Raw genomic sequence first — 461373 nt, forward strand, 5'->3', positions numbered from 1 at the left:
ATCACCTTCTCCCAATCGCGAGCGATCTCGTCAGGCGCAGACTGCCCCTTCAATGCGACCAATCTGCCGCCTCCTCGGATCAGGGGAGCGGACCATTTCGCCAGCCGTTCCAGCGGCGCGACAGCCCGCGACGTGACTACATCCGCCGGCTCCACGGCCTTCAGCACCGCCTTCTCTTCGGCGCGACCGCGTACCACCGTCACGTTGTCGAGTGGAAGCCCGGAGACCACTTCCTCAAGAAAGGTGGTCCGGCGAAGCAACGGCTCGATGAGAGTGACCGCCAAGTCCGGACGAGCGATCGCGAGGGGGATACCGGGCAAGCCCGCGCCGGACCCGATGTCGATGACGCTCGCACCATCCGGAATCTCCTCGGAGACAACGGCACAGTTGAGCAGGTGCCTGGTCCAGAGTTGCGGCAGTTCACGGGGACCGATGAGTCCGCGGACCACGCCCTCCTCAGACAGAATCTGCGCGTACTTCTCGGCCGGCGGCAGTCGTTCGCCGAATATGGCCGCAGCGATCTCCGGCGTCGATTCGGCAGCCGCCGGCGTCGGGTCATCCTCTGACATCTATTCATCCCTTCGATGTTCCACGTGGAACACGGCCGTTGTGGTGCCCGATCGGTTGAGTGGTTTCACGTGAAACCCGCTCCGCTCGCGAGCCGCGATCCTGAAGCACGCAGCAGATCCACGATCGAGACAACTACCGGCCACCCTGCTAGGGGAGCGGACACGCTCAGGGCAAGCACACATCTGAGGACAGACTTCGCACCGTAGCCGGACAGCCTCATTCAGTTTAGTCCGCACCGACCCGCCACCCGACGTCGGGAACCGATTTCCACAGGTTGCCGATCTAACCCACAACCTGACGCCACCCGTCGACCGGAGCTTCAGCCCCTGGTCTTGTTCCACGTGAAACACAGGGCCAGCCGCGAACAGCGCTGATCGAGCTGGACAGTCGGACGCGGGCGCGGGTTTCACGTGAAACGCGCTCAGAGCATCTGATGACGCCGACCCGGAGAATCACACTGACGTAAGTCAAAACAACCGAATGGGAGAGTTTCAGACAAGGCCTTAGACCCTGGACCCATAAAGTCACTGTGTCGAAAAGACGATCCCCGCGACACCCTGTTGTCAGAGCGTTGCGGGGATCGTCTGCGGATATCCAACCGGGGCTAACCCCGGATCAGGGGAGTCGTCATTCCTTGATGACGACCACACGGCGGTTCGGCTCCGCCCCCTCACTCTCGCTGTAAACTCCGTCAACCGCGGCGACGGCGTCGTGCACGATCTTCCGCTCGAAGGGAGTCATCGGGTCGAGCGACTCACTCTCGCCCGAATCCCGCACACGCTCGGCGACCTCGTTGCCGATGCGAGCGAGACGGTCGCGGCGATCAGCACGCCAGCGGCTGATGTCGAGCATCAAGCGGCTGCGGTCACCGGTCGACTGCTGCACAGCCAGTCGCGTCAGCTCTTGGAGTGAGTCGAGCACCTCGCCGTTGCGACCGACGAGCTTGGTCAGGTCCTTGCCGCCGTCGATGCTGACGATCGCTCGGTCACCGTCGACGTCGAGATCGATGTCGCCGTCGAAGTCGAGAATGTCGAGCAACTGCTCGAGATAGTCGCCGGCGATCTCGCCCTCCTCGACCAACTGATCCTCTTCATCGATCTCGTCGAGATCAGCGTCCTGCTCGATGGGCTCCACAGGATCGACCTGTTCAGTGTCGTCACTCGACACAGTCTGGTCCGTCATCTTCTACCTCACTTAATGGAAACGTCTGAATGAGTCGCGGCGCCGTCAACGGCCGCCGGGCCGACCCTTCTTCTTATTGCGCTTGCTGCCGGATTTCCTGGCTCCGCCCGGCTTCGCTTGACTCGGCTTCTGCCCGGGAGACGGCTTGTTGGCCGCCGGCTTGGTCGTGCCCTGGCGCTTGGCTGGACTCGACTTCTTGCCGCCGGCGGACTTCGTCTCATCTGACGCGTCGTCCACTTCACCGTCGACGACCGCAACCGTGGTCGGTGCCCTCTTCGTCTTGTCGGGTCGGGCGCCGGGCTTCGGTGCTGCGGCCCTGAGCCGCTCTTCCTTCGCGGCCTTCGCCTCTTCTTCTTCACGTGCGATGCGTCCGAAGACGATGTGCTGCTGGCCGTAGGTCCAGAGGTTGTTGCTGACCCAGTACAGGAGGATGGCGACCGGGAAGAACGGACCAGTGACCAGAATGCCCAGCGGGAAGACGTACAGTGCGAGCTTGTTCATGATCCGTGTCTGAGGATTGTCCATCGCCTCAGCACTCTGCCGCGCGACCGAGGCCCGCGAGTTCATATGCGTGGCGATCGAGGCCACGATCATCAGCGGGATCACCACGGCGGCGATCTGCCAGCGCGAGAAGTCGATGGGCTGGCCAGGATCGACGAACGCCTTGAACTGGTCGACCGGTTCGGTGATGTACGACGAGAGCGGAACACCGAACAGTCGCGCATCCAGGAAGTTCTGCACCTGGTCGGCACTGAAGACGTAGTTGGCGGTATTGCGGGTCTGCTCGGCAGTCATGCCGCCGCTGGCCGAACCGCCGATCGGCATCGAGGTGCCCGCACCCATCCGGTTGAACGAACGCAACACGTGGAACAGACCGATGAAGACCGGGATCTGCATGAACATCGGCAGACACCCGAGGAGTGGATTGAAGCCGTGCTCCTTTTGGAGCTTCTGCATCTCCTCGGTCATCTTGACCCGGTCGTTGGCGTACTTCTTGCGAATCGCCTGCATCTGCGGGTTGATTTCCTGCATCTGCTTCGTCGTGCGGATCTGCTTGACGAACGGCTTGTACAGAATCGCGCGGAGGGTGAAGACCAGGAACACCACCGACAGGGCCCACGCTATTCCGTCCCAGCCGGGGGAGTTCGGCATGATGCTGTCGAACAGCCAGTGCCAGACCCACATGATCCAGGACACCGGGTAGTAGATGAAGTTGAGCACGGCTCACTTACCCCTATCTGAAGTTGGTGCGGTGGCACCACTGTTTGAAGTCTTGCTGCGCAGCCACTCCACGGGTCCTCGTTCGGGGACCGGGTCGTAACCGGGCTTGTGCCACGGGCCGCACTTCAGCAGGCGCCACGTCGCGAGTACCGAGCCCCACACGAATCCGTGTTTGTCGAGCGCTTCGACGGCGTAGCCGCTGCAGGTGGGTTCGAACCGACAGGTGGGCATTCGAGTCGGCGAGATCCACGTCCGGTAGAGCTCGATGACGAAGATCAAGCTCGCCCGCGGGAGACGATAGAGCCGCTGTCCGAGACTCATGGGACGACCGTTCCCCGGTCCGCACGCGCACAGGCAGCGGCCACCTTGCGGTGGGCGAACGCGCCGCGCAGCGTCTCGGCCAGTTCGGAACTCGAACGATCCACGATTCCGGGGTGCGCTCGCAGTACCACGAAGGTCTCCGGCGGGAGCACCGAAGGCGCACTCTCGGCGAAGGCACGACGAAGGCGTCGTGCGGTCCTGTGACGGATCACGGCGTTACCGACCTTCTTCGAGATGATCAGGCCGAGCCACGGCCCACCGTGCAGGGCCACGTCCGGGCGCAATCGACTCCCGTCCGGCCACGCCGGTGCGACCGGCGCCACGTGAACTGTCAGATCACGTGCCGAAACCCGCACACCCTTGGAGAGTGTGCGGGTGAAATCGGACTTCCTAGAAATCCGCGCCGAGTCGGCCGACACCGATTGCCCGGGCCGGATTCGCGACTCAGGCGGTCAGCTTGGCGCGGCCCTTGGAACGACGTGCGTTCACGATGGCGCGACCGGCGCGAGTCCGCATACGCAGACGGAAGCCGTGCACGCGAGCGCGACGACGGTTGTTCGGCTGGAAGGTGCGCTTCCCCTTGGCCACTGGAAACTCCTCGTGTTGGAACTGCAGGCGGTCTTCGGCCCCTCATGGATCGGCCGGGGCCGAGCTCGTGATGAGCGCGCGTTACCGCAGTCCATGTACAGGCGACCTTTCGAGGGTACTGGCCCCCGGAAACCAAATCAAACGACGGGTTACCTGCAGATATCTCCAGACCCGAATTACACCTGTGGGATTTGTTCACAGAACAATCCACAGGTGTGGACAACTTTGTGGACAACTCGCGCCGAGACCCGCGTTCGTGGCACCCTCTAGGTCTGAAACGATCCGATTCGACCAAACGAGGGGGAGCCAGTGGCCGGCGACCGGGAGTCATTCTCCGACATCTGGAACGCAGTCGTCGCTGATCTGTCGGCCAACACCGGTCCGGCCGAGGTGGAGCCGCTCACCCGACAGCAACGAGCCTGGTTGTCGCTGGTCCAGCCGCTGACGATGATCGAAGGATTCGCACTGCTGGCCGTCCCCAACACGCTCGTGCAGGAGCAGATCGAACGGAATCTGCGCGACGCGGTGCGCCTCACACTCAGTCGACACCTCGGCCAGAGCGTCGACATCGCGGTCCGCGTCGCCGAGCCGGAGGAGATCTCTCCCCAGCCCGTGGATGGTGCGGAAGCGGCTGGGGATACTCATCCACACTCAGGCGCCACAGGTGCAACAAACGTCACACCGGAACCATTCGTTCCGAGCTCCCCGTACGACGCCGCGAACGCCGCCGGCCCGGCGATCCCGACACCGACCTATCCCGCGAGTCCCGCGATCCCGTCCGACGAGCAGCTCGCGGCGCTGAACTACCCGCAGTCGGCGCCGCCGTCGCGTCCGGTGGAACCGCGCGAGTGGTCGAACTACTTCGAGCAGCGAGAGACGAGCGCACCAGACAACGGCACCACCTCACTGCATCCGAAGTACACCTTCGACACCTTCGTCATCGGCGCGTCGAATCGATTCGCACACGCCTCGGCCGTGGCCGTGGCCGAGAATCCGGCGCGCGCCTACAACCCGATGTTCATCTGGGGCGAGTCCGGCCTGGGCAAGACCCACCTGCTGCACGCCGCGGGCCACTACTCGCAACGACTCTTCCCCGGCATGCGCGTGAAGTACGTGTCGACCGAGGAGTTCACCAACGACTTCATCAACTCTCTGCGCGACGACCGCCGCGTCGCCTTCAAGCGCAGGTACCGCGACATCGACATGCTGTTGATCGACGACATCCAGTTCCTGGAGGGCAAGGAGGGCATCCAGGAGGAGTTCTTCCATACGTTCAACACGCTGCACAATGCGAACAAGCAGATCGTCGTCTCCTCCGACCGGCCGCCCAAGCAGCTCGCGACACTCGAGGACCGGCTCCGCACCCGGTTCGAGTGGGGCCTCATCACCGACGTCCAGCCACCGGACCTGGAGACGCGCATCGCGATCCTCCGCAAGAAGGCCCAGATGGACAAGCTCGCGGCACCGGACGACGTCCTCGAACTGATCGCGTCGAAGATCGAGCGCAACATCCGCGAGCTGGAGGGCGCCCTCATCCGAGTGACCGCGTTCGCCTCTCTCAACAACACAGAACTCGACATCACCCTGGCAGAGGTGGTGCTCAAGGCGCTGATCCCGGACTCGGGTCCGATGGACGTGAGCGCCGCGAGCATTGTGGCGGTGACCGCTGACTTCTACGATCTCTCGATCGACGATCTCTGCGGTCCGAGCAAGGTCCGTGCACTGACGCTGCCGCGGCAGATCTCGATGTATCTGTGCCGTGAGCTGACGGATCTGTCGTTGCCGAAGATCGGTGAGACCTTCGATCGCGACCACACCACGGTGATGCATGCGGACAAGAAGATCCGCAAGGAGATGCATGAGAACCGCAACATCTACGACCAAGTGCAGGAGTTGACCGCGCGCATCAAGCAGCGCGCGAACCGCTGATCGGTACACTGGCGCGCACTCTCGACGTCGGCGGCAGACTCTGACGAGTCCGCCGCCGACTTTTTTCACGATTCCTCCGCGAGGGGGACCCCATGGAAAAGCCCAGGACGCGCGTGCGTCGCACGTGTGGATGATCTGGTGACAACAGGGGCGATTTCTGTGGACAACAGGTGCGTGTCGGTTGAACAGTTCGATCCGTCCACAACCGCCCCGATTCATCCACCGCCCTCGTCCACCGGGAGTCCACACCTCGTCGGAGGCCGTGACCAGCACAGACGAGCTGTTACCCACAGAACTCACACCGCCTATTACTAAGAAGATTTCTTCTTTGAAGAACATCTTTTAAAAGAAGCTGTGTGCATACACAGCCTGCGGCGACCGCGCGACCGCGTCCGCTTCGCCGGACGCTCCGAAGTCGCGACCGAGTTATCGATCCGGTTCCGCATCCGAGGCCGAAGCGCTCTACAGTGGGGTTCTGCGACCAACCACCGCCGGGCCCTGCTGCACCCTGCGCCAGACCCGGCATGTCGAGAAGGGGTTACACCACCGATGAAGTTTCGTGTCGTGCGTGACGAGTTCGCCGATGCTGTCGCGTGGGTGGCCCGGAGCCTGCCTTCCCGGCCGCCCGTCCCTGTTCTCGGCTGCGTCGTCCTGACCGCGGACGAGCACGGACTCCAGGTAGCCGGTTTCGACTACGAGGTCTCGGCCACCCAGACCATCTCGGCCGAAGTCGCCGAAGGCGGAAAAGCCCTGGTCTCGGGCCGGCTGCTCGCCGACATCACCAAGGCGCTGCCCAACAAGCCGGTCGACGTCACGATCGACGGCAGCCGCGTCGCGATCAGCTGCGGCAGTGCCAAGTTCTCGCTGCCGACGATGCCGGTCGAGGACTACCCCGAGCTGCCCGAAGTGCCGCAGAACACCGGATCGGTTCCTGCAGAGCTGTTCTCCGAAGCCGTCTCGCAGGTGGCCGTGGCCGCGGGCAAGGACGACACCCTGCCGATGCTGACCGGTGTTCGCGTCGAGATCGACGGCGACAAAGTGGTTCTCGCGGCCACCGACCGCTTCCGGCTCGCGGTCCGCGAGCTGCAGTGGAACCCGGCGGATGCGAGTGCGGCCGGTGCGGCGCTCGTTCCCGCCAAGACCCTCTCCGAAGCCGCGAAGTCGGCCGGCGCCGACGCCACCGGCAACGTCGAACTCGCGTTCGGCGCCGTGAACGCGATCGGCTCCGAGGGGATGCTCGGCATCACCGACAACGCGAAGAAGACCACCACCCGGCTCCTGGACGCGGAGTTCCCGAAGTTCCGCCAGCTGTTTCCGGCCAACCACACCTCGATCGCGGTGGTCGAGAGCGCCCCGCTGATCGAATCCATCAAGCGCGTCTCACTGGTGGCCGAACGCGGCGCCCAGGTGCGGCTCGACTTCTCCAGCGACTCGGTGCTGCTCACCGCGGGCGGCGACGAAGCCGGAAAGGCCGAGGAAGAGCTGCCTGTCCAGTTCTACGGCGAACCGATCATCATCGCGTTCAACCCCCACTATCTGCTCGACGGACTGGCGGCGATCGGCACCGACACGGTGGAGTTCGGGTTCACCAACCCGGAACCGGACGGCTCGGGCCAGCGTCGCGCGGCGATCCGCCCGGCGGTGCTGCGGCCGTCGTCCGGTGACGAGCCGGCCGCCGACGAGTCGGGTGCTTACGCCGCGTCGGCGAGCGAATTCAGCTATCTGCTGATGCCGGTCCGTCTCCCGGGCTGAGCCTCTGCAGCCGACCTGAATCCCTTCCCGGAGAGGACGCCATGCAACTCGGACTCGTAGGACTCGGCAAGATGGGCGCCAACATGCGCACCCGACTGAGGGCCGCCGGACACGAGGTGGTCGGCTACGACCCGCGGCCGGAGGTGTCGGATGCGGAGAGCCTCGAGGCGATGGTCGGAGCGTTGTCGACTCCGCGCGCAGTGTGGCTGATGGTTCCCGCCGGGGACATCACCAGGCAGAACGTCGCCGCTCTCGCCGATCTTCTCGCTCCGGGCGACATCGTCATCGACGGCGGCAACTCGCACTACTCCGACGATCGGCCCCACGCGGATCTGCTCGCCGAGCGCGGTATCGGGTACCTCGACTGCGGAGTCTCGGGTGGCGTGTGGGGTCTCGAGAACGGCTACGGTCTCATGGTCGGCGGCTCAAAGGCCGACGTCGAGACGGTGATGCCGATCTTCGACGCTCTCCGTCCGGACGGAGAGCGTGAAGACGGCTTCGTGCACGCCGGCCCCGTCGGCGCCGGTCACTACGCGAAAATGGTGCACAACGGCGTCGAGTACGGGCTGATGCACGCCTACGCCGAGGGGTACGAACTGCTCGATGCCGAGCCGCTGATCGAAGATGTGACGGGCACGCTCCGGGCCTGGACCCAGGGTACGGTGGTGCGGTCGTGGCTGCTGGAACTGCTGGTCCGGGCGCTGGACGCCGATCCCGGCCTCGCCGGGATCTCGGATTACACCACTGATTCCGGCGAAGGTCGCTGGACGGTGGAGGAGGCGATCAGGCATGCGGTGCCCGCGAACGTGATCTCGGCGGCACTCTTCGCCCGATTCGCCTCGCGGCAGGACGAGTCGCCGGCGCTGAAGGCCGTCTCGGCTCTGCGGAACCAGTTCGGCGGCCACGCGATGATCGACACCGCTGGTCAGAGCATCGGCGAGACCGCTGGTCAGAGCTCCGACGAGACCGGTGGTCAGAGCATCGACGAGACCGGTGGTCAGAGCTCCGGCGAGCCCGCAACGCCGAACTCGTGACGGCGAGGTAGCGGTTCGTTGTTCGTTCGCGAGCTGACTCTGCGCGACTTCCGGTCCTGGCCGCACGCGCAGTTCACGTTGTCGCCCGGGACCACGGTCTTCGTCGGTCGCAACGGTTTCGGCAAGACCAATCTCCTCGAATCGCTGTTCTATGTCGCGACCCTGCGCTCGCATCGGGTCTCGTCCGACGCTCCGCTGGTGCGGACCGACGCCGAGGCGGCTCGGGTGACAGCAACGGTGGAGAACGACGGCCGCGAACTCACCGTCGAGCTGACGATCCCGGCCCAGGGCGCCAACAAGGCGACGATCAACACGCGACCGGTTCGGCGCACCCGCGAAGTGCTCGGAATCCTGCGTGCGGTGCTGTTCGCACCCGAGGACCTCGCACTCGTGCGCGGCGAACCGGGGGAGCGTCGCCGCTTCATCGACGAACTGGTGGCGCAGCTGCGACCGCTCGCGGCGGGCGCGAAGGCCGACTACGACCGGGTTCTCCGACAGCGATCCGCGCTGCTCAAGACTGCGAGTGCGGCGATGCGCCGGGGCGGGTCACAGGCCGATTCGGTGCTCGGCACCCTGGACGTGTGGGACGCCCAACTCGCCGAGACGGGTGCGCAGGTCACCGCCTCCCGCATCGCGGTGGTGCGGCAGCTCGCCCCGTTCGTCACCGAGGCCTACTCGTCGATCGCCCCGCACTCGAGGCCCGCGCACATCTCGTACCGGTCCGCCGCCGGCGCCGCCGTCGACGCCAGCCCAGGCGGTGACGACGCGGTGCCCGCGATCCGCGACATCCTCGCCGAGCGTCTCGCCGAACTGCGCAGCAAGGAGATCGAGCGGGGGATGTGCCTGGTGGGACCGCACCGCGACGACCTCCTGCTCGGTCTCGGCGACGAACCCGCGAAGGGTTTCGCCAGCCACGGCGAGAGCTGGTCGTTCGCGCTGTCGCTGCGGCTCGGCAGTGTCGAACTGCTGCGGGCCGACGGCGTCGAACCGATCATCATGCTCGACGACGTCTTCGCCGAACTCGACGTCACCCGGCGCAGACTGCTGGCCGAGTTCACCTCCGGCGCCGATCAGCTGCTGATCACCGCCGCCGTCGCCGACGACATCCCCGAATCGATCGGCGGACGCCGGATCTGTGTCGGAGTCACCGACGATGATGGTCGCAGGCACTCGGTGGTGACCGCCGACGACGCGCCCGAAGGGGGACCGACCTCGGCCGGGGCGTCCGGCGCGGATACCGCTCCGGACGAGGGGAGTGATGATGACTGACGAGAAACCCACTGTGCAGCCGGAGGGGCTGTCGGGGTACGACCTCGCGAGGGCTGCTCTGGAAGAGGCCCGGGCGCTGGCCCGCGCTCAGGGCAAACCCGTCGGCATGGGACGGTCAGCACCCATCAGAAGCAGGCGCCGGACCAGTGATCGATCGCGTCGGCGCTGGTCAGGAGCAGGTCCGGACCCTCGCGACCCGCAACCGCTGGGAAGCATGGTCGGCAGGGTCGCCAAGCAGCACGGCTGGGAGTCCCGCATCTCCGAGGGCGCGCTGTTCGGCATGTGGCCGTCGATCGTCGGCGACGACATCGCCTCCCACGCCGACCCGACGAGGCTCGAGGGAACCGTCCTGCACGTCAGGGCCGAGTCGACGGCGTGGGCCACACAGCTGCGGTACATGCAGGGTCAGATCATCGCGAAGATCGCGAAGGTGATCGGCCACGGAATGGTGACGAGTCTGCGGATCACCGGCCCCCAGGCGCCGTCCTGGCGGAAGGGGCCGCGGCACATCTCCGGACGCGGTCCGCGCGACACGTACGGCTGAGCCGCGCAACGATCGCCCGATTTCGACACGAGAGGCTTTAAACCGGATCGACCCATGATCGGTCCCGGCTTGAACCAAGTTCGTCGGTCTCCGTCGCTACTGGGGCGTGGTAAACGCGGCTCTGGGTTGATTACCAAGTACACTGGTCGGTAACTGTCCCCAACACGAATGGGAGCTGACCGGAGTGGCAGACACCAGCGGCAACGCACCTAAGAAGTCAGGCAAGTCAAAGCCGAGCGAATACGGTGCCGACTCGATCAGCATCCTCGAGGGTCTGGAAGCTGTCCGCAAGCGTCCCGGCATGTACATCGGTTCCACCGGTGAGCGCGGTCTGCACCACCTGATCTGGGAAGTCGTCGACAACTCGGTCGACGAGGCGATGGCCGGCTACGCCACCCGCGTCGACGTGACCCTGCTGGCCGACGGCGGCATCCGCGTCGTGGACGACGGTCGTGGCATGCCCGTCGGCATGCATGCGACGGGTGTGCCCGCGGTGGAGGTCATCATGACCCAGCTGCACGCCGGCGGTAAGTTCGACTCCGATTCATACGCGGTGTCGGGCGGTCTGCACGGCGTCGGCATCTCGGTGGTCAATGCGCTGTCCACGAAGGTCGAGCTGGAGATCAAGCGCAACGGTTCGGTGTGGCGGCAGACGTACACCAACGCCGAGCCGGGTCCGCTCGTCGAGGGCGAGGCCGCGTCCGGCACCGGGACCAGCGTCTCCTTCTGGGCCGACGGGAAGATCTTCGAGACCACCGAGTACAACATCGAGACGATCGCCCGGCGGCTCCAGGAGATGGCCTTCCTGAACAAGGGCCTCACCATCACCCTGACCGACGAGCGGGTCCACGAGGCCGTGCTCGAGGCAGAGGTGGAGGAGTCGGAGGACGGCGACGCCAGCATCAAGACCGAAGAGCAGAAGGCTACGGCCATCGCTAAGGTCAAGACGCGGACGTACCACTACCCGGACGGCCTCATCGACTACATCAAGCACCTCAACAGCCGCACCAAGGCCCCGATCCACAAGACCGTCGTCGGCTTCACCGCCAAGGGTGAGGGCCACGAGGTCGAGATCGCGATGCAGTGGAACGAGGGATACGCGGAATCGGTCCACACCTTCGCCAACACCATCAACACCGCTGAGGGCGGTACTCACGAAGAGGGCTTCCGCGCGGCGCTGACCAGCACGGTCAATCGGTATGCGATCGACAAGAAGCTCATCAAGGAGAAGGACGGCAAGCTCTCCGGCGACGACATCCGAGAGGGTCTGGCCGCCGTCATCTCCGTCAAGGTGGCCGACCCGCAGTTCGAGGGCCAGACCAAGACCAAGCTCGGTAACACCGAGGTCAAGAGCTTCGTCCAGAAGACGTGCAACGAGCACCTGGCGATGTGGTTCGACGCGAACCCGGCCGAGGCCAAGACCATCATCCGCAAGGCCGCGGATTCGCAGCAGGCCCGACTCGCGGCGCGTCGCGCACGTGAGCTCGTCCGCCGCAAGACCGCGACCGACATCGGCGGCCTGCCCGGCAAGCTCGCCGACTGCCGCAGCAACGACCCCAGCAAGTGCGAGGTCTACATCGTGGAGGGCGACTCCGCGGGCGGTTCCGCCAAGTCGGGCCGCGACTCGATGTACCAGGCGATCCTGCCGCTGCGAGGCAAGATCATCAACGTCGAGAAGGCCCGCATCGACCGCGTTCTCAAGAACGCCGAAGTCCAGTCGATCATCACCGCCTTCGGCACCGGCATCCACGATGAGTTCGACATCAGCAAGCTGCGCTATCACAAGATCGTGCTGATGGCCGACGCCGACGTCGACGGTCAGCACATCGCGACGCTGCTGCTCACGCTGCTGTTCCGCTTCATGCGGCCGTTGATCGAACAGGGACACGTCTTCCTCGCGATGCCCCCGCTGTACAAGCTCAAGTGGCAGAAGGGCGCCGAGCCGGAGTTCGCGTACAACGACCGCGAGCGCGACGCGCTGCTCGAGGCCGGCCGCGCCGCGGGCAAGAAGATCAACCCGGACGACGGCATCCAGCGTTACAAGGGTCTGGGCGAGATGAACGCCAGCGAGCTGTGGGAGACCACGATGGATCCGGAGGTCCGCGTCCTCAAGCAGGTCACCCTCGACGACGCCGCTGCCGCCGACGAACTGTTCTCGATCCTCATGGGCGAGGACGTGGTGGCACGCCGCACCTTCATCGCGCGCAACGCCAAGGACGTTCGCTTCCTCGACGTCTGATCCGTCCACCGACTTCGACTCCGCGGATCCCGGCAGTGCCGGGGACCGCACCCGATGCCAGCACGCGGCGTTGGCCGCAGGAAAGTGATTCATGAGCGACGAAACTGATCTGCCAGAGAACAACGGCGGGGACCGCATCGAGCCCGTCGATCTCGGGCAGGAGATGCAGAACAGCTACATCGACTACGCCATGAGCGTGATCGTCGGACGCGCCCTGCCGGAGGTCCGCGACGGCCTCAAGCCGGTGCACCGCCGGCTTCTGTACGCATCATTCGACGCCGGTTTCCGTCCCGACCGCGGCTACGTGAAGTCGGCCCGCCCGGTGTCGGAGACGATGGGTAACTACCATCCGCACGGCGACAGCTCGATCTACGACGCGCTGGTGCGTCTGGCGCAGCCGTGGTCGATGCGGTACCCGCTCATCGATGGTCAGGGCAACTTCGGTTCGCGAGGCAACGACGGCGCCGCCGCCATGCGATACACCGAGGCCCGACTCACTCCGCTGGCCATGGAGATGCTGCGCGACATCACCGAGGAGACCGTCGACTTCATCCCGAACTACGACGGCAAGACGCAGGAGCCGACGGTGCTGCCGTCGCGCGTCCCGAATCTGCTGATCAACGGTTCCGGCGGCATCGCGGTCGGTATGGCGACCAACATCCCGCCGCACAATCTGCGCGAGGTCGCGGACGCCGTGTTCTGGGCGTTGGAGAACCCGGAGGCCGACGAGGAGGCGACGCTCGCCGCCTGCATGGAGGCCGTCAAGGGGCCGGACTTCCCGACCGCCGGACTGATCGTCGGCAGCCAGGGCATCCGCGATGCCTACATGACCGGCCGCGGCAGCATTCGGATGCGCTCGGTGGTCGACATCGAGGAGGTCAAGGGCACCACTCAGCTGGTCGTCACCGAGCTCCCGTACCAGGTGAACCCGGACAATCTGATCAGTTCGATCGCCGAGCAGGTCAACGACGGCAAGCTCAAGGGCATCAGCAAGATCGAGGATCAGTCGTCCGATCGTGCCGGCCTGCGCATCGTCATCACCCTGCGACGTGACGGCGTGGCTCGCGTGGTGCTCAACAACCTGTACAAGCACAGCCAGCTGCAGACCAACTTCGGCGCCAACATGCTGTCGATCGTCGACGGTGTGCCGCGCACCCTGCGGCTCGACCAGATGATCCGCCTCTACGTGGCGCATCAGATCGACGTCATCATCCGGCGCACCCGGTACCGGCTGCGCAAGGCCGAGGAGCGCGCACACATCCTGCGCGGCCTGGTGAAGGCGCTCGACGCGCTCGACGAGGTCATCGCCCTCATCCGCGCGTCGGCCAACACCGAGGCGGCACGGACCGGCCTGATGGATCTGCTCGACATCGACGAGATCCAGGCCGATGCGATTCTGGCCATGCAGCTGCGTCGACTCTCGGCTCTCGAGCGGCAGAAGATCATCGACGAACTCGCCGAGATCGAGCGCGAGATCGCCGACCTGAAGGACATCCTGGCCCGCCCGGAACGCCAGCGCGCCATCGTCAGGGACGAACTCAAGGAGGTCGTCGACAAGTACGGCGACGATCGCCGCACCCGGATCATTCCGGCCGAGGGCGATGTGACCGACGAGGACCTGATCGCCCGCGAGGACGTCGTCGTCACGATCACCGAGACCGGGTACGCCAAGCGCACCAAGACCGATCTCTACCGCAGCCAGAAGCGCGGAGGCAAGGGAGTCCAGGGCGCCGGATTGAAGCAGGACGACATCGTCGCCCACTTCTTCGTCTCGAGCACCCACGACTGGCTGCTGTTCTTCACCACCAAGGGTCGCGTCTACCGCGCCAAGGCCTACGAACTGCCGGAGGCCAACCGCACCGCCCGTGGCCAGCACGTCGCGAACCTGCTGGCCTTCCAGCCGGAGGAGCGGATCGCGCAGGTGATCCGGATCTCCGGCTACGACGACGCGCCGTACCTGGTGCTCGCCACCCGCAACGGACTGGTCAAGAAGTCGCGGCTGGACGCCTTCGATTCCAACCGCTCCGGCGGCATCGCGGCGATCAATCTGCGCGGCGACGACGAGTTGGTCGGCGCGCGACTGTGCAGCGCCGACGACGACCTGCTGCTGGTGTCGAAGAAGGGTCAGTCGATCCGATTCACCGCGGACGACGAGACGCTGCGGCCGATGGGACGTCAGACCTCGGGTGTGCAGGGTATGCGGTTCAATGCCGACGATGAGTTGCTCAGCCTCACCGTCGTCCGGCCCGACACCTTCCTGCTGGTCGCGACGTCGGGCGGCTACGCCAAGCGGACCGACATCGAGGAGTATTCGGCGCAGGGCCGCGGCGGCAAGGGCGTGCTGACGATCCAGCACGATCCCAAGCGCGGCGACCTGGTGGGTGCTCTCGTCGTCGATCTCGACAGCGAGATCTACGCGATCACCTCCAGTGGAGGCGTGATCCGCACCAAGGCCAAGCAGGTCCGAAAGGCCGGCAGGCAGACCAAGGGCGTGCGCCTGATGAATCTGTCCGAGGGCGACAACCTCATCGCGATCGCGCGCAATGCGGACGAGCCCGATGAGGACGAGGGCGCGGCAGACGACAACTAGCCCATCTCAGCGGTTAGGGTTTGGGGTAGTACCCGTTCAGTGAGGAATCGCCTGTGAGCACACCGAATCAGCCGGACGACAAGAACGTCGAACGCGGGGTCGTGCCCCCGCCGTGGAAGCGTGCGGAGACCTCCGCCGCGACCGGGCTGACCGCGGGGGAGATGGCCAAGGCCGCCGGGACGGTCGGCGACGACCGTCCCGGCGGTCCGCCCCCGCGCGGCGTTGTGTCGGGTGCTTCCCCGCGGACGGAGTCGAAGCCACCGGTCCCGTCGAGTCCGCCTTCCGGTCCGATGCCGGCGGTCAAGGCTCAGCAGGGGCCGACGCCTCAGCCCGGAAAGCCCGGTCCTGCGGGACCGCCGGCCGGCCCCCAGCCGGGTGCGAACCAGCCGGGTGCCAAGCCCGCCCCCTTCGTCGAGTCGGAGACGCGGAACATTCCGCGCGAGGATCTCGCGCCGAAGGACGAGCTGCCCGATCTGGACTCCATTCATCACACCGAGCAGGCGAAGGAACAGGCCATCGCCCGCGCCGCGAGTCAGACGATCCCCGCCCGGGCCGTCGGCACGCCGCTGCGTGCCGCGGTTCAGATCCGCCGCGTCGACCCGTGGTCGGTGTTCAAGGTGACCGGGGTCCTCTCGGTCGCGGGGTTCTTCATCTGGATGATCGCCGTCGCCATCCTCTACGGCGTGCTGGGCGGCATGGGTATCTGGGATCAGATCAACAGTTCCTTCGGCACGCTCGTCAGTGCAGACGGCAGCACCAGCGGTCAGGACTTGATCAGCGGCGGCCAGGTATTCATGTTCAGTGCGCTCTTCGGTGTCGTCGCTGCGATTCTTCTCACAGCCCTCGCCACCATCTCGGCCTACATCTACAACGTGTGCGCGGACATGGTCGGTGGTGTCGAGGTGACGCTCGCGGATCTCGACTAGCGCTGTGACCAGCCGTTTTGGAGATGTATCGCGGTTCGGGTAATCTTCATTCTCGGTTCAAGGGCCTATAGCTCAGGCGGTTAGAGCGCTTCGCTGATAACGAAGAGGTCGGAGGTTCAAGTCCTCCTAGGCCCACCAGAATTCACCGGCCGGTGACCCGGCACGGGGCCTTAGCTCAGTTGGTAGAGCGCCGCCTTTGCAAGGCGGATGTCAGGAGTTCGCCCGGTTATCTCCAGCTGACAGGTTCGGTAAGGGGTTGACCAGCAGGGATGCTGTGGTGGACATGTCCGCCACGAGGTCGTAGTTTGGCGGTGGGACGGTGCCCAGCAGTGGGTGCACAACCACACAAGGGGGCTTAGCTCAGTTGGTAGAGCATCGCCTTTGCAAGGCGAGGGTCAGGGGTTCGAATCCCCTAGCCTCCACAGATGTGATTAGTTGCTGACAATGTCGTCGGCGAGGAGCCCCCAAGGCCATCGGCCTGGGGGCTCCTCGCGTCGGTAGGGCCATCGGTGACGTAAAGGTGACGACGTCCGGGACCTGTCATGTGCAGGCTCTAGAATAGAGACAGCTGAAGCCCGGCTCGTTTGCAGACGAACCGGGCTCCGCTGAACAACTGAATCACCGCTCCGAGGGCTCAGGCCCTCGATACTGTGACCGTTGCGAATGTCTTTGGATGACGTCTCCGATGGTAGACGGTGTGCGCGGGTTCGCCAAACACCGCAATGGTTGGTGTGGGCGAGCGACGTGGACCTCGGCGTGGTGGCTCATCCACAACGCCTTGAGGAGGCACCGTTGACCAACGACAGTCGCGACTCTGATCGCACTACCGATTCCACCAGCACTGATCGGGCTGGAGGGGCCCGGCCCGTCCAGGTCGGGCAGAACCGGCTCGAGGGTATGTCGACGGACCTGTTCGTTCAGGTCCCGACTACCTTGATCGACCCGACCCGCGCTCTGATCGCGGCGGAAGGTGTCGGCGCGGTCTACACCGTGCCGTGGCAGTCCCGCACGTCGAGGGTGGCGGTCGCTACTACGGCGGCGGACCAGACCCTCAAGAGGTGCCCGGAAGCGTCGCTGCTGCTCGATGCCAACCTCTACAGCGGGAAGAAGCATCGCAAGACCGCGGACGCGGCACCGACGCAGGACTGGATCACCGTGCAGCGCCGGGCCGGTCTGGGCTGGGCCCTGACCGACTCAGGGTATGTGGCCGAGGGTGATACCGCGGGACTGGTGGGCACGCTCGAGGCTGCCGCGCGGTTCGGGGAGAAGGTGATCGCGGCGTTGCCGATCGCGGGCCGGTGGTTGACGCATGACGCTGACGTCTTGCGCGGCGCGATCGACGTGCACGGGCTGCCGGTGGCGTTGATGGTCGAGGACACCGACGACCCGTTCGACCGGCGCAACGCCGTCGCGGGACTGGTGAACGTCCTGGGCGCCGAGACACCGGTGATGCTGCTACGCAGCGACACCGCGGGTTTGGGTGCACTGGCGTACGGCGCCGCCGGCGCCGCGTTGGGATCGTCATCGAGGTACCGGCACATCTACCCCATCCGCGAGGGCGGTGGTGGGGGCGCGTCGGTCTCGTTCATCGTTCCCGAGCTGCTTGCGTACACGTCGCTGACGGCGTTCGAGCGGCACTTCATCAAGGACGAGACACACGCGGCGTGGTACTGCGACTGCTCGTTCTGCGGCGGCCGGACATTGACGTGGATCCGCACCGCGGACAAGCCCGAGTCGGCAGCGTTCTCCCACTCGGTGGCCGCAGTCGCGTCGCTCGGGCGAGGGATGGCGACGGCGATCGCCACGCACAGCGGTCCGCAGACGTGGACCGCGATGTGCGAGTCCGCGCGCGAATACAACATTGAGATCGAGAAGATCACCAATGGCGACTGGGGGCGCAAGCGTGCCCTGTCCGAGTGGATCGACCTCAAGCCGGAGCCGGCTGCGGCGTAATCGGCACTCCGGTCGCGAGGGCGTGAGCGAATAGCCGCTCCTCCCAGTACCGCACCGCGACGATCCGCGGCGGATCGGCAACCTTCGACCCCCGCACCAACAGTTCCTCGCCGGCGTGAGAAGTGTGCACCACGCTCACGCCGGCGAGGTCCGCCGCCGTCAAGCTCAACGCCGTGGGCCGCCGCTCGGTCAGCACCACGGTTTCCCCGAACCCGCGAAGCTCGCTGGCGACATACAGGGCCCTCTTCCACTGCCCGGTCGCGACGAACCCGACGATGCTCAACGGTGCCGCCGGCGGCGCTCCAGCGCCCTCCGCCGGACACATCTCCCACAGCTCGAGGACCTGCGCGTCGAGCATCGGTCCCGCCCCGGTCGACATCCGTTCGACGACGGTCGATGACCATCGGACCACCGGATACCCGCGAAGCCCCGACAGTTCGGTCCGTGGCAACACTGACACCGAGCTATCGAGGACCAGCTCCGCAGCCGTGACCACTGCCGCGTCGACGAGACCCGCCGGCGGGACGACAGGGACCTCGAACAGCGGGATCTGACTCGCCTCCGCGGGGACCGTCCGGGTATGCCGCCGCGCCGTCACCTGTCGTTCTTCCTCACGGTTACCACGGGCGTCGGTTCCGGCGCGATGACCCGCGACGCGGCGAACAGATGAATGCGGTCCTCCAGGGCCAGGAACGCCACTACGCTCCCGATATCCAGACCGGCCGACTCCAGGACCGCCGCCGGCAGCGCGATCTGTCGTGACGTCCGCAGCCTGCGCGGGCGATCCGGATTGCCTCGTACGGAGGGCTTCGTCCCGCGCGGGCCGCGAGTGGGAACGATCTCGACGATCCTCTGGTCAGCGACAACTCCGATTCGGACCCACGAGGGCTGCCGCACCCCGGACGCCTTCGCGACCTTCGCTGGGATGGTGATCCGGCGGAAGCTATCGATCGTCCGGGGGACCCGTAGGAAGCATACTGCTGATTTTAGCAGTCAATGTCCTAATAGTCACTGGTACTAGGGATTACAGAGCAGCATCATCGTGCCGGCCACTGCCCTGTCAGGCCAGATTGGCGGCGCTGGTCACCGAAGAGGACACCGACATCACGGAGCATCGGGATTGGCTTACCTACACGGCGCGTCGAGACGAATCGGCACACCGTGCGAACAGTTCTAGTTGAGCGCATCACAGCGAATGACGCATGTCTCTTGACGTGGGAGTGAGAGGAGCTGCGCTCAAGCACGATTCAGGCGGCCACTTCGTCAGACGTGCCTTGCGGTCACACGCCTCTTAGCCGTTCAACCCGGCACAGGCCGGAACCTACTACGTCGCCTCATGCCGCCGTGACGAGCCGATCTCCGCGGTGGCCGCGAGTAGACCTGCGGCGAACTCCTGTCTGGCTCGGGCCGGCCGGCACGCCGCTGTCCACGCAGCCTCGCACCCAGCGATGATCGCGATAACGAACGCCGCGACTGCCGTTAGTGCGGCAATGATAGGAACCACGGTAGCTAGGGCGACTGACGAGAGGCCGAGAAAGCCAGCGGCGGAAAACACTCCGCTGGCTCGGAGCAGCGCTTCACGTCGGTCATGGCTCACTGACATCGGGTCCACAGGGGGCCAACACGCCTGCAGTCGGGGATCGGATGCCAATGTCCTCAAGGCGTCCTCGGCCGAGCGTTCGAGTTGCTCGGCATCTACCGGGAGAGGGATGTGCCGGAGCAACTCACCTGCGGTCCTGATAGTGCGAGCCTGTGCTGCCAGGTCGTGGTGAAAGTCGATGACACGTCTGAGCAAGACGGGATCCGGTCCGGCTATCGCTGTCCGCATTCCAATCCCCTTAGCCGCGCGAGCGCGCGACACTGCTTGCTGCAGCGCCGACTTCGGCGGTTGCTGGAGCAGAGGTACTAGATCCGATCACGACCGACAGGACCATCATCGCGATTGCTAGGCGTGAGACGAGCGCATGAGCCACCGGGTTTCCCTTCGACATGCTGACGACCGCGGCACAGGGGCCGCTTCATACAGTTAGTCGCACGGCGGGGCCTCGAGGTTCCCAGTTTCACGCGCCTTGTCGGCACACGCAGAGGTCACCGCAGCCGCACGGCTCGGAGCAACCGCACCGGTCGCCGCAGCCGCACACCGTCTTGAGGTCGATCAGGCTGAGCACGCGGTCGGTGAAACCTTGTGTCGGCGCGGAGTCAGGGACCGCCGTGAGCCGCAAACGACGGTTGATCCTCGTCATCTCCGTGTACCAGTTGCGGCATGCCGGACAATTGCTGAGATGGTCCTGTGCGTTCACCGCATCCGCGGCGCCCTGCTCTCCGTCGAGATCCGCGGAGAGCGCCTCACGAGCGTGATCACAGTCGATGCTCACGTGCCCCTCCTACCTGTCGAAGTGCTACTCAATTGATCAGATTAGTCGTGGCCACCGCTATCCGTCGAGGACGATCGGCAGCTACGGAATCCCGCGAAGCCGTGAGCGCCAACTACGCAGAGTAGTAGTTTGTTACCCCCTGGAGGTACCCGTGTGCCTCCTGGCCTGGTTTCATATGGGCTATGTCGCATAGATCCGGCGCGGACGCGAAGCTCACCGAGCTGGCGCTCGCTGCTGGGCGCGGTGAGAGCGCAGCGCTGGAGGAGTTCATCCGCACGACCCAACGCGACGTGATCCGCGTGATCTGTCATTTGAGCGGTCCGCAGGACGCCGAGGACCTGGCGCAAGAAACCTTCTTGCGCGCCATCGGAGCTTTGCATCGTTTCGAAGGTCGGTCCTCGGCGCGCACCTGGCTCATTAGCATCGCGCGTCGGGTTGTTGTCGATGCTCGCAGGCATGCGCGGGCGCGGCCTCGGCTCGCGAGCCAGGATGTCCAGGCTGTGTTCGAGGCCACGTGCGTTGCGCCGGGGATGGGGTTGGAGACCCGCGCGAGCGTTCTTGACTTGTTATCGGGCCTGTCTCCTGAGCGGCGGGAGGCGTTGGTGCTGACCCAAGTGCTTGGGTTCAGTTACGCCGAAGCTGCTGACGTCACGGGAGTGCCGATCGGGACTGTCCGCTCCAGGGTGTCGCGGGCCCGCGCTGATCTTGAGGCAGCGACTCCCTCTAATCACGTAGCAACCGGGTAGGGCTCCCCGCTTCCTGCCCTACAGTGAAGATCATCAGATTCGGCGAGGGATCACACCTGCTGGTACCGGTGATAGCGCCGGGCGCCGGACCTGAAGGAAGAGCGCGTCGAGTGAGGTGGCTAGCTGCCCATCTGTGATGTCTGCGTCGCCGATCACGGTGATCCTGTGTCGTGAAGGGTCGATGCCGAGATCCGAGGCACCGTACGTGCTGGGCTTGCCGATGTGCGGCAGAGCGCCCGGGTCGAGTCCGGCGCCAATAACCGCGTGCCCGAGTCCGGGAATGTAGCGCCCTTCGCGGGAAAGGACGGTGTCGATGTGTGTGAGCGCTAGCCCTGGCGGAACCGGGTCCGGATACCCGAGCCGGTAGGACGCAGCGATGCTTCCGGCAGTGCCGGTCATGGAGCTCAGGACGCAAATCCCGTCTGATACCGGCCATCGGTGATTCGATTGTGCCGTCACCTCGAATCCGGCGGCATCGAGGTGCTCAGCCAGTTGTTCGTTGCCGGGGGCGTAGATCTTGCGCTGGCGGCCGTACTGTGCCGCAATCCATGCTGGGGCGAGGTCGAGCGCTGTCCGGATGTTCGCGACGGCAACGTCGCGTACCCCCATGGATTCAAGTTTGGCAGCGATCGTCCTCTGGTCTGCGACATCGCTGTTCGACAAGTAGTAGGTGTCGCTCGCCGGTAGGCGATTGACGATGCCTATTACCTCGAAGATGGGGACTTCACTGCTGTAGATCGTCCCGTCGAGGTCGATGATGTAGACGGATCGCTCGAACCCGGTCACGTCTGAGGGGAGACGATCGCGAACGGATCATCGTGCGGGTCGGTCCGCACCTCGAGCTCGATCATCTCCGTCGCGTACTGCGCCGTCTCGTCACCATGCAAGTGCCTGATCAGCGCTGCAGTCATGTCCATACCTGCGGCGACACCGGATGCTGTCCAGAACTTCGCGTCGGTCACCCACCGTGCCCGAGGCTTCCAGTCCACGTTCGGACCGAACGATCTGACCCAGTCGAAGGCCTTCTTGTTGCTGGTAGCTGCGCGACCGTCCAAGATTCCCGCTATTGCCAGTGCTGCTGTGCCCGTGCACACGGAGGCCACGATCTCCGCGGTTTCCGCCAGCGCGCGAAGGGCTCCTAGTGCCCTCTGGTCGGCGACGAGTCGCTCGATTCCGATCCCCCCGGGCACGATCAGTATGTCGACCGGCTCAGCGTCGGCAATGGTCGTGTCCGCGATGACGCAGACGCCCTGAGAGCTCTGGACGGTGCGCGCGTTGGTGCTGATGAAGCTCAGCCGGAAGTGTTTGGGCAGCACACTGAGGATTTCGACGGGGCCGAAGGCATCGAGGAGCTCGAAGCCATCGAAGAGGACGATTCCGACGGTTCTGGAGGGCTGTGCGCTAATGACGTCGGTCATGGGAGCTCCTGTGCGTTGGCGCATCCGGTGAGGGGCTGCTCGATGAAGTGGCTGAGGCTGCCGTCCTGATGGACGGGAACGTATTTGGCGCGGGCTTCGGCGTGACTGGTCAGTCGCGGCCGGCCGGAGGTGTCGTAGACCAGTACCGAGTGCCAGGGGGTAGTCCAGATGTCGTCGTCCGGTGCGATCAGTTTGATGCCGAGTTTCGGTGAGAGCCGGGGCTGGGGGTGGATGGAGAGCCTGACCGCTTCGGGGAAGTGGATATCGAGGATGTTTCCCCATGCGGTGCTGAAGCGGATCAGCTGGTAAGCGCGCTGTTTCGCGTTCTTCTGGAGCTGTGATTTTGTTCCGGCCCAGTCGACGGTGTCGGCGATCATGAACCTGGTCATGCCGCGCAGGAGCCGGGCGGAGTTGCCACCGGCCTTGACGTCGGCGCGGATGTCGTCGAGCGCGGGTGCCCACTGGGTGTCGAGCTGGTGGCGTTTGGCGGCGAAGTCTCCGTCGCCCCAGATCTCGCGGAGGTCGAAGGTGCTGAGGTGGGATAGGCCTTCGTCGGCGATCATCTTCACGAGGGCGTCGTTGTACTCGACGATCGTTTCGTCGTCGACACCGATGATGTCGGTGAAGACGTGACCGTCGGAGCAGATGGTCACCCGTGCTCCTGGCGGATGAACGTGAGATATCTGGCTGCAGATCTCGTTGAGAACGTGCAGTGCGACCCGCTCGGCTTCATCGGGCAGCGTGCCGGCCACTTTGGCCGGGTTGGGGGACTTGCACGGGAAGCCCGGGATGATGAAGTCAATCGGGATTCGCCGCTCGACTGCGGTGCGGATCTTCGCCAACTGCACGGGCCAGTCATCAGGCGTTGGCCCGTCGTCATCGGTGGTACGCCTGCGTGGCAGAAGCACCGCAAGGATCTCGCGTGCGACTTGGTCCGCCTGCTTGTCTTCGGAGTCGTTTCTCGAGATTGATGTGCTCACGCGGGTTTCACCGCGCTGTACCGGATGGGCAGTTTCGTCACACCGCGAGCGAGTGGGGCGTGGAGGAACTCGAGGTCGGTCTCCTCGCAGTCGAGGCGCAGGTCTGTGATGCGCGCGGTGATCGCGGTGAGGGTCTCCTGGATCTGGATGCGCGCGAGATGGGCACCGGGGCAAAAGTGCACGCCGTGGCCGAACGCCAGGTGCGGATTCGGTGTTCTCTGCAGGTCGAGCTCGGCCGGGCAGCGGAACTTCGCCGGGTCACGATTGGCGGCCATCAGGGAGATGATCACCGAGTCGCCGGCGGGTACCGTGTGATCTCCGAATTCGGTGTCCTCGGTGAAGAATCGCCAGGTGGTCTGTCCGAAGGCGCTCTCGTACCGCAGGAGCTCTTCGGTGGCGCGATCGATGCCATCGGGATGAGCGACGAGCCACGCGTGAGCGTCGGGATGGCGCAGCAGCGTCAGGATCGCCATCCCCAGTTGGTTGGTCACGGGGTCCTGGCCCGCGGCGAGCAGCTGGAAGATGATCGAAGACAGCTCATTCGAAGTGAGATCGCCGTGCTCGTGTTCGCGGACCAGGCGTGCGAGCAGGACACTCTGATCGCCGGAGCCGCCGGTGAAGTGGGCGACGACGTCGGCAATGTAGCCTTCCAGCCCGCGTAGCAGCCCTTCGTAGTGGGGCCGTCGGGGATCGTCCGGCCCTACTGGCGCTACGACGCCACCCCATGCCGGGTCAAACTGTTGCGCAAGGTTGTCCGGTAGGCCGATCGCATCACGCAAGGCCAAGAACGGTAGCCGGCCCGCGAAGCCCTCGATGAAGTCCACGGATCCGACAGGGAGGTCATCGATCAGAGCGTGCACATGTGCGCGGATGCCGGCGCGGTGCGCTTCGGAACGCCGGGCCGTGAAGTGGTCGGCGATCATCGCGCGCATAGCGGTGTGCCGAGGCGGATCCTGGTGTAGCAGGTGGACTTGCAGCCGCGAGTGCTGTGGTTCGGGCATGATCGATGCCTTCGCATGCCACCGCGCGTTGGCGCGGGCGTGGTTCTTCCCGAGCCGGTCGTCGCCCAGAGCCGCGTGCGCGGCGTCGTAGCCCGTCACGAGCCAGGCGTCGATCGCGGGGAATGCGACCGGGTGAACCGTCCCCTGCTCGCGCAGTGACGAGAACAGGGGGTAGGGGTCGCGGTAGTAGTCCTCACCGTACAACGGTGCAGGCTGTTCGCTGGTGCTCATGGAATCGGCTTCCGTCCGGCTATCGAGATGTGCTGACGGAGTCAACGATGGCCGCGACCTGTTCCGCGTTTGCGGGGCCGGCGAGCGTCATGTCTTCGGACGTGGTCCGGATGTAGCGTTTCTCGCGTACCGCCTTGAGTCCGCGGGTTCGGGGGTCGGCCTCGAGCGAGGTGATCGCGGCATCCTGGGCGGCACGTACCGAGGTGTCATCGCCGGTACGTCGAACGGCGATCGTGATCCAGTCCGGGTCGGCGGCTACGAGGTCTTCGTAGGTGAACTTGCCGAACGCGCCGTCGATGCGGCCGCCCAGCGGGGTGGTTCCGGCGAGGGTGTAGATCGCGTTGGCGATCTGCCGGTTTCCCGGTGTGGTCAGCGTGTCCTTGCTCGCTGCGACATCGAAATGGAAGACAGTCGGCGTCCTTGAGCCGGATCGGATCTTGCCGCGAGCTGACTCGATTGTTTTCTTCATGGATGTGACCATCTCGTCGCCTGTCTGGCGGTGACCGGTCAGCGCGGCCAGGTCGCTGATGTCGGAGTAGACCTGGTCGAGATCGGTGCGGGGACCGGAGAGGTACTTCGCGCACGCAGATGACTTGATGAACACCTTCGTCAGGTTCGCGGCCTGGAACTCCGCGGCCGTGGGCTCGGGTGTGCCCATCATGTCCATGCTCGCGAACGTTGCCAGGAACACCTGCGCGCCGGAGGATAGGAGCTTCTCTTTGTCGATGTTGCCGTCCGAGAGTCGTTGGGCGGAGGTGAGCTTGTCGCGGACGTCAGGCGCGAGCGCGTCGAGACCGCGAGCCCAGCCCACCCCTGACACTTGTTGGCCGGCTCCGAGGCGCGCAAGTAGATCCGCGCCGGCGTTGTTGGAACTGATGATCTTCGTCGGTGCGGTGTCGAACCGGTGAGGGTTGCGCCCCTCGCAGTCGGTCGTCGTCACCGGCTCGAATGGCGTGCCGGACGTTGTCGAGGAATCTGCTGTCGTTCCGGAGCACGAGCAGAGAACTCCACCTACGGTGACGAGGACCGCCGCGATCGTTGCCCGCCTCGAGATTGTTGTACCCATCATTGTTTTTTCACCCTTCACCATCGGCGATCGGCTCAGTGATGACCGCCGCCTCACAGGATTAGTCGGATGCCGTGTCGATCGAGTTCCCGCGCCCTGCGCTCGCGAGGATCACGGCGGTGTCGACAGTGGTGGGACCTGCGAGTGCTGCATCTCGTCGAGCTAGCTCAGCTTCGGTCGCTTGCTGGCTTGGATCGCCGCGTCGATGGCAATGAACAGGGCCAACGAGAAGGCCCAGTACGGTAGCAACCAGCCGATGGGTAGAGCGATCACGAGCGCCCCGATGCGGACGGGCCAGCCGACCGCTTTCCAAGTGCCCAAGGCGGTCCCCATGCCACCCCGTGTTGGCCGCCGTTTCCACCACATGCGGTAGCCCATGACGACGATTGCGACTATCGCCATCGCAACGGCGAGCAGCGTGATCTGGAGAGGTAGACCGAACATCGTGCCCATGTGTAGGTAGATGCCCCAGGACGAGAGTTTGCTGAATGTAGGCAGGTCAGCGAAGTCCTGACGAGCGATTGTTCGCCCGGTAGCTCCTGCGACGGAGATTTGATCGGAGGCAACTCGACCGGGCACCCACAGCTCGGATGCCTTCCAACCGCCGTCCATCGCGGTCGGTGGATACAGCCGCAGTGGCCCGGTCAGGCCCTCGGCGCGAGCGGTTTGCAGTACCCGTGTAGCTTGCCCAGCCGTGTCCAGAGGCACGGTTTCGGCGGCGGAGACCTTTGTCGCGATCGGAGTTGCCTTCCAGTTCATCTCTGCCACGATCGTGTTGACGCTCTTGCCCGCAGTGTTGGACCAGGTGATCCCCGTGAGCGAGAGTCCTATCAGGACGACCGCCACGACGGAGCCGGTGATGGCATGGAGATTCATTGCGCGCACGCGGGAGCCCTTCTTCGACGGCAGCCCTCGGAGCATGCGGGGGATCGGGCCGCGCAGCTTGCGCTTGCGGCGCCTCACCGAGCGCCACCACAGGAACGTACCGCCGAGCACGAGGAACCAGAGCCAGGAGGCGGCAAGTTCCGAGTACACGAATCCGGGTTCACCGAGATGCAGGTTCTCGTGAAGCCCTGACACCCACCGCCGCAATGGAAGCTCCCCCAGTCCGGAGTAACTGGGTAGATCACCGATCACCCGACCGGTTCCGGGATCGACGAACACGGCGCGCTGTTCGTCAGCCTCGATATTGGGGTCGTTGAACAAGATCCGAGTCGGATCGCCAGCCTTATCCGAGGGCCAGATCTGCGCAACAGTTAGGTCGGGGTGAGTCTGTTGTGCTGCGAGAATCTGATCCTGCAGCGGAACCTGCTCGGCGGACGCCGGGACCTCCAGGACAGATCGGTACACGAACGATTCAATGGTGGGGGACATCGCATACAAGCCACCAGTGAGGGCCGCGAGCAAGATGAACGGAGCAACAAGCAGCCCGCCGTAGAAGTGCAACCGCGCCAGTAGCGCCTGAATCTGAGCCGCCACGGGAGGCCGCCGAGGCCGACTCACATCCGGCTACTCGAGTTGCCGGATGACCAGAACGTGAGCGGAGCGACCTATGACAGCAGTAGTGAGTCGAGCGACGTGCTCGCCTTTTCCAGCGACCTGTGCCAGGTGTTCATGGCGGCTGGAATGGGAATCATGTTCTTGGCAATGGTCTAATTTCATGGCTATGCGCGCGTGACCCGTCGTATGGGCGAGCGGCGGGAGACTCCCTGGAGGGGTCATCGCGTAGACCGGCTTGATGCCCCTCTCCTCATGATTGCACTGACGTGCTCATCGGCACCTCAGTGCGGTCCGCTGACCAGGCAGGCCCGTATACTGGCCTTCGACGCCGAACCCCGGCGGGCTAGGAGCAAGTGACTAAGTGAAGACCGTCGTCACCGACGAGCCGAGGACGGTTCGCCTGCACAAGCGCCTGGTCAGCGCGATACTCGCGGGAGTCGCGCTCTTCGGGTTCCTTTCACTCGCTCTGTACGCTGCGACCGTCGGCGACAGCCGGTTCGCTGAACGAGGCGACCCGAATCCGGGCCGCCTCGTCAGTGTGCTCGACGTCGTCGGCTACTTCGCGGGAGTTGGGCTCGTAGGGCTCAGCCTTGGTGCACTCGTCTATGTGATCACGTGCGCACGTTTCGATGACACTGGATTCATTGACGCGACTGTCTATCCGGCCCAGCGCACCTTCGCCCGCGCAACCTGCTTACTCGCGTTCCTCGCCTGGGGCATGGTGATCATTGCGGCCGCAGACGGTGCTGGATCGTCGCTGGGCAAATTGATGTCGACCGACTATGTGTTCGACGCAATCGCCATAAGCGAGAAGTCAATCGCCTGGCTGACCCTCGCCGTCTGCGCGACCGTGGTCACAGTGCTCGGGTGGGTTTCACTGTCGTGGATGGTCCACGTCGTCGCCCTGGTGCCGACCGGAATCGCGGCAACCGCACTGTTCGTGGCGGGCAATGCGGGTCAGGGCCCGAACCACGACTACAGCACTGGGCTCGGGATCTTCTTCGCGCTGGCGCTCACCGTCTCGTTCGGTATCCGGGTCGCCGCCGCGCGAGCACCGGTTCTTGACAGCCGCGCCGATCGGCAGATTGTCGATCGGCGGCGCGCCTGGATCACCTTGGTCTCCGATGCGGTCGGCCTACTGTCGGCGCTTGCCTTGCTTGGCCTCCTGCTGCCTGCTGAGTCTCTTTTCTCCACGCCGTTCGGGGAGGCGTCCTGGGTGATGGTCGTGGCAATGATCGTCGCCCTCCTGACGTCCGTGCGGGCGCTCCGCGCGACAGGGAAAGGCCGGGACACAAGCCGCATCGACCTTGCAGGCTCAGTTGCTATGCTCACCGCGATCGCCTGCTGGGCTGTCCTGGATACTCGGGTCGCGCCCGGGCTCCTGACCCATCCATTCACCGCATGGGATGTGTTCCTAGGCTACGAACTGCCCGGCCCCCCGACCGCCTGGACTCTCGCTACGTTCTGGCGTTTTGACCTTTTCATTGGTCTTCTCACCATCGTCGGGACCCTCGCCTACTTGATCGGGGTGCGAAGGCTGAAGGCTCGCGGTGACACGTGGCCGGCCGGTCGCACCCTCGCCTGGGCGACCGGTTGCGTCCTGTTGGTGCTCGTTGTGTGCTCCGGCGTCCGTTCGTACGGATCGGCGATGTTCAGCGTCCACATGGCCGAGCACATGGCGCTCAATATGTTTGTTCCCGTCCTATTGGTGCTGGGCGCACCGGCCACCCTGGCCCTGCGCACCCTGCCCGCCGCGCGGGCAGGAGGGCCTCCCGGACCACGGGAATGGGTATTGAAAGTGCTGCACTCCAAGGTGACGGCATTACTGTCGAATCCGGTCATCGCGCTGGTGATCTTTGTACTGTCGCTCTACATTGTGTACTTCTCGCCGATCTTCGGCACGTTCGCTCGCTACCATTGGGGGCATGTACTGCTGACGCTGCACTTCCTGATCGTCGGCTATCTGTTCTTCTGGGTAATCATCGGCATCGACCCCGGACCGCGCCGCATCCCGTATCTAGCACGCATCGGACTTCTGTTCGCGGTCATGCCGTTCCACGCGTTCTTCGGTATCGCCCTGATGACGATGTCGACCGTCATTGGCGACAAGTTCTACGGCCAGCTCGACCTACCTTGGATCAGCGATAGGCTCGACGACCAGTGGCTTGGCGGAGCCATAGCCTGGGGCATCAGCGAAATCCCGGTGTTGATCGTCGTTGTCGCAATCGTGGCGCAGTGGGCCAAATCAGATAGCCGAGCAGGCCGCCGTGCCGACCGGCACGCGGCAACCTATGAGGACGCCGAACTCGACGACTACAACGCCATGCTCGAGGAACTCGCCAGGTCGCGCCGTTGAATGACGCCCGTTCGAGTGCCTGCCGACCTAACGAGGAGCCGCCGGACGGACCTGAGGCATACTGACAGCATGCGGTGCGAGGTCGCGCGCGAGGCCATGTCGGCTCGTCTTGACGGAGAACGGGAGAATGTCCCTTCCGCACGCGTAGACGAGCATCTTGCGGGCTGCGCTGCCTGCACCGCGTACGCGGCGGCTGTTAGCGCGCTCGACGCAGTCGGCCCAGATCCGGCACCCGACCTCGCAGACAGGATCCTCGGCGCTGTCCGCGAGCAGCCGCAACCGGTGTCTGTTCCAGGGCGGGCTCGGTGGTCGCGCAGTCGCATCCTGTGGACCAGTGCTGCCGCCGCGGCCGCACTCACAGGCGGATTAGTGGTCGCCTCGGTACTTCGCCCCGCCAGTTGGGTAATCCTGCTCCTGCTCGCGGCCGCATTCTGCCTCACCTGCGCGCTGACGCTGGCCGCTGGCCGTGATCCGAGGGCACTGCGGCGATCGGCAACTGAACGCGCACCGATCGACACTGAAAGCCAAGGTGGCGAGGCACTTTCCGAGGTCGGGGACCGGGATGCAGTGATAGTCTCGATACGGAGAATCGAACCCAATCAGGAACTGGTGGAATCCATGGCAACGATCACTGTGCCCGTCGACGGACTGCACTGCAACGGCTGCGTCGAGACGGTAACCAAGGATGTCTCGGCTATCCCCGGCGTCCAGTCCGTCCAGATCGACCTCAACACCCGTGGTGTCTCGCAGGTGAGGATTGATGCTGACGAGGATATCGCGGACGAGGTTATTGATCAGGCCATCCGCGCGCACGGCAATTTTATCGTCACGCGCTGACGTAGCCTATTTCGTCCGGCCGAAGCGCTGGAGGCGGAGGCTGTTGGTGACGACGAACAGCGATGACATCGCCATCGCACCGCCCGCGATGAGTGGATTGAGCAGACCTAACGCCGCGATCGGGATCGCGGCGACGTTGTACCCAAACGCCCAGATCAGGTTTGTCCGGATGGTTCTCTGGGTGGCGGTCGCCAAACTGAGGGCCGCGGGTACGGACCGCAGGTCGTCGCGCACCAGGATGATGTCGGCGGCGCTGATCGCCACGTCCGTGCCGCGGCCGATCGCTAGGCCCAGGTCCGCCGTCGCGAGCGCAGGCCCATCGTTGATGCCGTCGCCGACCATGGCGACCGACCGACCATCGGCCTGCAGGCGCCGCAACCGCTCCACTTTTTGGTCGGGGAGCATTTCGAAATGAACCTCGTCGATTCCGACCTCTGCGGCCACCGTGCGCGCCGCCCCTTCGTTGTCGCCGGTAAGCAGCACCGTGCGTAGACCCGCGGCCTGAAGCGCGGCGATCGAAGGAGCGGCGGACTGCTTGACGAGGTCTGCGACCGCGATCAGCCCGGCAATGGCGTCGTCGACTATTACGAAGACGACCGTCTTGCCCTCGGCTTCGAGTTCCTTGCATCGGCGCGCCACGGTTGCTGGCACCACCGCAGCCCGGCTCGTCCAGCGCGGTGAACCGACGCTCACTGTGCGGCCGTCCACGACGCCGGAGACGCCACGACCCGGCTCCACCCGGAAGTCATCGACCGGTTCGAGGTCGCGGCCGTCGGTAGCCGCGACGATCGCCGCGCCTACTGAGTGCTCCGAGGCGTTCTCCACAGCGGCCGCAAGACAGAGCACCTCGTCGTCGGCGAACCCTTCAACGGTGTGCACCTCGCCAACTCGGAGGACGCCTTGGGTAACGGTGCCTGTCTTGTCGAACACGACAGTGTCAACAAGTCGGGAACTGTCGAGCGTCTGGTACCCCTTCAGGAAGATTCCAAGCTGTGCGCCCCTACCGGTAGCCACCATCACGGCGATGGGGGTCGCCAGCCCCAACGCGCATGGGCAGGCGATTATCAGGACTGCCAGTGCGGCGGACACGCTCGCGGTGGCCGGTTCTCCGAGCGCTAGCCATACTCCGAGCGTGATCAGCGACAGAACGACAACTACTGGTACAAACACGCTTGCGATGCGGTCTGCGAGACGCTGTGCGTTCGCTTTCCCCGACTGCGCCTCCTCAACGAGCCGCATCATGCCTGCGAACTGAGTATCAGGGCCGACAGCGGCCGCCTCGACGATAAGTCGCCCGTCCAGCACCGTAGTGCCACCGATGACAGCGTCGCCCGGCTCGACCTCCACCGGAAGCGACTCGCCGGTCATCGCGCTAATGTCGACGCCAGCGCTGCCTTCAATGACGAGGCCGTCGGTACCGATCGTCTCGCCGGGATGGACGACGAACCGCTGCTCTTCTTTCAGTTCGCCGGCCGGGATCCGCATTTCCGCGCCGTCTGTCAACAGAATCGACACGTCTTTTGCGCCGATTGCCGCGAGCGCCCGCAGTGCGCCGCCAGCCCGTGAACGGGATCTAGCCTCGAAGTAGCGTCCGGCCAGCACCAGAACGGTCACCCCTGTCGCGACCTCCAGGTAGATGGAATCGCTGTGCCAGATTGCGTCCCACACGCCAGGCGAAGAGTCGGGGTTGCCTGACTCGGTTATTAGTGTGTAGAGAGACCATCCGGTCGCCGCGAGGATGCCGATGGTGACGAGAGTCTCCATGCTTGCGTTGCCGGTCCGCAGGTTCTTCGCCGCGACTCTGTAGAAGGGGGAGGCGCACCACGTGACGATCGGCGCTGCGAGTGCAAGCAGCAGCCACTGCCAGCCGGGGAATCGGGTGCTGGGCACCACGGCGAAGACGATGGAAAGGTCGGCGAGCGGAACGAACAGAACGACAGCGAGCGCCAGCCTGCGGAATAGGTTCTTTGCTGTCTCCGCATCAGCGTCTGGGATCGGCTGCGGCGTGTCCGATCGCGCCGTAGCCCCGTAGCCGGCTTTTTCGACGACAGCGCATAGTTCGGTGGTGGATAGGTTTTTGCCCGCGTCGACTGTCGCAATGCGTGTCGCGTAGTTCACGGAGGCACGAACACCGTCAACCTTGTTGAGTTTGCGCTCCACTCGGGCCGCGCACGCACCGCATGTCATCCCGGTCACATCCAGCTGGATCCGGCGCACGCCATCGCTGTCGTCGTGGATCTCCTTGACCGCATCCTGCGGATGGCCGTCGACGGTGGTCACAATCTGCCTCGATCTCCCCGGTCGCTGAATCGCATGATCTCCGGATACGTAAGTGAACTGCTACATGAGCAGTCGTCCGCGCGTTGACAATAGTTCCCTCGAGAGCCTATGTTGTGGCGGACGTCACGGGCGGCCGATTCTGTCGCTGCCAACCGGTGCTAGACGCTGCGGCTGTGTTCGTCGCTAGCGGAAGCTGCCTCGACGAGAGCCTCGCGTGCCCGGGCCACGCGGGACCGGACGGTGCCGATCGGGCATCCGAGCACATCGGCCGCTTCCTGGTATGACAGTCCGAGGATCTGAGTGAGCACCAGTGCCTCACGCCGATCCTCCGGTAGCAGATCGATCATTACCTTGGTCTCTACGATTTCCTGCCAGCGGATAGGTGTTACTTGAGCGCGCCGGGTTTCAGCTGCCGCTACCCAGTCGGCGGTACCGGCGATACGGGGCCGCGACATGGCGCGACGCACCTCGTCGGCGCATACCCGTCTGGCGATTGACAGCAGCCAGGTGCGGGCCGTCGACTGGGCAGTGAAGCGGGGAAGGCTCTTGATGGCTCGCAGGAAGGTCTCTTGGGTGAGATCGTCCGCGGTGCTCCGGTGCCTGAGGTGGGCGATGAATCGCCAGACGTCGGCTTGTGTCGACCGAACGAAGAAGTCGAGGGCAGCGTTGTCGCCTGTGGCGGCTTGCAGGGCTGAGTGGGTTACCTCCGCCTCATGCTCACCCTGGTGGTGGCGACGGGGGTGTCGGACACCGGCACCCGCGAGGTGCTCGGCACCGCGGTCGGTGAGAGTGAATCGTATGAGTTCTGGAAGGACTTCCTCACCAGCTTGAAAGCACGCGGTCTGCACGGAGTGCACTTGGTGATCTCTGACGCTCACTCGGGTCTGAAAGCTGCTGTGGCGCAGCAGTTCACGGGCGCGGCGTGGCAGCGGTGCCGGGTGCATTTCATGCGGAATCTGCATGGGGTGGTGCCGGCGAAGCAGCAGCCGGTCGTCACCGCCGGGGTGCGGACGATCTTCGCGCACACTGACCGCGAAGACGTTGCGGCACAATGGGATCAGGTCGCTGACAGTTTCGATACGCCGATGCCGAAGGTGGCGGCGATGATGCGGGAGGCCAAAACCGATGTGCTCGCGTTCTTGCCGTTCCCGAAATCCCATTGGCAGAAGATCTGGTCGAACAATCCGATCGAGCGGCTGAACAAGGAGATCAAGCGCCGCGCCGATGTCGTGGAGATCTTTCCGAACTCGGAGGCGTTCCTCCGGCTGGCGACAGCGGTGGTGATCGACGCTCACGACGAGTGGCAAGTCACCCGCCGCTACATGTCCGAGGTGTCGATGGACGAGCTCCGCGCGGTCCTCGCCGAGAAGGCGAAAGCCGCCGCACTACTGGACGAGCAAGCCCAACTCGCCTAGCGTTCACAACGACTCGTTGATCAGAACGCGTGACGCCCACGCCCGATCCGAAGTCCACCACCCCACGGGGCTCTATCGCGGTAGATGTAGCGCGCGGACTGCTCATGAGGGGGCGGCCGATCTAGCTTACTGCTACGGCACGGTGCCGCGCGGAGTCATATGGATCGCGCTGGCACCGAGCGACTCTGACTCACCAATTCGGGGACGGAGACCCCGTGCGGATACGCCACCGTTGAACTACCCGGCTGTTGCACCCTGAAGTCGGTTGGAAGACTCGACCGCCGTCAATCGCGGCGCGGCGCCAATCAGGCTAAGCGTTACGGGCCTCGCGCTGCTTCCGGTTCGTCACGGTAAAGCACGCGCTGGCGAGGATCGCGCCCGCGGTTGCTCCGATCAGGGCGAGGGTGCCGTGAGGGGAGGTGGTGAGCGCGAGACTGGCGACGAGGGGGCCTATCGCGAAGCCGGCGGTTCGCGCCAACTGCATGGTGCCGGCGACGGTCGCAGTAGCGCCGGCGGGGGCGCTTTTCATCACCCACGCCTGGGTGGGGCCTCCGTAGAGGCCCATGCCGACTCCAACCACGATCAGGGCGAGCAGCACGACAAGGACGTCTGTGCGGCCCAGCATCGCGGTCAGGGCCGTCAGCCCTACTACGACGGTCGTTGCGCCGGTGATCGCTACCCTCGCGGGGCCTTTCGCCTCGGCCAGCCGCCCGGCGAGCATCGATGTCGCCGCCATCACGAGAGCGAAGGTGGTCAGCACCGCGGCGGTTCGCGCCGCCTGCCAACCCTGGGTCTGGAAGACGTAGGACACGGTGAACTGCATGGCCTGCATCGCTGCGGCGAGGCCGAGCGTGCCCAGGAGAAGTCCGTGCAGAGCTCTGGTTGCGGTGATCGACCGTAGCCTCCGCGCCGACCGGAGCAAGACGCCGCCGGAGCCGTCGCTCGTGTCGGCGCCCGGAGGTGGCGCCGGTGCTCGGGCGGCGGAGGGCAGTGCCCGCAGGATCAGCAGTGCCGCGGCAATCGCGAATGGGATCTTGACCAGGAAGGCGGCCCGCCAACCGGCCGCATCGACGGCGAGACCGCCCAGGACCGGTCCGAGAACCGCCCCGACAGGGCCGAGGGTGGCGGTCACAGACAGCGCCGTCGGAGCGCGTCCGGCAGGAGCGGACCGGATCGCGAGCATCGGCATCATCACGAACAAGATGGCACCGGCAGCGCCCTGTAGACCACGGACTGCGATGAGCCACCACAGGCCGTGCGCGGTGGGCGCCGCCCATGCAGCAATCCCGCTGAGCCCGAAGACGCCCAGCGCGATAAGCACAACCAGGCGCATCGGACGACGGTCGAGGAGGAAACCGACCGGGATCAAGAGCACCGTCAGCGGCAGTTGGTAGGCGAGAACCACCCACTGCGCAGCCGCGATGGACACGCCGAGATCGGCTGCAAGAGACGGGAGCGCGATGTTGACCACGCCCATCTCCGCCATCGCGGTCAAAGACAGCAATCCGGCAGCGGCCAGAAGTGGCCGGTTGAAACCGGTATCCGTGTCAGTCATGCGGTCCTCCCAGGTAGTCGACGGCGATGATCGGACGCCCGGAGCGGGTATCGGTGGAAACCGTTGCCGTGACCCCGAAGACGGCGTCGAGCAGGTCGACAGTGAGCACGTCGCCGGGGGCGCCGTGCGCGACGATCCGGCCGTGGTGCACGACGAACAGGGTGTCGCACGCCGCCGCCGCGGTGTTGAGATCGTGCAGGGTGATCACCGTGGTCGCGGCTCGGCTGCGCAGGATCCGTAGTAGCTGGACCTGATGGTTGATGTCGAGGTGATTGGTAGGTTCGTCCAGAACCAGGACCTCGCCGCCCTGCGCGAAGCATCGGGCGAGCAGGGCGCGTTGCTTCTCGCCACCGGACAGGTGCGCGAACGTGCGGTTCTCGAATCCCTCCAGTCCGACATCGGCGATCGCTCGGCGTACCGCGTCGGCATCAGTTGTGGTCGCGCCGCCGAACCGGCCCTGGTGTGGGATTCGCCCTAGCGCGACGACATCGCCGGTGGTGAAGTCGAACTCGGTTCCGCGCTCCTGCGGTACCGCGGCCACGAGGCGGGCTGCCTCTGCTGCGCCTAAGGAACGGATGTCGCGGTCGCCCACCAGAACTTTGCCGGCGTGCGGTCGTAGATCTCGGTAGATGGTGCGGAGGAGCGTCGATTTGCCGCCGCCGTTCGGGCCGACGATCCCGGTGATCCGGCCGGGCTCGGCGACGACTGTCGCACCGTTGACGATGGTGGTGCCCGACAGGACTACGTCGACGTGGTCGAGGTGGACGCCGGTGAGTGTGGGCCCGGTCGTGGACGGTGTCACGCAGTCCTCCTCTGATGGCGGCTGACGAGGTAGAGCAGGGTGGGGGCACCTATTACCGCGGCGACGACGTTGATCGGCAGTTCCTGGTTGATGACCCTGGTGGCCAGCCGGCACAGGAGATCGACTCCCGAGAGCAGCAGAGCCCCGCACAGTGCGGAAGCGGGAAGGAGCTTGCGATGGTCGGTACCCACGAGGAAGCGGGCGATGTGGGGGATGACGAGCCCGATGAACCCGATCGCACCCGAGAACGCCACCATCACCCCGGTCATCAGGCTGGTGATCACGAACACCTCCGTGCGCACTCGCTTGGGCGAGATCCCGAGCGAATTCGCGGTCTCGTCACCGACGATGAGCGCGTTGAGCGGCCGCGCGAGCGCGAACAGTCCGATCGCCCCTGAGACGACGACCGCTGCGACAATCGGGATCGCGGGCCCGATGGCACCCGAAAGACTGCCCATGAGCCAGTGGAGGATCCCCTGGGTGAGATTGATGTCGTCCGCCTGCAAGACCAGGAAGCTGGTGAACGAGGCGAAGATCTGACCGATGGCCACGCCCGCGAGGATCAACCGCAATGGTGCGACGGCGGCTCCCCGCGCCCCGATGAGCCACACCACCAGGAACGCCGCCATCGCGCCGAGGAACGCGGTGACCGGTAACGCGAAAGTCGTCGACACGAGGGCCGCGGCGGTACTGCCTCCGAGAACCAAAGTGGCGACCGCCCCGAAGGAAGCACCGGACGAGACCCCCAGCAAGTAGGGGTCGGCCAGCGGGTTACGAACGATCGCCTGCACCGCGACGCCCACCACACCGAGCCCCGCCCCGATCAGCGCCGCGAGAACCGGCCGGGGGAACCGGACACGCCAGATGATGATCTCGTGGCTTCCCTCGACCAAAGGGCGTCCGAGCAACTGATCGGTCAGTATTCGCCAAACATCCGACACGGCGATGTCGGTCGACCCGAACGTCACCCCGAGCACCAATAGGGCGATCAGCGCCGGAACGCCCAGACCCCACAGCAGCAGGCGTCGGGACCCTCCCGGTGCCGCGACGGCCATCATCGAAGCTTGGAAAGCTCTTGTGAGAGAGAACGGATGACTGTCGCGTTCTCCACACCCGGGAGTGTGAAGTCCTCGGCGTAGGCGCGCACGAACCTACCCTCTCGGACCGCGCGTAGGCCTGCGATCCGCGGATCACTCTTCAGCTGGTCGAGCAACGCCTGGTAGCTGCGGTCGACGGCGTCCCGAGACGACTGCCGTGTGACGGCGACGACGATCACGTCCGGATCGCCCGCAACCACGTCCTCCCACGAGCTCGCGAACTGCGCCTTATCGACTGCGCGGAAGATGTTCGTTCCACCGGCGAGCTCGATGATCGCGTTTCCGATCTGGCGGTTGCCGATGGTGCTCGCCTGATCGTTGTTGCGGGCCGACGTCAGGTACAGCACCTTAGGGCGAATCGCGTCAGCGGCTACGGGTTCGGTTCGCATCGACTCGACCAGCTTCTCACCCTCCTGCTGCCGCCCGACCAAGGCTGCCAGCGACCGGATATCGGCCATCACACCGTCGAGAGTGGTGACCGGTGCGGTGAGGGACGCTGTGCAGGCGGACGAGCGGAGTACGACCCGCTTCATCCCCGCTGCCTGGAAATCCGCCGCCGTGGGGCCGGTGATACCCATCATGGTCATGCCCTCATAGGGATCGATGTAGACCTGCGCGCCGGACTGCAGGAGCTTCTCCTTATCGGCTGCGCGGGCCCCCAGTGAGGGCACCTTCTCCGCCTGTGCTCGGACGTCGGCGGACAGCGCACCGGCCCCGTCGGACCACGCAGTACCCACAACCTTGTCGGCAGCCCCCAGACGAATGAGCAGTTCCAGTGCTGCGGTGTTGCCGGTAGCGATCTTCTCGACGGGACGATCGAACGAGACTTCCGTACCGTCGCACAACTCCATCACCGCCGGGGGTGCCGCGCTCGACGACTGCGGCCCCGACTCCACTGAGGAACAACCCGCGAGCGCAACTGTCAGTGCGAGTCCGATGGCCGCAGCGCCGACGCCCGTCCTGAAGAAGGTCCGTGTGCTTTGCATAGGTGCATTGAACACCAGCGCGCGCGACGTGTATACCGCGGTGGGGTAGCTGGCACAGAGGCGAAACAATTGGAGCGCCTTGAGGATAGGGCTGAAACTCGTGGGAACTTTTCGGCGCATTCGGACGACGCGGTAAGTTCCCGCGGCAAGTGATCGACGCGGAAATATCTATACCGGTTATGGAAGTGCTTGGTGTGGCCGTTGAGTAGTCATCGATGGCGGCGAGTCGTAAGAGATCCTGCCGGGGAGTTGCTGGACTGAGATTCCGGCGATCGACGCCTGTGATGATTGACTGGACAAACCGGACGCGGCTCGAGCTCGACGACGTCGCCCCCTTGAGGGGCCAAACGTGGTCGCGGCTCGCTCAGCGATTCCGACGATGGCCCCGCGTTGGGTCCGTCTCTGTCAAGGCACGGGTGATCGAAACGATGACCGACGAACGCCTGAACTGCTCGGTGTCGAAGGGGCTGGCAGGGTCGTCGAACCAGACCAGCGACTGGTCTCCAACGCGGGGCCACCGGCTCACTCTCGTGATCCGGTGAGTAATGCCGTCGTAGTCGAATGCCCCCGTCGGGCTGGCAGGGCCAGGGCGACGCGTATACGTCAAGGCGTCCAGATCCCACAGATGCGTCGATCCCTGCGATTCCACCACCCACCTGCCGCGCATACCCGCGGTGAGTTCCCCCACCGTCTCGGAGCTGGGTTCGCTCGGGTTGGATGACCGCGGAAGATTCGCACTGTCTGGCATGGGGCTCCCTTGGATCTCTTTCGTGCTCGTTGTCTCTCCACGGTAAACGGCATGCGAGGAGGATTTATGGCGAGGCAGCCACCGTCGGGGCGACGACATCATGTGGGTGGAGGCGTAGATCTAGTCGACGGGCTCGAGGACGCGAGGATGGATCAATTCGATCCGCGGGACGTGGATATCGACGCCACCGAGGACCCGCACCCGCGGCCACTCGCCGTCGACCATCGTCAGGCCGGCCTGCGTGGGCGTCAGGCCGTCCTCTGTCGGGATCAGGCACGCCTCACCGGGGCCGGCCTTGCACCCGGGGCAACCGGTCTTGACCTCAATGGAGATTCGCGACTTTTCGAGCTCGAGCTTCTCCTCATCGGTGGCGTGGCGCCAGCAGCCGAAACCTTCTTGGTGGCCGACTCCGGCCTGGTACAGCGGCCGCATCTGGCAAGGTTTCCCGTTCGTCTTCGGCCGGAGGCACTTCTGCTTGAGGCTGCGGTCGAGGTCGTCCTTCTTGGCCTTGATCTGCTCGGCGTTGAGAGTCATCTGCGTCAGGTAGTCGGCGGTGTTGTCGCCGGCTGCCTCGTACAGGGCGAACACCTGTCGCGGGGACTGGGGGCCTGTCCAGCGCCGGCTGTCTGACCCGTACACGGCGACCGGCAGCTTGCGTGCGACGATGCCGATCGCGACCTCGATGTACCGCGCCAGATCGGTGTGCATATTGCCCACCCGCTCTGGATAGATCGCGATGCCGTACTCGGTCTCGATCCGTGCGGCCTCGCGGTTGAAGCCGTTGACGGCGATCTCCACCTGCCGCAATGCCGTCATCAGCGGTGTGTGATCCAGCGGTGCGGGTTCGGGCTTGTGGCGCGGGGTGCGGTTGCGATCTGATCTTCGTGACATTGGTACGAGCGTGCCAGTAACCAATTCGGAGGTTGCTCGACGGTGGCGCACTGCTTGGTAGGAGCGGTGTGCGAAATGCGCGCGCGAAATACCAGGGGCATACCCTCGAACCCAAACGAACAGACCATGCCGGGCCGCTTATACCGTGGTGTAGGCGTCCTGGCAGGCTGGTCTGCATGGCCGACGAGGTGAGTGAGGATGACCTGGCGGGGATCCGCGCACGGTTCCTTCCCGGGTGGTACGGGTCCCTGGATGTCGGGCCGGGCTGGTACCGGCTGATCGTCGATCTCGACCAGGAGCTGGGCGCGATCGATCCCGACTACCAGCTAGTGCAGGTCAAGGAGAAGTTCGGTGGGCTGCGGTATTACGTCGAGATCGAACCGGACCGGCCCCGGCCGGGCTTCGATGAACTGATCCGGGCAGCGGAACGACGGTCGGAGCGGACCTGCGAGCAGTGCGGCCGCGGTGGCGGCCTCACGCGCCGCGGAAGCTGGGTCCGGACCCTGTGTGCCGCGGACGCCGCGGCGAGCGGATTCGTCCCCGACGAGGCCGCACCCAAGTAGAAGATCGGTGCGGGTCCGGTGCGCGGCGTTCAGTCGCGAGTGTCACGTAGCGGATGGTCGGCGAACCGGGTCCACGGCACCGTCGCGTCGTGATCATCGAATGTGAGCGTGATGCCTAGCTCGCGCACGCCAGCGGCGGTGAGATGACGCTGGAGTGCGGTGAGCACCTCGGCGGGCGTGCCGGCACCGACTTCTGCGGCCGTCGTGGCCACCGCTTCGTCGAGTTGGAGTGCGGCCGTGCGATACCGCTGATCGATCAGGTCCATCTCGGCGGTGATGGCGTCCACCCGGGCCCGCCGGTCCGGGTCGGCGAGAATCCGCGCCAGCCGCTCATTGCCGGACACGAACCGCACCTCGTCGCCGCTTTCCGTCATGGTCGTCAGTATCCACGCTGGGCGCGACGTTATCCGGGTGGACAAGTGCACCGGGCCGCGCGGATCATCGCCTCCGTGGACGAGACGACAACCGGCGGCGATGCGGGAGCGATACTCGACGAGATCGTCGGGCCCTTCTACGACGCCGACGGTGTCACCGGATACCTCGGTCTGGACGCCGATGACCTGGCGCAGATGGTCGCCGCGGAGCAGGTGATCTGGGTGCCACTGGCCAGTGGCACGCCGGTGTTCCCCGCGTGGCAGTTCCCCGACGGCCGCCGGGTGGACGAGCGACTGCTGACCATCTGGCAAACACTGCGGCGCGCCGCCGAGCCGTGGACGGCGGCCTGCTGGATGTGCGCGCCGTCAGCGGACCTCGACGACCAGACGGCGATCACCTACCTCACCAGCGGCCCGCATGACACCCGCCACCTGGACACCGTCCTGGCACGGGCATCCGAAGACTGCGCCCGCTGGATGCAGTAGCGCGCGGCATCAGAGCGGTTAGCTGCTACCGGTTTCGGCGGACCCTTCCTCGGGGACCTTGGCCGTGAGACCGCGGGCGTGTGCTAGGCGCCAGGCGGCGGCGAGGTTGTCGGCGCGGCTATGCCAGGTCATCTCGCCGAGGTACTCGGAGTACTTCTTCGTCGCATCAGTCCACCGCAGCTCCGCGTACAGGCGCCGGTACTGGCACCGCAGCACCACCCGCCCGAGAGCGTCGGGCGCGGTGCGAATGGCACGGTTGTGGCGGCCACCTGCGGCGTCGTCCTGCTCTTTGGCCTGCACCGCCTTGTTCGAACCGCGCGGGACTCGCCAGTGGTGGTCTTTGACCGCGTCCTTGCGGTTCCAGCCCCACCGTGACATCCCAGGCGGCCCACGGTGTTAAACGACGGTCAGGTGCCGGCTGCCGGCGGTAGCACCGTCAGGTGCACCGAACAGGCAGGTGCGCTTGTCGGGGCTCAGCAGTGTCAGGGCGTCGAGCTCGGTGCTGCTGTAGCCGTCGGTGGCGAGCTGCGCGAGGATATCCCGCGCGAGCTCGGGGGTCTCGGCCGGGATACCGGGCCGGGCGCCGTACATCCGGCCGGTTTCGTTGAGTAGTCGGAACATCGCCCGGTACTGCCGGTCGGAGAGCACGCCGCGCTCGCGTGCTCGGACGACGAGCGAGGACTCGCTCACTCCCCAGTCCAGGCGCAGCTCGTCGAGCTCGTGCACCGTCCGGGTCGAGACACGGTCCAGCGCCGGGCCGATGTCGTCGACCGGGGCGAGGAACTCGGCGGCGAAGACATTTGCCCGTCGCTCGGTTTCGGCGGGGCTGACCAGTGTCATCGCATCCATCACCAGGTGCCCGAGTTCGTGCGCGAGGGTCATGCGCATCCGGTCCGGCGGTAGTGCCGCGTTGACGTACACCAGGTGCGGGTGATGCGCGGTGGCGCGCAGGGTGACCGCGTCGATCTCGCGGTCGTGGAAGTCCTCGACGACGACGAAGACCCCGGCCGCCTCCAGCAGTTCGGTCATCGACCGGATGGGCCCGGCGATGCGCCAGAGCCGGCGTAGGACCTGCGCGACGGTGATCTCACCGAGCTCGGCGGCGTAGTCCCCGGGGTCGAGATCGGGCAGCGCCAGCTCCGGATCGAGGTCGGTGTGGGCCGCGACCCGGCCGAGCCGCATAGCGACCAGGTTGGCGCGCGCCCAGACGCGGTCGCGCTTCCACTCCGCAGTGGTGGCGTTGGCGCGGAAGTGTGTGCCCTGCGCAGGGGAGCGCTCGAACGCAACGCACAGAGCATCCACTGGGCACTGCAACGCCCGCGCGTAGTCGTCGAGCGCCTTACCCGCCAGGGGCAGGGCACCGGCCTCGACTCGGGTGACGTGCGATCCGGAGACCCCGGCCTCCTCAGCGAGCCGCTTCTTCGACCAGCCGTGCGCCAGTCGCGTCAGCGCAACCATCACCGGATTCGCCTCGGCCTGCGAGATGAGTGCCGTCACCCAGATCGCCTCCATATCCTCGATCGATCCTTGTGCTTCACGCTATCGCGCCGCTACCGCATATCCGTGCAGAAACACCGTGTGAACTGCGACTTTCCTACCGGCCCGGTTATCTCCACCTGAAACGCAAGTGGCTGATGTGACGCACGTCTCGGTCGCGAGATCGAGGCGAACCGGTGTGGCTAATTCTGCAGGTCACGGCGTGTTGTCTACCTGAGAACTATACCACGTTAGGCAAAATTCCACGCAAGTAATTACATCGAGAGGAGACAGATCGTGACGACACTCATGGACGACCTCAACCCGCTGCAGGGAACGGTGTCCCGAAAGGAGGCGCAGCGGATCCTGCGTCCGGTGACGATCGGTATCGGCGCGCTGCTGCTGGCCGCAGTCGATCACTGGAACACACTCATGGCGGAGCAACCCGCGCATCTGCAGACGATGCTGCAGCCGCTACTGCGGGGCAGCCATGTCGCGGCGTTCGTCTCCGCCGGCACCAACGTGTGGCTGAGCACCCAGGGGATGCACCCGCCTGGACACCTGGTCAAACGGCCCTACCAGTGGTCGGAAGTCAGCAGCCACGGCCGCACCTACCTGGCGATCCATCACAAGGAGATGGACGGCACCAACTCCCGGCGCAAGGCGTTCATCAAGCAGGACTCCCAGACCCTGCAGCTGGTGGGCGATCCTACGCACTGCGAGCTGACCTGGGACTACGACGCGGCCACCGATTCGCACGTGCGACGGATCTGGGTCAGCGCCCCAGGGGTGCAGTGGGAACGGTTCGAGGTGCCGATGGATCGGGTGCAGGAGAGGTACGCCTCCTGGCGCAAGCGGGACGTACGGTGGCTGCCCGGGCGGCTAACCGCCGACGACCTCGTCGGCACTGAGGATCTCGTACGCGATGAGCAGCATCGGCGGCGTACCGACATCAAGACCCGCCGGCCGCGCCGCGACGACGGCCTCGAGGACCAGCGATGAGGGCCGCCCCGGTCACGGTTCACGGGGTCCGGTCGTGGACGGTCGTCGACGAGAACGGGCTGCCGGTGCCTGAGATCGAGCAGTTCCTGCACTGGCAGCGGGCGATCGGACGTTCCCAGAACACCGTCCGCTCGTACGCGCGGCACCTGAGCCAGTTCTACCGCTGGCTGGCCGCCCGGGGAATCTCCTGGGATGAGCTGGATTTCCAGCAGCTGTGCGACTTCGTCGCTGTCCTCACCGCAGGACTGCCGCCGCTGCCGTCACGGTGCGGGGGCCGCGCACCCGGCACCGTGAAAGCGGTCAGTGCCGCGGTCCGTGAGTTCTACGAGTTCCACCGCGTCGAGGGCCGCGGGCCGCAGGACCTGGTACTGACCCGTAACCCGTCGAAGCTGCCGCGGCGCGCGCACAGCTTCCTCGCCCACCTCGATAAGCGCCGTCCCCGAGAGGTCTCCCGACTGGCCCGGCCCGACCGGCAGCCGGCCGAGACCGTGCAGGTGATCGACTTCGAGACCGACTTCGCCAAGCTGCTCGCCGCGGCGTCGACCGCCCGTGACCGGCTGCTGCTGTCGGCGCAGTACGACCTGGGCCTGCGGGTCGGCCAAGCGCTCGGCCTGCGCCACGGCGACCTGAACCCGATGCGCAGGCAGGTGATGATCTGCCGGCGCGACGACAACGTCAACGGCGCCCTGTCGAAGCAGAAGGCCCAGTTCATCGTCGAGGCTCCGCGGCGGTTCTTCGACCTGTACGCGGCGTACCTGCTTGGTGAGATCGCCTACGTCGACAGTGATTACGTGTTCGTCAACCTCTCCCGCCCACCCGTCGGTGGTCCGATGACCTACTCCAACGCCTACCAGCTCATCGAACGGATCGGCGCCGCCGCCGGGATCGACGACCTCAACCCGCACATGCTCCGCCACACCCACGCCACCGCCCTGGCCAAGGCCGGATGGACCGCGGCCGAAATCGCCGCCCGCCTCGGCCAATCCCACTCGGCCAGCGCCGACGTCTACATCCACCTCGCCAGCGACGACCTCGCCGAAAAGCTCCGCCACACCGAGCATCTGGTCTGGCGAGAACCGCAGCAGCACCGAGTGAAGGGAGACGGCGATGGCGCACGGTAACGGTGAACGCGCCCGGTCCGGGCGCACCGATGTCTCCGCTTTGCAGGTGCCGGACGGGCCCTGGTGCGCAATGACCTGGCCGGTCGTCGATGTCGCCGGCGACCGCCGCCGCGCCGCCACCGACCCCTGCGCCGTCACCGACTGCGACGGCGAACGGTACTGGCTCGGCGGCCCCAGTGGACGCACAGGCGCCACGTCGGGCCTGTGCTACGCCCACTACTTCCAGTGGTTCCGCGCCGGACAGCCCGCCGACTTCGACGCCTGGGCCACCATCAGCGCCCTGCCCGTCGGCGTGCCACGCGGCCGGCCTGCCACCACCCAGGCGGTCGACTTCCGCCCGCTCCCGCAGACCGCCGCCGACGAAATCCGGTTCGTCGCCGCAACCAAGATCGGCCGCGGCGACTGGACCCCCAACGCCGGACTGCGCCGCGTCCTGATCGTCCTCATCGACGTCGCGCACGGGCGCATCACCAGCTCCCTGACCGAACGCCCCGTCGACGACTGGCTGCTGCTGTGCCGGCAATACTGGCCCTACACCAACTTCGACTCCCTCTGCGCCCCCTACATCCGCAGGTTCTTCCGGCTCCTGCACGGGGCCACCGACCCCGACCCATGGGCGGCGGATCACTGGCACTGGCGCGACGGATTCGAGTTCGTCCTCGACACCACCCAAGCCGGGGCGACACGAACTGCCGTCGACTGGGCCACCGTCCCGGTGCCCTGGCTCAAGGACGCCGTCAAACGCCTCGCCCGCCAACAGCTCTCCACCTCCAGCATGTCCTGGGGAACACTCACCCAGTGGCTGCGTGCCACCCGCCAATTCGCCCAGTTCCTCACCCTCGACGGCACCGTCCCCAAACCTCCCGCGGTCACCCGGACGGTGTTCCTGGACTACCTCGAATGGACCCGCCGCCCCGACACCAAGGCGAACCCCCAGCTCGCGAACACCGCCGCCTACCTGCTGGAAACACTCCGCGACTGCGGACTCGTCGACGACCTGGGATCAGCGGTCTTCCTGCGCCGCGGCGAGAACGTCCACCGCAAGACCCGCCGGCCCAGGCCCTTCCCACCCGACGTCATCGAACGCATCGACACCCTGATCGTCGACAACCCGGACACCGATCCCACCCTCCGAGCGATGATCGCCACCACACGGTGGGCAGGGTGCCGCATCTCCGAACTCGTCAGCCTCCCGATCGACTGCCTCCAACACAGCGACCAGGGGTACTGGATCGAATACTGGATGACCAAAACCAGTGCCTGGCGCCGGTTTCCCGTCCCCGACAGTCTCGCCACGATCGTCCGCGACCAGCAGACCCGCGTCCGCGACACCTACGGGCCCGACGCCGAACACCTCTTCCCCGGCGCCCGATCCAGCGCCGTCGCTGGCCGAACCCAGCCCTGGTCCACCAGCGGCCTGCGGCACCGCCTCGCCGCACTGTTCCGCGAGCACGAGATCACCGCCTCCATCACCACCGGCGAGAAGATCTCCGGCGGCGACGTCCACCGCTTCCGCCACACCATCGGGATGAGCCTGCTCAACAACGGATGGACCCAACCGGAAGTCCGCGACTTCCTCGGCCACCACAGCGACACCATGACCGCGACCTACGCCCGCATCACCGACGACACCCTCGCGCGCAAGGCCCGAGAGTTCTGGGATACCAACCCCGACAAAGGCGCTGACGCCACCGTCGAGCGACTGCGAGCCCGCTTCACCACCGCACTGCCCAACGGGTTCTGCACGCTCCCTGCGACGCAACGCTGCGAGTTCCGCCCCAACCCGTGCATCGACTGTTCCTTCCACGACCCCGGCGGTCGCACTTTCCTCGGCGCGCACATCACCCTCCGCGACCAGCTCCACCAGCTCGCCACGCAGGCGCACGAGAATGGTGATAGCCAGGCTGCGGAACTGAACAAGACCATGCTCGACAAGGTCACCAAGCTCATCGACGAAATCGGCTCTGACGCGCAGGAACCCAGGTGAGCGAAGGCGACCGCGATCACCGCACCGCACGCCTCACCGCGGCCGCCGCAGCCCGCACAACGAGCGCGACCGCCCGCGCACGCCGAGCCATCACCCGGCTGCACAACACCGGACAACCCGTCACCTTCGTCGCCGTCGCCCGCGCCGCCGACGTCTCAACCAGCTTCCTCTACAAGCACCACCAGCTCCGACAGGAAATCGACGCGAAACGCGGCACCGCCCCCGCCGGAACCGAACGCTCGACCGCGGCAACCGCAGAATCCCTCCGCACCAAGCTCGCAACCGCAATCGACCGCAACCGCGAACTGACCGAACAGCTCGCGCAACTACGCACCGAGAACGAGGCGCTCCGCAGCCGACTCCTCGACCTGGGAACCCGGCCACGCAAGAAACCCGTCAAGGAGAACCTGCAGATAAACCGACCACCACAGGGCCACAACAGCCACGATGACCCCCGTCAGCCACGTCGTGGACAGTCAGGAGGCTCCTAGAGATATCGAATCTCCTAGGCTCCACAATTTCGACAGAAGTCAGAGCTACTCCCTCTCACGAGGGGTAGCTCTTTTCCCGTCCTCGGGCACATTCCGAGGCACCACACCACCAAAAATGGCCAACCTCCCGGGTAGCGTGCGAAGCCATGAGCGCCATTCCCAGTCACTGGATCCCACACCGTCGTGAGGACGGAGAAGTCGTCGGATGGATCGACCTCGAGTCTCAGGCGCCCGACCTAATTCCGTTCGACCGTCTGGGCCGGCCGCTGGAGCCAGTGGCCGATTGGTCCGCAGCCGAGGAAGCACTCGAAGAGCGCGGGCTGGGGTTCCTGCGCAACCGGTTTCACTACCGCGGACACACGGTGCGGATCCGGCAGCTCTACTCGGATCGGGTCATTGTCACTACCGCGGTCTCCGACGCCATCGGTGACGTCGGCGACGAATTCACGCTCCCATTCCCTGCCGGAGAAGCGCTCACCGAGATCTAGTCGAGTTCCCGCCGCATTGTCACCGTCGACCGTCTCCGGACCGGTGATCCGTCGTACGCTGCACTGAGCTGGAACTTCACGAGCTGAGGAGAGAGCGATGCGACCACTCCGATACTCGATCAACGTGACGCTCGACGGGTGCTGTCATCACGAGGCGGGGATCGCGCCGGACGAGGAGTCGATGGCCTACTGGACGGCCGAGATGGAGAGAGCCGATGCTCTGCTGCTCGGCCGGGTGACGTATCAGATGATGGAGTCGGCGTGGCGGAGACCGCCGACCGGCGTATGGCCGGACTGGATGGAACAGTGGGAGGTTCCGTTCGCCGAGGCGATCGACGGGGCGAAGAAGTACGTGGTGTCGAGCACCCTGGCCACCGTCGACTGGAATGCGGACTTGGTGTCGGGAGATGTCGGGGAAGCGGTTCGGCGGCTCAAACAGGAACCTGGCGGGGGACTGTGGGTCGGCGGAGTGACGCTCCCGCTGGCCTTGGCCGACTCGGGCCTCATCGACGAGTACGAGTTCATCGTCCAGCCGGTCCTGGCCGGGCACGGGCCGACATTGCTGTCGGGTCTGCGCGAGCGCATCCGACTCGAGCTGGTGCACCGTGAGGAGTTCCGGTCGGGGGCGATGGCTTTGCGCTACCGGCGTGTTGAGAATCCGGGCGGACAGTAGAGACGCGCTCCTCGTCAGTCCGCTGAATCCCGACCGGCACGCGCCGTCCGTTCACGATGGCCGTGCGGCGCAGTCACTCCCCGTCGTCTTCGGCACGGCGGCGCTGCGCCTCGGCCCGTTCGCGAACCCGGCGACGGAACTCCTCTTCCTCGCGGGCGGCGATCGCCGCCTTGTACTCGGGACGCTCGTATTCGGGGAAGCCGGTGGTCCGGGGTGGCACGGGAGCACCGCCTTCGGGGCGGCCGACCAGGAACCAGACCAGCGATCCGGCCAGCGGAATCAGGATCACGATCAGCACCCAGGCGACCTTCGGCAGGTGACGGACGCGGAACTCGTCGGCGATGATCACGTCGATCAACGCCGCCACCCAGATCAAGAAGACGATTCCACCGAGATACGGCATGCTGACTCCCCCATAGCAGTCGAAACGGATGCCTCACGGTAGCGCAGTACGCACCGCGCCGGAGGCGGGGAAGCCGGAATCGCCCGAGTTCAGGGCACCGGTGCGACGGTCGGCTGGGGCCGCGGGTCGGATTCGAGGTTCTCCTTGGCGAGCTCGCGAATCGTCGTGAACACGCGCTTGGCGGACTCGGCCCACGGCATCAGGATGGGGAAGACGTGGAACATGCCGGGTTCCTCCATCGCATGCAGATTCACGCCGCCCTCGCGCAACCGCTCGGCGAACTCCCGGATCGCGTCGCGGAACATCTCCTCGCCGCCCCAGCACACGAACGTGGGTGGGAACCACTCCGGATCCGGATGGCTGTAGACCGCCGAGACCCGCTCGTCGTTGGGCTGGATACCCCGGAGATAGAAGGTGACGGGGATGTTCCAGGGCAGGACATCCTTCGACGCGTTGTCGACGATGGAGTCCTGCGACAGGTCGAGGTCGACCTCGGGCGAGAACAGCACCAACGACCGCGGCTTCGGCATGCCCTGCTCCTGCAGGTAGACGACCAGCGAGGTGCTGAGTCCGCCGCCGCCGGAGTCGCCGGCGACGATGATGTCCTCGGCGGGGATACCGAGGTCCATCAGCCCCCGGTAGGCATCGGCCGCATCGTGCAACGCGGCGGGGAACGGGAACTCCGGCGCCATCCGATAGTCGGGGATGAACACCTGGCATCCCGTGAGGCGGACGAGGGCCGCAGCGAACATCAGATACATGTTCGGGGTGGTGCCGAAGTAGCCGCCGCCGTGCAGATACAGGATGGTCTTGTCGCGCGCCTTCACCTCCGGATCGGCCTCGCGCACGGCGACCTTCTCACGGCACCAGACGCCCTCCTGGCCGCCGACGACGTCGCTCTCGATCTCGACGCCGCCGAAGTATCCGACCACCGGATGGAGGATGGCCCCGCACACGGTGTCGAGGATCTTCTCCATGGAGCGGAAGTCCTCGATCGGCAGGCTGACCGAGTATCCCAGGAACGATCGGACCGTGGCCCGGGTGACGGACTGACCTATGTTGTCGAGGATTCCCCCTGCGCCCTGGAAAGGCCGACTGAAGGGCACCCGAGCCAGCCCGTTGAGCATGTTGTCGACCAGACCCAGCACCGTCAGCGCGGTGATCGGTCCGGAGGCTGTCTTCACACCGTCGCGGTCTGCCATAACCATGGCTCTCAGGATAGTGACAAGACCGTGCCGGACCGCGGTATCGGCCGACCACCGCATTCTCGATCCGATGCGGCGTCGGGGTTTGACGCCCGTGCACACGGGTACTCACTGACTGTGGGGGAGAACGCCCCACCTGAGGGAAGGAGAGTTCTCATGGCAGATCCGAACAACCCCGGCCAGTTCGGTAACCGGTCGGACACAGAGGAGCAGGCCCGCAAGGGCGGAGAGTCCAGCCCCGGTCAGTTCGGTTCGTCCGAAGGCGCAGACCCGCATGAGGCGGGCAAGAAGGGCGCCGAGAACGAGCCCCACGAGGCCAAGGTCCGCGGCGGCGAGCACAGCCACGGCGGCGGAGGCGGTCAGAGCTGAGTCGACTGACCGTCGGCGGCGGACGGGGATCTCCCTGTCCGCCGCCTTCTGGCCGTTGCACAGCAGACCGACGGAAGGAGAGCCGACATGGCGGTCTGTGACATATGCGGAAACGAGTACAAACATGCGCTGCTGATCTCGGTGGAGGGCCGTGAAGGACGCGGCGTCTACGACAGCTTCGAGTGCGCGATTGCGGGACACGCGCCCCGCTGCACGGTCTGCGACACGCCGATCATCGGGCACGGCGTGCAATCGGACGGCAGGGTGTACTGCTGTGTGCACTGCGCCCAGCGCGGCGGAGACACCGAACTGGTCGACCGGGTCGGCACGGCGACGCTGCATTGACCTGCGGCGACCCGCGGCCTCGGCCCGCACGACAACCGCCCACCTCTACGTCGGGGTGGGCGGCTTCGCGTGTGCGCGTCGAGCCTAGACCGGTGTGATCGCACTCGCGATCGCCGAGCCGGTGAACGCCATCCGGCGGCCGTCCTGCTCGAACTGCACCTCGAGGAAGTCGACCGGGAAGTGCCGCACGGCCACCACGACGCAGTCGGCGACGTGACCGGACGCCAGACGGCACCGCACGCTGGTCCCGGGGGCGTATTCCACAGTTGTCGCGGTCATGACGTGCTCCTTCGGTTCGCTGTCGGTGAGTCCTCTCCGGCTACCCCGAGCGGAGCGATCCCAAACACCGGCGATCGATGGTTGGCCGTGCGGTGATCCGGGTACTCGTCGGTGGTCCGACGAACCGAGCCTCAGGAGGAAGCCATGCTGGCAAAGAGCACGAGTTCGCTCGTCGAGAAGACTTTCGCGACGGTGGCCGGTCTGCGTCACGGCCGCGCCGTCCATCGACACGGTCTGGTGTGCGCCGGCGACGCCACAATCGAAGCCGAGCAGCTGCCGCTGGCATCGGGTCCGACAGTGGTGCGGATATCGAAGGGACTCGGCACCCCGGCCGGGCTGCCCGACCTCGTCGGGGTGGCCCTCCGACTGCCGACCGGAGACACCGACGCCGTCGGCGAGCCCCGGCACTGGGATCTCCTGCTGTCGGGTCCGGTGCGCAGAATCGGTGTCGTCGACGTCCCGACCCCGACTGCCACGTGGAACGACCTCGAGGTCTCGACGATCAGTCCCTTCGCGTGGAATGGCGAACACTGGACGGTGTCGGCGCGACTGCTGGCCCCGCACGTCCTCGGAGGCCTTGATCTCGCCTCGCTCGCCGACGCACTGCAGGCGGGCGGTGGCCTGTCGTTGGAGGCGCGACGGACAGATCACCGCACACCGCTCGGGTTCGTCGATCTGACGCGGGTCGGCGTCGATCCCGATGTGGCCTTCGATCCGGTCGACACGATGCCGTCGGGTGTCGAACAGGTACCCGCCTGGCTGGGCTCGCTGCGGCGTAACGCCTACCGGGGAAGCAGGCGCGGCCGGCCGGCTCCGCCTACTTCGCGGTCGGCATGACGAATTCCGCAGCGGAGCTTCGCCCCTGCGGCCAACGGATCGTCGCCGTCTTGTACCGCGTGTAGAACCGGACGCCCTCCCTGCCGTGGATATGGTGGTCGCCGAACAACGAGCGCTTCCAGCCGCCGAAGGAGTGAAACGCCATCGGGACCGGAATCGGGACGTTGATCCCGACCATCCCTGCCCTGACTCGCGAAATGAACGTGCGCGCGGTACCGCCGTCGGCAGTGAACAACGCAGTCCCGTTGCCGAATTCGTGGTCGTTGACGAGTTCCAATGCCTCCTCGAACGACTCGGCTCGCACCATCGCGAGAACGGGCCCGAAGATCTCCTCACGGTAGATCCGCATCTCGGGAGTCACATGATCGAACAGTGAAGCACCAAGGAAGAAGCCGGGTCCATCGCACCGGTCTCGGCCGTCCACAACGAGTTCCGCACCGTCTTCCACACCGGCCGACAGGTAGGAGATCACCCGATCGCGATGCTCGCGTGTAATCAACGGACCCATCTCCACGTCGGGCTCGGTGCCCGCACCTACGCGCAATGCTGCGATCCGCTCGACGAGTCTGTCGCGGACTGCTTGCGCGACCCCGTCTCCGATGGGCACGACGACGGAGATTGCCATGCAGCGCTCGCCGGCCGAGCCGAAGGCCGATCCCATCAGGGCATTGACCGCGCTGTCTATGTCCGCGTCCGGCATGACCACGAGGTGGTTCTTGGCGCCGCCGAGCGCCTGCACGCGTTTGCCGGACTCGGTAGCGGTCCGGTAGATGTGCTCCGCGATGGGCGTCGACCCGACGAAACTGACGGCTTCTACTCGCGGATCCGTTATCAGGGCGTTCACAACCGTCTGACCGCCTTGGACGACGTTGAAGACTCCGTCCGGCAAGCCCGAGTCGGCGAGCATTGATGCCATCTTCAACGCCAACGTGGGCACCTTCTCGGATGGCTTGAGAACGAAAGTGTTGCCGCAGACCAGTGCGATCGGGAACATCCACATCGGAACCATGGCCGGAAAGTTGAACGGAACCACACCGACCACCACGCCGAGAGGCTTCCTCATCGACATTCCGTCGACGTTCGTTCCGACGTTCTCTGTGAACTCGCCTTTCATGAGATCAGGTATGCCACAAGCGAATTCAACGACTTCGATACCGCGTTGCAGCTCGCCCCTCGCATCGTCTAGAACCTTGCCGTGCTCGTCGCAGATGATCGCGGCGAGATCGTCGATGTCGGCGAGCAGGCGGTCCCGGAACGCGAACATCACCCTGGCGCGAATGTGGGGCGGTGTAGCAGACCAGCTTTCGAAGGCTCGGTGCGCCGCCGCAACCGCGGCCTCGGCGTCGGTACGGGAACCCGCGGGGACCCGTTTGGTCACCTCGCCGGTGGCAGGACGGTAGACGTTGGTGGCGTCGGGACTGTCGGAGGTGGCAGTGCGGCCGTTGATCCAGTTCCCGACGGTATCGATGGTGGTTGAAGGCATGGGTACTCCTCAGGTGTGCATGTAGGCAGGGTGGAAGTGATTCCGAACAGTGTCGAAGTAGAGAGTCAGTACACGCGCCGATAGATTTCGCAGATCTCGTCGGTGCTCGGAACTACCGGATTGTTCTGCGGGGAGCCCGATGCGAGTGCCTGTTCGGCCATGGTCGGCAGAAGCGCGGACCAGCGCTCGGGCTCGATCCCCAACTCGCGCGGGCTGGGTACGCCCAGATCATGGTTGAGGTGCTTCAATTCGTCGAGGAACAGCCTGCTCGCGACCTCGTCCGAATCTTTGTCGCCGGCGACGCCGTATGCGCGGGCACAGTCGGCGTAGCGGGATAGGGCACCCGGCAACGAGTACTCGGCGACCGTCGGAAACAACATCGCGTTCGACAGTCCGTGACTGATATGGAAGTGAGCCCCGAGAGGCCGGCTCAGGCCGTGCACCAGAGCAACACTCGAATTGGAGAACGCGATGCCGGCTTGTGTCGCCGCCAGCATCATCTGCTCGCGCGCATCTTCGTCGGAGCCGTCCGCATAGACACGACGCAGGCAGGAGCCGATAGTCGAAATTGCGGTGAGGGCGAACCCGTCGCTGAACGGATTCGACTTCACGCTGACGTACGCCTCCACCGCGTGCGTCAGAGCGTCGATGCCGGTGTCGGCGGTGAGTCGTGGCGGCATCGACATGGTCAGTTTGAAATCGATGATCGCTGCTGTCGGCAGGAACGCCAGGCCGGGGCACAGCATCTTCTCGCCGGTCTCCGAATCCGTGATGACCGTGAACCGCGTGGCCTCCGACCCACTGCCCGCGGTCGTCGGAATCGCGATGAGTGGCAGCAACGGTTGATCGGTCGACGTCGGAGCTTTGAAGTCGCGCATCGGGCGATCGGTGGTGGCGAGCAGCGCAACCGCTTTCGCTGTGTCGAGTGAGCTGCCGCCGCCGAAGCCGATCACGGCGTCGCACCCATCGGCGCGCACCGTCTCGGCGGCGGGCTGCAGGGAATCGGTCGTGGGATCGGGGATCACGCGGTCGAAGACGCTGCAGTCGACGCCGGCAGCCGACAGGGCTCCGGCGATCCGGGCCACCGCACCCGTCGACGTCAGAAACTGATCGGTGACGATCAACGGCCGTCGACTCCCGAGATCGGCGAGAACTGCGGGAAGATCGTTCAAGGAGTCGGCGCCGACCCGCAGGATGCGGGGCAAAGCGATGAGGTTGGACATGAGACGGCCTCTGGTCGGGAAACGGGTCGACTGTGACTCTGCTTCACCGCAGACGGCTCGACAACGGCCAGATCCACACATCCCTGTGCGTTGTTGCACGACCTCCCGCAGCCTTCGCCAAGCACGCGAGCAAGAGCAATGCTCATATTTCGCTGGTATGGCCCGACGCGGGTCGGTCTACACGGTGATTCCGTACTCCTTGATGTGGTGGTAGAGAGTGCTGCGACTGATGCCCAGGTAGTCGGCCGCGTGGGCCTTGTTCCCGTGGCATATCTCCATGGCTCGCATGATCGCGTCGCAACTCGCCTGCTGCCACGGTGTCATCTGCTTCGTCGTGGCCTTCATCCGCAAGGCGATCGGCAGATCAGTGACATCGATGAGAGTGCCCCGAGAGCGCTCCAGCGAGCGCAACACCCCTGCGAGTTCCCGGTGGTTGCCTGGCCATGAGTACGATTCCAGGACACGGGTGGCGTGAGGTGTGAAGCGGTACCGGACGCCAGGTCCCGCGACTTCATTGAGCAGATCGATGAGCTCGGAACGCTGATCGCGGAGAGCCGGCAGATCCAGACGATCTTCGAACAAGTCGAGCAGGCGGGCATTGTCAGCGTCCCCCGGTCTCGGGGCGGATGTGGCGGCTAGAACTCGCTGCGCCTGACCGACGAGCAGATTCTCGGTGAGGTTGCGGGCGGACTGGGGCAGTAAGTCGAGATTGTCGATCGTCAGCACTTCGCGACCGGGATCGTTGATCAACGACCGCAGTCTGTTCTCGACCTCGGTGGGATCATCGGTCCGCCCGTCGATCGCATGGCGAGCCCGCCCGCCAGCCGCGCCGGCCAATGCTGTGGTGCGACCACTACCCGGCTCACCCACGATCACGCCCGAGCGGCAGCTGTCTCGAATGTCGTCGACCCAGTTCTGCACCCGGCTCCAATAGCGCAGGCGGTCGGCAGTGCGAGGTACAGCCGGACGTTGACGAGCCTGTACACGGATCAGGACTCCATCGGCGCCGTCGATCGGCTCCATCTCGACACGGGCGGTGTTGCCACTGGTCAATTCGAGTTCCGTACGTGTGGCTGTCCGCACCCCGTCGGCCAGTTGCTGCAGGGCCGAGACGTCGGTTGCGGACAGAGTGCGAGCTGCCATCGAACTCTGCAGAACCATTGCCCTAGAGAGCGCCACGACGACTGCGGCGGGGTGCCGGGCCGCGTCCTCGAAGGCTCGGATCACTGACCGTGTGCTGCCACTCGAGGTGCTCCGAATGTTCCGTTCGATCTCCGCGATCGCCGTGTCGATGAACGGTCGCATCAGTCCCGATTCGGCTCCGGCGACACTCATGATGTCGAGTACGCCCATCAGTCGGCCGTTCAGCGGATTGAAGATCGGCCGGCCGTAGCAGCTGTAGCCGTGGAGATCTTGTACGTAATGCTCAACGCCGCGGACGAACAGTGGGCGCCGGGTCTCGAATGGGGTCGCCAGCGCGTTGGTGCCGGTTGTGTCTTCGCGCCACACAGCTCCCGGCGTTGCGCCGATCCTTTCGACCACGTGATCGATCTGGGCGCACCCGTTCACCGTGGTCAGGATCTCTGCTTGAGCGCCGATGAGCATGACGGACAAACGTTCGCCCTCGATCCCGGCGCACATACGGCGAAGCACGGGAGTTGCAGCGCGGAAGAGCCGGCTCCCCGTGTCGATGCCGTCAGTGGTCGGCGGATCCATCGGTTTGGACGGGTCGAGTCCGTACTGCTGAGACCTCATCCACGACGCGTGCAGCGCGCGGTCGGACCAGAGCGCTCCGCGCGATGTGAGTGTGACTGCGTCGTTATTGCTCATGGGGTCGGACCTCTCGCTATCCCGACTGGGAAGACCAGCGCATGCATACGCGATGGCCTGACATGCCGCCTGTTCCTGTGAGTTCCATCACTGGAGTTCAAAGCCAGTCTATCGAATGTTCTGCCGACGGAAACCGGCGATTTCAGGTGTACGGATACCGAACACATACGTGTGACGCAAGTCGCAACACTGAATCGTGTCGCTCTTCCCGGTACGCCGACCGGACCCGCCGTGGCTCTCACGAAGCGCTGTGCGAGGCGACCTCCACTGTGCCGGGTGGCACTCGAATCGAGAGGAATGCAATGACCTCAGTTACACCTCCAGCCACTGCTCTGACCTTCGATCTGGCGACGAAGAGGTACGGGCAGTTGATCAACGGGCGGCTCGTCGACGGAGCTTCCCAGGTGTCGGTGATCGACCCGGGGACGGCCCAGCAGGTCGCGACCACGCCGGCGGCATCGGTGGAACAACTCGATGACGCCGTGGAAGCGGCGAAGCGGGCGCTGCCAGGGTGGTCCGCGCTCAGCGTCGATGCGCGCGGTGCGATTCTGCATCGGATTGCCGACGTCCTCGTCGAGCACCACGAGAAACTCGCGCATCTGACCACCCTGGAACAGGGAAAGCCGATCGCGCAGGCGCGTGACGACGTCAGTTGGTCGATCGACTTCACTCGGTACTTCGCCGACTATCGACTGCCGAACGAAGTACTGCGTGACGACGAGAACGGCTACGTCGAACTGCGTCACCGACCGGTCGGTGTGGTCGGTGCGATCACTCCGTGGAATTTCCCGCTGTTCCAAGCGCTCTACAAGCTCGCTCCCGCATTGATCGTCGGAAACACGATGGTCCTGAAGCCGTCGCCGACCACTCCGCTGGCGACGATGCACTTCGCAGAACTCGTCCGCGACGTGATTCCGCCCGGCGTGTTCAACGTCGTCGGAGATGCCGGCGACCTCGGAGCCCACCTCACCGGGCATCCAGGCATCAACAAGGTGTCGTTCACCGGCTCAACGGCGACTGGCCGCCGTGTGATGGAGGCCTGCGGCCCCACTCTCAAGCGGCTCACCCTCGAACTCGGTGGCAACGACGCAGCGATCGTTCTCGACGACGCGGATGTCGAGAAGACCGCCGAAGGGCTGTGCACCTGGGCCTACGCCAATGCCGGACAGGTCTGCGTCTCGATCAAGAGGATCTATGCACCCTCGTCGATGTACGACCCGCTGGTGGAGGCCCTCGCTCGGCGAGTGTCGGAACTGACCGTCGGGCACGGCCTCGACGAGGACACTCGGCTGGGCCCGGTGCAGAATGCGGCGCAATACGAGAAGGCCCGCGCCAGCCTGGAGTTGGCACACGAGCACGGGACGGTCGTCGCCGGCGGCCACATGCTCGACCGGCCCGGTTACTACGTCGAACCGACGCTTCTCCGTGATGTCGACGAAGACAGCCCATTGGTCAGAGAAGAGACCTTTGCTCCGATCCGTTCGGTTCTCCGCTACGACGATCTCGAGGACGCGATCGACCGTGCCAACGACACGCCGTATGGCCTGGGGGCCTCTGTCTGGGGGACTGACACCGACCGAGCCGTCGCAGTCGCCGACCGCCTCGACGCCGGGACCAGCTGGATCAATCATCACTTCCAGCTGACCCCCGACGTGCCGTTCGGCGGAGTGAAGCAGTCAGGCCTCGGCGCGGAGTTCGGTCGCATCGGCGTCGAGGGATTCGTCGACGTCCACGTGGTGAACCTCAAGCGATCCTAGCCGGGTCGATACGCACCTACCCGTCCCTCCGAACGTGCCGCATGCGGTGCGGTCGGGCCGCATCCACCCATTAATCAGTCCCCACCACAAGGAGAAGTCATGAAAACTCTCGCAGCAGTCGTCGTAGAGCCCGGAAAGCCGATCGAGATCGAGGAACTCACGCTGGCCAAGCCGGGTCCGCACGAGGTCTTGATCCAGTACCAGTACGGCGGTCTCTGCCACTCGGACGTGCACATCGCGATCGGTGACACCATCGCCAGGCTGCCGATGGTGCTGGGTCACGAGGGTGCGGGAATCATCCAGGAGGTCGGCCCGGGCGTCACCCGCGTCAAGCCCGGCGACCACGTCATCTGTTCGTTCACCCCGGCCTGCGGCCGCTGCAAATACTGCGCCACCGGCCGGCAGTCGGTGTGCGACATGAACGCCGCGATGCTGGAAGGTCATCTGGAAGGGCCGCGTTGGCCCATCAGTGGTCCGCGCGGACAGTACGGTGCCATGTGCACCCTGGGCACTTTCAGCCAGTACAACGTGATCAACGAGTACTCCGTGGTGAAGGTCGACGACGATATTCCGCTCGACAAGGCCGTGCTCGTCGGTTGCGGCGTCCCTACGGGTTGGGGTTCGGCGGTGTACGCCGCGGACACCAAGCCCGGTGACATCGTGGTGATCTTCGGTATCGGAGGCATCGGCATCAACGCGGTGCAGGGCGCCAAGCACGCCGGTGCCGAGCACATCATCGTCATCGACCCGCTCCAGAACAAGCGGGACAAGGCCATCGAACTGGGCGCGACCCAAGCATTCGACAATGCCGCCGACGCGAAGCTAGCCGTTGATGAATTGACCAACGGCCAGGGCGCCGAGTCGGCCATCATCACGACGGATCTGATCACTGCGGAGCAGGTCAGTGCAGGATTCTCGATGATCGGGCGCTGCGGCACTCTCGTGCTCACCGCGTTGAACCGGATCGATGAGATCACGGTCAAGGTTCCCAGCACTGAGATGAGCTACTTCCGAAAGACGATCAAGGGCTCGCTGTTCGGTGACTGCAATCCCACGTACGACATCCCGAAGCTCGTCCGGATGTATGCCGACGGAAAGCTCAAGCTCGACGAACTCGTCACGAGGGAGTACAGCCTCGAGCAGGTCAATGAGGGCTACGACGACCTCCTCGCGGGCAAGAACATCCGCGGAATCATCAAGCACCAGCACTGACCGATCGCGCTGCGGCGCCGCGTCGTCGATCCCACTTCGATCGGCGGACGGCGCCGCAGCGGCGCACGCCAGAACCTTATGTGAGGAACCACCATGACACTCACCGTGAGCGAACTCGTCGGTGCGGCCGGCGGGGGTGCGCTCGGAGCAGCGCTGGGCGCAATCGGCGCCTTTTCGCTGATGGGCGTGATAGTCGTCGTCGCAACGCTGATGACAGCGATCAGTCCAGACGCCGAACTCGTCCAGAACCTGGCGTTCGGGCCCGTCTTCGGTCCGCACGTGATGTTCGCCGGCGGCGCCGCCGCTGCGGCGTATGCGGCGCACATCCGTCGTCACGAATCCGGCCGCGACATCGCCAAGCCACTGATCACCTATGACGCGATGTCGATCATCGGGGTCGGGGCCGGCTTCGGAGTCGTAGGCCAACTGCTGGCCCGTGCAGTCGAGCAGCTCCCGACGTGGCATGCATCGGACGGTTCGGAGGTCGCATTGGTCGATTCGCTCGCGGTGAGTGTCGTGTTGACCGCGTTGATCGCCGCGGTGCTCTGGGCGCGTACGCCCGCGCCGGTGCGCCTCGAGTGGTTGCCCTGGCAGCACCGACTGTCGTCGGTGCTCGTCGTCGGCGCAGCCGGTGGGGCGATCGCCGGGTCGGTGTTTCTGGCATGGCCGCAGGACTCGCGGCCGATGGTCGGACTGTTTCTGTACGGCGCGTCTGCGGTGACCCTGTTGGCACTGGTGTTCGGCGCGGCGGTGCCGGTAACGCACCACCTCACTCTCCCCGCGGCTCTGGCGGCAGGTGTTGCAGCAGCGCACACCGGCGAGTCCACGTGGATTCTGGTGTCGGCTGTGCTCACCGGCATCGTCTCGTCGCTTGTCGCCGAGGGCTGGGCTCGGCTGATACTGGAACGCTGCAGGATCCATCTCGATCCGCCCGCCTTCGCGATCGCGGTCATGGCGACGCTGTTGGCGTTGATCAAGATCGGGGTCGCGTGATGGGTCCGGCTCGGCCATTGCACGGGAAGGTCGGCGCGGACGATCTGCTGATCCTCCTCGCAGTCGCACGCAACGGTTCCATCACCGGCGCCGCGGCCCGCCTCGACGTCGATCACTCGACAGTGAGTCGACACATCGCGCGGATGGAGAGAAAGGTGGGACGGCGGCTGTTCGACCGATCACCGAACCGATGGCAGCTCACGGAGACGGGACGCCGGCTGCGGGCTATCGGAGAACGGATTGAACACAGCATCGACGATGCGGTCCGGGTCGTCGACTCAGACCCCGGGGACGGAGTGTGCGGACCCGTACGCCTCCTCACTCCCGATGCCTTCGGTTCGTACCTGGCCCCGCATGCGCTCGCATCGGCACTGCGCAAGCACGGATCGCTGCGGATCGAGTTGCTCACGTCGACCACCCAACTCGATCTGCGCAATTGCGAGTACGACGTCGCCGTCTCGTTGGAACCGCCTCCCTCGCGCGCGGTCGTCTCTCGGAGCCTGTGCACCTATTCCTTGGGGCTGTTCGCGTCCGTGGAGTACATGGCGACGCACGGTCCGATCGCCGGAATCGAGGATCTGCGGGCGCACCCTCTCGTCTACTACCTCGACGGCTGCCTCGATATCGCCGCTCTGCGAGTACTGGACGGCCTCCTGCCCGGCGTATGCCCGCGGGTGCAGTCGAACAGCGTCGGCGCTCAGATTCAGTCGGTCCTCGCCGGTCACGGCATCGGATTGCTTCCGAACTACGCCACCTCATTCCATCCGGGCCTCGTGCCCGTGCTGCCCGACTGTGTCGCGGTCGGACAGCAGTACTGGATCGTCGTGCCTTCGGCGGTTCAGCGGGCGCCCCACGTCCGCGTCGTCGTGGACGCCCTGATCGAGAGGCTGTCCGGGCATCTCGACCCCTCATCCGCGTCCCCTGGCCAAAGTCCCTTCACACAAGGAGTTCTCCTCAGCGATGTCCGAATATGACACTCTTACTCTCGCCGTCGGCGATGACCGCGTGGCCCTTCTGACTCTGAATCGGCCCACGGCGCTCAACGCGTTGAGCTCGCAGATGATGCGGGAATTCACCGAGGCTCTCGACGAGGTGACACGCGCTGACGCTCGCGTCCTGGTACTCACAGGGGCCGGGCGGGCGTTCGCCGCAGGCGCCGACATCGCCGAGATGCGCGATCGCACGTTCGGAGAGATGACCGACGCCGACCATCTCTCCGCTTGGGAGCGGCTCGCAGCACTGCGTATTCCCACGATCGGTGCGGTCAACGGGTTCGCGCTCGGTGGCGGTTGCGAGATCGCCATGATGTGCGATCTTCTGTTCGCCGGTGAGGGCGCTTCGTTCGGACAGCCCGAGATCGCACTCGGGATAATCCCCGGCATCGGCGGAACGCAGCGGCTGACTCGCGTGGTGGGCAAGCCACAGGCGATGGATCTGATCCTCACCGGGCGTCGGATAGATGCCGATGAGGCCTTCCGTCTGGGTCTGGTCAGCCGTGTGGTACCCGACGACGAGGTTCTCGACTCGGCGATGACCGCCGCACGTCAGATCGCCGGCTTCTCCTCGAGGGCGGTCCGGGCGGCCAAGGAATGCGTGCTGCGCGCTGATCAGACATCGCTCTCCGAAGGTCTCCTCTTCGAACGCCGGTGGTTCCACTCGTTGTTCGCATTCGCAGACCAGACAGAAGGCATGACAGCGTTCCTCGACAAGCGTCCGGCGAGGTTCAGTGATGACTGACAATCGTCCATCCCAGGGCAACGAGCCCGATCGATACACGCGCGCAGCCGCCGACGCGGCACACGACCTCGGCCAGTTCTGGTTATCGGCGGCGCGTGACATCGACTGGGAGAACCGGCCACATGATCCGTTCCATGAGAGGACCGACGGCACCGCCGACTGGTTTCCCGGCGCGAGCATCAACACGGCCTACAACGCGCTCGATCGTCATGTCGCCGCAGGGAACGGTGACCGTGCTGCGCTCGTATATGTCTCACCGCTGACCGGCCGCGAAGAGACCATCACCTACGCACACCTGCTCGACGACGTCCGCCGTGCCGCGGGCGCGCTGAGCCGACTCGGGGTCGGCGTGGGAGATCGCGTCCTGGTCTACTTGCCGATGATCCCGGAGGCGGTGGTCACGATGCTGGCCTGCGCCCGACTGGGCGCGGTGCACGCGGTGGTCTTCGGGGGCTTCGGGTCCGCCGAACTGGCCGTACGGATCGACGATGCGCGGCCGACCGTGATCGTCACCGCGACCGGGGGCTTGGAGCCGGGACGAACGGTCCCGTACCTGCCGTTGCTCGATGCGGCGCTGGAGGAGGCCGGCCACTGTCCGCGGCACGTCATCGTCGTCGATCGGCCGGAAGTGCCTCCGCCCCCAGACAGGGTCGTCGTCTGGCCCGCGGACGAATGGGCCGAGCACGACTGGGCAGAGTTGCTGGCCTCGGCCGGACCAGTCGACCCGGTGCCGGTGCCCTCCGCGGCCCCGCTGTACATCCTCTATACGTCGGGCACCACTGGACTGCCGAAGGGAGTAGTCCGTGACAACGGCGGCCATGCGGTTGCCATGGCGTGGTGCATGCGTCATGTCTACGGCGTGGAGCCGGGGGACGTGGTCTTCGCCGCCAGCGACATCGGATGGGTGGTGGGCCACTCATTCATCGTCTACGGCCCCCTCATCGTCGGTGCGACGACTGTACTGTTCGAAGGCAAACCGGTGGGGACGCCCGACGCCGGTGCGTTCTGGGACATCGTCGAACGGTATCGGGTCAACGTGCTCCTCACCGCACCGACCGCGATGCGTGCTGTTCGGCGCGAGGACCCGAATGGAACCATGCTCGCCGAGCGCGATCTGTCCAGCCTGCGCGGCTTGTTCCTGGCCGGGGAGCGTCTTGATCCGGACACTCAGCGCTGGTTGGGTGAGGTGCAGTCGTCTCCGGTCATCAACAACTGGTGGCAGACCGAGACCGGATGGCCCGTGATATCGAATTTCCTCGGTCTGACGTACTTCGAACCCCGTCCGGGTTCGTCGACCAAGCCCGTTCCCGGCTTCACTGTGGAGATCCTGGGACCCGACGGCGATCCGGTTCCCCAGGGCCGAGAAGGAGCAGTGTGTCTGCGTCTCCCGCTGCCTCCAGGCGCACTGATCGGCATATGGGGTGATGAGGGCCGACTGGCGCAGACCTATCTGACGGAACATCCCGGCTTCTACAGTTCCGGCGACGGAGGCTGTATCGACGCCGATGGTTACGTCTACATCCTGGGCCGGACCGACGATGTCATGAACGTCGCCGGCCATCGAATGTCGTCCGGGCAGATAGAGGCCGCGATCTCAGAGCACCCTGGTGTGGCCGAGTGCGCGGTCGTCGGAGTCCGCGACGAGCTGAAGGGTCAGCGCCCGCACGCGATTCTGGTGCCGGCCATCGACTACACGGACCGGACAGGCGAATTGCAGAGTGATGTTGCGACGCTGGTGCGCAACAGAGTCGGTCCGATCGCATCGCTCGGCGGAGTCCACGTAGTCGGCGCACTCCCGAAGACCCGGTCGGGCAAGATCGTTCGCCGCTGCCTTCGCCAGCTACTCGACGGCGCAGATCCAGATGTCCCACCCACGATCGAGAACCCGGCCGTCGTCGCCGATCTCGTACGAATTCTCGATACGCGGCGCGCGAATGACCCAGCACGCCGCGGCAACACCTAATTCCAGGAGGAATACATGTCCACTTTCCAGGCCCTCACGGCCGTTCTCGACGAGGACTCGATCCGCGCAGAGTTCGCCGACCGCGAGCGGCAGCCCCTTAGTCCAGGCGACCTGCGTCTCGAGATCGCCTATTCGAGTGTGAACTTCAAAGACGCTCTCGCATTCGCGCCTCGCGGGGGAGTGGTCCGCAACTACCCGATCGTCCCGGGAATCGATATCGCAGGTGTGGTCACCGAGTCGGCGTCACCAGACTTCGCGGTCGGCGACCACGTGATCGCCCATGGTTACGAGATCGGCACCGCTCGCGATGGTGGTTACGCTCAGGAATCTGTGGTTCCGGCCGACTGGGCGGTGAAGCTGGAGACCCTGACATTGCGCGAGGCCGCCACGATCGGCACCGCGGGTTTCACTGCTGCGATGAGCGTTGCCGCAATTCTCGACTGGGGCGTCGCGCCTGCTTCGGGGCCGGTGATTGTCACCGGCGCCACTGGTGGAGTGGGTTCGGCAAGTATCGATCTGCTGGCCGCAAAGGGATTCGACGTGGTCGCGTCGACGGGGAAGTCGACAGAGGCAGACCGTTTGCGCGCATACGGCGCGAGTGAGGTCATCGGTCGTCTGCCCTTGGATCCGGACGCTAAGCCGCGCCCCCTCGGCCGTGCGCGGTGGGCCGCGGCGGTGGACTGCGTCGGGGGCGCCACGCTGGCCGACATTCTCAGTACCACTCACTACGGAGGCGTGGTCGCGGCCAGCGGACTGACGGGCGGCGCCCAGCTCAGTACCACGGTCATGCCGTTCATTCTGCGCGGAGTCGGCCTTCTCGGCATCGACTCGGTGCAGATGCCGATCGATCGTCGGCGTGCACTGTGGCGTCGGATCGAAACCGAATTGAAGCCGCGCAACCTGGACTCGATCGGAGTCGGTGTGCACATCGGGGAAGTGCCGGACGTCGTCGAACGCCTGCGTCGAGGTGAGTTCACCGGACGCGCGGTGATCGACATGAGCCGGGGGTGGCCGTGATGGAACTGCTGAACGCATCGGTACCGCGCCTGGAGCCCGGTCGGGTGAAAGTACGCGCCGCACGCCGTGGCGAGTTGCTCGAGGGCGACGGACTGCTGTCGTGGTTCGTCAGCCAGGACGGAAGCATCTCCCTGGTACACAACTTCACCCCGACCACCCTCCGTGACGACACGCTGGTGGGCGCGCTCTCCTCGTTGGTCGACATCGGGGCTCTGGCGGGACAGGCCGAGTTCGAAGCGGCGGCCGTGGAGATCATCCAGACGTCCGGCCCTACGGCGTCGCAAGGATGGAAGGCCTTCTACGACAACACCCTTCGCAGTCTCAGTGACGGCACAGCGACCTTCGCACCGATCCACCGACGTGCGCGGTCGCTCGTCGAGGGCGAATCGGTTCTCGAGGTCGGCAGTTGCTTCGGCTTTCTCGCTATCCAGTTCGCGCGGGACGGCAGAGCCGTCTCCGCATGCGATGTGAGTCCCGGTGCGATCTCGTTGTTGGACGACGCGTCGCGTCGGTACGGGCTGAGCGTGAACTGTGAAGTCGCAGACGCGACTGCACTGCCTTATCCGAGCGCGAGCGTCGACACGGTGACTCTGATCCACCTCCTCGAGCACCTGGAGTCGGCAGAGGTGCTCGCCGCGGTCTCCGAGGCCCTCCGAGTCGCTCGCCGCACGGTGGTCATTGCGGTGCCTCTCGAAGAGACGCCGAGCGAGCACTTCGGTCACCGGCAACGGGTCACGATGGAGACGCTTCATTCGTGGGCAGATCAGGTCGCACACGCAGGAGCGGAGGTATTCGCCGATCATGGCGGCTGGTTGGTGCTGAGGCCTGTTTCGGAACCAGTCCAGTCCTGACAGTCCTCCGGCCGGCCTAACGGCGACCGAGCACGATCAAGTCGAACTCGCTTCGGGTCTCCCGCGGCATCTGGGCGTTCCGGATCGCGGATTCGACGATCGCGTCGCACAGATCCTTGAGCTTGATGTTCTCCTGTTGTGATCGCCAGCGCAGCACGTCGAAGGCGTGCTCGGCGGTGACCCCGTAGACCACCATCAGCATCCCCTTGGCCTGCTCGATGGTGGCGTGCGACTGCCGGAAGTCTTCGATGTGCGCGGCCACCTCGGCGCGGACGGTCTCGTCGGGAACGGTGACGTCGACGTAGTAGCCCTCCGTGCCGATCGGGGTTCCCGACCCGCCGTCGAAGGTACGGCCGATGACGGTCACGTCATGGACTCGCCCCTGCACGTCGATGATTCGGTGGCGGCTGGACAGGTGCGTGTGTTCCCGGTGCACCCGGGTCAGTTCGTATTCGAAGGCACCGCGGTCGTCGGGGTGCTTATGACTGATGATGAGTTCCGTGGTCGGTTTCACGCTGCCGGGCCGATAACCGTGCATGCGAGCCACCTCGTCGGACCATTCCCATTCGTCGGTCGCGAACAGATACCGGAAACTGCCGACCCGGGAGTCCTGGTCGTGCTCAGTGGTGTCCCCGGTCATCACAGCCCCTTCTCGGGTTGCGGTCCGCGCACGCACGAAGCGTTCGGCGACCCAATCATTCGGATGCGAACGATGTGAGTTCAACATCTACCACGCGGGCGGGGCTCGGACCCGGCGTCGGCGTCAGTCGGCGCCGGGCCGGACCGTCACGACGTCGTCGTCGACGGAGACGACGTCGCACCACGGGATCAGCCGGGACCCGCGCTCGCGCCATCTCAAGAGCCGCGCGATGATCGAGGGCCGCACGCCGTCGAACCGGTACGAGCCGAAGAACGAGGCTCGAGGCCGCCGGCCGACGACGAGTCCGGCGATCAGCAATGCGCCGCCGTCGTCCTCCCGCAGGCGCACATCCATCACCCGTCCGATCGATCGGCCGTCGCACCGGACCTGCGTGCCGAGGAGTGTCGAGGCCCTCATCGCCGGCCTCCGGAGCCGGGGATGCGGGAGACGATCTGATCGCGGAACCACCGTTCGGGCCAATTCGAGAGCAGGTCCTCTCCGCTGCCGGTCAGCTCGACCGTCACTCCCACGTCGGCGATCGCCTCCGCCGGGATCGATTCCAGCGCGGTGGTGTCCGGTGTTTGCGCCACCAGCCGGTCGAGCAGGGCCCGCCCGGTGAGCAGGGCCACCACTCGTGGCGTCTGCCCATCGGGCGACATGTCGAACTCCACGTCGTCGACCACACCCACCGGCACGCCGTCACAGTCGATGATCTGGCGATCGAGGAGATGCACCCGTAGATCGAGGGTGCGTTCGGAGTCCGTCATCGGCCCGCTCCCGTCGCGATCATCAACGGGATCGCCGCCGCCGACGCCACGAGGACGACGCCGAGGAAGATCAGGCCGAAGAAGTTGGTGACCCGGCCGTTCACTTGGTCGCCCATGTACTCGGGGTCGTTGGCCACCACGAGGATCGGCAGATAGGTCAGCGGCAGTGCCACCGCGGAGAAGACCACCGAGTACTCGGTGACGGCGATCGGATCGACGCCGGTGGCGAGAATCGCCGCGGCGATGAGGATGAACACGCCGATGGTCACGTGGAATCGGGCGGCCTCGCGCGGCGGGCGGGACGCCCCCCACGACCACCCGGCGTACTGGGCCAGTGCGTAACCGGTCGACAGGGCCGTCTCGAGTGCGGCGCCAGTGGTCGCCGCGAGGATTCCGACCAGCGCGAAGCCGACTGCGACCAGGCCCCCGGCCTGCGCCACCGGAAGCATCAGTGCCGACAGGGAGTCGACCTCGACCGACATCGGCTGGAAGGCCACCGCAGTGACACCCATGATCGCGAGGGCGCCGAGACCGCCGAGCGGGAATCCGACGAAGACGTTCAGCCGCATGCGCCGCAAGTCGCGGGCTCCCCAGCGTTCCTCCACACCGCCCGACGAGAAGAAGAAGACTTCGTACGGTGTCATCGCGGCGCCGAACAGCGCGATGGCGTAGTACCAGTACGCCGGAACCGTCTCGTCTTGCGGCACCGCGGGAACCAGATCGCCGGCGAGCTCCGGCGCCGGCCGCAACAGGAAGAAAACGACGGCGAAGACCATCAGGAACAGTCCGAGCAGACCGGTGACATTCTCCATCGCCGAATACTTCGCTCGCCAGAGGATGATCCAGACCCCGAAGGCTGCGACCGGGATCCAGAGGAAGGGCGCCACACCGCTGACCAGCTGCAGAACCAGCGCGATGCCGCCCAGTTCGGCCGTGAGGGTGAGGCCGGTGACCGCCAGCGAGGCGAGCAGGTTGAGCCCGCCGACTCGAGGTCCGAGACGCTCGCGAATGATCTCGAACGTCGCCCGGCCGCTGCACGCCACCACTCGCCCCGACATCTCGGCGAACAGGATGATGCCGACCACGCCCACCGGAACCACCCACGCGAGAGACAGACCGAACCGCGAGCCGACCACTCCGTCGGTGACGATGTCGCCGATGTCGAGAAACCCACCGATCGCGGTGAGGATCCCGAGTGACGCGGACGTGATGCGAATCTTGTTCTGCTGCAACATCATCGACCACCACTGACGTCTTCGGACAGCGTGTCGAGGCCGGATGCGACCCGCTCGAGCCGACGTTGCGCGGACTTCGCGGCCGCGGATCCCGGGTCGCCGAGCAGCACGCCGCGAGCCTCCACCGCGGCTTCGACCGACGAGGCCAGAGCCGCGTGCACTCGCGCCCGGACCCGCTCGTCATCCGCCGACTCGACCTTCAGCGCGACGATGATCCCCTGAGCTTCGAGCGCATGCGAGACGGCGTCGTCGAGCACGACGCGGGCGGTGGGGCGCAGCAGGTTCCGCTGATTCCACTCGTCGATTCCCCAGGCTGCGGTCAGCACCGCCGACCTCGAGCTGCGCAGCGATTCGGCGAACTCACCCGCCGGTCCTCCCGGAGCACTGGCGCAGGCGCAGATCCCCACCGCGGTCACGATCGCGCAGACGGCTGCCACCGTGCGCCGCGCAGTCCTCCGCCGTCGTGACGGCGTACCGGTCACCGGCACCCGATCAGGCGATCTGGGTGCGCAGCTGACCCAGCGAGGACGCCAGAAGACGAGAGACGTGCATCTGAGAGATACCCATTCGCCGCGCGATGTCGCTTTGTGAACGACGCTCGAAGAACCTCATGCCGACGATCCGCCGGTTCCGTTCGGGGAGGCGGCGCAAGGCCGGCCGGAGAGTGAGCGAGCGTTCCACTTGCTCGTAGCCGGGCTCGTCGGAGCCGACCGTCTCGAGCAGCGAGCGTGCGTCGTCGGTACCCGACGTGCTGCCGTCGAGAGAGACGGTGGACTGCGCGGCCGACGCGGCCTGCGCACGTCGTACAGCGGACTCCGGCTCGTCGAGCGCCTCGGCGATCTCGGCGACGCCGGGCATGCGTCCGTGTGCCTGGGCGAAGGACTCCTCGGCCTCCCTGATTCGGCTGCGGAGTTCACCGGCGCTGCGTGGAATCCGGATCGACGCCGATCGGTCGCGGAAGTGCCGTCGCACCTCGCCGGTGATGGTCGGTACCGCGAAGGACAGGAAGTCGGTCCCCATCGAGGGATCGAATCGGTCCACCGCGTGCACCAGCCCCACGCGCGCCACCTGGATCAGGTCGTCCATCGACTCTCCGCGTTCGCGGTACCGCTGGGCGATGTGTCCGGCCAGCGGCAGACAGGCTTCGATCGCCTCGTCGCGGAGACGGTCGTTCCGCGGGTCGGTGACGGGGATGTCCGCGCGTCGGCGCAGAAGTTCACGGACACGGTGGTACTCGTCGGTCATCTGCTGAGCTCCTTTGATCGCACTCTCGCCGTCGCGCGGCGGGTCCGAAAAAGGAGCGGCCGCGCACGGCGGATCGGAGAGTTCTTGCTCGACGAGAGCGGGAGAATCCGCCGCTCAATCGTCTGCGGGAACCCGGCTGTGCGTTCAACCGAGTGATATCGACCCTACCGACCGGGCAGGTCCGCGACAACCGCTTGAAGGGATCAATCCTTCTTTCGCGCCGAACGCGTCGCCTTGCGGTTCGCCTTCTCGATGGCGTCGACGAGTTCCGCCTTCCGCATACGCGACCGACCCCGGATGTCGAGCTTGCGGGCGACGTTCATCAGATGCTCCTTGGTGGCCTTGGTGTCCACTCCGCCGGCGCTCTTGCCCGATGGATTGGGCCCGCCGCTCTCGTCGCGGGAGTCGGACGGTCCGCGCCTGCTCTTGGCCTCCCAGTGGTCGCCGACCTTCTCGAACGAGTGCTTCAGCGCGCTGTAGGCCACCCGATGCGCTCGCTCTTCCGAGCCGTACTCCTCGAGCGCCGCATCATGGGCCTCGGCGAAGGTGCGCTGAGCCTTGGCGGGCGATCGTTTGATCGTGTCGGGGAGTTCGGACTTCTTCGGTCGGTTCTTCTCATCGGTCTTGGGCATGACCGTCACCTTCCTCTCGGATCAGCCGGGCAGTGTCTCGCCGCCGGTGGGCGCGAGAACCTCTCCCGTGTAGTACGACGACAAGCGGTCTGCGGCGAAGAAGACGTACGAGGGCGCGATCTCATCCGGCTCCGCGGCGCGGCCGTACGGGGCCTGCTCGCCGAACCCCTCGACCTGGTCGGGAGGCATGGTGGCCGGGATCAGCGGTGTCCAGACGGGACCGGGCGCGACGCAGTTCACCCGGATCTCGCGATCGAGCAGGGCCTGCGCGAGCGAGAAGGTGAGGGCGTGCACTGCGCCCTTCGCGGCCGAATAATCGATGAGCTTGCGGTTTCCCCGCAGACCGTTGATCGAGCCGGTGTTCACCACCGTCCCGCCCGGCGTCAGATGCTCGAGAGCCGCATGAGTGGTGTGGAAGACGGCCGCGACGTCGACGGCGAAGGTACGGTTCCACTGCTCTGCAGTCAGCTCCGCGAAATCGTCCACCACCGTCTGAGTGCCCGCGTTGTTCACCAGCAGGTCCAGGCCGCCGAGGGCGTCGACGGTGCCGTCGACGATCCGGCGGCATTCGGCGGCTTCGCCCAGATCGGCTCGCAGGGCGACGCCGCGTCGTCCGGTCTGTTCGACCAACGCGACGGTGTGCTCCGCGTCCGCGTCCTCAGACAGGTAGGCGATCGCGACGTCGGCGCCCTCCTTCGCGAAGGCGACGGCCACCGCGCGTCCGATGCCCGAGTCGCCGCCGGTGACCAGTGCGCGCCGGCCCTCGAGCAGACCGCTCCCGACATAGCCGCGCATCTCGTCCTTCGGCTGCGGATCCATGTCCGCGGTGTCGCCGGGATACGCGATGTTCTGCCGCGGCGCGCCCGCGCCGCTGCGTTCGGTGCTTGCGTTCATGGTCGAGGCTTCCCGGTACGCCCGCTTCTGAAACATTCGCCAGTGAGCCCGACGGTACTCGGCCGCCGCCGTCGGATCCGCGGAATCGCGGGTACGTCGAACGGCCGACACGTACCGTCGACGAACATGAGATCGGGTATTCGCGGAACACTGGCGGGCCGAATCTTCGTGCTGGTGGCGCTGGTGGGGACGGCCCTGGCGCTCGTGCCGGGGACCACTCGGGCGGCGCCGTCGAACTCGGCGGGTTCGGTGATCGACGTGGTGACCCGACCGCCCGGCTGGCGCGGTCTCCAGAACGGCCGCGCCATCGACTACTGGACTCAGGACCCGCAGGGACGACCGGTACCGACCAGCGGCGCACTGTTCGTACCGGCCGGACCGGCGCCGAAGGGCGGCTGGCCGGTGGTGGCGTACACGCACGGCACCTCCGGATACGGTCCCGGCTGCGGAGGCCAGAGCGCACCGGACGCCGAGCCGAATCGGTACATCACCCGCCTCGTGCACTCCGGCTACGCCGTGGTCGCCACCGACTACGTGGGCTTGGGCCGCTTCGATACAGGCGTTCACCCCTACCTGAACACTCGCAGTGAGTCCGCCGCGACCATCGACATGCTGCGCGCGGCCCGCAGCGTCGAACCCGCGCTCTCGAACCGCTGGGCCGTGACGGGCGATTCGCAGGGTGGCCAGGCCGCACTGGCGACCGCGCATCGACAGCGGTGGTACGGCCCGCGCACGGACTTCCGCGGCACCGTCTCCCTCGATCCGGAGTCGGACGTCGAGAAGGTCATGCCCTTCCTCGGCCCGTACATCCCGGCGATGCCGACACCGCTGAACGGCTCGTACAACTTCCTGCTCGCGATTCTCGCGGGCCTGCGAGCGGCCGACCCCGCTGCGGACGTGAACACCTATCTCACCCCGAAGGGGGAGGCGCTCGTCGATCAGGTCGGCCGGACATGCGACGGTCCGGCCGTCGACCCGGGGATCGCCTTCGGTTCGCTGCTGTCGCGGCCGCTGGGCACCGGGCCGCTGGCACCCGCGCTGATGAAGTACATGGCGGTGCCGGTGTCGGAATACGACGCGCCGATACTGCTCCTGCTCAACACTCGGGACACCACCGTGCCGTCACCGCTGCACGCCAAGCTCGCGGCGGACTTCGCACTCAATCGAGTCGATTACCGAATGGTGGTGGGCAACGGCTCACACACCGACATGGACGCCGCCCAGTGGGCAGCGTTCGACCGCTTCTTCGCGACTCACTTGAAGTGAGTCTGAGTCAGATCAGAATCCACAGGTACGCGAGCAGGCCCAGGACCACGAAGACGATCCACAGCCATCCGATGATGATGGCGGCGGTCGCGAACTCGCGGCCGAGCTGCCGCTTCGCATCGATCTGCCTGCGGGTCTTGTAGCCCAGCCAGATGCCGACCGGCGACAGCAGACCGATCGCGGACAGGACGAAGGCGATCACCGCGTTCCAGTTCAACGGGGCGGCGACTGACGATCGAGCGGTCGATGCGTTGGTCACGGGCTGGGAGTCCTTGTCGGTGACGGGCGACGGCTTGGCCGGTGCGGGCGCGCCGGCCGCCGGAAGGGCGGTGGTGGGGTCGGGTCGCTGCTGATCGCCGACCGCCGAGTAGGCGAGTGCGGGTCCCGCACCGGGGCGTTGACCGCCGGTGGGAGGAGGGCTGTTCGGCGGCGGAGAGCCCGCCGGCCGTTGCTGCGCCGGAGGCGGGGGAACGCTGCCCGGGCGGGGCGGTGCCGCGCTCGGAGACGGACCTCCCGGCCGGGCCGCCGACGGCGCCGGACCGCCGGTGGGCCGGACCGTCGGCGGTGGCGTGGGCGCCTGCGGAGTGGGGGTCGGTGCACTTGCGTGACTCGGCCGCCCCGGCGGGCCGGCGGGAGCGGGTCGCTGCCCGGGTGCCGTGTTGGGGGCGACCGGCGGCTTCTCCCACGGCGCGGCCTGCCGGCCGGGCTGCGGGGTCGGCGGTGCCGGGGGCGTCGAACCCGGTCCCGGAGCGGGATTCGGGCTCTGATCGCGCGAGTCGTCGGAAGTCACGATCTACAAATTACCTGTCGGCGGTCAGTCACCGCTCCCGCGCACGTCTTCGATACGCGGTACCGCGGCGGCGACGGGCGGATGCGCGGTCCGCGACCGACGCAGCACCACGGTGATGGCGGTCAGCAGGAGAAGCAGCGTGGAGGCGAGGGCGACCAGGAGTTTGTTCGGCATCCGTCCAGCGTGCCAGGAGGCACCCGGTGCACGCCACTGCCGGTCACGGTCGGCGCCGACGTGGTTTCATGGAGCGTGTGAGTGAGCAGAACAAGACCGCGACCCTGCACACCAATCGCGGCGACATCGTCATCGAACTCTTCCCGAACCACGCGCCCGTGACCGTCGAGAACTTCGTCGGGCTGGCCGACGGCTCCAAGGAGTACTCCACCCAGAACGCGAAGGGCGGCACCAGCGGGCCGTTCTACGACGGCGCCGTCTTCCACCGTGTGATCGACGGATTCATGATCCAGGGCGGCGACCCGACCGGCACCGGCCGCGGCGGCCCGGGCTACCAGTTCAAGGACGAGTTCCACCCGGAGCTCCAGTTCGACCGCCCGTACCTGCTCGCGATGGCCAACGCGGGACCCGGCACCAACGGCTCGCAGTTCTTCATCACCGTCGGCCCGACCCCGCACCTGAACCGTCGCCACACCATCTTCGGCGAGGTCAAGGACCCGGCGTCGCAGGCCGTCGTCGACGCGATCGCGACCACCGCGACCGACCGCATGGACCGTCCGGTCGACGCCGTCGTGATCGAGAGCGTCGAGCTCAGCTGAACTTGACCCAGACCTGTTACCGGCACCCCGACCGCCCGACAGCGCTGTCCTGCACACGCTGCGGGCGGTCGGCCTGTCCGGACTGCCTCCGGCCCGCCTCCGTCGGGCAGCACTGCGTCGACTGTGTGAACGAGGCCAACGCCACCGCCCGTGTACGGACCGACGCTCCCGTCGTCGACGCCTCGGCCGCCGCCCGCAGACCGATCGTCACGTACGGTCTCATCGCGGTGAATCTGGCGGCGTTCATCGCTGTGGTGCTGCAGGCGGGCGGGACGTCGAACCTGCTCCTTAAGTCGAGCATGATGCAGCAGGGCGCCCTGGTCACCGGACTCGGTCTCGAGAACGAGTACTGGCGACTGCTGACTTCCGGCTTTCTGCACTGGTCGATCCTGCATGTGGCGATGAACATGATCTCGCTGTACCTGATCGGCGCCGATCTCGAACGCGTCCTCGGTCCGGCCCGCTATCTCGCGGTCTACCTGATCGGCCTCTTCGGCGGCAGTGCGGCGGTGGTGGCGCTGGGTCCGGAACTCGCTGCGACCGCCGGCGCGTCGGGTGCGATCTACGGACTTCTGGGTGCGCTGCTGATCGTGGTCATCCGGCTCAAACTGCCCGCGACCACGCTGATCACGGTGATAGTGCTGAACGTGGTGCTCTCGCTCAGCATTCCGGGTATCTCGATCTGGGCGCACTTGGGCGGTTTCGTCTTCGGAGCTGCGAGCGCGGCCGCGATCATCTGGCTCCCGGTCAAGGTACTGCCGCCCGAGAAGCGGACGTATCAGCAGGTCACGCGCGTCGGGTGGATCGGTCTCGTGGCGCTTCTCGTGATCGCGCTGGCGATCGGAACCGGGTTCGCCGCAGCCATCGGCTGAGCGCTTCGGTTCTCAGTTCGTCGAGTCCTTCACCGGCAGGCCCGCGGCGCGCAGCTTCTCGGCCACGGCTGCCGGCTCCTCGCCGAGATCCCACCGGCCGAACACCAGCAGGCGGTCGTCCGGCAGGTCGATCACCAGTTGGCGGCTGCGTCCCACGATCCGCCGCGTGGTCAGCACCGACACCGCGGCGATATCGCCTGATCCGAGGCGGACGGTTGCCCGGAGCGTTCGCACTTCCAACTCCGGACCGTCGAGCAGGACCAGCCGCGGTCTGCGGAGCAGGGAGACCGCGCCGGAGACGATCAACGCCACCGCGGCCAGCCCGATGAAGACCATCGCGGGCGGTTCGGCGTAAGACGCGGCCGCCGCGGCGCCCAGCGCGATGCCCGCTCCCACGAGTGCGAGGGCGGCGGGAAGCGGCGTCGCCCACTGTTCATGCACAGCCAAGTCGTTGTTATCCACAGGATCTATCCACAGTGGGGATGAATAACATGTGTGTCATTTCGGCAGCGGCAGTCGCGACCTGGGACTTCGTCGTTTCGGCAGCGGTCAGCGCCAACCCATGGTCATCAACAGGCCGACGACCATGAAGCCGAATCCGATCAGCATGTTCCACGGGCCGAGCGAGGTCATCCAGTCGAGCGCCGAGTACTTCGCCGTCGACGCGCCGAGGTAGTACACCATCAACCAGACCAGACCGATGAGCATCAGGCCGAACATGACGATCTGGTACCAGAGGCCGGACGGTCCCGCCTTCACCTTCACCGGAGTGCGGCTCGCGGTGTTGATGGTGTAGTCGGTCTTCTTCCGGACTTTTGACTTAGGCATATGTCTACGGTAACTGAGTCGAAGCCCAGGTGGGGAACCCGTTAATCTGGACGACGTGCGCATCCTCGTCATCGACAACTACGACAGCTTCGTCTACAACCTGGTCCAGTATCTGGGTCAGCTGGGTGTGGATGCCGTCGTGTGGCGCAACGACGACGAGCAGCTGGCCGACCTGCAGAAGGTGGTCGGCGAATTCGACGGAATCCTGCTGAGCCCCGGGCCCGGAACCCCCGACCGTGCGGGTGCCACCGAGCCGATCATTCCGGTCGCGACTGCCGCGGGCACCCCGATCCTGGGCGTCTGCCTCGGCCACCAGGCGATCGGGGAGGCGTTCGGCGCCACCGTCACCCGGGCACCCGAACTCCTTCACGGCAAGACCTCGCTCGTCTTGCACGACGGCGTGGGTGTGCTGGAGGGACTGCCGCAGCCCTTCGTCGCGACCCGGTACCACTCGCTGACGGTGGCACCGGAGACGATCCCGGACGAACTGGAGGTGACCGGCCGCACCGAGACCGGCATCGTCATGGCGATGCGGCACCGGGAGCTGCCGATCCACGGAGTGCAGTTCCACCCGGAGAGCGTGCTGACGCAGGGCGGTCACCGGATGCTGGCGAACTGGCTCCGGATCTGCGGCCTCACAGTTCCCGAGGGCAGGGTCGCCGAACTCGAAGATCAGATGGCGAAGGCGCTGGCCGGCGCCGAGTAGCCGGCGTCCCGGTCAGCCGGGGAGCAGGCTCGCCCGGCCGATGACCACCGACACCGTCGCGTTCTTGCGCAGCTTGCTGCCCGCGGCCGGGCTCTGCGAGATGACCTTGCCGTCGTCCTTGCTGGCGAGACCGACGCCGCGCTCGCTGGAGCTGAGAGTGTTCGGCTCCCAGCCCGCGTCCTCGAGCGCCCGCTGGGCGTCCTCGAGACTCTTGCCGCGCAGATCCGGCATCACGAACATGTTGCCGCGCGAGACCTGAACCTGGATCACGCTGCCGACCTCCACCGTCGCTCCGGGGTTGGGCGAGGTGCTGACCACCTGTCCCGCCGGAAGCTCGGAATCGACCTGCACGGTCTTCATCTCCAGTTGGAGCTGGTCGAGCACGTTCTGGGCCTGGCCGGAAGTCTGGCCGCGCAGGTCCGGAAGGGTGACCTCCTTGGGTCCGGTACCGATGTACAGGATCACCGGTGCGTTCACCGCCGCGGGAATGCCCGTGCGCGGATTGGTCCGGACCACCTTGTCCTTGAGCGCGACCGTGGATTCGGAGTTCTGCGTCTTCACCTCGGTGAATCCGAGCACCTTGAGAGCTTCGGTGGCCTCGTCGGCGGATTTGCCGCGCAGATCGGGGATGGGCTGTCGCTGGGGCCCGGACGAGATGTACAGCGTCACCTCGGAGCCCTTGGGGGTCGGGACGTCGTCGCCGGGCGCCGTCCGGGTGGCCAGGCCCGTCGCGATGTCGGTGCTGGCCTCCTCGGTCCGCTTCACCGTGAAGCCGGCCTGCTCCAGGTTCGCCTGTGCGGCGTCTGCGGCCAGCCCGGCGACTTTCGGAACGGCGATGAGCGGCGCCGTGGTCTTCCACGGCGACCACGCGAACAGACTGATCAGGAGCACGACGATCGCAGCGATAGCGATCGCCACCTGCACGCGCCCGCGCCGCAGCAGACCGCCGCGTCCTCCGGTCTCCTCCTCATCGCCGTCGTCTCCGGTTCCGCGACGGCTGGGCAGAGTCTCGTTGCGCACCGCGAGGCGCGGCGACTCGATGAGGGCGGTCTGCTCCTCGTCGGTCAGCAGCATCGGCGCGGACGGTTTGCCGCCGGCGAGGACCTTGATGAGGTCGGCGCGGAAATCGGCCGCGGTCTGGTACCGGTTGGCCGGGTTCTTGCTCATCGCCTTCATGATCACCGAATCGAGTTCGGGGGTGATCTCCGGCCGGATCGACGACGGGCGCCGCGGATCCTCGTGCACGTGCTGGTGGGCGACGGCGATCGGGGAGTCACCGGTGAACGGCGGTTCTCCGGTGACGAGTTCGAACAGCACGCAGCCCATCGAGTAGATGTCGCTGCGGGGATCGACCTTGATGCCGCGCGCCTGCTCGGGCGAGAGGTACTGCGCCGTCCCCATCACCGCGGACGTCTGCGTCATGGTCGCCGACGTATCGTCCATGGCGCGGGCGATGCCGAAGTCCATCACTTTCACCGCGCCCGTGCGGTCGATCATCACGTTGGCCGGCTTCATGTCGCGGTGGACGATGTTGTTCCGGTGCGAGAAGTCCATGGCCGCGGCCACGTCGGCCATCCAGGTCATCGCCTGCTTCTGCGCGATGTGTCCCGACGAGCGCAGCAGATCCCGCAGAGTCTCACCCTCCACGTACTCCATGACGATGAACGGCAGCGGGCCCTCGTCGGTCTCCGCTTCGCCGGTGTCGAAGACCTGCACGATGCTCGGGTGGTTCAGCTTCGCGGCGTTCTGCGCTTCGCGGCGGAACCGCAGATAGAACGTGGGGTCCCGGGCGAGATCGGCACGCAGGACCTTGATGGCCACGTCACGGTGCAGCAGCAGGTCGCGCGCGAACTGCACCTCGGACATACCGCCGAAACCGAGTGTCTCACCCAGCTCGTAGCGGTCAGAGAGATAGTGCGGATCGATCATGATCGCTCACCCCCCGCCGCCGGGCAGGCCCGGAATCGTGATCGGGGGGAACAACGGCCGCGTCGTCGGCTCCTCCGTCGTCGGCTCCTCGGAGGTCGTCGTCGGCTCCTCGGTGGTGGTGGGCTCCTCGGTGGTGGTGGTCGTGGGCGTGTCCGACGTCGTCTCACGAGTCCGGGTTGTGGTCTCGTCGGTCGTGGTCTCCCGCTCGGTCACCGTGGTGGTGACGTGCGAAGACGAGGGCGTCGGTGCGGTGGGCGTGCGAGGGCTGGTGGTGAGCCAGTAGGCGACGAGCGCGATGGCTGCGAGCAGCAGCAGTGCGGCCACCGCCGTGAGCACCTTGTGCGTGGTGCTCCATCCGCCGTCGTCGACCGGCGTGGCGGCCGTCGAGACGCCGGTCTGCGGCGGCTGCTGCTGGCCGGGCGAAGTCATCGCACGGGTCGACGGGCGCGGTGCCGCGGCAGCGGCGGCGACTCCGGCGGCGCCGAGAGCGCTCCGGGGAATCGGCGGACGGTTGCCCGCGCGGACCGCGGCGACGGCGTCGGCGAACTCGCCGCCGGTCGCATACCGCTGCGCGGGGTCCTTCGACAGCGTGATCTCGATGAGTTCACGCACCGGTGCCGGCAGGGTCTGCGGCAGCGGCGGCGGAGGCTCCTGAATGTGCTTCATCGCGACGGTGATGGCACCGTCGCCCAGGAAGGGCCTGCGGCCGGTGAGCGCCTCGTATCCCACTACGCCGAGCGAGTACACGTCCGATGCGGCGGTCGCCTCGCCCCCGGTGGCCTGCTCCGGAGAGATGTACTGGGCGGTGCCCATCACCATGCCCGTCTGGGTGACGGGCGCGGCGTCGACCGCCTTGGCGATGCCGAAGTCGGTGATCTTGACCTGACCGGTGGGCGTGATGAGGATGTTGCCCGGCTTCACGTCGCGGTGCACGAGACCCGCCGTGTGCGCGGCCTGCAGTGCGCGGCCGGTCTGCTCCAGCATGTCGAGGGTGTGCGGCAGCGAGAGGTGGCCCATCCGGGCGATCACCGAGTTCAGCGGCTCACCGTCGACGAGTTCCATCACCAGGTAGGCCAGCGGGTCGCCGCCGTTGCGATCGGGGGTCTCGCCGTAGTCGAAGACGTTGGCGATGCCCGGATCGTTGAGCCGCGCGGTGGTCTGCGCTTCGGTGCGGAACCGGCCGAGGAACTCCGAATCGTTGGAGTACTCGGCCTTGAGCACCTTGACCGCCACCCGGCGGCCGAGACGTGTGTCCAGGGCTTCCCAGACCTGGCCCATGCCACCAGTGGCGATCAACCGGACCAGTCGGTACCGGTCGGCGATGATGGTGCCGTTCTGCAGGCTCATCGAGCACCTCCCGCGTATGCGTTGATGACAGCGCGTCCGATCGGGGCCGCTGCGAGGCCGCCGTACGAATTCTGTCCCCTATTGCCGTTTTCAATGATGACCGCGACCGCGATCCGTGCGTTCGAACTCGGCGAGAACGCGATGTACCAGGCGTACGGCGTCTCACCTCCGCCGGCCGTGTCCGAATGCTCTGCGGTGCCCGTCTTGGACGCGATGCCCGCCTGGGCGCCGGACGTGTGCTGCTCCGACTTCACCATCATGTCGGTGATCTGATCGGCCTCCTCGGCCGTCAGCGGCCGGTTGAACGCCGACGGCGCCGTGGTGGAGATGGTCCGCAGGTCGGCGGTCTGCAGCTTGTCGACGAGATACGGGCGCATGCGGACGCCGCCGTTGGCGACGGTCGCGGCGATCTCCGCGTTCTCCAGGACGGTCAGCCGCACATCGCGCTGTCCGATCGCCGACTGCGCCAGCGCGGCCCGATCGTCGCCGATGTCGCCGACGGTCGACTTCGCGACGTCCATCGGAATCCCCGGGGGATCCTCGCCGACGCCGAACTGCTTGGCCGTGGCGGTGAACTCCTCCGACGCGTCACCCGGCACCTTCTCGGTCATCAGCTGGGCGAAGGCGGTGTTGCACGAGTACTCGAAGGCCTGCGTCAGGGTCACCGTGCCGTTCGAGGCGCCGGGACACGTGCTGCCGCTGTCGTTCGAGAGGGTCGCGGTGCTGTCGGGAAGCGTGATGACCGACGACGACGTCAGCCGTGCGTCCGGCGACACCCCGGCCTTGAGCGCGGTCGCAGTGGTGACCACTTTGAAGGTCGAACCCGGCGGATACAGCGCGTTGATCGCACGATTGGTCAGCGGATCGTCGTTCCCCTCCGCGTTGAACTTCTCCCACGCCTTCTCGGCCTTGCTGAAGTCCTGGGTGGCCAGCGCGTTCGGGTCGTAGCTGGGAGTGGACGCGAGCGCGAGGATCTTGCCGGTGCTCGGTTCGAGCGCGACCACCGCGCCGCGGCACGGCCCCTCGCAGCCGGCGTCGGTGAGTTCGCGGTAGGCCACTCGCTGCAGCTTCGGGTCGATGGTCGTCACGACGTTGCCGCCGCGCGGATCGCGGCCGGAGAACATGTCCATGAACCGCTGGGTGAAGAGGCGGTCGTCGTTGCCGTTGAGGATCGAGTCCTCGGCGTACTCGATGCCGCGGTCGGCCCGGTACACGAACGAGAAGTAGCCGGTGACCGGGGCGAACGTCGTCGGATCGTTCGGGTACTGGCGCAGGTACTTGAAGCGGTTGTCGGTGGGGACCGATTCCGCGAGCACTGTGCCGTCCGCGGCTACGATCACGCCGCGCTGACGCGCGTACTCGTCGAGCAGGACACGTGAGTTGCGCGTGTCGGTGCGGAGCTTGTCGGCCTTGAAGACCTGCACGTAGGTCACGTTGGCGAGCAGGGCCACGATCATGACGATGCAGGCGATGGCGACCTTCTGAATGGGACGGTTCACTGGCGACGCACCGCCCGGGTGGCCATCGCGTCGACCGGACGGCTCGGGCGCGGCTTCGGAACGTCGGGCTCGCGCGAGGCGTTCGAGACCCGGATCAGCAGTGCCAGGAGGATGTAGTTCGCCAGCAGCGACGAGCCACCGTAGGCCAGGAACGGTGTCGTCAGACCGGTGAGCGGGATCAGCTTGGAGACGCCGCCCAGGACGACGAAGACCTGGAAGACGATCGTGAAGCTCAGGCCGGCGGCGAGCAACTTGCCGAAGCTGTCGCGGACGGCGACTGCCGCGCGGAGTCCGCGGATCGTGACGATCAGGTAGAGCATCAGGATCGCCGCCACGCCGACCAGTCCGAGTTCCTCGCCGAACGAGGTCAGGATGAAGTCGGTGTTGGCGAACGGCACGATGTTGGGACGCCCGGAACCGAGTCCGGTGCCGAACATGCCGCCCGTCGCGAAGCCGAACAGGCTCTGCGCGATCTGATATCCGTACGTGTCGTACTGCGCGAACGGGTCCTGCCAGATGGAGACGCGGATCCGGAGGTGCTCGAACAGCTGGTAGGCCACCGTGGCGCCGAGGGCGAACAGCGTGACGCCCAGCATCAGCCAGCTCACCCGCGAGGTGGCGATGTACAGCATCGTCAGCACCGTCGCGAAGATCAGCAGCGGCGTGCCGAGGTCGTTCTCGAGCGCGAGGACGCCGATCGCGATCACCCACGCCGCCAGCAGCGGACCGAGGTCGCGCAGGCGGGGGAAGTCGATGCCGGCGAACTGCTTGCCCGCAGTGGTGAACAGGTCGCGCCGGGACACCAGGAACGCCGCGCTGAAGATGATGATGAGGATCTTCGAGAACTCACCCGGCTGGATGCTGAACCCCGGGAGGATGATCCAGTTCCGCGAGCCGTTGACCTCGGCCATCGACGCGGGCAGGATCGCCGGGATGGCGAGGAAGATCAGCCCGCTGACACCCAGGGTGTACGCGTAGCGCGACAGCGTCCGATGGTCGCGCACCACCATCAGGGTGACGCAGAACGCGACGATGCCGAGGACCGCCCACAGCAACTGCTGGTCGGCGTTGTGGGTCACCTCGTCGGCCTTGACGACTTCGTCGTGCCGTGACGATCCCAGGTCCAGACGGTGGATCATCACCAGGCCGAGGCCGTTGAGCAGGGCCACGCACGGCAGCAGCAGCGGATCGGCGTAGGGAGCGAACCGGCGGATCGCCAGGTGCGCGACGCCGAAGAGCGCGATGAAGGCCGCGACGTACTTGACCAGATCCCAGCTGAGGGTCTGGTCCTGCGCGGCCTGAACCGTCAAGAGTGCCGCGAAGACCACGAAGACGGCGAACGAGAGCAGCACCAGCTCGGTGCGCCGTCCCGCGCTCTTGGGCCGCGGAGCGGGAGGTGCGTGGACAGGTGGAGCCGACGTCATCCGTCGCTCCTGCAGGTGTTGTGGCCGTCCGCACCGACCGTCGGAATGGGCGCAGACGAGGTCTCACCGGACTTCGGCGCACCGCTGGGTTTCGGGGCCTCCGGCTTCGACGTCTCGGGCCTGGGCGTCTCCGACCGCGGCTCGCCCGGCTTGGGTGCTTCGGGCTTGGGAGTCGCCGGCGGCTCGGGCGGTGCGCACTTGGGCAGGAACTCGAGTCCGCGGACGCGGTCCCGGGTGCTCTCGAGTGAGTTGTTCTTGATGCTGTTGGAGGTCACGGCGCTGCGGCCGATACCGGTGAGGTCGTCGACCTTCATCGGCGTGCACGACGCGGTCGAGTCGGACGGCTGGAACCGGACGGTCGGCGAGTCGGCGGTCAGGTCGTCGACGCAGACCCGCTCCTTCGGCGCCCGCACTGTGAAGAACAGCAGGTTGTCGGGGGTTCCGGAGTAGATCTCGACGTTGCCGTCGACCGCGGTGACGAAGGTGCTCGCCATCGCCTTCGACCGCACCACGAAGAACGCGGTCACCAGAAGTCCGATGATCGAGAGGACCGCGATGATGAGGACCGGCCAGCGCCAGCTCGCCTTCTTGGCGGGCTCGGGTTCGGTGGCGGTGATGGTCGGGCGCGCCGGTGCGGGTGCGGGCGGGCGGAGGGCGGCCGCGCGACCGGCCGCCGTGGCCGGATTGGGGACGTATCCCGCGGAATCGTCCTCGCCCGCGGCGCCGCCGACGATCGGCGTCGAGTCGCCGTACTCGTCGTCGACGACGTCGGCCACCACGACGGTCACGTTGTCCGGACCGCCGCTGCGCAGTGCCAGCTCGATCAGCCGGTCGGCGCAGGCCTTGTGGTCCTCGATGGAACCGAGGGTATCGGCCAGCGTCTCTTCGCTGACGACGTCCGACAGCCCGTCGCTGCAGAGCAGGTAGCGGTCGCCGGCCCGGGCTTCGCGCATGATGAGTGTCGGTTCCACGGCCTGCCCCGTCAGGGCGCGCATGATCAGGGAGCGCTGCGGGTGGCTGTGAGCCTGCTCGGGGGTGATCCGGCCTTCGTCGACCAGACTCTGGACGAAGGTGTCGTCACGCGTGATCTGGCTCAGCTGGCCGTCGCGGTACAGGTAGCCGCGGGAGTCGCCGACATGGCACAGGCCGATCCGGCTGCCGGCGAAGAGAATGGCGGTGAGCGTGGTGCCCATGCCGTCGAGTTCGGGTTGCTTGGCGACTTGCTCGGCGATGGCCGCGTTGCCGTCGGCGGTGGCGCGTTCGAGTGCCGACAGGAGATCGCCGCCGGGCTCGTCGTTGTCGAGCGGTCGCAGCGCCTGGATCACCAGTTGGCTGGCGACCTCGCCCGCCGCGTGACCGCCCATGCCGTCGGCCAGCGCGAGGAGTCGCGCGCCGGCGTAGACGGAGTCTTCGTTGTTCGAGCGGACCAGGCCGCGGTCGCTCCGCGCGATGTAGCGCAGCACTAGGGTCACGGGCGTAACTCAATCACGGTCTTGCCGACCCGGATCGGTGTGTTGATCGGAGCGCGGACGGCGGTGGTCACCTTGGCACGGTCGAGGTACGTGCCGTTCGTCGAACCGAGGTCTTCGACATACCAGTCGTCACCGCGCGGAGAGATGCGCGCATGACGCTCTGAGGCGTAATCGTCGGTGAGAACCAGCGTGGAATCGTCGGCCCGCCCGATCAGGACCGGTTGCGTGCCGAGGGTGATGCGGGTGTTGGCGAGAGCGCCCGCCGTCACCACCAGATAGCGCGCGGTACCGCGGGATCGCGCGGCCCGCTGCTTGCGCTCGGCTCGTCCGGAGGTCAACGGCATCCGTGCGCCACCGGCCGCGGCCAGATCGGCGCGCATCGCCCGGATGATGGCGTACACGAAAAGCCAGAGCAGGATGAGGAATCCGAATCGGATCACCTGCAGCAGGATGCCCTGCATCTACTCCCATCACCTCCCTCACAGACGGGTATCCGGTTCCTCGTACCCCCGGATGCATTCAACGGTCGGGTGACCGTGCAGTCACCCGATGAGCATCTTATGCGGAAACTACTACTGGAACCGGACGGTGATGTCCGAGTGGCCGAGCCGGATGCGGTCGCCGTCGGCGAGCTCCCAGCTGCTGACCTGCAGGTCGTTGACGGTGGTTCCGTTGGTCGAGTTGAGGTCGGTCAGCATGGCGGTCTGACCGTCCCAGCGGATCTCGACATGGCGGCGCGAGACGCCGGTGTCGGGCAGGCGGAACTGCGCGTCCTGACCGCGGCCGACCACATTGGAGCCCTGCCGCAGGGAGAAGGTGCGGTTGCTGCCGTCCTCCAGCACGAGGGTGATGGCCGACGGCGCGTAGCCGGCCGGCTGACCGTAGGCGGCCGGAGCGTACCCCTGCTGCTCGTAGGGCGGCTGCTGCGGAGCGTACTGCTGGTCGTACGCGGGCTGTCCGTACTGCGGCTGGCCGTAGCCCGGCTGCGCGTACTGCTGGTCGTAGCCGCCCTGGTCGTACTGCGGCTGCTGGCCGTAACCCTGCTGGCCCTGGTCGTAACCCTGCTGGTCGTACGGGGGCTGCTGGGCGTAGCCGGGCTGCTGGTTGTAGTCGTACTGCTGGCCGTAGCCCTGATCGGCCGGCTGCTGCGGGTACTGCTGCGCCTGTTGCTGTCCGTATGCCTGCTGGTCGTAGCCGCCCTGATCGTACTGCGGCTGCTGGCCGTACGGCTGCTGCGGTTCCTGACCCTGCTGCGGATACCCGCCCTGCTGGTTGTAGTCGTACTGCGGGTAGTTCGGATCGCCCTGCGGGGCGTAGCCGTAGTTCTGGCCGCCCTGGTCGTTTCCGGGGGGATTTGTCATGGCTCGGGCTCCTCGGTCGAGACTTTCAGGTCGGTATGTCGGCTGCTGCTCCGCCGGCGCACGGCGCTGTGCCAGTGGTCGTGGCGCGACGTCGGGGTCGACGACGCCACGAGTGTGGAACTGACCGGTGTGCAACGACGGCGCTTGTTCGAACTCTACGACGACAGACCCGTAAGTCTGCCACCCATTGTCCCGGATGAAGTCCTCCAAATGGCGCGAGAAGATCTTCCGGTTCAGTTCGTACTCGGTTGCGACGTGATCAAGATCCGAGTCGCTCAGCGTCACCACGTAGCTGTTGGCCACCAAGGTCGCGCCGTCGCCCAGGTCTTCGGCCGAGGTCTCGGCCTCCCGCTGCAGGGCGTGCTCGATCTCCTGCGGTGCGACCTTGCCGCCGAAGACCCGGGCGAACCCGCCGTCCACGGCGGACTCGAGCTTGCGCTCGATCCGGTCAAAGAAACCCACGAGATCTCGTGCCCTTTCCCTCGGTTGGCGTGTCGACGTGCATACCTTGTCTCAACATGTTACCGGCCGGAAAGACATGACGGAGACTCGTGAATGACTCCTGTACCGGGCGTCACAGGAGTAACAGGTGGGGCAGGCGGGCCCCAAGGTGCGTCGTCGCAGGTCATCACCTCTGTGAAGGCGTGGTTTTTCATTTGGCCGGGTGTGCGTGCTATCTTTTTCAAGTCCACACGGACGCCGGTCGTTCGATCGACCAGCCACGGGCGAGTGGCGGAATGGCAGACGCGCTGGCTTCAGGTGCCAGTGTCCTTCGGGACGTGGGGGTTCAAGTCCCCCTTCGCCCACAGTTGTGATGAGTCGCGACATCGTTTACACACGATGTCGCGACTCATTGCTTTTCCGGGGGGTTCAGGGTTAAAGGGTGGGTTAAAGGCCAGAATGTGTGTACGGTTCGGGCGTGGCGTCGGGTGGTTTACCGGTTTCGGCCTCCCCATCCGTGTTGGATGCCGTTGCCGTCTTCCCAGTTGAAGCCTGTGTCGTAGGCGGCGGGCCCGATCTGCTCGTCCTCGACGGGCGTTTCCTTCGGTCGCTGCGGTGGTGGGTTGTGGTGCTCTTCGCGGACCAGGCTCCACGGATCGTGTGGGTGGGCGGTGAGGCTGTTGAGCTTCCATTCGGCGGCTCGGCGGGCGTGCTCGGTCAGAAGTCCTCGGTGAGCGCGGAACAGGTCTTTGAGAGCTTTGTTGGGGCCGCCTTCGAGCGGTGAGGTGGTCCGCGGCAGGGGGTGCTCTTCATCGGTCAGGCGGGGGTCGATCCAGGTGAACAGGTGCTCTTCTGAGATCAGCCGCCGGAACAGTCCTCGGGTCTTGCGTAGGTCGCGGTGGGTGTACCACCAGGTGCTGGTCTCGGCGACGCCCTTCGGGCGCACAGTGTGCGGGCGGGCGTAGGTCCGGTGCCGGAGGAATCGGTCGTGCTTGATTTCCCAGTCGTTGTAGGCCTGAAGCCAGAGCACGGCCTGCTCGGAATTGCGGATGTTCATCAAAGCGGTTGTCAGAGTGACAATTTCACGGGCAGCATCGAGTGAATCGTCCCGGGTTTGATGGAGGCAGGTTTGACCGTGAAGCGCCCTGGGTTCCGTTCCGAGTCTCAGCAAGGAGAATCGGAGTATGCCCAAGAAGTTCAGTCCAGAGCTGCGTGAGCGTGCCGTGCGCATGGTCTACGACCGCCAAGCCCGCGAGGGCGGCCCTCGCGCAGCATCGATCCGTGCCGTCGCGCCGCAGCTCGGTGTCGGCACAGAGACGCTGCGGATCTGGTGCAATCGCTACGGCGCCACCGAGCCGGTCGGACCGGGAGAGCCGCTCGAGGAGGAGAATCGCCGTCTCCGGCGGGAGCTCGCCGAGGCGCGACGTGCGAACGAGATCCTGAAGGCCGCCTCAGCGTTTTTCGCAGCGGAACTCGACCGCCCCACGACGAAATGATCGCGTTCGTCGACATGCATCGCGAGAAGTTCGGGGTCGAGGCCATCTGCCGCATCCTCAGTGCGACAGAATGTGGGTTCATCACCTCCCGCGGATACCGCGCTGCCAAGAACAGGCCGGCCTCCGCTCGCAGCGTTCGGGACGAGATGCTGGCGGAGGAGGTGCAGCGGATTCATCAGGCGAACTACAGCGTCTATGGGGTCCGGAAGATGTGGCACGCAATGCGCCACGCAGGATGGAACGTCGGTCGCGACCAGGTCGCGAGGCTGATGAAGATCGCCGGCCTGCAGGGCGTTCGCCGAGGTCGAAAGCCCGTCACCACCTGCTCCGCAGACGGAGATGACCAGCGCCCGGACCTCGTTGAACGGCGGTTCGTCGCGGATCGACCGCAGCAGCTTTGGGTCGCCGACATCACCTACGTCCGGATGCTCTCCGGGTTCTGCTACGTCGCATTCGTTACCGATGTCTTCAGTCGCAGAATTGTCGGCTGGGCGGTCGCGCCCACGCTCCACACGGAGTCTCTGCCATTGCTCGCACTGGAGCATGCACTGCAGTCCACCGGGGTGAGCAGGAACGAAAGCGGATTGATCCACCATTCCGACAGGGGTAGTCAATACGTTTCGCTCGCCTATTCGGACGCTCTGCTCGCCGCGGGAGTTACGGCTTCAGTAGGTACCGTCGGCGATAGCTACGATAACGCGCTGGCCGAGACAGTGAACGGCCTATACAAGGCGGAGTTGATCTACTCCAAGCGGATCTGGGAGTCAGTCAGCGAGGTTGAGCTCGCCACGATGGGCTGGGTCCACTGGTGGAACACCTCCCGGCTCCACGAAGCTCTCGGCTACCGCACCCCGGCGAACGTCGAAGCGACCTACACTCACACCACGACGACCGCGCCCGCGACCGTGTAACCACGGAACGAAACCCAGGGCGCTTCAGTCGGGGTTTGAAGGTGTGGTGGCGGCGCACGGTCTGGAAGATGTGGAAGTAGCAGCGCTGGACTCGAGTGGTGGGCCAATCGTCAGCGATCGCGGCGAGCAGGCCGCGGCCACCGTCGATGACCGCGACGTGCGGGGCGGGTTGGCGTTGCAGGATTTGCTGCCAGGCGATCTTCTTCTCGCGGTCGCACCATTGCCAGTCGACGACGTGGGTGCCGTCGAAGGCGATCAGCAGGCACCAGGATTGGAAGTAGGTGCCATCGAGCATCAATACCTGGGCCGGCTCAGTCGGGGGTGCAGGTGGTGGGACTTCGATGTTCCAGCACCAGGAGCGTGATCGGCGGAACGTGCGGGCGCTGATGTGGTCGGGTTGTCGGCCGTGCAGGAGCCAGGTGAGGAACGCGGTGAGTTCGGCTTTGCGGGTGATGTCGGGGCGTTTCTGGGTGCTGGAGGCGCCGCAGTCTTTGCAGCGCCAGCGGGTGCGGCCGGCGCTGGTGGTTCCGTTCTTGACGAGCTTGCGGCCGCATACACCACATGAGGGGGAATTCCGAGAACCTGACACCGAACATGCTTTCAAAGCATGTCCGGCGCACTGTCAGTCGAGGTCAGACACCGGAAACCAGCGTATCTGTACACACATTTTGGCCTTTAACCCCCGGAAACGCCCGAGACCTTTAACCACCCGATGGCTTGAGACCCAAGACCGGTAGGGCGAATCCTCTTGGTCGCAGCACGCACAAGACTGCCAGGACTGCCCACCTCCGCACGCGGAGGCGGGCAGTCCTGTGCGTGCACCTGCACGCTCGCGCCGCTTTCGTGACTGCCCCGGAGTGACGTGGTCAAACGCCCCGCGTTGGATCAGGGCGTGACGATGGAGAAGTCGGGGTCGCCCGGATCGATGACCGAGGCGAGTCGTTCCAGCACCGTCGTGTCACCGCTGAGTTCGATGCCCGCCTCGGTGAGACGGTCGGCGGAGAGGGCTCCGGTGGCGAGCACCGGAAGCGCCTGCTTCGTGGTCGTGATCGTCAGCTCCGCGTCACCGCTCTGGGGTGCGGAACTGTAGGTCAGGGCGCCGTTGGACAGCCGGAGCCGGTAGCGAACGTCGGCGTCGGTGAGCACGACGTCGATGCTCAGCTTCAGTTCCCACGCGCGCGGACCGTTGATCTGGATCGCGACAGCGTCGAAGAGCATCTCAGGGGTGAGCGCGGAGATCACGTCGGGCGACGCCGAGACGGTCGGCGTGCCGAACTTGCCTTCGCGGAGCTCGGTGGCGCCGGACAGGTAGATGTTGCGCCACACGCCGTTCTCGCATCCGTAGCCGAGCTGCTCGAAGGTATCGGCCAGGAGGGTGCGGGCCCCGGCGTGGTCGGGCTCGGCGAACACGACGTGACTGAGGACCTCCGCGGCCCATCGGAAGTCGCCTTCGTCGAAGGCCGCCTGGGCGTTCGCTACGGCCGCATCGGCGCCGCCCGCGAGCTTGACGTAGCGCTTGCCCTGCGCGACCGGCGGATGCTGCCAGAGGTGGGCCGGGTTGCCGTCGTACCAGCCCATGTATCGCTGGTAGATCGCCTTGAGATTGTGGCTCACCGAGCCGTAGTAGCCGCGCGCATGCCAGGCGTTCTCCAGCACGGGCGGGAGTTCGAGGTGCTCGGCGATCTCGATTCCGGTCCAGCCCTGGTTGATCAGCCGCAGCGACTGGTCGTGCAGGTAGGCGTAGAGGTCGCGCTGCTCGGAGAGGAACTTGACCACGCGCTCGTTGCCCCACGTCGGCCAGTGATGAGAGGCGAAGACCACCTCGGCCTCGCCGCCCCACAGGTCGATGGTCTCGGTCAGGTATCCGGCCCACGCATGCGGGTCACGCACCAGCGCGCCACGCAGAGTCAGCAGGTTGTGGAGCGTGTGGGTGGCGTCCTCGGCCGCGCACAGCGCCTTGTGCTCGGGGAAGTAGACCAGGAACTCGGCCGGCGCCTCGGTGCCCGGGGCCATCTGGAAGACCATTCGGACGCCGTCGACGACTTCTTCCTGGCCGGTGGTGGTGATGTCGAGTGTCGGCGCGATCAGAGTGATGTTGCCGGTGGCGACGGTCTGCGCCAGACCGGTTCCGATGGCGCCCTGGGGGCCGCGAGCGAGGGCTGCACCGAACATGTACGCAGATCGGCGGGCCATGGCAGTGCCCGCGTAGACGTTCTCCGACGCGGCGTGCTCGGTGAAGTGCTCGGGGGCGATGACCGGAACTCGGCCCGAGTCCACGTCCTCCTGACTCACGATGCCGCGAACACCGCCGAAGTGGTCGACGTGCGGATGGGTGTAGAGCACGCCGGTGACGGGCCGGTCGCCGCGGTGTTCGCGGTACAACTCCAGTGCGGCCGCGGCCGTCTCCTCGGTCACCAGCGGGTCGAGGACCAGAACACCGGTGTCGCCCTCGATGAAAGTGACGTTGGAAAGATCGAACCCGCGAACCTGGTAGATCCCAGGAACGACTTCGAAGAGGCCCTGGATCGAGTTCAGCTGCGACTGTCGCCACAGGTTCGGATTCGCGGTGTCGGGGGCTTCGCCCTGCAGGAAGTCGTAGGTGTCGTTGTCCCACACCACGGTTCCCTCGGCGTTCCTGATCGCATTCGGAACGCGCTTGCCGAGCAGACCGCGATTGGCGTCCTCGAAATCCTGCGTGTCAGAGAACGGAAGCCGTTCTCGAAGTGCGGCGTTCTGCGCGATGATGGTGGCCGTCGCCTCGCGTGAATTGGATGACATCATTTCCTCTCATAAACCGCCGGTTCGGCTTCACCGTAGGTCCGCACGATCGGACTCAGTGGAACCACTCACCGGCAACGGGTGACCATCCCAGGGCGAAGACTGCACATCCGGAATTCGCGGTGTCGAGTGCGCCGAACTCCTGAGAGATGCCAGGATCACCACACGTCTACCGAGTGGTGTGGGAGTCCTCGGCCACGTCTCGGAGATTCTCGGGATCCCGGCGAACTGCGCGACAACCGAGCGGTACCGCACAGCGACTCCACCGGCACGATCATCCACCCGAGCCGTTGTTCAGGGCGCCGAGGCGGCCATGAAAGGCAGGATCAGCGCCGGCAGCATCATGGTCAGCAGCAGCCAACCGACGCCCTGCCACTCCACCCAGCTGCGTCCACGGCGGTATGCACGGAAGGCCATCGCCAGAGCGACGAGGCCGCCCACCCCCAGGACTCCGGGGACGGCGGCCGCCAAACCGATCGGGGCGCCGCCGATCACGAAGGCGACCAGTACACCCAATGCGATCACCACAACGGCGCCGAGGAACAGCGCCGGCGACCTCAAGTCCTTCGGGTGGCCCCAGCGCTTCTCCGCATCTCTGCGCGCGGCGTCCGGCCTGCTGTTCATGCCGGACGGATACCCACGTGAGGCCGGGATCAACCATCCTGTGGCCCGGAGTTTGATCCACGTCACAGTCGGGTATCCGACACCAGGTTCCCCGTGTCGGGGACGAGGTGGACAGGAGTGACGATATGGCTTCTACTGCACCGGGATCGGTTCCTGGATCGCCGGCTCGACGCCGATTGACCTCCGGTCACCTCGCCGATCGCGACGTGGTCGTTCACAACGGTCTGCGCACGGCGTCGACGGGCTCCGCCGTCGCCACGACGATCACGTCAGTCCGATGAGGGCCGCGTCATCGGTCGATCGCCCGCTGCTCCCGCCCGCTCGAGGCCCGGTCTCCGACGTGGTGATCGACTGTCTTCGGCGGAACCGCGAAGCGGCGGTCATCTCGTACGACCGGACCGTGTGTCTCTCCGAAGCGTGGTCCGACGACGCGATGCTCGCGCTCGTGGTTCTTCACGAACTCCACTACCGCGGGTGGCACGGGGTCGACTCGGAACGTTGTTCGGACCGGCATCTGACGAAGATTCGCCTGCTCCTCGAAGATCGATTCTTCACGAAGGTCTCATCGAGGTATTGCGGCGCTCGGGGTTCGACGCGCGGGGTGCCGAGCACCGAGCCCGCACACTCGTCCGGCGGCGACGCCTTTCTCGCGCTGGACGGGTATCTCGCCGAGGTGGCCGATCTGCGGGAGTTCGCCGACTATTTCGCGGTGGGCTCGTTGTTGTCTCCGCGGGGTTCGTCGTCGCAGCGGGAAGTGTTCGACGGAGTACTCGAATCGTTCGGGCTCGACACGGGCTATCTGGCTTACCTGCCGACGGCACCGGCTGCGGCGCTCGGCCCGCTGGTATTGACCGATTGCGTGCGAATACGGCCGACGTGGCGCAGCGCTGCGGTCGGCCGTGCCACCGCGGCGGAAGTGAACGCCACGACGAGGTCCGCCGGCATCCTCCTCGGACTGCAACGGCTCGGAGCGGCCGACGCCGCGATCCATCGCTATCTCGCGCAACTGCAGGGACAGGCAGGCCCTTCAGGAGACGTGCGTCGAACCGGCCTCGACACCTTCGAACCCGGTGAGCAGGAGGTGGTCGCGGGTATGCGCGCCCATCAGACCGTGGAGGAACGATTGTCGATCGCCTTCCGCGACGCCTGGCGCCGCGGCCGCACACTGGTGACCTGACCGCTCCGCAGCCGGGCCCGGGCCTTCGGAGACGACCGCTCGACGCAAGATCAAACGAGACGACGCGGAATCCGCCGATCCCAGCTCTCCGCGTACACCCGACGAGAGCCTCGATCGTCGAGCTCGTAGGCATCGAGTTCGGCGGTCAGAATGAATTCGTTGCTCGTCGAAGAGAGCACGGTGTGCGTCTTCACCTCGATACGCCAGTCGCCGCGTTCGACGCGCCGCACCGTGCGCGTGGTACCGCGCGCGGATGTCACGTCGTTGTTCCGGTACTCGAACCACTCGGTGGCCGACCGCGTCACCGCGGTGTCGGTCTCCTCGATCAGGGTGGTTCCCTGATCGTCTTCGATCTCGAGTGTGGTGGTGCCGAACGCGAGGTCGCGGGTGGTGCGCCAATGGTGCCGACCCGACTCCAGGTTCCGGCGAGCCATCGGCGGCGCGCTCTTCGGCGTACCCAGGTCCTTGAGTAGGGCGTCGGCGTCACGCGGAGGACGCACCGGGACGCTGAGCCGGGATTCGCCGGTGTAGACGGTGACGGTCGCCGGCTCCGGCGGCGGCCAGGCGAGCGGGAAGTACGAGGTGGACAACGACAGCCGCAGTCGGTGCCCGGCGGGCAGACGCTGTGCCAGTCCGTTGAGTTCGACGTCGATTCGGTATTTGGTTCCCGGTTCCAGAGGCTCCGGCGCAGCGCTCGAATTCCGGTGCGTGAGATTGCAGAGACCGTAGGTGATGCGGGTGGCCTCTCCGTTCGGGGCGATGTCGGAGAGACGGGCCGCGATCTGAGCGACCGGCTTGTCCGCCTCAACCGCCGCGGTCAACGTCGGTCGCCCCAGGATCTCCATGTCGTGTGCCATCGGCTCTGTCTCGAACACGAGTGCGCCGCCGTCCTCGTCGCGCTGGTCGGTGGGGAGGTCCGGCGTCGCGGCGTACGACGCCCACTTCCCGCCCGATCCACCGACCGACAGCGGCGACAGGATCGCCAACGGTCGCGGCCGCACCTCGGTGCTGTCGACGAAGTCGTCGAGCGTGTATCGAGTGAGTACGTACTCGTGATCGTCGATGCGCGACGACGGCCAGCTGTCCTCGCCGACCCAGCGGCCCGGCCGTTCGTCGTACGCGGGGTTCGGCGCGATGCTGTCCTGCATCCAGGCCCGCAGCATCGGCCCGTCCATCGCTCCGTTGTCGATGCCCTTGAGCCAGTGATCCCACCACCGGACGGTCTCGTTCAGGAAGTCGATCGCCGGACCGGGCACACCGAGGTGCGGATACTTATGACCCCACGGGCCGATGAGCCCCTTGCGCGGAACGTCGAGGTTCTCCAGCAGGCGGAAGATGGCGTTCGTGTAGCCGTCGGCCCAGCCGCCGACGGACATCACCGGCACCTGGATCTGTGAGTAGTCCTCCGAGACGGACGCGCGCTTCCAGTAGTCATCGCGATGCTGGTGCTCGATCCACTCCGCGGCCCAGAGACCGCTGCCCTCCAGTCGTTCGCGCCACATCTCGCGCCACCGCGGTCCGACGATGTCCGGATCCGGGGGGAGGCTGTTATTGACGAACATGACGGTGGCCTCCGAGAGATTGTCGGAGAGGAGGCACCCGCCCATGTAGTGCATATTGTCGACGTAGAGGTCGTCGGTCGCGGATGCGCTGATGATCGCTCTCAGCGCCGGTGGTCGGCGCGCCGCAACGTGCAGGCTGTTGAAACCGCCCCACGAGATGCCCATCATCCCGACATTGCCGTCGCACCAGGGCTGCTCGGCGAGCCAGGCGATCACTTCGCAGGCGTCCTCCTGCTCGCTCGGCAGGTACTCGTCCCGCAGCACTCCGTCGGAGTCGCCGGTGCCCCGGATGTCGACGCGCACGGACGCATATCCGTGCCCGGCGATATAGGGGTGATGCAGACTGTCACGCTCACGCGTGTCATCACGCTTGCGGTACGGGAGGTACTCGAGCACTGCGGGCACCGGTTCGGAGTTCGCGTCCTCCGGCATCCACACGCGGGCGGCGAGCCGTGTCCCGTCATGCATCGTGATGAACAGGTTCTCGATCACTTCGACGCGGCGGTCGAACCGGTTGACAACCTCCATGCTCTATCCTCCCCGTAGGTCACTCGAACGTGAACGGCAAGAGTTCCGACGCTCGCTCGTAGGCCTGCTCCAGATCGTCCACCTCCTGACCGCCGACGTACACCGTCGCCAGGACGTAGCGGTAGGGGTCTTGGTTGGGCAGTTCGCTGAGACGATCGCCCGGCTGCACATCCACCTCGACTGTGCATCCCGGTTCCTCTGCGCGCAGCCGTGCCAGATCGTGCTGGGTCGGCGTCGACGTCACGACCCCGTCGTCGGCGCGGCCGAGCAGACACTTGGACGCCATCCGGTACGGGCCGCGCCGAGAGCCGGGTTCGGGCCGTCGCCCGAGAGCCACATCGATGGCGTACTCGTGGTTCGACGTGCCGTCCACCCGCAGGAACAGCTCACTGTGCGACTGCGAGATTCGTGTGTTGACCTCGATCACCCAGAGTTTGTCGATCTCGTCGTCCCACATGAATTCGACGTTGAAGCAACCGTTGTCGAACCCGATGTGTCGCAGGTAACGTTCGCTCACGTCGAGCATCCGGGCGATGAGTTCGTCGCCCACCGAGCCCGCCGGGTAGTCCAGTCGGTCGAAGGTGAGACCGTTGGAGCTCTTGCGCATGTCGAAGACGCCGTGGGTGATGAATTCTCCTCGGTACATTGAGCCTTCGGGCGCCACCTGCCGTCCCGAGATGATCTGCTCGGCAAGACAGCTGTTGCCGCTGAAGCGCTCGATCTCCGGAGGTAGGTCGACCATGCCCAACGCCTGATTGAAGGCGTCGCCGATCACCGTGATCTCGCGGCGGATCTGGGCCACCGCCTCGTAGAACTCGTCAGCGTCGTGGATTTCGAAGCCTAGTTGCGATGAGTGCGACTTCACCGGCTTCACCCAGAACGGGAATGCCACCTCGATTCCGCTCAGCGGGTCGTCGTCGAAGGGGTCGAACGCCGCGAAATCCGGGACGCACTCGGGTACTGCCTCGGCCTGCATCAATCGAGACCAGTACTTGTGTTCGCACGTCAGGAAGCTCTTGAGACTGGGCGACGGTATCGAGTTCTCCATGGCCAGGATCGGCACCAGGATGCTGGTCGGAAAGTCCCAGTGGGCGACGATGGCGTCCACCCGGCCCAGCGTCGCGAGTTCTTCGCGGGCTCGGTCGAGCAGCGACTCGAGGTCGAAATGAGGCGCGGCGGTGAGCGTCTCGACGTCCAGGAGACTGTGGAACCGCATCTGGTCGGCGCCGGGCAGTGCCTCGAGTTCGGCTCGCTGCCGGTCGCTGAGGCCCGGGACCACCACGTTGACAGTCACTGCATCGACCCCTTCGAGGTCGTGGATCGTCCCCGCAGGTGCGACCCTCCGTCTTCGAGACGTTCGGAAATGAAGGCCTCGAGTTCCCTGCGCGCCCGACTGGCCTCCGGGATCTTGTGCATGATCCAGTTGTGGAACATGCCCGGATGCTCCTTGAGGCTGATCGTGGCGCCTGCTGATCGCGCCCGGCCGACGAAATCGCGGGCATCCGGGTTGAGGACGTCGCGTGTGCCCGTGAAGACGATCGTCGGGGGCAGCGCCGAGAGTCGCTCGCCGTCGACGGGCCCGAAGTCGGTGGGCGGCGCGTTCCCGGCGAACCACCGTCCCGCTTGACGCAGACCGGCGATCCCGAGTTCCGGATCATCGGGGTCGATCGCGTCGGCTTCCGGCATCGAGACCGTGAGATCAATCCATGGCGAGAGCAGTACGACGGCGTCCGGTTCGGTTCGCAATCTCCGATCACCGCAGCACAGTTCGAGAGCCAGTCGGCCGCCTGCGGAGTCACCCGAGAGCACAGTGGGCCCGGGTGCGCCTGCTAGATAGGTGTGCGCCGCATCGGCCACCGCCGGGATGATCGTGCGGTGATCCGCCGATGGGCAGAGCGGATAGATAGGCATGATCACAGAGGCGTCGGCGGCCCGCGCCAGCCACGCGAGGAACCGCCAATGATGGCGCTGCGGCTCCTCGACGAAGCCACCGCCATGAAGGTGCAGTATGCGGGTGTCGCCTGCACCGTCGCGCGGTTCGATGCGGTAGCAGCGCATGTCGCCGACGTGTTCGAGAGAGACCTGCACCGTGGGCAGCCACGGCGGCGTGGTCATGCTCTTGCGCTGGTGCCGGGGGAGGCGCTCGGTCATCACCGCCGGGTCTGCATAGAACTTCTTGCTCCTCGTCGCGCGCAGTGAGGCCATCGTCAATCGAGCCGGTATCGAGACCATCGGGTCCCTTCCCTTCCGTGTCCGTTCAATGTCCTGGGGCACGGGGTTCCCGGGTCGCGGTTGCGCGAAACGTGGGGTGCGGCGACTGCCAGCCGGCGGAAACGGGAGGGTGCGAATGCCTCAGGACTTCGCGACCGCGGCGTCGTTCCGGTGATGCCAGGACGCGGAGGCGACTCCGGCGGCGAGGATCGCAGCGACCAGCGCGGCCAGCACGAGGAGCTCGATACCTGTCGATGCGGCGACAACGCCGATTGCCGCCAGGACGGCGAGGGTTGACGCCGTGACAGTCGATTCGAAGCGGTCCAGGCCGCCGATCGACGCCACGAAGAGCGCGAGGCCGATGTAGAACAGCGCCGGGCCACCGGCGAGGAGCAGCGCGTAGACGGTGGTCGTCTCATCGTGGGGATGCGCGAGCATCTTCTCGGTGCCGACGGCGGTCACGATCACGCCGCCGACCAGGATGGCGTGCGCATATGCGAAGCCTCCGCGGGCGAGGGCGGTCGGATCGTCGGCCTCTTCGAGCCGTCGTTCGGTGCGCTCCGAATGGTGGGCGAAATACAGCCACCAGAAGGCGACCGGGACGGCGAACGCCACCCCCAGTGCAACGAATGAGTACAGGCTCGATTCCATGTGCATGAACTCGCGCCCGATGGAAAGGACCGTCTCGCCGAGCGCGATGATGAAGATCAGCCGATTACGTTCCACGAGATGTGCGGGCGTCAATTCCCACATCCGCATGTCGATTCCGCCGAACCGCGGCAGCCAGGTGCGCAGGAGCGGGGCGGCGACGTCGATGGCGAGGGCGACGATCCAGACGATCAGCCGGGTGTCGGGTTCGCAGAACGCGCCGATCACCCACACCGCGGCGGCCACGGCGGACCATGCGAGCAGATGCGCGTAATTGCGGCCGATCTGCTGTCCGCGCATCGCAATCGCGATGAACAACGGCCTGACCACCTGCATCGCAGCCAGCGCGATGGCGAACTGGGGTCCTCGGTCGCCGAACGCCTCAGGGATGGACGCGGCCATCACCAGGCTCAACAGCATGAGGACGACCAGCAGGATCCGGACGGGGATGCGGGCTGGGTCGACGAAGTTGGTGGCCCACGCGGTGTAGTTCCACACCCACCAGACTCCGCCGAACATGACGATCACCTCGACGGTCCCGCGGCCGGTGAGGTGCTCGGCGAAAAACGATGCGAGTTGGCTGAACGCGAATACGTAGACGAGGTCGAAGAACAACTCGATGGTCGCGACCTCGCCGCCCTTGCTGCGTGCTCGCCCCAATGCCGGCATAGCCACGGCCGACCCCCTTCGTCGAACTCCCTGACGGTGCGGCTCAGCGTAGCTTGACGCCGACTCGAGCTGAGGGCGTAACGACGTCGCGGGGAGTGCCGATGCCGGTTTCACGTGGAACCAGTCGGCAGAATCTCTCAGCGCCACTCCGGTGCGCTTGCTCCGGGAGTACCGTCGAACGACGATGGCACTCGCTGACGCGTTGGAGCAGCAGGGCTGGCCCCAAGTGGGTGAGCTGGTACTCGCGTTTGTCCTCAGCGCGCTGATCGGGCTTGAGAGACAGCTTCGCGGGCGCAGTGCCGGGCTCCGCACTCAGGCGATCGTGGGCACTTCCGCCGCACTGTTCATGCTGATCAGCAAGTACGGATTCATGAATGTGCTTTCGGACGAAGTGGTCGTCGATCCGTCGCGAGTGGCCGCTCAGGTGGTGTCGGGCATCGGCTTCCTCGGAGCGGGCATCATTCTGACGCGCCGGGGTGCGGTGCGCGGCCTCACGACTGCGGCCTCAGTGTGGGAGACCGCAGCGATCGGCATGGCGGCCGGCGCCGGCCTGTGGCTGCTGGCCGTGGTGGTGACCGCGCTGCACTTCGTGACGGCGTATGGACTGCGGGCCCTGTCGCGACTGTTGCCCGGGCAGGTCTCCGAATCGCAGATCGAAGTCACCTACGCCGACGGGCACGGATTACTGCGGCAGATCATCGAGTCGATCACCAGCGGCGGGTGGACGATACGGCAGGCCCGGCCTCAGGACGTGGAAGTCGACGGCACCGCCGCACTGATCCTGGAGGTGGCCGGGGGAGCGAGGACGGAGGCGTTGGTCGCGGCTCTCGCCGAGATCGACGGCGTCCGTGAGGTGCAGGTCCTATCCGAGCAGGAGTCGGAATAGCTACCCTGGGCCATCGCGAGTGCGAGGAGACCAGGGTGGCGGAAGTGGCGAGCGGCAACCGACTGCGCAGCGGTGTGCGCGGGTACGCGGCGCCGCTCGCCCTGGCGACCGCGGCACTGGTGGTGACGGTGGCGCTGCTTCTCCATCTGACGTGGAACACGAACTCTGCCGCGGTGCAGCCCGCCACGCATGCCGCGGCGGTTCCGGCGAGCACGATCTCCGATCCCGCCGCCATTCGCGCAGCAGGAAGTGCCGAGTGCCGGACCAACGCGCCCGGACGACGACTGATCCGAGTCAGTCTGTCCCAGCAAGCCATGTGGATGTGCGACGGGCGACGTCCGGTGTCGTCGTCACCGGTGACGACGGGGAACGTCGCGCGCGGTGACGGCACGCCGACCGGCACCTGGACCGTTCAGAGCCGAGAGACGAATCGGGACCTCGTCGGACCCGGCTACCGAGACCATGTTCGCTACTGGCTGCCGTTCTTCGGTGACTTCGGATTCCACGACGCACCGTGGCAGAAGACGGCGTTCGGCGACCGCGAAGCCTTCAAGACCGCGGGATCTCGCGGATGCGTCCACGTTCCGGGACCAGAGATGAAGCATCTCTACGACTGGGCCGAGGTCGGCACGACGGTGACCGTGGCCGAGTGAGGCGCTACTCCCGCGTCCACTCGTCATAGAACTCCGGCATCCGAGACGCCTTCGAATCGAACTCGGCCGGTCGCTTCTCGAGGAAGGCTCGAACACCGTCGTCGCCGTCGCCGATGCTCGTGTAGAACATCGCGAGCGAATCGATGCGATGGGCCTCTGTCGGATGTTCTTGCGCCGCGTTGCGGTACAGCATCTGGCGGGCGAGCGCGACGGCCACCGGCGAACGGCCCTGAGTCCAGGAGTCGGCGAGCGAGCGCGCAGCGTCGAGCAGATCCTCCGGCTCGTGGACGCTCTGTGCCAGGCCGGCGTCGAGTGCGCTCTGCGCATCGAGGATGTCGGCGCGGTACACCAGGTCGAGCGCTTTCGGGAGGCCGACCACTCGAGGGAGGAACCACGATGACGCCGCCTCGGGAACGATGCCGAGACGTCCGAACACGAAGCCGATCCGGCCCTTGGTCGATATGAGTCGAGCGTCCATCGGCAGCGTCATCGTGGCGCCGATGCCGACTGCGGCGCCGTTGACGGCCGCGATCACCGGTTTGCGGCAAGCGTAGATCGCGAGCGTCACCCGCCCGCCGGTGTCGCGAATCCGCGCGATTCCGGGATCATCCAGATCGGCCATGTCCGCGAGCGTGGGCCGCTTGGCGCCGTCGAGCCCGAACACATTGTCGCCCTCGGTCGCCAGGTCCATGCCGGCGCAGAACGCACGTCCGTTGCCGGTGACGATGACAGCCCGAACGGAGTCGTCATCGTTGACCGAACGGAAGGTGTGCTCCAATTCCTGCGCCATCTCGACGGTGAAGGCGTTGAGATGGTCGGGGCGGTTGAGCCGGACTGTGAGGATGCCGTCTTCGTTCTCGTGCGTCAGCGTCGTCAGTTCCATGCGATGTGCTCCCTGGTCGGCGGGTGTGTCGATTGCAGCTTAGAAGCGCGGCGCACCTTGGGAGGACGCGTCAGGCCGCGGCGTGGGGTGACTGGGCAGATTCGGAATCTGCCGGGGGAGCTTGTGACTCCTGCGGTGGAGTCCGAGGCGGCGGATGCGCCGGCGGTGGGCCCGATTCTTGCCGATGCAGTTCTGGCGGGTGCAGGTGCCGTGCTTGTCCGGCGTGGTGGATGGGGTTGAGGCGCCAGGGTTGGTCGGTGGTGGCTGGTCGCCAGGCCATGCGTCCGGCGTGGGGTCCGTCGGTGAGGGTGGTGGTTTCCCATTGTCCGCGGTTGGTGCCGACGGCGCGGTTGTGGCGTCCGCAGGCGGCGCCGAGGGCGTCGATGTCGGTGCGTCCGGCCGGGGTGATCCAGTCCGGTGCGTGATGGGCTTGGGTCTGCGCGAAGGGTCGGTCGCAGCCGGGGGCGGTGCAGCCGCGGTCGCGGGCGAACAACGCCAACCGCTGCGCCTTACTCGCGAAGCGTGCACCGCGGCCTTGGTAGAGGACTTCGCTGGTGTGATTGCGGAAGACGGCCAGGTGCGGCACAGCCTCGGCAGCGAGCCGCACGAGTTCACCGATCGGAATGCGGGTGCCGGTCGCGGTCAACGCGATTCCGGCGTGGGCGGCGAGTTCCTGGTCGGTGACGGTGATGACCAACTCCGCCGGTATCCGGTTCGGTGCACCGAGTCCGCCGTGGGCGAGAACGTAGTCGCACAACGCCAGCAGCGCGTCGTGTGTGCGTTGGGCGGCACTGCGCAGATCCCGACCCCGCGCCGCCGCCAGAGCCTCGGCGTCGATGCCGTCGGCGTCAATGGTTCCGGTGGGCGAATCCGGGTCGGTGGGGTTGTTCATCCCGGGTGCGGCCCAGGCGGTCAAGATCACTTCGAACTTGGCCCGCAACTCCGGGGTCATGGCGCCGCGGACTTTGCTCATGAGTTGGCGGTCTTGCGGGAGGATGGTGATTCCGCGTTGGCGTTGCCGGTCGACGTGATCGCTTTCCTGCCCGTCGGGGTCCAGGTGAGCGAGCAGGCGGTCGCCGACCTTGCCCAGATCATCCGGATTCAACCCGGCCGCAGCCTCGGCCAACTCCGCCTCAGCACGGGCTTTGACTTCCGGCGAGATGCAGCCGGGCACTTTCGCCAAAACGGCCGAGATCACCAACGCGTGTTCGGCGCCGACAGTCCCGGCCGCGACCGCGGCGGCGGTGGCGGGCTTCCGGGGAGGCAGCGTCTGCCCTTGGAAGTTGGAGAACTCGCCGATGGTCTCGGTCATCCGGAGCCGTCGACCGGCTTCGCGGGTTCCGAGCCGCAGCCCTTGAGAGAGGTATTGGTGCGGATTCAGATAGCCGGCGGTTCGGTGCGCGTTGCGGTCGGAGACCTCCACCAGCAGCGCGGCGGAGATGCCGTCCCAGCGGCGCCGGATGCGTTCGGCGGTCTGTGTGTGGGCCAGCAGTTCCGGTTCGGTCTCCGGTGACAGGGAGGTCTCGGCGAGTTTGACCGCCGCGGCATCGATCAGGGCGAGTAGTTCGGCGGGCTGCTCCGGCAGCGCACCGGTGGCGACGACAGTCGCGATCGGATCGGTGATCGGATCGGTCATCGCTGCCACCTCCCCCGAGTGTTTCAGCTGGTCACACCATGTTTTCTTGACCTACCTGAAAGCTATCACCCACCTATGACAAACAACATTGACGCGATCGACCTACGTTCGATTCTCAGTCGCCGACGCGAACAACACCGGCGGCCGACATCCGCTGCACGTCCTGCTCGTCGTAGCCGAGTTCCGCGAGCAGCGCGGCTGTATGGCGGCCGAGTGCCGGAACGTCGCCCATCGCCGCCTCGACGTCATCGAATGTGACCGGCGGAAGTAGTGCCTTGACCTGCGCGAACTCGGTACCGACAGTGCGCCAGCGATCCCGTGCGGAGAGCTGCGGATGCTCGGCGACCTGTTCGAGCTCGTTGATCTGGGCTGCCGGAACACCCGCGGCGGAAAGCTTCGCGTCGAGCTCCGCAGTGGTCCACAGCCTGGTCCGTTGCGCCACTGCGGCGTCGCACGCCGCCCGGTTCTCGACTCGCTTCATATTGGTGGAGAATCGCGGGTCGGTCGTCAGCTCGGGGACGCCCAACACTGTGGTGAGCGCCTTCCAGCCTCCTTCACTCTGAACGCCGATCAAGATCTGTCCGTCGCTGGTGGGGTACGAGTCGTACGGCGCGATCGACACATGACTCACGCCCATCCGCGGCGGCTGCACGCCCGTGTACATCTGCGTGTAGAGCGAATGTCCCATCCATTCGACGGTCGATTCGAGCATCGAGACCTCGACCGCCGCTCCGACTCCGGTGCGGCAGCGACGCAGGAGCGCCGCGAGAACCGCCTGTGCGCAGTACATACCGGAGGCGATGTCGGCGGTCGGAATCCCGGTCTTGGCGGCATGCTCCGGTGTACCCGTGATGGAGATGAGGCCGCTCTCGGCCTGAATGAGCATGTCGTACGCCTTGCGCTGCTCGAACGGACCGCCTCGGCCGTAGCCCGACAGATCGACCGTGACCAACTCGGGGTGACCCTCGCGCAACTCATCGGCCCCCAGGCCGAGCCGCGCCGCTGCGCCCGGCGCCAGGTTCTGCAGAAAGACGTCCGCGTCGCGGATCAGCGCACGGACCACCTTGCGCCCCTCGTCCGACTTCAGGTCGACGGCGATGGATTCCTTCCCGCGGTTCAGCCACACGAAGTGCGCGCCGGTGCCGTGCACGGCGTCGTCGTAGGCGCGGGCGAAATCGCCGCCGTCGGTCCGTTCCACTTTGATGACGCGGGCGCCGAGATCGGCCAGATGGCGGGACGCGAGCGGCGCGGCGACGGCCTGTTCGAGAGTCACGACCGTGTAACCGGCGAGGGGGAGGAGTTGGTCGGGACGCAGTGCCATACACTCCACTATCGCACCGCGGCGATGGGCGGCTCCGGCGGGCGGCGTGTCACCCGATCGAGCGATTTGTGGTGTGACGACCGGCTCCCGCGACCCGCCCGAATCCGTCGTTCGGGGCCGCTGCACACGGTTTGGACCTGCACCGTTATCAGATTCATCGCGCTCTGACCTGCAGGTCGAGACGGATCGTGCCATTTGTCGTTGTGACAACGCGGTGATTCACTATCCCGGACCAGCGAGCCGGACAGGCTCGCGTGATCGGTGCGGCCTCGAGTCGCAGGAGGTGACCGATGCGTTCAATTCGCACGATCGGCTGGAGGGCCGTCGTTCTGACGGCAGCGGCTCTGGTGGTGGCCCTGGCCGGATCGGCCGTCCTTGCGCCGCCCGCGTCGGCCGCCGGAGAGTTGGATCGGTACCTGGATCTGCCGTTGGTCAATCGCCATGCGGATCACGGTCCCGGCGGGGTCAACCCGGCACTCCCCACCGACCCGAAGGTCCTCAAGAACCTGCTCGACGAGGCGCGTGAACGAGGGGTCGCGCCTACGTCGTACCAGGCCCTGTTGCTTCAGTACTGGCTGGCCGACACCACAGTGGCGGCGGGAATCGACCTCAAGTCGTGGAACCCGCGCGCGGGAGTGACTGCGAACCGCGGAAACCTCACGAAGTCGTACCAGTTCTACAAGAACCTGCAGCTCAAGCACCGCGAACTCCAGTGGGCCGGGATGGGCGGGCTCGTCGGTGCCGATTTCGGCGGCGGGCTCCTCGACTTCGAGCTGGCCACCGACGTCTACGAGTTCACGCGGTTGGCACCGGTGGCGAACGCCATCGTCACCGAGACCAACAGGGCGTTCGGACCGACGATGATCGACAAGCTCCCCAAGGGTCTGCGCGCGCTGGCCCGCGTCGGCGCCACCCTCACGCCGGCCGACCTCCAGTACGTGCAGGGCTCGATCCTCGTGATGCAGAAGAACATCTTCAGCGACCTGATGCCGATGCACCGCGCATACGTGACCGGCGGACTGTCGGCACTGCGAGAGATGTACCGAGCGGGACTCTTCCCCGCCGACGTCATGAAGGCGTGGGAGGATGTCGCGAGCAAGACGCCCGACGGGATCGCGGCGGGCAATGCGCGCCTGCTGAGGCGTGAGCAGGGCGAGATCATCAACGAGCAGTGGGACACGGTCCGCGCCTACCGCGGGGACGTCGGTGAGGCGATGACCTACGCAAGCACCCTCGCCGGGTCGCCGTCGGTGGCCGGAGTCCTTCCGCTGCGCTCGTACAAGCCGCTGAAGCTGACGGGGACCACGCCCGACGGGCGGACCGTCACCGCGACCGTGCCGCTGCCGTCGTGGAACTGGTCGGTCTTCGACGAGCGATGGGATTACATCACCCACGAACTGCTGCCGAAGTACCGATTCCAGGTGGAGAACCGCTGGCCGGACCTGCGCCGAGAACTGGTGATGCCGGCCGATCCGCAGATGGAGCAGCACCGCCCCATCTTCAATCTCCTGCCGATGATGCAGTCGGCGCTCGACACGCTGAAGGTGGAGGTCCGATGAAAGCGCAGCGTTGGATCGTCGCGGCGGTCGCACTGCTGAGCGCCCTGACCGTCGGTGCCTCCCTCACGGCCGCGCCGGCCGCGGCCGGACCGCCGAACCGCACTCCCCAACTCGGCGAGGTCTTCAACGGTTTCGTACTCGGGACCTTCCAGCACGGCAGGATGGGTACGCCCGACGAGATCCTCAAGCCGCTGCAGTCCACCGACCCGTTCTACAAGGAGCCGCGACTCACGGGATCGGAGAAGGCCGGGACGCTGCTGAAGGCCGAGCCCGTGGCCGTCCAGTTCGCCGGCTTCCGCCCGGGCGACGTGGATGCGTACAAGATCATGTACGTCACCACGGCGCTCGACGGTGAGCCCGACATCAGCACCGGGCTGATCATGATCCCGCGCGACGGCCGCAAGAACGCCACGCGGCCGATCGTCAGCTACCAGATGGCCAACGACAGCGTGGGCGCCAACTGCCATCCGTCGGTGATGTGGACCGGTGGCGATCCGATCGACGGCGCCTCGTGGTCGGCCCTCGGGCCGCTGGCACAGTTGTTCGGCAAAGGGTACGCCGTCGTGATGTCGGACGTCGGTAACAACGGCGACCCGCGTCCGCACGGCGTGTTCGCCGGAAAGTACAACGCCCGCACCAGTCTCGACGCGGTGCGCGCCGCGCTCGCGGTCCGCGATGCCGGCCTGTCCGCATCGTCGCCGATCGGCATGTTCGGCATCGCCGGCGGCGGTGTCGGCACCGGTCACGCGTTGGAGATGAAGGATCAGTACGCGCCGGAACTGAACATCAAGGCCGCGGTGCTCGAGGGAATGGTTCCGAACTACCGGAACTTCATCGCGACCGCCGACGGCTCCGTCGGTTCGGGTTTCGCGATGGCGACCCTTCTGGGCCTGGAGCCGCACTACCCGGACATGCGGATCGACGACCACCTCACGGATGCGGGACGCGCCGTGGCCGATTACTACCGGACCCAGTGCCAGACGCCCGCGTACTTCACATTGCCGCTGGTACCGCTGAACACGCTGTTCAAGGGGAATGAGTCGCCTGCGACGATCCCCGCGTTCCAGCGCGCCTACCGGGACAACGTGATGGGGCAGGGGACGGCAGCGAAGGGCGTGCGCACACTCGTCGCGTCGTGCGTGGCCGACGACTCGCCGATGTCGCTGGTACCGGCTGCCGATTCGCGCAAGCTGGTCCGAGCGTGGCGCAGCCGAGGCGCTCGCGTCGACTACCAGCCGACGGACTGCAGCATGGTCAAGTTCATCACCGACATGTACGGCTGGGGCACTGACCTGTTCGGCATGCAGACCGTCGACTGGCTGGCGGCGAATCTGAAGGGGTAGAGGGGGTTTCGACTCGCTTCGCTCGCTCAACGAGCCTGGGGAGGGATGCTCGCTCAACGAGCCTGCGGGGTGCGCTGGGCGGGGTCTGGGGTTTCGACTCGCTTCGCTCGCTCAACGAGCCTGAGGAGGACGCTCGCTCAACAAGCCTGCGGGGGTGCGCTGGGCGGGGTCTGGGGTTTCGACTCGCTTCGCTCGCTCAACAAGCCTGGGAGGGATGCTCGCTCAACGAGCCTGGGGAGGACGCTCGCTCAACCAGCCTGGGGAGGGCCTGGGAGGCGCTCGTCAGGACTTCTTCGACGTACCGGGGAGCACGCCGGCGTCGAGCACCGGCTTGACGAAGGGGCGAGTGCGCTCGATGAGGTCGGCGACGTCGGTGCCCAGACTCGCGCCGGTCAGTAGGTCGGTGCGTGCTTCGATGTCCTGATACAGGTCGAAGCCCGCCGAAGTGAGGCGGTGTCCGTCGTCGCCGATCTCGACGAGACCGCGCCGCGCCAGTCGGTCGACGGAGGCGTCCCAGTCGTCCTCCGACCACCCGCGGGTGAGTAGGAAGAACCGATGCCCCATCACCCGTCGACGGACGGTCGGGTCGGGCAATGCGGCCTCGTGGAAGACGCCGGCGTCGATCCCGTCCAGACCGTGGCCGATCAGCTCGGCGATGTGGTTGTCGCCGCGCCATTCCCGGAGTACCGACAAGTGACGCCAGAGGGCGAGGTGCGGCGCGTCGGGAATCGGGGTGGACGCCCATGCCGCGCCCAGGGGCCGACCGGAGACGGGCAGTCCTCCGACCGCCTTCTCGTACTCGGGCAGCAGCGGCGTGATCCGCTCGCACGCGGCACCCGGATGGCGCGGTACTGCTCGTCGAGCATCGCGTACCGCCGTTCGGCGACCTTCTCGAGGCCGACGGCCCGAGCGCGGTCCCATGCGGATTCGACGAGCGCGGGTGAGAAGTTGTAGAAAGCGGCGGCTACGACCGCTCCCGTGGCATCGCCCATCGGGGCGCCGGTAGAAGGCGTGGCCGTCGAGCCCGAGGTCGGTCTGGGCGTCGCCGAGGCCCGGATTGAAGTAGGCGAGGACGTGGAAGGGTTCAAGAGTCTCGTAGGCGCGGCGCGCGATCGCCGCCTGTTCGGTGCTCATGAGTGTCACTGTGCCATCACCGGACCGGCTCCCGCGCCCGGACGGACACGGATCACCGTCGGACGCGGATCGCCGGCATCGGCGACGAGACCCGGCAACGTGCTCTCGATCCGCATCGCGGCCTCGGCCGGTGCCAGGGCGACGACGCTGCCGCCGAATCCTCCGCCGGTCATCCGGGCCCCGAAGGCGCCGAGGTCGCGGGCGGTCTCCGCGATGCGGTCGATGCGGGGTGTGGTGATCTCGAAGTCGGTGCGCATCGAGTGGTGCGACTGATTCATCAGTTCTCCGAAACGCGTGCAGTCTCCGTCGCGCAACGCCTGTGCTGCGTCCCGGACCCGTCGGTTCTCGGTGAGAACGTGCCTGGCGCGGCGCCGCAGTTCGTCGTCGCGGAGTGCTCGCCAGCCGTCGTCTCGGACATAGCGCAAGCTGGGCGCCGACAGGCGGCGGGCGGCGTCCTCGCACGCCGCTCGTCGCCTCCGGTACTCGCCGTCGGCGTTCCGGTGCGGGGACCGCGAATCGATGACGAGGAGCACCGCGCCGCCCAGAGCCACCGGCACCGGCGTCACCTGCAGTGAGCGGAAGTCGAGGAGCAGAGCGGTGCCGTCGGCGCCGAACAGACTGCTCAACTGGTCGAGCAGACCGGTGGGGGCGCCCACGTATCGGTTCTCGGCGCGCTGGGCGATCAGCGCGAGGGTGCGCCGGTCGACGGTGGCCCCGGCCGCGGCGGCCAGCGCGTGGAGCACCGCGCACTCCAGAGCAGCAGACGACGACAGTCCCGCTCCGACCGGCACATCGGAGCGGATCTCCATGCGCCCGCCGGGCACCCGGACACCGTGTTCGCGCAGCGCCCAGACACAGCCCGCCACATACGACGCCCAGCCGGTCACCCGGGTGCCGTGCGCCGCGTCATCGTCGGGAGCGGTGTCGATGGGCACGCCGGCCCGGCCGGGCGCGAGGTCGGAGGAGACGACGACCGATTCGGCGGCCGGGTCCGGCCGGAAGCTCACCGTGGTCCCGAGCTGCAGCGCGATCGACAGCGCCAGCCCGTCGTTGTAGTCCGTGTGCTCACCGATCAGATTGACGCGGCCCGGCGCATATGCGCGCACCTCCGGCTCCCGCGACCGCGGTCCGGGAGGCGAGGTGCTGCCGGCCGATCCCTCAGGCATGTCTGCCATGGTCCGCCTGTCGGCCGAGCGCCGCACGCAATTGCTCGGCGATGTCCTCGGGGGTCTTGTCCGTGATGAAGGCATCGCGCGCCGACTCGGACCCGGCCAGGTATTTGAGTCTGTGGGCGCTGCGGCGGATCGAGAAGATCTCGGCGTGCAGGTAGCCCTCGGCCGCGTCGGCCGGATACTGATGCCACGACGCGACGTAGGGCAGCGGGGCGTCGTACAGGGCGTCGCAGGCTCGAAGGACCGCGAGCTGGGTCCGCGCGAGGTCGTCGGCCTCCCGGTCGGTGAGTTCGCCGAGACCGCGGACGTGCCGGTTCGGGTAGACGTGCACCTCCACCGGCCAGCGCGCCGCGAACGGTACGAACGCGGTGGTGTGCGCGGTCGACAGGAGAATTCGCTCGCCGTCTTCGAGTTCGCGGGCGAGGATCGCTTCGAAGAGGTCTGCGGAGTGCTCGCGCCGATACCGACCGGCCGACCGCAGCATCGATTCGGTGCGGCGGGTACGGAACGGGTAGGCGTAGATCTGGCCGTGCGGGTGACCGAGGGTCACGCCGATCTCGTCGCCGCGATTCTCGAAACAATGGACCTCGCGCACGCCGTCCAACGCCATGAGCTCGGCGGTCCGGTGCGCCAGAGCGTCGAGGACCAGGCGGGCGCGGCGTTCGGGGAGTGCGCCGAACGAACCGTCGTGGTCGCTGGTGAAGCAGACCACCTCGCAGCGGCCGGTGCCCGGAATCTCGGTCCGCAGCGGAGCGTCGCTCGCCGGCGGCGACGCTCCGGCACCGGCATGCTCCGGTGGTGCGGCGAGCGACGGGAAGCGATTCTCGAACACCGCCACCCCGTAGTCCGACGCGGGGATCTCGCTTCGGAGCCCCTCCGGGTCGGGGCACAGCGGGCACTGCCGCCGCGGCGGCAGATGGGTACGGTCCTGGCGCGCGGGCGCCACGATCACCCAGTCGTCCGTGACGGGGTCTCGGCGGACGGTCGCACCGCGATCCGTCGGCAGGTCGCGGCGGTCGGGGCGCAGGACGGAGGCCTCGCCGTCGTCGAACAGCAGTATCTCGCGTCCGTCACTGAGCCGTCCGCGGACCGGTTCGGGGAGAGACCTCGCCGTCGACACGCGGCGAATCTACCATCGGGCTCCGGTCGCGACGACCTTCCGCGACCGGAGGCCGGCACGCGTTTTCAGATCGTCACGGGGAGACGACCCCGGGTCCGGCTCATCCCTCGACCACCTCGGCGTCGATACGCGTACCCGCAGGGACCAGGGCGTACACCGCCGCGGCGACCGCCAGCATGATGAGACCGCCGGTGAGGCTGGTGATCTGCAGCGAATCGGTGAACGCGGTACCGGCTTGCTGTGCCAGGTTCGGCATGTGCAGCTGATCGGCGACGCCCGCCGCGGACCCGATCGACTCGCGGGCCGCGTCGTGCAATCGGGGATCGAGGTCGTCCAGCGCGCCGGACTCGTCGAGCCGGCTGCGATAGAGCACCGCGGCGACGCTGCCGAGGAGCGCGACACCGATGACGCTGCCGAGTTCGTAGGAGGTCTCCTCCATCGCGGCGGCGTTGCCCGCGCGGTTCTCGGGGCTGCCCGACATGATCAGCGCCGAGCCGATCGCCAGCGATCCGATGCCGACACCCACCAGGATCAACGACACGACGGCCGACGCGTAGTGCAGCTCTCCGGGGATCAGGTACACGGCGATCATGCCGATGCCGGCCACCGCGATGCCGCCGGCAGTGACGATTCGCGGACCGATGCGTTCGGCCAGACGCGGTGCGGCGAGCGACGCGGCGGCCGAGGCGACAGCGAGCGGGACCAGCTGCAGGCCGGCACGGATCGGTGAACTGCCCTCTACCGACTGCAGCCACTGGGCGAGCAGCAGCAGGGCCGCGGCCATCGCGAACATCGAGCCGAGGGCGCCGGCGATACCGCCGGTGAAGACGCGGCTGCGGAACAGTCCGACGTCGAGCATCGGCCGGTCCTGGCGCAGACTGCGGCGGACGAAGACGGTCAGCAGCAGCACTCCTGCGGCGAACGCGGCCCAGCCCTCGGGGACCAGCAGACTCGATTCGGCACCGAAGTGCTTCACCGACCACATCAGGAGCACCATGCCGGAGAACGAGAGGGCGATGCCCAGCCAGTCCCAGACTCCCGGGTCGGCCGACCGCGACTCGGGGAGCAGGAAGACCCCGGCGACCACGGCCAGCGCCATCAGCGGAGCGTTGACCAGGAAAGCCGACTGCCAGGAGAAGTGCTCCACCAGGAAACCGCCGACCAGCGGGCCGATCGCCGCACCGAGACCGGCGACCGACGACCACACCGCGAGTGCGCGCGCCCGCCGGCGCGCGTCGGTGAACAGGACGCGGATCGTCGACAGTGTGGTCGGCATGATGAACGCGCCGCCGATGCCGAGGAGGGCGCGGATGGCGATCACCGCGGTCGCCGACTCGGCGACCAGGACGAGCAGCGATGCGGCGCCGAAGACGGCGTACCCGGCCAACAGCATCCGCTTGCGTCCCCAGCGGTCGGCCAGCGATGCGGCCGGGACGAGCAGCCCGGCGAGCACCAGCGAGTAGACGTCGACGATCCACAGCAGCTGGGAGGCGGTGGGCTCCAAGTCGGCCGACATCGCGGGAAGAGCGATGTTCAGGATCGTCATATCCATCACGATCACGAGCAGGCTCGCACTCAACACAGCGGTCGCGAGCCAGGCGCGGACGGTGGAGTAGCCGGTGCTCCCCGTGGTGGGTGAGGCAGTCATCACGATTGTCTTTTCTGCGCCATGAACGGCGCGACGAGAGTGTGCAGGAAGTCTTTGGAGACGACGGTGTTGTGCAATGCCGCGTGCATCACGACACCGTCGGAGACGATCGCGAGGGCGAGCGCGTTGTCGGGTCCGACGTAATCGCTCAAGATCTCGACGAGATTGGTCTGCCAGCGGAGCGACAGCGCGCGCAACTCGGGATCGAACAGGCCCGCCGACATCAGCGAGACGTCGGCCGCGATGGCGCGGCTGTCGGCGAGGTAGTCGTGAATCTGATCCACCAGCGCTTCCGCTGACCCGCCGGCCGCGACCAGGCTGCTCCGCACGGCGGCCAGGTCTTCGTCGACCTCCGCGGCGAGCCGCTCCAGGGCCTGGGTGCGCAGGTCGTCGATGGAGGTGAAGTACTGGGTCGTCGATCCCAACGGCACACCCGCACGCTCGGCGACGCGGCGGTGCGTCAGCGCGGCCGGTCCGAGTTCGACCACCAGATCCGCCGCCGCGGCGAGAATCGCCGCCCGCCGTGCCTCCGGGTCGTGCTTGGCCATGACTCCCTCACAATTCTGTACGAATGTACATGTACTTTTGTACAGGGCTGGCGGAGGTCTGTCGATCGAATATCGGAGGGCTCAGCCCCACGTGTCGCGGATGTGTGCCGACAAGGCGTCGAGCGGTGCGGTGGAACGGGTGGCGCGAGAGGTGATGATGGCGCCTTCGAGGGCTGCCACCAGCATGTCGCCGGCGCGTCGGGCGGCGTCCGCGGCCAGTCCGTCGGCCTCGAAGGATGCGGCGATCTGGCCCGCCAGCGTTTGGAAAGCCGTGGCGGCGCGCTCGGCCGCACCCGGGTACTCCGCGGCGGAGGTGGAGGCGGCCACCAGGGGGCAGCCGAGGCGGTAGTCGTGGCGCACCAGGATCTGCTTCCACTCGTCCACGATGACGATCAGACCCTCCACAGCGGTCCGGCCGTACAGTGCGGCCGCGAGGCGCGACGAGGCGTGCCTGCCCGCCTCGTCGGTGGCCTGCTCCAGCAGTTGCGCCTTGCCGCGGGGGAAGTGCTGGTACATCGAGCGCCGCGCCACGCCGCTGTGCTCCATGAGCTCCGACATTCCGAATCCGTCGGCTCCCTTGCTCCGGAGCAGCTGAGTCGCCGACAGGAGCAGTCGGTCGCGGACGGGGAGTGTTGCCATGCACCCAGGGTACGCGTGAGTAGAACGATCGTTCTGTTACCGTCGACGCATGACTCACGTTTTCGATGAGGCCATCGCCCTCACGCCCACGGCGTCGGACCATGTGGTCCGCGCGCAGACGCATCCCGCGTACAACAACATGGTCGGCCCGTTCGGCGGCATCACGGCCGCGACCGTCGTCAACGGCATCCAGCAGCGGCCCGACGTCCTCGGCGATCCGCTCGCGCTGACCATCAATTACGCGGCACCGATCGCCGAAGGACAGTGGGATCTCGACCTGCGGCCCGTCCGGACCAACCGCACCAATCAGCACTGGGTGGTGACGATCAGCCAATCCGGACAGGTGGCGGCCACCGGCACCGCGGTCTTCGGCGTCGCCCGTGACACCTGGTCCGACACCGAGCCGACGCCTCCGGCCGCACCGCCCGCCGAGGAGGTCGAGGTCAGCGAGTACGTGGACTTCATCGCCTGGGCCAAGAACTACGACAAGCGGTTCGTCGCGGGCGGCATGGACGGGAGGAACGACGCCGACTCGACGTCGACGCTGTGGCTGCGCGACCGGCCCGAGCGGCCGCTCGACTTCCCGGCGCTCACCGCGATGACCGACGTCTTCTACCCTCGTGTCTTTCTCCGGCACGGAACCTACATGCCGGCGGGCACCATCACCCTGACCACGTATTTCCACGCCACCGCGCAGGAACTCGAGGCGCATGGAACCGGACACGTCCTCGCGACGGCGCGCGCCGCCCGGTTCGGGCACGGTCATTTCGACCAGTACGGACAGCTCTGGTCGGGCGAGGTGCTCCTCGCGACCACGCACCAGCTCGTGTACTTCAAAGACCCCGCCTGATTCGAGGTCGCCCGAGTGTCCCGGCCGTGCCCGGATACACTCGGGCGATACGTCACGGTGCTCGGGAAGTCCGGTGAGAAGCCGGCGCGGTACTCGCCACTGTGAACAGGTCCGGAAGTCGCCGGGAGTGCAGGACTCCAGCCACTGGGTGCTCGTCATCTGGGAAGGTGCGACCGCCGGCAGTCCTGTGTAGCCAGGAGACCGGCCGCGGCGTACCCCGAAGTTCCACGAGTATCTGGAAAGGGGGTCGCATTGCGCACCCTGAAGAACGCGGTGATCCTGGCGGTCGCCGGCACCGTCCTCACCGTCTCCGCCTGTTCCGGCGACGATCCCGCATCCGGCGCCGACGGCTCGGCGATCAGCCTGCAGAACTGCGGCCGCACCGTCACCCTGAAGAAGCCGGCCGACGCGGCCATCACCGTCAACCAGGGGGCCACCGAGTCGGCCCTGGCCGTCGGCGCCGGCGGGCAACTGGTCGGCACCGCCTACCTCGACAGCGCCATCGCCCCGCAATGGGCCGCAGCCTACGGCGAGATCCCGGTGCTGTCGGAGAAGTACCCCACCCGCGAAGCGGTCCTCGAGAAGCACCCCGACCTGATCGCCGCGTCGTACAGCAGCGCCTTCGACGACAAGGCGCTGGGAAGCCGGCAGTCGTTCGACGACCTCGGTGTGGCGACCTACGTGTCCCCCTTCGGCTGTGAGGACAAGTCGAAGCGTCCGGCCTCGTCCTGGGACGCGGTGGCCGGTGAGACCAGCGACTACGGCGTGCTCTTCGGACGGACGGCCGATGCCGACCGGGTGAACGCCGACATGCGCGCGAAGCTCGCCGACCTCACCGCGAAGTCGGCCGGACGGGGCAAGACGGTTCTGTGGTGGGATTCCTCGACCGACAAGCCCTTCGTCGGTGCCGGCGACGGCGGGCCGCAATTGGTGATCGACGCCGTCGGCGCGAAGAACGTCTTCGGGGATCTCTCCGGCAACTGGGCCGAGACCGGCTGGGAGGCGGTGCTCAAAGCCGATCCGGACGTGATCGTCCTGGTGGACGCCGACTGGGATCCGGCCGCCGCCAAGCGGAAGTATCTGGAGTCCGACCCGGCGCTCAAGGACCTGAAGGCCGTCGCGAAGGGATCGTTCGTGGTGATCCCGTTCGCTGAGAGCACCCCCGGTCCGCGGCTGATCGACGGCGCCGCCAAGCTGTCGGACGCGTTCGCGAAGTAGTCGGCGCGTGCGCGAACGGCTCCGCGGTACACCGGCCCTGGCGGGTTGGCTGGCCGGACTGACGATCCTGCTGCTGATCAGCATGGCGCTGGGAATCGTGGTCGGATCGGCCGATCTGCCGCTGGGCACAGTGGTGCGAGCGCTCGGCAGCAGCGTGGGCATCGGCACGTCCGATGTGCTCGACGAGAACATCGTCGTTCAGCTGCGGCTGCCGCGGGTGGTCGGAGCGGCACTCATCGGTGCGGGCCTGGCGGTCTGCGGCACCGTCCTGCAGTCGTTGACGGGCAACCAGCTGGCCGACCCGTACATCCTCGGGATGTCCGGCGGTGCGTCTCTCGGCGCCGTGGTGGTGTTGAGCACGGGAGTCGGCATGGGCAGCATGGCCGGTGGCTCAGTGGTCTCCGTCGCAGCGTTTCTGGGGGCGATGGGTGCGCTGCTGCTGGTGTTCGCGATCGCGGTCACGCGCGGGGGCGCGCTGCTTCCGGGCAGACTGATCCTGGCCGGCGTCGCCGTCGGGCAACTCGCCGCGGCGCTGAGTTCGGCGTTGATCTACTTCGGCCCGCACGGCACCGCCGACCGCGTCATGTTCTGGTCGATGGGGTCGGTGGCCGGCATCCGCTGGAACACCCTCGCGCTGACCGCGATCGTCACCGTGTGCACGATCGTCGCCGTGCTGGCCCACGCCCGAACGCTGGACGCCTTCGCCTTCGGTGAACGCGCCGCCGCGAGCCTGGGCACTCACGTGGCCCGCACTCGCTGGGTGCTCTACGCGCTGGTGTCGCTGTGCACCGCCGTCCTGGTGGCGCTGTCGGGGATCATCGGGTTCGTGGGGCTCGTGGTGCCGCACATGGTTCGCTTTCTCGTGGGCCCGCTGCACTATCGGGTCCTGCCGGTGGCGGTGGTGCTCGGGGCATTGGTGGTGGTCTGGGCCGACATCATCGCCCGCGGCGTGATGCCGTCGCGGGAACTGCCGCTCGGGCTCGTCACCTCGGTGATCGGCGTGCCCGCCTTCATCTACCTGCTCCGGCGACAGCGAGGCACCGAATGACCGGTACCGAGACCGGGATGCCCGGCATCGAGATGCGGGCGGTGAGCTTCGCCCGCGGCGAGCGGAGAATCCTCGACGACGTCACGGCCCGGGCGCCCGCCGGCCGATTCACCGGCGTGATCGGCCCGAACGGGTCCGGAAAGTCGAGCCTGCTGTCGATGGTGATGCGTTGGCAGCGGCCCGACGCCGGACAGGTGCTGCTGGGCGGCACCGACGTCCGGGAGTTGGGCCGCCGCGAGTTCGCGCGCACCGTCGCCGAGGTGGAACAGCACTCGGCGACCGTCCTGGAACTGTCGGTGGAACAGATTGTGGAGCTCGGCACCATCCCGCACGCCGGGGGGTGGGCCAGGCCGCTCGGAGACGCCGCGCACGAGGCGCATCAGGCCATCGGAACGCTCGGCATCGAGCATCTGCGGCACCGCACCTGGCAGACCCTGTCCGGCGGCGAACGGCAGAAGGTCCAGATGGCACGGGCGCTGGCGCAGCGCCCGAAGGTCCTCGTCCTCGACGAGCCGACCAACCATCTCGATGTGGCGGCCGGGCTTCACCTGCTGCAGCTGGCCCGGGATCTCGGCCTCACCGTCCTCGCTGCGCTGCACGATCTGCAACTCGCCGCGATGTACTGCGACCACCTCGTCGTGCTCGACGAGGGCCGCGTCCGTGCGCAGGGCAGCGCCTCCGAGGTGCTGACGCCCGAACTGCTGGCGGACGTCTACGGCCTCGACGCGCAGGTGCTTCGCCATCCGGTCACCGGCGGGCCACTGATCGTCATGTGCGGCGTGGTTTCGGCCACAGGAGGGGAGAAGTGATGATCGACGCCGACTGGGTGATCGTGACGGCGCCGACGGATCGCGGCGCGGATGTGCACGGCGAACTCGCCCGTGCGCTGGGAGAGCTCGCCGAACGCCATCCGGGCACGGTCTTCCGCTCCGCCGTCCTGGGCGGTGAGTCCGACACCGTCACCGAGGTGCTCGACGAGGCGGCCCGCGAGGGCGCCGACTCGGTGGTGGTGCTGAGCGGTCAGACGCTCGCCGACCGAAAGATGGACGCTTGGTTCCGCCGCGTGATCGGGCACTGGCTGCGGAACCGCCCGGCGGGCTCCGCGCCGGATATCAGAATCGGCGGATCGCTTTGCCAGACAACGGATTACGCGAATCTGATCGAGCGGGCTGCCGCCGACGGCGGGGCCCCGGCCCGCGATACCACCGCCCCGCTCGCGACGAAGGCCTGGGACGCGGTTCCCGGGTTCGCGCGACACGTGCTGGTCTGCCGCGGTCCCCGATGCTCGGCGCGAGGGGGCGCCGAGACGCAGTCGGAACTCTCCGCCGAACTCGACGCCCGGCGGCTCGGCGACGACGACGTCCTCATCACGCTCACCGGGTGCCTGTTCCCCTGCTCGCAGGCGCCGGTGGTCGCGGTCTACCCGGACGACGTCTGGTACGCCGGACTCACAGCGGCGCGAGTCGCCGATGTGGTGGAGCGGCACCTGGTGGGAGGTGAACCGATCCGGGAGTGGTTCGGAGACCGATCGGCGAGCCGGTGAACCGGACGCCCGAGCGGAGACGGCCGGGGACGGCCCGGATGTCCGGCAAGTACATTCAGTACTGAAACCACAGTCGAAGGGGACACATGGCGGGCAGGGCGATCCGGATGTCGGTGGCGATGCTGGCGGGTGGCGCAGTGCTCGCCTCGGTGGGATGCAGCACCGACGGCTCGTCCACCGCTGCCGAGCGCGAGGCCGCCGAGCTGCCGCTGACACAGGCCGAACTGCCCGCCGGTTTCCACACCGCCCGGCTCAGCAAGGACGCCCTCGCGCAGATGACGGAGCAACTCTCCGATTCCACCGCATACGTCGACATCGCACCCGCGCAGTGCGCGGCATCCGGAGCGATGGTCACCACGATCGACCCGAAGAGGGTCGGCGTGATGGCGGCGACCGATGGCGACGATGCGATCAGCGAGTCGGTGCAGCCCGTCGCCGAGATCGACGGCGGCGTCGACCTCGAGGCTGCGCGCAAGCAGGTCACCGGCGACTGCGGCGTCGTCCGGGTGCACGTGAAGGCCGGCCCGGTCAAAGGTTCGGAGATCACCGTCACGCACACCGTGATCGACGTACCGCGCGGGGCCGCCGACCAGGTCCTGGCGGTGGAGAGCCGGAGTAGGACGGTGAACGGTTCCAAATCCGGTGAGACGAGTCTGCTGGTAGGAAACGCCCTCGTCAACGGTTACGCGGTCACCGTACAGATGAGCGCCGTCGACCAGACCGCCGATCTGAATCGTGCAGTTTTCGAGGACGTCTTCGCCAGGGCGATCGCCAAGGCCGCGCGCTGACCGCCGCCTCGACGGGATGCCGGTGCCGCGCCCGGATTCCGCATCGGTCAGGATTGTCCCGTCTACTCAGTATCACCAGATAGGGATGAAGACCGACGTGATGACAATGAAGAGGATTGCCGGCGCCGCCGCTGCCGCGAGCGCGGCATTGCTGCTCGTGACCGGCTGCAGCTCGACCGAGGACGGCGCACCGGTGCCGGGTGCCGCATCGTCGGCCGCCGCACCGTCCGCCGATGCGGGCAAGGCGCCGACGCTGGTGATCGGCAAGGCCGAGTTTCCGGCCGGGTACCAGGTGACCCCGGTTCCGCGAGACCAGATCCAGAAGGTCGCCGATTCCGTCCTCAGCTCGACGAAGAGTGCCAAGGTGACGCCGGCGAACTGCATGCAGCTGAGTGCGTTTCCAGACAAGATCGACCTCGCCAAGACCGGCTTCGTCATCGCGATGAAGGGCACCTCCGTGCTCGCTGAGACCGTCTCCGTGGTCGACCACTCCGTGGAGGACTTCCGCAAGGCCGTGACCGGCGACTGCGGCAAGATCAAGGTCGAGATCACCGAGGGCCAGGCCGCGGGCGCGAAGGGCACGGCCGTCTCGAAGGTGATTCCGGCGCCGAAGACGAAGGCGGACGACGCGATCGTCGTGCAGCAGAGTTCCACGATCGACTTCAAGGGAACCACCACCAAGACGTCGATGATCGTCGGTTACGCGATGGTCAACGGCTACCTGGTCAGCGTGCAGGCCAGCGACGCCTCCCCGCAGTCGACTCCCGACCTGGCAGCGTTCAACAAGGTCTTCACCAAGGCCGTCGATCGGGTGGCCACCGAGACCGCCTGACCACTCCCGGACAATGAGAAAGGCCCGCCGACGGCGGGCCTTTCTCATATGACTGCGTCGGTCAGATGACGCCGAGCGCGTTCATCGCGTCGGCGACCTGAACGAAACCGGCGACGTTGGCGCCCAGGATGTAATTGCCCGGGTCGTTGTACTCGTCGGCGGTCTGCAGGCAGGTGTGGTGCAGGGTGCGCATGATGGAGCTCAGACGCTCCTCGGCGTACTCGAACGTCCAGGAGTCGCGCGAGGCGTTCTGCTGCATCTCCAGCGCGGAGGTCGCCACACCGCCGGCGTTGGCGGCCTTGCCCGGCGCGAAGCCGACGCCCGCAGCGAGCAGGACCTTGGTGGCCTCCGGTGTGGTGGGCATGTTGGCGCCCTCGGCGACCACCTTGCATCCGTTGCGGACCAGTGCCTCGGCGTCCTTCTCATCCAGCTCGTTCTGCGTCGCACACGGCAGCGCGATGTCGGCGGGCACCTGCCAGAGGTTGCCCTCGGTGACCAGGCGGGCACCGCCGCCGCGCAGTTCGACGTACTCGCTCAGGCGGGCCCGGCGGACCTGCTTGACCTCCTTGAGGATCTCCAGGTCGATGCCGTTCTCATCGACGACGTAGCCGGAGGAGTCCGAGCAGGCGATGACCGTGCCGCCGAGCTGGTGGATCTTCTCGATCGCGTAAGTGGCGACGTTTCCGGAACCGGAGACGAGGACCTTCTTGCCCTCGAAGCTGTCGCCCTTGGCCTTCAGCATCTCGTCGACGAAGAAGACAGCGCCGTAACCGGTGGCCTCCGGGCGGACCTGCGAACCGCCCCACGACAGTCCCTTGCCCGTCAGGACGCCGGACTCGTAGCGGTTGGTGATGCGCTTGTACTGGCCGAACAGGAAGCCGATCTCGCGGCCGCCGACGCCGATGTCGCCGGCGGGAACGTCGGTGTACTCGCCGATGTGGCGATACAGCTCGGTCATGAACGACTGGCAGAAGCGCATGACCTCGAGGTCGGAGCGGCCCTTGGGGTCGAAGTCCGAGCCGCCCTTGCCGCCTCCGATCGGCAGGCCGGTCAGAGCGTTCTTGAAGATCTGTTCGAAGCCGAGGAACTTGACGATCGACAGGTTCACCGACGGGTGGAACCGCAGGCCGCCCTTGTACGGGCCGAGGGCCGAGTTGAACTCGACGCGGAAGCCGCGGTTGATCTGGACCTGGCCGGCGTCGTCGATCCACGGCACGCGGAAGATGATCTGACGCTCGGGCTCGCACATCCGGGCCAGGACGTCCTGGTACTCGGGGTGCTTGACCATGACGGGGCTCAGCGACTCGAAGACTTCCTGAACGGCCTGGTGGAACTCGGGCTCACCGGGGTTGCGGTTGATAACCATGTCGTAGCAACCCTGGAGATCGCTGTCCCATGCGGTCATGTGTAGTACTCCCAACTGGTGCGCTGGACGAGGCGGGCTCGGCGCACACCGCAAATTCCGGTCCTCTCGGGCCAATTTCCGTTGGTCACTCTATCGGCGCAGCGGGTGCGGCATGAAACCGGATGCTCGTTTCGTGTGGTTGACCACTGCATTACATGCTTATTACGGCGCAGCCGCCACGACGACGGGGCCGGCGCGCGATGCACCGGCCCCGTCGCGGGAGAGCGGGTCAGATCCGGCTGGTCTTGCCGTACGCGTAGTAGACGTAGACGCCGGTTTCGGTGGTGACGGAGATCTTCGTGAACGGACGCACCGAGATCGGGCCGAGCGCGTTGGTCGCGTGAAGCTCGACGCCGGACAGCACGATGTCGGCCGTCGGCTTGGTGAGCGCGATCTTCGCGAGCGAGACAGTGGTGATCTTGCCCGCGGCCACCTCGAACTCGAGGTCGGTGGCCGGGATGATCGTCGACTCCGCGCCCAGGCTGACACCCACGTCGCCGACCGAGCCGCCGCCACCGGTACCGGAGACGGTGACGTTCGGGTTCACCTTCGCGTCGACGCCGCCGGTGAGCTTGAGATCCGGGGTGTGCGCGGTGATCTTGACGCCACCGGGTGCGATCGAGACCGGATACCCGATCTGGTAGCCGACCTCCAGCGTGGCGCTGACCTTCTTGTCCTTGATGCCGGTCAGCGCGGCGTGCACGTCGGACGAGAGCAGGGCCTCGGCCGAGGTGGGAGAACCGTCCAGCGGCGGAATCCGCTTGGCCGAGAGCTGGCCGGTGGTCAGCTCCACGGTGACACCCTCACGGGTGTGGTGGGTGGCCGCCGTTGCGGTGGCCGGAATCAGTGCGGCGGTCGCGAAGAACGCGACGAGCAGCGTGAACGCTGTGATCAGACGCTTGGTCATGTGTTGATTACCTCGATGGTAGAAGAGAGAGACCCGCCCGGCGGCGAGTCCATATCACAGTAGGAATCCGCGATGTGCCGATTCAACGAATCTCTCGCCGATGTCCGCATCGTCACTGGTCACAGGTGTGGATGAGTTATCCGGACCGGAGAAATTCCCCGGAATCCGGTGCTCGGATAACCTCACAGTCGTGACCTCGACGCCGCCGGAGAGCGAGTTCGGTCCGGCGCTCGCGAGACTCTTCCGCCAAGCCGGTAAGCCGACGCTGCGTGCGGCATCGGAGGGAATGGCCAGATTCGGTCGCGCCGAGGCCACGCCGCAGCGGATCAGCGACTGGCGCAACGGCAGACACGTCCCGCGGGACTTCGACACCGTCCTGCCGCTGATCATGTGGCTCAACCGGCGGGCGCTCGACGCCGGTGCCGACGACCTCGTGTCCATGCCCGAATGGAGACGGCTCTGGGAACGCCACCACGACCCCGCGTCGGGCGCCAGGCTGGACACGCCCTTTCCCGGACTCGCCTCGATGGGTGCCCGCGACCGCGACAGGTACTTCGGACGCGACGACACGATCGCCGCCCTCTCGGGGCTGCTTTCCAAGGCACGGGACTCGGCGGGCAATCGGGTCGTCGTGGTGACCGGAGTGTCGGGGGCGGGCAAGTCGTCACTGCTCGGTGCCGGGCTCGCCCGCGCCGGTGAACCGTGGAACACCGCGATCGCGCTGCGCGTGGGGCCGTCCGGACTCGTCGGAGACGAGGTGGCCGCCGGTGCGGCGCTGGTGGTGATCGACCAGTTCGAAGAGGTCTTCGCGCTCGACGACGAGACGCGGCGACGCGCCGTGCTCGATCGGGTGCAGGAACTCTCGGACGCCGGGAGCGTGGTGGTCCTGGGTATCCGCGCCGACTTCTTCCGCGCCTGCGTCGAGTACCCGATGCTCGCCCGAGCGTGGCAGGACCGTTCGATGATCCTGTCCGAGATGTCCGACGACCAGCTCCGTCAGGTCATCATCGAGCCGGTGCGGATGGCCGGCGGCCGGATCGACGAGGGTCTGGCGGATCTGATGATCGACGATCTGCACCAGGCCTCCACCGAGGGCGATCGCGCGGGACGGCTCCCGCTGCTCGCCCACGCTCTCCAGGTGATGTGGGCGAAACGGACCGGGAACCGGCTGACGGTCGGGTCGTACCGCGCCGCGGGCGGGATCACCTCGGCGCTCGCCGAGACCGCGGAACGCACCTGGGCCGCACTCGACCCGGCCGACCACGAGGAGGCCAGGGCACTGCTGCTGGCGCTGGTCCAGTTCGGTCCTCGCCGGACGCCGATGCGCAACGCCATCGCCCCGAGTGATCTGCGGGAGCGCTTCCCGGAATCGGCCACGCGGATCATCGACGCCTTCTCCGACGCCCGATTGCTGACGGTGAGTTCGGAATCGGTCACCTTCATCCACGAGGCGGTCATGTCCGCGTGGCCGCGGATGGCCGACTGGATCGCGGAAGACGCGGATCTGATCCAGTGGATGCAGCAGTTGGCGGCGGACACCGACGCGTGGAACGAGAGCGGCCGCGCAGCGGACCACCTCTACAGCGGAGCCCGGCTGGCGACCTCGCAGGCCAACCGCGCCGAACTGGGCGCTCACCGTCAGGTCCTGCTGCCGGCCGGTGCCGCGGAGTTCCTCGACGCCGCAGGCAGGCAACGGACCGTCCGCAAGCGCCTCCGGTTCGCCTCGATCACGTTGGTGGTGGTCCTCGGCCTGGCGTCCGCGATCACCGCGATCATCGCCACCCGGCAGGCGAGCGATCTCGCACGGCAACGCAACAGCGCCGAACACGCGGCCGTCATGTCCAGCATCGAAGGACTGGTGAGTTCGGATCCGTCGCTGGCCGCGCGGATGCTGGCGGTGGCGGATCAGCACTACGCCGACGACACCGAGGTCAGCAGCGGCTTGCTCGCGGCATACACCTCACCGCTCGCACGCTCGCTCGACGGGCACACCGGCGCGGTCTACGACGTCATGTTCTCCCGCGACGGACGGCTGCTCGCGTCGGCGAGCAACGACCGCACGGTCCGCGTGTGGCAGCGCACCGACGGTGCGGTGAAGCCCTTCCGCGAGGTGGCCCGGTTGGGCGGCTTCGGGTCGTTCGTCACCTCGGTGGATTTCGATCGCTCCGGCCGGCTGCTCGCCGCGGCGAGCGGCGACGGCACGGTCCGGCTGTGGAACGTCGCCGATCCCGGGTCTCCTCGGGAGATCGCGACATTGAGGCCCGGCAGCGGCGCGGCGTATCTCACGCGCTTCAGTCCCAGCGGCGTTCACCTGGCGGCCTCGTCCGACGACGGAACGGTCACCGTGTACCGCGTCGACGGCGACCGTCCGCCGACGCAGACCGCGGTGCTGCGCGGCCACACCCGCGCGGTCCGCTCGCTCGCGTTCAACTCCGCGGGCACGGTGCTGGCGACCGGCGGGGAAGACCAGACGGTACGGCTCTGGACGGCCGCCGACACCGACACCCCGCGGCCCGCGGGCGAACCGTTGCGCGGATTCCCCAGCATCACCCACGCGCTGGCCTTCACCCGCGGTGACTCGGTGCTCGCCGTCACCGGCGACAGCGCCAACGTGCAGTTGTGGAACGTCACCGACCCGGCGGCGCCCCGGCCGGACACCACGTCGCTGGCCGGCGTCACCGGCGGCTCGTGGTCCATCGCCGCCAACCCGGTGCGCCCGCTGCTGGCCCGCGCCGGGACCGACGGGATCGTGCATGTCTGGAACACCACGTCGATCTCCGATCCGTTGCCGCTCTGGGAGCTGCAGCGATCGGCCGCACCCGGAGCGGTGCGCATGGTCAGCACCGTGTTCAGCCCCGACGGTCAGGAACTCGCCGTCGGGCGGTCGGACGGCGAGGTGGACCTCTGGACCCTGCCGCCGGGCCTGCTCCCGGACCGCGGCGCACTGATCAGCGGCGTGGACATGGACGCGTCGGGCCGCCGGCTGGTGACGGTCGGTTCCGACGCCCGGCTGAACGTCTGGACCCGGGACGACGGGCAGTGGCACCAGCGGGGCGGTGTCGACATCGACCGCCGGGCCAACAACCGGCCCAGCGTCGCGGTGACCACCGACGGGATGCTCGCCGCGACGGCCAACAACAACGGCGGCCTGGTGGAACTGTGGGATCTCGGCGATCCCGATCGCCCGCGCCGGGTGGGCGAACTCCGAGTCGGGACCCGATACACCAATGCGCTCGCCTTCGCTCCCGGCACGCGGGAACTCGCCGCCGGGATCGACGACCGGCGCGTGCAACGTTGGGATCTCACCGATCCGGCGGCGCCGCGACCGGTGGGCGATCCGCTCGGCGGGCCGGGGGATCTCATCCGCAGTGTGAGCTATGCGGTCGACGGTTCTCGGTTAGCCGTCACCGCCGACGACGGCAACGGCTACGTGTACCGGCTCGACCGGGCCGATTCCCGACCGCTGGTGCTGCCGATGGGCGAGGAGGTGGCCGACGCGACGTTCGCCCGCGACGGCAGGTACGTGGTTCTGGCGGCCGGTGATCTGGCGGTGTGGCGCATCGACGACGGCCCGCCGACGGTGGTCAGCAGGGTCAGCGACCTGCACGCCGAGTCCATCGGCCGATCGGGAGGCCGGCTGATGATCAGCACGGGGACGCGGGAGGTGGTGGACTTCGCCCTGGGCGCCGACGGCTCGCTCACTCAGGGGGCGGCGGTCTCTCCTGTGCTCGGCGGGTCGCGGACGGTGTCGAACTGGGTGCTGCCGACCGATGCCGGTTCGGGTCCCGGGTATCCGGTCGCCGGCGACGGCACCGGCGTCGTATACTTGCAGACCACCGACCGCGAATCCGCGCGCCGCTGGGTGTGCACTGCCACCGACCCGCTCTCGGGTGCGGAACGCGACCGCTATCTCGGCAGGCTGTCGGCGGACGACGGCTGCCCGTGACCCATCGGGTTCAGCGCATCTTGGGTTCGCGCGCGGCGGCGTCCGACGTGATGAACGTCCGCAGCACGTCGTCCTGGTCCGCCACCAGATAGCTCGGATCGGGCACGCCCCACACCTCCCGCAGGGCGTACTGTGCGGCCATCGCCGCGGCGTCGACTCCGCGCCGGGCGAACTCGACGATGCACGTCTGGTCGCGCAGCGAGCGCCAGCCCCGGTCGGTCAGCATGGCCACCCGCTGCCGGTCCTCTGGCCCGTACGGATACAGATCGCGATGCGCGACGGTCAACCGCAGGCGGGAGTTCAGCGTGTGGGTGAATACGACGGTGGGCTGCGGGCCGAACAACTCGGTCCAGAGTGCGAACACGGTGACGGGGTGGTCGTGACTCATCCGGTCGAGTTGGTCGGCCAACTCACACCGGAATCTGACCCAGACTCGATCGATCGCCGCGTCGAACGCGGCCTCGGAGAAGACGCCGGATGAACTGTCCATCGTGACCTCCTGAGCGGATGGCCCTACGGTAACAGCGGACACCGACAGATCGGGCGCGCTCAGCCGCCGATCTCGGCGCGTTCGCGCGTGGCGGTCTCGCCCGGCGCGGTGCGCGCGGACGCCTTGCGGCCCGAGACCGCGAGCACGACGCCGGCGGTCACGGCGAGCACTCCCACCACGGCTGCTGCGACGGCCGGAGCCCAGAACTCCACCGAGTTCGTCCACTCGAAGGCCGCCAGACCCGCGACGGCGCCGAGAGCCAGGGCCACGGCGAGGGCCAGGACTCCGATCACTCCGAGCCCGATCGCGAGCGCGGAGGCCCGGCGGCCGAGATCCTCGCCGATGAACCCGGCCGGGCGCTCGCCGGTGTACGGGCGCTTCCAGATGTGGAAGTCGGCGGCCTGACCCACGTGCTCCCAGCCCTGCGCTTCGCGGAACCGGAAGTAGTCGACGGGTGCGGGGACGGCGCGCCGCTCCACCGCGTACCGGACCCGGGCCGGAGCGGACTCGGTGAACCGCATTCGCAGCGGACTGAGCAGCGAGTAGTCGGTCAGCACGCGGCCGTCCGCCGCCTGGGCTTCGAGCCACAGTTCGAGATCGGCGGGCGACGGGTGCCGGAGCGCGACGAACCATGATGAGGAGCTCATGAGAACCTCCTGGGGAGAGCTGCCTGAGTAGAGCTTGCACTCCACTGTTCCGCCGGTCGGACGACCCGGTCAAGGAATTTGAGACTGAACTCACCAGTCGTCTCTTCCTGCAGTTTGGCGCCGATCCGCGGCGTCGCCGGCGATACACTCCGAGCCACTGGCGTCGAGTCGATTCGCGGAAGGGAGTCCCTTGAACGAGACGATGATCATCGCCGCGGGCACGCTCGTCGCCGACGGCGTGGTCCACCGGCCGGGCTGGGTGGAGATCGCGCAGGGCTTCATCACCGGTGTCGGCGCGGGTCCGCCGCCGGCCGCGGCGAGTGCGACCTTCGCCGACGGAGTGATCGTGCCGGGTTTCGTCGACATGCACGTCCACGGCGGCGGGGGATCGTCGTACACGGACGGGATCGGCGACGACGTGCGGGCCGCCGCCCGATTCCACCGGGAGCACGGAACCACGACGACGGTGACGAGCACGGTGAGCGCTGGTCGCGCCGAGCTCCGCGACATCGTCGCGCGTCTGAGCGTTCTGGTAGGCGAGGGGATCAGCGCGGGCATCCATCTCGAGGGACCCTGGATCAGCGGTGCGCGGTGCGGGGCGCACGACCCGGACGTGCTGCGCCCGCCGTCGCCGGGCGAGATCGACGAACTCCTCGAACTGGCCGACGGCGCCGTCGTGATGGTGACGCTGGCTCCCGAGCTTCCCGGCGCGATGGAGGCGATCGACCGCTTCGTGAGTGCGGGTGTCACGGTGGCCGTGGGGCACACCGACGCCACCTACGACCAGGTCCGAGAGGCGATTGCGCGGGGAGCTCGGGTCGCAACGCATCTGTTCAACGCGATGGCGCCGCTCGGCCACCGCGAACCAGGACCGCCGCTGGCCCTCATGGAGGATCCCCGCGTGGTGGTCGAGCTGGTGGCCGATGGGGTGCATCTGCATCCGGCCCTGGTGCGCGACGTGCAGCGTGCCGTCGGCTTCGACCGCGTCGCGCTCGTCACCGATGCGATGGCGGCCGCCGGCATGCCGGACGGCGCGTATCGACTGGGTGCTCTGGACGTCTCCGTCGCCGACGGCGTCGCGCGGGTCGCGCGGACCGGCGCGATCGCGGGAAGCACCGCCACCATGGCCGGATTGTTCGCGCGGACGGTCGCGGGCCTGCGCTCCGACGCCCCGGGCGTGCGAGACCGCGTCTCCGACGAGATCCTGCTCGGGGCGGTGGCCATGACCTCGGCCAACCCCGCCCGCGTTCTGGGGCGCGCGGACATCGGCGCCCTGGCATCGGGCCGCCGCGCGGATCTGGTGGTGCTCGACGCCGACCTGCGTGTGGTTCACGTTCATTCCGCACGCTGACCCCGCTGTTCGGATCTGCGGCGACGCATGCTACCCGCGAGTCGCATCGCGGGGTTTGCTCACAGTAGGGTCACAATTGACCCGGTCGGGCACTCCGGCTGGAGCCACAGACATATGGAGGTACACCAGTGATGAGTGGCAAGAAGAGCTTGATCAAGCGACTGGAGAAAGAGGTCAAGCGCCTCTCCGCCGAAGTGGTCGCGCTCCGCGACACGATGCTCGCCCGTTCTCCGATGCTGCCGAAGAAGCCTGAGACGCCCGCGCCCGCATCCAAGGCACCGACCGCCGTGAAGCCGGCGCAGCCCAAGCCCGCCGAGCCGAAGGCTGCTGAGCCCAAGTCCGCCGCGAAGCCTGCTGAGCCCAAGTCCGCCGCGAAGCCGGCGACTGCGAAGCCCGCCACCCCCAAGACCGCCGAACCCGGCGCCAAGACCACCGGCGCCACCGCCAAGCCGGCCACCGCCAAGTCCGCCACCGCCAAGTCCGGCGCTGCCAAGCCGAGCGCCGCGAAGACCGCCGCCAAGTCCGGTGCCACCAAGCCGGCTGCTTCCGCCAAGCCCGCGCCGAAGTCGGGAACCGCGTCGAAGACGGTGGCGGATCTGCGTGCCGAGGCCAAGGCGGCCGGAATCAAGGGATACTCGACGATGAAGAAGGCAGAACTCATCGCCGCTCTCGGCTGAACGCGTCGAAGTGCGGCCGTCCGACTAGGAGAACACGTGCCCACCGTCGTCAAGGGAGTCGTCTCCCGCAGCAAGAACGCGCCTACCGAACTGGTCGACATCACGATCCCGGATCCCGGGCCCAATGACGTGGTGGTCAAGATCAAGACGTGCGGCGTCTGCCATACCGACCTCGCCTACGCCACCGGCGGCATCAACGACGAGTACCCGTTCCTGCTCGGACACGAGGCGGCGGGCATCGTCGAGACGGTCGGCGACGCGGTGACCCACGTCGCGGCCGGCGACTACGTGATTCTGAACTGGCGTGCCGTGTGCGGCGAGTGCCGCGCCTGCAAGCGCGGTCGGCCCTGGTACTGCTTCGACACCTTCAACGCCAGTAAGCCGATGACCCTCGCCGACGGCACCGAACTGACTCCGGCGCTGGGCATCGGCGCCTTCGCCGAGAAGACGCTCGTCCACGAGGGACAGTGCACCAAGGTCGACGAAGCCGCGGATCCAGCCGTCGCCTGCCTCCTGGGCTGCGGGGTGATGGCCGGGCTCGGCGCCGCGATGAACACCGGGGAGGTCGGTCGCGGCGATTCGGTAGCGGTGATCGGCTGCGGTGGAGTCGGCGACGCGGCGATCGCCGGGTCGCGCCTGGCCGGTGCCACGACGATCATCGCCGTCGACCGCGACCCGAGCAAGCTCGACTGGGCCAGAGAGCTGGGCGCCACCCACACCATCGACGCGTCGGCGATCGACGACGTGGCCGAGGCCGTCAAGGAACTGACCGGGGGATTCGGCGCCGACGTGGTGATCGACGCCGTCGGCCGCCCCGAGACCTACCGGACGGCGTTCTACGCCCGCGATCTCGCCGGTGTCGTGGTGCTGGTCGGTGTGCCGACGCCGCAGATGCGCCTCGAGATGCCGCTGGTCGATTTCTTCAGTCACGGCGGGGCGCTCAAATCGTCTTGGTACGGCGACTGCCTGCCCGAACGCGACTTCCCGATGCTCATCGACCTGTTCCTGCAGGGCCGTCTTCCGCTCGACAAGTTCGTCACCGAGCGCATCGGCATCGACGGTGTGGACGACGCCTTCAAGGCCATGGAGGAGGGCCGCGTCCTGCGTTCGGTGGTGGAGCTGTGAGCACCGAGTCCACCGGACCCGAAGGATCGGTCCCCGCCGGTCTGCGGATCGACCGAGTCGTCACTTCCGGAACGTTCTCGCTCGACGGCGGCACCTGGGACGTCGACAACAACGTCTGGGTGGTCGGCGACGACGACCAGGCCGTCATCATCGATGCCGCGCACGACGCGGCGCCGATCCTGAAAGCCGTCGGCGACCGCGACGTGGTGGCGATCGTCCTGACCCACGCGCACAACGACCACATCGGAGTCGCCCCGGAACTCGCCGAGGCGACCGGCGCACCGATCCTGCTGCATCCGGCCGACGAGATGCTGTGGGACCGGACTCACCCGGGAGTGGCCCACGACGAACTCTCGGACGGACAGCGGATCGTGGTCGGCGGCCACGAACTCGAGGTGATCAACACGCCGGGCCATTCCCCCGGCTCGTGCGTGGTGTGGGCGCCGTCGGCGAACGTGCTCTTCAGCGGCGACACCCTGTTCCAGGGCGGACCGGGCGCCACCGGGCGTTCGTTCTCCAGTTTCGACGACATCATCGCATCCATCCGCGACCGAATCCTGGTGCTCGACCCGCAGACGCGCGTGTGCACCGGGCACGGCGACGAGACCACCGTCGGTGCCGAGGCAGGTGACCTCGACGAGTGGATTCGTCGTGGCCATTGACCGGCTGACGCGTCTTCGCCCGCCCGCGCTGAGCGGCTATCAGCGCTCCTGGCTGCGGGCCGACGTCCTCGCCGGGGCGTCGCTCGCAGCCGTCGCGATCCCGGAGGCGATGGGCTACAGTTCCATCGCCCATGTCCCGATCGGCGCCGGCTTGTACTCGCTGATCGTGCCGGCGGTGGTCTTCGCGCTGATCGGTGCGTCTCGGCTGCTGGTGGTCGGAGCGGATTCGGCCACCGCGGCGCTGCTCGCCTCGGGCATCGCGGGTCTCGGAGTGGTCGGGTTGCGGCCCGACACGGAGCAGTGGCTCGCCTGGGCCGGCCTCATCGCACTGGTGACCGGCGTGATGCTGCTGGTCGCCCGAGTTCTGCGCCTGGGCTTCCTGGGCGATTTCCTGTCGACCTCCGTGCTCGTCGGCTTCCTGGCCGGCGTCGGCGTGCTCGTGGTGACCGAGCAGATCCCCGGTATGCTCGGCGAACCGAAGCGCGACGCCGGCCACACTCTCGAGAAGTGGGCGCACGTGATCGGGGACGTCGACCGAGTGCACTGGCAGTCGATGCTGTTCGCCGCGGTGACGCTGGCCGGCCTGCTCGGCGTCCGACGGCTGCGGCCCAGCCTGCCGACGCCGATTCTGATCGTGATCGGGTCGATCGTCGCCGTGGCGGTATTCGGCCTCGATCGCTGGGTGCCGACGGTCGGGCCCGTCGACGCCGGTCCGCCGTCGATCGACTTTCCACCGATGAGCGAGGTGCTCGGGCGCCTTCCCACCGTTCTCACGGTCTCTTTCGGGTGCGTCTTGGTGATCTTGGCGCAGAGTGCGGCGACGGCACGCAGCTTCGCTCAGCGCCACGGAGATCGGATCGACGTCAACCGCGACATCCTCGGGCTGTCGGCGGCGAACGTCTCCGCGTCCCTCACCGGCTCGTTCGTGGTGAACGGCAGTCCCACCAAGACCGCGATCCTCGACCGTCAGCGCGGCCGCACTCAGGTCGCGAACATCACGACCGCCGTTGTGACGCTCGTGGTGGTGGTTGCCGCGTCCGGTCCGCTCGGTGATCTCCCGGAGGCGGTGCTGGCAGCGATCGTGTTCATGGTCGGACTCGATCTGATCGACTGGGCGGGGTTCGCGCACATCTGGCGGATCCGGCGCGTGGAGTTCGCCATCGCGGTGCTGACGACCGTGATGGTGGTGGTCTTCGGCGTGTTGACCGGCATCGTCGCCGCGATGGTGATGTCGGTGCTGCAGATCATTCACCGTCAGTACCGCCCGGAGCGGTTCGTCGTCGGGGTCGGCCGGAACGGGCAGCGCGAGTACGAGAGCGCCCGACCCGGGCATCAGACCCTGCCGGGACTCATCGTCTTCCGTTACGACGCGGACCTCTTCTATGCCAACGTCGGACGGTTCACCGACGACGTGACCGCGCTGATCAAAGCTGCGCCCGACCCGGTGCGATGGCTGGTGCTGGACTGTTCGGCGATCTCGGACGTCGACTATTCGGCGGCGAAGGCACTGCGCGATCTCATCGACTACGTGCATTCGGTGCATGCGAGGTTCATCCTCGCCGGTGTGACCCCGGAATTGCGGGGCGCACTCGAGACCGCGCAGTTGCTCGCCGATCTGGCACCCGACAGCGTGTATCCGAGCGTCGGCTCGGCGGTTCGCGCGTTCGAGCAGTCACCGCACTGAGCCGGTCCGCGCCGAGTCGTCACGCCGCGCAGGCGCCGTTCCGCCGGCCGCCCTGTCAGGATGTCGCCGACAGCGTCAGCGTGGCCGCCGCGACGATGGCCGGAGCGGCGACAGCACCGACGAAGACGTATCTGCGCCAGCCGAACTCGACTCCTTCGTCGACCAGCCGTTGATGCCAGAGCAGCGTCGCCAGCGAGGCCCACGGCGTCACCAGAGGTCCCGCGTTGACTCCGATCAGCAGTGCCGCAAGGGTGATCGGCGAGGTGGTCGCCGGTTCGAGGAGCAGGAAGCCCGGCAGATTGTTCACCAGGTTCGCGCCGACTGCGCCCGCCCCCGCGAACGCCCAGACACTCGCCGTGCCGTGTTCGGAGAGCCGACCGAGGGGGTCGAGCAGGCCCGAGGCCTCGACCGCGCCCGCCACCAGGAACAGGCCGCCGGCGAACAACAGAAGCGACCACGGAATCAGGCCGAACTGCAGCGCCTCGGGTCGGCGGAGGGCGAACGTCGCCGTGAGGGCGAGCGCGGCGAGGCAGGCAGGCACCCACGGTGCGGGCATCACCACCAGCAGCGGGATGAGAAGCGCGAGTATCGACGAACAGATCCGAAACAGTGTCTGGTCGCCGACGTACGGGACCGGCGACGCACGGAATCGGCCGCGGAGCTCGCGTCGATGCAGCAGCCACAGGACCCCGACCGTCGCGGCCGTTGCGCACACGGCCGGCAGCCCGAGCAGGGAGACGAAGCCCGCGGCGCCGTGAACGTTCAGACGGTCCAGTGCCAGCAGATTCGTCAGGTTGGAGACGGGAAGCAACAACGAAGCGGTGTTTGCGAGCCACACCGTGGTCAGCGCGAACGGTGCGGGCGCGACGCCCGCGACGCGCGCCAATGCGAGTACGACCGGTGTCAGCAGGACCGCGGTGGTGTCGAGCGACAGGAAGGCCGTGCAGACCACGGCCAAGAGGACCGTCAGCAGCCACAGGCCGAAGACCCGGCCGCGGGCCAGAACACCGAGCCGCGCCGCGACGACTTCGAACACCCCGGCCTCCGCGGCCAGTTGCGCGACCACCGTGATCGCCACGACGAACAGCAGCACCGGCCACGCTCGGTCGAATGTCGCGGCGGCGTCCGCGGCGGGCAGAGCTCCCGTCACCAGGGCCGTCGCACCGGCGAGCACCAGTGCGCCGCCGATCCACGCCATCGCCACGGATCAATGATGCCCGGCCGAACAGCGACCCGCGGGACCGGACACCGCCGGCCGCCTGCACCGCCCCGTCACCGGTCGGTTCAGTACGCCGCGCGCGGATCGTTGGTCGAGACGATCTCGGCGCCGAGCGGTACCAGGGAGATGGGGATCATCTTGAAGCTCGCGACACCCAGCGGGATGCCGATGACGGTGATGCACAGGGCGAGGCCGGTGGTGAGGTGGCCCAGCGCCAGCCAGATACCCGCGACGATGATCCAGATGACGTTGCCGACCGTCGACGCGGGGCCCGCGGTCGGCTTGCGGACCACGGTGCGTCCGAAGGGCCACAGCGCGTAGTTCGCCATGCGGAACGACGCGATACCGAAGGGGATCGTGATGATGAGGATGCAGCAGACGATGCCGGCCAGTACATAACCGATCGCCATCCACAGTCCGCACAGGACCAGCCACAACACGTTCAGTATCGTCCTCATGGCCCCATTGTCCTGCGTCGCCTACGCTTTCGGAATGGGTATTGACCCCGAACCCGGAGCCGGTCGCCGAGCGATCTGGTCGGCGGCCGCGCTCATCGTCCTCACCGTCCGAGTCCTGGCGACCATCGCGACCGTCTTCTTCACGATCGCCTGGCTGGTCGCCGCGGTGCGTTCGAGCCTGCTCAACGGCTGGCTGTGGTGGGCCGCCGGCGCGGCCATCGCCATGGCGATCAGTTGGTATCTGTACAGCTACCTGCGGGTCCGCTATCCGAGCACGAGCCGCCGGTGGGAGCCCTGATGAGGCCTTCCCTCCCGGCGGCTCGCGAGTGCGCTGCTGCTCAGAACTGAACCTGCGGCGGCTGCTCCTGTCCCGCCGGGGCCTGGTAGAACTCGCGGACGCGAACCCCGGCCATGCCGGAGAACAGCATCCACGGGATGGTCTGCACCGCCTGGTTCAGGCGCGAGACGGCGTCGTTGTAGTACTGGCGCGCGAACGAGAGCTTGTTCTCGGTTTCTCCGAGTTCGGTCTGCAGCGCCATGAAATTGGGCGCTGCCTGCAGCTGCGGGTAGTTCTCAGCGACAGCGAACAGCCGCCCGAGGGCTCCGCTCATCTGCGCCTCAGCGGCGGCCTTGTCGGCCACTGACGCCCCCTGCGCCGCCTGCTGCATGTGAGCGCGGGCCTCGGTCACCGCCTCCAGCACGCCCGACTCGTGGGCCGCGTACCCCTTCACCGTATTCACCAGGTTGGGGATCAGATCGGCGCGCCGAGTGAGCTGGACGTCGATACCGCCGAGCGCTTCCTGAGCGGTGATGTCCGCCTTGCGGAGTTTGTTGAAGCCGACCATCACGAAGACGGCCAGCAGGACGAGCAGGACAACGATGACGATCAGTGCCCAGATCACGATTGGTGCCTCTTTCTATTAAGGGACGTGCACAGAGAATGGCATGGAGGGACGGCCGGCCGCGACGGGCTCACCACGAACCGCCTCCTCCGCCACCGCCGCCTCCGCCGCCGAAGCCGCCGCCGAATCCTCCGCCGCCGCCTGAGGACGACTGCGACGAGCTGTACGCAGACAGGGACGACGAGAGGCTCGATTCGAAGCTGTCCATGCCGGAGCCGGCGCCGCCGAACAGGGCATGCGAGCTGCCGATGTAGAAGCCGGGGAACCAGATCGGGTCGGGCGGTTCCTGCCCGGTCGCATAGCGATACTTGGCGGCCCACGCGTCGGCGCAGTCGAAGGCCATCGCGTACGGAATGTAGCTGGTGAAGAGGTCCTTGCGGGCGGAGAAGTCGAGTCGTTCCCGGTTCGACGTCGTCGACAGGAGCCGCTCGAACCCGCCGGCCCGCGACCACACCTCACGGCCCAGCCGCGTACGCCGGGTGCCGACCCCCGCCACGTAGAGTCCCGCGCCGCCGACCGCGAACGCTGCGAACGGCAGCGCCATGATCGTGCCCGGGAGGAGTTGGAAGATCATCAACACGGCTGCGACGACCACCGCCGCCGCCACGACCACGCGCCCAGCGAGCTCCGAGCGGCTGACCCGCAGCGCTCCGCTCCCGGTGCCCCAGTTGGCGGTCGCGGCGTCCATCTCCTTGGTCGCCGTGGACAGCCGCAGTCCGGCGTTCTTGGATCCGTCGGCGGTGAAGGTCGAGCCCTCGTGCGACAGGCCCAGTGCCGCGACCACCGCGTTGGCGGCGGGATCGAGTGAGGCGAACCGCTCCGGCGTGAGCTGCGAGATGACGGTCCAGTCCTTGTTCGACGTCCGGTCGAGCCGGACGTGTCCCTGCTCGGCGAGGTGGAAGAGGGTGGAGACCAGCGCCTTCTTGGGCATGTCCTCGTATGCGACGTAGTAGGTCTGGACCGGTCCGAGCTTGCGGCTCTGATTCTGCGGGTCGGCCGGCGGCTCGTACATGACCGGTAGCAGCGGCGCGTGCTCCCGGCTGCGCCACATCCAGTAGAAGCCCCCGGCGAACGTCAGAAGCGAGAGCAGAACGATGACGATCGGCATGGCCTTCGAGGTGCCCAGAATCGGGTCCATCGACACCGACCACGGCAACTGTGCGCGGCCGGGACCGGGGAAGGGCAGGTCGGCCTTCACCGCGACGCCGACGTTCGGTTCCAGCGGGCCGGTGGTGACCACTCGCGTGGCCGGGTCCGGTTCCGACACCTGGCACGCGGTTCCGTTGTTGGTGCTGCACGCGAACGACGTCGGCGCCTCGGGGAAGTGGACGGTGCTGGTGGAGCGCTCCATCCGCATCCGCCAGCCGTTGCCCACCACACGCCAGATGAAGCGGCCCGGGTCGCCGTCCGCGATGGTGTCTGCGATCCGGTACGACACCCGGTACACGTGCTCGCCGGGTGAGACGAGGGTGTCGGCGTCGCCGATCCGTGCCGTCTCGAACTTGCCGCCCTCCTCGGAACCCAGCTCGAACGGAACCGCCTGCCCGTCCATCGTGATCCGGATGTCGCGGGGTTCGTAACGCACGCCCTTGTTCTCCGGGTCCGCGTCCGAGACATCCCAGAATTGGAAGATCCCGTGCTTGCCCTCCGGAAGATCGACCGTCAGCGTCTCGTCCACGGCCAGTTCGCCGTCGCGCGCGAGGGCGTAGTCGGCGCGGTAATCGGTGATCACGGCCGTGTCGACGGTCTCGTCGCCCGACGACGCCGAGTTCGCGACCAGCGGCCAGAAGACGCCGATCACGGTGGCGATGAGCGCCACCAGCGACAGCAGGAATCGTTTCATGCGGCGATCCTATGCGCCGCCGGCCGAGTTCTCTGTTCGATGAATGACTCGACCGGCGACGCCCAGGATTACCGCGACGGCATCACTGTGCCGCGCGCACTCCCGCCTCGATCGCCGCACCGGTGTCGGCGTCGATGTTCCGCCAGTACTCGAAAGCCCTGGACAGGACCGGCTCGGAGACGCCGTCGAGCAGGTGACCGACCACGTTGTCGACCAACCGGCTTCGCGCGGCGTCGTCCATCACGTCGCGGACGAGTGTTCCGGGCTGCGTCACATCGTCATCCTCCGGGTGATCGACGTAGGCGCTGCGCACGATCTCACCGTCGGCCGCCCACTGCGGTTCGGCCTGTCCGGGGTACACCGCGGCCGGACCGCCCTTCGAGTTGGGCGCGTACACGGGGTCGGTGACCGGATCGATCCGCATCGCCCCGTCCTTCGAGTAACTGCGCACCTCGTTGCGCGGACGGTTGACCGGGATCTGCTTGTAGTTGGCTCCCAGCCGTGCGCGGTGTGCGTCCGAGTACGAGAAGACCCGGCCCAGGAGCATCCGGTCGGGGCTGAAACCGATTCCCGGGACGACGTTGCTCGGCTCGAAGGCCGCCTGCTCGATCTGCGCGTGATTGTCCGTCGGATTGGTGTGCAGGGTCATCTTCCCGACCTCGTGCAGCGGATAGTCGCCGTGCGGCCATACCTTCGTCAGATCGAACGGATTGAAGCGGTAGCCCGCGGCGTCGTCGAACGGCATCAGCTGCACCTTCAACGTCCACGTGGGATGATCGCCGCGATCGATCGACTCGTACAGATCCCGCATGTGGTAGTCGCTGTCCTGCCCGGCGAGCCGGTCGGCCTCCTCCTGGGTCAGGAACTCGATGCCCTGATCGGTGATGAAGTGGTACTTCACCCAGTGCTTGACGCCCTCGGCGTTGACCCACAGGTACGTGTGGGAGCTGTAGCCGTTCATGTGCCGCCAGGTGCGCGGGATGCCGCGATCGCCCATCAGCCAGGTGACCTGGTGTGAGGACTCGGGCGACAGCGTCCAGAAATCCCACTGCATGTCGTGGTCGCGGAGATTGTTGTCGGCACGCCGCTTCTGCGACCGGATGAAGTGCTGGAACTTCATCGGGTCCTTGATGAAGAACACCGGCGTGTTGTTGCCGACCATGTCGTACACACCCTCGTCGGTGTAGAACTTCAGGGCGAATCCGCGGGGGTCGCGCCAGGTGTCGGGGCTGCCCCGCTCGCCCGCGACGGTGGAGAAGCGCGCGACCATCTCGGTCTTCACTCCCGGCTGGAACAGCGAGGCGCAGGTGTAGGGCGAGACGTCGGCGGTGGTCTCGAAAGTGCCGAACGCGCCGCTTCCCTTGGCGTGGGGCTGGCGCTCGGGAATGCGTTCACGATTGAACTGGGCCATCTGCTCGAGCAGATAGTGGTCGTGCAGAACGATCGGCCCTCCGGGGCCGACGGTGAGCGAGTGCTCATCGCTGCCGGCCGGAGCGCCGGAGTCGGTAGTCGTGTAGTTGGTGGTCTCCTCGGACATATCACCCTCCCAGGAAGGTTGAGTGCGGGCTGTACGGGGCTCGGCGCCTGCCGAGGCCCCGCCTTCGACACTATCGCCCGTCCGGCAGACGTGCCCGACAAACGGACATCGGTCGCCGCGTGGCGTCCGCTATCGGCGGCGCTGCCGCGAGATGAACTCAGCGGCCGCGCCCACGGCCCGCTCCGACTCGGGGGAGAAGTACGGGAACATCTGGAAGACGTGCCCCTGACCAGGCCACTCCTGCAGCTCCGACAGTCCACCGGCGTCGAGCAGCCTGCGGTGGACGGTGCGGGCGTCGTCGGCCATGATCTCTCGCGCGCCCACCTGGATGAGGGTCGGCGGCAGGTCCATCGCGGGGGAGAGCTTGATCCGCATCCGCGGATGGTCGGGATCGGCGCCCGCGGTGTAGAGACCGAGGAAGGTCACCGCCGCGCCGACGTCGATGATCGGGTCTCGGACGCCGCGGTCGGCCAGATCTCGTGCGAGCTGGAAAGTGGGGTCGTACAGCGGCGAGAACAGTGCCATCGCCCGCGGTTGCGGCACGCCGTCGGAGTGATTGGCGGCCAGGAGGTCGAGCGCCAGGTGGCCGCCGGCCGAGTCGCCGGCCACGATGATCTGCCCGGCGTCGAACCCCTGATCGAGCAGCCAGCGGTATCCGCGGACGGTGTCGTCGCCGCCGCTGGGCCAACGATGCTCCGGACCCAACCGGTAGTCGAGGCTGAACGCACCGATCCCCGCGCGCCCGGCGAGCCGTGCGACCAGCCCGCGATGGGTGCGCGCCGAGCAGATCACGTATCCGCTTCCGTGCAGGTAATAGAGAATCGTGTCGTCGGTCGACGGTGCCGGGACGTCGGCTCGCCCGCGCCCGTGAACCCACTCTCCGCGGACCTGCCCGGAGTCGGTGAGTTCGCGGACCGGGGTGATGCGGGTGCCGCGCGGAACCGGGCTCAGCAGCGACAGGCCGCGGTTGACGCCCGGGCGGGTCATCGTCAGGAGCCGCGGACTGGCCAGGACACTCCGCCCCGCCGCGGCCATCAGCGGCCGCGAGGCGAACGTCGACCTCGAGAAGGCGCGGGCACGCAGTGACGCGCGACTTTCACCCGCGTGTGACGTGGTGTACACAGTGGGACTGTATCCACTTTTTGCCTCAGCCGGGCCCGAGTGGAATACTTGAAGTACTGCGCTTTGCGTCGAGGGGTCACCCCCTGCGACCTGAGCGGGCCAGCAATGAAGCTGAATCCCCGGGCGGTGCGCTGGTTCGCACTGACCTCTGACCCGGGACTCTCTCCAGTACGTATCAGTACGCAGCGTCGCGTGCGGAGTAGGCAGATTCATGAAGCACTTGCCGGGGCCCGTCGGGCTCTACGATCCGATCAACGAGCATGACGCATGCGGCGTCGCGTTCGTCGTCGACATGCACGGTCGCCGCAGCCGCGACATCGTCGAGAAGGCCATCACCGCCCTGGTGAACCTCGAGCATCGCGGTGCGGCCGGTGCCGAGCCCAACACGGGCGACGGCGCGGGCATCATGATTCAGGTCCCCGACCGCTTCCTGCGCGAGGTGGTGGACTTCGACCTCCCCGCCGAGGGCTCGTACGCCACCGGCATCGCCTTCCTGCCCCAGTCGGCCGGCGACGCCGCCGAGGCGGTCGAGGGCGTCGAGGAGATCATCGCCGCGGAGGGGCTCACTCTCCTCGGATGGCGCGACGTGCCGGTGGACGAGAGCTCGCTCGGCGCACTGGCGCGCGATGCGATGCCGACCTTCCGGCAGGTCTTCCTCGCGCTCGCCGGGAGCGAGGCGAGCGGGCGCACACCGTCCAGCGCGGAGATCATGGAACTCGAGCGCAAGGCCTACGTGGTCCGCAAGCGCGTCCAGTACGAGCTCGGCGAGAAGGGCGCCGGCCAGGACGGCCCCGGCCGCGACACCGTCTACTTCCCGAGCCTGTCGGGGCAGACGTTCGTCTACAAGGGCATGCTGACCACTCCTCAGCTGCGCGACTTCTACCTGGACCTGCAGGACGAGCGTGTGGAGAGCGCGCTCGGCATGGTCCACAGCCGCTTCTCGACGAACACCTTCCCGTCGTGGCCTCTCGCCCACCCGTTCCGCCGAGTCGCGCACAACGGCGAGATCAACACCGTCAGCGGTAACGAGAACTGGATGCGCGCCCGCGAGTCGCTCATCAAGACCGACGTCTTCGGCGACAGCCTCGACAAGGTGTTCCCGGTCTGCACTCCCGGCGCGTCGGACACCGCACGGTTCGACGAGGTCCTCGAGCTGCTGCACCTGGGCGGACGTACCCTGCCGCACGCAGTGCTGATGATGGTCCCGGAGGCCTGGGAGCGCAGCGAGGACATGAAGCCCGAGCATCGGGCGTTCTACGAGTACCACTCGGCACTGATGGAGGCATGGGACGGACCGGCGTCGGTCTGCTTCACCGATGGCACTGTCATCGGCGCCGTCTTGGACCGGAACGGACTGCGTCCGTCCCGCATCTGGGTCACCAAGGACGGGCTCGTGGTTCTGGGGTCGGAGGTCGGCGTCCTCGACATCGACCCCGCCGATGTGGTCGCCAAGCAGCGACTCCAGCCCGGAAAGATGTTCCTGGTAGACACCGCGCAGGGCCGCATCGTCGCCGACGAGGAGATCAAGGACTCGCTGGCCGGCGAGCAGCCGTACCAGGAGTGGCTCGACGCCAACCAGGTCGCACTGTCCGACCTGCCCGCGCCGCCGCACAAGCACATGGCGCATGATCGCGTGACGCTGCGTCAGCAGATGTTCGGCTACACCACCGAGGATCTGAAGCTGCTCATCTCGCCGATGGCCGCGACGGGCGGCGAGGCGCTGGGCTCGATGGGCACCGACACCCCGGTCGCCGTCCTGTCGAACCGGCCGCGGATGCTCTTCGATTACTTCCAGCAGCTGTTCGCCCAGGTCACGAACCCGCCGCTCGACGCCATCCGCGAGGAGGTGGTCACCAGCCTCGGCGGCCGCATCGGCGGTGAGCGCGATCTGCTGAACCCGGCCGCGGGTTCGGCCAAGCAGATCGTGCTGAGCCAGCCGATTCTCGACAACGACGATCTGGCGCGGCTCGTGGAGATCGACCCGGCCACCGGCTTCCCCTCCGTGCACATCCACGGTCTGTACCCGGTCGCCGAGGGCGGCGAAGGTCTGCGTCGGGCACTCGACGGAGTCCGCAGCAAGGTGTCGGCGGCCATCGCCGACGGCGCCCGCATCATCGTGCTCTCCGACCGCGAGTCGGACGAGACCCTCGCGCCGATCCCGTCGCTGCTGCTGACCGCGGCGGTTCATCACCACATGGTGCGTGAGCGGACCCGGACCCGGGCCAGCCTCATCATCGAGTCGGGCGACGCCCGCGAGGTGCACCACATGGCGCTGCTCGTCGGCTTCGGCGCCAGCGGCATCAACCCCTACATGGCCTTCGAGACCATCGAGGACATGCTCGAGTCGGGCAGCCTCGACGTCCCGGGGACCGAGGACATGAGCCACGAGGCCACCTTCGCCGTCGCGCGCGCCAACTACATCAAGGCGGCGGGCAAGGGCGTCCTGAAGGTGATGAGCAAGATGGGCATCTCGACGGTGCCGTCGTACACCGGCGCTCAGCTGTTCCAGGTCATCGGCTTGGGGCAGGAGGTCGTCGACGAGTTCTTCACGGGTCTGAACAGCCAGCTCGACGGCATCGGGCTCGACGAGATCGCCGACGAGGTGGCCCAGCGTCACGCTCTCGCGTTCACCAAGCGTCCCGCCGAGCGCGCTCATCGCGAACTCGAGGTCGGTGGCGAGTACCAGTGGCGCCGCGAGGGCGAGTACCACCTGTTCAACCCGGACACGGTGTTCAAGCTTCAGCACTCCACCCGCACCGGTCAGTACTCGGTGTTCAAGGAGTACACCAAGCTGGTCGACGACCAGGCCGCCAAGCTGGGCACACTGCGCGGTCTGTTCGACTTCAACTTCGGCGACCGCGACCCGATCCCGATCGACAAGGTGGAGCCGGCCAGCGAGATCGTCAAGCGTTTCTCGACGGGCGCGATGAGCTACGGCTCCATCTCGGCGGAGGCGCACGAGACGCTCGCGATCGCGATGAACCGTCTGGGTGGCCGGTCGAACTCGGGCGAGGGCGGCGAGGACCCGCGCCGCTTCGTCCACGACGAGAACGGCGACTGGCGCCGCAGTGCGATCAAGCAGGTCGCCTCCGGCCGCTTCGGTGTCACCAGCCATTACCTGAGCAACTGCACCGACATCCAGATCAAGATGGCGCAGGGCGCCAAGCCAGGCGAGGGCGGCCAGCTGCCTCCGCACAAGGTGTACCCGTGGGTCGCCGAGGTGCGCGGCAGCACGCCCGGCGTCGGCCTCATCTCGCCGCCGCCGCACCACGACATCTACTCGATCGAGGATCTCGCTCAGCTGATCCACGACTTGAAGAACGCGAATCCGCAGGCGCGGATCCACGTGAAGCTGGTGTCGGAACTGGGTGTCGGCACCGTCGCCGCGGGCGTCTCCAAGGCGCACGCGGACGTCGTCCTGATCTCCGGACACGACGGCGGCACCGGTGCGAGCCCGCTGACCTCGCTGAAGCACGCCGGCGCCCCGTGGGAGATCGGCTTGGCCGAGACCCAGCAGACACTGCTGCTCAACGGTCTGCGCGACCGCATCGTGGTGCAGGTCGACGGTCAGCTGAAGACGGGCCGTGACGTGATGATCGCCGCCCTGCTCGGTGGCGAGGAGTTCGGTTTCGCGACCGCTCCGCTGGTGGTCTCGGGCTGCATCATGATGCGCGTGTGCCACCTCGACACCTGCCCGGTGGGCGTCGCCACGCAGAACCCGCTGCTGCGTGAGCGGTTCTCCGGCAAGCCGGAGTTCGTCGAGAACTTCATGCTCTACGTCGCCGAGGAGGTGCGCGAACTGCTCGCGCGCCTGGGCTTCCGCACCCTGCAGGAGGCCGTCGGACGGTTCGAGGCGCTCGATACGCGCAAGGCGCTCGAGCACTGGAAGAACCACAAGGCCGGCAAGCTCGACCTGACGCCGATTCTGACGATGCCCGAGTCGCCGTTCATGAACCAGGACCTGTACTGCTCCGGCACGCAGGACCACGGCTTGGACAAGGCCCTCGACAACGAGCTGATCGAGAAGGCCCGGGCCGCGATCGAGTCCGGCACCCGCGTCACGCTGGCGTCCCCGATCAGCAACGTGAACCGGACGGTCGGAACCATGCTGGGCCACGAGGTCACCAAGGCCTACGGTGCCCAGGGACTGCCGGAGGGGACGATCTCCATCGACTTCACCGGTTCGGCGGGCAACAGCTTCGGCGCCTTCGTCCCGCGCGGTATCACCATGCGCATCGAGGGCGACGCGAACGACTTCGTCGGCAAGGGGCTCTCGGGCGGCAAGATCGTCGTTCGGCCGCCGCGCACCGCGCCCGCCGAATTCGTGGCCGAGGACAACATCATCGGCGGCAACGTGATCGCATTCGGCGGCACGGCGGGCAAGATCTTCCTGCGCGGTGTGGTCGGCGAGCGGTTCTGTGTCCGCAACTCGGGTGTCCAGGCGGTCGTCGAAGGCGTCGGCGACCACGGATGCGAGTACATGACCGGCGGTACTGCCGTGATTCTGGGACGTACCGGACGGAACTTCGCGGCGGGCATGTCCGGCGGCGTCGCATACGTCTACAACCCGCACGGTGAGTTCGAGGCCGACCTGAACACCGAACTGGTGGAGCTCGAAGAGCTCGACGCCGACGATCTGACCGTGCTGTCGGGCCTGCTCACCGAGCATCGCGACGAGACCGGTTCGCCGGTCGCCGCGGCGATCCTCGACGACTGGGACGTCGCCCGCGGGCACTTCGTGAAGGTGATGCCCCGCGATTACAAGAAGGTGCTCGTCGCCATCGACGCCGCCGAGCGCTCCGGACGAGATGTGAACGAAGCGATCATGGAGGCGGCACGTGGCTGATCCGAGAGGTTTTCTCAAGCACCCCGAGCGGGAGACGCCGGTCCGCCGGCCCGTCGAACTGCGGCTGCTCGACTGGAAAGAGGTGTACACCGAGTTCGACAAGGGCACCCTGCAGACGCAGGCGAGCCGCTGTATGGACTGCGGAATTCCGTTCTGCCACAACGGATGCCCGCTCGGTAACCTGATCCCCGAGTGGAACGATCTGGTGTACCGCGACCAGTGGGACGCAGGCATGGACCGACTCCACGCCACCAACAACTTCCCGGAGTTCACCGGGCGGCTGTGTCCGGCGCCCTGCGAGGCGTCGTGCGTGCTGGGCATCAATCAGCCCGCCGTGACCATCAAGCAGGTCGAGGTGGAGTTGATCGAGAAGGCCTGGGGCGACGGGACGGTGACTCCGGTGATCCCCACGCAGCGCACGGGCAAGAAGGTGGCCGTGGTCGGTTCGGGACCCGCCGGACTGGCGGCCGCACAGCAGCTCACGCGTGCCGGCCACGATGTGACCGTCTTCGAGCGCGCGGACCGGATCGGCGGTCTCCTCCGATACGGGATTCCCGAGTTCAAGATGGAGAAGCGGTTCATCGACCGCCGGCTCGCGCAGATGGAGGCCGAAGGCACCGTCTTCCGTACCGGAGTCAACGTCGGCGTCGACGTCACGGTGGAGCAACTCCGCGGCGACTTCAATGCGGTGGTCCTGGCCAACGGTTCCACCATCGGCCGTGACCTCCCGATTCCGGGACGCGAGCTCGACGGCATCCATCAGGCGATGGAGTTCCTGCCGCAGGCCAACCGCGTCCAGCACGGTGACGTGGTGGACGGCCAGATCACGGCGGAGGGCAAGCACGTCGTGATCATCGGCGGCGGCGACACCGGCGCGGACTGCCTCGGCACCTCGCTGCGCCAGGGTGCCGCGCAGGTGCACCAGTTCGAGATCATGCCCAAGCCGCCGATCGAGCGTGCCGAATCGACTCCGTGGCCGACGTACCCGCTGATGTACCGGGTCTCGTCCGCTCACGAAGAGGGCGGCGAGCGCGTGTACAGCGTGAACACCGAGGAGTTCGTCGGAGAGAACGGCAAGGTCACCGCGCTCAAGGCCCACGAGGTCAAGATGACCGGCGGCCGCTTCGAGAAGGTGGAGGGCACGGACTTCGAATTGAAGGCGGACCTGGTGCTGCTCGCGATGGGCTTCGTCGGCCCGGAGCGCGGCGATCTGCTCGACAAGCTCGGAGCCACCTACGACGCTCGAGGCAATGTGGCCCGCGGAGGCGATTTCGGTGCCGTCGGACTCCCGGGGGTGTTCGTCGCGGGCGATGCCGGACGCGGACAGTCGCTGATCGTCTGGGCGATCGCCGAGGGACGGTCCGCCGCCGCCGGCGCCGACGCGTACCTGATGGGTTCCACCCAGCTCCCGTCGCCGATCCTCCCGACGACGGTCGCGCAGCGGTAGCGACGCGGGGCCGCTGATACGTCCAGACTCATCGAACTTCTCCGAGGCTCGTCGAGTACTTCTCCCAGGCTCATCGAATGTCCTTCTAGGCTCATCGAGTAAGCGGAGGAGCGAACTAGGCTAATCGAGTAAGCGGAGGAGCGAACTAGGCTCATCGAGTAAGCGGAGGAGCGAAGCGGGGGAGCGCATCGAGATCCCCCACCAACACCCCAACAGGGCGGTCCGGCCGAAAGGCCGGGCCGCCCTGCGCCGTTCCCCCCACCACTGCGCCAAGAACTTGTCGCAGGTCACACCTGCGGCGATTTGACCTCACGTCCATCTGTGCGTAACTTATTCGGAGTCAGAGCGGCCCGGCCGCGATGACGTCCCCTTACTCTGATCGCCGCGATTTCGGTCGCGGTGTTCTTGTGCGGGGTCGGCCGAATCGGGTCTGAAAGCTTCGACTGTTCGGTGAGTCCTGTGAGGGGTCACTGATTGGTGGGTGTCTGGAGGATTGTGTTAGGCTGGTGAGGTTGCTCCGGAGACGGGGTGGCTGACAGATAATTGCAGATGTCTGCTGGTGTTCGGCCCTTGTTTGTGGGGGTTGGTTCTGGTGGGTGTGTGTTCTTTGAGAACTCGATAGTGTGTTTTGGATTTCTTGTGCCACTATTTTTTTGTTTTGTGGCGTGGGAGATTTTTGGACAGATTGTGCTTGCCGGCCCTTGTTGGGGGGTTGGTGAGTGTTTTTGGATGAATTTTTTACCATGTCAGTTTTTTTGGATTTGGTCAGGTTCTGTTTTCTGGCTTTGTGTTGAAATCTTGTGGTTTCTGCATTTTTTGTTGGAGAGTTTGATCCTGGCTCAGGACGAACGCTGGCGGCGTGCTTAACACATGCAAGTCGAACGGAAAGGCCCAGCTTGCTGGGTACTCGAGTGGCGAACGGGTGAGTAACACGTGGGTGATCTGCCCTGGACTCTGGGATAAGCCTGGGAAACTGGGTCTAATACCGGATAGGACCACTGATTGCATGGTTGGTGGTGGAAAGCTTTTGCGGTTCAGGATGGGCCCGCGGCCTATCAGCTTGTTGGTGGGGTAATGGCCTACCAAGGCGACGACGGGTAGCCGACCTGAGAGGGTGATCGGCCACACTGGGACTGAGACACGGCCCAGACTCCTACGGGAGGCAGCAGTGGGGAATATTGCACAATGGGCGCAAGCCTGATGCAGCGACGCCGCGTGAGGGATGACGGCCTTCGGGTTGTAAACCTCTTTCGCTAGGGACGAAGCGTAAGTGACGGTACCTGGAGAAGAAGCACCGGCCAACTACGTGCCAGCAGCCGCGGTAATACGTAGGGTGCGAGCGTTGTCCGGAATTACTGGGCGTAAAGAGCTCGTAGGCGGTTTGTCGCGTCGTCTGTGAAATTCTGCAACTCAATTGCAGGCGTGCAGGCGATACGGGCAGACTTGAGTACTACAGGGGAGACTGGAATTCCTGGTGTAGCGGTGAAATGCGCAGATATCAGGAGGAACACCGGTGGCGAAGGCGGGTCTCTGGGTAGTAACTGACGCTGAGGAGCGAAAGCGTGGGGAGCGAACAGGATTAGATACCCTGGTAGTCCACGCCGTAAACGGTGGGTACTAGGTGTGGGGCTCATTTCACGAGTTCCGTGCCGTAGCTAACGCATTAAGTACCCCGCCTGGGGAGTACGGCCGCAAGGCTAAAACTCAAAGGAATTGACGGGGGCCCGCACAAGCGGCGGAGCATGTGGATTAATTCGATGCAACGCGAAGAACCTTACCTGGGTTTGACATACACCAGAAAGCCGTAGAGATACGGCCCCCCTTGTGGTTGGTGTACAGGTGGTGCATGGCTGTCGTCAGCTCGTGTCGTGAGATGTTGGGTTAAGTCCCGCAACGAGCGCAACCCTTGTCCTGTATTGCCAGCGGGTTATGCCGGGGACTTGCAGGAGACTGCCGGGGTCAACTCGGAGGAAGGTGGGGATGACGTCAAGTCATCATGCCCCTTATGTCCAGGGCTTCACACATGCTACAATGGCGCGTACAGAGGGCTGCGAGACCGTGAGGTGGAGCGAATCCCTTAAAGCGCGTCTCAGTTCGGATTGGGGTCTGCAACTCGACCCCATGAAGTCGGAGTCGCTAGTAATCGCAGATCAGCAACGCTGCGGTGAATACGTTCCCGGGCCTTGTACACACCGCCCGTCACGTCATGAAAGTCGGTAACACCCGAAGCCGGTGGCCTAACCCTTGTGGAGGGAGCTGTCGAAGGTGGGATCGGCGATTGGGACGAAGTCGTAACAAGGTAGCCGTACCGGAAGGTGCGGCTGGATCACCTCCTTTCTAAGGAGCAAACAACACGTCGATGCTGGTGCCGAATGTGTATCGGGTCGGTGTTTGTTCATGGGTGAAACACAAGAATCCATCATTTGTTTGTCGGTGGCCTGCGAGATGCGGGCGGGCCGGCGGGTGGTCGACCGTGAGTGATTGCGGTTGTGGACGAAGCACACTATCGGGGTTCTGAGGGAACACGCGTTCTGCGCGGGTTGTCTTGGTGCTCACTGTTTTCCGCCCCGAGTGTGGGGTGTTGGGGGTGGTGGGTGTGTGTTGTTTGAGAAGTGCATAGTGGATGCGAGCATCTAGCCCAGCGAGTTCCTTGGTGTTCTTGTTGGGTTGTGTGTTCTGCAATTTCGATTCTGGTTTGTGCGATCGCGTGTTGTGATCGTTGATTTTTGTTTGTTGTCCGCATTCGCGTCTCGGGCACTGTTGTGGTGTGTGGGGTGTGTTTGTGGGTGTTGTTGTAAGTGTTTGAGGGCGTTCGGTGGATGCCTTGGTACCAGGAGCCGATGAAGGACGTGGTAGGCCGCGATAGTCCTCGGGGAGTTGTCAAACGAGCTGTGATCCGAGGGTGTCCGAATGGGGAAACCCAGCACCAGTGATGTGGTGTTACCCACTCGTGAATGTATAGCGGGTGTGGAGGGAACGTGGGGAAGTGAAACATCTCAGTACCCACAGGAAGAGAAAACAAGTGTGATTCCGTGAGTAGTGGCGAGCGAAAGCGGAGGAGGCTAAACCATGCGTATGTGATACTCGGCAGGGGTTGTGCGTGTGGGGTTGTGGGGTGATCGTTCATCGTGCTGCCGTGCGGTGGGTCAGTGATAAATCGACATGTTAGGTGAAGTGGCCTGGAATGGTCTGCCGTAGTGGGTGAGAGTCCCGTAGCTGAAAGCGTGTTGACTGGCTTCGATTGTTCCCAAGTAGCAGCGGGCTCGTGGAATCTGCTGTGAATCTGCCGGGACCACCCGGTAAGCCTAAATACTTTCTGGTGACCGATAGCGGACTAGTACCGTGAGGGAAAGGTGAAAAGTACCCCGGGAGGGGAGTGAAATAGTACCTGAAACCGGACGCTTACAATCCGTCAGAGCCTGCGCACCTTTCGGGGTGGTGGGTGATGGCGTGCCTTTTGAAGAATGAGCCTGCGAGTTAGTGCTCAGTGGCGAGGTTAACCCGTGTGGGGTAGCCGTAGCGAAAGCGAGTCTGAATAGGGCGTGTTGAGTCGCTGGGTCTAGACCCGAAGCGGAGTGATCTACCCATGGCCAGGGTGAAGCAGCTGTAAGAGGTTGTGGAGGCCCGAACCCACTTCAGTTGAAAATGGAGGGGATGAGTTGTGGGTAGGGGTGAAAGGCCAATCAAACTCCGTGATAGCTGGTTCTCCCCGAAATGCATTTAGGTGCAGCGTTGCGTGTTTCTTACTGGAGGTAGAGCTACTGGATGGCCGATGGGCCCTATCAGGTTACTGACGTCAGCCAAACTCCGAATGCCGGTAAGTGAGAGCGTGGCAGTGAGACTGCGGGGGATAAGCTTCGTAGTCGAGAGGGAAACAGCCCAGATCGCCGGCTAAGGCCCCTAAGCGTGTACTAAGTGGAAAAGGATGTGGGGTCGCTGAGACAACCAGGAGGTTGGCTTAGAAGCAGCCACCCTTGAAAGAGTGCGTAATAGCTCACTGGTCAAGTGATTCTGCGCCGACAATTTAGCGGGGCTCAAGTACACCGCCGAAGCCGCGGCACTCACACATTTCATCCATGCCTGCCTGCGGGTGGGTGTGTAGTGGTGTGGGTGGGTAGGGGAGCGTCCTGCATCCGTGGAAGCAGCGGAGTGATCCAGTTGTGGAGGGTGTGGGAGTGAGAATGCAGGCATGAGTAGCGAAAGACAAGTGAGAAACTTGTCCGCCGGATGACCAAGGGTTCCTGGGCCAGGTTAATCCGCCCAGGGTGAGTCGGGACCTAAGGCGAGGCCGACAGGCGTAGTCGATGGACAACGGGTTGATATTCCCGTACCCGTGTATCCGCGCCCAGTGATGAATCATCTGTACTAACCATCCAAAAGCTGTCGTTGATTTCTTCGGATTTCTCTGATGGTGGCTGCGTGGGACCTTGGGTGTAGTAGTCAAGCGATGGGGTGACGCAGGAAGGTAGCCGGGCCAACTGGTGGAATAGTTGGTGTAAGCCTGTAGGGTGAGACATAGGCAAATCCGTGTCTTTTTGAGCCTGAGAGGTGATGCGTAGCCGTTGTGGTGAATTCGGTGATCCTATGCTGTCGAGAAAAGCCTCTAGTGAGTTGGTACACGGCCCGTACCCCAAACCGACACAGGTGGTCAGGTAGAGAATACTAAGGCGATCGAGTGAACTGTGGTTAAGGAACTCGGCAAATTGCCCCCGTAACTTCGGGAGAAGGGGGACCACGACCGGTGATCACTTTTTCGGTGTGAGCTGGTGGTGGTCGCAGAGACCAGAGAGAAGCGACTGTTTACTAAAAACACAGGTCCGTGCGAAGTCGTAAGACGATGTATACGGACTGACGCCTGCCCGGTGCTGGAAGGTTAAGAGGACCGGTTAATCATCTTTCGGGGTGGTGAAGCTGAGAATTTAAGCCCCAGTAAACGGCGGTGGTAACTATAACCATCCTAAGGTAGCGAAATTCCTTGTCGGGTAAGTTCCGACCTGCACGAATGGCGTAACGACTTCTCTGCTGTCTCAACCACAGGCTCGGCGAAATTGCAGTACGAGTAAAGATGCTCGTTACGCGCGGCAGGACGAAAAGACCCCGGGACCTTCACTATAGCTTGGTATTGGTGTTCGGTGCGGTTTGTGTAGGATAGGTGGGAGACTGTGAAGCCGGCACGCTAGTGTGGGTGGAGTCGTTGTTGAAATACCACTCTGATCGTATTGGGCTTCTAACCTCGGACCCTGATCGGGTTCAGGGACAGTGCCTGGTGGGTAGTTTAACTGGGGCGGTTGCCTCCTAAAGTGTAACGGAGGCGCCCAAAGGTTCCCTCAGCCTGGATGGCAATCAGGTGTTGAGTGTAAGTGCACAAGGGAGCTTGACTGTGAGACGTACATGTCGAGCAGGGACGAAAGTCGGGACTAGTGATCCGGCACCGGCATGTGGAAGCGGTGTCGCTCAACGGATAAAAGGTACCCCGGGGATAACAGGCTGATCTTCCCCAAGAGTCCATATCGACGGGATGGTTTGGCACCTCGATGTCGGCTCGTCGCATCCTGGGGCTGGAGTAGGTCCCAAGGGTTGGGCTGTTCGCCCATTAAAGCGGCACGCGAGCTGGGTTTAGAACGTCGTGAGACAGTTCGGTCTCTATCCGCCGCGCGCGTGTAGAAACTTGAGGAAACCTGTCCCTAGTACGAGAGGACCGGGACGGACGAACCTCTGGTGTGCCAGTTGTTCCGCCAGGAGCACTGCTGGTTAGCTACGTTCGGAAGGGATAACCGCTGAAAGCATCTAAGCGGGAAGCCTGTTCCAAGATGAGGTTTCTCACCCACCTTCGGGTGGGGTAAGGCCCCCTACAGATGATGGGGTTGATAGGCCGGAACTGTACGCACAGTAATGTGTTCAGGTGACCGGTACTAATCGGCCGAGGACTTACCAACAACACTCACCAACAATTCTTTTCGGATTCAACGAATCACGACGGATGGGTTGTGTGAGTCGGTTTCGGTGATTGCGTACACGCACACAGAATGTTTGCTCGTTCATCCACTATGTACTTCTGAAACAACACACAGACCACAACTCTGGTGAGGGGTTGTGGTGTGGATGGTTTCATATTGTTACGGCGGCTATAGCGGTGGGGAAACGCCCGGTCCCATTCCGAACCCGGAAGCTAAGCCCACCTGCGCCGATGGTACTGCACTGTAATGGGTGTGGGAGAGTAGGACACCGCCGAACACAACTTGTTGAGCCCCGATCAGACACCGTCTGATCGGGGCTCAACCCATTTCCCGGGACGTGCCCCCCGGCGAGTGTTGTCTGGGGTACGGCGCGCCTGACAGACCGCGAACGCACCCTCTTCAGACTGGCTTCAGGCTGGTTGAGCGAGCGAAGCGAGTCGAAACCACCACACGCGAGCAGAGTGGTCTCGATACGGCGTGCTCGCTGCGCTCACTCGCCTACTCGACAAACCTCGAGGGAGCCGGAGATTCCAGGCCGGTCGAGCGAGCACCCCCTTCAGGCTTGTTGAGCGAGCGGAGCGAGTCGAAACCACCACACGACGGGGAGAGTGGTCTCGATACGGCGTGCTCGCTGCGCTCACCCGCCTACTCGACAAACCGCGGGGGAGCCGGCGATTCCAGGCCGGCTGAGCGAGCACCCCCTTCAGGCTGGTTGAGCGAGCGAAGCGAGTCGAAACTTTGCACAGAGGCAGAGCGGTCTCGATACGGCGTGCTCGCTACGCTCACTCGCCTACTCGACAAACCTCGGGGGAGCCGGCGATTCCAGGCCGGTCGAGCGCGCACCCCCTTCAGGCTGGTTGAGCGAGCGAAGCGAGTCGAAACTTTGCACAGAGGCAGAGCGGTCTCGATACGACGCGCTCGCTACGCTCACCCGCCTACTCGACGAGCCTCGGGGCGACGGCTGGTTGAGCGAGCGAAGCGAGTCGAAACCATCGCACGGGGTGCAGAGTGGTCTCGATACGGTGTGCTCGCTGCGCTCGCTCGCCTACTCGACGAGCCTCGGGGGACGGCGATCGGCTTCCCGCAGGTATGGACTGTGTTGATACGGCGGGGTTCGTGTGCGGGGGCCGCGGCGCGATCTGGGCTACGAGGTTGCGGGCAGCAGCTCGCGGCCGAGGCGGTCTCGTTCGGGGTCGGGGGCGGGGACCGCGTGCACCAGAGTGCGGGTGTAATCGGTGGCGGGCTGAACGAAGATCCTTGTCGCACTGCCGGACTCGACGACACGCCCGGCCTTGAGGACGGTCACGCGGTCGGACACCTGGCGGACGACGGCGAGGTCGTGGCTGATGAACAGTGCCGCGAAGCCGATGTCGGCCTGCAACTGTGCGAACAGCTCCAATACGCGGGCCTGGACGGAGACGTCCAGCGCGCTCGTCGGCTCGTCGGCGATGAGGAGTTTGGGGTCCGTCGAGAGCGCACGGGCGAGGGCGACGCGCTGACGCTGACCACCCGACAACTCGTATGGCAGGCGAGAGGCGAACGAGGTCGGCAATTGCACGGCCGACAGCAGTTCGGCGACCCGAGCCGCGCGTGAGCGGCGGTCCCCGATCCTTTGGATCTCCAGCGGCTCACGGATGGACTCGGCGACGGTGAAGCGCGGGTCGAGAGAGGCGGTCGGGTCTTGCGGAACGAAGGCGATGCGGCGCCGCGCTGCTCGGAGGTCCTTGCCGGAGAGTTCGGCGAGATCGTCGCCATCCAGCAGGATACGGCCGCCGGCCAGGGGCAGCAGGCCGCCGATGGCTCGCCCGAGGGTCGTCTTTCCGGAGCCGGACTCGCCGACCACCCCGACCACCTCACCGGACTCGACCACCAGCGACACGTCCGACAGCGCTACGTGCGGGTTCGACCCGAACGATCCCGGATGCTCGACGGTCACGCCGTCGACCACGACGACCGGCGTCGGTCCGTGCGCGGCGTGGCGTCTGCTGTCCCGCGACGCGGTGTCCAAGCGCGGAACGGCGGCCAGCAACTGGCGTGTGTAGGGTGCGGAGGGCTCGGCGAAGATCCGTCCCACGTCGCCGGTCTCCACCGTCTCCCCGAGTTGCACCACCACTACGCGGTCAGCGATCTCGGCGACGACACCGAGGTTGTGCGTGATGAGCAGAATGCCTGCGCCCGTGCGCTCGCGGAGACGGACGAGGAGTTCGAGGATCTCTCGCTGCACCGAGACGTCGAGGGCTGTGGTCGGCTCGTCGGCGAGCAGCAGGGCCGGGTCGCCGGCGAGCGCGAGTGCGGTGACCACACGCTGTTTCTGGCCGCCGGATAGCTGGTGCGGATAATAGCCGACACGGACCTCCGGTTCAGGTAGGTCGACGAGTCGGAGCAGTTCCACGGCCCTGGCGCGCACCGCCGCCCGGGACAGACCGCTGTGCCGGGTGAGCGCCTGGCGAAGCTGCCAGCCGATGGTCTGGACCGGGTTCAGCGCGGTCTGCGGTTCCTGGAAGACCATGGCCACGCGGTCGCCCCGAAGGCGAGCGAGGTCCTTCTCCGGAAGACCGAGAATCTCGCGTCCGTCGACCCGAACCGAACCGGTGGCCGTCGCACCGTCGGGCAGGAGACCGATCGCGGCCCGTGCGGTCATGGTCTTGCCCGATCCGGATTCTCCTACGAGAGCGACGATTTCGCCGCGATCGACGCGGAGGCTGATTCCGGAGACCGCCGGACGCGGATAGGCGAACCGCACGTGCAGGTCGGTCACTTCCAGGGCCGGAGGAACGGACGGTACGGGTACGGCGGGGGAGGACGCGGCGGTCATCGGAGGTTCCTTCTGTCGTTCGAGATCGACTGGGCGATCAGGTAGAGCCCGAGTACGAGAGCGGAGATGACGAACAGTGGTCCGAGCGAGAACCACGGATTGGTCTCCAGGTAGTTGTTTCCGGCGGCGATGAGGCCGCCGAGCGACGGAGTCGATGGGACGACGCCGATCCCCAGATAGCCCAGCGCACCTTCGATGAAGACCCCGAGCGACAGCGACAGCGCGAACTGCACGCCGAGCGCCTCCACCGAGTTCGGCAGCACATGCCGCAGCAGGATCCGTCCGGTCCCGGCGCCGCTGACCCGCGCTGCTTCGACATACGGCTGCTCGCGTACTCGCAGTACCGAGGTCCGCACCAGTCGGCCGAAGACGGGGATCTCGGCGATCGCGATGACGATGCCGACCGTGAGCGCGCCGGGACCCAGGATCGCGGCCAGCGCGATGCCGAGGATCAGCGCCGGGAAAGCGAGGATCACGTCGAAGACGCGCTGCGCGACGCTGTCGGCGAGCGGCACGGTGACCGACACAAGCCCGACGAGCGTGCCGAGGGCGGCACCGATGGGGACGGCGATGAGAATGATGAGCAGGTCCACGCGGATGCCGACGAGCGTGCGTGCGAGGACGTCGCGGTTCACGTCGTCGGTGCCGAACCAGTGATCGGCGCTGGGCGCAAGCAGATACGCGCCCTCGATCTGCTGGTCGGCGCCGTGCGAGAGGAAAAGGGGACCGAATACCCCGGCGGCGACGACAGCGAGGACGAGAACGGTCCCGACGAGGCCGGAGCCGCGTAGGAGGCTCCGGTAGAGCGGCAGCCGCGCGCGTGTCTCGTCACGGTCTGCGGGTGCCTCCGGCAGCAGTCCCGGACCGACGGGCAGGGCTTCGCCGGACGAACTGGATGGTGGCTGCGGTATCAGCACCCCGGGCCTGGGGTCGGATGGTCGGGCGTCGGAAGAACGAGTCACTGTGCACCTGCCAGTCGGATTCGAGGGTCGAGCCAGGCGTGTACGACGTCGGCGGCGAGCTGAATCAGCACGAACGCGGTGACCGACAGGAGCACGAGCACCTGGACGAGGGGGTAGTCGCGGGCGGAGATGCCCTCTTCGGTGAGCAACCCGAGCCCCGGCCAACCGAAGATCGATTCGACGAGCACCGCCCCGCCGAGCAATGCGCCGACGATCAGACCGAAAGCGGTGACGGTGGACGGCAGCGCGTTGCGCAGAGCGTGCTTGAGGACGACATCACGACGGGTCGCGCCGGTGGCGATCGCAGTGGTGGCGTACGGCTGTGCGAGTTCGGTCCGCAGGGCTTCGGTGAGGAACCGCGCCAGCATCGCCCCGGCGGGAAGCCCGAGGGTGAGGGCGGGCAATAGCAGATACTGCGCGGTGATCCCGAGGTCGTCGGTGAGTCCGTTGGGCGGGGTGCCGCCTGCGGGCAGTACTCGCCAGCGGATGCCGAAGAGGGCAATCAGGACAGTGCCGACCACGAAGGTGGGCAACGCTATCGCGACCGCGTTGATCCCGGTGAGGACCGCGTTGAGTACCCGTCCTCGCCAGATCACGGCGCTCAGCGACAACGCCAGCCCGAGGCTCACCGCCCCCGCGGTCGCAGCCGCGGTCAGCACGAGGGTGTTGGTGAGGCCGAAGGAGATCAGATCGCCGATGTCGCCGCCCACCTGGTAGCTGGTTCCGAAGTCGAGGGTGAACAGGGCGCTGATCCATGCCCAGTACTGACTGAAGAAACCACGGTCGAGTCCGAGGTCATGACGGATGGCGGCGAGTTGCTCCGGCCCGGCGTCGGGACCCGCCAGAGCCGATTCCGGACCTCCGGGGATGAGCCGGAGCACGGCGAACACGAGCAGAGAGGCGGCGAGCAGAACGACGACGGCCGTCGGAATCCGGCGAATGAGATATCTGGTCATGGTCAGGACCTCCGATCAGAGGTGGCGAGGCTGGTGTGATCGAAATGGAGCTGGTCGCGGCGGTCCCAGTCGACTCCGTGGACCGTCGGCGCCGCGGTCACGCTCGAGATGACGACACCGATCTCGATCAGGAAGAGGTCGTCGAGCCAGACACGGTCGAGTCGGCGATAGGCGTCCAGAGCCTGCGGAGACGCCGGATCGGCGATCTTCCAGGCGGCGTCGGCCGCCGACGAGTACTCGGCGCTCGAGTAGTTCGAGGAGTTCTTGGCTGCGTTGAACGGATACGCCGAGACCGCCAGCGTCGACGGTGTGAACTGCGCGAAGGCATGCTGCAGTATCCACAGCCCGGAGAACTGACCGCCGATCAGTTTGGTGGCCTGCACGGTCCGGTCATTGGGAACGAGATTCGCGGTGATCCCGACCTCGCGCAGGTTCGACTGGATGATCTCCGCAACGATCCGGTCCGAGCCGCCGGTGGTGTAGTCGAGGTCGATCGGCGGGACCGGCCCGGCCTCACGCAGGAGGTCGCGGGCCCGCTGGAGATCCCGGCGATAGGTACGGTTGCCCGACTCGTCGTAGGCGGGCGAGGTCCGGGGCCACGGCAGATTCACCGGATAGCCGGAGCCGCGATAGACGTCCTTGATGATCCGATCCCTGTCGACCGCGTAGGCGATGGCGCGACGCACCCGGGGGTCGCCGAGCGCCGGGTTGGCCACATTGACGCCCACATACACCTGGGACTCGCCGCCGGTGAGCTGAATGTCGCTGAAGCCGTAACGGCGCGTGGCGATCTGGTGGTCGCTGTCGGTCAGTCCGCTGGCCACGTCGAGCTGTCCGGTGCGCAGCCGGGTGTAGAGCGACTTGGGATCGCGGGCTTCGACGAAGGTGACGGCGTCGAGCGGCGCCGCCCCGCCCCAGTACCCGGTGTTGCGGACCAGACGCACCGAGGAGTTCGGCGTCCACGAGTCGAACCGGAACGGGCCGGTGCCGTTGAACGACTTGCCGGCCTTGAGCTCATCGATCTTGGATCCGTCGAGGACGGGCGCGGAGTCGAGCAGGTCGAAGACGTTGCCCGTGGGGTGCGCGAACGTCAGCACGATGCGGTGGGGATCGCTGACGTCGTACGAGGTGATGGCGGCCGCGGTGCGCTTGAACTGCGGTGTCCACGGACCGCCCAGGTACGCCTGGAGCGACGCGCGAACGTCTGTCGAGGTGAACGGGCGCCCGTCGTGGAAGCGGACGTGCTCGCGCAGATTCAGCGTCAGTGTCTTGCCGTCCGGTGCCGTGCTCCACGAGGTCGCCAGTGAGGGCCGCGGCGTGAGGGTGGCGTGGTCGTAGGTGATCAGAGTGTCGTACACGTTCGCGAGAACGTGGCCGTTGACGCTGCCGGTACCGATCTGCAGGAAGGTCTTGGGCGAGAGGTCGCCGAGTACTCCCACGCGCAGATCACCGCCGGCCGCGACGGGGCCGGACGTCGCGGTGGTCTGCTGCGCCTCGACCGCGCTGCGGCAACCACCGAGGCCGAGCACGACGACGACGGTCAGGGCGAGCACCCACGGTTTTCGCGAGCGCGGAATCGGGAACATGCGAAGGTCTGCTTTCTCGAAGAGGACGGTGATCGCGGAAATGCGCGACTTCGAGGAATCATTCGCGGGTGGCGACCGAATGTAATCGGTTGCGTTCAGCCCGAATCTAAACTTTGACCGCAGATCGGAGAGTGAGGCATCTTCGCGCAAGCGCCGAAACGCTGATTCGGCGAATAACGCGAACAGGAAGCAGGCAGATGTCCGGCAACGACGGCAATTCAATTCCCGCTCACGCGCGAGGTTACGAGGATTTCGGCGGCGCAGTCGGCCGCACCACCTCGGTGTCGACGCCGTGGTGGCCGCCCGAGCCCGAACCGCCGGCCGGCGCGCCGAACATCGTCGTGGTCCTGGTCGACGATCTCGGATACTCCGATGTCGGTCCCTTCGGCGCCGAGATCCCGACGCCGAACATCGACCGGCTCGCGCGGAGCGGGTTCCGGCTGAGCAACTACCACACCACACCGGTGTGCTCACCGGCGCGTGCGGCGCTGCTGACCGGCGTCAACCCGCACCGTGCGGGCTACGGCAGCGTCGCCAACTCCGACCCCGGCTTTCCCGGGCTGCGCCTGGAACTGGCCGACGACGTGCTCACGCTGCCGGAGATACTGCGGGAGTCCGGGTACGCCACCTTCGCTGTCGGTAAGTGGCATCTGGTGCGGGACGCCGACATGAGCCCGGGGCGGTCGCGGAAGTCGTGGCCCCTGCAGCGCGGCTTCGACAGCTACTACGGTTCGCTGGAGGGCTTGAACTCGTTCTTCAACCCGAATCAGCTGATCGCCGACAACTCGGTGGTCGACGTCGACGAGTATCCCGACGGGTACTACGTCACCGACGATCTCACGGACCGGGCGATCGACCAGATCACAGCGTTGCGCGCACACGACGCGGACAAGCCCTTCTTCCTGTACTTCGCGCACATCGCGATGCATGGACCGCACCAGGCGAAAGCCGACGACCTGGCTCGTCACCGCGGCAGGTACGCCGAAGGCTGGGACGAGGTGCGCCGCAAACGCTTCGCGCGACAGATCGCCGACGGTCTGTTCGACCCCGGCACGCCGATCGCCGAGCGCAACACCGAACCCGGCTACGACGCGCCGCGCTGGGACGACTTGAACGACGACGAGAAGCGCCGCTACCAGCGTTACCAGGAGGTGTACGCGGCGCTCGTCGACAGCGTCGACCAGAGCGTCGGGCGGCTCATCGGCCTACTCGAGGATCTCGGTGAGCTCGAGGACACGATCATCGTGTTCACCTCCGACAACGGTGGCACCGCAGAGGGCGGGGCCACCGGAACACGGTCGTACTTCAGCCAGTTCGTGCACGGTCCGGTGCCCGATGACTGGGAGCGCGACGTGCCGCACGACGAGGAGCTGATCGGCTCGGCCGACCTCGGCGTTCACTATCCGCGCGGCTGGGGCCAGGCGTCCAACACCCCCTTCCGCTTCTACAAGGGCCAGACCTTCGCAGGCGGCGTGCGGGTGCCGTTCGTGATGTCGTGGCCGAGCGGGCTGCCGCGGACCGAGGGAGACAACGGCGTCCGGCGGCAGTTCTCGTACGTCACCGACCTCGCGCCGACTCTGCTGGAGCTGGCCGGCGTGCCGACTCCCGCGACACGTCAGGGCGTGCCCGCGGTGGAACGGGACGGCGTCAGCATCGCCGAGGTGCTCCGCGACCCGGCGGCGTCCTCGCCGCACATCGAGCAGTACGCGGAGTTCGGGGGCCATCGCGGTTTCTATCGTGACGGCTGGAAGCTGTTGTCGCTGCACGACCACCGCCCCGACCGCGTCGACGCACCCCGCTGGCAGCTGTACGACGTGCGCACCGACCCCGCGGAGACGAACGACGTGGCCGCGGAACATCCCGACCTCGTGGCGGAACTGGCGCGGGCATGGGACGCCGCGGCCTGGCACAACACGGTGTTCCCGCTCTTCGACACCGCGGACGCACCGCAGCGGCGACGCCCGGCCGAGGACTGCCGGTACGCATCGCCGGTCCGGATCCTGGCCGGGACGCCGACCCTCGAACGGTACCGGTCGAGTCGGCTCATCGCCTACCGAGACTTCGACGTGATCGTCGAACTGCGGGGCTGGTCGGCCGAGGACGAAGGGGTGCTGGTCGCGCACGGCGACCAGCAGGGCGGCTACCTGCTGGCGGTGGAGGACGGGCGGCTGACGTTCACCTTCAATTCCTACGGCCGGATCCAGCGGGTCACCGGTGCTCTGCCGCCCGGAACGGACACCGTCACCCTCCGGGCGGCCGCGACACCGCGGGTGAGGTGGGACTTCACCGTGCTCGCCTCGGCCTCAGGCGATGAGACGGTGGTCGCGTCCCTGCCCGATGCGGTGCAACTGGTCGGAATGGCGCCGTGGACCGGGATCTCGGTGGGTCGCGACGCACGCGGCGCCGTCGACCCGCAGCTGCGCCGCCGTCGCGGCGTCTTCCGTGCCGGTCCCGCCCTGGTGGCCGTCACCTACCGGCCCGGCCCGGTGCGGGTCCCCGAAGACGTGCGGCGAGAGATCGACGATCACGCCGCCGACCACGCGGATTGAGGCTCTGCGTCCTTTCGATCAGGGTGAGTGAATATCTCGCGGCAGATCGAGCCGACTGATTTCATTGAATTACCGAATCGGTATCTCATCAATCAGTTCCTCACTCACAGGCGAAGCATCGGCATTCGCCGATTCAGTGATGAATTCACACCATTCCAACCACATTCTTCGAGAGGGATCTCGCTATGACCGTCACGTCCATCTCCAATCGCGCCGACCGCGAAGAGGCCGCGCGAAAGATCTATTCCGAAGCAGGCATCACGGTCGACCGACTCGGTGAGAACATCGGCGCCAGAATCGGCGGAGTGCGCCTGGGCGGGGAGTTGCCCGCCGAACAGGTCGAGGCGATCCGCCTCGCCCTCGCCGCGAACAAGGTGGTCGTCTTCACCGACCAGCATCATCTCGACGACGACGGTCAGTACGCGTTCGCCGAACTGCTCGGCGATCCGACTCTTCCGCACCCCACGGTCACCTCCCGCGGTTCGCAGCTGTTGACGATCGAAGGCGCCGCCAACAGCTGGCATACGGACGTCTCCTTCGTCGACCGCGTCCCGAAGGCGTCCATCCTGCGCGCGGTGACGCTGCCGGCGTGGGGCGGAGCCACCACCTGGGCCTCGACCGTGGCGGCCTACGAGCAACTGCCCGCGCCGCTGCGGGCGCTGGTCGACGGGCTGTGGGCCAAGCACACCAACTTCTACGACTACGTGACCGCCGAACACGACGGCGGTGACGAGGAGACGCGCCGTCGCGCCGACCACTACCGCGAGTTCACGAGCGCCGCGTACGAGACGCTCCATCCGGTGGTGCGGGTGCATCCGGAGACCGGGGAGCGGAGTCTGCTGCTCGGGCATTTCGTCAAGGAGTTCCCGGCGCTCAAGCCCGCCGAGTTCGGTCCGCTGTACCAGCTGCTGCAGAACCGAATCACCCGGCTCGAGAACACCTTCCGGTGGAATTGGAGTCTCGGCGATGTGGCGATCTGGGACAACCGTGCCACGCAGCACTACGGCATCGCCGACTTCGGCGGGCAGAAGCGGGAACTGCACCGGATCACGCTCGCCGGCGACGTCCCGGTGAGCATCGACGGCGAGAGCAGCCGGATCATCGCCGGCGACGCATCGCACTACTCGGTGGTGGAGGAGCCGCGCCGGTTGGGCGTATACGCGGCGTGACCTACGCTGCGTGACTTACGCGGCGGCGGCCCGGCACTGCGGTGTCGGGCCGCCTCGGGCTCACCGCGGCCGGGGTCCGACCGCCGTCTCACTACTCTCCCGCGCAAAAGAACGCCCACATCACGCCGAATCGGTCGAACACCTGGCCGTACCATCCGCCCCAGGGCGCGCGGGCGAAGGGCATGGCCTCGCGGCCGCCGCCCTCGACCAACCGCTGGAGGTAGGTGCGCGCCTGGTCCGGAGTGTCCGTCGTGTAGAGCAGCGAGTAGGCCGTTCCCTGCACGGCGTAGTCGTGACCGTCCGGCATCGCGTCGGCGCCGGCGATGATGCCTGCGTCCGTCACCAGAGTCGCGTGCGCTACCGCCTGCGGGTCGGGGTCGAAGGGCATTCCGGGCATCGGGTTGTCTCCGTAGCGGAGGATCTGGAGCTCCCCTCCGAAGACGTCGTGCCAGTGCTGCATTGCCTCGGCTGTGGTGCCGGGCAATGCGATGTACGTTGCGATCGACTCTGCCATGTCTCGCTCCTTCGGGGCCGGTGGTCTCTGTAGTATGCGCGCACCTCGAGGGCGCGGGGGAGGTGTCCGGCCGACCTGGCTCATACCGCGGCCCGTGAGTGAAACCGGACTCTTTCCGCGCCGGAGGCTAACGCGTGGTGCGTCGTCGACGACACTCTGGATAGGGAGTGAGCCTACTGCGGGCTCGGAGTGGAAAGGACAGACATGCCGACGAGTCGCCAACGACGCAAGACCCCGCGAACGATGCTCGCGCGTGTCGTCGGCAACTGGCGCCGTGTTCCCCGGGAGCTGTCTGAGCAGCGAGAACGTCTCGTCACTCAGCAGGAGCTCACGGAGTTGAAACTCGCACGCTGATTCCGCCCAGCTCGACCACGTCGCCGTCGCGCAGCTGACGGCCGCGGCGGATCTCCGGCCGGCCGTTGACCGTGACCAGCCCGTCGGCGATCACCGCCTTGGCGTCGGCCCCGGACTCGATCAGGTTCGCAAGCTTCAGGAACTGCCCGAGTCGGATGTTGTCATCCCGGATTTCGATCTGATCCACTCCTGCATTGTGCCGCGCGTCCTTCTCCGTCGGCCGGGCGCCCGGATAATTTGAAGGCATGCCAGAACTGGAGAACGGATCCCGTGACGCGATGCCGAGTGCGGCGACGCGGGAGGCGAGTCGACACGCGACCGCCAATCGTCGATCGTCCGCGATCGTCCGGCGCATCTCCAATCCCAGCGGCTTCGGCCGGCGGATACCGCGGATCGCGGGGACCGTCGTGGGGTTGCTCGCGACCGTCTCACTGCTGTCGACGCTGATCCCGCCGTTCCGGCATCTGATCCGCATTCCGCGGATGTTCGTCGACGACTACCTGTTCCCCATGCCCAGCACCAGCCTCGCGTGGACGGTGGTTCTGGGGCTGCTCGCGGTGTCGCTGTCGCTGCGCAAACGTGTGGCGTGGTGGATCACGGTCGCCTACTTATCGCTCTACACCGTGCTGAACCTGCTGGTGGTCCTGGTCGCCGCGTCGGACCCGGGCTGGGCGGACGAGTGGCGGCAGTCGGTGAGCGGTCTGATCGTCAACATCGCGCTGATGGTCGTGCTGATCGCGGGCTACCGGCAGTTCAACACCCGTGTCCGGCGCGGCGCCCTCCGGTGGGCGGCGGTGGTGCTGGTCGGCGGACTGGCCGCCGGAACCCTCGCCGGCTGGGCGCTGCTCAGCGTCGCACCCGGTACCGTGGCACCGAACGAACGGCTGCCGTACGCCTTCAACCACGTGGTCGCCTTCGCGACCATCGATGTGAAACCCTTCGCGAATCATCACGCGCCCTGGATGGTGAACTGGCTGCTCGGTCTGTTCGGGGCGCTCGCGCTGATCTGTGCGGCCGTCGTGCTGTTCCGGTCGCAGCGGCTCAGCTCGCTCATGACCGCTGAGGACGAACGCTTGGTGCGTGCGCTTGTGGACGCCTACGGCGACGAGGACTCGCTCGGCTACTTCTCGACGCGGCGCGACAAGGCGGTCGTCTTCTCCCCCGACGGACGTGCGGCGATCACCTATCGAGTGGAGATGTCGACAGCGCTCGCCGGCGGCGATCCCGTGGGCGATCCGGACTCCTGGACCGAGGCCATCGCCGAGTTCTTCGCGCTCTGCGAGACCTATGGGTGGCATCCGGCAGTGCTCGGCGCCAGCACCAGGGGAGCCGAAGTCCTGCACGCTGCCGGCCTCGACGCGATCAACCTCGGCGACGAGGCGATCCTGAACGCGGCCGACTTCAGCCTGTCCGGGCCCACCATGAAGGGTGTGCGGGGGTCGGTGTCGCGGGTTAGACGGCTCGGTGTGACCGTCCGGATGCGGCGCATGAGCGAACTGCCGTGGGCCGAGGTGGAAGGAGTGGTCCGGCGCGCCGACGAATGGCGCGACACCGAGCAGGAGCGCGGCTTCGCGATGGCGCTGGGCCGGGTGGGTGACCCGGCGGACGGCGACGCACTGCTCGTCGAGGCGGTGGAGGCCGAGGGCACCGCCGACGAGAAGGTCATCGGCATGCTGTCGTTCGTTCCCTGGGGCCGCAGCGGTGTCTCGCTGGACCTGATGCGGCGCGACCGCAACGGCCCGAACGGCGTGGTGGAGACAATGGTGTCCGAGCTGGCGCAGAACGCCGAGTCGGTCGGCGTCACGAAGATCTCCCTCAACTTCGCCACCTTCCGAGACGTCTTCGAGCACGGGCCGCAGGTGGGGGCCCGACCGGTGCTGCGGCTGGTGTACGCGGTGCTGAAGTTCTTCTCGAAGTTCTTCCAGATGGAGTCGCTGTACAAGTCGAATGCGAAGTATCAGCCCCGGTGGAAGCCGCGCTACATCTGCTACGAAGACGCCAAGGTGATTCCACGCGTCGCTCTGGCCGCGATGGTCGCCGAGGGATTCGTCCAGCTTCCCGGCAAGCACTGGCGGGCCAGGCACTATCGGAGCGGTGCGTCGTCGGTCCCGGACGGCATCGACGTCGACGAACTGGTCGCCGAACTCGAATCGGAGTCGCGGACCCGAGGGATCGCCGAGGTGCGTCGGCCCGAACAGGTGCGCGTGCGGCTGGACAAGCTGGAGCGGCTGATCGACGACGGAGTGGACCCGTACCCGGTGGCGCAACCGCCCACGCACACCGTGGCCCAGGCCGCGGCCGCACCGCTCGGGACCGTGGTGCGCATCGCCGGAAGGCTCACGCGCAAACGCGATTTCGGTCGAGTCACGTTTGCCGACGTGCACGACCAGAGCGGCGAGATCCAGATCCTCGTTGAGCCCGCGGCGATGGGGGAGCACTCGCTCGACTTCGCTTCCACCGTGGATCTGGGAGACCTCGTCGAGATCACCGGAACCATCGGGACCAGCCGATCGGGCGAGCTGTCGGTGCTCGCGACGCAGTGGCGTCTGAACGGCAAGTGTCTGCACCCGCTTCCGGACAAATGGAGCGGTCTCACCGATCCGGAGGCCCGGGTGCGGCAGCGCTACCTCGACCTGGCGGTCAACGCTCGCAGCCGCGAACTGCTGGCGACCCGCAGCGCCGTGGTCCGCGCCCTCCGCGATCATCTCGCCTCGGAGGGATTCCTGGAGGTGGAGACGCCGATCCTGCAGCAGGTGCACGGAGGGGCGAACGCGACTCCGTTCCGTACGCACATCAACGCCTACGACATGGACCTGTACCTGCGCATCGCCCCCGAACTGTTCCTGAAACGACTGTGCGTGGGAGGCATCGAGAAGGTCTTCGAGATCGGCCGGAACTTCCGCAACGAAGGCGTCGATTTCTCGCACAACCCGGAGTTCACCAGTCTGGAAGCCTATGCGGCACACCATGATTACGAGTCGATGATGACGCTCGCGCGGGAGCTGATCGTCGCAGCGGCCACCGCCGCCAACGGGCGGGCGGTGATCGAGCGCACCGGGGACGCCGGCGTGGAGACGGTCGACATCTCCGGACAGTGGCCGGTGAAGTCCGTCCACGCCGCGGTGTCGGAGGCTGCGGGAGTGCAGATCACTCCGGAGACGGGTGTGGACGAGTTGCGGCACGTGTGCCGCGGGCTCGACATCGCGTTCCGCCCCGACTGGGACGCCGGGCATCTGGTCCTGGAACTGTACGAACACCTGGTGGAGGCACGGACCACGTTCCCGACGTTCTACAAGGACTTCCCGACCTCGACGTCGCCGCTCACCCGCGCGCATCGCCTCGTCGACGGCGTCGCGGAGCGCTGGGATCTGGTGGCCTGGGGTGTGGAACTCGGCACCGCCTACACCGAACTGACGGACCCGGTGGAACAGCGCACGAGGCTCACCGAGCAGTCGATCCTGGCGGCGGGCGGTGACTCGGAGGCGATGGAACTCGACGAGGACTTCCTCACCGCGCTCGAGTACGCGATGCCTCCGACCGGCGGTCTCGGCCTCGGCGTTGACCGCATCGTCATGTTGATCACCGGTCAGTCGATCCGCGAGTCGCTCGCGTTCCCGCTGGCCAAGCCGCACCAATAGACCCCGAAAACTTTGGCTCCCGGAACGGGCTGTGAGACCGGTCCGGGAGCCAAAGTTTTCGAGCGCGTGCGGTCAGACCGCGGCGAGCGACAGCGTGCTGTCTGCCGCGGCCATCACCTCGGGGTCGTGGGTCGCGATGACCGTGATGCAGCCGGACTCGGCGGTCACCTGCTTGATCAGGGCGGTGATGCGGCCGGCCTGGCTGCGGTCCACCGCAGCCGTCGGCTCGTCGATCAGCAGCAGCCGTGGCTCGTGGACCAGGGCGCGTGCGATCGCGACTCGCTGGCGCTGGCCGCCGGAGAGTTCATCGGGCCGCTGCTTCTCGTGTCCGGCCAGCCCCACTTCATCGAGCAGGTGCAGGGCGCGGTCGCGGGCCTGCGACGGTCGGCGTCCGGAGATGACGGCCTGGGCCAGCACCTGGTCGAGAACGGTGAGTCCGGGAAACAGGTTGCCGGACTGGAACACGTAGCCCACCCGGGTGCGCCGCATCCGGTCGCGGGCGCGGACCGACAGGCCCGTGACCTCGGTGTCGTCGAGGGTGACGCTCCCGCTGTCGGGCTGTCGCAGGATGCCGCACACACCGAGAAGGGTGGACTTGCCCGAGCCCGACGGGCCGACGATGGCCGTGGCCTCACCGGCTCGGAAGGTCGCGTCGAATCCGTCGAGGACGGTGAGACGCTCCTCACCCGAGTGGTATTCGACGCGGACGTCGCGGAGGTCGAGGCTCATCGGGATGCTCCCAGCATGGTCAGGGGATCGGCAGAGACCACCCAGCGGAGGGTGACGGCGGAGCCGACGAGCGATGCCGCGATCACCGCCAGCGTGGTCGTCGCCAGGGACGAGAACGAGAGGTCGAAGGGAACGGCGTCGCCGAGCAACAGGCCGAGCAGATACGCGACCGCCGAGCCGATGATGGTGGAGAGCGCGACGACCACCGCGGCCTGGGCGAGTGCGGAACCGATCAGCGACCAGCGAGACACGCCGAGCGCCCGCTGCAACGCGTACACGCCCTGACGCTGCAGCACCCAGACGGCGAAGAACGCGGCGACGATCAGCGGAGCGATCACGTAGAGGAAGGCGAGGATCGAGTTCATGGTGAGCCGCTCGCCGGAGTAGCCGGGAGCCGCGGCGAGCAGGACGCCCTCGCTCTGCGTGGTGGTGCCGCCGAGCGTATCGGGCGGTGTCCCGCCGACGATGACCACGGCGGCGGCGGTTCCCTGCTGGCGCGGGCCCAGACCGGTGGTGCCGTACCGGATGGTCCGCCAGGTGTCGAGCGAGGTGTACGCGGCGGGGACGTGGCCGTACGAGCGGGCCTCGGAGATACCGACCACCCGCAGTCGGACGTCGCTGTTGTCGATCGCGAGCACGTCGCCGATGCCGACGCCGTCGTCGTGCAGCTTCTCGGAGACGACCACTTCGCCGGGTGCCGGCGTCAGTCGATCACCGCTCTCGGTGTCCGGAGCCAGCGGACCGTCCGGATCGACGCCGAAGACCGCGAGGTCGACCATCGTGCCCTTCTGCGTCTCGCCGTGCGACATGGTGACGCCCATCGGCGCCGCCTCGACGCCGGACTGGAATCGCCAGGCGTCCACGTCTTTCGCCGAGATCACGCTCCGGTTGAAGTCGGAGGTTCCGTCGGCGAAGGCCACGGACTGGGCGTTGAGCGCACGCAGCGCCGACACCGTGTCGTTGCCCAGGCCGATCGTGAAGCCCGACACCATTCTGACCAGGGCCGCGACCAGCGCGACCACCAGGCCGATCATCGCGAAGCGGCCCCAGGCCGCTCGCAGTTCACGCAATGCGATGAACACCATCGCTCCCATCTTAGAGACACTATGTCGCGAAGGACGGTACATGATCGCGACAGGGTGTCCCTAACTGGGCTCAGTCGGAGTCGACGATCGCCTCCGCGGCGCCGCACATGAAGTCGATGACCGACTCCGAGTCCTGTTCCGGACCGACCAGGGCGAGTGAGGAGTCCACGAGCGCCCCGACCGCGGCGATGACCAGGTCGGGGTGCGCGGCGCCGGAACGCGCGACCGCCTCGTGCAGCACGGCTGCGATCTGTCCGTGCAGGTCGGAGATCCGCTCACGGGCGGACTCCGACAGACCGGCGTGGGCGAGTGACCGCTGCAGAGCGTGCTCGCCGCCGGCCGCGAGTGTGAGGTTGCTGCGCACGTAGGCGACCACGGCGGCGCGCGGGTCGGCAGCGGCGGCGACGTCCGCGCGGACCTGCGACGCCCACTCCTCGAAGCCTCGCGCGACCACCATGTCCACCAGATCGTCGATCGAGGAGACGTAGCGGTAGATGCTGTTCCGGGCGATGCCCGCCTCGGCGGCGACCGAGGCCGCGGTGAGCCGTTCCCGGCTCAGCAGAATCCGCTCGGTTCCGTCGATCAACGCCGACAGCACTGCCTCGCGGTGCTCGGCGAGCGAGTCGGCACTGATCTTCGGCACGTCGGTCGGCCGCCTTTCCGGAAGTGGAGACTCGGGTCGTACGGATAGAACACGCTACCGCCGCCGCGCGGGCCGCCGAAGCCGGTGCCCGAAGCCGGTGCTCACCGGCTGCGGCAGCTGTGACGTAACCGGGCGTTACAGATAAGAGTCCGCCCGCCTAGAATCGATGGCCATGAGCACGTTGAACTTCACCCCGACCGCCGACCTCGTCGACGAGATCGGCGCCGATGTCCGGAGCTGCGACACCCAGTTCACCCAGTACGGCGGGAACCGTGAGTTCGTCGGTACCGTGACCACGGTCCGGTGCTTCCAGGACAACGCGCTGCTCAAGTCGATCCTGTCGGAGCCCAACCCGGGCGGCGTGCTCGTGATCGACGGCGACGCGTCGGTGCACACCGCGCTCGTCGGGGACATCATCGCCGAACTCGGTCGGTCCAACGGCTGGGTGGGAATCATCGCCAACGGCGCGATCCGCGACGCGAAGACCATCGGCGGCATGGCCATCGGTGTCAAGGCGCTCGGCACCAACCCGCGCAAGTCGACGAAGACCGGTGCGGGCGAACGGGACGTGCCGGTGGAGCTCGGCGGCGTCACCTTCAATCCGGGCGACATCGTCTACTCCGACGACGACGGCATCGTCCTCGTCGCGCCCCAAGCCTGACCGCAGGCCACAGAACTCTAGGAGCACATCATGCCGAAGCCCGCACCCGCATACTTCCAGCGTCTGGCGGCGCTGGCCGCGATCGACAACCCGGCCGACCGCCCGACCCGACCGGTTCTCGAGGCCTACAGCGGCGTCGAGATGGCGACCGTGCCAGTGGGCACCGCCGAGGATCTCGAGTTGGCCGTGGCCCGCGCCCGCGCAGCTCAGAGCGCATGGGGCGATCGTTCGGCCGCCGACCGAGCCAAGGTGATCAACCGCTTCTCCGAGCTGGTCAACGACCACGCCGAGGAGCTCATGGACATCGCGCAGGCCGAGACCGGCAAGGCGCGGATCTATGCGCAGGAAGAGGTCATCGACGTCGCGCTTACCGCCCGCTTCTACGCGCAGCACGGTCCGAAGATGCTTGCCGATCGCAAGGTGCAGGGCATGCTTCCGGGCGCGACCGACACTCGGGTCCGCTACCAGCCCAAGGGCGTCGTCGGCGTCATCAGCCCGTGGAACTACCCGCTGACGCTGGCGGTCTCCGACGCGGTGGCCGCGCTCATCGCGGGCAACGCCGTCGTCATCAAGCCCGACAGCAACACCCCGTACTGCTGCCTCGCGCTGGCTGAACTCCTGTACCAGGCGGGACTCCCGCGCGAGCTGTACGCCGTGGTGCCCGGTCCGGGCTCGGTGGTCGGGCAGGCGATCGTCGCGCAGACCGACTACGTCATGTTCACCGGATCATCGGCCACCGGGTCGACTCTCGCGGCTCAGGCGGGCAAGCGGCTGATCGGTTTCTCGGCCGAGCTCGGTGGAAAGAATCCGCTGATCATCACCCGCAACGCCGATGTCGACCGGGCCGTCGCCGGTGCCGCCCGCGCGTGCTACTCGAACTCCGGGCAGCTGTGCATCTCGATCGAGCGGATCTACGTCGATCGGGCCATCGCCGACGAGTTCTCGGAGAAGTTCGCCGAGCACGTCAAGGGCATGAACCTGGCGGGCACCTATGACTTCAGCGCCGACATGGGCTCGCTCGCCTCGGCACAGCAGGTCGACACCGTCGACGCGCACGTCACCGACGCCGTCGCCAAGGGCGCCAAGGTGCTCGCCGGCGGACGCAAGCGCGCCGACCTGGGCCCGTTCTTCTACGAGCCGACCGTGCTCGCCGGCGTCACAGAACAGATGACCTGCTACGCGGACGAGACCTTCGGCCCGCTGGTGTCGATCTACCCGGTCGACTCCACCGACGAGGCGATCAAGCGCGCCAACGACACCGAGTACGGTCTCAACGCCAGCGTCTTCGCGGGCAGCAACGACGAAGCGCAGAAGATCGCCGAGCAGATCCACGCGGGCACGGTCAACATCAACGAGGGCTACGCCGCCGCATGGGGTTCCACGGCAGCTCCGATGGGCGGCATGGGCATCTCGGGCATGGGACGCCGACACGGTGAGGAGGGGCTGCTCAAGTACACCGAGCCGCAGACCATCGCCACCCAGCGGTTCATCGGTCTCGACGGCATCCGCGGGATCCCGCAGAGCCTGTACTTGAAGCTGACCCCGCAGATCATCAAGTCGCTCAAGTACCTGCCCGGCCGGTAAGCGAGGGTTCGAGGCCCGGTCGCCTGACCCTCAGGCGGCCAGGGCCGATCGGCCGGGGGCCAGGGACGCCGCCGTGATGCCGAAGTCGGCGAGGTCGGCGGGCAGATCGCCGGTGAGTGCCAGCGACGCTCCGGCGCGCGCGAGCGCCGGAGCCATCTGGATTCCGTAGCCGCCCTGGCCTGCGAACCAGAAGAGGCCGTCGACCGCGGGATCGGGTCCGACCACCGGCGTGCGGTCGGCGGTGAAGCTGCGGAGGCCGGCCCACGACGTCGAGACGCTGCGCACGGCCAGCAGCGTCGCCTCGTTGAGCCGTTCGATCGCGCGGGCGATCTCCAGATCGTCCGGTTTGGCGTCCGAGGGCGGCTGCGGTGTCTCCTCCGCGGGGGAACACAAGAAGCCTGCGCCGTCGGGTTTGAAGTAGAAGTCCTCGTTCGCCGACATCGTCATGGTGCGGCGCGCCGCGATGGAGCGGGCAGGGGTCTCCCGCGGGTCGGGAACCATGAACGCGGTCCGGCGGAGCGGAGCGATGCCGATCGGGGCGGCGCCGAACATGCCCGCGACTTCGTCGCACCACGCCCCCGCCGCGTTGACCACGGTGCGGGCGCGCAGTTCGTCGCCGGCCGCATCGCGCAGCACCCAGGACGACCGCTCGCGGCGGGCTTCGACGATGCCCGCCGACTTGAGCACGGTGCCGCCCCGGCGCCGGAGACCGCGCAGAAAGCCCTGGTGCAGGCCGTGAACGTCGAGTTCCAGCGAACCGTAGTCGACCATCGCGAGGTCGGTGTAACCCGACCGGAGCATCGGATTCAGCTGTTCCGCCGCGTTCCCGTCGACCAGCTCGATGGTCTGGCTGCGCGGACTCACCGTCTCGTACAGGGCGCGAAGTCCGTCGACCTCGGTCTCCTCGGCGACGATCAACAACGGCAGTTCGGCCACCAGCGGGCCGTCGACGATGTCGGGCGGCGCGACGAAGAAGTCGCGGCTGGCCCGGGTGAGCGCACGCACGGTGGCGTTGCCGTAGCTCTCCAGGAAGGTCGCGGCCGAACGGCCGGTGGTGTGGTAGGCCAGCGTCGATTCACGTTCGACGAGGGCGACCGATCGGTGGGCGGCCAGTTCGTACGCGATCGAGACGCCGGCGATTCCGCCGCCGACGACGATTGTGTCGAAGTCGGCGGCGGTGATCGAAGCGGTGTTGTCCATGGGGCTTCCCCTCGGCAGGTCGAAGAGGCGAGATGTGTCCTCCCCTCCGAGGGTAGGCACGAGATGTGATCCACGTCTTGGTCATCAGCACGAATCGGTAGGCCGCCGATCGGTGAGATCCACAAACCGACCAGTCGGAGAGGTCAGTCGGGCGGACGTCCGCCGGCGAGGCGCTCGATCAGCGGAAGGGTCCGATACCCGATCGCCTCGTGCATCACCACCGATACCGTCGTCCGTTCCACTCCCGGAACGGCCAGCACATGTCCGGCGATCCGGTAGAGATCGTCGGCGTCGGCGGCGACCACCAGCAGCTGCAGATCGGCGATGCCGGAGACGCCTACGGCTTCGAGTACTTCGGGAATCCCGTCGAGCGAGTCCAGCACCTGCTCCAGGCGATGCTGGTCGACCACCACGGCGATATAGGCGCGCAGGGGGAAGCCGAGGTCGCGCGGATGCACGCGACGGTCGAAAGGGGCCAGCACGCCTTCGGTCTCCCACCGCCCGATCCGCGCCTGGACGGTGTTGCGCGCCATGTCGACCAGTCCCGCCAACTGCACGCCGGTGGCGCGCGGGAACTCGCACAGAGCACGGAGAATCTTCGCGTCGGTTCGGTCCAGCCTGGCCATAGCGCACAGTATCGCTCGTCGAACGGTGCTGATGTTGGGCATTCTGATCAATTTCCCCGATGGACCTTGCGCAGGCTGCAATCTACTGAGACGGTGGCCACACGGACCAGGAAGCGTGCGATCCACGCGGACGTCCCGAAGGAGGCAGTCGTGTCCGACATCGACGAAATCGTTCAACTCGTCACCATCACCGGCGAGCGGCACATCCATCCCGACTTCTCGACCTACGTCGACGACATCGACATGGCCGAACTGCGGAGACTCTACGAGGACATGGTCGTCGTCCGACGCATCGACGCCGAGGCCACGGCGCTGCAACGCCAGGGGCAGCTCGGTCTGTGGGCGCCGCTGCTCGGGCAGGAGGCCGCTCAGATCGGTTCGGCCCGAGCGCTCGACGCCGAGGACTTCGTCTTCCCGAGCTACCGAGAACACGGCGTCGCCTACTGCCGCGGCGTGGCGCTCGAGGAGATGATGCCGTTCTGGCGCGGCACGTCACTGTCCGGCTGGGATCCGCACGAGCACAACATCGCGACTCCGGCGATCATCATCGGGGCGCAGACCCTGCACGCCGCGGGCTACGGGATGGGACTGAACCTCGAGGGTGCGGGCAGCGCGGTCATCACCTACTTCGGCGACGGCGCCACCAGCCAGGGCGATGTCTCGGAGGCGATGGGCTTCGCGGCGAGCTTCGCCGCGCCGGTGGTCTTCTTCTGCCAGAACAACCAGTGGGCCATCTCCGAGCCGGTGACCCTGCAGAGCAAGACGCCGATCGTCAACCGCGGCCGCGGCTACGGGATGCCGACCGTGCGGGTGGACGGAAACGACGTGCTGGCCGTGCTGGCGGTCACCCGGGCGGCTCTGGAACTGGCGCGAGAGGGCGGCGGCCCCACCTTCATCGAAGCGGTCACCTACCGCCGCGGACCGCACACCACGTCCGACGATCCCACCCGCTACCGCACCGCGGCCGATGATGCCGAGTGGATCCGGCGCGACCCGATCGAGCGCATCCGCCTGCTGCTCGAGGCCGCGGGTGCGCTGTCGGACGAGGACGCGAAGCTGATCGGTGAGCACGCCGACGCCGCGGCCGCCGAACTCCGGCGGGGATGCCTCGCGCTGGACGACCCGCCTGCGCTGTCGGTCTTCGACGACGTGTACGCCGAACCGCACCCGCTGATCGACGCCGAACGGCGCGAGTACGCCGCCTACCTCGACACCCTGGAGGCATGATGACCGCCGCGGCGCCCGCCCCGACTCCACTTGGGAAGGCCGTTACCGCGGGTCTGCGAAAGGCGCTCGCCGACGATCCGAAGGTCGTCCTGATGGGCGAGGACATCGGTCGCCTCGGCGGGGTCTTCCGCATCACCGACGGATTGCAGGAGGAGTTCGGGACCGGCCGGGTCATCGACACCCCGCTCGCCGAGTCCGGCATCATCGGTACAGCGGTCGGGCTCGCCTTCCGCGGCTACCGCCCGGTGTGCGAGATCCAGTTCGACGGCTTCATCTATCCGGGGTTCGATCAGATCGTGTCGCAGGTGGCCAAACTGCACTACCGGACTGCGGGCCATGTCTCGATGCCCATCACCATCCGGGTCCCCTTCGGCGGCGGCATCGGCGCGGTGGAACATCACTCCGAGTCGCCCGAGGGCTACTTCGCGGCGACCGCCGGTCTGCGGGTGGTGACCTGCAGCAACGCGGCAGACGCCTACACGATGATCCAGCAGGCGATCGCCTCAGACGATCCGGTGCTGTTCTTCGAGCCCAAACGGCGCTACTGGGAGAAGGGCGAGACGGACTACCCGGCTCTGGACGCCGATCCGTATCCCCTCCACAAGGCGCGCGTCGCACGTCCCGGCGAGGATGTCACGCTGGTGGCCTACGGGCCGCTGGTCACCACCGCGCTGCAGGCGGCCGCCGTCGCAGAGGACGAGGGACGGTCCGTCGAGGTGGTCGATCTGCGATCGATCTCGCCCCTCGACACGGACACGCTCTCGGCCTCGGTCCGGCGCACCGGCCGGCTGGTGATCGCGCATGAGGCGCCGGTCTTCATGGGCGTCGGCGCCGAGATCGCCGCCCGCGTGATGTCGGAGTGCTTCTACCATCTGGAGGCACCGATCCAGCGGGTCGGCGGGTTCGCGACCCCCTATCCGCCGGCGAAACTCGAACGTCACTTCCTGCCCGACGTCGACCGCATCCTCGCCGCCGTCGACGCGGTACTCCTCGACTGACTCCTGCGGAAGGACCCGGCATGTCCGTCATCTCGACCTTCGATCTGCCCGACCTCGGTGAGGGGCTCACCGACGCCGAACTGGTGCGCTGGGAGGTGACGGTCGGTGACACCGTGGAACTCAACCAGGTGATCGCCGAGGTGGAGACCGCGAAGGCCGCCGTCGAACTGCCGTCGCCGTATGCGGGCACCGTGGTGAAGCTGCACGTCCAGGAGGGGGAGACCGTCGACGTCGGCAGCCCGTTCATCGACATCCGGGTCGCCGGCGACGAGGCGGATGCGCCGGAGGCCGATGCCGCCGAGCCGCAGGCACCCGAACCCGTGCTCGTCGGGTACGGCGTCGCGGCGGAGAGCGGCACCCGGAGGCGGCGGAAGCCCGCGCCCGCCTCCGACGCGCGCGACACCGTCGGGGCGGTCGGCGACAGCGCTCCGGAACGACCGCTCGCCGCTCCACCCGTCCGCAAACTCGCGCGCGAACACGGCGTGGACCTGACGGACGTGCGGCCGACCGGACGCTCGGGCGAAGTGACTCGAGCCGACCTCGACCGGCATCTGACCGCGGTGAAGGCCGGTGCGGTCGACGAGGCAGCGCCGACCGCGGCGGGGGCCGCCGGGCCGGACGAGGAGCGCACCGCGATCCGCGGCGTCCGGCGCCGCACCGCCGAGGCGATGGTGGCGAGCGCGTTCACGGCTCCGCACGTCACCGAGTTCGTGGACGTGGACGTGACGGCGATGACCGAACTCGTCGACGACCTCGCCGCTCACCGACGCTTCTCCGGAGTACGGCTGACACCTCTCGCACTCGTCGCGAAGGCGGCGCTGGTGGCGCTGCGCGGCAACCCGTCGCTCAACTCGACGTGGGACGAGGACGCGCAGGAGATCGTCACCAAGCACTATGTGAACCTCGGGATCGCGGCGGCCACGCCCCGCGGACTGCTGGTCCCCAACATCAAGAACGCCCACACGATGAGCCTGCTGGAACTCGCTCGGGCGCTGGGCGAACTGACGACCGTCGCGAAGGCCGGTGCGACGCCGCCCGCCGACCTGCTCGGCGGCACGTTCTCGATCACCAACGTGGGCGTCTTCGGCGTCGACTCGGGTACGCCGATCATCAACCCGGGTGAGGCGGCGATCCTCTGCTTCGGCGCGGTCCGTCCTCGACCCTGGGAATGGCAGGGTGAGATCGCGTTGCGGCAGGTGACGACCCTCAGCCTCTCCTTCGACCATCGGCTCGTCGACGGCGAGCAGGGCTCGGTCTTCCTGGCGACGGTCGCCGACGCGCTCTCGGACCCGCTGTCGCTGATCGCCCTGAGCTGAGCGGGGTACCGGGCCGGGGCTCGCGGGTCGCGCTACAGGTGCCGGGCGACGTAATCGGCGGCCTGATCGGCCATGCCGTTCACCGAGTACAGCAGGTGCAGCGCGTTCGGGCCGCCGAGCGGTGCGCCGTTGCAGATCGTGTCGCCCTGGATGCAGTACTCGACGGTCCGGTTCCGGTAGACCGCCTGCGGCTGGACCGGGGGAGCGCCTGCCTCGCGGAGGAAGCGCGCCGACGGCGGTGCGAACTCCACTACGGCGGCGATGTGGGGCGCGACGGCCGCGGGCAGGGGTTCGGGCACGTATGTGCGGTACTGCTGATAGCGATCGGGGACCCGGTAGGCCGAACTGATCGCGTATCCGGCGAGTGCGCCGCCCTGCGAGTAGCCACCGATGACGATCCGCGTGTCCGGGCACGCGGCGGCGATCGACTTCACCCGCCGCTGCGCGGTCTTGACTCCGTCGACGAAGGTGCGCGCGAACGCGAGCCGGTCGGTGAAGTTGCCGCTCGCGGCGTAGTCGACGGCTTCGATGCGGACAGACTTACCGGGCAACCGGTTCCTGACGGCGTTGCCGAACGCGATCCCGGTGACGCCCAGCGGGGGAGCCTCCTCGACGGTGCCGCGCGCGAACAGGACGTGCACGTCGACGCACCGCGGTGCCGCGGTCGAGGGGGCGCGGCCGAGGGTCGCGCCGCCGGTCAGCAGACCGGCGGCCGCAACGATCAGGCAGGACAGCAGCGCGAGTACCCGGCGCGTCACGGCTCAGCCCGCCTGGACCGGATGGACGTTGAGCCGCGCCAGCAGATCGTTGTCGATCGCCGTCAACTCGTTGTCGATGGCGCGCTGGGCGTTCTTGCGCTGCTGAGCGGGCATGGTGTCGGCGGCATCGGCAGCGACCTGGAGGTTGTCCAGGCGGCTGGACATCGCCGAGACGAAGGCCTTGCCCTCGGCCGACTGCTCGAGCGCCGCGACCTCGTCCGCGGTGGCGCGACAGGCCGCGATGCGCGCCCGCAGCGATGCGCTGGGGCCGCCGTACTGGGTCAGGAGCGCCGGCGACACGCCCGCTCGGCGGGCCTGGACGGCGGTCACCTGGCTGCGGGCGCCGACCGCGGCCCGATACGCGATCGGAACCACGATCGGGGCCGCCATCCGGGCCACCGCGAGGTACCGCTTCATCTTCGCCGGCGTGAAGAACGCCGCGGCGGCGTCGGCCTTCGCCTGTTCGGCTATCGCCTTGGCCTCGGCGGCCGCCGCCTTCTGCTGGGCCTTGCCGGTGGCCTTGACCGTTTTGCGATCCTGTTTCTGCGCCCGCTTGTGGAACTTGTGCTCATCCTTGAGCCGACGCTTCTGCGCCTTGCGGCTCGCGCGGGACTCGGCCTCCGCCTGGACCTCGGCGCGCTTGCGGATCGCCTTCTCCTCCGCCTTGCGAACCTTCGCATCGGCCTTGCGCTGAGCCCTCTTCGAGCTCATAGATGAGAGCAGTCCCATGGCGACCTTCCCGTCGGATACCCGACACCTGCGATCAGTTGTCTCCAGCTTTGCATAGTCTCTGTGGGTAATGAACAACTCGGCCCCCGTGGCCGTGTTGCCGCTCGGAAACGGAAAGTCGAGGCCGATCACGTGGGATCTGCGATTCTCGGTGCGCGGAATCTCACGGGTTGCGAGCACCGGCTGGCGCTCGACTCCGCGGCTGCCGCGGACGGTGTCGCGAAGCCGGAGACCGCCGAGGCGAATCGACGGATCGAGGCAGCTCAGGCGCATCGACGTCACGTGCTCGATCTGATCCGCGGGTTCTGGAGCGACCGTCCGGAGGGAACGGTGGTCGTGGTGGAGGCGGCCGATCACCGAGACCGGGTGGCGGCGACCCGTGCGGCGATGGACCGCGGGGCGCAGTGGATTCTCCAGGCCGCACTGCCGACCGACGTGGAGCGCGGCCGTCGCGGTCACGCCGAGGCGCTGCTGCGGCATGGGGAGGGCTATCTCCCGATCATCGTCGTCAACCACCGTGTCACGACGACGATCGCCGAACCCCGCGAGGGCGAGGTGCCGACGTTGCGGACCAGTCCGTTGTTCGGCTGGCATCCCGAGCCGGATGCGACGCGGTCGTTCCGCAGCCGGCGCGGCGACGTGATGCGGCTGGCGCAGATCGCGGCGATGCTCGACGACCTCGGACGGCTGCACGCCCCGCGGGAGGAGGCGCTCGGCGGACTGATCGGTCTCGACGCCGACTGCATCGTCGTGGTCCCGCTCGGCGAATCGGCCCACGACTACGACGAGACCTTCGATCGCCGCCGGGCGATCGCCGCGGGGGACATCGCGACCTCGCCCCGACGGGTGAGCGAGTGCCGCAGTTGTCACTGGTGGCCGCGATGCGAGGCCGAACTCACCGAGAAACGTGACGTGAGTCTGGTGGTCGGCGGGAACCAGGGGCAGATTCTCCGCGACATCGGGGTCGTCACCATCGATCAGCTCGCCGATTATCGCGGCGCGGAGCCGGCCGAGTGGGTGGGTGCGGTGCGCTTCGACGACACCGTCGTGTCCGCGAAGTGCTGGGTCCGCGACATCCCGCTGGTCCGGCGGCACGACCGCCCGCGCGTCCAGCGGGCCGATGTCGAGGTCGACGTAGACATGGAGAGCTATTCCGAGCGCGGTGCGTACATGTGGGGCACACTCCTGACCGACAACACCGATCCGGCGCGGCCGGTGGCCTATCGTCCGTTCGTCACGTGGGATCCGCTGCCCACGCGCGACGAGGGGCGGTCGTTCGCGCAGTTCTGGGCGTGGCTGACAGCCGAACGCGATGCGGCGCGTGCCGCAGGCAAGACCTTCGCCGCCTACTGCTATTCGCAGCATGCCGAGAACCGGTGGCTGCGCGGCAGCGCCGACCGGTTCGCCGACATGCCGGGTGTTCCGTCGCGGACCGCGGTGGACGCCTTCATCGCATCCCGCGAGTGGGTGGACGTGTTCGAGGCCGTCAACGACAACTTCGTGTGCCCGAAGGGCAAGGGACTCAAGCGCATCGCTCCGGTGGCCGGATTCAACTGGCGCGACGACGAGGCGGGCGGCGAGGCGTCGATGGAGTGGTACGCCGCCGCGGTGGGTCTGGACGGCGCGGTGCGCGACGAGAGTCAGCGCGAGCGTCTGCTTCAGTACAACGAGGACGACGTCCGCGCCACCAAGGTGCTCCGCGAATGGATCGACTCGGACGAAGTGCTCGAGCTTCCGCTGGCCGCCGATCTGTTGGCCGAGAACGCCGGCGGCGGCGTTCTGCCCGGCGGGCGGTGACGGGCCGGCGTTCACCGGCCGGCCCGCCACCGCTGCGCGAGGTCCTCTAGCGCGGAGCCATGCGCAGTGCGCCGTCCATGCGGATGGTCTCGCCGTTGAGGTAGTCGTGGGAGACGATGAACGCCGCGAGGTCGGCGTACTCCGAAGGCTCGCCGAGACGCTGCGGGAACGGGATGCCCGCCTCGAGCGTCTTCTTGAACTCGTCGGTGACGCCGGCGAGCATCGGGGTGTTGATGGTGCCCGGGGCGATGGTGCACACGCGGACGCCGGCTCGAGCGAGGTCGCGGGCGGCGGAGATCGTCATGGCATGCACGGCACCCTTCGAGGCCGTGTAGGCGATCTGCCCGATCTGGCCCTCGAAGGCCGCGACCGACGCGGTGTTGACGATGACGCCGCGAGCGCCGTCGTCGGTGACCGCGGACTCATGCTGCATCCGGTTGGCGGCCAGGCGCATCACGTTGAACGTGCCGACGAGGTTGATGTCGATGACCTTGCGGAAGAGCTCCAGATCGTGCGGGCCCTCCTTGCCGAGGATGCGTGACGCCCAGCCCACGCCCGCGCAGTTGACCGCCGCGCGCAAGGGCAGACCGGCTTCGGCGATCTGATCGATGACGGCCTGGACCTCGGATTCGCTGGTGACGTCGGCGGCCACCAACTGCACGCCCGGGACGGACTCCGCCTTCTCGATCGACTGCGGCAGGTCGATGCCGAAGACGGTCGCTCCCTGCTCGGCGAACCGACGTGCCGTGGCGGCACCCAGGCCGGATGCGGCGCCGGTGACGATGACTGCGGAACCTGTGACGTCCATGGACGAATTCCTTTCAGGCGGGTGCGGCCCGCACCGGACCGGGCACCGTGACGGATTGATCGGCCACAACCCCGAGCGCTCGCTCGGTAGGGCCGATGCAATAGTACCCGCAAGCCTCTCTCAGTACAGTTCGCGGATCCGGTCGGCTTCGGCGACGTCGTGTTCGGCGACCTGCGAGCGCGCCTGCCTGCGCCGATGCGTCACCCGGATCCAGAACACACCCGCGACGACGATCAGGACCGCGGCCGGGACCGCGACGGCCACGAGGACTCCGGAAGCACCCGACAGACCCTCGACCAGCAGCCAGACGGCGAATCCGAAGAACAGGACCGCCGCGCCCACCGCGATGGCGCGCTCGGGGAGATGCCTGCCGAGCAGTCGGCCGACGACGATCGCGAGCGCGTCGGCGGCGACCATGCCGACCGTCGAGCCGATCCACACGCCCACCCAGTCGTGATCGGTGGCGAGCGTGATGGTGGCGAGCATCGTCTTGTCGCCGAGTTCGGCCAGCATGAACGAGCTCATCACGGCCAGGAACACCGATGCACCGACCCGTCGCGCCCGGGCGGACTCCGCTTCGTCGAGCTCGTCGCCCCGCAACGTCCAGAGTCCGAAGACCAGCATCGACAGTCCGGCCAGCACCGACATGATGTCGGACGGTATCGACAGGCCCAGGAAATGACCGAAGAAGACCGAGACGGCGTGGACGAGGGTGGTCGCGGTCAGGATCGCGGCCAGTACCACCCACCAGCGGTATCGGAGAGCGTAAGTCATCGCCATGAGCTGAGACTTGTCGCCCAGCTCGGCGACGAAGATGATGCCCGAGCTGAGCATCAGAGCGGCGAACATATCGCCAGGTTAGGGCGGCCTATCTGCCGTACGCAACAGATCGTCGGCCTGGAAAATCGCTGGTAGGGAGCCCAAAAGGGGTGATTCGGGTACCCGTACCGACCCGCCCCGGGAGCCCTGAGCGTCGGTGTCCGGCACCCCGACCGGGCACAATGGACAGGTGGTCAGCAAAGCAATCGACGTCCCGGCGACGCCGACAGGGGGCCTGCGTGCCCGTGAGATCGCGGCCATCGCGATCTTCAGTGGTCTGACGGTGGTGCCCGCCGTCATCGTCTCCGTGGTGCCGTTGGCGGCGGCGCTCGGGTTCATGACACCGGTGCCGGTCGCGCTGCTCGCGGCGCGCACCCGCCCGCGGGCGGTCCTGGCGGCGATCGTCACGACGGTGGCGGTGACCTTCGTGGTCGCCGGGCTGGGGCCCGCCTTCGCGGTGCTCGTCTCGGCGGTGATGGGCGGATTGATCGGCGAGGTGCATCGGCGCGGCGGGCGGATGCCCGCCATGGCGCTGATGTCGCTGCTGGCCTCGCCGATCCTCGCCGGGGTGTCGGTACTGCTGATGTGGGTACTGGTGCCGCTGCGCAAACTGGCACTCGAAGTCCTCGACAACGTGCTGACCGGAATCGCGAAGACCGCGCGCGCGATCAGACTCGACGCCGTCGGCGACGCGATGGACGCGCTCTCGCGCAATGTGGTCGACAACTGGTGGCTGTGGATGTGGATTCCCGGCGTGATCGGAACGCTGGTGACGCTGCTGATCGCCGGGTGGCTGCTGGGCAAGGTGCTCGACCGCCTCGACGAGGTGCCGCTGGAGGACACCCTGGAGATCGCCGGGATCGCCGACGGCGATCGCCCCGTGGAGCCCCTTCCGCTGCGCATGGCCGGGGTCGGCTACACCTATCCGGGGTCGGACCGGCAGGTGCTCCACAACATCGACCTCTCGCTGATCAGCGGTGAGTTCGTGGCTGTCGTCGGCGCAAACGGTTCGGGGAAGTCGACGCTCGCCAAGCTCTTGGCCGGCGTGGATCCGACCATCGGTATCGTCGACCGCCCGGGTGCGCCCGGCCTCGGCCGAGAGGGCGGAACGGCACTCGTCCTGCAGCGGCCCGAAGCACAGATGCTCGGTGCGCGGGTCGCGGACGACCTCGTGTGGGGACTGCCCGACGACGCGGAGGTCGACGTCGACGGACTGCTCGCGGAAGTGGGTCTCGCCGGACTCGGCGACCGCGAGACCACCGATCTGTCCGGCGGTCAGCAGCAGCGACTGGCGGTGGCCGCCGCGCTCGCGCGCAGCCCGCAGCTGCTCATCGCCGACGAGGTGACGTCGATGGTCGACCCGGTCGGGCGCGCCGAGTTGATCGAGATCCTCGCTGAACTCCCGCGCCGCCGGGCGATCACCGTCGTGCTGATCACCCACCGCGACTCCGAGGCCCGCGCCGCAGACCGCGTGATCCACCTCGAGGCGGGCCGGGTGGTGGAGCACCATCCGGAGTGGATGCGGCCGGAGGCGATCAGCCCCCCGCTACCGCAACGGCACGACGAGCACGGGCAGGCGCTGCTCGTGGTCCGCGATCTGGCGCACACCTATCTGCCCGGATCGCCGTGGGAGGTCACCGCGCTGAAATCGGTGAACTTCCAGGTCAATTCCGGTGACGGTGTCCTCATCGTCGGCGGCAACGGCTCCGGGAAGTCGACCCTCGCCTGGATCCTCGCCGGACTGATCACCCCCACCCGCGGCTCGGTGCTGCTCGGCGGTGAGCCGACGGCGGAGCGGGTGGGCGACGTGGGACTCGGCTTCCAGCACGCGCGACTGCAATTGCAGAAGACGACGGTCGCCGACGAGATCATGGCGGTGGGCGGTCTCGAAGTCGGTACCGCCGAGGTCGGGCATGTGCTCGACCTGGTCGCGTTGCCGAGGGAGATCGCCGCGCGGCGGGTAGACGCCCTCTCCGGAGGTCAGATGCGCCGCGTGGTGCTCGCCTCCCTGATCGCCTCGGGGCCGGAACTCCTGGTGCTCGACGAGCCGCTGGCCGGACTCGACCCGCAGGCGCGCGAGGAGGTCCTCGCCGTCCTCGCCGGACTGCGGGAGAAGGGCGCGACCATCATCATCATCTCGCACGATCTGGAGTCGCTCGATCGGGTGTGCAACCGTCGGATCGAACTGGTCGACGGCGTGCTGGAAGGCGGTCTGTGATGCAGATTCCGATGCTGCGCGAGATCCCCGGCGATTCGCCGGTGCACCGGCTGTGGGCCGGCAGCAAGCTGATCATCATCTTCGTCCTGGGGCTCATGACGTGGGTCCTTCCCTCCTGGCCCGGGCTCGGCTTCGTCGCGATCTGCCTGATCGCCTTCGTGCTGATCGCCAAGATCCCGCTCGGCGCGCTGCCGCGGCCGCCGTGGTGGTTCTGGGCGCTGATGGCGGCGACGGTGGTGTGGTCGTGGATCGCCCGCGGCAGCGACGGCGGCATCACGGCGTTGCGCGGGGTTCTCCTCGGCCTGCTGGTGGTGTCGATGTCGGTGCTCGTGATCTGGACGACTCCGATGGCCGAATTGGCGCCGGCGCTGGCGCGCCTGATGTCGCCGCTGCGGATCCTCCGGCTTCCCGTCGACGAATGGGCCGTCACCATCGCCCTGGCGCTCCGCGGCCTTCCGCTGCTCGTGGAGGAGATCCGGCTCCTGTGGGCCGCGCACCGACTGCGACCGCGGTCGAGTTCGGACTCCGGACACCCTTCGGCGGAGCTGTCGGTGCTCGACATCATCGTGGCCGCGATGTCGTCGGCCATGCGGCGCAGTTCGGAGATGGCCGAGGCCATCACCGCGCGCGGCGGCACCGGGCGGCTGACCGCGTATCCGTCCCGTCCCGGCCGCATCGATGCGCTGGTGCTCGGGGTGTTCGCGGTGGCGTGTGCGGCCGCGGTCACGGTGAGCGTGATCTACCTGTAGTCAGCGGCGGCCCGTCGAACACAGCAAGAACGGTCAAGCGTCCGGCCGAGCGCCCCGGGGATACTCGGTGCATGAGCGAACCGAGGCCCGATCCGCTGCGCATGCTCCTCGACGCGGTTCTCGACGACGCGAACGACGATCTCGATGCGATGGCGGGCGAGGCGTACACCTCGCAGTTCCACTTCGCGCGGCAGGTGCGGCAGGGAAGTGGCGAGTCGCCGGTGGCGCTGCGGCGCAGAGTGACCCTGGAACGAGCCGCGTGGCAACTGCAGCGCGGCGCCTCGGTGACCGAGACGGCCTTCGCCAACGGCTACGAATCGGTGGAGGGGTTCAGCCGGGCCTTCGCCCGCGCGTACGGACACCCCCCGACGGCTCTGCCGCCCGCCGATCGATCCGGCCACTGGCTGCCGGCCCCGAACGGCATCCACTTCCATTCGCCGACCGCGCTCTACGTGGACGCCGGCGACAGCCGCACGGCAGGCTCCGGACCGGCCGGGGACGTCGTCGAGATCATGTCCAGGCACGACGTCGCGGACATCGGTGTGCTGATCGACGCCGTCGCGCAACTCGGCGACGACGAGTACACGCGGCGCAGGCTGCCCGGGAGCCGTCCGCGTTCTTGGGACGGGCCGGACGAATCACTGTCGGAGGTGATGTGGCATCTCGTGGTCAGCAAGCAGCCGTGGCTGGCGACGATTGCCGGCGAACAGATGCCCGACCTCACACCGGTCCGCGAGATCGGGGCGCTGAGGGACCGGCACGCCGATGTCTCCGCGCGCTGGCTCGCCACCGTCCGCGACATCGATCGTCGCGACGCGTGGTCGGACCGAGTGGTCGATGCGCTGTGTGTACCGCCCGAGTCCTTTCTGCTGGGCCAGATCGTGGCTCATGAACTGACGTTCTCGGCACACCGTCGGCTGCTGGTGCGATGGATGCTCCGCGACGCGGGCGTCGACGTCGACGTTCCGGCCCTCGACCCCGACCCGATCGTCTGGCACCGACGCCACACCGGAGGAGGAACCCCATGACCGACTACACGTACTACACCGCTTCCACACTCGATGGATTCCTCGCTGATCCGGACGATTCGCTCGACTGGTTGCTGTCGCAGCCGATCGACGAGGACGGTCCGTTCTCGATCGCCGACCTGATGGCGGCGACCGGCGTGATCGTGATGGGCGCGACCACTTACGAGTGGGTGCTCGAGCACACGCCCGACGAGCCGTGGCCCTATCCGGATCAGCAGACCTTCGTCTTCAGTCACCGCGAACTGCCCCTGGTGCATCCCACGGTGAGAGTGATCTCCGGAAGCCCTGCCGAGCACCGCGAACTCCTGGAGACCGCGGCCGGTGAACTCGGCGTGTGGGTGGTCGGCGGCGGCGGCCTCGCCGCCGCCTTCGCCGCGGACGGGATGCTCGACGAGATGGTGGTCTGCTACGCCCCGGTCGCGCTGGGAGCGGGGCGGCCGCTGTTCACCCGGCCCTTCGACTTCGAATTGCTCGAGACCGCCCGGAACAAGGCCTTCGTGATCGCGCGCTATCGCGTGGTGGGGGCCAGGGGCCCGTCGCAGTGACAGTCGGACCGGTCCCTTCCGGGCCGGCCCCTCCCGAGACGCAGAGCGGCCCGGCACCTTTCGGTGCCGGGCCGCCGTGCCGGGTATGTCGCCGGGCCCAGTGTCAGGCCGGGACGATGAGGCCCGCGCCCTGGGTGCGGGCGCGATCGAAGCGCTCGCCGGCGTCGGCCCAGTTCACAACGTTCCACCAAGCCTTGACGTAGTCCGGCTTGACGTTCTGGTAGTCGAGATAGAAGGCGTGCTCCCACATGTCGAGCATGACGACCGGGATGAGGGCGGCGGAGGTGTTGCCGCTCTGGTCGGTCAGCTGCTCGATGACCAGACGCTGTCCGATGGTGTCCCAGCCGAGGATGGCCCAGCCGCTGCCCTGCAGGGTGGTGGCCGCCGCGGTGAAGTGGGCCTGGAACTTGTCGAAGCTGCCGAAATCGTTGGCGATCGCGTCGGCGAGGTCGCCGACGGGCTTGTCGCCGCCGTTGGGCGACAGGTTCTTCCAGAAGATCGAGTGGTTGGTGTGGCCACCGAGATGGAACGAGAGGTTGGCCGACAGTCCGTAGACCTTGCCGGCGATGGTGCCGTCTTCGCGCGCCTCGGCCAGCTTCTCCAGAGCGGTGTTGGCACCGTTCACGTAGGTCTGGTGGTGCTTGCTGTGGTGGAGCTCCATGATCTTGCCGGAGATGTGCGGCTCCAGGGCGCCATAGTCGTAGTCCAGCTCAGGCAGAGTGTATTCAGCCACGATGGTCCTCTCTGTGGAAAGTGTGAAAGATCCGTACCCGGGTCTGGTTTCTACATTTCCGTAGACCGAGACGCTTTGCAACAGAGGGCGGCCGACTGCGCGAAACCCGCCGACCGCCCGGGCTCAGATGAGCACGACGAGCACGATCGCCACGATGATCGCCGCGATGGTGGCCGCGGTCGCGGCGCACTGCTGTCCGATGTGCAGGTCGAGACGTGAAGTGTCCTCCGCGGGCCGATCGAGTGCTGACCGTGCCTGTCCCGCCATCGTTGAGCCTCCCCGACTGTTGGACGTGATGTGCCTCACACCAGACTTCCTGGGTACCAGACGCTACTCGGGATCGACGGCCCCGACAACCGTCCGGATCGACGTACGCTGGAATGCATGAGCCTCTTCGATCGGATTCTGGCCGCAGCCGACGTCAAACGCGTGATGGTGGCTCGCGACGACGCACTTCCCGGCCGTCGGGCGCCGATGCCGATACCGGCGGAGCATCGGGTGCTGCATCGGCCGCTGCGTGGGGCGGCCGACGAGAACGGAGAGTTCGCTCCGGCGGGTATCGGCGACTGGGGCCCGGACCTGCGCGCCGTGGTGTTGGCCGGCGGATGCTTCTGGGGGTTCGAGGAGATCTTCTGGCAGCTGCCCGGAGTCCACACCACCGCCGTCGGGTACGCGGGCGGCTACACGCCGAATCCCACGTATGAGGAGGTGTGCACCGCACAGACCGGCCACACCGAGTCGGTGCTTGTGGTCTACGACCCGGAGGTGCTGACCTTCCAGAAGATCCTCGAGGTCTTCTTCACCTCGCACGACCCCACCCAGGAGATGCGGCAGGGCAACGACATCGGCACTCAGTACCGGTCGGCCGTCTTCACCTTCGACGAGGCCGAGGCCGACCAGGCCGCGGCCGCCGCACGCCGGTTCGAACCGGTCCTCGCCGCTGCCGGCTACGGTCCGGTGACCAGCCAGATCTCGCTGATGTCGGAGGCCGGCGACGGGATGTTCTACTACGCCGAGGACTACCACCAGCAGTATCTGTTCACGAACCCCAACGGATACCGCTGCCATGCCACCACGGGCCTGGAGTTCCCGGCGGCAGGCTGACTCGCGGCCGTGACCGGAGCGATCAGTCTGCGCCAATGGAACCGCACGCTGCTCGAGCGGCAACACCTGATCGAGCGGGTGGACGAGGACGCCGTGGAGGTCGTCGACCGGTGCGTCGGCCTGCAGTCGCAGGATCCGCAGGCCGCGTTCTATGCGCTCGCCTCCCGGATCGAGGACTTCGATCCAGCCGAATTGGACAGTTTGATCCAGGATCGATCGATGGTCCGGATGGCGCTTCAGCGGGGCACGGTCTTCCTGATGGACGCCCTCGACGCGCGGTGGATCAGGGCGCTGCTGAGCCCGACGCTGATCAGCGGGGCTCGCCATCACGTCCGACGACTCAACGGTCCGGCCCCGGACGAGGTGGCGGCCGTGGGCGCGCGGATCATCGGCGGTGGACCCGAGCCCGTGACGGCGGCCCGGCTGCGTACGGCGCTCTCGGAGACCTGGCCGGCCGAACCCGTCGACGCGATGGCCGCGGTGGTCCGGGCGTGGATGCCGCTGGTCCAGACGCCCCCGCGGGGACTGTGGCGACGGTCGGGCGGCCCGGCCTTCCGCCTGCTGGACGACTGGATCGGACCGGGGGAGCCGGCCGTCGCCGGTGATGAGGCGATTCGCGACCTGATCCGCCTCTACCTGAGGGGTTTCGGGCCGTCGACGGTCGCGGCGGTGCAGACCTGGTCCGGTCTGCGCGGACTGCGCCCGGTACTGGAGCAGATGACGGACGACTGGGAGTTGGTGCGTCTCACCGGACCCGACGGACGGACGCTGTACGACCTGGACGGGCTGGCGCTCGCTGATCCGGAAACCGCGGTGCCGATTCGGCTCGTCGCGCCCTTCGACACCGTGATCTTCACCGCCGCCGACCGCGCCCGAGTCGCCGACCCGGACGTCTACGCGCGGACCGTGACACCCAACGGGCAGTCGCCGGGATTCATCCTGGCGGACGGGCGACTGGCCGGGACCTGGCGGCGGACGGCGGCCGGCGTCGAGCTCACCGAGCTCGTGGACCTGCGGCCGGCGCAGCGCCGTGAGTGTGAACGTGAGGCCCGCAGACTCGCCGAATTGGGCTGACGGACGCGTGGGGCAGTCGGGGGTGGTCTCACACACCGGTCCGCGGATTGCGCGCAGTGATGCAGTAGAGCCGGCCGCACGGGTCGGCCATCTGCACACAGTCGGCGGAGCGTGCGACGACCGTCGCGCCCCAGCCCTCGTGCCGCTCCACTTCGTCCGGCACGTTGGTGGCGGCGATCGCGGTGTGCGCGCTGGCGACGCTCTCGTCGGTCCGCATGATGACGACCTGCAGCGAGAGTCGGGGACTGTTGTTGAGAGCGACCGCATCGACGCCCTCGGTGGGGCCGGCGTCTTTGCCGGTGAGTCCGGCCCAGAACTGCACCTCGGTACCGAAGTCGGCGGACGGCACCTGGAATCGGAGCTGATCGATGATGCTGATGCCTCCTCCGGGCCACCGGATGGGCCGGGCCCGGACTGATTCGTTCCGCCACGGGATGAGGCAGAACACGCCGCCGGCGGGCGAGCGCATCGTCACGACACCGTCGGCGACGGACTCGACCGTCGCGCCCCTCGACTCGGCCTCGAGCATCGCCTGCGACGGATCGTCCACGTGGAGATCCAGATGCATCCCGCCCGGACCGCCGTCGACCCGCTGAACACGCAGATAAGGGTCGCCGTGGAACGGTTCGAGCGTCGCGAACTCCTTGAACTCGCCGCGCGGCGGGGACACCGTACTGCCGGAGATCGCGCGCCAGAAGGTCACCTCCGCGCCGAATTCGGAGGCCGGGAAGTCGAAGAAAGCGGTGAGCCAGCGCACGTGCACAACCTCGGAGTGTAGTGTGCCGCGATCAGCGCCCGAGCAAGTCGCAAGTAGAACTTGAGGGTTTGTTCGACTGGGTTATCCCCACGTTGTCCACAGTGCACTTGGGGAAGAATCGCTTGGCCGTCAGGCGACAATCCAGGGGAAATGCGATGAAGATTCAGGGAATTGTCAGCCGGAATGAGACGTGCGACACAGAAAGTCTTGCTTCACCTCCCCTTATCCACAAATCCACAGGGCTGTCCACAGGACTGGCGGAGGTTGTGGGTATGTGTGGATCGACAGTGCGACACGCCGCTGTGGATAAAAATATGCAACCTTGCATATGGGTGAGCGCGTTGCGCCGCTGGGCGGTTGTGGTAGCGCCGAAGGCTCCGCGATGCGGTCATCCGCGGCGGCTCCGCATCGAGTTCGGGGCACTTGTGGAAGCATGGGAACGGTGAGCATGGACGAGATCGAGACGGTGGCGGTCACCGACCTCCCCGACGACTTCAGCGATGTCACCGACAAGGTCCTTCTCGACGTTCGAGAGAACTACGAGTGGGAGGAAGCCCACGTGCGCGGGGCGCTGCACATCCCGCTCGACGACGTGCCCGCGCGGATCGACGAGATCGACCTCGACTCCGAACTCCTGGTGATATGCCGGACCAGTGGGCGATCGTTCCGCCTGCTCCAGTACCTGGCGATGCGCGGTATCGACGGAACCTGCGTGGAGGGCGGCATGGTGGCGTGGCAGGCGGCGGACAAGCCCGTCGACACCGGAACCGAAGGGATGTATGGGAGCGGCGACGCCTGATGCTCGACGTCTGCCCCAGCTGCCGCATCCAGGCGCCGCATCGCGAGGGACGTGAACTGTGCCCGCGCTGCGGCCGTCGGCTCATGGTGCTCGACGCACAGGGCCGCGTGGTTCAGCGGCCGCAGTCCGGTGCCGCGCGAGGGGCTTCGGCACCGCGCACGAGTGTCGCGCGGGCCGGTCTGCGCTGGGTCGCCGACCGTCCGGCCGAGGCGCGTCCGGCTCCGGTCACGGTCCGCGCGCACGAATGGACACCGACCCCGTCGTACCGGTACATACCGCGCTGGGGTCTGTCGGATCGCGGGCCGATCTCGCCGGGGGAGAACCCGGAGCCCGCGGACCCCGGCGACGCGCTGCTGCGCGCGCTGCGGATGGCGACCTCCATGCTCGGCGCGGCGGCGGTGGTGCATCTGATCCGGTACGTCATCGCGGCCGTCAACCGCTCGACGCCGATTCCGATGTGGCTGGATCTGCTCTCGGGCGTCGCGGTGCTCGTCTTCGGAGTCTTCGCCTTCGTCGCAATGCTGGTGGCACTCGTGGCCTTCGTGCGCTGGCTGCTTCCGGCGCGGGCCGCAGCGTATCGGGCCGCCGACCGCCGGGACCCGCGGCCGGCCCGCGTGGTGCTGGCGCTGGCGGCGGTGCCGCTGGCCAATGTCGTCGGAATCCCCCTGCTGCTCAGCGAGGCCGCGCTGTGCGGCGACGCTCCGGCTCCGGCGATCGGACGCATCAAGCGTCTGGGGACCGCGTGGGCGATCGTCAATCTCGTCGCGCTGATCGCGGTCTGCTATCGAATCGGCTCATGGTTCAGCGACTCGGTCCAGGTGAGCGCCAATGCGCTCGCGCTGGTCACGTTCTCGCTCGCGGTCTCCGCGGTCTTCGCCCACTGGGTGGGTCCGCGGCTGGTGACGGTCCTCACCGGTCCGGTCGGTTCCAGCGCATCCGGACGACGACTGGTGGCGGCATGATGTCGGCGGGTATCTCGCGCTCGGGCAAGCCCGCGGTGGTCGCGCATCGCGGCGCCTCCGGCGAGCTGGCCGAGCACACGTTGGCCGCTTACGAGCTGGCGCTGTCGCAGGGCGCCGACGGCCTCGAATGCGACGTCCGGCTGACCGCCGACGGCGAACTGGTCTGCATCCACGACCGCACCATCGACCGGACGTCCGACGCGAGTGGTGTGGTGAGCGAGATGAGCCTGGCGCAACTGCGTGAATACGACTTCGGCTCGTGGCACCGAAGCGGCCGGGCGGCGTCGGTGCTCACCCTGCGCGAATTGCTCACCCTCACCCTGGACTGGCATCGGCCGGTGCGGTTGTTCATCGAGACCAAGCATCCGGTCCGCTTCGGCAGCATGGTGGAACTCAAACTCCTCGAAGTCCTCCACGAGTTCGGCGTCGCTGCGCCGCCGTCTGCCGACCACAGCCGTGCCGTCGTGATCTCGTTCTCCCCGGCGGGTGTGTGGCGGGTGCGGCGCACCGCACCGATACTCCCGACGATCCTCCTCGGCGACAGCATCCGCATCATCGGCGGGACGGCGGCCACGGCTGTCGGCGCCACCGGTGTCGGACCGTCCATCGAGACCCTGCGGCTGCACCCCGACCTCGTCGATCGGGCCGCCGCAGCAGGCCGCGTCACTTACGCGTGGACGTGCGACGACCAGGCCGACGTGCAGCTGTGCGCCGACCTCGGCGTGCGCTGGCTGGCGACCAATTACCCGGCCCGAGTCCGGGACTGGCTCGTCACGGTGGAGTGAGACGTCAGCGATCGGGTGCCCTCGTGCGCCGCGTCCCGGCGGATGAGAGGCTGGTCGCATGGGAAAGAAGAGTAAGCGCGGCAGCGGCCCGCGTCCGGGGAGCAATCGAGCCGAGCGGATCGCCGCCCGCAAGGCACGGCAGGAAGCCGCACTGGCGGCGCCGGCGCGCCCGTTCGAAGGACTCAAGGCGGAATGCGATCTGGTGGCGTTGCGCGCCTTCATCGCTTCCGCCACTGCCCGGGTGCCGTTCGCCGCAGAGTTCGACGCGGCGCACGAAGCCGACTTCGCGACCATTCTGCCCGGTGCGGTGCCGGCCCAGGTCCGGCAGCGCGACGCAGCGGTCTTCGGCGAGCGCGGAGCGGCGGAGGGGGACGAGGGCGGGAAGGTCACCGGAGGCCTCGTGGCCCTGCAGACCAACCCCGAGCCGGCCGACCTCGCCGGCTCGCTGTCCGCGGCTCTGACCTGGGCGAGTGCAGCCGCCGCCGGCGACACCTACCCGGGCGGCGTGCTCGATCGTCCGCTCACCGAGATCATCGACCCGGAGGCCGAACTCCAGGTGGTCGTGCATGAGGACTTCGGTTGGTGGTTCGCCGACGACTCCGACGTTCCGGCGGAGCTCTCGATGATGCTCGAGCGCGCCAACGCGACAATCCTTCCGACCGCCCGGCTGCACCCGTCGAGCGGGGTCGGTGCACCGTGGTGGGTCGACGCAGGCGATCGTGCACATCTGAGGTGGGTGCGTCCGGAGGAGGAGACCGCGTTGATGAACGCACTCGCCCGCGTGCACGCGGCCGGCGGGCTGACCTTGGGCGAGGGTTCGCGCTTCGCGGGTTCGTTCCGCACCCACGGTCTGGTGGTTCCGGTCTTCGACCTCGATCCCGAGGCGCACCACGAGGAATGGCACTCGGGAGTCGAGGAGTTCGACGCCCGGCTGACCGAGGCGCTGGCGGAGACCTCCGACCTCACCGCCGCCGAGCGAAGCTCCCGGGCGGGCATCATCGGGCGTCAGGTCACGCTGCGGTAGCCGCCGGAGCCGTCCCGCCGGCCGTCAGAGGTTTCCGCCCGCGGCCGGCGGTTCGGCGGCGTCGGGTGCGGGGCCGCCGTTGTTGACCTCGCGTTCCACGAAGTTCTCGAGATCGAAGATGTTGCCGTTGGCGCGGTCGGCGATGGTCTGGAGCGTGGTGATCGTCGCGACCTCCTCCACCTGCTCCTTGAGGAACCACTGCATGAACTGCTCGCCGAGGTAGTCGCCGCTGTCGCGGGCGGTCTTCGCCAGATCGACGATCTGCTGGGTGACGATCTTCTCCTGCTTCAGCGCGAGTTCGATCGGGCCGCGGTAGTCGTCGAACTCGGTGATCGGGGCGTCGGCGGCGGGGATCTTGACATCGATGTCGCGGTCCAGGAAGTACTGGACGATCATCATCGCGTGATTGCGCTCTTCCACGGACTGGGCGTAGAAATGCTTCGCCAGCTGCGGCATGTCGTGGCTGTCGTAGTACACCGCGAGCGCGATGTACTGCTGAGATGCGGAGAACTCGTTGCTGATCTGGTCGTGCAGCAGCTGATGGAACGGCGTGCGCGGCGTTTCGGTCATGGGACGAGTCTAATGGCCCGGCTCCGCACCCGGCTGGTGGCGACGGGCGGCGCCCGACTCCGATTCGGTGGCGGCGGCCACTACGACACGGCGCCGGTTCCTCCGCTCAGCAGATCGGCTGGAACCGCCCGGCCGCGCGCGATGTAGTCGAAGAAACTCTTCGTCGTCTCGCCCGGTATCAGCGAGTCGCCGTCGTCGGTGAACTCGTCGCCGTCGGCCGGCGCCGTCGTGGTGATCGGATCACCGCTGATCTTGTACGCGAGCCAGGCCAGGTTCCAGATGTGGTCGCCGCTGTCGACGGTGACCGCGTCGACCGCCCCGCTGACGAACGGGAACAGCCGGAACGGGTTGAGCAGCACCCCTGGGCTCGTGGCCTTCGACATCAGTGCCGCGAGGAACTTGCGCTGGTTCACCACTCGCTCCAGGTCGGCGTTGGGGAAGGCGCGGGTGCGCACCAGTCCGAGTGCCTGAGCGCCGTCGAGTCTCTGGCATCCCGCGGGCAGGTTCAGCCCGGCCTTGGGGTCGTGCAGGGGCTGATCGAGGCACATCTGAACCCCGCCGACGGAATCGACGAGGTTGTCGAAGCCGCCGAACCCGATCTCGGCGTAGTGGTCGATGCGGACGCCGGTGAACTCTTCGACGGTCTGGACCAGTAGTTGCGGCCCGCCGTTGTTGAAGGCGGCGTTGATCTTGTGGCTGCCCATTCCGGGGATCGGGACGTACAGGTCGCGGGGGATGCTGATGAGCATCGGCTTACCCGAGGTCGGCAGGTGCGCCATCATGATGGTGTCGGTGCGCGCTCCGTCGGCGTCACCGGTCGCCAGGTTCTTCTTCTGTTCCTCGGTGAGTCCCTGACGGGAGTCGGTTCCGACGATCAGCCAGTTGGTTCCGGGAGTATCGCCGATCCGTCCGGGATAGCCGGACAGGGCGTTGACCCGATGCAGCTTGCCGTCGTAATAGAACAGCAGCCCGACTGGAATCACGACGAGCAGGAGCACGATCACGAGCAGGATCCGGCCCAGCCGGAACCGCCTGCGCTTGCGCGGTTTGGGAGAGGTCGCGGCGCGGCCGCGGCGCCGGGGCGGAGTCGGCGGCGGTGTGGACCGCCTCTCGTCGGAGCGACGGCGAGGCGGTGCGTCACCTGCGGCCGGTGCGGGAGACGGAGGGCGCCGCCGCCCCGCCGGGACCGGCTGGGGCTCCTGGCGCGGGGCGTAGCCGACCGCGCCGGGAGCGGCCGGGCGGGGACCGGCGGGCGGCGCCTGCCGGTTCGGGGGCAGCGGGTTCTGGGGCGGCGGCGCGGGCGAACGTCGCCGCGAACGGGGGTCGGGTTCCTGCGACCACGCGAGTGGCGGCCGGTAGCCCGGCTCCCCGGGCGGCGGACCGGAGACCCTGCGGGTCGGCGCCTCCGGTCGAGGGCCTCCGCTCGGTCGCCGCTGGTACGGCGGCTCGGGTCGCTGGGAGTTCATCTGAACTACGCTACCGGTCTCGCCACCGTCGGTGCGGCCGCCGAGCGGCGCGGCACCTCGGGCGAGGTCGCCGGTCAGACCGTCGCCGCAGCCGTCGTCTCAGCGACGAGACTGTCAGGCTCGTCGTGAAAGGGCCTTGAGGACGACGAGGAGCAACACCGCACCGGCGAGCGCGGTGAGGAATGTGAACCACATCCCGGCGCTGGCGGTGTCGAGGAAGAAGCTCAGCACGAATCCGCCGATCAGAGCACCGACCACGCCCACGACGATGTTGGCGAACAGGCCCATCTGTGCGTCCACGCCGGTGATCTTGCTTGCGAGCCATCCCGCCACGCCGCCGATGATGATGTAGCCGATCCAGCCCACAGAGGTGAACATGGACGAGCGCGCCAGAACCTCGTCGGCGAGCAGTAGGTGGTCGGTCATGCCGGCTCCTTGAGTGAGATCTCGGTCTTTGCAGGTCGGTGGAGAACTTCACGGGGAATGCCCGCGGACCCCGGAGACGAAACATCCGTCGGCATCGGCTGTGCGCGCTCGTACGCCCACGTACGACCGCGAGAGCCTTCTCCTCGGGGAGTCGCGTCGAGATTCGCCGAGGTTTCAGAGCGGTTCGGTCGGGTACCCGCTGGGCAGCGACAGCGTTGTCAAGCAGGGGAGTGATGGCCGTGACCGACATCTGGGGGCCGCGCACCCCGTACAAGAGGGCCCAGATGTGGCCGCGACGGGTCGATACCGAGCTGGCGGCCGGCACGACGTCAGACGACGTGGACTGTTGGGTACCGACCGCGTCGGTTCTTCACTCGAATGGCGACGGCCTCGAGATCGCCGTCCGGAGAGGTCGGATCGTCGGAATCCGAGGCCGTGCCGACGACCGGATCAACCGCGGAAGGCTCGACGTCAAAGACCGCTACGGCTGGAAGGCCAACGCCTCCCCGGACCGGCTCAGCACGCCGATGGTGCGCAAGGACGGTGAACTCGTCCCCACCGACTGGGACACCGCGATGAGCCGGATCGCCGAACACGCCGAGGACCTGCTGAACTCCAGCGGCCCGAGTTCGATCGGGTTCTACACATCCGGCCAGCTGTTCCTCGAGGAGTACTACGCGCTGAGCGTGATCGCCCGCGCCGGGATCGGTACGAACCACCTCGACGGCAACACTCGCCTGTGCACCGCTACCGCCGGTGAAGCACTGAAGGAATCGTTCGGCAGTGACGGCCAACCCGGTACGTTGGCAGATGTCGACCATGCGGACGTCATCGCGCTTTTCGGGCACAACGTCGCGGAGACCCAGTCCGTCACCTGGATGCGGATACTCGACCGTCTCGCGGCTCCGGATCCGCCGAAGCTCCTCTGCGTCGACCCGCGGACAACCGCGGTCGCGCGACGGGCGAGCGTCCATCTGGCGCCGCTGCCCGGAACGAACCTCGCACTGATGAACGGTCTGTTGCGCGAACTCGTCGTCAACGGGTGGATCGACGACGAGTTCATCCGGGAACACACCGTCGGATTCGAGGACCTGTCCGACCTCGTCTCGCAGTACCCGCCGGAGCGAGTATCAGACATCTGCGGAGTCGGGGCCGACGACATCCGGCATGGGGCGAGGCTGATAGGCGAAGCCCAGAGACTGTTGTCGACGGTCCTGCAGGGGTTCTACCAGTCGCATCAAGCCACGGCGTCGGCGGTACAGGTCAACAACATCCACCTGCTCAGAGGAATGCTGGGACGTCCGGGCTGCGGCGTACTGCAGATGAACGGGCAGCCGACCGCACAGAACACCCGTGAGTGCGGCGCCGACGGCGACCTGGCCGGTTTTCGGAACTGGGCCAACCCCGCACACGTGAGAGAGCTCGCCTCGGTCTGGAACGTCGATGCGGCGACGATCCCGCATTTCGCGCCGCCGACCCACGCGATGCAGATCTTCCGGTACGCCGAGCAGGAATCGCTGAAGATGCTCTGGGTCTCCGCGACCAATCCCGCTGTCTCGATGCCGGAGCTGCGCCGGGTACGGTCGATCCTCTCGAAGGAGAGTCTGTTCCTGGTGGTGCAGGACATCTTCCTCACCGAGACCGGCATGCTCGCCGACGTGGTGCTGCCCGCGGCGGCGTGGGGCGAGAAGGTCGGTACCTTCACCAACGCGGACCGCACCGTGCACCTGTCGGAGAAGGCGGTGGACCCACCCGGAGGGGCCCGTGCGGATCTGGACATCTTTCTGGACTTCTCGCGACGGATGGACTTCCGTGACCGAGACGGCCGCCCGCTGACGCCGTGGTCGAACGCGGAGGCCGTGTTCGAAGCGTGGAAGCGGTGCAGCGCCGGCAGACTCTGCGATTACAGCGGCATGAGCTATGCGGGGCTGCGTGAGCAGGGCAGCGTGCAGTGGCCGTGCACGGACACCGCGCCCGGCGGCACGGCACGCCTCTATGCGGACGGTCGTTTCTGGACCGCGGCCGACGAGTGCGAGACGTACGGCAAGGACCTGATCACCGGATCTCCCGTCGACGCCACCCGGTACCGGGCGAACGATCCGAAAGGACGCGCGCTGATCAAGTCCGCAGACTATGAGACGCCGCACGAACCACCGTCGGCGCAATACCCTTTCGCCCTGATCACGGGGCGGACCGTCTACCACTTCCACACCCGAACCAAGACCGCCCGGGCACCGGAACTCAACGGTGCGGCCCCGGAGGTGTGGGTCGAGCTGTCAGCGGCAGATGCGGCCACCCACGGCATTCGCGACGGCGATCCGGTCGAGATCCGAAGTCCCCGCAGCACGGTGCGCGCCGCCGCACGGATCGCGGACATTCGACCGGGGGTGCTGTTTCTGCCCTTCCATTACGGCTATTGGGACGTGGAATCACCGGCAGCTCACGACCGGGCCGCCAACGAGCTGACGCTCACGGACTGGGATCCGGCGTCCAAGCAACCGATATTCAAAACCGCGGCCGCCGCCATCGCATTGCTCTCCAGGGAGAGCGAGGGGACGCGATGAAGAACCTGGGCCTCCTCCTTCGTGAACTCGAGCGCTCCGAACGACTTCTCGCCCTGGAGCTGGAATCGATCGCACGAGACCACCCGACCGACCCTGAGATCCACTATCTCGCTGCGGATCTCGCGGCCTGGTCGCGCAATCACGCCGGTGCCGTCAGATCGCTGGCCGTCGCTCGCGGCGTCGAGTCGGAGGCGACGTTCGACACTCAGGCCGCCGTCGGCCCGTCGAGTGTGTTCGAGACTCCGGCCCGAGAGCTCCCCGCGTCGCTTCTGCCGGTCGCCGAATTGTGCGGCGTCTGTCAACGGATCGCAGGGCTGACGATGCAGTGGGAGATCCTCGGCCAAGGCGCCGCCGCTACCAACGATTCCGAGTGCTCCGCGCTCGTCGATCAGTGTCTGTCACAAGCTGAGCGCCAGTTCGAATGGGCCAGGAATCTGGTCAGAACCCTCTCGCCGCAGGCACTGTCCGCCGGCTGACGCAGATCTCACCGCTGTCGATTCTCACCTGCCAGCGCGGCTCCGGCACCGCGGCCGGCCCTCGCTCGATGCCGCCGTCCGCGAGACGGAATGTACTGCCGTGCAGCGGACACACGAGGCACGGGCCGGAATCTTCATCGATCACCATCCCGTCGTCGAGCCGGCCCCCGGCGTGGATGCACGTGGCCGAGAGCGCATGGACGCGGCCGTCGACGAGCACGAGAACGACGGGCACCGCCGCGGCCTCGACACGCAGGGGTTTGCGTTCTTCGAGCTCGTGCAGCGCCGCCACTCGCGTCCACTCGGTGACCGCTGGTTCGAATGCGGTTCGGTTGACGCCGACGCCGCGGGCGAACGAGAGATGGCCGCCGAGGTACCCCGCCCCCGCCGTGAGGGCGAGACCTATCGTGCTCAGCGCCACCCCCGCCTTCGATCGCCCGCGCATCCGGGCCACCCATGAGCAGGCGTGCACACCCGTGGCCGCCAGGTTCATCACGCCGTGGACGAGGCCTATCCGCCGGTCGCCGCCGTACGAATCCGACCAATCGGAGGCTCCGGCCGCAGCGGCGGGCGCAGCGCTGAGCACACCGAGCGCGACCAGCCGCCTCGCGCCGTCCGCGTGACGAGTGCCGCCGAAGTAGTCGAGCGCGGACGCCATCGTCCAGGCGCCGATCGGCAGATCGGTCAGCACCGGATGCAGTTGATGGCCGAGTGCGCTGCCCGACAGTGCGTTCTTCACCGCATCGCGCCGAGTCACGCGGTGTACCGCACCGGCGAGCGGCGCTGCGGCCCGATCGGCCTCCTCGAACTCGCTGATGCGATCGATCAGTCTCTGTGGCACGTCCATCGACCCGAGGTCCTCTCTGGCGGTTTCATCCGTGCCGTCGGATACCCGGCGACGGCACGGATGAAACGGTTTCGAGGGCGCGGACGACGACGTCCGGAATGCCGACTACACCGGTCGGATGTGTTCCACCCCGACGAACCGCGCGAGTTCCTCGGGAAGGCGAACCGAACCGTCCGGCTGCTGGTGGTTCTCGAGGATGGCGACCAGCCACCGGGTGGTCGCGAGGGTGCCGTTGAGGGTCGCCGCGATCTGAGGCTTGCCGTTCTCGTCCCGGTAGCGGACAGAGAGTCGTCGTGCCTGGAAGGTGGTGCAGTTGGACGTGGAGGTGAGTTCGCGGTACGTGCCCTGCGTCGGAACCCATGCCTCGCAGTCGAACTTGCGGGCGGCCGAGCTGCCCAGGTCCCCGCCTGCCACGTCGATGACTCGGTACGGCACGTCGATCGCCGCGAGCATGTCCTTCTCCCAGCCCAGAATCCGCTGGTGCTCGGCCTCGGCGTCCTCCGGCTTGCAGTAGATGAAGCCCTCCACCTTGTCGAACTGGTGCACGCGGATGATGCCGCGGGTGTCCTTGCCGTACGACCCCGCCTCGCGGCGGAAGCAGGTGGACCAGCCCGCGTAACGCTTCGGTCCGCCGGAGAGGTCGAGGATCTCGTCCTTGTGGTACCCGGCGAGAGGCACCTCCGACGTGCCGACGAGGTACAGGTCGTCCTCGTCGAGGTGGTAGATCTCGTCGCTGTGCGCGCCCAGGAAGCCGGTGCCGCCCATGATCTCCGGTTTCACCAGGACCGGCGGGATCATCAGCGTGAAACCGTTGGCGGTCGCCTTCGCCGCGGCCATGTTGAGCAGACCGAGCTGCAGCATCGCGCCCAGACCGGTGAGGAAGTAGAACCGCGAACCCGACACCTTGACACCGCGGGCCATGTCGATGAGGCCGAGGCTCTCTCCGAGTTCGAGATGGTCCTTCGGGTCGTCGATGGCGCGCGGTTCACCGACGTGTTCGAGGACGAGGTAATCGTCCTCGCCACCGGCCGGGGCATCGGTGATGATGTTCGAGATGGCGCGGTGCGCGGCCTGCGACGCGGAGTCGGCGTCGTTCTGCTTCGCGACGGCGGCCTTCACCTGCTCGGCCAGTTCCTTGCCCTTGGCGAGCAGAGCGGTCTTCTCGTCTCCGGATGCCTTGCCGACGAGTTTGCCGAGCGACTTCTGCTCCGCGCGCAGGGCGTCGGCTTCGGCGATCGCCGAGCGCCGTGCCGCGTCCGCCTCCAGGAGCTGGTCGACGAGTCCGGGATCCTCGCCGCGGGCACGCTGGGAGGCACGTACAAGGTCGGGGTTCTCACGCACGATCTTCAGGTCGATCACACGTTGAACCCTACTCGGAACACGAGGCGAGCAACGACCAGGCATGATGGAACGCGATGACTTCGAAGAGGGATCAACCGATGCATGACGGCCGCGGCGACGACGAGGCCCGCCCCGTCGTCGACGGCGATGCCGACGTGTGGGGGCCGGTCGGTGCCGTCGAAGGCGATGAGCAGGCGACCGCAGAGCTCCCGGAGATCGGCGGGGAGGCGGAGCCGACGGCCGGACTCGACGACTACGACGCGGAGGTCGAGGACGACGTCGAGGAGTGGGGCGTCGAACCGGAGGACGCCTACGACTACGGCGACGACGGATACGGCGACGACGACTACGGTGACGACGGAGAGCGCGATGGGGACGACGGGGGGCCCGAGCCCGCCGACGGCCGCGAGCCGGCCGACTCCCGCAACCGGATGCCGAAGAACTCGTTGCGGCTGGTGCTCGGGGCCGTGCTCGTCGGTGCGCTCGCCGCGGGCGGAGTGATGCTCGGAACCGGTGTCTTCGACGACGTCGGCGATGTCGGCTCGTCGGTCATCGGTGAGGGATCGCCCGCGCAGGAGAACGACTTCACCCGATCCGAGGCGGGCGACTGCCTCACCTGGAGCGCCGACACACCCGGCGAGCCGAGCGCGGTGGCGTGCGAGTCGCCGCATCGGTTCGAAGTGGCCGGTGTGCTCGACACCTCCGCGTTCCCGAGCTCCGAGTTCTCCTCGGAGGCACCGTGGCCCGGACCGGAGCGCTTCGCCGCGATCCGCGATGAGAGCTGCGGCGTGATCGTCGACCGCTACCTGGGCGGTGGACTGGATCCGCAGGGCCGGCTCTCGCCCGGACTGATGTTCCCGTCGAAGGTGGAGTGGGAACGCGGCGTGCGCAGTCTGCGCTGCGGAATCGAACAACCCGGTGCCGGCGGCGGCCAGGAGGAGTTCACCGGCCGCGTCCGCGATGTGGACCAGTCGTTCGCATGGCCCGACGGCACCTGCATCGGCATCGACAAGACCACCCGCAAGGCCACCAGCAGCGTCGTGAACTGCGCCGAACCCCACGCCTTCCAGGTGACCGGCACCGTGGACCTGTCCCAGCGCTTCGGGGGCCGCAACTCCGGCAAGCCGTGGCCCAGCGTCGCGGATCAGAACGACTACCTGAAGACGATCTGCCCGACGCAGACGAACAGGTTCTTCGGCGGCGCGCAGAAGTTCAAGGCGACCACGCTCAACGTGCAGTGGTCGGTGATCTCCGAGGTGAGCTGGCTGACGGGAAGCCGGCGTGTGGTCTGCTACGCGGCGCTGCCCGACCGCGGCGGCTTCGCGACCCTGGTCGGCGACGCCCGCGGCGGACCGGACACGCTGCTCATCAACGGCGGCAGTCCGAAGCCGGTCGACGTCGGCCCGCCGGGACGGTCGGTGGGCGAGCCCGTGCCACTGCCTCCCGGTTACACGCCGAACGACGCGCAGCTTCCCGCGCCGGCAGGCGGCTGACATGCCGCTGCGGATGTCGGAGCGAGAGTTCGAGAACCTCGTCGGCGATGCGCTCGACCTCCTCCCCGAGGAGCTGATGCACGCCATGTCGAACGTCGTGATCCTGGTGCGTCCGCACAACGAGGACGATCCCGGCATCCTGGGCCTGTACACGGGTGTGGCGCTCACCGAGCGGACCACCGAGTACAGCGGCTTCCTGCCCGACACGATCGAGATCTATCGCGAGCCGCTCCTCGCGATGTGCCATTCGGCCGAGCAACTGCGCCGAGAGGTCGCGATCACCGTGCTGCACGAGGTGGGGCACCATTTCGGTATCAGCGACGAGTGGCTGCACGCCAACGGTTGGGGCTGACCGGATCAGGCCGTCGGGGCCGGGTCAGCCCATCGGATCCTCGTAGCCGGGTGCGGTATCCGAACCGTCGGCGTCCGGCAGTGCGGCTTCGCCCCATCGGTGGCAGACCCACAGATCGCCGGTGAACTCCAACTCCACCGAACCGGTGTTGTTCAGGTAGTTCTTCATGGCGAACTCCGGGTCGAGCCGCGTCAGGTGTGCGGCGATCAGCCGGATCGCCGCACCGTGGGAGACCAAGTACACGTCCCGCTGATTCGCGCCGGTGAGGTACCGCGACGCCAGATCGTCGATGATCGGCAGATAGCGGTCGTGAAGCATCTCCAGCGACTCGCCACCGGGCAGCCGGGCGTCGAGGTCGCCCCGGTGCCAGCGCGCGACGATCTCGTGGAACTGCTCATGCGCCTCGCGGTCGCTGCGCCCCTCGAGGTCGCCGACCTGGATCTCGTGAACGCCTTCCACGGTCTCGGTGGACGAGTCCCACACCGATCCGATCAGTTCCGCGGTCTGCTGCGCCCGATTGGCGACAGAGTTCACCAGCACCGCCGAGTCGGTCAGCGGGTGTTCGAGCCCGAACCGCACGCCCTGTCGCGCGCCGAAATCGGTCAGCGACGCGCCGGGAAGTGCGGTGTCGAGACGTTTGAGCACGTTGGACGTGGTCTCGCCGTGCCGGACCAGGTGAAGCCTTGCCATGTCTTTAGAGTTCTCCAGAAAGAAGACGGTGGAACCACTCGCGTGACTCGGTGTGGTCGGGCGGTGTCGCGGCCGTGGTCACGGCCAACTGCGGGTCGACCGGCCACGATCCGAGAAAGACCACACGTTCGGCACTGCGGTGCAGGGCGCGGAGCGCCTCGCCGACCGCAGCGTCCCGAACGTGGCCTCGCGCGTCGAGATAGAAACGGTACTGTCCGGGGCCGACCGGCCGCGATTCGATACGGGTCAGGTCGATGCCGCGCATCGCGAACTCGTTCATCGCCGCGACCAGGCTTCCGGGCGTGTTCGGAAGGTCCAGAATCACCGACGTGCGGTCTGCTCCCGTCGGTTCCGGCGGCGGCCCCGCAGGCCCCAGCAGCAGGAACCGGGTGACGGCGTCGTCGGAGTCGGCGACGCCGTCGGCCAGCGTCGCCAGCTCATGCATCCGCGCCGCGGCGGCCGTGGTCACGGCGGCGTCGGCGCGACCCTCGGCCACGTCGCGCGCTGCGCCCGAATTGGAGGTGGCGACGACCACCTCGGCCCGCGGGAACAGCTCTTCGATGCTGCGGCGGACCTGACCCGCGGCCACCGGATACGCCGCGACGGTCCGCACGTCGGCGGGGTCCATGGGCGTTGCCGCGGCGACGGTGAAGGAGATGTCGAGAGCCGCCTCCGCGTACGCCTGGACGCGCGGGAGGCCGGCGCTCGGCGACAGGGCGTCCATCGTGGCCGGGACCGCTCCCTCGAGCGAACTCTCGATGGGGACGCAGCCGAAGTCCGCGCCCCCGCTGCGGATCAGATCGATGACGGCCGGCGGATTGCTCACCGCGATCTTGGTCGCCGTCGATGCCTCGCCGCGTCGGCGCAGGACGGCATCGAGCGCCATCTCGGTGAACGTGCCGGCGGGGCCGAAGTAAGCGTAGACGGGCACCATTTCACAGTAGTCGAGAGAAACCGGCCGTGCGGCCGGGGCGTTGACGGCGAAAAGCCCTCAGGTTAGGTTAGGTGAGCATAAGTTAGGCTTAGCTAATTAGACCGTTTCCTGGAGGTGGACGTGAACACGATCCTCGCGCCGTGCGATGCCGAACTGATCCAGACGGCCTGCCGTCGTGCTCATTCGGGAACGCTGTCGGTCAGTGCGCCGGACTGTGCGGCGACCGAGCCGAAGGGGTGCGATTCGGTCGGGATGGTCCATCTGTTCGAAAGCGACGCCTTTCTCCTGGTTCCCGACGAGACGCCGGCGCTGCGCCTGGTCCGCGAGGGCGGAGACGTCACGGCGATGGTCGAGGTCATCGACGTCGCACCGGTCAGGATGCGCGAGCGGGTGCGGTCGCTGATCTGGTTGTCGGGCACGCTTCACGAGGTGCCCGCACGGCTCGAGCGCGACCTGGCGGTGGAGATCGCCGGTGACCACCCGGACGAGAAGCTGCTCGACGTGGGCCACGGATACAGCCTCATGCGAATGGCGCTCGAGTCGGCTGTCATCGCGACGTCGACCGGGGCGGGCGGCGTCGACGTGGACGCGCTCGCCGCCGCGAGTCCGGATCTGTTCTGGGAGTTCGAGAACGACTGGCTGGTGCACCTGGACGCCGATCACCAGGACCTCATCTGCCAACTCGCTCAGCGCTTGCCCGACCACGTCCGAGGCGGGCGCGCCCGGCCGCTGCGCCTGGACCGGTTCGGCATCACCTTCCGCGTGGAGGTCGGCAATCGCGATGAAGACGTGCGGATGCCGTTCGCCCGCCCGGTCTCCCGCATCCCGGAACTGTCCGCGGCGATTCACTCGCTGGCCCTGCATCCCTGCTTCGGCGAGGACTGAACGCATCGCCTCAGTGCTGCCGCTACCGTTGGAGCGGTGAGTTCTGAGGCGGGCGGCATCCGCGGACTTCTGCGGGCTTTCGTCCACCCGCCCGCGCCTGCCGTGGGACGCGTCGACGACCGCCGCGAACGGCGTGCGATCGTCGTCGAACTGATCCTCGTCGGCGTTCTCACCTTCGGGTTCTCGGCCGTGTACGCGGTGCTGTCGTTGGCGGAGAACGCTCTCACCGCGGGCATCGGCGACACGACGGTCGCCCTCAACCCGGTGAGCTCGTCGGTGGCCGCGATCGACGTGATCCGTCAGTCGATGAGCGTGGTCCGCCTGCTGGCGATCGGTGGGTTGGGCGCGTACCTGCTGTGGCGCAGCGGAATCGGCCTTCGGCGGATCGGCCTCGGGCGGCCCGTGCGTGCGGATGTGCCGCCCGCCGCAGTCCTGGCGGCGATCATCGGACTGCCCGGTCTGGCGCTGGTCGCGTTCTCTCAGGCGATGGGCTGGAATTCGCAGCTCGTGGCGGCGCCGGACGACGGTCTGTGGTGGCGGATCCCGGTTCTGGCGATGAAGGCGTTCGGCAACGGGTTCGCCGAGGAGGTCGTCGTGGTCGGCTACTTCATGACCCGGCTACGGCAGTTGGGCGTCGGAGAGCGGGGTGCGCTGGCGTCGTCCGCGCTTCTGCGCGGCGGCTACCACCTGTACCAGGGCGTCGGTGCCGGCGCGGGCAACCTCGTGATGGGTCTGGTGTACGGACGCTGGTATCAGGCGACGGGGCGGCTCTGGCCGCTCGTCCTGGCGCACGCGCTGATCGACACCGTGGCCTTCATCGGTTATGCGGTCCTGGTCGCGACCGGTGTGCTGAATCCGTCCTGACCTGTGGCAAGAGAAAGCGCGGCGCAGTTTGCGGATTCTCCCCCAAACCGGCGCCGCGCCCTCCGGCGATCCGAGCAGCTCCCTCCCAAGAGCCCCGATTCCACCCGGACCGAGCACGCGGTGTGAGACTCTAGCGTCTCAGAACCTGTGCCAAAGCTATCACGGTTAACCGGCTGTGTGCACTAGTCAGTGCGGTCGATTGCGATGTGAACGAGTATGTCCGATAGCAGATCTACGATCTCCGACCGGTCCGGACGCTCCTGTGCCGTCCCCCAGCGGTGAACGACCGAGGTCAGCGCGCCGATGAAGGCAGTCGCGGCGTAGTCGACGTCTTTGCGCGTGGTTCCCGGGATCGTTGAAATCGTGTCGGCGATGAACCGCGCCCATGTCACACGACCGGCGAGACGACGCCGTTCCACTTCGGCGGAGACCCCGACGACCTCGATGAAGGAGCATCGGATAGCTCGCGAATCGGTCGCGATCGTGTCGATGTAGGCGCTCATCGCCGCGCGCGCCGCCTCGCGGGGATTCGTCTCCCCGAGCGCCCGCACCGCGTCGACGACAGTCTTGCGTGCGTGCTCCTGGATCTTGTCGTAGACCTCGGCGAGCAACGCCTCCCGGCTCGAGTACTCCTCGTAGAACTGTCTGCGCGACAATCCGGCCTCGGCGCACAGCGCCGAGACCGTGACGGAGGAGAAGCCGAGGGTGCCGAACAGCTCGAGGCCGGCCTCCTGGAACCGTTCCCGCCGCTCAGCCCTCCGCTCGGCCAGTGAACGGCCGGCATAGCACCGGCTGGGGGCGTCCGGACTAGGGCTCGGCACGCTGTGCTCGCAGCTCGTGTCCCTTCGACGTCAGGCAGCGCCCGCTCGCCAGATCCCACTGCCAGCCGTGCAGGTTGCACGTGAGCTTCTCGCCCTCGATCACGCCGAACTTGCTCAGATCGGCCTTCAGGTGCGGGCAGCGGCGCTGGATCTCCCACCCGTCGAGCTCGATGGACGCCGAGTCGTCGTGCGCCTCGGAGAACCAGCCGTCGGCGTAGGCGATGCGCTCATCGGTGAGGCACTTGAAGAAGGTGTACAGGTACTCGTTGTATCCGCCGATCCGCCAGGTGGAGAACCGGGTCGAGAGGAAGATGGTGTTCACCCAGTCGGGTTCGTCGTCGCGCAGCACCGTGCGCACCAACTCGGGGGCGATCCGGAATCCGTACCGGTACTTGCCGTCGCCGTCCTCGCGCATCCGCACCGTCCGCTTGGGGAAGTCGAGCACGTACGTCTCTTCTCCCACCACCAGACCGACGGGGTAGCCGATGCCGTCGCAGATCAGGTCCGACTGCTTCATGATCGGCTCGAACTTCTCGCGCAGCGGTTCCAGGAGCGACGGTCCGTCGGGCGAGGCCCAGGTGGCCTTCTGCGCGGCGATGACCGGAGCGAACTTCTCCTTCATCGCCTCCAGGTAGGCCTTCTTGTTCTCGCCGAAAACCGTCTCCGGGGGATACGGGTGCACGATCTCGCGAAGTTCGTCTCCCGCGAAGTCGGCCGCCGACCCGGAGACCATCATCAGTCCGCGGTGTTTGACCCCGTCGTCGGTGCCGTGCGTGCGCATCTGTTCCAGGAACTCCGCCTGATCGGGGAAGATGCTGGCCTTGTCGGCATCGCTGCCGGTGTTGAAATCGTTGAGACCGAACAGGTCGTCGTCCAGGAACATCGGCGGCCCGGCCGACGGGACCACCCACGTGGCACCGACCTGCTCGATGTACGAGCGTGCGCGGTCCATGCCGCGCTGGCGCTTCTGCATCGCGAAGTTGGCCTTCGACTTGCGGGGGATGTCGTAGACCATCGGGTACCAGATGGCGCCGGAGTACTGCAGCAGGTGCACATCGACGCGGCCGAACTCGTCGGCGATCACGTCGAGATCGATCGGGCGGGCGTCGTTCATGTTGAAACAGACGGTCTCGCCGTCGTCGACCACCAGACCGGAGTCGCCGATGGGGCCGTCGGCGGGCGCGCGGAGCGCGATGATCATGATGTCCAGATCGCCCTTGGGTCCCGAGACGGTGTGCTTCGTGGAGTCCTGCGTCTCGACGAACTTCGTGAAGCCGAGGCGTTCGAGCTCGCGGCGCAGATCCGGCACCGGGTAGTCCGGCAGCAGCACGGTCGCGTCCTTGTTCACGTTCTCGAGCAGGTTCTGCTCGTCGTAGTGGTCGCGGTGCAGGTGCGAGACGTACAGGTAGTCGCAGTCGCCGAGCGCCTTCCAGTCCAGATCGGAGTTGTCGGGGAAGGGCACCCAGGAGGCGAAGTACGCGGGGTTGACCCAGGGATCGCAGAGAATCGATCCGGCTGCGGTCTGGATGTGGAATCCGGCGTGGCCGATGCTGGTGATCTGCACGGGGTGCTGCCTTTCGGGTGGCGCAGGGGCTGTTGTTCCAGGGTATCGCCGAGCACGGTCGGCGGTGGGGGCAGATCGTCGCGCCGTGACCGGCGTCGCTATCGCGGATCGGCGCGCATCAGGTCAAGTGCGAAGCCGACGTACAACTGTGCCACCCGCTCCGGCGACAACGGGCCGCCCGGTCGCCACCAGCCGGAGATCGCCGTGCACATGGTCACGACCGCGCGCGAGGCCTCGTGCGGATGGTCCGGGTGGAACCGCCCCGCGCGCACGGCGGCGTCGACCTCCTCGTCCACCATGTGCTGCAGATCGGTGCGGCGTCCGGCGATCCGGCGCCGATTCTCCGGATCGAGACTGCGCAGTTCGCTGGTGCCGATGAACGCGAGCTCGCGCCGGTAGGTGTGCAGCAATGCCAGATGCTCCACCAGGAAGCAGAAGCGTTCGACGGGGTTCCGGCCGTCCGCGCGGGCGATGGCGCCGCGGTCGGTCGCCGCGCTGACGGCGAGCTCCTGCAGCGTCATCAGGATGTGCTGCTTGTTCTCATACCTGGTGTAGAGAGCCGAGACCGTGCTTCCGCACCGGTTCGCGATGCTGCGGATGGTCGCGCCGTGGTATCCCACTTCGACGATCTCGTCGAGCGCTGCGGCGAGAACGGGATCGAGGACGAGTGGGCGGTACCGTCGCCAGTCGCCGTCGTCGGGCAGGATGCCGCCGGCTGTGGGCGGCCCCGGAGCCGGCGGTTCGGGGACTTCGGGGCACAGGAGCGCCGCCGGCGGAAGTCCGAGTGCGTCGGCGATCCGGGCGAGCCGAGCCACGCGAAGCCCGGATCGCCCGTTCTCGATCAGGCTGAGCGTGGCCGTGCTGACGCCGACCGCCGCGGCGAGATCGCGGAGAGTCCGCCGCTGAGCTAGGCGTGCCGCTCGGATCCGCGATCCCAGCTCGGCTTCGATAGTGGCGGCCGACGGCGAATCATCGTTCATGGGTTTAAGGATACTAAATCTGCCGTGTGCGATCGGAGCGGTTCGCGAAAGGACTGACGGTCTGTTTTAACGGGCTTGAAGTGCGTGGATCGGGCTATTGACGGAACGCGTCCGAGCCTTCTACGTTCGGATCGAATACGAACGATCGATCTGGGCCGTCACGGCTCGGATCGGTGGACAGGAAGGCGACCATGACCGAAACGGGTTCACTGCGCGGCAAGACGCTCATCATCTCCGGCGGCAGCCGCGGCATCGGCGAGGCTGTCGCGATTCGCGCGGCGCGCGACGGCGCGAACATCGCGCTGCTCGCCAAGACGGCCGAGCCGCACCCGAAGCTCCCCGGGACCATCTACACCGCGGCCGCGGCGATCGAGGAGGCCGGCGGGCGGGCGTTGCCGATCGTGGGCGACGTCCGCGACGACGAGTCCGTCGCCGGCGCCGTGGCGCAGACGGTGGAGCGGTTCGGCGGCATAGACATCGTGGTCAACAACGCATCGGCGATCGATCTCACCGCCACCGACGACATCCCTATGAAGAAGTACGACCTCATGCAGGACATCAACGCGCGCGGCACGTTCGCACTATCGAAGGCGGCGATCGAGCACCTGCGGAAGTCGGAGAACCCGCACATCCTGACCTTCTCGCCCCCGGTGGACCTCGCGCCCGAATGGTTCGATCAGGTCGGGGCGGCGTACACCGTGTCGAAGTTCGGCATGACCATCCTGACGCTCGGCTTCGCGCGGGAGCTCGCCGCGGACGGCATCGCCGCGAACACGTTGTGGCCCCGGACCTCGATCGCGACCGCGGCGGTCCGCAATCTCCTCAGCGAGGAGATGCTCCGGGGTGCGCGCAGTGCCGACATCATGAGCGACGCCGCGTACGCGGTCCTGACCAAGCCCGCGGCGGAGTTCACCGGCCGGTGCCTGATCGACGACGACGTGCTCGCCGCGGAGGGGATCACCGACTTCGAGCCGTACCGGGCCGAACCCGGCACCGGACCGCTCGAGTTGGACTTCTGGATGCGATGGCCGGACCGGTCGCCTGGGCGCTGACCTGGCCGCGGATGATCCGGGTCAGGCGCTGATCCCCGCTGTGAGGAGCGCCGCCAATTCGCGGTAGGCGCCGGCGTCGTCGAGGCCCGTGGCCGCGCGCACGTCGCCCTGCTGGATCCGGACCATCGCGGTCGCGGCCAGGTCGGCGGCGAAAGCCGCGTGCACGTCCCGGAACTGGCCGGTGGCGACGCCCTCGTCGATCAGCTCCCGCACGCGCGCCGCCGCGATCCGGGTGTTCTGCTCGTACGCCTCTCTCGCCGGAGCGAAGGCGGCGAGATCGGTCATGAACGCAGGCGAGGCCCCGCCGAGTGCGTCGCCCACCGCCTCCAGATAGGCGGTGATCTTCTCGCGCGGCGACGCGGCCTCCGCTACGGCGGCCTCGACGTCGTCGGTGGCCCGGCGGAAGAAGTGGATGGTGGTCGCGCGGACCAGTTCGCCCTTGCTGGCGGCGAGCGTGTAGAGCGTCGACTTGGAGCACCGCAGGCGCCCGGCGATGGCGTCGAGGGTGAAGTGGGCGAAGCCCTCCTCGAGGAACATCGCGAGCAACTCGTCGAACAACTGCGAGCGGCGTCGCGTGGCGAAGTCGGGATCGGTCGGCGCGGACATGGGTTCGATAGTACTGACCAGGGGTACTGCTCCTTGTCTTGTAGTACTGCCGGCCCGGCAGTACTCTGAAACCGTTCCCAGTACTGTTCGCTTTCGAATCCCGAGGAGTCCGACGTGCCCGTCGACCGCCTGCTGCCGACCGAAGAAGCCCGCGATCTGATCGACCTGACGCGCGACATCGCGGACAAGGTGCTCGCTCCGATCGTCGACGAGCACGAGAAGGCGGAGAAGTATCCGGAGGGCGTGTTCGCGAAGCTCGGCGAGGCCGGGCTGCTCAGCCTCCCGTATCCCGAGGAGTGGGGCGGCGGAGGGCAACCGTACGAGGTGTACCTGCAGGTACTCGAGGAGATCGCGGCGCGCTGGGCGGCGGTCGGCGTCGCAGTGAGCGTGCACAGCCTGGCATGTCATCCGCTGTTCGCCTTCGGCACCCGAGAACAGCAGGAACGCTGGCTTCCGGAGATGCTCGGCGGGGCGAGCATCGGTGCGTACAGTCTGTCCGAACCGCAGGCCGGATCCGATGCCGCGGCCCTGGCATGCCGCGCGGAGGCGGTCGGCGACGACTACCGGATCACCGGCGAGAAGGCGTGGATCACCCACGGCGGCGTCGCGGACTTCTACAACCTGTTCGCCCGGACCGGCGAGGGGTCCAAGGGAATCTCCTGCTTCCTCGTGGCGGACGGCACGGAGGGCCTCAGCTTCGGGCGCCCCGAGGAGAAGATGGGCCTGGCCGCCGTGCCGACCACCTCCGCGCGGTACGACGGTGCGCTGGTGCCGGCCGAGCGCCGGATCGGGGCGGAGGGCCAGGGACTCCAGATCGCCTTCAGTGCGTTGGACTCGGGACGCCTCGGCATCGCGGCGGTCGCGACCGGCATCGCACAGGCGGCCCTCGACGAAGCGGTGGCCTACGCCAAGGAGCGCGAGACCTTCGGCCGCAAGATCATCGACCACCAGGGCCTCGGCTTCCTGCTCGCGGACATGGCCGCGGCCGTCGACTCGGCGAGGGCGACGTACTTGGACGCCGCGCGACGCCGCGACGCCGGACTGCCGTATTCGCGCAATGCGTCGGTCGCCAAGTTGGTGGCGACGGATGCGGCGATGAAGGTGACCACCGACGCGGTCCAGGTGTTCGGAGGCAACGGCTACACGCGCGACTTCCGGGTGGAGCGATTCATGCGCGAAGCGAAGATCACCCAGATCTTCGAGGGCACCAACCAGATCCAGCGGCTGGTGATCAGTCGATCGCTCGCATGAGCGCGGGAGCCGGCGACGACGCCTCGCGGAGTCCTGCGGTGTCGGAGCCGGTGACTAAGCTCTGTTGACATGGAACCCGTGTACGCCGGAGTCGTGTCCACCGCCCGTCTGCTCTGGCTCGCCCAGGGCTTGAAGTTCGATATCTCCGGTGTGGAGAACATGCCGGCCCACGGTCCCGGGGTGGTGGCCATCAACCACACCGGCTACCTCGACTTCACCTTCGCGGGCATTCCCGCATTCCTGCAGAAGCCGCGGCGGTACGTCCGCTTCATGGCCAAGAAAGAGGTCTTCGACAACGCCGTCGGCGGACCGATCATGCGGTCCCTGAAGCACATCCCGGTCGATCGCGCCAACGGTGCGCAGAGTTATCGCGACGCCGTCGACTACCTCAAGCGCGGTGAGTTGGTCGGCGTCTACCCGGAGGCGACGATCAGCCGGAGCTTCGAACTCAAGGAGTTCAAGTCCGGAGCGGCGCGGATGTCGCTGGAGTCGGGCGCGCCCATCATCCCGACCATCATCTGGGGAGCGCAGCGGATCTGGACCAAGGGACATCCGCGGCAGCTGGGCCGGACCGGATTCAAGATCATGGTCGGGGTCGGCGAGCCGCTGAGGCCGGAGGGCACGCCGGAGGAACTGACTCAGCGGTTGTTCGACTCCATGCGGGCCAAGCTCACCGAACTGCAGGACGGCTACGGCGAGTACCCGGCGGGTGAGTTCTGGGTGCCCGCGGCGCGCGGCGGCGGTGCCCCCACGCTCGAGGAGGCCAACGCGATGGACCGCGCGGATGCCGAGGCCAAGGCGGCGAAGAGGGCTCGGCGCGAGGCGTCCGGAGATGCGGACTGACGATGGAGCCGGTCTATCGAACCCTCGAGGGGATCGCCGGATCGATCATGCTGGCGCAGGGGGTTCGGCGTCGCTACTTCGGCCTCGAGAACGTTCCCGCCGCGGGCGGGGGTGTCGTGGTGATCAACCACACCAGCTACGTGGACTTCATTCCGGCCGGTCTGGGGCTCCACCGGCGCGGTCGACGCGGGCGGTACCTCATCAAGTCCGAAGTGATGGACCTGGGCATCATGAGATTTCTCGTCAAACACGCAAGGGCGGTGCCGGTGGACCGTTCAGCGGGCGGGGACGCATATCGATCCGCCGTCGACGCGCTTCGCGGCGGTGAACTCATCGTCGTGTACCCCGAGTCGACGGTCAGCCGCAGCTTCGAACTCAAGGAGTTCAAGTCGGGAGCTGTGCGGATGGCGGCCGAGGCCGGCGTACCCGTGATCCCGACGATCGTCTGGGGCGCACAGCGGCAATGGACCAAGGGCGCCAAGCGCCGGATCGGATTCCATCGCATCCCGATCGACGTCGAGTTCGGTGCGCCGATGACCTTCTCCGCCGACGAGGATCCCGCCGTGGGCACGGCCCGACTGCGCGAGACGATGACCGTCCTTCTGCACCGGGTGCAGGACCGGTACCCGGAGGCGCCCGCCGGTGCCGATTGGTTGCCGGAGAGACTCGGCGGCTGTGCGCCGACACCCGCGGAGGCACTGGTGATCGAGGACGCGGAAGCAGCGGAGAAGGCGCGACGTCGCGCAGCTAAACGGGGGAGCCGATCCGAATGACCACCGACTCGCCGACGCCGACGATGATCGCCTCGGACGTCGACGGCACCCTGATCGACGACGACAACCGGATCTCCGGCCGCACGGTCTCGGTGCTGCGCCGCGCCCGTGAGCGCGGCGTCGAACTGGTTCTGGCGACCGGTCGCCCGCCACGCTGGATTCCCGAGATCACCGATCAACTCGCGGGCACCCCCGCCGCCGTGCGCTACGCGGTCTGTGCCAACGGCGCCATCGTGTACGACGTCGCCGCCGACACGGTGCTCCACGCCGCGACCCTCGAACCCGGCGCACTCGCTCGGATCGCCGAGATCTGCGCGGACGTACTGCCGGGATGCGGGCTCGCCGCGGAGCGGGCCGGAGGCTCCGCCCACGACACCGCGACGCCGCCGTTCGTCGCGACGCCGGGCTACGAACACGCCTGGCTCAATCCCGATCACGTCTATGTGAGCCAGGACGAGGTCGCCGCGTCGCCCGCGGTCAAGCTGCTGGCACGAATGCCGAGCATGTCCTCGCGCGCGATGGCGGAGGCGGTGGCGCCGCGCGTCGGCGACCTTGCGGAGATCACCTTCTCGATCGACACCGGCCTGATCGAGTTCTCGCTGGCCGGAACGCACAAGGCCGCAGGGCTCGCGTGGCTCGTGGAGCATTCGGACGTCGACGGACGGGCACCGATAGCGTTCGGCGACATGCCCAACGACGCCGAGATGCTGCGGTGGGCGGCGCACGGCGTGGCGATGGGGCACGGCGATCCGGCAGCGGCGGAGGCGGCCGACGAAGTGACCTCGTCGAACCTCGACGACGGTGTCGCCCAGGTCCTCGAACGCTGGTTCTAAAAGCGTGACTCGGTTGTGACCGTCTGAACTTGTCGTGTCCGCAGTCCGGTCACTACTGTCACAGGAGTCCCACTAGTCACACGGGCCACACGCATGCAGTGGTCCCGCCATAAGGGGTTGTGCAGTGCCGAATGTTCGACCGAGCCGAGCCAAGAAGCGAACTCTGACCTTCGCTGCCCTGGGCCTGGCGCCCGCGTTGCTCGCGGGTGGTCTGGTCGTCGGCGGCACCGACGTGTTCTCCTCCGACGGGGTCGCCCTGGCGGCGAACACGCCGATCGTCCTCGACGGGCACGGGCACGGGCACGGACGCGGTCTGGGCCAGTGGGGTGCGTACGGCTACGCGAAGCAGGGGTGGTCGGCGGATCAGATCCTCCGGCACTACTACGGAAACACAGTCGCGGGGAAGGTGAGCACCCCCGACGTCACGGTCTCGCTGAGCGAGAAGGCGTCGGTCGGTGTTCATGCGGCTGCCGGAATGCGCGTAGGCACGCAGACGGTCGCTCCCGGGCAGGCGGTCAGCCTGTCCGGGGGTACGGCCACGATCACCGACGGCTGCGGCGGCGCCGTCGTCAGCACTGTTCCGGCCACGCAGGTGGACCCGATCAACCCGGGGACCAACCGGCCGGACCAGGAACTGCTGACCTTCTGCAACGGGGGCGACAAGTACCGCGGCTCCATCGGCATCGGTCCGGGCGGCGTCTACAACAAGTTGCACGTGGACGACTACGTCAAGGGTGTGATCCCCAAGGAGTCGATGCCGTCCTGGGGTGACACCGGCGGATTCGAGGCGCTCAAGGCGCAGGCCGTCGCGGCGCGCTCCTATGTGTTGGCCGGACTGGCCGCGGGTCGCAAGATCGACAACACCCAGGCGTCCCAGATGTATCACGGCGCCTCCGGCGAGGATCCCCGGACCAGCCGGGCCGCCGACGCCACCGCCGGGCAGATCCGGTTGTTGAACGGCAAACCCGCTCTCACCGAGTTCTCGGCCTCCACCGGCGGGTACACCGCGGGCGGACTCTTCCCGGCCGTCCGCGATGCGGGCGACTCCATCGCACCCGACCACTCGTGGTCCGCGACCGTCAGCGCGTCGAGCATCGGCTCCGCGTTCGGCGTCGGGTCGCTCAAGAGCTTCGAGGTGATCGAGGCCAACGGTCTCGGTGAAGGCGGCGGCCGCGTCGTCAAGGTCCGGGTGACCGGCACCGGCGGAACGGTGGAGGCCTCGGGCAACGACGCGCGGGTCAAGCTGCAACTGAAATCGGACTGGTTCTCCGTGCGGGGCCAGAAATCGATGCCGAAGATCGTCAAGCCGCAGGTGGGACCGGACTCGCCGGGAGGGGGACTGCTCGACCTCAGCCCGCTGGGCGCCGTCCTCAACCAGATCGTGCCCGGGCTGTCGGCGGTGGGACTGCCCGACGTGACCGGCATCGTCGGCGAGGTCACCCCGATGCTGGAGAAACTGGTCACCGAGGGGCTCAAGCAGCTCACCGCGAAGCAGGTGGATCTGAAGCAGGTGAATCTGGAGCGCAGCGACAACTCGCAGGGCTCCACGGGCACCGTCGCCAAACCGGAACTGCTCACCGACGGCAAGGGACTGCCGGGTCTGGTGCAGGTGCTGGAGAACGGCGTCATCTACTTCAGCCCGCTCACCGGCGTGCACGCGCTGATGGGTCAGTCGCTGACCGACTTCCTGAACGCGGGCGGCCTCGCCGCGCTAGGTTTCCCCACGCGGGACGGCCTGGGCTGACGGTTCTCACGGCCTCTTTCACGGACGAATCTCACACCGCCGGGCGGGCCGTCGCGCGTGCTCGCTGCGGGAATACTCAGGATCGGTCCGATAGGCTGAACAGTCGTGACGAACAACAGCACCTACGACTTGATCGTGGTCGGCTCGGGTTTCTACGGCTTGACCGTCGCCGAACGCGCAGCGACGCAACTGGGGAAGCGAGTGCTCGTCGTCGAACGGCGTGACCACATCGGTGGCAATGCGTACTCGGAGGCGGAGCCGGAGACCGGCATCGAGGTCCACAAGTACGGCGCGCACCTGTTCCACACGTCCAACGAGCGTGTGTGGGAGTACGTCAACCAGTTCACCGACTTCACCGGCTACCAGCATCGAGTCTTCGCGATGCACAACGGCCAGGCCTACCAGTTCCCGATGGGCTTGGGCCTGGTGTCCCAGTTCTTCGGCCGCTACTTCACCCCCGACGAGGCGCGTGCGCTGATCGCCGAACAGGCGTCCGAGGTCGACACCGATGCGGCGGCGAACTTCGAGGAGAAGGCGATCAGCCTGATCGGCCGTCCCCTCTACGAGGCATTCATCAAGCACTACACCGCCAAGCAGTGGGAGACCGATCCGAAGAACCTCCCGGCGGGCAACATCACCCGTCTGCCGGTCCGTTACAACTTCGACAACCGCTACTTCAACGACACCTACGAGGGTCTGCCGGTGGACGGCTACACCGCGTGGCTGGAGAACATGGCGGCCGATGAGCGCATCGAGGTGCGGTTGTCGACCGACTGGTTCGACGTCCGCGACGAGCTGCGCGCCGCGAGTCCCGACGCACCCGTCGTCTACACCGGCCCGCTGGACCGATACTTCGACTACTCGGCGGGCCGGCTCGGCTGGCGCACGCTCGATTTCGAGCTCGAGGTGGTGCCGACCGGCGATTTCCAGGGCACCCCGGTGATGAACTACAACGACGCCGACGTGCCGTTCACGCGGATCCACGAGTTCCGCCACTTCCACCCGGAGCGGAAGAGCTATCCGACCGACAAGACCGTCATCATGCGGGAGTACGGCCGCTTCGCCAAGGACGACGACGAGCCCTATTACCCGATCAACACCCCGGACGATCGCGCCATGGTGAACGCCTACCGCGAATTGGCGAAAGCCGAGGCGGCCTCGTCCAAGGTGCTCTTCGGCGGTCGCCTCGGCACCTACCAGTACCTGGACATGCACATGGCCATCGCCAGCGCGCTGACCATGTTCGACAACACGCTGGCGCCGCACCTGCGCGACGGTGCGCCGCTGGCCGAGGGAGCGGCCCGATGACTCAGGCACAGCAATCCGGAGCGGTCAGCCTGCTTCAGCGCGTGATCTTCCCGCGTCCGGGTGAACCGCTGGACGTTCGGTCGCTGTACCTCGTGGAGTCGCCGAGCAACGCCTCGCGCGCCCACGCGCCCGACCGCACCAGCGTGCGGCTCGGCGCCGATTCGGAGATCAGCTTCGCGACCTACTTCAACGCCTTCGCCGCCTCGTACTGGCGCCGCTGGAGCGTCCTGGACTCGGTGGTCCTGCGCGTCGAGGTGCGCGGCACTGCGCGCGTGGACCTCTACCGATCCAAGATCGACGGCTCCCGTATCGCGATCGGCGGCGATCTGGTTCCGCTCGGGGACGACGGGACCGGCGTGTTCGAGTTCCAGACCGACCTCGGCCCGTTCGAGGACGGCGGCTGGATCTGGTTCGACATCACCACCGACACGGACACCGAGATCCTCTCGGCCGGGTGGTATGCACCGATCGAGCCCGCACAGGCCGGCACCGACCGCGTCACCGTGGGCATTCCGACCTTCAACCGCCCGGCCGACGCGGTCGCGGCATTGAGCGCGCTGACCTCGGACCCGATGGTCGACGCCGTGATCGACGCCGTCCTGATGCCCGACCAGGGCACCCGCAAGGTGGTCGACGAGGACGGCTATTCGGCCGCCGCCGAGCGCCTCGGTGATCGTTTGCACATCTTCGACCAGGGAAATCTCGGTGGGTCGGGCGGCTACGCGCGCATCATGTACGAGGCGCTGCGGCTCACCGACAGCCCGTACATCCTGTACATGGACGACGACATCATGATCGAGCCGGACTCGATCCTGCGTGCGCTCGCGATGTCGCGCTTCGCCAAGTCGCCGATGCTGGTCGGCGGTCAGATGCTGAACCTGCAGGATCGCAGCCATCTGCACTGCATGGGGGAGGTGATCGACCGCAACCGGTTCATGTGGACCGCCGCTCCGTTCGTCGAGTACGACCACAATTTCGCCGAGTATCCGCTCAGCGATCGCGAGAACTCCAAGAACCTGCACCGGCGCATCGACGTCGAGGGCAACGGCTGGTGGATGTGCATGATCCCCCGCGAGGTCGCGGAGACCGTCGGCCTGCCGATGCCCCTGTTCATCAAGTGGGACGACTGGGAGTTCGCGCTCCGTGCCGAGCGGGCGGGCTATCCGACCGCGACCATCCCGGGCATCGCCATCTGGCATATGGCGTGGAGCGACAAGGACGACGCCATCGACTGGCAGGCGTACTTCCATCTGCGCAACCGCCTGGTGGTCGCGTCGATCTACACCGACGGCTCCATCGACGGCATCCTCAAGTCGATGGCCAAGGCCACCGCCAAGCACCTCCTGTGCCTGGAGTACTCCACGGTCGCCATCCAGAACGAGGCGATCCGCGACTTCCTCGCCGGGCCGGAGCACATCCGGTCGCTGCTGCCCACCGCCCTGGGCAAGGTGGCGCAGATCCGCAAGGGCTACCCCGACGCGGTGGTGCTTCCCTCGGCCACCGACCTGCCGACCGCCACCGGGGAGGCCACGGCGCTGGGCGCAGACGTCCCCACCGGCCCGGTCGCGAAGGTGAAGGCACTCGCCGCGGCGGTCGTGAACAACGTGCGCCCGGCCGATCCCCGGCATCACAGCGTCCCGCAGGCCAACTATCCGCCCATCGAGGCGCGCTGGTTCTCGCTCGGCCGGGTCGACGGCGTCACCGTCACCACCGCCGACGGTCGCGGGGTGGTCTACCGCCAGCGTGATCGCGACAAGATGCTGTCGTTGGCAAGGGAGTCGGCGGCTCTCGTCAAGCGTTTGCGCGATGAGTTCGACGCGAAGCGGGACGAGTACCGCGCCGCACATGACGATCTGGTGAGCAAGGAGAGCTGGGCCCGTGTCTTCGGAATCGATTGATCAGATCGCCGCGCCGGAACCCGCGACCGGCGAGGCGGCGATGCTGGTGGCCGTTCAGTCGGCGATCGCCGACCGGCCCGGCGTGCTCTCCGGCGCACGCGGACTCTCGCATTTCGGAGAGCACTCGCTGGGCTGGCTGGCGCTCGCCGGGGCCGGCGCCTACGCCGCGCACCGACGTGGCGACGAGGTCGCGCGCCGCCGCTACCTGGAAGCCGGTGCCGGCGCATTCGTGGCGCATGCCGCGTCCGTGGTGATCAAGCGCGTGGTGCGCCGCAGGCGCCCGAGCCACCCCGACATCCGCGTCGGCGTCGGGACCCCCAGCAGGCTGAGTTTCCCGTCCAGTCACGCCACGTCCACCACCGCTGCGGCGATTCTGCTGGGGCGGGCGGCGGGCAGTCCCGTCGCGCAGGTGCTGGTGCCTGCCGCGGTGGTTCCGCCGATGCTGCTTTCGCGTCTGGTTCTGGGTGTCCATTACCCTTCCGATGTGGCCGCCGGCGCTCTTGTCGGTGCAGTGACCGCGGGAGCGGTGATCGCCGCCGATGCACAATCCCGCAACCGAGACTCGAGCAAGTGAGGAAGCACCGATGAGCGAGGAGCCGATCGAGCACGGCGTCCCCGGTCCGCCGAAGAATCTGGCGACGGGTCTGATCAAGGCACTCCGCCCGCGCCAGTGGGTGAAGAACGTCCTGGTCTTGGCGGCGCCGCTGGCGGCCGGAACCGAGGTCCTCAAGGATTCGGACCGGATGCTGAACGTCGGCATCGCGTTCATCTCGTTCTGCCTGGTCGCGTCGTCGATCTACCTCATCAACGACGCTCTCGACGTGGAAGCCGACCGCAACCACCCCACCAAGCGCTTCCGGCCCATCGCGGCGGGAGTGGTGCCGCGCAACCTCGCCTTCGTGCTCGCAGTGGTGCTGGCCGCCGGATCGATCGGCATCGCGTTCATCGCCAACTGGCAGACGGCCGTGACGATCGCGGTGTACCTGGGCGTGCAACTCGGTTACTGCTTCGGGCTCAAGCACCAGGCCGTCGTCGACATCTGCATCGTGTCGTCGGGCTTCCTGCTGCGCGCCATCGCCGGTGGCGTGGCCGCCGAGATCGACCTGTCCAAGTGGTTCCTGCTGGTGATGGCCTTCGGTTCGCTGTTCATGGCCGCGGGCAAGCGCTACGCCGAGTTGCAGCTGGCCGAGCGCACCGGGGCCAAGATCCGCAAGTCGCTCGAGTACTACACCACTACGTACCTGCGGTTCGTGTGGACGCTCTCGGCCACCGCCGTCGTCCTCTGCTACGGACTGTGGGCCTTCGACGGCATCCACTCGCAGAACGTCTATTACGCCATCTCGATGGTGCCGTTCACCGTCGCGATCCTCCGCTACGCCGTCGACGTCGACGGCGGCCAGGCCGGCGAGCCGGAGGACATCGCGCTCGGCGATCGGGTGCTGCAGTTCCTTGCGGTGGCGTGGGTCGTGCTGGTGGGTGTTGCGGTCTATGTCCCGCTCTGATGAGTCCCGGTCCGATGATCCGACGACGGTGATCCCGGTCGTCTCCGACGACCCCGACGACCCCGATGGCCCGGAGGCCCTCGACGAGCCCCGCGACGGCGGACGGCCCGCGAACCGCGGCGACCGGCGCAGGCTGATCGCACCGATCGCCAGCTTCTCGATCGGAGCCCTCGCCGTCACCGTGCTGTTCGCGATCGGTGCGTGGCAGCGTCGCTGGATCGCCGACGACGGCCTCATCGTCCTGCGCACCGTGCGCAACCTCCTCGCGGGCAACGGACCGGTCTTCAACGCCGGTGAACGGGTGGAGGCCAACACCTCCACCGCGTGGACCTACCTGATCTGGTTCTGGAGCTGGGTGACCGGCGCCGAGCACACCGAGTACGTCGCACTCTGGGTGGCGCTGGTGCTGTCGGTGGCCGCGCTGCCGCTCGCCATGTACGGCACGGCGCGCCTGTACGGTCGCCGGGTGCTCGGGCCGGGGCTCACACTGCTGCTGCCGTTGGGCGCGATCGTGTACATCGTGATTCCGCCCGCGCGCGACTTCGCCACGTCCGGCCTCGAGAACGGTCTGGTGATCTTCTGGATCGCCGCGCTGTGGTGCCAGTTCCTCGCCTGGGGCCGGCGTGACCCGGACGACGGGAGCCGGCGGTCGCGGATCGCCTTCCTGCTCCTGGCTTTCACCGCGGGCATGGCGCCGCTGATCCGTCCGGAGATCACGGTCTTCGGCGGACTGGTCCTGCTGGTGCTGTTCGTCTCGCGGATCGGCTGGCGCATGCGTGTGGCGATGGTGGTGGTCGCGGGAGCCGTCCCGATCGGCTATCAGATCTTCCGCATGGGCTACTACGCCGTCCTGGTGCCGAATCCGGCGATCGCGAAGGATGCGAGCGGTTCCAAGTGGAAGCAGGGCTTCGCCTACCTGGACAACCTGTTCACCCCGTACACCCTGTTGCTGCCGGTGATCGTCGCGATCGTGGCGGGCGTACTGCTCGCCGTCGGCGCGTACCTGGCTCGCCGCGAGGCTCCTCGGGCGGCGTCTGCCGTCTCGGCGGCCCCCGCCGACGATGCCGATGCGCCGGAGATCCTCGGGGCGCCGCCGGTCCCGCCGATGCAGCGGCTCCGTCGCACGTGGTCGTCGGCCGTCGACCACGTGCAGTCCCAGAACGCCGTCGTCGTCACGACGCTGGTGGCCGGGCTGATCCTCGGCCTGTACTGGATTCGGCAGGGCGGGGACTTCATGCACGGCCGCGTCCTGCTGGCGCCGCTGTTCATTCTGCTGCTGCCGGTGATGGTGATCCCGGTGACGATTCCCGCCTCGCTCTCCAGCGCGCGGTCGCGGTACCAGCTCGGCGCCGGGCTGCTGCTGCTCGGCGGCGTCGTCACCACCGTGTGGTGGGGGGTGGCGGTCAATCAGACCGTGCTGCCCAACGCCGGTATGGACATCGGCCGCGACGGCATCGTCGACGAGCGTCGCTTCTATGTGACGAACATGGGCAACGAGAACCCGATCACCGCAGAGGACTACCTCGAGTATCCGCGGATGCGCGCGATGGTCGAGAAGATCCGGCAGACCGAGGCCGCCGGAGGCGGGGTGATCCTCCCGTCGGCGAACTTCGACGAGTGGTACGTGGCTCCGCTGCCCGAGCACTTGAAGCCCGGGATCCCCAGACAGACCACGGTGTACTTCCTCAACCTCGGCATGACGAGCATGAACGCTCCGCTCGACGTCCGGGTGGTGGACCAGATGGGCCTGGCGTATCCGTTGGCGGCGCACACGCCGCGGCTGACCGACGGGCGCATCGGGCACGACAAGCATCTGCCGACCGAGTGGGTGGTCGCCGAGAGCGGAAGCGTCTCGGGTTTCCCGGCGTTCATCGACCGGGACGAGGTGAAGATGGCCCGCGTGGCACTGACCTGCCCGATGACCGAAGCGCGATTCGCCTCGTACAAGGGCACCTGGACATTCGCCCGATTCCGGCACAATCTGCGGCAGGCCGCAGAGTTCAATTCCTACCGGATCGCCCGCGAACCGAAATACGAGATCGAGCGGTGCGGCTTGGCGATGCCCAAGGGGCTGACCTCGGATAACTGAGAGCCGCCTCAGGTGAAGCTGAGACGGACATGTGTCAGATAGCTCTCACCGATTGGCGGGCCAGATATCGAAACGGTAACGTCCTTGCTCGGTTGCACGATAGAAACGGCGTGGCCGCAACGAGGGTGAAGGCCCGCGGAGCGGCTGTGCACAAGTCGACTGACCAGGCGATGTGATTGCGATCACAGGGTTTGGTGAGGGTGGGAGAGTCGAATAGGCTCGCTCTATCCAGTTGCAGATGTGACTTTTGTGACGTCAACGACGGTGCCCACGCGTGCCGAAGAGGTTCACAGGTGGTCTCAGGACCGCCGGTGAGTGCAAAGCAGAGTTAGGGAGAATGCAGTCAATGCGCGTAGCTAAGAGCAAACCGCAGGCCGGCCATCGCCGGTTCACCGCGGTCCTCGTCGCAGTGCTCACTGCCATGGGGCTGATGGGTACCGCCATCGGAGCGGGTCAGGCGAGCGCCGCGTCGTACGCGGGGTTCTGGATCGACGCCTGTGGCATGCCGACCAACGGCGCCTTCGGCAACAAGTCGATGGCCCCCGGTCAGGTGAAGGTGCAGGCCTGGCGCAAGCCCGGCAACACCCGCACGGTGATCCTGCTGGACGGAATGCGTGCGCGCTACGACCGCAGCGGCTGGGACATCGAGACCAACGCCCGCGCGATGGCCGATCGCGGCGTCAACGTCGTCATGCCGGTGGGCGGTCCCGCCAGCTTCTACACCGACTGGGATGCGCCGTCGAACTTCAACGGCCAGCGCAAGGCGTACAAGTGGGGCTGCGTGCTCGACAAGCGCCTCGTCCCGGCTCTGCGCAGCAAGGGCTTCGCGAGCAAGGGCGGCAAGTACGCCATCATGGGTCTGTCGATGGGCGGCGGTGCCGCGCTGACGCACGCCGCGCAGCGTCGTGACCTCTACTACGCGGCCGGCTCGCTGTCGGGCTACCTGACGCTGTCGGCGCCGGGCATGCGCACCGCGCTCCGTCTGGCCATGCTGGACGTGGAGCCGCAGCCGTGGAACGTCGACGCGATGTGGGGTCCGCCGTGGAGCCCGCGTTGGACGCAGAACGATCCGTTCATGCTCATCAACCGCATGCACGGCCTCAAGATCTTCGTCGGCTCGGGTAACGGTCTGTTCGGCCGCTACAACTACCCGCAGAACACCTTCGACGACCTGTTCAAGGGCACGCCGCTCGAGCTCCTGGCGTTCGCGCAGGCCAAGGCCTTCGAGGCTGCGGCCTTCGTCCAGGGAGTCCCGGTGATGTCGTACTCCGCCAACGGCACCCACGCCTGGGGCTACTGGAGCGACATGCTGTGGAACGCCAAGGCCCGGGGATTCTTCAACTGATCCCACTGGCCGCGCGCTAGAGCACATCTCGCCTGAGCCGCGACATCGCATCCGCGATGTCGCGGCTCAGTCCGTTGTCGGGCCGACTGTGGCCGGGCGGGGGCCGGGCGGGGCTGGTTCGGTCGCGTCATTCCGGGACGTCTTAGACACTTCAGTCACATAATTCACACGAGTCACAGCGTGGCGCGCACCGAACTGAGGATTTCCCGTGTAAAAACACGGGAGACGCCCGGTGTCGCGTGGGCGCGAGAAGGCACGGCCGGGGACTTGTGAGGAGTACGCAGTGAAGATCTGGACCAAGACGACGACCGCGAGACGAGGCGCGGCGAGTCTCGCCGTGGCCGTATCGATGGTCGCCGCCGGTGCGGGGCCCGCGTTCGCCGATCCGGCGCCCCAGCCGCCGCAGCAGGCGCCCGCCAAGCCGGCTCCCAAGCCCGCGCCCAAGCCGGGCGCCGACAAGCCCGCCCCCGCCAAGCCGGGCGCGAAGCCGGACGCCAAGCCCGGCGACAAGCCGGGAGCCAAGCCCGCTCCGGCCAAGCCGGCACCGCCGGCCGTGGTCACCAAGACGTACTGGTACAGCTCGCACCGCGTGGCGCTGTGGGTGCACTCGCCCGCGATGAACACCGACATCCAGGTTCAGATCCTCCTGGCCCGCGACTGGTTCTCGAACCCGGGCGCCAAGTTCCCTCAGCTGACCATGCTGGACGGACTGCGGGCGCAGGACGACCAGAGCGGTTGGCTCATCAACACCAACGCCGAGCAGTTCTATCAGGACAAGAACGTCAACGTGATCATGCCGGTCGGCGGAGAGTCGAGCTTCTACACCGACTGGAAGGAACCCGACCGCGGTAAGAACTACCAGTGGGAGACCTTCCTGATCCACGAGCTGCCGCCGATCCTCGAGGGACAGTGGCGATCCACCGACGTGCGCGGCATCGAAGGTCTGTCGATGGGCGGTTCGGCGGCGATGATGCTCGCTGCCCGCAACCCCGGCTTCTACCGGTTCGCGGCGTCCTTCTCGGGCATTCTCCAGCTGTCGTCGTACGGAATGCCGCAGGCCGTCCAGTTCGCCCTGCGCGACGGCGGCGGCTACGACTCGATGAAGATGTTCGGACCGCCGAGCGACCCGGCTTGGAAGGAGCACGACCCGTACGTGCTCGCATCCAAGCTGCGGGGCACCAGCCTGTACATCTCGTCGGGCAACGGCGTGGTGGGCCCCCACGACAAGCCCTCCGACATCCCGCTGTTGGCGACCAACTACTCCGGCGTGGGCCTGGAGGTCCTCTCTCGGGTCACCAGCCAGCAGTTCGCCTCCCGCCTCAACAAGCTGGGCATCCCGGGGCAGGCCGTCTACCGGCCGTCGGGTACGCACACCTGGCCCTACTGGGAGTTCGAAATGGCACAGGCGTGGCCGCAGGCCGCGAGCGCGCTGGGACTCAGCGGCGACAAGGTGGCGTGCCAGGTGGGCGACGCCTTCAAGAAGGCGCCGCAGGTCAAGGATCTCGGCGGCTGCCTCACCCCGCAGTACCCGGTGCCCGGTGGCAGTGCCCAGGACTTCCGCAACGGACGCATCTTCACCGGACCGAAGGGGCCGAAGGTGGTCGGCGGCGCGATCGGCGGCGCGTACGTGCCCGCCGCGGACCGGTTGGGACTGCCGACCAGCGACGAGCAGACCGGCCGCGACGGCGTCAAGTTCAACACCTTCGAACGCGGCAAGATCACCTGGACTCCGCAGGGCGGTGCCCGGGTCGAGTGACCCGCACCACCACTGCCTGAGTTTCGTCTGAGGAATTGCCATGTCTTCGCAGGTGAACCCCTTTGCGCGGCGGGTCGGGCCGCTCGACGGCGGTAGGCTTGCCGTCATGACTGCCAAGTACCTCCGGCTCGCCGTCGCGGCGGGAGCGCTCGCCGTCGCGGTCGGCGCGCTCACCGCGTGCAGCGATTCGTCGACCGCGAGCGCCCCCATCGGCACCGCGCCAGTCACCACCACCACGATGCCCGGATCGGATTCGAGCAAGGCGTCCGCATCGGCTGAGGCGTCCAAGCAGGCCGAGAGCGGGGCGTCGAAGGCCGCCGTGTCGCCGCCCGAGACCAAGCCGAACTCGTCCACCACGCCGCCGGGCAACTTCCCGGGCGGATCGCCGCCGCCGAGCGGCATCAAGCTGAGCGACAAGGACAAGGCGTATCTGACGGATCTGAAGAAGCAGAACGTCTCGTTCATGGGCGACGACGACAACAACGTGGCGCTGACCATGGGTCACTACGTGTGCGACGCGAAGTCGCAGAAGGCCGATCCCATGCTGGTGAAGGCGTACGTGCGTGCCGCGATCGGCCCGATGACCAAGAGTGACGCCGAGGCGAACACGAAGTCCGACAAGGTGATCACCGCGGCAGAGAAGAACCTGTGCTGAAGCGCCGCCGAATCGGGCGGCTGCTGCTGATCGTGCTCGTCCTCGCGATCGTCGCTGCGCTGCTGATCGGATTCCTGATCTATCAGTGGCTCAAGCCGCCGCCCCCTCCGCCGGGGCCCGGGCAGCCGGGCACCACCACCACGGCGCCGTCGAACCGTCCGCAGGCGCAACCGGCCGACTGTCCCGACGTGTTGACCCTGGTGATCCCGGGAACATGGGAGTCGAAGGCGGGCGACGATCCGTACCATCCCACCGCGAACCCGAAGTCGCTGATGCTGAAGGTCTCCTCGCCGCTGGAGGAGAAGTTCGATCGGTCGCGGACCGAGGTGTACACCGTGCCGTACAAGGCGCAGTTCCGAAATCCGACCAACCTGGCGGACCGTCAGGCGAGCTACGACGATTCGCGTGCTCAGGGCACCCGGCGTGCAGAGGAGAAGCTCCGCAAGACGCATGCGCACTGCCCGCTGACGCGGTACGTGCTGATGGGCTTCTCCCAGGGCGCGGTCATCACCGGCGATGTCGCGAGCGATATCGCCAACGGCCGCGGTCCCATCCCGGCGGCCGACCAGGACCTGGTCCTGGGCGTGGGGATGATCGCCGACGGCCGTCGTCAGCCGGGCGGTCAGCACGACGTGGCGCCGAGCCCGGCCGGTGTCGGCGCCGAGATCGCACTCGGCGGTTTCGGCAGCATGGTTCCCGGAACGACGCTGTCCGGCGCTCGCAGCGGCGGTTTCGGCGACCTCTCCGATCGCGTCTACTCGATCTGTGCGCCCGGCGACCTCATCTGCGATTCGCCGACCGTCAACGATCCGCTGAGTGCGATCGGCAAGCTGGCGAACGCGGCGGGCAACCCGGTGCACGCCCTGTACGCGACCACCCGGTACTGGAAGTCGAACAGCGGACAGAGCGCCACGCAGTGGATGACCGCGTGGGCCTCGAAGCTGATCTCCGGTGCGCCGCATCCCGAGCACACCTGAACCGGAGACCGGCTCCCCGAGACCCGCGCCGCCCGACAGGGGCGGTATCAGTGCCGGTCAGCTTGGGCGATGCGACTGCCTGCGATAGCCTTCTCGGGTTGGGGCCCGCGCAGCGGGCCGCAGACCTATGAGGAGAACGCTTCGTGACGACTGCCAAAGACTCGTCGACGCACACCGCCGACGGACTTCGGAAGTTCCGCTTCGGCGCGGGCGGCGAGGGCAACAAGGACGAGGGCGGCGCCCGGAAATTCGTGAAGCTCGCCCAGACCGCTGAAGAGTACGGGTACGACACCTTCGCGATACCGGATCACATGGGCAACCAGGTGGGGCCGCTCGCGGCCCTCGGTGCGCTCTCGCAGGCCACCAGCACCATCCGTCTCGCGACGTCCGTGCTGGCCAACGGTTTCCGGCATCCGGCCGTGCTGGCCAAGGAGGCCACCACCATCGACGTCCTGTCGAAGGGCCGGCTGGAGCTGGGCATCGGCTCGGGCTGGATGAAAGAGGAGTTCGACAAGGCGGGCATCGAATTCGGCACGCCCGGCGAGCGGATCCGCAGGCTCGACGAGTCGTTGACGATCCTGGACAAGCTGATGCGAGGCGAGACCGTCGACTTCGACGGCGAGTTCTACCAGATCAAGGGCCTCGAGGGGTCGCCTCGACCGCGCCAGGGGCCGCGACCGCCGATCGCGGTCGGCGGCGGAGGTCCCAAGATGCTCGCGCTCGCCGCCAAGCACGCCGACATCATCTCGGTGGCGACCGGCACCACCCGCGAGGGCAAGCTCCGGCTGTCGGACATGACGATCGAGAAGACCATCGAGCGCGTCGACCGGATCCGCGAGGCCGCCGGCGACCGGTTCGATCAGATCGAACTGAACTGGACCATCGCCACCATCGTCGTCACCGACGATCGCGTGGCCACCGCGGAGATGGCGCTCAAGGCTCTGGAGCAGGGGTATCCGCCGAACATCGCGCGCGATGTGGAGCTGACCGTCGACGACATCCTCTCGTCGCCGTACCTGGCCTTCGGCTCCTTCGAGGAGATCGCCGAGCAGATCCGTGAAGTCCGCCGCCGGACCACGATGAGCTACGTGGGAGTATTCCCGACGCAGATGGACGCGTTCGCGCCTGTCATCCCGCTTCTGCGGGGAGAGTAAACTGACCGAGGTTTTCGTACGTTCGGGGGGCTGGGCACCGTGGTGCCACGGGGGGACGCGTGCGGATCAATTGACCCAAGGCCGTGCAAGAGTGCGGGTAACAGGAGTTAACGGATGCTGAATACCGAGTTCGAGCAGTTCCTCGACGAGACCGGCAACCTCCATTTCGAGGACGACGTGACGCTGGTCGACTATGTCGAGCGCAACGTTCGGGAACAGGCCGACACCCTGGCCTACCGCTTCCTCGATTTCAGCCGGGAGCGGGACGGTGAGCGCATCGACCTCACCTGGGCGCAGTTCGGCAAGCGTCTGCGCGCCGTCGCCGCGCGGCTGCAGCAGGTGACGCAGCCGGGTGACCGGGTCGCGATCCTCGCGCCGCAGTCGCTGGAGTACGTGATCGGCTTCTTCGCCTCGCTGTACGCGAGCAACATCGCCGTGCCGTTGTTCAGTCCCGACGAGCCCGGCCACACCGACCGGCTGATCGGTGTCCTCGAGGACTGCAAGCCCTCGGCGATCCTCACCTCGACGAAATCGGCCGAGGCGGTGCGCGACTTCTTCGCCGACCGTCCGGCCAAGGAGCGCCCCCGCGTGATCGCGGTGGACGCGGTTCCCGACTCGGTGGGCGCCTCCTGGGTGCCGCCGGTGGCCGACCGGAACAGCCTCGACTCGGTCGCCTACCTGCAGTACACCTCCGGCTCGACCCGCGTGCCCGCCGGCGTGGAGATCACCTACCGGGCGGTGGCAGCGAACTGTCTGCAGATCTACGACACCATCGAGATCGACCGCAACGCCCGCGGCGTCACCTGGTTGCCGCTGTTCCACGACATGGGTCTGCTCACCGTGATCCTGCCCGCGCTGGGCGGCCGCTACGTCACGATCATGAGCCCGATGGCTTTCGTGCGCCGCCCGGGCCGCTGGATCCGCGAGCTGGCGGCGGTCGACGACCACGCCCCGACCTACGCCGCGGCCCCCAACTTCGCCTACGAGCACGCGGCGCTGCGCGGTCTGCCCCACGAGGGCGAGACGCTCGACCTGTCGAACGTGATCGGCCTGATCAACGGTTCCGAACCGGTCACCGTCAGTTCGATGCGCAAGTTCAACGAGGCCTTCGCGCCGTACGGGCTCTCGCCCAAGGCGATCAAACCCTGCTACGGCATGGCCGAGGCCACGCTGTTCGTCTCCGCCACCCAGCGCGACAACGAGGCGCTCGTCCGGTACGTCGACCGCGAGAAGCTCAATCAGGGCGAATTCGTGCCGGTCGACCCGGAGGCCGAGGGCGCCGTGGCGCAGGTCTCGTGCGGTCAGGTGGCGCTGAGCCAGTGGGCCGCCATCGTCGACCCGGAGACGGGCGAGGAGCAGGCCGACGGGCGGGTCGGTGAGATCTGGCTGAACGGACTGAACATCGGCGAGGGCTACTGGAACAAGGACGAGGAGACCGTCGAGACCTTCCACAACCGGCTGGCCAAGCGGCTCGAGAGCGGCAGCCACGCCGAGGGCGCACCCGACAACGACCGCTGGATGCGGACCGGCGACTTCGGCGTCTGGTACGAGGGCGACCTGTACATCACCGGGCGAGTCAAGGACCTGGTGATCGTCGACGGCCGCAACCACTACCCGCAGGATCTCGAAGCGAGCGCCCAGGAGGCGAGCGTCGCGATCCGTCCGGGCTTCGTCGCCGCATTCGCGGTGCCGGCCAACCAGTTGCCCGACGAGGTCTTCGAGGGCGGTTTCAGCGGACTCACCCGCGATCCCGACGACTCGTCCGAGCAGTTGGTGATCGTCGCCGAGCGTCCCGGACGCAAAGCCGACCCGCAGGAAGTGGCCGACGCCGTACGCGCGACCATCGCCGGCAGGCACGGCGTGATGGCCCGCGACGTGCTGCTGGTCCCGAACGGTTCCATTCCGCGTACGTCCAGCGGCAAGATCGCACGCCGCGCCACCAAGGCCGCGTACATCGACGGAACCCTGCGCGGCGGGTACCAGCAGACCGCGTTCCCCGACGCCGACGCATGAGACGGCGACCGGCCCGGTATGTCACGCCGTGACATACCGGGCCTTTTGCTGAGTAACGAAATGATTAACGCCACCGGTAGGCTGAATACGATGTCTGAAACTGAGAACACCGCGCCGTCTGACAGCACTGCGCCCTCCGACACCACTGGGCCCACCGAGCGCACCGGGCCCTCCGAGAGCACTGAGTCCCCGGCAGGCCGCGCCGTCTCGAACGGCGAGACCGTCGGCGACCTGACCGTCGACGAACTGCGCGACTGGCTCCGCAACTGGGTGTCGCGGGCCACGGGTGTGGCCGTCGAGCAGATCTCCGACGACCGCCCGATGGAGGAGTTCGGACTGGCCTCGCGGGACGCCGTCGCGCTCGCGGCCGACGTCGAGGACTTCACCGGGGTCATCCTCACCGCGACCGCCGCGTACAACCACCCGACGATCGCGTCGCTGGCCAAGCGGATCATCGAAGGCGATCCCGACGAGGGACTCGACGTCGAGGCCGACCGGTTCTGGGAGCGTGAGCGATCGGCCGACGACGATATCGCCATCGTCGGCCTGGCCACCCGGTTCCCCAAGGCGGGCACCACCCCGGAGTCGACGTGGGAGGCGCTGATCAGCGGCGTCGACGGCATCACCGATCTGCCGGACGACCGGTGGCTCGAGTTCAAGGCCGACCCGCGACTGGCCGAGGCCATCGAGAAGGGCAACGTCCGCGGCGGCTACCTGGACGACGTGACGGGCTTCGACGCCGACTTCTTCCAGATGAGCCCGCGCGAGGTGGAGAACGTCGACCCGCAGCAGCGGCTCGCACTGGAGCTGACGTGGGAGGCGCTGGAGCACGCGCACATCCCGCCGAGTGACCTGCGCGGTGGCCAGGTGGGCGTCTTCATGGGCACCTCGACCAACGACTACCAGTTGCTGGCGACCCTCGGGCTCGGCGAAGGCGCATCGGAGACGGCCGCGTACGCGCTGACCGGTACGGCGACGTCGATCATCGCGAACCGAGTGTCGTACTTCTTCGACTTCCACGGCCCGTCGCTCGCCATCGACACGGCGTGCTCGTCGTCGCTGGTCGCCGTTCACGAGGGCGTGCGCAGCCTGCGGAACGGTGATTCGGATGTCGTCATCGCCGGCGGCGTCAACATGCTCATCACCCCGGCCGCGACGCTCGGCTTCGACCAGATCGGCGCACAGGCGCCGGACGGTCGGATCAAGGCCTTCTCCTCGGACGCCAACGGCATGATCCGCGCCGAGGGCGGCGGCGTCTTCGTCCTCAAGCGGATGGCCGACGCCCGCCGCGACGGCGACACCGTTCTCGCGGTGATCGCCGGTTCCGCGGTCAACTCCGACGGACGCTCGAACGGCATCTTCGCGCCGAATCCCGAAGCCCAGGTGGAGGTGCTGCGATCGGCGTACGCCGACGCCGCCATCGACCCGCGCACCGTCGACTACGTCGAGGCGCACGGCACCGGAACCGTGCTCGGCGACCCGATCGAGGCCGATGCGCTCGGCCGCGTGGTCGGTCGCGGCCGCAGCGGCGACGCGCCGATGCTGCTCGGCTCGGCCAAGACCAACTTCGGTCACATGGAGTCGGCGGCGGGCGCCGGTGCGCTCGCCAAGGTGGTGCTCTCGCTTCAGAACGACAAACTCCCCGCTTCGCTGAACTACGCAGGACCCAACCCGTACATCCAGTTCGAGGCCACCAACCTCCGGGTGATCACCGAACCGACCGAGTGGCCGCGGTACTCCGGGCACGCCGTCTCCGGTGTCTCCGGATTCGGTTTCGGCGGAACCAACGCGCACGTCGTGGTCCGCGAGGTGCTGCCGTCCGACTTCGAAGACCGCGCGGCCTCGCCCGCCGACGCCGACGCCGCCGCCGGGGTCCCGGTGCCCGACGATCTCGACGACGACGACTTCCTCACCGAGGCCGAGCGGGCGGTGCTCGCGGCTCAGGCCAAGCGTGAGCCGGTCGCCGCGGAAGCACCCGAGGCCGATCCGGCGGAGGGCTTCGCGCCGGCCGCCGTCCCCGGCGCTGTAGTGCCCCTGGTGATCTCCGGTTTTCTGGCCTCGCGCCGGCGCAAGGCCGCCGCGGAGCTGGTCGAGTGGCTGGAGTCGGACGAGGGCAGGCAGACGCCGCTGGCGGAGATCGGCCGTGCCCTGGCTCACCGCAACCACGGCCGCACGCGCTCGGTGGTGATGGCTCGTACGTACGAGGACGCGGTCAAGGGCATGCGCGCGGTCGCCGAAGGCAAGTCGCTGCCCTTCGTCTACACCTGCGACTCTCCCGACGCCGCGTCCGCGGTGTGGTTGCTCTCCGGTTTCGGCTCGCAGCATCGCAAGATGGCCAAGCAGCTGTACACCGAGAACCCGGTGTTCGCGAAGTACGCCGACCGCGTCGACGCCTACATCCAGCGGGAGCTGGGGTATTCGATGGTCGAGATCTTCCTCGACGATGCGCGGACGTACGAGATCGAGACCGCGCAGATCGGCATCTACACGATCCAGGTGGCGCTGGCCGACACGATGCGCCACTACGGCGCCGAGCCCGGCGTCCTTGTTCCGCACTCGATGGGCGAGGCGTCGGCCGCCTACATCAGCGGCGGACTGTCGCTGGAGGACGCCACGCGGGTGATCTGCCAGCGTTCGCGCTTGATGGGCGAGGGCGAGGCGATGCTGACCGGCGACGCGGTGCGCTTCATGGCGTTGGTCGAGTACAGCGCGGAAGACATCAACGACGTCCTCGTGGACTACCCGGACCTCGAGATCTGCGTCTACGCGGCTCCCACGCACACGGTGATCGGCGGTCCGGGACCACAGGTGGACGCGATCGTGGCGCGTGCCGAGGCCGAGGGCAAGCTGGGCCGCAAGCTGCAGACCAAGGGCGCGAGCCACACCTCGCAGATGGACCCGCTGCTCGGTGAACTCTCCTACGAGATCACCGGCATCGAGCCGCAGCCGTTGAAGTACGGCGTCTACAGCTCGGTGGACCGCGAGACCTTCTACCGTCCGGGCACCCCCGACGTGTTCACGATCGACTACTACCTCAAGGGCCTGCGCCACAGTGTGTGGTTCGCCCAGGCGATCGCGAAGTCGGTGGAGGCCGGGCACCGCACGTTCGTCGAACTCTCGCCGAATCCCGCCGTCCTGATCTCGGTGGCTGCCACCACGTTCGGCGCCGGGGTGCACGACGCGGAGCTGATCGAGACGCTGCGCCGCAAGGAGGACGAGAGCTACGGGCTCGTCAACGCGCTGATGAAGCTGTACGTCCACGGGCATCCGGTGGATGTGGCGGCGCTGTTCGGCACCGGACCGGATCAGCGGTTCGCGAACATTCCGCGAACGCGGTTCGAGCGCAAGCCGTATTGGATCGATGCAGTGATCTCCGGTGGCTCGGGTGCCGGTTCGGTGCCGGGCGCGCACGTCGCGCTGCCCGACGGCAGGCACGCCTGGGAGGTCAACGCCGCGGCGGTCACCGATCCGCGGGAGCTGGTGCTCGCCGCGGCGAAGCAGGTGCTCGGTTCCGGCGCCGCGGTGGCGGCAGTCGAGTCGCTCGGTGATTTCCCGACCGACGGCACGGTCACGACCACGCTCACCGGCCACCCGGGTGGCGCGGCGATCAGTGTGCACGCCGGTCCGCAGGGCGGATTCGCGCTGCTCTACCAGGCCGCGGTGACCGGCGGCACGGTGCGCGAGCCGGTGCCGTCCGCGACCGGCGCGGACGCGCAGACGCCTGCCGAGGCCGCGAAGGCCTCCGGCTTCGTCGACGAGAAGGTGGTCGTCGAGGACGAGGTCGTCGACGTGATCGGCGACCGGTGGAGCCCGGACTCCGGAGAGAGCGTGGGCGACCGCCTCGCGGTCATCGTCGGCGAGTCGATGGGCTACGACCCCGAGGACCTGCCGCGGGAGATCCCCCTCATCGAACTGGGCCTCGACTCCCTGATGGCGGTTCGCATCAAGAACCGCGTCGAGTACGAGTTCGAGATCCCGCAGCTGCAGCTGCAGGCGATGCGACAGGCTGATCTGTCGGACGTCGAGAAGTTCGTCGCCTTCGCGGTCACCCACCGCGATCAGCTCGACGACCTGGAGAAGGCCACCGGCGGCGGAGAACTCGACACCGCCGCGCTGAACGCCTACATCGATGCGGAACTGGCCAAGGATGCTTTGAAGGGACAGGCGCCCGATGCGCCGGAGCCTGCAAAGCAGGTCGAGCCCGTTGAGCCGACGACGAGCGCGAGCGAGGAGTCGAGTCGGAGCCAGGTGAGCGAAGCGCCCAAGATGGCCGAGACCGCCACCGACACCCCGCCCGCACAGGCTCCCACCATCACCGACCAGGCGTCGGTGGCGGAGGCTTCGGGCACCGATGTGCCGCCGCGCGATGCTGCCGAACGCCTGACCTACGGTGCGTACGCGGTGGTGACCGGCAAGTCGGCCGGTGGCGTCTTCAACAAGCTGCCGGTGCTCGACGACGAGACCGCGGAGAAGCTCACCGAGCGGCTGAACGAGCGCACCGGAGGCGAGATCGACGTCGAGGACGTCCTCGATTCGGAGACGATCGAGGAGCTCTCGAACTACGTTCGTCAGCACATGGAGGCGTCTGCCGACATCGACGGCTTCGTGCGGTTCCTGCGTGTCCCGAAGAATTCCGACGGCACGCCGAAGCACACGTTCGACACCGCCGCGGGCGACCCGACGCCGATGCTGGTGTTCCACCCCGCGGGCGGCAACACCTCGGCCTACGAGGCACTGCTCAAGCGGCTGCCGGACGACCAGCCGGTGATCGGCTTCGACCGAGTCGAGGGCACCATCGAAGAGCGGGTACGTCAGTACATGCCGCGCCTGCGCGAGGTGCAGCCGCACGGTCCGTACGTGCTGGTGGGCTGGTCTCTGGGCGGGGCGCTGGCCTATGGCGCTGCACAGCTGCTCCGCGAGGAGGGCGAGGAGATCGCCTTCGTCGGACTGATCGATGTGGTGCGCCCGACCCGGGACGTGCCCGACACCCCGGAGAACAAGCGAGCGCGGCTGGAGCGTTGGAAGGCGTTCGCGATCAAGACTTACGGGCTCGACGAGGACGTGCCGATCCCGATGGACCGGCTCGTCGCCGCCGACGACAACGAGCAGTTCGCGATCATCACCGAGATGATGTCGATGTCGGGGACCAAGATTCCGGGCGGGATCATCGAGCATCAGCGGACGTCGTTCCTCGACAACCGTGCGCTCACCGAGATCGATCCCACGCCGTACGACGGCAAGGTGGTGCTCTACCGCGCGGACAAGATGCACGACGGAGCCATCGAACTCGAGCCGCAGTGGGCCGAGATCGATGAGGACGGGCGCTGGGGCGAGGTGGTGGACGATCTGGAGATCATTCACATCGGCGGCGACCACCTGGCCATCGTGGATGAGCCCTACGTCGCGAAGGTCGCAGCCGACCTGGCCCGCCGCATGGCAGATATCAGTACCGAGAAGTGACGGAAAGGGCACACGTAGTGACTGACACGACTGCTGCCAAGCTCGCCGATCTGCGCGAGAAGCTCGAACTGGCGAAGGAACCCGGGGGCGAGAAGGCGATCGCCAAGCGCGCCAAGAAGGGCATCCTGTCGCCGCGCGCACGGCTGGAGTTGCTGTTCGACCCGGGGACCTTCGTGGAGGTCGGTGCGCTCGCCAAGATGCCGGGAGCCGGGGAGACCGGTTACGGCGACGGCGTGGTGACCGGTCACGGGCTGGTCCACGGACGGCCGGTGGCCGCCTTCAGTCACGACCAGACCGTGATGGGCGGCACCGTCGGTGAGATGTTCGGCCGCAAGGTGTCAGCGCTGATGGAATGGGCGGGCAAGCTCGGCTGCCCGATGGTCGGTATCAACGACTCGGCCGGCGCCCGCATTCAGGACGCCGTCACATCGCTGGCCTGGTACGCCGAGATGGGACGCCGCAACGACCTGCTGTCGGGTCTGGCGCCGCAGGTCTCGGTGATCCTCGGCAAATGCGCGGGCGGCGCGGTGTACACGCCTGCCAACACCGACATCCTGGTGGCGGTCGAGGACAAGAGCTACATGTTCGTCACCGGGCCCGACGTCATCAAGCAGACCACGGGTGAGGAGATCTCGGCCGAAGACCTCGGCAGCGCCCACAACCAGGCGCGGTGGGGCAACATCCACCACATCGCACCGGATGAGGCGGCGGCATTCGAGTGGGTCCGCGAGTACCTGCAGTACATGCCGTCGAGCGCACACGAGGAGCCGCCGATCATCAACCCGGGTCTGGAGCCGGAGATCACCGAGTCGGACCTCAGCCTCAACACGTTCATGCCCGACAACGACAATGCCGGCTACGACATGCGGGACATCATCATCCGCCTGTTCGACGACGGCGCCTTCCACGAGGTCGGGGAGCTGTTCGCCCCGAACATCCTCACCGGCTACGCGCGAGTGGACGGTCGGAGCGTCGGCGTGGTCGCCAATCAGCCGAGCGTCATGGCGGGAACCCTCGACACCGACTCGGCGGAGAAGGCGACGCGCTTCGTCCGGATCTGCAATGCCTACAACATCCCGCTGATCTTCCTCGTCGACACCCCCGGCATCCTGCCGGGCCTGGTGGAGGAGCAGAAAGGGACCATCCGGCGGTCGGGCAAGTTCCTCTACGCCTACGTGGAGGCCGACGTTCCGAAGATCACCGTGGTCTTGCGCAAGGCCTACGGCGGCGCGTATGCGGTGATGGGCTCCAAGCAACTGGGCGCCGACATCAACTTCGCTTGGCCGACGGCCAAGATCGCCGTCATGGGTGCGGAGTCGGCAGCGGCCGTGCTGACCCGCAAGCAGACCGAGGGTCTGTCGGCCAACGACGCCGACAAGGTCCGGCAGGACTTCATCGCCTTCTACAACGCGATGATGGCGACCCCGTACCTCGCCGCGGAGAAGGGGTACGTCGACGCGGTCATCGAACCCGCGCAGACTCGACTCCAACTCCGCAAGGCGCTGGCACAGCTGCGCGACAAGCAGGTGCTGCGGAACCCGCGCAAGCACTACTTGATGCCGATCTAGCGATCGGTATCCTTCCGGCCGCGGCCGGTCTCTGCTCGTGGTCAGGCGGCCAGGAGGGTGTCGAGGTAGTTCTCGATGCGAGATTCGCTGGGTTCGGGCGGCGGCTGGGGTTGGTGGTCCGGTAACAGTTCGGCGTGGTGGATCTGGTTGATCCGCCATCCGGGTGGTCTTGTCCCGCCGCGGCTGGTGTTGCCGCTGGGTCGCCAGGCGATGCGGCCGGCGTGGGGTCCGTCGATCAGGATGGTGGTCTGCCATTGCCCGGGGCGGGGGCCGACGGAGCGGTTGTGGCGTCCGCATGCGGCGCCGAGGTGGTCGATGTCGGTGGGTCCGCCGTCGGCCCAGTCCGGGAAATGATGGGCCTGCGTCCGGGAGAACGGGGCTGCGCAGCCGGGGGCGGTGCAGCCGCGGTCGCGGGCGAAGAGCATCAACCGCTGCGCCCGCGACGCCAGCCGGCGTCCCCGTCCGAGGTAGAGGGCTTGTCCGGTGTGGGCGGAGAAGACGGCCAGATGCGGGGTCGCGGCGGCGGCGACCTCGATCAACTCCGCCACCGGCACCCGAGTCCCGGTCGCGGTCAACGCCACCCCAGCCCGCTCGGCCAACTCGTGGTCGGTGACAGTGATGACCAGATCACCCGACCGCCGACCACCCCCAGCACCGCGGGAGGTGCGCAGCAGGGCTTGCAGACCGTCGTGGGTGCGCTGCCCCGGCGTGCGGGTATCACGCTCCACCGCGGCCGCCAGAGCGGCCGGGTCGGCCGATTCCACGGTCCCGGACGGGGAGTCCGGGTCGTCGGGGTTGTTCATCCCCGGCGCGGCCCACGACGGCAGTGCCGCCTCCATTTCCGCGCGCAACGCCGGGGTGAGGTAGCCGCGGACTTTGCTCATCAGCCGCAGATCCTGGGGCAGGATCGTGAAGCCGCGCAGGCGTTTGCGGTCGCGTTCGTCGGTGACGGTCCCGTCCGGATCCAGGTGCGCCAGCAGTCGGATGCCGGCGGTGCGGACACCGGCCGGACTCAACTCACGGGCGACCCACGCCAACTGCACCTCGGCCCGTGCCCGGGTCTGCGCGTCGATCGCGGTGGGGATCTTGTCCATGACGGCGTCGATCTCCCGGACGTGGTCGGCACCGATCGCACCCTCGCCCACCGCGACCGCGGTCGCCGGCAGTACCGGTTCGCGGGTCTGGCCTTGCAGGTCGGTGAATCGTCCGATGCCGGCGGCGCTGACGCGTCGGGATCGGGCGGCACCGTCACCGAGCCGCAACCCCTGCGCCAGGTACTGATGCACCGACAGGTATCCGGCTTTGCGGTAGGCGCCGCGGTCGGAGACCTCCACCAGCACCGCGGCGTCGACACCGTCGAGACGACGATGCGTGCGCTCGAGGGTCTCGACGGTTTCCAACAGGGCGTCTTCGGGGACCGCGGACAGCGGCAGGGACGCGAACTTGGTCGCCGCAGCTTCCAACAGGCGGGCGAGGGCGGCCGGATCGTCCGGCAGCACTTCTGACGTGACCATCGAACCCACCCCCTTTCGACCTGCACAGTGTCCGAGAACACTCCTGCTGTGTTTCTATGTTCGAATCTTACCGATCCCCTCTGACAACGAGCGCACTCATTGGCTGACGAGAGGGGACCAGGAGGGAATGAGAGACTCGCCTGCCCAGCGGGCAATCAGTGCGGGTCAGGTCGAGGACGACGCGCGGGATAGCGCTTCCGCGACAGCCGGGGCTTGCATCATCGCGCGGATCGCGGCGGCAAAGGTCGGGGCTTGAGCGGCCTCGAGGCGATCGGCGAGGTTGAACGGTCTGCCGAGACGGCAATGGTAGGTGATCTGGTCGAGTAGAGCCTCGCGGACGGTGGCGATTGCGTCCCGATGGACGAGCATCAGGAAGTCGTCGGGGGTATATACCTCGTATCCGAGACGTTCGTCGTTCGCCTCGGCGAACCGGTGGAATCCTCGATCGTTGGTGACGACGTATTGTATGCGGCCGTGCTCAGCCGCGGCGTGCAGATGCGCGTCGTACTCATCGGTGTACTCAAACGCCGAGTCGACCTCGTATCCCTCGATCCGACCGTGCACCGCGACTTTGATGATCCGTTGTCGGACGCCGCCGACCTGGTGATCGGAGTAATGCGGGTGATTCTTGCGCAGGTGGTAAACCAATTCGGCGAGCACATCCTCGGTCCAGCGCAGGTGGAACAGCGGCGGACCTGATCTCGCGGCGAGGAGACAAATCCAGTCCCGAAGTGTTCGCGAATAAAGCACGTTCGCATCCGGCAGCACGTTCGGCACTCCTGAAGTCACTCAAGTCACAATAGATCCCGTGCGGGACAGAGTCGCCGACAGGAGGTGCCGTGTCAGTAGTCTAGGTCCTCCGCCTGCTCGAACTCGCGTAGCTCCCACAACGCTGCCCGCTGTTGCTCACGCAGCCGGTCTCGGTAGGCGAGAACGTCGGACGTGTTCAGTCGAGTGTGGGTGCCGACCTTGTGCGCAACTATCTGTTCATCTCGAATCAGCTTCATCAATGTCGGTCGTGACATGCCGAGTAGGTCTGCCGCGGCGGTGGTCGTCAGCTCATCCGGCATCGATCCCACGGTTACCGTCCCGCCGGCGGCGACGATCCGGAGCACCTCAATAAGGACTCCAGCCAATTCTGCCGGCACCGCCGCACGCAGGGCCGCCAGATCGACTGCACTGGCTTGCGACACTTGGTCTGACGTCACGGTCACTGTGGTCTTTCCGACGCCCCGATCGATCACTGCACTCATCGCTACACACCTCCCAGTCGTTGTCTCGACACTAAACCAGTTGCACTTATAAGTGAAACTGGTTTTCTGCAATCCGACTCTGTCGGGCAGCTGAGCCGCCGCGAGACTAACCGCCCCACACCGCGCGGGCACCGCTGTCGCCGACGAGCACCACCATCACCAGCGAGGCGATCGCCGCTGCGACGACCGCGACTCGCACGACGGCGTCGACGACTCCGATAGTTTTGTCCGACAGCGGAATCCGTTCGGTGACGAATGGATACCGCAGCAGTTGGAGCAGGGCGATCAGCCCGAACAGCGGACCGACCGCGAGGATCAGCTCGTCGCCGAGCTGGGTGTGCTGCTCCAGCTGAGGAGTCGAGCCGACCTTCTTTTCCAATGCCTCACCAGCGGATGTGGTGATCGGCACGGCGATCAACGTGACGAGTGCGAGGATCGACGGGAAGACGCCGAGGGCGATCCGGGCCCTGGGCCATACGGCGATGGCGATCGCCACCAGTGCGGTGACTGGAACCGCGACCACGACGAAATGTACGAGAAGCGGGTGCGCGGGCAGCCCGTTGATGGTGTCCATGCGAGTGAATCTACGGTGTCGGCGGGAACCGGTCAGGACGCGCGGCCGGACTCTACGGAAGTTCACGGGTAACCCTCGGCTCACACTTCTCAGCCCTGCCAAACCTTGCTTGCCGGGACGCTGACCAGCTGCGACCATGGATTCATGACGACGGAGACGAGGCCGACGCCCGACGGCGGGCATGCCGACGAGCCCCACACCGGCGCGCTGGCGAGCCGGCTCAACTGGTTGCGCGCCGGAGTCCTGGGCGCCAACGACGGCATCGTCTCGACGGCGGGCATCGTCGTCGGCGTGGCCGCGGCGACCGCCGACCGCGGTCCGATCTTCACCGCGGGGATCGCGGGCCTCGCGGCGGGCGCGGTGTCGATGGCGCTGGGGGAGTACGTGTCGGTGAGCACGCAGCGCGACACCGAGGCGGCGATGCTCGCGAAGGAGAAATGGGAGCTGCGGAACCAGCCCGAAGAAGAACTCGAGGAACTGGCGGGCATCTACGAGAAGAAGGGCATGTCACCGGAGACGGCGCGGCGGGCCGCCGCCGAGCTGAGCGACCGGGACGCCTTCGCCGCCCACGCTGAGGCCGAACTCGGAATCGATCCGCACGAACTCACCAACCCGTGGCAGGCCGCGTTCTCATCGGCGGTGTCGTTCACCGTGGGAGCACTGCTTCCGCTGATCGCGATCCTGGTACCGCCCGCACAGTGGCGCATCCCTGTGGCGGTGGTCGCGGTGCTTGTGGCACTGGCGGCCACCGGGGTCCTCGGTGCGTACCTCGGCAAGTCGTCGCCGTGGCGGCCGACACTGCGGATGGTGATCGGTGGCGGCATTGCGATGGCGGTGACATACGGCATCGGTTCGCTGGTCGGGACCGCCGTCGGGTGAGGTGGGGCTTACGTCTGGGACTGCACCGACTGAAGCAGCCCGTCGACCAGCGCGGCCAGGCCCTCGCGATACGTGTCAGCCGAAGTGAGTGACGCCCAGCGGTCGGCGGCCTGTGCGAGTCTCGGTAGTTCGCTGCGATCGAGGTCGGCGAAGACCTGATCGCGGAAGGTGGTGCGGCGGTCGTCCGACCGCCGGCGCGCCGCGGTGGTCTTCACGACGATCTCACCCGCCGTGTAGTACCAGATCGACCGATACCCGCGGACGGCTTGATCGAGCGTCAGGCCGGCCTGCACGAGACCGTCGACGATCTGTTCGACGAACCAGAGAGCCGAGGTCGAGAGCAGATCGTCGGCGGTCAGCACTTCCACGATCCACGGGCAGCCGACGAGGGCCTCGTGGATCGCGTCGGCCCCGGACAGGACGCGATCGCGCGCCCGCTCCGGCGGTTCGAATCGCCGCAGGTTCTGCGCGGCGTAGTCGTCCAACAGCATCACCAGCAACTCGTCCTTGTTCCGGACGTGGTGGTAGACCGCCATCGGCGCGCTTCCCATCTCCGACGCCAGCCGCCGCATCGTCAGGCGGTCCACACCGTCTTCGTCGACGATGCGGCGCGCCGCGTCCAGGATCTCCGAGAGCGATATCCGTGGTGGCCTGCCTGTGCTCTTTCGGGGAACTGAAGGTTGCGCCATGCCCCTCATCATTCCTCAGGGGTCGACAATCGAGGGGCGCGCCGTTAGTTTTTATACATGTACAAAAACAGGATCGGGAAGCCGACGGTGGTGCTCGCCGCGGCCTGCTTCGCTCAGTTCATCGTCGCTCTGGACATGTCCGTCGTCACCGTCGCGCTCCCGACCATCGGGCTCGACCTGGGTTTCGCTCCGCTCGATCTGTCGTGGGTGGTGCACGTGTATGCCCTGGTCTTCGGCGGACTGTTGCTGCTGGGCGGACGCGCCTGCGACCTCTACGGCCGCCGCCGGGTCTTCGTCGCGGGACTGATCGTGTTCGGCGTCTGCTCCCTTGCCGGCGGCGCGGCGCACGCGCCGTGGCAGTTGATCGCGGCCCGTGCCGGTCAGGGCCTCGGTGCCGCGGCGGTGGCACCGTCGGCACTGGCGATGCTCACCGCTACGTTTCCCGAGGGCGGGGCCCGGGTGCGGGCCCTCGGGGTCTGGAGTGCGGTCAATGCGGCCGGCGGCGCGCTGGGGGTGCTCGCGGGCGGACTCTTGACCGAGTACGCCGGCTGGCGCTGGGTCATGCTGGTCAACATTCCGATCGTGATGACGGCGCTCGCGCTCATCCCGCTCGGGGTGCCTGCCGGAGAATCGTCCGCACGGGGTCAGCGGCTCGATTGGCCGGGCGCGCTCGCCGCGACCGCCGTTGCCGTACTTCTGGTGCTCGGCGTCGTGCGCGCCGACACCGTCGGCTGGGGATCAGCGATCACGATCGCGACGCTGGCCACCGCGGGGCTGCTCCTGGCGGGTCTGATCGTGATCGAGGCGAAGTCTGCCGCACCGCTGCTGCGTCCGGGTCTGCTCGCCGACCGGTGGGTCTCGGGCGCGAACATCATCGTCTTCCTGGCAGCTGCCGGGCAGTTCGCGGCGTTCTATCTCGTATCGCTGTACATGCAGAACATCCTCGGCCTGAGCGCGGGGACCACAGGAGTGGCGTTCCTGCCCTTCACGGCCGGACTGATCGCCGGGACCGTCGTCGCCGTCCGCATCACGGCGGCGCACTCGCCGCGAACCGCGCTGGTGCCGGGGGCAGTGGTGGCGGCGGCCGGACTCTGCTGGTTCGCCACGATCGATCCAGGTGGCAGCTTCATGGTCGATGTGCTCGGCCCGTCGATCCTCACCAGCGTCGGTGTCGGCCTGGTCCTGGCGCCGGTCGCGACCGCCGCGACCACCGGCGTCGCTCCGCACGAGGCGGGCATGGCCTCCGGACTCATGAACAGTTCCAGGCAACTGGGCGGTGCAGTCGGAGTGGCAGCCCTCGCCACCATCGCAGCGCACCGATCGGGGACGTCGGTCGACCCCGTGGCGGTGAGTGGCGGCTACGCCCTGGGGCTGGCGGTGGCCGCCGGGTTGTTCGCCCTGGCGGCAGTGGCGGCGATCGTGCTCTTGCCGCGCCGCACGCCTCGGCGGACGCGCACCGTCACGCCGCTCGTGGAGGCCGCGGCGCGTGACCGCAGCGATGCGAACGAGAAGGGCGATACGAACGAGAAGAGACTGGAAGGAACGCCCTCATGACGATTGACGCGATCGACCTGTTCACCTCGGCCCGGCACGAGAAGCGCACCGACTGCCGTTGACCGCCGGGCGCCGCGATCCGTGGCCGGTACGGGCGGGACGACCGATAATGGGATCGGCAATCGTCCCAACTCCAGACAGGACCCGCATGTACTTCATCGTCGTCAAATTCCAGGTCAAGCCCGACAGCGTCGACCGGTTCCCGGACGTGGTGGCCGAATTCACCGCGGCCACGCGAGCCGAGCCGGGGAACCTGTGGTTCGAGTGGTCGCGCAGCCTGGACGATCCGTCGGAGTACGTGCTCGTCGAGGCCTTCACCGACGAGGGAGCGGGCCCGCACGTCTCCAGCGACCACTTCGCCGCGGGATTGGAGGCGATGCGCCCGCACCTCGTCTCGACCCCGAGGATCGTCTCCCGTCAGGTCGACGGCGACGGCTGGGACGAGATGGGTGAGCTGCGGATCGACTGAGAACGCCGCGGCCCGCGGCAGCCGGTCCGATCCGCTGCTCACCCCTCTCCCGAGCGGAGCCTCAGTAGCCCTTCGAGCGCATCGGCGCGGGGTTGTACAGTCCGCTCACCTGATGCGACCCGTGAACCATCTCGGCGGGCTCGGCGTCGACCACCATCGCGTACCGTTCCAGGCCGCCCCAGTCGCGGCCCCAGTTGTTGCGCAGGTACGTCGGCACCAGCGTGCCCTTGAGCAGTCCGTCGGTGATGCCGAGCGGACCGCCGTTGACGCCCGCCGACCAGGTCTGGCTGTTGCGCTTGGTGGCGTCGGCGTCGGGCATGATGCGCCAGTCCGGGATCTCGAGGATTCCGTAGCTGACGGCCATCGGCCGCTGGCACGGGAACACCAGTCCCGGCATCCAGTCGATGAACACCGGGTCGGTCCGCCCGACGACGTCGTTCAGGGTGCGCAGTGCGGGCACGCGCGGCGGCGTGAACGCCACCCATTCGTTGACCGCGGCGGCGTCGTCGAGCACGCTGAGCCGGACCACATCGGCGCGCGGCGGTGCGTCGGCGAACGCGAACCGCATGTTGCGCCAGTACTTCTGCTCCATCGCGTCCACCGGCGTCAGCGCCCGGCCCAGCGGGGTCACCCGGCCGTTCGCCTCCCGGCGGCCGAACTGTGCGGTCAGTTTCCGTCCGGGGGTGAGGGCGCCCAGGCCGTTCACCGCCTCGATCGAACCCGCCGCGGCGACGGTCAGCAGGGGTTTGTCGGCCGGGGCGCGGCCCGCCTCGAAGCCGAGGTCGTACCAGTCGGTGGTCACCGAGTTGACACCCGGCGAGCCGTAGCTGCCGAGCACCGGGGTGGTGGCCGGATCGAGGCCGTAGGGCAGCCGGACGGCGCTGGTGGGTGCCGTCGGCTCGGCGCCCACCGGATTCTGCTCGGTGTCGTCCGTGCCGTTGTCGGCGGTGTCCGCGGTCGCGGCGCCGCCCCCGGCGGTCGGGGGTGCGGTCGCCGGATCGGTGTCCTCGTCGGTTCCGTCCTTCTCCTCCAGCGGATCGATGAACGTTCCGGCCGGGATGCCGTCTCGAGTGAAGCCGACGTTCTGGCCTGAGAGGGCCGCGCGCGGCGTCGGCGCGGGATGTCCGTCGACGGCCGCCGGATGCAGAATCGCGGCATTCGGATCGTCCTCGACGAGGACGTCGTTGGCCAACCCGCACTCGTCACCGGTGAGCGCGCGCACATTCGACTTGGCCCACGACCAGCTGTCGCGCTGCACCCAGGCGCCCTTGACGAAGGAGCCGAGCATGAAGACGACCAGCAGTCCGGCGATCACCGGCAACGGCGAGAACTTGAACCGAGCCAAGCCGGTACGGGCGGTGCCGGTGCGGGTCGCGTCGTCGACGTAGTCGTCACGGAAGTGGTACCACAGACCCACCGCGGCGGTGAGAACGGCGAAGAAGAGCACGATCCAACTCAGCTTGATCCCGCCCAGGGCCACCGGGCGGTCCCACCAGGGAACGCCGTAGCTTCCGACGTACCACCACATGTTGGTGCCCGCCGCCGACACCGCCGTCACCAGCAACACGGCCGACGCGAAGAATGCGCGGTTGCGCCGCGAACGGAGCAGGGCCGGGGCCATCATCGCCGCCACGCCCGCACAGAGCGCCGCGCCGATACCCGCGTAGATGCCGAAATGGTGCGTCCACTTGGTCGGGGTGAAGGAGGTGAAGAACATCGTGCCGATGATGACGGCGACCAGCCTCCACATCGGAGCCCGCGCGATGCCCTGCGGCGATCGCCTCGACGCGAGCCGGAAGATCGCGATCACCAGCGCCAGGATCATCATCAGGATGCCGAAGCGGCGTGGGAAGGTGCCGTCGCCGGTCTGCAGGATCAGGTAGTAGTAGCGGACCGGTTCCTGCCACCACTGTTCGGTGGGGCCGACCTCGCCCGCCACCTTGTTGCCCTCCAGCAGCGGTGCGAGCGCCTGCGCGTAGAAGATCATGAACAGCACGGCCGTGCCCGCCGCCAGCAGCGGCGCGATCATCGGGAGCAGTCCGTCGCGCCTGCGCCGGTCGACGATCGTCTTGACGATCCCGCGCAGGCCCGCCACCAGGGCGGCCGCCGCCATCAGTCCGCCCGGCGCGAGAGCCAGAGTGAAGGCCGCGGCGATCGCGGCGATCGCGTAGGGCAGCAGCCGCCGAGTGGCGATCGCGCGCTCCACGCAGCACCAGGTCAGCAGCGCGCCCACGGCTTCGGCCGGTTCCGGGCGGATGCCGTTGTTGTACGGCATCCAGATGGTGAGGAACACCATCGCGCCGGTCCAGACGGCCGCCGAACTGTTGCGCACCGACCGACCCAGCCGGGGGATCACCTCCCGGCTGATGAGCCACCAGCCGAGCAGACCGAGCAGCAGGCTCGGCAGACGCAGCCAGGGAGTGGCGACCGAGATGTGCGTCATCCACGACAGGACTTGGAAGTGCCAGCCGAACGGGTCCTGCGGGACGCCGAAGTACCGGAAGTAGTTGTCGGCGTAGCCGGCCTCGCTCGTGATCCGGGCGACGGTGATGTTGTAGCCGTCGTCGGAGGTGTTGCCGCCGATCAGCCACCACACGGCCAGGACGAGGAAGACGGCGACGTCGGGGCCTCGGATGGTGAACCATCCGGCGGGGAGGAACCGCTTGTGCCCGCGGCCGTCCCGTGCGTCGAGCACCCCGAGCGCCAGCAACGACAACAGTGTCGCGATGATGCCGACGATGATCGCCGCCAGCTTGAGCGGCGTGGGGGAGTTGATGAAGCGGGTGTCGACGGTCGCGTTCAACGACAGACCGTCGCGTGAGACGTCACGGGGCAGATCGGAGAACACGCCGAGGATCTGCGGCCGCATGTCCGGATCGTCGGTGCGGTAAGACGTGCTGTCGCCGGGCGCGACACCCTCGATCGATGCGGTGACGCCGTCGCCGTCGCCCGTCATCACGAAGCGGCAGCCGGGGTCGCTCTGCGCCGCGGCGCGGTCAGTCGAGAGCAGCACCACGTCGCGCACGATCATGCTGATCGACTTGTCGGTGGCGCGGACGAACAACCCGCGCGCGGTGGCCTGACGTCCCTGCCTGGGCACGGTCGACATCAGGACGCCGCCGTCGGCGGGCAGACTCCGGGCCAGTGAACACGGCACGGAGACGTCCATCGAGGTCGGGACGTACGAGACCATCGGCGCGGTGACGTTGGTGACCGCGTCGTTCTGCGGCCAGTGCAGCTCCGACGTCTTCTGATCGATCGGCAGGATGGGCGTCAGCGCCGCGAGCACGAAGCCGAGCAGACCGGCCACCGCGGCGACCAGCTTGGCGTTGCGGTAGTCGCGCGTCTTCAGCCGACGCAGGCGGCCGGTCGCTCCGGCCTCGGCGGTCTGCGGAGAATCGTTCACGGTCACCGTTTCTTCATTCCCGTCACGCTCGGTCATTTACTCGGCTCCACCCGGATCGACCCGGTTCGCGTCCAGCCCCAGGTGCGCACCGGATCGGTGACGACGGCGGCGGGGACCGCGCCCGGGCTGAGCGGGAACTCCTTCTCCAGCGAGCCCCAGTCCTGATGCCAGTCGTCGCGCAGATACGTCGGGACGGTGACTTGCGACGTGGTGCCCTCGGTGACGGCGAGCAGACCGCCCGAATTGGCGGCCATCCAGGTCTTCGACTGGGAGTTGGCCGTCACGTAGTCGGGCAGGATGCGCCAGTCGGGGACCTCGGCCACACCGTGCCGGATCGCCAGGGGTCGCTGGCACGGGAAGTGCGCGGCCACCGGGAAATCGATCAGCACCGGTGCGGTGGAGCCGACCAGCTCCTGCAGGGTCTGCAACTTGGGGGCGCGCGGCGGCGTGATGCCGATGAATTGCATCGGGCCCAGGTTGGTGTCGGCCAGCACCAGGCGCATCACCTCGGCCTGCGGCGGCACCTGCGTCATCGGAACGCGCAGGTTGCGCCACGGCCGGTTGGGGATCACCGGTCCGGGATCGATCGGAACGACCTCCGGGCCCACTTGCACGAACGAGCCGCCCGGGCCCTTCTTGCCGAACTGGACCACCAGCTTCTGTCCGAAGGTCGGCACGCCGTCGGCGTCGATGGTCGAGACCGCGCCCGCGGTGGCGAAGGCGATCAGCGGCGACGCGTCGCGCGCCGGGAGCTCGTACCAGCCGGTCGTCAGGTGTGCGTTGGCGTTGTACCCGTAGCTGCCCAGCACCGGGGTGGTCTTCGGATCGAGACCGAAGGGCAGCAGCGCCGTCGAGCCGTTCACCGTCTTCGGGCCGACGCCTCCGGTGGTGCCGGCGCCGAGACCGCCGATGATGGCGAAGGGCTTGGAGGTGGAACCGCCCACGTGCATCTGACCGGCGCGGGAACTGCGGGTGTCCGGAGAGAGGTCGTCGGGGATGCCGTCCGGGGTGAACCCGACCGGATCGGCGCCGGTGAGCGCGGCGGTCGGCGACGCGCCACCGGCCGGGGTCAGCATGTTCGCGTTGGGATCGGGTTCGGCGAGAACCTGATCGGCCATACCGCAGGTGTTCCCGGTCAGCGCGTCGACGTTGTTGGAGGCCACGGTCATCGCCGGGTGACGGATGACCACGGCGCGGCCGAAGGCCAGGATGGTGGCCACCACCATCAGGGAGGCGATCACCAGGAGCGGCGTGGACGCGAGGGCGATCCGGCGCTTGTCGGCGGGGCTGTCCGGGACGCCCTCGGCGTGATGGGCGAGCCCCTTGTTGGCGACGTAGTCGTTGCGCAGATGCAGCCAGAGGGTGACGGCGACGGCCACCACGGCCAGCGCGAGCAGGATGGTGGAGACCTCGAAACCGGCGGCCACCGGTGCGATGTTGAACCACGGGATGCCCAGGTTGTACGCGTACGGCCAAGCATTGGTGCCCGCGGCCGCCGCGGCGAGTGCGAACAGCAGTCCCGCGGTCAGCGCGGACAGATTCCGCAGCGAACGGGCGCCGCTCTGTGCGATCGCGATCGCCGCGAGCGCGGCGAGGGCCGATCCGAGACCGGTGAGCACGCCGAACTGGATCGTCCACTTGGTGGGCGTGCCGAACAGCAGCAGCAGGGTGACGCCGAAAGCGCCGATCATCCGCCAAGCGGGCGAGGTGGCGACGCCCTTGACGCCGCCTCGGCGCAGGAGCACTGCGGCGACCAGGAACGCGGCGACGAATGTCAGCAGTACCGGGATCCGGCGGGCGAGCGCGCCGTCGGGGGTGCCGACGGACAGGAAATAATAGCGCAGGAACTCCTGGTGCCACGGCACGATGGGGCCCGTCTGGTAACGGATCTTCATCGCCTCCAGCACGGTCATCAGCGTCTGGTCGCGGAACACGACGACGGCGACGACGGTCCCGGCGGCGGCGATGGGAGCCAAGAGTGCGAGCAGTCCCGATTCGCGCCGGCGGTCGATCAGAACGTGCAGCATCGGGCGTGCGGCGACGAGGAGGATCGCCACACCGACCACGCCCTGGGGCGCGAGTGCGAGGGTGAGTCCGGCAACGGTCGCGGCGAGTGCGGCGGGCAGGATCCGCCTGCGGGTGATGGCCGACTCGGTGGCCCACCAGGTGAGCAGCGAACCGAGGACGATGATCGCCTCGCCGCGCAGACCCGAGCAGAAGGGCAGCCAGAAGGCGAGGAAGACCGCGCCGGCCGTCCACTCGGCCCATGCGTTCCTCGCGACGGCCTTGCCGAAGTGGGGGAGCACCACGCGCGAGAGGATCAGCCACGACGCGACGCCGGCGACGAGCTGCGGAATGTGCATCCACAGGATGGTCGGAGAGACCTTCGCCCAGAGGGCGAGGAAACTGTAGTACCAGTCGAACGGTGCCTCGGCGATGCCGTAGAACCGGTAGTAGTTCGACATGTAGCCGGCCTCGCCCGCGGTGCGGCCCATGTTGAGGATGTAACCGTCGTCGGGAGCGCCGGCGCCGAGGAAGGTCCACAGCAGCAGCACGCCGCTGACGACCAGGTCGGAGACCTTGGGACGCAGTCGCGACAGCCGGGAGCCGCTTCGTGCGATGAGGGCGCCGGTGTGGCCGTGGATGCGGTCGAGGCACCAGAGTGCGAACAGCGCGACGAGAGTCGCGAGCACGGCGATCACCATCGCGGCGATCTTGGCCGCCGAGGCGTGGCTCTCGTAACGGTCGTCGATGACGATTCGGGAGCGGATTCCGTCACCCGCGGCCTTCACCTGCGCGGCGGTGAGCGAGGTGAACAGGCCGTCGATCTGCGGGCGCGTATCGGGTTCGAGGATCTTCGCCGGACCGAGACCGACGAACTGCGCCCCCGTCGCGGTCGCGGAGGAGAAGATGTGCAGACGCTCGCACCGACCCGAGGCGATCTCGCCCCGATCGGCGACTGCGGCCAGATTGCTGCGGAACAGAACCGACACCGCGGAATCGGTAGCGGTGACCGTGAGGGCCTTGCTCGCGGCCTTCTGCGCGCCGGGCGGCATCGTCGACAGCACGGTGGTCTTGCCTGCGGGTAGCTGCGCGAGGACGCGGCAGTCGAGGGTGATGTCGACGTCCTGGGCGGTCTGCGCGATGAGCGGCGCGACGACAGACGGGTTGTCGGGATTCAGTGACTGTCCCTGCGGCCAAGAGATGGTGGCCGACGTGGTCGCCACGGGCAGAAGCGGAGTCACGATCGCAGCCACCACGGCGATGAGGCCCGCCACGATGGCGACCCATCGCGCGGTCGACGCCGTCAGCGGGCTCGAAGGACGGTCGGGCTCGGCGTCCGGCGGAGTGGGAGTCGGGTCTGGCACGCCCTATGACGTTAGTCGACCGGGCTCGGAACGGCCCAAACGTGCCGCGGGGCGTCACATCCGCCCGTTATCCGCCCTTTGTCCCGTGCGGTGGTGGCCTGTTCCTCGTCACCTCTCTTCTCGGCGCCTCTGTTCTCGGCGCCTCTGGTCTCGTCAGGATCCCGCGTATCCGGCTCCGGGTGTCAGTAGCGGATCGGCGCGGGACTCCACAGTCCGCTCCGTACCTTCTCGCTGTAGTCGATCTGGGCGGGCACCGCGGCGTCGTACGGCGTATAGCGTTCGAGAGCTCCCCAGTCGCGGCCGATGTCGTCGCTCAGGTAGGTCGCGACGGTGTCGGCGCGCTGCGACACCTCCAGCCAGCCGAGCGGTCCGCCGCCCAGGGCTCCCTGCCATGCGCTCACTGCGGCCAGGTCGGCGCCGGGACGGACCCGCCACTTGGGGATCTCGGCGACGCCCGCATGGAAGTCGAACGGGCGCTGGCACGGCACCACCAGACCCGAGGTCCAGTCGACGTGTGTGGGGTCGGAGCTGCCGACGGTCTGCTGCAGCGTCGTCATCTCCGGCAGTCGCGGCGGCGTGACCACGATGAAATGGTCCTTCGCGAGGTCGTTGTCGGTGGCGACGATGCGGACCGCGGTCAGATCGTCGGGCAGCGACGCGGTGTCGATCCGCACGTTCCGCCACGAGGGCCGCGGTCCGGGGTCGATGAGGCCGATCGAGCCCGTCGACTCGATCGCATCGTCCTTGACCCCCGGCGTCAGGCGGGCGTCGGTGTACTCCAGCCGCAGATTCCGCGACGGGAACACGCCCGCGGCAGACAGGGTGATCAGCGGGCGGCTCTTGTAGTCGGCGGGCAGCCGGTACCAGCCCGAGGTCAGCGACGACGGCGTCTGCTCGTCGGCGTCGTAGCTGCCCATCACCGGCGTGCGGGCGGGGTCGAGCTCGAACGGGAGCTGGGCGTGGCTTCCGTTGACGCCCGCGGTCTCGGTGGTGCCGCCGCCGGTGCCCCCGCTGTTCGCGATGAGCAGATCGGGGTCGTAGGCGGCGTCCCGGGCCAGAACTCCGAGCGAACCCGAAGAGGCCTTCGTCTCCACCTCGTCGGGGATGCCGTCCGGCGTGAAACCGGTGGTCGGACCGTTGTCGGAATCGGAGTGCGTCGGCGACCCGGCGAGCGGGTCGGCCAGCGAGGCGTCGACCGGTGTGAGCTGGAAGCGACTCGGATCGGTCTCCACCAGGACTTTGTCGGCCATCGCACACGGACGGCCGGCGAGGGCGGCGAAATTCGATCGCGGCACCGAGAAGGAGTCGCTCTGATGGACTCCCGCCATCGCGGCGGTCGCGATGAGGAAGACCACCAGGACGCCCGCGACGATCCCGAGCGGGGCGGCGGCGATCATGTGGGTCGCGGCGCCGGCCGAGCGGCGCAGCCGTGACGGATAAGCGGGCGAAGCCGGGTGCGGATCGGTGCCGGTGAACGGTTCGCGGAAGTGGAACCACAACGCCAGGCAGAGCAGCGCCAGAGCCGCGTAGAGCAGGATGTCGCCGAGCGGGACGCCGGCGACCATGACCTGCGAGACGCCCCACGGCATACCCCAGGCCGAGGCGTAGTAGTACGAGTTCGGTGCAGTCATCGCGAGCGCGGCGACGAACAGGACCAGCGCACCGAAGATCGTCCGATTGCGGCGCGAATGGGTGGCTTGACTGCTCGCGGCGATGGTGGCGAGGGCGGCCAGTGCGGCAGCCAGTCCGGCGAACACGCCGAAGTGATGCGTCCACTTGGTAGGCGTGAACATGAGGAACAGCAGTGAACCGAAGGTGATGCCGACGATGCGCCGCGCGGGTCCGAGTGCGGTTCCGGGAATGCGTGACTTGCGGATGAGGACCGCTCCGGCGACCGTCATGCCGAGCACCATCGCCAGAACCGCGAAGCGCCGGGCGATGCCGCCGTCGGCGGAGAACGCGAACAGCGACGAGTAGCGATCGATCTCGTTGTACCAGTTCAGTGACGGTCCGAGCGCGGTCTTCATCTTCGACGCCTCGCTGAACGCGCGCAGCGTGAGATTGGAGAAGACCACGAAGATCACGAAGGTGCCCGCGGCGGCGATCGGCGCGAGCAGTGCGGCGTAGGCCTGGAACCGGCCGCGGCCGGTGAGCGCGGCGACCTCGATCGCGCGGCGGCGCAGGGCCAGGAACATCGGGCGCGCACCTGCGACGAGGGCCGCGATCGCGAGCACGCCGGTGGGCCCGGCCGCGATGCTGAACGCGCCGGCCGCGCAGGCCACCGCGGCGGGGAGCAGCCTGCCGGTGGCGATGGCGCGTTCCACCGAACACCAGGTCAGCAGGGCGCCGAGGCAGATGATGGGCTCGGGCCGCAGGCCGTTGTTGAACGGGAACCAGGCGACCAGGAAGACCGCGGCGGCGGTCCACGGCACGGCGGGGCGGATGCGTGCGGCGCGTCCCAGCCGCGGTATCACCTCGTGACTGATGATGAGCCAGCTGACGATCCCGCAGGCGAGGGCGGGCAGCCGCATCCACGGGCTCGCGACGCTCACGTGGCTGAGGAGACCGAAGACCTCGTAGTACCAGCCGAACGGTGATTCGGGCGCGCCGAACCACCGGAAGTAATTGGCGGTGTAGTCGCTGTTCTGGGCCACCCTCGACATCGTCATGAGGTAGCCGTCGTCGGAGGTGTTGGGCCCGATCATGTGCCAGACGGCCAGCAGCCCGATGACGGTGTAGTCGCGAGGGTTCAGCCGCCACCAGCGTGCCGGGAAGATCCGGCGGTGCCCGCGGCGGTCGGTGGCGTCGAGCCGGGCCAGCGCGGCCAGCGAGATGAGCGTGCAGAGCACTCCGACGACGATGGCGATCCACTTGGTGATCGTCGGCGCCGTGCTGTAGCGGGAATCGATCACCATGTGGGCATCGAGACCGCCGAGCGTCGACGCCGGGCCGGTGAGCTGGGTGAACAGCCCGGTGACCTGCGGACGCTGGTCGCCGCCGGGGATGTTGCCGGATCCGGTCGCGGCCTCGAGGGGCTCGCCGGATGCGGTGCGCAGGCCGGTGAAGGCCGCGCTGACCTCGTCGGAGGTGGCGCGGACCCGGATCTGTTCGCATGCGCTGGAGCGCACCTGCGACAACGGTGCCGACAGAATCGGAATGTTCCGGGTGACGACCTCCACGCTGGGGTTCTCCGAGCCGGTGACCCGCACGAACAGTCCGCGGTCGGTGGCCTTCGGCGCAGAGGGCGAGGTCGTCGAGAACAGCACCGTCTTTCCGGCGGGCAGGGAGCCGACCGCGGAGCACGGAATGTCGACGCTCAGGTTGATCGGTGCGTAGGAGAACAGCGGTGCCGAGACCGATTCCACGACGCCGTGCTGCGGCCAGCTCACTTCCGCGACAGTCTGCTTCACCGGGAGCAGCGGGGTGGCCAGAGCCAGGAGGACGCCCAGTGCGCCGGTGACGATCGCGGTTATCTGGGCGCGTCGGACGGTGAAAGCTGGCACAGGTCGTCATCCTAGCCCGGCGGTTCGCGGTGCCCGCCGCCCCGCCGCCGCGCGCACCGCCGGCCCGATCCGGGCCGGCGGCCGTTCCTCACGCGAACGGTGAATCCGCCAGCGGGGTCAGCGGAGTCACGTCGCGCTCGGCGAGATAGTCCGGCCGCGGTGCGGTGCCCCCGTACGGTTCGCGGGGCGCGTTCTCGACACTGTTGAACACGAGGAACACATTCGCCCGCGGGTAGGGCGAGATGTTGTTACCGGAGGCGTGCATCGAGTTCGAGTCGAAGAAGAGGCCGGCGCCGGCGGCGCCGGTGAACTGCTCGATGCCGTGTTCGTATCCGAGCTCGGTGATGGCGCTCGGCGAGGGGACGCCGACGCGCTGGTCCTGCAGGGACTCGTGGAAATGGCCGTCGGGCGTCTCGCCGATGCAGGGCACGAACGTCCGGTGGGCGCCGGGCATGAGCATCAGGCCGCCGTTGAACGGGAAGTTGTCGGTGAGCGCGATCGACAGGCTCACGGTGCGCGGCGCCGGCAGGCCGTCCTCGGCGTGCCAGGTCTCGAAGTCGGAGTGCCAGTAGAACCCCGTGCCTGCCATGCCCGGCATCGCGTTGATCCGCGACTGGTGGATGTAGACCTCCGAACCCAGGATCTGGCGGGCGCGGTCGAGGATCCGGGGTGTGCGGGCCAGGGCCTCGAAGACCGGGCTGACCCGGTGGACGCGGAAGATCGACCGGATGGCCCCGGACTCCCGTTCACGGATCAGCAGTCCGCTGTCGGCGAGGTCGGCGTCGTCGGTCATCCGGTCGAACTCCGACCAGCACTCCTGCACCTGAGCCGGGGTCAACAGACCGTCTTCGATGTGGAACCCCTTGCGCTCGTACTCGGCGAGCGCCGTCGCCGGGAAGGGGCCGGGGGTGGCGCCCCAGACCGTCGGATCGGGCCGGGGAATGGTGTTGATGTCGTGGGTGGCACTGGCGTCGAGCCGCGAGGGGTAGCGGTCGTCGACGGCCTCGTGGGTGCTCCGCGCGGTAGTCAAGGAATCCTCCCTCCAATAGCGGCGGGCCGGACCGGCCCGCGTGTGATGGACCTCCTCCACCGTTACCAGAGTCGGGCGGCCGGTGGGTGAGGCAGTATCGGGAGAGCATCACATCGCCGAGATGCGAAAGGACCGACGATTGATCGCCTACCAGCACCGGGTTCGGTATCACGAGACCGATACGCAGACCTTTCTCTTCAATGCGCGGTACATGGAACTCGCCGATGTGGCGATGACCGAGTGGTTCCGCGCGATCGGCCACCCGTATCCCGGACTACTGGACGACGGACTCGACCCATCCGTGGTGAAAGCCGAGATCACCTTCTCCCGGCCCGCGAAGTTCGACGACGTGATCGACGTGGACGTGACGTGCCTGTCAGTGGGCCGGTCGAGTTTCTCCCTGCGGTTCGCGATGAGCAGGGGCGGGGAGCCGGTCAGCGAGGTGCGGCTGGTGTACGTGAACGTCGACACCGCGACGGAGCGGTCCCGCCCGCTGCCGGAGTCGGTCGCGCACACGCTGCGCGGTCTGGCGGAGCCGTCGCCCACGGCGGCGCACGGCGGTGCCGAGTAGAGTCCCAACCATGTCTGATGCCCCCGAGACTCCGCCGATTCTGCTGCTCAACGGCCCGAACCTGAACATGCTCGGGGTGCGTCAGCCAGAGGTCTACGGCGCGGACACCCTCGAAGACGTCGTCGAGTCGACCCGCCGGACCGCGGCCGAGTTCGGCCTGACGGTCCGGGCGCTGCAGACCAACCACGAGGGCGAGATGATCGACGCCGTCCACGCCGCCCGCGGCGAGATCGGGGGCATCGTCATCAACCCGGGCGGATGGACGCACACCTCAGTCGCGCTGGCCGACGCCCTCGTGGTGCCCGAGGTGCCGGTGGTGGAAGTGCACATCAGCAACGTGCACGCCCGCGAACCGTTCCGCCATCACTCGTACATCTCGCCGATCGCCGCGGGGGTGATCGTCGGCTGCGGAACCGCCGGATACGAGTTCGCGGTGCGCCGAATCGCCGCCCTCATGGGGCGCTGACCTGCTCGTTCACCGCTTATCGGTTCCGATGCCGTAGGATGGACGAGTCGGAGCGTGCTACTGCGCACGCTCGTTCATTCGGCGCAAATGCGCCGTGCGTCGTAGAACGCCTCCACGCAGACCCCGGATCCAACGCGGGTGCGTCGAACTTTCATACGGCGAACCGACACGCGCCCGCCGCGCGTGTTCGCCACCTGAATCCGCTCTGCGGCGCCTATGTGCCGTACGCGGATGCCCGCATGCAAAGGCTCCCACCTCCATGACCACATTCGCCGATCTCGGTGTGCCCGCCCCCATCGCCGACGCGCTCGCCGCCGAAGGCAAGGCCGAGGCGTTCCCCATCCAGGAGCGCACGCTCCCCGACACTCTCGCCGGCCGCGACGTCCTCGGCCGCGGCAAGACCGGCTCCGGTAAGACTCTCGCCTTCTCCGTGCCGCTGGTGACCCGCCTGGCCGGAGCCGGCGTGCGCCGCAAGCCCGGCCGCCCGACCGGACTGGTGCTGTCGCCGACCCGCGAACTCGCCACACAGATCGCCACCGCGATGGAGCCGCTGGCCTCGGCCGTGGGCCTGCGCGTCACCACCGTGTTCGGCGGTGTGAAGCAGACCCGCCAGGAGTCGGCGATGCGCGCGGGCGCCGACATCGTCGTCGCCTGCCCCGGACGTCTCGAGGACCTGATGCGACAGCGCATCGTCAGTCTCGACGACGTCCAGATCACGGTGCTCGACGAGGCCGATCACATGGCCGACCTCGGCTTCCTTCCGGTGGTGACCCGCATCCTGGCCGCCACCCCCGCGGGCGGCCAGCGGATGCTGTTCTCCGCGACGCTCGACAACGGCGTCGACAAGCTGGTGAAGCGATTCCTCTCCACGCCGGTGACGCATTCGCTGGAGGACGCGACCTCGCCGGTGGCGCAGATGACCCATCACGTGTTCCGCGTCGGCTCGGCCGCCGACAAGACCGAGTTGGTTCGCGAGCTCGCCTCCGGTACCGGACGGCGCATCCTGTTCACCCGCACCAAGCACCAGGCCAAGAAGCTGGCCAAGAAGCTGACCGCCGAAGGCGTGCCCGCCGTCGATCTGCACGGCAACCTGTCGCAGGCGCAGCGCGACCGCAACCTCGCCTCGTTCGCCGCACCGGACGGCTCCAAGGTCCTCGTCGCGACCGATGTCGCGGCGCGCGGCGTTCACGTCGACGGTGTGGAACTCGTCGTCCACGTGGATCCGCCGGCCGAGCACAAGGCGTACCTGCACCGTTCGGGCCGCACCGCGCGTGCGGGCTCGGCGGGCGACGTGGTCACCATCTGCCTGCCCGAGCAGTGGGGCGATCTCCGCAAGCTGCTGCAGAAGGCCGCGATCAAGGTTCCCGGCCAGCAGGTGACGGCGAAGTCGGATGTCGTCGACGAACTCGTGGGTGAGCGTGCGCCGTACCGCGAGGCGCCGCCGGTGGCGCCGCAGCAGTCGCAGCGGCAGGGCGGCGGCCAGGGGCGTCGCCGGTCGGGTCAGGGCTCCGGTTCCGCATCCGGCGGCGGTGCTCGTCGCGGCGGTTCGGGACGGGGTGCTTCGGGGCGGGGTGCTTCGGCTCGCGGCGGTTCGGGACGTCCGCGTTCCGGCAGCGCGGGCCACGGCGAGACGCAGCCGTCGCGTCCGGCCGCCAAGGCGGTCCACACGTCCTCGACGCCCAAGTCCGATGCGGGTTCGGCGGCCCCGCGCCGTCGTCGCCGCGCCAGTCGCCCGGCGGGTGCCCCGCGCGGCTGACGGTTCGCTTCGGGCCCGGCCGAGGCTATCGGCTCAGGGCCTGATCGACGAAGGTCGCGACCCGGCCGCACAGCATCGGGCCGTGGCCGGGCATCACGATCACCGCGTCGAGGTCGCGCAGCGCCGCGACGGATTCCTCGTTCGCGGGGACGTCGTGGGTGAAGACGTGGTCGAGGCACTGCGGTCCGCGGCGTTTGGTGGTGGGGTGAGCGCTGATCAGCGCGTCGCCCGAGATCAGCACCTCGCCGTCGCCCGCGAGGAAGGCGCTGTGCCCGCGGGTGTGCCCGTGGGTCGGCACCGCGGTCGGCGAGCCCGGCAGCAGCGAGAGGTCGCCGAGCGGCTGAGCGTCGCCGATGCCGGACTTGTCGAGGGCGCCCAGGCGCACCACGCCCTGCAGCCAGCCGAGGACCCGCGGACGATAGGCGATCGGAGCGATGGTCGACGCGTCCGCCTGCTCGAGGAACTCACGACGCGCATGCGGCACCTCCGCAGGGTCGGCGTAGACCGGGAACGATCGCGTCCGGCCGATCCGCGCCAGCCCGCCCAGATGATCGATGTGCGCGTGGGTCAGCAGGGCCGCATGAACCTCCGACAGGTCGCTGCCCACCCGACGCAGCGACTCGGCCACCGCGTCGGCGTGACCGGGATACCCGCCGTCCACCAGCGTGACGCCCTCATCGGACTGAAGGATCACCCAGTTCACATACTTCGTGTGCACCAGGTGCGTCTTGGCCGAACCGTGGTCGATGGTGGTGATGTCGAGGTCTGCCATGCGATCAGCTCTTCTTCACGACGAGAACGAACGGCCCGATCTCCGTCACGGTGAACGCCGGATCGTCGAAGGCCGCGGGGTTGAAGGTGACGGTATACCGCTTGACGTTCGGATCGTTGGGATAGACGTCCTCTGCGAGTCGCAGCGTGTAGCCGTCCGGGCTGTAGCGGAACAGGAAGACGTTCGGCGGCCGCCACGGGCTGGTGCGGAGGTTGTCCTTCATCTCCTGCGGCGTCGACGCCTGTGACCACTTCTCGATCGTCGCCGCACGCTCGGTGAACTCCGCCAGCGGGTTCGCGTAATGCGAGGTCAACCCCTGGAATCCCCAGTACGGGTAGAGCGAGAGGAAACCGAAGTCGGCCGTCAGCACCACGTTGTCGGTGGCCGGCCGGCCCGTCTGGGCACGGATGGTCTCGTCGATCTTCGGGTAGTACGACTCGGCGCCGGGAGCGTGCTGATCGGCGCGTACGCCGCGGCCGTCGGTGTCGGTGTACGCGGTGGTGATCTCCACCGACAGCACCGACGGGATCTGCTGGGCGACGGCCAGCGCGGCGGCCGCTGCCACCACTCCGATCACGGTCCGGATGTCGCCGAATCGGGCGATCGCCGCCCGGCTGAGCCACACCACGCCGAACGCGCCGGCCGCGGCGAGGACGGCCGTGCTGACCGGCTCGAGGCGGAACGACAGCAGGGTGGTTCCCTTGGCCGTGAGGGCCAGCGACAGCAGCGTCAGTCCGACGACGCCGACGAGAGTGCACGCCATGCTCATCGCGATGGTGCGCCGGCGGCACTGCATCAGGATCCAGACGAAGCCGATCAGGCACAGCAGGCCGAGCAGGCTCACATGGAACATGGGCAGCGCGAGAATCGAACCGGACTCCGGCAGGTAGTGCTCGGCGCTGCCGCTCACCGCGACGTCGGTCCTGAACCGCTCGACGAGGTACGGCCCCCACACGATGAGCGCGATGGCGCCGGCGAGCACCCCCATCACGACGAGCCGGATGAGAACCGCGACTATGCGGGGCCGTCGCTCCGCGGAGATCGTCTCGCGCGGCACCGTCTTGTTGCGCGGCAGCAGCCAGGCCTGCACCAGATAGACCAGCGCCATCAGCACCGCGGTGCCGGCGAAGAGCGCGGTGAACAGGGTGTACACAGTGGCGGAGAGGCCGATGAAGACGCCGCCCGCGATCACCGCGAGCCAACTCGTCTGCGACAGCGGCGTGGGACCGCCGGCCAGTCTCGACCGGCCTCGAAGCGCGTACGCGCACACCACGAGCATCGGGATGCCGACCAGGATGAGGGTGGCGGAATAGGGTTCGGGCGACGCGAACTGCAGGGTCACCAGGGTCACGGCGATCGAGACGGCGGTCCCGGCCGTCACGCCGACCATCCGGTTCCACAGGGCCGCGCCGAGTGCGGCGGCCACCGCGACCGACAGGATGGCCCACGGCTTGTAGGCCTCCCAGCCGGCCAACCCCAGGGTGTTCGCGTACCGGCCGCCGAGCCAGAACCAGGTCGCCGGATAGTACGGCGGCAGATCCGCGTAGGTCATGTCCGCCAGATGCGGGCTCGACGTCAGGCGCGTCAGATACTCGGTGCGGAACTGCTGATCGACGGACAGGCCGAAGAGATACAGCTTGGTGGCGCCGAGCGGCATGCCCAGCGTCACCGTCACCAGCCCGGCGGACGCGAACGCCGACAACAGCGAGGCCAGGATCCGCGAGCCGTAGCGCGACCACACCACGGCGACCACGGCGAGCAGCAGACAGGCCGTCTGCCCGAGCGTGGTCAGCGCCCGCGTGACATTGGAGGTGTTGAACGCAGGCCAGCCGACTGCGCCGATGATCTTGAGCCCGGCGAAGGCGATGACCGCCGCACCGAGGACCGCGCCGCCGAGTTCGACGACGTCACGGGTACGACCGGAGAGCCGGGGCCGGTCGGCAGCGGAGGTCTCCACCGGCCGTCAGATGGGGAGCTTGCGGAACACCGGGCGCGGGATGTGCCGCAACACCATCATGATGAAGCGGAACGGGCCGGGCACCCAGATGACGTCCTTGCCCTTGTCGACCGCGGCGACGGCCATCCGTGCCACGTCTTCCTTGTTCACCGTCAGCGGGGCCTCGGCGACGTGCGCGGACAGGCGGGTACGGACCTGGCCTGGGCGGATGACCAGTACCCGGATGCCCTCGGGACGCAGCGCGTCGCCCAGCCCGAGGTAGAAGCCGTCGAGGCCGGCCTTGGTGGAGCCGTAGACGAAGTTGGAGCGGCGGACGCGCTCGCCGGCCACCGAACTCATCGCGATGATCTGACCGTGGCCCTGCTCGCGCATCTTCTCGCCCAACAGGACACCCACCGAGACGGCGGCCGTGTAGTTGATCTCGGCCTCGAGGACCGCGAGCTTCTGGTCCTGCCAGGCCTGCTCGTCGTCGCCCTGGATTCCGAACGCGACGATGGCGACGTCGATGTCGCCGCCCTCGAAGGCCTTGTCGATCACCTCGCGGTGGGTGTCGGTGGCGAGCGCGTCGAAGTCGATCTGCTCCACCGACGACGCGCCGGCGGCGGTCATCTGCTCGGCCGCAGCGGCGGCCGCCGGGTCGTTCGGGACGGTGGCGAGCACCACGCGCATCGGACCCCGGGTGAGGAACTCCGAAGCGATGGCCAGACCGATCTCGGAGCTGCCGCCGAGGATCAGGATGGACTGCGGAACGCCGACGGCGTTGAACATGGGTGTCTGCTTTCTCACGTGCGGTCGGTGTAGGGCTCGTCGAGCCGGTTCGGACTCAGCCGGCTCGGGTCAGACCAGTTCCAGTCTGCGGCCCATGTCGGACATGAAGACGTGGTTCGGGTCGACGCGGCGCCGGGTGGCGATCCACTTGTCGATCTCGGGGTACATGGCGTGGAAGGTCTCCGCGCTCGTCCGCGAGTCCTTCGCGGTGTACAGGCGTCCGCCGATGGACATCACGCGACGGTCGAGTTCGGTGACGAACTCGTGCAGGCCGCGCTTGATCGGGAAGTCGACGCAGATGTTCCAGCCCGGCATCGGGAAGCTCAGCGGCGCTTGGTTGCCCTCGCCGAACAGCTTGAAGACGTTGAGGAAGCTGACATGGCCAGACGCCTGGATGTCGTAGATGATGCCCTTGAATTCCTCGACGGCCTCGGGCGGAACGATGAACTGGTACTGCAGGAAACCCTTCGATCCGTACGCGCGGTTCCAGTTCCCGAACAGGTCGAGCGGGTGGTAGAACTGCGTCAGATTCTGGATCTTGCCCTGGTAGTTGCCGCCCATCCGGTAGTAGGCCTCGCCGACCAGTGAGAAGTTCAGCTTGTTGGCCAGCCCGTTCGGGAAGATGTCCGGGAAGTTCACCAGCGTGGGCGCGTCGAACTTCAGCGGGTCCTTCGCGAGCTTGTCGGGCAACTGGTCAAGCCGCGCGAGGCTCCCGCGCGAGAAGGTGCCTCGGCCCAGACGCGGAGGCTTGCTGATCGCGTCGAACCAGCCCGAGGAGTACGTGTAGTTCTCCTCCGACCCGTCCATGTGCAGGGCGATGGTCTCGTCGAGGCTGTTGGTGACGCTGCCGTCGGCGATGAAGTACGCGGTCTCGGTGCGCGTCATCTGGATCTTGGCGCGCAGGATGATGCCGGTGAGGCCGATGCCGCCGATCGTCGCCCAGAAGATGGAGGCGTCGGGGTCGTCGGAGGTGCCGCCCGGGGTCAGCGTCAGGATCTCGCCCGACGCGGTGAGCAGCGAGATCTCGACCACGTGGTTGCCGAAGCTGCCGGCGCTGTGGTGGTTCTTGCCGTGGATGTCGCAGCCGATGGCGCCGCCGATCGTCACCTGGCGCGTGCCCGGCAGCACCGGAACCCACAGGCCGTGGGGCAGCGCGATGCGCATGAGGGTGTCCAGGTCGACGCCGGCGTCGAGATCGATGATCCCGGTCTCGTCGTCGATCTCGTGGATCCTGGTCAGCTGGGTCATGTCGATCGTCAGACCGCCCGAGTTCTGGGCGTTCTCGCCGTACGACCGGCCGAGGCCGCGGGCGATGACGCCGCGGCGAAGGTAGCTGGGCTTGTCTGCGTTGTCGTCGGCCACGCGTGCCACCGCTTCGGCGATGAGCTCCGGGTACGGAGTCGACAGGACATGGCCTTCTGTCGGCATGGTCCGGCCCCACCCCATGAGCTTGCGGGTCTCGATCGGGAGTACAGCTGTGTTCGTCATCGGAGTAGAGACTACTCGTCGGTCAGCTGGTCCGGGATCCTTGAGTCGGCGCTGTGTCGGGCGGCACTGCGTATCGAGGTCGGGCTGTGGCCGTCGCGGACTGTGGTGATCGCCGGCGTCGACTACATTCGGTTCTCGAGACATGTGACAGGAACCAGGGAGGTGGCGGGCATGATCGTCGTCGGATACTCGTCCGGCTCGTTCGGGCGAACCTGCCTGGAGCACGGCATCGATGAGGCGCGCCGCCGCGGGACCGATCTCCTGGTGATCAACGCGGTCTCCGAGGCACGCGGCCAGCGTTACGCCGAGGCCGACGAGATCGTGCAGATTCAGGAGCGGCTGTCGTCGTCGGGGGTGAAGTTCCGTATCACGCAGCCGATCGGCACCACCCCGGCCGAGGAACTCCTCAACGCGATGGACGATCCCGAGGCGGAACTGCTCATCATCGGCATGCGGCGACGCACCCAGGTCGGCAAGCTGCTGCTGGGCAGTACCTCGCAATACCTGCTCGTCGAATGCCGCAAGCCCGTCCTCGTGGTGAAACCCGAACCCTGAGCCGCGCGCCTCCGCGCCGTTCGACGACAGAACCCCCGTCCGGGACGGGGGTTCTGTCGTCGAATGGAGTGTCTACTGTGCGCCGGGCGTCAGCGCAGAATCCGCGCGACGAACGGCGTCGAGTCCTTCATCGAGGCCAGGACGGTGCCCGAGTGATCCTGGGTCGGGTAGACGTGCAGTTCCACGGGCTGCCCGGCCGAGACCATCTGCCCGTACAGCGACAGCGCCGACGGAGCCGGGACGTCCATGTCCTTGAGCCCCTGGCCGAGGAAGATCGGACGGTCGTAGCCGCGATACGGGGTGCTCATGTAGTCCACCAGCGCGCCCTGCACGCCGGGGATGGAGGTGACGGGCTTGCGGAACCAGTCGCGGATCTTCGCTCCCTCGACCACCGAACGCATCTCCGGGTAGCAGCGGGTGCGTGCCTCGTTCACCACTCGACGCCCCTCGGGAGTGAGGATCGACAGCGGCTTGAGGTCGGGCCGGGCGTCGGAGAAACCGGCCCAGATGTAGGCGGCGTAGACGTTCAGACCGGTGGGCAACGCGACCGGAGGGAAGCCGGGACCGGCCTGCCAGACGATGTGTTCGATGTTGGCGGGGGTGCCGGTGGCGACCACGCCGCGGTAGTCCAGGCCCGATCCGCGTGAGTACTCGGTCGCACGGCGGGCGCCGTTGAGCGCCGCGCTCGCGCCCTGCGACTGTCCGACGATCGCCCACGTCTTCGACAGCGGCAGGCCGGAGTGCGATGTGGCCTTCACCGAGTCGACGATCGAGTGGGCCTGCACCTTGCTGCTCAGGTAGTTCATCAGGCCCGGAGTGCCGAGGCCCGCGTAGTCGGTCGCGACGATCGCGTAGCCCTGGTTCAGCCAGTGGTTCAGGTACTCCTGGTCGCGATCGCTTCGCGGCTGGGCCGACGGGGTGCAGTCGTCGCCGAGCCCGGTGGTCCCGTGCGCCCAGGCGATCACCTTGTAGCCGCCCTTCGGTGCCGGACGCTTCGGGAGGAAGACGGCGCCGGTGCTGACCGCGGGGGCACCGTGGACGTCGGTGGTCGCGTAGAGGATGCGATAGGCGCTCGACGCGCCGGTCAGGTCGACCGACCCGGCGAGCGGCGTCTTCTGGATCAGTGTGCCGGGTGCGCCGATCGGGCCGTTGTAGCCCCGGGCGTCGAGACCCGACCAGACCGGTGCGGCGGTGGCGGCGTCGTCGGCGCGAGCGGCCGGAGCGGTGGCGAAGAGGCCGGCGGCCGCAGTCGCCGCCACGGTGAGGGCGACCACCGATCGCTTGAAACGGAGGAGGGAGGGACTGCTCATAGTGGACGACCCTAAGCCAACCGCCTCACAATCCGGTAGCCGGACGGCTCGATTGCGGGACCGCGTTCTCAGCTTTCGCTCATATCGACCTCGGTCGGCCACGGGCTAGGCTGGCACGGTGTCAGATACGTCGCCCGTGAACGAGGATCCTGCGAAGCCCGGACATCATCCGGAGCACGAGGACTTCCACACCCGTCACGCACCGATGCCGATCGAGCTGCCGCTCGACGACGAAGAGGCGTCGACCGATGTCGACATCAAGACCCAGATCATCCGGTTCATCGCGACCGGAGCGCTCTCGGCGGTCTTCGACTTCAGCCTCACCTTCCTGCTCCAGGAGGTATTCGGTGCGCCGTTCTGGCTGGCCAAAGCGGCGGGCTTCATTCTCGGCACCACGATCGCCTATCTGATCAACCGCCGGTGGACCTTCCGAGCCGAGCCCAGCACCGCGCGGTTCATCGCCGTCGTCCTGCTCTACGCGGTGACCTTCTTCGTCAACATCGGTCTCTACAACTGGCTGATGCACGCCTGGGGGACGGGCTTCCTCCTCATCGTCCTGGCTTTCTGCATCGCGCAAGGTGTCGCGACCGTCATCAACTTCGTCGTCCAGCGTGCGGTGATCTTCAAGATCCGCTGACGTCCGAGAAGCGTTATGCCGTATTCCGTTACCCGAATCGGGTAACGGAATACGGCATAAGCGTTGAGACGATCAGGCGAACTGGACGGTCGCGGTGCAGCGGCCGAAGACGCGCTTCCCGTTGACGCTGGCGCCGAAGACGATCAGGGCGCGACGGTTCTCGGGGTCGAGCGACTTGACCTTCGCGGTGTATTCGACGACCGCCGGCTCGTGAGCCGGGACGTAGACCGGGCTGGTGAACCGTGCGCTCATGTCGCGGAAGGCCGCGGGGTCGCCCACCTGCGAGGTGAGGTAGCCGGCGGCGGTTCCGAGGGTCAGCATCGCCTGCGCGACCACGGTGTCGAGCCCGGCGGCCTGCGCCACCTTCGCGCTGTGATGGATCGGGTTCGGATCGCCGGATACGCCGATGTAGTTGATGACGTCGCCGCGGGTGAAGCGCTGCGCGCGGACCGGCAGGTCCATGCCCTCGGTCAGCGAGTCGAACGGAATCGTCGTCCAACGCACATCCGACTCGGGCGGGATCGCCGCCGGTTCGGCCGGGCTGAGCGGCTGCACGTGCCGGTCGCCACCGGTGAACATGATGCCGTCGACGATCTCCTCGAAGTCGTCGGGAAGACGGTCGGCGTCCTCGCCGGGACCGGCCAGCGACGTCCACGACTCCTGCAGCACGCCCTTGTCGATGTCTCGGACCAGGGTCTTGACAGTGAACAGGTCGGCTCCCGCCACGGTGCGGTACGACTCGAGGGAGACGTCGCAGTACAGCCGGTCGCCGGCCTCGATCGGCCGGTGGAACGCGAACCGCTGGTCGATCTGCAGGACGCCCGACTTCAGCAGATCGCCGGGGACGGCCTTCTCCAGGAGCTGGGCCTGCGCCTTGGCACCCATGATGGCGACGATCGTCAGGGGTGCGACGAGCGCGGCGTGCCCGCCTTCGCGGGCCTTGGCGTCGTCCCAGTGAAGCGGGTTGTCGTCGTGCAGGGCGCGGGCGAATTCGCGGATCTTCTCGCGACCCACCTCGTAGTAGTCGGCTGTCGTGAAGACCTTTCCGATCGCCTGATCGATGGCCTCAGCGCGAGTCAGTTCACGGCTGGTCATTCGAATAAGGTACCTGACGTGCGAGGGAGCAGAAAAATGCCGGGTTCGTGGCCGGCCGGCGCCCGGTGGGGCCGTCGCACGACTGCGATCACCCGTTGACTTTCGCGATCACCGACTCGCCGAAGCGCTCCAGATTCGCGATCTTGGTCTCCAGCGGCTCGGTGTCGCGGCCCATGATGTAGGGCAGCCGGAACCCGACGATCACGTCCGTGACGCCCTTGTCCTCGAGGCGGCGGCACCCGTCGACGGTGTACGCATCCAGGGAGATCACGTGGATCTCGAACGGATCGTTCTCCTTGCCCTCGGCCTTGCGGATCGCGCCGAGCTTGTCGATCAGAGCGTCGAGTTCCTCGGGGGCGCCGCCGCCGTGCATCCAGCCGTCGCCGCGGATCACGGCTCGCTTCAGTGCGGCGTCGGCGTGCCCGCCGACCAGGAGCGGAATCGGCTCGGAGGGTGTCGGACTCATCTTGATCTCGGGAATGTCGTAGAACTCACCGTGGAACTCGAAGTACCCGGGAGTCGTCAGGCCGCGGATGATGTCCATGCATTCGTCCATGCGCTTGCCGCGGCGGGCGTAGTCGACGCCCATCAGGTCGTAGTCCTCGCGCCAGGGGCTGGTTCCGACGCCCAGGGCGAGCCGGTTGCCGGTCAGGCAGGCCACCGACGCGGCCTGCTTGGCGACGAGTGCCGGCGGTCGGACGGGCAGTTTGAGCACGAAGGGCAGGAAGCGCAGGGTGCTGGTGACGGCGCCGAGGGCGGCGGCCTGGATGAAGGTCTCGATGAAGTCCTTGTCTTCGAGGAACTCCCGCCTGCCGTCCGGGGTGTAGGGGTACACCGAGTCCGATTCCTTGGGGTAGGCGAGGGAGTCGGGGATCGTCATGCCCGCGAACCCGGATCGCTCGGCCGCCTGCGCCAGCGCCGGATAGTAGGTGTAGTCGGTCATCGCTTCGGCAAAGGTGAATCGCATGGACCCCAGACTAGAACACGTTCTAGTGCGGGACGAGGTTTCCGGATCTCCGGCGACCGGGTCCGCCCATCCGCCTCCGCACGTGGCTCAGGGGCGGCCGAACCGCTCCGCGCGACCGAGGCGGCGCAGCCGCATCCACTCGCGGAACCCCGCCGGATCGCGCTGCTGCACGAGGAAGTACCACGCGAATCGCGCATACTCCTGCGGAAGCAGCTTCCGCATGCCGGGCTGGCTCATCAGATAACCGCGATTGCGGTAGGTGAAGAACCGCTTCACCTCGTTGTCGGGGTACTGCGTGTGCATCCGGCCTCCGAGGATCGGCCGGAACTCGTCGCTGCCGTCGGGGTGCAGATAGGCGGTGGTCAGACAGGTGCCGAAGCCGATCCCCGAACGTGCCAGGCGTCGATGAATCTCCACCTCGTCGCCGCGGAAGAACAGCCGGAGGTCGGGGACGCCGATCGCGTCGAGGGTGTCCGCGGAGAACAGCGCACCGTTCATCAGTGACGCGATGCCCGGCAGCAGATCGTCGTGACCGGGTGTCTCGGTATCGGTGAAGAGTTCCGACCGCTTGCGCCGCCACACCAGACCGCGGCGCAGCGGGAAGGCGAGGTCGTCGGGCGCGTCGATGTTCACCACCACGGGGGAGACCTGGCCGAGGCGGTGGCGGCGAGCGCAGTCCAGCAGTGTCGAGAGCACCTCCGGGCCCTCCGGCCGGCCGTCGTCGTCGGCGCACCAGACCCAGTCGGCGCCCAGCGCCAGCGCGTGCAGCATGCCGAGGGCGAAGCCGCCGGCACCGCCGAGGTTGTGCCGCGAGGGCAGGTAGGTGGTCGGCACGGGCTGGCTCGCCACGAGCTCGCCGACCTCGGGCTCGGCGGCGTTGTCGACGACGATCAGGTGGTCGAGCGGCCGGTCCTGCGCCGCCAGCACCTTCAGGGATTCGGCGAGCAGTTCGCGGCGCTTATGGGTGACGACGACGCCGACGACCATCTCGGCGGTCGGCGCACTCACGCCGAACCCGGGGTGCCGGAGGCGCCGTCGCGCTCGTCGGCGAGTTCGTCGAGCACTTTGCGCACGTGCTGCGCGGCGTCGGGGCCCTCGTAGGCGCCGACGACCTCTTCGATGCCGCCGTCCATCCGGATCTGACCGTGGTCGATCCACAGCGCGCGGTCGCAGAGCTGAGCGAGGAACTCGTTGGAATGGCTGGCGAAGACCAGGATTCCCGAACGCTCCACCAGGGCCTGCAGCCGGACGCGGGCCTTCTTCATGAACTCCGCGTCCACCGCGCCGATCCCCTCGTCGAGGATGAGGATCTCCGGATCGATGCTGGTGACCACGCCCAGCGCCAGGCGCACGCGCATGCCCGTGGAGTAGGTGCGCAGGGGCATCTCGAGGTAGTCGCCGAGCTCGGAGAACTCCGCGATCTCGTCGGTCTTCTTCAGCATCTCCTTGCGGCTCATCCCCAGGAACATGCCGCGGATGATGATGTTCTCGTACCCGGAGATCTCCGGGTCCATGCCGACGCCGAGGTCGAAGACGGGCGCCACGCGGCCGGTGACGCGGCACGATCCGCGGGTCGGCTCGTAGATACCCGAGAGCAGACGCAGCAGTGTCGACTTTCCCGCGCCGTTGTGGCCGACGAGGCCGACGCGATCGCCGTGCTGCAGGTGCAGGTTGATGTCGCGCAGGGCCTCGACCACGACGGTCTTGGAATTGTTGGCGCCGATCACGCCGCCGGCGGCGCCGATCACCGCCTTCTTGAGGGAGCGCGTCTTGGCGTCGAAGATGGGGAAGTCGACGCAGGCGTCCCAGGTGTCGACGCGGATGTCGGTGTTGGCTGTCACAGGTCCTCCTAGACCCAGTACGCCACGCGGGCGCGGTAGTTGCGCATCACGAACATCGCTGCCGTCCAGCCGACGGCTGTGCAACCGATCACGATCAGCCAGTGGTACAGCGCGACGTGCTGGCCGAGCAGCGGGCCGCGCGCGATCTCCAGGTAGTGGTACATCGGGTTCAGCTCCACCAGCTTCAGCCGGCTCGACTCGTCGGCGCCGGTGCTGCTGAGCGACTGCGCCGACCAGATGATCGGCGTCATGAAGAAGACGAGCCGGACGGCGGTGGTCAGCAGCTGGCCGATGTCGCGGAACCGGGTCGACATGATGCCGAAGACGATCGTCGTCCAGACGGCGTTCAGCGCGTACAGCAGCAGCGCCGGGAAGACGAGCAGGACCGTCCAGCCCAGGGGCTGCGGGAACACCGCGAGCAGGATCAGATAGATCACGATGTTGTGGGCGAAGATGATGAGGCTGCGCCACACCACCCGGTACACGTGCACGCTGGTGGGCGCGGGGAGCTGTTTGATCAGTCCTTCATTGGTGGAGAAGACCACCGAGCCGTCGAGGATCGAGGTCTCGATGAAGCCCCAGAAGATGAAGCCGAGGGTCACGTACGGCAGGAAGACCTTGATGTCCTGGTGGAACAGCTCGCCGTAGAGGATTCCCATCGCGACGGCGGTGACGCCGGTGGCGACCGTGATCCACAGCGGACCGAGCACCGAGCGCTTGTAGCGCTGCTTGATGTCGGTCCAGCCGAGGTGCAACCACAGCTCGGAGTTGCGGAACCCGTCGACGAGGTCCTTGAAGCCACGACCGAACGTCTTCGAGTCGGAGGCCTGGGGCGCGGGCGGGATTCCGCCGTCATTGACTACGGCTGACACAAGGCCACAGCATACAAGTGCCTCAGAGGTACTGACCTGTGCTGTGCCCGTCGTGTGGCACAGCTCCCGGAGGCAGCGCGCCCTGGCGCATCTGTTCGAGTTGGCTGCGGGCGGCCATCTGCTGAGCGAACAGCGCGGTCTGGATGCCGTGGAACAGGCCCTCCAGCCAGCCGACGAGCTGAGCCTGCGCGATCCGCAGCTCGGCGTCAGACGGGGTCACATCGTCCGAGAAGGGCAGGGCCAGCCGGTCGAGCTCGTCACGGAGTTCCGGCGCCAGCCCGTCGGCGAGCTCGGCGATCGACGTGCGGTGGATCTCCGCGAGCCGGTTGCGGCTGGCGTCGTCGAGAGGAGCCGCGCGCACCTCTTCGAGCAACTGCTTGATCATCGTCCCGATCCGCATCACCTTCGCGGGCTGTTCCACCATCGACGCGACGGTGCCGGGCTGGTCGTCGTCCGCGGAAGCGCGGCTCTCCTCGTTCGACGGCAGTCCGCCGGGGAGGATGATGGACTGCTGCTGGGGAAAGCCCGAATCGGGCTGGTCGTCTGGGCCGCCCGGTGTCGGGGAGCCGAACATTGCGGGGTGCATGGCGTCCATTGTGCCTTTTCGGTGCCAGTATCGTTGTGCGCATGCCGTTCGACATCGCCTCGGTCAGGGGGCTCTTTCCCGCGTTGGGGGACGGCTGGATCTACCTCGATCCGCAGACCGGGATGCAGATCCCGGATTCGGTGGCGTCCGCCGTCTCGACCGGATTCCGGTCGCTTCCGGTGGTCGCGGGCAGTCGTAGCCCCCAGGCTCGCGCAGCGGCGGAGACGATCGAGAACGCCCGGCGGGCGGTCGCGGATCTGCTCGGCGCCGATCCCGCCGGTGTGGTGCTGGGGTCGTCTCGAGCTGCGCTGATGTCGGCGCTGGCCGACGCGTTGCCCCTGTCCGCGTGGCTGAACCGGAACATCGTGCTCTCGCGGTCTGACGACGAGGCCGTTCTGACGCCGGCGCTGACCGGAGCGGCACGCCACGGGACTCAGGTCCGGTGGGCGGAGATCGACGTGGAGGACGGGACCCTTCCGACCTGGCAGTTCGCCGACATCATCGACGACCGCACCTCACTGGTGGCAGTCACTCTCGCCTCGTCGGTGAACGGCGCGATCACCGATATCGGTCCTATCGCCGGGCACGCCCGCGCCGCGCGGGCCCGGCTTCTGGTGGACGCGACCACCGCGGCGCCCTATGTGCCGCTGTCGATGGACGAGCTCGGCGCCGATGCGGTGCTGGTCAGCGCCGAGCGGTGGGGCGGCCCGCGGGTCGCCGCCCTCGTCTTCGCCGATCCGGAGCAGTTGGGCTCACTGGTCCGCGTGTCGATGAATCCGAAGGCCGCCGGCGCGGCACGCCTCGAACCCGAGCCGCTGCCGGGCGTCCTGCTCGCCGGGTTGATCGCGTCGATCGAGTATCTCGCCGGCCTCGATCAAGCAGCTGCGGGCACTCGCCGCGAACGCATCACCGCGTCGATGGACGCGACCTTCGAGTACGTGCACCGTCTGCTGTACTACCTGGTGAACTCCCTGTCCCATCTGTCGAACGTGCGGGTCATCGGGCCCGATGTGCACCGGGTCCCCGTGGTCAGCTTCGTCGTCGAGGGTGTTCCGGCCACCGAAGTCTGTGTTCGGCTCAGCGACAACGGGATCGCCGCACTGGCAGAGGTTCCCAGCCGCGCGCTGGGGGCGATCGGCGTCGACGAGATCGGCGGCGCCGTCACGGTGGGGCTCTCTCCGTACTCCACTCCGTACGAGGTAGACCAGCTGGTGAGGGTGCTCGGCTCGTTCGGCTGATCGCGCATACGGTGTTGATCCGTTCGGCGGACGTCGAGTTTGGCCACCGCGTACCCGCCGGTAGGGTCGTGATCGGCCGACCGTGACTCGTCGTGGCGGTCGATCGAGAATCTCATGAGGGTGGAGGACACGACCTTGGCGGAACCGGAAGGTGGCGATTTCGCTGAGCGCGGCGCTGATGGGCCTGCGTTGACGCCGGAGCAGCAGAAGCTGTGGCAGCAGTTCGTGAGCGGCGGCTGGATGATGTACCGCGCGTTCTTCCGCGAGATCGACCGTGCGGCGCCGCTGACGTCGGCGGACTGGCGACTGCTCGAGGTTCTCGCGTCCGCGCCGCAACTGCGCATCAGCGATCTCGCCGATGCCACCCAGATCGGTCTCAGCACGGTGTCGCGCCAGGTCAGCCGCTTTCTGGAGCGCGGCTACGTGGTGCGCGCGGAGTCGGTGGAGGACGATGCCCGTCAGAAGTGGGTGCAGATCACCGACGAGGGTATGGAAGCGCTCAAGCCGATCCTCGACACGCGTGACCGGGCGGTGCGCCGACTCGTCGTCGACCAACTGACTCCCGAGGAGTTCGAGCAGCTCTGCACGCTCTTCGGCAACCTCGGCGCGCGCATCGCCGAGACCGAGGACTGACGCCGAAGGGCGATGCCGCCGCGGCCGTCAGGCGATGGTCAGAAGCACTTTGCCGACGGCGTCGCCGGATTCGAGGCGCGCGTGCGCCGCATCGACCTCCGCGAGCGGGAAGGTGGAGTCGATCACCGGCCGGATGTCGCCCGACTCGATGAGCGGCCAGGTGCGTGCCACGGTCTCGGTGACCACCGCGGCCTTCGAATCCGGTCCGCCGCTGGCGGGGCGGGGACGCAGGGTGGTGCCGCTGACCGACGCGCGCTTGGCCATCAGTTGCCCGATGTTCAGTTCGGCCTTGGCGCCGCCCTGCATGCCGATGATGACCAGGCGGCCGTTGGTGGCCAGCGCCTTGATGTTCGAGGCCAGGTACCTCGCGCCGATGATGTCGAGGATGACGTCGGCGCCGCCGTGCTCCTTCATGACTGCGGCGAAGTCCTCGCTCGTGTAGTCGATGAGGATCTCCGCGCCGAACTCTTGGCACCGCTCGAGCTTCTCGCGGTTGCGGGCCGTGACCGCCACCCGGGCACCCATCGCGTGCGCGACCTGCGTCGCATGGGTGCCGATGCCGCTCGAACCCCCATGGATCAGCAGCAGCTCCCCGGTGGACAGGCCCGCGGTGTCGAAGACGTTGGACGACACGGTGCAGGCGACCTCGGGGAGCGCGGCGGCCGAGACGAGGTCGACCCCGCGCGGCACCTGCATCATCTGCTCTGCCGGCACCGCGACCTTCTCCGCATATCCGCCGCCGGCGAGGAGGGCGCACACCTCGTCGCCCACCTGCCAGCCCGAGACCCCTTCCCCGACCGCCGAGATCCTGCCGGACACCTCGAGGCCCATGATCTCTGACGCCCCGGGCGGTGACGGATAGTTGCCCGCGCGCTGGAGGAGGTCAGAGCGATTCACTCCCGCCGCGACCACGTCGATGACCACCTCGCCGACGGCCGGCGACGGGTCGGGGACATCCTGCAGGGACAGATTCTCGGCTTCGACGACGATGGCTTTCACGGTGTCGATGGTTCCACAGCGGAGTGTGGGCCCGAGGGGCCTTCGATCTTCCCGGTCAGGAACCGGCCAGCACGGTGACGTGGTTGGCGACGGCCAGGCCGCCCATGTTGTGGACCAGCGCGTGGTGCGCGTCGGGCAGCTGCATGTCCCCGGCGCGACCGGCCAGCTGGAGTGCGCCGATCACGTGCTGGGACACGCCGGTGGCGCCGACCGGATGTCCCTTCGCCTTGAGTCCGCCGGAGACGTTGACCGGCAACCGGCCGTCGCGGGCGGTCCACCCCTCCTCGATCGCGCGGCGTCCCTGACCCGGTTCGGTCAGGCCGAGCATCTCGTAGACGATGAGCTCGGCGATGGTGAAACAGTCGTGCACCTCGGCGAGTGACATGTCGGTGAGGGACAGCTTCGCCATCTCCAGGGCGCGCTGGGTGGCCAGCCGGCCGGCGGCGAAGTCGGTGATGTCGCGGCGGTCGGCGTCGAGGTGGTCGTTGGCGTGGGCGAACCCCTCGACCCAGGCCAGTGCCGACGACGGGGTCCGTTGCAGGACGAGCGCGGCGGCGCCGTCGCTGACGAGCGAGCAGTCGGTGCGGCGCAGCTGCCCGGCCACCACCGGATTGCGCTCGGAGACGGTCGAACAGAACTCGACGCCGAGATCCTTGCGGACCTGTGCCCAGGGGTTGGCGCACCCGTTGGCATGATTCTTCGCCGCGATCCGGCCGAGCACGTCGCCGAGGTCGTCGATCTCATGGCGTCGGGCGTACTGATCTGCCACCTCGGCGAAGACGCCCACGAAGCCGCCGGGGAAATCGGTCCCGGCGCGCTGCGGGTCGGCGCCGAGCAGTGCACGCCCGACGGTGGCGTTGTCGACGTGCGTCATCTTCTCCACGCCGACCACGAGCACGGTGTCGGCCGTCCCGGACAGGATGGCCTTGACGCCCTGGTGGACGGCGGCCGTGCCCGAGGCGCAGGCGTTCTCGACCCGGGTCATGGGCTTGCCCCAGAGGCTGGGTGCGGCTCGCATCGGCAAGGAGGACGGGAAGGCGAAATCGGTGAGGCCGCTGTTGAACTGGGCGACGAAGACCTCGTCGACCTCGCCGGCGTCGACCTGCGCGTCGGACAAGGCCTCGGTGGTGACCGCAGACACCAGTGAGGACAGGTCGTCGTCGACGAGTTTGCCGAAGCGGGTGTGGCCCACCCCGGTGATGCCGATGCGTGTGCTGGTCATGCTCTCTCCTGTGCTGCGAGTTGGAAACGGCGGATCTTGCCCACCGAGGTGCGCGGCAACTCGTCGATGACGGTCCACCGGCGCGGCCGCGCCGCGGGTTGCAGGTTCTGTTCGGCCCACTGCCGCAACTGTTCCGGCGACGGCGGCACGTCCTTGTCGGCCGGCACGATCCAGGCGGCGGGAACGTGGTCCCGGATCGGGTCGTCGATCGCGAGGACCGCGGCCTCGAGGACGCCGGGCGCCTCGGCGAGTGCGGCCTCGATCTCGGTCAGCGAGACGTTCTCGCCAGACACCTTGACCACGTCGTCGATGCGTCCGACGAACGCCAATTGACCGTCGTCGCAACGCCGTACGAGGTCACCCGTGCTGAACCACACATGGTCGGCGTCGGGCGTCGGCACGTCGAGGTCGACGAAGGCGCGGGCGTCGGCGGTGGGATTGTCGAGGTAACCGGCGAACAGGTCGCGACCCCGCACCCCGGCCACCGTGAGGATGCCCGGCTCCCCGTCGGCGGCCGGTCGACCGGTGTTCGGATCGATCAGAGTGATTGCGCGACCGTTGATCTCTGGTCCTATCCGGTCATGGGTGGGACGATCGGGGTCGTTGGCGGTGACCACGGCGACGGTCTCGGTCATGCCGTAGATCTGCCGCGGGGCGGCACCGCACAGCCTCGTCATCTCCGACCAGTGGCCCAGGGCCAGGTTCTGGGCGAACCAGAGATGGTGCAGGCTCAGCCGTGGCGCGTCGTCGCGGCGTCGGGCGAGGATCATCCTGATCGGCGCGGCGAACAGGCTGGCATGGGTGGCCTGCAGTTCGTCGACCTCGTGCGGCCAGCGACTCGCGGTGAACCGTGCGGTGAGGGCCACCGACGCGCCGGTCGCGATCGCCGAGGCGAAGCAGTAGTACTGCGCGTTGGCGTGGAACAGCGGCAGGCACACGTACCAGCGATGATGCGGGCGGAGTTGTGCCAGGTCGGCCATGGTCCGTCCGACGTGGGCGTAGTTCGCCTGGGTGAGCACCACGCCCTTGGGCTCGGAGGTGGTGCCGGAGGTGAACATGACCGCGAGCCGGTCGTCCGGTGCCGCGCTCGCAGGTTCCTGCCACAGGTCGGAACCGACCAGCGGCGAACCGTCCCGGAGGTCGGCGGCGGTCTCGGCGAGGGCGATCGCCTGCTCGGCGCCGCCGGCGGCGACCGTCTCCTCGAACTCCTCGGCGCAGATCGTCACCGCGGGACGGATGCGGCGCAGCTGACGGGCGACGTCGCGCGGGGTCGAACCGGGATCGACCGGGACGAACCAGGCGCCGAGCCGAGCGGCGGCCAGCCAGATCGCGATGAACGCCGGACAGTTGCGCAGCATCACGTGGACGGGAGCGTCGGCATCGACGCCACGCTCGGCCAGGGTGGCCGCGACCCGGCCCACGACGTCGTCGAAGCGGTCGTAGGTACAGGAGGAGACGGTGCCGTCGAGATCCCGGAACACCAGGAACTCGCGCGCACCGTGGTCGCGGACCGCTCGGTTCCACAGGGCAGCAAAGGTCTCGGCCATGGCTGTGACGGTAGCCGCCTGTCCCGGGGTCGCCGTGTCCCAAGTTGGGACAGCCTCGGGCCGTGGACAGCGCGGACCACTCCCGAGACGCCTGGACGACGGGTCCCGGAAGGGCCGTCGCCCAGGGTATTTCGGGATGACGTGGCTGTTTGGCGCGTCGCAGAGGGGAGGAGGGTCAGGCGGTGATCCCGTACGTGCGGAGCTTGCGGTAGAGGCTGGAACGGGCCATCCCGAGGTGGGCCGCCGCCGCCACCCGGTTGCCGTCGAACTCGCGCAGGGCGGCCACGATCGCGTCGCGTTCGGCCTGCTCGAGCGGGGTCAGGTTGTGCGAGACCGTGGTCTGGCAGTACCCGGGGAGGTCCTGCTCCTGGATCTCGCCCACCGGGCGCTGGCGCAGTGCATGCTGCAGGGCCTCGGTCAGCTGGGTGACGTTGCGCGGCCACGAGTATCGCGACACTACACGCATCGCCGCCGGGCTCAGGCGAACACGACGCTCGGGGGCGATCTGCCGGAGGACCGAGGCCACGATCTGGGGCAGGTCGTCGGTGCGCAACCGCAGGGGTGGGACGGTGATCGCGACCTCGAAGTGCGACAGCAGCATCTGGAACGGCAGGTCCGAGTCGAGCGAGGAGTCCGACAGCGTCGCCACGCACCACGTCGGCTCCTCGTGCTCGGCCAGCGCCCTGAGGATGTTCGAGATCTGTTCGGCGCCTTCGGTACTCGCCTGGTCGATGTTGCGGATGATGAACAGGGTCGGCCCGGCCTGGTCGGCGAGCATGGTGCCCAGATCCACGTCGGTGTCACCCTCGTCGACGATCTGGCAGGCGTCGATGCTGACGCTGCGGGCGTCGGGGAAGGCGTCGTGGAAGATCTCGGCGACCAGGGTGAACTTGCCCGAGCCGCTCTCGCCGATGACCACGGCGGGTTGGTTCTCGGTCAGCACCTGACGCACCTGTTCGCAGGCTCTGACCCAGGCCGGGGTCGAGCCCACCGCGACGCTCTGGTGCTGCTGACGCGTCAGGTCCCCGACCACGCGCGACGACGAATGTCCTGCGATGGCGATCTGCGGCAGCACGTGCTCGTCGAAGTTGCCGGGGAGGCCGAAGCGCGGGGCGGAGGCGATCTCGGCGATCACCACCAGTCCGGCCACCTCCGAGCCCACCAGGATGCGGGTTCCCCGCAGGGTCACCAGCCGGTCGTCGGGCAGGGCGATGGTGTCGCTGGCCTTGTCCCGCCGGCCCATCATGAAGATCGCGTGGTCGCGCAACAGTTGCTGCTCGGCACTGGAGAACAGTGCCTGAGCTGCGGCGTTGGCCATGAACACCGAGTCTCCGAAGGCGAGCACCGCCTGGCGTCCGGCCTTGGCGTCGATCTGGATGTAGGTGTCGAAGATCGCCTGTTGGGACTGGCTGCGGTCCAGGAGCAGGTTGCGCGCGATGTCCTTGGCGGCCGCCTTGACCAGGGTGTGCATCAGCGGGCTCCAGCCCGTGCTCAGCGTGGAGATGTCCAGGACGCCCTCGATGCGGCGGGTCACCGGGTCGATGATCGGGGCGCCGGTGCAGGCGAAGGTCTGCAGGTTCTCGGCGAAGTGTTCGGGTCCGACGACGCTGATGGGCTGGCCCGCCTCGAAGACGGTGCCGACCCCGTTGGTGCCCATCGAGTCCTCCGAGTAGCGGAAGCCGGGGGCGAAGTTCACCCGGTCCAGGAGGCGTCCGACCGCGCCCGAGGTGTCGATCCGCTGGATCACGCGGGCGCGGCTGTCGGTCAGCGCGATCACCATCGGGGTGTCGCCGACATCGGTGCCCAGCTGGCGCAGGACCGGGCGGGCGCAGCGCATCAGCAGGGAGCCGCTGTCGATCTCGTCGCTGAAGTCGGTGCACGGCTGGGAGTGGTCGACGCCGGCAGCCTGGCTGCGCTCCCACGAGGCGGCCACGATGTCGGGTACGCCCGCTGAGCCTGATCTGCCCGATTCGAGGAAATCTGCCCTGGCCGCGGCGGTTCGCAGCATTCGATTCGTGGCGTTGGGCACGCTCGTCTCCTCACTTCCTCGGAAGATGACTAAACCATCATCCCTGTGGTGCGGGACACAACCCCGAAAGTGTCCGAACTTGGGACAGGTCGAGGGTGTGAGACACGCATCACAATGGTCTGCGTCACTTCCCGAACCCGACGACGACGCCGGGTCCACACCAACCGAGTTCCATCGAGAACTCCCGGACCAAGGAGTGCGCCCCAGTGACCACACTCATCAACATCGACAACGGGGGAACCCTGACCGACATCTGTGTCTGGGACGGCCAGGGCTTCACCTTCACCAAGACCCTGACCACGCCACACGACCTGTCCGAGTGCCTGTTCAGCGGCATCGAGAAGGTGTCGGAATCCCTCTACGGGCAGGCCGACCTCGAGAAGATCCTGCACGCCACCGACCACATCCGGTACTCGACGACCCAGGGCACCAACGCCCTGGTCGAACGCCGCGGACCGATGATCGGCATCCTGACCACGCTGTCGAACCTCGACACGGTGATGCGCAAGTCCGACGCGGAGAACGACCTGTGGGACGGCCTGATCGCCGACCGCTACCTGACCGTCGACGTCGAGGACGAGAACCTCGAATTCGAGCTGGTCCAGTCGGTCAACCGGCTCACCACCCTGGGCGCGGCGCGCGTCGTCGTCACCGCGGCCAACCCCGAGGACGAGCGCCGCCTGCGCAACGTCCTGCTCCGCAAGTTCCCCCGCCAGCTGCTGGGGTCGATCCCGGTGATCTACAGCTGGGACCTCGCCGGCGACCGCGACGACGCCCGCCGCACCTGGTCGTGCGTCATCAACTCGTTCCTGCACCCGACCATGGAGCGTTTCCTCTACGGCGCCGAACGCCGGCTCAAGGACTTCAAGGTCGCCAACCCGCTGCTGGTCTACCGCAACGACGGCGCCTCCTCCCGCGTCGCCAAGTCCGTGGCACTCAAGACCTACTCGTCCGGTCCGCGCGGCGGCCTCGAGGGCACCGCTGCCCTGGCCCGGGTCTACGGACTCAACCGCGTCGTGATGATGGACATCGGCGGCACCACCACCGACGTCGGCGTGGTCGAGGGCGAGCAGGTCGCCACCCGCGAGCGCGGCTCGATCAAGGGCGTGCCGATCTCCTACCCGATGAGCGAGGTCCACTCCAAGGGCGTCGGCGGCTCGTCGGTGATCCAGGTGGTCGACGGCGAGATCCAGGTCGGCCCGCAGTCGGTCGGCGCGGCACCCGGTCCCGCCTGTTTCGGTTTCGGCGGCAAGCAGGCGACCATCACCGACGTCAACCTCCTGCTGGGCGTGCTCGACGCGGACACCTACCTGGACGGCACCTTCAAGCTCGACGCCGAGCGTTCCAAGGCGGTCATCACCGAGACCATCGCCGAGCCGCTCGGGGTCGGCCTCGAAGAAGCCCTCGTCCGGATGGAGCAGGCGTACTTCGAAGCCGTCGCCGGTTCCTTCTCCCACCTGGTCGACGCCGACACCACCCTCGCCGCCTTCGGCGGGGCCGGCCCGATGAGCGCCGCGGGCGCGGCGCGCGTCGCGGGCGTCAAGCGGGTGCTGATCCCGCGCACCGCCGCGGTGTTCTCCGCACTGGGCATCTCGTTCTCGAACGTGGGCAAGACCTACGAGGTCACGGTCCCCGTCGCCACCACCGAGGCAGCTGCGGCCACCCACGCCGAGCTGGTCGAGCGGGCCGAGCGCGACATGTTCCAGGAGGGGTACGCCCTCGCCGATTGCACGGTCTCCAGCGAACTGATCATCGAGGGGATCGACGGCAACATCGCCGAGCGGCGGCCCTACATCCCCGGCGACGCGGTCGACTACCCCGAGCAGCTCGCGACCCTGCGGTTCACCGTCACCGCCGAACTGTCCCAGCCGGAACTGACCGCCGACACCGAGGTCACCCCGACCCCGGCGCCGAGCATCGGGACCCGCCGGGTGCGCAGCGGCGCCGACCAGGTCGACGAGGTGCCGGTGCACGTGCTCGACGAGCTCTCGCCCGGCAACTCCGGCGATGGGCCGGCCATCGTCGAGGGCCCGTTCTTCACCGCCCGCGTGCTGCCCGGCTGGCAGTTCCGCGTCACCTCCGCCGGAGACCTGCTCCTCACCGACGACACCCTCTGACATCCCCGCCCTGAAAGACACCGACATCTGAGAGGAGGACTCGAGATGCGAGTCCCCATGACCGAGTACCTCGTGATCGATCTGGACACCGAACGCTGGGTGTGCCGGGTCTGTGAACACGACATGGGCTCCGCCCACGACAACTACAAGCCGGGAACGCTTGTGTACGACCGTGATCCGCGTGAGATCCACCAGCCGATCATCGACCCGGAGCGCTACGAGTACACCTTCAGCCCCGACCCCACCTACTGCCGGATCCTGGAGTACTACTGCCCCGGATGCGGCACCCAGATCGAGGTCGAGTACCTGCCGCCGGGCCATCCGCCGACCGTCGACATGGTCATCGACGTCGCCGCGCTGCGCAAGCAGTGGGAGGAACGCGGCGTCGATCCCGAAGAGGTCTTCAACTACGGACCCGGCGAGGACGCCCAGAAGTACACCGCCGCACTGAAGGCCATCGGCCACATCCGCTGACCCACCACATAGGAGCTGCACCATGAAGCGCATATCCGTCGACATTGGCGGTACCTTCACCGATTGTTTCTTCGTCTGGGACGACATCTACGTCGACGCCAAGGCCCTGACGACCCACCACAACCTGGCACTCGGCTTCAACGAGGCCCTCGACCTGGCCTGCAAGCGGGCCGGCCTCGACCGCGACACCGTGCTCAGCGAGGTCGACTCCGTCCGCTACGCAACGACTCTCGGAACCAACGCACTGATCGAGCGCAAGGGACCGAAGGTGGCGGCCATCGTCACCCACGGCTTCGAGGACACCATCCCGCTGTCTCGAGGCCGCGGCTACGGCGAGGGCCTCGACCACACCATGCAGCAGAACCTGCCGGCCGCCGAGCGTCCCGACCCGATCGTGCCCCGTCAGCTGATCCGCTCGGTCAAGGAGCGCATCAACTCCGCCGGCAAGATCGTCGCGCCGCTCGACCCGGAGGACGTGCGCAAGACGGTGCGCGAGCTGGTCAACGAGGGTGCCGAGGCCATCGTCGTCTCGCTGGTCAACGCCACCGAGAATCCCGTGCACGAGTTGGCGATCCAGGAGATCATCCTCGACGAGTTCCCGCCCCACGAGCTCGGCGCCATCCCGGTTCTGCTGGGCCATCAGGTGTCCGGCCGCAAGGGCGAGTACGTGCGGTCCACGTCGACCATCATCGACGGCTTCCTGCACGAGATCATGTTCCACGCGCTGTCGCAGCTGTCGAACAACCTGCGCGACTCCGGGTACGACAAGCCGATGCTGGTCATCCACAACTCGGGCGGCATGGCGCAGATGAACTCCACCGACGCGCTGCAGACCATCCACTCCGGTCCGATCGCGGGTGTCGGTGCGGCCGAGCACCTTTCCGCCGAGACCGGGCTCGGCCACGTCATCTCCACCGACATGGGCGGCACCTCCTTCGACATCGGCCTGGTGCCGGAGGGCGGCGTCAAGCACTACGACTTCCTGCCGACCATCGATCGGTGGCTGGTCAGCGTGCCGATGGTCCACCTCGACACCCTCGGTGCCGGCGGCGGGTCGATCGCCAGCTACGACCGCATCCACAACTCGATCAGGATCGGGCCGGAGTCGGCGGGCTCGAACCCGGGGCCGGCGTGCTACGACCGGGGCGGCCTGCGGCCGACCGTCACCGACGCCGATCTGCTGCTCGGCTACCTCGACCCCGAGAACTACGCCAACGGGTACATCAAGCTCAACCCCAAGCGCTCGGTCCAGGCGATCGAGGACACCCTGTGCGATCCGCTGGACATGGACGTCATCGACATCGCCCGGGTGATCAAGGACAGCGTCGACGAGCAGATGGCGATCGGGATCGGGAAGGAGCTGCGCGTGCGCGGCTACCTCCCCGAGGACTTCACCATGCTCGCCTACGGCGGCAACGGCCCGCTGCACGCATGCGGCATCGCCCGCCACGCCGGCATCCGCCGGGTCCTGGCCCCGCCCTTCTCGTCGGTGTTCTCCGCCTGCGGCGCCGGCAACATGAAGCAGCTGCACTTCCACGAGCGTGGCGTCCACGTCACCTTCTACAACGCCACCACCCGCACGCTGTACGACAAGTACGACGAGTTCAACGCCGTGGTCGAGGAGCTGGAGGCCCGCGGCCGAGAAGACCTGGTGCGCCAGGGATTCGACGGCGATGAGGTGAAGTACCGCCTCGAGGTGGACATGCGTTACGGCAATCAGCTGCTCACCCAGGCGGTGGCGCTCGACGGCATCAGCCGCATCAACGGCGTCGGTGACGTGCTGGAGATCATCAAGACCTTCGGCGACGTCTACAGCCACCGCTTCGGCGCGTCCTCGGCGGCGCCGGAGGCCGGAATCCGGTGCAACACCATCCGGGTGGCGTCCTACGTCGACGGCGACGTGGTCAACTTCGACTCCCTCTACGCCGGCGGCGACCGCACCGAGCCGACCCCGGTGGCCCGGCGCAACGTCCACTTCATCGGACACGACAAGGCGCTCGACACCCCGGTCTACGACCAGGGCGCACTCACCCACGAGCACGTCATCCACGGCCCGGCGATCGTCACCACCGAGAACACCACGTTCCTCGTCGAACCGGAGTGGCGCCTCGAGCCCACCCGCCAGGGTGCCGTCTGGTTCCTGCAGGACTGAGCCACAAACCATTCCAAGCGAGAGAAGAGTTCATCATGACCGCAGTTCACGACCATGACAGCCGCGTCCTGACCCCGCAGGAGCAGGAGTGGGTCGACAAGTTCATGGACGAGACCACGCTGTTCCTCGGGCCCGACCCGGAGATCATGCGCAGCCATGCGATCGCGCCCCGTACCGACCACGAAGAGGTGGCCATCGCCGTCGGCGTCGACCGACTCGAGGTCGAGCGCATCCGCAAGCGCATCGCCGGCGCCCTCGACGAGGGTTACGAGATGTGCGAGGCCCAGGGCGCCGCACCCGGCGCGAAGTGGGGCGACCTCACCACCGCGATCTACACCGCGAGCGGCGACGTCTCCTACCTGTCGTGCCACGGCGTGATCGCGTTCAGCGCGATCCTGCACCACCCGATTCGGTACATCATGAAGTACTGGAAGGACGAGCCCACGGTGGGCGTCCACGAGGGTGACGGCTTCATCCACAACGACGCGCGTTTCGGGAACGTGCACAACACCGATCAGTCGATGATCATGCCGATCATCCGCGACGGCGAGATCATCGCCTGGGTGGCCGCCACCATCCACGAGGGTGAGAACGGCGCCTGCGAGCCCGGCGGCATGCCGTCCGGTTCGGAGACCCCGTTCGACGACGGCCTGCGGATGAGCCCGTTCAAGATCGTCGAGCGCGGCGAGCTGCGCCGGGACCTGCTGACCTTCCTGCAGCACTCGGTGCGCGACCCCAAGCTGCAGCTGGCCGATCTGAAGGTCAAGATCACCGCGGTCCGCAAGATCATGGAGCGCATCGACAAGGTGATCGACGAGGTCGGTGTCGACACCTTCGTCGCGGCCCTGCGCGTCACGGTCGAGGACGTCGACGCCGAGGTGCGCCGGCGGATCAGCGAATTGCCCGACGGCACCTACCGCTTCGACCAGTTCATGGACTCGACGCTGAAGGAGAACATCCTCATCAAGTTCGCCTGCAAGATCACGATCAAGGGCGACAAGATGATCGTGGACCTGCGCGGGACCGGGCCGGAGATCCTCAACCGGGCCATCAACTCGCCGCTGTGTTCGGTGAAATCGATGTTCATGCAGGCGATCCTGGCGTTCTGGTGGCCGGACCTGCCGCGCTGCACCTCGGCGATGAGCTGCATCGAGATCATCTCCGACGAGGGGACCTGGGCCGACGCGTCGTACGACGCCCCGATGGGCCAGTCGCTGCAGGCGTCGTTCCGCGGGTTCTCGGCCTTCCAGGCGCTCTACAGCCGGATGAGCTTCTCGACGCCGAACAAGTACTCCAACGTGGTGGCCAACTGGTTCAACCAGATCAACACCTTCCTGTGGGGCGGCATCACCCAGCACGGCGACATGGTGGGCAACCTGTGTGCCGACCTGAACGGCATGCCCGGTGGCGCAAAGCCTTTCCGCGACGGTGAGGACGCGGTCTCGCCACTGTTCTGCGCGATGGCCGACACCGCCGAGCAGGAGGTCATGGAGGAAGAGGTCCCGTTCATGCAGCTGGTCTCCAAGCGACTGGTGCGTGACAACATGGGCTTCGGCAAGTTCACCGGCGGCATGGGCTACGAGATGATCGTCGCCGCCGAGGGCACCCCGCAGTGGGGCTTCATGACGGTCACCTCCGGCGCCAAGTTCTCCTCGATCTACGGCATGTACGGCGGATACGGTTGCGGCACATACCCGCTGTGCATGGTCAAGGGCACGAACGTCTACGAGCACATCCGCAAGGACCCGAAGAAGTTCGACCTGTCGATCGAGAAGGTCATGAACGAGCAGCCCTTCGAGGACGGTCGCTACTCGACCTACCACATGGGCCTGCAGTTCGACCTGGCCAAGGACGGCGAGCTGTACATGATCAGCCAGGGCGCCGGCGGCGGCTACGGCGATCCGCTGGAGCGTCTGCCCGAATCGGTGGTCCACGACGCCGAACTGGGCCGCATCACCCAGAAGGTGGCCGAGGACATCTTCGGCGTGGTCTACGACCCGGTGAACTTCCGCCTGGACGTCGAGGCGACGAACGCCAAGCGCGATGCCGCCCGCAAGGCGCGCCTGGAGCGCGGCAAGCCCTTCGACGAGTTCTGCAAGGAGTTCGTCCAGGACGAGCCGCCGGCCGACGTCCACTACTACGGCTCGTGGGGAGACGTCGAGGAGCTGACCGCCACGGTCTTCACCATCGACGGCCCCGAGCGCGTGGTCGCCCCGCTGGCCGAGCTGCCGCCGATCATGATCCCGGACCGCCGTGAGGTCAAGATCGGACAGTTGGAGGCCCGGATCGCCGAGCTCGAGTCGAAGTACGGCGAGAACGTCCGACGACTGGCCTGATCCGGTCGGCCGGGTGCACCCGTGACCCCGCGCGGGTGCACCCGGCCTTCCGGTCGACACCGATTCTGGAGAAACCAATGTCATCGCTGAAGTCTCTGATCGCCTTGCCGGCCAGTGGGCGCACTCGTCCGGTCCTGATCGATCACACCGATTACGCCACCGCGGTCATCCGCCAGGGGCAGCCGATCCCGTGGGCCGACCTGGCCGCACTCACCGGGCACCAGGGCCAGGTCCATGCCCTACTCGATCCCGACGCCACCTGGCTCGACGTCGGCGCGGTCCAGGGCGCGCACCTGGCGGCCGATCCGGAACTGGTCGCCGCGATGGGCGCGCGCTCCCGCACGGGGTATGCGCTCCGTACCCTGCTGGCCGACGAGGACGGCGTCGCGGGTGTGCAACGCACCGCCAAGACGCTGGCCGACGCGGCCCGTCGTCCGCTGGCCCTCTCGCTCCCGTCGCCGGCGCGCTGGCTCGGTCGTGCGCACGGTGTCGCCGGTACCGGGCTGGACGAGATCGACCCGGATCGCGCCGACACGGCGTCGACCTACATCGCCGAATGGCTCGGCAAACTCTCGGAACTCCCGGTGGCACTGGTGATTCTCGACGCCCGGGCTCGCGTCGGCGATCCCATCGCCCAGCCCGAGTCGGTGTCGGACTACAGCGCGATCACCAACATCGCCTCGCACCTGGACTGGGTGGTCGCCCTGCGCACCGACGACCAGGTCGAGACGAGCGACGGCACCACAATCTCACTTCTGCCGGAGGGGTTCTGGTCCGACGACGACGAGATCCCCGCCGGTGACGCGCTGCTCACCGGCATCCCGGCCTCCGCACAGCCCGAGCGGGTGCTCGAGAAGCTGGCCCGACTCGCCTGAAGGGGGACACATGGACAAGACCGCACCCTCCGCCGACGCCGCGGTGTCGGCGGTATCGGACTCGATGATGGTGGCCTCCGGTGGCTTCGGTATCTGCGGCATCCCCGCGGTGTTGCTGGAGGCGTTGTCACGCACCGGCGTTCGCGACCTCACCGTGGTCTCGAACAACTGCGGGATCCCGGGCATCGGCAACTCGCTGCTGCTGGAGAACCGGCAGATCCGCAGGCTGATCGCCTCGTACGTGGGGGAGAACAAGGAGCTCGAACGCCAGTACCTCACCGGCGAGGTCGAGATCGAGCTGACGCCGCAGGGAACCCTTGCCGAACGGCTGCGTGCCGGCGGGGCGGGCATCGCCGCCTTCTACACCCAGACCGGCGTCGGGACCCAGGTGGCCGACGGCGGCCTGCCGCTGCGGCACGACGCCGACGGCGCGGTGGCGGTGGCGTCGGCCCCGAAACCACAGGCGGAGTTCGTCTGGGACGGAGCGCCGCGGACGTTCGTGCTCGAGGAGGCGCTGCGCCCGGACGTCGCGCTCGTGCGGGCCTGGAAGGGTGATCGCCACGGAAACCTGGTGTTCCGCAAGGCGTCGCGCAACTTCAACCCACTCTGTGCGATGGCGGCGAAGTACACCGTCGCCGAGGTCGAGAACATCCTCGATCCCGGTGATCTCGACCCGGACGAGATCCATCTCCCGGGCATCTACGTCGACGCCGTGCTGCCGTTGACCGTGGCCCAGGCGGCCGACAAGGGCATCGAGCGTCGCACGGTCCGCGAGCTGGAGGAGGTCTCCGCATGAGCTGGACCCGCGATCAGATGGCCGCGCGCGCCGCGGCCGAACTCTCCGACGGCGACTACGTGAACCTCGGCATCGGCCTGCCGACCCTGGTCCCGGGGCATGTGGCGCCCGGGGTGGAGATCGTCATGCAGTCCGAGAACGGCATCCTCGGCCTCGGCCCGTACCCGTTCGCCGGCGACGAGGACCCGGACCTGATCAACGCCGGCAAGGAGACGGTGACGGTGATCCCGGGCGCCAGCTTCTTCGACTCGGCGACGAGCTTCGGGATGATCCGCTCTGGCAAGGTCGACGTCGCGATCCTGGGCGGCATGCAGGTCAGCGAGCGCGGCGACCTGAGCAACTGGGTGGTGCCGGGCAAGCTGGTCAAGGGCATGGGCGGGGCCATGGACCTGGTCCACGGCGCGCGCCGGGTGATCGTCGTCATGGAGCACTGCGCCAAGGACGGCTCGCCCAAGATCCTCGTCGAGAACTCCCTGCCGCTCACCGGCGCCGGCGTCGTGGATCGCATCATCACCGACCTGGCGGTGATCGACGTGACCGACGACGGCCTGGAGCTGGTGGAACTGGCGCCCGGGGTCACCGCCGACGAAGCGGTGGCCGCCACCGGCGCGCCCGTGCGCGTCGCGGTCCCGGAGGCGGTGTAGGCCAGACGGTCCGGCCGGTCGGGCGGACACCCTGCCGGCCGGACCGCAGTCGTTCCCGCGTTCGATCCGCTCGCCCGGCGGGCCTGTGGGAAGGGAGCGGGGTGGTGCTCGACTGAAGCGCCCTGGGTTTCGTTCCGTGGTTACACGGTCGCGGGCGCGGTCGTCGTGGTGTGAGTGTAGGTCGCTTCGACGTTCGCCGGGGTGCGGTAGCCGAGAGCTTCGTGGAGCCGGGAGGTGTTCCACCAGTGGACCCAGCCCATCGTGGCGAGCTCAACCTCGCTGACTGACTCCCAGATCCGCTTGGAGTAGATCAACTCCGCCTTGTATAGGCCGTTCACTGTCTCGGCCAGCGCGTTATCGTAGCTATCGCCGACGGTACCTACTGAAGCCGTAACTCCCGCGGCGAGCAGAGCGTCCGAATAGGCGAGCGAAACGTATTGACTACCCCTGTCGGAATGGTGGATCAATCCGCTTTCGTTCCTGCTCACCCCGGTGGACTGCAGTGCATGCTCCAGTGCGAGCAATGGCAGAGACTCCGTGTGGAGCGTGGGCGCGACCGCCCAGCCGACAATTCTGCGACTGAAGACATCGGTAACGAATGCGACGTAGCAGAACCCGGAGAGCATCCGGACGTAGGTGATGTCGGCGACCCAAAGCTGCTGCGGTCGATCCGCGACGAACCGCCGTTCAACGAGGTCCGGGCGCTGGTCATCTCCGTCTGCGGAGCAGGTGGTGACGGGCTTTCGACCTCGGCGAACGCCCTGCAGGCCGGCGATCTTCATCAGCCTCGCGACCTGGTCGCGACCGACGTTCCATCCTGCGTGGCGCATTGCGTGCCACATCTTCCGGACCCCATAGACGCTGTAGTTCGCCTGATGAATCCGCTGCACCTCCTCCGCCAGCATCTCGTCCCGAACGCTGCGAGCGGAGGCCGGCCTGTTCTTGGCAGCGCGGTATCCGCGGGAGGTGATGAACCCACATTCTGTCGCACTGAGGATGCGGCAGATGGCCTCGACCCCGAACTTCTCGCGATGCATGTCGACGAACGCGATCATTTCGTCGTGGGGCGGTCGAGTTCCGCTGCGAAAAACGCTGAGGCGGCCTTCAGGATCTCGTTCGCACGTCGCGCCTCGGCGAGCTCCCGCCGGAGACGGCGATTCTCCTCCTCGAGCGGCTCTCCCGGTCCGACCGGCTCGGTGGCGCCGTAGCGATTGCACCAGATCCGCAGCGTCTCTGTGCCGACACCGAGCTGCGGCGCGACGGCACGGATCGATGCTGCGCGAGGGCCGCCCTCGCGGGCTTGGCGGTCGTAGACCATGCGCACGGCACGCTCACGCAGCTCTGGACTGAACTTCTTGGGCATACTCCGATTCTCCTTGCTGAGACTCGGAACGGAACCCAGGGCGCTTCAACCACGAAGAAGCCTCGGCGCCGCCCCGAAACGGCTGCGCCGCGGAATGAGAAGGGTCCGCAGATGCGCCAACACCTGCGGACCAGAACCCACCACACGGAAAGGCCCCGTGACGATGAATCCAGCCACCAACCTACTCGCCGAAATCACCGAGTACCTCCACGCCGACGACGTCGTGCGCAACGCATCCACGCCAGCAACGCGACTGGCCATCGCCGCCACCCTCATCCGCAAGATCCCCCGCCACGGAACCCCCGCACAAGCCGGATTCCGACTCCGCCTCGAAGACGAACTCCTGCTCACGCCCGCCACGGACGCCCCCTGATGTGGCGCCTTCACGCCGCCGGCACCGCCGCTGCCGGCCTCGCCTACGGTGTCCTTCTCCTGACTCGTATCCTCACGATCAGGTAGACACTGACCCAACGCCCTCAGCCGAAGAATCGCCCCACCCTCCGAATCACCGGAGGGTGGGGCGATGTCGTGCGCGCATCTTCCCTACGCGCACCCGCGACACTAGCCCACCCCTACGACAGAGCCAGATCGATCGTCGGGTGACCCGCGGCCGGAAATGGCGCTGGCGCACCGATGCCGTGCCTACTGCCGGCGATCCGCAAGCAGCCGCGGTGCCGAACCTGCTGGGACTACGCAGCCCTCGCGCGATCGCCCCGCCACGGTGATCGGAGGAAGCGGCAGCGTCAGGCAACTGTCGGCAGCCCCAGCCCTGCCGACGCCACGTCACGTCGGATGCTCCGCACCATAAGGAGCCGGCTACGCCGGCACTGAAACCGACCAAAAAGCGGTCGGTGTTTGTGTTGTTCCCACCATTCTTTTCAACTCGTCGCTGCACTACAAGGGCATGACTCCACTCGCTGCGCTCGCTCCGGCCCTCCGGGCTCGAAAACAATTTTGACGCGGTCGCTGCGCTCCCTTATTTCGCCAAAATTCTTTCCGCTCAACCCTTTCCGTTCCACTCCTCGCCGAAACGAAGGCCGGTAACAACACAAACCGCACCTAACAACAGTTCAGGAGGAACCTCATGTCCCAGCCCACCGACACCGAGCCCTACGAGGCCCCGGTTTGCAGCAGCTGCGCCGCCGCCATCGTCAACTGCGACTTCACCGGCCACGAGGGATTTCGGTTCGACCTGCTCATGTGCTTCCTGGCTGTGGCCGGACCGCTCGTGCACGACCGCACCGCCGATGTCCCCGACACCTTCGAATGGACCTGCACCGGATGCCACGAACTGTGCATCGGTGAGGCCGAGTGGATGACCACTCGGAACTAAGAGAAAGGAACACCCCCATGTCCGCAACCGTCTACCCCGTCGAGGTGTGCGACCGCATGATTGCCCGCTACCCCGACCGCATCGCGGACGCAGGCGGCGACGTCCAGTTCGCCGTGTGGCTCCTGGACGTGGATCGGCACCTCGCGCGCCGCCTCGGCGGCCTCGGCCACCGCGACATGCCCGACCTGTGCTGGGCCGACGCCTACGAATCGGGCACCAGCGCCCGCGAAGCCGCCCTCGACGCCATCTGCGAATGGCACGACAACGGAGACCTCGGACTCTAACCAGCGTCCGAACAACGCGCCAGCCGGTCCGCAGGACCCGGACCGGCTGGCGCGCCCCCACGGTAACCCACCCCGAAAGGAACATCATGACCACCACCAACGCGCCCGCCGCCGAGCTGCGCCACGTCGACCCCACCACCGTCGCCATCGCCGACAACATCCGAACCAACACCGCCGCCGTCACCGACCTCGCCGACAAAGTCGCAGACGGCGTGCTCGTCCCGATCCTGGCCTACCTCGCCGACGACGGCACCGTGACCGTCATCGACGGCCAGCTCCGCACCCTCGCCGCCCGCGAAGCCGGACTAGCGACCATCCCGGCCTACATCGTCCCGGTCACCGATCCCAGTGCCACCGACACTGAACGGATCATCGCCCAGTACATCACCAACGAGCACCGCACCGAGTTGCTCCCGTCCGAGCGGGCCAAGGCCATCGAACAGCTGCACCTGGCGGGAATGTCCGCGAGCAAGATCGCCAAGAAGCTGCGTCGCACCAAGGCAGAGGTAGACCACAGCCTCATCGTCGCCAAGAGCACCGAAACCCTTGACAACCTCGACACTCTGCCCGAACTGACCCTTGAGCAGGCCGCAGTCCTGGCCGAGTACACCGATGACCCGGAGGCCACCGACGACCTCCTCGAAGCCCTGTACGAGGGCCGATTCCACCACATGGCCCAGTACCTCGCCGACACCGCCGACCAGCGTGCCGCGATCGCCGCCGCCGGAGCCGATCTCGAGGCCGCAGGCATCACCTGGGGCAAGCACTACCAGGGCAGAGCGCTCCGCGAGTTCGTCAAAGTCGACAACGGCACCGCTATCACCATCGAGGACGTTCCGACCGAGCACCGCTACGCCCGAGTCTTCGCCGACGAGGAAACCACCTGGACCGCCGCCGACGGCACCGCCGTCGATGAAACCCTCATTGACTGGTCCCTCAAACACAACACCGACCAGGACGCCGCCCCCGCCGACGGGATGATCGACCCCCGAACCCTCACCCAGCACACCGAGGTACGCGCCGAAATCGACTGGCACATCATCAACCCCCAGGGCCTCGAAACCGTCACCACCCTGTGGGAATGGAGGCGCGCCAACCCCACCCAAGAAATCGGCAAGCAGATCACCGAACAGCAGCGCGCCGAAGAGGAAGAAGCCGCACGGCAGGCCCGCCGCCGCGTCAAGATCCTCAACAAGAAGGCCGTCGCCGCCCGCGAGGTCCGCATCACGCACCTCACCAGCTGGTTCACCCGCAAGACGCTCCCCAAGGAGCACAAGCAGGCCATCAGCCAGTTCGTCTCCGACACCATGTGGTCCCGCTACGAACTGTTCGGAACCGCCCGCCAGGACGGCGACGCCCGTAGCATCACCGCAGCCATGCTCGGCATCGACGAACGCGACATGACCGCGACCCTCGCCGACGCAGCCCCCGAACGCGCGCAGCTCATCGGCCTGGCCATCGCCGTCGGCGCGCACGAATCGATCATCGCCAAGGACACCTGGCGTGACCCCTACGGACGACGCGCCCGCACCGCCTACCTCGACTTCATCGCAGAGGTGACCGGCTACACCCTGGCCGACATCGAGAAGGCCATCGCCGGACACATCGACCCCAACACCATCGACCTGGACTGACCGCCCCCGGCCGGGTGAGCACCACACCACTCACCCGGCCCCCAGCCCAGGCCTCGCGCGCGAGCGGGTGCCGGCCCCATCGAGGGACCGGCACCCGCCGGCCAAACGGCCGAACAACGGAGCGACCCTGACGGGCCGCACCCACCCGATCGGTGCACGCCGCCCACCTCCGCTCCGCTCCGGCGACCACCGCACACCCCGCGGCTCCGCCGCGACAAGGAAACGGCCCTACCGGGCCGCTACAGCCCCTCCCCTGACGTGGTGCGGGCCGCTCCGCGGCCCCGCACCACCACACCCATCCTCACGCGCCCAGCTCACGCAGCGTTTCGTGAGCCTTCTCCAACGCCTTCAGCGCCCGCAGTCGTGCTCGTTCTGCCACCTGTGTATCGCGCACAATCAGCAGTTCGGGCGAATGCTCCATATCGTCGATGAGTCCTCTCAGATTCTCCAGACTCATCAGACGTTCCTCTTCCGTTACTAACCCGCAGAACGCTGACAAGTCGACCATCGACGAACGTTCATTATTCCACTCAATAGCGTCCAGAACAGGTTCCCTCCACGCAATTCCGTCCGCGTCCATCGCGTCGCGAAAAGCCTCAGAGACAGTCAGCTCAACTCCTGGTATTGGCGCTGAAATAGCGTTCTGAATGCGTCGAATCTCCCTCCAACGCAGCCGCTCCCGATGTAGGAAACCCTGATCATCCAAGACCATGAGAACCTCGCGAGCGGACAGGCCACCACCTCGCCTGCATACCGATTTGATGGTCACCAACTCCCACCAATCAGCCAGATCACGAGCCCGACAAACAAGGGCAAAAACGTCAACCATGACCGGAACTTTACGGTAAATGACCAATTCTCTGAAGGCCGGTGACAGCCGCAGCGTGAGTGCCCCGACGGCCAGGACCAGCACCATCACCTACGAATCGATCAGAGCTACCGCGACAGACAAACCTCCCGCAGCCACGTCGCTCCCGCACAATCACCTTTACGTTGGAGTACGTCCGGGGCGGTCGCCTCGGACGTTCGTCCGCGGTTCGGGGCGTGGCTCGACAATCACCTGTTGTCGCTGGTGGCTTGGCGTGGAAGGTCACCCCGGACCGTGACGGGTCGTTTCGGCCGCTGATTGAGATGTGTTCGCGAACTTGTCGCTGTGTAAAGGTGTGCCGGCGAAACCACCCTGACGAGCCAACCGCACACGGAAGGACAGTATGGACGAAAAGATCTGGGTAGGAATTGATGTCGGTCGGCATGCGCATCACGCCGCCGCGGTCGATGAGGCGGGAACGGTGCTGTGGTCTCGGCGGCTTCCCAACGATCAACCGGCGATCGAAGCGCTCATGGACCGGGTCGCCGACATGAAATTCGTGGTGTGGGCGATCGACATGACCGCACCGGAATCGGCGCTGCTGAGGGGTGTGCTGGCTGCGCGGCGCCAGCAGATCCGCTACGTGCCCGGCCGGGTCGTGCACAGCATGACCGGTGCGTTCGCGGGTGAGGGCAAGACCGATGCCCGCGATGCGGTCGTGATCGCCCAGACAGCCCGCCTACGTGGCGATCTCGCCACCGTCTCGGCGCCCGACGACGTCGCGATCGAACTCGACCTGCTGACCGGACATCGCAACGACCTCGTCGCTGAACGTACGCGAGGCATCAACCGCCTGCGCGGCCTGCTGACCCGCATCTTCCCTGCACTAGAACGGTGTTTCGACTACTCGACACTGACCGGTCTAACGTTCCTCACCCGCTTCGCCACGCCATCTGCGATCGCTGCGGTCTCTGACGACGAGATCTACGACCACCTGCGCAGTCACGGCGTCCGCCGACCCACGATCCCGAAGATGATCGACAAAGCCCGTGCCGCGGCGGCCGCGCAGACCGTCACCCTGCCTGGCGAGGCGACCACAGCCCTACTGGTGCAACACGCGGCTACCTCGTTGGTCATGCTGACCCGTCAGATCGCCGACCTGGATAAGCAGATCACCGAGGTGTTCCGCCGCCACCGTCACGCACGGATTCTCGAATCCGTGCCAGGCATCGGCACCCGAAGCGGCGCTGAGCTCGTCGCGATCACCGGCGGCGACCTCACTTCGTTCGGCTCGCCCGCCAGACTCGCCGCCTACGCCGGTCTTGCTCCGGTACCGCACGACTCCGGTAACCGCCGGGGAGCCTTGCGTAGACCCCAGCGTTACCACAGAGGACTTCGCAAGGTGTTCTACATGGCCGCACTCAACAGCTCGCAACGCGACGGCCCGTCCCGCGAGTTCTACCAGCGCAAACGACGCGAGAAGCGTTCCCACGTCCACGCTCTCATCGCTCTCGCTAGACGTCTGGTTGACGTGGTCTGGGCACTGATCCGCGACGGTAGGGTGTGGTTGCCGCGGCCGACCGTCGAGCGGGTGTCAGTCGATGAGGTGGGCGCGATGGCTGGATGACTGGCGGGGCCGGTCAGATCTCGGCACGTGCGTGCGTACTAGCGGGACACTGGATGCGTGTCGGTTCGGGTACTCGGCCACCAGCTTGCTCTGCCGACAAGTGTGGCGATGGTCGGCACAACGATGGTGCGGACGATGAAGGTGTCGAGCAGCAGGCCGATGCCGATGATGAGTCCGACCTGGGTCATGATCGAGATGGATCCGGCCATGAGTCCGAACATGCTGGCAGCGAAGATGAGGCCGGCCGAGGTGATGACTGATCCGGTGTTGGTGACGGTTCTCAGGACGCCGATGCGGATGTTGTTTTGGGATTCTTCGCGTAGGCGAGAGATAAGAAGCATGTTGTAGTCGGCGCCGACCGCGACGAGGACTATGAAGGCCAGTAGTGGTACGGGCCAGGCGATATCGGTTTTGAGGATGTGTTGAAAGATCAGGACACCGATACCCAGTGCCGCGGTGTAGTTGAGTATGACGGTGCCCAGAAGGTATAGCGGCGCGATGAGTGCTCGGAGTAGGAGTATCAGGATCAGGCCGACGATGGTGAGGGTGGCCAACGCTAGGAGTCGGAAGTCTTCGGTGAGTAGACGTTGCAGATCGGCGTTGATGGCGGGGAACCCGGCTATCGCGATGTTGGAGTCCTGCAGGGTTGTGTTCGGTCTGGCGGCGAGTGCGACATCGGTGATTGTGTCGGCCAGTTGCATGGCCTCGGTGCTGTAGGGGTCGAAGCTGGTTTGTATTGCGTAGCGCACGGTATGGCCGTCGGGCGAGACGAACTGGCGAGCGACGTCGACGAAACGGCGGTCTGCGTTGGCCTGAGGTGGGAGGTAGAAGCCGGTTGCTGAGTTTGTTCCGGCGGTCTCGCGGGCGGAGGTTTGTAGTTGTGTGGCTAGCGCGGCCATCCCGGCGAGTTGTTGAAGGTTGCTGTCGATCAGCGCGGATACACCGGCGGCGAGTTGGCGTGATCCCGCCGCGAGTTGACTGATACCTGTTTGCAGTTGGGTGAGCTTGCCGGGAAGGTCTTGGCTGCTGATGCTTCCCAGCGTGGAGCCCAGTGAGTTGACGGTGGAAGTGAGTTGGTCGGTGACTGTTGAGATCGGTGTATCCAGCTGCGCGAGTTGTGTTGACAGCGTGGCGATCTGGTCGAGGGTCCCGTTGCTCAGTAGGGCGTCGAGATTGCGGGTCTGCGCGCGCAGAGCTGCGCACTGCGGGACTTGGGTGCACCAGGGCGCATTATCGAGGATGGGCAGGATCGAGGTCACTGTTGCCAGGGCTGCAGATGTTTGGCGGGTGAGCGCGGCCAGCTGTGGGGCATTCTGAGAAGCGCGATCGAGCGCTGGTGCAGATGCGGCGAGTTGGCGGAGTATCGGCTGGTACTGCTGAATTTGCTGCCCTGCTGTGCTTGCCTGATCGAGGATGCCGGCCAGGGGGGCCAAGTTGGTGCGTACCTGGGTGTCGAGCTGAGTAAGCCCGTCGGCGAGTTGGAATGCGCCGGTACGGAGCTGTTCGAGGTCACCTCGGCGGTTCTGGCCATCGTCGACCGCACCCGCCAGCCGGTCCCCGATCTGACCGTTCTGCCAGGACAGCTCGGCTTGCTCGAGCTTGTCCCCGGTGGGACGGGTAACACCGATGACTCGAGTCACTCCGGGGATCTGGGATACACGTGAGGCCATTTGCTCAAGATCGGCCAGCCCGCTGGCAGTACGGAGATCGATCGGTGCATCTACAACGAGGAACTCAGTGATAGTGACGTCTTGAGGGAAATGACGGTCGAGCAACGCGTAGCCTTCGTTGCTGTCGGTTGTCGCGGGCTGCCCCTCACGATCGTCGAAGGTGATCTGGATGCCCATCGCGAAGACGCTAAGCACGATTAGCCCGACCAGGGTTAGTGCCAGCAGAGGCACAGGACGCCGCACGACGAGCACGGCGACGCGATTCCAGTACTTTCGGGTCAGATCTCGTCTGGGTGCGCCCCAGCCGAATCGCGCCGCCCACAGCAACACCGGTGGTAGCAGGGTGACCGTGGCGAGGAATCCGATGAGGATGGCGATCGCGCATGCCGGACCCAAGGTGGAGAACACGCTCAGCTGACCAAACACCATCGCCAAAAAGGCCAGCGCCACCGTGGCAGCTGAAGCCAGGATGACCCGTCCGATAGTTGCTGTCGCGTCCACGAGCGCAACCTCAGTGGTAGCGTCCTGGCGTAGCCGTTCGTGATAGCGACTGATGAAAAAGACTGAGTAGTCGACCCCGGCTCCGAGCAGGATGACGGTCATGAACGCGACGGTGAACTGCGATACCGGCATACCGAGTTCGCCGAGTGCGGACAAGACCCCGCGGCCCACGCCGAGGCTGACACCGATCACCAACAACGGCACCAGCGCGGTGAACAGCGATCGGTAAACGATCAACAGAATGATCGCGATAAGCGCCACCGTCGCCACAGTGATCACGACTAAATCGCTTTCAGCACTGACGATCTGGTCACTGAAAGTGGCCGTCGGCCCGGTGACATGGACAGTGGTGTCCGTACCGTCAAACACGCGCTGCGCGGTTTGGCGCACGGTCTCCACAGCATGCGTGGCCGTTGGCCCTCCCAAAGTTCCGGTGACCCCGACAGGCAAGTACCAGGCTTGCCCGTCCTCACTCAAGGCCTGGCCGGCCGTCGTCGGATCGGAGAGCAAATCCCGCACTGACTGCACATCGTCGAAATTTTCGCGCAACTGCAGAACGAGCATGTCGTAGCGTTCCCGCGCCACGTCGGTGAACCCGTTCGGGTTCTCCATGGTCACGAAAACAGTGGTCTTGGCGCCCTTCTCACCGAACGCACCACCCATCTGATCGAGTGCTTGAAACGATGGAACCCCAGCAGGGATCGGATCAACAGACTGCTGCCGCACCACCGTCTCCAGCTGGGGAAACAGTATCGCCAAGACGATACCCACAGCCACCCACGCCCCGATGACGAGGAATCTGTGCGCCAAGGTGAACCGTGCCAACCGCCCCAATGTCGTGCTGTACTCGCTGCGTTCCGCCAACCGGCGCGCCGCCAAGCGCCCACCACTTGGACGTTGGACCACCATACGCAGCACCTCACCCTCGACCCAGCCCGTCTACGAAACCGACGGTATCGTTACGGTACTAGCAGTACCGTAGATGGGGAAGGAGGTCAGGAGGTTTGGTGTCGCCGGTGGGCCATGAGGAAATCGTCGACAAGCTGTTCGAGATCGCCAACGGTCATCGACCGAATGCCCGTGAGCTTGGCAAAGACAAGGGGGCCCGCCAGTTGAGTGACTGCCATGGTCAAATCGAGGTCGCCGAGCTCCGCCGTGGCCACGTCACTCGTCAAAACTCGATCGAATGGTTCTCGATACTGCTCGACGACTCGACGACGCAGTGGCGCGAGCGCGTTCTGATCCCCGTCGGATTGCCCGGATTGCCGGGGCTGCTCGGGAAGCATTGCCAACCATGCCAGCGTCGTCAACTGCAGCGGTGCCTGCTCAATAAGCTCAGCCTGCCGCTGCATCAGCTTCAGCAGGTCATCACGGATCGACGTCGTCGTCTCGGGGGTCTCGGCCTGAGGCAACAATCGCTCGAAGGCAGCCGCCACCAGATCTGTGGAGCTCTCGAAGTGACGATACAAGGTGGTGCGAGCAACACGAGACAGTCGAGTGACCGCCTCCACGGTAACGGCTTCGACCCCGCCACTGTTCAGCAAGGTCACCGCAGCATCCAACAAACGCTGACGCGACCGAACCCGCCTCGGGTCAACATCGTCGGAATCGATGGTTTCCACCTGGCCACTCCCTATATAGCCAAAATCACGAACCCCTGACTGCACAACAATACCGTCGGTAACAGAGCGAAACTGCCAGTGGCGGTACCGATTGAAGGCTCAGAAAGGTCACTTATGAGGGGCGACAAACCACTACCAGCACACGCACCATGGTGCATGGGATGCGGCGAAGACAACCCCAATGGCCTGCACCTCGAGGTACACCTGCACGGCGACCACGTCTACGCCGACCTGCAATTCGACGAGCGCCACTCAGGAGCCCCGGGACTCGCCCACGGCGGAGCCATCTCAGCGGCATGCGATGACATCATGGGTTTCACCCTGTGGATCGCCGAGACACCCGCAGTCACCCGAACCCTCACCGTGGAGTATCGACGCCCGGTCCCACTGCACACCCCCGTGCACATCACCGCCTCCCTCGTCGACGAAACCGACCGCGCGCTCTTCATCGAAGCCAACGGTACTGTCGGCGACACAACCTATTTCGCCGCAGAAGCGGTCTTCGTAAAGGTCGACTTGAGTCATTTTCTTCGTCACGGAGACTGGGGCGCCACAGCAGACCTCATCACCAGATTCTTTCAGGCCGACTAGCTGTACTGACCCGACAGGTTGGGTACGCGGTCGGCGGGTGAGTTGCCTCGGAGTGCGGTGTGGCCGCGTTCGTGATTGTAGATGCGAAGGAACTCGGGGAAGGCCGCGACGCGTTCGGTTTCACTGAGGTAGGGACGGGCGTAGGCCCATTCCTCCTGCAGGGTCCGGTTGAATCGTTCGACCTTGCCGTTGGTTTGCGGCCGGTACGGTCTGGTCCACTTGTGCTTGATCTTGTTGTCGTGCAACAAGTCCCGAAATATGCGGGACCGGTAACACGACCCGTTGTCGGTCATCACTCGCGCGGTGGTGACACCGATCGAGGCGAAGTGCGCCAACGCCCGAGTCATGAACGCGGTCGCGGTTTCCTTCTTCTCATCAGCGAGGATCTCGGAGTAGGCGTAGCGGGAGTGGTCGTCGACGGCGTGATGCAGATACGCGTACCCCAGGTTGGGGCGGCCAGCAACTTTGCGGGTTCGTCCAGGCTCGCGGTGGGCACTGGAGTTGCGGGTGCCCTGGGCGCGGCCGTGTACGCGATGTCCACCGCCGTCGGGGATTCTGCCGAGCTTTTTGATGTCGACGTGGATCAAGTCTCCGGGCGCTTGGTGTTCGTACCGGCGAATCTCGCGTCTGCGGGCACGTACCGGCGCCCCGGTTGCCGGGTCGATCCACGACAGTCGTAGGCAGCCGTAGCGGGTGAGGATGCGGTGCACCGTGGAGACGTTCAACCCCAGGTGGTATCCGATCCGGGCTGGCCCCCAGCGGCGGGAGACGCGTAACCCGACGACCCGGCGTTCCCGGCGCCGGCTGGTGCGATGCGGACACGATCGGGGCCGGCTGGACCGATCACCCATTCCGGCCGGCCCGTGGTCGCGGTAGCGATCCGCCCATCGCTTGGCCGTGGTGACTGACACGTTGAACCGGTCAGCTGCGCGGCGCAGTGGCCACCGGTCGTCCACAACACACCGAGCCAGACGCAACCGGCCAGTCGGGGACAGCGGTGAATTACGGTGGGACATGAAGACCTCCGGGTTGAGGAGCGGTTCTTAGACAGCTCCACACCTCACTCGGAGGTCTTCCCTATGTCACGTCGACTCGCCGAACTCTGTACCTAACGTTCCGGGTCAGTACAACTAGCGACCGCCAGGCACGCCACCAAGCAGAAGAGTCGCCCCGCATCCACCAGCTGGCCCATCCTTGCGCACCCGCATTGAGATCCCCGCCGCTGTGGTCAAGCAGGGGGCACCCAGTCCGAGCAGCCCTCGGCACCGCCAGCCCTGCCGACCCCAGCGCCACGTCAACCGGACCTGACGCCTCCGGCGTCCAAGACGGCCCGTCCGATGCCGGCTCCTACCGTCGCCTCAACCATCGGGAATGAACCGCTACGCGGTGCCTCACACCGAGAAAAGCGCTCGGTGTTTGTGTTGTTCCCACCATTCTTTTTAACTCGTCGCTGCGCTACAAGGGCGTGACTCCGGTCGCTGCGCTCCCTCCGGCCCTACGGGCTCGAAAACAATGTCCACGCGGTCGCTGCGCTCCCTTATTTCGCGGACATTCTTTCCGCTCATCCCTTTCCGCTCCACTCCTCGCTAAAACGATGGCCGGTAACAACACAAAGCCGCCACATCAACAGTTTGGAAGGTATCGCCATGAATCAGCCCACCGACACCGCAACGAAAAGTCGGCGGCGTCCTCGCGCGCCGCCGCCAGCGCCACCACACCGACCACCGTCAGACAGAGCGGCACACAGGACCTGTGCCGACCAACGATGAAAGGCCAACCATCATGGCTATCAAGATCAGCACCGACACCGACATCGTCACCTCCGCAGCCGGAGTCATCGGCTTCGCACCGCGCGAATCCATCGTCACCATAATGCTCACGAACGACCAGCAGATGGCCTTCACCGCCCGCCATGACATTGCGGACAACAAGCTGCACAATGTCGGCGCAGTCGGCGAGAGTCTCGATGCCCAGTCCGCGATCGTCGTCATCGTCTCCGAAGAACTCGACGCGGCCGACGTTGAGCAGCTCGCCGCCCAGGCCACCACCGTCTACGCGGCCCACGGCATCGCAGTCGTCCGCCGACTGCACGCGCCCGTCATCCAGTACGGAGCCCGCTGGACCAACCTCGACACCAAGGACACCGGACTCGTCGACGATCCCGACGCGTCGACCGCCGGACTCTACAGCCGACTGACCGGAGGAGCGCCCACCGACAGCCGCGAGACGCTCGTCGCCGACATCGAGCGCACCGTCGCCGAATACACCGGCGACGACTACGCCCGCATCACCGCCAGCCGAGCACTCGACGAACTCAGCACCGTGATCACACATGGCACGCCGACCGAGGTCGCACCGGACGAACTCGCTAAGAGCCTTGCGACCTACTCGCGCATGGGAGGGTTCCGCGACGCAATCCTTCGTCTGGCCCTCAGCGAACGTGGCGCCGCCGCCGAGGCCCTCATCGAGCTGGCCCGGCACCTCCGAGGACAGGACCGCGCACACCTGCTCACCGCAGCAGCCGCTGCGATCTACCTCACCGGCAACGGAGGTAAAGCCCGAATGCTCCTTGACGCAGCCAGAACCGCCGCAGACGGTGACTTGCTCGGCATCGGCATGATCCTCACCCGCGTCCTTGAGAGCGGGATCCCGCCGGAGATCCTCGCCGAGGCCATCGCCGCCACCGACTAGGCAGCAGTGAGCCGGTGGTCAGACCAAAACGGCCTGACCACCGGCATCGCCGTCCACACCGCGCGACGCCCACGACACATCGACGCCCACCACACCCGACGCCGCCGAACCGAAGGCGCCAGCGAACACCGCTGGAACAGACGCGACCGCGACCTCTACCTCAGACATCATGAATCCACCCTACGTCCGCACCCCACAGCGACGCCGCCCCATCGAGGGGCAGGCGCCCGCACCGGACGCGCCGCACGCCAGCGGCAGCCGGTAATCCCTGCCGGACCCGCGCCACGTCTGCCCGTTCCTGACGCCTCCGGCGTCCGAGACGGCCCGTCCGATGCCGGCGACTAGCGTCACCTCACCCATCGGAACGAACCGGCTTCGCCGGTGCGGCCCCTTGCCAACCCCACGCGAGCGACGGGGTTTGTTGTGAGGCCAATTCTTTTCACTTCGCTCACTCCACGCAAGGGCCTGACTCCTCGCTACGCTCGTCGGCCCTACAGGCTCGAAACAATATCCACGCGCTCACATACGTTCGCTTATTTCGCGGACATTCTTTCGCTCACACCCTTGCGTTCCGATCACTCAGTAAACGATGGCCGGCAACAACAAATCCCCACCCACCAACAGTCAGGAATAACCCTCATGACCCAGCGAACCACCACCGCGCAAGAAACGATCGAAATCGACAACAATATGCCGCGCGGCCTGCGCCGATCGCTAACCGAAAAGGACACCACCATGTATGCCCCGGCCGTCATCCCCAACGACCTCGCCAGCACCTACACCGGAATCTTCTGGACCGCCGCCAACAACCTCACCGGCCACGACGACGACGTCATCACCGCCGCCACCCGCGCAGCCGCCGTCAACGAACACCATGCACGCATCATCGAACAGCTCGCCGTCAACCGCGCCCAGAAACTCCACCCCACCAGCATCGACCCCCACAACCCGCCGACCCGCTGGACCTGGTGGCAACACCACCTCTCCCGACTGCAATCCTGGACCGTCCTCGCCACCCTCGCCGACGAATACGCCAGCCACGACGACCACCTACAGGGCCTCCGCAGCGGCACCTGGCAACCCGCACCCACCACCAACGAATAGCCCCAAACACCCCAAGAAGAAGGCGAAGTACGACGTCGAAGAAAACAAAGTAACCGCCCGACGAATCGACATATAATCGTTGCCTAAAATACTCGAATAAGCCTAGCAATATCGCGCGTACTCGATTATGATGAAAGAAACGAACACGGCTCGACTCGCACTAGATCAGGATACGAAACAATGAGCACAGAGACCCCTACCATCACCGTCTACACAAAGCCCGCATGCGTGCAATGCAACGCCACCTACAAAGCTCTCGACAAGGCCGGAATAACCTACGTTGCCGTCGACATCTCCACCAACGACGACGCCCGCGACTACGTCCTTTCACTCGGCTACCTCCAAGCCCCCGTCGTCGTCGCCGGAGACGACCACTGGTCAGGGTTCCGCCCCGACCGCATCAAGCAGCTCGCCGCCGCATAACCCACCGCAAGGCCAGAAGGGACCACACCATGACCGGCACCGACCACGACGCGCACCAGCCCGCCGACACCGTGCCGGCCACCACCAACGAGGAAGACGACGACATGACCGCGACCCTGGAGCATCCCGCACTCGAGACCGTCCACGACGCCACCGACACCCTCGTCGGCCTCCCCACTGACCTCGACGACATCGACGCCCAGATCCACGCCGAACTCGACTTCCTTACCTCCCTCATCTGGTCGCCGGCCACCGCGGCCGCCATCCACGCCCTCGTCGGCGACCACCAGCACCGCGACAGCACCGGCGGCTACCCGGCCGACCGAATCCCGATGAATCATCCGTTGTTTCTCAGCCCGATCCACGGCCGGATCTTCCGGACTGTCGTCGAGCTCGTCGACGAAGGCGCGCCCGTCACCCCGCAGATCCTCATGACCCGCATCGGCACCACGGACCGCGCCGCCCGCCAAACCCTCATCACCATCGCTGCACCCACCGGCCACGGCCCACTCCCCGGCGGCAGCGACGTCCCGTACCTCAGCCGCGGCATCGTCGACGCCTACTACCGCCGCGGCTACACCGCACTCCTCGCCCGAATGCAGATCGCGCTCGAGGACGCCGACACCGACGACCTCGCCGGCCACTGGACCACCCTCACCAACCACCAGCAAGCAGCCGAACGCCGCCGGTTCGCCGTCACCGACGCCCTCGCCAAGCTCTGATCCAGCAGAAGGAGAAGACCGATGAACGCCCGCCACCTCGACCACATCACCGAACACCATCCACGGCAGCAGCTGCATGTCCCCTACCTCCTGCTGCACGGACCGATCACCGACCGCAGCCCCGCCGCCGACCTCCACACCGAGCCGTCCGGCCGGGTCACAGTCCGCCGGCACCCGGTCAACCGCGCCGACTTCATGGTCCGCATCACGTGCGCCGGCCACCCCGACCCCGTGTGGACCAACGCCGGCAACCTCGCACACCGCCGCTGCGACGACTGCCTCGACATCTGGACCGACCGGGCCGCCGAAGCACACGAGATCAGCGGAACCGCCGACGCCAGCCTCTACGCGCTCACCGACCTCACCACCACTGTCGCCGGCCGCCGAGAAGCCTTCCTCCTGCACGCCAACGAACTCCCCGACTCCTGGTACGAGGACGAAGGAGACCAGTAATGGCCACCCCAACGACCTCACAACAGATCCAGGACGAGGACGACGCCGCGCGCCTGCGCCACGAGGGACGGTCCTGGTCCCTCGTGGCGCAGGCCCTCGGCGTCACCACCGCGACCGCCAAACTCATGGCCGCAGCCAGCGACCAGCGCGCGACTGACCGAGCCCAAGAACATCAGATCGCACTGTTCTGACAAGACCGACGAGAAGAGGACCCGGCTATGGTTTCAAGCCCGACATATACTGGACACCCAAACGAAGGGGGAGCCATGACCACGAAGAAGCGTGTACTCAGCGTGCAGGAGTGCCGTGCTCGGGCAGCAGCACTGCCGGAGGAGTGGTACAGCGCCAGTGCTTCCGCAGCCTCAACGATGGCCGGCATGCCGCTGACCACTGAGGACTTCGACGCCCTGCGCAGGATGCGCAGCGGGGAAACGACCTTCGCAGAAGAGCGCGACCGCATCTTGTCGGAGACCCGACAGCGCACCGCTCAGACACGTCAGGCCAAAGCCGAGTGAGCACAGAAGACCCCAACGACATCGAGGTCCCGGCCAATAAGGTCGGGGCCTCGACTGTTGAAGAACTCGAGGCAGTCGAACGCCTCGCAGCAGCGAAGCGGATCATCGAACTCGACTCCTACGACTACCTCGACCGCGATGACTACGATCCCGGGCTGCGTCCAGAGGTTCTGACTGCACTCGAAGCCCGACGCTTCGACGTCAGCTACCTCCAGGCCATTCACGCCTACATCCTCCAGGATGTCTACGACTGGAGTGGACAACTGCGTGTGGCCGGGCAGCACACATTCGCAATGGGGATCAAGCATGCACCACCTGAAGTTATGCGTCAGCACCTTCCCCTGTTGGAATCCGATATTGCCTTGGATCGCCCGGACCTCGACACCCCAGCCCAGCAGGCGCTCGAAACAGCAGCACATCACTGGTCGCAGATGACCTACCTGCATCCTTTCGTCGACGGAAACTCCCGCTCCCAGCGCGTGTTCTTCAATGAGTACCTACGCGACGCCGGCTGGGACATCGACTGGAACAAGGTCGACGCCGGAGCGGTCCACGCTGCTCGCCACGTCAGTCTCGTGTTCAACGACCCGACCTACCTCGCGGCCCAACTTGATCGCGGTCTCGTCGGGTTCGGCGACCCCGCAGCGGTTGGATCACTCGGCGAACTAATGCAAGTCGAGTACGCGCGCGACAAGAAGTCAGTCGAAGACATCTACTTAGCGATGTTCGGGTACGCCGAGGAGGCAACGGCAGACAACGGTCGAAACGGATACACCTTCATCAAGGACTACGCAGCCGCTCAGCGGCCGCAAAGTGCTGCTGAACGCGCCGCCCGACTTGCGTCGCGTGGCACCAGCCGTACGTCTCCTACGACCCAATCATCGCGGAGCAACCCGATACCGAGCTCCCGGCCGACAGGAAGTTCCGAACGATCTGGCTGGCGGCACTCATCATCCCCTGAGCGCTAGTCCCCGCTCTCTAAGCCGCTCCTCTCTTCGCCATGATCGTTCAACAGCGCATGCACACGCTGGCGGCTTACCCCGAGCGTGGCCCCAATCTCCGGCAGCGATATTCCCTGGTTCCGCATGAACTGCGCCAGCGCCAATCTGGACCGCACCGACTCCCTATTCGCGGCCTTGAGTGCGGTGTCGGCGGCTTCGACGTCGCCGACCAGCCGAGCAAGGTCCGCAGGCCACCGAATCGACCTCCCCGATTCCTCAGCGAGCATCCGCACCTGACGTAGTGAAACACGCCCCACTCCGACGACGAACCAGCCGTCGCCGGCCCGCTCCACGATGATCTCGCCCATGACGTTCATCGAAGACCTCCCGCCCACATCTGTCAATAGCCTATTGACGGGCGAATTGGTGTCCGACTACGGTATGTGGTACCCAGCTCTGCCTCCGGGAGGTGAGAAGGTGGTTCCCGCAACGATTTGGACGGTCGAAGTAGAAGGGGACCACCCCGATGGATGAAACACGCCCGGACCTGGCAGCCAGGGACGAACTAGGAGGTAGGCACGATGTTGAACGCACTCGAGACACTGCGGGGACAGCTGATCGAGCAGGAGATGCCGACGGACAAGATCGAGCAGGAGCTCGAGGCCGCCGAAGTGCAGATCGCGACTCTGATCACCGAGCACACGCACCTGCTGAACGCACAGTGGAGGCGGGACCACCCCGGCAGGCAGCCGACGTTCCCGGAGTTGCAGAAGCTGCACAAGCGGGCTCGGATGATGGGCGAGGAAGTGTTTCTGGCCCAGTTGACCGAGATGCCAACGGATCGGGAGGAGCCGGAGCCGGAGCTGCAACAGTCGCGCACGACGAATTGGTGGCTCGACGAGACCCTCGAACCGAGCGAGCAGATGCAGGAGTTGGCCGATCTACTGTGGCCGGACCGGACGGTTCGGTTCCGGGTGTGGGCGGCGGATCTGCTCGAAGCGCGGAGGCTCGACCACCTGCCGGTGCCCAGCAGTCCGCAGGACGCTCTCGCGGGCGACGTCGCGGACGAGGTCGATCGCGTACTGATGACAATCAGCTCTCAATCTTCGACCTAGACGACTACCGCGCCCCGAGTAATCCGGCGCTGGCCGACCCTGGCGGCACCGTTTTGCCACCGGCCGACGGGAGGACACTGCCTACAGTCGATCAGGACGAGCCTGGCGTGCCGATGTCCCAGTGGTCGACGCGGAAGGTCGAGATGGCCCGGCGGCCCGACGGAAGCATGGTCGCTGTTGACGCCGACACGACTGTGGCCGGGTTAGAACCGGATCCTGCTCCACTCGACGAGGCCCGCGCCGATCACGACCAGGACACTCGCTCATCGACAGCCTCACCGGTCACGACGGAGCACTCGTCTCGACCCGCTGCGGCAAGGTTCGTGCATCCAGGTCACCAACTCGTACCCACCGGAGCGAAAGCTCGCGCGCGTGCCAACATCGCCGCGGTGCAGATCGTCCGCACCTGCCGTGAGGAACAGCGACCAGCGACGCCTGCTGAGCAGGACGTCCTCGCTCAATGGTCAGGATGGGGCGCGATTCCGGAGATCTTCGACGAATCAAGAGGCGAATGGGCCGCGGACCGAGCCCGGCTACGCGAGCTGCTTGGACCCGACGAGTGGGCAGATGCCCGTGCTTCCACGCTCAACGCTCACTACACCGACCCTGCAATCGCCCAAGTCATGTGTGAAGCGCCCTGGGTTTCGTTCCGTGGTTACACGGTCGCGGGCGCGGTCGTCGTGGTGTGAGTGTAGGTCGCTTCGACGTTCGCCGGGGTGCGGTAGCCGAGAGCTTCGTGGAGCCGGGAGGTGTTCCACCAGTGGACCCAGCCCATCGTGGCGAGCTCAACCTCGCTGACTGACTCCCAGATCCGCTTGGAGTAGATCAACTCCGCCTTGTATAGGCCGTTCACTGTCTCGGCCAGCGCGTTATCGTAGCTATCGCCGACGGTACCTACTGAAGCCGTAACTCCCGCGGCGAGCAGAGCGTCCGAATAGGCGAGCGAAACGTATTGACTACCCCTGTCGGAATGGTGGATCAATCCGCTTTCGTTCCTGCTCACCCCGGTGGACTGCAGTGCATGCTCCAGTGCGAGCAATGGCAGAGACTCCGTGTGGAGCGTGGGCGCGACCGCCCAGCCGACAATTCTGCGACTGAAGACATCGGTAACGAATGCGACGTAGCAGAACCCGGAGAGCATCCGGACGTAGGTGATGTCGGCGACCCAAAGCTGCTGCGGTCGATCCGCGACGAACCGCCGTTCAACGAGGTCCGGGCGCTGGTCATCTCCGTCTGCGGAGCAGGTGGTGACGGGCTTTCGACCTCGGCGAACGCCCTGCAGGCCGGCGATCTTCATCAGCCTCGCGACCTGGTCGCGACCGACGTTCCATCCTGCGTGGCGCATTGCGTGCCACATCTTCCGGACCCCATAGACGCTGTAGTTCGCCTGATGAATCCGCTGCACCTCCTCCGCCAGCATCTCGTCCCGAACGCTGCGAGCGGAGGCCGGCCTGTTCTTGGCAGCGCGGTATCCGCGGGAGGTGATGAACCCACATTCTGTCGCACTGAGGATGCGGCAGATGGCCTCGACCCCGAACTTCTCGCGATGCATGTCGACGAACGCGATCATTTCGTCGTGGGGCGGTCGAGTTCCGCTGCGAAAAACGCTGAGGCGGCCTTCAGGATCTCGTTCGCACGTCGCGCCTCGGCGAGCTCCCGCCGGAGACGGCGATTCTCCTCCTCGAGCGGCTCTCCCGGTCCGACCGGCTCGGTGGCGCCGTAGCGATTGCACCAGATCCGCAGCGTCTCTGTGCCGACACCGAGCTGCGGCGCGACGGCACGGATCGATGCTGCGCGAGGGCCGCCCTCGCGGGCTTGGCGGTCGTAGACCATGCGCACGGCACGCTCACGCAGCTCTGGACTGAACTTCTTGGGCATACTCCGATTCTCCTTGCTGAGACTCGGAACGGAACCCAGGGCGCTTCACGACAGGGCCGGACTCTGACGTACCCTTGCTGGTCAGGGAAGCGTGGCAGAGCGGCCGAATGCACTCGCCTTGAAAGCGAGCGTGGGTAAAACCACCGGGGGTTCAAATCCCTCCGCTTCCGCACATATCCCCTGATCTGCACCGCAGGTCAGGGGGTATTTTTGTCGGTCTGTGACCATGCGTTCCACGGGGGTTAAAGGCCAGAATGTGTGTACGGTTCGGGCGTGGCGTCGGGTGGTTTACCGGTTTCGGCCTCCCCATCCGTGTTGGATGCCGTTTGAATCGTCCCGGGTTTGATGGAGGCAGGTTTGACCGGAAGGGACACTTGTTTCATGCCTCGCCCATCGAAGTACTCGAAGGAGTTGCGGGACCGTGCCACGCGGATGGCCATCGATGCCCGTAGCGATCCTGCGACCGCGCCGGGTGCGTTGGCGCGGATCGCCAAGCAACTCGATATCCACCCCGAGACTCTGCGGAACTGGGTCCGCCGCGTCGAGAAGGGCCAAGCCGAAACCCCTGGCGTGGAGACGGTCTCCGATATCGAGAGGATCCGTCAGCTCGAGCGTGAGAACGCGGAGTTGCGGCGGGCGAACGAGATGGCGGATTCAAGCGGTGGGCGCAAGAAGCTCTGCGAGCTTCTCTGATGGTGTCAGATAGCCCAGAGTCTTGCGCGGTCGGCTGTTGAGGCTGTCCTGGATCGCGTCCAACTCCTCGCGGGTGACGGCGCTCAGGTCGGTGCCCTTGGGCAGGTACTGACGCAACAGGCCGTTGGTGTTCTCGTTGCTCCCGCGCTGCCAGGGCGAGTGGGGATCGCAGAAGTAGATCGGGATACCCGTGGCAGTGGTGAACGCCGCGTGCTGCGACATCTCCGCGCCCTGGTCCCAGGTGATCGTTCTGGCCAACGAGGACGGTAGTTTGCTGATCGCGGCGCGCATCGCTGCCTCGACCTGCTCGGCTGTCTTGCCATCTGGGAGGTGCAACAGCAGCGTCATCCGCGTCGATCGCTCGACGAGCGTCCCGACCGCGCTGCGGCTGCCCTCGCCAAGGATGAGGTCGCCTTCCCAGTGTCCGGGCACGGCGCGGTCGTCGGCTTCTGCGGGGCGTTCGCTGAGCATCACCATGCCGGGGATCCGGCCGCGGCCGTCAGTGGTGCCGCGGGGCTTTCGGGCCGCTCTTCCGGACCGTAGACACCGCGCCAACTCGCGGCGCAACTCGCCTCGGCCCTGGACAAACAGGGACTGGTAGATCGTCTCGTGGCTCACGCGCATCTCCGGATCATCGGCGTGATCCAACCGTAGGCGCGCCGCGATCTCCTCGGGGGACCACAACTGCTCCAGCCGGCTGGAGACCTCCTCGAGCAACCGGCCTGACGCGAGCTTGAAAGACTTCGGCCGACGAGCTTGATCGCGAGCGCGTTCGTGCGCATGCCATGCCGAGTAGCCGCAGCGACCACCGCCGCGCTTCACCTCGCGGCTGATGGTCGACACCGCGCGCCCCAGGTGCTCGGCGATCGCGGTGAAGGTGTCGCCACGATTGATCCCCACCAGGATCTGCTCGCGCTCGTCAATCGTCAGGCAGCCCTGGCGTGGCTCCCAGCCGAACGGCTTGGCGTCGGCGTGCCTGCCGGTGCGGGCCATGATCCCGACCATCGGCGCGCTGCAGCCGATCTCCTTGGCGATGTCGACCAGCCGCCAACCCCTCGCATGCAGCCTGAGTGCCAGCCGCTTCTGCTCCCGACTGAGATGACCGTGCTTGCCCTGCATCCGGATCCTCCTGTGATCAGTGACTGCCTCATCTCACAGGACTCGTTGCACTGACCGCTTGAATCCGCCGATCTTGAAGACCGCGTCGGCTTTCTTCGCGGCCGAGCTCGACCGGCCACGCCGCTGATCGTCGATTTCATCGACCAGTACCGCCGTCGATGGCCCGTCGAGGCGATCTGCACCGCCCTCACCGAGGCCGGATGCGCGATCGCGCCATCGACCTACTACGCCGCCCGAGGCCGCGGTCCATCGGCCCGCGCCCTGCGCGACGAGGAACTCAAAGAACAGATCATGGACGTCTACGAAGACTCCGGCGGTATCTATGGGCGCCGCAAGATCCGCGCCGCACTCGCCCGCAAAGGGATAACGGTCGCGAAGTGCACGGTCGAACGATTGTGCGGTGACCTGGGAATCCGTGGGGTGGTGCGCGGGAAGTTCCCGCGCACCACGAAACCAGCGGCCGAGACCGAACACCCCGGTGATCTCGTTGACCGCGCATTCGCCGCGACAGCGCCGAATCAGCTGTGGGTTGCCGACATCACCTACGTCCGCACCGATGCCGGCTGGGTCTACGTGGCATTCGTCTTGGACGTGTTCTCGCGGATGATCGTCGGCTGGCAGACCTCGACCCGCATGTTCGCCGACCTGGCGATCGACGCCCTCGCGATGGGCTTGTGGCTGCGGCGTCGGACCGGCCAGGACATCACTGGCCTGATTCATCATTCCGACCGCGGAGTCCAGTATCGAGCGGTGCGCTACACCCAGGCCCTCGACGAGGCCGGCGCCGTCGCCTCAGTCGGCTCGCGCGGGGACTCCTACGACAACGCGATGGCCGAAGCCCTGAACTCGCTGTACAAGCACGAGCTGATTTACCGGAAGGGCCCGTGGCGATCGACGAACGCCGTCGAGATCGCGACTGCCGAATGGGTCCATTGGTACAACACCGCCCGACTGCACGGCGAACTCGATCACCGGCCACCGACAGAGATCGAGGACCTCTACTGGCAGCAGCACGCTGCTGCCGAGACTGAACCTGCACTACAGAACAAATGATCGGTCTCTAACAAACCCGGGACTTGACAGCCCGTAACTAGGCACCATGATCGGCGCGCGTCCGAGGCGAGCGCCGATCAGGTCGCGCACCGCGAGTGCGGTGACCTTTGCGGATGTGACCGGCGGAATCGCCATCGACGCCGCCAGTCCGTCGGTGAAGGGGCACTGCGCGATGACTGCGGCGATGCGGTGATCACGCGCGGCGGTATGGATCACGTGGCCACCGCCGAAGGACGTTCCCCAGATCACCACGCGCTCGGGATCGACGTCGTCCAGAGTCCGCGCGTACGCGATCGCCGCGCGCCAGTCGTCGAGCTGGCTGCCGATGTCGAGCAGTTGGCGTGGCTCACCGCTGCTGGCGCCGAAGTGCCGGTAGTCGAAGACCAGGCATCGGTATCCGGCGTCGGCGAAGCGGTCCGCGAAGGCGTCGAGCCGCATCTCCTTCACGCCGGCGAGACCGTGCGCCATGACGATGATCGGCCTGGGCGTGCCGGCCGCGTCGGCGGGCTCGTACAGCCAGCCGGCGCAGGTCCCGCCGGTCGAAGGAAAGGTCACATCGTTTCGAGGCATGCTCCGACGATATAGAATGAGATCCAAATATGGAAGTGATTCCAACTGTGGATTGTCTTCGCCGACGGTCCGGACGGTGCTGCTCCTCCCCGGTCCGGCGATTCGACTATCGGGGCGTGACGCCGTAGCGTTTTCGGGTGCACTCCGACGACGACACGAGAGTCCCCGCATGGCGGGTGGCCGGCGAAATCCCCGTTCCGTTCTCCGACGCCCTCGCTGCGTGGGCCGTCGCGGCCCGGGAGGCCTTGATCGAGACCGCGCGCGTGTACGGCTCGCTCATCACCCAGGCTGAGCTGGGATTCCAGGTTCAGAGTCAGACCGGCATCAAGGCCGGCGCTCCGGTGCGCAAGTGGATCGCCGATCTCCTCGGCGCCGTCACCGAGGGGCAGGACGACGGCGAACCGCTCCTGGCGTCGCTGTGTGTGCTGCTCGACCAGACAGCCGGTGATGCTTACGCGCATGCGCTCGGTGTCGCGGGCCGGTCCGTCCCCGCTGATCTCGACTCGGATGCGGCGCATGTGCGGTTCCGCTGCTACGAGTTCTTCGGCGCGACGATCCCGGCGGGTGCCCGCCCGACGCTGGCTCCCCGGGTAGCGGAGAAGCGCGCCGCTCGCGGTCCGGCACGACCGCCCAAGGCGGCCAAGTCGCCGGCGAAGGCGGCCAAGTCCGCTGCGCCGGGAACGAAGCCCGCGGCCGCGGCCGAACCGAAGCCGAAGAAGGCCAAGGCCAAACCCAAAGCCGACCCGAAGCCGGAAGAGCCCAAGCCCAAGCTGTGCCCGAACTGCTTCACCGTGCTCTCGACATCGGGTGAATGCGGCTTCTGCTACTGAACGCCGCGCTCGCGGGCTCTATGGTCGAACTGTGAACCCCGAACGTGCTGAGCGCGACCTGGACGAGTCGATCCGCATCCACGTGGCACCTGATCGAGTGTGGTCGCTGTTGATCGATCCCCGGACGATGACGCAGGCGAGTCCGGAACTCTTCGCCACCACCCGCCGTCGTCGCGGACCGCTGCGCGCCGGCGAGACGTTCGTCGGATGGAACCGGAACGGTCTGGCGCTCTGGCCGACGGTCAACACCGTGACGACGTTCGACATCGGCCGGGAGATCGCGTGGCATACGCGATCGAGCGGAGCGGTGTGGACCTACACCTTGACCGCCGACGGTGACGGGACCGTGCTCCGCGAGCGTCGCCAGATGCCCGACGGTGCGTCGGCCACCGCACGGCTGTTCGCCCGCGTCCTGCTCGGCGGTATCGAACGCCATACCGATGAACTCTCCGAGCACGTGTCCGCGACGCTGGCTTGGATCAAGACGGCGTCGGAGGACGCACCCGGTGACGGCCGTCCGGAGTGATCGAGCCGCTTCGGACCGTCATCGGCGAGCGGACCCGCGACCTGCCGGCGCCGCCTCGGGCGGTGTTCGAGGACTTGATCGATCCGAAACGACAGCCCGCGCGTCCGTGGCTGAGCCTCCTGGACGACGAAGCGGTTCCAGGAGTGACGATCGTCGCTTCCGAACATCGGGTGATCTGGTCGTCGATCTGGAAGCGGCGCCCGGACGCCCGAATCGAGTTCGAGCTCGCCTCGCGCGGCAGCGGGACTCGGCTGACGTGGCGGCTCGATGTCACAGGCGAGGTGCCGGACGCATCGTTGACCGGTCATATGCGCAAGCGAGTCAACGAGTTGCTCTTCGCCGGGCTCCGATACAGCTACGGGCAGTGATGTCACCCGTCGACGTACCCGTCAACGCTGCTGCACCGTCGAACCCCGCACGACCAGCCGGACCGGGAGCCGGACGTCGTCCGGTTGGGGGTCGGTGCCGGAGACCATCCCGAGCAGTAGGCGCACTCCCGCCGCACCGATCTCGTGTGCGGGCGTGACGACGGTGGTCAGCGGAACGGGGAGCTGCGCGGCCACCGGGATGTCGTTGTAGCCGACGACGCCGAGATCGCCGGGGATGGACAGACGCAGGTCGCGGGCCACGCCGAGCAGGCCGATCGCCATGGTGTCGCTGACGCAGAAGACGGCGTCGGGCCGGTCGTCGCGGGTGAGCAGTGAGCGGGCCGCGTCGATCCCGCCCTGCACATCCATTCGAGCGTGCGCGATGCGATGGTCGGGGATGCGGACGCCCGCGTCGCTCATCGCGTCGAGGAAGCCCGACAGCCGGTCGTGGCCGGTCGTCGCGAACAGTGGACCGCCCACCGCCGCGATGCGCCGGTATCCGCAGTCGAGCAGATGCCGCCCGGCGAGCGCGCCGCCGAGACGGTCGTCGCCGCCGGCGAAGGGCAGACCAGACCCGGCATGGCGGTTCAATGCCACCGCGGGGACGGTGAGCTTCAATCGGCGGACGAACTCGGCCGCCGGGCTGTGCAGACTGCTGAGGATCAGACCGTCCACCTGACGGCCCGTGAGCAGTTCGATCGCCTGTCGCTGCGCGTCGGGGTCGTCGGGCGGGCTGGACAGGAGCACCGAGTACGAGGCTTCGCGTGCGGCCTGCTCCACGCCCTGGTAGACGGTCGCGACCACGCCGTCGGTGAGCCGGGGCATCACCGCGCCGATGGTCGTGGTGCGCCGGGTGCGCAGGCTCGCGGCCCACAGGTTGGGCTGATAGCCGAGTTCCTGCGCCACCTCGCGGACTCGCTTGGCCGCCTCCGACCATCCGTCGACCGGTTCGGTCTGCCGCAGTACCCGCGAGACCGTGGAGACGTGCACACCGGCACGTTCGGCGATCTCTTTCATCGTCGGCGGGCGCGTGCGGCGCGGGCCGGAGTGATCTGTCATCGGGTGGGTCCTCGTCGATGGGCATTGACGGCTCGCCGCCGTGATGGATACTCTCACTCCACCATATGCAATCGATTGCGCAAAGCATTGCAGCCACGTCGTCCCCGAACTCAGGAGAATCCTCATGGCCGACACCCGCACCGTCACCGAACTCTTCGCCCTCGACGGACTGCTCTCCGACGAGGAGAAGGCGATCCGCGACACCGTCCGGAAGTTCGGCGCGGAGAGGATCCGGCCGCACATCGCGGGCTGGTTCGACGAGGCGCGGATCCCGGCGCGCGAACTGGCCAAGGAACTGGGCGGACTCGGGGTGCTCGGCATGCACCTCGACGGTTACGGCTGTGCGGGAATGAGTGCGGTGACCTACGGCCTGGCGTGCCTGGAACTCGAGGCGATCGACTCGGGCATCCGTTCGCTGGTCTCGGTGCAGGGCTCGCTCGCGATGTTCGCCATCCATCACTGGGGCAGTGAGGAGCAGAAGCAGCAGTGGCTGCCGCAGATGGCGGCGGGCGACGCGCTCGGCTGCTTCGGTCTCACCGAACCGGACTTCGGGTCCGATCCGGGCGGCATGCGCACCCGGGCGGTCCGCGACGGCTCCGACTGGGTGCTCAACGGCGCCAAGATGTGGATCACGAACGGTTCGGTGGCCGACGTCGCGGTGGTGTGGGCCAAGACCGACCTGGCGCAGGGCGCCCGGGGGATCCGCGGCTTCGTCGTCCCGACCGACACGCCCGGATTCTCGGCGCCGGAGATCCGCGCCAAGATGTCGCTGCGCGCATCGGTGACCTCGGAGCTGGTCCTGGAGGACGTGCGTCTGCCCGAATCGGCGATGCTGCCCGAGGCGGCGGGTCTGAGCGGTCCGCTGAGCTGTCTCAACGAGGCGCGCTTCGGGATCATCTTCGGCTCCATCGGTGCCGCCCGCGACTGCCTGGAGACCGCGATCGAGTACGCGTCGACCCGCCGGGTGTTCGACAAGCCGCTGGCCGCCTACCAGCTCACCCAGGCCAAACTGGCCGACATGGCACTCGAGGTCGGTAAGGGACACCTGCTCGCCTACCAGCTCGGCCGGCTCAAGGACGCCGGTGAGGTGGAGCCGGCCCAGGTGAGTCTCGGAAAGCTCAACAACTGCCGGGAGGCGATCAAGATCGCCCGCGAATGCCGCACCATCCTCGCCGCCAACGGGATCACCCTGGAGTACCCGGTGATCCGGCATGCCAACAACCTCGAGTCCGTGCTCACCTACGAGGGCACGTCCGAGGTCCACCAGCTCACCATCGGCCGCGCCCTGACCGGCGAAGCCGCCTTCCGGTGACGGGCGACGGCGCTGGCGGAGCCCTCGACGGGCTGCTGATCGCCGACTTCGGCCGAGTGCTCGCCGGGCCCTACGCGACCATGCTCCTCGCCGACCTCGGCGCCGAGGTGGTGAAGATCGAACGGCCGGGATCGGGTGACGACACGCGGTCGTGGGGGCCGCCGTACGCGGGCGGGCAGGCGACGTACTTCCAGGCGGTGAACCGCAACAAGTCCTCGCTCGCGCTCGATCTGCGCGACGCCGACGATCTCGCCTCGGCTCGGGACCTCGTCGCACGGGCCGACGTGGTGGTCGAGAACTTCCTGCCGGGAGTCATGGACCGGCTGGGTCTGGGCTATTCCGAAGTCGCCGCGGTCAACCCCGGCGTCGTCTACTGCTCGATCACCGGCTTCGGCGGACACAACGACCTGCCCGGATACGACCTCTTGGTGCAGGCCGTCGGCGGTCTGATGAGCATCACCGGCGCGTCGCCGGAGGAGCCGACGAAGGTCGGCGTCGCGCTGGTCGACGTGGTGACCGGTCTGCACGCGGCCGTCGGCATCCTGTCGGCACTGCGCCACCGTGACCGCACCGGCCGAGGACAGCGGGTGGAGGTGAACCTGCTGTCGTCGCTGCTGTCGGCACTGGCCAATCAGGGTTCGGGATACGTCGGCGCGGGTGTGGTCCCGCGGGCCATCGGCAACATGCATCCGAGTGTCGTGCCGTATCAGCCGTTCCCGACGGCCGACCGTCCCCTGATCCTCGCGGTCGGCAACGACCGCCAGTTCTCCGCGCTGACCGCCGAACTCGGCGCCCCCGGGATGGCCGACGATCCGCGGTTCGCCACCAACTCCGACCGCGTCGCCAATCGAGAGTCGCTCATCGACGAACTCACCGAGTTGCTGCGCGCCGACACCGCCGACGGCTGGTTCACCCGATTCGCGGCGGTCGGAGTCCCATGCGGACCGGTCAACGACATCGCCGAGGCGTTCGCACTGGCCGATCGGCTCGGACTGGAACCGATCGCGCAGGTCGACGACGCGCGGCGCGACGCGCCGGTCAGGACGGTGGCCAATCCGATCCGGATGTCGGAGACGCCGCCGGTCTATCGGAGCGCTCCGCCGGAGCTGGGAGAGGACTGACGGCGCGGATGCGTCAGGCGACGGGCCCGGTGGCGCGCTTGCGTGCACCCGGACCCGGTTCATTGCGCACCTCGCGCTGGGGCACGGGGTGCCCGGCGTCGCAGACGATCTCGGTGCGCACCGGAGCGCCGCACCCGCGGTGCACCACGTTCAGCGACGGGCCCGCCGGGTCGGCGCGGTGCTTGTCGCCCCACCGGAGCATGGAGATCAGCACCGGCTGAAGGTCGAGCCCGGCGTCGGTGAGTCGATACTCCTTCCGGCGCCGCGACCCCGGCTCCCGATACTCGGAGGCCACCAGCACGCCGGCGTCGAGGAGCCTGCGCAGACGGTCGGACAGGACCGAGTCGGAGATCCCGGTGTGCTGCTTGATGCGGTCGAACCGGCGCACGCCGTTGAACACCTCGCGGAGCACGAGCACGCTCCAGCGGTCGCCGATGACGTCGAGCGTGCGCTGGACGGAGCAGTTGTCGGTGTCGAAATCCAGCCAGTCCACGTCGCCAGTCTAGCTGGCTTCGATGTTGACAGTCAGTCGATCGGCGATCTAACTTCTCTATCAGAAGTCAGCGGCAACGTGTCGCCGACATCGATCGCAGGAGAGACACGATGACCGACACCGCACCGATTCCGTCGACGTCGAGCGAGTTCATGGACGCTTCCGGGCTCGTCGTCACCGAGGCCTCCGGCACTCGCGTGGAGGGATACGCCGATCTCGACGAGCGGCACCACACGCCGTTCGGTGTGGTCCACGGCGGCGTGTACGCGGCCATCGTCGAAAGCGCGGGCAGCATCGGCGCCAGCGTGGCCGTGGCCGACCGCGGGCAGTTCGCGGTGGGGCTGAACAATTCGACGGACTTCCTGCGGTCGTCGCGAGGTACTCGTGCGCGGGTGGTCGCCGAACCGATCGTTCAGGGCCGCACGCAGCAGCTCTGGCTCGTCCGGATCAGCGACGAGGCCACCGGCAAGGATCTCGCCCGCGGGCAGCTGCGCCTTCAGAACATTCCGCTGCCGGCGGGCGACTGACGCTCTGCGCAGCGCTGTGCGACCATCGATGACGTGGCCGACTACCTCGTTCCCGACTGGGCCGACGCGGCGCTGGTGCTCATCGACGTCCAGCGGGACTTCGTCGACGGCCCGGCTGCTGTGCCGGGCACGCGCGAGGCCCTGCCGGCGATGACGGCGGCGGTCGCGGAGTTCCGTCGGCTCGGCCGGCCGGTGGTCCACATCGTGCGGTCGTACCGCCCGGGGGAGAGCGACGTCGACCTGCTCCGGCGTGCCGCGGTCGAGGCCGGTGACGCGGTCGTCGCGCCGGGCACTCCGGGAGCTGAGATTCCCCCAGATCTGCTGCCCGGTCCCGTCGAGTTCGATTGGGATTCACTGCGATTCGGTGCGGTGCAGCAGATCGGCGCTGCGGAGTACGTGGTGTACAAGCCCCGGTGGTCGGCGTTCTTCCGCACGCCCCTCGACTCGCTGCTCGGTGACCACGACGTGAGCACCGTGGTGGTCGCGGGCTGCAATCTGCCCAACTGCCCCCGGGCCACCCTCTTCGACGCCTCGGAACTCGATTACCGCACCGTCCTGATCTCCGACGCGACCTCGCAGGTCACGCCGGCTCGGCTGGCCGATCTGGAGTCGATCGGCGTGCAACTGCGCACCGCCGACGAGGTGGTCGCGGCACTGGCCGGCGACGAACTGCTCGGTTCCGCGGAGACGCTGTGGGTGGAGTTGCTGGAGCGGGTCGACGGCGATCTCGACCGCGCCGGCGGCTGCGGCGACTGGACGGTCCGACAGCTCGTCGACCATGTCGCGGGCGGTGCGCAGCGGTACGCCATCCTGCTCGACGGCGGCAGCGCGGCGGACACGGCGGCTACCCGCGGTGTCGACTACATCGGCGCCGATGCTGTCGGCAGCTTCTGGGAACAGGAGCACCGACTGCGGGAGGCGGCCGAGCACGCGGATCTGACCGCGCTGGTCGATCACCGGGCCGGGCGGCGCACCGGCGCCTCGCTGATGCATTTGCGGCTGCTGGAACTGACCCTGCACAGCAAGGACCTCGCCGACGCGCTCGGCGTGGAATGGTCGCCCCCGGCGGAACTGGTCGCTCACCTGCTCGATGTGGGCACGCCCATCATCGAGGACCTTCGCGCGCTCGGGTTGTTCGGTCCAGCGCTGCCCGCCGCCTCCGATCACCCCGCCGACCGGCTGCTCGCCGTCGCCGGACGCGGCGCGTGACCGCCCGGCCCCGATAGTCTTTCCCCGTGACTCCCGACTCGGCCGAGAACGCCGCTGCGCACCGCCGCTTCCGTCTGGCGTACGTCCCCGGCGTCACGCCGGCGAAATGGGAACGCAAATGGCGCGAACGGTTCGCCGACGTGCCGCTCGAGTTGGTGGCGTGCAGCGTGTCCGACAGCGTGCGGCTGCTCGCCGACGGCGCGGTCGACGCGGCCGTCACACGCTTGCCGGAGGCCCTCGACGCCGTCGATCCCGGACCCCATCACACCATCGATCTGTACGTCGAGACCACTGTGGTCGTGGTTCCGAAGGACCACTACCTGACCCTGACGGACGAGTTGCGCGCCGACGACGTCGCCGACGAGACCTTTCTGTCGCCCCTCGACGACGCCCTCACCTGGGATCGGTGGCCCGGGCCGTTGCTCGACCACCGTCCGGCGACCACCGCCGACGCGATCGAACTCGTGGCGGCCGGCACCGGACTGCTCGCCGTGCCGCAGTCGCTGGCCCGGCTGCACCATCGCCGCGACCTCGTCTACCGGCCGCTGCTCGACGCCCCCGTCAGCCGGGTGGGACTGGTCTGGCCGTCGCCCACGTCCCAGCTCGCCGACGAATTCGTCGGACTCGTCCGTGGTCGCGGGGCGAACTCGTCGCGCGGCAGGGAGCCGCAGCCCAAGCGGACCGCGAAGGAGAAGACTGCCGCCAAGCGGGCGAATCGCGAGGCGGCGGGCAAGATCGCAGGCAAGAACTTCGGCAAGGCCGCACGACGCGGTCGGCGGTAACGATGAGGAGGCGCTCGTGAAGATCGCGATCGAACCGGTTGTGGACCGGCACCTGTCGGAGGCGGTGACCGGAGCCGGAAGTGAGGTGACCGGGCTCGACGACGCCGAGGCTCTCGTCTGGATCGGCGGGCCGGACGGCTTCCCGCAACTCGGCGACGCCGTCCGCTGGGTGGCGCTCAGTACCGCCGGTATCGAACGCTTCGTCGACGCCGGCGTCTTGGACGGCCGTCGACTCTGGACCAACGCCTCGGGCTTCTACGCAGCGGGCGTCGCCGAACACGCCCTCGCGTTGCTGTTGGCCGGGCTTCGGCAGATCAACACGGCGGTCCGGGACGGGTGGGCGAAGGAACGGATCGACCCGGCCGTCCGGACACTGCGGGGTGCGACGGTCGCGATCATCGGTGCGGGCGGGATCGGGCGCGAGCTGACGCCGCGTCTGGCGGCGTGCGGCGCCTCGGTGATCGCCGTCAACCGCAGCGGCCGCGCCGTCGAAGGCGCTGAGCTGACGCTGCCCGCCGACCGAATGGACGAGGTGTGGGAGCGTACCAACCACGTGGTGCTCGCCGCACCCGACACTCCGGATACCCGTCACCTGCTCAACGACGAGACCCTCGGCAGACTGCACCCGCACAGCTGGGTCGTCAACATCGCCCGCGGGCCGCTGATCGATCAGGCTGCTCTTCACCGGGCGTTGTCGGAGGGAGTGATCGCGGGCGCGGCGCTCGACGTCACCGATCCGGAACCGCCCGCGGACGACGATCCGCTCTGGTCGCTGCCCAACGTCATCATCACCCCGCACGTGGCCAATCCGGCGTCCGGGCTCACGCGCGAGATGGCGCCCTTCCTCGCGGAGAACATCCGACGGTTCGAAGCGGGCGAGGAGCTGCTGGCGGTGGTCGAGCCGGATGCGGGGTACTGAGGGGGTCGGGGTCGGGGTCGGTGAGTGTGGGGTGTGGCGGTCGGTAGGTTTCGACTCGCTGCGCTCGCTCAACTGGCCTATATGAAGGCCGCTCAACCTGCCTGTTCAGGGCCTCGCTCAGTCGGGGGAGGGGTGAGGCCGATCGTGCGGCTCGCGGTGACGCGGTCGGCGAGGTCGGCGCGGATCGTCTCGCCGATCAGGGTGTCGGGGCCGGCGCGCCAGCAGGCGCCGAGCGTGTCGTAGCCCACGGATCGGACCGCCGCATGGGCGGGCCAGTAGCGGTACGCCCAGGCGGGCTCGTCGTTCGCGCTGTCGGTCGCGGCCAGCTCGGCTTCCAGCAACTGCCACTGGAGGTCGCGCCGCGACACGCGCATGGACGCCGACGCGGGAACATCCGTGCTCGCCCGGTTCAACACATCGGAACACGCCGCCCTGGCCGCCTCGTCCGCGGAGCGGAGGGTGCTGCGGTGGATCCGCGGGAACAGCAGCCACATCGTCGCCACCGCGAACGCGACGCCCAACAGGGTCTCGATGACGCGTGAGAGCATCTGCTCGCCGAGCGGCTGAGTCGGCGCTCCCATCAGCAGCGCGAGCGGCGTGATGAAGGTGACCGCGAGCGCGTAGTTGGTGGTGACGGTCAGCTCGATCATGATGTTCAGCACGGCCAGCACCACGATCAGCGCGGCGACGTGCAGATCGAGTGTGTGCAGCACGGCGAAGATCGCCAGACCGCCGAGCGTTCCGAGCACGCGGTGCACACCGCGCACCGCGCCGCGGACACGGTCGGGCCCCAACTGCAGCACCAGGACCGCGCCCATGATCGCCCAGTCGGGGCGTCCCAGGCCGGCGAGGACCGAGACCCCGCCCGCGAGCAGCGTGGCCACCGTCGCCCGGGTGGCCGTCACTGTCGCGTGGCTGTCGAGGCGCGCTCCGAATCTGAGGCGGTGCACGATGCTGGGACGGGGGAGCGGCGCCATCAGCGCGCCGGCCTCGGCGCCGTGAACGCGGTGATGAGTGAGCCAGAGACGATGTGCGAGATCGCCGTCGATCTGCGCCGCGTCGTGCAGCACCGACCACGCGTTCAGCGTCGACGCCGCGACACTGTGCCTGCGGGAGGGCTCGCGGTTGTCGGCGAGGAAGCGCTCGCCCTCGGCCAGTGCGGTCTCGGTGGCGGCGATCTCGGGTCCGTGCGGGCGCCACAGTCCGGGCGACATGCTGACGATGAACGCGGCGGCCGCGCCCGCGGCCGTACACAGGGCCACCGTCGCGGCGGAGCCGCCGGCGCGGCAGACGACCACGGCGACACCTCCGACCAAGACCAGGAAGAACGGACCGGGAGGCCCCAGACGCAGGGTGTTCACCCCGAATACCGAGACGGCGGTGAGCGCCGCGAGCGCGCCGACCATCGTCATCTCGCGAGCCGTCGATCCACCCGGACCCATCCATGAGCCGAGCGCGCCGAACAGGGCCGCGGAGGCGACCAGCAGCAGACCCGTGGTGAGGTTCACCCGCCACCTGATCCGGTACGGGCGACGTTCGCCGTACATCAGCGCGAACGAGCCCAGTGCGGCGAGGACCGCGTTTCGCTCGAATCCCAGCCCGTACAGCGTCAGCGCGGGCAGCAGGAAGGCCAGCCCTCCGCGCAGTGCCGGAGCCCAGCGTCCACGGGTGGACGGCCGCGACAGGAGTAGTGCGCGGACCGACGGTCGCGACGGCGGGACCGGAGCGTGATCGGTCATGGGCGCCGCGCCGCCAGATGGACGTCGGGGAAGCGGTGGTCGGCGTCCGCTCGGCTCACCGTGCGCCAGATCTCCGCGAAGCCGGCCGCGACGACCGCGTCGGCGAGCGCGTCCGGATGCCAGCGCCACGCCTTTGCGACGGCGTGATCGAATTCGTGCACACCGGGCTCGTCGGCGGCCTGCGTCGAGATGAGCACCACGGCGCCGGCGGACAGTCGTGCCGACCAATCGACGAGGATCTCGCGCACCTCGTCCGGAGGTACGTGGATCAGGCTGTGCCGCGCCACGACGCCGCCCACCCGTGACAGGTCGACGGTGACCAGCCGGGCGTCGTCCGTCCGGAGCGTCAGCTGCGGGTGCCTCCGTCGGGCCACCGCCAGCATTCCGGCGCTCGGATCGACGCCGCACACGCTGAGCCCGCGTCCGGCGAGGTGCGCGGAGACACCGCCCGTGCCGCAGCCGACGTCGACGACCCCCGCATCCGGCCGCGACTCGAGCACCATGTCCGCGAAGGCGTCGACGGCCCGGCGCTCGAGCGCCGTCTGAAACGGATCCGGAAACGTTCTGTCGTAGAGGTCGGCGAGGGCGTCGTAGCCGGGCTGGTCGGCGGTCACGGATCTATTGTGCCGACCGGCGGGCGATCCGGACGAGTTCGGCCGCGGGGCCCTGGAGAGTGCGTGGCGGTCGCCACACGGCGCGCAGTTCCCGGGTCAGATCGAGCCCGTCCACATCGATCACGCGCAACTCGCCGCTGCGCGCGGACTCCTGGACGGCGAGGGTGCTGAGCACGGCGGGGCCGACCCCGCCGGCCACCGCGGTGCGGATCGCGGCGCTGCTGCCGAGTTCGAGGATCGGCGGGGCGATGTCGTATCCGGTCAACGCCACCTCCAGTGTCGTGCGCGTGCCCGATCCGGGTTCGCGGACCAGCAGCGGCGTCGCGGCGAGTTCGGCGATGTCGATGGGGCGCCGACGGCGCGACCATTTGTGGCCGGGCGGAACGACGAGCACGAGGCGGTCGCGCGCGACCACCGCGCTGTGCAGTCCGGACGGAATCGACGGGCTCTCGACGAAGCCGACGTCGCAGGCGCCCGAGGCGACGGCCTCGAACACCGCGCTGGAGTTGCGGACCCGCAGGTGCACGGTGGTCTCGGGATGGTCGGTGCGGAATGTCCCGAGCCACAGGGGCATCAGGTGTTCGGCGACCGTCATCGAGGCGTCGACGGTCACCTCGGCGGCGGTATCGCTGAGCAGCCCGGCCGCCACATCCAGCAGTGCGCGCGCATCGTCGACGGTGCGTCGGGCCCAATGCACCAGCACGGTCCCATCCGGGGTGAGGCGGGAGCCGGTGGTGACCCGATCGAGCAGACGGACGCCGAGCAGGCGTTCCAGCCGCCCGATGGCCCGTGACGCATTGGGCTGTGCGACGTGCAACGCGCGGGCCGCCGCGCTCAGACTGCCGTGGTCGTCGACTCCGACGAGCAACTCGAGCGCCCCCAGGTCGATCGATCGCAAGTCCACGGCTGGACAGTACCCCGGTCGCGCCGGCGGTCGTGCATCGTTCAGTGCGCGACGGCGTACTCGGTGTGGTCGGTCCGGAACTCCGGCTTGCCGTAGTCGGCGAGCCGTCGCTCGACCATCCGCGTCGCGTACCGGTCGACGTGCGGGGCGAGGAACGGGATCCGCGTCGCGTACTGGGCGGCCGCGAGGCGACCGACGATGAACGGTGCGGTGACCGCGATCCTGGCGAAGTCGGCGGCGGCGATCTCGACGCCCATCCGTGCCGCGGCACGGCGATTCCCCTGGCAGAACGCGATCATGAACGCGATCTTGCTGTAGCTGCGCTCGACGGATTCGGCGGCACGGTCGAAGGCGGTGTGTCCCGAGCGCAGGTAGGCGTTCATCGTCGACGAGACCAGTGACGCGCACGAGCCGTCGAATCCGGCGCGCAGCAGCGCAGCGCGGCCGGTGAACACGTCGACCACTCCCCGGGGCGTGGCGGGGACCAGTTCCTCGGGAAGCCCGAGCAGGAAGCAGCGGTACCGGTGGAACTCCACCGTCGCCCGCTCGGCCCGGGTGAACTCGGAGCGACCCTGTCGCAATGCGCGCTGGGCGAGGATGAACGCGCCCATCAGACCGGCCGGTGCCTGATCGAGTTGGGGGATCGGGATTCCGTAGGTGTCGACATCCCAGGTTCCGGATCGGCGCAAGGCGTTGTACCGCACCATCGAATGCATCAGTCGCACCATCGCGGCGGCCTCGAACCCCGCGCCGTCGCGGTCGAGTGCGCCGGGCAGCGTGGTGACCGCGAAGAAGCTCGTCGTCTCGTTGACCCGCCGTGCCGCGCGTTTGCCGGTCAGTGCGCCGGTCATCACCATCGGAAGTGCGGCGTACAGATTCGTGAAGGTGGCGATGAACGCCCCGCGGGTGATGAACGGCGAGAGCAGCGCGGACGGCACTCGCGACAGGCGGGCGCCTTCGGCGACCAGGTCCAGATCGATCCAGTCGGGGGTGGTCTCCATCGCTTCCAGGAACGACGCCAGTTCGGAAGGCGCGTCTTCGACGGCGTCGATCCCCTCGCGGCACGCCGTGCGGAGCATCGAGATCAGCTCCGAGACGCTGTGGTCGGCCGCGAGCGCCGCATACCTGTCGGCGACCACGTCGCCGAGCATCGTCGACGTGGTCATCAGCTCCACGATTCGCTCGTCCGACAGGTAGCGGGACCGGCCGCCCACCCACGCCGGTAGTGCCGATTCGACGTCCGGGTCAGTGGTGAACCGGTAGGGAACGCCGCTGAAGTCGACGTCGCCGTACACCTCGGGCAGGGCGTCGGCTTGTCGGCGGACCACGTCGGCGAGATCGGGGTAATAGGTGGTCACGGCGGCCCTCCGGGGTAACTAACACATTGTTAGTTACTAACTAACAATGTGTGAACTACGATGTCAAGGGTGACTTCGGAGAACGTGCGTCGGCGGATGAGCGGTGCGGCCCGGCGTGAGCAGATTCTCGACGTCGCTCTCGCGATCGTCGACCGCGAGGGCTTTCACGCCGCGACCCCCGCCCGCATCGCCGACGAGGCCGGAGTGCACCGGACGCTGATCTATCAGCAGTTCGGCGACGTCACCGGACTGTTCGTCGCGCTGGTCGATCGCGAGGGCGACCGAGACCAGGCCGACTTCGCGGCCGCTGTCGCGAGCGCGGAGGGTCTCGCCGGACTCGAGCAACTGCGTGCGGTGCTCGCGCGGCTGATCGAGGCGATCGACGAGAATCCGGCGAGCTGGCGGCTGTTTCTGTCGCCCCCGCTGGGGGCGCCTGCCGAGTTCGGCCGGCGGCTCGAAGTGTCGCAGGAGCGGGTGCGGAAGTACCTGGCGGAGGTCGTCGCCGACATCGGGCTCGACCAGCTCGATCCGGAACTGACGGCGCGCGTGATGCACGCGGGTGCCCGGGAGCTGCTGGCCTTCCGGCTGGAGAATCCCGACTCGGCCGCCGTCGACCGGCTGCTGGAGTTCGCCGACCGGATGGGCGCCGGGCTGCTGATGCTGCAGAAGCTCGCCTCCCGGCTCGGCCGGGAGGCCAGTCTTTAGCGAGACGGACGGGGTCATGACCATATCGATTTGATATGTCTGTATATCGGATCTCCGGGTTCCCGATCGCCTCCGGTTCGCCGACCGTGGAGGTATGACTCAGACACTGCATCGTGCCGGAAAGTCCGGGAGAGGCGACCGGCCCGATCCCCGCGCCGTGGTTCCGGGGCTGCTGATCTGCGGCGCGGTCGCCCTCGCCGCCACCGGCATCACCTTGCTGCTGCCTGCGGTCAGTCCGCTCCTGCTGGCCATCGTGATCGGCGCGGTGGTCGCCAACGTGGTCCGGCTGCCTGCCGCCGCGGCGCCCGGACTGACGCTGGCGTCGAAGACGCTGCTGCGCATCGGTGTCGCGCTGCTGGGGCTGCAACTGGTTCTCGGCGATGTGCTCGGACTCGGATTCGGGATGATTCTGGTGGTGGTCGCGATCGTCGTCGGCGGCATCGTCGGGGGTCTGCTCATCGGACGGGCGCTGGGCATTCCGTTCGCCCGCCGGCTGTTGATCGCCTGCGGCATGTCGATCTGCGGTGCGGCGGCGGTCGCGGCGGTCGACGGCGTGGTGGAGGCCGACGACGAGGACACCGCCACCGCGGTCGGCACCGTCGTCATCTTCGGAACGCTGATGATTCCGGCGATCCCGCTGTTCTCCAACGCGATGGGGCTCTCGGACGAGGTCGCGGGGCTGTGGGCCGGCGGCTCGATCCACGAGGTGGCGCAGGTGGTGGCCGCAGGCGGGATGATCGGCGGAGGCGCGCTCACCGTCGCGGTGGTGGTGAAGCTGGCCCGCGTGATGATGCTCGCGCCGGTCGTCACCGTTCTGAGCATCCGTCAGCGCCGCGCCACCGGGGTAGCGGGCAAGCGGCCTCCCATCGTCCCGCTGTTCGTGGTGGGATTCGTCGCGTGCGCGATCCTGCGGTCCACCGGAGGGCTGCCCTCGGCGGTCATCTCCGTGGGGCACGAGGCGCAGGTGGTGCTGCTGACGATCGCGATGGCGGCTCTCGGACTCGGCGTCCGCATGGAGGTCATGCGCAGGGTGGGATGGCGTCCCTTCGTCCAGGCGGCGCTGACCACCGTCCTGGTGGCCGGTGTGGCACTCGGCGGGGTGCTGCTCGCCGGGTGAGCTCCGATCGGGAAAACTTTGGCTCCCGGAACGGTCTCTCAGACCGTTCCGGGAGCCAAAAATTCTGCGGGTCGCCGCTACACGTCCAGGTCTGCCCCGGTCAGGGGCGGCGAATCCGCGAGTGCGGCGTTCTCCTCATCGGTGAACACCCGCGATCGGGACAGGAACCGGACGCCCTCGGGGGCTTCGAGGGAGAATCCGGCTCCGCGGCCGGGAACCACATCGAGGATCAGCTGCGTGTGCTTCCACAGTTCGAACTGGTCGCCGTTGATCCAGATGCGCACCGCGGGCAGCGGTTCGGGCAGTTCGACCTCGCCGACGAGCACGTCGCGCTGGCCGACCCGGTACTCGCCGACCGGGTAGCACATCGGAGCGGAGCCGTCGCAGCATCCGCCCGACTGATGGATCATGAGCCCGCCGTGAAGCTCCGACAGCTTGGTCAGGAGCTCCACGGCGGAGTCGGTGGCAACCACGCGCGCGACGGTTGCAGGCTCGTTCATCGCACGCCGGCTTAGAAGAAGCCCTTGGCGCTCTGCGCGTAGCCGACCAGCAGGTTCTTGGTCTGCTGGTAGTGGCTGAGCATCATCAGATGGTTCTCGCGGCCGACGCCCGACTGCTTGTATCCGCCGAAGGCGGCGTGCGCCGGGTAGTCGTGGTAGGTGTTGGTCCACACCCGGCCGGCCTGGATGTCGCGGCCCGCGCGGTAGGCGACGGCGCCGTTGCGGCTCCACACGCCGGCGCCCAGGCCGTACAGCGTGTCGTTGGCGATGGAGAGCGCGTCGTCGTAATCGGTGAACGAGGTCACCGACAGGACCGGTCCGAAGATCTCCTCCTGGAAGATCCGCATGTCGTTCTTGCCGCCGAAGACGGTCGGCTGGATGTAGAAGCCACCGGAGAGGTCGCCGCCCAGATCGGCGGGCTCGCCGCCGGTGAGCACCTTGGCGCCCTCCTGCTTGCCGATCTCCAGGTACGACTTGATCTTCTCCCACTGATCGTTGCTCGCCTGGGCGCCCATCATGGTGTCGGTGTCGAGCGGGTTGCCCTGCTTGATGGCGGCGACCCGGGCGACGGCGCGCTCGAGGAAATCGTCGTAGATGCTGCTCTGCACCAGCGCGCGGCTCGGGCACGTGCACACCTCGCCCTGGTTCAGGGCGAACATCGAGAAGCCCTCGAGTGCGCGGTCGAGGAAGCCGTCGTCGGAGGCCATCACGTCCTCGAAGAAGATGTTCGGGCTCTTGCCGCCCAGCTCCAGGGTCACCGGGATCAGGTTCTCCGACGCGTACTGCATGATGAGGCGGCCGGTGGTGGTCTCGCCGGTGAAGGCGATCTTGCGGATGCGGTTGCTCGAGGCGAGCGGCTTGCCCGCCTCGACGCCGAAGCCGTTCACGATGTTCACGACGCCGTCCGGCAGCAGATCGCCGATCAGGCTCATCACGTACAGGATCGACGCCGGGGTCTGCTCCGCCGGCTTCATGACGATCGCGTTGCCCGCGGCCAGGGCCGGGGCCAGCTTCCAGGTCGCCATCAGGATCGGGAAGTTCCACGGGATGATCTGACCGACGACGCCCAGCGGCTCGTGGAAGTGGTAGGCGACGGTGTCCTTGTCGATCTCGGAGATGCCGCCCTCCTGGGCGCGGATGGCGCCGGCGAAGTAGCGGAAGTGGTCGATCGCCAACGGGATGTCGGCGGCGAGTGTCTCGCGGACGGCCTTTCCGTTCTCCCACGACTCGGCGACGGCGATCGCCTCGAGGTTCTCCTCCATGCGATCGGCGATTTTATTCAGGACGGCGGCGCGCTCGGCGACCGACGTCTTGCCCCACGCGGGTGCGGCGGCGTGCGCGGCGTCGAGCGCCAGATCGATGTCCTCGGCGGTGGAGCGGGCCACCTCGCAGAAGGTCTTGCCGTCGACGGGCGACGGGTTTTCGAAGTACTGACCCTTCACCGGCGGAACCCACTTGCCGCCGATCCAGTTGTCGTAGCGGGACTGGTAGCTCATCAGCGAGCCGTCGGCTCCGGGCTTTGCGAAGACGGTCATGATGCTTGCACTCCTTCGTGGATTCACTTCAATCGGTGAGGTGAATCACACACTAGGGGTGGTGTGGTTGCAGTCGCGTTGCATCGCGGCGCGGGGTGCGCCCGGCGCCCTCAGCGCCGCACTCCGAACCGCCGATCGAGCAGCCGGACCCGCCCCTGTGCGACCGCCCGCTGCGGATGTCCGGCGGGGAGCCGCTGGGCGAGCGCGTTCCACGCGGTGATGTCGTCCCGGCCGTGCGGCGAGGCGACCCACGCGTTCAGGGCGACGAGGTCGCCGGTGCCGAACATGCGCGATCGCAGGTCTTCGCGCACTTCGTCGAACAGTTCCACCACGCCGGGGGCGAGGGACTCGGCCAGCAGTCCGCCGCGCCCCAACGCCCGGACCGCCGCGGTCAGATCGCCCGCGGCGATGAGCCCGCGCAACTCGTCGACGTCGGAGCCGGCGTCGACGGTGAGCCGGTACGGGCGGGCGGCGATCACATCGCCGAGGTCGCGCCGCAGCCGCGAGATCTCGGCGCGCACGGTGACCGCGCCGAGCACCTCGTCCGAGAGCATCGTCGCGAGTTGCTCGGTGCCCAGGCCTTCGGGGTAGCTCTGCAGCAGGAGCAGGATCTCCGCGTGCCGCGGCGACAGCGGTCGGGCGGCGCCCGCGGCATCGTGCCAGTGGGCGGGGCCGTCGGTCAGCACGGTCAGCCGGGGGCGCGTGTCGGGTCGGACGAAGGTCTCGGGTGCGGCGAGGTCGACGGCGCGTGATTGCAGTTCCCGCTCCACCGCGGCGACCACCGATCGGACCGCCGCGAGAGCGAACGGTGCCGCGGCCGCGGGTCCGCCGGTGACGTCGACGACGCCGAGCAGCTCGCCCGACACCGGATCATGCACCGGGGCCGCGGCGCAGTTCCAGTTCTGGACGGGTCCGGAGAAATGCTCCGGACCGATGATCTGCACACCGCGATTCATCGTCAGGGCGAGTCCGGGCGCATTGGTGCCGACGGTGTCCTCGCTCCACACCGAGCCCTCGACGAAGTTGATGCGGGCCGCGGCGTCACGGGCGCCGTGGTCGCCCTCCACCCACAGAAGCCGGCCCTGGTTGTCGGTGAGCGCGACCACCACGCCGGAATCGGCGATGTCGTCGAGCATCAGCGACTGCACCAGCGGCCGCACGGCCGCCAGCCGATGCGACGAGCGGTAGGCGTCGAAGGCATCACCCGACATGGGGGCACCGGCGTCGTGGCCGGGTTCCACCTCACTGGGATCCACTCCTCGGCTGCGGGACCGCTCCCACGATTCCCGGACCAGCGAGCGCACGGAGTCGTCGGCGGGTGAGACACCGGCGAGGAACTGCTCGTAGGCACGGCGGACGCGAGTCGACACGCCGGCGCCGTCTCTCATCGCGTTCAACTCCCGACTGTTTTCGCAGGTCCTCGTCCTTCGATTGTGCCTGCACGGTGTGACCCGGGCAACGACCGGCCCCGTCGGCGGCCCTGGCTACACCGATTGCCGCGATCGCGAAGCGTTGTGCCGGGCCCATGACAAACGTCATGGCGAACCGATGACATCCGCTCTGGGTGACCGGCGTCCCCCGGCGGGAGAGTGAATGTCATGACACAGCGACATCTCACCCCAGCGCGAACCGCGTCGACGGTTCCGGCCATCGCCATCTCCGATCTGTCGAAGCGGTTCCGCGGCTCGAAGGGCGAGACCGTCCAGGCCGTCGACGGCATCGACCTTCAGATCCAGCCCGGCGAGGTGGTGGCCTTCCTCGGACCCAACGGTGCGGGCAAGACGACCACCATCGACATGATCCTCGGCCTCACCACACCCGACTCCGGCGAGGTGAGGGTCTTCGGCCGCGATCCGCGCGAGGCGGCGCGCGCCGGCCGGATCGCCGCGGTCATGCAGACCGGCGGACTGCTCGACGACTTCACCGTCGCCGAGACCGTCTCCACGGTCGCCGCGCTTCACGGGCGCACCGCCGACATCCCCGAGGTGATGCGCCGTGCCGACATCGCCGATCTCGGCGCTCGCAAGGTCTCCCGGTGCTCGGGCGGTGAGCAGCAGCGACTCAAGTTCGCGCTGGCGTTGCTGCCCGATCCCGACCTCATCGTCCTCGACGAGCCGACCGCCGGGATGGACGTGGAGTCGCGCAGGACCTTCTGGGCCGCCATGCGAGCCGACGCCCAGCACGGCCGCACCGTCCTGTTCGCCACCCACTATCTGGAGGAGGCGGACTCCTTCGCCGACCGCATCGTGATGATGGCGAGCGGCCGGGTGGTCGCGGACGGCTCCACCGCCGACATCCGCGCCCGGGCCAGCCGCCGCATCGTCTCGGCCGTCCTCGACGACGACGCCGTGCCCGGTCTCCAGCGGGTGTTCCCGGACCTGGAGGTCACCGAACGGCGCGGCGGCCGGATCTATCTGTCTCTCGAGAACTCCGACGTCCTCGCCCGCCACCTGCTGACCAGCACCCGCGCCCGCGATCTCGAGATCGCCAGCCACAACCTCGAAGACGCGTTCGTCGCGCTGACCACCGGCGCCTGACGCGCCGAGACCTGAAAGGCATTGCCATGAGTCTCAATTCCACCCTCGCTGCGAGCAGCGTGTCGACCGTCTATCTCCGTAACGACATCCGCCGCGTTCTGCGGAACCGGCGAGCGATGATCTTCACGGTCGCGATGCCCGCCCTCCTGTACCTCGTCTTCGGCGCCACCCAGAAGAGTTCCGAGACGGTCGGCAGCGGCAACGTCGCCTTCTACGTCCTGGTCGGCATGGCGTTGTACGGCGCGGTGCTGGCGGCGGCGTCGAACGCCGCCGCGGTCTCCATCGAGCAGCAGGCCGGCTGGACGCGCACGCTGATGATGACCCCGCTGCGGCCCGCCGGTTACGTCTCGACCAAGGTCGCGCTCGCGTTGACCATGAGCGCACTGCCGGTGGTGCTGCTGGCCGTGGTCGGCGCGATCTCCGGAGCCACCGCCCCGGTGGGAGTCTGGGCGGTGTGCCTGGTGTTGGCGTGGCTCGGCTCGGCCGTCTTCGCGGCGCTGGGGCTGGCACTGGGCAGCATTCTGAAGTCCGACGGCGCCATGCAGGCCCTCGGCGGCGTGCTCGCGCTGCTGGCCTTCGCGGGCAACGTCTTCGTCCCCCTGAACGGAACCATGCTGCGGATCGCCGAGTTCACCCCGATGTTCGGCGTCGTCTCGCTGGCGCGCTACCCGCTCGACCACGGGGTCACCGTCTACGGCACCCCGATCTCCCTGTGGGTGATCATCGCGAACATCGCCTTCTGGGCCATCGCATTCGCCGTTGCGGCAAGCTACTTCTACAACCGCAGCACGCGCAGGCAGTAGTTCGCGCCGTGCCGGGACCAGTTTGGAGGAACCGATGACCGCAGCGCCCGCCCCCACCTCACCGTGGCGGAGCGGGCGCTGGCTGTTCGCGGCCGTGTGGCTGCTGTTCATGGGGTATCCGATCGCCGGGATCATCACCGCCGACGCGCGATGGCTGATGAAAGCTCTGGCCCTGGCGATCATCGCGGTGTTCGTCGTCGTCTATCTGCTGCTGTGCGTGTACTCGATGTTCGACTGCGATCCCCGCTCCGCGCCGGCGCGCAACGCCGCGATCGCCCTGCTCGCGGTTCTGATGATCGGACTGATGCCGCTGCTGCGCGCGGACGCGTTCTCCGTGGCGCCGTTCGTGATGGCGGCGGTCGCCTTCGCGGCACCGTGGCGGGTGGGGTATTCGCTGGCCGGGGTGGCGGCGGTCCTCGTCTCGGCGGTGGTCGTCCCGGAATTGTTCGGGTGGGAGCTCGACAGCGGCTTCCTGATCGTCCTGCTGGTCGTCGGCATCACGATGGGGTTCTCGCGCGTGATGCGCGACGGCGAGCGCGACCGGGAACTCGCCGCCGAACGCCAGCGGGAGCTGAACGGGCAGCTCGCGGTGGTCGCCGAACGCGAACGCGTGGCCCGCGACGTGCACGACATCCTGGGGCACTCGCTGACCGTGATCTCGGTGAAGTCCGAGCTCGCGGGCCGGCTCGTCGATCTCGATCCGGCGCGGGCGAAGCAGGAGATGGCGGAACTGAACGCGCTCGCCCGGCAGGCGCTCGCCGAGGTCCGGTCGACGGTCGGCAACCTGCGTGCGCCGGAACTGCCGAGTGTGGTCGCGGCCGCGGAGATCGCGCTGACGGCGGCGGAGATCGACGCCGACCTGCCGGATCCGGACGCCTACGACGGTCCGCACGCGGCGCTGTTCGCATGGGTGCTGCGCGAGTCGGTGACGAATGTGGTCCGCCACAGCGGAGCCACCCGATGCGTCGTGACGCTCACCGATCACAGCCTGACCGTCGCCGACAACGGTCACGGCTCGCCGCTGTTGACCTTCGGGAACGGCCTGCGCGGGCTCGCTGAACGGGTCGATGCCGGCGGCGGACGCCTGACGGTCGATTCCGATGCCACCGGCACCACGGTGACCGCGAGCGTGGACGAGGGACGGTAGGTTCTTCTCCGAGAGGGGGACCGGTGGAGACCATCCGACTGCTGCTGGCCGACGACCAGGCGCTGGTCCGCGGTGCGCTCGCGGCGTTGCTCGATCTCGAGCCCGACCTCGCGGTGGTCGCGCAGGTGGGCCGGGGAGACGAGGTGGTGGACGCGGCGCGGTCCAGCGGCGCCCAGGTGTGCCTGCTCGACATCGAGATGCCCGGGGCCGACGGCATCGAGGCGGCCTCCCGCATCACGCGGGAACTGCCCGGAGTCCGCTCGCTGGTGGTCACCACCTTCGGCCGGCCCGGATACCTGCGCCGCGCGGTGGACGCCGGTGCGGCCGGATTCGTCGTCAAGGACACCCCCGCCGCCGAACTGGCCGACGCCGTGCGACGCGTCCACGCCGGGCTCCGCGTCATCGATCCGACGCTGGCCACCGAGAGCCTCACCAGCGGTGACAATCCGCTCACTCCGCGCGAGACCGAGGTTCTCACCGCCGCGCTCTCGGGTGCGACCGTCGCGACCATCGCGTCGCAGGTGCACCTCTCGGCGGGCACCGTGCGCAATCACCTGTCGTCGGCCATCGGCAAGACCGGCGCGTCGACGCGGGCCGAGGCCGCGCGGATCGCACGCGATCGGGGCTGGATCTGACCCCGGTGCGACGCCGCGTCCCCGCACTGACCGGTGTCCGGACCGTCGCCGCGCTGTCGGTCTGCCTCACGCACGCCGCGTACTGGACCGGCCACTACACCGACGACTACGTGGGTCGGTTGCTGTCTCGTTTCGAGGTCGGCGTCGCGCTCTTCTTCGTCCTCTCCGGCTACCTGCTGTTCGCGCCCTGGGTGCGGGCGTTGCAGGAGACGCAATCCGGAGCGCCGGCCGAGTATCCGGGGCTGCGGCGCTACACATGGCATCGGGTGCGGCGGATCGTGCCCGCCTACTGGGTCACGGTGCTGGCGGTGTACGCGATCTTCCTGGTGCGCACGGACACGTCCGACTTCGGTCAGGGGTGGTCGGACCTGCTGCGGAACCTCACATTCACCCAGGTGTACGGGCTCGGACACCTGCACACCGGCCTCACCCAGATGTGGAGCATGGCGGCGGAGGTGGCCTATTACATCGCGCTGCCGCTGGTGGCGTGGCCGATCGCGCATCTGGTGTGCCGCGATCGGTGGCGGCCCGACCTGCTGCTCGTGTGCCTGGGCGGGCTGCTGCTGGTCTCGCCGTTGTGGACGGTGGTGGTGCACGGGTCCGACGGCGTCGACCCCACCGCGCGAATGTGGCCGCCCGCCTTCGCGAGCTGGTTCGTCGGCGGGATGGTGCTCGCCGTCCTGGCCCGGACGGTGACGCGGTGGCCCGCGATCCCGAGCGTCGCTGTCGCGGTCGGTGCGTTCCTGATCAGCGGCGGCGCGGTCGCCGGAGAGCCGACGATCGTGCCGGCCGACGCCGGAGCGACGGTCGTCAAACACACGCTCTACCTGGTGGTGGCCCTGGGTCTGGTCGGCCCCCTGGCGATCGGCCCCGGCGACGACGCGTGGTCCCGGGTGTGCGGCAGTCGGCCGATGGTGTGGTTCGGCGAGATCTCCTACGAGTTCTTCCTGGTCCACGTGATGGTGCTGGAGTTCACGATGGATCTTCTCGGGTACTCGGTCTTCACCGGATCCACCCTCGCGGCCTTCGTCGTGACCAGTGTCATCAGCGTGCCCGTCGCGTGGTCGCTGCATCGCCTCACCGCCCCGCTGTGGCGGGATTCTCCCACGCGATCTGTCGGGGTCCGCGGGTAGAATCGGCGCCATGACCTCACCGCAGCGTGCTGTCACGGCAGCCGATCTCCGTCAGTGGACGACGGATGCGCGGGTGCCCGGGCAGCCTGCGGAACTGTCCGACACCGCGTGCATTCTCATCGCTGCCGGCTATCTCGTGCCCACCGCGCGGGCGACGGTGGTCCGCCGCGTCTCGCAGGGACTGCCGATGCCGGTTCCGCAGTCGGGATTCAGTGAACTGCGGCGCGTGCAGCGCGGAATCGTGCACGCCGAGCGCAAACTGGCGTCGACGATGCTGCCGGGCGTCGTGGTCCCGATCATCCGGTCCCGGATGGCCGGGCTCACCCGCCGGCGCGACGAGGCGCACCGCGCGGTCGTCACCGGCAAGGGCGTCTTTCCGTCGGGTATGCGGGCCATTCGCCGAGAACGCCGCGAGAACGTCTACCTCGAGGTCGATGAGCGCGAGCAACTCTTCGCCGGGCTGCTCTGCACACCGGTGGCGAACCTGTCCACCTCGGGTGCCCGCTGGGCCGGCACCGATGCCCTGGACAAAGTGGCGGGAATCGTCGACAAGGTCGCCGGGCGCGCCGGACGCAGGCAGGTGGAGCACTGGGCCGACGAAGTCTTCGGGACCATGCCCACCACGCAGGACTCGTCGCGCGGTTCGAGCTTCGCCGACGGCTACGAGGCACTCCTGTTCGTCGCCGGCCACTACTACGACCGCATCCGGACCAACCCGGCCTGGCTGTCGGACCACTTCGAGATGCAGCGGGTGCAGGTGAACCTGCACGCCGAGCTCGCCGAGATCGCCTCTGACGTCGTGGCGCTGCGGGCGTTGCGCGTCGATCTCGACCGCGCTCGGGACAACGGCGGTTTCGATCCCGGCTTCGTCGCCCACATCAGAGAGCGCGAAGAGGCGTTGCGGCCGGTGTGGACCGAACTGATCGACCGCGTCCACGCTCTCATCGACATCTGTGCGACCGTCGAGTCCGCGGCCGTCGAGTTGCGGCTGCTCAACGAGTTCGACCGTGCCACCACCATCGACGCGCGCATCGACCATCTGCTGTCGCGGTCCGGCGACCGCGAACTGTCCGCGGACCATTCCCGCAGGCTGTCGCAGCAGGTGCGCAGCGGCGAAGAACAACTGCGCATCTACCGGGACGTCCTGCAGGGCAACATCGCTCAGCTCGGCTCGGCGGCACCCGCGCAGCTTCCGGAGAAGTACGAGCCCTGAGCCTCAGGAGCGGGTCCACTCGCGCAGACGGTCCTTCTCGGCGGCGGTCAGGCGTCGCAGACTGTGCTTCTCGATGTCGACGACGGCCATCTGAGTGGTTGCGACGCACGCCGGGCGCGCCCCCGCGGGCGCGGCGGCGCCGGCGATCTCGTAGCCGATCGTGAAGTCGACCGATCGGAAACCCTTGATCCACATCCCGATCCGGAGCGGCGAATCGTCGTGGTGCAGCTGTGCTCGGTACCGGATGTCGACGTGGACGATCATCGCGCTCTTGATGAGCGGTGCGTAGTCGTCCCCGGCGCTCAGGAGCCACTGGATACGTGCCTCCTCCATGAGGGTCACCATCCGCGCATGGTTGACGTGACCGAAGGCGTCCATGTCCGACCACCTGACGGGGACCTGCGCGGTGAAGGCGTGGCGACGGCCGTCCGGCAGCGTCGACGTCTCGGTCATGTCGCCGATCCTAGTGCCGGCCCAGCACGCTGCTCGGCATCGACGTTCACACGGTCGACACTTTCGCCGGGTACGCTGGGCGACCATGTGGTGCGATCGTATGTCACTGAAGCTGGTCACCGCCGGGTCTGTCGTCGCGGCTGCGGCCATGCTGGCGTCGGTGTCGACCGCACCGGTCAACGCCGCTCCCAAGGGGGCGCACGTGGTCGCGGAGAAGGTTCGGAGCATTCACCGGGTGGACCTCACCGTTGAGTCGGCGGCGATGAACGGCTCGGTGCCGGTCACGGTTCTCAGCCCCGGCGGCTCCGGTCCGCGGCCCACTGTGTACCTGCTCGACGGCGCGGACGGCGGAGACAAGGTCAGCGACTGGATCACCAAGGGCGGCGCCGAGTCGTTCTTCGCCGGGCGCAACGTCAACGTCGTCCTGCCTGCCGGTGGAGCGGGCAGCTTCTACACCAACTGGGAGAAGCCGGACAAGAAGCTCGGCAAGCCTCAGTGGGAGACCTTCCTGACGCAGGAGCTGCCGCCCGTGATCGACGCGAAGTTCAGCGGGTCCGGACGTAATGCGGTGATGGGTCTGTCCATGGGCGGCCAGTCGGCGTTCGCCCTCGCCACCCGCCACCCCAAGCTGTACCGCGGTGTCGCCTCGATGAGCGGCTGCCCGCGTGTCTCGGGCCAGGCCAACGAGGCCTACGTCCGCGCGACCGTCGCGAAGAGCGGCGCCAACGCCGACAATATGTGGGGTGCGCCCGGCTCCAAGGACTGGGTGCAGCACGATCCCGCCCACAAGCTGGACGCCCTGCGCGGGAAGGCGTTGTACATCTCGTCCGGTTCGGGTGCGGTGGGACCGCTCGACCTGGCCGCCAAGCGTGACCCCAAGGACGGCCCGGAGAACGCGCAGATCGCTGCCGGTTCGGCGCTGGAGGTGGGCGCGAACCGCTGCTCGCTCGAGTTCGCGACACTGCTGCGCGCCAACGACATCCCCTTCACCTCGGGATTCCGCCTGATCGGCACGCACAGCTGGGACTACTGGAAGCGCGACCTGCCCGAGGCGTGGAACGCCATCGCGCCCTCACTCTGACCGCGCGCCGGCGTACTTCTCCGCGAAGGTGAGGAAGGCGTCGTTCTCTGCGGGATGGGTGACGGTGACCCGCACCCCGTCGCCCGCGAACGGTCGGACGATCACCCCGGACTCGGCGCACTCGGTCGCGAAAGGCATGGAGTCGTCGCCGAGCATCAGCCACACGAAGTTCGCCTGTGAATCGGGTACCCGGTAGCCGAGCTCGCGCAGTCGTGCCGTGACGCGTTCACGTTCGGCGACCACCGCGTCGGTCCGTGCCAGCAGCTCGTCCTGTGCGCGCAGGGAGGCGACGGCCGCGGACTGGGCCACACTGCTGACGGTGAACGGCACGTGCACCTTGTTGAGCGCGGTGATCACCTCCGGATCGCCGACCGCGTATCCGACCCGCAGGCCGGCGAGCCCGTACGCCTTCGAGAAGGTGCGCAGGACCACCAGGTTCGGGAACTCGCGCCGCAGTTCGAGGGCGTCGTACGCGAACGGTCCGGTCAGCCGCATGTACTCGAAGTAGGCCTCGTCGAGCGCGACGACGATGTCTGACGGCACTGCGGCCAGGAAGTCGCGCAGCGCCTGCGCCTCGACCACCGTGCCGGTCGGGTTGTTGGGGTTGCACACGAAGATCAGGCGCGTCCGGTCGGTGATCGCGCCCGCCATGGCTGCGAGGTCGTGCACGGCGTCGCCGGTGAGCGGGATCTGGACCGGGGTGGCGCCGACGACGCGCGTCGCCACCGGGTACATCTCGAACGAGCGCCAGCCGAACAGCACCTCGTCGCCCGGGACGGCGGTGACGGTGATCAGGTTCTGGCAGAGGATCACCGATCCGCAGCCGACCTGGATCTCCGCGGGGGTCACGCCCAGGCTCTTGGCCAGTTCGTCGGTGAGCTCCACCATCCCGTTGTCGGGGTAGCGGTTGGCCGTCGCTGCGGCCTCGGCGATGGCAGCGGCCACGCCGGGGAGCGGGGGGTCGGTCACCTCATTGCTGGCGAGCTTGATCGCGCCCGGAAAGGTCTTGCCGGGGACGTAGACGGGCAGGGTGTCCAGATCGGGGCGGATTCGCGTGCTCACCCCTCAAATGTACGTCTGACCTGCGGGTCGATGCTCACCCGGTCGGCGATTTGCGTCCTGACGCTCCCTCTGTGTAATGTTTTGCCCCGGCGGCCCGAAAGGACTCCACCAGGGAGGCGTGCCAGAGCGGCCGAATGGGACTCACTGCTAATGAGTTGTTCCATGAAAGTGGAACCGGAGGTTCAAATCCTCTCGCCTCCGCCGACCGGGACACGCACCCGGTACAATTGAAGAAGTGCGGATCGCAAGATCCACTACGCGCCCGTAGCTCAACGGATAGAGCATCTGACTACGGATCAGAAGGTTTGGGGTTCGAATCCCTACGGGCGCACTCCGAGAAGGTCCCCGTCGTTCGCGACGGGGACCTTCTCGTCGGTGGACTACGGCACAAGTTCCTAGAACGACGAACCGGCGCCATTGGGCGGACCGTCAGCGCCCTCGTACCGGCTCACTCCGCGGCGATCCGCCGCAGGACCGTCAGCGCACGCTCGACGACGGGAGACGCCGGCTCGGGAATCCATGCCGCGGACAGATCGATTCCTGCCTCGGGGCGCAGCGGAAGGTACCGGACTCCGGCGATGTCGAGAGCCGACGTCGGCTCGGGAACCACCGACACTCCGAGCCCGGCGGCCACGAGCGTGACGAGAGTCGAGGTCTCGGTCACCTCGTGCCGGATCCGCGGAACGAACCCGGCGTCGGCGCACAGGCCGGTGACCAGTCCGTTGAGCGCCGAGCGGCCGTGGCCCGCGTGCATCACGAAGTCGTCGTCGCGCAGGTCGGCCAGATCCGCCTCGCCGCGTCCGGCGAGCCGGTGACTGTCGGGAACCAGCGCGATCAGTCGATCGTGGCGCACCGGCTCCACCACCACGCGCGCACTGGTGACCGGGGGCCGCAGCAGCGCCAGATCGATCCGGCCGGCCTCGAGCGCCGTCACCTGGTCGGGGGCCAGCATCTCGCCGCGCACGCTCACATCGACGCCGGGCAGTTCGTCGCGCAGCGCTCGCACCAGACGCGGGAAGAGTGAATAGGTGGCCGATCCGACGCACCCGATCGTCAACGCGCCCTGCATGCCCTCGGCCACCCGGTGCGCCTGCTCGCCGGCCGCATCGACGGCGTCGAGGATCTCGCGGACCCGGTCCAGATACACCTCCCCGGCCGGAGTCAGTTCCACGCGACGGGTCGATCGGGTCAGCAACTGGACGCCGAGCTCTTCTTCGAGCTGTCTGATCTGCGAAGACAGCGGCGGCTGCGCGATGTGCAGACGTTCGGCGGCGCGACGGAAGTGCAGCTCCTCGGCGACCACGCGAAAATACCGGAGATGCCGCAGTTCCATGATTGATACCTCTCCTGTTTCAGCGATCGTAGAACATGTACTTCACGATATGGGTCCCGGCTTTCTAGGCTGGACGCATGGCTACCGCGTCCGGCATTCGCACCCACGACGACATCGTGATCTGTTCCCCGCTGCGGACACCGGTCGGCCGCATGGGCGGAGCGCTGGCGAAGCTGACGGTCGACCGCCTCGCGACGGACCTGCTCAGCGAGCTCGTCGCCCGGACCGGTCTCGGAGAGAACGAGGTCGACGACGTCGTGCTGGGACAGGGGTATCCGAGCGGCGAGTCGCCGGCTCTCGGCCGGATCGCCGCCCTCGACGCCGGACTCGGCGCCGGGGTGCCCGGAATGCAGCTCGACCGCCGCTGCGGCTCGGGTCTGCAGGCCGTCCTGTCCGGGGCGGCGCAGATCGCCGGGGGAGGGGCCGATCTGATCGTCGCGGGCGGCGCCGAGTCGATGTCCACCGTCGAGCACTACGCGCTCGGCCTGCGCACCGGGGTCGGGCAGGGCGGCGTGGAACTGCGCGATCGCCTCGATCGTGCTCGGTTGACGGCGGGCGGGCAGTCGCATCCGGTACCGGGAGGGATGATCGAGACCGCCGAGAATCTGCGCGCCCGCTACGGACTCACCCGAGAGCAACAGGATCGGCTGTCCGCCGAATCGCATCGCCGTGCCCTCGCCGCCATCGAGGCCGGCCGATTCGCCGACGAGATCGTTCCGGTCACCGTCCCGGGCGGCCGCCGCGACCCCGACGTCGTCGTCGACCGGGACGAGCATCCACGTCCCGGCACCACGGCCGAATCGCTGGCCCGACTGCGCCCGATCCGCCTGGCCGTCGACCCCGACTCGACCGTCACCGCCGGAAACGCCTCGGGCCAGAACGACGGCGCCGCGATGATGGTGGTCACCACGCTCGCCGAAGCGGAGCGGCGCGATCTCGATCCGATGCTCGCACTGCGTTCGTGGGCCGTCACCGGATGCGCACCCGAGGAGATGGGGATCGGACCGGTCGGTGCCACCGCCAAGGCACTCGCGCGCGCCGGACTGACACTCGACGACATCGAACTCATCGAACTCAACGAGGCCTTCGCCGCGCAGGTGCTGGCCGTCCTGGCCGAATGGGGAGTCGAGCCCGGCGACGAGCGGCTCAATCCCAACGGCTCGGGCATCTCGCTGGGCCACCCGATCGGAGCGACCGGCGCGCGGCTGGTGGTCACCGCTGCCCATGAGGCGAAGCGACGACGCGCCCGAAACGTGCTGGTCACGATGTGCATCGGCGGCGGCCAGGGACTCGCGGCCGTGTTCGAGGCGATCCGATGAGCGCCGTCGACGTCCACGCGGTGGTCAGCGGCCGGCCCGACGGACCCGCCGTGGTGCTCTCCAACTCGCTCGGCTCCACGCACCGGATGTGGGACGCGCAGATCGCCGACCTGGAACAGCACTTCATGGTGATCCGCTACGACACCCGCGGTCACGGGCAGAGCCCGGTGCCGGACGGACCGTACAGCATCGACGACCTCGCCGACGACGTGCTGGCGCTCCTCGACGGTCTCGGCGTCGACCGCGCCCACCTGGTGGGGCTCTCGCTCGGCGGCATGACCGCGATGCGGATCGCGGTCCGCGCACCGCACCGCGTTCGGCGCCTGGCGCTGCTGTGCACCGGGGCCCGGCTGGCCAACGCCGAGTCGTACGCGGAACGGGCGGCCGCGGTGCGTGCGGACGGTGTCGCGCCGATCGCTGAGGCGGTGGTGAGCCGCTGGTTCACCCCCGAGTACCTGTCCGCCGACGCCGAGCGGAAGCGGTACTACGAGGCGATGGTCGCCGACACGCCCGCAGAGGGGTACGCGGGCTGCTGCGAGGCGATCGCCGCGATGGATCAGCGCGCCGATCTGCCGTCGATCTCCGCGCCGACCCTGGCGATCGCGGGCCGCGACGACACCGCGACCGGACCGTCGGTCCTGGCCGAGATCGTCGACGGCGTCCAGGACGGTCGGCTGCTGGTGGTTCCCGAGTCGGCCCACCTGGCCTGTGCTCAGCAACCGCAGATCGTGAATCCGGCATTGCTGGACCATCTGCTGGCGCAGTAGCCGCTGCCGAGGTCACCGGCGCAGCGCGGCCAGCTCCGAACGCGACCGGACGCCGAGTTTCGCGTAGATGCGGGTCAGGTGGTACTGCACCGTCTTCGGTGAGATGTAGAGCTCGGCGGCCACCTCCCGGTTGCTCATCCCGGAGGCCACCAGCGCGGTCACCGACTCCTCCTGCGGTGTCAGCTCCGCCGAACTGCGGTCGCCGCGAACCGCGTGCAGGCCGCCGGCCTTCAACTCGCGGTCGCAGCGTTCGACGTACGCCGCGGCTCCGAGCGACCGGTAGATGTCGCGGGCGTTGCCCATCACCGCATCGGCGGCGCGCCGCTTGCCCGCCCGGCGGAGAGTCTGCCCGTAGGCGAAGTTGACGTGCGCTTGGTCGTGCCGCAGGGGCAGACCGTCGAGAAGTTCGAGGGCCTCCCCGAACTTTCTTCGCGCGGAGGCGATGTCGCCGATGGCACCGAGATAGCGGCCGCGGGCGTAGCGGAGCCGGGCACCGGCCGAACGATGCCCGCGCAGGTCGGCCAGTTCCTCATGCGGGCGGAGCAGACTGTCGGCGGCCTCGAGCCGGCCGTCGAGTACCAGCGCATTGGCCAGCACGTCCACCCACGGCCACCAGCCCGGTTCGGTGAGAGCCGGAGTGTCCGCGGCGAGGAGCCTCAGCGGGGAGAGGACCCGGGTGACCTTGTTGTAATCGGCGGCCGCCTCCGCGATCTGCGCCTGTGCCAGCAGCAGCGGAATCTGCATGATCTCGTAGTCGCCCGCCAGTCGGGCCGAATGCGCGACCGCGGCGTCCGCGGCCTCCCGGTCGCCTCGGAGGCAGTGGACCTGAGCCGCGGTCCAGTCGGCGAGCGGGGTGGCGAGGGTGATCCCGCTGGTGGTCGCGAGCTCGCGCGACTGCGCGACGGTGAGCAGTGCCCCGTCCCAGTCGCCGGTCACGAACCGCAGACGGGCCAGCCAGCCCAGTGCCCACAGCGTGATGCGTTTGGAGCCGCCCAGATTCGCCATCGACACCGCCGTCTCGAGACTGGTGCGCGCGGAGTCCACCTCGTCCAGCCCCAGCTGCAGCCAGCCGTGGCCGATGGCGACCCGCTGCGTCTGCGCTCCGAACCGGACGTCGCGGCCCAGCGCGTCGTACGACGCGACGGCGTCGGCCGTGCGGCCGGACCACGCCAGGCCGAGCCCGCGGATCGCGGCGGCCTCCACACCGGCGGGCGAGGCGGTTCCGGCCATGTCGATCGCGCGGTCCGCCCAGCCGACGAGGCGCTCGCCCTGACAGCGGACCAGGCAGTGCAGTACGTAGCGCTGTGCGATGAGGGCCGCGATCGCGGGTTCGCGCTCCACGCTGACGATGCCCCACGCTCTGTCGAGCCGGATCCGGGCCTCGGCCGATCGTCCGCGCAGGATCGCCAGATAAGCGAGTGTCGCATTGCGCAGCGGAGTCTCGCGAAGGCTCTCCACCGTCGGCACCATGGACCCGGCGGTGAGGCAGTCGCCGTCGGCCAAGAGCGCGTCCACCGAGAGCGTCACTCGTTCGGCGTGCCGGAGCGGCTCGTCGGTCAGCCGCCCGGCCTCACGGTAGAGCTCGGCGGCCTCCGCCCATTCGCCCGCGCCGCCCCGATCGGCCGCCAGTGCGGCGACCTCGTCCGCGAGTTCGGCGTCCGGCACCGGTGCGGCGGCGACGCGATGATGCAGTCTGCGTGCCGGATCCGCCACCAGCTCCGAGGCTCGGCGGTGCAGCAACCCGGTCCGCTTGGGCCCCAGCACTTCGAGTACCGCGGCACGGGTGACCGGAGTCGGCACGGCCAGGGCCGAGGCGGCCGGACCGACGGCGGCGGCCGGCTCCACGAGCCCGGTTCCGACCGCCTCGTCGACGGCGGACAGCACGTCGCCGACCGCCGAGAGTTCCACGGCCGTGCCGAGTGAGTCCGGATCGTTCAGAATCGCGATCGCCTCGATGAGCCGCCGCGTCTCCGGTCGGCACGCCGTCAGGGCGGTGCGGACCCGTTCCACCTCACGGGCAGGTGCGGGCAGGGCTGCGTCGGCCCGCGACCACAGACGGTCGGGCAACTCGTCGAGCAGTTCGACGATCTCGCGCGGTCGGCCCATCGTGTGCCTGGTCAGTTCGTCGAGAAGAGACGGGTGCACCGACCGCCCGCGGGCCGCGGCGATCTCCGCCACGGCGCTGCGGTCCAGACCCGGAAGTCGCAAGGTGTCCGGCAGCAGGTCGGCGATGGCGGGCGTGGACCGCTCCGCGGCCAGGATCACCGTGACGCGCGACTGCGGGCGCGCGGCGGCGAGCCGCCCGAGCCGGCGCAGAGCCGCGTCGTCCGCATGATCGGCGTCGTCGATCAGCAGCGCTGCGGGGTCGTCACCGAAGAGCTCGGCCGGATCGCCGAGCTCGGGTGCTGCGGCGACCCGGACCCGGCGACCCCGCAGGATCTCCGACAGGCGCCGCAGCAGCGTCGACTTCCCGGCACCGTGCGGGGCTGTGATCAGCACGAAGCCGGGACCGGCGGCGTCGGCGACGCGGCCGGTCAGCTCCGACAGTTCGTTCTCCCGGCCGACGCAGGCGGCCTCGATGATCATGGTTGTCGAGGTTATTCCTGTCGGGGCGGACGCGTGGCGTCGCTCGCGGTCGACTGCCGCGAACGACGGGCACGCATGGAGCTCACCCCTGGTCGCCGCCGGCGACCGGAAGCACCGAACCGGTGATGTACGAGGCCTCGTCGGAGGCCAGGAAGCAGATCGCCGCGGCCGGTTCGTCGAGGGTTCCGTACCTGTTCATCAGGGAGGCGTCGAGCGTCTGGTCGATGTGTGCCTGGAACCATTCGCGCTGCGTGTCGTCGGCCGGCACCGGTGTTCCCCGTGAAACACGGCGCGGCGGGGCGTCGGTTCCGCCGGGGGCAGTGGCCACCACTCGCACACCGGCCGGTGCGTACTCCATCGCCAGGGAGGCGGTGATCGCGTTGACCCCGCCCTTGGCCGCGGAGTACGGAATCCGATGGATGCCCCGGGTGGCCGCCGAGGAGACGTTGACGATGACGCCGCCGCCTCGCTCCACCATCGTGGGCAGCACCGCGCGGCAAGCGTAGAGCGTGGTCATCAACGAACGGTCCACCTCGGCGCGGATCTCCTCGTCGGTGAACTCTGTGAAGGGTTTGAAGTTGATGGCGCCGCCCACGTTGTTGACCAGCACGTCCACCCGCCCGTAGGCGGCCAGCGCGCGATCGATCACCTCCGCGGCGCGGGCATACGACTCCAGGTCGGCGTTCACCGCGATCGCGCCGGGTCCGCTCGCCGACAGATCAGACGCGACCGTGCGCGCGTACTCGGACCGGTCGGCCACCACCACGCGTCCGCCCTCGGCGCTGATCCGAAGGGCCGTGGCCTCGCCGATGCCCTGCCCGGCGCCCGTCACGACGACGACCTTCCCGGCGAACCGTCCCGGAGTCACGAACCGTGGTTTGCGAGCGGCGAGTTCGTCGGCCATCGCTCGCCGCATCGTCTGCTTGGATCGTTCGCCGTGTGCGCTGATGAGGGCGCGGGCGGTGTCGCGGTCTCCGGCTTCGAACGCGGCGACGATGTCGAGATGGTCCTGGGTGCACAGGGGATGGCACCAGGTGGCGGTCCGCAGTACTTCGCTCATCCGGCCCTTGACCCCGAGCGCGGTGTACGCCTCCAGCAGGTGGGTGTTGCCGGTGACGTGGAACAGGTAGTCGTGGAAAGCGGCGTTGGTGGCCGTGTACTCGGCTGAGTCGACGAAGCGATCGCCGTCCACGTACGGGACGGTGGCTTCCGCGAGGAGACGATATCCGGCGAGTTGCTGCGAGGTCATCCGGCCGATCATCAACTCGAGAGCACCGAGTTCCAGCGCGGCTCGGGCTTCGAAGAGCGCATCGGATTCGTGGATCTCGGGATGCTCTTCGCCGATCTCATAACCCTCGGAACCGACCGTCGGGACCTCTGCGGGTGCAATGCTCGCGGGCTCGTCCGCCGTGGTCCCGGGCTGGGTCGCCACCGATTCGGCGGCCACGTCGACGTCCGCCACGGGGGCGGCAGCCGAGCCGGGGAACACCTCCTGCCCGGCGATCGACCTGGCCGCACCGGGTTCCAGGACTCCGGTGTCGGCGTCGAGCAGAGCGGACGGTTCGGCGGCGGTCGGCTCCGGCCAGATCCGCTGCCCGGCGATGCGGGCCCGGGACTCGTCTGCGCCCGGCGCGGACCGCGGTTCGAGACCGGGCAGGCTGATCGCCGGAAGCACCGGCTGCCCCGCGACGGCGCGGGCGTCGAGGGCGGGCGCGATCGGCACGTCGACGGGCGCCTCGGCGTTCGCCGACGCCGATGCCGAGACTGCGTCGGTCACCGGCTCGGCGGGCGACGGGCCTGCAGCGAGGGCGAACTTCTCGTAGTAGAACCCGGTCAGTTCGATACCCGCCTCGACGAAGTGTCTGCGCACCGATTCGACCATCGGCGGCGGCCCGCACAGGTAGGTCGCGACGTCGCCGCCGTAGAGGTGACGGGGAGCGATCAGCGAGGTGACGTAGCCCTTGTTCGCGGCGCTGCTGCCGGGATCGGAGACGCAGTGGTCCCAGGTGAATCCGGCGACCTCCGACTGCATCCGGTCGAGCGTCTCGGTCTCCACGAGGTCGTCGTCGGTGGAGACGCCGTAGATGAGATGGATGCGGCGCGCGCTGCCGTCGTGGCGCAGCTTCCGCAGGATCGCGAGGATCGGCGCGAGGCCCGTGCCGCCGGCGAGCAGCAGTGCCGGCCGCATCGATTCGCGCAGGAAGAACGATCCGTGCGGCCCGCGCAGCGTCAGCAGATCGCCGGTCGACGCCCGGTCGGTGAGATAGGTCGACATCGCGCCGCCGGGAGTCAGCTTCACCAGGAAGACGAGAGTGTCCTCGTGCGGTCCGTTGGCGAAGGAATACGAGCGGCGCACCGGACTCCCGCTGCCGTCGTCCGTGCCCGGAACGTCGATGTTGACGTACTGACCGGGCAGGAACGCCAGCTCGGAGCGGTTCGGGATCTCGACGGACAGGCGCATCGTGGTGGGCGAGAGGCGCTCGATCCCGACCACGGTGGCGCTGAACTCGGCCGCCTGGGTCTTGGCGACGTCCGACGTGGCCGCGATCTGCAGCACCAGGTCCGACCGCGGCTTCATGCAGCACGGCAGGGCGTAGCCGTCGGCCGACTCCGCGGGCGACAGGGCGTCGTCGATGTACGTGCCGCCGTCGTAGTCGCCCGATTCGCACAGGGCCTTGCAGGTGCCGCAGGCGCCGTCGCGGCAGTCGAGCGGGATGTTGATCCGCTGCCGGTACGACGCGTCTGCCACCGTCTGGTCCTCGCGGCAGTCGATGAACTTGGTGACCCCGTCCTCGAAGGCGAGTGCGACGCGGTGCGTCGGCGCCTCGGCGGGTGCCGCGGTGCGTCCGGATGCGGGGCCGGAAGTGACAGTCATGGTGAGCCCCTAGAAGTGGTAGACGTCCACCACGTGGTGGATGTAGTCGTTCTTGAGGACCACGGTCTTGCGGCGGATCAGCGGTGCCTCGCCGGAGAAGTCGATCGTGTAGAACGACGTGCCGTAGTACGGGTCGACGGTGTGATAGCGGAAGTACATGGTGTGCCAGTTGAACCGGACGTCAACCATGTCGCCGCGCCGTTCGATCACCTCCACGTTGGTGATGTTGTGGCTGGTGCGTGGCTCGGGAAGCGACGTCGCCGACGACCGTTCGGTACGGATCCGGAACACCCGGTCCTCGAGCCCGCCCTTGTTGCCGTAGTAGATGAGCGAGATCTCCCGTCGGGGGTCTTCGGTGAGGCGATCGTCGTCGGCCCACGACGGCATCCAGTAGACGACGTCGTCGGCGTAGCAGTCGAGCCACTTCTCGAACTCGCGGTCGTCGAGGTACCGGGCCTCGCGGTAGAGGAACTGTTCGATGGCGTTCTGGGTGATGAGCTTGCGGCCGTCGGTGTCGGCCGGAGTGGCCTGGGCGGTAGTCATGAGTCCTGTCCGATCTCGGGTACGAAGTGGTGGTCCGATCGCGCTCAGCCGACGGCGGTCTCGACGTCCTCGGCGTCGACGGCGCGGCGCATGGTCTCGAGCCAGTAGCCGTGCTGCACGGGGTAGAGACCCTCGTCCTCGTTCTTCAGGCCGGCGGAGATCACGTTCGGCATGTCGAGTGCGGTGGCGACCTCGTCCGGACCGGTGAGCCAGTGTTCGGCGCCGCGGCTCATGTCGTTCCAGGGCGCGGCGGTCGCGCGGAAGGTCAGCTGGCACGACCGGAACTCCTCGAGGTCGTCCGGCGTCGCCATTCCCGACGCGTTGAAGAAGTCCTCGTACTGGCGGATGCGGTGGGCACGGGCGGCGTCGCTCTCACCCTTCGGCGCGATGCAGTAGATCGTGACCTCGGTCTTGTCCGGTGCGATCGGGCGGAAGTGCCGGATCTGCGTGGAGAACTGGTCCATCAGGTAGACGTTCGGATACAGGCACAGATTGCGTGAGCCCTTCACCATGAACTCGCCCTTGGCCTCGCCGAACTGGGCCTTGAGTTCGTCCATCCGGTCCCACAGCGGCCGGTCCTGTGGGTTGGCCGCCCAGGTCCACAGGCACAGGTGACCGTGCGGGTACGACCAGTAGCCGCCGCCGGACTTGCCCCATCCGCCGGCGTCGAGCACCTTCGCGTCGTTCTTCGACTCCCCGGTGGTGCGCCGGGAGGTGGTGGCGGCGTAGTTCCAGTGCGTCGCGGTCACGTGGTAGCCGTCGGCGCCGTTCTCCGCCTGGACCTTCCAGTTGCCGTCGTAGGTGTAGGTCGACGCGCCGCGCAGCACCTCCAGGCCGTCAGGCGACTGGTCGACGAGCATGTCGATCACCCGGCGGGTGTCGCCCAGGTGTTCCTCGAGCGGGAGGACGTCGGCGTTGAGGCTGCCGAAGAGGAACCCGCGATAGCTGTCGAACCGCGCGACCTTGGTGAGGTTGTGCGATCCCTCGCAGTCGAAGGTGGACGGGTATCCGGCGCCGTCGGGGTCCTTCACCTTGAGCAGGGTGCCGTCGTTGCGGAAGGTCCAGCCGTGGAACGGGCAGGTGAGCGTCATCCGGTTGTCGGTCTTGCGGCGGCAGATCATCGCTCCGCGGTGCGCGCAGGCGTTGATCAGGCAGTTGAGTTCGCCGTCGCGGCCGCGGGTGATGACCACCGGCTGGCGGCCGATGTAGGTGGTGAAGTAGTCGCCCGGGTTCGCGACCTGGCTCTCGTGCGCGAGGTAGATCCAGTTCCCCTCGAAGATGTGCCGCATCTCCAGTTCGAAGATGTCCTCGTCGGTGAAGATCCGGCGGTTGGCGCGGAACACCCCGGCCTCGCGGTCGTCGATGACGGCGTCCCGGAGTACTTCGCGGACGTGCTCGCGGGTGTCCGCGGTGATCGCCGTACCGGGAATCGACGCGCTGGGGCGAGAACTGGTCGCAGTCATTGAGAACCTCCTGTGTGCGTTGTCCCTCGACGGTCCCATCTCGTGATGGCACTCACACCAGTAGAAATCCCAGTGTTGACCCAGGCGTTCATTCATAAACAGCACAGATCAATAAGGCGAAAATGAGTCCTGGTGTCGTATGGATCTTCTGCTTACCGTGGTCGTACGGATGATCCGGATCACACAGCGGGGCGACTATGACGATGCGTCCCGGCCGGTGAATCGACACACCGACAGGAGCGCGACATGGAGCTACGGCATCTGCGATATTTCGCCGCCGTCGCCGACACCTGTCATTTCGGGCGGGCGGCGGACCGGTTGCACATCGCGCAGCCGGCGTTGTCGTACGCGATCCGCCAACTGGAGGCCGAGCTGGGGGTCTCGCTGTTCGCCCGCACCACCCGTCAGGTGACGCTGACCGCGGCGGGTGAGTTCCTCAAGGGCGAGGTGGACCGGATACTGGTGGGCATCGACGCGGCCGTCGACGGCGTGCAGCGCGTCGCGGCCGGCCGCAGCGGTGTGGTCCGCCTGGGACTCACCGGCATCGCCGTGTTCTCGCATCTGCCGCGCATCGCCCGGGCCGTCCGCAGCGAACTGCCGCACGTGGAGTTGCGGATCGTCTCCGATCTGCTGACCCCCGACCAGTGCGATCGGCTTCGCGACGGCGCCATCGACCTCGGCGTACTCCGGCCGCCGGTGGTCGGAGAGGGGATCGAGGTCCGGACGATCGACGTCGAGCCACTCGTCCTGGCGGTCGCCTCCGACCACCGTCTCGCGGTGGAACCGGTGGTCTCGGTAGACGATCTGCGCAGCGAATCGTTCGTCATGTACGACAGTCGCGACTCGGCGGTCAACGAGGCCGCCGTCCGCACCTGCCGCACCGCGGGCTTCGTCCCGCACCGCGCCCACGACGCCTCCGGCACCCCGGTGCTCCTGGCGCTGGTCGCCGCCGGGCTCGGCGTGGCCCTGCTGCCCGCCTCCGTCCGCGCACTGCCGCTGGAGAACGTCGTGGTGCGCGACCTGCCCGACACCGGAACCATGCCGGTGGCTCTCGCCCGGCGCGCGGGCGACGACAACCCGGTGGTCGACGCCGTGGCCGCCGTCGCCGCCGCTGCATTCGCGTCCGCGTCCGCGCGGGCCCTGGACTCCTCGATGGGAGAGACACGTTGAAGATCGCCCGGGTGGAATCGATTCCCTTCTCGATTCCCTACCTCAAACCCCTTCACTTCGCCTCGGGCGAGGTGCACGCGGCCGAGCACGTCCTGGTCCGCGTGCACACCGACGACGGGGTGATCGGCGTCGCCGAGGCGCCGCCGCGGCCCTACACTTACGGCGAGACCCAGCGCGGCATCGTCGCCGTCATCGAGGACGTCTTCGCCGAACAACTGCACGGCCTCACCCTGCTCGAACGCGAACAGGTGGGGGCGAGGCTGGCACGGACCGTCGGCAATCCCACCGCCAAGTCGGCGATCGACATGGCCCTGTGGGACGCCTTGGGCAAGACCCTCGGGCAGCCGGTCTCCGAACTCCTCGGCGGATACACCGACCGCATGCGGGTGAGCCACATGCTCGGCTTCGACGATCCGGCGAAGATGGTCGCCGAAGCTCAGAAGGTGCGCGAGCGGCACGGTATCTCGACGTTCAAGGTGAAGGTCGGGCGGCGCCCGGCCGAGCTCGACATCGCCGTCGTACGGGCGCTGCGCGAACACTTCGGCGACAGCGTCGAGCTGTACATCGACGGCAATCGCGGCTGGACCGCCGCCGAATCGGCCCGCGCCATGAAGGAGATGGCCGACCTCGGCCTGCTGTTCGCCGAGGAACTCTGCCCCGCCGACGACGTCCTCGGGCGTCGCTGGCTGGTCGGCAAGCTCGACATCCCGTTCATCGCGGACGAATCGGTGCCCACGCCGGCCGACGTGACTCGCGAGATCCTCGCGGGATCGGCCACGGCGATCAACATCAAGACCGCCCGCACCGGATTCACGCAGTCGCGGCGTGTGCATCACCTGGCCGAGGGCCTCGGCCTGGAGATGGTGATGGGCAATCAGATCGACGGCCAGATAGGCACGGCCTGCGCGCTGGCCTTCGGTGCGGCGTTCGAAGCGACCTCGCGCTATGCGGGCGAACTGTCGAACTTCCTCGACATGAGCGACGACCTGCTCGCCGAACCGCTCCAGATCCGTGACGGCTGCCTGCAGACCTCATCCCGCGCCGGACTCGGAATCGACATCGACCCCGACAAACTCGACCGCTACCGCACCGACAAATGAACGACTCCTCGCACAGCCCATGGGCGAGACGACGAACTGAAGATCAAAGGAGACAGTCATGACCACCACCGAGCACAGCCCGTCCGCCGCGGCGTCAGGCGCATCCGCCACCGAGCGCTTCCAGCAGGACAAGTCGCCGTACGACGCCGTCAAGAACGTCAGCCCCGAGCGCGTCGACAAGCTCGCCCGCCAGGTGCTGGCCGGGGTCCACCAGACCATCCGCGACAACCAGGTCACCTACGACGAGTACAACGCCCTCAAGGCGTGGATGATCCAGGTGGGCCTCGACGGCGAGTGGCCGCTGTTCCTGGACGTGTGGGTGGAGCACGTCGTCGAGGACGTCAACACCGCGCACCGCCACGGCAACAAGGGCTCGATCGAAGGGCCGTACTACGTCCCGGATGCGCCCGAGCAGGGCGCCGAGGGCACCATCCCGATGCGCGACGGCGAGGCGGGCGATCCGCTGGTCTGGGAGGCGCAGATCACCTCCACCGACGGCACCCCGCTGCAGGGCAAGGTGGAGCTGTGGCACGCCGACGCCGACGGCTACTACTCGCAGTTCGCCCCGGGCATCCCGGAGTGGAATCTGCGCGGCACCTTCTCGACCGGCCCGGACGGCAAGTTCAAGATCACCACGATCCGTCCCGCCCCCTACCAGATCCCGACCGACGGCTCGTGCGGCAAGCTGATCGCCGCGGCCGGCTGGCACGCGTGGCGCCCGGCTCACCTGCACGTCAAGGTCTCGGCTCCGGGGCACGAACTGCTGACCGCCCAGCTGTACTTCCCGGGCGATCCGCACAACGGCGACGACATCGCCGACGCCGTGAAGCCGGAACTGATTCTCGACCCGAAGCCGGACGGTCACGGCGGCTACACGATCGATTACGGCTTCGTGCTCGATCCGGTGGAGGGCTGAGCCGATGCTGTTCCACGTCCGGATGGATGTGCGGATTCCGCACGACATGGACCTGACGGTCCGTGAGGAGACCGTCGCGCGGGAGAAGGCGTACTCGCAGGAGCTTCAGCGGTCGGGCAAGTGGCCGCAGATCTGGCGCATCGTCGGCGAGTACTCCAATTACTCGATCTTCGACGTCGAGTCGAACGACGAGTTGCACGAGATCCTGTCGGGGCTGCCGCTGTTCCCGTACATGGACATCACGGTGACTCCGCTGGCAACGCATCCGTCCGACGTCAAGGCCTGACCGATCCGGCCGCGACCGCCCGGATTCCCGATCGGGGATCCGGGCCGTCGGCGTGCCCGGGCCGTCGCCTCTGGCACCATCGAAGGGAGGACGTCGTCGGGAGGAGCCGCCGTGGACCGGTCATCGCAGCCGGCGCCGGGATACCGGCCGCCGCTGGCTCCCGGGCAATCGTACCCACCGCTCGGCTACAGCGAGCACGGCACTCCGTTGTTCACCTACGACGACCGGGAACGCGCTCTCGCCGGGCCGCAGCCCGCGGCGGCGCCGCCCGATCCCACCCCACCCGCGCCCGCGCCGCAGCCACCTCCGGATCGACGTCGCGGTCTCGCCGTCGGCGTCGCCGTCGTCGCCGTCGGGGTGCTGTGCCTGGCGCTCGCCTTCCGGATGTTTCCGACCGGCGACGACGAGCCGGTGCGGCGAGCCGATCCGCCCGCCGCGCAGTCGACCGACGATCCCTATCTGCAGGGCCTGCCCGACCAACCCGAACAGTCGGTGCCGCGCGATCCCGACAGCGCACAGCCGCCGGTCCACTCCGGCGCCGCGACGGTGGAGTACCAGGTCGACTCCGGGCGCGCGACCATCCTGTACGTCGACGACACGTCGGTGAAGATCGAACGCAACGCCGGCGGCACGTGGCGGCACACTGTGCGCGGCAGCCAGAACGCGCTGCTGCGGGTCAGCGTGATCCTCTCGGACACCGATCCGGCATCGTGCAGCATCACGGTCGACGGCAAGGTGGTCGACCGTCAGACGACGCAGGACGCGCAGTCTTCGGGCATGCTCACCTGTCGATACGAGGGATGACGCTACCGTTAGAGAATGACTTCCTTCGACGCGTCGTCCGCCGATGCCGGCGTGAAAGCGATGCTGACCTGGCGTAGCGCCGACGGCGATCGGTTCGAGCAAGTGCGGCTGAATCTGAGCGGTGCCCGGGTCCGCGCGTACGGCCGCATCGTGGCCGCCGCCACCGACACCACCGAGGCCTACTCCGCGTCGTACGAACTCGTCACCAACGACAGCGGGGTGACGCGGCGGCTGTCGGTGCGCCTGCTGCGCGCCGGCGGCGAGAGCTCGCTCGACATCAGCCGTGACATGGACGGTCGTTGGATGGTCCAGTCGCCGACCAGCACCGTGCGCAGCGACTTCGACGGGGCCGAGATGATCGACTTGGAGCTCTCGCCCTTCTTCAAGGGACTGCCGATCCGGCGCTTCGGGATCGCCGACGGCGTCCGCCGCGACGACGTCCCGGTCGTCAGGCTCCGGCTGCCCGACTGTGAGATCGACTCGGTGCAGAAGAGCTACGTCGGCGGCCCGGAAGGCCGCGTCACGGTGATCGGTCCCAAGGGACGTCGCGATCTGACGGTCGACGACGCAGGCATCGTGCGCGACTACGCGGGTATCGCGACGCTGATCTGATCCGGGCCGCTCAGCCCATCCACACCCGGGCCAGGTGGGCCTGCCTGCGCAGTTCCTCCTGCCACCGGGCATCGCCGATCCGGACGCCGGTGATCGGCTCCGGCGGCGATCCGGCGATCCGCTCGTACTTGCGCCGCGCGCGGTGGCCGTCGTCGACGATCACCGCGACGTCGCCGTGCTCGCGCAGTGCGTCGCGCGCGGTGATCAACCGGTCGATCGTCTCGCTCAGCGTGTTGAGCAGGGCCACCGAGTTGGCTTCGAGCATCGCCCGCTGCAGGTCGGGGGCGGTACCCGCCACCCGAGTGCCGTCCCGGAAGCTGCCTGCGGCCAGCCGGAGCGCGAGGTCGCTCTCACCCGCGCCGACCGTGGCGGTCACCGCGGCGGTCAGATGCGGGTTGTGGGAGATCGCCGCCGCCGCGCGGTCGTGCGCGTCGTCCGCGGCGGGCACCACGTACGAGCCTGCGGCCAGGGCGATCCCCGCGACGTCGAGCCAGTCGTCGGCGACGGTGTCGTCGTGCGTCGCGACCATCCACATCGCGCCCTCGAAGAGCCCCGGATCGGTGGCCGGCCAACCCGACTCGGTGGTGCCGGTCATCGGATGCCCGCCGACGTACCGGGCCCCCGGATGGAGCCGTCGGACGAGGTCGGAGACCTGCTCCTTCACGCTCACCACATCGGTGAGAAGACAGTCCGGCGCCAGCTCCCGGACCGCGGTGATCATCGGTTCGAGTGCGGTGAAGGGAGTCGCCAGAACGACGATCGCGTCGTCGTTCCGGGCGCGCTTGAGGACCGCGGACAGGTCCGTGGAGGCGTCGTAGCCGTCGGCCGCCGCGGCCTCGACGGTGCCCGCCGAGCGGTTGTAGCCGAACGCGGGACCGCCCGTGTCGGAGAGGCGGCGGAGCAGGGACCCGCCGATGAGGCCGAGACCGAGGATGCAGACGGGGCGAGACGGTGCAGCAGACACGGTTCCAGCGTGGCACATCGGGGTCGGTTCGACTTGGGAGAGTCCCGAAAACCGACTACGGTGGCGGTCATGGCGAAGCCCGGTGCGCAGAGCGAATACGACGAGGTCGAAGGATTCGCTGTCGCGGTCGTCCGCGAGGAGTCGGGGTGGAAGCTCACGACGCTGAAGCCGTCCGCTCTCGACAGTCTCGACGACGCCGAACTGCAGCTGCGGGAACTGCGGGCCACCGGAGCCGTGTTCGGCCTCCTGGACGTGGACGACGAGTTCTTCCTCATCGTCCGGCCGGCTCCCGCCGGAGCCCACGTGCTCCTCTCGGACGCCACCGCCGCGGTGGAGTACGACATCGCCGCCGACGCCCTCGACGCGCTGCACGTCGACATCCCCGACATCGATCCCGACGAGCTCGACGACGTGGATCCGTGGGAGGAGGGCGACCTCTCGATCCTGGCCGACCTCGGTCTGCCGGACGCCGTGCTCAGCATCATCGTCGGTGACACCGATCTGTACGCCGACGAGCAGATCGGCATGATCGCCGCGCGCCTCGGCTTCGCCGACGAGCTCGCCGCGGAACTCGACAAGCTCGGTCGCTGACCGGGTCCATGCCGGTGGACCCCAGCCCGCGACCGCATCGGGGAGCGGTGGACCGGGACGCGGCGGCCCTGATGTCCGTCGCACTCGAAGCGGCACGGGATGCGGACTCCCGCGACGTCCCGATCGGGGCAGTCGTCTTCGGGCCGGACGGGAGCGAGCTGGCCCGTGCCGCCAACCGCCGCGAAGCCGATGGCGATCCGACCGCTCATGCCGAGATCCTGGCGCTGCGGGCGGCCACCGCCCGCCACGGCGACGGATGGCGGCTGTCGGGCTGCACCCTGGTCGTCACCGTGGAGCCGTGCACGATGTGCGCCGGCGCGATCGGACTGTCGCGCGTCTCGCGGCTGATCTTCGGTGCCTGGGAGCCGAAGACCGGCGCCGTCGGGTCACTCTGGGACGTGCTGCGCGATGAGCGGCAGCTGCACCGCCCGGAGGTGCTCGGCGGGGTCCGCGAGGACGAGTGCGCCGCCCTGGTCCGCGACTTCTTCGCCGGCCGTCGGGGTCAGCCCTGAACTATCCCTGAATTCGCTTCCGGGCTCTCGCCGCGCGCGTGCGCCTGTGGCAGATTGAGGAGGTGGGCGCAGCCCGCGCAGACATCGCGAGAAGGGGAATGAGATGTCCGATCCCATCGACAAGATCACCGAGGTCGTCGACACGGTGGTGCGCAAGGTCGACGAATTCGCCAACAGCGAGCAGGTCACCGGTGCCGTGGAGAACGCGAAGTCCGCGTTGACCGAGTTCGCCGCCAACGAGCACGTCGCCGGCGCCGTGGAGACGGCCAAGGACAAGCTGTCCGAGATCGCGAGCAACGAGCACGTCGTGAGCGCGGTGGAGACGGCGAAGGGAAAGCTGGCCGAGATCGCGAACAGCGAGCAGGTCACCGGCGCGGTCGAGACGGCCAAGGAGAAGTTCGACGATCTCGTCAACAAGCGCTCCGGACACTGAATCGTCGAGAAACTGGGTCTGACCTGCCGATTTCGTGCTGGTGACGGGCTGCGGTACAGTTCTTCGCGGTGGCGTGTCCGAGCGGCCGAAGGTGCGACACTCGAAATGTCGTGTGCGGTAACCCCGCACCGGGGGTTCAAATCCCTCCGCCACCGCCGAGGGCCCCTGATCTGCAGAGCAGGTCAGGGGCCTTTTCCAATGTCCGGCCCGGAGAATGTCCGTACGGTGTGAGTCACACGTGACGAGACTTCTCTTCTGGGAGGACACGCCTTGAACACACATGCGCTGAACATCAGACTCTCGGCAGCCGCGGTACTGGCCGCGGGCGCAGGTCTGCTCGCCGGGTGCGGAACCGACGACGCGACGCCGGAGACGAAGACCGAGACGATCACCCAGACCGCCGGGTCGCAGTCGCCGGCGGCGTCGTCGGCCGCGCCGTCGCGAAGCGGTGTCGATCTCGCCGCGACTGCGCCCGCCGTCTCCTGGCGCGACGCACTGCGGACCGCCGGCGCGCAGTTCACCGGGTCGCCCACCGCGGTCAAGCTCGAGACCGAGCACGGCCGGACCGTGTACGAGATCGAGCTGGCCTCCGCCACACAGGAATCCGACATCACGATCGACGCCACGAACGGCGGCGTGGTCGCGAAGACGACCGACGATCTCCACGGCGACGACGCAGCGCACGCCGGCGCGGAGCGGTTCGAGGCGGGTGAAGTCACCGTCGAACCCGATCGCGCCATGAGGGCCGCGCAGGCGCGAGTCGCCGGACCGGTGTCCGAGTGGAAGCTCCATCGCGAGAACGGCCGCCTGGTGTACGAGATCAACGTCGGCACAGCCGGCGACGACACCGAAGTGGTCGTCGACGCCGCCACCGGTGAGGTGATCGGCACCGACCGATGACGCTCAGTGCTCGGTGGAGAACGAGCTCCGTCGGCGATGCACTTCGAGTGCCAGCGTCACGAGGCGGTCGATCAGGTCGGGATAGGTGATCCCGGTGGCCTCCCACATCTTGGGGTACATCGATGCGGGGGTGAAACCGGGAATCGTGTTGACCTCGTTGAGGAGCCAGCCGCGACCGTCCTCCTCGTAGAAGAAGTCGACGCGCGCCAGGCCTGCGCAGCGCAGCGCCACGAAGGCGTCGGCGGCCAACTCGCGCACCTGCGCGATCGCCTCGTCCGACAGCGGTGCGGGAATCATCAGCTCGGCGGCGCCGGTGACGTACTTGTCCTCGTAGTCGTAGAAGTCACTGCCGGGCTTGATCTCTCCGGGGAGGGACGCGTCGGGGGCGGCGTTGCCGAGGACGGCCACCTCGACCTCGCGGCCGGTCACCGTCTCCTCGATGACGACCACGTCGTCGTAGCGGAGGGCGTGGTTGATCGCCGCGTCGAGTTCCTCGATCGAGTCGGCGCGGCTGACGCCGACGGACGAGCCCATGTTCGCCGGCTTCACGAACACCGGCAGACCGAGTTGCTCGGTCGCGTCGGCCAGCACCTGGCGGGCGTCGTCCACACCGTCGCGGAAGGTGATCCACTTGCACTGCGGGATGCCCGCGCGAGCGGCGATCTCCTTCGCCATCGCCTTGTCCATGCAGACCGCCGATGCCAGCACTCCGCAGCCGATGTACGGCAGCTTGAACAGCTCGAGCATGCCCTGCACGGTGCCGTCCTCGCCGTGCGGCCCGTGCAGCAGCGGGAACACCACGGTGAGGTCTTCGGGACGGCCGGCCAGCACCTGAAGCGGATTCACCTCGGGGCCTTCGACGTCGAGACTGTTCGGCAGTTCCGCGCCGGCGGCCAGGGCTTCGGCCGCGGCGTCGTTGCGGTGCCATCCGCCGCGCTTGTCGATGCCGACCGGGATCAGGCGGTACTTGGAGCGATCCGCGGCGGCCAGTACATGGGCGGCGCTCACACGGGAGACGTCGTGTTCGGCGGACACTCCGCCGTAGAGGACGACCAGGCGGATGAGGGGGGTGCTCATGGATGCAACCATACGTGCTTGCTTGTACCGTGGTCTGTCGTGCATCTCCTCGCCAGTCAGATCGCCGCCGCGACCGGCGGCACCCTTCACGGACCGGATGTGACGGTCGATTCCGCGAGCATCGACTCGCGGTCCGCGCGGCCCGGTCAGCTGTTCGTGCCGATCGTCGCCGCGCGTGACGGCCACGACTACATCCCGGCGGCGGTGCAGGCCGGCGCCCCCGTGTACCTGACCGACAGGACGCCGGATCCGGCCCTCGCCGCGACGGCCGTCCAGGTCGCGGACACCGCCGAGGCGCTCGCCGATCTCGGTCGCTTCGTCCGCGCCGGACTCACCGGCAGCGTCGTCGGCGTCACCGGCTCGGTCGGCAAGACGTCGACCAAGGACCTGCTCGCCGGCGTGCTGTCGACCACCTTCCGCACCGCCGCGAGCGAGAAGTCGTTCAACAACGAACTCGGGTTGCCGCTGACCCTGCTCGGCGCACCCGACGACACCGAGGCCGTCGTCTTGGAGATGGGCGCGCGCGGTGTCGGTCACATCGCACAGCTGTGCTCCATCGCCTCTCCGACGGTCGGAGTGCTCACCCGCGTCGAGGCGGTGCATCTGGAGATGTTCGGCAGCATCGAGGATGTGGCACGAGCGAAGGGCGAGCTCGTCGAGGCTCTGCCCGCCGACGGGCTCGCCGTTCTCAACGCCGACCACCCGGTGGTCGCGGCGATGGCGTCGCGGACCAGCGCGCGGGTCGTGACCTATGGTGTCGATCCCGCCGCGGACGTGCGCGCCACCGACATCGTGCTCGATGACCAGTTGCGTGCGGCCTTCACTCTGCACAGCCCGTGGGGCAGCGTGCCGGTACGGCTCGGGGCACGCGGCGAGCATCAGGTCGGCAACGCCCTGGCCGCGGCCGCGGCCGGCGGCGGCGTGGGGGTGTCGGTCGAGCGGATCGCCGACGGTCTGCTGCGCGCGGGTCTGTCCGGACTGCGGATGGAGATGAGCACCACCGCCGGGGGAGTCGTCGTCATCAACGACGCCTACAACGCCAACCCGACGTCGATGGCGGCGGGCCTGTCGGCACTGGCCCGCGTCGAGGCCGGACGCCGGTTCGCGGTGCTCGGCACGATGGCCGAACTCGGAGACGACAGCGACGCCGCCCACCGCGCCGTCGCCGAGCAGGCCCGTGAACTGGGCGTGACGGTGATCGCGGTGGACGAGCCCGCCTACGGCGACGGCGTGGCGCATGTCTCGGGCATCGAGGGCGCCGTCGACGCCCTGAGCGGACTCCGCAGCGGCGACGCCGTGCTGGTCAAGGGCAGCCGGGTCGCCGCCCTCGAACGAGTGGTGCAGGCACTCGGCTGAGCGTCGCACCGCGTCACCACACACAGACGCGACATTCGGCGACAGAACCCCCGTCCGGGACGGGGGTTCTGTCGCCGAATGTCGCGTTTACTGCGCGGTCTACTGCGCGCTCGATTGCGCGTGTTGGCCTGCGAGCCTCAGTTGGGCATCAGCGCGAAGGCCTGGCCGCCCTTGGTGCAGCGGGCGAGTTCGCCGACGGTCGTCGACGGTCCGCAGTCCCAGCCCGACACGGTCTGCGGTGCGCCGGTCGCGATCAGGGGTCCGTACTGCTTCGCGATGTCCTTGGCGGACGAGCACGACAGGTCGCCCGCGACGATGTGGATCTGGAGGGCGCCGTCGGGCCCCTTGGTGGGGCCGCAGGTCTTGTCCCCGGACGACGACGTCGCCTCGCCGGTGCTCTCGTCCGTGGCGGCGGTGCTCTGGGGCTTCGGTCCGCCGACCACCGGGACGCTGGTGTCGCTGGAACCGGTGACCGCGGAGGCCCCGGACTTGTCGGCGCCGGACGACGCCTCGTTCTCCGAACCGCAGGCGGTGGCGGCCAGGGCGATCGAACAGACGAGGAGTGCGGTCGCGGCCAGTTTCATCGTGCGAGTCATGGGCACAACGCTAACGAATTTGAGCGGCCGAGCGCACGGCTGGGATGATGGCCTGCGTGACCACCAGCCACTTCGCTCCGCGAACCCGCCTCGAAGGCACCACCGGGCGCACCGGGACCATCACCACACCGCACGGCGAGATCCAGACCCCTGCGTTCATCCCGGTGGGAACCAAGGCCACCGTCAAGACGGTCCTGCCGGAGTCGGTCGCCGCGCTCGGCGCGCAGGCCGTGCTCGCCAACGCCTATCACCTCTATCTGCAGCCGGGGCCGGAGATCGTCGATCAGGCCGGCGGTCTCGGCCGGTTCATGAACTGGCCCGGACCCACGTACACCGACAGCGGCGGCTTCCAGGTGATGTCGCTGGGCGCGGGCTTCAAGAAGGTCATCGCGATGGACCTGGTCGGCGAGCAGGACGACCACAAGATCGCCGACGGCAAGGAGCGGCTGGCCAACGTCGACGACGACGGAGTCACCTTCAAATCGCACCTCGACGGGTCGATGCACCGGTTCACCCCCGAGGTGTCGATGCAGATCCAGCACCGGCTCGGCGCCGACATCATCTTCGCCTTCGACGAGCTCACCACGCTGATGAATACGCGCGGGTACCAGGAGCGGTCACTCGAACGCACTCGGCAGTGGGCCATTCGGTGCCTCGCCGAACACAACCGGCTCTCCGTCGAGCGCTCGCATCGTCCGCAGCAGGCGCTGTGGGGTGTGGTGCAGGGGGCGCAGTACGAGGACCTGCGGCGGAAGGCGACTCGCGACCTCGTCGAGCTGAGCCGCATCGATCGTGAGAACGGCGGCAAGGGTTTCGGCGGTTACGGCATCGGCGGCGCGCTGGAGAAGGCCAATCTCGGCACCATCGTCGGATGGGTCACCGACGAGCTCCCGGACGACGCCCCGCGGCATCTGCTCGGGATCAGCGAGCCGGACGACATCTTCACCGCCATCGAGAACGGCGCCGACACCTTCGACTGCGTCTCGCCGACCCGGGTGGCGCGCAACGGTGCGATCTACTCGTTCGACGGCCGGTACAACATCACGAATGCCAAGTACCGCAACGACTTCCGGTCCCTCGATGAAGAGCTGGACAACTACTCGACGCAGTACACCCGTGCCTACCTGCACCATCTGTTCAAGGCGAAGGAAGGTCTGGCGTCCACGCTCGCGACCCTGCACAACCTCTCGTTCACGATCACCCTGGTCGATCGCGCCCGGCGCGCGATCGACGAAGGCGACTACGTCGAGTACCGCGACGAGTTCCTGCGCCGCTACTACGCCGGAACCCGGCAGGCCGAAGCCCGATAGGTCCGGATCGCGCGGCGAATCGTCGGGCGAGGCGGTGATTCCGGGTGGTCCCTGATGCGCGGGCGGCGCAATTCTGACACCTTTGTCTGCATGACAGAAACAGCACCGGCAGGCAAGCATGCAATGATCGCGGCGCGTGCGGACGATGTGGTGAAGACGTACGGCAGCGGCGACACCGCCGTGCACGCGCTTCGGGGCGTGTCAATCGGATTCCGTGCGGGAGAGTTCACCGCGATCATGGGGCCGTCGGGCTCCGGCAAGTCGACCCTGATGCACTGCCTGGCCGGACTCGACACGGTCACCGAGGGCGAGGTGCACATCGGTGACGTCGGTCTGGCCGGTCTGTCCGACAAGGAGATGACCAAGTTGCGGCGCGACCGCATCGGATTCGTCTTCCAGGCGTTCAACCTGGTGCCGACGCTGACGGCCGAGGAGAACATCACCCTGCCACAGGGGATCGCCGGCCGCGAGGTCGACCGCCCGTGGTTCGACACGGTGATCGACCGCCTCGGCATCCGGCCGCGACTGAACCACCGTCCCAGTGAACTCTCCGGCGGCCAGCAGCAGCGCGTGGCCTGCGCCCGCGCACTCGTCGGACGTCCGGACATCATCTTCGGCGACGAACCCACCGGCAACCTCGACTCGCGCTCGTCCGGTGAAGTGCTCGCCATCCTGCGCGCCGCGACCGACGAGTTCAACCAGACCGTGGTGATCGTGACCCACGATCCGCGCGCGGCGTCGTACGCCGACCGCGTCGTCTTCCTGGCCGACGGCCAGATCGTCCGGGAACTGCAGCGCCCGTCCGCCGACGACGTCTTCGAGGTGATGCGCAATCTCGACGACTCGGCACCGGGACAGGACGACCACGGGCAGTCGACGCGTCCCGCCGGATCCGGCGAGGTGAACTGAACCGATGGCTGCCAACGTCATGCGCAAGGTTTCTCTGAGAAGCCTTGCGTCTCACAAGATCAGGTTGATCCTGACGGTGTTCTCGGTGGTGCTGGGCACCAGCTTCGTCGCGGGCGCGGTCATCTTCACCTCGACCGTGGCCACCGCTTTCAACTCGATCTTCGACAACGTCGCGCAGGGAGTCGCGGTCGAGATCACCGCGGCGGGCAACGAAGCACCCGGCGTGCCCGTGACGATCGTCGACGATCTGAAGAAGAACGAGCAGAAGCTCGGAATCGAACGGGTGGCCGCCTCGAACTCCGGGCCGGTGACGCTCGCCGATTCGTCCGGCCGGGCCGTCCAGACCGGCGGAGCGCCGAGCGTCGGCATGAGCTACCTCCCGCCCGATGAAGCGGTCGGCGAGGACATGAAGTTCAGCGAAGGCCGCGCACCGGAGAAGTCCGATGAGATCGCGGTCAACTCCCAGGCCGCCGACAAGGGCGGGCTCAAGGTCGGGAGCCGGACGAAGGTGGTCGTCGGAGCCGGGCTGGCCCCGCCGATGGACGTCACCGTGGTCGGTCTCACCGACATGCCGTCGTCCACTGGCGGTTATGTCGGGGTGCTCTTCGACCAGGCGACCGCCGCCAAGCTGTTCTCGGACGGCAAGTACGTCTCGACCGTCGACCTCGCGGCCCGTCCCGGGGTGTCCGACGACCAACTGCGCGACGCCGTCCACGCCCATCTGGCCGACGTGGTCGCCCGATCGGGGAAGACCGACTTCGACCAGCTGTACAAGGTCCGCACCGGCGAGCAGGTGCGCGAGGACCAGAAGGAGAGCATCCAGCAGTTCCTGACGATCTTCCGGGCCATCCTGCTGGCTTTCGCCGCGATCGGCCTGCTGGTCGGCACCTTCATCATCTACAACACCTTCTCGATGATCGTCGCCCAGCGGAACCGTGAGCTCGCGCTGCTGCGCGCGATCGGCGCGAGCCGGGAGAACGTCTCCCGGTCGGTGCTGCTCGAAGCGCTGATCGTCGGCGTCATCGGCGGGCTGATCGGTCTGGCGCTGGGTGTCGCGATCGCCGCAGGCCTGCTCGCGTACACCCAATCGCAGGGTCTGCCGTCCAACGGCATCCAGGTCGGCGCGGCCGCGATCATCTCCGCGGTGTTCGTCGGAGTCGTCGTCACCCTGCTCAGCGCATGGATTCCGGCACGCCGGGCCTCGCGCATCCCGCCGGTGGAGGCCATGCGCGAGAGCACCGTGGAACCCGGCGCCGGCTCGCTCCGCGTCCGGACCCTGCTGGCGGCCGTCTTCGGTGTCCTCGGCGTCATCGCGCTGGTGATCGGCGGACTCGGGGAGGGGGCCGGCTCGGCCACCATCGTCGGAATCGGGGCGCTCCTTGCGGTGATCGCCGTGGTGCTGGGGGCACCCGCCATCTCCCAGCCCGTCGTGGGCGCGTTCGGCGCCCTCTTCCAGAAGCCCTTCGGCACCGTCGGCAAACTGGCCAGGACCAACGCGGTCCGCAACCCCCGGCGTACCGCGGCCACCGCGTTTGCACTCACCCTCGGCCTGATGCTCGTGGTGGTGATCGGCACTCTCGGATGGTCGTTCAAGGGCACCGTCGACTCGTCGGTCGACAAGGGCATCCGCGCCGACTTCATCGTCACCGGCACCAACAACATGCCGCTGCCGCTCTCGGTGGTGGACGCGGTCAAGGAGGCTCCGGGAGCGGACAAGGTGGTCGCGCAGGCATACGGCGAGGCCCGCTACGACGGGAAGGACACCTACGTGACCTCCCCGTACGGTGGTTCGATCGGTGACGTCGCGTCCATCAACGTGCTCGAGGGCAGCCTGGATCTGCCGGACGACGGGCTCCTCATCAGTTCCTCGCAAGCGCGTGACAACGGTTGGAAACTGGGGCAGACGGTCACCTTCACCAGCGGTACCGGCGACGAGGTCGCCACCGAGGTGACGGGGATCTTCGAGGACAACCAGGCGATCGCGTCGTCGATGGTGGGCTGGCCGACGTACGAGCAGCTCATGCCGGTCGCGATGAAGCGGATCGCGGGCCCGGTGCTGGTGACCGCGAAGCCCGGGGTGAGGGCGGCCGACCTGCGTAAGCAACTCGAGGACGCCACAGCTGAGTACCTCACCGCCCAGGTGCAGGATCGCGATCAGTTCAAGAACTCGATCTCCTCGCAGATCGACCAGATGATGGCGACGCTGTACGCGCTGCTGGCCCTGTCACTGGTGATCGCGGTGCTCGGCATCGTGAACACGCTCGCGCTGTCGGTGGTGGAGCGCAGGCAGGAGATCGGAATGCTCCGCGCCGTGGGCATGAGCCGGGCGCAGGTGCGCCGCACGATCTACCTCGAGTCGACGTACATCGCGGTGTTCGGGGCACTGCTGGGCACCGTGCTGGGTCTCGCGATCGGCATCCCGCTGGTGCGGACGCTGGCGTACTGGGGTCTGGAAGGCGTGGTGATCCCGTGGGCGCTGATCGGCGGGACGCTGGTCGGAGCCGCGGTGGTCGGGGTGATCGCAGCGCTGTGGCCTGCGGTGACCGCCGCTCGCACCCGCCCGCTCGAGGCCATCACCGCAGAATGAGGGGCTTCTCGCACCGGGTATACGGTGGTCGGCATGACTAGCCCCTCGCCCTCGGGCCGCGGCCGCACGGTGGTCCTGTCGTTGATCGTCGTCCTCGCGGTGATCATCCTGGCGGCCGTCGGGTTCCTGGTGTTCCGGTCGGGTTCGCCGAACTCGGGAACCGACCGGCCCTCGGCGACGCCGACCACCGTCACGACCACCAGCGAGGAGAGTGAGACGATCTCGTCGCCGAAGCCGACGCCGACCCGGACCACCCCGCGGGTGGAGCCCGGCTCGGTCACCTATCAGCTCACCGGAGACGGCGACGTGGTGGCTCTGGCCTATCGCGATTCCGGCGGTCGGGTGGTGGTCGCCGCGACGGGGACTCCGTGGTCGGCCAAGACGGTCGTGCCCGACCGCGAGGTCGAGATGACAGCGATCGTGGTGCGCGGTCCGGTCACGTGCACGATTCTGCAGGGCGACGACATGATCTCGTCGAGCACCAGCCGCGGCGGTCCGCTCCGCTGCGCGGGACGGTTGCCGCGCTAGACCGGTCCGTCTGCCTGCGAGGCACGCCGCGTTACGCGGCGTGCCTCGTTTCGTATTGTGCTCAAACACCTGTTCGGGATATGTTATCCACAGTTATCCACAACCTTCATCCACAATGTGCATGAATTACACACATGTAATTTCCACAGTGTGGATGGATTCAGGTGTGGGAAGCGTGTCCCGAAACCGCCCCTGACCTCAGTTTTTCCGGAGCACGAGGACCAGGTTGGTCGCTGCCGCCTCGCGGACCACGGGGATGTGCACAACTGGCCATGCGAACCTGGGGAGATAGCGCGGAATGGCGGCCAGCAGTTCGGCGTCGGCTGTGGATCGTGCCCAGCGCAGTCCCGCGGCAGCGGTGATCGGAAACAGCGACACTCCGTAGAGGTTCTTCGGCAGGTGACCGGTGCGCCGCGTGTACCAGCGCGCGGCGCGGTGGCCGCCGAGGTAGTGAGTCAGTCCCATCTCGTGGCCGCCGAACGGACCCCACCAGAGGGTGTAGCTGAGGACGATCGTTCCGCCCGGCCGGGTGACCCGGACCATCTCGTCGGCCATCGCCCACGGGGTCCGAGTGTGCTCGGCGACGTTCGACGAGTAGCAGACATCGACGCTTCCGGTCCGGAACGGGAGATGCTCGCCCTGCGCGCGGACCGCCGACCGTTGGTCGATCCCGGCGGCCGCCATCTCTCCCGCGTCCGGTTCCACCGACAGATAGGCGGCACCGCGATCGCGGAAGGCGTCGGCGAAGAACCCGGGCCCGCCCCCGACGTCGAGCACGGTGGCGCCCCGCAGCGGGCCGGGGTGGAGAGAGTCGATCATCACGGCGGTGTCGTGTGCGAGCGCCGAATAGAACCGGGCCGGGTCGGACTGCTCGTACCGGAAGGCGTCGAGGAGCCGCACCGAACGACGGATCGTGGCGTGCCGACCGAAGGCGGCGGCGGGAGCGGGGAACCGGGAACGCGGCATGCAGCCAGGTTCGCATACGCTGGAACGAATGAGCGTCCCGACCGATGTCCTGCTGCTGTGCTGGCGTGACACCGGCCATCCCCAGGGCGGGGGCAGCGAACGCTACCTCGAACGCGTGGGCGCCGAGTTCGCCGCCCGGGGTTCGCGCGTCACCCTGCTCACCGCCCACTATCCCGGTGCTGCGAGGAAGCAGACGGTCGACGGGGTGCGCATCGTCCGCGCGGGGGGTCGGCTCACCGTGTACCCGCGGGCTCTGGCCACCGTCGCCGCGGCCCGCTGGGGACGGGGACGGCTGGCCGGGTATCGGCCCGACGTCGTCGTCGACACCCAGAACGGCGTTCCCTTCTTCGCGCGCCTCGTCGCTCCCGCGCCGACCGTGGTCCTGGTCCACCACTGTCATCGGGAGCAGTGGCCGGTGGCGGGGCCGGTCCTGGCCCGGGTGGGTTGGTGGATCGAGTCGAGGATCGCGCCGCGGATCCACCGCCGGAACCGCTACATCACGGTCTCCGAACCATCCGCGGCCGAACTCACCGGTCTCGGTGTGGACCGGCACCGCATCACCGTCGTGCGCGGCGGAGTCGACCCGGTGCCGAACGGTATCGATGTGACCGGGCGGTCGGGCGGTCTCCGCCTGATCGCCGTCTCGAGGCTGGTGCCGCACAAGCAGATCGAGGACGCGCTCGAGGTGGTGGCCACGCTGTCCGCCGCGGGCGCGGACGTGCACCTGGACGTCGTCGGGGACGGATGGTGGGCGGGCCGGCTGCGCGCGCAGGCGCAGTCTCTGGGAGTCGTCGACCAGGTCAGCTTTCACGGGCACGTGAGCGATCGGCGCAAGCACGAGTTGCTCGCCGCCGCCGACGTCCATCTGATGCCGTCGCGGAAGGAGGGATGGGGGCTGGCGGTGATCGAAGCCGCACAGCACGCGGTTCCGACGATCGGCTATCGCAGTTCGGCGGGGCTGGCCGACTCCATCGTCGACGGGGTCACCGGCGTGTTGGTGGACGACGCCGTCCAACTCGCCCGGGCCGCCGCGGCCCTCGCGGCCGACCCGGATCGGCGGCGCGCGTTGGGGGAGGCCGCACGGGACCGTGCAGAGCAGTTCTCCTGGGCGGGAACCGCGGACGGGTTCGCGGCGGTCTTCGACGAGGTGTGCGGCTGACTCAGGCGCCGGGTTCGGTCGGCGGAGTCCAGCGTGCCCCGAGCAGATCGGAGCGCGCGGCGATGCGTTCGTCGGGCATCAGCGCCGTCACCAGGTAGTCGGCGAGCCGGTCGATGCGTGCGGGCAGATCGTCGTGGCCCGACACAGCGTAGGAGAGGACGTGGGCGCCGACGAACGACTCGGTGACGAATACGGCGGCCTCCTCGGCGTCGGTGTCCGGCGGCACGTCGCCGTCTTCGACGGCCTTCGTGACGAAGTACTTGATCGCTTCGATCCACGCGAGGTACACGGGGATCGGGGCCTCGCCGGAATGCAGTTCGATGATGAGGCGGATGCCCGCGCGGACCACCGGGTCGTCCACCAGCAGGCGGCCCATCTCCCGGCACAGCATCACGAGCTGTCGCATGCCGTAGGTGTCGGTCTGCGCGATGGTTCCGACCGCCCTCATCGAGGTGGCCTGGAATTCGTCGACGACGATCGCCGCGAGGTCGTCCTTCGACTGGAAGTGGAAGTAGATCGCGCCGCGGGTGAGGCCGGATTCGCCGACGATGTCGTTCAGTCGCGCCCGTTCGTAGCCGACGCGACTGAAGAGATTCGCGGCGGCGACCACGATCTGACGACGTGTCTCCACAGCCCTGGCCTGCTGGGCCATCGCCGCCCCCTCGGTGTATGAGAAATGCGCTCTGATGTGGTCGTATTCGGCACGTATGGTAACCGAGCGCGCTTGCGCGATATTACTTCAGAGTATACGGTTACATACCGGTGGACCGGTTTAGCCGGACACGACAACTGGAGCTGCGACATCGGCTGGGACACGGAGGATTTCCGCCGACTGACCGAGGGGTGCTTCAGCGACGTGCCGGACCGGGTGCACCGACGCCAGTGCGCGACCCCCGCGCTCGATCCGAACGCGAGGGTGGCGCACTGGCGTGCTTCTGCGGCGTGCTCGCCGCATCACTTCCGTTGAGCCGCTTCGTCTTCCTCGGTCTCCGGGGCCCTTCGACGGACGACGGCCGCGGCGAGACCGGCGGCCACCGAACAGATCCAGAGGACCAGGGCCGCGAATGCCGCCGCCCGCGCGGCGGTCGCCGGAACGGGCGCGGCCACGGCGCCGGGAATCCGGTACACGGTCAGATGCTCGCCCGAGTAGGCCGGAGCGGTTGCGGCCAGCCGGGCGGGCGGGTCCGACTCCTCGGCCACCACCCAGCCGACGCCGAGCCGTGCCAACCGCTGCGGGTCGCCTCCGTCTCGGAGAACGTCGAGGACCTGCGCCGTCCGGCCGGTGGGGGAGTCCACCGTCGTCCCGTCCACGGTTAATGCGCCCGAACCGATCACCGGTGCGTCCAGCATGCGCGGGAGCGGAGACAGCGACGGCCCCCGGGCCCACGACAGCCGTCGCACGGCGTCGCCGGGCCACAGGGCCACTGAGCCGCGGGCGCCGTCCGTGTCGTGGCCGACGAGCGCCGTCACCCGGGCGTAGTCGTCGGGGTAGATCACCGGCCGGATCTTGCCGCCCACACCCCAGGCGAGGTCGGGGAGCGGTGCCACGATCAGTGCGATCACCGCCGCTGCGGCGAAGCCGGCCGGTACGAGTGCACGCAGTGCGGTCACGGCGGCCGCCGCCGCGACCGCGACGAACGGGACGGCGAGCGCGAGGTATTTCTGCGTGTCGCGCAGCAGCCCGGCACCGGGCACATGCGCCAACAGGACGTCCATCACCGCCAGTCCGGGCGGTGTCGCAGCGACCACCACCGCCGCGATCGCGACCGCCGCCAGGAGTGCCTGCCCGGCGACCGCGGGGCTCAGTGCCCGGCGCATCCGGACCAGGACGCCGGTGCCGACCGCCACCACCGCCAGCAGCATCAGTGTCGCGACCAGGGCCCAGGGGGTGGTGCGGCTGGCGGGGACGGCGTCGGCGTTCCAGATGCCGCCGAGCCCGAGGGCGGTGCCGAGCAGCCCGAGCCCCGGCTCGGCACGCAGCGCGAACACCGCGGCGCCGCCGGAGGACCCGACGTCCGACGCGACCGCGGAGGCCACCAGCCAGGGAGAAGCGGTGATGAGCCAGCATCCCGCGGCGAGTCCCGCCGTCCGGATCGGCAGCCGCACCGCCGCCGCGGTGGCCACCGCCACGATCCCGGCCAGAAGCGAACCGGTGGGCGTCAGGCCGGCTGCCGCGAATATCCCGGCGAGACCGGCCCATTGGCGCCACGACCGCCGGCCGTCGGCCAGGTCGAGCACCGCGCACACCGTCCACCCGAGGGCGGCGTAGCCGGCCAGCAGACTCCAATGCCCTTGCAGCAGGCGCTCTGCCACGTAGGGATTCCAGATCCCGACGACGGCGGCGGCCACCGCACCGGCGGTGGCGGCGCGCGGGACGAGCCTGCGGGCCAGCCGCCCGTAGCCCGCTCCGGCCGCGAAGACGGCCAGGATCGTCAGGCCGGCCACCAGGAGGCCGCCGTCCACGAGACGCGAGCCGAGGGCGAGCAGCGCGTCCTGCGGGACCGCTCGCGGCGCCGTGCCGTCGATGCCGAGCGCGGCGGCCGTCAGCGGCGACTGCGGAGTCGCGACCGCGTCCCGGTAGAGCAGGTGGTTCCCGACCAGGGGCGCGCAGATCAGGGCGGTGAGCAGAGCGCTGACCGCGTAGACCGCCGCCCCGGTCTGCGCGGGCGTGCGCGTGGAGGTGGCGGTCACCGCACTGCCGTCGGATCAGAAGTGGTACGTGTCGGTCGGTGCGGGCATGTGGTCGTTGATCCCGTAGTCGCTCGGGACGATCTCGTATGCGCGGGCCAGTTCCAGAATCTTGGTGGCACGGGCGATCCGAGGCAGGTCGGAGCCGTTGCGGATCTCGCCGCCGTCCGCCTCGAACTCGGTGAAGAACTCACGCGCCCACTTGATCTCATCGTGTGACGGCGACAGCCCCTCGTTGACCGACGCGCACTGGTCGGGGGTGAGGCAGATCTTGCCGGTCATCCCGAACTCCGCGCTGACGGCCGTCGCCTCCGACAGCTTCAGGGCGCTGGAACCGACGGTCGGGCCGTCGATGGCCGACGGCAGGTTGGCGGCCTTGGCCGCGATGGTGAACCGTGACCGCGCATAGGCCAGCGTGGTCGGCTGCTCACCGAAACCGGTGTCGCGGCGGAAGTCGCCGATGCCGAACGCCAGGCGGAAGGTGCCCTTGGCGGAGGCGATCTCGTTGATCCGTTCCAGGCCCCGGGCGGTCTCGACCAGCGCGACGATCGGCACGCCCGGGACACGCTGGGCCGTCTCGGTCACGTGATCGACCGATTCCACCATCGCCAGCATGATCCCGCCGATGGACGTCCCGGCCAGCGCGGCGAGATCCGCCGCCCACCACGGGGTTCCGAAGCCGTTGATGCGAACCCAGTCGGAGTGACCGTCGGCGAGCCAGCGGACCACGTTGTCGCGGGCGGAGTCCTTGTCCTTCGGTGCGACGGCGTCCTCGATGTCGAGGATGACGATGTCGGCGCGGGAGCGCGACGCGGCCTCGAACCGGTCGTACTGCGCCCCGTTCACCAGGAGCCAACTGCGGGCCAGTACCGGGTCGATGCGGGACCCGACATCGGAGGGGTCGGGCTCGTTGAATGGTTCGGTGTCGTACATCGACTCTTAGCGCTCGTCTCGATCAGCTACGGATACTGCCGATGCAGTCTATCGCGCAGCGGCCGGGCACACTGGTCAGCATGGTCGACGCCGCCACGCCCCGCCGCGGGTCCACCGTGCGGTCGGTCGGCTGGGTCACCGCGGGTTCTCTCCTGGCCAATCTGCTGGCGTACGTGGTGCAGGTTCCGGCGAGCCGTGTGCTGGGGCCGGACGCCTTCGGCGAGTTCTCGGTTCTCAACGCGGCCATGCTCATCGCCTCGGTGCCGGCGCTGGCTCTGCAGGCGGTGGTGGCGCGCGAGGTGGTGCGGGGAACGCCGTCGCGTCGGCTGTGGAGGCTGATCGGCGTGGTCTTCGGCGTCGTCGCCCTGGTGTCGGTGCTCGCGGTGGCCGCGATGATGAGGATCGCGCACACCGATCTCGGACCCACCGCGGCAGCGCTCGCCGGTGCCGCACCGCTCGCGGTGGTCTCGGGCGGCCAGGGGCTGCTTCAGGGGGCGGGGCGGTTCCGGTTGCTCGGGGCGGTGCTCGCCGGCGTCGGGCTCCTGCGGTCGGTGCCCGTGGTGGGCGCGGTGTACGCGGGGGCGGACGCGGCCGGCGCGCTCGCGGCGGGGACGCTGGGAACGGCCGTCGCGGCGGCGCTGGTGGCCGCGGTCGCCGCAGCCGCGATCGGTCCGGCCGGACGCTCCCGAGGCGCGGCAGTTCCCGGGTCGAGGCTCACGCTGTCGGCGGTGGTCGCCGCGTCGGGCGTGCAGTTCGTGATGATCGTCGCGGTGTCGGTGGATCTGCTGCTGTCCCGATCGGTGCTGACCGCCGGGGACGCGGGCGTCTACGCGCTCGGCGCCGTCGCCACCAAGGCGGCGTTCTGGCTGCCGCAGGCCATCGGCGTGGTGGTGTACCCGAGGCTGGCCGACCCGGTGCGTTCGGCCGCCGCTCTCCGCGGTGCGGTCGGCGTCCTCGCGCTGACGGGTCTGGTCACCACCCTGATCGCCGCCGTCGGCGGCGGATTGGTGCCCGTGGTGATCTCCGACGACTACCGGCCGGTGGCGGGGTTGATGTGGTTGTTCGCGCTCACCGGAGCCCTGCTCGCGGTGCTGCAGCTGATGCTGTTGACCGCGATCGCTCGCGACCGCGCGCGGGGTGCGATCCCGGCGCTCGTAGTCCTCGTGGTGGAGGTGTCGGTGATCCTGACCGCGGTCGATTCGGTGGCCGGACTCGCCGCCGTCGCCGCCGGGGCGGCGGCCTGCGCGGTGGCCGCGACCGGCGCCTGGCTCACCGCTTCCTGACGCCGTCGTCTTCTCGCCCGTTCCGCACGCCGGTGCGGTAGACGTACACCGCTCCGCCGATCAGCGCCAGCACGCCCACGGCGCCGAGTGCGACGGGCAGGGTCCGCGTCACCAGAGTCACTGGGCGGGCGCGGTGCCGGGCGGCGTCGGCCCCGTCGATCCGGCTCTGCCGATCACCGGTGAGGACGGTGCTCAGATTGGGCAGGCGAAATCCCGTCAGCGCCGGATTCGACCCGGCTTCGCCCGGCGCGAACCGGTACTCCTCCTCGATCTCGATCCGCTCGTCCACCACCACGCCGGTCGCCGTGTCGACGAACAGGTCCCGAGTGGCGCGGTGATGGAGGCTGGCGGTCAGTCGTCGGCTCGGCGCCACTCCGGGGAAGGTGCCGAACCACGAGGCCGGGCGGGTGATCACTCCGCGCGGATCGGTTCCCAGCGCGCCCAGGTCGGTGTCGGGGATCACCGCGCGCAGCCGGGCCACCCTGCGGCCGTCGATCTCGGTCTCACCAGCGGCCTGCAGCGGAACCGTCTGCCTGGTGGTGACGTCGAAGTAGTCGCCGGGATCGCCGAAGCCGTACGGCAGTGCGTAAGTGCGACCCCGGCGGTCGGGGACGGCGACGGCGGCGTGCTTGTCGTCGTACTGGATCTCCGACCGCCCGGTCGGCGACGCCGTCACCCGGTTCACCGTCACCCGGTCGATGGTCGCGGCCAACGTGGGCTCTGCGCAGACTCGCTCGGCGTCCTGGGCCCTGCCGTCGACGAGGTACGAGTCCACGCCCAGCGCCGTGGCCGCCTGCAGTGTGACCACGTCGGAGTCCGACGGCCTCACCGCGACCGTCCGGCGGCGCTGCTGCAGATGCGCCTCGAGCACTCTCGCCGCGGGCGAGTCGATGGAGCAGCGGTCGAGGACCGTCGTGTCGTCGGAGGAGTCGGCGATCCATGTCTGGTCGACGCTCAGCGGCAGCTTCCTCAGGCCGGGACCGATGATCGGGCCCATCGCGACCGCCGCCGCCAGCAACAGTGCGCCGAGGAAGAACGCGGTCGGGGCGATGAGGTCCCGGGTCGACCAGCGCGGCCCGGTCCGGGGGCTGTCGGGAGCGGCGTCAGACACAGCGTCGACTGTATGTGAGGGGGCCGGCCGCTCGTCCGGGCTCCCGCCGCCGCCCTCGCTCGGCTTACCCTGGGCAGGACATGTCTGACTCGCAGCCGGCACCGGCCCGGCGTTTCTACCCCCAACTGGAGGGCCTGCGCGCCGTGGCCTCGCTCGGCGTGCTGACGACGCACGTCGCCTTCCAGACTCGGGTGACGCAGTGGCCGGTGCTCGGAGAGATCCTCGGCCGCCTCGACCTCGCCGTCGCATTGTTCTTCGCGCTCAGCGGATTCCTGCTGTGGCGCCCGTATGCCGCGGCGGCCCGCGACGACGGGGCTCCTCGGCCCGCCGTGCGCCGCTATCTCCGACATCGCTTCGTCCGCATCTGGCCGGCGTACGCGCTGGTGGTGGTCGCGGTGCTGGCTCTGCTGCCGCAGGCGCGCGGCGCCTCGGCGACGGTCTGGCTGGCCAATCTCACCCTCACCCAGGTGTTCGTCCCCCTCACTCTCGCGCCCGGCCTCACCCAGATGTGGAGTCTGTCGGTGGAGGTTGCGTTCTACCTGCTTCTGCCGGTGATCGGCTTCGCGCTGTACCGGGTACGGGGTGCCGCTGCCCGCCGCCGCATCCCGATCATCGTCGGGGTCGCGATCGTCAGCCTCGGGTGGACCTGGGTGACGCGACTGCTCGCGCTTCCCGCCGGTGTCGAGGCGCGCAACTGGGTGCTCGGGTACCTGCCGTGGTTCGCCGTGGGTCTGGTGCTGTCGGAGATCGCGGCCGCCCTCGCCATCGGCGGGCTCGACCGCCGATCGCGCGCAGTGCGGCTCGGCGCCGACCGCCGGGTGATGCTCGTGGTGTTCGTCGTCGCGTACGGACTCGCGTGCACGCCGATCGCCGGACCGGTCGGGCTCGGCGACATGACTCATCTGGCCTACGTGGCCAAGATGGTGCTCGGCGCCGTCGCCGCATTCGCGGTGCTGGCGCCGCTGGTGCTGTCCGACGGCCCGTTCGTCTTCCTCGACTCTCGGGTGATGAACGCGCTCGGCCGATGGTCGTACGGCATCTTCATCTGGCATCTCGCGGTGCTGAGCGTGGTCTTCGGGCTGTTCGGCATTCCGATGTTCGACGGTCACTTCGTATCTGTGTGGCTGCTGACGGTGATCATCACCGTCGCGCTCTCGGCCGCCAGCTACGCGTTCGTCGAGGAACCGCTCCGGGCGCGGTTGTCGGCGCGGGAGAAGCGACGGACCGCGGAGGTGCCCGCCGACGAACCGACGCCGGAACGCGCCGGCGTCACCGCGGCCGGCCGAACAGCGCCGCCGCCACCGCCGCGCTGACGGCGATCAGCGCGAACGCCTGGGCCCAGCCGCTGTAGCCGGTGTAGGCGGTGCCCGAATGCCAGGGTCCCGCGGCCAGCACCACCGTCGCCGCGAGCATCGCCGTGAACGTCAGCGCCGGTCGTAGGCGGGCGGAGAGCCGCCAGGTGACGGCCCCGGTCGCCGCCGCGATCAGCGCCCCCGGCCAGCCGGTCAGCAGGAACGCCGCCGCGAGGGCCGCGGCGGACGCCGCTGCGACCGCGCCTCGTCCGGCGCGCACGCCGTCGTCCGGCCGCACGGCCGGCTCGCAGCGGCGCCGTCCGAACCTCGGACCGAAGGCGACGGCGAACAGAACCACCACCAGCGCCAGACCGGCGCCCAGCGCCCACCGGTACGGCGAGTCGAGGTCGACGGTGAGCGCGACGGTGCCGCCCGTTCCCGCCGGCACGATCCAGCCCTGCTGCCAGCCGTTCACCACGACCGGCTTCAGTTCTCGGCCGTCGGCGCGTGCATGCCAGGCGGGATTCGTGCTCTCCGGAACGAACAGGATGCGGTCGGTGTCGGCGGCGTCCACCGTCAGCCTCCGGTCCGTGGGCGCCCATTCGGTCACCTGCGGGTGTGTCACCGCAGGCGAGGAGGCCTCCGCGCCGGGACGCCGGAGGGTCACCGCGTCGACGGTGAAGGCGCGTCCCGGATTCACCGCGACCTCCTGCTCACCCGCCGGCAGTCGCAGCGACGGGCCGGGGCACGCGGTCGCCGATACGCTCTCGCCGAGGCGCAGCGCGCCCACCGTGGTGCGGACATGCAGTCGGAGCATCTGGCCGGCTGCCGTGACACCCATGCCGTACGGGCCGGACGGGTCTGTGGCGCAGCCGATCTCGATGATGCGATGGTCGTCGTCGGGTACGTTCGGGCCGCCCGGCAGCACTTGGGCCTCGCTGATGCCGACCGGTGCGTCCTTCGCGAAACCGAGATCGTTGACGTCGATCAGATCGCTCTGCTCCTCGATCGTCAGCACCACGGTGTCGGCCCGGGCGGCGGGAACCGACAGCACCCCGTCCGTGCCGACCCGCGCTGTCGTCCGCACCACCGTCCGATCACCGTCCCGCAACTCCACGGACACGCGGGTCGGGTGCGCCGGATAGTCCGCGGGCGTCTGGAGACGGATCCCGGACACTTCGCGAGGGGCGGGCAGATGAAGGGTCAGAACGGGTTTCCTTCCCTTCGGGAACGTGTCCGGATCCGGTGCGGTCCACGTGGTGTTCGGATCACCGTCGACGGCGGCCGATGCGTTGCCGCGCGGATCGGCCACCGACGACTGCGCCTCCGCGCGGATCGCGCCGGTGCGGGCCAGCAGATCCGAGAGTTCACCGCCGGCCTTCGGTCGCAGCGTGACATGCACGTCGGCGTCGGTCTGCGACGGCACCGACAGGGTCCGGGAGAACACGCCCGGCGTCTCCGGACTCAACCCCACCGCCGGGGAGCAGCGCACCCGGCCGTCCGCCGCGGTGACGCAATCCGGGATCGGACCGAGTTCGGGGGAGAGCACCCAGCCGGACACGTCGTCGGCGGCGTCGAGTGTCGGCAGCACCGTGCGCTGCCGGATCGACAGCGGGACACCGGTGTTCGCGTCGGCGACCGACAGTTCGGCGATCGCGAACTGATTACCGGCCGAGCCGTCGGCGGTGTCGATGGCGCGGACCTGGACGCTCGACGTGGGCCCCGACGGCACCAGGATCCGGGTCGGCACTCCGGGTTTCACTCCCTGAGCCACGGTGCTGCCGGAATCGGACGAGACCAGCAGCGTCGAGACGTCCGGCCCGAGCGCCTTGGCCGTCGTGACGGTCACCGCGAGGTCGTCCTGCGGATGGGTGAAGTCGATCGAGAGCCACCTGCCGACCGCCGACTCCAGACCGCGACTGACCCAGGCGGTGTCCGGATCGCCGTCGAAGGCGGCGGCGGTGGAATTGGCAGGCGACGTCCGGCCGGGCTGCGTCGCGTCGGCGGCCGAGCCCGAACTGGTCACGCGCACCATGCCCGGCTGGTTGTCGAGCAGCCATTGCGCGCGGACCAGCGGCTGGCCCGGCACCGGGTAGTCCGGCGCCGCGTTCTTGGTCAGCCGGGGATCGTCGGGGCCGCGAATAGCCGAGGAATGGTCGTCGACCCGCCCGAAGTCGGTCTCCCGGTCGACAGGGGAGTCGGTCACCACCGCCGGAGCGTCGGGCAGGCCCGCGCGCCTCGCGTCCGCGGTCAGCAGCGCCGGACCCAGCGGTTCCTCTCCGGCTCGGCTGCGGGCGTCCTCCACCGCGGCGAGGGCCTCCGGTCCGCCGGTCACCCGCGTCATCGCGCCGACGTCCACCAGTCCGGGCGCGCCGGCGGTCGTGGCACCGGTGCCGTCGGGAGGTCCGACCCGGTAGACCGTCACCGCCGGCATCGGCGGACGCAGTCCGTCGTCCACGACCACGCCGTCGAGCGTCGGCGGTGAGACGTCGGGACCGAACCGGGCCGCCTCCGTCAGTCCGGGTGAGTTGCGGATCGCCTGCGCCACCAGCAGCGGTCGTGCCGACCGTGACGTCACCGCGTCCAGATCGGCCCGCAGCACCAGGTATCCGACACCCTGTTCGGCGAGTGTCGCGGCCAGTCCCGGTGATCCGCGGCCCGAGCTCAGCGCCCGTTGCACCGAGTCCATCGCGCGGATGGCGCCCGGCGGCGTCAGGGGAATCGCGTCGCGGACGGCCCACGGCGAGTGCGCCAGCGCCTGCAGCGGTTCGTCGCGCGTGAGACCCCAGATCTGGTCGGCGAAGGGCGCTCCCGGGACCACCAGGGCGCGCGACGGAGTCGGGGAGCCGGCCTGCGCGGCGTCGAGCCAGTCGGCCGTCTGCTGCCAGTAGTCGGGGACCGCGCGGTAGCTCTTGGCCGGTGCCAGCCCGCCGGTCCACAGCAACGACCCGGAGCCGAACGCGGCGATCACCACCACCAGTGCGGCGGCCACACCTCGTTCGGCACCGCGGCTGCGGATCGGGACACGGACACGCGCGAGCAGATGCGCGATTCCCATCGCGAGGGGGAGCCGGACCAGCGGATCGAACTTGTGGATGTTGCGCAGCGCGGCGCCCGGACCGTCGAGGAAGGCGATGACGGTCTCACGCACGGGCGAGCCGAGTGCTCCCGGATATCCGAGACACAGGGCGAGAAGGCCGATCACCAGGATGGTCAGGAAGCGGCGGCGGTGCGGCATCGCCCGCATCGTGAGACCGGCCAACCCGGCGGCGGCGAGGATGCCGGTCGCGACCACCGCGGCCGGCTCGGAGACCAGAACGGCGCCCACAGCGCGTTCCGGGGAGACGAACGGCGTCCACGAGTCGGTGCCGCGCAGCACTTCGGTGAGGGAGGTCCATTCGGTGGTGACGCTCGCCGACTCGATGAAGTCGAGGAAGGGCGGGGAGACCCGCGAGAGGATCAGCAGCGGCACCACCCACCACAGGCACGCCATCGCCAGACCCGCCGCCCACCATGCGCCGAAGACCAGTCCGCGACGGCGGTGTCCCCGGTCGCGCCGCGCAGTCGCCAGCAGCCACCAGATCGCCGACACCGCCACGGCCGCAGCCGTGGCGACGGCGTTCACCGCACCCATCAGCGCCACCGCGCATGCGGACCGGGCCGCGTTGCGCCACAGTGGACGGGGGTCGGACGCGTCGAGAGCCCGGACCACCGGGAGCAGCACCCAGGGCGCCAGCATCATCGGCAGCGTCTCCGAGGAGATGGTGCCCAGCGTGGTCATCACGCGGGGGGCCAGTACGAAGACCCAACCGGCGATCAGCCGCGATGTGAACGACCCGACGCGCAGCGCCTCGGCGAGACGGACCACGCCCAGGAAGCCGACGGTCAGCAGAATCGCCCACCAGAATCGCTGAGTGATCCACGGCGGCACGTGCAGGATCTCGCCGACGGCGAAGAACAGGCCGTGCGGGAAGAAGTATCCGTAGGCCTGGTTCTGGATCTGGCCCATCGGGGCATCCGGCGACCACAGGTGCGCGGCGCGGGTGAGGAACCCGATCGGATCGGCGGTCAGGTCCAGCTTGGTGTCGGGCGAGATGCGGCCGGGGCGCTGGAGTAGACAGACCGCCAGCGCCACGACAGCGACGATGAGTGCCTGCGCCCGCGTCAGAATCCGGCCCGGGCCGCCCGGCTCAGTTGCTGCGGGACTCGACCGAGCGGACCGGCGGAGGAGTGCGCGAGTCAGTTGTTGGCGTCTTCGCCGCCGCGGGATCCGTAGTCCACCGATCCCTGAACGAAACCGTTGTCGGCGTTGAAACTGTTCACGTCGGTCGACGGCTTGGTTTCGGAGGCGAGCTGCCCGCCGAGGAAGACGGCGCCGATGCCGACGAGCACGCCGGCCACTCCGGCGACGGCACCATAGATCAGGCGTTCACGCAGCATGGATTCCAAGGTACCAGTTCAGTCGGCGCCGCCCGGGCTTCGTCCGCCGCGCCGATCCGGCCGTCGCGAGCGAGCATGAAACACTGGGTGGATGAGCCCGCTCACGCATCTACGTCCCAGCCGTGCTCTCGTCGCCCTCGTCGCAACGGCAGGCCTTCTCGCCTCCGCGGCGTGCTCGGACTCGACCGGCGATCAGGCCGCACCGTCGTCGCACACGACGACGAGTTCGCGGACCGTTTCCGCCTCGAGCAGTGCTCCGACGGTTCCCGCCGCGTGCGGCTCCGAGGAACTGGCCGGGATGAAGCTGCGCGACAAGCTCGCTCAGCTGCTGGTGGTCGGGGTGCAGAACGGGGCCGACGCGCGGCGGGTGGTCGCGAAGGAGCACATCGGCGGAGTGTTCGTCGGCAGTTGGACCGACCTGTCGATGCTGAGCGACGGCACCGTCGCCACGCTCTCGAAGAGCCAGAAGGTCCCGCTGATGGTGACCGTGGATCAGGAGGGTGGCCGAGTGAGCCGCCTCAAGTCGCTGGGCATCGACATGCCGTCGGCGCGTGTGCTGGCGCGCACCAAGACGCCCGAGCAGGTCCGGCAGCTCGCCAAGGCGGCCGGCGAGAAGATGGCGAAGCTCGGTGTCACCGTCGACTTCGCTCCGTCGGCGGACGTCAGTGCCGAGCCCGACGACGAGGTGATCGGCGACCGGTCGTTCTCGAACGATCCCGAGGTGGTCACCGAGTACGCCGGTGCCTATGCGCGCGGGCTGCAGGACGCGGGCATCATGCCCGTGTACAAGCACTTCCCCGGCCACGGGCACGCATCGGGGGATTCGCACACCGGCGCCGTCACCACGCCTCCGCTGGCGGACATGCAGAACACCGATCTCGTTCCGTACCGGACTCTGCTGCGCAGTCCCGGGACCGCGGGCGTGATGGTCGGGCACCTGATCGTTCCGGGTCTGACCGGGCCGGAGACGCCCGCGAGCATCAGTCCGGCGGCGATCGGCATGTTGCGCACCGGCAAGAAGTACAACGGACCGGCGTTCGACGGCGTCGTCTTCTCCGACGATCTGTCCGGCATGAAGGCGATCACCGACAAGTACACGATCGAACAGGCGGTGCTGAAGGCGATCACCGCCGGCTCGGACATCGGCCTGTGGCTTTCCACCGATCACGTGACCTCGGTGCTGGACACCTTGGAGAAGGCGGTCGCGGACGGGAAGCTGTCGCAGCGCCGGATCGACCGCTCGGTGCTCCGGATCCTGAAGGCCAAGCACGTGGTGAACTGCTCCTGAGGCGTTCTTACTCGATGGTAAGTTTGTAGTCATGGCTAGCGGAACCAAGCGGCTGCCGCGGGCAGTTCGAGAGCAGCAGATGCTCGATGCTGCGATTTCAGCGTTCGCCGCGAATGGCTTCGCGGATACCTCGATGGACGCCATCGCCGCCGAGGCCAAGATATCCAAGCCGATGCTCTACCTCTACTACGGCTCCAAGGACGAACTGTTCAGCGCCTGTATCGCGCGCGAGTCCGGCCGGTTCATGGAAGCCATGTCGGCGGGTTTTGATCCCACGATGAGGCAGAAGGACCAGGCGCGCACGCTGGTGCGTGAGTTCCTCCGGTTCGTCTATCAGAACTCCGATTCGTGGCGAGTGCTCTACCGGGTCGCGGTCGGGACCGCGACGTTCGCACACATCGTCACCGAGAGCCGCGAGGGAATCACCTCGATGATCACTGATCTCATCCGCCGCGGCACCACCACCGAGGGTGCGAGCGACGTCGATTTCGAATTGACGGCGGTGGCCCTCGTCGGCGCCGGCGAGGCCGTCGCCGACCGGATCGCCGAAGGCGACATCGACCTCGAAACGGCCACCGACCTGCTGCTCGGCATCACCTGGCGCGGTCTGCGCGGTGTCGGAGTGTCGGAGGACGCCGTCGGCGACGAGACATAGTCGGATCCCTCACGCGGCCGGGCCCGGTTTGAGTGAACCTTCCAGGCCAGTTGGGCGGGTTCTTCCCAGGCTTGTTGAGCGAGTTCTTCCTGAGGCCTGTTGAGCGAGTTCTTCCTTAGGCCTGTTGAGCGAGCGCAGCGAGTCGAAACAGACATGCACATGTTTCGACTCGCTGCGCTCGCTCAACAAGCCTGGGAGAGGACTCAACAAGCCTGGGAGAGGACTCAACAAGCCTGGGAGAGGACTCGGCGAGTTGCCCTTGCGGCTCGTCGTGCGAGCTTTCCCTAGGCCTGTTGAGCGAGTTCTTCCTTCGGCCAGTTGAGGGGGTTCTTCCTTCGGCCAGTTGAGTGGGTTCTTCCTTAGGCCAGTTGAGCGAGCGGAGCGAGTCGAAACAGACATGCACACGTTTCGACTCGCTGCGCTCGCTCAACAAGCCTGGGAGAGGACCCAACAAGCCTGGGGGAGGACTCGGCGAGTCGCCTTTGCGGCTCGTCGTGCGAGCTTTCCCTAGGCCTGTTGAGCGAGTTCTTCCTTAGGCCCGCTGCGCGAGCATTTCCTTAGGCCTGTTGAGCGAGCTCTTCCTTCGGCCAGTTGAGTGGGTTCTTCCTTAGGCCAGTTGAGCGAGCGGAGCGAGTCGAAACAGACATGCACACATGTTTCGACTCGCTGCGCTCGCTCAACAAGCCTTGAGGAGGACTCAACAAGCCTGCGGGAGACTCACCGAGCGCGGGCAAGCGGTCAGACGCGCGGACGCGTCGTGGCGGTCAGATGCGGATAGCCCTTGCGGCGGTTCAGGATCGACAGGTCGTATCCGTCGGCCACCCGGTCGGTGTACATGTTCACCTTCGCGGGCAACAGGATCGGCTTCCCGAAGCGGACCGAGTACACGACCGATTCGGGGAGCTGAGCCTCGACGTTCGCGAGCACGGCGGCCGCACTCCACATGCCGTGGGCGATGGCGCGGCTGAAGCCGAAGGCCTTCGCCGTCAGGTCGGCCATGTGGATCGGGTTCCGGTCGCCCGAGGCGTTCGCGTACTGGCGGATCAGACCGAGGTCGACGCTGACTACGCGATCGGGCGGCGGCGGTGCGACGTCCTTGGGCGCCGGGCCTCGTTCGGCGTCCGACAGGCTCGTGCGCTGCTGCTTGAGGAATGTGCCGGTCTGGACGGCGACCAGTTCGCGGCCGACGCGGAACTCCGAGACCACGTCCACCAGCATGCCCTTGCGGTGCTCCCGGAGGTTCTCGGCGTGAGTCGAGACGGTCAGCGGCTCGTCGACGCCGATGGCCCGGATCCGCTCGATCCGGTTCTCCAGATGCACCGCGCCGACCGCGCCGAACGGGAAGTCCGGCGAGACCATCACGGTCATCGCGAGCGGGAACTGCAGAACGAACAGGTATGTCAACGGTACCTGCGCACCGAACTGCAGACCCGTGGTGCGGCAGTACTCCTTGAGCTGCGCCTCGTCGACGCGCAGGTTCTCGATCCGGTAGACGGTGTCGGGCAGTGACGCGTCCGCGCTGACGCGGGCCGGCTTGCCGATCACCGGGAGCATCGCGCTCACGGCTTTCGGGTAGATCTGGCCCGCGCCCGGCAGGGACGTCAGAGTGACGGTCTTGGTCATGGCAGGGTCCCGTCAGGCGCCGAGGAGGCTCTGACCGCACACGCGGACGACATTGCCGGTGACCGCGTTGGACGCCGGGTTGGCGAAGTACGCCACGGTCTCGGCGACGTCGACGGTCTGTCCGCCCTGCTGCAGCGAATTCATGCGACGGCCCACCTCGCGCGTGGCGAGCGGGATGGCGGCGGTCATCGCGGTCTCGATGAAGCCCGGGGCGACGGCGTTGATGGTGATGCCCTTCTCAGCCAGGATCGGGGCGTAGGTGTCGACGAGGCCGATCACGCCGGCCTTCGACGCGCCGTAGTTGGTCTGGCCGCGGTTGCCCGCGATGCCCGCGATGGAGGAGACGTCGACCACGGCGCCGCCCGACCGGAGGGCCTTGCGCTCGACCAACTCGTTCACCAGCGTCTGCGGTGCGATCAGGTTCACGCTGATGACCGAGTTCCAGCGGCCGGCGTCCATGTTCGCGAGCAGCTTGTCGCGCGTGATGCCCGCATTGTTGACGATGATGTCCAGGCCGCCGTGACGCTCGAGAACGTGCTCGGCGACCTTGGCTCCCGCGTCCTCGGCGGTCACGTCGAGCGGCAGCGCGGTGCCGCCCACCTTGTTCGCCGTCTCGCTGAGGGCCTCGCCCGCGGCCGGGACGTCGGCGGCGATGACATGGGCGCCGTCGCGCGCCAGCACCTCGGCGATCGTGGCGCCGATGCCGCGTGCGGCACCGGTGACCAGGGCCACCTTGCCGGCGAGGGGCTTGTCCCAGCTCTCCACCGAAGCGGCGTCGGCGGCGCCGACCCGGATCACCTGGGCGTCGACGTAGGTCGACTTGGCCGACAGCAGGAAGCGGAGGGTCGACTCGAGACCGGACAGGCCGGTCTTGGCGTCGGGCGAGACATAGACCAGCTGGGCGGTGGCGCCGTTGCGGAGCTCCTTGCCGAGCGAGCGGGTGAAGCCCTCGAGTGCGCGCTGCGCGACGTGCTCGTCGGGCTCAGCGGTCAGCTCGGGTGTGGTGCCCAGCACCACGAAGCGCGCCGAGTTGCCCACCGAACGCATGATCGGCGTGAAGAACTCGAAGAGCTGCTCGAGATCGGCGGGCTTGGAGATGCCGGTGGCGTCGAAGACCGCGGCGCCGAGCTTGTCGGCGCTGCGTCCGCCGGCGTTGTTCTCGACCAGCGTGTAGTCGTCGCCCGCGCTGAGGATCTCCCGCATCGGCTCCACCAGACGTCCGGCGCCGCCGAGCAGGACCGGACCGGCGAGAGCGGGCTGAGACGGCGAGTACCGACGCAGTGCCGGCGGCTGCGGAAGACCGACGCGCGAAGCGATGAAAGCGCCCGGGCCGCTGTTGACGATGGACGAATACAGGTCGGTGTTGCCTGCCACGACTATCTCCTTCGATGTCTGTGAAACGAATCCGTGTCCCGTGTCGGGTACCGGTCCTGCCGGAGACCCTAAGCGGATGCCGCCGACGAGCAGTAGCCCGCTCGTCTGTGACATGTGCCGCAGGTTCAGGAGTCGACAATTAACTTACTCGGGAGTAAGAATACTCTCAAGGTCGATCTGTCGACATCCGAGACTCTCCAGGAGAAGTTGTGGCCTCGTACACGCCCCGCCAGCCGGAAACCCGTCAGCAGCGCCCGGTCGCCATCCTCGGCGGCAATCGCATTCCCTTCGCGCGTCAAGACCGCGCGTACGCGACCGCGAGCAATCAGGACATGTTCACCGCCGCCCTCCAGGGGCTGGTCAGCCGTTTCAGCCTGCAGGGCGAGAAACTCGGCATGGTCGCCGGCGGCGCGGTGCTCAAGCATTCGCGTGACTTCAACCTCATCCGCGAGTCGGTGCTCGGTTCGTCGTTGTCGCCCTACACCCCGGCGGTGGACGTCCAGCAGGCGTGCGGCACCGGTCTCCAGGCCATTCAGATCGTGGCCGACGGCATCGCCGCAGGCCGCTACGACGTCGCGATCGGCGGCGGCGTCGACACCACCTCCGACGCCCCGATCGGCGTCTCCGAGGACATGCGCAGGCAGATGCTCGAGGTGAACCGGGCCAAGAGCACCGTGGACCGGATCAAGGCCGCACTCGGTCTGGCGACCAAGCTGGGCATCGAGATCCCGCGCAACGGCGAGCCGCGCACCGGCCTGTCGATGGGCGAGCACGCCGCCATCACCGCCAAGGAGTTCGGCATCAGCCGCGCCGAGCAGGACGAGCTGGCCGCCGCCAGCCACCAGAAGATGGGCGCGGCCTACGACCGCGGCTTCTTCGACGACCTCATCACCCCGTTCATGGGCCTCACCCGCGACGAGAACCTCCGTCCGAACTCGTCGGTGGAGAAGCTGGCCACCCTCAAGCCGGTCTTCGGCGTGAGCCTGGGCGACGCCACCATGACCGCGGGCAACTCCACCCCGCTCACCGACGGCGCGTCGGCCGTCCTGCTCGCCACCGACGAGTGGGCCGCCGAGAAGAATCTCCCGGTGCTGGCCTACCTGCGCGACACCGAGACCGCCGCGGTGGACTACGTGAACGGCCCCGACGGGCTGCTCATGGCACCGACATACGCGGTCCCCCGCCTGCTGCAGCGCAACGGCCTCACCCTGGCCGACTTCGACTTCTTCGAGATCCACGAGGCTTTCGCCTCCGTGGTCCTGGCGACCCTGCAGGCGTGGGAGTCGGAGGAGTACTGCACCGAGCGTCTCGGCCTGGACGGGGCGCTGGGCTCGATCGACCGCAGCAAGCTCAACGTCAACGGCTCCTCGCTGGCCGCCGGGCACCCGTTCGCCGCCACCGGCGGCCGGATCATCGCGCAGGCCGCCAAGCAGATCAAGGAGAACGGCGGCGGTCGTGCGCTGGTGTCGATCTGCGCCGCGGGCGGCCAGGGCGTCACGGCCATCGTCGAAGGCTGATCCCCGCATCGGATCGCAGGCCCCGGTCGGCCGCCGCACGGCGCTGACCGGGGCCTGCGATCATCGATGAGAACTCCGAAGTTTTTTCCGCGGATGTGTAACGCCCCCGCACCCGCCACCTATAAACCGGATAGCTCCGGCTGAACCGCCAGACCCCCGACCCGGCGGTTCAGCCGGAGCTCTTGTTCCCGGCTAGGATTCGACAGTTGTGACCTCTTCCGACGATCGCTCCGATCACCGCCGGTGGGTCGCCCGCGCGCTCATCGGTGCGCTGCTGCTCGTCGGCGCGATCTTCGGGATCGACGCGATCCTCACCCACGGCCACACGGCCCGCGGCGCACACATCGCCGAGTTCGATCTGGGCGACCTCACCGAAGATCAGGCGCGCGCGAAGCTCACCGGACTGACGGTGGCCGCACACAGCCCGGTCTCGGTGCGTACTGATTCCGGCTCGGCGCAGATCGATCCGGCCGCGCTCGGTGCCGACTTCGACGTCGAAGCAACGCTCGCGCGCCTCATGGACCAGCCGCGCAATCCCTGGGATCGATTCCTCGGCATGATCGGCCTCTCTCGCGATGTGGCCCCGGTCGTCTCGCTCGACGACGCCGACTTCAACGCGGCGCTCGACGAGCATCGGGAGTCGCTCGAGAAGGCGGCCGTCGAGGGCGGTGTCCATTTCGACGGTCTGCAACCGGTCGGCGACTTCCCGTCCAAGGGACTGCGTATCAAGCGCGAGGCCGCGAAGCAGGCCATCGCCGACAACTGGCTCAGCGGTCACCCGATCGACCTCGAGATGGAGCCCTTCTCGCCGACCGTCTCGGCTGAGACGGTTCAGGCCACCCTCGACGGGCCGGCCCAGAACGTGACGGCGTCTGCGGTCCCGCTCGCCGGACGCGGAGCGCGAGTAATCGTCTCACCGCGGGAGGCGGGCGCGCTCGTGTCGTTCGTGCCCGACGGCCGCGGCGGTCTGACCCCGCACGTGGATCCCAAGAAGGCGCGGGAAGTCCTCGGCGACCGCGCAGCCAAGACCGAGTCGACCCCGGTCGATGCGAGTTTCCGGCTGACCGGCGGCGCGCCCGTCGTGGTGCCGTCGTCCGACGGCGCCGCGGTCGACTGGACCCGGACAGCCGCCGAGATCGAGAAGCTGGCTGTCTCCGCCGACTCCCGGTCGGGCCGGGTGGCCTACAAGATCACCCGACCCAAGGTCGACACGAAGCGGGCGAAGAAGCTGGGGGTGAAGGAAGTCGTGTCCGAGTTCACCACCGGCGGGTTCAGCGGACCGTCGGGGGAGAACATCCGGCTCGTCGCCGAAGAGGTGGACGGCGCGCTGGTGCTGCCCGGCCAGACCTTCTCGCTCAACGGTTACACCGGACCGCGCGGGACGGCCCAGGGCTACGTCGAGTCGGGGATCATCGATCACGGCCGTCCGTCCGAGGCGGTCGGCGGCGGCATCTCGCAGTTCGCCACGACGCTGTACAACGCCTCGTACTTCGCCGGGCTGGAGGACGTCGCCCACACCGAGCACAGCTACTACATCTCGCGCTATCCCGAGGCGCGCGAGGCCACGGTGTTCGAGGGCGCCATCGATCTGCAGTTCAAGAACAACACGCCGTACGGGATCGTCATCGACACGTCGTGGACGCCGTCGAGCATCACCGTCCGGATGTGGAGCACCAAGACGGTCGAGGTCCAATCGGTGACGGGCGACCGCACCGATCCGACCTCACCGACGACCGTGGAGGTCCCGGCGGGGCAGAGCTGTGTGCCCAGCAGCGGTCAGCCCGGCTTCACCGCGTCCAACACCAGGATCATCCGCAGTCTCAAGACCGGCCAGGAGACCTACCGGCACACCCGGACCGTCAAGTACGACCCGGAACCGGTGGTCCGCTGCCGCTGATCGGCCCTGCGGAAGCCGCGGACTGAAACGTGTTTCAGCCCCGGCGCTGTGCTGCCGGTCACCGGCAGATATGCTCCCCGACATGGATATCAATGGAGCAAGTGCAATCGTGACCGGAGGTGCCTCGGGCATCGGCGCCGCGACGGCTCGCCGGCTCGCCGCGCGGGGCGCCAAGGTGGTCATCGCCGACCTGAAAGCCGAGGACGGCGAGGCCCTGGCCAAGGAGATCGACGGCGTCTTCGTCGCTGTCGACGTCACCGACACCGCACAGATCGAGGCGGCGGTCAACAAGGCTGTCGAGCTCGGACCGCTGAAGGCCGTGGTCAACTCGGCCGGTATCGGCTGGGCCCAGCGCACCATCGGCCGCGACGGCGAGTTCGCCTCGGCGCACAACCTGGACCTCTACAAGAAGGTCATCGCGATCAACCTGATCGGTACCTTCGACACGGTCCGCCTCGCCGCCACCGCGATGAGCCGCAACGAGCCGAATGCGAACGGAGAGCGCGGCGCCATCGTCAACCTCGCATCCGTCGCGGCCTTCGACGGCCAGATCGGCCAGGCCGCGTACTCGTCGTCGAAGGGCGGCGTGGTCGGCATGACGCTGCCGGTCGCCCGCGACCTGTCGGCGGCGGGCATCCGCGTGAACTGCATCGCCCCCGGCCTGATCGACACCCCGATCTACGGCTCGGGTCCGGAGTCGGAGGCGTTCAAGGCCAAGCTCGGCGAGAGCGTGCTGTTCCCGAAGCGACTGGGCGTGCCGGACGAGCTCGCGTCGATGGTCGAGGAGCTCATCACGAACTCGTACATGAACGCCGAGGTGGTCCGCGTGGACGGCGGCATCCGGATGCCACCGAAGTAGAGTCTCCGCACCGGATCGACGCCTGCGACGGCCCCGCACGAATGCGGGGCCGTCGCTCGTCTTTCAGCGGTGCTCGGCCGGCGGTCGCAGCCGCAGTGCGCGGGCGGTCTCGGCCGTCGCGCGGCGCACGTCGTCGTGGGTCCACTCCTCGACGCGCAGATCGGGCACTGCCGCGTGCAGGTCCTCTGCCCACCGCTGCGACCATTCGGCGGGGAAGGCGCGTCGGAGCAGATCGATCATGATCGGCACGGCCGTCGATGCACCCGGCGATGCGCCGAGCAGTCCGGAGACCTGCCGGTCGGCGCTCACGATCAACTCGGTGCCCTGCTGCAGCACTCCGGCGACTCCCGGGCCGGGCGTGACGAGCTGCGCGCGCTGGCCGGCGTGCACCAGGGTCCAGTCCGCGTCGCGGGCCTCGGGGAGGTACCGCTGGAGCTGTGCGAAGCGTTTCGCGCGCCCCGCGAGCAGTTCGGAGACGAGGTACCGGACGAGATCCAGGTTCGTCGCCGCGGCCGACATCACGGTCCACAGATTCCGCGGATGCAGTGTGGCGAAGAAGTCCCACAGGTGCCCACCCTTGAGCAGCCGGGTGCTGAACGTGGCGTACGGGCCGAACATCAGATGGTCGCGGCCGCGAACGGTCCGGCGATCCAGATGCGGCACAGACATCGGCGGGGCGCCGATCGGGGCCTGCCCGTAGACCTTGCCGTCGTGCCGTGCGACCACCTCCGGCGCGTCGCACCGGAGGAAGGCCGCTCCGACCGGCAGCACCCCGTAGCGGCTCACCTCGTCGAGCTTCGCTTTCTGCAACTGCCGCAGGGCCTGTCCGCCCGCGCCGACGAAGACATGCCGAGCGCGGATGCGGAAGCGGCCCGCCCGACCGCGGCCGGTGACGGTGGACCGGCCGTGAGCGTCGCGGGCGATCCGGCGCACCCGATGGCCGAACAGGACCTCGGCACCGGAGGTCTCGAGCAGACCCGTCGACAGCGCCCCGAAGTCGACGTCCGTCCCGTCCGGATGCCGCGTGGCGGCGATCGGTCCGGGCGCGCGACCGTCGGTCACCAGTGGGGCCCATGCGCCGACGGTCGCGGGATCGTCGGTGAATTCGAGGCGGTCGAAGAGCGGCGACCGGCGCAGTGTAGCGTGACGGCGCCGCAGGTAGTCGGTGTCCCCGTCGAAGACGACGCTCAGGTGCCCGGTGGTGTGGATGAACGACGCGGGGTCGAGCCCGCCGGCCGCTGCCAGATGTGCCCACCATTCGCGGGTCAGGAGGAACTGCGCCGCGATCGATTCGGCCTTCGCGGAGTCCTCCGGGTCGGGCATGTAGTTGAGTTCGCAGAAGCCCGAGTGACCGGTGCCCGCGTTGTTCCACGGATCGCTGCTCTCGGTTGCGGCGCGATCGGCGGCTTCCAACACCACCACCGACCACTCGGGTTCCAGGTGACCGAGCATCGAGGCCAGGGTGGCGGACATGATGCCCGCGCCCACCAGGACGACGTCGGCGTCGGGAAGGTCGACGGCTGCGTTACGGATTCTCATCGGGCTCTCCTTCGCGTCGAGGTGACGTATTCGATGCTCGTCCGCCGCTAATGATCCGTCTAATGTCATTCGGCTGGAATATGATCCGATTGTGCATGAATGGACCGGGGAGCTGTCCCCTCGACTGCGCGCGCTGACCGCACTCGAATCCCACGGCGGTTCGATGACCGCCGCGGCGGCTGCGCTCGGCGTCTCGCAGAGTTCGATGAGCAGGCGCCTGCACGCGCTCGAAGCGCAGATGGGCGTTCCGTTGTTGATCAAAGACGGACGCAAGGTGCGGTTGACTCCGGCCGCGCTGTCGTTGGTCGCCGATATCCGCGCACCGCTCGCCGCGCTCGAACACGCTGTGGAGCGCGCGGTCGACGCAGGAGACGGGAGCACCGGATCGGTTCGTTTCGGCTTTCCGCTGACGATGGGTTCCGGCGAGGTGCCCGAACTTCTGGCGGCCTTCCACCACCGCAATCCGGGGATCCGCCTGGAGCTCAAACAGGCTCACGGCGCACAGTTGGTGGCCGATCTGCGGTCCGGGGAGCTCGATCTCGCGATCACCATTCCGCTCGCGCACGAGGTGGAGCACGCGATGGTCGGCTCACAGGAGATCGTCGTGGCGGTACCCGAGAATCACTGGAGTGCGCGGCGTTCCTCGGTGGCGCTCGCGGAGCTGTCGGGCGAAGACTTCATCGCGAACCCGGAGACGTATCACCTGCGGCGCGCGACGCAGGAGTGGTGCGCCGCGGCGGGATACACGCCGAGGGTCGCGATCGAGATCACCGAGTTCGCGACCGCCCGCGAGTTCGTCGAACGAGGTCTGGGCATCGCGTTGCTGCCGCGGGCCGGGCGCCCGATCGCCGGCGTGGCCGAGGTCCCGGTGGCGCCGGAGACGCTGCGCCGCGACATCGGGCTGGCCTGGGCCTCGACGATCCGTACGCCGGCCGTGGAGAGATTGAGCCGATTCCTCCGGGAGAACCTGCCGGTGCGACCGCCCGCGTGAGCATTCCCCGATACGCTTCGACCATGCGGAATCTGGTGCTGTCGGTGATCGGGGACGACCGTCCGGGGCTGGTGTCGGCACTCGCCGATGCGGTCGCCGCGCAGGGCGGCAATTGGGAGCGCAGTCAGCTGGCACAACTCGCGGGCAAGTTCGCGGGCATCGTCGTCGTGGCGGTTCCCGACGAGCGCGCCGACGCACTGATCGCCGCGGTCACCGGACTGGACGGGCTGCTGGAGGTGGCGGTCCATTCGGCGGACGGCGCCGAACCGAGCACCGCCGATTGGCCGGCGCTCACGATCGGACTGCTCGGGAACGATCGTCCCGGCATCGTTCACGAACTCTCGGCGGCGCTGAGCGCCGGCGGGGTCTCGATCGAGAAGATGACGACCGGCACCCGGGAGGCCCCGATGGCCGGTGGGATGCTGTTCGAGGCGGAGTTGGAGGTCCGGCTGCCGCCGAATGTCGACCCCGCGCGCATCCGTGCCGATCTGGAGCGGATCGCGGAGGAACTGCTCGTCGATCTCGGCATCGAGGGCTGACGGGTCCTTCCGCCCTAGGCACCGGCCGCGGGCACCCGATCCGGCCGACCGCCCCGGAGGCCGAGCACCGCTGCCGTGAAGCACGCCAGGGCCACGGCACCGGCGAACCACGGGAACACCTCGGCGGTTCCGTACGACGACGACAGCGCCCCGGCGATGACGGTCGGAACGCCCATCGCCAAGTAGCCGAGCAGGTAGTACGCGCTCATCACCCGGCCGCGCGCATCCGCGGGCGTGACGTCGTTCAGATGCCGCAGAGACCCTCCGAACGCCAGACCGAAGGCCGCGCCGAGCACGATGGAATCGACGATCACGAATGCCGTCGACCCGGTGTGCAGCGCCCAGATCGCCGACAGCAGTGCGACGATCATCCCCAGGTCGCCGGTGATGGCGGCGGTGCGGGGATCGAGCCGGCCGCCCACCCACTGGGACGCCGCGGAGGCCGCGGCCATCACGGCCACGACGACGCCGACGAAGATCACCGACGTGTGGCCGGTGGCGTGCTGGGTCAGCGCGGGGTAGAGGCTCAGGAAGACGCCGAGGACCGACCACGCCGTCATGATGCCGATTCCGGAGAACCAGAAGTCGGAGGTGATCTCCTTCGGGATCGACGGACGCTGCAGGCGGATGCGGCCGCCGGTGCGTTCGGTGTGCGGTTCCACGAGTGCGATCACGGCGACGAGCATCACCACGACCACGGCGCCGACGATCGCGAAGGGCACGCGCAGCGGGTTCGATGCCCACTGCGCCGCGGCGGCGGCACCGAAGACGGTGATCGTGATCCCCACGTTGAGGGCGATACCGCTGGCCATGCCGTTGCGGGCGCCGTCGCGCGGTCGGACGTCGAGCAGTGCCGCGCCCGCCACCACGGTGATGGCACCGATCGCGCCTCCGTGCAGGAAGCGGGCGATCATCAGCTCCCACGCATTGGTGGCGATGAGGAACAGGCCGAGTCCGGCGAGGATGGAGATCAGTGCGGCGATGAGCACGGGTTTGCGGCCCACGGCGTCGGAGACCGGGCCCACGGTCAGCGCCGATCCGAGCGCGCCGATCGCGTACACCGCGAAGACGATGGTGATCGTCAGCGGGCTCATATGCCATTCCGACTGGTAGATCGGATAGAGCGGCGACGGCAGTCCGGAGCAGCCCAGTGCCAGCGCGAGAAGCGCGAGCAGGAGCAGATACGACCACGCCTGCGGATGCGTGGTCCGCTCCACCGGTCGGTCGGTGACGGTGCTGCTGGTCATGGCGTCCTCGAGTATGTTTGATAGAGATCGAACAGTGACGACAGTACCGCAACTGTTCGACAACCATCAAACTGTTTTCGAGGAGGTGGACCCGTGACGGGGACGACTGCGCGGTTGGACGTCGCCGACCTGCACGCGGTGCTGAGCGCGTTGGCCGATCCGGTCCGTCTGGAGATGGTGCGGCGGTTGAGCCGCGCGGGCGCGCCCGTCTCGTGCGCCGGGTTGTACGACACCGTCACGAAGGCCACCGCGAGCCATCACTTCAAGATCTTGCGCGAGGCGGGCGTGATCGAGCGCCGACCCGCCGGCCAGGGAGCCGAGTACGTGCTGCGCGACGCCGAGATGGAAGCCGCCTACCCGGGACTGCTGACCGCGGTGATCGCGGCTGCGAACGCGCGGTAGCGGATCGTCGCTACGCGGTGAGCACCACCTTCAGCGCCTTGGTCTCCGCGGCGCGTTCGAAGACGTCATAGGCGTCCATCATGTCGTGCAGTGCGAACCGGTGGCTGATGAACACGTCCGGGTCGATCTTCCGCTGCGCCACCATCTTGAGCAGGGTGCCGAGGGTGTCGGTGTTCACCAGTCCCATCGTCATCGTCACGTTGGTGATCCAGAGATCCTGCAGCGGCAGGTCGACGCCGGTGCCGTGCACTCCGACGTTGGCGACGTGTCCCGCCGGGCGCACGATGTCCAGGCACATGTTCCAGGTCTGCGGCACTCCGACCGCTTCGATGGCGACGTCGACGCCGAGGCCGTCGGTCATCGCGAGGATCTGCTCGCGCCAGTCGTCGTCGGACGATACGACGCCGTCCGTGGCGCCGAACCTGCGGGCCTGCTCGACGCGGCCTGCATCCACATCGACGGCGATGACGCGGCTCGGGCCGTAGAGTCCCGCCGTGGCGATCGCGGCCAGGCCGACGGGGCCGGCACCGATGACCGCGACCACGTCCCCGGGCTTCACCGCGCCGTAGCGGACGCCGATCTCGTGACCGGTCGGAAGGATGTCCGAGAGGACGACGCCCTGTTCCGGACGCATGGTGTCGGGCAGCCGGTACACGGAGGTCTCCGCGTAGGGCACACGGACGTACTCGGCCTGCGTCCCGTCGATGAGGTGGCCGAAGATCCAGCCGATCCCCGAGGTGCCCTCGTCGCCGAGGCAGTGCGAGAACACGCCCTGCTTGCAATAGGCGCACTTACCGCACGCGCTGATGCAGGAGATGATCACCTGATCGCCGACAGACAGCGTGGTCACCGCCGCGCCGACCTCGGTGATCGTCCCGACGCCCTCGTGGCCGAGGATGCGTCCCGGCGTGACAGCGGGGACGTCGCCCTTCAGAATGTGCAGGTCGGTGCCGCAGATCGTCGTCGCGTCGATCTTCACGATGACATCGGTGGGCGCCTGGATCCGAGGTTCGGGCACGTCGTCCCACGACTTGTTCCCGGGCCCGTGATAGACGAGTGCTTTCATTGCCTCGCGCTCCAATCGGACGAAGTTCCCCCGATCCGACCGTAGACCGGATCCGGTGACGAGAGAACCCCGCCGGGAAACTGGCTGCTCCCGGCGGGGTCCCTGCGCTTGCGCCGGTCGGAGTGGACCGGATCTGAACCGCCCGATCAGAACGCGGCTTCGTCGAGCTCCATCAGGTCGTTGTCGACGTTGTTCTCGACGATCTGGCGAACGGAGGTCAGCAGCGGCAGCATGTTCTTCGCGAAGAACACACCCGAGGCCACCTTGCCCTCGTAGAACGCCTTGTCGTCACCGGAGGCACCGGCGTCGAGCGCGGCCTGCGCGACGACGGCCTGACGCAGCAGCAGCCAGCCGATCAGCAGATCGCCGACGGCCATCAGGAAGCGGACCGACGCGGTGCCGATCAGGTACAGCTGCTTCGGATCCTCCTGCGCGCTCATCAGCCAGCCGGTGAGCTTGGCGGCCATGGCCTGGACGTCCTCGTTGGCGGTCTTGAGCAGTGCGCGCTCGGCCGCAAACTGTTCGCCACCGTTGCCCTGGCCGTTGTCGATGAAGTCCTGGATCTGGCCTGCGACGTGGGCCAGTGCCTGGCCCTTGTCGCGGATGATCTTGCGGAAGAAGAAGTCCTGCGCCTGGATGGCGGTGGTGCCCTCGTACAGCGAGTCGATCTTCGAGTCCCGGATGTACTGCTCGATCGGGTAGTCCTGCAGGAAGCCCGAACCGCCCAGCGTCTGCAGGGACTCGGTCAGCTTCTCGTAGGCACGCTCGGAGCCGACGCCCTTGACGATCGGGAGGAGCAGGTCGTTCACCTTGTGCGCCATCTCGGCGTCCGCGCCGGAGACGATCTTCGCGGCGACGGCGTCCTGGTGCGACGCGGTGTACAGGTACACGGCGCGCAGACCCTCGGCGTAGGCCTTCTGGGTCATCAGCGCGCGGCGCACGTCCGGGTGGTGCGTGATCGTGACGCGCGGAGCGGCCTTGTCGGTCATCTGCGTCAGATCGGCGCCCTGCACGCGCTGCTTGGCGTAATCGAGAGCGTTGAGGTAGCCGGTCGACAGCGTCGAGATGGCCTTGGTGCCGACCATCATGCGGGCGTGCTCGATGACGTCGAACATCTGGGCGATACCCTTGTGGACCTCGCCGACGAGCCAGCCCTTGGCCGGGGTGCCGTGCAGGCCGAAGCTGACCTCACAGGTGGCCGAGGCCTTGATGCCCATCTTGTGCTCGACGTTGGTGACGAAGGCGCCGTTGCGCTCGCCCAGCTCGCCGGTCTCATGGTCGAAGTGGAACTTCGGAACGAAGAACAGCGACAGACCCTTGGTGCCCGGTCCGGCGCCCTCGGGGCGGGCCAGGACCAGGTGGAAGATGTTCTCGGTCATGTCCTGGTCGGCCGAGGTGATGAAGCGCTTGACGCCCTCGATGTGCCAGGTGCCGTCTTCCTGAAGGGTGGCCTTGGTGATGCCCGCGCCGACGTCCGAGCCGGCGTCCGGCTCGGTCAGGACCATGGTGGCGCCCCAACCGCGCTCGGAGCAGATGGCGGCCCACTTCTTCTGCTCGTCGGTGCCGTTGTCGTAGAAGATGTTCGAGAAGCCCGAACCGGCGGCGTACATGAACACCGGCGGGTTGGCGCCCAGGATCATCTCGCCGATCGCCCAGTACAGCGAGCGGGGTGCGGGCAGGCCGCCGAGTTCCTCGTCGACGCCGACCTTGTCCCAGCCGGCCTCGATCAGGGCGTTGTACGACTTCTTGAAGCTGTCGGGAATGGTGACGCTGTGGTCCTCCGGGTTGAAGACCGGGGGATTGCGGTCGGCGTCCGCGAACGAGTCGGCGATGACGCCCTCGGCGAGGTGCTTGACTTCGCGGAGCATGTCGACCGCGGTGTCGTGGTCGAGGTCGCCGAACTCGCCGGAGGCGAGGACCTCGTCGAGCTTGTACATCTCGAAGAGGTTGAAGTGCAGATCGCGCAGGTTGGACTTGTAATGGCCCATGGTTTTCCTTACTCGCTGTTCTAGAAGTTCGTTTCCCGGGGGCGTGGCTCCGGTGGCTGACTCGGTGCCGACTATGTTACTTGCCGGTAACTATTGACAGCGTACCGCTAGCCGTTCAGACGGACAATATGAGTGCGGTGTGGCCCCGCTAACAAATGCAAGCGGACGGCGCCCGGTGCCCGTCAGAGCGATCGCAGATACGCCAGATCGTCGGGAATGCCGTCGGCGGGCGTCTCCAGCACACCGGGTGCACCGGCGGTCTTCATCAACTCGGCGAGCACCTCCGCATCGATCTGGCCGGACTCGAGGTTGGCGTGCCGGTCGCGGCCCGAGTCGAACTCGTCACGCGAGTTGTTCAGATGGATCAGATCGATCCGGCCGGTGATCGACTTGATCCGTTCCACGAGGCCGACGAGGTCTTCACCGCCGGCCCAGGCATGGCAGGTGTCGAGGCAGAACCCGGCCTCGGGGAAGTCTCCGACGGCGTCCCACAGGCGCTCGATCGACTCCAGTGTCCGGGCCATCGCGTGATCGCCGCCCGCGGTGTTCTCGATCAGGATCGGCACCCCGAAGCCGCCCTTGTCCGCCTGTCGTTCGAACAGCTTGCGCCAGTTGGCGAATCCGTCGGCCGCGTCCTCCCCGTCCTTCAGATGGCCCCCGTGCACCACGAGGCCGATCGCGCCGAGGTCGGCGGCCGCCGCGGCCTGCTGCTCCACAGCCTTGCGTGACGGCATCCGCAGGCGGTTGTTCAGGCTCGCCACGTTGATCTGATAGCTCGAGTGCACGACCACGTCGATCGGCGACTCGCGGATCTGCTCGGCGTGCGGATGCGGCTCGGGCTTCTTCCAGCTCTGCGGATCGGTGACGAACATCTGGAAGATGTCGATCCCGAGTTCCTCGGCGGTGGCGACGGGGTTCTCGTCCTGGCGAAGATGGGCTCCGACTCGCATGAACCCAGCCTATCGTCTGGCCGACCGCCTCCGGGGTGGCCGCAAGGAAGACATCCGGTGCACTGACAGCCAATTCCCGGAGAACTTCTATAGAGTTCGCCATGGACGGTGGCACCGTCCTCGACTGGGGCAGGAGGCTCGGGCGTGAGCGTGGACACGGCGTCGCCGGGTACGGCGGGTGGATCCGACCCCGACCCAGACGATCCTCCCGCCGGTGCGGACTCGATCCCGGATCTCCCCCCGGACGACGCGCCCATCGAAGTCGTCGAGGAGAAGGTGCGCGACTTCCGGTTGCTGCGCCGGATCCTGCTGACGATCTGGGCGGTGAGCCTGGCCGTCTACTTCTGGCGGTACGGCATCGCCGCAGACCGGACGAGTCTCATCTTCTTTCTCGCGTTCGGGATGGCGGCCGCCACCATCGGGCGCCGTCGCGTCAGCACCGTGCTGATCGACTGGCTGCCCTTCGTCCTGATCCTGATGCTCTACGACTGGACCCGGAACATCGCGGTGTGGCTCGACATGCCGACGCACTGGCAACTCGCGCCGGACGTCGACCACTGGATCTTCGGGACCAACCCGACCGTCTGGCTTCAGTCGCATCTGAAGGAGTCCTCGCCGCCGTGGTGGGAGGTCATCACCAGCGCGGTCTACATGTCGTACTTCATCGTTCCGTACGCGACCGCCGCGGTGCTGTGGGTGCGCGATCGGGCGCTGTGGCGCCGGTTCGCCGCGTGCTTCATCGCGGTGAGCTTCCTCGGCCTGGTCGGTTACACGCTGGTCCCGGCGGCGCCGCCGTGGGCGGCGGCCCGCTGCACCGTCGCGCAGGTCGCCGACAGTCCGCACGATCCGCCGTGCATGTACCGGGCCGACGTCGAGGTGCCCGGCAACCTGCTCGGTGAGGTGCATCCGGAGAATCCCGGCGCCGAACCGTACGTGGAGCGGATCTCCGACCGCGGCTGGAGTGTGATCGGCTTGGACATGGTGCTGCGAGCGGTCCGGTTCGGTCAGACGAAGTCGAATCTCGTCGCCGCGATCCCGTCCCTGCATGCGGGACTGACGATGCTGCTCGCGCTGTTCATGTGGCCGCGAACGCGCTGGTTCGGCAAGACGATGTTCATGGGGTACGCGCTCACCATGGCGTTCGCGCTGGTCTACAGCGGCGAGCACTACGTCTTCGACATCCTGCTCGGCTGGGGCCTCGCCGGAGCGGTCTTCGCGGCCTATTGGCTCATCGACACCCGGTACATCCTCCCGCGCAATGCGCGCCGGCGGGCGGAGAAAGCAGACGCGGCTAAGCAGGAGCGTCGAGATACGGCTCCGTCTCAATCGTGATCGGCACCCCCGCGGCGATCAGCAGCCGGCACTCGGCCTCGCTGTCGGGGTAGAGGTTGAGCCACTCGTGGCCCGCGCTCCCGTCGGCGTAGACCTTGTCGAGCGCGCGGTGAAGGCGGGCTTCCGTCTCGCGATTGATGATGAAACGACGATCACCGTACCTGAGATACCTGTTCGTCACGACAGCCTCCGGAAATAGCTCGCTGTGACTTAGAACACTACTCGCCCAGGTGTGGTCGCCGCCGGTTCTCCCGGGTCAGCTCAGTTCGGGGGCCCGGTTGGTGTACGGCTTCACGGTCGTGAAATCGATCATCGCGCGGGTGTTGTCGACGGCGGTCACCATTCCCACCCCGAACTGTCCGTGCTCGTCGTACAGGTTGGCGGTGCCGACGGAGACGCCCGCGTTCTCGATGTGCGAGTCGGCCTCCACGCCGACGCGGACGCCCTCCGGCAATCGGGCGACCGCGACGGTCAGATCGCAGTTGATGAACCCGATACCGCCGTCGCCGATGTTCGTGACCAGGCTCGTCGACTCGGCGGCGATCACCGCGCGCTGGAAGGGCGTCAACTCCTCATCGGGGACGGCGTTGAACGGCCTGCTCCAGATCGTGAGCCGCTCGGAGTTCTGGTACTCGCCCATGTCGTTGGACCACGTCCCGCCCTCGGTCCGGAACCACGGCCGGTAGCCGTCACCGGCGTCGGCGGGCGGGGTGAAGGTCCGCTCCCGCGCGGGGCGCTCCCATCGCTCGCCCGGCGGATTCGAACCCGTCTTCAGGAACACGACGTTGCCGCGCGCGACGAGGATCTCGGCGTCGCCGTCGTACTGCCGTACCGACACCTCGATGACCCGGATGCGGTGACCGTCGCGCAGGACGGTCGTGGTGGGCACGGTGGGCAGCCGTCGTGCGCTCTTGAACAACTCGAGGGTGAACCGTGCGGGAGTGAAATCGGCACTGCCGCCAGCGTTCTCGGCGGCGCGGGCGGCGATCGCGCAGACCGACGGTCCGTTCAGCGCGTCCGGGCCCCACAGTCCCACCGCATACCCGGTGGGGTCGTACCGACCGGCGCCGTCGACGGTGAAGAAGGCCTTATCAGTCATAGGTCTGCACGCTACGCTGCGTGCATGACCACTCAAGCATCGCCGTCGGTTCTCCCGAACGACGCGGTCGGCGCCGTGCGGACCTTCGTCATCTTCTCCTCGCTCGTCGGAATCGCGCTGGGCATCGTCGCGCTCGTCTGGCCCGCCGCGACACTGGCCGTGATCGGTGTGCTGTTCGGCATCTCGCTCATCGTCGCCGGGCTCTTCCGGCTCTTCGTCGCCTTCGCGCTGACCCGGGCGACCGCGGGGACCCGGCTGCTCCTCGGCGTGTTCGGCGGAATCGTGCTCGCCGTCGGCGTACTCGCCACCATCAACCCGTCCAAGTCGCTGGTGCTCCTGGGCGTCTTCATCGGCATCGGATGGATCATCGGCGGTCTGCAGGATCTGCTCGGGTCGCGCTTCACGGTCACCATGGCGCCCCGCTGGTTGGTGATGCTCTCGGGTGTGGTCTCGGTGCTCGCGGGTATCGCGATGATCGTGCTGCCCGCCGTCTGGACCCTCTCGACCATCCTGTGGATCCTCGCGGTGCTGCTCATCGTGGTCAGCGTCGTCACGCTGTTCACCGTGCCGGGCAAGGTCAGCGCGCTGGCCGCCAGGATCGAGCGTGAGGAACCGGTGATCTGACCGAGCTCAGCCGGTGAGCGCCAAACCGTCCAGGGTGAGGGTCGGCTCGGCGTCTGCGTGTTCCGCGAGCCGTTCGGCGACGGCGCCCAGCACCGCCAGCAGTTCGTCGGTGTGCGCGATCGGGACACCGTCCACCCGGCCCCGCCACACCATCTCGGCCGGTCGGGCGTCGGGGACGACGGCCGCCGCGCCGATGAGACGGCGCGCGCCCGGCGCGTCCGCATCCCACATGGCGTCGGCGGTGGTCAGATACAGTGCTGTGGCCGGTCGCAGGTCGTGGCGGTGCACCATCGCCCACGCCCAGTGTTTGGCGACGTCGACCGTCACCTCCTGACCGCGACCGAGCGTGCGCACGTACTTGCTGTGCAACTCGCTGCACAGGAGGTCGGCGTCGTCCCACATCTCCAGCATCGACATGCAGCGGACGCTGTTGTGGAGTGCCTCGAGGTACTTCACCGAATACGGGCCCTCGCGGCGTGAACGGATCTCGCGGAGGACCGAGAAGCCGGCGAGTGCCGTGCTGAACTCGCCGGAGTCGTAGTCGGCGCGGGCCTGGTCGTTCAACTCGTCGAGCATGCTTCAATGCTCCCCCTGTGCGGAAGAATCCGCAGCGTAATGCCGACTTTCCGTGGCGTCGGATGGTGCGCGACCCGCCGGCGTGCGGGATGATTCCGGTGTGGTGGAACAGACACGGGACCTGACCAGGTGGGCACTGCTGAGCATCGTGACGGCGATCGTGGTGATCGCGCTGAAGATGGTCGCGTGGTGGATGACCGGATCGGTGGGTCTGCTCTCCGACGCCGCCGAGTCGGTGGTGAACCTCGTGGCCGCCGTGGTGGCGTTCATCGCCTTGCGCATCGCGGCGAAGCCGGCCGACGACGAGCACAACTTCGGTCACGTCAAGAGCGAGTACTTCTCCGCGGTGGTCGAAGGAGTGATGATCGTGGTGGCCGCGATCGTCATCATCGTGACGGCCGTCGACCGGCTGCTCATTCCGCGTGACCTCGAATCGGTGGGCGTCGGTCTGGCGGTCTCGGTGCTGGCGTCGGTGATCAACGCCGCGGTGGCGTGGCAGCTGATCCGCGCGGGCCGACAGCACCGGTCGCTGACGCTCGAGGCCGACGGCAAGCATCTGATGACCGACGTCTGGACCACCGCGGGCGTGATCGCCGGAGTCGCGGTGGTGGCACTCACCGGCTGGACGATCCTCGACCCGCTCATCGCGATCGCCGTCGCGGTCAACATCGTCTTCGTCGGCTACCGCTTGGTGCGCCAGTCGACGCGCGGGCTGATGGACTCGGCGGTGCCCGATGCCGAACGCGCGGCGATCGACCGGGTCCTCGACCGATTCCGGGGCGACGGCGTCGACTTCCACGACGTACGCACGCGCGAGGCCGGCCATCTGCGATTCGTGCAGCTGCACATGCTGGTACCGGGCCAATGGACCGTGCAGCGCGGACACGACCTGCTCGAGGAGGTCGAGGCCGCGCTGCACGATGAGGTCGAGGACCTCGTACCCACGATTCACCTGGAACCGATCGAGGATCCGCGCAGCTACGAGCCGTGGCGAAGGTAGCGGAGAACACGTCCACGCGCGGACGCCGAAGCACTAGCCTGGAAGTATGAGCGCTCGTGATTCGTACGAAGGTGGCGAGTACGACCAGGACGACACCGATCAGTTGCAGCCGGCGGACACTCTCGCCGACAGCGAACTGTCGGACGTCCTCGACCGCGGTTACTCGCCGCCCGACTACGCGCCTGCATCCCACGAGCACGACTGTCTCGACGAGAGACTCGCTGAAGAGGTGCCCGACGTCGGCTATGCAGACGAGGACGGCGACCCGGACTTCCCAGAGCGCGACGAGGTCGGCGACCGGCGGGCGGGGCGATTGATCGCGCCGGACGAGGGCGTCGGTCCGGATGTGGACAACCAGTTGCTCGCGACCGACGCCGGCGTCGACGGCGCGGGCGCTTCGGCCGAAGAGGCGGCCATGCACTACATCGACGAGGAGTGAGTGATTCTCGTCCATCGAGACGAGACATCCGCCCGGAACGGTAGTGGGATTCGATACCGTTCAACCCATGGATCGTGACCGGTTGGTGGAAGTGGGCGTCGCACTGGTGTCGCGCTTCGGGGCCAAAGCCCTCAGCCTGACCTCGGTGGCGCGGCAGGCAGGCGTCGCACGCGCCACGGCCTACCGCATGTTCGGCGGGCGCGATGCGCTCGTCGCCGCGATCATGGCGCGCGAACTCGAGCAGCTCCGGACGCAGCTGCGGGTGTGGGGTGCCGATCAGCCCGACCCCGGCGAGCGGATCCGTGAACGCGTCCGCGGCAGCCTCGCCTACATCCGCGAGCACGAGGCGCTGCAGTACGTCCTCCGGAACGAACCCGAGGAAGTGGTGCGGGCCCTGATCACCACGCACGATTCCGAGCGGCCGTCGCTGATCGAGATGATCGTCGACGCCACGGCGCCCGATGTGCAGGACGACGAGGCAGCGGTGCTGTACCCCGACCCCCGCGCGGGCAGCGAGTTCATGGTCCGCGTGGTGTACTCCTGCATGCTCGTCCCCGACAGCGTGATGTCCGACGACGAGATTGCCGAGATGGTGGTGCGTGCCGTCGTCCGGTGACGGGCCGGAGGCGGCCGGTCCGAGCAATGCGTCCCGACCGACTACGCTCGGATGCATGACTGGCACGGGCGCCCGCAGCATCTACGTCGCGTCGGCGGAAGGCGATACCGGCAAATCCACGATCGCGCTGGGGGTGCTCGCCGTACTCACGGCTGCGGGCGGACGGGTCGGCGTCTTCCGGCCGATCTCTCGGGCCGCCGCCGGCGAACACGACTACATCCTCGACCTCCTGCACCAGTTCGCGTCGGTCGACATCCCCTACGAGCAGTGCATCGGCGTCACCTACGACGACGTGCACGCCGACCCCGACGCCGCCGTCGCCGAGATCGTCGACCGGTACCACACCGTCGCCGAGCAATGCGACAACGTCCTGGTGATCGGATCCGACTACACCGACGTCGCCTCGCCGTCCGAACTGAGTTTCAACGCGCGGATCGCGGCCAATCTGTCGGCGCCGATCATCCTGGTGGTCAAGGCCTTCGAGCGCCAGCCGCAGGAGGTGAAGGCGGTCGCCGAGATGCTGATGGCCGACATCAAGGCCGCGCACGCCACCACTGTCGGCGTGGTCGCCAACCGTTGCGATCCCGACCGGTTGCTCGAGGTGGCGGCCGCGCTCGGATCGGTGGACGTGCGGACGTGGGCGCTGCCCGACGAGCCGCTCCTGGTGGCGCCGACGATGGCCGAACTCTGCGAAGCGCTCGACGGAGTTCTGTACTCCGGCGAGGCGGACCTGCTCGAACGCGAGGCGCTGGAGGTGATGGTCGGCGGCATGACCGTCGAGCACATCCTCGAGCGGCTCAGCGAGTCGATGGTGGTGATCGCACCGGCGGACCGGTCGGACGTTCTGCTCGCCCTGGTGAACGCCAATGCGGCGGAAGGCTTTCCGCGGCTGTCCGGGATCATCATCAACGGCGGTCTGCGACCGCACCCGATGATCGACGCCCTGGTCAAAGGGCTCCGTCCGACGCTGCCGATCATCGCGTGCGATCACGGAACCTATGAGACGGCGCGGATCGCCGCGCATACCCGAGGCGCGATGGTCAGCGGGTCGGTCCGCAAGATCGACGCGGCGATGAGTCTGATGGAACGGTACGTCTCCCCGCAGGACCTGCTCGCCGAACTCGATCTGCACACACCGGAGGTGGTCACCCCGCAGATGTTCGAGTACCAGCTGCTGGCGCAGGCCAAGTCGGACCGTCAGCGGATCGTCCTGCCCGAAGGCGGCGACGATCGGATCCTGCGGGCCACCGACCGGCTCGTGCGTCGCGGTGTGGCGGAGTTGACGCTGCTCGGCGACCCGGACTCGGTGCGGCGCCGCGCCAACGAGCTCGGCGTCGACCTGTCCGAGGTGGACATCATCGACCCGGCGACCTCGGAGCTCGCCGAGGAGTTCGCGCCGATCTACGCCGAACTGCGCAAGCACAAGGGAATGACGCTGGAACGGGCCTCTGAAGTGGTGCGCGACGAGTCGTACTTCGGCACCATGCTGCTGCACACCGGCCGCGTCGACGGCATGGTGTCCGGTGCCGTGCACACCACCGCCCAGACCATCCGGCCGGCATTCGAGATCATCAAGACGGTGCCCGGGGTGTCGACGGTGTCGAGCGTCTTCTTCATGTGCCTGGCCGATCGGGTTCTGACCTACGGTGACTGCGCGGTGGTTCCCGACCCGACGGCCGAGGAACTGGCCGACATCGCGGTGTCGTCGGCGCAGACGGCCGCGGCCTTCGGGATCGAGCAGCGGGTCGCGATGCTCTCGTACTCGACGGGCGGGTCGGGCTCCGGCAAGGACGTCGACAAGGTCCGCACCGCCACCGAGCTGGTTCGCGAGCGAGCGCCGGAACTGCTGGTGGAGGGGCCGATTCAATACGACGCGGCGATCGAACCCTCGGTCGCGGCGGCGAAGATGCCCGATTCGCCGGTCGCCGGGCGCGCGACGGTGCTGATCTTCCCGGACCTCAACACCGGCAACAACACGTACAAGGCGGTGCAGCGCAGCGCCGGTGCGATCGCCATCGGCCCGGTGCTGCAGGGACTCAACAAGCCGATGAACGATCTGTCTCGCGGCGCACTCGTCTCCGACATCGTCAACACCGTCGCCATCACCGCGATTCAGGCGCAGAACATCAAGAAGGCCCTCGCCGCCACGGAGCGGGGACCGCGAACCGAGACCCCGGGCGGGGAAGAGAACGGGAGCGACGCATGAGCCGCACACCGATCGACGGGACGGTGCTCGTGGTCAACGCCGGGTCGTCGTCGCTGAAATACCAGGTCCTCGATCCGGTGACCGAAGAGGTGATCGCCGACGGGCTCGCCGAGCGGATCGGGGAGTCGGCGTCGCGGATCAAGCACTGGTACCGCGGTCACGACGTGGAGGTCGAGGAGACGCTCGCCGACCACGAGGCGGCGATCGCGCGGGTCCTCGCACTCTTCGCCGCCGACGGTGTGGACGTCGCCGACTCGGGGCTCGCGGCGGTCGGCCATCGCGTGGTGCACGGCGGGCGCTCGTTCTTCGAGCCGACTCTGATCGACGATGTGGTGCGCTCGGAGATCGAGCGGATCTGCCCACTGGCCCCGCTGCACAATCCGGCCAATCTCGTCGGCATCGACGCGGTGTCGGCACTGTTGCCGGACGTGCCGGCGGTCGCGGTCTTCGACACCGCGTTCTTCCACGACCTGCCCGACGCGGCGGCCACCTATGCGCTCGACGCCGCCGTGGCCGAGGAGTACGCGGTGCGGCGTTACGGTTTCCACGGCACCAGCCACGAGTACGTCTCGCGCCGGGCCGCAGAGTTCCTGGGGCGCGACTACGCCGACGTCGACCAGATCGTGCTGCATCTGGGCAACGGCGCCTCCATGTCGGCGGTGGCGGGCGGGCGCCCGGTCGACACCACGATGGGGATGACGCCGCTCGAGGGGCTGGTGATGGGCACCCGTACCGGAGACATCGACGCCGGGATCGTCTTCCAACTCGCGCGGGTGGGCGGGATGTCGGTCGATGAGATCGACACGCTCGTCAACAAGCGATCCGGGCTCAAGGGGCTGTGCGGGGAGAACGACTTCCGCGCGATTCTCGAGCGGGTCGAGGCGGGCGACGCAGCGGCGCGCCTGGCCTACGACGTGTACCTGCACCGACTGCGCCGGTACATCGGCGCGTATCTGATCGAATTGGGCGGCGCCGACGCCATCGTGTTCACCGCCGGAGTCGGGGAGAACGCGGCGGCGGTGCGCGCCGATTCGCTGGCCGGGCTGGAGAAGTTCGGCATCGAGATCGACGCCGAACGCAACGCGGTCCGCAGCAGTGAGTCGCGTGTCATCTCCACCGAATCCTCCGAGGTGACGGTCCTCGTGGTGCCGACCAACGAAGAACTCGCCATCGCCCGCCAGGCCGTCGCTGTCGCCGGCTCTACCTCACAGGCCGGTTGACCGATTTCCCCCGCAGGCTGGTTGAGCGACTCCCACCCCCAGGCTGGTTGACCGACTCTCCCCTCAGGCCTGTTGAGCGAGCGGAGCGAGTCGAAACTCCCGCACCCCGGCAGAGTCACACGACCAGGTCCTCGTACCGGAACTCGGTGACGATCTCCTCTCCCGCCGCATGCGACGCGGCTTCGCGCTGCTGCAGTTCCACACGTCGAATCTTCCCGGAGATGGTCTTCGGGAGTTCGAAGAACTCGACGCGGCGCACTTTCAGATACGGCGCCAGATGGTCCCGGGCGTACTCCATGATCGTCTTCGCGGTCTCGGCGGTGGGCTCCCATCCCTCCGCGAGTGCGACGTAGGCCTTCGGCACCGCGAGACGGGTGTCGTCCGGTTGCGGAACCACCGCGGCCTCCACCACGGCGGGATGCTCGATCAGCACGCTCTCCAACTCGAACGGCGAGACCTTGTAATCGGACGACTTGAAGACGTCGTCGGTGCGGCCGATGTACGTGATGTAGCCGTCCTCGTCGCGGTGCGCCACATCGCCGGTGTGGTAGTAGCCGCCGGCCATCACCTGCTCGTTGCGTTCCGGATCCCCGAGATAACCGGTCATCAGGTTCATCGGGTGCCGGGCGAGGTCCAGACAGATCTCGCCGTCGTCGGAGACCTCACCGGTCAGCGGATCGACGAGCGTGACCGGAACGCCTGGCATCGGACGGCCCATCGAACCCGCCTTCACCGGCTGGCCGGGTGTGTTGCCGACCTGGAGCGTGGTCTCGGTCTGCCCGAAGCCGTCGCGGATCGTGAGACCCCACGACTGTTCGACCTGGCGGATCACGTCGGGGTTCAGCGGTTCGCCCGCGCCGAGCAGTTCGCGCAGCCCCTCCGGCCGTTCTCCCAGATCCGCTTGAATCAGCATGCGCCACACCGTCGGCGGGGCGCAGAAGGTGTTGACGCGGGCCCGTCGCAGCTGCCCCATGAGGGCGGCGGCGTCGAACCGTGAGTAGTTGTAGACGAAGATCGTCGCCTCCGCGATCCACGGCGCGAAGAACAGGCTCCACGCGTGCTTGGCCCAGCCGGGCGAGCTGATGGTCAGGTGGACATCGCCCGGCTTCACGCCGATCCACGCCATCGTCGTGAAATGGCCGACGGCGTAGCTGATCTGCGAGTGCTCCACCAGCTTCGGCCGGCTGGTGGTGCCCGAGGTGAAGTAGATGAGCATCGGGTCGCCCACCAGGGTGGTCGACTCGAACGGTCCGGCCGACTCGGCATCGGCGCTGTGGGCGTACGACGTCCAGCCGGCGACGTCGTCGCCGACCACGATGCGCCGATAGTCGCCCTCGACGGTGTCGAACTTGGCGGTGTCCGCGGCGTTCGCGATCACACAGCTCGCGCCGCCCCGCTTGATCCGGTCGGTGAGATCGGCCGGGCCCAGAGCCGCGGTCGTCGGCATCACGATCGCGCCGAGCTTCATGATCGCGAGCATCAGCTCCCACAGTTCCACCTGATTGCCGAGCATCAGGACGATGCGGTCGCCCTTCGTGATGCCGAGACCCCGCAGCCACGTCGCCACGCGATCGGAGTTCGTGGCCATCTCGTCGAACGTGACTCTGACCTCCGACCCGTCCTCTTCGGTGATCCACAGAGCGAGACGGTCGTTGCCGCGGGCGAAGCTGTCGAACCAGTCGATGGCCCAGTTGAACGTGCCGGTGATCTCCGGCCAGCGGAACTCGCGGACGGCGCGGTCGTAATCGTGGATCAGCTCGATCATCTGGTCGCGGCTGCTGCGGTAGAGCTCAGTGTTCGTGGTCATGGTCACATGATCCACATCACAGTCCGGTGCGGCCACCCTCCGAAGAGGGGTGTGGGTGTGGTGGGCGGGTGCGGTGGGTGGGTGCGGTGCCGGTGGTTTCGACTCGCTGCGCTCGCTCAACCAGCCTGGGGGAGGACGAGCTCAACGAGCCTGCAGGAAGTGCTCAACGAGCGTGGGGGTGGGTGCGGTGGTTTCGACTCGCTTCGCTCGCTCAACCAGCCTGGGAGGAAGTGCTCAACGAGCCTGGGGGCGCTCAACGAGCCTGGGGAGTTGCGGCGGTCAGAACAGGGTGGCGGGCCGGATCAGGTTCGCGAGGTCGACCAGCAGGAAACGGTGGGCGCGATTGTCGCGGGTCGCCTTCGCCAGCTCGCGGAGAGAGCGTTCGGTTCCGGCCCGCAGACCGTGCTCGTTGAACGGGAAACCGAGGAAGTCGTCGGCCGGATAGTCCTCGTCGAGGTGAGCGTCGATCCACCCGAGAGCCGTGCCGAGGATGATGAGCTGGAGGCGGCCGCGCCGGGGATCGTCCCAGCTGATCTCTTCGAAGCGCTCGGCCGCCTCGAACAGCTCCGACCTCGTCACCTCGCTCGGCGGGCGACCGTGGACGAGGGTGATGATCGCCGAGATCTGCGCGGTGCCGTAGTGCCGGCTCGTGGTGGGTACCTCGTCGAGGGGCTCGATGGCGGCGTCGTACCGTCCCTCCGCCAGGATCATCCTGGCCAGCCCGAAAGCTGCGGACACGATGCTGTGATCGGTCAGCCACAGATCGTGATAGTTCTGCCGCGCGATCTCGTACCAGCGTTCCACCTGCGCCATCTGGTCGTTGGAGGTGTACTCCTCGGCGGAGAGCCAGTAACCGATCAGCTCGGCGGTGCCCGCCACCGCCAGTTTCGGCGCCACCTCACCGGGCATCGCCTCCAGCACTTCGTGAAAGCGGTCGAAGGCGAGTTCCGGCTCGGCGTTGAGCAGCGAGCAGATGCCCAGATACCAGTGCAGCCGCCACGAGTCCCCGTGATGGACCGCGACCTCCCGAAGCAACTGCAGCGCCGTGTCGAGATTGCCGAGCTCCAGATGGGCGCGCGCTTCGGCGAGGTCGAGTTCCATCGACGGGTGCTGCGGTCCGGCGCCGTCGTCGGCGTCGTCCGTCGCGATGAGCGCCTTGTACCCGTCGGCGCGCGCGGCGCGGATGGTGTCGAGCGTTTGCCGCGGGTACGAGAGAGCGGCCGAGGTCAGGACGCTCGCGGCGGGATCGGTCGGGTCCACGAGCGGCACCGGCAGCGCTCGCGCGATGTCGGCGGGGTCGTGGATCGCCGCGTCCTTCGGGTCGAAGAAGCCGTCCACGGGCGCCAGCAGGAGTTCGGTGCCGAACGTCGAGCGCTGCGGGGTGAAGACCGTCGACATGGAGGGCCGGGGGACGCCGGTGTGCAGCGCCACGGTCTCCCGCAGCACGTTGAGCACCTGCGTGGTCATCTCCTCCGCGGACGAGAAGCGTTCGGCGGGGTCGGGGGATGTGGCCCGGTGCAGCAGGAAGTAGAACGACGGATTCTCCACGAACAGCGGAGTGGTTCGCGGGTCGGGCAGTCCGTCGAGGTATCGGCCGTCGGCCATCGGCATGTCGACGGTGAGGACGGCCAGTGTGCGGCCGATGCTGTAGATGTCGGTGACGATCTGCGGGCCCGTCTGCACGATCTCCGGAGCCTGGAACCCGGGCGTGCCGTAGAGATGCCCGGTCCCGTTGATCGCGGACACCGCACCCAGGTCGATGAGCTTGACCTCATCGCTGGTGATCATGATGTTGTCGGGTTTCACGTCGTTGTAGACCAGGCCCACCGAATGCAGGTATCCGACGGCCGAGAGCACTTCGAGGATGTAGGCCATCGCCTGCTCGATCGGGAGCAGCGACGAGGTGCCGTCCTCGTTGGTGGTCAGCTGTTTGAGAGTGTGACCGCCGACGTACTCCATCACGATGTAGCCGACGGACCGCCCGTCCTCCGTGACGCCCTCCACGAAGTTGAAGATCTTCACGATGCCCGGATCGTTCACCGAGGCGAGGAACTGCCGCTCGGCGATGGCTACCGCCTGAGCCTGTGAGTCCGACGAGTTCAGCAGGCCCTTCAGGACGACGGGGCGGTCGGAGACGTTGTGGTCCACAGCCAGGTAGATCCATCCGATGCCGCCGTGCGCGATCGCGCCGGCGATCTCGTACTGATCGGCGACCATCGTGCCCCGTTTGAGACCGGGGACGAACGAGTACCGCGACCCGCAGTTCCAGCAGGTGCCGCTGAGCGGTCCCTTGCCGCGGCCCGACTTCCGGCCCACCGGCTCGCCGCAGTTCCAGCACTTGCGCTTGCTCGGCGCGATCACCGGGTCGGCCAGGACGGCGTCCGCGGGGTCGATGTCGGTGATCTCGGGAAGCTGGACCAGTTCACTGCCGAGGCGGCGGTCGTGGACGTGGGCGCTCTTGCGGCTCTTCCTGCGTGAGGCGGCGATGTCGTCGAGGATCCGCCGCACCTGCGTCGACTGGGTGACGGTCGCCGTAGGCGCGGTGTCCCCGACAGCGCCCATCGGCGCGGGGACGGTGCCCGCCTGTGTCTGGACCGACTCGGAGGCCTCGGTCTGTGCGGGTTCGACTGCCGAGGCCTGCGTCTCGGCCGGGAGCGCGGTCGCCTCGGTGGCGACCGGCTCGGCGTCGCCGTTCTTGTTGCGCTTCTTCTTGATATCGCTCATCACGTCAATCCCGGTACATCGTCGGCGGCGGGGATCCGGGCCCGAGGATCGACAGCCACTCGTCGTAGGACCGCTGCCAGCTGCCGTCGGCCTCGCGGGCCGCGATCACGCCGTTGATGAATCGCGCGAAGTCATCCTGCCCCTTGGGTATCCCCACTCCGTAGTACTCCGTTCCGAGGCTGTCGCCGACCACGTGGACCCACGGGTCCTGCGCGGCGATCCCGGCGAGTATGGAGTCGTCCGAGGTGATCGCGTCCACCTGCCCCTGCTGCATCATCACCAGGCAGTCGGCCCAACTCGCGGTGGTGAGATATTTCGCGCTCGGAACAGCACGTTCCACACGCGCGATGGAAGTGGACGAGCGAGTGGCGCAGACGTTCTTCCCGGCGAGATCGGATGCCTGTGAGATACCCGAATTGCGGTACGCGAGGATCTGCTGGGCGGCGGCGTAGTAGGGCACCGAGAAGTCGATCGACTTGAGCCGATCGCACGTGATCGACATCGTTTTGACGACGACGTCGACCGCGCCGTTCTCCAGCGCCTGGATTCGGTTCTCGTTGGTGATCATCCGGTACTCGATCAGATTCGGATCCCCGAAGATCGCCTCGGCGATCCAGTGCGCGACGTCGATGTCGAATCCTTTGACGTCGCCGGTGATCGGATCGCGGAAACTCAGCGGATTGCTGCCGAGGTCGGTGCCGACGATCAGCCGTCCGCGCTTGGCGATCCGGTCCATCGTCGATCCGGGCGGCATCTGCCGCGGTTCGGGCAGCGGTCCCGGCCGGAGTCCGGCGATCGTGGCGCAGTCGGAGTCGGGCGCCGGCGCGTCGGGCTGCGCGCCGAAACCGACGTCGGGCGGGAACGGCGCGTGCGCGGTGGTGGACGGCGGCTCGCTGGGGGTGCTGGTCACGGTGGCGCATGCGGTGAGGCCGGACGCGATGAGACACAGCAGTACGATCAGGCGGCGGGCGGACGCGGAGGCTGTCATCGGTACTCCCGGATCCGGGGGAACAGGCCGATCGCGACCGCCACGGCGGCCACCCCGCACAGCACGCCGATACCCGTGCCGGTGAAGCCGAGCAGACGCTGGGCGGTGCTGATGTTGTCGCGGAACGTGGTGCGCGCCTGGCCTATCGCCTTGACCAGCGCGTCGTTGACCTCGTTGTATCCGGTTGCGGTGCTGATCTTGCCGTTGCCGATGGTCAGGGCCCGCGCGGCCGTGTAGTCACCGCTCGCCAGCCGACGGCCCACCTCCTCGTGGGCACTGCGCCAACGTTCGAGCGCCGACTGGACGTCGGTGAGCGGCTGCGTCAGGCCGTGGTCGTCGGCGTGGTCGGGGTCGTTCGCGAGTTGGTCGGCGTGATCGTGGATCTCCTCGAGATCCTTGCTGAAGCCGACGTCGAGTTCTCCCGGATCGGACCGGCGGACCAGCGACAGCGTCTCGGCCGACCGCGCCTGCTGTGTGAGGATCCGCATGGTGGTCAGCGTGTGCAGCGGATCGGCACCGGCGGTCTTCGCTGTGTTGGCCGCGGCCACCGACAGCAGTCCCGAGATGAGCAGCCAGACCGTGCCGAGGATCATCGCGGTGAGCGCGCCGATGAGACCGATGTTGAAGTGGCGCCGCGTGCGCCGGGCCAGATAGCGTCCGGTGACGATCAGCATCGCGATGATGATCAGCAGCGCCACGTAGACGCCCCACGGTGGGACGGTGAGGGTGCGCTGGGGGTCGGAGATCGCCGACGACCGGTCCTCGTAGAGGCGTTGCGCCGCGGGCAGGATGGTCTCGATCATCAATGACGAGGCCTCGCTGAGGTAGGCCGATCCGACGGGGTTCGCGAGCCGGTTGTTGGTGCGTGCGGTCTCGATGAGGCCCGTGTACACCGGGATGTTGGTGGCGATGGTGTCGAGATCGTCACGCGAGGGCTTGTCGCGCTCGGACACCTCCGCCGCCGTGGACAGTCCGTCCGCGGCGGCGATGAGCGCGGAGGACGCCGTCGCGATGGAGTCGGTGTACTCCGCGCGGAGGTCGGGGGACTCGCGGCCGCCGGAGATGAACGCGGAGTTGGCCGCGGCGTCGGCCACCGACAGCGAACTGTAGAGGACCTCGGCGGCCTCGGCCTGCGGCTCGGCGCGGTCGACGAGTGCTTCGAGGGTCTGGCTTCGCTCGGTGAGCGAGACGGACGAGTACCAGCCGGTGAGACCGCATGCGAGGACCATCGCGAGCAGGATGATGACGAGTTTGCCGGGCGTGGTGGTCGCGTAGAAGCGCATCGTCAGCAACGGCGACGAGACCCGCTCGCGGGTCATGGCGGCGATCTCGCGCCGGTCGGCGATCACCTGGCGCAGAGTGGGGCTCGGCGCGCCACGGTCGGGCAGCACACTGCGGCCCGCATGCGTGAGTGCCGAGCGCACTCGGTAAACCTGGCCGGCCACGAGTTGTCCCTTTCGGATGTGCTGCGCTCAACCCTAGTCGGCGCGGCTGCGAGTAGACGGACAGCCCGGTACGGTGATTCGTCAGAGAAGCCGATCTGAAGTCGGTGGGTCGGTGCAGGAGGTCGCAGGGTGCGCGGTGACGGTGACGGCTGGGTATTCGGTGCGGACGGTGCGCGCTACTGGGGACGCTTCGGGGCGGCGGGTCTGCTGCTGTGCGCGCCGGCCGACTCAGGCGTCGTGGTGCTGCTCCAGCATCGCGCCGTGTGGTCGCATCAGGGCGGCACGTGGGGGCTGCCGGGCGGTGCCCGCGACTCGCACGAGAGCGTGGAACAGGCCGCGGTGCGTGAAGCGCACGAGGAAGCCGGGATCGCTGAGTCGGACGTCGCGGTGATCGAGTCGATCGTCACGCACTCGGCGCCGGAGTGGAGTTACACGACGGTCATCGCCAAGGCCGATTCGCCGGTCGCGACGGTCGGCAACGGGGAGTCCGCCGAACTGCGCTGGGTGCCCGCCGAGTCGGTGGCCGAGCTGCCGCTGCATCCCGGTCTGGCGAAGGCGTGGCCGGGGCTGCTGGCCCGGCTCACCTGAGTCCGGCCCGCCCGAGCTCGGGCCCACCTGAGCGAGCTCACGCCAGCTGATTGGCTCCCGCGATCAGCGCGTTGATGGTGGCCTCGTCGCCGGTGCGGCCCCGGCCGTACGACCAACTCCGGTGCAGATCGCGTTCGCAGAGCAGGTAGGTGACGGTCTCGCCGTCCTCCTGATGCTGGTACAGCGAGACGATCTCGACGCCCGCGCCCAGTGCGTACAGCACCTCGGTCATCGCGCCGATGGCGCCGACCGCGGTGGCGCTGACGTCGTGGCATCGTCGGCCGAGATTGATCCGTGCGCGGCAGGTGACGGTGTCGCCGCGACCCGGCTCGATCGTGATCGCCTCCAACGCGATGTCGCCGGCGGGTGCGTAGGTCTGGTCGAAACTCGAAGTGGTCATGTCGGCCGCCTCCCGTGGAAACCAATTCGGCAGTCGCCGAGAGGAGCGGGACTGCTGCGGACGGTCGTATCCGTTACGGGTACAGGATGTCGGCAGGATCTGAATGGAACGCATCGGGAGCCTTCATTTCGGTCGAAGATTCGATGACCGACGAGCTCAGAGATGTGGAGAGACGACAACCCCGCAGCGGGGGGTCGGTCGAATCAGACCCCGCTGCGGCGGGCTACAAGAAGCTTCCACGTCATGATGGCAAGCAGCTTACTCCGCCGTGCCGGAAAGGCAAGCCGTCCGGAGGTCGCGCGCGGCGGTCGCGGGATCGGCGGCACCGGTGATCGCCCGGACCACCACGATGCGCTCGCCGCCCGCGTCGGTGACCTCTCGAACGCGGGGCAGGTCGATGCCGCCGATCGCGAACCACGCCTTGCTGGGCCGCGCCGCGGCGACCGCGCTGACGAACTCGAGTCCGGTGGCCGCCCGGCCCGGTTTGGTCGGCGTCGTCCAGCACGGGCCGGTGCAGAAGTAGTCCACGTCGGGATCGGCATCGGCGGTGAGCGCCTGCTCCACGGTGTGCGTGGAGCGGCCGATCACCACGTCGGGGCCGACGATGCGCCGGGCGGTGGCGGGCGGCAGATCGTCCTGGCCGACGTGGAGGACGTCGGCGCCGGACGCGACCGCGACGTCGGCCCGGTCGTTGACGGCCAGCAGCGCACCCGCGGCGTGCGTCAGTTCGCGCAGCCGCCGCAGCAGTTCCAGCTCCTGCACGGCGGTGAGCTCGCCGAACTCGCGTTCCCCGGGCGAATTCTTGTCGCGCAGCTGGACGATGTCGACGCCGCCCGCGAGAGCGCTCCGGACGAAGTCGATCAGGTCGCCGCGCTCGCGCCGCGCGTCGGTGCACAGGTACAGGCGGGAGGTGGCGAGACGAGTGCGGGCATCCATGACCGACACCGTAGTCGCCGATGCCGGGCGGTAGACTGTGAGGCGTTATCGACACGGGAGTCCGGAGGTCCGCCGGGCTGAGAGTGCGCTGCGCCGGCGCTGACCGTCACACCTGATCCGGGTCATGCCGGCGAAGGAAGGCTGACGTCATGTCTGGTGAAAGCGCATCCGGCGAAGAGTTCGCCTCCCCGAGGGGACATAGCACCGAGCGGCTCGGTGAACTGTCGGTGATCGGGGGCGGCGTCGTCGGCCTCACGTGCGCCCTGTCCGCCGCCGACCGCGGATGGCGGGTGCGCGTCTTCGACGCCGGACCGCAGGAGCGGGCCGCGCACGTCGCGGGCGGCATGCTCGGCTGCTTCGCAGAAGGACATCCCGGCGAGGACCGGCTGCTGGCGATCTCGCGGGACTCGGTGGCGCGATGGCCCGCCCTGCTCGAACGACTCGGCGATCCGACCGTGCGGACGGCCGCCGACAGCTTGCTGATCGGTGCCGCGCCGGCCGACCTGGAGCACCTGCGGACACAGGTGCGGTTCGGGCTGTCCACGTCGCCCGGCGACGCCGACCGGCTGCCCGCGATGACACCGGCCGAGCTGCGTGCAGTCGAACCCGCGCTGGTGCGCGGCGTGGCCGGAGGGTTTCACGCGGTCGGTGAGGGGTCGCTCGACAACCGGCGGCTGATCGCCGCGCTGCAACGCGCGCTCGAGAGCCGCGGAGTGATCTGGGAGCGCGGGTGGGTGACCGATCTGTCGACGATCCCCGGGGATCAGGTGCTGGTCGCGGCCGGCCTCGGTTCCCGCAGGCTGCTGCCGAGCGTGGAACTCCGCGGTGAGAAGGGCGAGATCCTTCGACTGCGCCGCACACGTTGGTCGGTGCCGCCGCCGACGCATGTGATCCGGGCCCGCTGGCATGGGCGCGCCCTCTACCTGGTGCCGAGGGACGACGGGGTGGTCGTGGGCGCCACGCAGTACGAGGCCTACGACGACGGTGATCGGATGCCGCTGGCGGGCGGGGTGGGCGATCTGCTCGCCGACGCCGCCGAGCTGATGCCGGGACTGCGCACCTACGAACTCGCCGAGGCGGGCGCGGGGATCCGCCCGTCGTCGCCGGACGGTGTGCCCGTGGTGCGGCGGGTGGACGAGCGGATTCTCGTCGCCGCCGGGCACGGCCGCAACGGCATCGCGCTCGCCCCGTGGACCGCGGCGCGCGTGGGCGCCCTCCTCCGACCGCCGGATCGGCGGGGACCGGACTCGCGGGTGGATCCGATCGCAACTGACAGCACCGACAACAGGGAGCCGACATGGAACTGACCGTCAACGGCGACACCGTCACCTTCGATGACGCGCCGACCGTCACCGGGCTGCTGGCCCACCTCGACCTGCCCGACTGCGGAGTCGCGGTGGCCGTGGACGGGGTGGTGCGTCCCAAAGCCGAGTGGGACCGACCGCTCGGTGCGTATGCCGAGATCGACATCCTGACGGCGGTGCAGGGTGGTTGACACAGCACAGGCACCGGTCGGGGAGGTGCCGCCGCTGTCCGTGGCCGGCCGCGAGTTCGGTTCGCGGCTCATCACGGGAACCGGCGGCGCGCCGAATCTCGCTGTGCTCGAACGCGCATTGATCGCCTCCGGAACCGAGCTGACGACGGTGGCGATGCGCCGCATCAGTCCGGAGTCCGGGACCGGTGTGCTCGACCTGCTGCGTCGCCTCGGAATCGCGGTCCTGCCGAACACGGCGGGCTGTCACACCACGGCCGAGGCGGTACTGACCGCGCAGCTCGCCCGTGAGGCGTGCGAGACGGATCTGGTCAAGCTGGAAGTGGTGGCCGACGACCGCACGTTGCTGCCCGATCCGCTCGAGTTGGTGGACGCCGCATCGGCGCTGGTCGCCGACGGCTTTCAGGTTCTCGCGTACACCAACGACGACCCGGTCCTCGCTCTGCGTCTGCAAGACGCGGGGGTGGCCGCGGTGATGCCGCTGGGCTCGCCGATCGGGACCGGGCTCGGCATCTCCAATCCGCACAACATCGAGATGATCGTCGCGCGGGCCGAGGTGCCGGTGGTGCTCGACGCCGGCATCGGGACGGCGAGCGACGCGGCACTGGCCATGGAACTCGGCTGCGACGCCGTCCTGCTGGCCTCGGCGGTCACGCGCGCGGACGACCCGGCGGCGATGGCCGCGGCCATGCGCCACGCCGTCGTCGCCGGATACCTGGCCGCGCATGCCGGCCGGATCCCGAAGCGGTTCTGGGCGCAGGCGTCCTCGCCGAGCCGTTCCGCGACCTGCTGAGGACGCGTCAGCGGTCCGCGTCGTCGACCTGCTCGCGGCCGCGGCGCCATCCGCCCTTCTCCGGCGGGGCCTCCCCGAAGTGGTCGGGGTCGCCGGTGCCGTACCAGGCGACGAGGACCGCGCCGACCACGGCGCCGATGAAGCCGACCACCGCGAGCCAGCCGAGACCGGGGTGTGCGCTGTCGCCCAGGAAGGCCACGCCGATGATGCTTGGGCCCGCGGTCTCACCGACCACCAGCATCGCGGTCACGCCGCTGACGGCACCGACCTGCAGCGCCACCGTCTGCACGTAGAAACCGATCGCTCCGGCGATTGCGATCGACCACGCCGCGGGGTCACCCAGGATGGTCAGGATGTCGAACTTCTCCAGGCCGTCGAGCACCCGGACCGAACACGCGATCACGCCGAACAGCAGCCCCGCGCCGGCACCGCCGATCGGCGCGGCGAACTTACCGCCCCGGTACACGCCGACCAGGGAGACGGTGCACAGCAGGATGGTCGCGATCAGCAGACCCCAGTGAAAGGTCATCGACGCGCTGTCCTTGACGCCCGGGGACGACGACACGCCGAGCAGGAACAGGGAGAGCACCACGAGCCAGATCGCGACCCAGTCACGGGTGTGCAGAACGATATTGAGCAGGAGTGTTCCGAGCAGTGCCGTGACGACGAGGTTGGCGGACACGATCGACTGAGCCAGGAACAGCGGCAGGAAACGCGCGGCGACGGCGCCGCCCGCGAAGCCGACGATGACCATGACAGTCCCGAGGATGAACGCGGGATCGACGAGCGTGGAGAAGGTCGACTCGACCGACGGCGAGTTGTCGCCGCCGACCCCGGCCTTGCCCTCTTCCCGCTGCTCCACCGCGACCCGGCGGGCGCCGAGTGCTCGGAGCACGGTCGAGACTCCGTAGGCCACCGCGGCCATCGACGCCGCAATGATCCCGATTACGTACAACGAAGAATCCCCTGAGTCGTGAATGAGTACTCGGTAAGAACACGCTACACGTGAGGCTTGTTCACTTGTCTACTCTGTATCTGTGGTCTCCGGTACGCGCAAACATGTCCTCATCACCTTCGGCAGGTCGTTTCTGACGCTCAACCTGGCGCGACAGTTCGCTGCTGCCGGGCACACGGTGTCGACGTGCGACAGCCTCCCGATCACGGTGAGCCGCTTCTCGAACGCCGTCTCGTCGTTCCATCGGGTCAGTCCGCCCAAGTTCAAGCCGCAGGAGTACTGCCGCGAGATCGCCGAACTGGTCAAGTCCGAGGGCATCGACATGGTGATCCCCATCCACGAGGAGACCGACATCCTCTCGATGATGGCCGGTCTGTTCCCGCCGACATGCGAGCTGTTCCTGTCGCCGTTCGAGGTGGAGGACATGCTCCACAACAAGTTCTCCTTCCAGGAGGCGCTGGTGGAGCGGGGCTTTCCCACGCTCAAGTTCAAGAAGCTGGCCTCGGCGCAGGACACGGTAGGGCTCGACTTCGACACGCCCTTCGCCATCAAGCAGACGTACTCCCGCGGCTCGCAGAAGGTCTACAAGGCGCAGCCGGGCGAATCCCTCGACTTCCTCACCTACGACGAGACCAACCCGTGGATCGCCCAGGAATGGATGGAGGGCGACCGGTACTGCACCTACTCGGTGTGCCGCGACGGCGAGGTCTTCGCCCACGCCACCTATCCCGTCGACTACGCCATCGACGGCAGCTCGTGCCTGACCTTCACGCAGGTCGATCACCAGCCGATCCTCGACTGGGTGCAGCGCTTCGCGAAGTCGGTGAACTTCACCGGCCACATGGGACTCGACTTCATCGACCACCCCGAGAAGGGGCTGTACACGATCGAATGCAATCCGCGGGGCACCAGCGGAATCATGATGTACACCAGGCAGAATCGCCTCGACCGCGCGTTCTTCGGCGAGAACACCGAGATCATCAGCCCGCCCGAGAACCGCACTCGAATGATCGGCGTCGGCATGACCCTCTACGGCTGGCGCAAGTCCAGCCGCGGTGGGCGCAGCCTGCGGCAGTTCGTGCGCGACTTCCGTGCGGCGAGCGACGTGATCTGGGATTCCGAGGACCGGCTGCCCGCGCTGATGCTGATTCCGGCCTACATGGCGATCCTGAGTCACGGATTCCGGTACAAGGTGGGCCTCGCGGAGGCCTTCATGCACGACCACGAGTGGGACGGGCACAAGGTCTGAGAGCCGCACTCCCCGAACGGAGCCGCGCGGCTACGACGCCGTGACCTTGCGGCAGAACTCGACCAGCAGGGCCGTCGCGCGGCGATCGGGGTCGAGCATGAGCCCGCCGTGCGCGAGTCCGTCGAGTTCGTGGAAGTCGGCGATCGGCATGTGCGACGCGGCTTCGCGACTGCCCGACGGCGGAAAGAAGACGTCGTGCTGGTAGGCGACGACGAGCGCCGGAACGTCGATCGCGGCGAGGCGTTCGGGCGTCGGCTCCTTGGCCAGCATCCATCCGTGAGACGCCGAGAGCTGGCCCTTGAGGCCGTCCGGTGACGCCCACACCGGCTCGCCCGCCGTCAGCACCTCGCGCCAGGCGCGGACGGTCAGGTCGTCGCCGAGCATGCCCGGTCCGAGAGTGGTCATCAGTTGTTCGAAGACGGTGACCGCTTCGGGGATCTCACCGAGCCGCTCGATGAGCCCGAGTTCCATCTCGTTCACCATCTCCCCGATGGCGGACGACCGAAGCCCGGCGATCATTGCGAGACCGCGGATCCGTCCCGGCCACGACGACGCGAGGACCTGGGAGATGTAGCAGCCCATCGAGTAGCCGGCGATGACGGCGTCGTCCACCCCGAAGTGGCCGAGCACGGCGGCGGCGTCATCGGCCATCTCCGGGACCGAGTAGGGCGCGGGCGGCGCGGACGACGGCACGAGTCCGCGCGCCGAGTAGGTGATGACGGAGAACCCCGCCTCCACCAGTGCGGCGGGCACGCCGGTGAACTGCCAGACACCCGCCGGCATGCCGAGCCCGCCGTTGAGAAGAACGGTGGGGCCCTCACCGACGCGTGTGGCGGCGATACGAACGTCGGCGGCTGTCTGGATCAGTTCTGGCTTCGACTCTGGCTTCGACGCGGTCACGACTGCCGACGTTACTCGCGGCCGCGCAGACCCTCGACGATTCGCTGGAGACTCTCCGGCGTTCTCGCCATGACGGTCCCGGCGTCAGTGACGACCAGCGGCCGCTGGATGAGCGACGGGTGCGCGACCATCGCGTCGAGCAGCGCATCGTCGTCGGCTCCGTCGAGACCGAGGTCGGCATACAGCGGCTCCCCGCTCCGGACCGCGTCGCGCACCGATAGGCCCGCGGCCGCGATCAGTTCGGCGAGTGCGTCTCTGTCGGGGGTGTCGGTCAGATACTCCACGACGGTGACGTCGGCGCCGGCGTCGCGCAAGGCGTCGAGGGCGGTGCGGGACTTGCTGCAGCTCGCGTTGTAGTAGATGGTCGCGTCCACCGCGTCGGCCTTTCGGTAGGGTCTGCGGACGAGCGCAGAACGGGTGTCAGATCAGGCTCGACAAGGGTACTTCGGGGTCGGCCAGCGCGGCGGCGTCCACCGGGCGCCGTGCCTGCACCAGGGCTGCGATGTCGTCGCCGGCGTCCCAGATGTTCACGTTCATCCCGGCCAGAACGGTTCCGGCCTCGTCGAGCCAGAAGGCCAGGAACTCCAGCCCGGAGACGTCGCCGCGCGTCACCACGCGCCGGTAGCCCTCGGCGAGGCCCCGGTACTCCATTCCGAGGTCGTACTGATCGGTGAAGAAGTAGGGCATGCGGGTGTACTCGGTGTCGCGCCCGACGATGTTCTCCGCGACCACGGCGGGCTGGTTGAGAGCGTTGGCCCAGTGCTCGGTGCGGACCCGCGTCCGCAGGATCGGGTGCATGGCGGCGGCGATGTCGCCGGCCGCGTACACGTCCGCTGCGCTGGTCCGCAGCCGGCTGTCGGTGGCCACCCCGCCGTCGGCGAGCGTGAGCCCGGCGGCTTCGGCGAGCCCGGTCTCGGCCCGGGCTCCGACGGCGATGAGGACCGCGTCGGCCGTGACGGTCGCTCCGTCGTCGAGTTCGAGGCCGGTGGCCCGGCCGTCGGCGACGGTGATCGACGAGACCTTGCGCCCGGTGCGCAGATCGACACCGTGCGCGCGATGCAGATCGGCGAAGGCAGCGCCGATCTCGGGTCCGAGCGCGGCCCGCAACGGCTGATCGGCGGCCTCCACCACGGTCACCTCCGTGTCGCGACGCCGGGCCGCGGCCGCCACCTCCAGGCCGATCCAGCCTCCGCCGATCACCGCGAGCCGCTTGCCCTCGCCGAAGGTCTCCAGAAGCGCGGACGCCTCGTCCACGGTGCGGAGATAGTGAACGCCCGCCGCGTCGGCGCCGTCGATCGGCGGATGCACGGACGTCGACCCGGTGGCCAGCACCAGTGCGGAGTAGGCGACGGCACCGCCGTCGCTGAGACGCACGGTCCGCGATGCGGTGTCGACGGACTCGGCGCGCACGCCCAACCTCAGGTCGACGTCGTTATCTGCGTACCAGGCCTCGTCGTGGACGGTGAACTCCGGCAGCGACTTGCTTCCGGCGAGGAACTCCTTCGACAGCGGTGGGCGCTCATAGGGTGCGACGCGCTCGGCGGCGATCAGCACCACGCCGCCGGAGTATCCGTTCTCCCGCAATTGCTCGGCGGTCTTCGCTCCGGCGAGCCCGCCGCCGATGATCACGACGGGGTCGGAGGGTCGGTTCGGTCCGGTCATCTCACTTCTCCTCACTTCGCCTGTACAGCCGAGTCTAGAGACGTCCGGTGCGCGGGGAGAGGTGTACAGCGACGTCGTCTGGCGCGCTGCGTGCGACTCAGGCTCCGGCGATCAGCATCACGCCGAGAGCGGCCATCACGGCGGCGATCGCGGTGTCGAGGACGCGCCACGCGCGCGCAGAGGCGAACACCGGCGCCATCCGCCGGGCGCCGAGGCCCAGCATCAGAAACCAGATCAGGGATGCCGTGCATGCGCCGATCGTGAACGACCACTTGGCGCCGCCGTGACTGTTGGCGATCGATCCGAGGGTGAGAACCGTGTCGAGGTAAGTGTGGGGGTTGAGCCAGGTCAGAGCGAGTGCGGTGCCCAGTGCAGCCCACAGCCCCACGGTCCGTCCGGAGCCGGAGTGCGCGGGTCCGGAGCCAGGGCGAAGAGCGCGCCGCGCGGCGAGGGCGGCCAAGACGAGCAAGTAGCCGCCGCCGACGAACTCAGCGATCGCGACGGCGCTCGGATGAGCGGAGACCAAGGCGCCGAGCCCCGCCGTTCCCGCGCTGATCAGGACGATGTCGGAGACCACGCAGACCGCGATCACCGGGAGTACGTAGGCACCACTCACGCCTTGCCGGATGACATAGATGTTCTGCGGTCCGATCGCGATGATGAGGCCGGCGCCGGTCACGAGGCCGGCGAGCGCGGCGAGAAGGTACGTGCTGATCACGTGAGTCCACGCTAGGAACGTCGACCTCATTAGTCCAACAAATGATTCTTAGTAAAGATTAGAATGACTTAATATGGAGTTTCCGGTTGAAGGACTCGTGACGCTGGCCACCGTCCTCCGTGAGGGCACATTCGAGGCGGCGGCGGCATCGCTGCACGTCACGCCGTCCGCGGTGAGCCAGCGGATCAAGGCGCTGGAGCAGTCGGTGGGGAGAGTGCTGGTGCGCCGCACCAAGCCCGCGACGCCGACCGTCGACGGCGAGGTGCTCGCCCGGCTCGGCGAACAGTGGGAGGTCCTGGTGGCCGAGGCCCGGGGCGCGCTGATCGGGACCGCGCCGGAGTTCGACGGCGACCCAAGGCATCTGCCGCGGGTGGAGCTGTCGATCGCCTGCAACGCCGACTCGTTGGCGACGTGGTTCCTTCCGGTGCTCGCCGAACTCCACCGCGAGCACGCCGTCTCGATCGACGTCAACCGTGACGACGAGTCGATCACCACCGCGCTGCTTCGGTCGGGCGACGTGATCGGGGCCGTCACCTCCGACCCGGTCGGTGTGCGGGGCTGCGAGACCATCGAACTCGGTTCCCTGCGGTACTTCGCGGTCGCTTCGCCGGAGTTCATCGAGTACTGGCTGCCCCACGGCGTACGGGCCCGAGACATGCGCTACGCGCCGATGGTGATGTTCGACAGCAACGACCATTTGCAGATCAAAACGCTGAAACAGCTCGTCGCCGAACCGATCTCACCGCCCGTCCACTACATTCCGGCGGCCGCGGAGTACCGGCGGGCCATCGCCGCCGGCATCGGTTGGGGAGCGGTTCCCGAAGTGGATCTCGACGACGAGCACACCGGGCGAGACCTGGTGAAACTGTCGCAGACGCCGGTCGACGTACCGCTGTTCTGGCAGTACTGGAAGCTGCGGTCGCCGGCCGTGACCGCGCTCACCGAGATCATCGTCGCGCACGCGCGGGCCGGCCTGGTGCCACGCCGTCGCGCGACCGCCGTGCAGGCCCGCCCGTCGGGCAGCCGCTGAGCGCGTCCGCCGACCGCGGTCGGTCAGCCGGCCGATTCCAGAATCATGGTGACGGCCATGCCGCTGCCCGCGCAGATCGAGACCAGCGCGCGCGAGCCCGGTTGGGAGGCGAGGAGTTTGGCGACCGTTGCGACGATGCGGCCGCCGGTGGCGCCGAAGGGATGACCGGTGGCCAGCGAGCCGCCGCACACATTGAGGCGGCTGCGGTCGATCTCGCCGAGTGCCCGGTCGCGGCCCAGAGCCGTCCGGCAGAACTCATCGTCGTTCCAGGCGGCCAGCGTCGAGAGCACCTGAGAGGCGAATGCCTCGTGGATCTCGTAGAAGTCGAAGTCCTGCAGGGCGAGGCCGTTGCGGCGCAGCAGTTCGTCGACCGCGTACACCGGCGCCATCAGCACGCCCTGCGTCTTCGGGTCGCCGTCCACGTAGTCGACCGCCCAGCTCTGTGCGTCCACCAGCCGGGCGAGCGGGGTCAGATCGCGGCTCTGCGCCCACGCGGCCGTGCCCATCAGGACCGACGACGCCCCGTCGGTCAGCGTGGTCGAGTTCGCCGGCGTCATCGTGCCGTCGGGCCCGCCGAAACACGGTGCGAGCGCCGCGACCCGTTCGGCGGTCAGACCGCGTCGCAGGTTGTCGTCCTCGGCGAGCCCGGCGAACGGGGTCAGCAGGTCGTCGAAGAATCCGTCGTCGTAGGCCCGCGCCAGATTGTGGTGGGAGTCGAGCGCGATGCGGTCCTGGTCGGCGCGAGTGACGTTCCACGCCGCGCCGGTCACCGCCTGGGCGGCACCGGGAACGAGGTTGGTTCGGCGCTCGGCGGGGCTGGGGACGTCGAAGTCCAATGACAGCGGGATCTGCACGGCCTCGCGCAGGCGGTCGGGGAGGCTGCGGGCAGCGTTGACCCGGACGAGCCGGTTGCGCAGCCGAGGACCGAATCCGATCGGCGGATCGGAGGTGGTGTCGGCACCGCATGCGACGCCGGACTCGATCTGGCTGCACGCGATCTTGTTCGCGATGTGAACCACGGCCTGGCCTCCGGTGGCGCACTGCTGCTGCACGTCCACGGTGGGAGTAGCCCGCGACAGCGGGGTGTCGAGAAGGCTTTCGCGGGTGAGGCTGTGGTCGCGGGCGAGCTTGACGACAGCGCCGCCGGCCACCCCGCCCAGGCGTACGTCGTGGAGACCGAAGCGGTCGACGAGGCCGTTCAACGCGGCGGTGAGCATCGTCTGGTTCGTCTCGCCCAGGTAGGCGCCGTTGGAACGAGCGAAGGGGATCCGGTTACCGCCCAGGACATAGACGTTCTGGAGTTCGCGAGGTGACATGGTCCAGAAAGCTACCATCAGCCGATGTAAACGTTCGAGGGGCCGTCGACGGGACTCGGCGCGAACCGGTCGGGCGCCGACCTCGGTAGACTCCGACGTCGTGCACGGATTACGAGCCAGATCCGCCTTCGTCGGCGCGATGCTGGTGTTGGCGGGGGTCTGCTACTCGTCGTGGGTGCTCGACCTGTTCCTGCATTCCGGACTCGATCCGATGCGCTCGTTCCTGTCCGAGCTCGACAGCGGCCACATGCCGCACCGCGATGTCTACGTGACTGGCGACGTGCTGACCGGGGTCTTCTCGCTGCTCGCCGCGTTCGGCCTCGGTTGGCCGCCGTCGCTGGTGCGCAACAGGTTCTCGATCACCGCCGCGGTGGCGATCGGCGCGTTCGGTGCGTCGACCATCGCCGACGCGCTGATGCCGATCGAGTGTCTGGCCGGTCGCGACCCGGGGTGCCCATCCGAGTCACGCGGCCTGCTGCCGCAGTTGCAGCACGTTCACGCCCTCACGAGCTCGCTCGCGGTGTTCGCGATCTTCGTGGCGATGGTCGCGGCGTCATTGGCGGCCTGGCGGCGGGGCGACTGGGCGTGGCTGCGTTACGGGGGCGGTCTGGTCTTCGCCGTCGTCGTGCTCGCGACCGTCTGGATGCTGGCCGCCGACCGGCTCGGCGGCGACTACCGGCTGGGACTGGCCCAGCGGATCCAGGTCGGCGGGATGAGCCTGTGGCTGGCGTTCTGGGGCGTCGCGATCGCCCGGTGGGGACGCGGCGCGCGTGCCGCCTCCGCGAACTCGGCGGACGACGGCACCGCAGGCTAACGGCCCTTGGGTCGCGTCTCGCCGCGCAGCCAGGCCGGGATGTCGGTCTCCAGTCGCGGCCGGGCGGGATCCATCACGACGCGGACCACATCGCTGTTCAGGCGCGGCACCATCCGCGCACCGAGGAGATCGTGCACCGCGTCCGGAACGTCGACCACCGAGCCGACCACACCGATGAGGTCGCCGAGTGATTCGCCGAAGGGATTCACCAGGCTCACGTCGAGCGGGTTCTTGACCGAGAGAGCGATCGGGCCGTCGTCGTGCTGCGTCCGCTGGAACAGGAATCCCACGCTGGTGCAGGAGTCGGTCACCGAGTTTCCGGAGCGGACCTCGGCGGTGCCGAAGGCCGCCGTACAGATCGCGCCGTTGCCGGGCCCCTTGCCACTGCTCGCCGAGGTGACCCCGCCGAACGCCGTGGTCGTCGTGGTGCGTCCGCGGGCGTCGGCGGTGCTGAAGGCGAGTGCCGCGGGGAGGGCGGTGGCCTCGGCGCGCGCGCCCGTCACCGTTGCCACCGCCACGGAGGCTCCGAGCACCGTCGCATTGGCCGAGGCCTTTCCGCCGAGGAGACCGGCGGCGACACCGAGGCTCAGCACATTGGCGAGCGAATGCGCCTCACCGCCGGTGACCGCGATCGCGGCGGTGATCCCGCCGCCCGCGATGGAGGCCTTGGTCGGCAGTGCCGGACCGACGGCGATCGCCTGGTTGAGGTCCCGCAGGATCGGTTCCTGACCGAACAGGCGGAGCAACCCGTCACCCAGTGCCGCCGTGACCGGTGCCGCCCGTTTGCAGTCGGCGGTGATCGGGATCAGGACGTTGCCGTTGATCGGATTGCGGATGCTCGCATCGGCCGATTCACCGGGTGCGCATGTCGCCGATACCCCCGGAGTCGACGCCGCGTGCGCCGGTGCCGCTGACGCGCCTGCGGCGACGATGGCCACGGCGGAGGCGGCCAGGATCCGTCGAGTCGTGAGCTTGGACATCTGAAGCCTCCCCTGGTCGGCGACCCGCGACGAGATGCGACGAACGACTGAGATGGATTGCTTGAAACTAGCGCCGTCAGTCGGTCGGGGGAGGGGTTTTCAGCGAAAAGTCCGATGGATCGGGACTGTGCGGTGTAGGTACTTCGACGTCAGCGTCGGTACGTCGTGGTGAAGGCCTCCGTCGGCCCGGACGCGTTCGCGGCCACTTCGTGGGCCGTCAGAACCACCGATGTGGAATCGATCGCGAGCGTCATGAATCCGCGGTCGCGGTAGTTCTCGTACTTGGCCCGGAAGCGGCCGGCGGAGCGGCCGTTCACCGACTTCGCCGCGGCCCCGGACACGATCTGGCGCGTGCCCTTGAGTCCGGAGACGTTCTCGAGGACCTGCTGGCTGTGATCGTGTCCGGAGAACAGGAAGTGCGCGCGGCCCGCGACGTGCTTCTCGATGAACCGCTTCATCTCCACGCCGTTCAGCGGGGCCGGGAGGCCGTCGAAGTCGCCTGCCGGCCCGTGTGGTCCGTTGTTCGCGTACGGGTGATGGGTGCAGACGATCTTCCAAGGTGCAGTCGAAGTCCGCAGCGCGCGGTCGAGCCATGCCGCCTGGCGCGTCATGTAGTGGCCGCCGGGCTCCCACTCGGGGGACAGGAAGGGCGGAATGTAGGCGGCGAGGGGGTTCATGTCGAGGACGAAGACGTCGGCGACGCCGAGCGGGACGCTGTAATAGCGCGCGGGCATGTACCAGCGGCGGGAGCGCCGGTGGTAGGCCACCTCGGCGTCGCCGCGCAGCAGCCAGCCGCCGTCGCCGGGGAACACGGCGGTGTTGTCGTGATTGCCGAGCGTCATCAGCCACGGGAAGTCGAGACCGGCGTTCGGCTTCTCGAACTTGGTGGTGAATTGATGGTCGTCCGGGCCCTTCGGGCCGGTCTCGTAGATGTTGTCGCCGAGACCGAGGGCGAGGTCGAACGGAGTGGTCGCGTGGATCCTCCGAGCGGCGGCGGTTACCGCGTACTGGGGCTTCTCGCCGGTGCCCGCGTCGCCGGTCACCAGGACGTGGAGGCTCGACGCCTTCGACGGGAGGGGGAAGCGGGACGCCGCGGAGGCGGTTCCGGCTCCCCGGGCGGTGGATCCCAGTGCTCCGAGGCCGGCGGCCGCGCCGGTGGCGGCGGCGCCCGCGAGGAAGGTGCGTCGATTGAGGCCGCGGCGGTGCGGCTGGGGGCTGTTGTCGGTCATGGGCGTGATGGTTCCACGTCTACGTGAACGAAAGGTGTTCGATTCCAGCACTATTCGCCATGTCGGCGCCGACTTGCGTTTACTGACGAGTAACCTGTCTCTGCCAGCCTTCTCGCGATGTCTGAGAAACGAACCTCCCTCCCAGTCTCCCGGCGTGCCTTCATGGGCGCCGCCGGGGCCGGCGCGCTGGCCCTCGGTGTTCCCTCTGTCGTCGCGGCGGGTGACGCCCGGGGCGCGCCCGGCCCGCGGGCGGCGTTCCAGCACGGAGTGGCCTCCGGCGATCCGCTGCCGAACGGTGTCATCCTCTGGACGCGCGTCACTCCGACCGCGGAGGCGACGCCCGGCTCCGGACGCGGGCCGTCGTCGAATCTGGTCTGGGAGATGTCGGCGGACGAGCACTTCGGATCGACGGTCGCCTCGGGCTCGGTCACCACCGACGCCTCACGCGATCACACGGTGAAGGTCGACGTCGGCGGACTCGCGCCGGCCCGCGTCTACTGGTACCGGTTCCGGGTCACCGGAGGGCCGGCTGCGGGCGCCGTGTCGCCGGTCGGCCGCACCAAGACCGCGCCCGCCACCGACGCCGATGTCGCGAAGGCTCGCTTCGGAGTCGTGAGCTGCTCCAACTGGGAGGCGGGCTATTTCGCTGCCTATCGGCACCTGGCCCAGCGGACGGAGCTCGACGCCGTCATTCATCTCGGTGATTACATCTACGAGTACGGCGCAGGCGAATACGGCGGGAAGAACGGCCCGGTGCGGATCCACCGCCCGGCGCACGACATCGTCTCGCTGGCGGACTACCGCATCCGACACGGCCAGTACAAGACCGACCCCGACCTGCAGCAACTGCATCGCGCGCTCCCGTTCATCGCGACCTGGGACGATCACGAGACCGCCGACAACTCGTATCGCTCGGGGGCGGAGAATCACGATCCCGCCAGGCAGGGGTCGTGGGCGGCACGAAAGGCCAACGCGGACAAGGCGTATTACGAGTGGATGCCGGTTCGGCCGGTCGTCTCGGCGAACAACCGGCACATCTACCGGCGATTGCGTTACGGCAGGCTGCTCGAGTTGTCGATGCTCGATCTGCGGACCTATCGGGACCGCGAGGCGTCGAGGTTCAGCAAGCAATCCGACGCCGGCGCCACCACGATCACCGGTCGTGCGCAGATGGAGTGGGTCACCGGCGGCATCGTCACCTCCACCACCCGATGGCAGCTCATCGGCAACTCCGTGATGATCTCGCCGGTGCTGTTGCCGCCGCTGAACCCGGACACGACCAAGGCGATCACCGATCTGATCGGTGTTCCGGAGAACGGCGTGCCCTTCAACACCGACCAGTGGGACGGTTATACGAAGGATCGGGCGCGACTGCTCGACGCCGCCGACCGCGCGGGCAAGAAGAATCTGGTCTTCCTCACCGGCGACATCCACATGTCGTGGGCCAATGAGATTCCGCGCAAGCCCGCCGACTATCCGGGCGCGGGCACACTCGGCACGGAGTTCGTGGTGACCTCGGTGACGTCGAACAATCTCGACGACATGGTGAAGGCGCCCGAGCACACGGTCGGGAACGCCGCCGCGGCCGCCATCACGGCGACGAATCGGCACGCCCGCTGGGTCGACACGGACGCCCACGGGTACGGGGTGCTGACCGTCGATCCCGCAGCGGCCCAGATGGACTGGTACTCGCTCAACGACCGCGCCGACCGGCACACCGGCGAGTATCACGCGCAGTCGTGGAAGGTGCGCTCCGGAACCCGCCGCATGACCAAGGTCTCCGGCCCGGCGAGCTGACTCATGCGATCAGCCGTGCCGCTGATAGCTCAGTGATATCATCCTGCTAGTGGTGGACGACCGGTCCGCCGTCGACGGGAGGGTGTCGCTGTGGACTTTCGGAATGCATGGCGGACCAACGGGTTCATCGGTCTGCTCGGATCGCTGGTGGTGGTGATCGCCTGCGTGGTGGCGGTGATCGCGACCATCGCAGCGGTGTCGGACGGGGCGTCGCCCGCGCTCATCGTCGTCACCGTGCTCGCGGTGATCGTGGGCTTCGCGGCCCTGCTGACGATGACCGGTCTGACGACGGTCAGCCCCAACGAGGCCAAGGTGCTGCAGTTCTTCGGCCGCTACATCGGTTCGGTGAGCGACGCGGGCTTCTTCCTCGTGACGCCGCTGACCGATCGCCGGACCATCTCGCTGCGTATCCGCAACTTCGAGACTCAGAAGCTCAAGGTCAACGATGCGGACGGCAATCCGGTCGAGATCGCGGCGGTGGTGGTCTATCGCGTCGTCGACAGTTTCAAGGCGGCGTTCGCGGTCGACGACTACGAGGAGTACGTCGCCATCCAGTCGGAGGCGGCGGTACGTCATCTGGCTACGAGCTATCCGTACGACTCGCATCAGACCGACACCATCAGCCTGCGCGACGGTGCCACCATCGCGGAGGAGATGACCGTCGAACTGCGTGAGCGCACCCAGATGGCGGGCATCGAGATCATCGAGGCTCGGATCACGCACCTGGCCTACGCGCCCGAGATCGCGCAGGCGATGCTCGTCCGACAGCAGGCCGCGCAGGTGGTGGCGGCGCGTCAGCAGATCGTCGAGGGTGCGGTGGGGATGGTCGGTCTCGCGCTCGACCGGCTCGCCGAACAGGGCGTCGTCGAGCTGGACGAGGAGCGTCGCGCGGCGATGGTCTCGAATCTGCTGGTGGTGCTGTGCGGTGACCGTGCCACGCAGCCGGTGGTCAACGCGGGAACCCTGTACGCCTGATGACCGAGCAGTCGGGCGCTTCCCGTCCGGCGAAGCGCGAGCAGAAGAAGGTGCTGCTGCGGCTGGACCCGGACGTGCATGCGGCGATCGCCAAATGGGCGGCGGACGACCTGCGCAGCGTCAACGGTCAGCTCGAGTACGCGCTTCGGTTGGCACTGAAGCAGGCCGGGCGGTGGCCGGATTGAGTGCCGGTCATCGTGCGGGCATCAGGCAGCTGGCCGGCGCTGCCACCAGTGAGCACACGGTCGCGGGACGGGTCGGCCGGTAGCGCGTCCCGACGCCGCCCTCGGCGGTGATGCCACGGAAGGCGGTCACGGCGTCGGTGGGGATCCGCCGGAGCGTGGGATCGGTCTTGACGTTCACGGTGTAGAGACCGAATCTCGGTGTGTAGCTGCCCCATTCGTAGTTGTCGGTGAGACTCCAGTAGTTCATGCCGATCACCGGGAGTCCGTCGCGGCGGGCGCGCTGGATCCAGTAGACGAGGTCGCGGAGATGGTCGGCGCGCCGGTACCCGTCCGGCCGGGGCTTGCCGTTCTCGGTGGCCATGCCCGCCTCCACGACGTAGAGCGGCTTGCCCGGGAAGCGGTGCGCCATGTCGCGGAGCGCGTAGTACACGCCGTCGGTCGCCGCCGCCGCCTTCCAGAACTCGCTCGTCGCGGCGTACACGGCCGTGGGGTCGGTCGGGGAGATGGAGTAGTAATAATCGAGTCCGACGTAGTCGAGCTGGTTGCGGATGCGGTTGAGGAAGGCCTGGTCGAGGCCGGGCTCGATGGTCGGAATGTAGGCGACATTGGAGCTGACCTGGGCGCCAGGGTCTTTGGCGTGAATGTATCGGTAGATGGTCTGGTGGGCCTTGACGAGTCTGTCGACCATCAGCGTCACCGATTTCTTCGGTATGCCACCGTATTGGACCTCTTTCAGGACGTACGCGGCCGGTTCGTTGATCGTGATCCAGAGCGGGTGGTACTTGGCGTACCGGTCGACGACGATCCGGTTGTGCCGCAGCCAGGCGTCGAGTGTGGCGGGGTCGGACCATCCGCCGCGGTCGGCGATCCAACCCGGGTACACCCAGTGGTCGAGGGTGATCATCGGCCGCATTCCCGCGGCGACGATGGTGCGCACGACGTCGTCGTAGTAGTCGAGTTCTCGTGCAGCCAGGTGGCCGGGGCGCGGTTCGATGCGGGCCCATTCGATGCCGATGCGGTAGACCTTGGCGCCGAGGCTCTTCGCCAGCGCTATGTCTGATGCGTAGCGATGCCGGAAATCGACGGACGTCCCGATCGGATCGTCGGTCGCACCCTTCGCGATGTAGCGAGTCCAGTTGCTGTCGGGGGAGTCGCCTTCGGACTGGAAACCGGAGGAGGCGACACCCCAGAGGAACGTGGACGGCAGTGAGCCGGCCGGCTTGGCCTCGGCGGAGGCGGTGAGACTGGACGGGATCGCCGGGGTCAGTGCGGCACTCAACGCGAGCGCGAGGGCGAGAGCCGCAGCCAGGAGCAGAGCAGGATTGACTCGGACCGACATGGCGCGACGGCGCGACGGATGAGCCCCTCCCATGAGTGTGACGATAGTCTCATTTCGGGGGAAGTGGCCGCATTCGCGGTCCCGCGCGCCCGATCAGGCCGCGTGGTACGGACGGGATCCGGCTCTCGGCTGTGCGGGTTGCGTCTGCGGAGGTGGCTGGGGGAGTTCTCGTGGGTACAGGTGCCGTGCTTGTCCGGCGTGGTGGATGGGGTTCAGGCGCCAGGGGTGATTGGTGGTGGCTGGTCGCCAGGCCATGCGTCCGGCATCGGGTCCGTCGGTGAGGGTGGTGGTCTCCCATTGGCCGCGGTTGGTGCCGACGGCGCGGTTGTGGCGCCCGCACGCGGCGCCGAGAGCGTCGATGTCGGTGCGCCCTCCCGGGGTGATCCAGTCCGGTGCGTGATGGGCCTGAGTCTGCGCGAACGGGCGGTCGCAGCCAGGGGCGGTGCAGCCGCGGTCGCGGGCGAACAACGCCAACCGCTGCGCCTTACTCGCGAAGCGTGCACCGCGGCCTTGGTAGAGGACTTCGCTGGTGTGATGGCGGAAGACCGCCAGATGCGGGACGGCGTCGGCAGCGAGCCGGACCAACTCGCCGATCGGAACGCGGGTACCGGTCGCGGTCAGAGCGATTCCGGCGTGGGCGGCGAGTTCTTGATCGGTGACGGTGATGACCAACTCCGCCGGTATCCGGCTCGGTGCTCCGAGTCCGCCGTGGGCGAGAACGTAGTCGCACAACGCCAGCAACGCATCGTGTGTGCGTTGGGCGGCACTGCGCAGATCCCGACCCCGCGCCGCCGCCAGAGCCTCGGCGTCGATGCTCTCGGCGTCGATGGTTCCGGTCGGTGAGTCGGGGTCGGCGGGATTGTTCATCCCGGGTGCGGCCCAGGCGGTCAAGATCACTTCGAACTTGGCCCGCAACTCCGGAGTCATCGCGCCGTGCACTTTGCTCATGAGTTGTCGGTCTTGCGGGAGGATGCTGATTCCGCGTTGGCGTTGCCGGTCGACGTGATCGCTCTCCTGCCCGTCGGGGTCCAGGTGAGCGAGCAGTCGGTCACCGACCTTGCCCAGATCATCCGGATTCAACCCGACGGCAGCCTGAGCGAGTTCTGCCTCCGCACGAGCTCTGACCTCCGGCGAGATGCAGCCGGGCACTTTCGCCAGCACCGCGGAGATCACCAACGCGTGTTCGGCGCCGACAGTCCCGGCCGCCACCGCGGCAGCGGTCGCCGGCTTGCGCGGAGGCAGAGTCTGCCCTTGAAAGTTGGAGAACTCACCGATCGCCTCAGCCATCCGCAGCCGCCGACCCGCCTCGCGAGTTCCCAGCCGCAAGCCCTGTGAGAGGTACTGGTGCGGATTCAGATAGCCGGCGGTGCGGTGGGCGTTGCGGTCGGAGACCTCCACCAGCAGCGCGGCGGAGATGCCGTCCCAGCGTCGCCGGATGCGTTCGGCGGTCTGTGTGTGGGCCAGCAGTTCCGGTTCGGTCTCCGGCGACAGCGAGGTCTCAGCGAGCTTCACCGCCGCGGCATCGATCAATGCCAACAACTCTGAGGGCTGGTTCGGCAGCGCGAGAGCGGTGACACCATTAGTGATCGGATCGCTCATCGCTGCCACCTCCCCCGAGTGTTTCAGCTGGTCACACCATGTTTTCTTGAATACCTGAACGCTATCACTCAGGTCCGACAAAACTGGTCCGTGAGCGGTCGGTGGAGATGTCGGAAATCTTCAAGACCTCGGGAGTGTGTGGTCGTACCGTCGAATCATGGAAACGTCCACTGCCCTGAACCAGACCCTGAAGAGCCTCGCCGACGTTCTCGACGGTGCCTCAGACACTCCGCTCGACGCTCCGACTCCATGCAGCGAGTTCGACTTTCAGACGTTGCGGGCCCACGTCGTGGGGTGGTTGACCGCGTTCACCGACGGATTCACTTCAGACGACCATCTCTGCAGTGATCCGGGCGCGGTGTCTGTGGCCGGCACCGGCGGCGACCAGGTACGGGAGCTCGCCGAACGACTCGACGTCGTGCTGCCGGAGGCCGCCGCCGAACCGCTCCGAATCGGAGAGTCCGCGATGCCCGGAGACATGGCTCTGTCGATGATGTTGTGGGAGTACCAGGTTCACGGTTGGGACCTGGCTCGCGCGGCCGGGAGACCCTGGGCGCCCGCCGACAGCGCGCTGGAGGCTTCGCTGGAGTTCGCGCCCGGGATGCTCACCCCGGACTTCCAGGGCGAGGGCAAGGCCTTCGCGGCTAGCGTGCCGGTTCCTGAGACCGCCCCGCCGCTCGACAGGCTCGTCGGGTTGTCGGGCCGTGATCCGCACTGGACGGCCTGACGGAAGCCGTCACACCTGACGGCTTCCGGAGCGTCGGTCACTGCGAGTCGACGGCGGTTTGCTAGTCTTGGAGCCGCGAGATCGCCTCGCAGTGCCGATGTAGTTTAGTGGTAGAACATCAGCTTCCCAAGCTGAGAGTGCGGGTTCGATTCCCGTCATCGGCTCCACGAAATCCCCTGGTCAGAGTGCTTCTGGCCGGGGGATTTCGCGTTGCGAGGCAACTGTGAGTCAACATCTGCGAGTAGGTGCGGGCTCGCCCGCACCCGACTCCGGACGTCTCGATCGGACTCTGAGTCCACCGCATGGCGACACTCGACGAGTGCATCTGCGATCGCCGCACCAGGCGCGGTCTCAACGCCACGTCGTCGGGCGAGCTGACGCGGCGCCGACCCGCTGCCCCGACCATTCCTCGGACGGTCCGTACATCGCCCGCCGCAACGTATTCCGTCTGCTGTGACGGCTCGAGCATCCGGCGTCGGCCCCGCCTCCGCGTCCTCATGAGACGGACGGACATGGCGATGCGGCGACGGCGGTCTTGACCGAGCGGGAGCACACGTCTATACATGTATAGACAACGTGGTTGGTGTCACTTACAACGATGCTCATTGCGGACCGGCCGAGCCGCTCCTGGCCGGCTTCCAGCTCGCCGTCGGTGACAGCGACGTCGCCGGCGTCGAAGACGCTGATCGGTCCGGACAGGGCCATCGGCGCCAACGCGCGCCGCAGTGCACCGGGCCCCGTCGCCGCTCCGGTGCGGCCCTTGTTGCGGCGTACCCCTTCGTCGCTGGCGAAGCCGACGATCGTGGTGGGGGCGGGGGAGTCGGCGGCGGGCGGATCGTCGGCGACGAGCGGGCGCACCACGTGATGCCACCGCACATGCCCGGCACCCGGGCCGTCGTCTCGCCCCGACCACGGTTCGGGCGTCACATCCACGAGTCCGGTCATCGACATCGCTTGTGCCTCTCAATCTTCGGTTGTCAGTGTCGGGCGGGGACGGGTGCCCCGTTCTTCCACACCTCGCGGACCAGCGGAACTCCCGGCCGATAGGCCAGATGGATGTGCGACGGTGCGTCCAGTGCGATCGCGTCGGCGCGCGATCCCACCGTCAGACGGCCGATGTCGTTGCGCTGCAAGGCCGCTGCTCCGCCGGCGGTGGCGGCCCAGACCGCCTCGTCGGGACTCATGTGCATCTCCCGCACGGCCAGCGCGATGCACAGCGGGATGCTCGTGGTGTAACTGGTGCCGGGATTGCAGTCGGCGGCCAGCGCCACGGTGACGCCGGCGTCGAGCATCGCGCGAGCGTCGGGGTATCTGCTGCTGCGCGTGCAGAAGTCGGCGGTGGGCAGCAGGGTCGCGACCGTGCTGCTCGCGGCCAGCGCTTCGACGTCGTCGGCGGTGGTGTGCGTGACGTGGTCCACCGACGCGGCGCCGAGCTCGACGGCCAACTGCACGCCGGGGCCGGGGCCGAGCTGGTTGCCGTGCACTCGCGCGGTCAGCCCGGCGTCGATGCCGGCACGCAGCACCGCCTCGGACTGGTCGCGGTCGAACGCGCCGGTCTCGCAGAAGACGTCGATCCACTTCGCGTGCGGTGCGCAGTCGGGGATCATCCGCTCGCAGACCATCTCGACGTAATCGTCGGTGCGACCGGTGTATTCGGGCGGCGTCACGTGCGCGGCGAGCAGCGTCGTCTCACCGGTGTGCCGGCCCGCGACGCGAAGGCTGCGCATCTCGGTGTCGATGTCCTGCCCGTAACCGGACTTGCATTCGATCGTGGTGCTCCCGGCGGCGAGCGCCTCGCGCACCAGCCGCGCCATGTTGGCGTCGAGCTGGTCGTCGGAGGCGCCGCGGGTGGCGGCGATGGTGGTACGGATACCTCCCGCGCCGTACGGCTCGCCCGTCATCCGGGCCGCGAACTCCTCGGCGCGTTCACCGCCGAACACCAGATGTGCGTGACTGTCCACGAAGCCCGGCAGCACGGCGCGTCCGTCCACGTCGTAGCGGTGGTGCGCGGCGCCGTCCGGAACCCGGGCGGCGGGGCCGACCCACTCCACGACGCCGTCGCGGAAGACCATCGCGGCGTCGTGGAGCAGTCCCAGCGGACCGTCGCCGAGCTCCGGGCTGTTGGTGATCAACGTGCCGATGCCGGTGATGAGAACCGATCCGTCTGAGGTCATCGGTCAGCTCTCGGCCATCGGGATGCGCACGCCGCGGGTGCGCGCGGTCTCGGTGGCGTGGTCGTAGCCGGCGTCCACGTGCCGGATGACGCCCATGCCCGGGTCGTTGGTGAGGACCCGTTCGATCTTCTGCGCGGCGAGTTCGGTTCCATCGGCGATGCACACCTGACCGGCATGGATCGAGCGTCCCATGCCGACGCCGCCACCGTGGTGGATCGACACCCAGGAGGCGCCGGACGCCGTGTTGACCAGTGCGTTGAGCAGCGGCCAGTCGGCGATCGCGTCCGAACCGTCGGCCATGTCCTCGGTCTCGCGGTAGGGCGAGGCCACCGAACCGGAGTCGAGGTGGTCGCGGCCGATGGCCAGCGGCGCCGACAGTTCGCCGCTGGCGACCATCTCGTTGAACTTGAGTCCGGCACGGTGCCGCTCTCCGTAACCGAGCCAGCAGATGCGGGCGGGCAGTCCCTCGAACTCCACCCGCTCACCGGCCATCGTGATCCAGCGCCGCAGGTGCTCGTTCTCCGGGAACAGTTCGAGGATGGCCTTGTCGGTGGCCTCGATGTCCTTCGGGTCGCCCGACAGCGCCGCCCACCGGAACGGGCCGAGGCCCTCCTCGAACAGCGGGCGGATGTAGGCCGGAACGAAGCCCGGGAACTCGAACGCCCGCTCGTAGCCGCCCTTGCGGGCCTCGTCGCGGATCGAGTTGCCGTAGTCGAAGACCTCGGCGCCGCGATCCATGAACCCGACCATCGCCTCCACGTGCGCGGCCATCGAGCGCTGCGACTCCGTGGTGAACCACTGCGGATCCTTCTGGGCGTACGTGTGCCAGTCCTCGAGGGAGATCCCGACGGGCAGGTACGACAGCGGGTCGTGCGCGGAGGTCTGGTCGGTGACGATGTCGATCGGGGCGTTCATCTCCAGCAGCTGCGGGAAGATCTCGGCCGCGTTGCCGAGCAGGCCGATCGACAGCGGTCGGCGCTCGTCGCGGGCCCTGGTCGCCAGATCGAGCGCCTCGTCGACGGTCTCGGCCTTCGCGTCGAGGTAGCGATGCGCGATCCGGCGGTCGATGCGGGCCGGGTCGCACTCCACGCAGATCGCGACGCCGTCGTTCATCGTGACCGCCAGCGGCTGCGCGCCGCCCATGCCGCCGAGGCCGGCGGTGAGGGTGATCGTCCCGGCCAGCGTGCCGCCGAAGCGCTTGCGGGCCACGGCACCGAAGGTCTCGTAGGTGCCCTGCAGGATGCCCTGGCTGCCGATGTAGATCCACGAGCCGGCCGTCATCTGGCCGTACATGGTCAGCCCGAGTTCCTCGAGCCTGCGGAACTCCTCCCAGTTGGCCCAGTCGCCGACGAGGTTGGAGTTGGCCAGCAGCACGCGCGGCGCCCACTCGTTGGTGCGGAAGACGCCGACCGGCTTGCCGGACTGCACCAGCATGGTCTCGTCGTCCTTGAGGGTCTTGAGCGTGGCCACCATCGCGTCGAACGCGGCCCAGCTGCGGGCGGCGCGACCGGTGCCGCCGTAGACGACCAGGTCGTCCGGGCGTTCGGCGACCTCGGGGTCGAGGTTGTTCATCAGCATCCGCAGCGCGCCCTCCTGCTGCCACCCGAGGGTGTTCAGCTCGGAGCCGCGCGGTGCGCGGACGGGGCGGGCTTCGTGGCCGGGCGAGGTGATGTCCATGAGAACTCCTGGTGTTCTGCGTCGTGTTTATCGGTGGTTGTGTACTGGCTCACGTTCTGCAAGTATGACTTGTATATTCCTGTCTATACAGATTCGTGTCAAGGGGCGGTTCCGAAACCGGTCCCGGGACGCGAGAAGTTCGACCACCCGAACGGACACGACGATCAGCCGGATGCAGCGTGGTATCCGGCGGAAGGGTCCCTTGAAATGGACACCGCATCTCCCACCGACACCGCCGCCCTCGTCCACACCGACGCCGACCACACGGACGCCGGAGACACCGCCGCGGGCGGGATCGACGACGCCCTCGCCCGCGTCTTCCGCCGATGGGACGAGGCGGCCCTCGACGGCGCACAGACCGACATCCGCGACTCACTCGCACGGTTCGTCTCCGGGCTGCCCGCCGGGTACAAGCAGGACTTCGAGCCTCGGCGCGCTCGCGTGGACCTGGACGTTCTGGCCGGGCTCGCCGCCGGGGACCTGGATGTCCGCCTCGCCGCCGACCCGGCCGCGGCGGACCGGCACCGGTTGTCGCTGTACGTCGGCGGACAGCCGGCGTCGCTGGGCGACGTGATGCCGTTGCTGCAGAGTCTCGGCGTCGAAGTGCTCGACGAGCGTCCGTACGCGCTGGTCTCGCCGACCGAGGTGCCGTGCTGGGTGTACGAGTTCACGGTCCGCTACCCGAGCGCCCCGACCGACGGTTTCGAGGCCTTCGCGGCGCGCTTCGCCGCCGCCGTGCGGGCGCTGTGGCACGGACGGACCGAGCCGGACGCGCTCGGCGAACTGGTGGCCCGCGCCGGACTGCACTGGCGACAGGTGACCGTGCTGCGCGCCTGCGCCGAATACCTCCGTCAGGGCGGACTGCCGTACAGCAGCGCCTACGTCGCCGACGTCCTGCGCCGTCACCCGGACATCGCCGCGGGGATCGTCGGGTACTTCACCGCCCGGTTCGACCCGGCCGCCGCGACCGGCGACGGGGGCGAGGCCGCGGCGGCCGAGGTATCGGCGCTGATCGAGACGGTGCTCGGTCTCGACGAGGACCGGATCCTGCGCGCATTGGTCGACGTGGTGCGGAACACCGTGCGCACCAACTACTTCGCCACGCCCGAACGCGAGGCGCTGGCACTCAAACTCGATCCGCGCGCCATCGCCGAACTGCCGCAGCCGCGCCCGCGACACGAGATCTTCGTTCACTCACCGTCGATGGCGGGTGTGCACATGCGGTTCGGGGCGGTCGCCCGCGGCGGGCTTCGCTGGTCGGACCGGCGTGAGGACTTCCGCACCGAGGTCCTCGGTCTGGTGAAGGCACAGGCGGTGAAGAACGCGGTGATCGTTCCGGTCGGAGCGAAAGGCGGGTTCGTGCTGCGCCGCCCGCCCGCCGCGACCAGTGACGCCGAAGCCGATCGTGCGGCGCTGCGCGCGGCGGGCGTTTCCGGTTACCGCCTGTTCATCCGCTCGCTGCTCGACGTCACCGACAACGTCGACCGTGCCACCGGTGCCGTGATTCCGGCCGCCGGCCTGGTCCGGTACGACGGTGACGACGCCTACCTCGTGGTGGCCGCAGACAAGGGCACCGCGTCGTTCTCCGACATCGCCAACGAGGTGGCCGCCGAATACGGTTTCTGGCTCGGCGACGCCTTCGCCTCCGGCGGCTCGGTCGGCTACGACCACAAACAGATGGGCATCACCGCCCGCGGGGCGTGGCAGGCGGTGACCCGCCGATTCCGCGAACTCGGCGTCGACGTCGGTGCCGAGGACTTCACGGTCGCGGGGATCGGCGACATGAGCGGCGACGTCTTCGGCAACGGGATGCTGTGCAGCGAACACATCCGGCTGGTCGCGGCCTTCGACCACCGGCACATCTTCCTCGATCCCGACCCGGACGCCGCGTCATCGTACGCGGAGCGGCGGCGGCTGTTCGAGCTGCCGCGGTCGTCGTGGGCCGACTACGACAGTGCGCTCATCAGCGCGGGAGGCGGGGTGTGGGAGCGCGGCGTGAAGTCCGTGCCGGTCAGTGCGCCGGTGCGCCGGGCACTCGGCCTCGACGAGTCCGTCACCGAACTGACCCCGCCGGAGCTGATCCGGGCGATCCTGTGCGCACCCGTCGACCTGCTGTGGAACGGCGGCATCGGCACCTATGTGAAGGCGGGCACCGAGTCTCACGCCGACGCGGGGGACAAGGGCACCGACGCCGTGCGCGTGGACGCCGGCGACCTGCGCGCCCGTGTGATCGGGGAGGGCGGCAATCTCGGCCTGACGCAGGCCGCCCGCATCGAGTTCGCGCGCGGCGGCGGCAAGGTCGGCACCGACGCCCTCGACAACTCCGCCGGCGTGGACTGCTCCGACCACGAGGTGAACATCAAGATCCTGCTGGACGACCTGGTGGGCGCCGGTGAGATCGACGCCGAAGCGCGGGCGCGGTTGCTCGTGGCCATGACGGACGAGGTCGCGGCATTGGTACTGGCGGACAACGTCTCCCAGAACGCGGTGATCGGTACCGCCCTCACCGAGGCGCCGGCGCAACTCGGAGTGCACGCCCGGCAGATCGCGGCACTGGAGGCCGCAGGCGCGCTCGACCGCGCATTGGAAGTGCTGCCGGACCGCGCCGAGATCGCCGCTCGCAAGCGGGCGGGGGAGGGCCTCGCCGCCCCCGAACTCGCGACGCTGATGGCGCACGTCAAACTCGAACTGAAAGAGCAACTGCTGGCAGGCGACCTCGTCGACCACGACGTCTGCGTGCCGATCCTGCGCGAGTACTTCCCCCAGCCGCTGAACCGCGCGCACGCGGACGCGATCGATCGGCATCGGTTGCGCCGCGAGATCATCGCGACCGAACTGACCAACCGCGTGGTCGCGGGCGGTGGCCTCGCCTACGTCTTCCGGCTCGCCGAGGAGGTGGGGGCGTCCACGGACGACGCCGCGCGGGCGTTCGTCGTGGTGACGGAGGTGTTCGGGTTGCCGGAGCTCTGGTCGCGCATCGGTACGGCCGATGTCCCCGCCGCGGTCGCCGACGAACTCGTGCTGGTCTCCCGGCGGCTGCTCGACCGGGCGGCGCGCTGGATGCTGAATCGTCGTCCCCAGCCGCTGGCGGTCGGTGCCGAGATCGCGCGGTTCCGCGAGCGGATCGCGAGGGCGTCGGAACTGCTCGGCGGCTGGCTGGTGGGCGCCGACCGCACCAACCTGCACGACCGTACGCGCGCGATCGCGCGCCGCGGTGCGCACGAAGACCTGGTGCGCGACGTGGAGTTGGTGCTGGATCGGTTCGGTCTGCTCGACGTCGTCGAGATCGCCGACCGGTCCGGATGCGAACTGTCCGTCGCGGGGGAACTGTACTTCCGACTGTGCGAACACGTGGGCCTGGTTCCGCTGCTCGGCAGGGTGTCGGCGCTGCCGACGGAGAGCCGGTGGGACACGCTGGCGCGGCTGGCGCTGCGGGATGAGTTGTACGACAGCGTGCGCGTCCTGACCCTCGACGTTCTCATGCACTCGGTGGCCGGCGACGGCCCCGAACGGATGATCGCGGACTGGGAGGAGCGCAACGGGTCCCGGCTGAGCCGGGCGCGGGCCGTGCTCGACGAGGTCGCCCGGATACCGGTCTCCGCCGACCGCGGGCTGGCCGCGCTGTCCGTCGCGTCGCGGCAACTGCGACGGATGGCCGGCTGAGGTCGGTAGACTTCGTGGGCCGGTGAGATCTCGAGGAACAGGGGCGGTCGATGGCAGTGGTCGAACTCGACGCGGACCTCGCGGCTCTGTTCGACGAGCCCGGCGGCGAGTCGCTTCCCGCCTACGAGCGCGTCAAGCGGTTGGTCTCGGCTCAGATCCGGTCGGGCCGGTGGTCCGAAGGCGATCAACTGCCGTCCGAGAACCAGTTCGTCAACGCGCTGGGGCTCTCCCGGATGACGATCAACCGGGCACTGCGCGAACTCACCGGCGAGGGGCTGATCGTCCGGATGATGGGCGTGGGCACCTTTGTGGCGGGAACGAAGGCGCCGTCGCCGCTGTTCGAGGTGAAGAACATCGCCGACGAGATCCAGCAGCGCGGGCACCGGCACCGCACCGAGGTGGTGCTGGTGCGCGAAGAGAAGGCCACTACCGCGTCCGCGCCGTTGAGCGAAGCCGTCGGGGTCGCCACGGTGTTCCACTCGGTGCTGGTGCATTTCGAGGACGAGACGCCGATCCAGGTCGAGGACAGGTTCGTCAATCCTGCCGAGGCGCCCGACTATCTCGCGCAGGACTTCACCGAACTCACGCCCAACGATTACCTCAGCCGTGTGGCTCCGCTGGTCCGGGGAGAGCATGTGGTGGAGGCGGTGCTGGCCAGTCCCGAGGAGTGCCGGCTGCTGCAGATCGAACGGTCCGAGCCGTGCCTGCTGATCCGGCGCCGGACCTGGTCCGAGCACGGACTGGTGAGTGTGGCCCGGCTGATCCATCCCGGCTCGCGCAATCGGCTGGAGGGCTCGTTCACCCGCTGACCGTTCGGCTGTGGGGGCCACGGTGGAGAACCCGAGCGGGTACGCCGTCCGAATGGTCGCTCTCGCGGCGAGAGGTCCGTCCCGATTAGGTTCGGATCACCGCGATCGGCTACCCACCGGAGACTCGATGACTGCACCACCGCCCGGCGGTCACCCGTCGTGGGGGCCCGGCCCGTCGCCGCTTCCGCGGCCGCTCGCATTCGGAATGCTGCCGCAGGGGCCGTACCTGAGCGAAGGGGTGGCGATCATGTGCGGCTTCGCGATCTTCAATCCCGTGCTCGCCTCCTCGGCGATCAGCGTCGAGGTCGACGGATACGAAATGGCACCGGTCAAGTGGGGCCGGATCGAAGTCCCCGTGGTTCCCGGAACGCATCGTTTCCGGGTGTTCATCCGACGCGGCGCCGAACGCAAGCACCTCGCCGAGTGCACCGGTGAGGTCCGTGCGGGCGAATTGCTGGAGCTGACCTACATGTTCCCCCGGTTCGGTGGCGTGCAACTGTATTCGACGCCGACCGCGGCGTGCGCTGCTGGTGTACTTCGCTCTGGTGGCGGTGATCTGGGCGCTGCTCTGGGGCGTCACGCTGCTGTGAGTTGCTGCGAGACAGGCGCGGACACCGGGCGGTTCGGCGATTCTCTGCGCCTGGTCCGCCGCGCGTGGTGCGATTGATTCGATGAACGATTCCGGCACCGCGCCCCATCGAACGAGCCACGTGGCCGCGGCGTTGCTGCGGCCGCTCGGAGCCGCGGCGGTCCTCCTCGCGGGCTACTTCCTGCTGCCGATCGGCAGCGACAGCACCTGGCGGGTGCCCGGGATGATCGTCGGCGTCGCGCTGCTCGGCGGCTTCTGCGTATGGGAGGTCCGGCACTTCCTCCGGTCCGACCACCCGGTCGCGACGGCGATCGAGATGCTCGCCGCCGTGATCTGCTTCTACATCGTCTCGTTCTCGGCGACCTACTACCTCTTCAGCGAGTACGCGCCCGGTTCGTTCAACGAGGACCTGAGCAGAGTCGACGCCCTGTACTTCTGCCTGACGGTCTTCACGACCACCGGATTCGGCGACCTGGTCGCGGTATCGCAGAATGCGCGGATCGCCGTATCGGTTCAGATGGCGAGCAGTTTGATCGTGCTCGGTCTCGGTATCCGCTTCGTCAGCCTCCTGGTGCGCGACCGAGTCTCCGGCGGTCGCCGGCTCGACGAGTACCGGCGCCGGCAGCGGGACGAGCAGTGACGTCACCGCCGCCCGGTGCGCTCCGCACTCCCGACCCTCGATGAACTCGGCCTTCATGCTCTAGTCTGAGGAATCGTGCTGCTATCAGACCGCGACATCCGTGCCGAGATCGATGCCGGGAACCTCGGCATCGACCCGTTCGACCCGGGCCTGGTCCAGCCGTCGAGTGTGGACGTACGACTGGACTCGCTGTTTCGCGTCTTCAACAACACCAAGTACACGCACATCGATCCCGCGAAGCGGCAGGACGAGTTGACCACCTTGGTCGAACCCGCCGAGGGCGAGCCCTTCGTGCTGCATCCGGGCGAGTTCGTCCTCGGCTCGACCCTGGAGGTGTGCTCGCTGCCCGACTTCCTCGCGGGCCGTCTGGAGGGCAAGTCGTCGCTCGGCCGATTGGGCTTGCTCACGCACTCCACCGCGGGCTTCATCGACCCGGGCTTCTCCGGCCACATCACGCTCGAACTGTCGAACGTGGCGAATCTGCCGATCACGCTGTGGCCGGGAATGAAGATCGGCCAGCTCTGCCTGTTCCGGTTGACCAGCCCCGCCGAGAGCCCGTACGGCTCCGCGTCGGTCGGGTCGAAGTATCAGGGGCAGCGCGGGCCGACGCCGTCGAAGGCGTACCTCAATTTCCAGAGATGAGCCGGAGCCGGCACCGGCGGCACCGGTGCGGGTGACGGGTTCGAATCACCACTAGGAGAGTCGTCGTGACGGGTCCGCTCAGCCGACCGCCGGCCTGGCTGGCGGACTTCGACCTGCCCGGCGACCCGACGGGTGCGGTGATCGCCCTCGATCTGCGTCCCACCGGACTGTGGGCCGCGCGCATCGAGAACGGTGCGGTGATCGCGTCCGAGGTCGAGGAGCGCATCCACCCCGACGTGCTCGACGCCAGAATCGCCGCGTACCTGCGCGATACCGGTCGCGTCGACGCTGCGGCCCCGGAGGTCTTCGCCGAGCTCGTCACCCTGGTGGGCCGGGCCCGCGCCTCGCTCGCCGGACGCGACAGTGCGCTCATCCTCGGAGACGAGCACATCCGGGTGCTCACGCTGACGCTCGACGACGTCGTCGAGGCCACCGTCCCGGAGGCGAATCGCGCCCACGGAATGGTGGTGGAGCTCGCGGGCGCCCTGCCGGTCGATGCGATCGCGCTGGGGCCCGGCGACACCGCCTGGCCCGGGTTGTCCGAGTCGCTCACCGAACGCGGCTTCTCGGTGATCGCACCGGGCGACGACTTCCCGGCGACCTTCGGCGGTGACGACGAGCCGACCGAGACGCTCGCTCCCGTCCCCGCACCGCCGCCGATCCGCGCGTGGGATGCCGGCGCCGCGGACCCCGGGCTGATCGACCCGGCCGACTACGGACTGGATCGCTTCGGCAACGCGCTGCCGGACGTGTACGACGATGCCGAGGGCGCCGAGGAACCACCTGCCGAGGAGCCGGCGCCCGCGGACGCGGCCGTCGAACCGCAGCCGGGTATGAGGGGCCGGATGATCGTGGTGGCGGCGCTGGCGCTGCTCGCGATCGGGGGCGGCGGCGTGGCGCTGGCGATGAATGCTCATGAGACTTCGGGGCCCGACCGGAGCGCAGCGGAATCGGCGACCCGGCCGACTGCCCGGACCTCGAACACCGCGTCCGAGCCGGTCCGGGTGCCCGGCTCGGTGGATCCGCGCGATGTCGCCGCGGCGCGGGCGCCGCTGGCCAGGTACACCACGCCTCCGCCGCCTCCGCCGCCGCCCAAGACGACGCGGCGCACGCCGACGGAGGCGCAGACCGGCCCTGCGCCGCCGGCTCCGCCCCCGGAGAACCGGCGTCGGACGATCCCGAACCCGATACCGGGTCTCCCGCCGATCGTGATCGGGTAGCGCGGTCTCACGCGGCCCGATCCGAGACGGTCGCCTTCAGCTCTCGCGCTGGTCCCGGCGTTCGCGGGCGACGGCCAGGTAGTCGTCGAGCTGTCGTGCCAGTTCGCGGTCGAGCGCGCGGTAGAGCGTGTTGTGCGCCGCCACCCGGCCGGTGACCTTCAGCTCGCCCAAGAAGGTGGACGCCCAGTCCGACTCTGCTCCGCTCTCCGGGATCCAGCCGTCGAAGCGGCCTTCGGTGATGGCGCGGCGGCCGGCGCTGATCAGCGTCTTTGCGGCACGGTCCATGTCCTCGTCGAGCTGTCGCTGCAGGTCGAGGATGTACGGCAGCGGTATGCCGATCTGCATCAGACGCTGGTAGGCGTCGATGGTCTCGACGTCCTTGATCATGTACTGGCTGGGCGGGTCATCGTCGCCGATCGGCTCGATGAGCCCGAACTCGCGGACCCGGCTCAGCAGCTTCGGATCGCTGGTGTTGAGCTTGGCGTGCAGCTCGGCGGCGGTCACGGTGTCGGTGGGGGTCTGCGACCACGGCCGCGACACCACCTCGCGCAGCCCGAGCGACTCGGCGATGTCGTCGCCTGTCTGCACGCGCTTGAAGAAGTCGCCGATGTGCGTCATCGTGAAGCCGCGAGCCAGCAGATCGTTGATGACGCGCAGCTTCGCCAGGTGCTCGTCGCCGTAGATCGCTATCCGGCCGCGGCGGATGGGACGCGGGATGAGTCCCCGATCCTGGTAGCCGCGGACGTTGCGGGTCGTCGTTCCCGCGGCCCGTGCCAGATCATCGATTCGGTACTCGGTCATGGGGTGCATTGTTCCAAACCCCGGACCGGTGCCGGAGCCGTCCTCACATCTCGACGGTCAGGGAGTCGGAACGGCACCGGGACACGCACGGGAGGAACCAGCCATCCTCCCGTTCGGGTCCGGTCAGCAGCGTGTCACGATGATCCACCTCGCCCGCGCTCGTCTTGAGTCGGCAGGTGCCGCAGAATCCCTGCTGACAGGAGTACGGGACGGCCGGATCCACTCGCCGCAGCGCGGTGAGCACCGACTCGTCGGCCGCGACTGTCTCTGTGCGTCCGGTGGAACCGATCCGGACTGTGAACTCGGTGCCGTCGAGGATCGGCGGCGGCGAGAAGCGCTCGAAGTGCAGCTCGATATCGCTGCGATCGGCCAGATGCGTACGCAGGCGCTCGAGCATCGGGACCGGACCGCAGCAGTACACCGACAGCCCCGCGTCGCCGGCCGGGACCGGTCCCACCAGTTCGGCCATGCCCGGCAGCCCGTCGACGTCGTCGGTCCGGACCGTCACCTTGTCGCCGTACCGGCTGAGCTCGTCGATGAACGGGATCGAGTCGGCGGAGCGGCCGGAGTAGATCATCGACCAGTCGAGTCCGTAACGGTCGGCCATCGCGATCATGGGGAGGATCGGGGTGATGCCGATGCCCGCGGCGACGAAGCGCAGCGTGCGCGCCGGCGATCCGTAGCCGGGCAGAACCAGCGGGAAGGCGTTGCGCGGTCCCTTGATCTGGATCGAGTCACCGACCCGCAGGCCGTCGTGCACCTCGATGGAGCCGCCACCGCCGTCCGGGATGCGCCGGACCGCGATGCGGTAGGTGCGCCGATCGCCGGGATCGCCGCAGAGCGAGTACTCGCGCATGCGGCCCGACGGCAGGAGCAGATCCAGGTGCGCGCCGGGATGCCACTCGGGCAGGATCGAGCGATCCGGCGCGGCGAAAGTCAAGGCGATCACGTTCTCGTCGACGGCCACCACCTCGCGGTCGACGATGTCGAGGGTCATGACGCCGTCGTTCGCGGCCGGATCGCGCAGCGGCGAGATCGGTCGCCAGAACGGGAACCAGACCTTGCCGACCCCGGTGAGCAGCCTCATCAGCGGGTCGCGGCGGAACCGGCCGTACAGGTGCGGCGGTTCGGTGGAGAGGTCGGAGATGGGTCGTGCGGAGCCGTTCGTCATGATCGTCATGCCGCTCGACGAGCTCCGGGCGAGGAGGCCAGGAAGGCCACCGCCTGGGCGGTGTCGCCGATGTCGGTCGGCGCGAAGCCCGGTTTGAAGTAGGTGAGCGTCGCGAGCGCGAGCTTCGAGAGCTTCGGGAACACTCCGGCGCGTGAGTCGCGCACGTAGCTCCGGACGTACAGGCGGGTCTTCGCCACGACTGACTTGTCGGCGACCGTCGGATCCTGACTGTTGATGAACCGGAAACCGCGAGCCATCAGCCAGATCAGGAAGGGGAAGGCCAGCGCCATCGCGCGAGCGCGGCGGAGCGGACTGTCGGCGAAGTACGCGGCGGCGTCGTGCGCCACCGCACGGTGCTCCACCTCTTCGGCTCCGTGCCAGGTGAACATGTCGGTCATCGCGGGGTCGGCGCCGTTCTCGGCCCACGTGCAGTTCAGCGCGAAATCACCGAGGATCGCGGTGTAGTGCTCGATGGCGGCGATGAGCCACAGGCGTTCGATCAGGTGCTTGCGCTTCTGCTCGGCGTTCCCGTCGCGGGGTCCGAGCACCCGCCGGAAGATCCACTCCATCTGCTGCAGGTAGCCGGTGGGGTCCACGCCGTGTCCGCGCAGCCAGTTCTCGACGGCCCGGTCGTGGACCTCGGCGTGCATCGCCTCCTGCCCGACGAATCCGCGCATGTCGGCGGCGAGCGCCTCGTCCTTGATCAGAGGCAGCGCCTCGTTGAAGGTCTCGACGAACCACCGTTCGCCCTCGGGCAGCAGCAGGTTGAGGACGGTGATCATGTTCGACGACATCGGGTGGCCGGGGATCCAGTGCAGCGGAGTCTCCGACAGATCGAATGCGACGTTGCGCGCGTGGAGTTCGATCTTGCCGGGATCGGTGTCGGCGGTGGAGTGTGTGTGCCCGGTGTTCATCTGTCCCTCCGGTTCTAGAGAAGAGTCCTGTTCGAGGTGGATCAGCCTGCGATCTTCTGACGGGCGCCGATGCGCGCCGCCCACGGGAAGAAGCGGTAGACGCGGTAGCCGAACTCGGCTTCGGGCGTCACCGGCACCACGGCCTTGTTCTTCGCGATGGCGGCGACGATGTCGCGCGCGACCCGGTCGGGAGTGAAGTTCCGTTTCTGGTAGAACTTGTCGACCTTCTCGCGGGTCGCCGACTCGTCGGCGGCCCCGGCGTACTCGGTGTTCGCGGTGATGTTGGTGTGCACGATGCCCGGGCAGATCGCGGTGACCCCGACGCGGTGCTCGGCGAGTTCTGCGCGCAGCGACTCGGAGAACATCAGCACACCGGCCTTGCTCGCCGAGTACAGGCCGAGGTCGCGGGAGAGGGTGAAAGCCGCGGCGGAGGCCAGGTTGACGATGTGTCCGCCGACGCCGCGCTCGGCCATCTGCCTGCCGAAGGCGCGGCTGCCGCTGATGACCCCGCGCAGGTTGATGGCGAGGAGTCGGTCCACCTGTTCGTCGGACGCGGCCAGCGCCGATCCGGCGAGGGCCACGCCCGCGTTGTTGACGACGATGTCGGCGACGCCGTGGGCAGCGCGCACATCGTCGGCGAAGCGGGTCACCGCGTCGGTGTCGGAGACGTCGAGCCGGTAGGCGGTGGCCGGGACGCCCTTGGCCTTGCACGCGATCGCGGTCTCCTCGGCCGAATCCAGGTCGATGTCGGCGAGGACCAGTTCGGCGCCGAGATCGGCCAGGGCATACGCCGTCTCACGTCCGATGCCGCTGCCCGCGCCGGTGACGACGGCGAGTTTGCCGATCAGTTCGCGCGCCGGCCCGTTGACGCGGGCACGGTCGATGGTGTTGGGGGACACCGGTGCGCCGCCGGCGATGGTCTCGATGAACTCGATCGCCGTGTCCGCCAGGTAACCGGGGTTGGTGTACGGGAGCCAATGGCCGGTGGCGGTCCGCTTACGCCAGAGCCTGTCCGCGTGGGTGTGCGTGCGTTCGTAGATCGCCGGACGCAGCGCGATGTCGCGATCGTTCACGACCTCCAGCACCGGCACTCGGGTCGGCCGGGGCTCCGGATTCGCCAGCTTGCCGCGGATATTGGCGCGGTACAGCTTGAGCCCGCTGATCATGTCCTCTCGCAGTGTCGGGCCGAACCGCGCGTTCTCGCGCGGGGTCCCCTCGACGAAGTGGAGGAACTCCGCCCAGACGCGGTCGGATCCGAAGGTCCGGAAGAACAGGTCGGATGCACCGGGCACCTGGAAGAACGCGGTGTACGCCGACGAGGCGACCTGGGAGAGCGCCTGTGCGACGCCCCGCGGCGTGGGCCGTGCCATCTTCGCGCGAGCCCACTCGCCGAGGTAGTCGAGGTTCGGTCCCGACACGGAGGTGAACGAGGCGATCACGTCATCGGCGCCGGCGGTGGTGACCGTCTCCCAGGCCTGGACCGAACCCCAGTCGTGCGCGACGACGTGTGTCTCGCCGTCGGGGTTCACGGCGTGGCACACCGCGAGCATGTCCTGCGCCAGGGCGTCGAGACGGTACGACTCCACCGCTACCGGACGCGTGCTGTCGCCGAATCCCCGCGTGTCGTATGCGTAGACGCGGAAATGCTCCGCCAGCCGCGGCGCCACCAGGTCCCACAGGTGGTGAGTGTCGGGCCAACCGTGCACCAGCAGCACGACCGGCTTGTCGGGCGTGCTCTCGCCGGGTGTGCCGTACGAGAAGGTCGCGAGATCGACGTCGCCGTTCGTGACGTTGAAGCGGTGCCAATCGGCCATGGGCGTCTCCATCTGTCGGTGTGACAGATTTGACGTTACCAGGTGTCACATCTAACTGCTAGCAGCAGTTAGCGTCTGTTTTTCCGCTGGTCAGGGCGTCGGAGCCGGTCATTGTCGGTACGACGAGAGGAAGTTGCCGATCCGTTCGATGGCCTCGGCCAGGTCCTGGGCCCACGGCAGTGTGACGATTCGGAAGTGATGGGTGTCGGGGAGATTGAAGCCCGAACCCTGAACCACCAGGATCTTCTCCTGCAGCAGCAGATCCTGGACGAACTGCTCGTCGTCGTGGATCTGGTGCACCTCCGGATCCAGGCGCGGGAACGCGTACAGCGCCCCCATCGGCTTCACGCAGCTGACGCCCGGGATCTCGTTGAGCTTCTCCCACGTCACATTGCGCTGCTCGAACAGCCGGCCTCCGGGGGCGGTGAGCGCGTCGATGCTCTGATAACCGCCGAGCGCCACCTGGATCGCGTGCTGTGCGGGGACATTGGCGCACAGTCGGGTGGAGGCGAGGATCGACATACCCTCGATGAAGCCCTTCGCGTGGTCCTTGGGGCCGGTGCGGACCACCCATCCCGCGCGGTAGCCGCACACCCGGTAGGCCTTCGACAGGCCGTTGAAGGTCAGCACCAGCAGATCGGGGGCGAGGCTCGCGATGTTGATGTGCTCGGCGTCGTCGTACAGGATCTTGTCGTAGATCTCGTCGGCCAGGATCAGCAGCGAATGACGGCGTGCCAGATCCACGAGGCCCTCGAGGACCTCTCTGGAGTAGACCGCGCCGGTCGGATTGTTCGGGTTGATCACGACGATCGCCTTGGTGTTCGGCGTGATCTTCGACTCGATGTCCTCGATGTCCGGATTCCAGCCGTTGTCCTCGTCGCACCGGTAGTGCACGGGCGTGCCTCCGGACAGTGCCGTCATCGCGGTCCACAGCGGGTAGTCCGGTGCCGGGATGAGCACCTCGTCGCCGTTGTTGAGCAACGCCTGCATGGTCATGGTGATGAGCTCGGAGACGCCGTTGCCGAGCAGGACGTCGTCGACGTCGAAGTAGGGGAAGTCCGGAATGGTCTCGTAGCGCGTGACCACCGCACGCCGTGCCGAGAGCACGCCCGCCGATTCGGAGTAGCCCTGCGAGAACGGGAGGGCGTGGATCATGTCGCGCATGATGACGTCGGGCGCCTCGAAGCCGAACAGTGCGGGGTTGCCGATGTTCAGCTTCATGATCCGGTGTCCTTCGGACTCCAGACGGGACGCGTGCTCGTGCACTGGCCCGCGGATCTCATAACAGACGTTCTGCAGCTTCTCGGACTGTTCCAAGGGGCGCAGGTTCAGATTCTGGTGCGACACGTGGGGGCGGCTCATGGACTCATTCTGTCAGCCCCGGGCAACCGAATAGAATTCCGCGCCCGGGGGCGGCGGATGCCGCCCGCGGAGAGCTCGGGCATTCTGGGGCCGTGGCATCCGAGGAACTGACCGTGGTCTCGTTCAACGTCAACGGCATCCGTGCGGCGCGACGCCGCGGCTTCGACACGTGGCTGGCAGATCGGGCACCGGATGTGGTGGGACTGCAGGAGCTCCGCTGCCCGCCCGAGGAGATCGGCGAATTACCCGGCTACACGGTGTCTTTCGACACGGGGGCCATTCCGGGGCGCAACGGCGTGGCGATCGCGACCCGGCAGCGGCCGGCGTCGGTGCGGAGCTGGGCCACCGACCCGCCGCGGGCCCGCGGGCTGTCCGCGCACGCCTCGCACGGACGCTATCTGGAAGTCGACCTCGCCGATGAGCCGATCACGGTGGCCTGTCTGTACTTGCCGAAGGGCGGCTTGCCCGCGGAACTGCAGCGTCCCGGGAACATCCGGGAGAAGCCCGACGGCGGTGCGAAGTACCGGCGCAAGATGGCGTTCCTGGCCGGCTTCGCGCGCGAACTGGAGCGCAACCGACTCGCCGCTCGCCGCGCCGGTCGGGAGTTCCTGCTGATCGGCGACCTGAACATCGCCCACTGCGAGCACGACGTCACCAACTGGCGCGCCGCACGCAAGATGGAGGGGTTTCTGCCGGAGGAGCGCGAGTGGCTCGATCGGCAGCTCTCGCCGCGCAGGCTGATCGACGTGGTCCGGACACTGTACGGCGACCGGCCCGGCCCGCTCACCTGGTGGAGCTGGGCCGGGCAGTCGTTCGTGAAGGACGTCGGATGGCGCATCGACCACCAACTCGCGTCACCGGGGCTGGCGTCCCGGGCGCGATGGGTGACGGTCGACAAGGAGCCCTCGCCGGACGAGCGTCTGTCGGATCACGCGCCGCTGGTGGTCGGGTACCGGCGGCGGGCCTGAGACCGACACGCCGGCGCCGTGACGCGTCAGTCCTGCGAGGCCACCGCCGCATGCGCCGTCCGGAGGTCCTTCTTCAGGATCTTGCCCGACGGGTTCTTCGGCAGGGCGTCGGCGAAGATGACGTACTTCGGCCGCTTGTAACCGGCGAGGACGCCTTCGAGGTGGGCGTTCACGTCGTCCTCGGTCAGCTCGACGCCGTCCTTGCTCACGATCACCGCCGTCACCGCCTCGATCCACTTGGGATGGGGAACACCGAACACCGCGACCTCGGCGACGCCGTCGAGCAGGTAGATCGCCTCCTCCACCTCGCGGGAGGCGACGTTCTCACCGCCGGTTTTGATCATGTCCTTCTTGCGGTCGACCACCGAGAGGTAGCCGTCGGCGTCGATGATCCCGAGGTCGCCGGAGTGGAACCAGCCGTTTCGGAATGCGGCCGCGGTCTTCTCCTCGTCGTTGAAGTAGCCCAGACAGGCGTGCGGACTGCGGTGAACGATCTCGCCGACCTCGCCCGTCGGCACCGGATTGTCCTCGTCGTCGACCACGCGGGTCTCCACGTTGAGCGAGGCGCGGCCGGCCGATCCGGCGCGCTCGATCTGCTCGTGTGGTTGCAGGATGGTGGCCAGCGGACTCATCTCGGTCTGGCCGTAGAAGTTCCAGAGCCGGACGTCGGGCAGGCGCCGGCTCATCTCCCGCAGGACCTCGACGGGCATCGGCGAGGCCCCGTAGTAACCCTTCTTCAGCGAGGAGAGGTCTCGGGTGTCGAAGTCGGGATGGCGCAGCAGTGAGATCCACACGGTGGGCGGACAGAACAGTTTGGTGGCGCGGTGCGTCTCGATCGCGGCCAGCAGGGCCGCCGGTTCCGGGCTCGGCAGGATGATGCTCGTGGCGCCGAGGTAGACGTCCACCGACAGGAAGCAGTCGAGCTGGGCGCAGTGGTAGAGCGGCAGGGAGTGCACCTCGATGTCGTCGGCCGACATGCCGCCGTCGATGATGCACGAGACGTACTGGGACACCAGTGATTTCGAGGATAAGAGCACGCCCTTGGGACGAGACTCGGTCCCGGAGGTGAACATCATCCGCACCGGATCATCGTCTTCGACGAGAACGTCGGGGACCGAGGCGTCGTCGTGGGCGATCCAGGAGGCGACATCCTCCCAGCCGGCTGTCGTACCGCCGGCGAGGTTGATGACGCCGCGCGCCGCGTCGCCGCCGGAGGAGGCGTCGACCGCCGCGCCGACGGTCTCCGTGAGCGCGTCTTCGGAGACGACGATGCGGGATCCGGAGTGCGAGAGGATGAACGCGATCTCGTCGACGCCGAGGCCGAAATTGATCGGCACCAGAATCGCGCCGAGCCGGGCCACCGCGAAGTTCAGCACGGCGAACTGCCAGCAATTGTGACTCACCAGAGCGAGGCGGTCGCCCTTGCCGAGTCCGCGGGCGGTGAGGGCGTTGGCGCAGCGGTTCACCGCGTCGTCGAACTCGGCGAAGGTGAGCGTGGTGTCGCCGTTGACGACGGCGGTCTTGTCCGGGCTGCGCAGGGCGGTGCGGCGTAGCAGTCCGCCGATGGTGTGCGAGCGGGCGACGTCGATCGCCCGCGTGGTCTCGACGCTGAAACCAGTGGTCACGTGTACTCCTCGGGAGGGTTACTGGGCATTCCCAGTAAGTGTCGCCCAGAAGTGACACGAATTACTAGGGCTTCCTACTAATTGTCTCGATCGCGGCGCTCGGCGTAGGCCTCGAGTTCGGCGACCTGCTGAGGATCCAGCGACGGCCGGACCGCTCGCCGGGCGGTCGCGACGTCGTCGGCGGTCACCGTCGCCGCGTCGATGTCCCGGCGCATGGCGGCCAGTGCCGACTCCCGCAGGACGGCGGCGCAATCGGCCGCCGAATACCCCTCCAGTTCGGCGGCGAGAGCCTCGAGGTCGACGTCCGGCATCGGAATGCTGCGGGCCGCGGCGCGGAGGATGTCGGCGCGGGCGGCGGCATCGGGCGGCGGCACGAAGACGAGGCGTTCGAGGCGTCCGGGCCGCAGCAGTGCGGGGTCGACGAGGTCCGGCCGGTTGGTGGCGCCGAGGACGACGACGTCGGTGAGCGGCTCGGCCCCGTCCAGTTCGGTGAGCAGCGCGGCCACCACCCGATCGGCGACGCCGGAGTCGGTGGACCCGCCGCGGCGGGGCGCGAGGGCGTCGACCTCGTCGAGGAAGATCATCGACGGCGCGCTCTCGCGGGCGCGGTCGAAGAGGTCGCGGACGGCGCGCTCGGACGATCCGACCCACTTGTCGAGCAGTTCGGCGCCCTTCACGCTGTGGACCGACAGCCGGCCCGACGCGGCCAATGCCCGGACGACGAAGGTCTTGCCGCAGCCGGGCGGTCCGTACAGCAGGACGCCGCGCGGCGGCTGCACACCCAGGCGGGTGAAGGTGTCGGGATGCTGCAGCGGCCAGAGCACCGCCTCGGTGAGGGCCTGCCGGGTCTCCACCATGTCGCCGACGTCGTCGAGCGTGATGGATCCGAGTGCCACGTCGGGGGATTCGAGTCGGGACGCCGGGCGGATGACGCCGAGCGCGGCATCGAGGTCGTCGGTGCGCAAGGCCGCGGGAGAGCCGTCGCGCGTGGCGCGCGCGGCCGCCCGCAGCGCGGCGTCGCGGGTCAGGGCGGCGAGGTCTGCGGCCACGAAACCGGGAGTGCGTGCGGCGACGGGGTCGAGGTCGAGGCGGCCGTCGGTGGGTGCCTGCGAGAGGATCGCACCGAGCAGTTTGGCGCGTTGGGCGGCGTCGGGCAGACCGATGGCGAGTTCGCGGTCGCACAGATCGGGCTCGCGGACCCGGCTGTCAAGGCCGGACGGGTCGGACGTGGTGGCGACGAGCGCGACGGCACCGTCGGCGACGGCGGCGCGCAGGTCCTGCAGGATCAGCGTCGACACCGGGTCGGCCTGTGCGGGCAAGAGCTTGTCGATGTCGGTCACCAGCAGCACACCGCCGCCGGTGAGCCGGCTCAGAGCGCCGGTGACGGCGGCGCGTCGGTCGTCGGCGGCGAGAGCGCCGGTGGAGGGCCCGTCGACCTCGACCAGCGGGCGGCGGGCGCACACGGACCGGACCACCGTCGCCTTTCCGACTCCGGCGGGCCCGGAGACGAGGACGCCGAGCCGAGGCTGTGCGCCGAGGGCGCGCAGCACGTCCGGATTGTCGAGAGTCACCTGGAGCCATTCGCTCAGCCTGGCGACCTGCGTGTCGACCCCGACCAGTTCCGACACCGGTCGGACGTGCGCGTCCGGCTCCGCGGCGGTTGCGGTCGGGGCAGTGAGGGTGCTCGGAGTGGCCGGCGTCGCCGCGGCGGTCGGGGCCGGAGGCACCGCGCCCGGAGTCCGGGCGTCCGTCTCCCACAGGACCGCGGTGTTGGTCTGCACGCTCACCGGGCCGGCGGGGGCGGTGGCCGTCACGGTCAGCAACTCGTTGGTCCAGGTGATCCCCACCGAACGCGCGAGGGACCGGGTGGCCTCGGCGGCGGTGAGTTCGGGACCCAGATCGCGGGGCAGCAGCGAGACGGTGTCGCCGACGCTCACGACCTTGCCGAGCAGAGCCCGGCGCAGCGTCGCCTCGCTCACCGATGCACTCGCCAGCCGTGAGCCTCGGACACTCACGCGCGCGGCGCCGTGTACCACCACCGGTCCCACCGCGACCCCCGAGTTCTCGCGGATCCCCAGATTCGACAGCGTCAGGTCGTCGAGCAGGACCAGACCGGTGGGGGAACCG

General features: G+C 67.8%; 404 protein-coding genes, 8 tRNA genes, 3 rRNA genes, 6 pseudogenes, 2 riboswitches and 3 other annotated features (2 of these 426 cut by a window edge). Of the genes and pseudogenes, 220 read left to right on the plus strand and 201 right to left on the minus strand.

Annotation, left to right across the window (positions count from 1 at the left end; all coding sequences use genetic code 11):
* The 6 genes from rsmG to rpmH form a co-directional block, all read right to left on the minus strand.
* A protein-coding gene (gene rsmG / locus ACZ5QD_RS14895) for a 16S rRNA (guanine(527)-N(7))-methyltransferase RsmG (RefSeq protein ID WP_062367449.1) crosses the window boundary here: on the minus strand, window positions 1–569 show its 5' portion. 136 nt of this gene lie to the left of the window's left edge; 569 of the gene's 705 nt are visible here — the first part of the coding sequence; it begins with the start codon at window positions 567–569; its stop codon lies beyond the left edge, outside the window.
* Window positions 570–1197: 628 nt separating this feature from the next.
* Window positions 1198–1752: a Jag family protein gene (locus ACZ5QD_RS14900; protein WP_062367450.1), complete on the minus strand. Its 555-nt coding sequence runs from the start codon at window positions 1750–1752 to the stop codon at window positions 1198–1200.
* Window positions 1753–1797: 45 nt separating this feature from the next.
* The gene (gene yidC, locus ACZ5QD_RS14905; RefSeq protein ID WP_006896764.1) at window positions 1798–2973 is read right to left on the minus strand and encodes a membrane protein insertase YidC; all 1176 of its coding nucleotides are present in this window, start codon (window positions 2971–2973) and stop codon (window positions 1798–1800) included.
* 3 nt (window positions 2974–2976) lie between these two features.
* A complete protein-coding gene (gene yidD / locus ACZ5QD_RS14910; RefSeq protein ID WP_082781294.1) occupies window positions 2977–3294 on the minus strand; it encodes a membrane protein insertion efficiency factor YidD in 318 nt (105 codons plus the stop codon).
* Window positions 3291–3713, minus strand: coding sequence for a ribonuclease P protein component (rnpA, locus tag ACZ5QD_RS14915; RefSeq protein WP_062367451.1), 423 nt, complete (start codon window positions 3711–3713; stop codon window positions 3291–3293). The genes yidD and rnpA overlap by 4 nt, the downstream gene beginning before the upstream one ends.
* A 25-nt stretch (window positions 3714–3738) precedes the next feature.
* Entirely contained in the window at window positions 3739–3882 is a 144-nt protein-coding gene (rpmH, locus tag ACZ5QD_RS14920) for a 50S ribosomal protein L34 (protein WP_006896767.1), read from the minus strand.
* 309 nt (window positions 3883–4191) lie between these two features.
* Between rpmH and dnaA the strand changes: the two genes are divergently transcribed.
* From dnaA to ACZ5QD_RS14975, 11 genes are all read left to right on the plus strand, one after another.
* The gene (gene dnaA, locus ACZ5QD_RS14925; RefSeq protein WP_006896768.1) at window positions 4192–5811 is read left to right on the plus strand and encodes a chromosomal replication initiator protein DnaA; all 1620 of its coding nucleotides are present in this window, start codon (window positions 4192–4194) and stop codon (window positions 5809–5811) included.
* A 549-nt stretch (window positions 5812–6360) separates the two neighbouring features.
* Window positions 6361–7563, plus strand: coding sequence for a DNA polymerase III subunit beta (dnaN, locus tag ACZ5QD_RS14930; RefSeq protein ID WP_062367452.1), 1203 nt, complete (start codon window positions 6361–6363; stop codon window positions 7561–7563).
* Between the two features lie 41 nt (window positions 7564–7604).
* Window positions 7605–8597 carry a phosphogluconate dehydrogenase (NAD(+)-dependent, decarboxylating) gene (gene gnd, locus ACZ5QD_RS14935; protein ID WP_062367453.1) on the plus strand — a complete coding sequence of 331 codons (993 nt, stop codon included), beginning with the start codon at window positions 7605–7607 and terminating at the stop codon, window positions 8595–8597.
* Between the two features lie 18 nt (window positions 8598–8615).
* A complete protein-coding gene (recF, locus tag ACZ5QD_RS14940; protein ID WP_006896771.1) occupies window positions 8616–9866 on the plus strand; it encodes a DNA replication/repair protein RecF in 1251 nt (416 codons plus the stop codon).
* Window positions 9859–10410, plus strand: a complete 552-nt coding sequence (locus ACZ5QD_RS14945) for a DUF721 family protein (RefSeq protein ID WP_006896772.1) — start codon at window positions 9859–9861, stop codon at window positions 10408–10410. Before recF ends, ACZ5QD_RS14945 begins: the two co-directional genes overlap by 8 nt.
* Window positions 10411–10594: 184 nt before the next feature.
* Window positions 10595–12649, plus strand: a complete 2055-nt coding sequence (gene gyrB, locus ACZ5QD_RS14950; protein WP_006896773.1) for a DNA topoisomerase (ATP-hydrolyzing) subunit B — start codon at window positions 10595–10597, stop codon at window positions 12647–12649.
* 91 nt (window positions 12650–12740) lie between these two features.
* On the plus strand, window positions 12741–15239 hold the full coding sequence (gene gyrA, locus ACZ5QD_RS14955; protein WP_006896774.1) for a DNA gyrase subunit A: 2499 nt from the start codon (window positions 12741–12743) through the stop codon (window positions 15237–15239).
* 53 nt (window positions 15240–15292) lie between these two features.
* Window positions 15293–16165, plus strand: a complete 873-nt coding sequence (locus ACZ5QD_RS14960; RefSeq protein WP_082781295.1) for a DUF3566 domain-containing protein — start codon at window positions 15293–15295, stop codon at window positions 16163–16165.
* A 61-nt stretch (window positions 16166–16226) separates the two neighbouring features.
* Window positions 16227–16303 (plus strand) — tRNA-Ile (locus ACZ5QD_RS14965).
* A 211-nt stretch (window positions 16304–16514) separates the two neighbouring features.
* Window positions 16515–16587, plus strand: a tRNA-Ala gene (locus tag ACZ5QD_RS14970).
* Window positions 16588–17098: 511 nt separating this feature from the next.
* Entirely contained in the window at window positions 17099–18118 is a 1020-nt protein-coding gene (locus tag ACZ5QD_RS14975) for a hypothetical protein (RefSeq protein ID WP_348808983.1), read from the plus strand.
* On the opposite strand, the gene ACZ5QD_RS14980 is transcribed toward ACZ5QD_RS14975, so the two are convergent.
* Window positions 18093–18716 carry a hypothetical protein gene (locus ACZ5QD_RS14980; protein ID WP_348808982.1) on the minus strand — a complete coding sequence of 208 codons (624 nt, stop codon included), beginning with the start codon at window positions 18714–18716 and terminating at the stop codon, window positions 18093–18095. The genes ACZ5QD_RS14975 and ACZ5QD_RS14980 overlap by 26 nt on opposite strands.
* Window positions 18717–20178: 1462 nt before the next feature.
* Window positions 20179–20493: a zf-HC2 domain-containing protein gene (locus ACZ5QD_RS14985; protein WP_068746380.1), complete on the minus strand. Its 315-nt coding sequence runs from the start codon at window positions 20491–20493 to the stop codon at window positions 20179–20181.
* Window positions 20494–20675: 182 nt separating this feature from the next.
* On the opposite strand from ACZ5QD_RS14985, the gene ACZ5QD_RS14990 reads away from it, so the two are divergent.
* Entirely contained in the window at window positions 20676–21239 is a 564-nt protein-coding gene (locus ACZ5QD_RS14990) for a sigma-70 family RNA polymerase sigma factor (protein WP_348808980.1), read from the plus strand.
* Between the two features lie 33 nt (window positions 21240–21272).
* On the opposite strand, the gene ACZ5QD_RS14995 is transcribed toward ACZ5QD_RS14990, so the two are convergent.
* The 6 genes from ACZ5QD_RS14995 to ACZ5QD_RS15020 form a co-directional block, all read right to left on the minus strand.
* A complete protein-coding gene (locus ACZ5QD_RS14995) occupies window positions 21273–22025 on the minus strand; it encodes a hypothetical protein (RefSeq protein WP_348808979.1) in 753 nt (250 codons plus the stop codon).
* On the minus strand, window positions 22022–22657 hold the full coding sequence (locus ACZ5QD_RS15000; protein ID WP_348808978.1) for a DJ-1/PfpI family protein: 636 nt from the start codon (window positions 22655–22657) through the stop codon (window positions 22022–22024). The genes ACZ5QD_RS14995 and ACZ5QD_RS15000 overlap by 4 nt, the downstream gene beginning before the upstream one ends.
* A complete protein-coding gene (locus tag ACZ5QD_RS15005) occupies window positions 22654–23505 on the minus strand; it encodes an L-tyrosine/L-tryptophan isonitrile synthase family protein (RefSeq protein ID WP_464366905.1) in 852 nt (283 codons plus the stop codon). Before ACZ5QD_RS15005 ends, ACZ5QD_RS15000 begins: the two co-directional genes overlap by 4 nt.
* 128 nt (window positions 23506–23633) lie before the next feature.
* Complete coding sequence (locus ACZ5QD_RS15010) at window positions 23634–24869, minus strand: cytochrome P450 (RefSeq protein WP_464366906.1); 1236 nt, start codon at window positions 24867–24869, stop codon at window positions 23634–23636.
* 19 nt (window positions 24870–24888) lie between these two features.
* Window positions 24889–25959: an ABC transporter substrate-binding protein gene (locus ACZ5QD_RS15015; RefSeq protein ID WP_464366907.1), complete on the minus strand. Its 1071-nt coding sequence runs from the start codon at window positions 25957–25959 to the stop codon at window positions 24889–24891.
* Between the two features lie 138 nt (window positions 25960–26097).
* Window positions 26098–27414, minus strand: a complete 1317-nt coding sequence (locus ACZ5QD_RS15020; protein WP_464366908.1) for a PepSY-associated TM helix domain-containing protein — start codon at window positions 27412–27414, stop codon at window positions 26098–26100.
* Window positions 27415–27796: 382 nt separating this feature from the next.
* On the opposite strand from ACZ5QD_RS15020, the gene ACZ5QD_RS15025 reads away from it, so the two are divergent.
* Window positions 27797–29791, plus strand: a complete 1995-nt coding sequence (locus ACZ5QD_RS15025) for a cytochrome c oxidase assembly protein (protein WP_348808973.1) — start codon at window positions 27797–27799, stop codon at window positions 29789–29791.
* A gap of 369 nt (window positions 29792–30160) precedes the next feature.
* The gene (locus ACZ5QD_RS15030) at window positions 30161–30628 is read left to right on the plus strand and encodes a heavy-metal-associated domain-containing protein (RefSeq protein WP_348809038.1); all 468 of its coding nucleotides are present in this window, start codon (window positions 30161–30163) and stop codon (window positions 30626–30628) included.
* 6 nt (window positions 30629–30634) lie between these two features.
* On the opposite strand, the gene ACZ5QD_RS15035 is transcribed toward ACZ5QD_RS15030, so the two are convergent.
* The gene (locus ACZ5QD_RS15035) at window positions 30635–32866 is read right to left on the minus strand and encodes a heavy metal translocating P-type ATPase (RefSeq protein WP_464367275.1); all 2232 of its coding nucleotides are present in this window, start codon (window positions 32864–32866) and stop codon (window positions 30635–30637) included.
* A gap of 200 nt (window positions 32867–33066) precedes the next feature.
* Window positions 33067–33597 carry a sigma-70 family RNA polymerase sigma factor gene (locus ACZ5QD_RS15040; RefSeq protein WP_464367276.1) on the minus strand — a complete coding sequence of 177 codons (531 nt, stop codon included), beginning with the start codon at window positions 33595–33597 and terminating at the stop codon, window positions 33067–33069.
* 33 nt (window positions 33598–33630) lie between these two features.
* Here ACZ5QD_RS15040 and ACZ5QD_RS15045 point away from each other — a divergent pair.
* Window positions 33631–34323, plus strand: a pseudogene (locus ACZ5QD_RS15045) (IS256 family transposase); the annotation flags it as partial.
* Window positions 34324–34633: 310 nt separating this feature from the next.
* Here ACZ5QD_RS15045 and ACZ5QD_RS15050 read toward each other — a convergent pair.
* The 5 genes from ACZ5QD_RS15050 to ACZ5QD_RS15070 all read right to left on the minus strand — a co-directional run bounded on the left by ACZ5QD_RS15050 (window position 34634) and on the right by ACZ5QD_RS15070 (window position 40402).
* Complete coding sequence (locus tag ACZ5QD_RS15050; RefSeq protein ID WP_348808972.1) at window positions 34634–35878, minus strand: MFS transporter; 1245 nt, start codon at window positions 35876–35878, stop codon at window positions 34634–34636.
* A complete protein-coding gene (locus ACZ5QD_RS15055) occupies window positions 35871–36680 on the minus strand; it encodes an ABC transporter ATP-binding protein (RefSeq protein WP_348808971.1) in 810 nt (269 codons plus the stop codon). Before ACZ5QD_RS15055 ends, ACZ5QD_RS15050 begins: the two co-directional genes overlap by 8 nt.
* Window positions 36677–37735 (minus strand): FecCD family ABC transporter permease, encoded by a 1059-nt coding sequence (locus tag ACZ5QD_RS15060; RefSeq protein ID WP_068744867.1) that lies wholly within the window; start codon window positions 37733–37735, stop codon window positions 36677–36679. The genes ACZ5QD_RS15055 and ACZ5QD_RS15060 overlap by 4 nt, the downstream gene beginning before the upstream one ends.
* Window positions 37735–38763 (minus strand): ABC transporter substrate-binding protein, encoded by a 1029-nt coding sequence (locus ACZ5QD_RS15065; protein WP_464366909.1) that lies wholly within the window; start codon window positions 38761–38763, stop codon window positions 37735–37737. The genes ACZ5QD_RS15060 and ACZ5QD_RS15065 overlap by 1 nt, the downstream gene beginning before the upstream one ends.
* An 868-nt stretch (window positions 38764–39631) precedes the next feature.
* Window positions 39632–40402 (minus strand): hypothetical protein, encoded by a 771-nt coding sequence (locus ACZ5QD_RS15070; RefSeq protein WP_348808968.1) that lies wholly within the window; start codon window positions 40400–40402, stop codon window positions 39632–39634.
* Between the two features lie 176 nt (window positions 40403–40578).
* Here ACZ5QD_RS15070 and ACZ5QD_RS15075 point away from each other — a divergent pair, with 176 nt between their 5' ends.
* Complete coding sequence (locus ACZ5QD_RS15075; RefSeq protein WP_348808967.1) at window positions 40579–40965, plus strand: hypothetical protein; 387 nt, start codon at window positions 40579–40581, stop codon at window positions 40963–40965.
* 29 nt (window positions 40966–40994) lie between these two features.
* On the opposite strand, the gene ACZ5QD_RS15080 is transcribed toward ACZ5QD_RS15075, so the two are convergent.
* Window positions 40995–41339: a hypothetical protein gene (locus tag ACZ5QD_RS15080; protein WP_348808966.1), complete on the minus strand. Its 345-nt coding sequence runs from the start codon at window positions 41337–41339 to the stop codon at window positions 40995–40997.
* A gap of 75 nt (window positions 41340–41414) precedes the next feature.
* Here ACZ5QD_RS15080 and ACZ5QD_RS15085 point away from each other — a divergent pair, with 75 nt between their 5' ends.
* Window positions 41415–41825, plus strand: coding sequence for a hypothetical protein (locus ACZ5QD_RS15085; RefSeq protein ID WP_348808965.1), 411 nt, complete (start codon window positions 41415–41417; stop codon window positions 41823–41825).
* 18 nt (window positions 41826–41843) lie between these two features.
* On the opposite strand, the gene ACZ5QD_RS15090 is transcribed toward ACZ5QD_RS15085, so the two are convergent.
* Both ACZ5QD_RS15090 and ACZ5QD_RS15095 read right to left on the minus strand, forming a co-directional pair.
* Window positions 41844–42203 (minus strand): hypothetical protein, encoded by a 360-nt coding sequence (locus tag ACZ5QD_RS15090; protein WP_348808964.1) that lies wholly within the window; start codon window positions 42201–42203, stop codon window positions 41844–41846.
* An 18-nt stretch (window positions 42204–42221) separates the two neighbouring features.
* The gene (locus tag ACZ5QD_RS15095) at window positions 42222–43337 is read right to left on the minus strand and encodes an ImmA/IrrE family metallo-endopeptidase (protein ID WP_348808963.1); all 1116 of its coding nucleotides are present in this window, start codon (window positions 43335–43337) and stop codon (window positions 42222–42224) included.
* Window positions 43338–43598: 261 nt separating this feature from the next.
* Between ACZ5QD_RS15095 and ACZ5QD_RS15100 the strand changes: the two genes are divergently transcribed.
* The 6 genes from ACZ5QD_RS15100 (at window position 43599) to ACZ5QD_RS15125 (ending at window position 49063) form a co-directional block, all read left to right on the plus strand.
* Window positions 43599–44303 carry a hypothetical protein gene (locus ACZ5QD_RS15100; protein ID WP_348808962.1) on the plus strand — a complete coding sequence of 235 codons (705 nt, stop codon included), beginning with the start codon at window positions 43599–43601 and terminating at the stop codon, window positions 44301–44303.
* A complete protein-coding gene (locus ACZ5QD_RS15105; protein WP_348808961.1) occupies window positions 44300–45424 on the plus strand; it encodes a tyrosine-type recombinase/integrase in 1125 nt (374 codons plus the stop codon). Before ACZ5QD_RS15100 ends, ACZ5QD_RS15105 begins: the two co-directional genes overlap by 4 nt.
* The gene (locus ACZ5QD_RS15110; protein WP_348808960.1) at window positions 45411–47411 is read left to right on the plus strand and encodes a tyrosine-type recombinase/integrase; all 2001 of its coding nucleotides are present in this window, start codon (window positions 45411–45413) and stop codon (window positions 47409–47411) included. The genes ACZ5QD_RS15105 and ACZ5QD_RS15110 overlap by 14 nt, the downstream gene beginning before the upstream one ends.
* Window positions 47408–47902: a DUF6262 family protein gene (locus ACZ5QD_RS15115; protein WP_348808959.1), complete on the plus strand. Its 495-nt coding sequence runs from the start codon at window positions 47408–47410 to the stop codon at window positions 47900–47902. The genes ACZ5QD_RS15110 and ACZ5QD_RS15115 overlap by 4 nt, the downstream gene beginning before the upstream one ends.
* Before the next feature lie 146 nt (window positions 47903–48048).
* Window positions 48049–48390, plus strand: coding sequence for a hypothetical protein (locus ACZ5QD_RS15120; RefSeq protein WP_062367454.1), 342 nt, complete (start codon window positions 48049–48051; stop codon window positions 48388–48390).
* A 97-nt stretch (window positions 48391–48487) separates the two neighbouring features.
* A complete protein-coding gene (locus tag ACZ5QD_RS15125) occupies window positions 48488–49063 on the plus strand; it encodes a dihydrofolate reductase family protein (RefSeq protein WP_062367455.1) in 576 nt (191 codons plus the stop codon).
* Window positions 49064–49136: 73 nt separating this feature from the next.
* Here ACZ5QD_RS15125 and ACZ5QD_RS15130 read toward each other — a convergent pair whose 3' ends face one another.
* Complete coding sequence (locus ACZ5QD_RS15130; protein ID WP_006896778.1) at window positions 49137–49466, minus strand: PLD nuclease N-terminal domain-containing protein; 330 nt, start codon at window positions 49464–49466, stop codon at window positions 49137–49139.
* A gap of 89 nt (window positions 49467–49555) precedes the next feature.
* On the minus strand, window positions 49556–50674 hold the full coding sequence (locus ACZ5QD_RS15135) for an alpha/beta hydrolase (protein WP_062367456.1): 1119 nt from the start codon (window positions 50672–50674) through the stop codon (window positions 49556–49558).
* Window positions 50675–50827: 153 nt separating this feature from the next.
* Here ACZ5QD_RS15135 and ACZ5QD_RS15140 point away from each other — a divergent pair, with 153 nt between their 5' ends.
* Both ACZ5QD_RS15140 and ACZ5QD_RS15145 read left to right on the plus strand, forming a co-directional pair.
* Entirely contained in the window at window positions 50828–51040 is a 213-nt protein-coding gene (locus ACZ5QD_RS15140) for a hypothetical protein (RefSeq protein WP_006896780.1), read from the plus strand.
* Window positions 51041–51127: 87 nt separating this feature from the next.
* Entirely contained in the window at window positions 51128–51385 is a 258-nt protein-coding gene (locus tag ACZ5QD_RS15145) for a hypothetical protein (protein ID WP_062367457.1), read from the plus strand.
* Between the two features lie 84 nt (window positions 51386–51469).
* Here the strand turns inward: ACZ5QD_RS15145 and ACZ5QD_RS15150 are convergent, their stop codons facing one another.
* Window positions 51470–51664 (minus strand): hypothetical protein, encoded by a 195-nt coding sequence (locus tag ACZ5QD_RS15150; protein WP_006896782.1) that lies wholly within the window; start codon window positions 51662–51664, stop codon window positions 51470–51472.
* A gap of 144 nt (window positions 51665–51808) precedes the next feature.
* Between ACZ5QD_RS15150 and ACZ5QD_RS15155 the strand changes: the two genes are divergently transcribed.
* Window positions 51809–52501, plus strand: a complete 693-nt coding sequence (locus ACZ5QD_RS15155; RefSeq protein WP_464366910.1) for a hypothetical protein — start codon at window positions 51809–51811, stop codon at window positions 52499–52501.
* Here the strand turns inward: ACZ5QD_RS15155 and ACZ5QD_RS15160 are convergent.
* The 3 genes from ACZ5QD_RS15160 to ACZ5QD_RS15170 form a co-directional block, all read right to left on the minus strand.
* The gene (locus tag ACZ5QD_RS15160; RefSeq protein ID WP_062367459.1) at window positions 52482–53984 is read right to left on the minus strand and encodes a CoA-acylating methylmalonate-semialdehyde dehydrogenase; all 1503 of its coding nucleotides are present in this window, start codon (window positions 53982–53984) and stop codon (window positions 52482–52484) included. The two genes, ACZ5QD_RS15155 and ACZ5QD_RS15160, sit on opposite strands and share 20 nt — an antisense overlap.
* A 65-nt stretch (window positions 53985–54049) precedes the next feature.
* Entirely contained in the window at window positions 54050–55207 is a 1158-nt protein-coding gene (locus ACZ5QD_RS15165; RefSeq protein WP_006896785.1) for an iron-containing alcohol dehydrogenase, read from the minus strand.
* A gap of 177 nt (window positions 55208–55384) precedes the next feature.
* Entirely contained in the window at window positions 55385–57037 is a 1653-nt protein-coding gene (locus ACZ5QD_RS15170; protein ID WP_006896786.1) for a sigma-54-dependent Fis family transcriptional regulator, read from the minus strand.
* 302 nt (window positions 57038–57339) lie between these two features.
* On the opposite strand from ACZ5QD_RS15170, the gene ACZ5QD_RS15175 reads away from it, so the two are divergent.
* The 8 genes from ACZ5QD_RS15175 (at window position 57340) to mftM (ending at window position 66567) form a co-directional block, all read left to right on the plus strand.
* Window positions 57340–58794 carry an aldehyde dehydrogenase family protein gene (locus ACZ5QD_RS15175; protein WP_006896787.1) on the plus strand — a complete coding sequence of 485 codons (1455 nt, stop codon included), beginning with the start codon at window positions 57340–57342 and terminating at the stop codon, window positions 58792–58794.
* A gap of 99 nt (window positions 58795–58893) precedes the next feature.
* The gene (locus ACZ5QD_RS15180; protein ID WP_006896788.1) at window positions 58894–60006 is read left to right on the plus strand and encodes an NDMA-dependent alcohol dehydrogenase; all 1113 of its coding nucleotides are present in this window, start codon (window positions 58894–58896) and stop codon (window positions 60004–60006) included.
* Window positions 60007–60099: 93 nt separating this feature from the next.
* On the plus strand, window positions 60100–60999 hold the full coding sequence (locus ACZ5QD_RS15185) for a DUF7973 family transport facilitator (protein ID WP_062367460.1): 900 nt from the start codon (window positions 60100–60102) through the stop codon (window positions 60997–60999).
* Entirely contained in the window at window positions 60999–61973 is a 975-nt protein-coding gene (locus ACZ5QD_RS15190) for a LysR family transcriptional regulator (RefSeq protein ID WP_006896790.1), read from the plus strand. The genes ACZ5QD_RS15185 and ACZ5QD_RS15190 overlap by 1 nt, the downstream gene beginning before the upstream one ends.
* The gene (locus ACZ5QD_RS15195; protein ID WP_006896791.1) at window positions 61960–62736 is read left to right on the plus strand and encodes an enoyl-CoA hydratase-related protein; all 777 of its coding nucleotides are present in this window, start codon (window positions 61960–61962) and stop codon (window positions 62734–62736) included. Before ACZ5QD_RS15190 ends, ACZ5QD_RS15195 begins: the two co-directional genes overlap by 14 nt.
* Window positions 62729–64699 carry an AMP-binding protein gene (locus ACZ5QD_RS15200; RefSeq protein WP_062367461.1) on the plus strand — a complete coding sequence of 657 codons (1971 nt, stop codon included), beginning with the start codon at window positions 62729–62731 and terminating at the stop codon, window positions 64697–64699. Before ACZ5QD_RS15195 ends, ACZ5QD_RS15200 begins: the two co-directional genes overlap by 8 nt.
* 15 nt (window positions 64700–64714) lie before the next feature.
* On the plus strand, window positions 64715–65716 hold the full coding sequence (locus ACZ5QD_RS15205; protein ID WP_006896793.1) for an acrylyl-CoA reductase family protein: 1002 nt from the start codon (window positions 64715–64717) through the stop codon (window positions 65714–65716).
* Window positions 65716–66567 (plus strand): mycofactocin oligosaccharide methyltransferase MftM, encoded by an 852-nt coding sequence (gene mftM / locus ACZ5QD_RS15210; protein ID WP_082781296.1) that lies wholly within the window; start codon window positions 65716–65718, stop codon window positions 66565–66567. The genes ACZ5QD_RS15205 and mftM overlap by 1 nt, the downstream gene beginning before the upstream one ends.
* Window positions 66568–66583: 16 nt before the next feature.
* Here mftM and ACZ5QD_RS15215 read toward each other — a convergent pair whose 3' ends face one another.
* The 8 genes from ACZ5QD_RS15215 to ACZ5QD_RS15250 form a co-directional block, all read right to left on the minus strand.
* Complete coding sequence (locus ACZ5QD_RS15215) at window positions 66584–67207, minus strand: PAS and ANTAR domain-containing protein (RefSeq protein ID WP_433820574.1); 624 nt, start codon at window positions 67205–67207, stop codon at window positions 66584–66586.
* A gap of 123 nt (window positions 67208–67330) precedes the next feature.
* Window positions 67331–67624: a PRC-barrel domain-containing protein gene (locus ACZ5QD_RS15220; RefSeq protein WP_045538781.1), complete on the minus strand. Its 294-nt coding sequence runs from the start codon at window positions 67622–67624 to the stop codon at window positions 67331–67333.
* Entirely contained in the window at window positions 67621–67974 is a 354-nt protein-coding gene (locus ACZ5QD_RS15225; RefSeq protein WP_433820572.1) for a hypothetical protein, read from the minus strand. The genes ACZ5QD_RS15220 and ACZ5QD_RS15225 overlap by 4 nt, the downstream gene beginning before the upstream one ends.
* Entirely contained in the window at window positions 67971–69209 is a 1239-nt protein-coding gene (locus ACZ5QD_RS15230; RefSeq protein ID WP_045538790.1) for an NRAMP family divalent metal transporter, read from the minus strand. The genes ACZ5QD_RS15225 and ACZ5QD_RS15230 overlap by 4 nt, the downstream gene beginning before the upstream one ends.
* A complete protein-coding gene (locus ACZ5QD_RS15235; protein WP_045538779.1) occupies window positions 69209–69646 on the minus strand; it encodes a hypothetical protein in 438 nt (145 codons plus the stop codon). The genes ACZ5QD_RS15230 and ACZ5QD_RS15235 overlap by 1 nt, the downstream gene beginning before the upstream one ends.
* A gap of 55 nt (window positions 69647–69701) precedes the next feature.
* Window positions 69702–70454 (minus strand): SigB/SigF/SigG family RNA polymerase sigma factor, encoded by a 753-nt coding sequence (locus tag ACZ5QD_RS15240; protein WP_278125605.1) that lies wholly within the window; start codon window positions 70452–70454, stop codon window positions 69702–69704.
* Between the two features lie 203 nt (window positions 70455–70657).
* Window positions 70658–71086: a ChaB family protein gene (locus ACZ5QD_RS15245; RefSeq protein ID WP_006896801.1), complete on the minus strand. Its 429-nt coding sequence runs from the start codon at window positions 71084–71086 to the stop codon at window positions 70658–70660.
* Window positions 71087–71107: 21 nt separating this feature from the next.
* Window positions 71108–71980 carry an SDR family oxidoreductase gene (locus ACZ5QD_RS15250; protein ID WP_045538789.1) on the minus strand — a complete coding sequence of 291 codons (873 nt, stop codon included), beginning with the start codon at window positions 71978–71980 and terminating at the stop codon, window positions 71108–71110.
* 126 nt (window positions 71981–72106) lie between these two features.
* Here ACZ5QD_RS15250 and ACZ5QD_RS15255 point away from each other — a divergent pair, with 126 nt between their 5' ends.
* Window positions 72107–73246 carry an alpha/beta hydrolase family protein gene (locus tag ACZ5QD_RS15255; protein ID WP_464366911.1) on the plus strand — a complete coding sequence of 380 codons (1140 nt, stop codon included), beginning with the start codon at window positions 72107–72109 and terminating at the stop codon, window positions 73244–73246.
* 7 nt (window positions 73247–73253) lie between these two features.
* On the opposite strand, the gene ACZ5QD_RS15260 is transcribed toward ACZ5QD_RS15255, so the two are convergent.
* Together ACZ5QD_RS15260 and ACZ5QD_RS15265 are read right to left on the minus strand one after the other, a co-directional pair.
* On the minus strand, window positions 73254–74036 hold the full coding sequence (locus ACZ5QD_RS15260; RefSeq protein WP_464366912.1) for a DUF4190 domain-containing protein: 783 nt from the start codon (window positions 74034–74036) through the stop codon (window positions 73254–73256).
* 24 nt (window positions 74037–74060) lie between these two features.
* On the minus strand, window positions 74061–74210 hold the full coding sequence (locus tag ACZ5QD_RS15265; RefSeq protein ID WP_169317717.1) for a hypothetical protein: 150 nt from the start codon (window positions 74208–74210) through the stop codon (window positions 74061–74063).
* A gap of 68 nt (window positions 74211–74278) precedes the next feature.
* Here ACZ5QD_RS15265 and ACZ5QD_RS15270 point away from each other — a divergent pair, with 68 nt between their 5' ends.
* Both ACZ5QD_RS15270 and ACZ5QD_RS15275 read left to right on the plus strand, forming a co-directional pair.
* Window positions 74279–74809, plus strand: a complete 531-nt coding sequence (locus tag ACZ5QD_RS15270; protein WP_006896805.1) for a peptidylprolyl isomerase — start codon at window positions 74279–74281, stop codon at window positions 74807–74809.
* A 125-nt stretch (window positions 74810–74934) separates the two neighbouring features.
* Window positions 74935–75681 carry a rhomboid family intramembrane serine protease gene (locus tag ACZ5QD_RS15275; protein WP_464366913.1) on the plus strand — a complete coding sequence of 249 codons (747 nt, stop codon included), beginning with the start codon at window positions 74935–74937 and terminating at the stop codon, window positions 75679–75681.
* Window positions 75682–75693: 12 nt separating this feature from the next.
* On the opposite strand, the gene ACZ5QD_RS15280 is transcribed toward ACZ5QD_RS15275, so the two are convergent.
* Window positions 75694–76122, minus strand: a complete 429-nt coding sequence (locus tag ACZ5QD_RS15280; RefSeq protein WP_464367277.1) for a PH domain-containing protein — start codon at window positions 76120–76122, stop codon at window positions 75694–75696.
* Window positions 76123–76230: 108 nt separating this feature from the next.
* Window positions 76231–76509 (minus strand): cell division protein CrgA, encoded by a 279-nt coding sequence (gene crgA / locus ACZ5QD_RS15285; RefSeq protein WP_006896808.1) that lies wholly within the window; start codon window positions 76507–76509, stop codon window positions 76231–76233.
* Between the two features lie 55 nt (window positions 76510–76564).
* Here crgA and ACZ5QD_RS15290 point away from each other — a divergent pair, with 55 nt between their 5' ends.
* On the plus strand, window positions 76565–77215 hold the full coding sequence (locus tag ACZ5QD_RS15290) for an aminodeoxychorismate/anthranilate synthase component II (protein ID WP_464366914.1): 651 nt from the start codon (window positions 76565–76567) through the stop codon (window positions 77213–77215).
* A gap of 12 nt (window positions 77216–77227) precedes the next feature.
* On the opposite strand, the gene pknB is transcribed toward ACZ5QD_RS15290, so the two are convergent.
* The 7 genes from pknB to ACZ5QD_RS15325 form a co-directional block, all read right to left on the minus strand.
* Window positions 77228–79144: a Stk1 family PASTA domain-containing Ser/Thr kinase gene (gene pknB, locus ACZ5QD_RS15295; protein WP_222110797.1), complete on the minus strand. Its 1917-nt coding sequence runs from the start codon at window positions 79142–79144 to the stop codon at window positions 77228–77230.
* 6 nt (window positions 79145–79150) lie between these two features.
* Window positions 79151–80491 (minus strand): protein kinase domain-containing protein, encoded by a 1341-nt coding sequence (locus tag ACZ5QD_RS15300; RefSeq protein WP_006896811.1) that lies wholly within the window; start codon window positions 80489–80491, stop codon window positions 79151–79153.
* On the minus strand, window positions 80488–81990 hold the full coding sequence (locus ACZ5QD_RS15305) for a peptidoglycan D,D-transpeptidase FtsI family protein (protein WP_006896812.1): 1503 nt from the start codon (window positions 81988–81990) through the stop codon (window positions 80488–80490). The genes ACZ5QD_RS15300 and ACZ5QD_RS15305 overlap by 4 nt, the downstream gene beginning before the upstream one ends.
* On the minus strand, window positions 81987–83414 hold the full coding sequence (locus ACZ5QD_RS15310; RefSeq protein ID WP_006896813.1) for an FtsW/RodA/SpoVE family cell cycle protein: 1428 nt from the start codon (window positions 83412–83414) through the stop codon (window positions 81987–81989). The genes ACZ5QD_RS15305 and ACZ5QD_RS15310 overlap by 4 nt, the downstream gene beginning before the upstream one ends.
* Window positions 83411–84886: a PP2C family protein-serine/threonine phosphatase gene (locus ACZ5QD_RS15315; RefSeq protein ID WP_464366915.1), complete on the minus strand. Its 1476-nt coding sequence runs from the start codon at window positions 84884–84886 to the stop codon at window positions 83411–83413. The genes ACZ5QD_RS15310 and ACZ5QD_RS15315 overlap by 4 nt, the downstream gene beginning before the upstream one ends.
* Window positions 84883–85347, minus strand: a complete 465-nt coding sequence (locus ACZ5QD_RS15320) for an FHA domain-containing protein FhaB/FipA (RefSeq protein ID WP_006896815.1) — start codon at window positions 85345–85347, stop codon at window positions 84883–84885. Before ACZ5QD_RS15320 ends, ACZ5QD_RS15315 begins: the two co-directional genes overlap by 4 nt.
* Window positions 85348–85458: 111 nt before the next feature.
* Entirely contained in the window at window positions 85459–86709 is a 1251-nt protein-coding gene (locus ACZ5QD_RS15325) for a DUF3662 and FHA domain-containing protein (RefSeq protein WP_006896816.1), read from the minus strand.
* A 261-nt stretch (window positions 86710–86970) separates the two neighbouring features.
* Here ACZ5QD_RS15325 and ACZ5QD_RS15330 point away from each other — a divergent pair.
* A tRNA-Leu gene (locus tag ACZ5QD_RS15330) sits at window positions 86971–87053 on the plus strand.
* A gap of 128 nt (window positions 87054–87181) precedes the next feature.
* Here ACZ5QD_RS15330 and ACZ5QD_RS15335 read toward each other — a convergent pair.
* Window positions 87182–87787 (minus strand): annotated as a pseudogene (locus ACZ5QD_RS15335) (IS256 family transposase); the annotation flags it as partial.
* Window positions 87788–87872: 85 nt separating this feature from the next.
* Here ACZ5QD_RS15335 and ACZ5QD_RS15340 point away from each other — a divergent pair.
* A protein-coding gene (locus ACZ5QD_RS15340; protein ID WP_085948520.1) for an IS3 family transposase occupies window positions 87873–89095 on the plus strand; the annotation gives its coding sequence in 2 pieces (ribosomal slippage) (window positions 87873–88152 and window positions 88152–89095; 1224 coding nt in all).
* Window positions 88142–88275 (plus strand) — a sequence feature (AL1L pseudoknot). (Overlaps the previous gene by 134 nt.)
* Window positions 89096–89123: 28 nt before the next feature.
* Here the strand turns inward: ACZ5QD_RS15340 and ACZ5QD_RS15345 are convergent.
* From ACZ5QD_RS15345 to ACZ5QD_RS15355, 3 genes and pseudogenes are all read right to left on the minus strand, one after another.
* Window positions 89124–89684: pseudogene (locus ACZ5QD_RS15345) on the minus strand (transposase-like zinc-binding domain-containing protein); the annotation flags it as partial.
* 296 nt (window positions 89685–89980) lie between these two features.
* A complete protein-coding gene (locus ACZ5QD_RS15350) occupies window positions 89981–91873 on the minus strand; it encodes an alkyl/aryl-sulfatase (RefSeq protein ID WP_045537535.1) in 1893 nt (630 codons plus the stop codon).
* Between the two features lie 294 nt (window positions 91874–92167).
* Window positions 92168–92497: a hypothetical protein gene (locus tag ACZ5QD_RS15355; RefSeq protein ID WP_045537527.1), complete on the minus strand. Its 330-nt coding sequence runs from the start codon at window positions 92495–92497 to the stop codon at window positions 92168–92170.
* A gap of 277 nt (window positions 92498–92774) precedes the next feature.
* On the opposite strand from ACZ5QD_RS15355, the gene ACZ5QD_RS15360 reads away from it, so the two are divergent.
* Window positions 92775–93674 (plus strand): hypothetical protein, encoded by a 900-nt coding sequence (locus ACZ5QD_RS15360; protein WP_045537525.1) that lies wholly within the window; start codon window positions 92775–92777, stop codon window positions 93672–93674.
* Between the two features lie 50 nt (window positions 93675–93724).
* On the opposite strand, the gene ACZ5QD_RS15365 is transcribed toward ACZ5QD_RS15360, so the two are convergent.
* The 4 genes from ACZ5QD_RS15365 to ACZ5QD_RS15380 form a co-directional block, all read right to left on the minus strand.
* Window positions 93725–95764, minus strand: coding sequence for a CocE/NonD family hydrolase (locus tag ACZ5QD_RS15365; RefSeq protein ID WP_006897921.1), 2040 nt, complete (start codon window positions 95762–95764; stop codon window positions 93725–93727).
* A gap of 19 nt (window positions 95765–95783) precedes the next feature.
* Window positions 95784–97058, minus strand: coding sequence for an ATP-grasp domain-containing protein (locus tag ACZ5QD_RS15370; protein WP_006897922.1), 1275 nt, complete (start codon window positions 97056–97058; stop codon window positions 95784–95786).
* Window positions 97055–97996 carry an alpha/beta hydrolase gene (locus ACZ5QD_RS15375; protein ID WP_006897923.1) on the minus strand — a complete coding sequence of 314 codons (942 nt, stop codon included), beginning with the start codon at window positions 97994–97996 and terminating at the stop codon, window positions 97055–97057. The genes ACZ5QD_RS15370 and ACZ5QD_RS15375 overlap by 4 nt, the downstream gene beginning before the upstream one ends.
* 120 nt (window positions 97997–98116) lie before the next feature.
* Window positions 98117–99292, minus strand: coding sequence for a low temperature requirement protein A (locus ACZ5QD_RS15380; RefSeq protein WP_006897924.1), 1176 nt, complete (start codon window positions 99290–99292; stop codon window positions 98117–98119).
* Between the two features lie 184 nt (window positions 99293–99476).
* Here ACZ5QD_RS15380 and ACZ5QD_RS15385 point away from each other — a divergent pair, with 184 nt between their 5' ends.
* A complete protein-coding gene (locus ACZ5QD_RS15385; protein ID WP_006897925.1) occupies window positions 99477–100178 on the plus strand; it encodes an MgtC/SapB family protein in 702 nt (233 codons plus the stop codon).
* Window positions 100179–100213: 35 nt separating this feature from the next.
* On the plus strand, window positions 100214–100831 hold the full coding sequence (locus ACZ5QD_RS15390) for a L,D-transpeptidase (RefSeq protein WP_006897926.1): 618 nt from the start codon (window positions 100214–100216) through the stop codon (window positions 100829–100831).
* Between the two features lie 4 nt (window positions 100832–100835).
* Here ACZ5QD_RS15390 and ACZ5QD_RS15395 read toward each other — a convergent pair whose 3' ends face one another.
* From ACZ5QD_RS15395 to ACZ5QD_RS15405, 3 genes are all read right to left on the minus strand, one after another.
* Complete coding sequence (locus ACZ5QD_RS15395; RefSeq protein WP_006897927.1) at window positions 100836–101714, minus strand: crotonase/enoyl-CoA hydratase family protein; 879 nt, start codon at window positions 101712–101714, stop codon at window positions 100836–100838.
* Between the two features lie 70 nt (window positions 101715–101784).
* Complete coding sequence (locus tag ACZ5QD_RS15400; protein ID WP_464366916.1) at window positions 101785–103350, minus strand: HNH endonuclease signature motif containing protein; 1566 nt, start codon at window positions 103348–103350, stop codon at window positions 101785–101787.
* Between the two features lie 115 nt (window positions 103351–103465).
* Window positions 103466–104671 (minus strand): CaiB/BaiF CoA transferase family protein, encoded by a 1206-nt coding sequence (locus ACZ5QD_RS15405; protein WP_045537523.1) that lies wholly within the window; start codon window positions 104669–104671, stop codon window positions 103466–103468.
* Window positions 104672–104961: 290 nt separating this feature from the next.
* Between ACZ5QD_RS15405 and ACZ5QD_RS15410 the strand changes: the two genes are divergently transcribed.
* Window positions 104962–106230: a hypothetical protein gene (locus ACZ5QD_RS15410; RefSeq protein ID WP_045537521.1), complete on the plus strand. Its 1269-nt coding sequence runs from the start codon at window positions 104962–104964 to the stop codon at window positions 106228–106230.
* Window positions 106227–107573: a lipase family protein gene (locus ACZ5QD_RS15415; RefSeq protein ID WP_045537519.1), complete on the plus strand. Its 1347-nt coding sequence runs from the start codon at window positions 106227–106229 to the stop codon at window positions 107571–107573. The genes ACZ5QD_RS15410 and ACZ5QD_RS15415 overlap by 4 nt, the downstream gene beginning before the upstream one ends.
* 282 nt (window positions 107574–107855) lie before the next feature.
* On the opposite strand, the pseudogene ACZ5QD_RS15420 reads toward ACZ5QD_RS15415, so the two are convergent.
* The 6 genes and pseudogenes from ACZ5QD_RS15420 to ACZ5QD_RS15445 form a co-directional block, all read right to left on the minus strand.
* Window positions 107856–108707 (minus strand): annotated as a pseudogene (locus ACZ5QD_RS15420) (SCO6745 family protein).
* 5 nt (window positions 108708–108712) lie between these two features.
* Entirely contained in the window at window positions 108713–109873 is a 1161-nt protein-coding gene (galK, locus tag ACZ5QD_RS15425; protein WP_464366917.1) for a galactokinase, read from the minus strand.
* Window positions 109866–110999: a galactose-1-phosphate uridylyltransferase gene (gene galT, locus ACZ5QD_RS15430; RefSeq protein ID WP_278125654.1), complete on the minus strand. Its 1134-nt coding sequence runs from the start codon at window positions 110997–110999 to the stop codon at window positions 109866–109868. The genes galK and galT overlap by 8 nt, the downstream gene beginning before the upstream one ends.
* Window positions 111000–111099: 100 nt before the next feature.
* A complete protein-coding gene (locus ACZ5QD_RS15435; protein ID WP_278125656.1) occupies window positions 111100–112647 on the minus strand; it encodes an MFS transporter in 1548 nt (515 codons plus the stop codon).
* Window positions 112647–113195 carry a TetR/AcrR family transcriptional regulator gene (locus ACZ5QD_RS15440; protein WP_278125658.1) on the minus strand — a complete coding sequence of 183 codons (549 nt, stop codon included), beginning with the start codon at window positions 113193–113195 and terminating at the stop codon, window positions 112647–112649. The genes ACZ5QD_RS15435 and ACZ5QD_RS15440 overlap by 1 nt, the downstream gene beginning before the upstream one ends.
* An 81-nt stretch (window positions 113196–113276) precedes the next feature.
* Complete coding sequence (locus ACZ5QD_RS15445) at window positions 113277–113834, minus strand: TetR/AcrR family transcriptional regulator (RefSeq protein ID WP_278125660.1); 558 nt, start codon at window positions 113832–113834, stop codon at window positions 113277–113279.
* 49 nt (window positions 113835–113883) lie between these two features.
* Between ACZ5QD_RS15445 and ACZ5QD_RS15450 the strand changes: the two genes are divergently transcribed.
* The 7 genes from ACZ5QD_RS15450 (at window position 113884) to ACZ5QD_RS15480 (ending at window position 120113) form a co-directional block, all read left to right on the plus strand.
* Window positions 113884–114684, plus strand: a complete 801-nt coding sequence (locus tag ACZ5QD_RS15450; RefSeq protein ID WP_006897939.1) for an acyl-CoA thioesterase — start codon at window positions 113884–113886, stop codon at window positions 114682–114684.
* Window positions 114685–114722: 38 nt separating this feature from the next.
* Window positions 114723–114908, plus strand: a riboswitch (cobalamin riboswitch).
* 28 nt (window positions 114909–114936) lie between these two features.
* Window positions 114937–115902: an ABC transporter substrate-binding protein gene (locus ACZ5QD_RS15455; protein WP_278125662.1), complete on the plus strand. Its 966-nt coding sequence runs from the start codon at window positions 114937–114939 to the stop codon at window positions 115900–115902.
* A gap of 7 nt (window positions 115903–115909) precedes the next feature.
* Complete coding sequence (locus ACZ5QD_RS15460; RefSeq protein WP_045537507.1) at window positions 115910–116950, plus strand: FecCD family ABC transporter permease; 1041 nt, start codon at window positions 115910–115912, stop codon at window positions 116948–116950.
* On the plus strand, window positions 116947–117759 hold the full coding sequence (locus ACZ5QD_RS15465; protein ID WP_464366918.1) for an ABC transporter ATP-binding protein: 813 nt from the start codon (window positions 116947–116949) through the stop codon (window positions 117757–117759). The genes ACZ5QD_RS15460 and ACZ5QD_RS15465 overlap by 4 nt, the downstream gene beginning before the upstream one ends.
* A complete protein-coding gene (locus ACZ5QD_RS15470; RefSeq protein ID WP_006897943.1) occupies window positions 117759–118493 on the plus strand; it encodes a (2Fe-2S) ferredoxin domain-containing protein in 735 nt (244 codons plus the stop codon). The genes ACZ5QD_RS15465 and ACZ5QD_RS15470 overlap by 1 nt, the downstream gene beginning before the upstream one ends.
* An 86-nt stretch (window positions 118494–118579) precedes the next feature.
* Window positions 118580–119281, plus strand: a complete 702-nt coding sequence (locus tag ACZ5QD_RS15475) for a hypothetical protein (RefSeq protein ID WP_006897944.1) — start codon at window positions 118580–118582, stop codon at window positions 119279–119281.
* Between the two features lie 106 nt (window positions 119282–119387).
* Window positions 119388–120113 (plus strand): hypothetical protein, encoded by a 726-nt coding sequence (locus ACZ5QD_RS15480; protein WP_231650068.1) that lies wholly within the window; start codon window positions 119388–119390, stop codon window positions 120111–120113.
* 61 nt (window positions 120114–120174) lie between these two features.
* Here ACZ5QD_RS15480 and gdhA read toward each other — a convergent pair whose 3' ends face one another.
* Window positions 120175–121518, minus strand: coding sequence for an NADP-specific glutamate dehydrogenase (gdhA, locus tag ACZ5QD_RS15485; RefSeq protein ID WP_006897947.1), 1344 nt, complete (start codon window positions 121516–121518; stop codon window positions 120175–120177).
* Window positions 121519–121747: 229 nt separating this feature from the next.
* Window positions 121748–122425: an MspA family porin gene (locus tag ACZ5QD_RS15490; RefSeq protein WP_006897948.1), complete on the minus strand. Its 678-nt coding sequence runs from the start codon at window positions 122423–122425 to the stop codon at window positions 121748–121750.
* A gap of 190 nt (window positions 122426–122615) precedes the next feature.
* Here ACZ5QD_RS15490 and ACZ5QD_RS15495 point away from each other — a divergent pair, with 190 nt between their 5' ends.
* On the plus strand, window positions 122616–126371 hold the full coding sequence (locus tag ACZ5QD_RS15495) for an NACHT and WD repeat domain-containing protein (RefSeq protein WP_464366919.1): 3756 nt from the start codon (window positions 122616–122618) through the stop codon (window positions 126369–126371).
* A 10-nt stretch (window positions 126372–126381) separates the two neighbouring features.
* On the opposite strand, the gene ACZ5QD_RS15500 is transcribed toward ACZ5QD_RS15495, so the two are convergent.
* Window positions 126382–126861, minus strand: coding sequence for a TY-Chap domain-containing protein (locus tag ACZ5QD_RS15500; protein WP_006897950.1), 480 nt, complete (start codon window positions 126859–126861; stop codon window positions 126382–126384).
* Between the two features lie 59 nt (window positions 126862–126920).
* Window positions 126921–127508, minus strand: a complete 588-nt coding sequence (locus ACZ5QD_RS15505; RefSeq protein ID WP_006897951.1) for a DUF2812 domain-containing protein — start codon at window positions 127506–127508, stop codon at window positions 126921–126923.
* A 202-nt stretch (window positions 127509–127710) separates the two neighbouring features.
* Between ACZ5QD_RS15505 and ACZ5QD_RS15510 the strand changes: the two genes are divergently transcribed.
* The 5 genes from ACZ5QD_RS15510 to ACZ5QD_RS15530 all read left to right on the plus strand — a co-directional run bounded on the left by ACZ5QD_RS15510 (window position 127711) and on the right by ACZ5QD_RS15530 (window position 133007).
* Window positions 127711–128859 carry an N-acetylglucosamine-6-phosphate deacetylase gene (locus ACZ5QD_RS15510; RefSeq protein WP_062367991.1) on the plus strand — a complete coding sequence of 383 codons (1149 nt, stop codon included), beginning with the start codon at window positions 127711–127713 and terminating at the stop codon, window positions 128857–128859.
* A gap of 131 nt (window positions 128860–128990) precedes the next feature.
* On the plus strand, window positions 128991–129536 hold the full coding sequence (locus ACZ5QD_RS15515; protein ID WP_039868051.1) for a Rho termination factor N-terminal domain-containing protein: 546 nt from the start codon (window positions 128991–128993) through the stop codon (window positions 129534–129536).
* Between the two features lie 36 nt (window positions 129537–129572).
* On the plus strand, window positions 129573–130661 hold the full coding sequence (locus tag ACZ5QD_RS15520) for an S-(hydroxymethyl)mycothiol dehydrogenase (protein WP_006897954.1): 1089 nt from the start codon (window positions 129573–129575) through the stop codon (window positions 130659–130661).
* Window positions 130658–131323 (plus strand): MBL fold metallo-hydrolase, encoded by a 666-nt coding sequence (locus tag ACZ5QD_RS15525; RefSeq protein ID WP_006897955.1) that lies wholly within the window; start codon window positions 130658–130660, stop codon window positions 131321–131323. The genes ACZ5QD_RS15520 and ACZ5QD_RS15525 overlap by 4 nt, the downstream gene beginning before the upstream one ends.
* The gene (locus tag ACZ5QD_RS15530; RefSeq protein ID WP_006897956.1) at window positions 131313–133007 is read left to right on the plus strand and encodes a SulP family inorganic anion transporter; all 1695 of its coding nucleotides are present in this window, start codon (window positions 131313–131315) and stop codon (window positions 133005–133007) included. Before ACZ5QD_RS15525 ends, ACZ5QD_RS15530 begins: the two co-directional genes overlap by 11 nt.
* 55 nt (window positions 133008–133062) lie before the next feature.
* On the opposite strand, the gene ACZ5QD_RS15535 is transcribed toward ACZ5QD_RS15530, so the two are convergent.
* Window positions 133063–134205: an SLC13 family permease gene (locus ACZ5QD_RS15535; RefSeq protein WP_006897957.1), complete on the minus strand. Its 1143-nt coding sequence runs from the start codon at window positions 134203–134205 to the stop codon at window positions 133063–133065.
* A gap of 86 nt (window positions 134206–134291) precedes the next feature.
* The gene (locus ACZ5QD_RS15540) at window positions 134292–134684 is read right to left on the minus strand and encodes a YccF domain-containing protein (RefSeq protein ID WP_039868053.1); all 393 of its coding nucleotides are present in this window, start codon (window positions 134682–134684) and stop codon (window positions 134292–134294) included.
* Window positions 134685–134718: 34 nt separating this feature from the next.
* Here ACZ5QD_RS15540 and ACZ5QD_RS15545 point away from each other — a divergent pair, with 34 nt between their 5' ends.
* Entirely contained in the window at window positions 134719–134982 is a 264-nt protein-coding gene (locus ACZ5QD_RS15545; RefSeq protein ID WP_045538737.1) for a hypothetical protein, read from the plus strand.
* Between the two features lie 40 nt (window positions 134983–135022).
* On the opposite strand, the gene ACZ5QD_RS15550 is transcribed toward ACZ5QD_RS15545, so the two are convergent.
* From ACZ5QD_RS15550 to ACZ5QD_RS15565, 4 genes are all read right to left on the minus strand, one after another.
* On the minus strand, window positions 135023–135586 hold the full coding sequence (locus tag ACZ5QD_RS15550) for a LemA family protein (RefSeq protein WP_006897960.1): 564 nt from the start codon (window positions 135584–135586) through the stop codon (window positions 135023–135025).
* Window positions 135587–135656: 70 nt separating this feature from the next.
* Window positions 135657–137429, minus strand: coding sequence for a DUF2207 domain-containing protein (locus ACZ5QD_RS15555; RefSeq protein WP_062367985.1), 1773 nt, complete (start codon window positions 137427–137429; stop codon window positions 135657–135659).
* A gap of 82 nt (window positions 137430–137511) precedes the next feature.
* A complete protein-coding gene (locus ACZ5QD_RS15560; RefSeq protein ID WP_006897962.1) occupies window positions 137512–138966 on the minus strand; it encodes a catalase in 1455 nt (484 codons plus the stop codon).
* A 129-nt stretch (window positions 138967–139095) separates the two neighbouring features.
* On the minus strand, window positions 139096–140088 hold the full coding sequence (locus ACZ5QD_RS15565; protein WP_039868056.1) for an alpha/beta hydrolase: 993 nt from the start codon (window positions 140086–140088) through the stop codon (window positions 139096–139098).
* 211 nt (window positions 140089–140299) lie between these two features.
* Here ACZ5QD_RS15565 and gltB point away from each other — a divergent pair, with 211 nt between their 5' ends.
* The 5 genes from gltB (at window position 140300) to rrf (ending at window position 152615) form a co-directional block, all read left to right on the plus strand.
* Complete coding sequence (gene gltB / locus ACZ5QD_RS15570) at window positions 140300–144934, plus strand: glutamate synthase large subunit (protein ID WP_433820552.1); 4635 nt, start codon at window positions 140300–140302, stop codon at window positions 144932–144934.
* Window positions 144927–146381, plus strand: a complete 1455-nt coding sequence (locus tag ACZ5QD_RS15575) for a glutamate synthase subunit beta (protein ID WP_464366920.1) — start codon at window positions 144927–144929, stop codon at window positions 146379–146381. The genes gltB and ACZ5QD_RS15575 overlap by 8 nt, the downstream gene beginning before the upstream one ends.
* A gap of 816 nt (window positions 146382–147197) precedes the next feature.
* Window positions 147198–148718, plus strand: a 16S ribosomal RNA gene (locus ACZ5QD_RS15580).
* A gap of 455 nt (window positions 148719–149173) precedes the next feature.
* Window positions 149174–152317, plus strand: a 23S ribosomal RNA gene (locus tag ACZ5QD_RS15585).
* A 181-nt stretch (window positions 152318–152498) separates the two neighbouring features.
* Window positions 152499–152615: ribosomal RNA gene (rrf, locus tag ACZ5QD_RS15590) — 5S ribosomal RNA — on the plus strand.
* The 16S, 23S and 5S rRNA genes sit together here, the layout of an rRNA operon.
* A gap of 867 nt (window positions 152616–153482) precedes the next feature.
* Here rrf and ACZ5QD_RS15595 read toward each other — a convergent pair.
* Genes ACZ5QD_RS15595 through ACZ5QD_RS15610 form a run of 4 tightly spaced genes read right to left on the minus strand, consistent with a single transcriptional unit; the run spans window position 153483 to window position 158657 of the window.
* Complete coding sequence (locus ACZ5QD_RS15595; RefSeq protein ID WP_464366921.1) at window positions 153483–155153, minus strand: dipeptide ABC transporter ATP-binding protein; 1671 nt, start codon at window positions 155151–155153, stop codon at window positions 153483–153485.
* Window positions 155150–156070 (minus strand): ABC transporter permease, encoded by a 921-nt coding sequence (locus ACZ5QD_RS15600; protein WP_062367813.1) that lies wholly within the window; start codon window positions 156068–156070, stop codon window positions 155150–155152. Before ACZ5QD_RS15600 ends, ACZ5QD_RS15595 begins: the two co-directional genes overlap by 4 nt.
* Window positions 156071–156111: 41 nt before the next feature.
* Window positions 156112–157071, minus strand: coding sequence for an ABC transporter permease (locus tag ACZ5QD_RS15605; RefSeq protein ID WP_464366922.1), 960 nt, complete (start codon window positions 157069–157071; stop codon window positions 156112–156114).
* Between the two features lie 2 nt (window positions 157072–157073).
* Window positions 157074–158657, minus strand: coding sequence for an ABC transporter substrate-binding protein (locus ACZ5QD_RS15610; protein WP_062367815.1), 1584 nt, complete (start codon window positions 158655–158657; stop codon window positions 157074–157076).
* A gap of 197 nt (window positions 158658–158854) precedes the next feature.
* Here ACZ5QD_RS15610 and ACZ5QD_RS15615 point away from each other — a divergent pair, with 197 nt between their 5' ends.
* Window positions 158855–161206: an arylsulfatase gene (locus tag ACZ5QD_RS15615; RefSeq protein WP_464366923.1), complete on the plus strand. Its 2352-nt coding sequence runs from the start codon at window positions 158855–158857 to the stop codon at window positions 161204–161206.
* Between the two features lie 185 nt (window positions 161207–161391).
* Window positions 161392–162375 (plus strand): TauD/TfdA dioxygenase family protein, encoded by a 984-nt coding sequence (locus tag ACZ5QD_RS15620; RefSeq protein ID WP_006898112.1) that lies wholly within the window; start codon window positions 161392–161394, stop codon window positions 162373–162375.
* A gap of 91 nt (window positions 162376–162466) precedes the next feature.
* Here the strand turns inward: ACZ5QD_RS15620 and ACZ5QD_RS15625 are convergent, their stop codons facing one another.
* Window positions 162467–162889: a VOC family protein gene (locus tag ACZ5QD_RS15625; protein WP_045538342.1), complete on the minus strand. Its 423-nt coding sequence runs from the start codon at window positions 162887–162889 to the stop codon at window positions 162467–162469.
* Window positions 162890–163217: 328 nt separating this feature from the next.
* The gene (locus tag ACZ5QD_RS15630; RefSeq protein ID WP_006898109.1) at window positions 163218–163490 is read right to left on the minus strand and encodes an RNA-binding S4 domain-containing protein; all 273 of its coding nucleotides are present in this window, start codon (window positions 163488–163490) and stop codon (window positions 163218–163220) included.
* Here ACZ5QD_RS15630 and lysX point away from each other — a divergent pair.
* Window positions 163489–166881, plus strand: a complete 3393-nt coding sequence (lysX, locus tag ACZ5QD_RS15635) for a bifunctional lysylphosphatidylglycerol synthetase/lysine--tRNA ligase LysX (protein ID WP_464366924.1) — start codon at window positions 163489–163491, stop codon at window positions 166879–166881. The two genes, ACZ5QD_RS15630 and lysX, sit on opposite strands and share 2 nt — an antisense overlap.
* Window positions 166882–166953: 72 nt before the next feature.
* On the opposite strand, the gene ACZ5QD_RS15640 is transcribed toward lysX, so the two are convergent.
* The 3 genes from ACZ5QD_RS15640 to ACZ5QD_RS15650 all read right to left on the minus strand — a co-directional run bounded on the left by ACZ5QD_RS15640 (window position 166954) and on the right by ACZ5QD_RS15650 (window position 169338).
* Complete coding sequence (locus tag ACZ5QD_RS15640) at window positions 166954–167610, minus strand: ABC transporter ATP-binding protein (RefSeq protein WP_006898107.1); 657 nt, start codon at window positions 167608–167610, stop codon at window positions 166954–166956.
* Window positions 167607–168695 carry an FtsX-like permease family protein gene (locus tag ACZ5QD_RS15645; protein WP_464367278.1) on the minus strand — a complete coding sequence of 363 codons (1089 nt, stop codon included), beginning with the start codon at window positions 168693–168695 and terminating at the stop codon, window positions 167607–167609. Before ACZ5QD_RS15645 ends, ACZ5QD_RS15640 begins: the two co-directional genes overlap by 4 nt.
* Before the next feature lie 70 nt (window positions 168696–168765).
* On the minus strand, window positions 168766–169338 hold the full coding sequence (locus ACZ5QD_RS15650) for a TetR/AcrR family transcriptional regulator (protein ID WP_006898105.1): 573 nt from the start codon (window positions 169336–169338) through the stop codon (window positions 168766–168768).
* A gap of 172 nt (window positions 169339–169510) precedes the next feature.
* On the opposite strand from ACZ5QD_RS15650, the gene rraA reads away from it, so the two are divergent.
* On the plus strand, window positions 169511–169999 hold the full coding sequence (rraA, locus tag ACZ5QD_RS15655) for a ribonuclease E activity regulator RraA (protein ID WP_039868113.1): 489 nt from the start codon (window positions 169511–169513) through the stop codon (window positions 169997–169999).
* A 30-nt stretch (window positions 170000–170029) separates the two neighbouring features.
* Complete coding sequence (locus tag ACZ5QD_RS15660; RefSeq protein ID WP_006898103.1) at window positions 170030–171583, plus strand: succinic semialdehyde dehydrogenase; 1554 nt, start codon at window positions 170030–170032, stop codon at window positions 171581–171583.
* Between the two features lie 30 nt (window positions 171584–171613).
* Here the strand turns inward: ACZ5QD_RS15660 and ACZ5QD_RS15665 are convergent, their stop codons facing one another.
* Both ACZ5QD_RS15665 and ACZ5QD_RS15670 read right to left on the minus strand, forming a co-directional pair.
* Window positions 171614–172783, minus strand: coding sequence for an NAD(P)/FAD-dependent oxidoreductase (locus ACZ5QD_RS15665; RefSeq protein ID WP_346077546.1), 1170 nt, complete (start codon window positions 172781–172783; stop codon window positions 171614–171616).
* A 143-nt stretch (window positions 172784–172926) separates the two neighbouring features.
* A complete protein-coding gene (locus ACZ5QD_RS15670; protein ID WP_006898099.1) occupies window positions 172927–173409 on the minus strand; it encodes an Lrp/AsnC family transcriptional regulator in 483 nt (160 codons plus the stop codon).
* Between the two features lie 150 nt (window positions 173410–173559).
* On the opposite strand from ACZ5QD_RS15670, the gene pdhA reads away from it, so the two are divergent.
* From pdhA to ACZ5QD_RS15685, 3 genes are read left to right on the plus strand one after another with little or no spacing between them, the layout of a single operon-like run.
* Window positions 173560–174636 carry a pyruvate dehydrogenase (acetyl-transferring) E1 component subunit alpha gene (gene pdhA / locus ACZ5QD_RS15675; protein WP_006898098.1) on the plus strand — a complete coding sequence of 359 codons (1077 nt, stop codon included), beginning with the start codon at window positions 173560–173562 and terminating at the stop codon, window positions 174634–174636.
* Complete coding sequence (locus ACZ5QD_RS15680) at window positions 174636–175634, plus strand: alpha-ketoacid dehydrogenase subunit beta (RefSeq protein ID WP_006898097.1); 999 nt, start codon at window positions 174636–174638, stop codon at window positions 175632–175634. The genes pdhA and ACZ5QD_RS15680 overlap by 1 nt, the downstream gene beginning before the upstream one ends.
* A 20-nt stretch (window positions 175635–175654) precedes the next feature.
* Window positions 175655–176950 carry a dihydrolipoamide acetyltransferase family protein gene (locus ACZ5QD_RS15685; RefSeq protein ID WP_006898096.1) on the plus strand — a complete coding sequence of 432 codons (1296 nt, stop codon included), beginning with the start codon at window positions 175655–175657 and terminating at the stop codon, window positions 176948–176950.
* Between the two features lie 32 nt (window positions 176951–176982).
* On the opposite strand, the gene ACZ5QD_RS15690 is transcribed toward ACZ5QD_RS15685, so the two are convergent.
* Together ACZ5QD_RS15690 and ACZ5QD_RS15695 are read right to left on the minus strand one after the other, a co-directional pair.
* On the minus strand, window positions 176983–177708 hold the full coding sequence (locus tag ACZ5QD_RS15690; RefSeq protein WP_006898095.1) for a cutinase family protein: 726 nt from the start codon (window positions 177706–177708) through the stop codon (window positions 176983–176985).
* 3 nt (window positions 177709–177711) lie between these two features.
* Complete coding sequence (locus tag ACZ5QD_RS15695) at window positions 177712–178437, minus strand: DUF6474 family protein (protein WP_039868111.1); 726 nt, start codon at window positions 178435–178437, stop codon at window positions 177712–177714.
* Between the two features lie 132 nt (window positions 178438–178569).
* On the opposite strand from ACZ5QD_RS15695, the gene ACZ5QD_RS15700 reads away from it, so the two are divergent.
* The gene (locus ACZ5QD_RS15700) at window positions 178570–180234 is read left to right on the plus strand and encodes a TM0106 family RecB-like putative nuclease (protein ID WP_006898093.1); all 1665 of its coding nucleotides are present in this window, start codon (window positions 178570–178572) and stop codon (window positions 180232–180234) included.
* Window positions 180235–180280: 46 nt separating this feature from the next.
* Here the strand turns inward: ACZ5QD_RS15700 and ACZ5QD_RS15705 are convergent, their stop codons facing one another.
* Complete coding sequence (locus ACZ5QD_RS15705; protein WP_006898092.1) at window positions 180281–181042, minus strand: SDR family oxidoreductase; 762 nt, start codon at window positions 181040–181042, stop codon at window positions 180281–180283.
* A 120-nt stretch (window positions 181043–181162) separates the two neighbouring features.
* On the minus strand, window positions 181163–181891 hold the full coding sequence (locus ACZ5QD_RS15710; protein WP_464366925.1) for a TMEM165/GDT1 family protein: 729 nt from the start codon (window positions 181889–181891) through the stop codon (window positions 181163–181165).
* Between the two features lie 160 nt (window positions 181892–182051).
* Here ACZ5QD_RS15710 and ACZ5QD_RS15715 point away from each other — a divergent pair, with 160 nt between their 5' ends.
* From ACZ5QD_RS15715 to ACZ5QD_RS15730, 4 genes are all read left to right on the plus strand, one after another.
* The gene (locus ACZ5QD_RS15715) at window positions 182052–184079 is read left to right on the plus strand and encodes an ABC transporter ATP-binding protein (RefSeq protein ID WP_045539365.1); all 2028 of its coding nucleotides are present in this window, start codon (window positions 182052–182054) and stop codon (window positions 184077–184079) included.
* Entirely contained in the window at window positions 184079–184828 is a 750-nt protein-coding gene (locus ACZ5QD_RS15720) for an energy-coupling factor transporter transmembrane component T family protein (RefSeq protein ID WP_006898089.1), read from the plus strand. The genes ACZ5QD_RS15715 and ACZ5QD_RS15720 overlap by 1 nt, the downstream gene beginning before the upstream one ends.
* Before the next feature lie 71 nt (window positions 184829–184899).
* The gene (locus tag ACZ5QD_RS15725) at window positions 184900–185856 is read left to right on the plus strand and encodes a helix-turn-helix domain-containing protein (RefSeq protein WP_045539357.1); all 957 of its coding nucleotides are present in this window, start codon (window positions 184900–184902) and stop codon (window positions 185854–185856) included.
* Window positions 185853–186401 carry a dihydrofolate reductase family protein gene (locus ACZ5QD_RS15730; RefSeq protein ID WP_006898087.1) on the plus strand — a complete coding sequence of 183 codons (549 nt, stop codon included), beginning with the start codon at window positions 185853–185855 and terminating at the stop codon, window positions 186399–186401. The genes ACZ5QD_RS15725 and ACZ5QD_RS15730 overlap by 4 nt, the downstream gene beginning before the upstream one ends.
* 103 nt (window positions 186402–186504) lie before the next feature.
* Here ACZ5QD_RS15730 and ACZ5QD_RS15735 read toward each other — a convergent pair whose 3' ends face one another.
* Together ACZ5QD_RS15735 and ACZ5QD_RS15740 are read right to left on the minus strand one after the other, a co-directional pair.
* On the minus strand, window positions 186505–187134 hold the full coding sequence (locus tag ACZ5QD_RS15735) for a superoxide dismutase (RefSeq protein WP_045539355.1): 630 nt from the start codon (window positions 187132–187134) through the stop codon (window positions 186505–186507).
* 123 nt (window positions 187135–187257) lie between these two features.
* Window positions 187258–187401 carry a hypothetical protein gene (locus tag ACZ5QD_RS15740; protein ID WP_156150494.1) on the minus strand — a complete coding sequence of 48 codons (144 nt, stop codon included), beginning with the start codon at window positions 187399–187401 and terminating at the stop codon, window positions 187258–187260.
* 117 nt (window positions 187402–187518) lie between these two features.
* On the opposite strand from ACZ5QD_RS15740, the gene msrA reads away from it, so the two are divergent.
* Complete coding sequence (gene msrA / locus ACZ5QD_RS15745) at window positions 187519–188238, plus strand: peptide-methionine (S)-S-oxide reductase MsrA (RefSeq protein WP_006898085.1); 720 nt, start codon at window positions 187519–187521, stop codon at window positions 188236–188238.
* A gap of 9 nt (window positions 188239–188247) precedes the next feature.
* Window positions 188248–189312, plus strand: coding sequence for a winged helix DNA-binding domain-containing protein (locus ACZ5QD_RS15750; protein ID WP_375003190.1), 1065 nt, complete (start codon window positions 188248–188250; stop codon window positions 189310–189312).
* Between the two features lie 28 nt (window positions 189313–189340).
* On the opposite strand, the gene ACZ5QD_RS15755 is transcribed toward ACZ5QD_RS15750, so the two are convergent.
* Window positions 189341–190075, minus strand: a complete 735-nt coding sequence (locus tag ACZ5QD_RS15755) for a VOC family protein (RefSeq protein ID WP_464366926.1) — start codon at window positions 190073–190075, stop codon at window positions 189341–189343.
* Between the two features lie 442 nt (window positions 190076–190517).
* Here ACZ5QD_RS15755 and ACZ5QD_RS15760 point away from each other — a divergent pair, with 442 nt between their 5' ends.
* The 4 genes from ACZ5QD_RS15760 to ACZ5QD_RS15775 are packed head-to-tail and all read left to right on the plus strand — an operon-like array spanning window position 190518 to window position 193639.
* Window positions 190518–190868, plus strand: a complete 351-nt coding sequence (locus ACZ5QD_RS15760; RefSeq protein WP_006898082.1) for a rhodanese-like domain-containing protein — start codon at window positions 190518–190520, stop codon at window positions 190866–190868.
* Entirely contained in the window at window positions 190868–191830 is a 963-nt protein-coding gene (locus tag ACZ5QD_RS15765; protein ID WP_464366927.1) for a DUF4328 domain-containing protein, read from the plus strand. The genes ACZ5QD_RS15760 and ACZ5QD_RS15765 overlap by 1 nt, the downstream gene beginning before the upstream one ends.
* Window positions 191827–192615: a glycerophosphodiester phosphodiesterase family protein gene (locus tag ACZ5QD_RS15770; protein WP_085950764.1), complete on the plus strand. Its 789-nt coding sequence runs from the start codon at window positions 191827–191829 to the stop codon at window positions 192613–192615. The genes ACZ5QD_RS15765 and ACZ5QD_RS15770 overlap by 4 nt, the downstream gene beginning before the upstream one ends.
* 58 nt (window positions 192616–192673) lie before the next feature.
* The gene (locus ACZ5QD_RS15775; protein WP_412475470.1) at window positions 192674–193639 is read left to right on the plus strand and encodes a DUF5926 family protein; all 966 of its coding nucleotides are present in this window, start codon (window positions 192674–192676) and stop codon (window positions 193637–193639) included.
* A 24-nt stretch (window positions 193640–193663) separates the two neighbouring features.
* On the opposite strand, the gene ACZ5QD_RS15780 is transcribed toward ACZ5QD_RS15775, so the two are convergent.
* The 3 genes from ACZ5QD_RS15780 to ACZ5QD_RS15790 form a co-directional block, all read right to left on the minus strand.
* The gene (locus tag ACZ5QD_RS15780; RefSeq protein WP_006898078.1) at window positions 193664–194209 is read right to left on the minus strand and encodes a ferritin; all 546 of its coding nucleotides are present in this window, start codon (window positions 194207–194209) and stop codon (window positions 193664–193666) included.
* Window positions 194210–194289: 80 nt separating this feature from the next.
* Window positions 194290–195675: an LCP family protein gene (locus ACZ5QD_RS15785; RefSeq protein WP_346077531.1), complete on the minus strand. Its 1386-nt coding sequence runs from the start codon at window positions 195673–195675 to the stop codon at window positions 194290–194292.
* 114 nt (window positions 195676–195789) lie between these two features.
* Window positions 195790–196101, minus strand: a complete 312-nt coding sequence (locus tag ACZ5QD_RS15790) for a GlsB/YeaQ/YmgE family stress response membrane protein (RefSeq protein ID WP_006897154.1) — start codon at window positions 196099–196101, stop codon at window positions 195790–195792.
* 233 nt (window positions 196102–196334) lie between these two features.
* On the opposite strand from ACZ5QD_RS15790, the gene ACZ5QD_RS15795 reads away from it, so the two are divergent.
* The gene (locus ACZ5QD_RS15795; RefSeq protein WP_006897153.1) at window positions 196335–198665 is read left to right on the plus strand and encodes a molybdopterin oxidoreductase family protein; all 2331 of its coding nucleotides are present in this window, start codon (window positions 196335–196337) and stop codon (window positions 198663–198665) included.
* Window positions 198662–199141: a hypothetical protein gene (locus ACZ5QD_RS15800; RefSeq protein WP_006897152.1), complete on the plus strand. Its 480-nt coding sequence runs from the start codon at window positions 198662–198664 to the stop codon at window positions 199139–199141. The genes ACZ5QD_RS15795 and ACZ5QD_RS15800 overlap by 4 nt, the downstream gene beginning before the upstream one ends.
* Here ACZ5QD_RS15800 and ACZ5QD_RS15805 read toward each other — a convergent pair.
* Window positions 199104–199988 (minus strand): Rieske (2Fe-2S) protein, encoded by an 885-nt coding sequence (locus ACZ5QD_RS15805; RefSeq protein ID WP_006897151.1) that lies wholly within the window; start codon window positions 199986–199988, stop codon window positions 199104–199106. The genes ACZ5QD_RS15800 and ACZ5QD_RS15805 overlap by 38 nt on opposite strands.
* Before the next feature lie 105 nt (window positions 199989–200093).
* Window positions 200094–201347, minus strand: coding sequence for a serine--tRNA ligase (gene serS, locus ACZ5QD_RS15810; RefSeq protein ID WP_006897150.1), 1254 nt, complete (start codon window positions 201345–201347; stop codon window positions 200094–200096).
* Between the two features lie 56 nt (window positions 201348–201403).
* Here serS and ACZ5QD_RS15815 point away from each other — a divergent pair, with 56 nt between their 5' ends.
* Both ACZ5QD_RS15815 and ACZ5QD_RS15820 read left to right on the plus strand, forming a co-directional pair.
* Window positions 201404–202822, plus strand: a complete 1419-nt coding sequence (locus tag ACZ5QD_RS15815; protein WP_464366928.1) for a septum formation family protein — start codon at window positions 201404–201406, stop codon at window positions 202820–202822.
* A 1-nt stretch (window position 202823) separates the two neighbouring features.
* Complete coding sequence (locus ACZ5QD_RS15820) at window positions 202824–203174, plus strand: metallopeptidase family protein (protein ID WP_006897148.1); 351 nt, start codon at window positions 202824–202826, stop codon at window positions 203172–203174.
* 24 nt (window positions 203175–203198) lie between these two features.
* Here the strand turns inward: ACZ5QD_RS15820 and ACZ5QD_RS15825 are convergent, their stop codons facing one another.
* Together ACZ5QD_RS15825 and pheA are read right to left on the minus strand one after the other, a co-directional pair.
* Window positions 203199–203864, minus strand: coding sequence for a histidine phosphatase family protein (locus ACZ5QD_RS15825; protein ID WP_062367828.1), 666 nt, complete (start codon window positions 203862–203864; stop codon window positions 203199–203201).
* 4 nt (window positions 203865–203868) lie between these two features.
* A complete protein-coding gene (gene pheA / locus ACZ5QD_RS15830; RefSeq protein ID WP_006897146.1) occupies window positions 203869–204798 on the minus strand; it encodes a prephenate dehydratase in 930 nt (309 codons plus the stop codon).
* Window positions 204799–204912: 114 nt separating this feature from the next.
* Between pheA and ACZ5QD_RS15835 the strand changes: the two genes are divergently transcribed.
* Together ACZ5QD_RS15835 and ACZ5QD_RS15840 are read left to right on the plus strand one after the other, a co-directional pair.
* On the plus strand, window positions 204913–205683 hold the full coding sequence (locus ACZ5QD_RS15835) for a DUF2470 domain-containing protein (protein ID WP_006897145.1): 771 nt from the start codon (window positions 204913–204915) through the stop codon (window positions 205681–205683).
* Between the two features lie 36 nt (window positions 205684–205719).
* On the plus strand, window positions 205720–206547 hold the full coding sequence (locus ACZ5QD_RS15840) for a CPBP family intramembrane glutamic endopeptidase (protein WP_006897144.1): 828 nt from the start codon (window positions 205720–205722) through the stop codon (window positions 206545–206547).
* A gap of 182 nt (window positions 206548–206729) precedes the next feature.
* Here the strand turns inward: ACZ5QD_RS15840 and ACZ5QD_RS15845 are convergent, their stop codons facing one another.
* From ACZ5QD_RS15845 to ACZ5QD_RS15855, 3 genes are all read right to left on the minus strand, one after another.
* Window positions 206730–207368: a TetR/AcrR family transcriptional regulator gene (locus tag ACZ5QD_RS15845; protein WP_062367829.1), complete on the minus strand. Its 639-nt coding sequence runs from the start codon at window positions 207366–207368 to the stop codon at window positions 206730–206732.
* The gene (locus ACZ5QD_RS15850; protein ID WP_006897142.1) at window positions 207355–208932 is read right to left on the minus strand and encodes an MBL fold metallo-hydrolase; all 1578 of its coding nucleotides are present in this window, start codon (window positions 208930–208932) and stop codon (window positions 207355–207357) included. The genes ACZ5QD_RS15845 and ACZ5QD_RS15850 overlap by 14 nt, the downstream gene beginning before the upstream one ends.
* 98 nt (window positions 208933–209030) lie before the next feature.
* Window positions 209031–209912, minus strand: coding sequence for a helix-turn-helix domain-containing protein (locus ACZ5QD_RS15855; protein WP_006897141.1), 882 nt, complete (start codon window positions 209910–209912; stop codon window positions 209031–209033).
* Window positions 209913–210103: 191 nt separating this feature from the next.
* Here ACZ5QD_RS15855 and ACZ5QD_RS15860 point away from each other — a divergent pair, with 191 nt between their 5' ends.
* Window positions 210104–210964, plus strand: coding sequence for an SDR family oxidoreductase (locus tag ACZ5QD_RS15860; protein ID WP_006897140.1), 861 nt, complete (start codon window positions 210104–210106; stop codon window positions 210962–210964).
* Between the two features lie 21 nt (window positions 210965–210985).
* Here ACZ5QD_RS15860 and ACZ5QD_RS15865 read toward each other — a convergent pair whose 3' ends face one another.
* Window positions 210986–211570 carry a TetR/AcrR family transcriptional regulator gene (locus tag ACZ5QD_RS15865; protein ID WP_006897139.1) on the minus strand — a complete coding sequence of 195 codons (585 nt, stop codon included), beginning with the start codon at window positions 211568–211570 and terminating at the stop codon, window positions 210986–210988.
* 114 nt (window positions 211571–211684) lie between these two features.
* On the opposite strand from ACZ5QD_RS15865, the gene ACZ5QD_RS15870 reads away from it, so the two are divergent.
* The 18 genes from ACZ5QD_RS15870 to ACZ5QD_RS15955 all read left to right on the plus strand — a co-directional run bounded on the left by ACZ5QD_RS15870 (window position 211685) and on the right by ACZ5QD_RS15955 (window position 238739).
* On the plus strand, window positions 211685–212821 hold the full coding sequence (locus ACZ5QD_RS15870; protein ID WP_006897138.1) for an acyl-CoA dehydrogenase family protein: 1137 nt from the start codon (window positions 211685–211687) through the stop codon (window positions 212819–212821).
* A 69-nt stretch (window positions 212822–212890) separates the two neighbouring features.
* Complete coding sequence (locus ACZ5QD_RS15875) at window positions 212891–213664, plus strand: lysophospholipid acyltransferase family protein (RefSeq protein WP_006897137.1); 774 nt, start codon at window positions 212891–212893, stop codon at window positions 213662–213664.
* 2 nt (window positions 213665–213666) lie between these two features.
* Entirely contained in the window at window positions 213667–214437 is a 771-nt protein-coding gene (locus tag ACZ5QD_RS15880; RefSeq protein ID WP_006897136.1) for a lysophospholipid acyltransferase family protein, read from the plus strand.
* Window positions 214434–215270, plus strand: coding sequence for an HAD family hydrolase (locus ACZ5QD_RS15885; protein WP_222111344.1), 837 nt, complete (start codon window positions 214434–214436; stop codon window positions 215268–215270). The genes ACZ5QD_RS15880 and ACZ5QD_RS15885 overlap by 4 nt, the downstream gene beginning before the upstream one ends.
* 124 nt (window positions 215271–215394) lie before the next feature.
* Window positions 215395–217014: a SpoIID/LytB domain-containing protein gene (locus ACZ5QD_RS15890; RefSeq protein ID WP_006897134.1), complete on the plus strand. Its 1620-nt coding sequence runs from the start codon at window positions 215395–215397 to the stop codon at window positions 217012–217014.
* Between the two features lie 105 nt (window positions 217015–217119).
* The gene (gene glf / locus ACZ5QD_RS15895) at window positions 217120–218322 is read left to right on the plus strand and encodes a UDP-galactopyranose mutase (protein WP_464366929.1); all 1203 of its coding nucleotides are present in this window, start codon (window positions 217120–217122) and stop codon (window positions 218320–218322) included.
* Entirely contained in the window at window positions 218319–220220 is a 1902-nt protein-coding gene (locus tag ACZ5QD_RS15900) for a glycosyltransferase (protein ID WP_222111341.1), read from the plus strand. Before glf ends, ACZ5QD_RS15900 begins: the two co-directional genes overlap by 4 nt.
* The gene (locus ACZ5QD_RS15905; RefSeq protein ID WP_006897131.1) at window positions 220201–220794 is read left to right on the plus strand and encodes a phosphatase PAP2 family protein; all 594 of its coding nucleotides are present in this window, start codon (window positions 220201–220203) and stop codon (window positions 220792–220794) included. The genes ACZ5QD_RS15900 and ACZ5QD_RS15905 overlap by 20 nt, the downstream gene beginning before the upstream one ends.
* 10 nt (window positions 220795–220804) lie before the next feature.
* A complete protein-coding gene (locus ACZ5QD_RS15910; protein ID WP_006897130.1) occupies window positions 220805–221722 on the plus strand; it encodes a decaprenyl-phosphate phosphoribosyltransferase in 918 nt (305 codons plus the stop codon).
* Window positions 221709–223811 carry a hypothetical protein gene (locus tag ACZ5QD_RS15915; RefSeq protein WP_045538150.1) on the plus strand — a complete coding sequence of 701 codons (2103 nt, stop codon included), beginning with the start codon at window positions 221709–221711 and terminating at the stop codon, window positions 223809–223811. The genes ACZ5QD_RS15910 and ACZ5QD_RS15915 overlap by 14 nt, the downstream gene beginning before the upstream one ends.
* Before the next feature lie 346 nt (window positions 223812–224157).
* Window positions 224158–225156 carry an alpha/beta hydrolase gene (locus tag ACZ5QD_RS15920; RefSeq protein ID WP_006897128.1) on the plus strand — a complete coding sequence of 333 codons (999 nt, stop codon included), beginning with the start codon at window positions 224158–224160 and terminating at the stop codon, window positions 225154–225156.
* 283 nt (window positions 225157–225439) lie between these two features.
* Entirely contained in the window at window positions 225440–226912 is a 1473-nt protein-coding gene (locus ACZ5QD_RS15925) for an alpha/beta hydrolase-fold protein (RefSeq protein ID WP_464366930.1), read from the plus strand.
* 106 nt (window positions 226913–227018) lie between these two features.
* Window positions 227019–227567 (plus strand): DUF732 domain-containing protein, encoded by a 549-nt coding sequence (locus tag ACZ5QD_RS15930; protein ID WP_039867708.1) that lies wholly within the window; start codon window positions 227019–227021, stop codon window positions 227565–227567.
* Window positions 227561–228544: a cutinase family protein gene (locus ACZ5QD_RS15935; RefSeq protein ID WP_045539322.1), complete on the plus strand. Its 984-nt coding sequence runs from the start codon at window positions 227561–227563 to the stop codon at window positions 228542–228544. The genes ACZ5QD_RS15930 and ACZ5QD_RS15935 overlap by 7 nt, the downstream gene beginning before the upstream one ends.
* A gap of 143 nt (window positions 228545–228687) precedes the next feature.
* Window positions 228688–229698, plus strand: coding sequence for an LLM class F420-dependent oxidoreductase (locus ACZ5QD_RS15940; RefSeq protein WP_006897124.1), 1011 nt, complete (start codon window positions 228688–228690; stop codon window positions 229696–229698).
* Between the two features lie 114 nt (window positions 229699–229812).
* Window positions 229813–231711, plus strand: coding sequence for a long-chain-fatty-acid--AMP ligase FadD32 (gene fadD32, locus ACZ5QD_RS15945; RefSeq protein WP_006897123.1), 1899 nt, complete (start codon window positions 229813–229815; stop codon window positions 231709–231711).
* A gap of 90 nt (window positions 231712–231801) precedes the next feature.
* Window positions 231802–237171, plus strand: coding sequence for a polyketide synthase Pks13 (pks13, locus tag ACZ5QD_RS15950; RefSeq protein ID WP_006897122.1), 5370 nt, complete (start codon window positions 231802–231804; stop codon window positions 237169–237171).
* Window positions 237172–237188: 17 nt separating this feature from the next.
* Window positions 237189–238739 (plus strand): acyl-CoA carboxylase subunit beta, encoded by a 1551-nt coding sequence (locus ACZ5QD_RS15955; RefSeq protein ID WP_006897121.1) that lies wholly within the window; start codon window positions 237189–237191, stop codon window positions 238737–238739.
* Window positions 238740–238780: 41 nt separating this feature from the next.
* On the opposite strand, the gene ACZ5QD_RS15960 is transcribed toward ACZ5QD_RS15955, so the two are convergent.
* The 4 genes from ACZ5QD_RS15960 to ACZ5QD_RS15975 form a co-directional block, all read right to left on the minus strand.
* Complete coding sequence (locus ACZ5QD_RS15960) at window positions 238781–240253, minus strand: HNH endonuclease signature motif containing protein (protein ID WP_346077391.1); 1473 nt, start codon at window positions 240251–240253, stop codon at window positions 238781–238783.
* A gap of 165 nt (window positions 240254–240418) precedes the next feature.
* Window positions 240419–241021 (minus strand): PIN domain-containing protein, encoded by a 603-nt coding sequence (locus ACZ5QD_RS15965; RefSeq protein ID WP_006897119.1) that lies wholly within the window; start codon window positions 241019–241021, stop codon window positions 240419–240421.
* A 74-nt stretch (window positions 241022–241095) separates the two neighbouring features.
* Entirely contained in the window at window positions 241096–241506 is a 411-nt protein-coding gene (locus ACZ5QD_RS15970; protein ID WP_006897118.1) for a helix-turn-helix domain-containing protein, read from the minus strand.
* A 106-nt stretch (window positions 241507–241612) separates the two neighbouring features.
* Window positions 241613–242080 (minus strand): DUF2231 domain-containing protein, encoded by a 468-nt coding sequence (locus ACZ5QD_RS15975; protein WP_006897117.1) that lies wholly within the window; start codon window positions 242078–242080, stop codon window positions 241613–241615.
* A 144-nt stretch (window positions 242081–242224) separates the two neighbouring features.
* On the opposite strand from ACZ5QD_RS15975, the gene ACZ5QD_RS15980 reads away from it, so the two are divergent.
* Window positions 242225–242959 carry a VIT1/CCC1 transporter family protein gene (locus ACZ5QD_RS15980; protein ID WP_006897116.1) on the plus strand — a complete coding sequence of 245 codons (735 nt, stop codon included), beginning with the start codon at window positions 242225–242227 and terminating at the stop codon, window positions 242957–242959.
* 8 nt (window positions 242960–242967) lie between these two features.
* On the opposite strand, the gene ACZ5QD_RS15985 is transcribed toward ACZ5QD_RS15980, so the two are convergent.
* Entirely contained in the window at window positions 242968–243648 is a 681-nt protein-coding gene (locus ACZ5QD_RS15985) for a TetR/AcrR family transcriptional regulator (RefSeq protein ID WP_278125778.1), read from the minus strand.
* Between the two features lie 57 nt (window positions 243649–243705).
* On the opposite strand from ACZ5QD_RS15985, the gene ACZ5QD_RS15990 reads away from it, so the two are divergent.
* Together ACZ5QD_RS15990 and ACZ5QD_RS15995 are read left to right on the plus strand one after the other, a co-directional pair.
* Entirely contained in the window at window positions 243706–245202 is a 1497-nt protein-coding gene (locus ACZ5QD_RS15990) for an MFS transporter (protein ID WP_464366931.1), read from the plus strand.
* A gap of 148 nt (window positions 245203–245350) precedes the next feature.
* On the plus strand, window positions 245351–245671 hold the full coding sequence (locus ACZ5QD_RS15995) for a putative quinol monooxygenase (protein WP_346077398.1): 321 nt from the start codon (window positions 245351–245353) through the stop codon (window positions 245669–245671).
* A gap of 61 nt (window positions 245672–245732) precedes the next feature.
* On the opposite strand, the gene ACZ5QD_RS16000 is transcribed toward ACZ5QD_RS15995, so the two are convergent.
* The 4 genes from ACZ5QD_RS16000 to thpD form a co-directional block, all read right to left on the minus strand.
* Window positions 245733–249113, minus strand: coding sequence for an arabinosyltransferase domain-containing protein (locus ACZ5QD_RS16000; protein ID WP_464366932.1), 3381 nt, complete (start codon window positions 249111–249113; stop codon window positions 245733–245735).
* Window positions 249110–252445 (minus strand): arabinosyltransferase domain-containing protein, encoded by a 3336-nt coding sequence (locus ACZ5QD_RS16005; RefSeq protein WP_464366933.1) that lies wholly within the window; start codon window positions 252443–252445, stop codon window positions 249110–249112. The genes ACZ5QD_RS16000 and ACZ5QD_RS16005 overlap by 4 nt, the downstream gene beginning before the upstream one ends.
* A gap of 182 nt (window positions 252446–252627) precedes the next feature.
* Window positions 252628–255948: an arabinosyltransferase domain-containing protein gene (locus ACZ5QD_RS16010; RefSeq protein ID WP_464366934.1), complete on the minus strand. Its 3321-nt coding sequence runs from the start codon at window positions 255946–255948 to the stop codon at window positions 252628–252630.
* An 88-nt stretch (window positions 255949–256036) separates the two neighbouring features.
* Entirely contained in the window at window positions 256037–256978 is a 942-nt protein-coding gene (gene thpD / locus ACZ5QD_RS16015) for an ectoine hydroxylase (protein WP_006897109.1), read from the minus strand.
* Window positions 256979–257060: 82 nt separating this feature from the next.
* On the opposite strand from thpD, the gene ACZ5QD_RS16020 reads away from it, so the two are divergent.
* The 3 genes from ACZ5QD_RS16020 (at window position 257061) to ACZ5QD_RS16030 (ending at window position 259771) form a co-directional block, all read left to right on the plus strand.
* On the plus strand, window positions 257061–257549 hold the full coding sequence (locus ACZ5QD_RS16020) for an acyl-CoA thioesterase (RefSeq protein ID WP_346077405.1): 489 nt from the start codon (window positions 257061–257063) through the stop codon (window positions 257547–257549).
* 10 nt (window positions 257550–257559) lie between these two features.
* A complete protein-coding gene (gene aroQ / locus ACZ5QD_RS16025; protein WP_346077407.1) occupies window positions 257560–258015 on the plus strand; it encodes a type II 3-dehydroquinate dehydratase in 456 nt (151 codons plus the stop codon).
* A 259-nt stretch (window positions 258016–258274) separates the two neighbouring features.
* Window positions 258275–259771 carry a DEAD/DEAH box helicase gene (locus ACZ5QD_RS16030; RefSeq protein WP_006897106.1) on the plus strand — a complete coding sequence of 499 codons (1497 nt, stop codon included), beginning with the start codon at window positions 258275–258277 and terminating at the stop codon, window positions 259769–259771.
* A gap of 25 nt (window positions 259772–259796) precedes the next feature.
* On the opposite strand, the gene ACZ5QD_RS16035 is transcribed toward ACZ5QD_RS16030, so the two are convergent.
* The 4 genes from ACZ5QD_RS16035 to ACZ5QD_RS16050 form a co-directional block, all read right to left on the minus strand.
* Window positions 259797–260543: an MBL fold metallo-hydrolase gene (locus ACZ5QD_RS16035; RefSeq protein ID WP_006897105.1), complete on the minus strand. Its 747-nt coding sequence runs from the start codon at window positions 260541–260543 to the stop codon at window positions 259797–259799.
* Between the two features lie 4 nt (window positions 260544–260547).
* The gene (locus ACZ5QD_RS16040) at window positions 260548–262500 is read right to left on the minus strand and encodes an arabinofuranosyltransferase (RefSeq protein WP_006897104.1); all 1953 of its coding nucleotides are present in this window, start codon (window positions 262498–262500) and stop codon (window positions 260548–260550) included.
* Between the two features lie 6 nt (window positions 262501–262506).
* On the minus strand, window positions 262507–263268 hold the full coding sequence (locus tag ACZ5QD_RS16045) for a decaprenylphospho-beta-D-erythro-pentofuranosid-2-ulose 2-reductase (RefSeq protein ID WP_006897103.1): 762 nt from the start codon (window positions 263266–263268) through the stop codon (window positions 262507–262509).
* Window positions 263269–263337: 69 nt separating this feature from the next.
* Complete coding sequence (locus ACZ5QD_RS16050) at window positions 263338–264756, minus strand: FAD-binding protein (protein WP_006897102.1); 1419 nt, start codon at window positions 264754–264756, stop codon at window positions 263338–263340.
* Between the two features lie 171 nt (window positions 264757–264927).
* On the opposite strand from ACZ5QD_RS16050, the gene ACZ5QD_RS16055 reads away from it, so the two are divergent.
* Window positions 264928–265311 (plus strand): universal stress protein, encoded by a 384-nt coding sequence (locus ACZ5QD_RS16055; protein WP_039867714.1) that lies wholly within the window; start codon window positions 264928–264930, stop codon window positions 265309–265311.
* A gap of 89 nt (window positions 265312–265400) precedes the next feature.
* Here the strand turns inward: ACZ5QD_RS16055 and ACZ5QD_RS16060 are convergent, their stop codons facing one another.
* Entirely contained in the window at window positions 265401–266621 is a 1221-nt protein-coding gene (locus ACZ5QD_RS16060; protein ID WP_464366935.1) for a lipase family protein, read from the minus strand.
* Between the two features lie 136 nt (window positions 266622–266757).
* On the opposite strand from ACZ5QD_RS16060, the gene ACZ5QD_RS16065 reads away from it, so the two are divergent.
* Window positions 266758–267258, plus strand: a complete 501-nt coding sequence (locus ACZ5QD_RS16065; RefSeq protein ID WP_006897099.1) for a GtrA family protein — start codon at window positions 266758–266760, stop codon at window positions 267256–267258.
* Window positions 267259–267330: 72 nt separating this feature from the next.
* Here the strand turns inward: ACZ5QD_RS16065 and ACZ5QD_RS16070 are convergent, their stop codons facing one another.
* The 6 genes from ACZ5QD_RS16070 to ACZ5QD_RS16095 form a co-directional block, all read right to left on the minus strand.
* Complete coding sequence (locus tag ACZ5QD_RS16070; RefSeq protein WP_346077415.1) at window positions 267331–268353, minus strand: fused (3R)-hydroxyacyl-ACP dehydratase subunits HadA/HadB; 1023 nt, start codon at window positions 268351–268353, stop codon at window positions 267331–267333.
* 88 nt (window positions 268354–268441) lie between these two features.
* Entirely contained in the window at window positions 268442–269320 is an 879-nt protein-coding gene (locus ACZ5QD_RS16075; protein WP_006897097.1) for a TIGR03619 family F420-dependent LLM class oxidoreductase, read from the minus strand.
* Between the two features lie 87 nt (window positions 269321–269407).
* Entirely contained in the window at window positions 269408–270307 is a 900-nt protein-coding gene (gene glfT1, locus ACZ5QD_RS16080; RefSeq protein ID WP_346077423.1) for a galactofuranosyltransferase GlfT1, read from the minus strand.
* Between the two features lie 17 nt (window positions 270308–270324).
* A complete protein-coding gene (gene wzt, locus ACZ5QD_RS16085; protein ID WP_006897095.1) occupies window positions 270325–271161 on the minus strand; it encodes a galactan export ABC transporter ATP-binding subunit Wzt/RfbE in 837 nt (278 codons plus the stop codon).
* 8 nt (window positions 271162–271169) lie between these two features.
* The gene (wzm, locus tag ACZ5QD_RS16090) at window positions 271170–272033 is read right to left on the minus strand and encodes a galactan export ABC transporter permease subunit Wzm/RfbD (RefSeq protein ID WP_006897094.1); all 864 of its coding nucleotides are present in this window, start codon (window positions 272031–272033) and stop codon (window positions 271170–271172) included.
* A 22-nt stretch (window positions 272034–272055) separates the two neighbouring features.
* A complete protein-coding gene (locus ACZ5QD_RS16095; protein WP_411815724.1) occupies window positions 272056–272628 on the minus strand; it encodes a bacterial proteasome activator family protein in 573 nt (190 codons plus the stop codon).
* A gap of 32 nt (window positions 272629–272660) precedes the next feature.
* Between ACZ5QD_RS16095 and ACZ5QD_RS16100 the strand changes: the two genes are divergently transcribed.
* Together ACZ5QD_RS16100 and ACZ5QD_RS16105 are read left to right on the plus strand one after the other, a co-directional pair.
* Window positions 272661–273857 carry an aminotransferase class V-fold PLP-dependent enzyme gene (locus tag ACZ5QD_RS16100; protein ID WP_464366936.1) on the plus strand — a complete coding sequence of 399 codons (1197 nt, stop codon included), beginning with the start codon at window positions 272661–272663 and terminating at the stop codon, window positions 273855–273857.
* 135 nt (window positions 273858–273992) lie between these two features.
* Window positions 273993–274490 carry a MarR family winged helix-turn-helix transcriptional regulator gene (locus ACZ5QD_RS16105; RefSeq protein ID WP_231875775.1) on the plus strand — a complete coding sequence of 166 codons (498 nt, stop codon included), beginning with the start codon at window positions 273993–273995 and terminating at the stop codon, window positions 274488–274490.
* 27 nt (window positions 274491–274517) lie between these two features.
* On the opposite strand, the gene ACZ5QD_RS16110 is transcribed toward ACZ5QD_RS16105, so the two are convergent.
* From ACZ5QD_RS16110 to ACZ5QD_RS16125, 4 genes are all read right to left on the minus strand, one after another.
* On the minus strand, window positions 274518–275489 hold the full coding sequence (locus ACZ5QD_RS16110) for an NAD(P)H-quinone oxidoreductase (protein ID WP_464366937.1): 972 nt from the start codon (window positions 275487–275489) through the stop codon (window positions 274518–274520).
* Window positions 275490–275544: 55 nt separating this feature from the next.
* The gene (locus ACZ5QD_RS16115; protein WP_045538160.1) at window positions 275545–276711 is read right to left on the minus strand and encodes a thiolase domain-containing protein; all 1167 of its coding nucleotides are present in this window, start codon (window positions 276709–276711) and stop codon (window positions 275545–275547) included.
* Entirely contained in the window at window positions 276708–278258 is a 1551-nt protein-coding gene (locus ACZ5QD_RS16120) for a class I adenylate-forming enzyme family protein (protein ID WP_464366938.1), read from the minus strand. The genes ACZ5QD_RS16115 and ACZ5QD_RS16120 overlap by 4 nt, the downstream gene beginning before the upstream one ends.
* A 175-nt stretch (window positions 278259–278433) precedes the next feature.
* Window positions 278434–280287 carry a sigma-54-dependent Fis family transcriptional regulator gene (locus ACZ5QD_RS16125; RefSeq protein WP_464366939.1) on the minus strand — a complete coding sequence of 618 codons (1854 nt, stop codon included), beginning with the start codon at window positions 280285–280287 and terminating at the stop codon, window positions 278434–278436.
* 206 nt (window positions 280288–280493) lie between these two features.
* Between ACZ5QD_RS16125 and ACZ5QD_RS16130 the strand changes: the two genes are divergently transcribed.
* The 7 genes from ACZ5QD_RS16130 (at window position 280494) to ACZ5QD_RS16160 (ending at window position 289681) form a co-directional block, all read left to right on the plus strand.
* Complete coding sequence (locus tag ACZ5QD_RS16130) at window positions 280494–282404, plus strand: hydantoinase/oxoprolinase family protein (protein WP_464366940.1); 1911 nt, start codon at window positions 280494–280496, stop codon at window positions 282402–282404.
* Window positions 282405–282449: 45 nt separating this feature from the next.
* Window positions 282450–282878, plus strand: a complete 429-nt coding sequence (locus ACZ5QD_RS16135; RefSeq protein WP_006900985.1) for an acetone carboxylase subunit gamma — start codon at window positions 282450–282452, stop codon at window positions 282876–282878.
* Between the two features lie 22 nt (window positions 282879–282900).
* Window positions 282901–285030 carry a hydantoinase/oxoprolinase family protein gene (locus ACZ5QD_RS16140; protein WP_045538156.1) on the plus strand — a complete coding sequence of 710 codons (2130 nt, stop codon included), beginning with the start codon at window positions 282901–282903 and terminating at the stop codon, window positions 285028–285030.
* A 35-nt stretch (window positions 285031–285065) separates the two neighbouring features.
* Window positions 285066–287366: a hydantoinase B/oxoprolinase family protein gene (locus ACZ5QD_RS16145; RefSeq protein ID WP_045538155.1), complete on the plus strand. Its 2301-nt coding sequence runs from the start codon at window positions 285066–285068 to the stop codon at window positions 287364–287366.
* Window positions 287367–287443: 77 nt separating this feature from the next.
* On the plus strand, window positions 287444–288241 hold the full coding sequence (locus ACZ5QD_RS16150) for a hypothetical protein (RefSeq protein WP_045538154.1): 798 nt from the start codon (window positions 287444–287446) through the stop codon (window positions 288239–288241).
* A 10-nt stretch (window positions 288242–288251) separates the two neighbouring features.
* The gene (locus ACZ5QD_RS16155; protein ID WP_045538153.1) at window positions 288252–289037 is read left to right on the plus strand and encodes a CoA transferase subunit A; all 786 of its coding nucleotides are present in this window, start codon (window positions 288252–288254) and stop codon (window positions 289035–289037) included.
* A complete protein-coding gene (locus ACZ5QD_RS16160; protein ID WP_045538152.1) occupies window positions 289034–289681 on the plus strand; it encodes a 3-oxoacid CoA-transferase subunit B in 648 nt (215 codons plus the stop codon). Before ACZ5QD_RS16155 ends, ACZ5QD_RS16160 begins: the two co-directional genes overlap by 4 nt.
* A gap of 140 nt (window positions 289682–289821) precedes the next feature.
* On the opposite strand, the gene ACZ5QD_RS16165 is transcribed toward ACZ5QD_RS16160, so the two are convergent.
* Window positions 289822–291044, minus strand: a protein-coding gene (locus ACZ5QD_RS16165) for an IS3 family transposase (protein WP_085948520.1) whose coding sequence is annotated in 2 segments (ribosomal slippage) — window positions 289822–290765 and window positions 290765–291044 — 1224 coding nt in all. Because the reading frame shifts where the segments join, the coding sequence is not laid out codon by codon here.
* Window positions 290642–290775 (minus strand) — a sequence feature (AL1L pseudoknot). It overlaps the preceding gene by 134 nt.
* Window positions 291045–291201: 157 nt before the next feature.
* On the opposite strand from ACZ5QD_RS16165, the gene ACZ5QD_RS16170 reads away from it, so the two are divergent.
* The 4 genes from ACZ5QD_RS16170 (at window position 291202) to ACZ5QD_RS16185 (ending at window position 294295) form a co-directional block, all read left to right on the plus strand.
* Window positions 291202–291417 (plus strand): hypothetical protein, encoded by a 216-nt coding sequence (locus ACZ5QD_RS16170; RefSeq protein WP_045539841.1) that lies wholly within the window; start codon window positions 291202–291204, stop codon window positions 291415–291417.
* Window positions 291418–292128: 711 nt separating this feature from the next.
* Window positions 292129–292377 (plus strand): hypothetical protein, encoded by a 249-nt coding sequence (locus tag ACZ5QD_RS16175; protein ID WP_045539842.1) that lies wholly within the window; start codon window positions 292129–292131, stop codon window positions 292375–292377.
* Window positions 292378–292394: 17 nt separating this feature from the next.
* Window positions 292395–292661 carry a hypothetical protein gene (locus tag ACZ5QD_RS16180; RefSeq protein ID WP_052692452.1) on the plus strand — a complete coding sequence of 89 codons (267 nt, stop codon included), beginning with the start codon at window positions 292395–292397 and terminating at the stop codon, window positions 292659–292661.
* A gap of 86 nt (window positions 292662–292747) precedes the next feature.
* A complete protein-coding gene (locus tag ACZ5QD_RS16185; protein WP_045539844.1) occupies window positions 292748–294295 on the plus strand; it encodes a ParB/RepB/Spo0J family partition protein in 1548 nt (515 codons plus the stop codon).
* Window positions 294296–294596: 301 nt separating this feature from the next.
* On the opposite strand, the gene ACZ5QD_RS16190 is transcribed toward ACZ5QD_RS16185, so the two are convergent.
* A complete protein-coding gene (locus ACZ5QD_RS16190) occupies window positions 294597–295214 on the minus strand; it encodes a hypothetical protein (protein ID WP_197078102.1) in 618 nt (205 codons plus the stop codon).
* A gap of 292 nt (window positions 295215–295506) precedes the next feature.
* Here ACZ5QD_RS16190 and ACZ5QD_RS16195 point away from each other — a divergent pair, with 292 nt between their 5' ends.
* Entirely contained in the window at window positions 295507–296730 is a 1224-nt protein-coding gene (locus tag ACZ5QD_RS16195; RefSeq protein ID WP_006896189.1) for an IS110 family RNA-guided transposase, read from the plus strand.
* Between the two features lie 38 nt (window positions 296731–296768).
* Here the strand turns inward: ACZ5QD_RS16195 and ACZ5QD_RS16200 are convergent, their stop codons facing one another.
* Together ACZ5QD_RS16200 and ACZ5QD_RS16205 are read right to left on the minus strand one after the other, a co-directional pair.
* Window positions 296769–299810 carry an MMPL/RND family transporter gene (locus ACZ5QD_RS16200; protein ID WP_006896188.1) on the minus strand — a complete coding sequence of 1014 codons (3042 nt, stop codon included), beginning with the start codon at window positions 299808–299810 and terminating at the stop codon, window positions 296769–296771.
* An 86-nt stretch (window positions 299811–299896) separates the two neighbouring features.
* Window positions 299897–300523, minus strand: a complete 627-nt coding sequence (locus ACZ5QD_RS16205) for a TetR/AcrR family transcriptional regulator (RefSeq protein WP_006896187.1) — start codon at window positions 300521–300523, stop codon at window positions 299897–299899.
* Window positions 300524–300637: 114 nt separating this feature from the next.
* On the opposite strand from ACZ5QD_RS16205, the gene ACZ5QD_RS16210 reads away from it, so the two are divergent.
* On the plus strand, window positions 300638–301114 hold the full coding sequence (locus ACZ5QD_RS16210; RefSeq protein ID WP_006896186.1) for a PaaI family thioesterase: 477 nt from the start codon (window positions 300638–300640) through the stop codon (window positions 301112–301114).
* Here the strand turns inward: ACZ5QD_RS16210 and ACZ5QD_RS16215 are convergent.
* Window positions 301111–302130 carry an IS481 family transposase gene (locus tag ACZ5QD_RS16215; protein ID WP_168699674.1) on the minus strand — a complete coding sequence of 340 codons (1020 nt, stop codon included), beginning with the start codon at window positions 302128–302130 and terminating at the stop codon, window positions 301111–301113. The two genes, ACZ5QD_RS16210 and ACZ5QD_RS16215, sit on opposite strands and share 4 nt — an antisense overlap.
* 766 nt (window positions 302131–302896) lie before the next feature.
* Between ACZ5QD_RS16215 and ACZ5QD_RS16220 the strand changes: the two genes are divergently transcribed.
* Window positions 302897–303805 carry a DUF4192 family protein gene (locus tag ACZ5QD_RS16220; RefSeq protein ID WP_039867934.1) on the plus strand — a complete coding sequence of 303 codons (909 nt, stop codon included), beginning with the start codon at window positions 302897–302899 and terminating at the stop codon, window positions 303803–303805.
* Between the two features lie 18 nt (window positions 303806–303823).
* Here ACZ5QD_RS16220 and ACZ5QD_RS16225 read toward each other — a convergent pair whose 3' ends face one another.
* The gene (locus ACZ5QD_RS16225) at window positions 303824–303976 is read right to left on the minus strand and encodes a hypothetical protein (protein ID WP_156150526.1); all 153 of its coding nucleotides are present in this window, start codon (window positions 303974–303976) and stop codon (window positions 303824–303826) included.
* Between the two features lie 468 nt (window positions 303977–304444).
* Here ACZ5QD_RS16225 and ACZ5QD_RS16230 point away from each other — a divergent pair, with 468 nt between their 5' ends.
* From ACZ5QD_RS16230 to ACZ5QD_RS16260, 7 genes are all read left to right on the plus strand, one after another.
* Window positions 304445–304909 (plus strand): hypothetical protein, encoded by a 465-nt coding sequence (locus ACZ5QD_RS16230; RefSeq protein ID WP_006897723.1) that lies wholly within the window; start codon window positions 304445–304447, stop codon window positions 304907–304909.
* A 180-nt stretch (window positions 304910–305089) separates the two neighbouring features.
* Entirely contained in the window at window positions 305090–305332 is a 243-nt protein-coding gene (nrdH, locus tag ACZ5QD_RS16235; protein WP_006897724.1) for a glutaredoxin-like protein NrdH, read from the plus strand.
* A 29-nt stretch (window positions 305333–305361) separates the two neighbouring features.
* The gene (locus ACZ5QD_RS16240; protein WP_006897725.1) at window positions 305362–306054 is read left to right on the plus strand and encodes a hypothetical protein; all 693 of its coding nucleotides are present in this window, start codon (window positions 305362–305364) and stop codon (window positions 306052–306054) included.
* Window positions 306055–306075: 21 nt separating this feature from the next.
* Window positions 306076–306507: a hypothetical protein gene (locus tag ACZ5QD_RS16245; RefSeq protein WP_006897726.1), complete on the plus strand. Its 432-nt coding sequence runs from the start codon at window positions 306076–306078 to the stop codon at window positions 306505–306507.
* Window positions 306507–306698: a hypothetical protein gene (locus ACZ5QD_RS16250; protein ID WP_006897727.1), complete on the plus strand. Its 192-nt coding sequence runs from the start codon at window positions 306507–306509 to the stop codon at window positions 306696–306698. The genes ACZ5QD_RS16245 and ACZ5QD_RS16250 overlap by 1 nt, the downstream gene beginning before the upstream one ends.
* Before the next feature lie 75 nt (window positions 306699–306773).
* Complete coding sequence (locus ACZ5QD_RS16255; protein ID WP_006897728.1) at window positions 306774–307022, plus strand: hypothetical protein; 249 nt, start codon at window positions 306774–306776, stop codon at window positions 307020–307022.
* The gene (locus ACZ5QD_RS16260; RefSeq protein ID WP_006897729.1) at window positions 307019–307990 is read left to right on the plus strand and encodes a Fic/DOC family protein; all 972 of its coding nucleotides are present in this window, start codon (window positions 307019–307021) and stop codon (window positions 307988–307990) included. Before ACZ5QD_RS16255 ends, ACZ5QD_RS16260 begins: the two co-directional genes overlap by 4 nt.
* Here the strand turns inward: ACZ5QD_RS16260 and ACZ5QD_RS16265 are convergent.
* On the minus strand, window positions 307987–308340 hold the full coding sequence (locus ACZ5QD_RS16265; protein ID WP_006897730.1) for a hypothetical protein: 354 nt from the start codon (window positions 308338–308340) through the stop codon (window positions 307987–307989). The genes ACZ5QD_RS16260 and ACZ5QD_RS16265 overlap by 4 nt on opposite strands.
* A gap of 204 nt (window positions 308341–308544) precedes the next feature.
* Between ACZ5QD_RS16265 and ACZ5QD_RS16270 the strand changes: the two genes are divergently transcribed.
* Together ACZ5QD_RS16270 and ACZ5QD_RS16275 are read left to right on the plus strand one after the other, a co-directional pair.
* Complete coding sequence (locus tag ACZ5QD_RS16270; RefSeq protein WP_006897731.1) at window positions 308545–309078, plus strand: hypothetical protein; 534 nt, start codon at window positions 308545–308547, stop codon at window positions 309076–309078.
* A 389-nt stretch (window positions 309079–309467) separates the two neighbouring features.
* A complete protein-coding gene (locus ACZ5QD_RS16275; RefSeq protein WP_464366941.1) occupies window positions 309468–309767 on the plus strand; it encodes a hypothetical protein in 300 nt (99 codons plus the stop codon).
* Here ACZ5QD_RS16275 and ACZ5QD_RS16280 read toward each other — a convergent pair.
* A protein-coding gene (locus tag ACZ5QD_RS16280; RefSeq protein ID WP_085948520.1) for an IS3 family transposase occupies window positions 309734–310956 on the minus strand; the annotation gives its coding sequence in 2 pieces (ribosomal slippage) (window positions 309734–310677 and window positions 310677–310956; 1224 coding nt in all). The genes ACZ5QD_RS16275 and ACZ5QD_RS16280 overlap by 34 nt on opposite strands.
* Window positions 310554–310687, minus strand: a sequence feature (AL1L pseudoknot). Its footprint overlaps the gene before it by 134 nt.
* A gap of 85 nt (window positions 310957–311041) precedes the next feature.
* Between ACZ5QD_RS16280 and ACZ5QD_RS16285 the strand changes: the two genes are divergently transcribed.
* Together ACZ5QD_RS16285 and ACZ5QD_RS16290 are read left to right on the plus strand one after the other, a co-directional pair.
* A tRNA-Ser gene (locus ACZ5QD_RS16285) sits at window positions 311042–311126 on the plus strand.
* A 211-nt stretch (window positions 311127–311337) separates the two neighbouring features.
* Complete coding sequence (locus ACZ5QD_RS16290) at window positions 311338–311649, plus strand: transposase (RefSeq protein ID WP_278127090.1); 312 nt, start codon at window positions 311338–311340, stop codon at window positions 311647–311649.
* Here the strand turns inward: ACZ5QD_RS16290 and ACZ5QD_RS16295 are convergent.
* Window positions 311611–312768: an IS30 family transposase gene (locus ACZ5QD_RS16295; RefSeq protein WP_006896665.1), complete on the minus strand. Its 1158-nt coding sequence runs from the start codon at window positions 312766–312768 to the stop codon at window positions 311611–311613. The two genes, ACZ5QD_RS16290 and ACZ5QD_RS16295, sit on opposite strands and share 39 nt — an antisense overlap.
* Before the next feature lie 123 nt (window positions 312769–312891).
* Here ACZ5QD_RS16295 and ACZ5QD_RS16300 point away from each other — a divergent pair, with 123 nt between their 5' ends.
* Window positions 312892–313821, plus strand: a complete 930-nt coding sequence (locus ACZ5QD_RS16300) for an IS3 family transposase (protein WP_045537938.1) — start codon at window positions 312892–312894, stop codon at window positions 313819–313821.
* A 30-nt stretch (window positions 313822–313851) separates the two neighbouring features.
* Here ACZ5QD_RS16300 and ACZ5QD_RS16305 read toward each other — a convergent pair.
* Window positions 313852–314391 (minus strand): annotated as a pseudogene (locus ACZ5QD_RS16305) (alpha/beta hydrolase); the annotation flags it as partial.
* A 137-nt stretch (window positions 314392–314528) separates the two neighbouring features.
* On the opposite strand from ACZ5QD_RS16305, the gene ACZ5QD_RS16310 reads away from it, so the two are divergent.
* The 3 genes from ACZ5QD_RS16310 to ACZ5QD_RS16320 are packed head-to-tail and all read left to right on the plus strand — an operon-like array spanning window position 314529 to window position 316115.
* On the plus strand, window positions 314529–315221 hold the full coding sequence (locus ACZ5QD_RS16310) for a hypothetical protein (RefSeq protein ID WP_045537928.1): 693 nt from the start codon (window positions 314529–314531) through the stop codon (window positions 315219–315221).
* Between the two features lie 31 nt (window positions 315222–315252).
* The gene (locus ACZ5QD_RS16315) at window positions 315253–315747 is read left to right on the plus strand and encodes an SRPBCC family protein (protein WP_464366942.1); all 495 of its coding nucleotides are present in this window, start codon (window positions 315253–315255) and stop codon (window positions 315745–315747) included.
* Window positions 315744–316115, plus strand: a complete 372-nt coding sequence (locus ACZ5QD_RS16320) for an SRPBCC family protein (protein ID WP_082083923.1) — start codon at window positions 315744–315746, stop codon at window positions 316113–316115. Before ACZ5QD_RS16315 ends, ACZ5QD_RS16320 begins: the two co-directional genes overlap by 4 nt.
* 21 nt (window positions 316116–316136) lie before the next feature.
* Here the strand turns inward: ACZ5QD_RS16320 and ACZ5QD_RS16325 are convergent, their stop codons facing one another.
* Window positions 316137–317174, minus strand: coding sequence for a LacI family DNA-binding transcriptional regulator (locus ACZ5QD_RS16325; RefSeq protein WP_045537924.1), 1038 nt, complete (start codon window positions 317172–317174; stop codon window positions 316137–316139).
* A gap of 124 nt (window positions 317175–317298) precedes the next feature.
* Here ACZ5QD_RS16325 and ACZ5QD_RS16330 point away from each other — a divergent pair, with 124 nt between their 5' ends.
* Together ACZ5QD_RS16330 and ACZ5QD_RS16335 are read left to right on the plus strand one after the other, a co-directional pair.
* Complete coding sequence (locus ACZ5QD_RS16330; protein WP_045537921.1) at window positions 317299–318486, plus strand: acyl-CoA dehydrogenase family protein; 1188 nt, start codon at window positions 317299–317301, stop codon at window positions 318484–318486.
* The gene (locus ACZ5QD_RS16335; protein WP_045537919.1) at window positions 318483–319607 is read left to right on the plus strand and encodes a CaiB/BaiF CoA transferase family protein; all 1125 of its coding nucleotides are present in this window, start codon (window positions 318483–318485) and stop codon (window positions 319605–319607) included. Before ACZ5QD_RS16330 ends, ACZ5QD_RS16335 begins: the two co-directional genes overlap by 4 nt.
* A gap of 13 nt (window positions 319608–319620) precedes the next feature.
* Here the strand turns inward: ACZ5QD_RS16335 and ACZ5QD_RS16340 are convergent, their stop codons facing one another.
* A complete protein-coding gene (locus tag ACZ5QD_RS16340; protein WP_006897488.1) occupies window positions 319621–320100 on the minus strand; it encodes a winged helix-turn-helix transcriptional regulator in 480 nt (159 codons plus the stop codon).
* Window positions 320101–320210: 110 nt separating this feature from the next.
* Between ACZ5QD_RS16340 and ACZ5QD_RS16345 the strand changes: the two genes are divergently transcribed.
* From ACZ5QD_RS16345 to ACZ5QD_RS16365, 5 genes and pseudogenes are all read left to right on the plus strand, one after another.
* On the plus strand, window positions 320211–320627 hold the full coding sequence (locus ACZ5QD_RS16345) for a PaaI family thioesterase (protein ID WP_006897487.1): 417 nt from the start codon (window positions 320211–320213) through the stop codon (window positions 320625–320627).
* A gap of 33 nt (window positions 320628–320660) precedes the next feature.
* Window positions 320661–321290, plus strand: a pseudogene (locus ACZ5QD_RS16350) (cysteine hydrolase family protein); the annotation flags it as partial.
* A gap of 33 nt (window positions 321291–321323) precedes the next feature.
* On the plus strand, window positions 321324–321836 hold the full coding sequence (locus ACZ5QD_RS16355; RefSeq protein ID WP_464367279.1) for a TIGR03086 family metal-binding protein: 513 nt from the start codon (window positions 321324–321326) through the stop codon (window positions 321834–321836).
* Window positions 321837–321862: 26 nt separating this feature from the next.
* Entirely contained in the window at window positions 321863–322618 is a 756-nt protein-coding gene (locus tag ACZ5QD_RS16360) for a LysR family transcriptional regulator substrate-binding protein (protein ID WP_464366943.1), read from the plus strand.
* Window positions 322619–322634: 16 nt separating this feature from the next.
* Entirely contained in the window at window positions 322635–323537 is a 903-nt protein-coding gene (locus ACZ5QD_RS16365; protein ID WP_464366944.1) for a D-isomer specific 2-hydroxyacid dehydrogenase family protein, read from the plus strand.
* 92 nt (window positions 323538–323629) lie between these two features.
* Here ACZ5QD_RS16365 and ACZ5QD_RS16370 read toward each other — a convergent pair whose 3' ends face one another.
* Genes ACZ5QD_RS16370 through ACZ5QD_RS16385 form a run of 4 tightly spaced genes read right to left on the minus strand, consistent with a single transcriptional unit; the run spans window position 323630 to window position 328152 of the window.
* Entirely contained in the window at window positions 323630–325276 is a 1647-nt protein-coding gene (locus ACZ5QD_RS16370) for an FUSC family protein (protein ID WP_045537911.1), read from the minus strand.
* On the minus strand, window positions 325273–325890 hold the full coding sequence (locus ACZ5QD_RS16375) for a class I SAM-dependent DNA methyltransferase (RefSeq protein WP_006897481.1): 618 nt from the start codon (window positions 325888–325890) through the stop codon (window positions 325273–325275). The genes ACZ5QD_RS16370 and ACZ5QD_RS16375 overlap by 4 nt, the downstream gene beginning before the upstream one ends.
* Before the next feature lie 4 nt (window positions 325891–325894).
* Entirely contained in the window at window positions 325895–326794 is a 900-nt protein-coding gene (locus tag ACZ5QD_RS16380) for a LysR family transcriptional regulator (protein WP_006897480.1), read from the minus strand.
* 41 nt (window positions 326795–326835) lie between these two features.
* Window positions 326836–328152 (minus strand): oxygenase MpaB family protein, encoded by a 1317-nt coding sequence (locus ACZ5QD_RS16385; protein WP_006897479.1) that lies wholly within the window; start codon window positions 328150–328152, stop codon window positions 326836–326838.
* Window positions 328153–328221: 69 nt separating this feature from the next.
* Here ACZ5QD_RS16385 and ACZ5QD_RS16390 point away from each other — a divergent pair, with 69 nt between their 5' ends.
* On the plus strand, window positions 328222–328857 hold the full coding sequence (locus ACZ5QD_RS16390; RefSeq protein WP_231650119.1) for a TetR/AcrR family transcriptional regulator: 636 nt from the start codon (window positions 328222–328224) through the stop codon (window positions 328855–328857).
* Window positions 328858–328951: 94 nt separating this feature from the next.
* Window positions 328952–329974, plus strand: coding sequence for a YeiH family protein (locus ACZ5QD_RS16395; protein WP_082083922.1), 1023 nt, complete (start codon window positions 328952–328954; stop codon window positions 329972–329974).
* 77 nt (window positions 329975–330051) lie between these two features.
* Here the strand turns inward: ACZ5QD_RS16395 and ACZ5QD_RS16400 are convergent, their stop codons facing one another.
* The 3 genes from ACZ5QD_RS16400 to ACZ5QD_RS16410 all read right to left on the minus strand — a co-directional run bounded on the left by ACZ5QD_RS16400 (window position 330052) and on the right by ACZ5QD_RS16410 (window position 333397).
* Entirely contained in the window at window positions 330052–330474 is a 423-nt protein-coding gene (locus ACZ5QD_RS16400) for a DUF779 domain-containing protein (protein ID WP_045537907.1), read from the minus strand.
* A gap of 11 nt (window positions 330475–330485) precedes the next feature.
* Entirely contained in the window at window positions 330486–332009 is a 1524-nt protein-coding gene (exaC, locus tag ACZ5QD_RS16405; RefSeq protein ID WP_006897475.1) for an acetaldehyde dehydrogenase ExaC, read from the minus strand.
* Window positions 332010–332119: 110 nt separating this feature from the next.
* The gene (locus ACZ5QD_RS16410; RefSeq protein ID WP_464367280.1) at window positions 332120–333397 is read right to left on the minus strand and encodes a transcriptional regulator; all 1278 of its coding nucleotides are present in this window, start codon (window positions 333395–333397) and stop codon (window positions 332120–332122) included.
* A 210-nt stretch (window positions 333398–333607) separates the two neighbouring features.
* On the opposite strand from ACZ5QD_RS16410, the gene ACZ5QD_RS16415 reads away from it, so the two are divergent.
* The 6 genes from ACZ5QD_RS16415 to ACZ5QD_RS16440 are packed head-to-tail and all read left to right on the plus strand — an operon-like array spanning window position 333608 to window position 339477.
* Window positions 333608–334546 carry an ABC transporter ATP-binding protein gene (locus ACZ5QD_RS16415; RefSeq protein ID WP_222110893.1) on the plus strand — a complete coding sequence of 313 codons (939 nt, stop codon included), beginning with the start codon at window positions 333608–333610 and terminating at the stop codon, window positions 334544–334546.
* Between the two features lie 26 nt (window positions 334547–334572).
* Window positions 334573–335349, plus strand: coding sequence for an ABC transporter permease (locus ACZ5QD_RS16420; RefSeq protein ID WP_006897472.1), 777 nt, complete (start codon window positions 334573–334575; stop codon window positions 335347–335349).
* A 34-nt stretch (window positions 335350–335383) separates the two neighbouring features.
* Window positions 335384–336496: a sensor histidine kinase gene (locus ACZ5QD_RS16425; protein ID WP_045537903.1), complete on the plus strand. Its 1113-nt coding sequence runs from the start codon at window positions 335384–335386 to the stop codon at window positions 336494–336496.
* Window positions 336497–336519: 23 nt separating this feature from the next.
* On the plus strand, window positions 336520–337131 hold the full coding sequence (locus tag ACZ5QD_RS16430) for a response regulator transcription factor (protein WP_222110892.1): 612 nt from the start codon (window positions 336520–336522) through the stop codon (window positions 337129–337131).
* 5 nt (window positions 337132–337136) lie between these two features.
* On the plus strand, window positions 337137–338264 hold the full coding sequence (locus tag ACZ5QD_RS16435; protein WP_006897469.1) for an acyltransferase family protein: 1128 nt from the start codon (window positions 337137–337139) through the stop codon (window positions 338262–338264).
* 10 nt (window positions 338265–338274) lie between these two features.
* Window positions 338275–339477 (plus strand): hypothetical protein, encoded by a 1203-nt coding sequence (locus tag ACZ5QD_RS16440; RefSeq protein WP_464366945.1) that lies wholly within the window; start codon window positions 338275–338277, stop codon window positions 339475–339477.
* 3 nt (window positions 339478–339480) lie between these two features.
* On the opposite strand, the gene ACZ5QD_RS16445 is transcribed toward ACZ5QD_RS16440, so the two are convergent.
* A complete protein-coding gene (locus ACZ5QD_RS16445) occupies window positions 339481–339930 on the minus strand; it encodes an acyl-CoA thioesterase (protein ID WP_045537897.1) in 450 nt (149 codons plus the stop codon).
* A 100-nt stretch (window positions 339931–340030) separates the two neighbouring features.
* On the opposite strand from ACZ5QD_RS16445, the gene ACZ5QD_RS16450 reads away from it, so the two are divergent.
* Window positions 340031–341011, plus strand: a complete 981-nt coding sequence (locus tag ACZ5QD_RS16450; protein ID WP_082083920.1) for an alpha/beta hydrolase — start codon at window positions 340031–340033, stop codon at window positions 341009–341011.
* Here the strand turns inward: ACZ5QD_RS16450 and hisC are convergent.
* Complete coding sequence (gene hisC, locus ACZ5QD_RS16455; protein WP_464366946.1) at window positions 341003–342073, minus strand: histidinol-phosphate transaminase; 1071 nt, start codon at window positions 342071–342073, stop codon at window positions 341003–341005. The two genes, ACZ5QD_RS16450 and hisC, sit on opposite strands and share 9 nt — an antisense overlap.
* A gap of 112 nt (window positions 342074–342185) precedes the next feature.
* Here hisC and ACZ5QD_RS16460 point away from each other — a divergent pair.
* Together ACZ5QD_RS16460 and ACZ5QD_RS16465 are read left to right on the plus strand one after the other, a co-directional pair.
* Window positions 342186–342274: transfer RNA gene (locus ACZ5QD_RS16460), tRNA-Ser, on the plus strand.
* Between the two features lie 57 nt (window positions 342275–342331).
* Window positions 342332–342404 (plus strand) — tRNA-Arg (locus ACZ5QD_RS16465).
* A gap of 117 nt (window positions 342405–342521) precedes the next feature.
* Here ACZ5QD_RS16465 and ACZ5QD_RS16470 read toward each other — a convergent pair.
* Complete coding sequence (locus tag ACZ5QD_RS16470; protein ID WP_045537891.1) at window positions 342522–343406, minus strand: LysR family transcriptional regulator; 885 nt, start codon at window positions 343404–343406, stop codon at window positions 342522–342524.
* Between the two features lie 77 nt (window positions 343407–343483).
* Between ACZ5QD_RS16470 and ACZ5QD_RS16475 the strand changes: the two genes are divergently transcribed.
* Together ACZ5QD_RS16475 and pcaD are read left to right on the plus strand one after the other, a co-directional pair.
* A complete protein-coding gene (locus ACZ5QD_RS16475; protein ID WP_045537890.1) occupies window positions 343484–344725 on the plus strand; it encodes an acetyl-CoA C-acetyltransferase in 1242 nt (413 codons plus the stop codon).
* A complete protein-coding gene (gene pcaD, locus ACZ5QD_RS16480; protein ID WP_045537888.1) occupies window positions 344722–345492 on the plus strand; it encodes a 3-oxoadipate enol-lactonase in 771 nt (256 codons plus the stop codon). The genes ACZ5QD_RS16475 and pcaD overlap by 4 nt, the downstream gene beginning before the upstream one ends.
* A 12-nt stretch (window positions 345493–345504) precedes the next feature.
* On the opposite strand, the gene ACZ5QD_RS16485 is transcribed toward pcaD, so the two are convergent.
* The 4 genes from ACZ5QD_RS16485 to benA all read right to left on the minus strand — a co-directional run bounded on the left by ACZ5QD_RS16485 (window position 345505) and on the right by benA (window position 352959).
* Window positions 345505–348078 carry a helix-turn-helix transcriptional regulator gene (locus tag ACZ5QD_RS16485; protein WP_464366947.1) on the minus strand — a complete coding sequence of 858 codons (2574 nt, stop codon included), beginning with the start codon at window positions 348076–348078 and terminating at the stop codon, window positions 345505–345507.
* Between the two features lie 82 nt (window positions 348079–348160).
* Entirely contained in the window at window positions 348161–350953 is a 2793-nt protein-coding gene (gene benC / locus ACZ5QD_RS16490) for a benzoate 1,2-dioxygenase electron transfer component BenC (RefSeq protein WP_464366948.1), read from the minus strand.
* 9 nt (window positions 350954–350962) lie between these two features.
* The gene (gene benB, locus ACZ5QD_RS16495; protein WP_045540611.1) at window positions 350963–351496 is read right to left on the minus strand and encodes a benzoate 1,2-dioxygenase small subunit; all 534 of its coding nucleotides are present in this window, start codon (window positions 351494–351496) and stop codon (window positions 350963–350965) included.
* A gap of 44 nt (window positions 351497–351540) precedes the next feature.
* Entirely contained in the window at window positions 351541–352959 is a 1419-nt protein-coding gene (benA, locus tag ACZ5QD_RS16500) for a benzoate 1,2-dioxygenase large subunit (protein ID WP_045540613.1), read from the minus strand.
* A gap of 246 nt (window positions 352960–353205) precedes the next feature.
* On the opposite strand from benA, the gene ACZ5QD_RS16505 reads away from it, so the two are divergent.
* The 6 genes from ACZ5QD_RS16505 to ACZ5QD_RS16530 all read left to right on the plus strand — a co-directional run bounded on the left by ACZ5QD_RS16505 (window position 353206) and on the right by ACZ5QD_RS16530 (window position 357847).
* Window positions 353206–354129 carry a LysR family transcriptional regulator gene (locus ACZ5QD_RS16505; RefSeq protein ID WP_062366168.1) on the plus strand — a complete coding sequence of 308 codons (924 nt, stop codon included), beginning with the start codon at window positions 353206–353208 and terminating at the stop codon, window positions 354127–354129.
* The gene (locus ACZ5QD_RS16510; RefSeq protein ID WP_045540860.1) at window positions 354126–355229 is read left to right on the plus strand and encodes a mandelate racemase/muconate lactonizing enzyme family protein; all 1104 of its coding nucleotides are present in this window, start codon (window positions 354126–354128) and stop codon (window positions 355227–355229) included. Before ACZ5QD_RS16505 ends, ACZ5QD_RS16510 begins: the two co-directional genes overlap by 4 nt.
* Before the next feature lie 58 nt (window positions 355230–355287).
* Window positions 355288–356145, plus strand: coding sequence for a catechol 1,2-dioxygenase (gene catA, locus ACZ5QD_RS16515; RefSeq protein WP_006897456.1), 858 nt, complete (start codon window positions 355288–355290; stop codon window positions 356143–356145).
* Between the two features lie 4 nt (window positions 356146–356149).
* The gene (gene catC / locus ACZ5QD_RS16520; RefSeq protein WP_006897455.1) at window positions 356150–356431 is read left to right on the plus strand and encodes a muconolactone Delta-isomerase; all 282 of its coding nucleotides are present in this window, start codon (window positions 356150–356152) and stop codon (window positions 356429–356431) included.
* Between the two features lie 111 nt (window positions 356432–356542).
* The gene (locus ACZ5QD_RS16525; protein ID WP_222110882.1) at window positions 356543–357235 is read left to right on the plus strand and encodes a hypothetical protein; all 693 of its coding nucleotides are present in this window, start codon (window positions 356543–356545) and stop codon (window positions 357233–357235) included.
* Window positions 357236–357250: 15 nt separating this feature from the next.
* Window positions 357251–357847, plus strand: coding sequence for a putative glycolipid-binding domain-containing protein (locus ACZ5QD_RS16530; protein WP_006897453.1), 597 nt, complete (start codon window positions 357251–357253; stop codon window positions 357845–357847).
* 10 nt (window positions 357848–357857) lie between these two features.
* On the opposite strand, the gene ACZ5QD_RS16535 is transcribed toward ACZ5QD_RS16530, so the two are convergent.
* On the minus strand, window positions 357858–358811 hold the full coding sequence (locus tag ACZ5QD_RS16535; protein WP_082083995.1) for a prephenate dehydrogenase: 954 nt from the start codon (window positions 358809–358811) through the stop codon (window positions 357858–357860).
* 69 nt (window positions 358812–358880) lie between these two features.
* On the opposite strand from ACZ5QD_RS16535, the gene ACZ5QD_RS16540 reads away from it, so the two are divergent.
* From ACZ5QD_RS16540 to ACZ5QD_RS16560, 5 genes are all read left to right on the plus strand, one after another.
* Window positions 358881–359402, plus strand: a complete 522-nt coding sequence (locus ACZ5QD_RS16540; protein WP_006897451.1) for a tRNA adenosine deaminase-associated protein — start codon at window positions 358881–358883, stop codon at window positions 359400–359402.
* A gap of 8 nt (window positions 359403–359410) precedes the next feature.
* Window positions 359411–359914 carry a nucleoside deaminase gene (locus tag ACZ5QD_RS16545; RefSeq protein WP_045539044.1) on the plus strand — a complete coding sequence of 168 codons (504 nt, stop codon included), beginning with the start codon at window positions 359411–359413 and terminating at the stop codon, window positions 359912–359914.
* Between the two features lie 103 nt (window positions 359915–360017).
* Window positions 360018–360347: a hypothetical protein gene (locus ACZ5QD_RS16550; protein WP_006897449.1), complete on the plus strand. Its 330-nt coding sequence runs from the start codon at window positions 360018–360020 to the stop codon at window positions 360345–360347.
* A 67-nt stretch (window positions 360348–360414) separates the two neighbouring features.
* Window positions 360415–360502 (plus strand) — tRNA-Ser (locus tag ACZ5QD_RS16555).
* A 115-nt stretch (window positions 360503–360617) separates the two neighbouring features.
* Entirely contained in the window at window positions 360618–361247 is a 630-nt protein-coding gene (locus ACZ5QD_RS16560; protein ID WP_464366949.1) for a PepSY domain-containing protein, read from the plus strand.
* Window positions 361248–361250: 3 nt separating this feature from the next.
* Here ACZ5QD_RS16560 and ACZ5QD_RS16565 read toward each other — a convergent pair whose 3' ends face one another.
* Window positions 361251–362324 carry a D-alanine--D-alanine ligase family protein gene (locus ACZ5QD_RS16565; RefSeq protein WP_006897447.1) on the minus strand — a complete coding sequence of 358 codons (1074 nt, stop codon included), beginning with the start codon at window positions 362322–362324 and terminating at the stop codon, window positions 361251–361253.
* 39 nt (window positions 362325–362363) lie between these two features.
* On the opposite strand from ACZ5QD_RS16565, the gene ACZ5QD_RS16570 reads away from it, so the two are divergent.
* Window positions 362364–363680, plus strand: a complete 1317-nt coding sequence (locus tag ACZ5QD_RS16570) for a UDP-N-acetylmuramoyl-tripeptide--D-alanyl-D-alanine ligase (RefSeq protein ID WP_222110876.1) — start codon at window positions 362364–362366, stop codon at window positions 363678–363680.
* 137 nt (window positions 363681–363817) lie between these two features.
* Here ACZ5QD_RS16570 and ACZ5QD_RS16575 read toward each other — a convergent pair whose 3' ends face one another.
* Window positions 363818–364276, minus strand: coding sequence for a hypothetical protein (locus tag ACZ5QD_RS16575; RefSeq protein ID WP_006897445.1), 459 nt, complete (start codon window positions 364274–364276; stop codon window positions 363818–363820).
* A gap of 44 nt (window positions 364277–364320) precedes the next feature.
* Between ACZ5QD_RS16575 and tgt the strand changes: the two genes are divergently transcribed.
* The 4 genes from tgt to ACZ5QD_RS16595 all read left to right on the plus strand — a co-directional run bounded on the left by tgt (window position 364321) and on the right by ACZ5QD_RS16595 (window position 369610).
* Complete coding sequence (gene tgt, locus ACZ5QD_RS16580; protein WP_006897444.1) at window positions 364321–365586, plus strand: tRNA guanosine(34) transglycosylase Tgt; 1266 nt, start codon at window positions 364321–364323, stop codon at window positions 365584–365586.
* 90 nt (window positions 365587–365676) lie between these two features.
* Window positions 365677–366495, plus strand: coding sequence for an ABC transporter ATP-binding protein (locus ACZ5QD_RS16585; protein WP_051999670.1), 819 nt, complete (start codon window positions 365677–365679; stop codon window positions 366493–366495).
* A 4-nt stretch (window positions 366496–366499) separates the two neighbouring features.
* Window positions 366500–369082 (plus strand): ABC transporter permease, encoded by a 2583-nt coding sequence (locus ACZ5QD_RS16590; RefSeq protein WP_006897442.1) that lies wholly within the window; start codon window positions 366500–366502, stop codon window positions 369080–369082.
* A 33-nt stretch (window positions 369083–369115) separates the two neighbouring features.
* Window positions 369116–369610 (plus strand): hypothetical protein, encoded by a 495-nt coding sequence (locus ACZ5QD_RS16595; protein WP_062366338.1) that lies wholly within the window; start codon window positions 369116–369118, stop codon window positions 369608–369610.
* A gap of 198 nt (window positions 369611–369808) precedes the next feature.
* Here the strand turns inward: ACZ5QD_RS16595 and ACZ5QD_RS16600 are convergent, their stop codons facing one another.
* Window positions 369809–370576: a class I SAM-dependent methyltransferase gene (locus tag ACZ5QD_RS16600; RefSeq protein WP_006897440.1), complete on the minus strand. Its 768-nt coding sequence runs from the start codon at window positions 370574–370576 to the stop codon at window positions 369809–369811.
* A gap of 28 nt (window positions 370577–370604) precedes the next feature.
* Between ACZ5QD_RS16600 and ACZ5QD_RS16605 the strand changes: the two genes are divergently transcribed.
* The gene (locus ACZ5QD_RS16605; RefSeq protein ID WP_045539056.1) at window positions 370605–371735 is read left to right on the plus strand and encodes a glycosyltransferase family 4 protein; all 1131 of its coding nucleotides are present in this window, start codon (window positions 370605–370607) and stop codon (window positions 371733–371735) included.
* 1 nt (window position 371736) lies between these two features.
* Here ACZ5QD_RS16605 and ACZ5QD_RS16610 read toward each other — a convergent pair whose 3' ends face one another.
* The 3 genes from ACZ5QD_RS16610 to ACZ5QD_RS16620 form a co-directional block, all read right to left on the minus strand.
* Window positions 371737–372387, minus strand: a complete 651-nt coding sequence (locus tag ACZ5QD_RS16610) for a ScbR family autoregulator-binding transcription factor (RefSeq protein ID WP_045539052.1) — start codon at window positions 372385–372387, stop codon at window positions 371737–371739.
* Window positions 372388–372689: 302 nt separating this feature from the next.
* A complete protein-coding gene (locus ACZ5QD_RS16615; protein WP_464366950.1) occupies window positions 372690–374426 on the minus strand; it encodes an MmpA family trehalose lipid delivery protein in 1737 nt (578 codons plus the stop codon).
* Between the two features lie 15 nt (window positions 374427–374441).
* Window positions 374442–375356 (minus strand): HpcH/HpaI aldolase/citrate lyase family protein, encoded by a 915-nt coding sequence (locus ACZ5QD_RS16620; protein WP_006897435.1) that lies wholly within the window; start codon window positions 375354–375356, stop codon window positions 374442–374444.
* 41 nt (window positions 375357–375397) lie between these two features.
* On the opposite strand from ACZ5QD_RS16620, the gene ACZ5QD_RS16625 reads away from it, so the two are divergent.
* Window positions 375398–376639, plus strand: coding sequence for a polysaccharide biosynthesis protein (locus ACZ5QD_RS16625; protein ID WP_231875656.1), 1242 nt, complete (start codon window positions 375398–375400; stop codon window positions 376637–376639).
* On the opposite strand, the gene pgfA is transcribed toward ACZ5QD_RS16625, so the two are convergent.
* Window positions 376626–377750 carry a cell envelope lipid trafficking protein PgfA gene (pgfA, locus tag ACZ5QD_RS16630; protein WP_464366951.1) on the minus strand — a complete coding sequence of 375 codons (1125 nt, stop codon included), beginning with the start codon at window positions 377748–377750 and terminating at the stop codon, window positions 376626–376628. The genes ACZ5QD_RS16625 and pgfA overlap by 14 nt on opposite strands.
* An 80-nt stretch (window positions 377751–377830) precedes the next feature.
* Between pgfA and ACZ5QD_RS16635 the strand changes: the two genes are divergently transcribed.
* On the plus strand, window positions 377831–379063 hold the full coding sequence (locus ACZ5QD_RS16635; RefSeq protein ID WP_375003088.1) for an acyltransferase family protein: 1233 nt from the start codon (window positions 377831–377833) through the stop codon (window positions 379061–379063).
* Here the strand turns inward: ACZ5QD_RS16635 and ACZ5QD_RS16640 are convergent.
* Entirely contained in the window at window positions 379020–383177 is a 4158-nt protein-coding gene (locus tag ACZ5QD_RS16640) for an alpha-(1->3)-arabinofuranosyltransferase (RefSeq protein WP_464366952.1), read from the minus strand. The genes ACZ5QD_RS16635 and ACZ5QD_RS16640 overlap by 44 nt on opposite strands.
* Window positions 383178–383281: 104 nt before the next feature.
* Window positions 383282–383482 carry a DUF2613 domain-containing protein gene (locus ACZ5QD_RS16645; protein ID WP_045537208.1) on the minus strand — a complete coding sequence of 67 codons (201 nt, stop codon included), beginning with the start codon at window positions 383480–383482 and terminating at the stop codon, window positions 383282–383284.
* 91 nt (window positions 383483–383573) lie between these two features.
* Here ACZ5QD_RS16645 and ACZ5QD_RS16650 point away from each other — a divergent pair, with 91 nt between their 5' ends.
* Together ACZ5QD_RS16650 and ACZ5QD_RS16655 are read left to right on the plus strand one after the other, a co-directional pair.
* Complete coding sequence (locus ACZ5QD_RS16650) at window positions 383574–384770, plus strand: glycoside hydrolase family 3 N-terminal domain-containing protein (RefSeq protein ID WP_197078046.1); 1197 nt, start codon at window positions 383574–383576, stop codon at window positions 384768–384770.
* Between the two features lie 31 nt (window positions 384771–384801).
* Complete coding sequence (locus tag ACZ5QD_RS16655; RefSeq protein ID WP_006897043.1) at window positions 384802–385425, plus strand: TetR/AcrR family transcriptional regulator; 624 nt, start codon at window positions 384802–384804, stop codon at window positions 385423–385425.
* A gap of 738 nt (window positions 385426–386163) precedes the next feature.
* Here ACZ5QD_RS16655 and ACZ5QD_RS16660 read toward each other — a convergent pair.
* On the minus strand, window positions 386164–387048 hold the full coding sequence (locus ACZ5QD_RS16660) for a MaoC/PaaZ C-terminal domain-containing protein (RefSeq protein WP_006897042.1): 885 nt from the start codon (window positions 387046–387048) through the stop codon (window positions 386164–386166).
* A 12-nt stretch (window positions 387049–387060) separates the two neighbouring features.
* A complete protein-coding gene (locus tag ACZ5QD_RS16665; RefSeq protein WP_464367281.1) occupies window positions 387061–388428 on the minus strand; it encodes a 3-oxoacyl-ACP reductase in 1368 nt (455 codons plus the stop codon).
* A gap of 203 nt (window positions 388429–388631) precedes the next feature.
* Here ACZ5QD_RS16665 and ACZ5QD_RS16670 point away from each other — a divergent pair, with 203 nt between their 5' ends.
* The 3 genes from ACZ5QD_RS16670 (at window position 388632) to ACZ5QD_RS16680 (ending at window position 392695) form a co-directional block, all read left to right on the plus strand.
* The gene (locus tag ACZ5QD_RS16670; protein ID WP_045537214.1) at window positions 388632–389939 is read left to right on the plus strand and encodes an acetyl-CoA C-acetyltransferase; all 1308 of its coding nucleotides are present in this window, start codon (window positions 388632–388634) and stop codon (window positions 389937–389939) included.
* 208 nt (window positions 389940–390147) lie between these two features.
* Window positions 390148–391836 carry a VanW family protein gene (locus ACZ5QD_RS16675; protein WP_375003083.1) on the plus strand — a complete coding sequence of 563 codons (1689 nt, stop codon included), beginning with the start codon at window positions 390148–390150 and terminating at the stop codon, window positions 391834–391836.
* A gap of 82 nt (window positions 391837–391918) precedes the next feature.
* A complete protein-coding gene (locus ACZ5QD_RS16680; protein WP_039867696.1) occupies window positions 391919–392695 on the plus strand; it encodes an SDR family NAD(P)-dependent oxidoreductase in 777 nt (258 codons plus the stop codon).
* Window positions 392696–392758: 63 nt separating this feature from the next.
* On the opposite strand, the gene ACZ5QD_RS16685 is transcribed toward ACZ5QD_RS16680, so the two are convergent.
* Window positions 392759–394234: a malate:quinone oxidoreductase gene (locus ACZ5QD_RS16685; RefSeq protein ID WP_222110870.1), complete on the minus strand. Its 1476-nt coding sequence runs from the start codon at window positions 394232–394234 to the stop codon at window positions 392759–392761.
* Window positions 394235–394325: 91 nt separating this feature from the next.
* Here ACZ5QD_RS16685 and ACZ5QD_RS16690 point away from each other — a divergent pair, with 91 nt between their 5' ends.
* Both ACZ5QD_RS16690 and ACZ5QD_RS16695 read left to right on the plus strand, forming a co-directional pair.
* Window positions 394326–395225, plus strand: coding sequence for a LysR family transcriptional regulator (locus tag ACZ5QD_RS16690; RefSeq protein WP_045537220.1), 900 nt, complete (start codon window positions 394326–394328; stop codon window positions 395223–395225).
* A 23-nt stretch (window positions 395226–395248) separates the two neighbouring features.
* Entirely contained in the window at window positions 395249–395764 is a 516-nt protein-coding gene (locus ACZ5QD_RS16695) for a glycine cleavage system transcriptional repressor (protein WP_006897035.1), read from the plus strand.
* Between the two features lie 14 nt (window positions 395765–395778).
* Here ACZ5QD_RS16695 and ACZ5QD_RS16700 read toward each other — a convergent pair whose 3' ends face one another.
* Window positions 395779–397011 (minus strand): MFS transporter, encoded by a 1233-nt coding sequence (locus tag ACZ5QD_RS16700; RefSeq protein ID WP_045537222.1) that lies wholly within the window; start codon window positions 397009–397011, stop codon window positions 395779–395781.
* Window positions 397012–397104: 93 nt separating this feature from the next.
* Between ACZ5QD_RS16700 and ACZ5QD_RS16705 the strand changes: the two genes are divergently transcribed.
* The gene (locus ACZ5QD_RS16705; RefSeq protein WP_006897033.1) at window positions 397105–397413 is read left to right on the plus strand and encodes an ArsR/SmtB family transcription factor; all 309 of its coding nucleotides are present in this window, start codon (window positions 397105–397107) and stop codon (window positions 397411–397413) included.
* 10 nt (window positions 397414–397423) lie between these two features.
* On the opposite strand, the gene ACZ5QD_RS16710 is transcribed toward ACZ5QD_RS16705, so the two are convergent.
* The 3 genes from ACZ5QD_RS16710 to ACZ5QD_RS16720 form a co-directional block, all read right to left on the minus strand.
* Window positions 397424–398479, minus strand: coding sequence for a zinc-dependent alcohol dehydrogenase family protein (locus tag ACZ5QD_RS16710; protein ID WP_006897032.1), 1056 nt, complete (start codon window positions 398477–398479; stop codon window positions 397424–397426).
* Between the two features lie 146 nt (window positions 398480–398625).
* On the minus strand, window positions 398626–400467 hold the full coding sequence (locus ACZ5QD_RS16715) for an acyl-CoA dehydrogenase (protein WP_006897031.1): 1842 nt from the start codon (window positions 400465–400467) through the stop codon (window positions 398626–398628).
* A 182-nt stretch (window positions 400468–400649) separates the two neighbouring features.
* Window positions 400650–401417: a deoxyribonuclease IV gene (locus ACZ5QD_RS16720; protein WP_006897030.1), complete on the minus strand. Its 768-nt coding sequence runs from the start codon at window positions 401415–401417 to the stop codon at window positions 400650–400652.
* A 144-nt stretch (window positions 401418–401561) separates the two neighbouring features.
* Here ACZ5QD_RS16720 and ACZ5QD_RS16725 point away from each other — a divergent pair, with 144 nt between their 5' ends.
* Window positions 401562–402749 (plus strand): phosphatase PAP2 family protein, encoded by a 1188-nt coding sequence (locus ACZ5QD_RS16725; RefSeq protein WP_045537226.1) that lies wholly within the window; start codon window positions 401562–401564, stop codon window positions 402747–402749.
* Here ACZ5QD_RS16725 and ACZ5QD_RS16730 read toward each other — a convergent pair.
* Together ACZ5QD_RS16730 and ACZ5QD_RS16735 are read right to left on the minus strand one after the other, a co-directional pair.
* Entirely contained in the window at window positions 402709–402930 is a 222-nt protein-coding gene (locus ACZ5QD_RS16730; protein ID WP_006897028.1) for a hypothetical protein, read from the minus strand. The genes ACZ5QD_RS16725 and ACZ5QD_RS16730 overlap by 41 nt on opposite strands.
* Window positions 402931–403005: 75 nt before the next feature.
* Entirely contained in the window at window positions 403006–403848 is an 843-nt protein-coding gene (locus ACZ5QD_RS16735; protein WP_045537229.1) for an acyl-CoA thioesterase domain-containing protein, read from the minus strand.
* A 24-nt stretch (window positions 403849–403872) separates the two neighbouring features.
* Between ACZ5QD_RS16735 and ACZ5QD_RS16740 the strand changes: the two genes are divergently transcribed.
* The gene (locus ACZ5QD_RS16740; RefSeq protein ID WP_045537231.1) at window positions 403873–404472 is read left to right on the plus strand and encodes an HdeD family acid-resistance protein; all 600 of its coding nucleotides are present in this window, start codon (window positions 403873–403875) and stop codon (window positions 404470–404472) included.
* A 6-nt stretch (window positions 404473–404478) separates the two neighbouring features.
* Here ACZ5QD_RS16740 and ACZ5QD_RS16745 read toward each other — a convergent pair whose 3' ends face one another.
* Window positions 404479–405048, minus strand: a complete 570-nt coding sequence (locus ACZ5QD_RS16745; protein ID WP_045537233.1) for a hypothetical protein — start codon at window positions 405046–405048, stop codon at window positions 404479–404481.
* A gap of 100 nt (window positions 405049–405148) precedes the next feature.
* On the opposite strand from ACZ5QD_RS16745, the gene ACZ5QD_RS16750 reads away from it, so the two are divergent.
* The 5 genes from ACZ5QD_RS16750 (at window position 405149) to ACZ5QD_RS16770 (ending at window position 410529) form a co-directional block, all read left to right on the plus strand.
* Window positions 405149–406048 carry a cation diffusion facilitator family transporter gene (locus ACZ5QD_RS16750; RefSeq protein ID WP_464367282.1) on the plus strand — a complete coding sequence of 300 codons (900 nt, stop codon included), beginning with the start codon at window positions 405149–405151 and terminating at the stop codon, window positions 406046–406048.
* A gap of 46 nt (window positions 406049–406094) precedes the next feature.
* A complete protein-coding gene (locus tag ACZ5QD_RS16755) occupies window positions 406095–406487 on the plus strand; it encodes a DUF5709 domain-containing protein (RefSeq protein ID WP_045537234.1) in 393 nt (130 codons plus the stop codon).
* 67 nt (window positions 406488–406554) lie between these two features.
* Complete coding sequence (locus ACZ5QD_RS16760) at window positions 406555–407103, plus strand: TetR/AcrR family transcriptional regulator (protein WP_006897022.1); 549 nt, start codon at window positions 406555–406557, stop codon at window positions 407101–407103.
* 55 nt (window positions 407104–407158) lie between these two features.
* The gene (gene pta, locus ACZ5QD_RS16765) at window positions 407159–409309 is read left to right on the plus strand and encodes a phosphate acetyltransferase (protein WP_222110869.1); all 2151 of its coding nucleotides are present in this window, start codon (window positions 407159–407161) and stop codon (window positions 409307–409309) included.
* Window positions 409306–410529: an acetate kinase gene (locus tag ACZ5QD_RS16770; protein WP_006897020.1), complete on the plus strand. Its 1224-nt coding sequence runs from the start codon at window positions 409306–409308 to the stop codon at window positions 410527–410529. Before pta ends, ACZ5QD_RS16770 begins: the two co-directional genes overlap by 4 nt.
* Window positions 410530–410644: 115 nt before the next feature.
* Here ACZ5QD_RS16770 and ACZ5QD_RS16775 read toward each other — a convergent pair whose 3' ends face one another.
* The 4 genes from ACZ5QD_RS16775 to ACZ5QD_RS16790 all read right to left on the minus strand — a co-directional run bounded on the left by ACZ5QD_RS16775 (window position 410645) and on the right by ACZ5QD_RS16790 (window position 417493).
* A complete protein-coding gene (locus tag ACZ5QD_RS16775; RefSeq protein WP_006897019.1) occupies window positions 410645–412336 on the minus strand; it encodes an AMP-binding protein in 1692 nt (563 codons plus the stop codon).
* Window positions 412337–412615: 279 nt separating this feature from the next.
* The gene (locus tag ACZ5QD_RS16780; protein ID WP_062366344.1) at window positions 412616–415060 is read right to left on the minus strand and encodes a serine/threonine-protein kinase; all 2445 of its coding nucleotides are present in this window, start codon (window positions 415058–415060) and stop codon (window positions 412616–412618) included.
* A 4-nt stretch (window positions 415061–415064) separates the two neighbouring features.
* Window positions 415065–416048 carry a glutamate ABC transporter substrate-binding protein gene (locus ACZ5QD_RS16785; protein WP_222110868.1) on the minus strand — a complete coding sequence of 328 codons (984 nt, stop codon included), beginning with the start codon at window positions 416046–416048 and terminating at the stop codon, window positions 415065–415067.
* Entirely contained in the window at window positions 416045–417493 is a 1449-nt protein-coding gene (locus ACZ5QD_RS16790; protein WP_006897016.1) for a hypothetical protein, read from the minus strand. Before ACZ5QD_RS16790 ends, ACZ5QD_RS16785 begins: the two co-directional genes overlap by 4 nt.
* 129 nt (window positions 417494–417622) lie before the next feature.
* On the opposite strand from ACZ5QD_RS16790, the gene ACZ5QD_RS16795 reads away from it, so the two are divergent.
* On the plus strand, window positions 417623–418081 hold the full coding sequence (locus tag ACZ5QD_RS16795) for an NUDIX hydrolase (RefSeq protein ID WP_006897015.1): 459 nt from the start codon (window positions 417623–417625) through the stop codon (window positions 418079–418081).
* A 37-nt stretch (window positions 418082–418118) separates the two neighbouring features.
* Here ACZ5QD_RS16795 and ACZ5QD_RS16800 read toward each other — a convergent pair whose 3' ends face one another.
* Both ACZ5QD_RS16800 and thiE read right to left on the minus strand, forming a co-directional pair.
* A complete protein-coding gene (locus tag ACZ5QD_RS16800; protein ID WP_039867667.1) occupies window positions 418119–418481 on the minus strand; it encodes a hypothetical protein in 363 nt (120 codons plus the stop codon).
* Window positions 418482–418739: 258 nt separating this feature from the next.
* Window positions 418740–419417, minus strand: coding sequence for a thiamine phosphate synthase (gene thiE, locus ACZ5QD_RS16805; protein ID WP_433820254.1), 678 nt, complete (start codon window positions 419415–419417; stop codon window positions 418740–418742).
* A gap of 43 nt (window positions 419418–419460) precedes the next feature.
* Window positions 419461–419574: riboswitch (TPP riboswitch) on the plus strand.
* Between thiE and ACZ5QD_RS16810 the strand changes: the two genes are divergently transcribed.
* The 3 genes from ACZ5QD_RS16810 (at window position 419567) to thiG (ending at window position 421702) form a co-directional block, all read left to right on the plus strand.
* Entirely contained in the window at window positions 419567–420724 is a 1158-nt protein-coding gene (locus tag ACZ5QD_RS16810) for an FAD-dependent oxidoreductase (RefSeq protein ID WP_433820255.1), read from the plus strand. Its footprint overlaps the riboswitch before it by 8 nt.
* Window positions 420715–420912, plus strand: coding sequence for a sulfur carrier protein ThiS (gene thiS / locus ACZ5QD_RS16815; RefSeq protein WP_222110866.1), 198 nt, complete (start codon window positions 420715–420717; stop codon window positions 420910–420912). Before ACZ5QD_RS16810 ends, thiS begins: the two co-directional genes overlap by 10 nt.
* Window positions 420905–421702 (plus strand): thiazole synthase, encoded by a 798-nt coding sequence (gene thiG, locus ACZ5QD_RS16820; RefSeq protein WP_433820256.1) that lies wholly within the window; start codon window positions 420905–420907, stop codon window positions 421700–421702. The genes thiS and thiG overlap by 8 nt, the downstream gene beginning before the upstream one ends.
* 7 nt (window positions 421703–421709) lie before the next feature.
* On the opposite strand, the gene ACZ5QD_RS16825 is transcribed toward thiG, so the two are convergent.
* On the minus strand, window positions 421710–422657 hold the full coding sequence (locus tag ACZ5QD_RS16825; RefSeq protein ID WP_222110865.1) for an EamA/RhaT family transporter: 948 nt from the start codon (window positions 422655–422657) through the stop codon (window positions 421710–421712).
* A gap of 82 nt (window positions 422658–422739) precedes the next feature.
* Between ACZ5QD_RS16825 and ACZ5QD_RS16830 the strand changes: the two genes are divergently transcribed.
* The gene (locus ACZ5QD_RS16830) at window positions 422740–423906 is read left to right on the plus strand and encodes an ATP-grasp domain-containing protein (RefSeq protein ID WP_278125930.1); all 1167 of its coding nucleotides are present in this window, start codon (window positions 422740–422742) and stop codon (window positions 423904–423906) included.
* Between the two features lie 30 nt (window positions 423907–423936).
* Here the strand turns inward: ACZ5QD_RS16830 and ACZ5QD_RS16835 are convergent, their stop codons facing one another.
* The 4 genes from ACZ5QD_RS16835 to ACZ5QD_RS16850 form a co-directional block, all read right to left on the minus strand.
* The gene (locus tag ACZ5QD_RS16835; RefSeq protein WP_006897007.1) at window positions 423937–424806 is read right to left on the minus strand and encodes an alpha/beta fold hydrolase; all 870 of its coding nucleotides are present in this window, start codon (window positions 424804–424806) and stop codon (window positions 423937–423939) included.
* Between the two features lie 11 nt (window positions 424807–424817).
* A complete protein-coding gene (gene arsC, locus ACZ5QD_RS16840) occupies window positions 424818–425180 on the minus strand; it encodes an arsenate reductase (glutaredoxin) (protein ID WP_006897006.1) in 363 nt (120 codons plus the stop codon).
* 46 nt (window positions 425181–425226) lie between these two features.
* A complete protein-coding gene (locus ACZ5QD_RS16845) occupies window positions 425227–426468 on the minus strand; it encodes an NAD(P)/FAD-dependent oxidoreductase (RefSeq protein WP_464366953.1) in 1242 nt (413 codons plus the stop codon).
* A 97-nt stretch (window positions 426469–426565) separates the two neighbouring features.
* The gene (locus ACZ5QD_RS16850; protein WP_006897004.1) at window positions 426566–427216 is read right to left on the minus strand and encodes a LysE/ArgO family amino acid transporter; all 651 of its coding nucleotides are present in this window, start codon (window positions 427214–427216) and stop codon (window positions 426566–426568) included.
* 43 nt (window positions 427217–427259) lie between these two features.
* Between ACZ5QD_RS16850 and ACZ5QD_RS16855 the strand changes: the two genes are divergently transcribed.
* The gene (locus tag ACZ5QD_RS16855; RefSeq protein ID WP_006897003.1) at window positions 427260–428216 is read left to right on the plus strand and encodes a LysR family transcriptional regulator ArgP; all 957 of its coding nucleotides are present in this window, start codon (window positions 427260–427262) and stop codon (window positions 428214–428216) included.
* A 23-nt stretch (window positions 428217–428239) separates the two neighbouring features.
* Here ACZ5QD_RS16855 and ACZ5QD_RS16860 read toward each other — a convergent pair whose 3' ends face one another.
* Window positions 428240–429532 (minus strand): acetyl-CoA C-acetyltransferase, encoded by a 1293-nt coding sequence (locus ACZ5QD_RS16860; RefSeq protein WP_006897002.1) that lies wholly within the window; start codon window positions 429530–429532, stop codon window positions 428240–428242.
* A gap of 139 nt (window positions 429533–429671) precedes the next feature.
* On the opposite strand from ACZ5QD_RS16860, the gene ACZ5QD_RS16865 reads away from it, so the two are divergent.
* The gene (locus ACZ5QD_RS16865; protein WP_062366204.1) at window positions 429672–430346 is read left to right on the plus strand and encodes a DUF998 domain-containing protein; all 675 of its coding nucleotides are present in this window, start codon (window positions 429672–429674) and stop codon (window positions 430344–430346) included.
* On the opposite strand, the gene ACZ5QD_RS16870 is transcribed toward ACZ5QD_RS16865, so the two are convergent.
* Both ACZ5QD_RS16870 and ACZ5QD_RS16875 read right to left on the minus strand, forming a co-directional pair.
* Window positions 430343–431326, minus strand: coding sequence for a hypothetical protein (locus ACZ5QD_RS16870; RefSeq protein WP_464366954.1), 984 nt, complete (start codon window positions 431324–431326; stop codon window positions 430343–430345). The two genes, ACZ5QD_RS16865 and ACZ5QD_RS16870, sit on opposite strands and share 4 nt — an antisense overlap.
* Window positions 431327–431475: 149 nt before the next feature.
* Window positions 431476–432555 (minus strand): metallophosphoesterase, encoded by a 1080-nt coding sequence (locus tag ACZ5QD_RS16875; RefSeq protein ID WP_006896999.1) that lies wholly within the window; start codon window positions 432553–432555, stop codon window positions 431476–431478.
* 162 nt (window positions 432556–432717) lie between these two features.
* On the opposite strand from ACZ5QD_RS16875, the gene ACZ5QD_RS16880 reads away from it, so the two are divergent.
* The 3 genes from ACZ5QD_RS16880 to ACZ5QD_RS16890 all read left to right on the plus strand — a co-directional run bounded on the left by ACZ5QD_RS16880 (window position 432718) and on the right by ACZ5QD_RS16890 (window position 435512).
* A complete protein-coding gene (locus ACZ5QD_RS16880) occupies window positions 432718–434352 on the plus strand; it encodes an alkaline phosphatase D family protein (protein ID WP_006896998.1) in 1635 nt (544 codons plus the stop codon).
* A 90-nt stretch (window positions 434353–434442) separates the two neighbouring features.
* Window positions 434443–435327 carry an SPFH domain-containing protein gene (locus ACZ5QD_RS16885; protein WP_006896997.1) on the plus strand — a complete coding sequence of 295 codons (885 nt, stop codon included), beginning with the start codon at window positions 434443–434445 and terminating at the stop codon, window positions 435325–435327.
* The gene (locus ACZ5QD_RS16890) at window positions 435327–435512 is read left to right on the plus strand and encodes a type II toxin-antitoxin system antitoxin (RefSeq protein ID WP_006896996.1); all 186 of its coding nucleotides are present in this window, start codon (window positions 435327–435329) and stop codon (window positions 435510–435512) included. Before ACZ5QD_RS16885 ends, ACZ5QD_RS16890 begins: the two co-directional genes overlap by 1 nt.
* Window positions 435513–435519: 7 nt before the next feature.
* On the opposite strand, the gene ACZ5QD_RS16895 is transcribed toward ACZ5QD_RS16890, so the two are convergent.
* On the minus strand, window positions 435520–436851 hold the full coding sequence (locus ACZ5QD_RS16895; RefSeq protein ID WP_006896995.1) for a family 1 glycosylhydrolase: 1332 nt from the start codon (window positions 436849–436851) through the stop codon (window positions 435520–435522).
* Window positions 436852–436944: 93 nt separating this feature from the next.
* A complete protein-coding gene (locus ACZ5QD_RS16900) occupies window positions 436945–438450 on the minus strand; it encodes an HNH endonuclease signature motif containing protein (protein ID WP_464366955.1) in 1506 nt (501 codons plus the stop codon).
* A gap of 157 nt (window positions 438451–438607) precedes the next feature.
* Between ACZ5QD_RS16900 and ACZ5QD_RS16905 the strand changes: the two genes are divergently transcribed.
* Window positions 438608–439177, plus strand: coding sequence for a TIGR03086 family metal-binding protein (locus ACZ5QD_RS16905; protein WP_039867662.1), 570 nt, complete (start codon window positions 438608–438610; stop codon window positions 439175–439177).
* Between the two features lie 93 nt (window positions 439178–439270).
* Window positions 439271–439344, plus strand: a tRNA-Gly gene (locus ACZ5QD_RS16910).
* Window positions 439345–439672: 328 nt separating this feature from the next.
* Here ACZ5QD_RS16910 and ACZ5QD_RS16915 read toward each other — a convergent pair.
* Genes ACZ5QD_RS16915 through hutU form a run of 3 tightly spaced genes read right to left on the minus strand, consistent with a single transcriptional unit; the run spans window position 439673 to window position 443028 of the window.
* Window positions 439673–440122: an arginase family protein gene (locus ACZ5QD_RS16915; protein WP_157225328.1), complete on the minus strand. Its 450-nt coding sequence runs from the start codon at window positions 440120–440122 to the stop codon at window positions 439673–439675.
* A 32-nt stretch (window positions 440123–440154) separates the two neighbouring features.
* Window positions 440155–441351 carry an imidazolonepropionase gene (hutI, locus tag ACZ5QD_RS16920; protein ID WP_006896978.1) on the minus strand — a complete coding sequence of 399 codons (1197 nt, stop codon included), beginning with the start codon at window positions 441349–441351 and terminating at the stop codon, window positions 440155–440157.
* Between the two features lie 3 nt (window positions 441352–441354).
* A complete protein-coding gene (gene hutU / locus ACZ5QD_RS16925) occupies window positions 441355–443028 on the minus strand; it encodes a urocanate hydratase (protein WP_006896977.1) in 1674 nt (557 codons plus the stop codon).
* Window positions 443029–443235: 207 nt separating this feature from the next.
* Between hutU and ACZ5QD_RS16930 the strand changes: the two genes are divergently transcribed.
* The 6 genes from ACZ5QD_RS16930 to ACZ5QD_RS16955 all read left to right on the plus strand — a co-directional run bounded on the left by ACZ5QD_RS16930 (window position 443236) and on the right by ACZ5QD_RS16955 (window position 450591).
* Window positions 443236–446691: an NAD-glutamate dehydrogenase domain-containing protein gene (locus ACZ5QD_RS16930; RefSeq protein WP_464366956.1), complete on the plus strand. Its 3456-nt coding sequence runs from the start codon at window positions 443236–443238 to the stop codon at window positions 446689–446691.
* Between the two features lie 50 nt (window positions 446692–446741).
* The gene (hutC, locus tag ACZ5QD_RS16935; protein WP_278125953.1) at window positions 446742–447500 is read left to right on the plus strand and encodes a histidine utilization repressor; all 759 of its coding nucleotides are present in this window, start codon (window positions 446742–446744) and stop codon (window positions 447498–447500) included.
* A 127-nt stretch (window positions 447501–447627) separates the two neighbouring features.
* Entirely contained in the window at window positions 447628–448167 is a 540-nt protein-coding gene (locus ACZ5QD_RS16940; protein ID WP_464366957.1) for a hypothetical protein, read from the plus strand.
* A 4-nt stretch (window positions 448168–448171) separates the two neighbouring features.
* Window positions 448172–448729, plus strand: a complete 558-nt coding sequence (locus ACZ5QD_RS16945) for a potassium channel family protein (protein WP_045539376.1) — start codon at window positions 448172–448174, stop codon at window positions 448727–448729.
* 75 nt (window positions 448730–448804) lie between these two features.
* A complete protein-coding gene (gene dcd, locus ACZ5QD_RS16950) occupies window positions 448805–449371 on the plus strand; it encodes a dCTP deaminase (protein ID WP_006896972.1) in 567 nt (188 codons plus the stop codon).
* 65 nt (window positions 449372–449436) lie between these two features.
* Window positions 449437–450591, plus strand: coding sequence for a hypothetical protein (locus tag ACZ5QD_RS16955; RefSeq protein ID WP_346076661.1), 1155 nt, complete (start codon window positions 449437–449439; stop codon window positions 450589–450591).
* A 36-nt stretch (window positions 450592–450627) separates the two neighbouring features.
* On the opposite strand, the gene ACZ5QD_RS16960 is transcribed toward ACZ5QD_RS16955, so the two are convergent.
* The 5 genes from ACZ5QD_RS16960 to ACZ5QD_RS16980 form a co-directional block, all read right to left on the minus strand.
* The gene (locus tag ACZ5QD_RS16960; protein ID WP_464366958.1) at window positions 450628–451392 is read right to left on the minus strand and encodes a MerR family transcriptional regulator; all 765 of its coding nucleotides are present in this window, start codon (window positions 451390–451392) and stop codon (window positions 450628–450630) included.
* 43 nt (window positions 451393–451435) lie between these two features.
* Complete coding sequence (locus ACZ5QD_RS16965; protein ID WP_411815729.1) at window positions 451436–452572, minus strand: PDR/VanB family oxidoreductase; 1137 nt, start codon at window positions 452570–452572, stop codon at window positions 451436–451438.
* On the minus strand, window positions 452569–453477 hold the full coding sequence (locus ACZ5QD_RS16970) for a metal-dependent hydrolase (RefSeq protein ID WP_006896968.1): 909 nt from the start codon (window positions 453475–453477) through the stop codon (window positions 452569–452571). Before ACZ5QD_RS16970 ends, ACZ5QD_RS16965 begins: the two co-directional genes overlap by 4 nt.
* A gap of 41 nt (window positions 453478–453518) precedes the next feature.
* Window positions 453519–455291: an SDR family oxidoreductase gene (locus ACZ5QD_RS16975; RefSeq protein ID WP_156150517.1), complete on the minus strand. Its 1773-nt coding sequence runs from the start codon at window positions 455289–455291 to the stop codon at window positions 453519–453521.
* A 108-nt stretch (window positions 455292–455399) separates the two neighbouring features.
* A complete protein-coding gene (locus tag ACZ5QD_RS16980; protein ID WP_006896966.1) occupies window positions 455400–456653 on the minus strand; it encodes a pyridoxal phosphate-dependent aminotransferase in 1254 nt (417 codons plus the stop codon).
* A 92-nt stretch (window positions 456654–456745) separates the two neighbouring features.
* Here ACZ5QD_RS16980 and ACZ5QD_RS16985 point away from each other — a divergent pair, with 92 nt between their 5' ends.
* Window positions 456746–457621, plus strand: coding sequence for an exodeoxyribonuclease III (locus tag ACZ5QD_RS16985; protein ID WP_222110929.1), 876 nt, complete (start codon window positions 456746–456748; stop codon window positions 457619–457621).
* 26 nt (window positions 457622–457647) lie between these two features.
* Here the strand turns inward: ACZ5QD_RS16985 and ACZ5QD_RS16990 are convergent, their stop codons facing one another.
* Both ACZ5QD_RS16990 and ACZ5QD_RS16995 read right to left on the minus strand, forming a co-directional pair.
* Complete coding sequence (locus ACZ5QD_RS16990) at window positions 457648–459246, minus strand: acyl-CoA synthetase (protein ID WP_045540765.1); 1599 nt, start codon at window positions 459244–459246, stop codon at window positions 457648–457650.
* A gap of 77 nt (window positions 459247–459323) precedes the next feature.
* A protein-coding gene (locus ACZ5QD_RS16995) for an AAA family ATPase (RefSeq protein WP_464366959.1) crosses the window boundary here: on the minus strand, window positions 459324–461373 show its 3' portion. The gene runs 173 nt beyond the window's last position; only the last 2050 of its 2223 coding nucleotides appear in the window; its start codon lies off the right edge, out of view; its stop codon occupies window positions 459324–459326.

It is taken from the genome of Gordonia sp. J1A, from assembly GCF_055393515.1.

Coding starts and splice junctions, on each gene's coding strand:
- ACZ5QD_RS14900 (WP_062367450.1), bottom strand. CDS start 1,752: ATGACGGACCAGACTGTGTCGAGTGACGACACTGAACAGGTCGATCCT.
- yidD (WP_082781294.1), bottom strand. CDS start 3,294: ATGAGTCTCGGACAGCGGCTCTATCGTCTCCCGCGGGCGAGCTTGATC.
- dnaN (WP_062367452.1), top strand. CDS start 6,361: ATGAAGTTTCGTGTCGTGCGTGACGAGTTCGCCGATGCTGTCGCGTGG.
- gnd (WP_062367453.1), top strand. CDS start 7,605: ATGCAACTCGGACTCGTAGGACTCGGCAAGATGGGCGCCAACATGCGC.
- ACZ5QD_RS14945 (WP_006896772.1), top strand. CDS start 9,859: ATGACTGACGAGAAACCCACTGTGCAGCCGGAGGGGCTGTCGGGGTAC.
- gyrA (WP_006896774.1), top strand. CDS start 12,741: ATGAGCGACGAAACTGATCTGCCAGAGAACAACGGCGGGGACCGCATC.
- ACZ5QD_RS14990 (WP_348808980.1), top strand. CDS start 20,676: ATGTCGCATAGATCCGGCGCGGACGCGAAGCTCACCGAGCTGGCGCTC.
- ACZ5QD_RS15000 (WP_348808978.1), bottom strand. CDS start 22,657: ATGACCGACGTCATTAGCGCACAGCCCTCCAGAACCGTCGGAATCGTC.
- ACZ5QD_RS15010 (WP_464366906.1), bottom strand. CDS start 24,869: ATGAGCACCAGCGAACAGCCTGCACCGTTGTACGGTGAGGACTACTAC.
- ACZ5QD_RS15015 (WP_464366907.1), bottom strand. CDS start 25,959: ATGGTGAAGGGTGAAAAAACAATGATGGGTACAACAATCTCGAGGCGG.
- ACZ5QD_RS15050 (WP_348808972.1), bottom strand. CDS start 35,878: ATGACTGACACGGATACCGGTTTCAACCGGCCACTTCTGGCCGCTGCC.
- ACZ5QD_RS15060 (WP_068744867.1), bottom strand. CDS start 37,735: ATGGCCGTCGCGGCACCGGGAGGGTCCCGACGCCTGCTGCTGTGGGGT.
- ACZ5QD_RS15065 (WP_464366909.1), bottom strand. CDS start 38,763: ATGCAAAGCACACGGACCTTCTTCAGGACGGGCGTCGGCGCTGCGGCC.
- ACZ5QD_RS15070 (WP_348808968.1), bottom strand. CDS start 40,402: ATGTCACGAAGATCAGATCGCAACCGCACCCCGCGCCACAAGCCCGAA.
- ACZ5QD_RS15075 (WP_348808967.1), top strand. CDS start 40,579: ATGGCCGACGAGGTGAGTGAGGATGACCTGGCGGGGATCCGCGCACGG.
- ACZ5QD_RS15080 (WP_348808966.1), bottom strand. CDS start 41,339: ATGACGGAAAGCGGCGACGAGGTGCGGTTCGTGTCCGGCAATGAGCGG.
- ACZ5QD_RS15090 (WP_348808964.1), bottom strand. CDS start 42,203: ATGTCACGGTGGGGCTGGAACCGCAAGGACGCGGTCAAAGACCACCAC.
- ACZ5QD_RS15095 (WP_348808963.1), bottom strand. CDS start 43,337: ATGGAGGCGATCTGGGTGACGGCACTCATCTCGCAGGCCGAGGCGAAT.
- ACZ5QD_RS15105 (WP_348808961.1), top strand. CDS start 44,300: ATGAGGGCCGCCCCGGTCACGGTTCACGGGGTCCGGTCGTGGACGGTC.
- ACZ5QD_RS15110 (WP_348808960.1), top strand. CDS start 45,411: ATGGCGCACGGTAACGGTGAACGCGCCCGGTCCGGGCGCACCGATGTC.
- ACZ5QD_RS15120 (WP_062367454.1), top strand. CDS start 48,049: ATGAGCGCCATTCCCAGTCACTGGATCCCACACCGTCGTGAGGACGGA.
- ACZ5QD_RS15125 (WP_062367455.1), top strand. CDS start 48,488: ATGCGACCACTCCGATACTCGATCAACGTGACGCTCGACGGGTGCTGT.
- ACZ5QD_RS15130 (WP_006896778.1), bottom strand. CDS start 49,466: ATGCCGTATCTCGGTGGAATCGTCTTCTTGATCTGGGTGGCGGCGTTG.
- ACZ5QD_RS15135 (WP_062367456.1), bottom strand. CDS start 50,674: ATGGTTATGGCAGACCGCGACGGTGTGAAGACAGCCTCCGGACCGATC.
- ACZ5QD_RS15140 (WP_006896780.1), top strand. CDS start 50,828: ATGGCAGATCCGAACAACCCCGGCCAGTTCGGTAACCGGTCGGACACA.
- ACZ5QD_RS15145 (WP_062367457.1), top strand. CDS start 51,128: ATGGCGGTCTGTGACATATGCGGAAACGAGTACAAACATGCGCTGCTG.
- ACZ5QD_RS15150 (WP_006896782.1), bottom strand. CDS start 51,664: ATGACCGCGACAACTGTGGAATACGCCCCCGGGACCAGCGTGCGGTGC.
- ACZ5QD_RS15155 (WP_464366910.1), top strand. CDS start 51,809: ATGCTGGCAAAGAGCACGAGTTCGCTCGTCGAGAAGACTTTCGCGACG.
- ACZ5QD_RS15160 (WP_062367459.1), bottom strand. CDS start 53,984: ATGCCTTCAACCACCATCGATACCGTCGGGAACTGGATCAACGGCCGC.
- ACZ5QD_RS15165 (WP_006896785.1), bottom strand. CDS start 55,207: ATGTCCAACCTCATCGCTTTGCCCCGCATCCTGCGGGTCGGCGCCGAC.
- ACZ5QD_RS15170 (WP_006896786.1), bottom strand. CDS start 57,037: ATGAGCAATAACGACGCAGTCACACTCACATCGCGCGGAGCGCTCTGG.
- ACZ5QD_RS15175 (WP_006896787.1), top strand. CDS start 57,340: ATGACCTCAGTTACACCTCCAGCCACTGCTCTGACCTTCGATCTGGCG.
- ACZ5QD_RS15180 (WP_006896788.1), top strand. CDS start 58,894: ATGAAAACTCTCGCAGCAGTCGTCGTAGAGCCCGGAAAGCCGATCGAG.
- ACZ5QD_RS15185 (WP_062367460.1), top strand. CDS start 60,100: ATGACACTCACCGTGAGCGAACTCGTCGGTGCGGCCGGCGGGGGTGCG.
- ACZ5QD_RS15190 (WP_006896790.1), top strand. CDS start 60,999: ATGGGTCCGGCTCGGCCATTGCACGGGAAGGTCGGCGCGGACGATCTG.
- ACZ5QD_RS15195 (WP_006896791.1), top strand. CDS start 61,960: ATGTCCGAATATGACACTCTTACTCTCGCCGTCGGCGATGACCGCGTG.
- ACZ5QD_RS15200 (WP_062367461.1), top strand. CDS start 62,729: ATGACTGACAATCGTCCATCCCAGGGCAACGAGCCCGATCGATACACG.
- ACZ5QD_RS15205 (WP_006896793.1), top strand. CDS start 64,715: ATGTCCACTTTCCAGGCCCTCACGGCCGTTCTCGACGAGGACTCGATC.
- mftM (WP_082781296.1), top strand. CDS start 65,716: ATGGAACTGCTGAACGCATCGGTACCGCGCCTGGAGCCCGGTCGGGTG.
- ACZ5QD_RS15215 (WP_433820574.1), bottom strand. CDS start 67,207: ATGACCGGGGACACCACTGAGCACGACCAGGACTCCCGGGTCGGCAGT.
- ACZ5QD_RS15220 (WP_045538781.1), bottom strand. CDS start 67,624: ATGAGGGCCTCGACACTCCTCGGCACGCAGGTCCGGTGCGACGGCCGA.
- ACZ5QD_RS15225 (WP_433820572.1), bottom strand. CDS start 67,974: ATGACGGACTCCGAACGCACCCTCGATCTACGGGTGCATCTCCTCGAT.
- ACZ5QD_RS15230 (WP_045538790.1), bottom strand. CDS start 69,209: ATGTTGCAGCAGAACAAGATTCGCATCACGTCCGCGTCACTCGGGATC.
- ACZ5QD_RS15240 (WP_278125605.1), bottom strand. CDS start 70,454: ATGACCGACGAGTACCACCGTGTCCGTGAACTTCTGCGCCGACGCGCG.
- ACZ5QD_RS15245 (WP_006896801.1), bottom strand. CDS start 71,086: ATGCCCAAGACCGATGAGAAGAACCGACCGAAGAAGTCCGAACTCCCC.
- ACZ5QD_RS15250 (WP_045538789.1), bottom strand. CDS start 71,980: ATGAACGCAAGCACCGAACGCAGCGGCGCGGGCGCGCCGCGGCAGAAC.
- ACZ5QD_RS15255 (WP_464366911.1), top strand. CDS start 72,107: ATGAGATCGGGTATTCGCGGAACACTGGCGGGCCGAATCTTCGTGCTG.
- ACZ5QD_RS15265 (WP_169317717.1), bottom strand. CDS start 74,210: ATGCCGAACAAACTCCTGGTCGCCCTCGCCTCCACGCTGCTTCTCCTG.
- ACZ5QD_RS15270 (WP_006896805.1), top strand. CDS start 74,279: ATGGAGCGTGTGAGTGAGCAGAACAAGACCGCGACCCTGCACACCAAT.
- crgA (WP_006896808.1), bottom strand. CDS start 76,509: ATGCCTAAGTCAAAAGTCCGGAAGAAGACCGACTACACCATCAACACC.
- pknB (WP_222110797.1), bottom strand. CDS start 79,144: ATGATCGATCCGCACTATCTCTCTGACCGCTACGAGCTGGGTGAGACA.
- ACZ5QD_RS15300 (WP_006896811.1), bottom strand. CDS start 80,491: ATGAGCCTGCAGAACGGCACCATCATCGCCGACCGGTACCGACTGGTC.
- ACZ5QD_RS15310 (WP_006896813.1), bottom strand. CDS start 83,414: ATGACGTCGGCTCCACCTGTCCACGCACCTCCCGCTCCGCGGCCCAAG.
- ACZ5QD_RS15320 (WP_006896815.1), bottom strand. CDS start 85,347: ATGCAGGGCATCCTGCTGCAGGTGATCCGATTCGGATTCCTCATCCTG.
- ACZ5QD_RS15350 (WP_045537535.1), bottom strand. CDS start 91,873: ATGTCATCCAATTCACGCGAGGCGACGGCCACCATCATCGCGCAGAAC.
- ACZ5QD_RS15355 (WP_045537527.1), bottom strand. CDS start 92,497: ATGAACAGCAGGCCGGACGCCGCGCGCAGAGATGCGGAGAAGCGCTGG.
- ACZ5QD_RS15360 (WP_045537525.1), top strand. CDS start 92,775: ATGAGGGCCGCGTCATCGGTCGATCGCCCGCTGCTCCCGCCCGCTCGA.
- ACZ5QD_RS15365 (WP_006897921.1), bottom strand. CDS start 95,764: ATGGAGGTTGTCAACCGGTTCGACCGCCGCGTCGAAGTGATCGAGAAC.
- ACZ5QD_RS15375 (WP_006897923.1), bottom strand. CDS start 97,996: ATGGTCTCGATACCGGCTCGATTGACGATGGCCTCACTGCGCGCGACG.
- ACZ5QD_RS15380 (WP_006897924.1), bottom strand. CDS start 99,292: ATGCCGGCATTGGGGCGAGCACGCAGCAAGGGCGGCGAGGTCGCGACC.
- ACZ5QD_RS15385 (WP_006897925.1), top strand. CDS start 99,477: ATGGCACTCGCTGACGCGTTGGAGCAGCAGGGCTGGCCCCAAGTGGGT.
- ACZ5QD_RS15395 (WP_006897927.1), bottom strand. CDS start 101,714: ATGGAACTGACGACGCTGACGCACGAGAACGAAGACGGCATCCTCACA.
- ACZ5QD_RS15400 (WP_464366916.1), bottom strand. CDS start 103,350: ATGACCGATCCGATCACCGATCCGATCGCGACTGTCGTCGCCACCGGT.
- ACZ5QD_RS15405 (WP_045537523.1), bottom strand. CDS start 104,671: ATGGCACTGCGTCCCGACCAACTCCTCCCCCTCGCCGGTTACACGGTC.
- ACZ5QD_RS15410 (WP_045537521.1), top strand. CDS start 104,962: ATGCGTTCAATTCGCACGATCGGCTGGAGGGCCGTCGTTCTGACGGCA.
- ACZ5QD_RS15415 (WP_045537519.1), top strand. CDS start 106,227: ATGAAAGCGCAGCGTTGGATCGTCGCGGCGGTCGCACTGCTGAGCGCC.
- galK (WP_464366917.1), bottom strand. CDS start 109,873: ATGCCTGAGGGATCGGCCGGCAGCACCTCGCCTCCCGGACCGCGGTCG.
- ACZ5QD_RS15435 (WP_278125656.1), bottom strand. CDS start 112,647: ATGACTGCCTCACCCACCACGGGGAGCACCGGCTACTCCACCGTCCGC.
- ACZ5QD_RS15440 (WP_278125658.1), bottom strand. CDS start 113,195: ATGGCCAAGCACGACCCGGAGGCACGGCGGGCGGCGATTCTCGCCGCG.
- ACZ5QD_RS15445 (WP_278125660.1), bottom strand. CDS start 113,834: ATGGCAACACTCCCCGTCCGCGACCGACTGCTCCTGTCGGCGACTCAG.
- ACZ5QD_RS15450 (WP_006897939.1), top strand. CDS start 113,884: ATGACTCACGTTTTCGATGAGGCCATCGCCCTCACGCCCACGGCGTCG.
- ACZ5QD_RS15465 (WP_464366918.1), top strand. CDS start 116,947: ATGACCGGTACCGAGACCGGGATGCCCGGCATCGAGATGCGGGCGGTG.
- ACZ5QD_RS15470 (WP_006897943.1), top strand. CDS start 117,759: ATGATCGACGCCGACTGGGTGATCGTGACGGCGCCGACGGATCGCGGC.
- ACZ5QD_RS15475 (WP_006897944.1), top strand. CDS start 118,580: ATGGCGGGCAGGGCGATCCGGATGTCGGTGGCGATGCTGGCGGGTGGC.
- ACZ5QD_RS15480 (WP_231650068.1), top strand. CDS start 119,388: ATGAAGAGGATTGCCGGCGCCGCCGCTGCCGCGAGCGCGGCATTGCTG.
- gdhA (WP_006897947.1), bottom strand. CDS start 121,518: ATGACCGCATGGGACAGCGATCTCCAGGGTTGCTACGACATGGTTATC.
- ACZ5QD_RS15490 (WP_006897948.1), bottom strand. CDS start 122,425: ATGACCAAGCGTCTGATCACAGCGTTCACGCTGCTCGTCGCGTTCTTC.
- ACZ5QD_RS15500 (WP_006897950.1), bottom strand. CDS start 126,861: ATGGACAGTTCATCCGGCGTCTTCTCCGAGGCCGCGTTCGACGCGGCG.
- ACZ5QD_RS15505 (WP_006897951.1), bottom strand. CDS start 127,508: ATGAGCTCCTCATCATGGTTCGTCGCGCTCCGGCACCCGTCGCCCGCC.
- ACZ5QD_RS15510 (WP_062367991.1), top strand. CDS start 127,711: ATGATCATCGCCGCGGGCACGCTCGTCGCCGACGGCGTGGTCCACCGG.
- ACZ5QD_RS15515 (WP_039868051.1), top strand. CDS start 128,991: ATGAGTGGCAAGAAGAGCTTGATCAAGCGACTGGAGAAAGAGGTCAAG.
- ACZ5QD_RS15535 (WP_006897957.1), bottom strand. CDS start 134,205: ATGGCGTGGATCGGCGGCGCACTGGTGCTCGCCGGTGCGACGGCCCTG.
- ACZ5QD_RS15540 (WP_039868053.1), bottom strand. CDS start 134,684: ATGAGGACGATACTGAACGTGTTGTGGCTGGTCCTGTGCGGACTGTGG.
- ACZ5QD_RS15545 (WP_045538737.1), top strand. CDS start 134,719: ATGGGTATTGACCCCGAACCCGGAGCCGGTCGCCGAGCGATCTGGTCG.
- ACZ5QD_RS15555 (WP_062367985.1), bottom strand. CDS start 137,429: ATGAAACGATTCCTGCTGTCGCTGGTGGCGCTCATCGCCACCGTGATC.
- ACZ5QD_RS15560 (WP_006897962.1), bottom strand. CDS start 138,966: ATGTCCGAGGAGACCACCAACTACACGACTACCGACTCCGGCGCTCCG.
- gltB (WP_433820552.1), top strand. CDS start 140,300: ATGAAGCACTTGCCGGGGCCCGTCGGGCTCTACGATCCGATCAACGAG.
- ACZ5QD_RS15595 (WP_464366921.1), bottom strand. CDS start 155,153: ATGACCGCCGCGTCCTCCCCCGCCGTACCCGTACCGTCCGTTCCTCCG.
- ACZ5QD_RS15605 (WP_464366922.1), bottom strand. CDS start 157,071: ATGACCAGATATCTCATTCGCCGGATTCCGACGGCCGTCGTCGTTCTG.
- ACZ5QD_RS15610 (WP_062367815.1), bottom strand. CDS start 158,657: ATGTTCCCGATTCCGCGCTCGCGAAAACCGTGGGTGCTCGCCCTGACC.
- ACZ5QD_RS15615 (WP_464366923.1), top strand. CDS start 158,855: ATGTCCGGCAACGACGGCAATTCAATTCCCGCTCACGCGCGAGGTTAC.
- ACZ5QD_RS15620 (WP_006898112.1), top strand. CDS start 161,392: ATGACCGTCACGTCCATCTCCAATCGCGCCGACCGCGAAGAGGCCGCG.
- ACZ5QD_RS15625 (WP_045538342.1), bottom strand. CDS start 162,889: ATGGCAGAGTCGATCGCAACGTACATCGCATTGCCCGGCACCACAGCC.
- lysX (WP_464366924.1), top strand. CDS start 163,489: ATGCCAGAACTGGAGAACGGATCCCGTGACGCGATGCCGAGTGCGGCG.
- ACZ5QD_RS15630 (WP_006898109.1), bottom strand. CDS start 163,490: ATGCCTTCAAATTATCCGGGCGCCCGGCCGACGGAGAAGGACGCGCGG.
- ACZ5QD_RS15640 (WP_006898107.1), bottom strand. CDS start 167,610: ATGAGCCTCGACCTCCGCGACGTCCGCGTCGAATACCACTCGGGTGAG.
- ACZ5QD_RS15645 (WP_464367278.1), bottom strand. CDS start 168,695: ATGGTGTTCATCGCATTGCGTGAACTGCGAGCGGCCTGGGGCCGCTTC.
- rraA (WP_039868113.1), top strand. CDS start 169,511: ATGAGCACGTTGAACTTCACCCCGACCGCCGACCTCGTCGACGAGATC.
- ACZ5QD_RS15660 (WP_006898103.1), top strand. CDS start 170,030: ATGCCGAAGCCCGCACCCGCATACTTCCAGCGTCTGGCGGCGCTGGCC.
- ACZ5QD_RS15665 (WP_346077546.1), bottom strand. CDS start 172,783: ATGGACAACACCGCTTCGATCACCGCCGCCGACTTCGACACAATCGTC.
- ACZ5QD_RS15670 (WP_006898099.1), bottom strand. CDS start 173,409: ATGGCCAGGCTGGACCGAACCGACGCGAAGATTCTCCGTGCTCTGTGC.
- ACZ5QD_RS15680 (WP_006898097.1), top strand. CDS start 174,636: ATGACCGCCGCGGCGCCCGCCCCGACTCCACTTGGGAAGGCCGTTACC.
- ACZ5QD_RS15685 (WP_006898096.1), top strand. CDS start 175,655: ATGTCCGTCATCTCGACCTTCGATCTGCCCGACCTCGGTGAGGGGCTC.
- ACZ5QD_RS15695 (WP_039868111.1), bottom strand. CDS start 178,437: ATGGGACTGCTCTCATCTATGAGCTCGAAGAGGGCTCAGCGCAAGGCC.
- ACZ5QD_RS15705 (WP_006898092.1), bottom strand. CDS start 181,042: ATGGACGTCACAGGTTCCGCAGTCATCGTCACCGGCGCCGCATCCGGC.
- ACZ5QD_RS15710 (WP_464366925.1), bottom strand. CDS start 181,891: ATGTTCGCCGCTCTGATGCTCAGCTCGGGCATCATCTTCGTCGCCGAG.
- ACZ5QD_RS15720 (WP_006898089.1), top strand. CDS start 184,079: ATGCAGATTCCGATGCTGCGCGAGATCCCCGGCGATTCGCCGGTGCAC.
- ACZ5QD_RS15725 (WP_045539357.1), top strand. CDS start 184,900: ATGAGCGAACCGAGGCCCGATCCGCTGCGCATGCTCCTCGACGCGGTT.
- ACZ5QD_RS15730 (WP_006898087.1), top strand. CDS start 185,853: ATGACCGACTACACGTACTACACCGCTTCCACACTCGATGGATTCCTC.
- ACZ5QD_RS15740 (WP_156150494.1), bottom strand. CDS start 187,401: ATGGCGGGACAGGCACGGTCAGCACTCGATCGGCCCGCGGAGGACACT.
- msrA (WP_006898085.1), top strand. CDS start 187,519: ATGAGCCTCTTCGATCGGATTCTGGCCGCAGCCGACGTCAAACGCGTG.
- ACZ5QD_RS15760 (WP_006898082.1), top strand. CDS start 190,518: ATGGACGAGATCGAGACGGTGGCGGTCACCGACCTCCCCGACGACTTC.
- ACZ5QD_RS15765 (WP_464366927.1), top strand. CDS start 190,868: ATGCTCGACGTCTGCCCCAGCTGCCGCATCCAGGCGCCGCATCGCGAG.
- ACZ5QD_RS15770 (WP_085950764.1), top strand. CDS start 191,827: ATGATGTCGGCGGGTATCTCGCGCTCGGGCAAGCCCGCGGTGGTCGCG.
- ACZ5QD_RS15775 (WP_412475470.1), top strand. CDS start 192,674: ATGGGAAAGAAGAGTAAGCGCGGCAGCGGCCCGCGTCCGGGGAGCAAT.
- ACZ5QD_RS15780 (WP_006898078.1), bottom strand. CDS start 194,209: ATGACCGAAACGCCGCGCACGCCGTTCCATCAGCTGCTGCACGACCAG.
- ACZ5QD_RS15785 (WP_346077531.1), bottom strand. CDS start 195,675: ATGAACTCCCAGCGACCCGAGCCGCCGTACCAGCGGCGACCGAGCGGA.
- ACZ5QD_RS15790 (WP_006897154.1), bottom strand. CDS start 196,101: ATGACCGACCACCTACTGCTCGCCGACGAGGTTCTGGCGCGCTCGTCC.
- ACZ5QD_RS15795 (WP_006897153.1), top strand. CDS start 196,335: ATGGCCGTGACCGACATCTGGGGGCCGCGCACCCCGTACAAGAGGGCC.
- ACZ5QD_RS15800 (WP_006897152.1), top strand. CDS start 198,662: ATGAAGAACCTGGGCCTCCTCCTTCGTGAACTCGAGCGCTCCGAACGA.
- ACZ5QD_RS15805 (WP_006897151.1), bottom strand. CDS start 199,988: ATGGACGTGCCACAGAGACTGATCGATCGCATCAGCGAGTTCGAGGAG.
- ACZ5QD_RS15815 (WP_464366928.1), top strand. CDS start 201,404: ATGACTTCGAAGAGGGATCAACCGATGCATGACGGCCGCGGCGACGAC.
- ACZ5QD_RS15820 (WP_006897148.1), top strand. CDS start 202,824: ATGCCGCTGCGGATGTCGGAGCGAGAGTTCGAGAACCTCGTCGGCGAT.
- ACZ5QD_RS15825 (WP_062367828.1), bottom strand. CDS start 203,864: ATGGCAAGGCTTCACCTGGTCCGGCACGGCGAGACCACGTCCAACGTG.
- pheA (WP_006897146.1), bottom strand. CDS start 204,798: ATGGTGCCCGTCTACGCTTACTTCGGCCCCGCCGGCACGTTCACCGAG.
- ACZ5QD_RS15855 (WP_006897141.1), bottom strand. CDS start 209,912: ATGAACGATGATTCGCCGTCGGCCGCCACTATCGAAGCCGAGCTGGGA.
- ACZ5QD_RS15860 (WP_006897140.1), top strand. CDS start 210,104: ATGACCGAAACGGGTTCACTGCGCGGCAAGACGCTCATCATCTCCGGC.
- ACZ5QD_RS15865 (WP_006897139.1), bottom strand. CDS start 211,570: ATGTCCGCGCCGACCGATCCCGACTTCGCCACGCGACGCCGCTCGCAG.
- ACZ5QD_RS15875 (WP_006897137.1), top strand. CDS start 212,891: ATGGAACCCGTGTACGCCGGAGTCGTGTCCACCGCCCGTCTGCTCTGG.
- ACZ5QD_RS15880 (WP_006897136.1), top strand. CDS start 213,667: ATGGAGCCGGTCTATCGAACCCTCGAGGGGATCGCCGGATCGATCATG.
- ACZ5QD_RS15885 (WP_222111344.1), top strand. CDS start 214,434: ATGACCACCGACTCGCCGACGCCGACGATGATCGCCTCGGACGTCGAC.
- ACZ5QD_RS15900 (WP_222111341.1), top strand. CDS start 218,319: ATGACTCAGGCACAGCAATCCGGAGCGGTCAGCCTGCTTCAGCGCGTG.
- ACZ5QD_RS15910 (WP_006897130.1), top strand. CDS start 220,805: ATGAGCGAGGAGCCGATCGAGCACGGCGTCCCCGGTCCGCCGAAGAAT.
- ACZ5QD_RS15915 (WP_045538150.1), top strand. CDS start 221,709: ATGTCCCGCTCTGATGAGTCCCGGTCCGATGATCCGACGACGGTGATC.
- ACZ5QD_RS15920 (WP_006897128.1), top strand. CDS start 224,158: ATGCGCGTAGCTAAGAGCAAACCGCAGGCCGGCCATCGCCGGTTCACC.
- ACZ5QD_RS15930 (WP_039867708.1), top strand. CDS start 227,019: ATGACTGCCAAGTACCTCCGGCTCGCCGTCGCGGCGGGAGCGCTCGCC.
- fadD32 (WP_006897123.1), top strand. CDS start 229,813: ATGCTGAATACCGAGTTCGAGCAGTTCCTCGACGAGACCGGCAACCTC.
- pks13 (WP_006897122.1), top strand. CDS start 231,802: ATGTCTGAAACTGAGAACACCGCGCCGTCTGACAGCACTGCGCCCTCC.
- ACZ5QD_RS15960 (WP_346077391.1), bottom strand. CDS start 240,253: ATGGTCACGTCAGAAGTGCTGCCGGACGATCCGGCCGCCCTCGCCCGC.
- ACZ5QD_RS15970 (WP_006897118.1), bottom strand. CDS start 241,506: ATGAGTGCAGTGATCGATCGGGGCGTCGGAAAGACCACAGTGACCGTG.
- ACZ5QD_RS15975 (WP_006897117.1), bottom strand. CDS start 242,080: ATGGACACCATCAACGGGCTGCCCGCGCACCCGCTTCTCGTACATTTC.
- ACZ5QD_RS15980 (WP_006897116.1), top strand. CDS start 242,225: ATGACGACGGAGACGAGGCCGACGCCCGACGGCGGGCATGCCGACGAG.
- ACZ5QD_RS15985 (WP_278125778.1), bottom strand. CDS start 243,648: ATGGCGCAACCTTCAGTTCCCCGAAAGAGCACAGGCAGGCCACCACGG.
- ACZ5QD_RS15990 (WP_464366931.1), top strand. CDS start 243,706: ATGTACAAAAACAGGATCGGGAAGCCGACGGTGGTGCTCGCCGCGGCC.
- ACZ5QD_RS15995 (WP_346077398.1), top strand. CDS start 245,351: ATGTACTTCATCGTCGTCAAATTCCAGGTCAAGCCCGACAGCGTCGAC.
- ACZ5QD_RS16000 (WP_464366932.1), bottom strand. CDS start 249,113: ATGACCGAGCGTGACGGGAATGAAGAAACGGTGACCGTGAACGATTCT.
- aroQ (WP_346077407.1), top strand. CDS start 257,560: ATGTCTGATGCCCCCGAGACTCCGCCGATTCTGCTGCTCAACGGCCCG.
- ACZ5QD_RS16030 (WP_006897106.1), top strand. CDS start 258,275: ATGACCACATTCGCCGATCTCGGTGTGCCCGCCCCCATCGCCGACGCG.
- ACZ5QD_RS16035 (WP_006897105.1), bottom strand. CDS start 260,543: ATGGCAGACCTCGACATCACCACCATCGACCACGGTTCGGCCAAGACG.
- ACZ5QD_RS16045 (WP_006897103.1), bottom strand. CDS start 263,268: ATGTTCAACGCCGTCGGCGTTCCGCAGTCCATCCTGATCCTCGGCGGC.
- ACZ5QD_RS16050 (WP_006897102.1), bottom strand. CDS start 264,756: ATGACGAACACAGCTGTACTCCCGATCGAGACCCGCAAGCTCATGGGG.
- ACZ5QD_RS16055 (WP_039867714.1), top strand. CDS start 264,928: ATGATCGTCGTCGGATACTCGTCCGGCTCGTTCGGGCGAACCTGCCTG.
- ACZ5QD_RS16060 (WP_464366935.1), bottom strand. CDS start 266,621: ATGAGCAGTCCCTCCCTCCTCCGTTTCAAGCGATCGGTGGTCGCCCTC.
- ACZ5QD_RS16070 (WP_346077415.1), bottom strand. CDS start 268,353: ATGACCAGCCGTGAACTGACTCGCGCTGAGGCCATCGATCAGGCGATC.
- ACZ5QD_RS16075 (WP_006897097.1), bottom strand. CDS start 269,320: ATGCGATTCACCTTTGCCGAAGCGATGACCGACTACACCTACTATCCG.
- glfT1 (WP_346077423.1), bottom strand. CDS start 270,307: ATGGTCGTCGGCGTCGTCGTCACCCATAAGCGCCGCGAACTGCTCGCC.
- ACZ5QD_RS16095 (WP_411815724.1), bottom strand. CDS start 272,628: ATGGACGCCATGCACCCCGCAATGTTCGGCTCCCCGACACCGGGCGGC.
- ACZ5QD_RS16100 (WP_464366936.1), top strand. CDS start 272,661: ATGCCGTTCGACATCGCCTCGGTCAGGGGGCTCTTTCCCGCGTTGGGG.
- ACZ5QD_RS16115 (WP_045538160.1), bottom strand. CDS start 276,711: ATGACCAGCACACGCATCGGCATCACCGGGGTGGGCCACACCCGCTTC.
- ACZ5QD_RS16120 (WP_464366938.1), bottom strand. CDS start 278,258: ATGGCCGAGACCTTTGCTGCCCTGTGGAACCGAGCGGTCCGCGACCAC.
- ACZ5QD_RS16135 (WP_006900985.1), top strand. CDS start 282,450: ATGCGAGTCCCCATGACCGAGTACCTCGTGATCGATCTGGACACCGAA.
- ACZ5QD_RS16140 (WP_045538156.1), top strand. CDS start 282,901: ATGAAGCGCATATCCGTCGACATTGGCGGTACCTTCACCGATTGTTTC.
- ACZ5QD_RS16145 (WP_045538155.1), top strand. CDS start 285,066: ATGACCGCAGTTCACGACCATGACAGCCGCGTCCTGACCCCGCAGGAG.
- ACZ5QD_RS16150 (WP_045538154.1), top strand. CDS start 287,444: ATGTCATCGCTGAAGTCTCTGATCGCCTTGCCGGCCAGTGGGCGCACT.
- ACZ5QD_RS16155 (WP_045538153.1), top strand. CDS start 288,252: ATGGACAAGACCGCACCCTCCGCCGACGCCGCGGTGTCGGCGGTATCG.
- ACZ5QD_RS16160 (WP_045538152.1), top strand. CDS start 289,034: ATGAGCTGGACCCGCGATCAGATGGCCGCGCGCGCCGCGGCCGAACTC.
- ACZ5QD_RS16175 (WP_045539842.1), top strand. CDS start 292,129: ATGTCCCAGCCCACCGACACCGAGCCCTACGAGGCCCCGGTTTGCAGC.
- ACZ5QD_RS16180 (WP_052692452.1), top strand. CDS start 292,395: ATGTCCGCAACCGTCTACCCCGTCGAGGTGTGCGACCGCATGATTGCC.
- ACZ5QD_RS16185 (WP_045539844.1), top strand. CDS start 292,748: ATGACCACCACCAACGCGCCCGCCGCCGAGCTGCGCCACGTCGACCCC.
- ACZ5QD_RS16195 (WP_006896189.1), top strand. CDS start 295,507: ATGGACGAAAAGATCTGGGTAGGAATTGATGTCGGTCGGCATGCGCAT.
- ACZ5QD_RS16200 (WP_006896188.1), bottom strand. CDS start 299,810: ATGGTGGTCCAACGTCCAAGTGGTGGGCGCTTGGCGGCGCGCCGGTTG.
- ACZ5QD_RS16210 (WP_006896186.1), top strand. CDS start 300,638: ATGAGGGGCGACAAACCACTACCAGCACACGCACCATGGTGCATGGGA.
- ACZ5QD_RS16215 (WP_168699674.1), bottom strand. CDS start 302,130: ATGTCCCACCGTAATTCACCGCTGTCCCCGACTGGCCGGTTGCGTCTG.
- ACZ5QD_RS16220 (WP_039867934.1), top strand. CDS start 302,897: ATGGCTATCAAGATCAGCACCGACACCGACATCGTCACCTCCGCAGCC.
- ACZ5QD_RS16225 (WP_156150526.1), bottom strand. CDS start 303,976: ATGATGTCTGAGGTAGAGGTCGCGGTCGCGTCTGTTCCAGCGGTGTTC.
- ACZ5QD_RS16230 (WP_006897723.1), top strand. CDS start 304,445: ATGACCCAGCGAACCACCACCGCGCAAGAAACGATCGAAATCGACAAC.
- nrdH (WP_006897724.1), top strand. CDS start 305,090: ATGAGCACAGAGACCCCTACCATCACCGTCTACACAAAGCCCGCATGC.
- ACZ5QD_RS16240 (WP_006897725.1), top strand. CDS start 305,362: ATGACCGGCACCGACCACGACGCGCACCAGCCCGCCGACACCGTGCCG.
- ACZ5QD_RS16245 (WP_006897726.1), top strand. CDS start 306,076: ATGAACGCCCGCCACCTCGACCACATCACCGAACACCATCCACGGCAG.
- ACZ5QD_RS16250 (WP_006897727.1), top strand. CDS start 306,507: ATGGCCACCCCAACGACCTCACAACAGATCCAGGACGAGGACGACGCC.
- ACZ5QD_RS16255 (WP_006897728.1), top strand. CDS start 306,774: ATGACCACGAAGAAGCGTGTACTCAGCGTGCAGGAGTGCCGTGCTCGG.
- ACZ5QD_RS16265 (WP_006897730.1), bottom strand. CDS start 308,340: ATGAACGTCATGGGCGAGATCATCGTGGAGCGGGCCGGCGACGGCTGG.
- ACZ5QD_RS16270 (WP_006897731.1), top strand. CDS start 308,545: ATGTTGAACGCACTCGAGACACTGCGGGGACAGCTGATCGAGCAGGAG.
- ACZ5QD_RS16290 (WP_278127090.1), top strand. CDS start 311,338: ATGCCTCGCCCATCGAAGTACTCGAAGGAGTTGCGGGACCGTGCCACG.
- ACZ5QD_RS16295 (WP_006896665.1), bottom strand. CDS start 312,768: ATGCAGGGCAAGCACGGTCATCTCAGTCGGGAGCAGAAGCGGCTGGCA.
- ACZ5QD_RS16325 (WP_045537924.1), bottom strand. CDS start 317,174: ATGACAGATCACTCCGGCCCGCGCCGCACGCGCCCGCCGACGATGAAA.
- ACZ5QD_RS16330 (WP_045537921.1), top strand. CDS start 317,299: ATGGCCGACACCCGCACCGTCACCGAACTCTTCGCCCTCGACGGACTG.
- ACZ5QD_RS16345 (WP_006897487.1), top strand. CDS start 320,211: ATGACCGACACCGCACCGATTCCGTCGACGTCGAGCGAGTTCATGGAC.
- ACZ5QD_RS16370 (WP_045537911.1), bottom strand. CDS start 325,276: ATGACCGATCACGCTCCGGTCCCGCCGTCGCGACCGTCGGTCCGCGCA.
- ACZ5QD_RS16395 (WP_082083922.1), top strand. CDS start 328,952: ATGACTCAGACACTGCATCGTGCCGGAAAGTCCGGGAGAGGCGACCGG.
- ACZ5QD_RS16400 (WP_045537907.1), bottom strand. CDS start 330,474: ATGAACGAGCCTGCAACCGTCGCGCGCGTGGTTGCCACCGACTCCGCC.
- exaC (WP_006897475.1), bottom strand. CDS start 332,009: ATGACCGTCTTCGCAAAGCCCGGAGCCGACGGCTCGCTGATGAGCTAC.
- ACZ5QD_RS16410 (WP_464367280.1), bottom strand. CDS start 333,397: ATGAGAGACGGCGCCGGCGTGTCGACTCGCGTCCGCCGTGCCTACGAG.
- ACZ5QD_RS16415 (WP_222110893.1), top strand. CDS start 333,608: ATGACACAGCGACATCTCACCCCAGCGCGAACCGCGTCGACGGTTCCG.
- ACZ5QD_RS16420 (WP_006897472.1), top strand. CDS start 334,573: ATGAGTCTCAATTCCACCCTCGCTGCGAGCAGCGTGTCGACCGTCTAT.
- ACZ5QD_RS16425 (WP_045537903.1), top strand. CDS start 335,384: ATGACCGCAGCGCCCGCCCCCACCTCACCGTGGCGGAGCGGGCGCTGG.
- ACZ5QD_RS16440 (WP_464366945.1), top strand. CDS start 338,275: ATGACCTCACCGCAGCGTGCTGTCACGGCAGCCGATCTCCGTCAGTGG.
- ACZ5QD_RS16445 (WP_045537897.1), bottom strand. CDS start 339,930: ATGACCGAGACGTCGACGCTGCCGGACGGCCGTCGCCACGCCTTCACC.
- ACZ5QD_RS16450 (WP_082083920.1), top strand. CDS start 340,031: ATGTCACTGAAGCTGGTCACCGCCGGGTCTGTCGTCGCGGCTGCGGCC.
- ACZ5QD_RS16470 (WP_045537891.1), bottom strand. CDS start 343,406: ATGGAACTGCGGCATCTCCGGTATTTTCGCGTGGTCGCCGAGGAGCTG.
- ACZ5QD_RS16475 (WP_045537890.1), top strand. CDS start 343,484: ATGGCTACCGCGTCCGGCATTCGCACCCACGACGACATCGTGATCTGT.
- pcaD (WP_045537888.1), top strand. CDS start 344,722: ATGAGCGCCGTCGACGTCCACGCGGTGGTCAGCGGCCGGCCCGACGGA.
- ACZ5QD_RS16485 (WP_464366947.1), bottom strand. CDS start 348,078: ATGATCATCGAGGCCGCCTGCGTCGGCCGGGAGAACGAACTGTCGGAG.
- benC (WP_464366948.1), bottom strand. CDS start 350,953: ATGACTGTCACTTCCGGCCCCGCATCCGGACGCACCGCGGCACCCGCC.
- benB (WP_045540611.1), bottom strand. CDS start 351,496: ATGACTACCGCCCAGGCCACTCCGGCCGACACCGACGGCCGCAAGCTC.
- benA (WP_045540613.1), bottom strand. CDS start 352,959: ATGACTGCGACCAGTTCTCGCCCCAGCGCGTCGATTCCCGGTACGGCG.
- ACZ5QD_RS16505 (WP_062366168.1), top strand. CDS start 353,206: ATGGAGCTACGGCATCTGCGATATTTCGCCGCCGTCGCCGACACCTGT.
- catA (WP_006897456.1), top strand. CDS start 355,288: ATGACCACCACCGAGCACAGCCCGTCCGCCGCGGCGTCAGGCGCATCC.
- catC (WP_006897455.1), top strand. CDS start 356,150: ATGCTGTTCCACGTCCGGATGGATGTGCGGATTCCGCACGACATGGAC.
- ACZ5QD_RS16530 (WP_006897453.1), top strand. CDS start 357,251: ATGACTTCCTTCGACGCGTCGTCCGCCGATGCCGGCGTGAAAGCGATG.
- ACZ5QD_RS16540 (WP_006897451.1), top strand. CDS start 358,881: ATGGCGAAGCCCGGTGCGCAGAGCGAATACGACGAGGTCGAAGGATTC.
- ACZ5QD_RS16545 (WP_045539044.1), top strand. CDS start 359,411: ATGCCGGTGGACCCCAGCCCGCGACCGCATCGGGGAGCGGTGGACCGG.
- ACZ5QD_RS16550 (WP_006897449.1), top strand. CDS start 360,018: ATGTCCGATCCCATCGACAAGATCACCGAGGTCGTCGACACGGTGGTG.
- ACZ5QD_RS16565 (WP_006897447.1), bottom strand. CDS start 362,324: ATGAGCACCCCCCTCATCCGCCTGGTCGTCCTCTACGGCGGAGTGTCC.
- ACZ5QD_RS16575 (WP_006897445.1), bottom strand. CDS start 364,276: ATGACTCGCACGATGAAACTGGCCGCGACCGCACTCCTCGTCTGTTCG.
- tgt (WP_006897444.1), top strand. CDS start 364,321: ATGATGGCCTGCGTGACCACCAGCCACTTCGCTCCGCGAACCCGCCTC.
- ACZ5QD_RS16585 (WP_051999670.1), top strand. CDS start 365,677: ATGACAGAAACAGCACCGGCAGGCAAGCATGCAATGATCGCGGCGCGT.
- ACZ5QD_RS16590 (WP_006897442.1), top strand. CDS start 366,500: ATGGCTGCCAACGTCATGCGCAAGGTTTCTCTGAGAAGCCTTGCGTCT.
- ACZ5QD_RS16595 (WP_062366338.1), top strand. CDS start 369,116: ATGACTAGCCCCTCGCCCTCGGGCCGCGGCCGCACGGTGGTCCTGTCG.
- ACZ5QD_RS16600 (WP_006897440.1), bottom strand. CDS start 370,576: ATGCCGCGTTCCCGGTTCCCCGCTCCCGCCGCCGCCTTCGGTCGGCAC.
- ACZ5QD_RS16605 (WP_045539056.1), top strand. CDS start 370,605: ATGAGCGTCCCGACCGATGTCCTGCTGCTGTGCTGGCGTGACACCGGC.
- ACZ5QD_RS16610 (WP_045539052.1), bottom strand. CDS start 372,387: ATGGCCCAGCAGGCCAGGGCTGTGGAGACACGTCGTCAGATCGTGGTC.
- ACZ5QD_RS16620 (WP_006897435.1), bottom strand. CDS start 375,356: ATGTACGACACCGAACCATTCAACGAGCCCGACCCCTCCGATGTCGGG.
- ACZ5QD_RS16625 (WP_231875656.1), top strand. CDS start 375,398: ATGCAGTCTATCGCGCAGCGGCCGGGCACACTGGTCAGCATGGTCGAC.
- ACZ5QD_RS16635 (WP_375003088.1), top strand. CDS start 377,831: ATGTCTGACTCGCAGCCGGCACCGGCCCGGCGTTTCTACCCCCAACTG.
- ACZ5QD_RS16645 (WP_045537208.1), bottom strand. CDS start 383,482: ATGCTGCGTGAACGCCTGATCTATGGTGCCGTCGCCGGAGTGGCCGGC.
- ACZ5QD_RS16650 (WP_197078046.1), top strand. CDS start 383,574: ATGAGCCCGCTCACGCATCTACGTCCCAGCCGTGCTCTCGTCGCCCTC.
- ACZ5QD_RS16655 (WP_006897043.1), top strand. CDS start 384,802: ATGGCTAGCGGAACCAAGCGGCTGCCGCGGGCAGTTCGAGAGCAGCAG.
- ACZ5QD_RS16660 (WP_006897042.1), bottom strand. CDS start 387,048: ATGACCAAGACCGTCACTCTGACGTCCCTGCCGGGCGCGGGCCAGATC.
- ACZ5QD_RS16680 (WP_039867696.1), top strand. CDS start 391,919: ATGGATATCAATGGAGCAAGTGCAATCGTGACCGGAGGTGCCTCGGGC.
- ACZ5QD_RS16685 (WP_222110870.1), bottom strand. CDS start 394,234: ATGAGAATCCGTAACGCAGCCGTCGACCTTCCCGACGCCGACGTCGTC.
- ACZ5QD_RS16695 (WP_006897035.1), top strand. CDS start 395,249: ATGCGGAATCTGGTGCTGTCGGTGATCGGGGACGACCGTCCGGGGCTG.
- ACZ5QD_RS16700 (WP_045537222.1), bottom strand. CDS start 397,011: ATGACCAGCAGCACCGTCACCGACCGACCGGTGGAGCGGACCACGCAT.
- ACZ5QD_RS16710 (WP_006897032.1), bottom strand. CDS start 398,479: ATGAAAGCACTCGTCTATCACGGGCCCGGGAACAAGTCGTGGGACGAC.
- ACZ5QD_RS16715 (WP_006897031.1), bottom strand. CDS start 400,467: ATGGGCCATTACAAGTCCAACCTGCGCGATCTGCACTTCAACCTCTTC.
- ACZ5QD_RS16720 (WP_006897030.1), bottom strand. CDS start 401,417: ATGCGAGTCGGAGCCCATCTTCGCCAGGACGAGAACCCCGTCGCCACC.
- ACZ5QD_RS16735 (WP_045537229.1), bottom strand. CDS start 403,848: ATGACTGATAAGGCCTTCTTCACCGTCGACGGCGCCGGTCGGTACGAC.
- ACZ5QD_RS16740 (WP_045537231.1), top strand. CDS start 403,873: ATGACCACTCAAGCATCGCCGTCGGTTCTCCCGAACGACGCGGTCGGC.
- ACZ5QD_RS16745 (WP_045537233.1), bottom strand. CDS start 405,048: ATGCTCGACGAGTTGAACGACCAGGCCCGCGCCGACTACGACTCCGGC.
- ACZ5QD_RS16755 (WP_045537234.1), top strand. CDS start 406,095: ATGAGCGCTCGTGATTCGTACGAAGGTGGCGAGTACGACCAGGACGAC.
- ACZ5QD_RS16760 (WP_006897022.1), top strand. CDS start 406,555: ATGGATCGTGACCGGTTGGTGGAAGTGGGCGTCGCACTGGTGTCGCGC.
- pta (WP_222110869.1), top strand. CDS start 407,159: ATGACTGGCACGGGCGCCCGCAGCATCTACGTCGCGTCGGCGGAAGGC.
- ACZ5QD_RS16770 (WP_006897020.1), top strand. CDS start 409,306: ATGAGCCGCACACCGATCGACGGGACGGTGCTCGTGGTCAACGCCGGG.
- ACZ5QD_RS16775 (WP_006897019.1), bottom strand. CDS start 412,336: ATGACCACGAACACTGAGCTCTACCGCAGCAGCCGCGACCAGATGATC.
- ACZ5QD_RS16780 (WP_062366344.1), bottom strand. CDS start 415,060: ATGAGCGATATCAAGAAGAAGCGCAACAAGAACGGCGACGCCGAGCCG.
- ACZ5QD_RS16785 (WP_222110868.1), bottom strand. CDS start 416,048: ATGACAGCCTCCGCGTCCGCCCGCCGCCTGATCGTACTGCTGTGTCTC.
- ACZ5QD_RS16800 (WP_039867667.1), bottom strand. CDS start 418,481: ATGACCACTTCGAGTTTCGACCAGACCTACGCACCCGCCGGCGACATC.
- thiE (WP_433820254.1), bottom strand. CDS start 419,417: ATGGATGCCCGCACTCGTCTCGCCACCTCCCGCCTGTACCTGTGCACC.
- ACZ5QD_RS16810 (WP_433820255.1), top strand. CDS start 419,567: ATGTCTGGTGAAAGCGCATCCGGCGAAGAGTTCGCCTCCCCGAGGGGA.
- thiS (WP_222110866.1), top strand. CDS start 420,715: ATGGAACTGACCGTCAACGGCGACACCGTCACCTTCGATGACGCGCCG.
- ACZ5QD_RS16845 (WP_464366953.1), bottom strand. CDS start 426,468: ATGACCGGACCGAACCGACCCTCCGACCCCGTCGTGATCATCGGCGGC.
- ACZ5QD_RS16850 (WP_006897004.1), bottom strand. CDS start 427,216: ATGAGGTCGACGTTCCTAGCGTGGACTCACGTGATCAGCACGTACCTT.
- ACZ5QD_RS16855 (WP_006897003.1), top strand. CDS start 427,260: ATGGAGTTTCCGGTTGAAGGACTCGTGACGCTGGCCACCGTCCTCCGT.
- ACZ5QD_RS16860 (WP_006897002.1), bottom strand. CDS start 429,532: ATGTCACCTCGCGAACTCCAGAACGTCTATGTCCTGGGCGGTAACCGG.
- ACZ5QD_RS16865 (WP_062366204.1), top strand. CDS start 429,672: ATGCTGGTGTTGGCGGGGGTCTGCTACTCGTCGTGGGTGCTCGACCTG.
- ACZ5QD_RS16870 (WP_464366954.1), bottom strand. CDS start 431,326: ATGTCCAAGCTCACGACTCGACGGATCCTGGCCGCCTCCGCCGTGGCC.
- ACZ5QD_RS16875 (WP_006896999.1), bottom strand. CDS start 432,555: ATGACCGACAACAGCCCCCAGCCGCACCGCCGCGGCCTCAATCGACGC.
- ACZ5QD_RS16880 (WP_006896998.1), top strand. CDS start 432,718: ATGGGCGCCGCCGGGGCCGGCGCGCTGGCCCTCGGTGTTCCCTCTGTC.
- ACZ5QD_RS16890 (WP_006896996.1), top strand. CDS start 435,327: ATGACCGAGCAGTCGGGCGCTTCCCGTCCGGCGAAGCGCGAGCAGAAG.
- ACZ5QD_RS16895 (WP_006896995.1), bottom strand. CDS start 436,851: ATGTCGGTCCGAGTCAATCCTGCTCTGCTCCTGGCTGCGGCTCTCGCC.
- ACZ5QD_RS16900 (WP_464366955.1), bottom strand. CDS start 438,450: ATGAGCGATCCGATCACTAATGGTGTCACCGCTCTCGCGCTGCCGAAC.
- ACZ5QD_RS16905 (WP_039867662.1), top strand. CDS start 438,608: ATGGAAACGTCCACTGCCCTGAACCAGACCCTGAAGAGCCTCGCCGAC.
- ACZ5QD_RS16915 (WP_157225328.1), bottom strand. CDS start 440,122: ATGACCGGACTCGTGGATGTGACGCCCGAACCGTGGTCGGGGCGAGAC.
- hutI (WP_006896978.1), bottom strand. CDS start 441,351: ATGACCTCAGACGGATCGGTTCTCATCACCGGCATCGGCACGTTGATC.
- hutU (WP_006896977.1), bottom strand. CDS start 443,028: ATGGACATCACCTCGCCCGGCCACGAAGCCCGCCCCGTCCGCGCACCG.
- ACZ5QD_RS16930 (WP_464366956.1), top strand. CDS start 443,236: ATGGACACCGCATCTCCCACCGACACCGCCGCCCTCGTCCACACCGAC.
- hutC (WP_278125953.1), top strand. CDS start 446,742: ATGGCAGTGGTCGAACTCGACGCGGACCTCGCGGCTCTGTTCGACGAG.
- ACZ5QD_RS16940 (WP_464366957.1), top strand. CDS start 447,628: ATGACTGCACCACCGCCCGGCGGTCACCCGTCGTGGGGGCCCGGCCCG.
- ACZ5QD_RS16945 (WP_045539376.1), top strand. CDS start 448,172: ATGAACGATTCCGGCACCGCGCCCCATCGAACGAGCCACGTGGCCGCG.
- ACZ5QD_RS16960 (WP_464366958.1), bottom strand. CDS start 451,392: ATGACCGAGTACCGAATCGATGATCTGGCACGGGCCGCGGGAACGACG.
- ACZ5QD_RS16965 (WP_411815729.1), bottom strand. CDS start 452,572: ATGACGATCATGACGAACGGCTCCGCACGACCCATCTCCGACCTCTCC.
- ACZ5QD_RS16970 (WP_006896968.1), bottom strand. CDS start 453,477: ATGAACACCGGGCACACACACTCCACCGCCGACACCGATCCCGGCAAG.
- ACZ5QD_RS16975 (WP_156150517.1), bottom strand. CDS start 455,291: ATGGCCGATTGGCACCGCTTCAACGTCACGAACGGCGACGTCGATCTC.
- ACZ5QD_RS16980 (WP_006896966.1), bottom strand. CDS start 456,653: ATGAGCCGCCCCCACGTGTCGCACCAGAATCTGAACCTGCGCCCCTTG.